This is a genomic window from Streptomyces sp. Edi4 (assembly GCF_040253615.1).
Lineage (GTDB): Bacteria > Actinomycetota > Actinomycetes > Streptomycetales > Streptomycetaceae > Streptomyces.
This window is the reverse complement of sequence record NZ_JBEJGY010000004.1, coordinates 173,015-631,391: the sequence shown is the minus strand read 5'-3', so window position 1 is coordinate 631,391 and position 458,377 is coordinate 173,015. Positions and strand designations below refer to the sequence as shown.

The 458,377-nt window shown below is 71.9% G+C and carries 384 protein-coding genes, 1 tRNA gene, 11 pseudogenes and 1 riboswitch (2 of these 397 cut by a window edge); of the genes and pseudogenes, 179 read left to right on the top strand and 217 right to left on the bottom strand.

From position 1 onward, the window contains the following. The 5 genes from ABR738_RS04800 to ABR738_RS04780 all read left to right on the top strand — a co-directional run. On the top strand, positions 1 to 772 hold the 3' portion of the coding sequence (locus tag ABR738_RS04800) for a GH92 family glycosyl hydrolase (RefSeq protein WP_350228713.1). 2,396 nt of this gene lie to the left of the window's left edge; only the last 772 of its 3,168 coding nucleotides appear in the window; its start codon lies beyond the left edge, outside the window; the stop codon is at positions 770 to 772. Positions 773 to 925: 153 nt separating this feature from the next. Then, positions 926 to 1,918 (top strand): zinc-binding dehydrogenase, encoded by a 993-nt coding sequence (locus ABR738_RS04795; protein WP_350228712.1) that lies wholly within the window; start codon positions 926 to 928, stop codon positions 1,916 to 1,918. Between the two features lie 91 nt (positions 1,919 to 2,009). Next, complete coding sequence (locus ABR738_RS04790) at positions 2,010 to 2,453, top strand: hypothetical protein (RefSeq protein WP_350228711.1); 444 nt, start codon at positions 2,010 to 2,012, stop codon at positions 2,451 to 2,453. Positions 2,454 to 2,662: 209 nt separating this feature from the next. Beyond that, a complete protein-coding gene (locus ABR738_RS04785; protein ID WP_350228710.1) occupies positions 2,663 to 3,742 on the top strand; it encodes a tetratricopeptide repeat protein in 1,080 nt (359 codons plus the stop codon). 58 nt (positions 3,743 to 3,800) lie between these two features. Beyond that, positions 3,801 to 4,907 (top strand): polyprenyl synthetase family protein, encoded by a 1,107-nt coding sequence (locus ABR738_RS04780; protein ID WP_350228709.1) that lies wholly within the window; start codon positions 3,801 to 3,803, stop codon positions 4,905 to 4,907. Between the two features lie 33 nt (positions 4,908 to 4,940). Here the strand turns inward: ABR738_RS04780 and ABR738_RS04775 are convergent, their stop codons facing one another. Then, entirely contained in the window at positions 4,941 to 6,002 is a 1,062-nt protein-coding gene (locus ABR738_RS04775) for an isopenicillin N synthase family dioxygenase (protein ID WP_350228708.1), read from the bottom strand. A 409-nt stretch (positions 6,003 to 6,411) separates the two neighbouring features. Between ABR738_RS04775 and ABR738_RS04770 the strand changes: the two genes are divergently transcribed. Then, the gene (locus ABR738_RS04770) at positions 6,412 to 6,915 is read left to right on the top strand and encodes a GNAT family N-acetyltransferase (RefSeq protein WP_350228707.1); all 504 of its coding nucleotides are present in this window, start codon (positions 6,412 to 6,414) and stop codon (positions 6,913 to 6,915) included. Between the two features lie 167 nt (positions 6,916 to 7,082). Here the strand turns inward: ABR738_RS04770 and ABR738_RS04765 are convergent, their stop codons facing one another. Then, positions 7,083 to 7,442 carry an SPW repeat protein gene (locus ABR738_RS04765; protein ID WP_350228706.1) on the bottom strand — a complete coding sequence of 120 codons (360 nt, stop codon included), beginning with the start codon at positions 7,440 to 7,442 and terminating at the stop codon, positions 7,083 to 7,085. A gap of 329 nt (positions 7,443 to 7,771) precedes the next feature. Here ABR738_RS04765 and ABR738_RS04760 point away from each other — a divergent pair, with 329 nt between their 5' ends. Continuing rightward, on the top strand, positions 7,772 to 8,680 hold the full coding sequence (locus ABR738_RS04760) for a class I SAM-dependent methyltransferase (RefSeq protein ID WP_350228705.1): 909 nt from the start codon (positions 7,772 to 7,774) through the stop codon (positions 8,678 to 8,680). 195 nt (positions 8,681 to 8,875) lie between these two features. Here the strand turns inward: ABR738_RS04760 and ABR738_RS04755 are convergent. Together ABR738_RS04755 and ABR738_RS04750 are read right to left on the bottom strand one after the other, a co-directional pair. Next, positions 8,876 to 9,139 (bottom strand): annotated as a pseudogene (locus ABR738_RS04755) (esterase); the annotation flags it as partial. Between the two features lie 136 nt (positions 9,140 to 9,275). Continuing rightward, on the bottom strand, positions 9,276 to 9,755 hold the full coding sequence (locus ABR738_RS04750) for a GNAT family N-acetyltransferase (protein WP_350228704.1): 480 nt from the start codon (positions 9,753 to 9,755) through the stop codon (positions 9,276 to 9,278). A gap of 91 nt (positions 9,756 to 9,846) precedes the next feature. Between ABR738_RS04750 and ABR738_RS04745 the strand changes: the two genes are divergently transcribed. Next, positions 9,847 to 11,103, top strand: a complete 1,257-nt coding sequence (locus ABR738_RS04745; RefSeq protein WP_350228703.1) for an RNA polymerase sigma factor — start codon at positions 9,847 to 9,849, stop codon at positions 11,101 to 11,103. 75 nt (positions 11,104 to 11,178) lie between these two features. On the opposite strand, the gene ABR738_RS04740 is transcribed toward ABR738_RS04745, so the two are convergent. Beyond that, a complete protein-coding gene (locus ABR738_RS04740; protein WP_350228702.1) occupies positions 11,179 to 12,375 on the bottom strand; it encodes an FAD-dependent monooxygenase in 1,197 nt (398 codons plus the stop codon). A gap of 184 nt (positions 12,376 to 12,559) precedes the next feature. Further along, positions 12,560 to 13,381 carry a class I SAM-dependent methyltransferase gene (locus ABR738_RS04735; protein WP_350228701.1) on the bottom strand — a complete coding sequence of 274 codons (822 nt, stop codon included), beginning with the start codon at positions 13,379 to 13,381 and terminating at the stop codon, positions 12,560 to 12,562. 63 nt (positions 13,382 to 13,444) lie between these two features. Between ABR738_RS04735 and ABR738_RS04730 the strand changes: the two genes are divergently transcribed. The 10 genes from ABR738_RS04730 to ABR738_RS04685 all read left to right on the top strand — a co-directional run bounded on the left by ABR738_RS04730 (position 13,445) and on the right by ABR738_RS04685 (position 21,652). Then, positions 13,445 to 14,044, top strand: coding sequence for a TetR/AcrR family transcriptional regulator (locus ABR738_RS04730; protein ID WP_350228700.1), 600 nt, complete (start codon positions 13,445 to 13,447; stop codon positions 14,042 to 14,044). A 44-nt stretch (positions 14,045 to 14,088) separates the two neighbouring features. After that, entirely contained in the window at positions 14,089 to 14,550 is a 462-nt protein-coding gene (locus ABR738_RS04725) for a VOC family protein (RefSeq protein ID WP_350228699.1), read from the top strand. Positions 14,551 to 14,838: 288 nt separating this feature from the next. After that, complete coding sequence (locus tag ABR738_RS04720; protein WP_350228698.1) at positions 14,839 to 16,761, top strand: bifunctional metallophosphatase/5'-nucleotidase; 1,923 nt, start codon at positions 14,839 to 14,841, stop codon at positions 16,759 to 16,761. Between the two features lie 122 nt (positions 16,762 to 16,883). Further along, a complete protein-coding gene (locus ABR738_RS04715) occupies positions 16,884 to 18,119 on the top strand; it encodes an SLC13 family permease (RefSeq protein WP_350234424.1) in 1,236 nt (411 codons plus the stop codon). Positions 18,120 to 18,128: 9 nt separating this feature from the next. Then, on the top strand, positions 18,129 to 18,632 hold the full coding sequence (locus ABR738_RS04710) for a universal stress protein (protein ID WP_350228697.1): 504 nt from the start codon (positions 18,129 to 18,131) through the stop codon (positions 18,630 to 18,632). A 222-nt stretch (positions 18,633 to 18,854) separates the two neighbouring features. Continuing rightward, the gene (gene crcB / locus ABR738_RS04705) at positions 18,855 to 19,346 is read left to right on the top strand and encodes a fluoride efflux transporter CrcB (protein ID WP_350228696.1); all 492 of its coding nucleotides are present in this window, start codon (positions 18,855 to 18,857) and stop codon (positions 19,344 to 19,346) included. After that, positions 19,343 to 19,690, top strand: a complete 348-nt coding sequence (locus ABR738_RS04700; protein ID WP_350228695.1) for a DUF190 domain-containing protein — start codon at positions 19,343 to 19,345, stop codon at positions 19,688 to 19,690. Before crcB (ABR738_RS04705) ends, ABR738_RS04700 begins: the two co-directional genes overlap by 4 nt. Beyond that, positions 19,687 to 20,061: a fluoride efflux transporter CrcB gene (gene crcB, locus ABR738_RS04695; RefSeq protein ID WP_350228694.1), complete on the top strand. Its 375-nt coding sequence runs from the start codon at positions 19,687 to 19,689 to the stop codon at positions 20,059 to 20,061. The genes ABR738_RS04700 and crcB (ABR738_RS04695) overlap by 4 nt, the downstream gene beginning before the upstream one ends. 178 nt (positions 20,062 to 20,239) lie before the next feature. Next, entirely contained in the window at positions 20,240 to 20,857 is a 618-nt protein-coding gene (locus ABR738_RS04690) for a phosphatase PAP2 family protein (RefSeq protein ID WP_350228693.1), read from the top strand. 108 nt (positions 20,858 to 20,965) lie between these two features. Then, positions 20,966 to 21,652, top strand: a complete 687-nt coding sequence (locus tag ABR738_RS04685; protein WP_350228692.1) for a hypothetical protein — start codon at positions 20,966 to 20,968, stop codon at positions 21,650 to 21,652. Between the two features lie 198 nt (positions 21,653 to 21,850). On the opposite strand, the gene ABR738_RS04680 is transcribed toward ABR738_RS04685, so the two are convergent. Further along, the gene (locus ABR738_RS04680; RefSeq protein ID WP_350228691.1) at positions 21,851 to 22,474 is read right to left on the bottom strand and encodes an RraA family protein; all 624 of its coding nucleotides are present in this window, start codon (positions 22,472 to 22,474) and stop codon (positions 21,851 to 21,853) included. A gap of 686 nt (positions 22,475 to 23,160) precedes the next feature. Beyond that, positions 23,161 to 23,345: riboswitch (cyclic di-AMP (ydaO/yuaA leader) on the top strand. Positions 23,346 to 23,347: 2 nt separating this feature from the next. Between ABR738_RS04680 and ABR738_RS04675 the strand changes: the two genes are divergently transcribed. The 3 genes from ABR738_RS04675 to ABR738_RS37705 all read left to right on the top strand — a co-directional run bounded on the left by ABR738_RS04675 (position 23,348) and on the right by ABR738_RS37705 (position 27,237). After that, positions 23,348 to 24,130 carry a transglycosylase SLT domain-containing protein gene (locus ABR738_RS04675; protein WP_350234423.1) on the top strand — a complete coding sequence of 261 codons (783 nt, stop codon included), beginning with the start codon at positions 23,348 to 23,350 and terminating at the stop codon, positions 24,128 to 24,130. A 272-nt stretch (positions 24,131 to 24,402) separates the two neighbouring features. After that, complete coding sequence (locus ABR738_RS04670) at positions 24,403 to 24,855, top strand: STAS domain-containing protein (RefSeq protein WP_350228690.1); 453 nt, start codon at positions 24,403 to 24,405, stop codon at positions 24,853 to 24,855. Positions 24,856 to 25,053: 198 nt separating this feature from the next. Beyond that, the gene (locus ABR738_RS37705) at positions 25,054 to 27,237 is read left to right on the top strand and encodes an eCIS core domain-containing protein (protein WP_502964033.1); all 2,184 of its coding nucleotides are present in this window, start codon (positions 25,054 to 25,056) and stop codon (positions 27,235 to 27,237) included. Between the two features lie 15 nt (positions 27,238 to 27,252). Here the strand turns inward: ABR738_RS37705 and ABR738_RS04660 are convergent, their stop codons facing one another. Further along, on the bottom strand, positions 27,253 to 27,963 hold the full coding sequence (locus tag ABR738_RS04660; protein WP_350228689.1) for an HAD family hydrolase: 711 nt from the start codon (positions 27,961 to 27,963) through the stop codon (positions 27,253 to 27,255). A 305-nt stretch (positions 27,964 to 28,268) separates the two neighbouring features. On the opposite strand from ABR738_RS04660, the gene ABR738_RS04655 reads away from it, so the two are divergent. After that, positions 28,269 to 29,849 (top strand): adenosine deaminase family protein, encoded by a 1,581-nt coding sequence (locus tag ABR738_RS04655; protein WP_350228688.1) that lies wholly within the window; start codon positions 28,269 to 28,271, stop codon positions 29,847 to 29,849. A gap of 533 nt (positions 29,850 to 30,382) precedes the next feature. On the opposite strand, the gene ABR738_RS04650 is transcribed toward ABR738_RS04655, so the two are convergent. The 3 genes from ABR738_RS04650 to ABR738_RS04640 form a co-directional block, all read right to left on the bottom strand. After that, positions 30,383 to 32,533 (bottom strand): type 1 glutamine amidotransferase family protein, encoded by a 2,151-nt coding sequence (locus ABR738_RS04650; RefSeq protein WP_350228687.1) that lies wholly within the window; start codon positions 32,531 to 32,533, stop codon positions 30,383 to 30,385. Positions 32,534 to 32,665: 132 nt separating this feature from the next. Next, a complete protein-coding gene (locus ABR738_RS04645; RefSeq protein WP_350228686.1) occupies positions 32,666 to 34,759 on the bottom strand; it encodes a glycoside hydrolase in 2,094 nt (697 codons plus the stop codon). A gap of 259 nt (positions 34,760 to 35,018) precedes the next feature. Then, positions 35,019 to 35,663, bottom strand: coding sequence for a PAS domain-containing protein (locus ABR738_RS04640; RefSeq protein WP_350228685.1), 645 nt, complete (start codon positions 35,661 to 35,663; stop codon positions 35,019 to 35,021). Positions 35,664 to 35,781: 118 nt separating this feature from the next. On the opposite strand from ABR738_RS04640, the gene ABR738_RS04635 reads away from it, so the two are divergent. The 12 genes from ABR738_RS04635 (at position 35,782) to ABR738_RS04580 (ending at position 53,817) form a co-directional block, all read left to right on the top strand. Next, positions 35,782 to 38,943, top strand: a complete 3,162-nt coding sequence (locus ABR738_RS04635) for a cytochrome P450 (RefSeq protein WP_350228684.1) — start codon at positions 35,782 to 35,784, stop codon at positions 38,941 to 38,943. 181 nt (positions 38,944 to 39,124) lie between these two features. Next, on the top strand, positions 39,125 to 40,057 hold the full coding sequence (locus ABR738_RS04630; protein ID WP_350234422.1) for an NADP-dependent oxidoreductase: 933 nt from the start codon (positions 39,125 to 39,127) through the stop codon (positions 40,055 to 40,057). Positions 40,058 to 40,205: 148 nt separating this feature from the next. Next, on the top strand, positions 40,206 to 41,480 hold the full coding sequence (locus ABR738_RS04625) for an imelysin family protein (RefSeq protein ID WP_350228683.1): 1,275 nt from the start codon (positions 40,206 to 40,208) through the stop codon (positions 41,478 to 41,480). Then, on the top strand, positions 41,477 to 42,706 hold the full coding sequence (gene efeB / locus ABR738_RS04620) for an iron uptake transporter deferrochelatase/peroxidase subunit (protein ID WP_350228682.1): 1,230 nt from the start codon (positions 41,477 to 41,479) through the stop codon (positions 42,704 to 42,706). The genes ABR738_RS04625 and efeB overlap by 4 nt, the downstream gene beginning before the upstream one ends. A 185-nt stretch (positions 42,707 to 42,891) precedes the next feature. Next, positions 42,892 to 44,853 (top strand): phospholipase C, encoded by a 1,962-nt coding sequence (locus tag ABR738_RS04615; RefSeq protein ID WP_350228681.1) that lies wholly within the window; start codon positions 42,892 to 42,894, stop codon positions 44,851 to 44,853. A gap of 172 nt (positions 44,854 to 45,025) precedes the next feature. Then, on the top strand, positions 45,026 to 45,961 hold the full coding sequence (locus ABR738_RS04610) for a glycoside hydrolase family 25 protein (protein ID WP_350228680.1): 936 nt from the start codon (positions 45,026 to 45,028) through the stop codon (positions 45,959 to 45,961). A gap of 137 nt (positions 45,962 to 46,098) precedes the next feature. Continuing rightward, entirely contained in the window at positions 46,099 to 47,715 is a 1,617-nt protein-coding gene (locus tag ABR738_RS04605) for an APC family permease (protein ID WP_350228679.1), read from the top strand. Positions 47,716 to 47,935: 220 nt separating this feature from the next. Next, a complete protein-coding gene (locus tag ABR738_RS04600; RefSeq protein WP_350228678.1) occupies positions 47,936 to 50,074 on the top strand; it encodes a hypothetical protein in 2,139 nt (712 codons plus the stop codon). Positions 50,075 to 50,129: 55 nt separating this feature from the next. Then, positions 50,130 to 51,776 carry an ABC transporter substrate-binding protein gene (locus tag ABR738_RS04595; protein WP_350228677.1) on the top strand — a complete coding sequence of 549 codons (1,647 nt, stop codon included), beginning with the start codon at positions 50,130 to 50,132 and terminating at the stop codon, positions 51,774 to 51,776. 136 nt (positions 51,777 to 51,912) lie between these two features. Next, positions 51,913 to 52,398, top strand: a complete 486-nt coding sequence (locus tag ABR738_RS04590) for an Asp23/Gls24 family envelope stress response protein (RefSeq protein WP_502964032.1) — start codon at positions 51,913 to 51,915, stop codon at positions 52,396 to 52,398. 33 nt (positions 52,399 to 52,431) lie between these two features. After that, a complete protein-coding gene (locus ABR738_RS04585) occupies positions 52,432 to 52,761 on the top strand; it encodes a YkvA family protein (protein WP_350228675.1) in 330 nt (109 codons plus the stop codon). Positions 52,762 to 52,878: 117 nt separating this feature from the next. Further along, complete coding sequence (locus tag ABR738_RS04580; protein ID WP_350228674.1) at positions 52,879 to 53,817, top strand: class I SAM-dependent methyltransferase; 939 nt, start codon at positions 52,879 to 52,881, stop codon at positions 53,815 to 53,817. A gap of 69 nt (positions 53,818 to 53,886) precedes the next feature. Here ABR738_RS04580 and ABR738_RS04575 read toward each other — a convergent pair whose 3' ends face one another. After that, complete coding sequence (locus ABR738_RS04575) at positions 53,887 to 55,281, bottom strand: hypothetical protein (protein ID WP_350228673.1); 1,395 nt, start codon at positions 55,279 to 55,281, stop codon at positions 53,887 to 53,889. Between the two features lie 134 nt (positions 55,282 to 55,415). Then, on the bottom strand, positions 55,416 to 56,864 hold the full coding sequence (locus tag ABR738_RS04570) for an amidase (protein WP_350228672.1): 1,449 nt from the start codon (positions 56,862 to 56,864) through the stop codon (positions 55,416 to 55,418). A gap of 251 nt (positions 56,865 to 57,115) precedes the next feature. Here ABR738_RS04570 and ABR738_RS04565 point away from each other — a divergent pair, with 251 nt between their 5' ends. After that, complete coding sequence (locus ABR738_RS04565; protein WP_350228671.1) at positions 57,116 to 58,357, top strand: MFS transporter; 1,242 nt, start codon at positions 57,116 to 57,118, stop codon at positions 58,355 to 58,357. A 49-nt stretch (positions 58,358 to 58,406) separates the two neighbouring features. On the opposite strand, the gene ABR738_RS04560 is transcribed toward ABR738_RS04565, so the two are convergent. The 3 genes from ABR738_RS04560 to ABR738_RS04550 form a co-directional block, all read right to left on the bottom strand. Further along, positions 58,407 to 59,240 (bottom strand): alpha/beta fold hydrolase, encoded by an 834-nt coding sequence (locus ABR738_RS04560; protein ID WP_350228670.1) that lies wholly within the window; start codon positions 59,238 to 59,240, stop codon positions 58,407 to 58,409. A gap of 266 nt (positions 59,241 to 59,506) precedes the next feature. Beyond that, positions 59,507 to 59,890: a tautomerase family protein gene (locus ABR738_RS04555; protein WP_350228669.1), complete on the bottom strand. Its 384-nt coding sequence runs from the start codon at positions 59,888 to 59,890 to the stop codon at positions 59,507 to 59,509. Between the two features lie 168 nt (positions 59,891 to 60,058). Then, positions 60,059 to 60,982, bottom strand: coding sequence for a glutaminase (locus tag ABR738_RS04550; RefSeq protein ID WP_350234421.1), 924 nt, complete (start codon positions 60,980 to 60,982; stop codon positions 60,059 to 60,061). Positions 60,983 to 61,205: 223 nt separating this feature from the next. Between ABR738_RS04550 and ABR738_RS04545 the strand changes: the two genes are divergently transcribed. Continuing rightward, positions 61,206 to 62,561, top strand: coding sequence for a cytochrome P450 (locus tag ABR738_RS04545; protein ID WP_350228668.1), 1,356 nt, complete (start codon positions 61,206 to 61,208; stop codon positions 62,559 to 62,561). 286 nt (positions 62,562 to 62,847) lie between these two features. Continuing rightward, the gene (locus ABR738_RS04540; protein WP_350234420.1) at positions 62,848 to 63,708 is read left to right on the top strand and encodes an RNA polymerase sigma factor SigF; all 861 of its coding nucleotides are present in this window, start codon (positions 62,848 to 62,850) and stop codon (positions 63,706 to 63,708) included. A gap of 145 nt (positions 63,709 to 63,853) precedes the next feature. Here ABR738_RS04540 and ABR738_RS04535 read toward each other — a convergent pair whose 3' ends face one another. Beyond that, entirely contained in the window at positions 63,854 to 65,329 is a 1,476-nt protein-coding gene (locus tag ABR738_RS04535; protein WP_502964031.1) for an MFS transporter, read from the bottom strand. A gap of 286 nt (positions 65,330 to 65,615) precedes the next feature. Continuing rightward, complete coding sequence (locus tag ABR738_RS04530) at positions 65,616 to 65,789, bottom strand: CsbD family protein (protein WP_350228666.1); 174 nt, start codon at positions 65,787 to 65,789, stop codon at positions 65,616 to 65,618. 196 nt (positions 65,790 to 65,985) lie between these two features. Between ABR738_RS04530 and ABR738_RS04525 the strand changes: the two genes are divergently transcribed. Beyond that, entirely contained in the window at positions 65,986 to 66,885 is a 900-nt protein-coding gene (locus ABR738_RS04525; RefSeq protein ID WP_350228665.1) for an aminoglycoside phosphotransferase family protein, read from the top strand. Positions 66,886 to 66,999: 114 nt separating this feature from the next. On the opposite strand, the gene ABR738_RS04520 is transcribed toward ABR738_RS04525, so the two are convergent. Beyond that, complete coding sequence (locus ABR738_RS04520) at positions 67,000 to 68,322, bottom strand: aldehyde dehydrogenase family protein (RefSeq protein WP_350228664.1); 1,323 nt, start codon at positions 68,320 to 68,322, stop codon at positions 67,000 to 67,002. Positions 68,323 to 68,575: 253 nt separating this feature from the next. Between ABR738_RS04520 and ABR738_RS04515 the strand changes: the two genes are divergently transcribed. Beyond that, positions 68,576 to 68,836 carry a DUF5133 domain-containing protein gene (locus tag ABR738_RS04515; protein WP_350228663.1) on the top strand — a complete coding sequence of 87 codons (261 nt, stop codon included), beginning with the start codon at positions 68,576 to 68,578 and terminating at the stop codon, positions 68,834 to 68,836. A gap of 25 nt (positions 68,837 to 68,861) precedes the next feature. Here the strand turns inward: ABR738_RS04515 and ABR738_RS04510 are convergent, their stop codons facing one another. Continuing rightward, positions 68,862 to 69,893, bottom strand: a complete 1,032-nt coding sequence (locus tag ABR738_RS04510) for an Lrp/AsnC family transcriptional regulator (RefSeq protein ID WP_350228662.1) — start codon at positions 69,891 to 69,893, stop codon at positions 68,862 to 68,864. 151 nt (positions 69,894 to 70,044) lie between these two features. Here ABR738_RS04510 and ABR738_RS04505 point away from each other — a divergent pair, with 151 nt between their 5' ends. After that, the gene (locus tag ABR738_RS04505; protein ID WP_350228661.1) at positions 70,045 to 71,610 is read left to right on the top strand and encodes an MFS transporter; all 1,566 of its coding nucleotides are present in this window, start codon (positions 70,045 to 70,047) and stop codon (positions 71,608 to 71,610) included. A gap of 67 nt (positions 71,611 to 71,677) precedes the next feature. Here the strand turns inward: ABR738_RS04505 and ABR738_RS04500 are convergent, their stop codons facing one another. Further along, complete coding sequence (locus ABR738_RS04500) at positions 71,678 to 72,061, bottom strand: hypothetical protein (protein ID WP_350228660.1); 384 nt, start codon at positions 72,059 to 72,061, stop codon at positions 71,678 to 71,680. 82 nt (positions 72,062 to 72,143) lie between these two features. Between ABR738_RS04500 and ABR738_RS04495 the strand changes: the two genes are divergently transcribed. The 3 genes from ABR738_RS04495 (at position 72,144) to ABR738_RS04485 (ending at position 75,493) form a co-directional block, all read left to right on the top strand. After that, the gene (locus ABR738_RS04495; protein ID WP_350228659.1) at positions 72,144 to 72,338 is read left to right on the top strand and encodes a CsbD family protein; all 195 of its coding nucleotides are present in this window, start codon (positions 72,144 to 72,146) and stop codon (positions 72,336 to 72,338) included. 188 nt (positions 72,339 to 72,526) lie between these two features. Beyond that, on the top strand, positions 72,527 to 72,880 hold the full coding sequence (locus ABR738_RS04490; protein WP_350228658.1) for a VOC family protein: 354 nt from the start codon (positions 72,527 to 72,529) through the stop codon (positions 72,878 to 72,880). Positions 72,881 to 73,108: 228 nt separating this feature from the next. Next, positions 73,109 to 75,493, top strand: a complete 2,385-nt coding sequence (locus ABR738_RS04485) for an ATP-binding cassette domain-containing protein (RefSeq protein WP_350228657.1) — start codon at positions 73,109 to 73,111, stop codon at positions 75,491 to 75,493. A gap of 150 nt (positions 75,494 to 75,643) precedes the next feature. On the opposite strand, the gene ABR738_RS37700 is transcribed toward ABR738_RS04485, so the two are convergent. The 3 genes from ABR738_RS37700 to ABR738_RS04475 all read right to left on the bottom strand — a co-directional run bounded on the left by ABR738_RS37700 (position 75,644) and on the right by ABR738_RS04475 (position 77,308). Further along, on the bottom strand, positions 75,644 to 75,805 hold the full coding sequence (locus tag ABR738_RS37700) for a DUF8839 family protein (RefSeq protein WP_502964030.1): 162 nt from the start codon (positions 75,803 to 75,805) through the stop codon (positions 75,644 to 75,646). A gap of 182 nt (positions 75,806 to 75,987) precedes the next feature. After that, positions 75,988 to 76,257, bottom strand: coding sequence for a GlsB/YeaQ/YmgE family stress response membrane protein (locus ABR738_RS04480; protein WP_350228656.1), 270 nt, complete (start codon positions 76,255 to 76,257; stop codon positions 75,988 to 75,990). A 235-nt stretch (positions 76,258 to 76,492) separates the two neighbouring features. Continuing rightward, complete coding sequence (locus ABR738_RS04475) at positions 76,493 to 77,308, bottom strand: polysaccharide lyase family 7 protein (protein ID WP_350228655.1); 816 nt, start codon at positions 77,306 to 77,308, stop codon at positions 76,493 to 76,495. A 239-nt stretch (positions 77,309 to 77,547) separates the two neighbouring features. Here ABR738_RS04475 and ABR738_RS04470 point away from each other — a divergent pair, with 239 nt between their 5' ends. Next, entirely contained in the window at positions 77,548 to 78,174 is a 627-nt protein-coding gene (locus tag ABR738_RS04470) for a VanZ family protein (protein WP_350228654.1), read from the top strand. 106 nt (positions 78,175 to 78,280) lie between these two features. Here ABR738_RS04470 and ABR738_RS04465 read toward each other — a convergent pair whose 3' ends face one another. From ABR738_RS04465 to ABR738_RS04455, 3 genes are all read right to left on the bottom strand, one after another. Further along, positions 78,281 to 78,598: a hypothetical protein gene (locus ABR738_RS04465; protein ID WP_350228653.1), complete on the bottom strand. Its 318-nt coding sequence runs from the start codon at positions 78,596 to 78,598 to the stop codon at positions 78,281 to 78,283. A gap of 62 nt (positions 78,599 to 78,660) precedes the next feature. Next, positions 78,661 to 80,748: a SpoIIE family protein phosphatase gene (locus ABR738_RS04460; protein ID WP_350228652.1), complete on the bottom strand. Its 2,088-nt coding sequence runs from the start codon at positions 80,746 to 80,748 to the stop codon at positions 78,661 to 78,663. A gap of 166 nt (positions 80,749 to 80,914) precedes the next feature. After that, positions 80,915 to 81,292, bottom strand: a complete 378-nt coding sequence (locus tag ABR738_RS04455; RefSeq protein ID WP_350228651.1) for a helix-turn-helix transcriptional regulator — start codon at positions 81,290 to 81,292, stop codon at positions 80,915 to 80,917. A gap of 235 nt (positions 81,293 to 81,527) precedes the next feature. Here ABR738_RS04455 and ABR738_RS04450 point away from each other — a divergent pair, with 235 nt between their 5' ends. Both ABR738_RS04450 and ABR738_RS04445 read left to right on the top strand, forming a co-directional pair. Beyond that, positions 81,528 to 82,427, top strand: coding sequence for an RNA polymerase sigma-70 factor (locus ABR738_RS04450; protein ID WP_350228650.1), 900 nt, complete (start codon positions 81,528 to 81,530; stop codon positions 82,425 to 82,427). Further along, the gene (locus ABR738_RS04445; RefSeq protein ID WP_350228649.1) at positions 82,415 to 82,903 is read left to right on the top strand and encodes an SRPBCC family protein; all 489 of its coding nucleotides are present in this window, start codon (positions 82,415 to 82,417) and stop codon (positions 82,901 to 82,903) included. The genes ABR738_RS04450 and ABR738_RS04445 overlap by 13 nt, the downstream gene beginning before the upstream one ends. A 48-nt stretch (positions 82,904 to 82,951) precedes the next feature. Here the strand turns inward: ABR738_RS04445 and ABR738_RS04440 are convergent, their stop codons facing one another. Beyond that, positions 82,952 to 84,811 carry a M1 family aminopeptidase gene (locus ABR738_RS04440; RefSeq protein WP_350228648.1) on the bottom strand — a complete coding sequence of 620 codons (1,860 nt, stop codon included), beginning with the start codon at positions 84,809 to 84,811 and terminating at the stop codon, positions 82,952 to 82,954. 299 nt (positions 84,812 to 85,110) lie between these two features. Here ABR738_RS04440 and ABR738_RS04435 point away from each other — a divergent pair, with 299 nt between their 5' ends. The 3 genes from ABR738_RS04435 (at position 85,111) to ABR738_RS04425 (ending at position 87,578) form a co-directional block, all read left to right on the top strand. After that, positions 85,111 to 86,073 (top strand): ABC transporter ATP-binding protein, encoded by a 963-nt coding sequence (locus ABR738_RS04435; protein WP_350228647.1) that lies wholly within the window; start codon positions 85,111 to 85,113, stop codon positions 86,071 to 86,073. Beyond that, positions 86,070 to 87,056 (top strand): ABC-2 membrane transporter-related protein, encoded by a 987-nt coding sequence (locus tag ABR738_RS04430; RefSeq protein WP_350228646.1) that lies wholly within the window; start codon positions 86,070 to 86,072, stop codon positions 87,054 to 87,056. Before ABR738_RS04435 ends, ABR738_RS04430 begins: the two co-directional genes overlap by 4 nt. Before the next feature lie 102 nt (positions 87,057 to 87,158). Continuing rightward, the gene (locus ABR738_RS04425; protein ID WP_350228645.1) at positions 87,159 to 87,578 is read left to right on the top strand and encodes a GntR family transcriptional regulator; all 420 of its coding nucleotides are present in this window, start codon (positions 87,159 to 87,161) and stop codon (positions 87,576 to 87,578) included. Positions 87,579 to 87,585: 7 nt separating this feature from the next. Here the strand turns inward: ABR738_RS04425 and ABR738_RS04420 are convergent, their stop codons facing one another. Beyond that, the gene (locus ABR738_RS04420) at positions 87,586 to 88,233 is read right to left on the bottom strand and encodes an ANTAR domain-containing protein (RefSeq protein WP_350228644.1); all 648 of its coding nucleotides are present in this window, start codon (positions 88,231 to 88,233) and stop codon (positions 87,586 to 87,588) included. 132 nt (positions 88,234 to 88,365) lie between these two features. Here ABR738_RS04420 and ABR738_RS04415 point away from each other — a divergent pair, with 132 nt between their 5' ends. Together ABR738_RS04415 and ABR738_RS04410 are read left to right on the top strand one after the other, a co-directional pair. Beyond that, complete coding sequence (locus ABR738_RS04415; RefSeq protein WP_350228643.1) at positions 88,366 to 88,728, top strand: MarR family transcriptional regulator; 363 nt, start codon at positions 88,366 to 88,368, stop codon at positions 88,726 to 88,728. Between the two features lie 244 nt (positions 88,729 to 88,972). Then, entirely contained in the window at positions 88,973 to 90,469 is a 1,497-nt protein-coding gene (locus ABR738_RS04410) for a neocarzinostatin apoprotein domain-containing protein (RefSeq protein WP_350228642.1), read from the top strand. 53 nt (positions 90,470 to 90,522) lie between these two features. Here ABR738_RS04410 and ABR738_RS04405 read toward each other — a convergent pair whose 3' ends face one another. After that, entirely contained in the window at positions 90,523 to 91,698 is a 1,176-nt protein-coding gene (locus ABR738_RS04405; protein ID WP_350228641.1) for an epoxide hydrolase family protein, read from the bottom strand. Positions 91,699 to 91,806: 108 nt separating this feature from the next. On the opposite strand from ABR738_RS04405, the gene ABR738_RS04400 reads away from it, so the two are divergent. After that, the gene (locus ABR738_RS04400; RefSeq protein WP_350228640.1) at positions 91,807 to 92,475 is read left to right on the top strand and encodes a HEAT repeat domain-containing protein; all 669 of its coding nucleotides are present in this window, start codon (positions 91,807 to 91,809) and stop codon (positions 92,473 to 92,475) included. Positions 92,476 to 92,482: 7 nt separating this feature from the next. Then, positions 92,483 to 93,487, top strand: coding sequence for a MerR family transcriptional regulator (locus ABR738_RS04395; protein ID WP_350228639.1), 1,005 nt, complete (start codon positions 92,483 to 92,485; stop codon positions 93,485 to 93,487). Between the two features lie 20 nt (positions 93,488 to 93,507). On the opposite strand, the gene lgoX is transcribed toward ABR738_RS04395, so the two are convergent. The 7 genes from lgoX to ABR738_RS04360 all read right to left on the bottom strand — a co-directional run bounded on the left by lgoX (position 93,508) and on the right by ABR738_RS04360 (position 100,055). After that, positions 93,508 to 95,520 carry an L-glutamate oxidase LgoX gene (lgoX, locus tag ABR738_RS04390; RefSeq protein WP_350228638.1) on the bottom strand — a complete coding sequence of 671 codons (2,013 nt, stop codon included), beginning with the start codon at positions 95,518 to 95,520 and terminating at the stop codon, positions 93,508 to 93,510. A 253-nt stretch (positions 95,521 to 95,773) separates the two neighbouring features. Then, positions 95,774 to 96,097 carry a plasmid stabilization protein gene (locus tag ABR738_RS04385; protein WP_350228637.1) on the bottom strand — a complete coding sequence of 108 codons (324 nt, stop codon included), beginning with the start codon at positions 96,095 to 96,097 and terminating at the stop codon, positions 95,774 to 95,776. A gap of 217 nt (positions 96,098 to 96,314) precedes the next feature. Beyond that, positions 96,315 to 97,298, bottom strand: coding sequence for an SMP-30/gluconolactonase/LRE family protein (locus tag ABR738_RS04380; protein WP_350228636.1), 984 nt, complete (start codon positions 97,296 to 97,298; stop codon positions 96,315 to 96,317). Continuing rightward, complete coding sequence (locus ABR738_RS04375) at positions 97,295 to 97,954, bottom strand: diguanylate cyclase (RefSeq protein WP_350228635.1); 660 nt, start codon at positions 97,952 to 97,954, stop codon at positions 97,295 to 97,297. Before ABR738_RS04375 ends, ABR738_RS04380 begins: the two co-directional genes overlap by 4 nt. Before the next feature lie 191 nt (positions 97,955 to 98,145). Continuing rightward, a complete protein-coding gene (locus ABR738_RS04370; protein ID WP_350228634.1) occupies positions 98,146 to 98,349 on the bottom strand; it encodes a CDGSH iron-sulfur domain-containing protein in 204 nt (67 codons plus the stop codon). Beyond that, positions 98,330 to 98,983 carry a HemK2/MTQ2 family protein methyltransferase gene (locus ABR738_RS04365; protein ID WP_350228633.1) on the bottom strand — a complete coding sequence of 218 codons (654 nt, stop codon included), beginning with the start codon at positions 98,981 to 98,983 and terminating at the stop codon, positions 98,330 to 98,332. Before ABR738_RS04365 ends, ABR738_RS04370 begins: the two co-directional genes overlap by 20 nt. 70 nt (positions 98,984 to 99,053) lie before the next feature. Next, the gene (locus ABR738_RS04360; protein ID WP_350228632.1) at positions 99,054 to 100,055 is read right to left on the bottom strand and encodes an iron-containing redox enzyme family protein; all 1,002 of its coding nucleotides are present in this window, start codon (positions 100,053 to 100,055) and stop codon (positions 99,054 to 99,056) included. A gap of 294 nt (positions 100,056 to 100,349) precedes the next feature. On the opposite strand from ABR738_RS04360, the pseudogene ABR738_RS04355 reads away from it, so the two are divergent. Continuing rightward, positions 100,350 to 101,230 (top strand): annotated as a pseudogene (locus tag ABR738_RS04355) (SigB/SigF/SigG family RNA polymerase sigma factor). Between the two features lie 87 nt (positions 101,231 to 101,317). Here the strand turns inward: ABR738_RS04355 and ABR738_RS04350 are convergent. Further along, on the bottom strand, positions 101,318 to 101,755 hold the full coding sequence (locus ABR738_RS04350) for an ATP-binding protein (protein WP_350228631.1): 438 nt from the start codon (positions 101,753 to 101,755) through the stop codon (positions 101,318 to 101,320). 366 nt (positions 101,756 to 102,121) lie between these two features. Between ABR738_RS04350 and ABR738_RS04345 the strand changes: the two genes are divergently transcribed. The 4 genes from ABR738_RS04345 (at position 102,122) to ABR738_RS04330 (ending at position 106,323) form a co-directional block, all read left to right on the top strand. After that, the gene (locus ABR738_RS04345; protein WP_350228630.1) at positions 102,122 to 102,469 is read left to right on the top strand and encodes a DUF6479 family protein; all 348 of its coding nucleotides are present in this window, start codon (positions 102,122 to 102,124) and stop codon (positions 102,467 to 102,469) included. A 139-nt stretch (positions 102,470 to 102,608) separates the two neighbouring features. Next, positions 102,609 to 105,089 carry a molybdopterin oxidoreductase family protein gene (locus ABR738_RS04340; RefSeq protein WP_350228629.1) on the top strand — a complete coding sequence of 827 codons (2,481 nt, stop codon included), beginning with the start codon at positions 102,609 to 102,611 and terminating at the stop codon, positions 105,087 to 105,089. After that, on the top strand, positions 105,086 to 105,577 hold the full coding sequence (locus ABR738_RS04335; protein WP_350228628.1) for a hypothetical protein: 492 nt from the start codon (positions 105,086 to 105,088) through the stop codon (positions 105,575 to 105,577). Before ABR738_RS04340 ends, ABR738_RS04335 begins: the two co-directional genes overlap by 4 nt. Positions 105,578 to 105,714: 137 nt before the next feature. Further along, positions 105,715 to 106,323, top strand: coding sequence for a ScbR family autoregulator-binding transcription factor (locus tag ABR738_RS04330; RefSeq protein ID WP_350228627.1), 609 nt, complete (start codon positions 105,715 to 105,717; stop codon positions 106,321 to 106,323). 63 nt (positions 106,324 to 106,386) lie between these two features. Here the strand turns inward: ABR738_RS04330 and ABR738_RS04325 are convergent, their stop codons facing one another. The 9 genes from ABR738_RS04325 to ABR738_RS04285 form a co-directional block, all read right to left on the bottom strand. Next, positions 106,387 to 107,013: a ScbR family autoregulator-binding transcription factor gene (locus ABR738_RS04325; protein WP_350228626.1), complete on the bottom strand. Its 627-nt coding sequence runs from the start codon at positions 107,011 to 107,013 to the stop codon at positions 106,387 to 106,389. Positions 107,014 to 107,247: 234 nt separating this feature from the next. Next, positions 107,248 to 107,997, bottom strand: coding sequence for a TetR/AcrR family transcriptional regulator (locus ABR738_RS04320; RefSeq protein ID WP_350228625.1), 750 nt, complete (start codon positions 107,995 to 107,997; stop codon positions 107,248 to 107,250). 182 nt (positions 107,998 to 108,179) lie between these two features. Further along, the gene (locus tag ABR738_RS04315) at positions 108,180 to 109,184 is read right to left on the bottom strand and encodes a ScbA/BarX family gamma-butyrolactone biosynthesis protein (RefSeq protein ID WP_350228624.1); all 1,005 of its coding nucleotides are present in this window, start codon (positions 109,182 to 109,184) and stop codon (positions 108,180 to 108,182) included. A gap of 163 nt (positions 109,185 to 109,347) precedes the next feature. After that, positions 109,348 to 109,935, bottom strand: a complete 588-nt coding sequence (locus tag ABR738_RS04310; protein WP_350228623.1) for a GNAT family N-acetyltransferase — start codon at positions 109,933 to 109,935, stop codon at positions 109,348 to 109,350. Between the two features lie 88 nt (positions 109,936 to 110,023). Beyond that, entirely contained in the window at positions 110,024 to 110,827 is an 804-nt protein-coding gene (locus ABR738_RS04305) for a SigB/SigF/SigG family RNA polymerase sigma factor (RefSeq protein ID WP_350228622.1), read from the bottom strand. A gap of 273 nt (positions 110,828 to 111,100) precedes the next feature. Next, on the bottom strand, positions 111,101 to 111,982 hold the full coding sequence (locus ABR738_RS04300; protein ID WP_350228621.1) for a geranyl diphosphate 2-C-methyltransferase: 882 nt from the start codon (positions 111,980 to 111,982) through the stop codon (positions 111,101 to 111,103). Between the two features lie 16 nt (positions 111,983 to 111,998). Next, positions 111,999 to 113,336, bottom strand: coding sequence for a family 2 encapsulin nanocompartment cargo protein terpene cyclase (locus tag ABR738_RS04295; RefSeq protein WP_350228620.1), 1,338 nt, complete (start codon positions 113,334 to 113,336; stop codon positions 111,999 to 112,001). Positions 113,337 to 113,953: 617 nt separating this feature from the next. Beyond that, complete coding sequence (locus ABR738_RS04290; protein ID WP_350228619.1) at positions 113,954 to 115,366, bottom strand: family 2B encapsulin nanocompartment shell protein; 1,413 nt, start codon at positions 115,364 to 115,366, stop codon at positions 113,954 to 113,956. A gap of 341 nt (positions 115,367 to 115,707) precedes the next feature. Continuing rightward, the gene (locus ABR738_RS04285) at positions 115,708 to 117,327 is read right to left on the bottom strand and encodes an alpha/beta hydrolase (protein ID WP_350228618.1); all 1,620 of its coding nucleotides are present in this window, start codon (positions 117,325 to 117,327) and stop codon (positions 115,708 to 115,710) included. A 243-nt stretch (positions 117,328 to 117,570) separates the two neighbouring features. On the opposite strand from ABR738_RS04285, the gene ABR738_RS04280 reads away from it, so the two are divergent. Beyond that, positions 117,571 to 118,056: a hypothetical protein gene (locus tag ABR738_RS04280; protein WP_350228617.1), complete on the top strand. Its 486-nt coding sequence runs from the start codon at positions 117,571 to 117,573 to the stop codon at positions 118,054 to 118,056. A gap of 33 nt (positions 118,057 to 118,089) precedes the next feature. On the opposite strand, the gene ABR738_RS04275 is transcribed toward ABR738_RS04280, so the two are convergent. The 4 genes from ABR738_RS04275 to ABR738_RS04260 form a co-directional block, all read right to left on the bottom strand. Further along, positions 118,090 to 119,250, bottom strand: coding sequence for an oxygenase MpaB family protein (locus ABR738_RS04275; protein ID WP_350228616.1), 1,161 nt, complete (start codon positions 119,248 to 119,250; stop codon positions 118,090 to 118,092). A 67-nt stretch (positions 119,251 to 119,317) separates the two neighbouring features. Then, positions 119,318 to 120,373, bottom strand: coding sequence for a polyprenyl synthetase family protein (locus ABR738_RS04270; protein ID WP_350228615.1), 1,056 nt, complete (start codon positions 120,371 to 120,373; stop codon positions 119,318 to 119,320). Further along, the gene (locus ABR738_RS04265) at positions 120,363 to 120,641 is read right to left on the bottom strand and encodes a polyprenyl synthetase (RefSeq protein WP_350228614.1); all 279 of its coding nucleotides are present in this window, start codon (positions 120,639 to 120,641) and stop codon (positions 120,363 to 120,365) included. Before ABR738_RS04265 ends, ABR738_RS04270 begins: the two co-directional genes overlap by 11 nt. 187 nt (positions 120,642 to 120,828) lie before the next feature. Further along, positions 120,829 to 121,734, bottom strand: coding sequence for a LysR family transcriptional regulator (locus ABR738_RS04260; protein ID WP_350228613.1), 906 nt, complete (start codon positions 121,732 to 121,734; stop codon positions 120,829 to 120,831). Between the two features lie 154 nt (positions 121,735 to 121,888). On the opposite strand from ABR738_RS04260, the gene ABR738_RS04255 reads away from it, so the two are divergent. Together ABR738_RS04255 and ABR738_RS04250 are read left to right on the top strand one after the other, a co-directional pair. Then, positions 121,889 to 122,944 (top strand): YncE family protein, encoded by a 1,056-nt coding sequence (locus ABR738_RS04255; protein WP_350228612.1) that lies wholly within the window; start codon positions 121,889 to 121,891, stop codon positions 122,942 to 122,944. A 50-nt stretch (positions 122,945 to 122,994) separates the two neighbouring features. Continuing rightward, a complete protein-coding gene (locus ABR738_RS04250) occupies positions 122,995 to 123,879 on the top strand; it encodes an NAD(P)H-binding protein (RefSeq protein ID WP_350228611.1) in 885 nt (294 codons plus the stop codon). A 16-nt stretch (positions 123,880 to 123,895) separates the two neighbouring features. On the opposite strand, the gene ABR738_RS04245 is transcribed toward ABR738_RS04250, so the two are convergent. The 3 genes from ABR738_RS04245 to ABR738_RS04235 all read right to left on the bottom strand — a co-directional run bounded on the left by ABR738_RS04245 (position 123,896) and on the right by ABR738_RS04235 (position 125,803). Beyond that, positions 123,896 to 124,645, bottom strand: coding sequence for a dienelactone hydrolase family protein (locus tag ABR738_RS04245; RefSeq protein ID WP_350228610.1), 750 nt, complete (start codon positions 124,643 to 124,645; stop codon positions 123,896 to 123,898). Positions 124,646 to 124,925: 280 nt separating this feature from the next. Then, entirely contained in the window at positions 124,926 to 125,285 is a 360-nt protein-coding gene (locus ABR738_RS04240; RefSeq protein ID WP_350228609.1) for a DoxX family protein, read from the bottom strand. Next, on the bottom strand, positions 125,282 to 125,803 hold the full coding sequence (locus ABR738_RS04235; protein ID WP_350228608.1) for a cupin domain-containing protein: 522 nt from the start codon (positions 125,801 to 125,803) through the stop codon (positions 125,282 to 125,284). The genes ABR738_RS04240 and ABR738_RS04235 overlap by 4 nt, the downstream gene beginning before the upstream one ends. An 80-nt stretch (positions 125,804 to 125,883) precedes the next feature. Between ABR738_RS04235 and ABR738_RS04230 the strand changes: the two genes are divergently transcribed. The 3 genes from ABR738_RS04230 to ABR738_RS04220 all read left to right on the top strand — a co-directional run bounded on the left by ABR738_RS04230 (position 125,884) and on the right by ABR738_RS04220 (position 129,924). Further along, a complete protein-coding gene (locus ABR738_RS04230) occupies positions 125,884 to 126,735 on the top strand; it encodes a LysR family transcriptional regulator (protein ID WP_350228607.1) in 852 nt (283 codons plus the stop codon). Positions 126,736 to 127,031: 296 nt separating this feature from the next. After that, on the top strand, positions 127,032 to 128,591 hold the full coding sequence (gene proP, locus ABR738_RS04225) for a glycine betaine/L-proline transporter ProP (RefSeq protein WP_350234419.1): 1,560 nt from the start codon (positions 127,032 to 127,034) through the stop codon (positions 128,589 to 128,591). Between the two features lie 142 nt (positions 128,592 to 128,733). Beyond that, positions 128,734 to 129,924 (top strand): MFS transporter, encoded by a 1,191-nt coding sequence (locus ABR738_RS04220; protein ID WP_350228606.1) that lies wholly within the window; start codon positions 128,734 to 128,736, stop codon positions 129,922 to 129,924. A gap of 102 nt (positions 129,925 to 130,026) precedes the next feature. Here the strand turns inward: ABR738_RS04220 and ABR738_RS04215 are convergent, their stop codons facing one another. Both ABR738_RS04215 and ABR738_RS04210 read right to left on the bottom strand, forming a co-directional pair. Beyond that, positions 130,027 to 130,365, bottom strand: a complete 339-nt coding sequence (locus ABR738_RS04215; protein WP_350228605.1) for a cyclic-phosphate processing receiver domain-containing protein — start codon at positions 130,363 to 130,365, stop codon at positions 130,027 to 130,029. A gap of 119 nt (positions 130,366 to 130,484) precedes the next feature. Beyond that, positions 130,485 to 131,084 carry a TetR/AcrR family transcriptional regulator gene (locus ABR738_RS04210; RefSeq protein WP_350228604.1) on the bottom strand — a complete coding sequence of 200 codons (600 nt, stop codon included), beginning with the start codon at positions 131,082 to 131,084 and terminating at the stop codon, positions 130,485 to 130,487. A gap of 96 nt (positions 131,085 to 131,180) precedes the next feature. Here ABR738_RS04210 and ABR738_RS04205 point away from each other — a divergent pair, with 96 nt between their 5' ends. After that, positions 131,181 to 131,876, top strand: coding sequence for an SDR family NAD(P)-dependent oxidoreductase (locus ABR738_RS04205; RefSeq protein ID WP_350228603.1), 696 nt, complete (start codon positions 131,181 to 131,183; stop codon positions 131,874 to 131,876). Between the two features lie 120 nt (positions 131,877 to 131,996). On the opposite strand, the gene ABR738_RS04200 is transcribed toward ABR738_RS04205, so the two are convergent. The 3 genes from ABR738_RS04200 to ABR738_RS04190 form a co-directional block, all read right to left on the bottom strand. Further along, positions 131,997 to 132,533: a cysteine hydrolase family protein gene (locus ABR738_RS04200; protein WP_350228602.1), complete on the bottom strand. Its 537-nt coding sequence runs from the start codon at positions 132,531 to 132,533 to the stop codon at positions 131,997 to 131,999. A gap of 118 nt (positions 132,534 to 132,651) precedes the next feature. Then, the gene (locus ABR738_RS04195) at positions 132,652 to 133,497 is read right to left on the bottom strand and encodes a hypothetical protein (RefSeq protein ID WP_350228601.1); all 846 of its coding nucleotides are present in this window, start codon (positions 133,495 to 133,497) and stop codon (positions 132,652 to 132,654) included. Between the two features lie 3 nt (positions 133,498 to 133,500). Continuing rightward, positions 133,501 to 133,761 carry a hypothetical protein gene (locus tag ABR738_RS04190; RefSeq protein ID WP_350228600.1) on the bottom strand — a complete coding sequence of 87 codons (261 nt, stop codon included), beginning with the start codon at positions 133,759 to 133,761 and terminating at the stop codon, positions 133,501 to 133,503. Positions 133,762 to 133,989: 228 nt separating this feature from the next. Here ABR738_RS04190 and ABR738_RS04185 point away from each other — a divergent pair, with 228 nt between their 5' ends. Beyond that, on the top strand, positions 133,990 to 135,006 hold the full coding sequence (locus ABR738_RS04185; protein WP_350228599.1) for a helix-turn-helix transcriptional regulator: 1,017 nt from the start codon (positions 133,990 to 133,992) through the stop codon (positions 135,004 to 135,006). Here the strand turns inward: ABR738_RS04185 and ABR738_RS04180 are convergent. From ABR738_RS04180 to ABR738_RS04160, 5 genes are all read right to left on the bottom strand, one after another. Next, a complete protein-coding gene (locus ABR738_RS04180; RefSeq protein WP_350228598.1) occupies positions 134,941 to 135,960 on the bottom strand; it encodes a DMT family transporter in 1,020 nt (339 codons plus the stop codon). The genes ABR738_RS04185 and ABR738_RS04180 overlap by 66 nt on opposite strands. Before the next feature lie 84 nt (positions 135,961 to 136,044). Continuing rightward, on the bottom strand, positions 136,045 to 136,773 hold the full coding sequence (locus ABR738_RS04175) for a 2OG-Fe dioxygenase family protein (protein WP_350228597.1): 729 nt from the start codon (positions 136,771 to 136,773) through the stop codon (positions 136,045 to 136,047). A 69-nt stretch (positions 136,774 to 136,842) separates the two neighbouring features. Then, positions 136,843 to 138,051, bottom strand: coding sequence for an argininosuccinate synthase-related protein (locus ABR738_RS04170; protein ID WP_350228596.1), 1,209 nt, complete (start codon positions 138,049 to 138,051; stop codon positions 136,843 to 136,845). A gap of 206 nt (positions 138,052 to 138,257) precedes the next feature. Next, positions 138,258 to 139,517 (bottom strand): phosphatase PAP2 family protein, encoded by a 1,260-nt coding sequence (locus ABR738_RS04165; RefSeq protein WP_350228595.1) that lies wholly within the window; start codon positions 139,515 to 139,517, stop codon positions 138,258 to 138,260. Between the two features lie 413 nt (positions 139,518 to 139,930). After that, positions 139,931 to 140,323 (bottom strand): nuclear transport factor 2 family protein, encoded by a 393-nt coding sequence (locus ABR738_RS04160; RefSeq protein WP_350228594.1) that lies wholly within the window; start codon positions 140,321 to 140,323, stop codon positions 139,931 to 139,933. A 134-nt stretch (positions 140,324 to 140,457) separates the two neighbouring features. Between ABR738_RS04160 and ABR738_RS04155 the strand changes: the two genes are divergently transcribed. Further along, on the top strand, positions 140,458 to 140,919 hold the full coding sequence (locus tag ABR738_RS04155; protein ID WP_350228593.1) for a MarR family winged helix-turn-helix transcriptional regulator: 462 nt from the start codon (positions 140,458 to 140,460) through the stop codon (positions 140,917 to 140,919). A 530-nt stretch (positions 140,920 to 141,449) separates the two neighbouring features. Next, positions 141,450 to 142,076 carry a hypothetical protein gene (locus ABR738_RS04150; RefSeq protein ID WP_350228592.1) on the top strand — a complete coding sequence of 209 codons (627 nt, stop codon included), beginning with the start codon at positions 141,450 to 141,452 and terminating at the stop codon, positions 142,074 to 142,076. A gap of 374 nt (positions 142,077 to 142,450) precedes the next feature. Here the strand turns inward: ABR738_RS04150 and ABR738_RS04145 are convergent, their stop codons facing one another. The 3 genes from ABR738_RS04145 to ABR738_RS04135 form a co-directional block, all read right to left on the bottom strand. Continuing rightward, entirely contained in the window at positions 142,451 to 142,651 is a 201-nt protein-coding gene (locus tag ABR738_RS04145; protein ID WP_350228591.1) for a transposase, read from the bottom strand. Between the two features lie 15 nt (positions 142,652 to 142,666). After that, the gene (locus ABR738_RS04140) at positions 142,667 to 143,323 is read right to left on the bottom strand and encodes a TetR/AcrR family transcriptional regulator (protein WP_350234418.1); all 657 of its coding nucleotides are present in this window, start codon (positions 143,321 to 143,323) and stop codon (positions 142,667 to 142,669) included. A 387-nt stretch (positions 143,324 to 143,710) separates the two neighbouring features. Beyond that, positions 143,711 to 144,103, bottom strand: a complete 393-nt coding sequence (locus tag ABR738_RS04135) for a VOC family protein (RefSeq protein ID WP_350228590.1) — start codon at positions 144,101 to 144,103, stop codon at positions 143,711 to 143,713. Between the two features lie 120 nt (positions 144,104 to 144,223). Here ABR738_RS04135 and ABR738_RS04130 point away from each other — a divergent pair, with 120 nt between their 5' ends. Next, positions 144,224 to 144,868: a class I SAM-dependent DNA methyltransferase gene (locus ABR738_RS04130; RefSeq protein ID WP_350228589.1), complete on the top strand. Its 645-nt coding sequence runs from the start codon at positions 144,224 to 144,226 to the stop codon at positions 144,866 to 144,868. A gap of 80 nt (positions 144,869 to 144,948) precedes the next feature. Here the strand turns inward: ABR738_RS04130 and ABR738_RS04125 are convergent. Then, a pseudogene (locus ABR738_RS04125) lies at positions 144,949 to 145,080 on the bottom strand (VOC family protein); the annotation flags it as partial. 122 nt (positions 145,081 to 145,202) lie between these two features. Here ABR738_RS04125 and ABR738_RS04120 point away from each other — a divergent pair. From ABR738_RS04120 to ABR738_RS04105, 4 genes are all read left to right on the top strand, one after another. Next, entirely contained in the window at positions 145,203 to 145,790 is a 588-nt protein-coding gene (locus ABR738_RS04120) for a chloramphenicol phosphotransferase CPT family protein (protein ID WP_350228588.1), read from the top strand. A gap of 340 nt (positions 145,791 to 146,130) precedes the next feature. Continuing rightward, positions 146,131 to 147,543 carry a hypothetical protein gene (locus ABR738_RS04115; protein ID WP_350228587.1) on the top strand — a complete coding sequence of 471 codons (1,413 nt, stop codon included), beginning with the start codon at positions 146,131 to 146,133 and terminating at the stop codon, positions 147,541 to 147,543. A 15-nt stretch (positions 147,544 to 147,558) separates the two neighbouring features. After that, complete coding sequence (locus ABR738_RS04110) at positions 147,559 to 148,320, top strand: bestrophin-like domain (RefSeq protein ID WP_350228586.1); 762 nt, start codon at positions 147,559 to 147,561, stop codon at positions 148,318 to 148,320. Between the two features lie 259 nt (positions 148,321 to 148,579). Further along, positions 148,580 to 150,367: a glycoside hydrolase family 15 protein gene (locus ABR738_RS04105; protein WP_350228585.1), complete on the top strand. Its 1,788-nt coding sequence runs from the start codon at positions 148,580 to 148,582 to the stop codon at positions 150,365 to 150,367. Between the two features lie 130 nt (positions 150,368 to 150,497). Here ABR738_RS04105 and ABR738_RS04100 read toward each other — a convergent pair whose 3' ends face one another. After that, the gene (locus ABR738_RS04100; protein ID WP_350228584.1) at positions 150,498 to 150,773 is read right to left on the bottom strand and encodes an isoamylase early set domain-containing protein; all 276 of its coding nucleotides are present in this window, start codon (positions 150,771 to 150,773) and stop codon (positions 150,498 to 150,500) included. A 159-nt stretch (positions 150,774 to 150,932) separates the two neighbouring features. Beyond that, entirely contained in the window at positions 150,933 to 151,493 is a 561-nt protein-coding gene (locus ABR738_RS04095; RefSeq protein ID WP_350228583.1) for a hemerythrin domain-containing protein, read from the bottom strand. 231 nt (positions 151,494 to 151,724) lie between these two features. On the opposite strand from ABR738_RS04095, the gene ABR738_RS04090 reads away from it, so the two are divergent. From ABR738_RS04090 to ABR738_RS04080, 3 genes are all read left to right on the top strand, one after another. Continuing rightward, complete coding sequence (locus tag ABR738_RS04090) at positions 151,725 to 152,540, top strand: SigB/SigF/SigG family RNA polymerase sigma factor (RefSeq protein ID WP_350228582.1); 816 nt, start codon at positions 151,725 to 151,727, stop codon at positions 152,538 to 152,540. 31 nt (positions 152,541 to 152,571) lie between these two features. Further along, positions 152,572 to 152,772: a hypothetical protein gene (locus ABR738_RS04085; protein WP_350228581.1), complete on the top strand. Its 201-nt coding sequence runs from the start codon at positions 152,572 to 152,574 to the stop codon at positions 152,770 to 152,772. Positions 152,773 to 153,007: 235 nt separating this feature from the next. Then, positions 153,008 to 153,649: a GNAT family N-acetyltransferase gene (locus ABR738_RS04080; protein WP_350228580.1), complete on the top strand. Its 642-nt coding sequence runs from the start codon at positions 153,008 to 153,010 to the stop codon at positions 153,647 to 153,649. Positions 153,650 to 153,708: 59 nt separating this feature from the next. On the opposite strand, the gene ABR738_RS04075 is transcribed toward ABR738_RS04080, so the two are convergent. The 3 genes from ABR738_RS04075 to ABR738_RS04065 all read right to left on the bottom strand — a co-directional run bounded on the left by ABR738_RS04075 (position 153,709) and on the right by ABR738_RS04065 (position 156,075). Then, positions 153,709 to 153,900: a hypothetical protein gene (locus tag ABR738_RS04075; RefSeq protein ID WP_350228579.1), complete on the bottom strand. Its 192-nt coding sequence runs from the start codon at positions 153,898 to 153,900 to the stop codon at positions 153,709 to 153,711. Positions 153,901 to 154,040: 140 nt separating this feature from the next. After that, on the bottom strand, positions 154,041 to 155,630 hold the full coding sequence (locus tag ABR738_RS04070) for a phytoene desaturase family protein (protein WP_350228578.1): 1,590 nt from the start codon (positions 155,628 to 155,630) through the stop codon (positions 154,041 to 154,043). Beyond that, entirely contained in the window at positions 155,623 to 156,075 is a 453-nt protein-coding gene (locus ABR738_RS04065; RefSeq protein WP_350228577.1) for an SRPBCC family protein, read from the bottom strand. The genes ABR738_RS04070 and ABR738_RS04065 overlap by 8 nt, the downstream gene beginning before the upstream one ends. Positions 156,076 to 156,430: 355 nt before the next feature. On the opposite strand from ABR738_RS04065, the gene ABR738_RS04060 reads away from it, so the two are divergent. The 6 genes from ABR738_RS04060 (at position 156,431) to ABR738_RS04035 (ending at position 164,223) form a co-directional block, all read left to right on the top strand. After that, complete coding sequence (locus ABR738_RS04060) at positions 156,431 to 157,516, top strand: glycosyltransferase family protein (RefSeq protein ID WP_350228576.1); 1,086 nt, start codon at positions 156,431 to 156,433, stop codon at positions 157,514 to 157,516. Then, positions 157,513 to 158,571 carry a glycosyltransferase gene (locus ABR738_RS04055; RefSeq protein ID WP_350228575.1) on the top strand — a complete coding sequence of 353 codons (1,059 nt, stop codon included), beginning with the start codon at positions 157,513 to 157,515 and terminating at the stop codon, positions 158,569 to 158,571. Before ABR738_RS04060 ends, ABR738_RS04055 begins: the two co-directional genes overlap by 4 nt. 4 nt (positions 158,572 to 158,575) lie before the next feature. Beyond that, positions 158,576 to 159,595 carry a glycosyltransferase gene (locus ABR738_RS04050; RefSeq protein WP_350228574.1) on the top strand — a complete coding sequence of 340 codons (1,020 nt, stop codon included), beginning with the start codon at positions 158,576 to 158,578 and terminating at the stop codon, positions 159,593 to 159,595. Then, positions 159,580 to 160,395: a glycosyltransferase family 2 protein gene (locus ABR738_RS04045; RefSeq protein WP_350228573.1), complete on the top strand. Its 816-nt coding sequence runs from the start codon at positions 159,580 to 159,582 to the stop codon at positions 160,393 to 160,395. The genes ABR738_RS04050 and ABR738_RS04045 overlap by 16 nt, the downstream gene beginning before the upstream one ends. A gap of 153 nt (positions 160,396 to 160,548) precedes the next feature. Beyond that, on the top strand, positions 160,549 to 161,733 hold the full coding sequence (locus ABR738_RS04040; protein WP_350228572.1) for a zinc-dependent alcohol dehydrogenase: 1,185 nt from the start codon (positions 160,549 to 160,551) through the stop codon (positions 161,731 to 161,733). A gap of 252 nt (positions 161,734 to 161,985) precedes the next feature. Continuing rightward, positions 161,986 to 164,223 (top strand): catalase, encoded by a 2,238-nt coding sequence (locus ABR738_RS04035; RefSeq protein WP_350228571.1) that lies wholly within the window; start codon positions 161,986 to 161,988, stop codon positions 164,221 to 164,223. A gap of 104 nt (positions 164,224 to 164,327) precedes the next feature. Here the strand turns inward: ABR738_RS04035 and ABR738_RS04030 are convergent, their stop codons facing one another. The 5 genes from ABR738_RS04030 to qcrB all read right to left on the bottom strand — a co-directional run bounded on the left by ABR738_RS04030 (position 164,328) and on the right by qcrB (position 169,761). Further along, positions 164,328 to 165,431: a glutamate--cysteine ligase 2 gene (locus ABR738_RS04030; protein ID WP_350228570.1), complete on the bottom strand. Its 1,104-nt coding sequence runs from the start codon at positions 165,429 to 165,431 to the stop codon at positions 164,328 to 164,330. 197 nt (positions 165,432 to 165,628) lie between these two features. Then, positions 165,629 to 165,817, bottom strand: a complete 189-nt coding sequence (locus ABR738_RS04025; protein WP_350228569.1) for a DUF6381 family protein — start codon at positions 165,815 to 165,817, stop codon at positions 165,629 to 165,631. 210 nt (positions 165,818 to 166,027) lie between these two features. Continuing rightward, complete coding sequence (gene ctaF / locus ABR738_RS04020) at positions 166,028 to 166,420, bottom strand: aa3-type cytochrome oxidase subunit IV (RefSeq protein WP_350228568.1); 393 nt, start codon at positions 166,418 to 166,420, stop codon at positions 166,028 to 166,030. A gap of 12 nt (positions 166,421 to 166,432) precedes the next feature. Beyond that, a complete protein-coding gene (ctaD, locus tag ABR738_RS04015) occupies positions 166,433 to 168,136 on the bottom strand; it encodes an aa3-type cytochrome oxidase subunit I (protein ID WP_350228567.1) in 1,704 nt (567 codons plus the stop codon). Then, positions 168,133 to 169,761 (bottom strand): cytochrome bc1 complex cytochrome b subunit, encoded by a 1,629-nt coding sequence (gene qcrB / locus ABR738_RS04010; RefSeq protein WP_350234417.1) that lies wholly within the window; start codon positions 169,759 to 169,761, stop codon positions 168,133 to 168,135. The genes ctaD and qcrB overlap by 4 nt, the downstream gene beginning before the upstream one ends. Positions 169,762 to 170,084: 323 nt before the next feature. On the opposite strand from qcrB, the gene ABR738_RS04005 reads away from it, so the two are divergent. The 5 genes and pseudogenes from ABR738_RS04005 to ABR738_RS03985 all read left to right on the top strand — a co-directional run bounded on the left by ABR738_RS04005 (position 170,085) and on the right by ABR738_RS03985 (position 173,953). Continuing rightward, positions 170,085 to 170,315 (top strand): DUF6479 family protein, encoded by a 231-nt coding sequence (locus tag ABR738_RS04005; protein ID WP_350228566.1) that lies wholly within the window; start codon positions 170,085 to 170,087, stop codon positions 170,313 to 170,315. Between the two features lie 439 nt (positions 170,316 to 170,754). Then, positions 170,755 to 171,642, top strand: a complete 888-nt coding sequence (locus ABR738_RS04000) for an SDR family oxidoreductase (RefSeq protein ID WP_350228565.1) — start codon at positions 170,755 to 170,757, stop codon at positions 171,640 to 171,642. An 84-nt stretch (positions 171,643 to 171,726) separates the two neighbouring features. Then, entirely contained in the window at positions 171,727 to 172,983 is a 1,257-nt protein-coding gene (locus tag ABR738_RS03995) for an FUSC family protein (RefSeq protein ID WP_350228564.1), read from the top strand. A gap of 245 nt (positions 172,984 to 173,228) precedes the next feature. Continuing rightward, positions 173,229 to 173,432: pseudogene (locus ABR738_RS03990) on the top strand (hypothetical protein); the annotation flags it as partial. Positions 173,433 to 173,542: 110 nt separating this feature from the next. Beyond that, positions 173,543 to 173,953 carry a hypothetical protein gene (locus ABR738_RS03985; RefSeq protein WP_350228563.1) on the top strand — a complete coding sequence of 137 codons (411 nt, stop codon included), beginning with the start codon at positions 173,543 to 173,545 and terminating at the stop codon, positions 173,951 to 173,953. Between the two features lie 340 nt (positions 173,954 to 174,293). On the opposite strand, the gene ABR738_RS03980 is transcribed toward ABR738_RS03985, so the two are convergent. Then, a complete protein-coding gene (locus ABR738_RS03980; RefSeq protein WP_350228562.1) occupies positions 174,294 to 174,557 on the bottom strand; it encodes a GlsB/YeaQ/YmgE family stress response membrane protein in 264 nt (87 codons plus the stop codon). Positions 174,558 to 174,798: 241 nt separating this feature from the next. On the opposite strand from ABR738_RS03980, the gene ABR738_RS03975 reads away from it, so the two are divergent. The 4 genes from ABR738_RS03975 (at position 174,799) to ABR738_RS03960 (ending at position 178,512) form a co-directional block, all read left to right on the top strand. Beyond that, positions 174,799 to 175,926 carry an ABC-2 transporter permease gene (locus ABR738_RS03975; protein ID WP_502964207.1) on the top strand — a complete coding sequence of 376 codons (1,128 nt, stop codon included), beginning with the start codon at positions 174,799 to 174,801 and terminating at the stop codon, positions 175,924 to 175,926. A gap of 158 nt (positions 175,927 to 176,084) precedes the next feature. After that, the gene (locus tag ABR738_RS03970; RefSeq protein WP_350228560.1) at positions 176,085 to 176,888 is read left to right on the top strand and encodes an alpha/beta fold hydrolase; all 804 of its coding nucleotides are present in this window, start codon (positions 176,085 to 176,087) and stop codon (positions 176,886 to 176,888) included. After that, a complete protein-coding gene (locus tag ABR738_RS03965; RefSeq protein WP_350228559.1) occupies positions 176,885 to 178,177 on the top strand; it encodes a PP2C family protein-serine/threonine phosphatase in 1,293 nt (430 codons plus the stop codon). The genes ABR738_RS03970 and ABR738_RS03965 overlap by 4 nt, the downstream gene beginning before the upstream one ends. After that, positions 178,174 to 178,512: an STAS domain-containing protein gene (locus tag ABR738_RS03960; protein WP_350228558.1), complete on the top strand. Its 339-nt coding sequence runs from the start codon at positions 178,174 to 178,176 to the stop codon at positions 178,510 to 178,512. The genes ABR738_RS03965 and ABR738_RS03960 overlap by 4 nt, the downstream gene beginning before the upstream one ends. 97 nt (positions 178,513 to 178,609) lie before the next feature. Here ABR738_RS03960 and ABR738_RS03955 read toward each other — a convergent pair whose 3' ends face one another. Beyond that, on the bottom strand, positions 178,610 to 179,815 hold the full coding sequence (locus ABR738_RS03955) for an erythromycin esterase family protein (RefSeq protein ID WP_350228557.1): 1,206 nt from the start codon (positions 179,813 to 179,815) through the stop codon (positions 178,610 to 178,612). A gap of 58 nt (positions 179,816 to 179,873) precedes the next feature. Here ABR738_RS03955 and ABR738_RS03950 point away from each other — a divergent pair, with 58 nt between their 5' ends. Both ABR738_RS03950 and ABR738_RS03945 read left to right on the top strand, forming a co-directional pair. Beyond that, complete coding sequence (locus ABR738_RS03950) at positions 179,874 to 180,698, top strand: TioE family transcriptional regulator (RefSeq protein WP_350228556.1); 825 nt, start codon at positions 179,874 to 179,876, stop codon at positions 180,696 to 180,698. 398 nt (positions 180,699 to 181,096) lie between these two features. Further along, positions 181,097 to 182,641 carry an ArnT family glycosyltransferase gene (locus ABR738_RS03945; RefSeq protein WP_350228555.1) on the top strand — a complete coding sequence of 515 codons (1,545 nt, stop codon included), beginning with the start codon at positions 181,097 to 181,099 and terminating at the stop codon, positions 182,639 to 182,641. Positions 182,642 to 182,704: 63 nt separating this feature from the next. Here the strand turns inward: ABR738_RS03945 and ABR738_RS03940 are convergent, their stop codons facing one another. After that, complete coding sequence (locus ABR738_RS03940; protein ID WP_350228554.1) at positions 182,705 to 183,337, bottom strand: TetR/AcrR family transcriptional regulator; 633 nt, start codon at positions 183,335 to 183,337, stop codon at positions 182,705 to 182,707. Positions 183,338 to 183,484: 147 nt separating this feature from the next. Here ABR738_RS03940 and ABR738_RS03935 point away from each other — a divergent pair, with 147 nt between their 5' ends. Further along, a complete protein-coding gene (locus tag ABR738_RS03935) occupies positions 183,485 to 184,006 on the top strand; it encodes a PH domain-containing protein (protein ID WP_350228553.1) in 522 nt (173 codons plus the stop codon). Continuing rightward, positions 184,003 to 185,586, top strand: a complete 1,584-nt coding sequence (locus tag ABR738_RS03930) for a PH domain-containing protein (RefSeq protein WP_350228552.1) — start codon at positions 184,003 to 184,005, stop codon at positions 185,584 to 185,586. The genes ABR738_RS03935 and ABR738_RS03930 overlap by 4 nt, the downstream gene beginning before the upstream one ends. Positions 185,587 to 185,635: 49 nt before the next feature. On the opposite strand, the gene ABR738_RS03925 is transcribed toward ABR738_RS03930, so the two are convergent. Continuing rightward, positions 185,636 to 186,889, bottom strand: coding sequence for an MFS transporter (locus ABR738_RS03925; protein WP_350228551.1), 1,254 nt, complete (start codon positions 186,887 to 186,889; stop codon positions 185,636 to 185,638). Positions 186,890 to 187,198: 309 nt separating this feature from the next. Here ABR738_RS03925 and ABR738_RS03920 point away from each other — a divergent pair, with 309 nt between their 5' ends. Beyond that, on the top strand, positions 187,199 to 188,005 hold the full coding sequence (locus tag ABR738_RS03920; RefSeq protein WP_350228550.1) for a haloacid dehalogenase type II: 807 nt from the start codon (positions 187,199 to 187,201) through the stop codon (positions 188,003 to 188,005). A gap of 63 nt (positions 188,006 to 188,068) precedes the next feature. Here ABR738_RS03920 and ABR738_RS03915 read toward each other — a convergent pair whose 3' ends face one another. Then, entirely contained in the window at positions 188,069 to 189,109 is a 1,041-nt protein-coding gene (locus ABR738_RS03915; RefSeq protein WP_350228549.1) for a vWA domain-containing protein, read from the bottom strand. A 238-nt stretch (positions 189,110 to 189,347) separates the two neighbouring features. On the opposite strand from ABR738_RS03915, the gene ABR738_RS03910 reads away from it, so the two are divergent. Next, positions 189,348 to 190,274 carry an aminoglycoside phosphotransferase family protein gene (locus tag ABR738_RS03910; protein ID WP_350228548.1) on the top strand — a complete coding sequence of 309 codons (927 nt, stop codon included), beginning with the start codon at positions 189,348 to 189,350 and terminating at the stop codon, positions 190,272 to 190,274. Between the two features lie 65 nt (positions 190,275 to 190,339). Here ABR738_RS03910 and ABR738_RS03905 read toward each other — a convergent pair whose 3' ends face one another. Then, the gene (locus ABR738_RS03905) at positions 190,340 to 192,403 is read right to left on the bottom strand and encodes a PIG-L family deacetylase (protein ID WP_350228547.1); all 2,064 of its coding nucleotides are present in this window, start codon (positions 192,401 to 192,403) and stop codon (positions 190,340 to 190,342) included. A gap of 351 nt (positions 192,404 to 192,754) precedes the next feature. Between ABR738_RS03905 and ABR738_RS03900 the strand changes: the two genes are divergently transcribed. Beyond that, a tRNA-Met gene (locus tag ABR738_RS03900) sits at positions 192,755 to 192,828 on the top strand. Positions 192,829 to 193,180: 352 nt separating this feature from the next. Beyond that, positions 193,181 to 193,822, top strand: coding sequence for a LamG domain-containing protein (locus tag ABR738_RS03895; RefSeq protein WP_350234416.1), 642 nt, complete (start codon positions 193,181 to 193,183; stop codon positions 193,820 to 193,822). A 1-nt stretch (position 193,823) separates the two neighbouring features. Here the strand turns inward: ABR738_RS03895 and ABR738_RS03890 are convergent, their stop codons facing one another. Continuing rightward, positions 193,824 to 194,270 carry a hypothetical protein gene (locus ABR738_RS03890; RefSeq protein WP_350228546.1) on the bottom strand — a complete coding sequence of 149 codons (447 nt, stop codon included), beginning with the start codon at positions 194,268 to 194,270 and terminating at the stop codon, positions 193,824 to 193,826. Between the two features lie 124 nt (positions 194,271 to 194,394). Further along, positions 194,395 to 195,630, bottom strand: coding sequence for an FUSC family protein (locus tag ABR738_RS03885; RefSeq protein ID WP_350228545.1), 1,236 nt, complete (start codon positions 195,628 to 195,630; stop codon positions 194,395 to 194,397). Positions 195,631 to 195,938: 308 nt separating this feature from the next. Here ABR738_RS03885 and ABR738_RS03880 point away from each other — a divergent pair, with 308 nt between their 5' ends. Continuing rightward, complete coding sequence (locus ABR738_RS03880; protein WP_350228544.1) at positions 195,939 to 196,352, top strand: ATP-binding protein; 414 nt, start codon at positions 195,939 to 195,941, stop codon at positions 196,350 to 196,352. A gap of 29 nt (positions 196,353 to 196,381) precedes the next feature. Beyond that, positions 196,382 to 197,143 carry an endonuclease/exonuclease/phosphatase family protein gene (locus ABR738_RS03875; protein ID WP_350228543.1) on the top strand — a complete coding sequence of 254 codons (762 nt, stop codon included), beginning with the start codon at positions 196,382 to 196,384 and terminating at the stop codon, positions 197,141 to 197,143. A gap of 4 nt (positions 197,144 to 197,147) precedes the next feature. Here the strand turns inward: ABR738_RS03875 and ABR738_RS03870 are convergent, their stop codons facing one another. Further along, positions 197,148 to 198,698, bottom strand: coding sequence for an arabinofuranosidase catalytic domain-containing protein (locus ABR738_RS03870; protein ID WP_350228542.1), 1,551 nt, complete (start codon positions 198,696 to 198,698; stop codon positions 197,148 to 197,150). 174 nt (positions 198,699 to 198,872) lie between these two features. After that, positions 198,873 to 199,478 carry a phosphoribosylanthranilate isomerase gene (locus tag ABR738_RS03865; RefSeq protein WP_350228541.1) on the bottom strand — a complete coding sequence of 202 codons (606 nt, stop codon included), beginning with the start codon at positions 199,476 to 199,478 and terminating at the stop codon, positions 198,873 to 198,875. Between the two features lie 266 nt (positions 199,479 to 199,744). On the opposite strand from ABR738_RS03865, the gene ABR738_RS03860 reads away from it, so the two are divergent. Next, entirely contained in the window at positions 199,745 to 200,605 is an 861-nt protein-coding gene (locus ABR738_RS03860; protein ID WP_350228540.1) for a Rieske (2Fe-2S) protein, read from the top strand. A gap of 85 nt (positions 200,606 to 200,690) precedes the next feature. Here ABR738_RS03860 and ABR738_RS03855 read toward each other — a convergent pair whose 3' ends face one another. Then, positions 200,691 to 202,067, bottom strand: coding sequence for a lipase family protein (locus ABR738_RS03855; protein ID WP_350228539.1), 1,377 nt, complete (start codon positions 202,065 to 202,067; stop codon positions 200,691 to 200,693). 479 nt (positions 202,068 to 202,546) lie between these two features. Between ABR738_RS03855 and ABR738_RS03850 the strand changes: the two genes are divergently transcribed. From ABR738_RS03850 to ABR738_RS03825, 6 genes are all read left to right on the top strand, one after another. Next, positions 202,547 to 203,311 (top strand): polysaccharide deacetylase family protein, encoded by a 765-nt coding sequence (locus ABR738_RS03850; protein ID WP_350228538.1) that lies wholly within the window; start codon positions 202,547 to 202,549, stop codon positions 203,309 to 203,311. Positions 203,312 to 203,696: 385 nt separating this feature from the next. Next, positions 203,697 to 205,301 (top strand): PP2C family protein-serine/threonine phosphatase, encoded by a 1,605-nt coding sequence (locus ABR738_RS03845; protein ID WP_502964206.1) that lies wholly within the window; start codon positions 203,697 to 203,699, stop codon positions 205,299 to 205,301. Further along, positions 205,298 to 206,407, top strand: a complete 1,110-nt coding sequence (locus ABR738_RS03840) for a cobalamin B12-binding domain-containing protein (RefSeq protein WP_350228537.1) — start codon at positions 205,298 to 205,300, stop codon at positions 206,405 to 206,407. Before ABR738_RS03845 ends, ABR738_RS03840 begins: the two co-directional genes overlap by 4 nt. Beyond that, complete coding sequence (locus ABR738_RS03835; RefSeq protein ID WP_350228536.1) at positions 206,404 to 206,835, top strand: STAS domain-containing protein; 432 nt, start codon at positions 206,404 to 206,406, stop codon at positions 206,833 to 206,835. The genes ABR738_RS03840 and ABR738_RS03835 overlap by 4 nt, the downstream gene beginning before the upstream one ends. A gap of 190 nt (positions 206,836 to 207,025) precedes the next feature. Further along, positions 207,026 to 208,615, top strand: coding sequence for a diacylglycerol/lipid kinase family protein (locus ABR738_RS03830; protein ID WP_350228535.1), 1,590 nt, complete (start codon positions 207,026 to 207,028; stop codon positions 208,613 to 208,615). 283 nt (positions 208,616 to 208,898) lie between these two features. Beyond that, on the top strand, positions 208,899 to 209,525 hold the full coding sequence (locus ABR738_RS03825) for a DUF6629 family protein (protein WP_350228534.1): 627 nt from the start codon (positions 208,899 to 208,901) through the stop codon (positions 209,523 to 209,525). A gap of 53 nt (positions 209,526 to 209,578) precedes the next feature. Here ABR738_RS03825 and ABR738_RS03820 read toward each other — a convergent pair whose 3' ends face one another. After that, positions 209,579 to 209,851, bottom strand: a complete 273-nt coding sequence (locus ABR738_RS03820) for a DUF3253 domain-containing protein (RefSeq protein ID WP_350228533.1) — start codon at positions 209,849 to 209,851, stop codon at positions 209,579 to 209,581. Between the two features lie 118 nt (positions 209,852 to 209,969). After that, positions 209,970 to 210,746: a response regulator gene (locus ABR738_RS03815; RefSeq protein ID WP_350228532.1), complete on the bottom strand. Its 777-nt coding sequence runs from the start codon at positions 210,744 to 210,746 to the stop codon at positions 209,970 to 209,972. Positions 210,747 to 210,860: 114 nt separating this feature from the next. Here ABR738_RS03815 and ABR738_RS03810 point away from each other — a divergent pair, with 114 nt between their 5' ends. After that, positions 210,861 to 212,465 (top strand): sensor histidine kinase, encoded by a 1,605-nt coding sequence (locus tag ABR738_RS03810; protein ID WP_350228531.1) that lies wholly within the window; start codon positions 210,861 to 210,863, stop codon positions 212,463 to 212,465. Then, the gene (locus tag ABR738_RS03805; protein WP_350228530.1) at positions 212,462 to 213,652 is read left to right on the top strand and encodes a PP2C family protein-serine/threonine phosphatase; all 1,191 of its coding nucleotides are present in this window, start codon (positions 212,462 to 212,464) and stop codon (positions 213,650 to 213,652) included. The genes ABR738_RS03810 and ABR738_RS03805 overlap by 4 nt, the downstream gene beginning before the upstream one ends. A gap of 71 nt (positions 213,653 to 213,723) precedes the next feature. Here the strand turns inward: ABR738_RS03805 and ABR738_RS03800 are convergent, their stop codons facing one another. Then, entirely contained in the window at positions 213,724 to 214,062 is a 339-nt protein-coding gene (locus ABR738_RS03800; protein ID WP_350228529.1) for a hypothetical protein, read from the bottom strand. A gap of 265 nt (positions 214,063 to 214,327) precedes the next feature. Between ABR738_RS03800 and ABR738_RS03795 the strand changes: the two genes are divergently transcribed. After that, positions 214,328 to 215,125 carry a SigB/SigF/SigG family RNA polymerase sigma factor gene (locus ABR738_RS03795; protein WP_502964029.1) on the top strand — a complete coding sequence of 266 codons (798 nt, stop codon included), beginning with the start codon at positions 214,328 to 214,330 and terminating at the stop codon, positions 215,123 to 215,125. Between the two features lie 353 nt (positions 215,126 to 215,478). Here the strand turns inward: ABR738_RS03795 and ABR738_RS03790 are convergent, their stop codons facing one another. Beyond that, positions 215,479 to 215,640 carry a hydrophobic protein gene (locus ABR738_RS03790; protein ID WP_350228528.1) on the bottom strand — a complete coding sequence of 54 codons (162 nt, stop codon included), beginning with the start codon at positions 215,638 to 215,640 and terminating at the stop codon, positions 215,479 to 215,481. A 250-nt stretch (positions 215,641 to 215,890) separates the two neighbouring features. Between ABR738_RS03790 and ABR738_RS03785 the strand changes: the two genes are divergently transcribed. Together ABR738_RS03785 and ABR738_RS03780 are read left to right on the top strand one after the other, a co-directional pair. Continuing rightward, positions 215,891 to 216,070: a CsbD family protein gene (locus ABR738_RS03785; RefSeq protein WP_350234413.1), complete on the top strand. Its 180-nt coding sequence runs from the start codon at positions 215,891 to 215,893 to the stop codon at positions 216,068 to 216,070. A gap of 266 nt (positions 216,071 to 216,336) precedes the next feature. Then, positions 216,337 to 217,011, top strand: coding sequence for a DUF4097 family beta strand repeat-containing protein (locus ABR738_RS03780; protein ID WP_350228527.1), 675 nt, complete (start codon positions 216,337 to 216,339; stop codon positions 217,009 to 217,011). 84 nt (positions 217,012 to 217,095) lie between these two features. Here the strand turns inward: ABR738_RS03780 and ABR738_RS03775 are convergent, their stop codons facing one another. From ABR738_RS03775 to ABR738_RS03765, 3 genes are all read right to left on the bottom strand, one after another. Next, entirely contained in the window at positions 217,096 to 218,238 is a 1,143-nt protein-coding gene (locus tag ABR738_RS03775; RefSeq protein ID WP_350234412.1) for an acyltransferase family protein, read from the bottom strand. Positions 218,239 to 218,673: 435 nt separating this feature from the next. After that, positions 218,674 to 219,174, bottom strand: coding sequence for a DinB family protein (locus tag ABR738_RS03770; protein ID WP_350228526.1), 501 nt, complete (start codon positions 219,172 to 219,174; stop codon positions 218,674 to 218,676). Positions 219,175 to 219,203: 29 nt separating this feature from the next. Then, on the bottom strand, positions 219,204 to 219,830 hold the full coding sequence (locus ABR738_RS03765; RefSeq protein ID WP_350234411.1) for an SAM-dependent methyltransferase: 627 nt from the start codon (positions 219,828 to 219,830) through the stop codon (positions 219,204 to 219,206). A 147-nt stretch (positions 219,831 to 219,977) separates the two neighbouring features. Here ABR738_RS03765 and ABR738_RS03760 point away from each other — a divergent pair, with 147 nt between their 5' ends. The 4 genes from ABR738_RS03760 (at position 219,978) to ABR738_RS03745 (ending at position 222,034) form a co-directional block, all read left to right on the top strand. Beyond that, positions 219,978 to 220,580 (top strand): helix-turn-helix domain-containing protein, encoded by a 603-nt coding sequence (locus ABR738_RS03760; RefSeq protein ID WP_350228525.1) that lies wholly within the window; start codon positions 219,978 to 219,980, stop codon positions 220,578 to 220,580. 114 nt (positions 220,581 to 220,694) lie between these two features. Beyond that, a complete protein-coding gene (locus tag ABR738_RS03755) occupies positions 220,695 to 221,069 on the top strand; it encodes a PadR family transcriptional regulator (protein ID WP_350228524.1) in 375 nt (124 codons plus the stop codon). Then, positions 221,066 to 221,704 (top strand): HAAS signaling domain-containing protein, encoded by a 639-nt coding sequence (locus tag ABR738_RS03750; protein WP_350228523.1) that lies wholly within the window; start codon positions 221,066 to 221,068, stop codon positions 221,702 to 221,704. Before ABR738_RS03755 ends, ABR738_RS03750 begins: the two co-directional genes overlap by 4 nt. A 60-nt stretch (positions 221,705 to 221,764) precedes the next feature. After that, on the top strand, positions 221,765 to 222,034 hold the full coding sequence (locus ABR738_RS03745; RefSeq protein WP_350228522.1) for a hypothetical protein: 270 nt from the start codon (positions 221,765 to 221,767) through the stop codon (positions 222,032 to 222,034). Between the two features lie 57 nt (positions 222,035 to 222,091). Here ABR738_RS03745 and ABR738_RS03740 read toward each other — a convergent pair whose 3' ends face one another. Beyond that, positions 222,092 to 222,919 carry a COG4705 family protein gene (locus ABR738_RS03740; RefSeq protein ID WP_350228521.1) on the bottom strand — a complete coding sequence of 276 codons (828 nt, stop codon included), beginning with the start codon at positions 222,917 to 222,919 and terminating at the stop codon, positions 222,092 to 222,094. Positions 222,920 to 223,287: 368 nt separating this feature from the next. On the opposite strand from ABR738_RS03740, the gene ABR738_RS03735 reads away from it, so the two are divergent. Continuing rightward, positions 223,288 to 225,264 carry a CASTOR/POLLUX-related putative ion channel gene (locus tag ABR738_RS03735; RefSeq protein WP_350228520.1) on the top strand — a complete coding sequence of 659 codons (1,977 nt, stop codon included), beginning with the start codon at positions 223,288 to 223,290 and terminating at the stop codon, positions 225,262 to 225,264. Between the two features lie 61 nt (positions 225,265 to 225,325). On the opposite strand, the gene ABR738_RS03730 is transcribed toward ABR738_RS03735, so the two are convergent. The 8 genes from ABR738_RS03730 to ABR738_RS03695 are packed head-to-tail and all read right to left on the bottom strand — an operon-like array spanning position 225,326 to position 237,335. After that, positions 225,326 to 227,302, bottom strand: coding sequence for a TOMM precursor leader peptide-binding protein (locus ABR738_RS03730; protein WP_350228519.1), 1,977 nt, complete (start codon positions 227,300 to 227,302; stop codon positions 225,326 to 225,328). Further along, complete coding sequence (locus ABR738_RS03725; protein ID WP_350228518.1) at positions 227,295 to 228,719, bottom strand: hypothetical protein; 1,425 nt, start codon at positions 228,717 to 228,719, stop codon at positions 227,295 to 227,297. Before ABR738_RS03725 ends, ABR738_RS03730 begins: the two co-directional genes overlap by 8 nt. 38 nt (positions 228,720 to 228,757) lie before the next feature. Further along, positions 228,758 to 230,083, bottom strand: a complete 1,326-nt coding sequence (locus ABR738_RS03720; RefSeq protein WP_350228517.1) for a nitroreductase family protein — start codon at positions 230,081 to 230,083, stop codon at positions 228,758 to 228,760. Then, positions 230,080 to 231,336, bottom strand: a complete 1,257-nt coding sequence (locus ABR738_RS03715; protein ID WP_350228516.1) for a thiopeptide maturation pyridine synthase — start codon at positions 231,334 to 231,336, stop codon at positions 230,080 to 230,082. Before ABR738_RS03715 ends, ABR738_RS03720 begins: the two co-directional genes overlap by 4 nt. 56 nt (positions 231,337 to 231,392) lie before the next feature. Continuing rightward, the gene (locus ABR738_RS03710; RefSeq protein ID WP_350228515.1) at positions 231,393 to 232,313 is read right to left on the bottom strand and encodes a lantibiotic dehydratase C-terminal domain-containing protein; all 921 of its coding nucleotides are present in this window, start codon (positions 232,311 to 232,313) and stop codon (positions 231,393 to 231,395) included. After that, a complete protein-coding gene (locus ABR738_RS03705; protein WP_350228514.1) occupies positions 232,307 to 234,988 on the bottom strand; it encodes a lantibiotic dehydratase in 2,682 nt (893 codons plus the stop codon). The genes ABR738_RS03710 and ABR738_RS03705 overlap by 7 nt, the downstream gene beginning before the upstream one ends. Then, positions 234,988 to 236,298 (bottom strand): nitroreductase family protein, encoded by a 1,311-nt coding sequence (locus ABR738_RS03700; protein ID WP_350228513.1) that lies wholly within the window; start codon positions 236,296 to 236,298, stop codon positions 234,988 to 234,990. Before ABR738_RS03700 ends, ABR738_RS03705 begins: the two co-directional genes overlap by 1 nt. Continuing rightward, positions 236,295 to 237,335 carry a hypothetical protein gene (locus ABR738_RS03695; protein WP_350228512.1) on the bottom strand — a complete coding sequence of 347 codons (1,041 nt, stop codon included), beginning with the start codon at positions 237,333 to 237,335 and terminating at the stop codon, positions 236,295 to 236,297. Before ABR738_RS03695 ends, ABR738_RS03700 begins: the two co-directional genes overlap by 4 nt. A gap of 213 nt (positions 237,336 to 237,548) precedes the next feature. Between ABR738_RS03695 and ABR738_RS03690 the strand changes: the two genes are divergently transcribed. Further along, positions 237,549 to 237,740 carry a thiomuracin/GE37468 family thiazolyl RiPP peptide gene (locus ABR738_RS03690; RefSeq protein ID WP_350228511.1) on the top strand — a complete coding sequence of 64 codons (192 nt, stop codon included), beginning with the start codon at positions 237,549 to 237,551 and terminating at the stop codon, positions 237,738 to 237,740. 76 nt (positions 237,741 to 237,816) lie between these two features. On the opposite strand, the gene ABR738_RS03685 is transcribed toward ABR738_RS03690, so the two are convergent. The 3 genes from ABR738_RS03685 to ABR738_RS03675 all read right to left on the bottom strand — a co-directional run bounded on the left by ABR738_RS03685 (position 237,817) and on the right by ABR738_RS03675 (position 241,103). Continuing rightward, positions 237,817 to 239,073 (bottom strand): MFS transporter, encoded by a 1,257-nt coding sequence (locus ABR738_RS03685; protein ID WP_350228510.1) that lies wholly within the window; start codon positions 239,071 to 239,073, stop codon positions 237,817 to 237,819. After that, on the bottom strand, positions 239,070 to 240,011 hold the full coding sequence (locus tag ABR738_RS03680; RefSeq protein ID WP_350228509.1) for a RimK family alpha-L-glutamate ligase: 942 nt from the start codon (positions 240,009 to 240,011) through the stop codon (positions 239,070 to 239,072). The genes ABR738_RS03685 and ABR738_RS03680 overlap by 4 nt, the downstream gene beginning before the upstream one ends. 249 nt (positions 240,012 to 240,260) lie before the next feature. Then, positions 240,261 to 241,103 carry a helix-turn-helix transcriptional regulator gene (locus ABR738_RS03675; RefSeq protein ID WP_350228508.1) on the bottom strand — a complete coding sequence of 281 codons (843 nt, stop codon included), beginning with the start codon at positions 241,101 to 241,103 and terminating at the stop codon, positions 240,261 to 240,263. A gap of 211 nt (positions 241,104 to 241,314) precedes the next feature. Here ABR738_RS03675 and ABR738_RS03670 point away from each other — a divergent pair, with 211 nt between their 5' ends. Beyond that, complete coding sequence (locus ABR738_RS03670; RefSeq protein WP_350228507.1) at positions 241,315 to 242,424, top strand: carboxylate-amine ligase; 1,110 nt, start codon at positions 241,315 to 241,317, stop codon at positions 242,422 to 242,424. A gap of 74 nt (positions 242,425 to 242,498) precedes the next feature. On the opposite strand, the gene ABR738_RS03665 is transcribed toward ABR738_RS03670, so the two are convergent. Then, positions 242,499 to 243,488 (bottom strand): PI-PLC domain-containing protein, encoded by a 990-nt coding sequence (locus tag ABR738_RS03665; RefSeq protein WP_350228506.1) that lies wholly within the window; start codon positions 243,486 to 243,488, stop codon positions 242,499 to 242,501. Between the two features lie 256 nt (positions 243,489 to 243,744). Beyond that, the gene (locus tag ABR738_RS03660; RefSeq protein ID WP_350228505.1) at positions 243,745 to 243,939 is read right to left on the bottom strand and encodes a hypothetical protein; all 195 of its coding nucleotides are present in this window, start codon (positions 243,937 to 243,939) and stop codon (positions 243,745 to 243,747) included. 197 nt (positions 243,940 to 244,136) lie between these two features. Between ABR738_RS03660 and ABR738_RS03655 the strand changes: the two genes are divergently transcribed. Then, a complete protein-coding gene (locus ABR738_RS03655; RefSeq protein WP_350228504.1) occupies positions 244,137 to 244,448 on the top strand; it encodes a hypothetical protein in 312 nt (103 codons plus the stop codon). A 140-nt stretch (positions 244,449 to 244,588) separates the two neighbouring features. Beyond that, positions 244,589 to 244,825: a chaplin gene (locus ABR738_RS03650; RefSeq protein WP_350228503.1), complete on the top strand. Its 237-nt coding sequence runs from the start codon at positions 244,589 to 244,591 to the stop codon at positions 244,823 to 244,825. A gap of 61 nt (positions 244,826 to 244,886) precedes the next feature. Here the strand turns inward: ABR738_RS03650 and ABR738_RS03645 are convergent, their stop codons facing one another. From ABR738_RS03645 to ABR738_RS03620, 6 genes are all read right to left on the bottom strand, one after another. Further along, positions 244,887 to 247,640 carry an alkaline phosphatase family protein gene (locus tag ABR738_RS03645; protein WP_350228502.1) on the bottom strand — a complete coding sequence of 918 codons (2,754 nt, stop codon included), beginning with the start codon at positions 247,638 to 247,640 and terminating at the stop codon, positions 244,887 to 244,889. Positions 247,641 to 247,667: 27 nt separating this feature from the next. Beyond that, positions 247,668 to 249,071: an ABC transporter permease gene (locus ABR738_RS03640; RefSeq protein WP_350228501.1), complete on the bottom strand. Its 1,404-nt coding sequence runs from the start codon at positions 249,069 to 249,071 to the stop codon at positions 247,668 to 247,670. After that, positions 249,068 to 250,027: an ABC transporter ATP-binding protein gene (locus ABR738_RS03635; protein ID WP_350228500.1), complete on the bottom strand. Its 960-nt coding sequence runs from the start codon at positions 250,025 to 250,027 to the stop codon at positions 249,068 to 249,070. The genes ABR738_RS03640 and ABR738_RS03635 overlap by 4 nt, the downstream gene beginning before the upstream one ends. Before the next feature lie 343 nt (positions 250,028 to 250,370). Then, entirely contained in the window at positions 250,371 to 251,189 is an 819-nt protein-coding gene (locus ABR738_RS03630; RefSeq protein WP_350228499.1) for a DUF998 domain-containing protein, read from the bottom strand. Positions 251,190 to 251,318: 129 nt separating this feature from the next. Next, positions 251,319 to 251,756 (bottom strand): hypothetical protein, encoded by a 438-nt coding sequence (locus ABR738_RS03625; RefSeq protein ID WP_350228498.1) that lies wholly within the window; start codon positions 251,754 to 251,756, stop codon positions 251,319 to 251,321. 164 nt (positions 251,757 to 251,920) lie between these two features. Continuing rightward, complete coding sequence (locus ABR738_RS03620) at positions 251,921 to 252,301, bottom strand: STAS domain-containing protein (RefSeq protein ID WP_350228497.1); 381 nt, start codon at positions 252,299 to 252,301, stop codon at positions 251,921 to 251,923. Positions 252,302 to 252,493: 192 nt separating this feature from the next. On the opposite strand from ABR738_RS03620, the gene ABR738_RS03615 reads away from it, so the two are divergent. From ABR738_RS03615 to ABR738_RS03605, 3 genes are all read left to right on the top strand, one after another. Then, positions 252,494 to 252,946: an ATP-binding protein gene (locus tag ABR738_RS03615; RefSeq protein ID WP_350234410.1), complete on the top strand. Its 453-nt coding sequence runs from the start codon at positions 252,494 to 252,496 to the stop codon at positions 252,944 to 252,946. A 154-nt stretch (positions 252,947 to 253,100) separates the two neighbouring features. Next, on the top strand, positions 253,101 to 253,523 hold the full coding sequence (locus tag ABR738_RS03610; RefSeq protein ID WP_350228496.1) for a DUF3592 domain-containing protein: 423 nt from the start codon (positions 253,101 to 253,103) through the stop codon (positions 253,521 to 253,523). A 245-nt stretch (positions 253,524 to 253,768) separates the two neighbouring features. Continuing rightward, a complete protein-coding gene (locus ABR738_RS03605) occupies positions 253,769 to 254,227 on the top strand; it encodes a DoxX family protein (protein WP_350228495.1) in 459 nt (152 codons plus the stop codon). 45 nt (positions 254,228 to 254,272) lie between these two features. On the opposite strand, the gene ABR738_RS03600 is transcribed toward ABR738_RS03605, so the two are convergent. From ABR738_RS03600 to ABR738_RS03585, 4 genes are all read right to left on the bottom strand, one after another. Continuing rightward, a complete protein-coding gene (locus ABR738_RS03600; protein WP_350228494.1) occupies positions 254,273 to 254,935 on the bottom strand; it encodes a response regulator in 663 nt (220 codons plus the stop codon). After that, positions 254,932 to 256,161, bottom strand: coding sequence for a sensor histidine kinase (locus ABR738_RS03595; RefSeq protein ID WP_350228493.1), 1,230 nt, complete (start codon positions 256,159 to 256,161; stop codon positions 254,932 to 254,934). The genes ABR738_RS03600 and ABR738_RS03595 overlap by 4 nt, the downstream gene beginning before the upstream one ends. A 94-nt stretch (positions 256,162 to 256,255) precedes the next feature. Further along, positions 256,256 to 257,071, bottom strand: coding sequence for an ABC transporter permease (locus ABR738_RS03590; RefSeq protein WP_350228492.1), 816 nt, complete (start codon positions 257,069 to 257,071; stop codon positions 256,256 to 256,258). Continuing rightward, positions 257,068 to 258,012 carry an ATP-binding cassette domain-containing protein gene (locus tag ABR738_RS03585; protein ID WP_350228491.1) on the bottom strand — a complete coding sequence of 315 codons (945 nt, stop codon included), beginning with the start codon at positions 258,010 to 258,012 and terminating at the stop codon, positions 257,068 to 257,070. The genes ABR738_RS03590 and ABR738_RS03585 overlap by 4 nt, the downstream gene beginning before the upstream one ends. 209 nt (positions 258,013 to 258,221) lie before the next feature. On the opposite strand from ABR738_RS03585, the pseudogene ABR738_RS03580 reads away from it, so the two are divergent. After that, positions 258,222 to 258,626 (top strand): annotated as a pseudogene (locus ABR738_RS03580) (hypothetical protein); the annotation flags it as partial. A gap of 24 nt (positions 258,627 to 258,650) precedes the next feature. Here the strand turns inward: ABR738_RS03580 and lanL are convergent. Then, positions 258,651 to 261,281 carry a class IV lanthionine synthetase LanL gene (lanL, locus tag ABR738_RS03575; RefSeq protein ID WP_350228490.1) on the bottom strand — a complete coding sequence of 877 codons (2,631 nt, stop codon included), beginning with the start codon at positions 261,279 to 261,281 and terminating at the stop codon, positions 258,651 to 258,653. Between the two features lie 97 nt (positions 261,282 to 261,378). Beyond that, positions 261,379 to 261,546: an SflA family class IV lanthipeptide gene (locus ABR738_RS03570; RefSeq protein ID WP_350228489.1), complete on the bottom strand. Its 168-nt coding sequence runs from the start codon at positions 261,544 to 261,546 to the stop codon at positions 261,379 to 261,381. Positions 261,547 to 261,921: 375 nt separating this feature from the next. On the opposite strand from ABR738_RS03570, the gene ABR738_RS03565 reads away from it, so the two are divergent. After that, positions 261,922 to 262,590, top strand: coding sequence for a DUF4097 family beta strand repeat-containing protein (locus ABR738_RS03565; protein ID WP_350228488.1), 669 nt, complete (start codon positions 261,922 to 261,924; stop codon positions 262,588 to 262,590). Positions 262,591 to 262,600: 10 nt separating this feature from the next. Here ABR738_RS03565 and ABR738_RS03560 read toward each other — a convergent pair whose 3' ends face one another. Beyond that, a complete protein-coding gene (locus ABR738_RS03560) occupies positions 262,601 to 263,263 on the bottom strand; it encodes a deoxynucleoside kinase (protein ID WP_350228487.1) in 663 nt (220 codons plus the stop codon). Between the two features lie 507 nt (positions 263,264 to 263,770). Here ABR738_RS03560 and ABR738_RS03555 point away from each other — a divergent pair. The 3 genes from ABR738_RS03555 to ABR738_RS03545 all read left to right on the top strand — a co-directional run bounded on the left by ABR738_RS03555 (position 263,771) and on the right by ABR738_RS03545 (position 266,373). After that, a complete protein-coding gene (locus ABR738_RS03555) occupies positions 263,771 to 264,772 on the top strand; it encodes an SDR family NAD(P)-dependent oxidoreductase (protein ID WP_350228486.1) in 1,002 nt (333 codons plus the stop codon). Positions 264,773 to 264,884: 112 nt separating this feature from the next. Beyond that, the gene (locus ABR738_RS03550) at positions 264,885 to 265,919 is read left to right on the top strand and encodes a terpene synthase family protein (RefSeq protein WP_350228485.1); all 1,035 of its coding nucleotides are present in this window, start codon (positions 264,885 to 264,887) and stop codon (positions 265,917 to 265,919) included. A 55-nt stretch (positions 265,920 to 265,974) separates the two neighbouring features. Next, positions 265,975 to 266,373, top strand: a complete 399-nt coding sequence (locus tag ABR738_RS03545) for a hypothetical protein (RefSeq protein ID WP_350228484.1) — start codon at positions 265,975 to 265,977, stop codon at positions 266,371 to 266,373. Positions 266,374 to 266,505: 132 nt separating this feature from the next. Here ABR738_RS03545 and ABR738_RS03540 read toward each other — a convergent pair whose 3' ends face one another. The 4 genes from ABR738_RS03540 to ABR738_RS03525 are packed head-to-tail and all read right to left on the bottom strand — an operon-like array spanning position 266,506 to position 271,412. Next, entirely contained in the window at positions 266,506 to 267,534 is a 1,029-nt protein-coding gene (locus ABR738_RS03540) for a Rieske (2Fe-2S) protein (RefSeq protein ID WP_350228483.1), read from the bottom strand. 52 nt (positions 267,535 to 267,586) lie between these two features. Then, entirely contained in the window at positions 267,587 to 268,588 is a 1,002-nt protein-coding gene (locus ABR738_RS03535) for a phytoene/squalene synthase family protein (RefSeq protein WP_350228482.1), read from the bottom strand. Continuing rightward, the gene (gene crtI, locus ABR738_RS03530; protein WP_350228481.1) at positions 268,588 to 270,159 is read right to left on the bottom strand and encodes a phytoene desaturase family protein; all 1,572 of its coding nucleotides are present in this window, start codon (positions 270,157 to 270,159) and stop codon (positions 268,588 to 268,590) included. The genes ABR738_RS03535 and crtI overlap by 1 nt, the downstream gene beginning before the upstream one ends. Further along, complete coding sequence (locus tag ABR738_RS03525; RefSeq protein ID WP_350228480.1) at positions 270,156 to 271,412, bottom strand: polyprenyl synthetase family protein; 1,257 nt, start codon at positions 271,410 to 271,412, stop codon at positions 270,156 to 270,158. The genes crtI and ABR738_RS03525 overlap by 4 nt, the downstream gene beginning before the upstream one ends. Positions 271,413 to 271,634: 222 nt before the next feature. Between ABR738_RS03525 and ABR738_RS03520 the strand changes: the two are divergent. Then, a pseudogene (locus ABR738_RS03520) lies at positions 271,635 to 272,841 on the top strand (lycopene cyclase family protein). A gap of 84 nt (positions 272,842 to 272,925) precedes the next feature. Further along, a complete protein-coding gene (locus ABR738_RS03515) occupies positions 272,926 to 274,473 on the top strand; it encodes an FAD-dependent oxidoreductase (RefSeq protein ID WP_502964028.1) in 1,548 nt (515 codons plus the stop codon). A 27-nt stretch (positions 274,474 to 274,500) separates the two neighbouring features. Here the strand turns inward: ABR738_RS03515 and ABR738_RS03510 are convergent, their stop codons facing one another. From ABR738_RS03510 to ABR738_RS03480, 7 genes are all read right to left on the bottom strand, one after another. Then, a complete protein-coding gene (locus tag ABR738_RS03510; protein WP_350228479.1) occupies positions 274,501 to 274,998 on the bottom strand; it encodes a hypothetical protein in 498 nt (165 codons plus the stop codon). Positions 274,999 to 275,068: 70 nt separating this feature from the next. After that, positions 275,069 to 275,626, bottom strand: a complete 558-nt coding sequence (locus ABR738_RS03505; protein ID WP_350228478.1) for a hypothetical protein — start codon at positions 275,624 to 275,626, stop codon at positions 275,069 to 275,071. A 442-nt stretch (positions 275,627 to 276,068) separates the two neighbouring features. Continuing rightward, positions 276,069 to 276,764, bottom strand: a complete 696-nt coding sequence (locus ABR738_RS03500) for a formyltransferase family protein (RefSeq protein WP_350228477.1) — start codon at positions 276,762 to 276,764, stop codon at positions 276,069 to 276,071. Positions 276,765 to 276,852: 88 nt separating this feature from the next. After that, on the bottom strand, positions 276,853 to 278,091 hold the full coding sequence (locus ABR738_RS03495) for a cytochrome P450 (protein ID WP_350228476.1): 1,239 nt from the start codon (positions 278,089 to 278,091) through the stop codon (positions 276,853 to 276,855). Beyond that, entirely contained in the window at positions 278,088 to 279,872 is a 1,785-nt protein-coding gene (locus ABR738_RS03490; RefSeq protein WP_350228475.1) for a beta-ketoacyl synthase N-terminal-like domain-containing protein, read from the bottom strand. The genes ABR738_RS03495 and ABR738_RS03490 overlap by 4 nt, the downstream gene beginning before the upstream one ends. Before the next feature lie 59 nt (positions 279,873 to 279,931). Then, the gene (locus tag ABR738_RS03485; RefSeq protein WP_350228474.1) at positions 279,932 to 281,752 is read right to left on the bottom strand and encodes a non-ribosomal peptide synthetase; all 1,821 of its coding nucleotides are present in this window, start codon (positions 281,750 to 281,752) and stop codon (positions 279,932 to 279,934) included. Continuing rightward, positions 281,749 to 287,751: an acyltransferase domain-containing protein gene (locus ABR738_RS03480; protein ID WP_350228473.1), complete on the bottom strand. Its 6,003-nt coding sequence runs from the start codon at positions 287,749 to 287,751 to the stop codon at positions 281,749 to 281,751. The genes ABR738_RS03485 and ABR738_RS03480 overlap by 4 nt, the downstream gene beginning before the upstream one ends. 1,086 nt (positions 287,752 to 288,837) lie before the next feature. Between ABR738_RS03480 and ABR738_RS03475 the strand changes: the two genes are divergently transcribed. Beyond that, complete coding sequence (locus ABR738_RS03475; protein ID WP_350228472.1) at positions 288,838 to 290,196, top strand: MFS transporter; 1,359 nt, start codon at positions 288,838 to 288,840, stop codon at positions 290,194 to 290,196. A 531-nt stretch (positions 290,197 to 290,727) separates the two neighbouring features. Here the strand turns inward: ABR738_RS03475 and infA are convergent. The 3 genes and pseudogenes from infA to ABR738_RS03460 all read right to left on the bottom strand — a co-directional run bounded on the left by infA (position 290,728) and on the right by ABR738_RS03460 (position 292,674). After that, a pseudogene (infA, locus tag ABR738_RS03470) lies at positions 290,728 to 290,951 on the bottom strand (translation initiation factor IF-1). After that, positions 290,948 to 291,742, bottom strand: a complete 795-nt coding sequence (locus ABR738_RS03465) for a GNAT family N-acetyltransferase (protein WP_350228471.1) — start codon at positions 291,740 to 291,742, stop codon at positions 290,948 to 290,950. The pseudogene infA and the gene ABR738_RS03465 overlap by 4 nt, the downstream one beginning before the upstream one ends. A 299-nt stretch (positions 291,743 to 292,041) precedes the next feature. Beyond that, the gene (locus ABR738_RS03460; RefSeq protein WP_350228470.1) at positions 292,042 to 292,674 is read right to left on the bottom strand and encodes a hypothetical protein; all 633 of its coding nucleotides are present in this window, start codon (positions 292,672 to 292,674) and stop codon (positions 292,042 to 292,044) included. Between the two features lie 314 nt (positions 292,675 to 292,988). Here ABR738_RS03460 and ABR738_RS03455 point away from each other — a divergent pair, with 314 nt between their 5' ends. Continuing rightward, complete coding sequence (locus ABR738_RS03455) at positions 292,989 to 293,411, top strand: hypothetical protein (protein WP_350228469.1); 423 nt, start codon at positions 292,989 to 292,991, stop codon at positions 293,409 to 293,411. A 169-nt stretch (positions 293,412 to 293,580) separates the two neighbouring features. Here the strand turns inward: ABR738_RS03455 and ABR738_RS03450 are convergent, their stop codons facing one another. Then, the gene (locus ABR738_RS03450; RefSeq protein WP_350228468.1) at positions 293,581 to 294,219 is read right to left on the bottom strand and encodes an SMI1/KNR4 family protein; all 639 of its coding nucleotides are present in this window, start codon (positions 294,217 to 294,219) and stop codon (positions 293,581 to 293,583) included. Between the two features lie 115 nt (positions 294,220 to 294,334). On the opposite strand from ABR738_RS03450, the gene ABR738_RS03445 reads away from it, so the two are divergent. Further along, a complete protein-coding gene (locus tag ABR738_RS03445; protein ID WP_350228467.1) occupies positions 294,335 to 294,889 on the top strand; it encodes a GNAT family N-acetyltransferase in 555 nt (184 codons plus the stop codon). A 272-nt stretch (positions 294,890 to 295,161) separates the two neighbouring features. Here ABR738_RS03445 and ABR738_RS03440 read toward each other — a convergent pair whose 3' ends face one another. Together ABR738_RS03440 and ABR738_RS03435 are read right to left on the bottom strand one after the other, a co-directional pair. After that, complete coding sequence (locus tag ABR738_RS03440; protein ID WP_350228466.1) at positions 295,162 to 295,335, bottom strand: hypothetical protein; 174 nt, start codon at positions 295,333 to 295,335, stop codon at positions 295,162 to 295,164. Between the two features lie 682 nt (positions 295,336 to 296,017). After that, positions 296,018 to 296,737 (bottom strand): methyltransferase domain-containing protein, encoded by a 720-nt coding sequence (locus ABR738_RS03435; RefSeq protein ID WP_350228465.1) that lies wholly within the window; start codon positions 296,735 to 296,737, stop codon positions 296,018 to 296,020. Positions 296,738 to 297,362: 625 nt separating this feature from the next. Between ABR738_RS03435 and ABR738_RS03430 the strand changes: the two genes are divergently transcribed. Then, positions 297,363 to 298,373, top strand: a complete 1,011-nt coding sequence (locus ABR738_RS03430) for a hypothetical protein (RefSeq protein WP_350228464.1) — start codon at positions 297,363 to 297,365, stop codon at positions 298,371 to 298,373. Between the two features lie 118 nt (positions 298,374 to 298,491). On the opposite strand, the gene ABR738_RS03425 is transcribed toward ABR738_RS03430, so the two are convergent. Then, entirely contained in the window at positions 298,492 to 299,091 is a 600-nt protein-coding gene (locus tag ABR738_RS03425) for a YdcF family protein (RefSeq protein ID WP_350228463.1), read from the bottom strand. 153 nt (positions 299,092 to 299,244) lie between these two features. Beyond that, complete coding sequence (locus ABR738_RS03420; RefSeq protein WP_350228462.1) at positions 299,245 to 299,661, bottom strand: CBS domain-containing protein; 417 nt, start codon at positions 299,659 to 299,661, stop codon at positions 299,245 to 299,247. A 234-nt stretch (positions 299,662 to 299,895) separates the two neighbouring features. Between ABR738_RS03420 and ABR738_RS03415 the strand changes: the two genes are divergently transcribed. The 3 genes from ABR738_RS03415 to ABR738_RS03405 all read left to right on the top strand — a co-directional run bounded on the left by ABR738_RS03415 (position 299,896) and on the right by ABR738_RS03405 (position 301,664). Further along, positions 299,896 to 300,375, top strand: a complete 480-nt coding sequence (locus ABR738_RS03415) for a hypothetical protein (protein ID WP_350228461.1) — start codon at positions 299,896 to 299,898, stop codon at positions 300,373 to 300,375. Positions 300,376 to 300,531: 156 nt separating this feature from the next. Next, positions 300,532 to 301,167, top strand: coding sequence for a dienelactone hydrolase family protein (locus ABR738_RS03410; RefSeq protein ID WP_350228460.1), 636 nt, complete (start codon positions 300,532 to 300,534; stop codon positions 301,165 to 301,167). Next, positions 301,164 to 301,664 (top strand): hypothetical protein, encoded by a 501-nt coding sequence (locus tag ABR738_RS03405; RefSeq protein WP_350228459.1) that lies wholly within the window; start codon positions 301,164 to 301,166, stop codon positions 301,662 to 301,664. The genes ABR738_RS03410 and ABR738_RS03405 overlap by 4 nt, the downstream gene beginning before the upstream one ends. Positions 301,665 to 301,818: 154 nt before the next feature. Here ABR738_RS03405 and ABR738_RS03400 read toward each other — a convergent pair whose 3' ends face one another. The 20 genes from ABR738_RS03400 to ABR738_RS03305 form a co-directional block, all read right to left on the bottom strand. Continuing rightward, complete coding sequence (locus ABR738_RS03400) at positions 301,819 to 302,733, bottom strand: hypothetical protein (RefSeq protein ID WP_350228458.1); 915 nt, start codon at positions 302,731 to 302,733, stop codon at positions 301,819 to 301,821. Positions 302,734 to 302,893: 160 nt separating this feature from the next. Next, a complete protein-coding gene (locus ABR738_RS03395) occupies positions 302,894 to 303,850 on the bottom strand; it encodes a GNAT family N-acetyltransferase (RefSeq protein WP_350228457.1) in 957 nt (318 codons plus the stop codon). Between the two features lie 88 nt (positions 303,851 to 303,938). Then, positions 303,939 to 305,297, bottom strand: coding sequence for an MFS transporter (locus ABR738_RS03390; protein ID WP_350228456.1), 1,359 nt, complete (start codon positions 305,295 to 305,297; stop codon positions 303,939 to 303,941). A 435-nt stretch (positions 305,298 to 305,732) separates the two neighbouring features. Next, positions 305,733 to 316,265 (bottom strand): non-ribosomal peptide synthetase, encoded by a 10,533-nt coding sequence (locus tag ABR738_RS03385; RefSeq protein ID WP_350228455.1) that lies wholly within the window; start codon positions 316,263 to 316,265, stop codon positions 305,733 to 305,735. Between the two features lie 91 nt (positions 316,266 to 316,356). Then, on the bottom strand, positions 316,357 to 317,388 hold the full coding sequence (gene gntD, locus ABR738_RS03380; RefSeq protein ID WP_350228454.1) for a guanitoxin biosynthesis L-enduracididine beta-hydroxylase GntD: 1,032 nt from the start codon (positions 317,386 to 317,388) through the stop codon (positions 316,357 to 316,359). A 58-nt stretch (positions 317,389 to 317,446) separates the two neighbouring features. After that, positions 317,447 to 318,556, bottom strand: a complete 1,110-nt coding sequence (gene vioD, locus ABR738_RS03375) for a capreomycidine synthase (protein WP_350228453.1) — start codon at positions 318,554 to 318,556, stop codon at positions 317,447 to 317,449. A gap of 74 nt (positions 318,557 to 318,630) precedes the next feature. Beyond that, complete coding sequence (locus ABR738_RS03370; RefSeq protein WP_350228452.1) at positions 318,631 to 325,038, bottom strand: non-ribosomal peptide synthetase; 6,408 nt, start codon at positions 325,036 to 325,038, stop codon at positions 318,631 to 318,633. A 71-nt stretch (positions 325,039 to 325,109) separates the two neighbouring features. After that, the gene (locus ABR738_RS03365; protein ID WP_350228451.1) at positions 325,110 to 329,672 is read right to left on the bottom strand and encodes a non-ribosomal peptide synthetase; all 4,563 of its coding nucleotides are present in this window, start codon (positions 329,670 to 329,672) and stop codon (positions 325,110 to 325,112) included. 38 nt (positions 329,673 to 329,710) lie between these two features. Further along, on the bottom strand, positions 329,711 to 331,066 hold the full coding sequence (gene glyA, locus ABR738_RS03360; protein ID WP_350228450.1) for a serine hydroxymethyltransferase: 1,356 nt from the start codon (positions 331,064 to 331,066) through the stop codon (positions 329,711 to 329,713). Then, positions 331,063 to 334,305 carry a non-ribosomal peptide synthetase gene (locus tag ABR738_RS03355; protein ID WP_350228449.1) on the bottom strand — a complete coding sequence of 1,081 codons (3,243 nt, stop codon included), beginning with the start codon at positions 334,303 to 334,305 and terminating at the stop codon, positions 331,063 to 331,065. Before ABR738_RS03355 ends, glyA begins: the two co-directional genes overlap by 4 nt. A gap of 164 nt (positions 334,306 to 334,469) precedes the next feature. Beyond that, complete coding sequence (locus tag ABR738_RS03350) at positions 334,470 to 341,555, bottom strand: non-ribosomal peptide synthetase (RefSeq protein WP_350228448.1); 7,086 nt, start codon at positions 341,553 to 341,555, stop codon at positions 334,470 to 334,472. 110 nt (positions 341,556 to 341,665) lie between these two features. Then, complete coding sequence (locus ABR738_RS03345) at positions 341,666 to 341,902, bottom strand: MbtH family protein (RefSeq protein WP_350228447.1); 237 nt, start codon at positions 341,900 to 341,902, stop codon at positions 341,666 to 341,668. A gap of 242 nt (positions 341,903 to 342,144) precedes the next feature. Beyond that, positions 342,145 to 343,350 (bottom strand): tryptophan 2,3-dioxygenase, encoded by a 1,206-nt coding sequence (locus tag ABR738_RS03340; RefSeq protein ID WP_350228446.1) that lies wholly within the window; start codon positions 343,348 to 343,350, stop codon positions 342,145 to 342,147. A gap of 126 nt (positions 343,351 to 343,476) precedes the next feature. Further along, positions 343,477 to 344,490 (bottom strand): TauD/TfdA family dioxygenase, encoded by a 1,014-nt coding sequence (locus tag ABR738_RS03335; RefSeq protein ID WP_350228445.1) that lies wholly within the window; start codon positions 344,488 to 344,490, stop codon positions 343,477 to 343,479. 57 nt (positions 344,491 to 344,547) lie between these two features. Continuing rightward, positions 344,548 to 344,817, bottom strand: a complete 270-nt coding sequence (locus tag ABR738_RS03330) for a phosphopantetheine-binding protein (RefSeq protein WP_350228444.1) — start codon at positions 344,815 to 344,817, stop codon at positions 344,548 to 344,550. A gap of 5 nt (positions 344,818 to 344,822) precedes the next feature. Then, complete coding sequence (locus ABR738_RS03325; protein WP_350228443.1) at positions 344,823 to 346,295, bottom strand: type III PLP-dependent enzyme domain-containing protein; 1,473 nt, start codon at positions 346,293 to 346,295, stop codon at positions 344,823 to 344,825. Next, positions 346,285 to 347,832, bottom strand: coding sequence for a class I adenylate-forming enzyme family protein (locus ABR738_RS03320; protein WP_350228442.1), 1,548 nt, complete (start codon positions 347,830 to 347,832; stop codon positions 346,285 to 346,287). Before ABR738_RS03320 ends, ABR738_RS03325 begins: the two co-directional genes overlap by 11 nt. Next, positions 347,829 to 348,887 carry a ketoacyl-ACP synthase III family protein gene (locus ABR738_RS03315; RefSeq protein ID WP_350228441.1) on the bottom strand — a complete coding sequence of 353 codons (1,059 nt, stop codon included), beginning with the start codon at positions 348,885 to 348,887 and terminating at the stop codon, positions 347,829 to 347,831. Before ABR738_RS03315 ends, ABR738_RS03320 begins: the two co-directional genes overlap by 4 nt. 342 nt (positions 348,888 to 349,229) lie before the next feature. Further along, entirely contained in the window at positions 349,230 to 352,028 is a 2,799-nt protein-coding gene (locus ABR738_RS03310; protein ID WP_350228440.1) for a penicillin acylase family protein, read from the bottom strand. Between the two features lie 199 nt (positions 352,029 to 352,227). Beyond that, positions 352,228 to 353,418, bottom strand: coding sequence for an AfsR/SARP family transcriptional regulator (locus ABR738_RS03305; RefSeq protein WP_350228439.1), 1,191 nt, complete (start codon positions 353,416 to 353,418; stop codon positions 352,228 to 352,230). 525 nt (positions 353,419 to 353,943) lie between these two features. Between ABR738_RS03305 and ABR738_RS03300 the strand changes: the two genes are divergently transcribed. Beyond that, a complete protein-coding gene (locus ABR738_RS03300) occupies positions 353,944 to 354,123 on the top strand; it encodes a hypothetical protein (protein ID WP_350228438.1) in 180 nt (59 codons plus the stop codon). A gap of 64 nt (positions 354,124 to 354,187) precedes the next feature. On the opposite strand, the gene ABR738_RS03295 is transcribed toward ABR738_RS03300, so the two are convergent. Continuing rightward, positions 354,188 to 357,229 (bottom strand): AfsR/SARP family transcriptional regulator, encoded by a 3,042-nt coding sequence (locus ABR738_RS03295; RefSeq protein ID WP_350228437.1) that lies wholly within the window; start codon positions 357,227 to 357,229, stop codon positions 354,188 to 354,190. 689 nt (positions 357,230 to 357,918) lie between these two features. Between ABR738_RS03295 and ABR738_RS03290 the strand changes: the two genes are divergently transcribed. After that, complete coding sequence (locus ABR738_RS03290; RefSeq protein ID WP_350228436.1) at positions 357,919 to 358,638, top strand: hypothetical protein; 720 nt, start codon at positions 357,919 to 357,921, stop codon at positions 358,636 to 358,638. Positions 358,639 to 358,758: 120 nt separating this feature from the next. Then, positions 358,759 to 359,712: an IS481 family transposase gene (locus ABR738_RS03285; RefSeq protein ID WP_350228435.1), complete on the top strand. Its 954-nt coding sequence runs from the start codon at positions 358,759 to 358,761 to the stop codon at positions 359,710 to 359,712. Here ABR738_RS03285 and ABR738_RS03280 read toward each other — a convergent pair. Then, positions 359,709 to 361,322, bottom strand: coding sequence for a purple acid phosphatase family protein (locus ABR738_RS03280; protein ID WP_350228434.1), 1,614 nt, complete (start codon positions 361,320 to 361,322; stop codon positions 359,709 to 359,711). The two genes, ABR738_RS03285 and ABR738_RS03280, sit on opposite strands and share 4 nt — an antisense overlap. A 422-nt stretch (positions 361,323 to 361,744) precedes the next feature. Next, positions 361,745 to 362,668, bottom strand: a complete 924-nt coding sequence (locus tag ABR738_RS03275; protein ID WP_350228433.1) for a quinone oxidoreductase family protein — start codon at positions 362,666 to 362,668, stop codon at positions 361,745 to 361,747. An 89-nt stretch (positions 362,669 to 362,757) separates the two neighbouring features. Between ABR738_RS03275 and ABR738_RS03270 the strand changes: the two genes are divergently transcribed. After that, positions 362,758 to 363,216: a MarR family winged helix-turn-helix transcriptional regulator gene (locus ABR738_RS03270; RefSeq protein ID WP_350228432.1), complete on the top strand. Its 459-nt coding sequence runs from the start codon at positions 362,758 to 362,760 to the stop codon at positions 363,214 to 363,216. A 65-nt stretch (positions 363,217 to 363,281) separates the two neighbouring features. On the opposite strand, the gene ABR738_RS03265 is transcribed toward ABR738_RS03270, so the two are convergent. Both ABR738_RS03265 and ABR738_RS03260 read right to left on the bottom strand, forming a co-directional pair. After that, positions 363,282 to 363,890: a hypothetical protein gene (locus ABR738_RS03265; protein WP_350228431.1), complete on the bottom strand. Its 609-nt coding sequence runs from the start codon at positions 363,888 to 363,890 to the stop codon at positions 363,282 to 363,284. A 368-nt stretch (positions 363,891 to 364,258) separates the two neighbouring features. Beyond that, positions 364,259 to 366,934, bottom strand: a complete 2,676-nt coding sequence (locus ABR738_RS03260) for a beta propeller repeat protein (RefSeq protein ID WP_350228430.1) — start codon at positions 366,932 to 366,934, stop codon at positions 364,259 to 364,261. A gap of 300 nt (positions 366,935 to 367,234) precedes the next feature. Here ABR738_RS03260 and ABR738_RS03255 point away from each other — a divergent pair, with 300 nt between their 5' ends. After that, positions 367,235 to 368,314 carry a helix-turn-helix transcriptional regulator gene (locus ABR738_RS03255; RefSeq protein ID WP_350228429.1) on the top strand — a complete coding sequence of 360 codons (1,080 nt, stop codon included), beginning with the start codon at positions 367,235 to 367,237 and terminating at the stop codon, positions 368,312 to 368,314. Here ABR738_RS03255 and ABR738_RS03250 read toward each other — a convergent pair. After that, positions 368,305 to 369,300, bottom strand: a complete 996-nt coding sequence (locus ABR738_RS03250; RefSeq protein ID WP_350228428.1) for an SDR family oxidoreductase — start codon at positions 369,298 to 369,300, stop codon at positions 368,305 to 368,307. The two genes, ABR738_RS03255 and ABR738_RS03250, sit on opposite strands and share 10 nt — an antisense overlap. A 130-nt stretch (positions 369,301 to 369,430) precedes the next feature. After that, positions 369,431 to 369,949 carry a GNAT family N-acetyltransferase gene (locus ABR738_RS03245; RefSeq protein ID WP_350228427.1) on the bottom strand — a complete coding sequence of 173 codons (519 nt, stop codon included), beginning with the start codon at positions 369,947 to 369,949 and terminating at the stop codon, positions 369,431 to 369,433. On the opposite strand from ABR738_RS03245, the gene ABR738_RS03240 reads away from it, so the two are divergent. After that, entirely contained in the window at positions 369,948 to 370,562 is a 615-nt protein-coding gene (locus tag ABR738_RS03240) for a helix-turn-helix domain-containing protein (RefSeq protein WP_350228426.1), read from the top strand. The genes ABR738_RS03245 and ABR738_RS03240 overlap by 2 nt on opposite strands. Before the next feature lie 51 nt (positions 370,563 to 370,613). On the opposite strand, the gene ABR738_RS03235 is transcribed toward ABR738_RS03240, so the two are convergent. Beyond that, positions 370,614 to 371,075, bottom strand: a complete 462-nt coding sequence (locus ABR738_RS03235) for a MarR family winged helix-turn-helix transcriptional regulator (protein ID WP_350228425.1) — start codon at positions 371,073 to 371,075, stop codon at positions 370,614 to 370,616. A gap of 78 nt (positions 371,076 to 371,153) precedes the next feature. On the opposite strand from ABR738_RS03235, the gene ABR738_RS03230 reads away from it, so the two are divergent. Beyond that, complete coding sequence (locus ABR738_RS03230; protein WP_350228424.1) at positions 371,154 to 371,522, top strand: VOC family protein; 369 nt, start codon at positions 371,154 to 371,156, stop codon at positions 371,520 to 371,522. A 26-nt stretch (positions 371,523 to 371,548) separates the two neighbouring features. Here the strand turns inward: ABR738_RS03230 and ABR738_RS03225 are convergent, their stop codons facing one another. Further along, on the bottom strand, positions 371,549 to 372,205 hold the full coding sequence (locus ABR738_RS03225) for a hypothetical protein (RefSeq protein WP_350228423.1): 657 nt from the start codon (positions 372,203 to 372,205) through the stop codon (positions 371,549 to 371,551). Between the two features lie 151 nt (positions 372,206 to 372,356). Then, positions 372,357 to 373,232, bottom strand: a complete 876-nt coding sequence (locus tag ABR738_RS03220; RefSeq protein ID WP_350228422.1) for a LysR family transcriptional regulator — start codon at positions 373,230 to 373,232, stop codon at positions 372,357 to 372,359. Between the two features lie 70 nt (positions 373,233 to 373,302). On the opposite strand from ABR738_RS03220, the gene ABR738_RS03215 reads away from it, so the two are divergent. Together ABR738_RS03215 and ABR738_RS03210 are read left to right on the top strand one after the other, a co-directional pair. Further along, on the top strand, positions 373,303 to 373,671 hold the full coding sequence (locus tag ABR738_RS03215) for a nuclear transport factor 2 family protein (RefSeq protein ID WP_350228421.1): 369 nt from the start codon (positions 373,303 to 373,305) through the stop codon (positions 373,669 to 373,671). Positions 373,672 to 373,905: 234 nt separating this feature from the next. Then, the gene (locus ABR738_RS03210; protein ID WP_350228420.1) at positions 373,906 to 374,352 is read left to right on the top strand and encodes a hypothetical protein; all 447 of its coding nucleotides are present in this window, start codon (positions 373,906 to 373,908) and stop codon (positions 374,350 to 374,352) included. Between the two features lie 64 nt (positions 374,353 to 374,416). On the opposite strand, the gene ABR738_RS03205 is transcribed toward ABR738_RS03210, so the two are convergent. After that, positions 374,417 to 375,427 carry a questin oxidase family protein gene (locus tag ABR738_RS03205; RefSeq protein ID WP_350228419.1) on the bottom strand — a complete coding sequence of 337 codons (1,011 nt, stop codon included), beginning with the start codon at positions 375,425 to 375,427 and terminating at the stop codon, positions 374,417 to 374,419. 155 nt (positions 375,428 to 375,582) lie between these two features. Between ABR738_RS03205 and ABR738_RS03200 the strand changes: the two genes are divergently transcribed. Then, the gene (locus ABR738_RS03200; RefSeq protein WP_350228418.1) at positions 375,583 to 375,786 is read left to right on the top strand and encodes a hypothetical protein; all 204 of its coding nucleotides are present in this window, start codon (positions 375,583 to 375,585) and stop codon (positions 375,784 to 375,786) included. Between the two features lie 49 nt (positions 375,787 to 375,835). Here ABR738_RS03200 and ABR738_RS03195 read toward each other — a convergent pair whose 3' ends face one another. Together ABR738_RS03195 and ABR738_RS03190 are read right to left on the bottom strand one after the other, a co-directional pair. Further along, a complete protein-coding gene (locus ABR738_RS03195; protein ID WP_350228417.1) occupies positions 375,836 to 377,317 on the bottom strand; it encodes an aldehyde dehydrogenase in 1,482 nt (493 codons plus the stop codon). Between the two features lie 70 nt (positions 377,318 to 377,387). Further along, the gene (locus tag ABR738_RS03190; protein WP_350228416.1) at positions 377,388 to 377,972 is read right to left on the bottom strand and encodes a flavodoxin family protein; all 585 of its coding nucleotides are present in this window, start codon (positions 377,970 to 377,972) and stop codon (positions 377,388 to 377,390) included. Positions 377,973 to 378,235: 263 nt separating this feature from the next. Between ABR738_RS03190 and ABR738_RS03185 the strand changes: the two genes are divergently transcribed. Then, positions 378,236 to 378,940: a TetR/AcrR family transcriptional regulator gene (locus ABR738_RS03185; RefSeq protein WP_350228415.1), complete on the top strand. Its 705-nt coding sequence runs from the start codon at positions 378,236 to 378,238 to the stop codon at positions 378,938 to 378,940. A gap of 171 nt (positions 378,941 to 379,111) precedes the next feature. Here the strand turns inward: ABR738_RS03185 and ABR738_RS03180 are convergent, their stop codons facing one another. Next, positions 379,112 to 379,579, bottom strand: a complete 468-nt coding sequence (locus ABR738_RS03180; protein WP_350228414.1) for a MarR family winged helix-turn-helix transcriptional regulator — start codon at positions 379,577 to 379,579, stop codon at positions 379,112 to 379,114. A 100-nt stretch (positions 379,580 to 379,679) separates the two neighbouring features. On the opposite strand from ABR738_RS03180, the gene ABR738_RS03175 reads away from it, so the two are divergent. After that, positions 379,680 to 380,894 carry an amidohydrolase family protein gene (locus ABR738_RS03175; RefSeq protein WP_350228413.1) on the top strand — a complete coding sequence of 405 codons (1,215 nt, stop codon included), beginning with the start codon at positions 379,680 to 379,682 and terminating at the stop codon, positions 380,892 to 380,894. A gap of 89 nt (positions 380,895 to 380,983) precedes the next feature. Here ABR738_RS03175 and ABR738_RS03170 read toward each other — a convergent pair whose 3' ends face one another. From ABR738_RS03170 to ABR738_RS03135, 8 genes are all read right to left on the bottom strand, one after another. Next, entirely contained in the window at positions 380,984 to 382,309 is a 1,326-nt protein-coding gene (locus ABR738_RS03170; protein WP_350228412.1) for an aldehyde dehydrogenase family protein, read from the bottom strand. Positions 382,310 to 382,346: 37 nt separating this feature from the next. Next, entirely contained in the window at positions 382,347 to 383,246 is a 900-nt protein-coding gene (locus ABR738_RS03165) for a hypothetical protein (protein ID WP_350228411.1), read from the bottom strand. Then, a complete protein-coding gene (locus ABR738_RS03160) occupies positions 383,239 to 384,879 on the bottom strand; it encodes a PfaD family polyunsaturated fatty acid/polyketide biosynthesis protein (protein WP_350228410.1) in 1,641 nt (546 codons plus the stop codon). The genes ABR738_RS03165 and ABR738_RS03160 overlap by 8 nt, the downstream gene beginning before the upstream one ends. Further along, positions 384,876 to 387,104 (bottom strand): 3-hydroxyacyl-ACP dehydratase, encoded by a 2,229-nt coding sequence (locus ABR738_RS03155; RefSeq protein ID WP_350228409.1) that lies wholly within the window; start codon positions 387,102 to 387,104, stop codon positions 384,876 to 384,878. Before ABR738_RS03155 ends, ABR738_RS03160 begins: the two co-directional genes overlap by 4 nt. Before the next feature lie 48 nt (positions 387,105 to 387,152). Continuing rightward, positions 387,153 to 393,461: an SDR family NAD(P)-dependent oxidoreductase gene (locus ABR738_RS03150; RefSeq protein ID WP_350228408.1), complete on the bottom strand. Its 6,309-nt coding sequence runs from the start codon at positions 393,459 to 393,461 to the stop codon at positions 387,153 to 387,155. 439 nt (positions 393,462 to 393,900) lie between these two features. Then, positions 393,901 to 396,213: a SpoIIE family protein phosphatase gene (locus ABR738_RS03145; protein ID WP_350228407.1), complete on the bottom strand. Its 2,313-nt coding sequence runs from the start codon at positions 396,211 to 396,213 to the stop codon at positions 393,901 to 393,903. After that, complete coding sequence (locus ABR738_RS03140; RefSeq protein ID WP_350228406.1) at positions 396,210 to 396,599, bottom strand: STAS domain-containing protein; 390 nt, start codon at positions 396,597 to 396,599, stop codon at positions 396,210 to 396,212. The genes ABR738_RS03145 and ABR738_RS03140 overlap by 4 nt, the downstream gene beginning before the upstream one ends. 154 nt (positions 396,600 to 396,753) lie before the next feature. Next, complete coding sequence (locus ABR738_RS03135; protein ID WP_350228405.1) at positions 396,754 to 397,560, bottom strand: GDSL-type esterase/lipase family protein; 807 nt, start codon at positions 397,558 to 397,560, stop codon at positions 396,754 to 396,756. Between the two features lie 213 nt (positions 397,561 to 397,773). On the opposite strand from ABR738_RS03135, the gene ABR738_RS03130 reads away from it, so the two are divergent. Continuing rightward, positions 397,774 to 398,997, top strand: a complete 1,224-nt coding sequence (locus tag ABR738_RS03130; protein WP_350228404.1) for an IS4 family transposase — start codon at positions 397,774 to 397,776, stop codon at positions 398,995 to 398,997. Between the two features lie 173 nt (positions 398,998 to 399,170). Here the strand turns inward: ABR738_RS03130 and ABR738_RS03125 are convergent, their stop codons facing one another. After that, positions 399,171 to 399,614, bottom strand: coding sequence for a winged helix-turn-helix transcriptional regulator (locus ABR738_RS03125; protein WP_350228403.1), 444 nt, complete (start codon positions 399,612 to 399,614; stop codon positions 399,171 to 399,173). A gap of 104 nt (positions 399,615 to 399,718) precedes the next feature. Between ABR738_RS03125 and ABR738_RS03120 the strand changes: the two genes are divergently transcribed. Further along, complete coding sequence (locus ABR738_RS03120) at positions 399,719 to 400,576, top strand: alpha/beta hydrolase (RefSeq protein WP_350228402.1); 858 nt, start codon at positions 399,719 to 399,721, stop codon at positions 400,574 to 400,576. Between the two features lie 272 nt (positions 400,577 to 400,848). Here the strand turns inward: ABR738_RS03120 and ABR738_RS03115 are convergent. The 3 genes and pseudogenes from ABR738_RS03115 to ABR738_RS03105 all read right to left on the bottom strand — a co-directional run bounded on the left by ABR738_RS03115 (position 400,849) and on the right by ABR738_RS03105 (position 403,535). Continuing rightward, a pseudogene (locus tag ABR738_RS03115) lies at positions 400,849 to 401,543 on the bottom strand (MBL fold metallo-hydrolase). Positions 401,544 to 401,966: 423 nt separating this feature from the next. Next, positions 401,967 to 402,731 carry an SDR family NAD(P)-dependent oxidoreductase gene (locus ABR738_RS03110; RefSeq protein WP_350228401.1) on the bottom strand — a complete coding sequence of 255 codons (765 nt, stop codon included), beginning with the start codon at positions 402,729 to 402,731 and terminating at the stop codon, positions 401,967 to 401,969. Positions 402,732 to 402,950: 219 nt separating this feature from the next. Continuing rightward, positions 402,951 to 403,535, bottom strand: a complete 585-nt coding sequence (locus ABR738_RS03105) for a TetR/AcrR family transcriptional regulator (RefSeq protein WP_350228400.1) — start codon at positions 403,533 to 403,535, stop codon at positions 402,951 to 402,953. Positions 403,536 to 403,897: 362 nt separating this feature from the next. Between ABR738_RS03105 and ABR738_RS03100 the strand changes: the two genes are divergently transcribed. Continuing rightward, a complete protein-coding gene (locus ABR738_RS03100; protein ID WP_350228399.1) occupies positions 403,898 to 404,113 on the top strand; it encodes a cupin domain-containing protein in 216 nt (71 codons plus the stop codon). Positions 404,114 to 404,199: 86 nt separating this feature from the next. Here ABR738_RS03100 and ABR738_RS03095 read toward each other — a convergent pair whose 3' ends face one another. Further along, positions 404,200 to 404,700 carry a VOC family protein gene (locus ABR738_RS03095; protein WP_350228398.1) on the bottom strand — a complete coding sequence of 167 codons (501 nt, stop codon included), beginning with the start codon at positions 404,698 to 404,700 and terminating at the stop codon, positions 404,200 to 404,202. 308 nt (positions 404,701 to 405,008) lie between these two features. Between ABR738_RS03095 and ABR738_RS03090 the strand changes: the two genes are divergently transcribed. Further along, positions 405,009 to 405,380, top strand: a complete 372-nt coding sequence (locus tag ABR738_RS03090; protein WP_350228397.1) for an immunity protein CdiI family protein — start codon at positions 405,009 to 405,011, stop codon at positions 405,378 to 405,380. Beyond that, positions 405,377 to 405,763, top strand: a pseudogene (locus ABR738_RS03085) (transposase); the annotation flags it as partial. The gene ABR738_RS03090 and the pseudogene ABR738_RS03085, both read left to right, overlap by 4 nt. A 194-nt stretch (positions 405,764 to 405,957) precedes the next feature. Here ABR738_RS03085 and ABR738_RS03080 read toward each other — a convergent pair. The 3 genes from ABR738_RS03080 to ABR738_RS03070 all read right to left on the bottom strand — a co-directional run bounded on the left by ABR738_RS03080 (position 405,958) and on the right by ABR738_RS03070 (position 409,997). Further along, positions 405,958 to 407,601 carry a hypothetical protein gene (locus tag ABR738_RS03080; protein WP_350228396.1) on the bottom strand — a complete coding sequence of 548 codons (1,644 nt, stop codon included), beginning with the start codon at positions 407,599 to 407,601 and terminating at the stop codon, positions 405,958 to 405,960. Positions 407,602 to 408,026: 425 nt separating this feature from the next. Next, positions 408,027 to 408,917, bottom strand: coding sequence for an SDR family oxidoreductase (locus tag ABR738_RS03075; protein ID WP_350228395.1), 891 nt, complete (start codon positions 408,915 to 408,917; stop codon positions 408,027 to 408,029). Positions 408,918 to 409,160: 243 nt separating this feature from the next. Then, a complete protein-coding gene (locus ABR738_RS03070) occupies positions 409,161 to 409,997 on the bottom strand; it encodes a class I SAM-dependent methyltransferase (RefSeq protein ID WP_350228394.1) in 837 nt (278 codons plus the stop codon). 117 nt (positions 409,998 to 410,114) lie between these two features. Here ABR738_RS03070 and ABR738_RS03065 point away from each other — a divergent pair. Both ABR738_RS03065 and ABR738_RS03060 read left to right on the top strand, forming a co-directional pair. Next, a pseudogene (locus ABR738_RS03065) lies at positions 410,115 to 410,252 on the top strand (TetR family transcriptional regulator); the annotation flags it as partial. Beyond that, positions 410,252 to 410,566 (top strand): annotated as a pseudogene (locus ABR738_RS03060) (cytochrome P450); the annotation flags it as partial. The pseudogenes ABR738_RS03065 and ABR738_RS03060, both read left to right, overlap by 1 nt. A gap of 21 nt (positions 410,567 to 410,587) precedes the next feature. Here the strand turns inward: ABR738_RS03060 and ABR738_RS03055 are convergent. Continuing rightward, positions 410,588 to 410,998, bottom strand: a complete 411-nt coding sequence (locus tag ABR738_RS03055) for a hypothetical protein (protein WP_350228393.1) — start codon at positions 410,996 to 410,998, stop codon at positions 410,588 to 410,590. A 183-nt stretch (positions 410,999 to 411,181) separates the two neighbouring features. On the opposite strand from ABR738_RS03055, the gene ABR738_RS03050 reads away from it, so the two are divergent. Continuing rightward, positions 411,182 to 412,033, top strand: a complete 852-nt coding sequence (locus ABR738_RS03050; RefSeq protein WP_350228392.1) for a class I SAM-dependent methyltransferase — start codon at positions 411,182 to 411,184, stop codon at positions 412,031 to 412,033. Positions 412,034 to 412,108: 75 nt separating this feature from the next. Here the strand turns inward: ABR738_RS03050 and ABR738_RS03045 are convergent, their stop codons facing one another. Next, complete coding sequence (locus ABR738_RS03045; protein ID WP_350228391.1) at positions 412,109 to 412,549, bottom strand: VOC family protein; 441 nt, start codon at positions 412,547 to 412,549, stop codon at positions 412,109 to 412,111. Between the two features lie 298 nt (positions 412,550 to 412,847). Beyond that, positions 412,848 to 413,804 carry an alpha/beta fold hydrolase gene (locus tag ABR738_RS03040; protein WP_350228390.1) on the bottom strand — a complete coding sequence of 319 codons (957 nt, stop codon included), beginning with the start codon at positions 413,802 to 413,804 and terminating at the stop codon, positions 412,848 to 412,850. A 255-nt stretch (positions 413,805 to 414,059) separates the two neighbouring features. Here ABR738_RS03040 and ABR738_RS03035 point away from each other — a divergent pair, with 255 nt between their 5' ends. From ABR738_RS03035 to ABR738_RS03015, 5 genes are all read left to right on the top strand, one after another. Beyond that, a complete protein-coding gene (locus ABR738_RS03035) occupies positions 414,060 to 414,644 on the top strand; it encodes a TetR/AcrR family transcriptional regulator (RefSeq protein ID WP_350228389.1) in 585 nt (194 codons plus the stop codon). A gap of 210 nt (positions 414,645 to 414,854) precedes the next feature. Continuing rightward, complete coding sequence (locus ABR738_RS03030) at positions 414,855 to 415,349, top strand: TetR family transcriptional regulator C-terminal domain-containing protein (RefSeq protein ID WP_350228388.1); 495 nt, start codon at positions 414,855 to 414,857, stop codon at positions 415,347 to 415,349. Between the two features lie 153 nt (positions 415,350 to 415,502). Continuing rightward, positions 415,503 to 416,339 (top strand): MEDS domain-containing protein, encoded by an 837-nt coding sequence (locus ABR738_RS03025; protein WP_350228387.1) that lies wholly within the window; start codon positions 415,503 to 415,505, stop codon positions 416,337 to 416,339. Next, entirely contained in the window at positions 416,336 to 417,298 is a 963-nt protein-coding gene (locus tag ABR738_RS03020; protein WP_350228386.1) for an anti-sigma factor RsbA family regulatory protein, read from the top strand. Before ABR738_RS03025 ends, ABR738_RS03020 begins: the two co-directional genes overlap by 4 nt. 288 nt (positions 417,299 to 417,586) lie before the next feature. Next, complete coding sequence (locus ABR738_RS03015; RefSeq protein WP_350228385.1) at positions 417,587 to 417,775, top strand: hypothetical protein; 189 nt, start codon at positions 417,587 to 417,589, stop codon at positions 417,773 to 417,775. A gap of 220 nt (positions 417,776 to 417,995) precedes the next feature. Here ABR738_RS03015 and ABR738_RS03010 read toward each other — a convergent pair whose 3' ends face one another. Next, entirely contained in the window at positions 417,996 to 419,132 is a 1,137-nt protein-coding gene (locus ABR738_RS03010) for an NADH:flavin oxidoreductase (protein WP_350228384.1), read from the bottom strand. A 218-nt stretch (positions 419,133 to 419,350) separates the two neighbouring features. Between ABR738_RS03010 and ABR738_RS03005 the strand changes: the two genes are divergently transcribed. Further along, complete coding sequence (locus ABR738_RS03005; protein WP_350234407.1) at positions 419,351 to 419,878, top strand: MarR family winged helix-turn-helix transcriptional regulator; 528 nt, start codon at positions 419,351 to 419,353, stop codon at positions 419,876 to 419,878. Between the two features lie 92 nt (positions 419,879 to 419,970). On the opposite strand, the gene ABR738_RS03000 is transcribed toward ABR738_RS03005, so the two are convergent. The 3 genes from ABR738_RS03000 to ABR738_RS02990 form a co-directional block, all read right to left on the bottom strand. After that, complete coding sequence (locus ABR738_RS03000; protein ID WP_350228383.1) at positions 419,971 to 420,324, bottom strand: PIN domain-containing protein; 354 nt, start codon at positions 420,322 to 420,324, stop codon at positions 419,971 to 419,973. A gap of 166 nt (positions 420,325 to 420,490) precedes the next feature. After that, a complete protein-coding gene (locus ABR738_RS02995; protein ID WP_350228382.1) occupies positions 420,491 to 421,129 on the bottom strand; it encodes a hypothetical protein in 639 nt (212 codons plus the stop codon). Positions 421,130 to 421,248: 119 nt separating this feature from the next. After that, on the bottom strand, positions 421,249 to 422,070 hold the full coding sequence (locus ABR738_RS02990) for a MerR family transcriptional regulator (protein WP_350228381.1): 822 nt from the start codon (positions 422,068 to 422,070) through the stop codon (positions 421,249 to 421,251). A gap of 201 nt (positions 422,071 to 422,271) precedes the next feature. Between ABR738_RS02990 and ABR738_RS02985 the strand changes: the two genes are divergently transcribed. Continuing rightward, positions 422,272 to 423,246 (top strand): helix-turn-helix domain-containing protein, encoded by a 975-nt coding sequence (locus tag ABR738_RS02985; protein WP_350228380.1) that lies wholly within the window; start codon positions 422,272 to 422,274, stop codon positions 423,244 to 423,246. Continuing rightward, complete coding sequence (locus ABR738_RS02980) at positions 423,233 to 424,129, top strand: oxidoreductase (protein ID WP_350228379.1); 897 nt, start codon at positions 423,233 to 423,235, stop codon at positions 424,127 to 424,129. The genes ABR738_RS02985 and ABR738_RS02980 overlap by 14 nt, the downstream gene beginning before the upstream one ends. Before the next feature lie 111 nt (positions 424,130 to 424,240). Here ABR738_RS02980 and ABR738_RS02975 read toward each other — a convergent pair whose 3' ends face one another. Continuing rightward, positions 424,241 to 425,398, bottom strand: coding sequence for an FAD-dependent monooxygenase (locus ABR738_RS02975; protein ID WP_350228378.1), 1,158 nt, complete (start codon positions 425,396 to 425,398; stop codon positions 424,241 to 424,243). A 72-nt stretch (positions 425,399 to 425,470) separates the two neighbouring features. Between ABR738_RS02975 and ABR738_RS02970 the strand changes: the two genes are divergently transcribed. Next, the gene (locus ABR738_RS02970; protein WP_350228377.1) at positions 425,471 to 426,028 is read left to right on the top strand and encodes a TetR/AcrR family transcriptional regulator; all 558 of its coding nucleotides are present in this window, start codon (positions 425,471 to 425,473) and stop codon (positions 426,026 to 426,028) included. A 177-nt stretch (positions 426,029 to 426,205) separates the two neighbouring features. Here the strand turns inward: ABR738_RS02970 and ABR738_RS02965 are convergent, their stop codons facing one another. Next, positions 426,206 to 426,769: a CGNR zinc finger domain-containing protein gene (locus tag ABR738_RS02965; RefSeq protein WP_350228376.1), complete on the bottom strand. Its 564-nt coding sequence runs from the start codon at positions 426,767 to 426,769 to the stop codon at positions 426,206 to 426,208. A 104-nt stretch (positions 426,770 to 426,873) separates the two neighbouring features. Between ABR738_RS02965 and ABR738_RS02960 the strand changes: the two genes are divergently transcribed. Continuing rightward, complete coding sequence (locus tag ABR738_RS02960) at positions 426,874 to 428,046, top strand: epoxide hydrolase family protein (RefSeq protein WP_350228375.1); 1,173 nt, start codon at positions 426,874 to 426,876, stop codon at positions 428,044 to 428,046. A 139-nt stretch (positions 428,047 to 428,185) separates the two neighbouring features. On the opposite strand, the gene ABR738_RS02955 is transcribed toward ABR738_RS02960, so the two are convergent. Beyond that, complete coding sequence (locus ABR738_RS02955) at positions 428,186 to 429,409, bottom strand: phosphodiester glycosidase family protein (protein WP_350228374.1); 1,224 nt, start codon at positions 429,407 to 429,409, stop codon at positions 428,186 to 428,188. 574 nt (positions 429,410 to 429,983) lie between these two features. Between ABR738_RS02955 and ABR738_RS02950 the strand changes: the two genes are divergently transcribed. Further along, positions 429,984 to 432,182, top strand: a complete 2,199-nt coding sequence (locus ABR738_RS02950; RefSeq protein WP_502964205.1) for an eCIS core domain-containing protein — start codon at positions 429,984 to 429,986, stop codon at positions 432,180 to 432,182. 40 nt (positions 432,183 to 432,222) lie between these two features. Here the strand turns inward: ABR738_RS02950 and ABR738_RS02945 are convergent, their stop codons facing one another. Continuing rightward, complete coding sequence (locus tag ABR738_RS02945; protein WP_350228372.1) at positions 432,223 to 432,813, bottom strand: helix-turn-helix domain-containing protein; 591 nt, start codon at positions 432,811 to 432,813, stop codon at positions 432,223 to 432,225. Between the two features lie 140 nt (positions 432,814 to 432,953). On the opposite strand from ABR738_RS02945, the gene ABR738_RS02940 reads away from it, so the two are divergent. Then, the gene (locus ABR738_RS02940; protein ID WP_350228371.1) at positions 432,954 to 433,940 is read left to right on the top strand and encodes an alpha/beta hydrolase; all 987 of its coding nucleotides are present in this window, start codon (positions 432,954 to 432,956) and stop codon (positions 433,938 to 433,940) included. A 32-nt stretch (positions 433,941 to 433,972) separates the two neighbouring features. On the opposite strand, the gene ABR738_RS02935 is transcribed toward ABR738_RS02940, so the two are convergent. Then, complete coding sequence (locus ABR738_RS02935) at positions 433,973 to 434,887, bottom strand: phenylalanine 4-monooxygenase (RefSeq protein WP_350228370.1); 915 nt, start codon at positions 434,885 to 434,887, stop codon at positions 433,973 to 433,975. Positions 434,888 to 435,400: 513 nt separating this feature from the next. Here ABR738_RS02935 and ABR738_RS02930 point away from each other — a divergent pair. The 3 genes from ABR738_RS02930 (at position 435,401) to ABR738_RS02920 (ending at position 437,855) form a co-directional block, all read left to right on the top strand. Further along, complete coding sequence (locus tag ABR738_RS02930) at positions 435,401 to 436,057, top strand: hypothetical protein (protein WP_350228369.1); 657 nt, start codon at positions 435,401 to 435,403, stop codon at positions 436,055 to 436,057. 152 nt (positions 436,058 to 436,209) lie between these two features. Beyond that, positions 436,210 to 436,905, top strand: a complete 696-nt coding sequence (locus tag ABR738_RS02925; protein ID WP_502964027.1) for a sigma-70 family RNA polymerase sigma factor — start codon at positions 436,210 to 436,212, stop codon at positions 436,903 to 436,905. A 356-nt stretch (positions 436,906 to 437,261) separates the two neighbouring features. Further along, the gene (locus ABR738_RS02920) at positions 437,262 to 437,855 is read left to right on the top strand and encodes a DJ-1/PfpI family protein (RefSeq protein ID WP_350228368.1); all 594 of its coding nucleotides are present in this window, start codon (positions 437,262 to 437,264) and stop codon (positions 437,853 to 437,855) included. On the opposite strand, the gene ABR738_RS02915 is transcribed toward ABR738_RS02920, so the two are convergent. The 11 genes from ABR738_RS02915 to ABR738_RS02865 all read right to left on the bottom strand — a co-directional run bounded on the left by ABR738_RS02915 (position 437,848) and on the right by ABR738_RS02865 (position 451,348). Beyond that, the gene (locus ABR738_RS02915) at positions 437,848 to 438,651 is read right to left on the bottom strand and encodes an ABC transporter ATP-binding protein (RefSeq protein WP_350228367.1); all 804 of its coding nucleotides are present in this window, start codon (positions 438,649 to 438,651) and stop codon (positions 437,848 to 437,850) included. The genes ABR738_RS02920 and ABR738_RS02915 overlap by 8 nt on opposite strands. Continuing rightward, positions 438,648 to 439,643: a FecCD family ABC transporter permease gene (locus ABR738_RS02910; protein WP_502964204.1), complete on the bottom strand. Its 996-nt coding sequence runs from the start codon at positions 439,641 to 439,643 to the stop codon at positions 438,648 to 438,650. The genes ABR738_RS02915 and ABR738_RS02910 overlap by 4 nt, the downstream gene beginning before the upstream one ends. 44 nt (positions 439,644 to 439,687) lie before the next feature. After that, on the bottom strand, positions 439,688 to 440,716 hold the full coding sequence (locus tag ABR738_RS02905) for an ABC transporter substrate-binding protein (RefSeq protein ID WP_350228366.1): 1,029 nt from the start codon (positions 440,714 to 440,716) through the stop codon (positions 439,688 to 439,690). Between the two features lie 70 nt (positions 440,717 to 440,786). Continuing rightward, entirely contained in the window at positions 440,787 to 445,058 is a 4,272-nt protein-coding gene (locus tag ABR738_RS02900; RefSeq protein ID WP_350228365.1) for a non-ribosomal peptide synthetase, read from the bottom strand. Then, on the bottom strand, positions 445,045 to 445,302 hold the full coding sequence (locus ABR738_RS02895) for a phosphopantetheine-binding protein (protein WP_350228364.1): 258 nt from the start codon (positions 445,300 to 445,302) through the stop codon (positions 445,045 to 445,047). The genes ABR738_RS02900 and ABR738_RS02895 overlap by 14 nt, the downstream gene beginning before the upstream one ends. A gap of 41 nt (positions 445,303 to 445,343) precedes the next feature. Continuing rightward, positions 445,344 to 446,939 carry a fatty acid-ACP ligase ScoC gene (gene scoC / locus ABR738_RS02890; protein ID WP_350228363.1) on the bottom strand — a complete coding sequence of 532 codons (1,596 nt, stop codon included), beginning with the start codon at positions 446,937 to 446,939 and terminating at the stop codon, positions 445,344 to 445,346. Between the two features lie 119 nt (positions 446,940 to 447,058). Next, complete coding sequence (gene scoD, locus ABR738_RS02885) at positions 447,059 to 447,595, bottom strand: (2E)-enoyl-ACP glycyltransferase (protein WP_350228362.1); 537 nt, start codon at positions 447,593 to 447,595, stop codon at positions 447,059 to 447,061. A 1-nt stretch (position 447,596) separates the two neighbouring features. Then, positions 447,597 to 448,481 (bottom strand): (3R)-3-[(carboxymethyl)amino]fatty acid oxygenase/decarboxylase, encoded by an 885-nt coding sequence (gene scoE, locus ABR738_RS02880; RefSeq protein WP_350228361.1) that lies wholly within the window; start codon positions 448,479 to 448,481, stop codon positions 447,597 to 447,599. A 44-nt stretch (positions 448,482 to 448,525) separates the two neighbouring features. After that, the gene (locus ABR738_RS02875) at positions 448,526 to 448,762 is read right to left on the bottom strand and encodes an acyl carrier protein (RefSeq protein WP_350228360.1); all 237 of its coding nucleotides are present in this window, start codon (positions 448,760 to 448,762) and stop codon (positions 448,526 to 448,528) included. After that, complete coding sequence (locus tag ABR738_RS02870) at positions 448,759 to 449,823, bottom strand: beta-ketoacyl-ACP synthase III (RefSeq protein ID WP_350234404.1); 1,065 nt, start codon at positions 449,821 to 449,823, stop codon at positions 448,759 to 448,761. The genes ABR738_RS02875 and ABR738_RS02870 overlap by 4 nt, the downstream gene beginning before the upstream one ends. Before the next feature lie 121 nt (positions 449,824 to 449,944). Further along, complete coding sequence (locus ABR738_RS02865) at positions 449,945 to 451,348, bottom strand: MFS transporter (protein WP_350228359.1); 1,404 nt, start codon at positions 451,346 to 451,348, stop codon at positions 449,945 to 449,947. Between the two features lie 776 nt (positions 451,349 to 452,124). On the opposite strand from ABR738_RS02865, the gene ABR738_RS02860 reads away from it, so the two are divergent. Next, complete coding sequence (locus ABR738_RS02860; protein ID WP_350228358.1) at positions 452,125 to 454,491, top strand: heavy metal translocating P-type ATPase; 2,367 nt, start codon at positions 452,125 to 452,127, stop codon at positions 454,489 to 454,491. Further along, entirely contained in the window at positions 454,488 to 455,015 is a 528-nt protein-coding gene (locus tag ABR738_RS02855; RefSeq protein WP_350228357.1) for a copper chaperone PCu(A)C, read from the top strand. The genes ABR738_RS02860 and ABR738_RS02855 overlap by 4 nt, the downstream gene beginning before the upstream one ends. Positions 455,016 to 455,048: 33 nt before the next feature. Here the strand turns inward: ABR738_RS02855 and ABR738_RS02850 are convergent, their stop codons facing one another. Both ABR738_RS02850 and ABR738_RS02845 read right to left on the bottom strand, forming a co-directional pair. Continuing rightward, positions 455,049 to 455,801 carry an aspartyl/asparaginyl beta-hydroxylase domain-containing protein gene (locus ABR738_RS02850; protein ID WP_350228356.1) on the bottom strand — a complete coding sequence of 251 codons (753 nt, stop codon included), beginning with the start codon at positions 455,799 to 455,801 and terminating at the stop codon, positions 455,049 to 455,051. A 438-nt stretch (positions 455,802 to 456,239) separates the two neighbouring features. Continuing rightward, on the bottom strand, positions 456,240 to 456,638 hold the full coding sequence (locus ABR738_RS02845) for a winged helix-turn-helix transcriptional regulator (protein WP_350228355.1): 399 nt from the start codon (positions 456,636 to 456,638) through the stop codon (positions 456,240 to 456,242). Positions 456,639 to 456,726: 88 nt separating this feature from the next. Between ABR738_RS02845 and ABR738_RS02840 the strand changes: the two genes are divergently transcribed. From ABR738_RS02840 to ABR738_RS02830, 3 genes are all read left to right on the top strand, one after another. After that, complete coding sequence (locus tag ABR738_RS02840; RefSeq protein ID WP_350228354.1) at positions 456,727 to 456,984, top strand: hypothetical protein; 258 nt, start codon at positions 456,727 to 456,729, stop codon at positions 456,982 to 456,984. After that, positions 456,954 to 457,715: an NmrA family NAD(P)-binding protein gene (locus ABR738_RS02835; RefSeq protein ID WP_350228353.1), complete on the top strand. Its 762-nt coding sequence runs from the start codon at positions 456,954 to 456,956 to the stop codon at positions 457,713 to 457,715. The genes ABR738_RS02840 and ABR738_RS02835 overlap by 31 nt, the downstream gene beginning before the upstream one ends. A 168-nt stretch (positions 457,716 to 457,883) precedes the next feature. Then, positions 457,884 to 458,377 carry the 5' portion of an alpha/beta fold hydrolase gene (locus ABR738_RS02830; RefSeq protein ID WP_350228352.1) on the top strand. It continues 328 nt past the right edge of the window, so the window shows 494 of its 822 coding nt (coding positions 1-494); the start codon lies at positions 457,884 to 457,886; its stop codon lies beyond the right edge, outside the window.

The window sequence follows — 458,377 nt, the reverse complement described above, 5'->3', positions numbered from 1 at the left end:
CGCCAACAACAGCAAGTGGTGCTCGGCCTCGGCGAACCCCTCGCTCCAGGTCGACCTCGGATCCGTCCGCGATGTGTCCTCGTTCGTGGTCGAGCACGCCGGACTCGGCGGCGAGAACACCGGCTGGAACACCAGTGCCTTCCAGATCCAGACCAGCACCGACGGCGCCGCCTGGACCACCGCGGCCACCGTCACCGGCTCGCGCGCGAGCCGCACCTACCATCCCGTGGCGGCCCGGACGGCCCGCTACGTACGCCTGGTGATCAGCGGGCCCGCCAATACCGGCGGCGGTGGGAGCGACGCGGCGCGCGTCTATGAGCTGGGGGTCTACGGGCCGAGCGGTGGCGGCCGGGACCTCGCGATCGGGCAGCCGGCGACGGGCTCCGCGTCCTGCAACGCCACGGAGACGCCCGACAAGGCGGTCAACGGCAGCGTCACCGGCGGGACCGGCGACAAGTGGTGTTCCAAGGCATCGGGCGACAAGACCCTCCAGGTCGATCTCGGCGCGTCCCATCCCCTGACCTCGATCACGGTGCGCCACGCGGGGGCCGGGGGCGAGAGCGCGGCCTGGGACACCAAGGACTTCGATCTGAGTGTGTCCCCGGACGGCAGCGCCTGGACCACGGCGGCCCAGGTCCGGGGCAACACCGCCGACTCCACGACCACCACCGTGACCGGTTCGGCCCGCTACGCGCGTCTGACCGTGCTCACCCCGACCCAGAACGGCGACACCGCGGCCCGCATATACGAGCTGGAGGTGAACGGCACCTGAGCGATGGCGAGCCGCCCGGCGGCGCCTCCCTCGCGCCAACGGTGCGGGAGGGGCGCCGCCTCCTTTGACGTGCATGAAGCGCTCGCAGCTTGGGCATTCAACCGGCAGAACAGGAACACATGTGCGACACAGGGGCGAAGGTGGGGATGCACGATGAAGGCCATACGGTTCGCGGGCGCGGGACGGCCACTCAGCCTTGAGACGGTTCCCGACCCGGAGCCCGGTCCCGGCTGGGTGGTGGTCGACATCGAGGCCGCCGGCCTGTGCCACTCGGACCTGCACATCATGAGCGGCATGGACCTGGGCGACCTCACCGTGAAGTCGCCGGTCACCCTCGGCCATGAGGGAGCGGGAGTGATCTCCTCGGTCGGAGAGGGCGTGGGGGACTTCGCGGTGGGCGACCGGGTCGGGATCGCCCTGGTCACCCATCCCGTAGAGGAGGCCCGCTTCGCACCCGGGGTGGGACACGACGGAGCGTTCGCCGAGCGGGAACTGGCCCATGTGTCCACGCTGGTGCGCATCCCCGACGGTGTGACCTTCGCCGAGGCCGCCGTCGCCACCGACTCGGTGGCCACCGCCTACCACGCCGTGCGCGCCGCCGGTTCGGTGCGTCAGGGCGCCACGGTGGGTGTCGTGGGCCTGGGCGGCCTCGGCCTGAACGGCGTACGGATCGCCAAGCTGCTCGGGGCGACGGTGTACGGGGTCGACATCAACCCCGCCGCCCACGGCCCGGCGTTCGAGGCCGGCGCCACCGCGTGCTTCCAGGACACCCGGGAGCTCGTGGCCGAACGCCCCGATGTGATCGTGGACTTCGTCGGCGCCGCGACCACGACGGGCCCCGCCGTGGAGAGCGTGCGCCCCGGAGGACGTGTGGTGCTGGTCGGTCTCGGCGCCGCCGTCGCCTCCATACCCGTCGCGTCCCTGGTGATGCGCAACGTCCAGCTGATCGGCTCGCTCGGCGCGAGCAAGGAGGAACTGCGGGAGGTGTACGAACTCATCGCGCGCGGGGCGCTGAAGCCGGCGGTGCAGGAGGTTCCGTTCGCCGAACTCCCGGCGGCGATGGACCGGTTGGCCCGGGGCGAAGTCCGGGGCCGCCTCTACACCCGGCCGCGCGCCGACCTGCGGGTGGGGGCGGGGACCGTCTGAGCGAAGTCCCGCGCGGCGAGGGCCCCATGACGAACCGTCGATGCAGGGGCCCTCAGAAAGGGGTGCGCCGGGGTGTGCCAGAGTGATCCATATGGTTCTTCTTGGTCAGACACCCCAATACATCTCCCACCAAGGTCCCTCCCGCCGGAACCTCCTGATAGCCCTCGCGGTCGGCCTGGCCGTCTGTCTCGGGATCGGAGCCGTCGCCGTGTCGGCCTTCAACGACAAGCCCCTGTTCCACGACGACGTCGCCTACGAGGGCGGATACGTGGTCGCCCTGGCCGGGATGAAGGCGGATCCCACCGGGAAGACGCAGGGTTTCCTCAAGAGCGGCGGGTGCGAGCAGTGGCGCCATGAGCAGGGCGGGCCCAAGGCCGCCGCCTCCCCGGAGCGCTGGCTCCAGGGCTGCCGTGACGCGGCCGACGACGGTGACTGCCGGGATGGACAGGTCGCGGCAAAGCCCAAGGGATCCGCGGGGATCAGAGGCCTCGTCTGCGACAGCAACAAGGGAGTCAGAAGGCCCGTCGCGGGCTGACCGGCCCCGTGTGTCCGTGCCTGTGTGTCCGTGCCACCGCCCGTCCGCACCGTGAAGTAGCGCTTGGGGCTGACGGGCCGGGCCGGCGTCAGACTTCAGATGTACGGCACACGGGCTTCGAGGCGGACTCGTCACCACCTGTTCGTCTCATAGCTTCTTGATCAAGGGCGGAGCGCCGCGCTCCGCGCCATGATCGAAGCGAGGCAACCATGTACGGCAAGGCGTTCGCCCCGGAGTACCGGGGGACCTTGGGGGAGCTGTCGGTCAACACCTCACTGGCGGAGGTGCTGGCCAAGGCGGTCGAGGAGCGGCGGCGCGCCGAAGCCGACGGCAGCGGCGTGGAGTTGGCGCACGCCGGGCTCGCCGTCGCCGAGGCGAGCCGGCGGCTCGGCCTGGTCGAGGAGGCCGAGCGGGCGTGGAAGGACAGCTACCGCGCGGCCCGTGACGCCGGCGACGAGGGCGCGATGGCCTGGGCGATGTGGAGCGGTGGCACCCTGTCGCGCCAGCGCGGACACCTCGCCCTGGCCAGGCGCCTGCTCACGCGGGCCGCCGAACTCGCCGAGCGGGGCGACGACATCGTGGCGCGCGGCTACTGTCTCGCGGGTCTCGCCGAGACCGGACGCATCCAGGGCGACTACGAGGCCGTCGGCCGCCTCCATGAGCAGCTGCTCGCCGAGGCGCGGCGGCGCGGCGAGGCCAGGCACACGGTGTGGGCACTCGAAGGCATCGCGCAGATGCACCGCAACACCGGATCCTTCGACCGTGCGCTCGCCCTGTTCGAGGAGGCGGCGCACATAGCCGGGGAGGCCGGGGACGACCGGGGCCGGGCCTGGGCGCTGCGCGGGATCGCCGATGTGCGCTCCGCGCAGGGCGATGCGGAGCGGGCGCTGGAGCTGCTGACCGAGGCGGAGACCCTGTGCCGGGCGATCCAGCTGGTCAGCGCGCTGGCGTACAACCACAAGATGCGGGGCAACGTGCTGTTCCGGGCGGGGCGCCACGCCGAGGCGGAGGAGTGCTACAGCGAGGCGCTGGAGGAGTTCCGCGCGATGGGTGAACCGCGCGGGGAGGCGCTGGCCCGGCTCGGCCTGGTGAAGGCGCGGGCCCGCCAGGGGTGGGAGAGGCAACGCACGGCGGCCGAACTGGAGGAGCTGGAGCGGGCGTTCGCCGCCATCGGGCTGCTGCGCGGCGGCGACATGATCGACCAGGCACGCGCCGAGCTGGGAATCGCCGACGTGGACGCCGGTCCCGCAGGCTCCCGTGCCGCCGCCGATGTCGCCGTCATCCGCTGAGGTGGCCCGCGCGATGTCCTCGGCCCCCTTCGCACCGCCCACGACAGGAGCAGGACCCATGGCACGGCAGACCGCTGCGCACACCGGCACGCCCCGCGCCGCGCCATCGGGACCGGCCGCCCCGCACCGCCCCGCCGCGCCAGGAGCCGCGGCGAGCCTCGCGCGCTGCCGTGACCTGGTCGAGCCGGCGCTGCGCAGGGCGGTGCGCGGGCTGCACCCCGCCCCGTGCCGCATCGCCTCGCACGCGTTCGGATGGTGCGAGCCGGACGGCACGCCGAGCGCCGGGGGCGGGGGCAAGGGAGTCAGGCCGGCGCTCGTGGTCCTCGCGGCGGAGGCGGTGGGCGCACGCGCGGAGGTGGCGGTCCCGGGGGCGGTGGCGATCGAACTGATCCACACCTTCTCCCTGATGCACGACGACATCATGGACGGAGACGGCCGCAGACGAAACCGCGACAGCGCCTGGAAAGCCTTTGGTACGGGGCCCGCACTGCTGGCAGGGGACGCGCTGTTCGCCCTCGGGGTCCGTACGCTGGCCGAGGTCGGCGGCGCGCGCGGCGGTGAAGCCGTCCGTCAACTCACCGCCACGCTCGGGGAGTCGGTGCATGGGCAGGCCGATGACGAGGCGTTCGAGACGCGGCCGTGGACCGGGCCGAACGCCGTGGGTCTGGGGGAGTACCGGGCCATGGCGGACCGCAAGACGGGCGCGCTGCTCGGCTGCGCCACGGCGCTCGGGCCTGTCCTCGCGGGCGCGCCGTCCCCGCTCACGGCGGCGCTCACCGGGGCCGGACGGCAGTGGGGCCTCGCCTTCCAGGCCATCGACGACGTCCTCGGGATCTGGGGCGAGCCGTCCGTCACCGGCAAGCCCGTCCACAGCGACCTGCGGCGCGCGAAGAAGACACTGCCCCTCCTCGGGGCGATGACCATGGACCCAGCCTTCGGCACCCGCCTCGAACGGCTCATCAAGGAGGGCGACTTGGCCGATGACGCGTGTCTGCGCCAGGTCGCCGACCTCGTCGAGAAGTCGGGCGGCCGGGCGTACGCCCTGCGCGAGGCCCGCGCCAGGGTGGCCGCGGCGCGCGAGCATCTGCGGGGGGTGCCGCTCGCGGCGGCCGCCGTGGACGAACTCCTCGCCCTGTCGCAACTCTTCCTCGACCGCCGGGTGTGACCCCGCTGTCGCGCCGACGCGGCCCCGGCGCCGTTATGACAGCGGCGCGGCGCCGGCCAGTGGACGCTCGGCGAGCGGAGGCTCGGTGAGCAGCAGGTCCGCGTGGTGGCGGGCGGCGACCAGGGGATGGGCGCGCAGCTTGCCCTTGAGCTCATTGCGTCCGTACTCGGCGAACAGCGGGTTGGCCGGGTCGGCGGTCGCGCCGGGCGCGTGGGCCGCGTACGGGAAGACAAGCGGCTCGATCCGGGCGTCGAGGCGCGGGTTGTAGAAGAACGGCACCGAGAACCGCTCGGTGGCCCGGGGCGGGCTCACCACCCGGTGGTTGGTGGCGACGAGGTAGCCATTGGTCGCCACTTCCAGCAGCTCGCCCAGGTTGACGACGAAAGCGCCGGGCAGCGGCGGCACGTCGTGGAAGCGGCCGTCCTCGCGCTGCACCTGGAGGCCGCCCACCGTGTCCTGGTGGAGCAGGGTCAGGAAGCCGTAGTCCTTGTGGGCGCCCACACCCTGCGCGGTGCCGTCCTCGGCGCTGCCGGGGTAGCGCACCAGCTTCAGATGCGGATGGGCCTGGTCGCCGAAGACGTCGTCGTAGAAGTCCTCGGGTGCCCCGATCGCCGCAAGCAGCTCGTGGAGCAGCTTATCGGCGACCGCGCTGAGCCGGTCGATCCAGGTGAGCGCCGCGCTCCGCAGCTCGGGAAGGGCGCCGGGCCACTGGTTGGGACCTTGCAGCCACCAGTACGCGGGCTCCCCGGGACCGGGTATGCGCGCGGGGCGCTCGGCGCCGATGTCGAGCTGGTCGCGCCAGTCGCGCGAACCGCCGGTCCGTTCGTCCCCGGTGCGGGTATAGCCGCGGAAATGGGGCGAGTTGACGTTGTCGATGGCGAGTCGGTCCGCCTCTGACAGCCGGAAGAATGCCCGCATCGTGTCATTGAGCGCGGCGGTCTCGGCGTCGGTGACGCCGTGCCCGACCAACTGGAAGAAGCCGACGCCGTGGGCGGCGCTGTGCAGCTGGGCGCGCAGCAGCCGGCGGGCCTCGGGGCCTCGGTCGGCCGCCGACAGGTCGATGATGGGGAGCTGGGAGGTCGTCACGTACGACATGGGAGCCATCCGCTGGATATGCCCCGGCCGGCGCGGGTGGGCGCGGTCACGGGTCCGCCGGGGTGGGGCGGGCGCCGTGACAGGCACGGGGAGGGTGAAGGAGGGGCCTGGGTCAGCGGTGAGCGCGACAGGCCATGCTCGTAACGCGGACGTAGTCCACGTGGCGGCGTCGAACGAGCGGAGGCATGTCGCCAGATTACTCCTGGGCGAGCCGCGCGACGCTGTGATCACGCTCACAAACGGAGGCAGCGTCCGAAACGCTGGGCCGCCGGTACCGTCCAGGCGTGAGTAGGGCAGCGGAGGGCGGGTCAGCGGAGGGGCCGGCTGAGCCGTTCCGGTGCCAGGACCGTACGCAGGCGTCGTCCCCATGGTGGGGCGGCCGACAGGAAGGGGTCGCGCGGTGCCCGTCATGGCCGAGACCATCACCACCGTCCGCGTCGACCTCGTGCCGCTGCGCGTCGACCACGCCGAGGAGATGGCGGTCGTGCTGTCGGACCCGGCGCTGCACGCCTTCACCGGCGGCGCCCCGGACACCCCTGGGGCGCTGCGCGAGCGCTACCAACGCCTGGGCGCGGGATCCCCCGACCCGGCGGTGAGCTGGCTGAACTGGGTGATCCGGATCCGTGACGAGAAGCACCTGGCCGGGACCGTGCAAGCCACGATCGGGCACTTCGACGGCGGCGCTCGCGCCGAGATCGCGTGGGTGGTGGGGACGCCCTGGCAGGGCCGGGGTGTCGCCACCGAAGCGGCCCGGGCGCTGGTGGCATGGCTCGGCCGGCAGGACGTACGGACGGTGATGGCGCACATCCACCCCGAGCACCACGCGTCCGCCGCCGTGGCCGCCGCGTGCGGGCTCGCGCCGGGCGACGAGTGGCAGGACGGCGAGCGCCGATGGCTGCGCCGCACGGGCTGACCGACCGCCGACCGCCGACCGGCGCCGACGCCCGTGCTCCGCAGAGGAGTTGGGGCGTCGGGGCCGGGCGGACCGGGTGGACCGGGTGGGAGAGGCGCCTGGCCCCGGCGGTCGCCGAGCCCCTCGAACGCGAGGAGTCCAACTGGGCCGGGGCCCGGCGCGGGGCGTCAGGTCTTGCGGGACCTGCTCATCAGCATGCCGCCCGCGACCAGGGAGAACAGGCACACACACGCGCCTGTGATGACGTTGCTGAGGATGGCTCCGGTGCCGGCGCTACGTGCGACGACCCAGGGGGAGATGATCAGCCATGCGCCGAGGAGCAGGACCACGAAGTTCAGGTCCTGGGACCGTTCCGGGACCATCGACATGCACAGGCCCAGGACGGCCAGGGCTATGCCGACGACCAGGTTGCTGAGGGCCAGGGTCGGCTTGGCAGCCGAGAAGTGGACCGTCCAGCCGGAGATCGCGGCGTAAATGCCGGCGAGGATGACAAGTTCCTCGACGGCCGCGACCCCACGGGTTTCCATCACCCGTGCGTAGCGGTCCCGCATTTCCGACACATCGGGGTGCCCCGAGATATCACCAGGGCGGTGTGAGACGTCGGCCATCCGACTCGCCTCCTTCTGAGAACTCTGCACGTCTGGCCGCGCTGCGACACGATGTCGCCATCCCATTGTGCGCTTATCTGCCCTTTATGAGTAGTTGAGGGCGCTATAGGAATTTTGCGGGCTTCGCAATGTAACCATGCGCTTTCTCGTGGTCACCCGGTGTCGCACCGGCAAGGCTTCGGCCCAGGGACGCCCCGGCTACGCCCCATGGCCATGTCCCGGCCACCGGGCAGGAATAAGACCGGGTCATGTCACCCACGACGACCCAACCGTCAGCCCAAACCCCGGCCCGTTTCTCCGACGTCAAGGGCTGGTTCTGGCCCGCCGATCAGCTGTTGTTCGACTGGTTCCTCACCCGGCAGGCCCAAACCCCGGGGCTGCGGGGTGACTTGCTCGAACTCGGCGCGTACCTGGGGAAGAGCGCCATCTTCCTCGGCGGATATCTGCGGCCCGGCGAGGAGTTCACGGTCTGCGACCTCTTCGACTCACCTGCGCCCGACGCCTCCAACAGCGCCGAGATGGACCGGTCCTACGCCACGCTCACCCGTCGCGCGTTCGAGGCGAACTACCTCGCCTTCCACCCCGAACTGCCCACCGTCGTGCAGGCGCCGACGTCGGTCATCGGCTCGCGTCTGACGGCGGGCAGCTGTCGCTTCATCCACGTCGACGCCTCGCACCTGTACGAGCACGTGCACGCGGACGTGGCGGCGGCGCGAAAGCTCGCCGCCCGCGACGCGATCGTGGCCTTCGACGACTTCCGGGCCGAGCACTGCCCCGGCGTCGCGGCGGCGGTCTGGGGGGCGGTGGCGACCATGGAGTTGAAGCTCGTCTGCATCACCGCCACGAAGGCGTACGGCACCTGGGGCGACCCCGGGCCGGTGCGGGAGGAGCTTGTGGAGTGGCTGGCGACGCGAGCGGACCTGTGGCACGGGGTGGAAGAGGTGGCCGGCGCGCCGCTGATCCGAATCGGCGGCAAGAACGCCAAGGCCCCCACTCCGCCGCAGCCACTGCGCCCGGCGCCGGCCGGGGCGCCGGACGCGTCCGAGGCGACGGGAGTGCCCGGGACGCCGGAGGCGGCCCGGCCCGCCCGGCCGGCGCCGGGGCGCGCGGGGCGGGGTCTGCTAGGCCGCGTGCTCGGTGGCCGCGACCGGGGCTGAGAAAGCGGCGGCCCCGGCGCCCGGACGGTTCGATCCCGCGAACCGTCCCGGGGTGCCGGGGCCGGGGTGCCCCTCAACTGCCGTGCTGTGCCAGTGCGTTGGCGCCGTGCGGCGCGGCGGCTCGGTGCCGCCGTGTCCCGCTCGGCGTGCTCACCTCACCGGCGGCAGGAGCTGCTGGATGCCGGAGCCGAGGTGGGCCGAGTGGTTCACCACCACGCCCACCCCCTGCTCCTGCCCGAACAAGTCCGTCCACGACCCGAAGAACAGGAACGAGTTGTTGGTCGCGAGTCCGACCGCCGCGAACACCAGCACCTGCGTCGCGACCAGCAGGCCGAGCCGGCCAAGGAACGTCTTCCAGTTCTGACGGGCCAGGCGCGGCCACAGCCAGATGGTGACGACGAACATCACCACGGCGCAGAGCACGGTCAGTACCAGCACCTTGTTACTCGTGAGACCCATCGGTCGACAAAACTCTCTGCCAGAAGATCATCCGGGGCTCCCCGGAGAGCACCACTCGGGGGTGCTCAGGAGAGTAGACAGTGATGTCGGCCGATCCGTTCCCGTGTCGGCGCGGCAGCCTGCGGAAGCTTCGAGGTCACAGGTCCCGGACGAAGCGGAGTCCCGGGCGCCCGTTCAGTTCGATCTCGTCGACCGGGGTGAATCCGGTGCGGGCCAGGACGGCCAGCGAGGCGGCGTTGCCCAGGGTGGCCCGGGCGCGCAGCCCGGTGAGTCCATACCGCGTGGCGGCGAGCGCGCAGATCCGCCGCACGGACGCCGTGGCCAGCCCCGCTCCGGTGGCCCGCTCGGCGATCCGGTAACCGAGATCGGCCGTACCGCCCTCCACGTCGACCAGGTTGACCCGCCCCAGGATGTCACCCTCGGGGTCCACCACCACGTGGAAGTAGCACGTGCCGGCCGCCTGCTCGGCCAGCAGGGCGCGGTGGCGGTCGTCGAAGTGGGCGAAGTAGGCATCCCCCCGGTCGGGGATCGAGGCGGCGAAGTACGCCCGGTTCTCCCGCTCGAAGGCCAGCAGCGCCGGGGCGTGGCCGGCGCGCAGCAACTGGATCTCTGTCATGCGCCCACGCTAGGCACCGCCCCGGGTGCGGATGCGGGCAGGGGCGGGTCACGCTTGCCGCACCCCTCGGCGGCTGCTCTGATGGGTGGCCGTGACGGCAGCGAGTGCGACCGAGACGGTCGAAGCGGTATTCAGGATCGAGTCCGCGCGGATCATCGCGGGCGTCGCCCGCATCGTGCGGGACGTCGGCATCGCCGAGGAACTGGCGCAGGACGCGCTCGTCGCCGCCCTCGAACAGTGGCCCGAGGCGGGCGTGCCCGACCGGCCGGGCGCCTGGCTGATGACGACCGCCAAGCGCCGCGCGATCGACCTGGTGCGGCGCAAGGAGACGTACGCCCGCAAGCTGGCGGAGGTCGGGCGCGCGCTGGAGGACGTGCCGCCGCCGGACCCGGCGGACTTCGACGACCCGGACGGCATCGACGACGACCTGCTGCGGCTCATCTTCACGGCCTGCCACCCCGTCCTGTCGACGGAGGCGAGAATCGCTCTCACGCTGCGCCTGCTCGGCGGCCTGACCACCCAGGAGATCGCCCGCGCGTTCCTGGCCCCCGAGTCCACGGTCGCCCAGCGCGTCGTCCGGGCCAAACGAGCCCTCGCCAAGGCCGAGGTCCCCTTCGAGGTGCCCTACGGCGCCGACCGGGACGCCCGGCTGGCGTCCGTGCTCGAAGTCATCTACCTCATCTTCAACGAGGGGTACTCCGCCACGGCCGGCGACGATCTGGTGCGCCCCGCGCTCTGCGAGGACGCGCTGCGTCTGGCGCGCGTGCTCGCCGGTCTCATGCCCAAGGAGCCCGAAGTGCACGGCCTGGTCGCGCTGTTGGAGTTCCAGGCCTCCCGCATCCCGGCCCGCACGGGACCCGACGGCGCGCCGGTGCTGCTTGCCGATCAGAACCGGGCCCGCTGGAACCGCCTGTTCGTCCGGCGCGGCATCGAGGCGCTGCGGTACGCGGGCGACGGCCCCTACTCCGTGCAGGCGGCCATCGCCGCGTGCCACGCGCGGACGATGCGGTACGAGGACACCGACTGGGCCTCGATCGCCGTCTTGTACGCCCGCCTCAAGGCGCTGGTGCCGTCCCCCGTGGTCGAACTCAACCGTGCGGTCGCCGTGGCGATGTCCGAGGGCCCCGAGGCCGGCCTCGCGCTCGTCGACGCCCTGGGAAACGAACCGGCCCTGAAGGGCTACCACTTGCTGCCGAGCGTACGGGGAGACCTGCTGGAGCGCCTGGGACGCCCCGCCGAAGCGCGCGCGGAGTTCGCGCGCGCGGCCTCACTGACCCGCAACGCCCGCGAACGCGAACACCTGGAGAGGCGCGCCGCGAGCCTCGCGGGCGACGATGAGAGTCAGTGAGAGCCGCTGAGGGCAGACGAAGTCAGGGGGCCGGGGTGCGGGCGGACGCCCTTCGTCCGCGGCCGCGGCCGCGTCTCAGGCGTCAGTGAGGCGCGTGTTCAGTGAGGCGCGTGTGTTGAGCGCGTCCACGTCGCTTCCCGTGACGTGCCGGTAGGTGTCGGTCATGCGGGCGATGGAGCGGGCAGAACCCTGCTCGTTCCGGTTCATCGCCCGGGCCGCAAGCACCACGGCCGCCGTCGCCTCGCGGCGCCGTGCCTCATAGCGGCGAAGGGCGGTCGCGGGGCCGGCGGTGGTGGCCAGTTCGTGCGCGAGTACGCGGGCGTCGACCACCGACTGGGACGCGCCGTTGGCGCCCACCGGATACATCGGGTGCGCCGCGTCGCCCAGCAGGGTCACCCGGCCCTCGCCCCATGTGGCCAGCGGCTCCCGGTCCACCATCGGGTACTCCAGGATCCCGGCGCACCCGGTGAGCAGCCCGGGCACGTCGAGCCAGCCGAGCGACCAGTGTCCGACATGGGGCAGGACGTCCGTGAGTCGGCCCGCGCTGTTCCAGTTCGCGCTCTCGCCCAGGGGACCTGGTGCGGCCAGCCGCACCAGGGTGACCCAGTTGAGCCGTCCCCGGCCGATCGGATACGCGACGAACTGCGCGTCCCCCTCGCGCACGAGGGCTGTCGCGCCGCCGCTCAGGAAGGGGGCCGCCGGCGTCACGCCCCGCCACATCCGGATGCCCGACCACAGCAGGGGCCCCTCCTGCGGGTGCAGGTGCCGGCGGACCGTGGTGTGCAGGCCGTCCGCGCCGACCAGTGCGGTGGCCCGGACCTCCTCCGTCGCCCCGCTCGCGCGGTTCAGGAACCGGGCGCGGACGCCGTGCCGGTCCTGCTCGAAGTCCTGGAGGCGCAGGCCGACGCGTACGGCGTCCGGGCCGAGCCGTTCGCGTACCGCCGCGAGAAGCAGGAGTTGCAGTTCACCCCGGTGGACGGCGTACTGCGGCCACCGGTATCCCAGGGCCAACCCCCTTGGCTCGGTGAAGAGCTGGCGCCCGGTGGTGTCGCTGTAGACGTTCTCGTTCATGGGCACGCCGATGGCGGCGAGCTCGTCGCCAAGGCCCAGCTCGGTCAGTTCCCGCACGGCGTGCGGCAGCAGATTGATGCCGACTCCCAGGGGATGTATCTCCTGGGCGCTCTCCCGCACCACCGCGTCGATGCCCGCGGCGTGCAGGCTCAGCGCGGCCGTGAGGCCTCCGATGCCCGCTCCGGCTATCAGTACCGTCATGATCGGCTCCCTTTCCTCGGGCTCCACCCTGCGATGCCCGAAGACGGAAGTCCACGACACGTATCCCGACCTGTCCTGTCTTGCCGCCCGTGAGCGGCGGTTGTGGCCCCCGCGCGCCATCGGCCACCGAGCCGACGCGGCGGCGCCCGGGCGTTCCGTCCCTTGTCCGGAACTCAACTACCGTTCAGCCGCGCGCCGTTCGTCTCGCGACCACCGCCACCGTCGCGTACAGCATCGTGAAGCTGCCGCCCAGCGCGTCGACGGCGGTGCCCACGTCCCGCAGGATCGTGGCCAGTTGGGGCTCGGGGAGCCGGGTGAGCAGGCCGGTGGTGGGGAGTTGGTCGAGCAGCGCGTCGCGCGAGTGGACCGCCTCCCAGTCGAACCGCCACCGTTCGGGTTTCTCGAAAGCGCCCGCCCTGTCGATCCCTTCGGCGGTGGCGGCGAGGATCGCCCCGTACGGGTCATGGGTCCCCCGCGTCAGCGCCGTGGGATCGAACGGGGCGTCGGGCACCACGGTCCGGTACGCGGTGGCGAACGCCTGCGCCACCTGCGGCGGAAGCTGGAAGGCGTTCCAGAACGCGATCAGCGGGCCGCCGGGCCGCAGCACGCGCGCGGCCTTCGCGGCCCCCGCCACCGGGTCGATCCAGTGCCAGGACTGACCGGCGGTGACCGCGTCGAACCTGCGCCCACCCGGCTCCCAGTCCTCCAGCCTCGCCACGTCCACCGTGATCCCGAACCGCCGGGCCACCTCCGCCATCCGCGCGTCGGGCTCGACCCCGAGCACCCGGCACCCGGCGTCCCGCAGCTGCCGGGCGGCGATTCCGGTGCCGCAGCCCGCGTCGAGGACGTCGGGGCCGGGAGCCAGGGCATGGACGCGGCGCAGCAGGGCGTCCGGATAGCGGGGGCGGGCGCGGTCGTAGCGTTCGGCGTCCGAACCGAACGACTCGGCCATGCCACGGGCTCGATGAAGCTCCGAATCGGAGGGCTCGGATGGCATAGTGGGCATGTGCCCACTGTTGTGGGCGTGTGCCCACTCGTCAAGGGGCCGACAGAAACGGAGCACCGAGCGATGCCGACCGGTGTGGCCCTGCGCGACCCGCGCCAGCACCTTTTCGCCGCCGCCGAGCGGATCCTGCTGCGCGCCGGCGCCGGCGCCCTGACCAGCCGGGCCGTCACGGCGGAGGCGGGCTGCGCCAAAGGTGTCCTGCACCGCCACTTCGCCGATTTCGACGACTTCCTCGCCGAGCTGGTCCTGGACCGGGTGGGCCGGCTCGAAGGCCTGGCCACCGCCCTGCGCGAGTCGGCCGGTGAGGGCGCCGTCACCGATCACCTCACCCACGCCCTGACGGAACTGTTCGGTCCGGTCGCCGTCGCGATCGTCGGGCTCGTCATATCCAGGGACGCCCTGCGGACCCGGCTGCGCCGGACCACGCCGCACGGCATCCCGCTCCTGACAGAGGCCACGGCCATGATCGTCGCCTATCTCGCCGAGGAGCGGAGGCTGGGTCGCATCGCGCCCGACGCCGATGTCGAAGCCCTCGCGCCCACCCTGATCGGCGCCGGACACCTGCTGTTCGCCGACCGGGAGGGCCCGGCGCCGGAAACCGAGGCCGTCCGCAGGACAGTGGCCGCCATCGTCGGACGTGAAGTCCGGGGAAACGCAGGGTAGTCACACGGGCTCGGCCCGACACGCACCACGAACGGAGCACACCGATGAGCCGTCACCTTCAAGTCACCTTTGACGCACACGACCCAGGGGCGCTCTCGCACTTCTGGCGCGAGGTCCTGGGCTATGTCCACCCCGGGCCGCCCGGCGTCGATCTGCCCGAGGGAGCCGACGCCCTGGCCGCGTGGGACGACTTCCTGGCGCAACTCGGCGTGCCGAAGGAGGAACGCGGCGCGAGGTCGGCCGTCGAGGACCCCGACGGGCACGGCCCACGCCTGTTCTTCCAGCGGGTGCCGGAGGGCAAGACGGCCAAGAACCGCGTCCACCTCGACGTCCGCGTGGCACCCGGGCTGTGGGGCGACGAGCGGATGGTGGTCCTGGAGGCCGAATGCGAGCGCCTGATCGCGCTGGGGGCGACGCGGGTACGCCGTCACGAGCCGGCCCCGCCGATGGAAAACGGCTTCATCGTGATGGCCGACCCCGAGGGCAACGAATTCTGCCTGGACTGAGATGACCGGCACCGCCCACAGAATGGCTCAACTCGTTCCCCGTGCAACGGATTTGATGGCGGTGGTGCCGGGGACAATGGCAACGGGCAATGCCGCCATGGGTCATGGGGCGGTGCACGGCATTCGACGCTCCACAAAAGAGCGCCGCGCCCCCGACGCGGGCGCGCGGCGCTGATCTGTTCCGGAAATTCGGCCCTCCCCACCGGAGGCCGACGCCAGTCAATCAGCGGCCGGGGACGCGACACCGCCCTCCCCGAGACCGCACCACTCTCAAGTGAGGATGTCCCCATGGGGAGCTTGGGCAGACGCGGCTTCATGACCGCGGCGGGATCATTCGCGACGATGACGGCGACGGGCACCCCCGGCCTCGCCACGGCGGACGCGGCCGACGCCGCGACCGCGACCGAGTACGTGGACGTACAACTGCTCAGCATCACCGACCTGCACGGCTATCTCCAGGCTCCGCCCACGAGCGACCAGGTCATCACGGGCGCGGGTGGAAAGAAGTTCACCGTCGGGGGAGTCCCGTATCTGGCCGCGCACCTGGAAGCTCTGCGCGCCGGACACACCAACTCCTTCTTCTTCGCCCAGGGCGACCTCTTCTCCGGCTGGTCCTTCGCGGCCGCTTCGCTCGCGGACGAGCCGACCATCGAGGCGCTGAACGCCATGGGCCTGGATTTCTCCACGGCCGGGAACCACGAGTTCGACCGCACCCCCGGATTCCTGATCGACCACATGGAGAACGGGCACCCTTATGCGGGTGAAGGATGGACGAATTCCTTCCCCGACTCCACCGGAGGGCACTTCCCCGGCGCCGACTTCCGCTATTACAGCGCCAACATGCTCTGGGGCAGTTCCGGCAAAACCGTTCTCGCCCCGGTCAATGTGGAGTGGGTGCACGGCCCCCGTGGACAGCGGCTGCCCATCGGGTTCATCCATCTCACCGTGACCGGCACCGAATCCGCCACCACGAGTTTTCAGACGGCGCTGCGCATGCTGAACGAAGTGGAGACCGCCAACCGCTGCGCGGCGCTCCTCAAGTCGCAGGGAGTCAACGCCATCGTCTTGAGCATGCACGACGGAGCGGTGGCCGGGAGCGACTTCAACAGCGGGAGCGCGCCCTCGGGTCCGGCCTACGACCTCGCGCTCGCCGTGTCGTCCGACATCGACGCGATCGTCACCGGGCACTGGCACTGCGCCTTCAACATGATGCTGCCCGACCCCTCCGGACAGCCCAGACCGTTCGTCGAAGCGGGCTGCCACGCGCAGATCCTCAACGAGATCAACCTGCGTCTCGACCCGACGACGGGAAAGGTGGTCCGGGCGCTGACCACCTCGACCAACCACCCCAACACCCACGATGTGACACCCGATCCCGACCTCAAGGAGATCGCCGACTACTGGTCCGGATACGCCACCCGGCGCGGCGCCACCCGCATCGGGCGCCAGACCGCCTCGTTCACGCGGCGCCTGAACAGCACGGGCGAGAGCACGATGGGCAACCTCGTGGCCGACTGGGCGCTGTGGGCCGGAGGCCAGGCACTCGACCCCTTCGACACGGGGAACATCTGGCCCAACGTCCCCGCCGACCTCGCGGTGATCGCCATCGCCCCCCGCATCGGGCCCTGCGTCATCAACGACGACCTGCTCTTCGACGCCGCAGCCCAAGGAGCCGTCGCCTACACCAAGGCGTTCAACGCGGTGGGCTACGGGGACCCCATCGTCACGGCCACCGTCACCGGCCAGTGCGTCCACGACGCTCTGGAACAGCAGTGGAAGATGAACGGAAGCGTCCTCACCTACGCCCCCTTCGCCGTGTCGCACAACGTGCGCTACACCTTCGACGCCTTGGGTCCTGCTGGCAACCGTGTCGCTCCGGCCGATGTCCTCATCGGCGGCCGTCCGCTCGACCCGCACGCCACCTACCGGCTCGCGACGACCGCGTACACCCTCCTCGGGGCGGACGACTACCCGGCGCTGCTCAACCACACCCAACCGGTGCGCCACACCCGGGACTTCGAGAGTTTCGTCGCCTATGTGCAGAGCCTGTCCGTCCTCACACCTGCCCCCCTCGGCCGGGTCACCGCCCGCGCGGCGGCCACCTCGCGCGGGGACCTCGCGCGCCTGCTTCCGCTGCCCACCCCGCGCGACGCGGACCGCACCCCTCGGGTAGCCTCCGCCGGCACGGACGGCGGCGGGGGACGCTGCTGAGCGGGCCCTCGCGCGTGCGGCGGTGACCAGCGCGTAAGGTCGCGTGCGGCGGTGTGGCACAGGGCTCGCCGCCGTGACCGCCCGTCGCCCGGAGGCCGACCCTGAGTACCGTCACCGCCGAGATCGTGTCGGCCGTCCTCCTGTTCGGCGTGCTCGCCTTCGCCGTCGTACGCCCCCGCGACTGGCCCGAAGCGGTCGCGGCCGTGCCCGCCGCGGGGCTCCTCGTGGCGCTCGGGGCGGTCTCGTCCACCGAGGCGTGGCAGCAGACCCGCGATCTGCTGCCCGTCGTCGGTTTCCTCGCCGCGGTCCTCGTGCTGGCCCAACTCTGCGACGACGAGGGCCTGTTCGCGGCCGCCGGGGACGCCGTCGCCCGGCTGTGCGGGGCCAGTGCCCAGCGTCTGCTCGGCGGCGTGTTCGTCACCGCCGCGCTCATCACGGCCGTCCTCAGCCTGGACGCGACCGTCGTGCTGCTCACCCCCGTGGTGTTCGCGACGGCGGCCCGCGCGGGTGTCCGGGCCCGCCCGCACGTGTACGCCACCGCCCATCTGGCGAACTCGGCCTCGCTGCTGCTGCCCGTCTCCAACCTCACCAATCTGCTGGCGCTGGCCGCCGCCGGGCTCTCCTTCACGCGGTTCGCGGCACTGATGGCGCTGCCTTGGCTCGCCGCCGTCGCCGTGGAGTACGCGGTCTTCCGGGTCTTCTTCCGCGCGGATCTGGCGGCCGTGCCGGGCGGGGGCCGGGCGCGGGAGAACACTCCGGTGCCGGTGTTCACGGTCGTCGTCCTCGCCCTGACGCTGGCCGGGTTCGTCGTGACCTCCTTCGCCGGTCTCAGCCCCGCCTGGGCGGCGCTCGCCGGCGCGCTCGTCCTGGCCGTCCGCGCTCTGGCGCGGCGGCGCACCACGCCCCGCAAGCTGGTGGCTTCGGCCGGTATTGCGTTCTGCCTGTTCGTGCTCGCGCTCGGCGTCGTCGTCAAGGCCGTCGTGGACAACGGCCTCGGCTCCGCGATCGGACATCTGCTGCCCGGCGGCGACGGGCTGCCCGCGCTGCTCGCGGTCGTCGCCGTCGCCGCGGTCCTCTCCAACCTGATCAACAACCTGCCCGCCGTGCTCGCGCTGCTCCCCGTGGCATCGGCGGGCGGCCCGGGTCCGGTGCTCGCGGTCCTCATCGGCGTCAACCTCGGCCCCAACCTCACCTACGTCGGCTCGCTCGCCACCCTGCTGTGGCGGCGCATCCTGCGCGAACACGACGACGCGCCGGCGCTCGGTCACTTCACGCGGCTCGGTCTGCTGACCGTTCCCGTCACACTGGTCGCGTCCACCGCCGCGCTGTGGGCGGCGCTGCACACGATCGGAGGCTGACCGCATCCCATGAGCGTCATCATCTGGATCGCCGAGGGCACCTGGCCCGCGTGCGTGGCCGCCGCGCGCGAGCACGCGGCCGAGGGCGCCGACCTCGTCCTGCTGCACGTCACCGACGACGCCGTGGCCGAGGCCGCGCACGGCGCGTTCGCCGGGCTCCTCGGCCGTGGCCACCGCGAACGTGATCCCGGCACCCGGCTCGAAGGACTCGCGCGGGCCGCCACCGACGACCTCTTCGAGGAGGCCGAACGGCGCCTGGGCCGCCCGGCCCGCCGCCTGGACCTGCGCGGCCGCCCCGAACAGCAGGTCGTACGCGCCGCCGAGGGCGCCGAGCTCCTGATCTGCGCCCGCGACGGCGAGCGCGCCCACCTCGGCCCGCGCAGTCTGGGCCCCGCCACCCGTTTCGTCGTGGACCACGCGCCCTGCCCGGTCCTGCTGGTGTGGCCCGACGCGGCCCCCGCCATCGGCTCGCTGCCGCCGCCACCCCCGCCGCCCGGCCGCCCGGCCCGCTGACGCGCCCGCCGCTCCGGCACCCGCTGGCGAGCGGCGGAGCGCGGACGCTAGCCTGAAGACAGCGGCGGCCCCGGTGGGCGCGCCGCGCGGCGGTGGGGCCCGCCGTACCCCAACCGCGGCACCGCGTCGCCAACGGTCCCTACTTGCGGGCCCGCGCGCCCGGATTTCCCGGCTCTCGAACGGAACGAGGACGGGGAGAGGCGCCCAGCAGGTAGGAGAGGTATGTCCAAGGGAGTCCAGCAGCCCGTGGCCGCCGACGGCCGCGCCGAGCCCGGCATCGATCCGGACCTGCCCCCACGGCGCGCCGGCACCACCGCTCACCTGCGCCCGGTCGTGGCAGTTGTGGCGCTCGGCGGAGCCATCGGCGGCTGCGCCCGCTACGGAGCCTCGCTCCTGTGGCCCACCGTGCCGGGCTCCTTCCCCTGGACGACGCTCCTGGTCAACGGCGTGGGATGCGCGGTGATCGGTGTCTTCATGGTCGTGATCACCGACGTCTGGGCCGCGCACCGGCTCGTGCGCCCCTTCTTCGGAACGGGCGTGCTCGGTGGCTTCACCACCTTCTCGACCTACGCCGTCGACATCCAGAAGCTGATGGCGGCCGGCCGGCCCCGCACCGCCGTCGCCTACCTGGCCCTGACGCTCCTGACGGCCCTCGCGGCGGTGTGGGCCGCGGTGTGGATCACCCGACGAGTACTCGCCCGGAGGCAGCGATGACCGGTTCCGGCGGACGGGCCCTGCGCCTGACCATCCTCATCGGCGAGAGCGACCTCTGGCACCACAGACCCGTGTACACCGAGATCGTGCACCGGGCCCACGCGGCGGGGCTCGCCGGCGCCAGCGTGTTCCGTGGCATCGAGGGCTTCGGCGCCTCCTCCCGCATCCACACCCAACGCCTGCTGTCCCTGAGCGAGGACCTGCCCGTGGCGGTGGTCGTCGTGGACGAGGAGCAGCGCGTACGGGCCTTCCTGCCCAAGATCGACGAACTGGTCGCCGGCGGCCTGGTGATGCTCGACGCCTGCGAGATCGTCCGCCACGGGGGACAGGAGAGCCCCAAGTGACCTGGCTGCTCGTGGCGTTGGGCGCGGCGGTCGGCGCCCCGCTGCGGTTCCTCACCGACCTCGCGGTGCAAAAGAGGCACGACAGCCTCTTCCCCTGGGGCACCTTCACCGTCAACGTCATCGGCTGTCTGATCCTCGGGACGCTGACCGGCGCGGTCACGGCGGGCGCCGCCTCCTCGCAGACGCAGCTGTTCCTCGGCACCGGACTGTGCGGGGCGCTCACCACGTACTCGACGTTCTCCTACGAAACGCTGCGGCTCGCCGAGGACGGCGCGAAGTTCTACGCCGCCGCGAATGTCGTCGCCGGCGTGGTGGCCGGGCTCGGCGCGGCCTTCCTCGGCGTCACGCTCGCCGCGGCGATCTGGACCTGACACCGGCCGGTCCCCCCGCACCGCGCCCCGACGCAACCTGTCGGCACGGTGTAGCGTCTACGTGCCTGTAGACATTCATATTCCGACCGCCGGGCCGTCACTCGCAGGACGCCTGATCGGCCTGCCCTGTTTCCGGCCGGGCGCGCCCGCCCACCGAACCTTCGGAGAACAGCGACCCATGACCAGTCCCACCACCACGACACAGGCCCTGGACGGCGCGTCCATCGACGGGGGCCTGTACGGCGACATCACCGACTTCGCCCGGCATACGCACTGGCTCAACGGCCCCGTGACCGTCTACACCAGCTACGGCGTCGGCCTGTTCGCGGTGTTCATGCTCATCGGCTGGTGGATCGCCCGGCGCAAGGACGCGTCCGTGATGGCGGCCGCGCTCGCCGCGCCGGTCGCGATGGTGCTCGCGTACGTGGTGAACGACGCGGTCAAGTCGGTGTTCACCGAGCCGCGCCCCTGCCGCGCCCTGCCGCACGACTTCCTGATCGAGAAGTGCCCGCCGCTGGACGACTACGCGTTCCCCAGCAACCACACCACGGTCGCGGCGGCCGCCGCCGTCGCGCTGTTCTTCGTCGATCGCCGACTCGGCGCCGTCGCGGCCGTCGCCGCCCTCTTCATGGGCGCGTCCCGGGTGTACGTCGGGGCGCACTACCCGCACGACGTGCTGGCCGCGCTGGTGGTCGGAGCGGTGATGGCCTTCGCCGTGACCTGGTCCGCGCGCCGGTACGCCGGGCCGCTGGTCACCCGGCTGCGCGGCGGCGCCCTCAAGCCGCTCCTCGCCTGAGAAGGCGCGGGCCGTTTGAGAGGGCGCGGGCCGCCTGAGAAGGCGCGGGCCGTTTGAGGAGGAGCGCACCGCTGTCCCCGGCGGCCCCGACCCCCTAGGCTCGGCGATGTGCTGCGCATCGTCGACGAACTCGCCGGACCCGGTCCCCTGCGCGTCTGCGCCCATGTCCCCGCCGACGGTGCGGCGGGGACGGGACTGCGGGTGCTCCTGATCGCGGACGTGCTCGCGCGCGTCGTCGAACTGCGCGGCCGGGCCGTCCTCGTGGGCCGGACCGGCCCGCCCCCCCACGGGGCCCCGGCTGCCGGAGTCCGCCCCGCCGATGCCGAGGGCGGCCTGGAAGACATCACCAATGGGCTGGGCGGTCCGCCCGCCGTCCACGTCACCAGCGGCACCACCGAGGAGGCGTCCGCCGCCTGTCTGCGGGTCGGCGAGGCCGAACTGCCCGCCCTGGACGGCCTCGATCCGTCGGCGGTACGGATGCTCCTGCTCGGCCACCCCTACGAGGAACCGGTCACGGCCACGGCCGACGAGATCGACGACAGCGCCCGCACGCTGGCCCGCTGGCGGCGCGCCGTGGCGCACTGGGCCGGGTATCCGTCGAAGCCGATCCCGCCCGACCTCAAGAGCACGGCGCGCGCCGCCCTGGACGCCCGGCTCGACACCAGAACCGTCCTGCGCCTCCTGGCGGACCTGGAGACGGCGTCCGACGTGCTGGAGGGAGCCAAGTTCGAGACCTTCGCCCACCTCGACCGCGTCCTGAGCCTGGAACTCGTCCGCGAGGTGGGCACGGTCTGAGGGCGCGGGCCAGGCGCCGTCGCGTACGGTTCCGGCCCACAGCCACGCGGCAGTTGGCGCGGGCCGGTCATCAACCTCGCAGTGTTGCGCGGTAGTTGAGCCCGGGTCTGCTCAGCCGCGATAGTCACTCAGCCGCGAAGCCCGCTCTGCCGCGAAATCCGCTCAGCCCTTGGAAGTCCGCTCAGCCGCGATGCCGGCTCAGCCCTCGAAGCCGCCGTCGTTGAGGATCGCGTCGATCCGGGCGCGGTGCGCCCGCTCCCACGCGTCAAGGGACTCCTCGGCCTCCTTGGCCAGCTTGCGCCGGGCCTCGGTGAGTACCCGCTCCCAGTCCTCGCGCGGGGTGACCACGACACCCTCCTCGTCGGCCACCACCACGTCACCGGCCGCCACCCGCACACCGCCGCAGCGCACCGGGGCATTCAGCGGCCTGACGGCCTTTTTGGTGCCGGGGACGGGAATGACGCCCCGGGCGAAGACGGGAAAGCCCAACTCGCGTACCTCGGCGAGGTCACGGATGACGCCGTCGGCCACGAAGGCGGCGACGCCCCGGCGTTGGGCGACCGCGCAGACGTTTCCGCCCGCCAGCGCGTAGTCCAGATCTCCCGATTCGACGACGACGACCGATCCCGGCTCGGCGCGGTGGATGGCCGCGTGCAGCATGAGATTGTCACCCGCAGGACACCGGACGGTGAATGCGGGACCGGCGACGCGCGGAATCGGGGACCACAGGGGACGCATTCCGATATCCATGACCTGGGCGCGCCCCAGAAGGTCGGCGAGAGTGGTCGTGGGAATCTTCTTGAATTCTTCGGCGGCGTTCATTGTTCTTCCTTGGCGGAGGCGCGAGTTGGAGGGGGAGTCACCTGGCGGACGGCCGGGGCCGGGGCCCGGACGGCGAATGCCGAAATGATCTCAGGCGATCTGATCCACCGCCACCATCCTTTTCCCGCCGGGGGATGCGGGCGGCACCTCCGGGCCGGCCGGCCGCCTCCGCAAGCCGCCGGGGGCTTCCTCTGCGAGGTCCGAGCAGGGGTCCGGGAGCCCAGAGCCGGGAAAGGACGACCGGGTCCACCGGATTCGCCACGCGTCAGCCGGCCGACGTAGAGGGCGACGGGTCCGAGTCGGCGACTCCTCGGTCGACTGCCCGCCCGAGGCAGACCACCCACTTCGGCCGCCCACAAGAGGCGCGGAAAGACCGTTCTGTCCCAAATGGAATGCTATGGCATTCCCTCCCTGCCCGAATATTGTCCCAATTGGGGCTATTGAGGGATCCTGGTCATTTTGCGGTACTCCCCGACCGGTTGCGCGTCGGGCGCGTGAATTGGGTCACTCACCCGACGGGCAGTCAGTGAAGTCCGCGAGGGCATTTCCGTTCGGGCGCAAGAGAGTTGAGTGCCGGGCGGCCATGATCCACATTCCCGCATTTTGGTGGATCAATATCGCGGGTCGGCATCCACGAATTCCGGCCTTGTTTCCGCTCGCCCTATTCGTTTAAGTTCACCGTCAATCCGGGTGGAACGCCGAATCCTGCCACCGTCCGGAAACCTCCCACACACGTATGGCAGGAGCGGGGGACCCAGGTAAGCCGCCGGTCCGGATTCCGGAACGGCTGGGGTGAAGCCGCGTGTGGCGCGGCCGGACATCTCCCGTCCGAACCCGACAGCTCACCTCGCAGGCGACGGAGAGGACATGACCATGCCTGCAAAGGGCAAGCACCGCCGGCCCAAGTCCAGCTCGTTCAGCCGGGGCCTCGCCGCCGCCGGTACGGGCGGCGCCGTACTCGCCATGCCGGTGATCGGCGCGACCGCGGCCGGCGCCGCGCCGGCCTCGGCGCACTCCGCCACCGTGGCCCAGGTCGCGGCGGCCGCCAAGCCCGCCACGGCGGTGAAGGCGTCGCCCACGAGCTACGCCGTCGTCGCGGGCGACTCGCTGGCGAGGATCGCGGACGCCCTCGGCGTGAGCGGCGGCTGGAAGCAGCTGTACCAGGACAATCAGGGCGTCATCGGCAGCAATCCGGCCATGATCCACCCCGGTCTCCGGCTCACCGTCAACGGTCCGGCGAAGGCGGCGGCCCCCGCCGCGCGGGACGCCTCGGCCGACCGGGCCGACCGCTCCGCGCGCCCGGCCACGCTCGCCACCGCGACCGCCTCCTCGTACACGAACAACCTCGACGGCTGGATCAAGCAGTCGCTCGACATCATGGGGCGCGCGGGCATCCCCGGCACCTACGACGGCATCTACCGCAACATCATGCGCGAGTCCTCGGGCAACCCCATGGCGATCAACAACTGGGACTCCAACGCCGTGGCCGGCACCCCGTCCAAGGGACTGCTTCAGGTCATCCAGCCCACGTTCACCGCGTTCCACGTGCCGGGCACGTCCACGGACCTCTACGACCCGGTCGCCAACATCACCGCGGCCTGCAACTACGCCGCCAAGACCTATGGGTCGATCGACAACGTCTTCGGCGCCTACTGAGCGAGGCGTTCCCAGGGCCGGGCACCCCTCGCGGGGGGAGGGCGCCCGGCCCGTCCCGTGGCCGCCCGGCCGGGGCCCGCACCGCGCCGGTGACGCGCGGGTGAGGGCGGCGCAAATTTTGTTCACTCCCAGGGCTGAACAAATCGAAGGCTGCACGTTTCTGCATACGTGCCTGTTCCTAGGGTGGTAGTGCGTCACCCCGGGACCACGGTGACTGCCCGACGATCACGTACCCCGCAGGGGCGGGGATCCCTACTGGACCGGGAGCTGCCATGGGAACCACCGCTCGGCCGTCAGCCCCGGACCCCGTACCCCTTCCCCCGGGTCTGCTGCCGGGCCGCTGCCGCACCGCCCGCACCCATCTGGTGCGGGGCGTCACGGTGGTCGAGGTGTACGGCACCGTCGACCTGGCGTCCGCGCCCGACGTGGGGCGGCATCTCGACGCGGCCACCCATCCGGCGGGCGCCCGGGTGGTCGTGGACCTGCGCCCCGTGGACTTCTTCGACTGCGCCCTCCTCACCCTGCTGTGCCGCGCACACCGCAGGACCCGCGAGCGCGACGGGGGCCTCGGCCTGGTGTGCGTACGGCCGTGGCATCTGCGCGTCCTCACGGCGGGCGGTCTCGACAGGCTGATCCGGCCGGCCGCCACGGTCGAGGAGGCGGCACTCAGCGCCCTCGCCGGCCCGCCCGGCACCGCCAACAAGCGCCACGCGGGCGGCAGTTGACGTACCGTACGGAACCGGCCACACCCTGGGGTGCGCGACGGGCCGGGCGTGCGCGGCGGTCCGAGGGTGAACGCTCATCCGTGAGGGGGCGGCGTGGAGACTGCCCCATCGACTGCCCTTCCGTACCTTCACCGGCGCATCCCGCGCTGATATGTACGTAACGCCGGACATCACGTCCCACCCACCAAAGGGGTTCACGTGCACGCGCAGGACAGCCAGCAGGGCCGATCCGTCACGCCCGGCGGTCGCGCGCCGAGGGCCGCCGAGCGCGCCGAGGCGGCGCCCGCCGGACGCGGCGGCGGCATCGGCGGGGCGTTCTCCGCGCAGCAGGTGCTCGCCCTTCAGCGGTCCGCGGGGAACGCGGCGGTGGCCGGACTGCTCGGCAGCGCGCCGGTGCAGCGCTCCTCCGTGCACGAGGTGCTGCGCGGCCCCGGCCGGCCGCTCGACTCGGACGTACGCGCCGACATGGAGAGCAGGCTCGGCGCCGACTTCGGGGACGTCCGGGTGCACAACGACGTCACGGCGCAGCGCTCGGCCGCCGAGATCGGCGCCCGCGCCTACACCTCGGGAAGCCATGTCGTGGTCGGCAGGGGCGGGGCGGACCGCCACACCCTCGCGCATGAGCTCACCCACGTCATCCAGCAGCGTCAAGGGCCCGTCGCCGGCACGGACACGGGGGAGGGCCTGAGCGTGTCGGACCCCTCGGACGCCTTCGAGCGGGCGGCCGAGGCGAACGCCACCCGGGCGCTCGCCGGGCCCGCCCCCGACACCGACGGGCAGCCGGAACCGGTTCAGCGGGCGTGCCACGGCGGGGGGCACGCCCACCCCGAGGGCCGGCCCGTCGTGCAGCGAGCCGTCGGTTTCGAGTTCGAGGCGCAGTGGAACGTACGCCGGGTCGCCGACCCCGTCGCCGACACCGCCCTGCACGAGCGACGGGCCGAGGAGCGGGAGCGGTTGCTCGACGCCAAGCTCATGGGCCGGGCGCTCAAACCGGAGGCGAAGCAGCTGACGGAGGAGGAGAGGGCGGAGCCGAGGGAAGCCCTTCGGGCCCGCTGGTTCGACGGGGACCTCCTCAACGCGGAGGGCGAACGCCGGTTGGCGCGGACCGAGTTCAGGCGCGGCGGCGCGCAGCGGGCGGCGACGGAGATGAGCCTGATGATCTCCAACGAGATTCCCGAGCCACCGCTGGTCGGCGAGAACCTGGGCAAGGGCCGGGGGCCCGAGGGGCTGGTGGTCAAGGGGGACAGGTTCGACCTGACCGCCGACGCCAGTCCGTCGGGCGGCTCCAACCTGGAGTGGGTGACCGACCCGCTGGACACCGTGGGTGAGGTCCGCTCCGTACTGGACCGCGTCACCAGCATGGCCCGCTACCTGAATGGGCGTCAGAAGGAGCCCTTCATCCTGTCGGAGGACATCACCCAGGGCGGCGGCGTGCCCGTGCCGCACCTGCGCGTCTACCCCTTCCGAGGGGCGCTCGAATTCTCCCCGCAGACCACCGCGGGGATGCGTCTCGACCGGCTGCCGGACCTGATCGGCTACCTGTCGGACCAGGGCGCCAAGCCCAGGACGAATGCCCTGAGCGGCGCGCTGAACACCCTGCACGAGAAGGTCACCCACAGTGCCGAGCGGCGCCGGCAGGCCCGGAACGACCTCTTCGGCGGCGGCCTCGGCACCCTGCCCGTGGCCAAGGGGGGAGCGGAGCGCGCGGTGGCGGCGTTCGGCTCCACGGCCGCCCAGGGCCTCTCCCTGTCCGCGAGCGACCTCGGCAGCCTGACGGGACTCGTCACGCATCTCGCCGCGTATGTCCTCGCGGGTGAGGCGTTGCAGCAGGGCGACAACGCCAAAACGATCGCGGGCGGCCTCATGGCCCGCACCGACTTCGCCCGGAGCTTCGGTCTGCTGCCGGGTCCCGTGCAGGAACACTTCCGCGAGCACCCGGGCCAATTCGTCGACCTGGTCCTGGATGCGGCGGGCCGCAGGGGAACCGGCAACGAGAAGCTGTTCGGGGCGCCGGTGGCGCGGGGGCTCGCGAACGACCGAACCGAGACCACGATCCTGCTGACGCGGGGCAAGTGGCTCGAGAACCTGCCCACCAGGCACGACCTGCTGAAGAACACCCAGTCCCTGACGGAACAGGAGCAGGAGACGGTCGCCGACGCGCCGGGCGCCCTGGCCGTGCACAAGTCGCTCGGCGCACTGGGCGACGAGGACAACCGGGTCACCGTCAAGAAGGAGGAGATCCAGCTGATGGTGGCCGAGCTGCGCAGGATGAAGGACGGTGTGCCGGCGGAGAAACTGAAGCCCCTGGCGGTCGCCGCGTTCAAACTCATCGACCAGCTCAACCAGGGCAAGAAGCTCAGCTACGGAAAGAGGGAGGACTGACAGCCGGCGCGCGCCTCAACCCACCGGGCGCCGAACGTGGTTGAGGTGGCCTGCCAGTTCGCCGATGTGCGGGAGCGTGGCGATGCCCGGCGGCAGCGTGTCCGGTCGCGGCCCCTCGGTGATGAGGACGGCGGACATGCCGTGGGCGTAGGGGGCGATGACGTCGTTGTCCGGGTTGTCCCCAACGAAGAGGATGTTCTCCGGCGGGCAGCCCGCCGCGTGGGTCACCGCCGCGTAGAAACGCGGATCCGGTTTGCGGATGCCGAGGGAGCTGGAGAGCACCAGCGCGTCGAAGCAGTCGGCGATCGCGGCCGCCCGCAGCGTCTGGAGGCGTACGGCGTGGGGGCGGTCGGTGTTGGAGGCGAGGACGCACGGCAGTCCGCTCGCGCGCAGCGCCCGCACGGCCCGCGCCGCCCGTGGATCGACCCGCGCGTCGGGCACCGCCGTGAACACCGCCTCGACGGCCAGGCGCAGATCCGGGATGGTGGCGCCGCAGTCCTGGGCGGCGCGGCGCATCCGGGCGGCGAAGGGGGTGCGTACACCCCGCGCGTGGTCGCTCAGCCGGAACCTGTGCGTCACGCCGTCGAAGCGGGCGGGGAAGGTGTCCGGGACCGCCGTGCCCGGGAGCGTCCGCAGCGCTTCGGCCACCAACTGCCCGTCGGGGGCGGGTCCGCGTCCGGCCAGGGTGCCGACGAAATCCAGCGCGAGAACACGCACCTGTGCCATGGGAACGCCCTCCTTCCAGGCGCGTTCACCCTACTGAGCCGGTGTGCGGACACCCGGTTCATCCGCGTGCGTCGCGGCCGTGTGGGTGGCGGACTTCCCACGTGTGTGTGCGGCCTTTCTACGTGTGTGTGCGGCCCCTGTCCCACGCGTTTCTCACGCGAGCGCAAATGTCTCGGCTGACGTGGTGTCTGGCGAGGACTGAGGGGTGCCTCGGGGAGCCCGTGGTGTGATGCTGCCCGGATGTGACGCCGCGCGAACGAGGAGAGGGGCCGGCCATGGGGAAGTGGCGCAGGAGGCGGGGGGCGGTGGTGGCCGCCTTGACGGCTCTGGGGTTGGCGGCGGGTGCGCTTCCGGCGGCAGCCGCCGCTCCGGCGGTGGCCGGTGGGACCGACGACGAACTGGCCGCGGTGCAGGCGTACATGGGGCATCTCACGGACTCGCCCACCGAGCTCCGGCGTTTTCTGGCCGACCTTCCCAAGGGCGGCGATCTGCACCACCATCTGCAAGGCGCGGTACGCGCCGAATCGCTGATCGGCTACGCGGCGCGGGACGGGAAGTGCATTGATGTGACGACCCGGGTCGTCGCGCCGAACGCCGGGCCCTGCGCCAGTGGCAGCCGTCCGGCACGCGACGCCGAGGCGCCCGGGCCGTTCCGGCGCGACGTGATCAGGGCGTGGTCCATGCGGGACTTCGTCCTGCCGCCCGACGGTGACCCGGGGCCCGGGCACGACCACTTCTTCGACACCTTCGGCAAGTTCGGGGCGGCCGCGACGGGCCACGACGCGGACATGCTCGCCGAGGCGGCCCGCGCGTCGGCCAAGGAACACAGCGGCTACCTGGAGACGCTTGTCACCCCGGCGGCCGGGCCGCTGAGCCTGCTCGTCGACCGCCTCCACCTCGAGGACCCCGACGCCGCCCATCTCGACGCCTTCCGTGCCACCCTGACCGCCGGCCCCGGCTTCGAGGCGCTGGTCCGCCAGGCGGCCGCCGACACCGAGCGGAGCGTCCGCGACCACCGCGCGCTGCTGGGCTGCGACCGCCCCGGCGCTCCCCGGGCCTGCGATGTCGCCATCCGCTTCGACTACCAGGTGCTGCGCGCCCAGGACCCGCGTGATGTCTTCGCCCAGCTGGTCCTCGGGTTCGAGCTCGTACGCCGACGGCTGGGCGGGTTCGTGGGAGTGAACATGGTCCAGCCCGAAGACGCGCCCATCGCGCTGCGGGACTACACGTCGCACATGAAGATGGTCGGCTTCCTCAAGGCCCGCGCACCCGGGGTGCGGGTCAGCCTGCACGCGGGTGAACTCGTCAAGGGACTCAAGGGAGTTGGCGACCGCGACCTGAGCTTCCACATCAACGAGGCCGTGGAGGTGGCCGGCGCCGACCGCATCGGGCACGGGGTCGATCTCGTCCACGAGCGCGACCCCGAGGCGCTGACCGTCCGGATGCGCCGCCGGCACGTCCTGATCGAGGCCCCCCTCATCAGCAACGCGCAGATCCTGCGCGTCAGCGGCGCGGCCCACCCCCTGCGCGCCTACCTCGACCACGGCGTCCCGGTCGCCCTGGCCACCGACGACCCGGGCGTCAGCCGCACCGACCTGAGCGACGTCTACCAACGGGGCGTCATCGAGCAGGGGTTGACCGTCACGGAGCTCAGGACACTGGCACGCGCCTCACTCGACCACGCCTTCGTCGAGGGCCGCGATTTGTGGGCGGAGCAGGACCGGTACGACACGTTCGCCCGGCCGTGCCGCGACGACACCCCCGACTCCCACCGCCGGCCGGGCCCCTCCTGCCGCGCCTTCCTGGCCGCCAGTCCCAAGGCGGCGCTCCAGTGGAGGCTGGAGGCGGACTGGCACGACGTCGCGAACCGGTACGCACACCGCTGACCGGGTTCCGAGCGCCGTCCCACGCGGACCAGCACCGGCCCCGCCAGGGGCGCGGGGAACTGCGCGCTCAGCCCAGCACGGCCCGCAGCCGGGACTCCTGGGGCTCCGCCCCAGACCCCGTCCGGCCTGAAGGGCCTCGTCCTCAAACGCCGGACGGGCTGGGTATGCCCATGCGGGCCAGCACCGACCCCGCCAGGGGCGCGGGGAACTGCGCGCTCAGCCAGCACGGCCCGCAGGCGGGGACCCTGGGGCTCCGCCCCAGACCCCGTTCGCGCCTGAAGGGCGCTCGTCCTCAATCGCCGGACAGGCTGACTATGCCCGTGCGGGCCAGCACGGCCCCCTGCCGGGAGCGGGGCTGAGGATGCGCATGCCTGGCCAGCGCCGAGTAGTTAGGGGCGCGGGGAACTGCGCGACCAGCACCCACGGCCCGCAGCCGAGGCTCCTGGGGCTCCGCCCCGGACCCCGCTCGGCCTGAACGGCCTCGCCCGCGTCGCCGTACTCGACCGGGGTGCGCGCGGCAGCCGCCCCCGCTCCTACGCCATCGTGACGACCAGCACCGAGTACTGGCTGACCGTCACGTCGATCGTCGCCCTGCCGTCCACCACCTTCCAAGGCACCGGGACCCGCGCGGCGGAGGGGGCGTCGGGGGAGCTGAGGGTGGCGGCGGTCACCTGTTTGCCGGCCGGGATGAGCAGCGAGACCACGCAGGGCGCCGGGGTGGTTTTGAAAGGCGCCGGGCTCTCGCCGCAGCACGTGAAGTTGACCAGCTGGACCACGGTGTCGTCGCCGAGATGGCTCAGCTCCAGATGGATGCGCGGGTCCCCGGTGAGCGAGACGGACGCCGGCGCCGCCGCCCGGACGGGCGCAAGGAGCCGGTCCGCGCTCGCGGCGTCGGTGTGCGCCAGGTAGGACAGGCCGAGCAGATCCTTGACGTACCGGCACGTGCCCGCGCCGAACGCGTGGCTGTGCTCGGCCGGCAGGGGATCGGCCCTGCGCAGGCCCAGCACATCCGCGAGGGCGTACTCGGACCGGGCCCCGCCGAATTCGTCCAGGGCGGTCGGCGCGGGACCGGTGATGACGACCGTGCCGCCCCCGCTCACGAAGGACCGCAGCACCTGCGCCTCGGCGTCCGAGACCGCCTGGAGATTGGGCAGGCACAGGACACGGAAGCGGGCGAGATCGGCGCCGTCGAGCCCGGGGCTCGTCACGGTGTCGAACGGGATGTGCGCGTACACCAGCGCCTTGACCGTGCCCCGGAACTCGCCCAGCCACTTCTGCTGCGTACAGCTCTCCTCGGGGCTCTCGAAGCTCCACCAGTCGCTGACCCCGGCCGGCGGCGTGGTGTTCACATACATCCCGCTGGCCTGGAGCGGGCTCACGAAGTCGCGGCTGGCCGAGGAGTGGTACACCCCGACCGCCGCACCGGGGGCGGCGTCGAACAGCTCCCGCTCGTGCGCCGCGACGAACCCGTACATCCGGGTGCGCATCACGGTGTCGGTGCTGTCGTTCTTGAACGGGCTCTTCACCTCATACGGGTTGCAGCCCGCGGCCAGCAGTTCGGCCATCACCAAGGAGGCGTCGTCGGCCTTCCAGCCGTAGGAGAACGCCCAGGCGGGCTTGGTCCCGCCGGCCGCACGCGCGTATTTGTACATCGACACCAGACAGATCCAGTCGCCGGCCGTGGCGTGCCGCATGCCGTCGTAGTTGCCGAGGATGTCCACCTCCCACACCTGGCTGACGCCCTCCGCCCGGCGCAGCTGGGCGCCGTCGAGGCCGGTCAGCACGGCGTACTGGTAGTCCATGGTGACGGTCTCGACGAAGGTGACGAGCTCGGGGTTGACGGAGCGGCCGGCCGCGGCGATGTCCAGCTGGAACTGGGAGAGGTTGCGGTGGCGCCACTCGACGTAGCGGCGAAAGCCCGGGTTGGTGAAGTCGGCCGTGCGGGGCAGTTCGAGGCCGGTGTCCGCGCGGAAGGCGCTCGCCGCCCAGGGCGAGGCGTCGCACCAGCTGAGCGCCCCGTCGAAGTAGATGGGAACATCCGGCCAGATGGCATCGACGCCGGTCGCCGCCAGCGCGCGCACGCGGGCCAAGTAGTAGTCACGATAGGGCGAGTTGGGGCTCAGCCAGCAGCTCTCGTCGCCCGGATCCACCCAGACGACCAGGCTGCCGTAGAAGACATTGGGGCTGCCGTCGAGTCCGCGCTGCACCCAGTCCTTGCCGTGGCTGTTCTTGTAGAAGGACGGGCCCTTCTCCCCGCCGGCGCTGATGACTTCGAGCGAGGGGTAGTACATGACCACCCGCATCGCGTTGGCGTGTGCCAGGTCCGCGAAGCTCTTGACCTTTCCCATGTGCTCGGAGAACTGCTGGTCGGTCAGCCAGTTCGACAGGACGGTGTCGAGCTCGATCACGCTCACGTTCTGGGCCTTGAGCGCCTTGACGACCGGCAGCATGTCGCGCTCGGGGTCGGCGTCGTCGTCGAAGGTGCCGTCCGCGATCCGGGCCTTTCTGGCCCAGTCGGGGAAGGTGATCGCGGCGGTGCCGGCGACCGCCGCCGTCTCGGTCCACGTGGGCGGGGGCCCGCCGCCGGGCCGGGAGGGCAGCAGACGCGCCGCCACCGCCATCCCGCCGACGCCGAGCCCCGTGCGTAACACCGTGCGGCGGCTTGGTCCTGGTCTCGCGTTCATACCCGTGTCTCCCATCGGTCCGGCCGGTACGACTCCGGCCCGGGCGAGGCATCCTGGCGGTATGCCTCGGCCGGGACCAGAGCGCCGTTTCGGCCAGCGCGGGCGGAGGGGCGGCGGTGCGACGGGTCCGCGCTACGACACGATCTTCGCCGGGCACAGCCGGCGCGGCGCGCCGCCCCTCAGCGTCGCGTCCACGCAGCCGCCCGGGAGCCCGGCGTGGGCGGTGGCGCCGAAGTTCGCCGTGACGGTCAGGATGCCGCCGCCGAAGACGGTCCGCTGCACGGCGCGGTCGGCCGTCAGCCACGTGAACGACGTCAGCTCCTGGGTGCCCGCCGCCTGGTGGAGCGGGGCGAAGTAGCTTTGCAGCGCGGCCAGTTCACGGATGTTCTGGTCGTTGTTCCGGTCCTGGTCACTGAGTACGAAGTTCAGCGGGGTGTTGTAGAGCATCGCGAGCAGCGCCCTGTTCGTCTTCTCCTCGGGCAGCTTGCCGAAGGGCAGTTCCCAGCGCTCCACATTGACCAGCGAGCCGTGCAGGGCGCTCTCGTACAGCGGAATTCGGTAGGCCGGGTCGTACATCGCCTTGAGCGCGTCGGCCACCGAGGCCCGGTGCTCGGGCTTGAAGTCGCTGATGCGGACGGGCTTGAAGAAGGTGTCCGGGGCCGCCGCCGGCAGATAGCCGCCCCACGCCGCGTCGTCCTTGGGCTGCTCGGGCGTGGTGTCGAAATGGCCGGTCTCCATCGGCCAGAGGCGTCCGTCGACCACCGTGCCCGAACCGTGGTCGAAGGCCAGGACCTGATTGGCCCAGGATCCCGCGGCCTCCGAGCCGAGCACCAGCGGAGCGCGCCCGGCCCGGGGGTCGTAGGTGCCCTCGGTCAGGCGCCGCATCCGGGCCAGCCGGTTGGCCCGGTCCTGCGCCATGGTCATCGGATGGGCGGCGTCGTGGTCGCGGAAGAGCTCGCCCGCCGCGTCCACGTCGAGGAAGTAGCTGTCGGCGCCGCCCGCCACCAGGGAACGCGTCCGGTCCGCCAGGTAGTGCCGCCGGGGTTCGGCCTGCTCGAAGGCCTCCGAGCTGAGGTAGCAGCCCTGATGGTGGAAGCCCGGCTGGGGTGTGCCGTCGGCCCGGCGGACGCAGAAGGAGGGGTAGACGCCGTCCGGCCACAGCGCGTTCGGGGGAGTGTCGGGACCCTTGTCGCGTCCGTTGGCGAACGAGTCGTAGGGGCCCACGAGATATCCGGCTCGCCGCGCCGCCGCGATGTCCTCGCTCTTCATGGGGGCGTCGTCGGCGTCGTAGCCGAGCCAGAGCCGGGAGACGCCGAGCGCCTTGAGGCGTTCGATGGCCGGCGCCCGGCGGGCTCCGCCCCAGACGTAGGCGTGGAAGGCGCCCAGCAGTGCGCCCGCCCGAGGGTTCTCGCGGATCTTCTCGCCGAGGTTTCCGAGCGTGCCGTGCTCGCTGAGCCAGTGCCGGTAGTCGAGGGCGGACGCCACGGGGGAGCCGTCGGTGAGGCTGAAGGCGACGGTGTACGTGCCGGTCGCGTCGGCGCGCGAGAAGCTGTGCTGGGCCGTGGCGCGCAGGCGTCCGTCCGGTGAGGTGTACGCCAGCGACGTGCCGATGTCGGTGGGTGCCAGGTAGCTCACACCGAGGCCGCCGCGCAGCGTGTAGCCCCACGCCGGGAGGGTGAGCTGGGATGCCATGTCCTCGGTGGAGCCGACGAGTTGGGCGCGCGCGGAGTTCCAGAAGGTGTCACGCACGGGCAACGAGAGCCCTTCGCCGCGCGGGAGTTGGAGGGAGTCGGCGGCCGGGTCGGCGCCGGTGACCGGCCAGCTCAGGCTCGCGTCCCGGTCCGAGGTGAGCGTGACGAGCAGCCTGCCGTGCTCGGTGTGTGCCTCGGCGCGCAGGCCCCGGGCGGGGTAGGACCACTGGGCGCCCCGGCCGGTCAGGGTCACGCCGCTCGGGCGGCCGGGAGCATCGGCGGCGGGGTCCGACATCCCGAGGGTGCGGCCGTCGGCGGTCCGGGCCGCCACGCGCAGGGTCGCGGGGTCGATGTCGGCCGTGCCGCCGCGCAGAGGGAGTTCGATCCGGCCGTCAACGACGCGCGCTTGTACGGGACTTGGTGTTCCGGCGTCGGCGGCGGGGGCCATGCCGGTGGCCAGGGCCGTGGTGACGGCGAGGGTGAGGAGCGTGCGGCGGGGGCGGGGGCGGGGCGGCTTCGCCGGGGTGGTGTCCATGGCGCAGTGATAGCGAGGAGTTGTAAGACCGTTCTAAGAACGCGGTGTCAACCGTGCGGTTGGCAGGCGAGGTCGCGGGCCTGCGTCCGGGACCCCGTTTCGCGCCTTGAGGGCGCTGTCCTCAATATCCCCAAGGCAGTGAGCGCCAGGGGCCCCATGACGGGCTGAGGGCGCCGTCACGGGTCCGCGTCGCATGCTCAGGGGCGCGGGGAACCGCGCGACCGGCCCCGCGCGGCCCGGGCATGGAGAACGCGACCCGCTACGACGTCGGGGCTGGGGGCCACTGGCCCGGGGCCAGGATGCCCAGTGCGTACGCCTTGGCCACCAGCGCCGTACGCCCCCGCACCCGCCAGCGCTGGGAGAGGCGCGTCAGGTGGTAGTTGACCCCGTCCACGGTCAGGCCGAGCGCCTTGCCGATGGCGGCCGTGGTCGCGCCCGACGCCGCGAGCGCCAGGATGCGGGCCTGCGCCTCGCTCACCGCACCACGCGGCGAAGGCGGCGGCTCGGGCCGTTCGTGCCGCACGTACAGCATGGCGAGGAGCACCGGGGGCGGGCCGGGCGCGCCCATGATCGGGTCGATGGTGAACTCGCCCCGGCGCTCCGCCCCGTCCGCGCCCGAGCGCCAGGTCACCTCGATGGGATAGCGGGATGTCCGCCCCGTGCGCAGCGCCCTGACCAGCCGCTCGATCTGGTCCTCCGAGCGGGGCGTGAAGAGTTCGCGCAGAGAGCGCCCGCGCAACCGCCCCGGCACGGTGCCCCACTCGGCGGCCATGGCGGGATTGGCGACATGCACCTCCCCGTCGATCCGGCAGACAGCGATCGGCATCGGGATGCGGTCGAGCAGCGTGAGGAAGTGGTTGCGCCACGTGCTGATGTCCTCCACCGGCGCCTGTTCGTCGGCCATACCGCGTGTCCACCGCCTCCTGTCCGGCCCGTCCGCAAGTGCCGGACGCGAAAAACCACTGCACAATCATGCAGTCGCCCGCAGCGCGGCGGCACATCGGGCGGGTGACGCTTGAACCATGACGGACACGATCCTGATCCCCACCGCCGCCAAGACCGCCGAAGCCGACGCGGTCCCGCTCGTGGACATCACGGCCACCGGCCTCAGCGAGACGCCCATCCAGCAGACCATGGAGCTGGCCCGCGTGCACGGCCCGTTGTTCCGGCGCCGCCTCGGCGAACACCAGCACGTGTTCGTCAGTTCGCTCGCCCTGGCCGCCGAACTCGCCGACGAGACGCGCTTTTCCAAGGGCATCTCGAAGATCCTCGACTACGTGCGGGACTTCGCGGGCGACGGCCTGTTCACCGCGTACAACGACGAACCGAACTGGGCCAAGGCGCACGACATCCTCATGCCCGCTTTCGCACTCGGCTCGATGCGCACCTACCATCCGGCGATGCTGCGCGTGGCACGCCGGGTACGGGACAGCTGGGACCGGCAGGCGGCCCGGGGCGCGGCGGTGGACGTCTCCGAGGACATGACCCGGATGACCCTGGACACCATCGGACTCGCCGGCTTCGGCTTCGACTTCGACTCGTTCGGCCGGAGCACCCCGCACCCCTTCGTCGAGGCGATGGTGCGCTGCCTGGAGTGGAGCATGCGCCGCATCGGCCGGGGCCCGGATGCCGACCACAGCGAGCAGGACCGGCAGTTCGAGCGGGACTCCGCCTACCTTTCCTCCGTGGTCGACGACGTCATCGCGGCCCGTAGGCGCGACGGGGGCACCTCGGGTGAGGACCTGCTCGGCCTGATGCTGGACGCCGCCCACCCGGCGGACGGCACCACCCTGGACGCGGCCAACATCCGCAACCAGGTGATCACCTTCCTCATCGCCGGCCACGAGACCACGTCGGGCACCCTCTCCTTCGCGCTTTACCACCTGATGAAGGACCCGACCGCGCTGCGCCTCGTCCAGCGTGAGGCCGATGAGCTGTGGGGTGACACCGAGGACCCCGAGCCCACGTTCGAGGACATCGGCAGGCTGCGGTTCACCCGGCAGGTGCTGAGCGAGGCGCTGCGGCTGTGGCCCACGGCGGCCGCCTTCACCCGGCAGGCCCGCGAGGACACCGTGCTGGGCGGGCGCCTTCGGCTGCGCGCGGGCGACCTGGTCACCGTGCTCACGCCGATGCTGCACCGCGACCCCGCCTGGGGCGACAACCCGGAGCTCTTCGACCCCGCGCGCTTCACGCCCGAGGCGGAGGCGGCCCGCTCGCCGCACGCCTACAAGCCGTTCGGAACCGGCGAACGGGCCTGCATCGGACGGCAGTTCGCGCTCCACGAGGCGACGATGCTGCTCGCGCTGCTCGCCCACCGCTACCGCTTGGTGGACTCGGCCGGCTACCAGCTGCGGATCAAGGAGACGCTGACCCTCAAGCCCGAGGGCTTCACCCTCTCGCCGGTCCTGCGCACCCCCGCCGACCGCGCCCTGAACCGGGCGGCGCTGCCCGCAGCCGGCGCCCGCGCCGAAACCGCGGCATCCGATCCCGCGCCCGGGCTGCCCGCCCGGGTCCGTCAGGGCACCGGTCTGCTGCTCCTGCACGGCACCAACTACGGCACATGCCGTGCGTTCGCCGAGCGTCTGGCCGCCGAGGCCACCGCCCTCGGCCTCACCACCGAGGTCGCCCCGCTGGACTCCCACGCGGGCCGGCTGCCCAAGGACCGTCCCGTCGTCATCGTCGCCGCCTCCTACAACGGGCAGCCCACCGACGACGCGGCCCGCTTCGTGCGGTGGGCCGAGGAGGAGGCGGAGCCGGGTTCGGCCGCGGCGGTGCCGTACGCGGTGCTCGGCGTCGGCGACCGCAACTGGGCCGCCACCTACCAGCGGGTTCCCACCCTCATCGACGACCGGCTCGCCGCCCTCGGGGGCGAGCGGCTGCTGCCCCGCGCCGAGGCCGACGCCTCCGGTGAACTCGGCGCGACGGTACGGCAGTTCGCGCTCGGCCTGCGAGATGTTCTGCTCGAACGGTACGGGGACCCCGACAGCGTGGGCGCCGCAGCCGCGCCCGTGGAGGTGGCGTACACCGTCACCGAGCTCACCGGCGGACCCCGGCAGGCCCTCGCCGCGCGGTACGGCCTGCGGGAGATGACCGTCACCGAGGCCCGCGATCTGACGGCGCCCGGCCACCCCCGCCCCAAGCGCTTCGTCCGCCTGGCCCTGCCCGAAGGCGTCGGCTACCGCACCGGCGACCACCTCGCCGTGCTGCCCGCCAACACCCCCGAGGCCGCGGCCCGCGCGGCGGCGGCCCTCGGCGTGGACCTCGACACCGTACTCAGCGTTCACGCGCGGGGCGCCGCCCCCGACGCCCTGCCGCTCGACCGCCCCCTGTCGGTACGCGAACTCCTCACCCACTACGTGGAGTTGGGTGCACGGCCCACGCGTGAACAGATCGCCCTGCTCGCCGCCCACAACCCCTGCCCGCCCGAGCGGGCCGCCCTCGAACACCTGGCGGCGGACGACCGGCGTCCCCTCATCGGCCTCATCGAGGACCATCCGGCGCTGCGGGGCGCACTCGAGTGGCCGACCCTCCTTGAGCTGCTGCCCCCGCTGCGCCCCCGCCAGTACTCGGTGTCCTCCTCGCCCGCCCGCGACCCGCGGCACGCCGATCTGATGGTCGCGCTCAACCCCGGCGGCACCGGCTCCGGGCACCTGCACGCCCTGCGGCCCGGTGACACCGTGCTCGCCCGCGTCCAGCCCTGCCGCGAAGCCTTCCGCATCGTGCCCGACGCGGCGGAGCCGGTCATCATGATCGCAGCGGGCACGGGCCTCGCGCCCTTCAGGGGAGCCGTGGCCGACCGCCTGACGCATCGTCAGAATGCTTCCGCCATCCTCTACTTCGGCTGTGACGCGCCCGATGCGGACTTCCTGCACGCCGACGAACTGCGCGCCGCCGAGCAGGCCGGCGTCCTCTCGCTGCGTCCCGCCTTCAGCGCCCCGGCCGACGGGACGGGCCGCTTCGTGCAGCACCGCGTCGCCGCCGACGCGGACGAGCTCTGGCCGCTCCTGGAGGCGGGCGCGCGGGTCTACGTCTGCGGCGACGGCAGCCGTATGGCCCCGGGCGTGCGCGCCGCCTTCCGCGAGCTGTACGCGCGGCGCACGGGTGCCTCGGAGCAGGAGGCCGAGAGCTGGCTGAACGGGCTGACCGCCGAGGGCCGGTACGTGGAGGACGTCTACGCCGGCTGAGCCGCACGGGGGCTCCTCCCCGGGCGGCCGGACCGCCCGGGGAGCGGGCCCACGCGGCGCACACCACAATCGTAGGAACCGGACAGGCGGCCGCCGCACGGCGGGCCGCTCCCGCCGCCCACCTCGACACCGGGAGAAGCACGCGATGCCCACCAGCTCCGCAAGCAGTGACAAGAGCACCATGCAGGCCATGACGTACAGCGCCTACGGGGACAACGGCGTGCTGAGCCTCACCGAGCAGCCGCTGCCCAAGGTGGGCCCGGGCGAAGTGCTGGTGCGGGTGCGCTGCGCCGCCGTCAACCCGGTCGACTGGAAGATCATGTCCGGTGGCCTCGACGGCATGATGGACACCGTCTTCCCCGTCGTCCCGGGCTGGGACGTCGCCGGTGTGGTGGAGCGCACCGGCATCGACACACCCGAGTGGAAGGAGGGCGACGAGGTCTTCGCCTATGCCCGCAAGGACTACGTCCACGGCGGCACCTTCGCCGAGTTCGTGACGGTCCCCGTACGGGCGCTCGCGCGCCGGCCGAAGTCCCTGAGCTGGGAGGAGGCGGCCGGTGTCCCGCTGGCGGGGCTCACCGCACAGCAGACCCTCACCCGGCTCGGCACCGGCCGGGGCGACACGGTCCTGGTGCACGGCGCGGCGGGCGGTGTGGGCACGTTCGGCGTACAGATCGCGCGGGCCCTGGGCGCCCGCGTCATCGGCACGGCCTCCGAGCGCAACCACGACCGGCTGCGCGAACTGGGCGCCGAGCCCGTGACCTACGGCGACGGCGCCGCCGACCGCATCCGGAAGCTGGCGCCCGACGGCGTGGACGTCGTCGTCGACTACGTCGGCGGTGTTCTCGACACCACCCGCGCCGTACTGCGCGACGGCGGACGCCACGCCTCGATCGCCGACCCGTCCGTCATGGAGGCGGGCGGTCAGTGGATGTGGGTACGCCCCGACGGCGCCGGGCTCGACACACTCGCGGGACTCGCGGACGCGGGACAGCTCAAGGTCCCGGTCGCCGAGACGTTCCCCCTGGACCGTCTGGCGGAGGCGTTCGAACTGAGCCGGACGGGTCACGCGCACGGCAAGATCGTGATCCGGGTCGGCGGGGACGCGGCGTAATCCGCGCGGCTCCCGGCCGGCCCCGGTGACGTGTTGGTGAACTCGGGGGTAAATCTGGACGCGCGGCCACCCGGATGCGCGTTCGGGTCCGGCCGGATGCCTAGCATGAGCGGCGTCGTCCTCCCACCGACACGAACGGAGCGCCGTGATGAGCGAGCCCGACCAGGGGCCCGGTCAGGTGCCGGCCGATGCCGATGCCGAGGGCGGGTCCGGGGCGCCGGCCCGCAGGTCCTGGCCGGCCGGTCTGCGGCGGCCGGCCGCCGTCCTGGCGGTGGCCGCCGTGGTGGGCGGGGGAGCCTGGGCGGCCGCCTCCTTCGGGCAGGACCGCCCGGACGCCAGGAGCCAGGACGCCAAGGGGCCCACGGTCGTCGAGGTGTCGCCCGGCTCCTGCGGCGAGGGGTGGATCGGCGCGCGGCCGGGCCCCCAGGTCTTCGCGCTGCGCAACACCTCCACGACGGCCGCCGAGGTCGACCTCACCGACACGACGACCGGCGCCGTCCACGGCGAGATCGAAGGCCTCGCCCCCGGCACCACGCGCGAGATGCGGGTCGTCCTCGGCGGCGGCTCCTACGCCTTCAAGTGTCTGCCGGACGACGCCGACGCCGTCACCGGGCCCACCGTGACCATCACGGGGCCCCGGGCCGGCGGCGGCCCGGCGGCGGTCCCGGTGACCCAGCACGACCTCATCCCGGTGGCCCTGTCCTACCAGCGGTGGATCACCGCGAGGACGCTCGAACTCACCGACCGCACCGATGAGTTGAAGCGCGCCGTGGACGACGGTGATCTGGACGCGGCGCGCGCCGCCTGGCTGCCCGCGCATCTGGTCTACGAGCGGATGGGCGCCGCCTACGACGCGTTCGGCGCGGCCGACGCCGCCATCAACGGCTCGGCCCCCGCCCCGGCCGACGCCGCGTCGGCCACGGACTTCGAAGGGTTCCACCGCGTCGAGTACGGACTGTGGCACGGCGAGTCGGCCGCGTCCCTGCGTGGGCCCGCCGACCGGCTCTCGGGGGCCGTGCGCTCCCTGCGGGACAGCTGGCCCCAGGAACGGCTCGACCCCGCCCAGCTGGGCCTTCGCGCCCACGAGATCCTGGAGGCCACCGCCAGGTCCGAGCTGACGGGCCGTACCGACTACGGCAGCGGCACCAATGTGGCCACTGCCCGCGCCAACCTCGACGGCACCCGCGAACTGCTCACCCTGCTGCGCCCGTTGCTCACGAGCCGCTATGCGGACCTGCCCCGTCTCGACGCCTGGCTCGACCGCACCCAGCACACCCTGGACGGCTTCCACCGCGACGGCACCTGGACGCCATTGGCCCGGCTCGGCCACCAGGACAGACAGCGGATCAACAGCGACATCGGGCAGGCGGTGGAACTCCTCGCCCCCGTGGCGACGATCTGCGACGCGCGGAGGACGGCATGAACGAGGTACGACGACGGGGCTTCCTGCGGGGCGCGGCCGCAGGGGTGGGCACCGCGGTCACCGGGGCCGCCCTGTCGGGCGCGATTCCCCGCCCGGCCAGGGCCGACGCGGCCCATCGCGCCGTGGCCCACGTGGACTTCCACGGCGCGCACCAGGCCGCGATCCTCCAACCCCCGCAGCGGGCAACGGCGTTGGTCTCCTTCGACGTGACCGCGAGCGACCGCCGGGAGCTCACCGAGCTGCTGCGTACGCTCACCGAGCGGGCCCGCTTCCTCGCCACCGGGGGCACGCCCGCCCCCGTGGGCATCACCGCGCCGCCCAGCGACTCCGGTGTGCTCGGACCGCAGGGGCCCACCGGCCAGGTGATGGTCACCGCGGGCTTCGGCGCCTCCCTCTTCGACGACCGGTTCGGCCTGAGCGGCCGAAGGCCGGCCCGGCTCACCGCGATGCCGGACTTCCCCGACGACGACCTCGACGCGGCCTGGTGCCACGGCGACGTGAGCGTGCACCTGTGCGCCGACAGCCCGGACGTGGTCCTGCACGCGCTGCGCGACATCACCCGGCACACCCGTGGCGGGATGCAGGTGCGCTGGCGCATGGACGGCTACACCAGCCCGCCCCGGCCGAGCGGAACGCCGCGCAACCACTTCGGGTTCAAGGACGGCACCGCCAACCCGGACACCGCCGACGCCGCCGCGATGGACCGGCTGGTGTGGGTGGCCGCGGGAGGCGCGGAGCCCGCGTGGACGGCCGGCGGCAGCTATCAGGTCGTACGTCTGATCCGCATGCTCGTGGAGTTCTGGGACCGGGTCTCGCTCAGTGAGCAGGAGCGGATGTTCGGGCGCGGCCGGGACACCGGCGCACCGCTGGACGGCTCGGCCGAGTTCGACGTACCGAAGTTCGCGGAGGACCCCAAGGGCGACGTGATCCCGCTGGACAGCCACATCCGGCTCGCCAACCCCCGCTCCGGGCCGAGCGAGGACGCGCGGATCCTGCGGCGCGGCTACAACTACGACCGGGGCATGGACACCAACGGCGACCTCGACATGGGGCTGATCTTCTGCTGCTACCAGCAGGACCTGGCCCGGCAGTTCGAGGCCGTACAGAAACGGCTCAAGGGCGAGCCGCTGACGGACTACATCAAGCCATTCGGCGGCGGTTACTTCTTCGCCCTGCCGGGCGTGCGCGACCGGGCCGACTGGTTCGGCCGGGCCCTGCTCGGCTGACCTCGCACCACCGGGCCGCCCCTTCACCAACAGAGGGTCAAGTTTTGGCCTGAAATTCCTGACGCTCTGTTCACCGGGAGGACACGGTGGCGCCGTGGCGCTGTAGTGGTCCGCGCGAAGCATCACCTATGTCAACGACATCACGACGGCGGCCGGTTGCCGGACGCCATGGAGGCACGCGGAGCATGGGCAGCAAAGGCAGCGCGGCGGGTCCGGGACGCTGGGCCAGACGGTGGGGAGCGTTCGCGGGAGCCGCGGCGCTGGGCCTGCTGAGCGGTACGGTCCCGGCCGCGGCCGACTCCGCGGACCACGCCGGGGACCGGACGGCCACCCCGGTCAAGCACCTCGTGGTGCTCTTCCAGGAGAACGTGTCCTTCGACCACTACTTCGGTGCCTACCCGGTGGCGGCCAACACCGACGGCACGAAGTTCACGGCGGACCCGCACACGCCGAAGGACATCAACACCCTGCGCGCCGCCGGGCTCCTGACGAAGAACCCCAACCAGTACCTGCCCAAGCGGCTCACCCCCGAGCAGGCCATGACCTGCGACCAGAACCACAGCTACGGGCCCGAGCAGTACGCCGCCAACGGCGGCAAGGCCGACAGTTACGTGCAGAACACCGACTCCGGCAAGTGCTCCGGCAACCTGTTCGGCGAGCCCGGCCTGGTCATGGACTACTACGACGGCAACACCGTCACCGCGATGTGGAACTACGCCCAGCACTACTCGCTCTCCGACAACTCCTTCAGCACCACCTACGGCCCTTCCACACCGGGCGCGATCAACCTCGTCTCCGCGCAGACCCACGGCGTCATCTCCACCGACCCCGCCTCCGGCAGCGAGCACCCCAAGCAGACCGCCAAGCCCGACCCGTACACGGTCCTCTCGCCGGACGCCAAGGGCGTCGGCACCCTGGTCAACGACCCGGACCCCGCCTTCGACGACTGCTCGGACAAGGACCACACCAGCAAGAACGCGCTGGCGGCGATGCAGGGCCGCAACATCGGTGACCTGCTCAACCAGCGCAAGGTGAGCTGGGGCTGGTTCCAGGGCGGCTTCCGGCCCAGCACCGCCTGGTCCGGCAAGCAGGGCGACTACGCGAAGTGCTCGGGCGTCACCCACACCAACGTGGGCGGCGCGGCGGCCGTCGACTACAGCCCGCACCACTCGCCGTTCCAGTACTACAAGTCGACGTCCAACCCGCACCACCTGCCGCCCAGGAACACCGCCGAGATCGGCCACGACGGGCAGGCCAACCACAACTACGACCTCACCGACTTCGACGCCGCGCTCACGACGGGCAACCTGCCGGCGGTGAGCTTCCTGAAGGCGCCGGAGTTCCAGGACGGCCACGCCGCCTACTCCGACCCCATCGACGAGCAGCACTTCCTCGTCGAGCAGATCAACAAGATCCAGCAGTCGTCCCAGTGGAAGGACACCGCGGTCGTCATCGCCTACGACGACTCCGACGGCTGGTACGACCACGCGTACGCCACGCCGCAGAACGGCTCCAAGGACACCAAGCCCGGCTCCGACGGCAAGGCGCCCGACAGCCCCGCCTGCCAGGCCGGTCCCGCCGCCGCCGGGGGCTACGCCGACCGCTGCGGCCCCGGCACGCGCCAGCCGCTGCTCGTCATCTCCCCGTACAGCAAGGTCAACTCGGTCGACCACACCCGCACCGAGCAGGCGTCCATCACCCGCTTCATCGAGGACAACTGGGGCACCGGGCGGGTCGGTGACGCCTCCTTCGACGCCCGCGCCAACTCGCTGGAATCGGCCTTCGACTTCCGCCACCCCAACGGCAAGCAGGTGCTCCTGAACGCCGACGGCTCGGTGAAGTCGGTCAAGGACATCCCCCAGCACCCCGCGCCGCCCGCCGGGGGATCCGGCTCGGCGTCCACCACGGGCGGTTCCGGCACGGCCTCCGCCACCGGCGGCTCCGGCACCGGGGGCCCCGGCACGGCCTCGGCGACCGGCGGCTCGGGCAACGGCGCGGCCACCCAGACCGCCGGTGAGAAGCTGGCCGAGACCGGCTCCTCGTCGGCGCTCCTGCCGGCCGGCCTCATCGCCGCGGCCCTCGCCGCCGCCGGCGCCGGTATCGCCCTCACCCTCAGGCGCCGCGCGAACCGCACAAGCGCCATGTGAAACCACCCGTAACACCGCAGGACACAGGGCCGCCGACGCGTTGTCGGTGGCCCTTGGCGTGCCAGGGAAAAGCGAGGGACATGACACGCCGACCCGGGGAGTCGGGCCGCTCCAACGCGGGCAAGCAACAGGCAGGAAGGTGTGGTTCCGGCCCGCTCGCGGAAGGCGTCAGATGGGGATCTACGGGCAGGACTGGGCTTCGTACCAGTCGTCGACACCGAGTACGAGCGGCCTGTCCTTCGCCTTCGTCAAGGTCAGCGAAGGACTCTCGTACATCAACCCGCGCTGGGTCTCCCAGCGCGATCACGCCAAGGCCAACGGGCTTGTGTGGGGCGGCTACCACTACCCGAACATGAACAACAGCGCCCGGGCCGAGGCCGACTACTTCATCGACCAGGTCGACTGGCGGCCCGGCGACGTCGTCATCCTCGACTGGGAGGGCTACGACACGGCCAACACCGGCGTGCCCAAGGCCACCCAACGCGCCTACAAGGACGCCTGGTTGCGCCGCGCCAAGAGCCGCCTGCCGCACAACCCCGTCGGCATGTACGCCAACCTCGACTACTGGTGGAACGTCGACCAGGACGGCTACTGCGCCGACTTCCTGTGGATCGCCACCGCCGGGCGCGCGGCCGGCGACCCCGGCATCCAGGCCCCCTGGCTCTTCCACCAGTACGGCGACTCCGGCGGACTCGACCGTGACTACTGCCACCTCGCCAGCACGGCTGAACTGCGCGCCTGGGCGCTCTCGTTCCAGCCCGCACCGCCTCACCAGCCCCCACCGCCCCATCAGGAGACCGACATGCCCCAATGGATCACCGGCCGCGTCGAACCGGGCGGCCAGCCCACCGTGGTCCTGCTCCCGCACGGCACCGCGTGGGACAGCTACAACCGCAGGCTGCACCTCGGCATGGACCAGATCACCGACGTCCCGGCGACCGGCTCGGTCCGGGTCGCCATCCACGACGGGAACATGTGGCGCGACATCGAAACCGTCCACCTGGCCTGCGCCAACGGCACCGTCGATGTGAACATCACCGGCAACGACCAGAAGCTGAGCCTGCAAACCGACATGGCGGGCGTCAGCTTCGCCGTCGAAGCCTGGTAGAACTCGGCCGCCCCTCCTCGCGGACACCTGGCGCGGAACATGACACGCTGAGCACGCTGGTGCTTGTGAGGTCATGTCCCACGCGGTCATGTCCCATGAGGTCATGTCCTGTAGGTCATACAAGGAGGCGGGTGCGCGTGCGGCCGACGCAGCCGGGGGAGAGCCCCGGGGTCCTGACGGTCCTCGGGGAGGAGCGAAGGCTCCGCAAGGAGCTCGGGTTCTGGAGCCTGACCGCGATCGGGTTCTCCAACATCCTCGGCTCCGGCTGGCTGTTCGCCGCCATGTTCGCCGCGCAGACCGCCGGGCCCGCCGTGCTGCTCTCCTGGGTCGCGGCCGGCGTCCTGTGCGCCCTGGTGGCGCTGGTCATGGTGGAGCTCGGCGCCACCCGCCCCGAAGGCGGCGGCACCGTGCGCTGGCCGCTGTACGCCAGCGGACGCCTGGTGGGCACCGTCATCGGCTGGTCGGTGCTGCTCTCGGTCGGCGGCACCGCGGCCGAGATCAGCGCGATCATGCAGTACGCCGCGCACTATCTGCCCGGGCTCTACGACCACGGCCGCCTCACCGGCGCGGGACTGGCCGTCGCCACCGCTCTGAGCGTGCTCCTGACAGCGCTCAACTGGTTCGCCGTGCGCGCCTTCGCGCGGCTCAACAACCTGGTCTCCCTGTTCAAGGTCCTCATCCCGGTCCTCACCGTGGTCGCCCTGTTCCTCTCGGGCACCCACGCCGGCCGCCTCACCGACCACGGCGGCTTCGCGCCGTACGGCTACGCTGCCTGCCTGACGGCGCTCGCCGGCGGCGGGATCGTCTACTCCGTCAACGGCTTCCAGGCACCCCTGGACTTCTCGGGCGAGGCCCGCGACCCGCGCCGTACCGTGCCGCTCGCCGTCCTGACCGGCATCGCTCTCGCGGTGCTGGTCTACCTCGGCCTCCAACTGGCCTTCCTCTTCACCGTCCCCGAATCCCTGCTCGGCCACGGCTGGCACGGCGTCAACTTCGACTCGCCCTTCGGGCAGCTGGCCCTCGTGCTCAACCTGCACTGGCTCGCCACCCTGCTCTACGCGGACGCCGTGGTCTCACCCGGCGGGTCGGCCTACGTCGGCGTCGCCATCGACGCCCGGCACACCTACGCCCTGGCCAAGAACGGTCTGCTGCCCCGCTTCTTCATGCGGATCGACCCCCGCTCCGGCATGGCCCGCAGGGCGCTGCTCCTCAACCTCGTGGTGATCATCCTGTTCATGCTGCCGTTCGGCGGCTGGCAGGACATCGTCAGCGTCATGGGTGACATGTATCTGCTCGTGTACGCGGCCTCCGCCGTGGCCGTCGCCGCGTTCCGCGCCCACGGCAAGGAGCGGGGCCTTCCGCCGGCGCAGGGACAGGTGGCAGGGGTGCACTGGATCGCGCCCGTCAGCTTCGTCGTGGCCAGCGAGTTCATCTACTGGTCCGGCTGGCACCACCTGCGGCTCGCCCTGCCCCTGGTCCTCGCGGGCGTACCCCTGTTCCTGATGCTGCGCCGCGACACCGAGGGCCGGTCGCCGCGTGAGGAACTCCGCAACGGCGCCTGGCTCGTCTTCCACCTCGCCGCTCTCACCCTGCTGTCCTGGCTCGGCACGTTCGGCACGGGTTCGGGCCGTCTGCCGGCGCCGTACGACTCCCTCGTGGTGGGCGTCCTCGCGCTCGCCGTCTTCGCCTGGGCGGTCCGCTCGGGGCGGGCCCATCTGCGCACCGCGCCCCTCACATCCCTGCCCGCTGAGTGACCCATGAGCGCCGCGTCAACTGCCCCATCGGAACCCGGAGTTGGGGCCGCCGCTTGACCGCCCCCGCCGCAAATCCCCGCAACTGCCCCACCAGCGCCGATCCGATCCGCCGATGTGCGCGAACACCCGTCGCAACGTGTCCCTGAGGTGTTACCTTCCGTGTCAATCGATGCGGAAGGTGCGCCTTGTGCGCGTCGGTTCCGGGGGGCGGTGAACACGGGTGGGGGATCTTGACGTGGCGGGGGGCGCCGACGCGTTCCTGCGGCACATGCTGTGGCGGTACCCGGGGCAACGGCAGCCGATCGTGGCGCTGCTCGGGCCCCGGCAGTCGGGCAAGACCGATCTGCTGCGCGCCGTGTCACGGGCCTGCGGCGCGACGGTGGTCCACGCGACGCTGGACTTCGACGAGAACCCGGTCGATCCGGTCTCGGCGGCCGCCCTCGCGGCCTTCCAGATGATGCGCGGCTGGGACAACCTGCGGCACGGACCGGTCTTCCACCGCTTCGGCCTCGGGCTCCTGGCCCTCAACGAGAACCTGGACGCCGACCGGGGGCGGGCGGCGGACCAGATACGCGAGCTCATCCAGCAGTACACCCGCAACACCCGGGGCGGCAGGGTCGCCCGGCAGCTGGAGCAGGCCGCGGCCACCACCATGGACGTCGTCGCCCAGGGAGCGCTGAGCCCGCTCGTGTCCGGGCCCGCCCGCGAGGTCGTCTCCGCCGTCCGCGAGCGGGCCAAGCCGGTCATCGGGTCCCTGTTGCAGAGCGCCGCGCGCTGGGGCGTACGGGACGCGCTGCGCTGGCACAACACCGTTCCCGAAGCCGAGTCCGCCCGCTCCATCGACGCGCTGATCAGGCTGAGTTCCACTTCACGGTCCCAGGGTGTCGGCCCCCTGATGGCCGCCTTCCTCGCCGACGTCAAGGACCAGGCCGAGCGCCACCCGCCGCTGCGTTCCGCGTGCTCCTGCGTGCTGCCGGTCCGGGGCGCGCGCGGGGACCGGCACGACCACGCCTGGGTGCTCCTGGTGGACGGCGCGCAGACCCCCGCCGGGCGGCGCTTCGTGAGCGAACTCGCCGCCGCGCGACCGCGCAACCAGCTGGCGGACCCGGACGGTTCGGGCGCCGCCGACCCGCTCCTCGTGCTCGCCGCGTGCGGACAGTGGCAGTCCGAATGGACGTCGTGGTGGTGCGAACCCTGGCGCTCCACCCCACTTGCCGCCACGCCGCAACGCCGCGTACCGCTGCTGTCCCGGGCGACCCGCGCCCTGTGGGCCCGGGGCAACGACGCGGCCGTCGGCGTCGAGCGCGCCCCCACAGCCGCCTGGTGGTATCCCGTGTGGCTCGACCCGATGACCGAGGACCAGGTCGCCTACACGATGGACCGCTCCGATCCCTCCTCCGGCCGGCCCCTTCCCGCCTCCGTCGTGCACCGCCTCACCGGCGGCCACCGGGGCGCCGTCTCCACCGTCCTCGGCGAACCCGTCGGCGCCCAGCACCCGCCGCGCGGAACGGGACCCGCGCTCTCGCTGACAGCGCCGGCCGACGAGGAGGGCACACCGCTGTGGGCGCACGCCCTGGAGACCAGCCTGCCCGAAGGACTGACCGTCCCCGGCGCCGCGTGGAGCACCGCGCCCGCGGTGGTGCTCGCCGCCGCGTACCTCGCCGACGTACGCACCGCGCACGACCCGAGGCTGCCCGAGACCTCCACGGAACTGCCCCGCAGCCTTGAACTCCTGCGCCGCGACCTCTGGGTGAGCACCTTCACCCACCGCCCCTCGCGCATCCGGGGGATCGGCTGGGGCGACGACGCCGACGGCCCCGCCACGCTGCACCCGTGGCTCGCCCGTTCCGTCCTGACCGCTCTGAACGCCGCGCGCCCGGCGCGCGCGGACGAGGTGAACCCCTGGCACGACGTGTTCGCGGGGCAGGCACACGCGCTGGCCGCGCTCCCGGTGACGGGCGGTGACGCGGCGGCCGTGGAGCGACGGCTCTTCCACGACCTGGCCCTCGGCCGCTTCACGCCGGTCGCCGAGGCCCTGGCCGACCGCTTCGACGAGGACCACCGGGCGTGGATCCGCCTGCTCGACTACCTCTCCTCCGCCCCCTGCCGGCTGCTGTACAAGCGCTCGCCCCAGGAGGCGTACGCCCTGCTCCTGGACGGTGTCGGGGACGGCGGCCAGAGCGTCCGCGCGGTGGCGACCGCCAAACTGCTCGCCCTGCTGTGGCTCTACAACGACCCGCTCACCGAGCACACCCGGCGCTGGGACGGCGAGATACAGGAATCGTTCACCCGCCTCGCGCACAACTCCCGTCTGCTGGACGTCAGTCCGCTCCAGCAGGCGGCGGCCGCCTTCGCCTAGCCCCGCGGCGGCCGCGGCGTGCCCGCGTCCGCCGATCGCACCGCAAGGAGTGTCCATGCCACCCGCTGTAGGCAATCCCCGCTTCGGCCGGCTGCGCCGTCACCCGGTCCTCACGGTCCTCGCGGCGCTCGTGATCCTCACCGGCCTCGTCTTCGGCGGCCGCTGGGGCTGGGGCCGGCTGTTCCCGCCGTCGCTGACCTGCGGCGCGGGCATGACCGCTACCGGAACACCGCTCGCCTGTGCCGGAGTGAACCTCGACAGCGCGCCCTTCACCGACCACGAGCCCACCCGCATGCGGGAGTTGGAGAAAATGGTCCAGGCGGCCAACGACGGCGTGAAGGGCCCGTACACCAGCATCGTGCTGATGCTGGATCTCTCGCCCGTGTCCGACGTGGACACCCTCACCTACGGTTCCCTCTATCCCAACATCGAAGGGGCCCTCACCGCCGTGTGGCGGGCCAACAACACGGCCGCCTACGGCAGTACACCCGCCATCAAGCTGTACCTCGCCAACATGGGCAGCCAGTACGCCGACTGGCAGGTGACGGTGGACCGGCTGAAGGAGAAGGCCAACGCCGAGCACGTCTCGGCGGTCGTCGGTCTCGGCCAGAGCACCGAGCAGTCACGGCACGCCGCGGCCGCGATCTCCTCCCAACTGCACATCCCGGTCATCGGATCCACGGTCACGGGTGACTCGATGAGCATCGACCCCTCCGACCCCGCCGGCAAGAAGCGGATCACCGACCTGTTCCGGGTCTCCCCGACCAACGCGGACTCGGTGATCGCCGCGACCCAGTACGTCTCCACCCTCAAGCCGGCCGTGACCTCGCTCGCCGTCGTCGCGGACAGCGTCAGCGGCGACGACTACACCCAGACGCTCGCCGAGGCGGCCAAGACGGGCTTTCGGGCCCAGAACCGCACCGTGACCGTGCTTCCGTACACCTCGCCCGGCGATCTGTCCGCGGGCTCGGGCCGTCAGGACTATCTGGTGCAGCAGTTCAACCTCATGCACGCGAACCTGTGCCAGGCCAATCCGTCCGTGGTGTACTTCGCGGGCCGGGGCCGCGACCTCGGCGCGTTCGTGGAGAACTGGGTGCAGGGCGCGCCGTGCGGGATCTCCCAGCTGCACATCCTCGCCGGTGACGACGCTTCGGAGAGCATCCACGACAAGGGGGTGCTGGGCGGCATCGCATCGGGCCGGGTCACCGTGGCCTACACCGCGCTCGCCAGCCCGGACGAGTGGGGCACCGAGTGTCCCGGCTCCGACGCCAAGCACAACTACGACCAGTTCTGGGCCGCCTTCACCGGACGGCCCGACCCCTGCACCGGCCAGCAACTGACGGCGGACAAGGACGTGCCGACGCTGTCCTTCGACCCGGTGGACCTGGGGAGCGGCCAGGCCATGCTCACCCACGACGCGGCCGTGGCGGCGATCAGCGCTGGCCGGCACGATGCCGCGGGGCTGCGCAATCCCGGCCTCCAGACCGGCATCCTGCACCAGTTCTACTGCGCGCAGATGCTGCCGGGGGCCAGCGGATGGCTCTCGTTCGGCAGTGACGGCGCCCCTGCGGGCAAGCCCACCCCCGTCGTCCAGCTCGGCTCGGACGGCACGACCAGAACGGTCGCCCTGACCTGGCCCCCCGACGGCACACCCAACCTCAGCCTGCCCCAGCGCGGCGGCAAGGGGGCACCGGGCTGCTGACCCGCGCGCCGCACCGGGCGGCGCCTCGCTCCACGCGGGCGCCCCCGGACCCGCATGATCCGCCGAAGGCACGGTACCCGGAGAGGGAAGGGGCGGCCGGCCGGGCCGCCCAGCACTCCCCAAGGAGGTGGCTTCCATGGCGGAGCCGATGGGCCAGACCCTGCGCAAGCCCGAGACGGACGAATTCCGCACGCCCCCGCAGAGCACCACCCTGGAGCCGGCGAAGAGCGGCCCGGGACAGACCCCCGCGACCCGGGGCCGCACCACCATCGCCGGCGGGGTCGTGGAGAAGATCGCGGCGCTCGCGGCCCGCGAGGTGCCGGGCGTCAACGCCATGGGCAGCGGCCTCGCCCGTACCCTCGGCGCGATACGGCCGGGCCGGGCGCCGGTCACGCGCGGCGTCAAGGTCGAGGTCGGTGAACGGCAGACCGCCATCGACCTGGAGATCGTCGTCGAGTACGGCGTGAGCATCACCGAGGTGGCCGCCGAGATCCGGCTGAACGTCATCGCGGCGGTGGAGCGCATGACGGAACTGGAGGTCGTCGAGGTGAACATCGCCGTGAGCGATGTCCATCTGCCCGACGAGAGCGAGCCGGAGTCCGCCGAGAGCCGGCTTCAGTAGCATCCCCGCCAAGAAGCGACGGAAGGCGGCTCGATGAGCACCGAAGTGACCGCGGGCCTGGTTCTGGCGGGCCTGGTACTCCTGGCGGCCGCCGTGGCGGCGGTCGTCCTGACGGTACGCCTGGTCCGTGCCCGCAAGATCCTCCGGGACGCCGGGATCCCGCTGACGCACAAAGCCGCCTTCTGGGGCGCCCTCGCCTATGTGATCAGCCCCGTCGACCTCCTGCCCGACCCGGTCTACCTGGACGACGTCGGTGTCCTGCTGCTCGCGCTGCGCGTCCTGCACACGGCGGCGGCCGCACCGCGCGGATCGCGTGAGCTCGACCGCGAGTGGGCGGGTCCGCGCGCGGGCCGGCCGAAGTGACCCGGCTCAGGACGCGCGCGCCCGCCTGCGGCACGGCAGTAGACGCTTCGTAACAGATCGTCCCGGGACCGGCAACGATAGTTGCCGGTGCTGTGCGGCGGGGGCACGCTCCCGGACATGAGCACACACCACAACTCGGCCGTTGACTCGGCACCCCGCGACGGTCACGAGCACGGGCACCACCACGGTGATCTCGACTGGGAGGCGATGGCCGCACATCTGGAGAACAGCGGTGAACTCCAGCTTCCGGTGCTGCGCCAAACGGCTGCCCGTCTGGGGGAACTGCTGGATCCCGGACATGCGGTGCGCCGAGTCCTCGACATCGGCAGCGGCCCGGGCGTGATGACCTGCGTGCTGGCCGAGGCATTCGCCGGCGCCGAGGTCGTCGCCGTGGACGGCGCGCCCGCGCTCCTTGACCACACGCTGGCCCGCGCCGAAAGACTGGGAGTCGGCGCGCGGGTGTCGGCCCGGCACGCGGAGCTGCCCGGCGCTCTGGAGGGCGACGGGGCCGGGGAAGGCGGCGTGGGCCGGGCGGATCTGGTCTGGAGCAGCAAGGCCGTGCACCATCTCGGCGACCAGCAGGGCGCGTTGGACGCGCTGGCCGGTGTGCTGAACCCCGGCGGCCTGCTCGCCGTGGCCGAGGGCGGGCTGCCCGTGCGCTGCCTCCCGCGCGACATCGGCCTCGGCAGGCCGGGGTTCCAGGCGCGGCTCGACGCCGTCCAGGAGCACTGGTTCGAGATCATGCGGACCGAACTGCCGGGCAGCGCCTCGGTGGTCGAGGACTGGCCCGCGATGCTGAGCCGGGCCGGGCTCGTGCGGACCGGCAGCTTCACGCTTCTGCTGGACCTGCCGGCCCCGCTGGGTGAGCAGGGCCGCCAGTTCCTGCACGACCAGCTGACGCGGCTGCGCGAGAAGATGAGTGAGTCCCTGGACGCGGAGGACCGCAAGACCCTCGACGTCCTGCTCGACTCCGAATCCCCCGAGGGGATCCTGCACCGGCCCGACGCGTTCCTGCTCTCGGCCACCACCGTGCACACGGGCGTGCGTCCGGCCTGATGCCCGGCGCCCGGCCGGGCGAGCCCGGTCCGGCCCACCCGCGAGCCCGGCCGGACCGGGTGAGAGGCCCTACCCCGCGGCGTGTCCCCGCGCGAGCGGCCACTCGCGGTGCAGGGTGCCGAGGGGGATGCGGTGCTCGATCACCGGCGTACCGAAGAGGGCCAGCTGGAATTCGAGCCGGCCGCTCAGGTCGAAGCCGCCGTACACCGCCCAGGACGCGGCGGCCGACGCCTTGCCGTCACTGGACGCGGTCGCCCTGGCGTCGGCTTCGCCCCGCAGGTACGGGGCGAAGCCGGCGGTGACCCCGACGGCCCCGTACAGGCCGACGGACGCCTCGGCGCCGAGCGCTCCGTTGACCTTGCCTGTGGCGGACACACTCGCGTTCACCGGCGTGCTGTGCACGTCCGATGTGCTGACCGGCGCCCAGCCCTTGCCCGCGGTGTAACCGCCGCCGACACGGAAGTCGCCCTTGACGTCCTGCTGAACGTCGAGGGTCACCCGGCCGTCGGCCTCCACCTGCACGTAGCAGGTCAGGTCGAGGTTGACGACGACGGGCACCGGGCCCACCTGGATGACCGGAGCGCTGTGCAGCTTGGCGAACGGGATCCTCTTGGGCGTGCCCGTGCTCGCGGCGGCCCGGCCCTTGAGCGCCCACCGCGAGGACCAGTCACCGCTCATGCCGAGGAATGCCGAACGGACGCCGGCGCCGCCCGGCTTGCCGCCGTCGTAGGCGAACTCCACCTGGGGAGCGAGCTGGACGAAGCCGGAGACCGACGCGGCCGCCGACGCGGGGGCGTCCTTGGCGGTGTCCACCGCCGCGTTCACGTCCAGGCGCAGATTGCCCATCGCCAGCTTGGCGCCCTGCGGGCCGAACCGTACGCCCTGGCCCTTGGCCCAGGAGAAGGTGACGCCCTTCAGGAGGGGTACGACCGTGACGGACGCCGGGTCGACCGCCACCTGGCCGTCGGCCCTGTCGTCCTTGAGGACCGTGTCCAGGGTGGTGGCGGCGGTCTTCACCTCGGTGCCGCGGTCGGTCCTGCCCACGACCTCGGTGACCTTGGCGAGCAGTCCGTCGGGGGCGCCGGGCGCGGGTGCGCTCGCGATGACGTCGCCCACGGCGACCGGCTTGGCGGGCCCGGTGGAGTGGCTCGGCTTCGCGGTGGGCGCCTGCGGTGAGCCGGATATGACGGCGCGTCCGCTCGCCTTGTCGTAGGAGGCGACCTTCAGCGAGGACTTCTCCGGCCGGCTCGTGCCGGTACGGGTGCGGGCCAGCGGCGTCGGCGCGGACGAGCCCTGGGGGGCCGCGTTCACTTCGAGCTGCTGGGCGTCCTGCGCCGTCGAGGCGGGGACGTCGGCGCCCGCCTGCCCGGCCGCCGGGGTGTGACCCGGCGCCGAGCAGCCCGTGCCGGCCAGGGCGAGCGCGGTCAGGCCGGGGAGCAGGAGGCGTCTGGTGAGCGTGCGCACGTAGGTGAGACCTTCGGGTCGGGGAGTGGCCGTTACCGACAGGTAACGTGAAGATGATCATGTCACGCGCGCGTGGCGCCGGTCATCTCCGGACCCCTCAACTCCTCTGCGGGGAAGGTCTATTGAAGATTCATCTAGGAACCCTGAGCGGGTGCGGTCGCGCCACCGGTCAGGGGCGCCGTGCGCTCCCAGGGACGCATCTGCTCCAACTGGGCTGCCAGATCGAGGAGTTGGTGCTCCGAGCCGGGCCGACCCACCAGCTGGACGGAGCCGGGAAGACCGGTGGGCAACACACCGAAGGGCACCGCGAGGGCGGGCCGTCCCGACAGGTTCCACGGCGGGGTCATCGGCGAGCACGCGGTGTTGACCAGCACATTGGCCAGCCAGCCGCGCTCGTGCCAGGCATCGGCCGCGGGGCCCCGACGCGCGAGGGCGGGGGTGATCAGCACGTCGTACCGCGTGAAGAACGGCTCCAGGCGGCGGTTGAGCGCCGCCTTGTGGTCCGACCGCAGCATGCCGAGCCGCGCGGCGAACCGTCCCAGCGCCGCGTGGCGCCGGGTGCGGGGTGTCAGCAGCCGGGGATCGAGGCCTTCGGCGTCCTGGGCCGTGCCACCCGTCCAGCGGGCGAGGACGACCGTGCCCAGGGAGAGCGGATACGGCGGGTGGGCGAGCGTCACCTCGTGCCCCGCCCTGGCCAGCGCCCCGGCCGCCTCGCGTGCGAGGGCGGCGTACCGCGCCGCGACCCGTACGCCGGGAATGGGGCTGCGCATCGAGAACGCGACGGCGAGCCTGGCGGAGGCCGGAGCTGCCTGACCGCCGTCCCCCTCGCCACCACCCCCCGGCCCAGCGCCCGCGGGCGACCGCACGGTCCGCGTCCCGAAGTCCTCGGCCGCTTCGCCGGCGAGCACGGAGAACATCAGCCGCGCGTCCGCCACCGTCGTCGCCAGCGGGCCGTTCTCCGACATGCCGTACCAGCCGCCGCCGAGCTCGCGCGGGACCCGGCCGCTTCCCGGCTTGAGGCCGACGAGGCCGCAGTGCGCGGCGGGTATGCGCAGGGATCCCATGCCGTCGTTGCCCAGCGCGAGCGGCACGAACCCGGCGGCGACCGCGGCCGCGCTGCCGCCCGAGGAGCCGCCCGGCGTGCGCGTCAGGTCCCAGGGATTGCGGGCGATGCCGTACACGCCGTCCGTGGTGCCGAAGACACACAGCTCCGGTACGTGGGTGAGGCCCACCACCACCGCGCCCGCCGCGCGCAGCCGGGCCACCAGGACATGGTCGGCGGCGGCCGGCTCCGTCGACGTGGCCGCCGAACCGTTGCGCGTGCTCTCACCACGCACCGGCACGTTGTCCTTGACCGCCACGGGCACGCCCGCCAGCGGCAGGCCGGCAAGATCGGCCCGCGCGCCGACCGCGTCGGCCTCCGCGAGGGCGGCCTCGGCGCGCACCACCCGGAACGCGCCGATTCGGCCGTCCCCCTCGGCGATCCTGGCCAGGTGATCGGCGACCACCTCACGCGGCGAGACCTCCTCGCGGCGCACCGCGTCGGCTATCTCGACAGCCGTGCGGCCTGCCCATGTGGTCACGGGAACTCCTCTGTGTTGGCCGTCGTCGATCGTCACGAAGGCTGAGGAGGCCACTGTGGAGGGCGGCCGTGGAGTCTGTCGACACCATGGTCTTCATCCGGGGCGGACCGTCCGGTTTTTGCCCGTCGGGCAAGGCGCGCCTGCCCGGTTGTGGCGCCAAGCCGGGCGGTTGTTTGACTCGCCGGCGCGCCGGACGCTTTGATCCCGCTGGTCACCGTGGGTGTGCCACGGGAGCGGCGGAGGGTGTGCGGGTGGACGGGCGACGGTCGTTGGGGCGGCGGTTCGGGTGGCTGTGGGCCGCCTACGGAGTCAGCACGGTCGGCACGATGCTGGCCTTCGACGCGTTCTCGATGATCGCCATCATCGTTCTGCACGCCGGGCCGGCCGCCGTGTCCGCGCTCGCCGCGAGCGGCCTCGCGGTGGGCGCGCTGCTCGCGGTGCCGCTCGGCCCGTGGGTGGAGTTCCGGCCCAAGCGGCCGGTGATGATCGCGGCGGACCTCGTACGGTTCGCGGCGGTGCTCAGCGTGCCCGCCGCGTTCGCGCTCGGCCGGCTCGGCTTCGCTCAGCTCGTGATCGTCTCGGTCGTGGTCAGCGCGGCCGACATCGCCTTCCGGGCCGCGAGCGGCGCGTGCCTGAAGGCGCTCCTGCCGCCCGACGACCTGCTCGTCGCCAACGGCAGATTCGAATCCACCATGTGGACCGCCACCATGGCCGGGCCCCCGCTCGGAGGCCTCGCGGTCGCGCTGTTCGGGCCGATGACCACCGTGACGGCCGACGCGGTCAGCTATCTGCTCTCCGCGTCCGGGATCCGGGCGATGGGCCGCGACGAGGCACGGCCCGCCCGCGCCGGCGCCCGGATCAGGCCCGGCGACCTGATCGAGGGCTGGCGGCACATCCTGCGCCATCCGACGCTGCGTCCGCTGTTCTTCAACACCCTCGTGGTCAACGCTCTGATCATGGCGATCATGCCGCCGCTCGCCTCGCTCATGCTCGGCCCGCTCGGCTTCCCGCTCTGGCAGTACGGTCTGGCATTCGGCGCGCCCTGCGTGGGCGGCCTCATCGGCGCCCGGCTCGCGCGCCGGCTCGTGGCGCGCTTCGGGCAGCACCGGGTCATGATGACCAGCGGGGTGCTGCGCGCCTGTTGGGTCCTCGGCCTGGTGCTGGTGCGGCCCGGGGTCGTCGGGCTGGTGCTCGTGGCCACCGTCGAACTCGGTCTCATCACCTCCTGCGGCGTCTTCAACCCGGTGTTCTCCACCTACCGGCTCGAACAGACCGGCACGGACGTGGTGGCCCGCACCCTGTCCGCGTGGACGGTCACCGGCAAGGCGACCACCGCGGGCCTGACCGCGCTGTGGGGCGTGCTGGCGGGACTGGCCGGGCCGCGCACCGCGATCGCGGTCGCCGGCGTCCTCATGCTGGCCACGCCGTTCCTGCTGCCCCGGCGCGCGCCCGTACCGACGCGGGAGCCGGCCGCCGCACCGAGCGGCGCCTGAGGGCCGGGGCGGGCCCTCGCTCGACCCGTCTGAGGCCCGGCGCGGGACGTCAGGCGGCCGCGATGAACTCCCGCAGATCGGCGTTGAGTTGATCGGCGTGCGTGACGTACAGGCCATGGCCTGCGTTCTCGTACACCCTGAAGGTGCTGTCGGGGATCAGGCCGGCGACGCGACGTCCGGTGAGGGCGATGGGAGCGGAGGCGTCCTGGTCGCCGTGGACCACGAGGGCGGGCACGTCGATCTTCCGCGCCTCGCCCGCCATGTCCAGGGTGACGAAGTTGGCCAGGACGGCGGTCGCGGCGCGCGCGGTGGCGCCGTGACAGTCCCGGATGACGTTTTCCACGTACGCGTCCGAGACGTCGTTGCCGGGCAGCCCGAGGGCGAAGCAGCCGGCGGCGCCCGACGCGAAGAACGCGGCGCGGTCCTTGCGGAACGTCTCGTTCAGCGCCTCGATCGTCCCGGCGGGCAGCCCGTCGGGATTCTCGGCGCACCGCACGATGCCGGGCGCCATCCCGCCGACCAGGGCGAGCCGCGCCACCCGCCCGCTGCCGTGCCGGGTGAGGAGGCGAACGGCCTCGGCCGCGCCGAGCGAGTGGCCGATCAGGGTGACGTCGCGCAGGCCGAGATGGTCCAGGAGCGCGCCGAGGTCGTCGGTGAGCGTGTCGAGGTCGTAGCCGCCCCACACGTCCTGCGACTTGCCGTGACCGCGGCGGTCGAGCCCCACGCAGCGGTACCCCTCGGCGGCGAGCGGCAGCATCTGGAACTCCCACATCTCGGTGCCGAAGTAGGCGCTGTTGACGAAGACCAGCGTGGGCCCCTCGCCCGGCCCGTAGTCGATGAAGTGGAGCTGGGTCTCGTCGGTGGGCGTGGTGAAGTACGGCATGGAAGCCTCCCCGTTCGGTGCCGCGATCCGCCGGCGCGGCGGGGCGTGCGCCCACTGTGGCCCGGGGTGGGGTCGGAGCGCGATTACGTCGGAGGTAAGGGCTAGGGGGTGTCTGGTGGATCAGGGTCGGTCAGGGCGCGGCGTCTGGTGCGGTGCATCGCAAGGCGCCGGAGCGTCTTGATAGCGGAGCTATCGGGGCGATTCGGTAACGCCACGAGGTGCCGTGCCAGACGCCGCGCCCCCGGCCATGGTCCACCAGACACCCCCTAGGGGCAGTACTGGGCCAGCCCGTTGCCGAGCGACCAGTCGATGGACTCGTTCTCGGTGAGCGTGACGAAGACGTTGCGCGGCTCCGTCCCCGCGTACGCGTGCGCGAGCTCGGCGATGCGGCGGTAGAGCGCCCGCTTCTGTTCGGCCCTCCGGCCTCGGCGCAGGGTGATCGCCACGTACACGATGCCGGCGTCGCGCCGGACGCCGAGATAGTCGTCGTAGCGCAGTGTGCCGCGGGTTCCGTCGTGGGCGGTCAGTACCTGGAACCGGTCGTCGGGCGGAATGCCGATCGTCTCGGTCAGGGCGTCGTGCACGGCGCGGCCCAGCGCGTCGAGACGGGCGTGGTCGGCGCCGAGCGCGTCGATGCGGACGAATGGCATGAGGGCTCCCTTGGGGGCATGGACCGGATGGGATCGGTCGGGGCGGGTCGTGGGCGTGTACATACTAGTAGGTACAACTGGGGCGCGTCGGAGAGGAGGGGCGCGCGTCACCGGTGCGGGCGCGTTCGGGCGGGAACGAGGTGGGGCGGCGGGGCCTCGCGGGAGGCGTCAGAACACGGACAGGCCCGTGAGCGTGGTGAAGCGGTCCAGGGCTGCCACGCCGGCCACCGAGTTGCCGCGTTCGTCCAGGCCGGGGCTCCACACGCACACCGTGCAGCGGCCGGGGACCACCGCGATGATGCCGCCGCCCACGCCGCTCTTGCCCGGCAGGCCCACGCGGTGCGCGAAGTCGCCCGCCGCGTCATAGGTGCCGCAGGTCAGCATGACCGCGTTGACCTGCTTGGCGCGGCTGCGGGTGAGCAGGTGCGAGCCGTCGGCCCGTATCCCGTGGCGGGCCAGGAATCCGGCGGCCCGCGCCAGGTCGGCGCAGGACGCCTCGAGGGCGCACTGACGGATGTACTGGTCGAGCAGGGCGGGGACGGGGGTGGTGATGTTGCCGTACGACGCCATGAAATGGGCGAGCGCCGCGTTGCGGTCGCTGTGGGCGGCCTCGGACGCGGCGACCTCTTCGTCGAAGGTGAGCGCGGCGTTGCCGGACTCGGCCCGCAGGAAGGCGCGCAGCGTCTCGGCGGCGTCCCCGGTCAGCCGCTGGAGACGGTCGGTCACGACGAGAGCGCCCGCGTTGATGAACGGGTTGCGCGGGATGCCGTCCTCGTACTCCAGCTGCACCAGGGAGTTGAAGGGGTTGCCCGAAGGCTCGCGACCGACGTGTTCCCACAGCTCGTCGCCCTCGAGGGACAGGCACAGCGCGAGAGTGAACACTTTGGTGATGGACTGCGTGGAGAAGGGGTGCTGCCAGTCGCCCACTCCGTACACCGTGCCGTCCAGCTCGGCGACGGCCATGCCGAAGCGGCGGGGGTCGGCCGAGGCGAGGACGGGGATGTAGTCGGCCGGACGGCCCCGGCCCGGCGTGGCCGCGATCTCGGCGGCGATGCGGTCCAGGACCGGCTGAAAGGACGAGGACACGCTCAACTTGTTCTGCTCCGGCTGCTTACTCTGCTGCGACCACACCACCCTACGGCAGCTGCCAGGGGCCGACGCACAGGCGGGCGAACGGGGCGCGCGGGGGCGCGGGGCACGCCGTGACCGTGCGCGTCGCAGCCGGGTGTTCGCCCGCGATCCGATGCCTGTCGTGCCCGGACGGTGGGGAGGGAGCCGTTAGCTTGGCCCCACCAGCCTCATCCCGGGAGTTCCGTTGCCCGCAACCACGCTGCCGCTCAACCCCGTCCCCGGCCCCCGCGGCCTGCCGCCGCTGGGCAACCTCCTCGCCTTCGGCAAGGACCCCCTGGGGTTCCTGACGCGTCTGCGGGACGACTTCGGTGACGCCGTCACCTGGTCGCTCGGTCCCCGGCGCAGCCTGTTCATCTCCCACCCCCAGCACATCAAGGAACTGCTGGCGGCGCGCGAGGACACCTACGAGATCCTGGAAATCGGCTGGGCGTTCAGACAGATCACCGGCCGGAGCGTCATCCTGAGCAAGGGCGGCGACTGGCGGCGCAAACGCTCCCTGGTCCAGCCCACCGTCCGGCCGCGCCAGGTCCGCGCGTACGCCGATGCCATGGTCGACTGCGCGGGCGCGGCCGTCGACGGCTGGCGCGACGGCGAGCGCGTCGACGTCCGCGCGGAGATGGCGCTGATCACGCAGCGGATCGTGCTGCGCACCCTGTTCGGCAACGACCTGGGGGAGCAGGCCGGGGCGCTCGGCGAGGCCATGGACGTGGCGGAGCGGGAGGTGGGGGCGGAGGTACGTGGCATCGGGCTCTTCCTGCCCGGATGGATGCGCACGCCCGCCCGGCGGCGCCTGTTGGCCGCGGTCGAGGTCATCGACAGCGAGGTGGACCGCCTCATCGGGCAGCGGCGCGGCCGCGACCCGGGCGCCGGTGAGCGCGACGACCTGGTGACCAGGCTCCTCGCGGCCCGCGACGAGGAAGGCCGCCCGCTCTCGCTCAGGGAGGTGCGCGACGGGGCGGTCACCCTCTGGGCCGCCGGCCACGAGACCACCTCGACCGCCCTGACCTGGACCCTGTATCTGCTCTCCCGTGACCGGGCGGCCCGGGGCCGGCTCGAAGCCGAGCTCCATGAGGTGCTGGCGGGCCGGCCGCCCACCATCGACGACTACGAACGCCTCACCTGGACCCGGCAGATCATCAAGGAGGCCATGCGGCTCTACCCGCCGGTGTGGCTCATCCCCGCCGTCGCCCGAGAGGGCGCGACCCTGGGCGGCGCCCGCGTCCCCGTCGGCACCACCGTGTGGTGCAGCACCTGGACCACCCACCGCGACCCCCGCTGGTTCCCCGGCCCCGGGGAGTTCCGCCCGCAACGCTGGGGCGCCGACACCCCGGACGCCGTGCCCGACCACGCCTGGTTTCCCTTCGGCGGTGGTCCGCGTACGTGTCTGGGCGCACGCTTCGCGCAGGTCGAGGCCGCTCTCGTACTCGCCACCCTCGCTCAGCGTTTCCGTCTGGAGCTGCCGCAAGCCGAGGTGGCACCCCGCGTCGGACTGCCGCTGCAACCCGTTACGCCCCTGCTCGCGACCGTGCGGGCCAGGTAGGCCGCGCGGCGGCGAGGCGCGGATGAGGTGGCGTCAGGTGACCCCGCCGACGCGCCGAAAGCGAGCGACAGTTCGGGCCACGCGGGGCAAGGAACCGTGCGTTTCGGCCAAGTTCGGACCGGTGGGAGCTCCAGAACAATTGCTTGCACCACGCGTGCGCATGAATCGGAGCGGTCGGGGCAGACGCCTGCTTCGACAGTTCGGTGATGGTGACAAGGGAGGAACCCCCATGGCGGCGGCGCAGGTGACGAGACCGGAGCTGACGGACCGGACGGACCGGACGGGCATGCCGACGGGTTCACCCACGCACCACGGCGTGGAGGAGCTGCCGCACATCGAAGACGCGGCGAAGGTCGCTCCCCAGGACGCGCGCAAGTTGTCGAAGCTGTTCTTCGACCGGCTCCAGGTGCTCGAAGAGGGCACCCCGGAGTACCAGTACGCGCGCAACACGCTGATCGAGATGAACCTGTCCCTGGTCCGCTTCGCGGCCGGCCGGTTCCGCAATCGCGGCACCGGTGACATGGAGGACGTGGTCCAGGTCGGCACGATCGGTCTGATCAAGGCGATCGACCGGTTCGAGCTGTCGCGCGAGGTGGAGTTCTCCTCCTTCGCGGTGCCCTACATCATCGGCGAGATCAAGCGGTTCTTCCGTGACACCACTTGGGCTGTGCACGTCCCGCGCCGCCTTCAGGAGCTGCGGGTCGAGATCGCCAAGGGCAAGGAACACCTGGCGCTCCAGCTGGACCGGGACCCGACGGTGAAGGAACTCGCCGCGCACCTGAAGCTGAGCGAGGAAGACGTCATAGAGGGGCTTGTGGCCGCCAACGGTTACACCGCCGGCTCCCTCGACATGTCACCCGACGGGGAGGACGGCGGCCAGACCCCCACCGCCAAGGGCCGCACCCTCGCCGACTGCATCGGCGCCGACGACCCCGGCATGGAGAAGGTCGAGGACCTGCACTCGCTCGCCCCCTTGATGAAGGCACTGAGCGAGCGGGAACGACGAATCGTGGACATGCGCTTCGGCCAGGAGATGACCCAGGCCGAGATCGGCCAGGAGCTCGGGGTCTCGCAGATGCAGGTCTCCCGTCTGCTGTCGCGCATCCTGACCAAGCTGCGCGCCGGGATGGTCGAGGCGGGGGCGTGAACGCGCGACGCGTTCCGCGTCGAGACGCGTGAGGCGGCATTGAGACGGCACAGTTGAGGGGGCCACCCGGAAACGGGTGGCCCCCTCAACTGCGCCGTCTGTGCCGTCTGTGCCGTCTGTGCCGTCCGTGCTGTCTGTGTCGGCGTCAGCCGCGCTGCGCCGCCACGAGTTCGGCGGCCTCCTCGTCGGTGGCCACCGACGGCGGGGAACCTTCGAGGGGCTTGCGCGCCGTCTCCGTCATGACGATCGCGGCCACGAGGCCGATCGCGGCGGCAAGCATCGTGTAGAAGGCGGGCATCAGGTCGTTGCCGGTGGCGCCGATCAGTCCTTGGATCACCAGGGGCGTCGTCCCGCCGAACAGGGACACCGAGATGTTGAAGCCGATGGAGAGCGATCCGTAGCGGGCCTCGGTGGGAAAGAGCGCGGGCAGCGCCGAGGACATGGTGCCCATGTAGCAGACCAGGGCGAGGCCGAGCACCAGCAGACCGGTGAAGACCGCGACCATGCTGCCCTGCTTGATCAGCAGGAAGCTGGGGACCGCGAGCACGATGAAGGCGAGCGAGCCGCCGATGAGGACCGGCCGCCGGCCGACCCGGTCGGAGAGCCGCCCCACCGAGTTGATGAGCGCCATCAGCACGATCATCACGGCCACAATGGCCATCAGGCCGCCGGTCTCGTTGAACCCCATCGTCGAGAGGTACGTCGGCATGTACGAGAGCAGCATGTAATCGGTGATGTTGAAGGCGGCGACCAGCGCCAGGCACAGCAGCATCGCCTTGCCGTTGCCGAACAGGATCTGCTTGAGCGGAGTCTTCTCACGCTCGGCGGCGGGGACGCCCGCCTCCTCCAGCTTCTTGAAGGCCGGCGACTCATCGAGCTTCAGCCGCAGGTAGAGGCCGACGAGCCCGAGCGGCCCGGCCACCAGGAACGGGACGCGCCAGCCCCACTGAAGCATCGCGTCGTCGCTGAGCACCACGGTGAGAACGGTCACCAGGGAAGCGGCCACCGTGTAACCGATCAGCGTGCCGAACTCCAGGAAGGACCCCCAGAACCCGCGGCGCTTGTCGGGGGCGTACTCCGCGATGAACGTGGCGGCGCCGCCGTACTCGCCGCCGGTCGAGAAACCCTGGACCATGCGGCAGAGGATGAGCAGCGCGGGTGCCCAGAGACCGATCGTGGCGTAACTGGGGATCAGGCCGATGGACAGAGTCGCCGCCGCCATCATGATCATGGTCAGCGCGAGGATCTTCTTGCGGCCGACGCGGTCGCCGAGCGGCCCGAAGAACATGCCGCCCAGCGGCCGGACCAGGAACGCGGCGGCGAAGGTCGCCAGCGACGCGATGACCTGCATGGTGTCGCCGGCACCGGAGAAGAAGACTTTGCCGATGATCACGGCGAGGTAGGAGTAGACGCCGAAGTCGAACCATTCCATGGCATTGCCGAGCGCCGTGGCCTTGACCGCGCGCTTGACGGCGGCCTCGTCCGTGACGGTGATGTCGGAGCGGCGCAGGGCGGGGTTGCGCCTGCGGTGGATCGCCCGGAACAGCGGACGGTGCCGGGCGACTGCCTCCGGCTCAGGCTGATGATCCTCGGTGCTCAGCACGCGGCGTCTCTCATTCATTGGCAGGACAGAAATTGTCGAAATGGCAAAGGGGAAATAGGAAAGGGGTCAGTGGCGCGAAACAACGGCCGAGGCGCGAGGACCCGCAGCGGGGTCGCGGCACATGGCGTGGACGTGGCGCGCTCAACTCGGCGGCGATTCCGGCGGAGTTGAACGCGGTGGGCCATATTCGCCCGGTCCACTCGCGCGGTCCCGGAAGGCGGCGAGCGTGGCGCGAATTCTCCCGCGCCACGCTCGCCGCCGTATTCCGGCGCGTGCCCGGACGCCGTGCGTCCGAGGCCGCCGATCAGTCCTTGAGGGCGTCCTTCGCCTTCTCCTTGGCCTGGCGGGCGTCGCCCTTGACCTGGTCGGCGCGGCCTTCCGCGGTACGGCTGTCATCGCCCGCCACGCGGCCCATCGCCTCCTTGGCCTTGCCCTTGACCTGCTCGGTCTTCGCCTTGGCCTTCTCGTCACTCGACATGGAATGACCTCCACATGCGTTCGTCAGCGTTGTCCGACACCGGTACGCCTGGCCCATCGGGCGGATCTTAAACAAGGAGATCGTGAAAAGAGGGCCGTCTCCCATCGGCCTGTTCTCGCCCCTGACAGGCGCGGCCGGCGTGAACCCGGTGGAAAGTCGTTTGACGCGCGCCGTTGTTCGACATGGGATGGCGCCCATGAGCGCGGAGCGAACGCGACCGGGTCAACACCCCCTCGACACCGGTCACGTGAGGGAGCTGGTGGCCGGACAGTTCCCGCGGTGGGCGGGGCTGGGCGTGGAGCGCTTCGCCTCCGGTGGCACCGTCAACGCCATGTACCGGCTGGGCGACGACATGGTCGTACGGCTGCCGCTGGCACCGGGCAGTGTGGGCGATGTGCTGATGGAACAGGAGTGGCTGCCCCGGCTCGCGCCGCTGCTGCCCGTTCCCGTCCCGGACGTCCTCGGACGCGGGGAGCCCACCTCGGCGTATCCGTGGCCGTGGTCGGTGTACCAGTGGCGGGAGGGGCGGAACCCCGAGGCCGGGGCGCTGGACGACCCCGTCGCACTGGCCGGGGACCTGGCGCGGTTCGTGGCGGCGATGCGACGCGTCACGCTGCCGGGCGCGCCCGCCGCCCACCGGGGCGGACCGCTCGCCTCGCTCGACGAAGCGACCCGTAGGGCCATCGGCGAACTGAGGGGCATCCCGCAGGAGGGCATCGACTGCGACGCGGTGGAAGCCGTGTGGCGGTCCGCGCTGCGGGCCGCGCCCTGGGACGGTCCACCGGTGTGGCTGCACGCCGACCTCATGCCGGGCAACCTCCTGGTGGACGGCGGCCGGCTCGTCTCGGTGATCGACTTCGGGTGCGCGGGCGCGGGCGATCCCGCCTGTGATCTGTTCCCCGCCTGGAACCTGCTCCCCGCCGAGGGGCGCGAGGTCTTCCGGGACGCGCTCGCGGTGGACGACGCGATGTGGGACCGGGGCCGGGCGCGGACCCTCTCCCAGGCCGTCATCGCGCTGCCGTACTACCGGGAGACGAATCCGGCGATGGCCCGCAATGCCCGGCAGGTGATCCGCGAAGTGCTCGCGGATCGGTGAACGTGCCCTGACTCCACGTCACCTCGCATGCGTGCGCCGGGAGTTGAGGCGTCCCGGACAGGTCGCCGACTGCCCGGGACGCTCCCGGCGTGCCGCGCCGGTGCACTGTCGCGATCAGCCGAGCGGCTTCTCCAGGACGGACTTGCGGTGGCTGAACGTCTCGATCGAGTAGCGGCCGTGGTAGCTGCCCATGCCGCTCTCGCCGACCCCGCCGAACGGCAGGTCGGAGACGGTGAGGTGGGCGAGCGGCAGCCCGAACCCGAGGCCTCCGGAGGACGTTTCGGCGGCCAGGCGCTCCCGGGTGGTGTCGGACTCGGTGAAGGCGTACAGGGCGAGCGGCTTGTCGCGGTCGTTGATGAAGGCGATGGCCTCGTCCAGGTCCGCCACCGTGACGATCGGCAGGATGGGACCGAAGATCTCCTCCCGCATGACCGGCGACGCGGGGTCGACATCGGCCAGAACGGTCGGCGCGATGTACTTGGCGGCCCGGTCGGTGGCGCCACCCGTCACGCTGCGGCCGGAGTCGAGCAGCGCGCTCAGGCGGTCGAAGTGGCGCTCGTTGATGATCCGTCCGAACGCGTCGGATTCCTTGGGCTCGGCGCCGAAGAGCGCTTCGACGGCCCGGACGAACTCGGACTCCAGGGCGCGGGCGGTCTCCGGGTCCGTCAGGACGTAGTCGGGCGCCACGCACGTCTGGCCCGCGTTGAGGAACTTGCCGCGCACGAGCCGGTCGGCGACGACGTTGAGGTCGGCGCCTCGGTCGACGAACGCCGGTGACTTGCCGCCCAGTTCGAGGGTGACCGGCGTCAGGTGTTCGGCGGCGGCACGCATCACGATGCGGCCGACCGCTCCGTTGCCCGTGTAGAAGATGTGGTCGAAGCGCTCCGCGAGCAGGGCGGTGGTCTCGGGTATGGCGCCCTCGACGACGGCCACGGCCGAAGTGTCGAGGTAGCGCGGCAGCAGCCGGGCGATCGCGGCGGACGTGGCGGGCGCCAGTTCACTGGGCTTGACGACGACCGCGTTGCCCGAGGCCAGCGCGCCGAGCATCGGGGTGAGCAGGAGCTGCACCGGGTAGTTCCAGGGGGCGATGACGAGGACGACGCCCAGCGCGTCGAATCGCGTCCAGGCCCTCGCGTCATCGCCGAGGTGACCGGGGACGGGGGCCGGCTCCGGGCGCAGCCAGGCGTCCAGGTGCTCCAGGGTGTGGTCGATCTCGCGGATGGTGAAGTCGACCTCGGTGCGGAACGCCTCGGTGGTGCTCTTGCCCAGATCCGTGTGCAGCGCCTCGGCGAGGTCGCCGCCGTGCTCGGTGAGCAGCCGGCGCAGCCGGCGCAACTGCGTGACCCGCCACTCGACGGGCTGGGTGCGGCCGGAGCGGAAGGTGGCGCGCAGCTGGGCCACGATTTCGGCGGGCTGCTCGGGTGTGCGGTCGTTCACGGTGCCTCGCTGAATCAGTGCCGACCTGGACCGGCGGGGGCCGGCAGGTCGAGCCGAATTAGGTCGATGCATATACCAACCATTGAGGGGTGCCATTAATTTCCGCAGGGACAGAGGGTGCTCCGCGTCGCGCTCTCATCACACACGGTCATGTTCCGGGGTGCGTGATGGGGGCCGTCCGGGGCACGATGAAAGGCACCCTCGGGGGCGGCCCTTCCTTCGCGTGCTTCTTTCGTCCTTCATCCGTCGTCCGATGCCGGAGCCGATGATGCTGTCGCCCCACAGGTACGTCGTCCATGAACTCCTGGCCCTCCTGCGCAGCCGCGAACGCCGCGCCGCCCGCGCGCCGCAGGACGTGGGCGCGCGGCAGGCGCGGGACGACGCGGCGTACACGCTGTGCGTCCTGATGGGAGAGCGGTCGCTCGCGGCCGCGGTGCGGGCGGCCGAACGCCATCTCGCGCACGGCCGGTACGTGAAGGTGACGACTGTGCCGGCGACGCAGGACCCGGCCTGACGCGGTCCGCCTATGCGCGGTCCGCCTATGCGCGGGCCGCTTGCGCGCGGGCCGGCAGATAGGGGCCGGGGCCCTTGAGGGTGCGGTGGATGGGCACCGTCGCCGTGTGGCGAAGGCCCGGCAGGGTGGCCACCGACTCGGTGAGGTAGCGGTAGAAGAGCTGGGCGCTGGTGACGTCGATGCTGGCGTACAGATTGCACGTGCCGGTCACGGCGGCGGCGAAGGACACTTCGGGATGCGCGGCGATCGCGGCCCCGGCCTCGGCCAGCCGGGACGGGTCGATCTCCAGCCAGAGCGCGGCCCGGAAGTTCCGTTGCAGGACGTCCGGGTGGTACTCCACGTCGAAGTAGAGCGCCCCGGCCGTCCGCAGCTCGCTGATCCGGCGGCGCACGGTCGACTGGGACAGGCCGGTCGCGGCGGCCAGTTCCGCCGGCGCCGCGCGCCCGTCGCGGGCCAGCAGATCGAGCAGCCGGCGGTCGCCGTCGTCGAGCGTCACCACGGCGTCGGCGGCGTCCCGTCGCGGCGCGGGCGGCGGGGTGAGGGCCTCGACCTGGGCGGGCGTGAGGGGGCCGCGCTTGTTGATGGTGCTGAGATCCTGCCCGAAGTAGACATGCAGCAGACAGTGCGCCGACACGTCCAGCACCTGGGGGGTGCGCGGCAGCTTCTGGAGGAGCAGGGATTCCTCGATGCCCGGGCCGCGCGTGCGGACCGAGCAGGAGATCTCGGTGCCGCCCGAACTGAGACTGACCCAGCTGGTGTCCACGCGCCGGGCCATCGCCTCCCCGATGGACGCGGCCGCGTCCGGCGTGCACCGTACGCGTACGACCCAGGGCGAATCGCCCAGCCGCTGCGGGTCGGTCAGGCCGAGCACCCGCAGCTTTCCCGCCGAGCGAAGGCGCGACCAGCGGCGCGCGGCGGTCTGGTCGGAGATGCCGAGGGCGTCGGCGATCTCACGGAACGAGGCCCTGCCGTTGATCTGCAAGGCATGTGCCAGCGCCAGATCCTCCTGTGACAGCTCACGGTCCGCACGGCTGAGGGTGTCGAGATACGTCTTCACGCGCTCCATCATGTCGGATTCACGCAACCAGTAGCAGTCGGCGCAGGAAATCGCGTGCGCGCCCCCGAGACTCGTCCACGGGGAACACGGCGCGGCCGCACGCGCCCAGTCGGTCCCCCCTCACACGCTCGATCCGATCGGAGAACCTGACATGCGCAAGTGGTGGCCCCTTACGGCGGTCTGCCTTGGCGCCTTCATCCTGCTGGTGGACGTGACCATCGTGAACGTGGCACTGCCCAGCATGGCTGACGACCTCGACGCCTCCTTCACCTCGCTGCAATGGGTGATCGACGGATACGCCCTGGCCCTCGCCGCCCTGCTCCTCGCCTCCGGTTCCCTCGCGGACCGGTTCGGCCACCGGCGGTTCTACGTCTACGGCCTGGCCCTGTTCGCCGTGGCCTCCCTCCTGTGCGGCCTCGCCCCCAACGCCGGCGTGCTGATCGCGGCCCGCGTGGTGCAGGGCGTCGGAGGCGCCGCGATGTTCGCCACCGCGCCCGCGCTGCTGCTCACCTCGTACCAGGGCAGGGACCGGGGCACCGCGTTCGGCGTGTGGGGCGCGGCCAACGGAGCCGCCGCCGCGGCGGGACCGCTGCTCGGCGGGCTGCTCACCGAACATCTCAGCTGGCCCACCATCTTCTATGTCAACCTGCCCATCGCCGCCGTCGCCATCGTCATGACGCTCCGCGTGGTGCGCCCCGACCGGGCCCGTACGGCAGCAGAGCCGCAGGCCCGCGTCGACCTGGCCGGCGCGACCGCCTTCACCGTGGCCGCGGGCACCCTCACCTACGGGCTCATACGCGGCGGCGAGGAGGGCTGGACCGGGGCCGTGACCCTGGCGACGTTCGCCGTCACCGCCGTGGCACTTGTCGCGTTCGTGGTGATCGAGCACCGCACCGCACGCGGGGGCGGCTCCCCGATGCTGGATCTGGCGCTGCTGCGCCGCCCCTCGTTCGCCGGCCTGATGGGTGGCGCGCTGCTGTTGCAGGGCGGGGCCTTCGGATGTCTGGTGCTGGTCTCCCTGTGGCTCCAGTCCGTGGTGGGCCTCAGCCCCGTCGCGGCGGGCCTCGCCCTGACTCCGCTGGCGGCGGCGTCCTTCGTCGTCGCCGTTTTCGCGGGGCGTCACATGCAGCGGCTCGCGCCGAGGTTCCCCATCGGCGGAGGCCTGCTCCTTGTCGCGGCCGGCATGCTGCTGCTGCGGGCCGGGATGACGGCGGACGCGGGCCGGTCCGCGCTCGTGGCGGGGCTCGTGGTCGCCGGTGTCGGGGTGGGTCTCGCCACCCCGGTCCTGGTCTCGGCGGCCGCCTCCACCGTGCCGCCGCAGCGGGCGGGGATGGCGGGCGGCGCGGTCAACACCTTCCGGCAACTGGGCATGACGCTGGCCATCGCGGTCCTCGGCGCGGTCTTCACCAGCCGTGCGGCCGACACGCTGGCCACGTCCGGCACCGTTGCGGACGCCGACCGAGGCGCTGCCGCGCTGGCCGGCGGGCAGGCACAGCGTCTGGTCGAAGCGGCGCCCGGCGCCCACCGAGACGCCGCCCAGCACCTGGTGCACCAGGCCTTCGCCACCGGCCTCGACCGGGTGTTCCTGCTCTCGGCCCTCGCGGCGGCCCTCGGCGGAGTGCTCGTCCTCGCCCTGGTGCGGCCCGCTCGCGGGTCGGGCCCCGGGACGCCGTCGGCGTCGAGCCCTCACCGTGAGCCGGTGTCCTCCGGCGTGTGATCACGCGTGACGGCCTCCCGCACCGGTCACCGGTGCGGGAGGCCGTCGGCGTCAACTGCCCCGTGGCTCAGCGGGTGTGGGGCGCGACGAACACGATGACGGAGGCGACCTGCTCACGCCCGGGGTGGGTGTCCGCGCCGCCGAGTCCGTAATGGGTCTCGACGCGCTGGACGACGAGGGGATGGCCGGTGATCCACAGAGTGACGTTCTGCCCGACGGCGGGAATGGGCAACGGCCCCTCGAACATGCCCAGTTCGACCGCCTCGGCGTCGTCCGTCGCGTGGACGAACGTCATGATCTGCCGGGTGCGTGCGAAGTCCTGCTCGGAATCGACCTTCTCGCGGGCGGCGAGGGTCGCGGTGATGGCGTCGGGGAGGCTCATGGAGCCATCCTGCCCCGTCGCCGCGCACACGATCGCGCCGCCGGGGCGGATGCCGAAGGCGGCCGTCACCCGGTGGGCTCCTCATCGGGCGGATTCGCGGCATTTGTCCTAGGTTGGTGGCGTCAGTGATCCCGACCAACAGGAGTTCGCCGTGGGCGAGAGTGGCATGGACAAGGTCAAGGGCAAGGCGAAGCAAATGGCCGGCAAGGCCACCGGTAACGACCGGATGGCTGCCGAGGGCAAGACGGACCAGGCCAAGGGCAAGGCCAAGGGTGCGATGCAGGACGCCAAGGAGCGCGCCCAAGGCGCGAGGGACTCGCTGAGCGACCGGCGCGACGACGCCTGACCCGCGCCCCGTCGAGCCCCCGGCCCGCAGCGGCCGGGGGCTTCGTCGTGCCCGCCCGGCCTCGGCGGGCCGCCCCGCGCCCTCCCGTGAACCGATCAGGAATCAAGAAGCGGGCCTCCTGAGCCGTGACTAACGTGGCGGACACGACACACCGGGGGCCGCCGGGACCCACGACATCAGGAGTGACCATGACCAGCTCAGCCACGCGGGGAATCAAGACCGTGCTGCACCCCGTGACCGACCTCGCCGCCGCCAAGGCGGTCTACACCGCGCTGCTCGGCGTCGAGCCGACGAGCGACGCGCCGTACTACGTGGGGTACGAGGCCGGGGGCCAGCAGATCGGTCTCGTACCGAACGGCGCGGACCAGGGCATGACCGGCCCGCTGGCGCACTGGCACGTGCCGGACATCGAGGCCAAGCTCGCCGAGGTGACCGCCGCCGGAGCCAAGGTCAAGGACCCCGTCCGCGACGTGGGCGGCGGCCGTCTGGTGGCCACCTTCACCGACCCCGACGGCAACGTCCTCGGCCTGATCCAGGACTGAGGCCTGATCCAGGACTGACCGGCGGTGGACCGGAAGATGGGCCGCGCCACTCCCGGCCGCGAGAGTGGCGCGCGGCCCGTCCGTCCGTGGACGCGGCCCGTTGCCGGGTCCGCGCCGAGGACGTAGAACCGTATCCACCGCACGCAGGCCGGCCGGTCGCGCCGGGCGGCGACACCGGGCGGAGCCCACGCACGAGGCTTCGCCGAACAGATGGAGAAGACGAGAAGCATGGCCCCCAGGACGAAGCCGCGGTCGTCCGCGCCGCACGCCGCCGACAGCCACGACCTGATCCGCGTGCACGGCGCGCGCGTGAACAACCTCAAGGACATCAGCGTCGAGATCCCCAAGCGCCGCCTCACGGTGTTCACCGGGGTCTCCGGCTCGGGCAAGAGCTCGCTGGTGTTCAACACGATCGCCGCCGAGTCGCAGCGGCTGATCAACGAGACGTACAGCGCGTTCGTGCAGGGTTTCATGCCGGCCCTGGCCCGGCCCGAGGCCGACGTGCTGGACGGCCTGACGACCGTGATCACCGTGGACCAGCAGCGCATGGGCGGCGACCCGCGCTCCACGGTCGGCACCGCCACCGACGTCAACGCCATGCTGCGCATCCTCTTCAGCCGCCTCGGCAAGCCCCACATCGGCTCGCCCAAGGCCTTCTCCTTCAACGTCGCCTCGATCAGCGGGGCCGGCGCGGTCACCGTGCGGCGTGGCGGCCAGGAGGTGAAGGAGCGACGCGCCTTCAGCGTCACCGGCGGGATGTGTCCGCGCTGCGAGGGCCGGGGTTCGGTCACCGACATCGATCTGACGCAGCTCTACGACGACACCAAGTCGCTGAGCGGCGGCGCCTTCACGATCCCCGGCTACACCGGCGGCGGCTGGAACTCCCGGCTGTACATCGAGTCGGGCTTCTTCGACCCGGACAAACCGATCCGTGACTTCACCAAGAGGGAGCTGAAGGACCTCCTTCACCGTGAGCCCACCCGCATGAAGATCGCGGGCATCAACATGACGTACGAGGGCCTGATCCCGCGCGTCCAGAAGTCGATGCTGTCCAAGGACACGGACTCGATGCAGCCCCACATCCGGGCGTTCGTCGAGCGGGCGGTCACCTTCACCGTCTGCCCCGAGTGCGACGGCACCCGCCTCAACGAGGGCGCCCGCTCCTCGAAGATCAAGCGGAAGAACATCGCCGACCTGTGCGCCATGGAGATCAGGGACCTGGCGGAGTGGGTCGGAGGGCTCAAGGAGCCTTCGGTGGCCCCGCTGCTCACCGCGCTCCTCGCCACCCTCGACTCCTTCGTGGAGATCGGCCTCGGCTATCTTTCACTCGACCGCCCGGCGGGCACCCTGTCCGGCGGTGAGGCGCAGCGCGTCAAGATGATCCGCCACCTCGGGTCCTCGCTGACCGATGTCACCTACGTCTTCGACGAACCCACCATCGGCCTCCATCCGCACGACATCCAGCGGATGAACGAACTCCTGCTGCGCCTGCGGGACAAGGGCAACACCGTGCTCGTCGTCGAGCACAAGCCGGAGACGATCGCGATCGCCGACCACGTCGTCGACCTCGGCCCCGGCGCCGGGACCGGCGGCGGCACCGTGTGTTTCGAGGGCACCGTCGAAGAGCTGCGCACCGGCGGCACCATCACCGGCCGCCACTTCGACGACCGGGCAGCGCTCAGGAAAACGGTCCGCCAACCCACCGGCACCCTGGAGATCCGAGGGGCCCGGGCGCACAACCTGCGCGACGTCGACGTGGACATCCCGCTCGGCGTGCTCACCGTCGTCACCGGCGTCGCGGGATCCGGCAAGAGCTCACTGGTGCACGGATCCATCCCGGCGGGCGAGGGGGTCGTATCGGTGGACCAGAGCCCCATCCGCGGTTCGCGGCGCAGCAACCCGGCGACCTACACCGGGCTGCTCGACCCCATCCGCAAGGCGTTCGCCAAGGCCAACGGCGTGAAGCCGGCGCTGTTCAGCGCCAACTCCGAGGGTGCCTGCCCCACCTGCAACGGCGCGGGCGTCATCTACACCGACCTCGCGATGATGGCGGGGGTCGCCACCACCTGCGAGGAGTGCGAAGGGAAGCGGTTCCAGGCGGCGGTGCTCGACTACCACCTCGGGGGCCGCGACATCAGTGAGGTGCTGGCGATGTCGGTGACCGAGGCGGAGGAGTTCTTCGCCTCCGGCGCCGCCGCCACCCCGGCCGCGCACCGCGTCCTCACCCGGCTCGCCGACGTCGGGCTCGGCTATCTCAGCCTCGGCCAGCCGCTCACCACCCTGTCCGGCGGCGAGCGTCAGCGGCTCAAGCTCGCCACCCACATGGGCGACAAGGGGGGTGTGTACGTTCTCGACGAGCCGACGGCGGGGCTCCACCTGGCGGATGTCGCGCAGCTGCTCGGCCTGCTCGACCGGCTCGTGAACTCCGGCAAGTCGGTCATCGTCGTCGAGCACCACCAGGCGGTCATGGCCCACGCCGACTGGATCATCGACCTCGGTCCGGGCGCGGGCCACGACGGTGGCACCGTCGTCTTCGAGGGCACACCACGCGATCTCGTCGCCGCGCGCTCCACTCTGACGGGCGAACATCTGGCGGCCTACGTGGGCCATTGACCACCACCCCTCGGGGGAGTCCTCGGGGCCACCTCATGTCACGCACCGCGACCCGCCCCCGGCCACCCACAAGGTGTCTCGGTCGGGGACGGGTCGCGATGGCGCGAACCGAACGGGAGAGGCGCCCAACTCCCGTGAAAGAGAAGGCGGTTACGCCGCCTCGTCGCGCCGCTCGACCACGAGGAACGCGTCGCTGTCCAGGTCCATCACGACCGTGGCAGCCCGGCCACGCCTCCTGAGCTGAGCCGCCAACTCCTCGGCCGGCCATGACCCACGCGGTCCACCAGCGGGAAAACGCCCAAGTACCGACATTGAAGCAGCCTCCCTCGAAACCTCGCCCGCCCTGCGTGCGGAACTCCCAGCGGTATCCGTCCGCCTGCCCCGGAACGGCCCGGTCATGCACGGGGGTTCGCCGAGACCGAGGAAGAAGTACGCGGCTGCTCCGTTCGGGGGCCAGGCGGCGGGGCCGGCGGCCGATGGGCTCGCGGGATCCGTCAGTTGCGGCTGCGGTTGCCGATGATGAGGCGGTAGAGCGCGAGGACGATGACCGAGCCGATGATGGCGGCGATCCATGTCGAGAGGTGGAAGAAGCCCTTGATGGAGTGGACGTGGAAGATGACCTTGCCGAGCCATCCGCCGAGCAGACCGCCGATGATGCCGATGATCATGGTGACGACGCAGCCGCCCGGGTCCCTGCCCGGCATGAGGGCTTTGGCGATGGCGCCGGCGAGAAGGCCGATCAGGATCCAGGCGATGATGCTCATGGCGCGTTCCATCCCAACGTCGGTGGGCCCGCACCGCCACGGCGGCGGTACGGGCGATGAAGTGTTCCGGGTGGCCGGGGCCCTTGGCGGGCCGGGGGCCTTGTCGGGAAGAGTGCCCGGGTCGGCGACCGTTATGCCACTCGGGTCGGCCATTGGGGGGTCGGCGCCAGGGCCCGGCGTCATGGCCCGGGAACGGGATCCGTGGCGGGGTCCATGGCGGGATCCATGGCCCGGTTCAGCCGTGGGATACGGACAGCCTGGAGAACGCCACGCGCGCGCCCTTGGCCGTGCTGTCCGATGACGACTGGTTGTAGGAGCCGGCCTTGAAGTACTGGCGGTAGCCGTCGAAGGAGGACGGGATCGGATAGTGCGTGGTGCTCCCGTCGACCGTCAGATCGATGGTGTGGCCTCCCGAGACGCCGATCGTGTAGCTCCATGGCGTGCCCACCGCCACCTTGCCCACCGTGTGGAGTGTCTGGCCGCCCGAGGGTGACCGCTCCATCCCGAGGGCGATGTCGCCGTTGGAGTGGTAGTACAGCTCGATCAGCGGTTTGGCGGAGGAGCCGCCCGTGCCCAGGTGGATCTGGCCGACGCACACGTTCGAGGTCACCGACATCACGCGCAGGGTCGCGCTCAGCCGGTGGTTGCCGCTCAGCGTCCAGTTCGCGGGGCTGCCGTCGCGGTTCATCTCGCGCAGCTCGGAGCGGGCGTAGTGCGAGTTCGGCGTGGTGACACCCTTCTCCGGCGCCCAGAACGTCATCGCTCCGTCGTGCGGGTCGCTGTAGAAGTACGCGTCCTGGTAGCCGCCCGCGCCCTGGAGCCGGGACGAGGGGATTGTCCTGGGCGATCCGGGGGAGCCCACCGGCTCCTGGAGCTCCCACCCGGAGAGGTCGAAGTCACCGCCGGGAGCTGCGGCCACGGACTGCGCGACGGGGACGGCGGGGGTCTCAACTGGCGCCCAGTGCACGTCAGTTGAGGCGGGAAGGGTAAGGGCCAGGCCGGCGAAGACTACGGCTGCGGTGAGGGAGAGGAGCGGCGGGTGTATGCGCATGGAGGCCTTCCCGTCGGGAGGGGTGAACCGTGTTGGGCGGACGGTGCCGGCCGGAGTGGGCTCGACCGTTCGCTGTTCACGATGATGAACGTGGTGCCTGGACGTGAACGGGGAAACCGTAGGGCTCCGCCCTGGGCCCGTCAAGAGATCCGTACGGCAACGGATCCGTACGCCGTGCGCGGCGAACTGCCCCTCAGGTCGGCCGCGTTGGCGCGGGGGCGCGGGGTACCCGGCACGGCATGGGACCAGAACCTCGACTCCAACGGCGTACCTGGCGCGCGGCGACCGCGCGCGCCGCCATCCTTGTCGTCGGCTTCGTCTGCATGGTGGGCTTCGCGGTGATGCTGGCAAGGGCCACTCTCGTCCCGTCGCCGGGATCCGTGCGCTTCACCCACACCAATCTGCGGCCGGGTGATTCGATCCGTGCCTACTTCGCCCAGCCCGACTGGCGGGACACGGTGAAGCAGGTCGGCGGCAACATCGTGCTCGGCATGCCGTTCGGGGTGCTGTTGCCGGTGCTGTTTCCCCGGACCCGGGGTCTGGTGCGGGTGGTCCTGATGACCGCGTTCGTGATGCTCACCGTCGAGACGGCCCAGGGTCTGCTGATCACGGGCCGCGCCTTCGACATCGACGACGTCATCCTCAACTCGCTGGGCGCCTTCGCCGGTTACCTCATCCTGGGCCGACGCCTCGGGCGTGCCCTGTATCCCCGGCGCCACCACTGGTGGCAGCGACGGCCGGCGGAAGAGGTCGCCGCGCCGGATGGGGAGGCCGCGAAGGAGACGGGCGGCGCGCCGGTCCTGGCCGGCGGGTCGAGGCCGCGCCTGCCGGCGATCCTGCGCGGCGTGCGCAAGCCGGCCCCGTGATCATGCCCGGAATACCGTCACCCCTGGCGATCCCGGCCCCCTGAGGGCCCGGCCCCGGGTTGTCGCGTGCGCGCCGCGTCGCCGGCGGCGCGCACGCGAGATGACGTCACTCGGTGGTGATGCCCGTGATGACCGCGTCGCCGAGCGGGGCCTCGTCCTCGGCGTATCCCGCCGCCCGCAGCGCGGCGGTGACCGTCTGCCGGGCGTCCCGCTCGGCGGTCACGGTGTCGTCGGCCTCGACTTCGAGGCGCACGCTGAAGGCCGAGGAACCGCTGTAGAAGGTGAGCATGTCCAGGTCCTCGGCCTCACCCAGGCGGGTGCCGCGCGGATCGCCGGGGCGCAGCGCGCGTTCGAGGGTCTGCGTGGCCTCCTCGGTGCGCTCGCCGAGGAGGGTTCCGGGGATGGTTACGACGTAGGTGGTCATAAAGGTAGGGGGTGCCCAGCAAGCCCCCTTCGTACACCCTGCGCAGGGGTGTGAAGACCCGTTCAGGACGGTCGGCGTGAGGGCGTGACCTGGGCCATGAGCAGCGCGATGTCGTCGTGGCGCTGGGGCGGCGGCAGCGCGGCGAGCAGCCGGTCGCAGGTCGCCTCGAGCGGCAGACGGTGGTGGGTGAGCGCGTCTAGCAGAGCCCGCAGCCGGTCGTCGATGGGCTGGTCGCGAGTCTCCACAAGGCCGTCGGTGTACAGGACGAGCCGGTCGCCGGGGGAGCAGTCGATGGTGGTGGCGCGGAAGGGGACGCCGCCGACGCCGAGCGGGGCCCCGGTCGGCAGGCGCAGCAGGCGCGGAGCGCGGCCCGGGCGGTCCCAGATGGGCGGCAGATGACCCGCGAGGGCGATGCGGCACTCCGCGCGGTGCGGGTCGTAGACGGCGTACACGCAGGTGGCCGTGGTCTCGTCGAGTTCACCGGTGATGCGGTCGAGGTGGTGCAGGACGTCGGCGGGGTCGAGGTCGAGGCCGGCCAGGGTGCGGGTGGCGGTGCGCAACTGGCCCATGGTGGCGGCCGCGTTGATGCCGTGGCCCATCACGTCGCCGACCACAAGGGCGGTCTTGTCGCCGGCCACCGGGATGGCGTCGAACCAGTCGCCGCCCGCCTCCCCGATGGCGGCGGCCGGCTGGTAGCGGTAGGCCACGTCGAGCCCGATGGGCTGAGGCGGCTGACGGGGCAGCAGGTGGCGTTGCAGGGAGAGCGCGGCGTGGCGCTGCTGCTGGAACCAGCGGGCGTTGTCGATGCAGACGGCGGCCCGGGTGGCCAGTTCCAGGGCGAGGACGGCGTCGTCGTGGGTGAAGGGCTGCGGGTTGCGCGCCCGCTTCAGGTCCAGGGCGCCGAGCACTTCGCCCCGGGCGATCAGCGGGACCGCCAGATAGGAGTGCAGTCCGGCCCCTGCGAGCAGCCCTGCGGCCTCCTCGTCCCGGGCGATGTTGACCAGATCGCTCGGTCCCACATGGCTGACCAGGACGGGTCTCGCGGTCGTGACGCACCGCGTGACCAGGCGCTCGGCGTTGTAGTTCGCGATATTGCCCGGGGTGTCGGCGGCGCGCAGCGCGTCGGTGGGGTAGGCGGCGGCGACCGCCAGGGCCCGGATGGCCACGGGCCCGGGGCCGGGCTCCTCGCCGCCCGCGCGGCCGTCGAGGACGGAGTCGAGCAGGTCCACCGCTGCGATGTCCGCGAAGTCGGTCACCACGAGGTCCGCCAGTTCGTGGGCGGTGCGGTTCAGGTCGAGAGTGGTGCCGATGCGGACCGTGGCCCGGGCGATCAGGTCGAGGCGTCTGCGCGCCTCTGCGGCCTCGTTGGCCGCGTGGTACTGGTCGCTGACGTCCACGATGGAGATCGCGACGCCCAGCACGCGCCCCGCGGAGTCCTCCAGTCGGTAGTACGACACGTTCCAGGCGTGCTCGGTCGGGTCGTCCGGGGTCCGCCCGATCGCCGTCTGGTCCAGGAGCGGCACCCCGGTCTCCAGGACGCGGCGCATCGCGGACTCGATGGAGCCGGCGTCGAGGAACGGCAGCGCGTCCTGGACCGTGCGGCCCATGTGCTCCCCGGCCGGAACGCCGTTGATCCGCGCGAGGGCCGGGTTGACCAGCACGTACCGCAGCTCGGTGTCGAGCACCGCGAGTCCGATCGGGGACTGCGACACCAGCCGCACGGACAGGGCCAGGTCGCGCTCCACGGCCCGGACGGTCGGCTCGTCGGTGGCGATCCCCAGCGCGTACAGGCCACCGTGGTCGTCCTGGAGCCGCATGTTGCGGAACTCCACCATCCGCGTACGGCCGTCCTTGTGCCGGATGGGGAAGACACCGGCCCAGGTGCCCCCGCCGCTCATCACCCGGGCGAACAGATCCAGGACGAGCGGGCGGTGCTCCTCGGCCACCAGGAGCTTCGCGGCGGACCGGCCGAGCGCCTCCTGGGCGTCCCAGCCGAACAGATCATGGGCCTGCGGGCTCCACAGCGCGATCCGGCCGGTCTCGTCCAGCACTATGGCGGCGACGCCGAGCACGTCGAGCAGGCCGCCGGGCTCGGAAGCGGCGACGCGCAGGGGCCCCAGCCGCTCCCCGGACACCTCGGATGCGTTCATCGTCGGCCCTTCGTCAGCCTGCCTGCCCGATACCTCACTCCTGTCCCAGCGCCTCCACCATCTTCTCCCGGCGCGGCCCGGTTGGCAGTCCATGGGAGGCGGGAGAATCGGGGCGCGCTCGGCGGGCGGCCCCGGTGCGGCCGCCCGGCGAGGGCGCGGGCACGGCCTAGCCGGACCGGCCGGATTCCGCCTGCGCCCCCTGCCCGGACGCAGGTGACCAGGGCCGGGGCTGCTTCTCGCGCTGTTCGTCGTGCCGGGCCAGGACGCCGAGCAGCGTGGCGACGGTCAGCCCGGCCTCGGCGGGGTGTCTCAGGGGGTTGCGCGGTTCGATGCGGTAGGTGTTGGAGCGGCCCTGGCGGGTGTGCGAGAGGTATCCCGCCTCTTCCAGATCGGCGATGATCCGCTGAACGGCGCGCTCGGTGAGTCTGCAATGCGCGGCGATGTCGCGTATGCGGGTCGATGGGTTGTCGGCGATCGCGGCCAGCACGCGGGCGTGATTGGTCAGAAACGTCCAGCCCGCATACGGCTCAGGTACGGCACCCATTCCCCGAGGGTATGACGGGGCATTCACGCAAACAAACGGGGGAAAGCCACGTCGTGGTTCTTCGGACGCCGGATCGCCGCGAGGGCGGGGCCCCCGGCGCGTGACCGTGTGAAGCGGATCACATCGCGAAGGTGTCACGTTCCGGCGGGCCAGGGGTGTCTCGATGGGCATGAACGGACGGGGAAGGGCGGTCGGGATGCCGGAGTACGCGTGCGGCGCGGCGGGGGAGCGGGCCATGGCTGAGGATGCCTTCACCGAGCACCGCGCGCTGCTGTTCACGATCGTCTACGAGATCCTGGGCAGCGCCGCCGACGCCGAGGACGTACTCCAGGAGAGCTACCTGCGGTGGAGCGGGGTGGAACCGGGGAGCGTGGAGCACCCGCGCGCCTATCTGGTGCGTGTGGTGACCCGGCAGGCCCTCAACCACCTGCGCAAGGTCAAGGCCCGGCGCGAGGAGTACGTCGGCACCTGGCTGCCCGAGCCGATCCGCACCGACCCCGCCGTGAGCGAGGACGCGGTCCTGGCCGAGTCGGTGTCGATGGCCCTGATGCTGGTCCTGGAGACGCTGAGCCCGACGGAACGCGCGGTGTTCGTGCTGCACGACGTGTTCGGCTACACCCACGGCGAGGTCGCCGCTTCGGTCGGCAAGACGGAAGTGACGGTCCGTCAGATCGCTTATCGGGCCCGGCGGCACGTCCACGCGCGGCGCCGGCGCTTCGAGCCCGAATCCGAGGCCTCCCGCGAGATCGTGCGGCGGTTCCTGCTCGCGACGTCCGAGGGCGAGATCCAGGGCCTGATGGACCTGATGGCGCCCGACGTCGTCCAGATCGCCGACGGCGGCGGCAAGGTGTTCGCCGCCCGCCGTCCGGTCACCGGGCACGCCGACGTGGCCCGGTTCGTGCTCGGGGTGGCCCGCACCAGCATCACCGCGACGACCCGGATCGAGCACGCCACCTACAACGGCATGCCGGCGGCCCGGTTCCTCAACGACGGCGAACTCGACTGGCTGGTCGCCTTCGAGATCCACGACGGCAAAATCACCGGCCTCTACGCCATGCGCAACCCGGACAAGCTGCACCGTGCCGACGCGGTGCGCACACTCGACAGAGGAGAACAGCGACCATGGAGACCATGACCGCGGAGCGCGTCATCGCCGCCCCCATCGAGGACGTCTTCGCCTGGCTCACCACGACCACCAACTACACGCGCTCGCCCCTGGTGGTGCGCTGCCGGCTCACCCGGCGCGGCGCTTCGGCGCCCTACGGCGTCGGCGCGGTGCGCAGCCACCTGTGGATGATCGGCTGGCTCAGGGAGCGCATCACGCGCTACGAGGCGCCGTACACCACGGAGTACGTCGTCGAGCGCAGTGTGCCGCCTTCGCGCCACGAGTTCGGCGGCATGACGTTCAGCGAGGTCGAGGGCGGCACCCGGGTGGTCTGGACGACCCGCGCCGAAATGGTGATGCCCGTGGTGGGGCCCTTCCTGACCCGGGCCGTGGTGGCGCCGATGATCACGCGCTCCTTCGACAGCATCCTCGCCGCGGCCGACGCCGCGCTGACCCGGAAGCCCCGCGCCGGGCGGAACATGACGGACCAGCGGCGCCGGGCGTGAGAGAGGGGCGAGCCCGCCGGGCTCGCCCCTCTGCGGTATGACGGCCCGTCAGCCGTCGATGCGGTGCTGGGTCCAGAACGAGGTCAGGTCCGTGGCTGTGGCCGCCTGCGCGGCCGCCTTGAACTCGGCCGTGGTCGAGACGCCGTACCAGTGCGACGTGGCGTAGTCCTTGAGGAGCTTGGCCATGGCCGTGTCACCGAGGACGCGCCGCAGGTCGTGCAGGGCGCACTTGCCGTAGCCGTAGACGACGGTCGAGTACCGGTCGGAGTGCGCGTCCCAGTAGGCCATCGAGTTGGTGATCTTCTCGGCGGACGACGCCCAGGAGACGCTGTTCCAGCAGCCCGTGCCGGTCTTGTTCTGCGCCAGGTCGGTGGAGTAGTCGGCGAAGGCCTCGTCGAGCCAGGGGTTGTTGTACTCGTCGTCGCCGACGATCCCGTACCACCACTGGTGGCCTATCTCGTGGGTCAGCGCCGTGGTGGAGACCAGGTCGAGGACGAAGCCGGGGTACTCCATGCCGCCGAACCAGTAGTTGTTGTCGATCACCGCGTCCAGCTCGCCGTAGGGGTAGGCGCCGAACCGGGCCGCGTGGGTGTCCACGGCCGACTTGGCGGTGGCGAGCATCGACTGGGCGTCGGATGAGCTGATGCCGGACACGGAGTAGATGTTGATCGCCGTGCCGGCGGGCGAGGTGCCGGAGATCTTGCTGAAGGGGCCGGCCGCCCAGGCGAAGTCGCGGACCTTGGACGCGGTCGCCGTGGTGATGGTGCGGCCGCTGGATCCGGGAGTGTCGACCGAGGTGCCCGTGGCCGGGACCAGCAGGCCGCTCGGGTGGTCCAGGGTCACCTTGAAGTCGGCGGCCAGGGAGTAGAACGACTCGCCGTTGTTGGTGTACGGGTCGAGGTGCCAGCCCGCCGCGTCGCGGATCGCGAGCACGGGCAGGGCGTTGCCGATGTTGCTGAAGGCGCCGTCGGCGCCGAAGCGGTCGGCGCCGTCGGGCACGCTGATGCCCAGGTCGAAGCCGATGGTGGCGGACTGTCCCTGGGACAGCGGCGCGGGCAGGGTGACCTTGAGAGCCGTGCAGTCGACGGAGAGGTCACCCGCCGTGCCGCCGGTCACGCCGCTGACCGTGATCGGCATCGCCGAGCAGGAGCCGTGGGCGTTGTCCCACAGCCGCAGGTAGACCTCACTGAGCGCGGTGGCGGAGGCGTTGGTGAAGGTCGCGCTCTCGCGCCCGCTCCACTGGGTGCCGCTCGTGTCGCTGCTCAGGTTGACGGTGTACGCGGGTGAGGCGGGCGTACGGGTCGAGTCGCCGGGCGGGGTCGTGCCGCCCGAGGTGTCGAGGGCGATGTCGTCGAGGACGAAGCTCGTCTGGAGGCTCGAATCCTCCTTTCCGGTGAAGGACAGGCTCACGGTCTGCCCCGCGAACCCCGACACGTCGAAGGACTTCTGTACGTATCCGGTGTTCTTGTCGAGGTTGGAGTACGTCGCGAGCGTCGTGCTGCCGATCTTCGCCGTGAGCTTGTCGTACGCGGTCGACGAGGTGGTCTCCGCGGTGTCGATGTGCAGCCAGAAGGTGAGCTTGGCCGAACTGCATCCCGAGGGGATCGTGACGCTCTGGGAGAGGGTGTCGGTGTGCGTGCTGCCGACGCCGTCGAGCCAGGCGAAGCTGCTGCCGCCGTGCGCGCTCTCGCCCGCGCGACTGGTGATCACGCTGCTGGACGACTGGGTCCACGGTGAAGTGCCGCTCTCGAAACCGCCGTTGGCGACCACCTGCGCCGGGGTGCACGCGGCGGCGCGGGGCGCGGTGGCCGGCGCGGCCGACGCCGGCGTGGCGGGCAGGGAGACGGCTGCCAGCGCGGCGACCGCGCAGGCGGTCACCGCGAGGGACTTGTGGGGGGTGGGTCTCACACGGAACTCCTTGGAGAGGGCCGGGATGCCGGCCGGCTCGGTGGCCCCCGCGCGGCTTGGGTGCGCCGCGCGGGGGCCTCGGACGGTGTGCGGCGGGCGCACGATCGCTGAGGTGAGAGTTCATCGGCTGTCTTCCTGCGGTCAGGGCGGCAGCCGTGGGGCAGCTTGGCAGGTATGACCGGTCCATGCCAAGGGATCCCCGGCCACAACCCCGCGCGGACGGGGGTGGTTTGACAGGCTCACGCCCTGAAGACCATGATTCCACTAGTTGACTAGTGGAATCTTTCGCGAGGGGGAGCATGAGCGGCACGGCCACTGCGGGTGCGGGTGCGGGAGGGGACCGGTGGGCCCTTGAGGCGCGCGGGCTCGGGAAGAAGTACCGCCGGGTATGGGCGCTGCGGGAGGAGTCCTTCCGGATCCCGGCGGGCCGCGTCTGCGGTCTCGTCGGGCCCAACGGGGCCGGAAAGAGCACCCTGTTGGGGATCGCCGCCCGGCTCGTCGAGCCGACGTGCGGCGAGCTGCGGATCTTCGGACGGCCCGTGGGCGACCCGTCCGTGATGCCCCGGTACGCCTACCTCGGCCAGGACAAACCGCTGTTCAAGCGGTTCACCGTGGCGGAGTGCCTGAGGATGGGCCAGGAACTCAACCCCGGCTGGGACCAGGCGGCGGCCGAACGGATCGTGCGCGAGGGGAACGTGGCGCTCGACGCCAGAGTGGGGGGCCTCTCGGGCGGACAGCGCACCCGGGTGGCCTTCGCGCTGGCCTTCGGCAAGCGCCCCGACCTCCTGCTCCTCGACGAGCCGATGTCCGACCTCGACCCGCTCGCCCGCGACGAGATCGCCTCCCTGCTCATGTCGGAGGTCGCCGAACGGGGCATCACCGTGGTGATGTCCTCCCATCTCCTCTCCGAGCTGGAGCACATGTGCGACTACCTCCTGGTGGTGGCCGACGGCCGGGTCCGGATGGCGGGCGACGCCGACGAACTGGTGCCGCTGCACACCCTGGTCACCGGCGTGATGGCGGACGGCGCCCTGCCGGACGCGCTCAACGCGCACACGGTGATCGATGTCCGCGCTGCGGGTCGGCAGTTCACGGCCCTGGTGCGCCATGAAGTCCCGCTGGACGAGAGCTGGCAACTCGCCGAACCGACCCTGGAGGAGGTGCTGCTCGGGTACCTCCGCCACCCGGAGGCGCCCGCGCTGCTCTCCCCGACCGCCGTCCCCGACCACCGGCCCGGCAACCGACAGGAGTACGCGGCATGAGCACCCTCACCCGCGCCGCCGCGCCCCAGGAGCAGACCCGTGCCGGCCGCCTGCGGCTGCGCGGGCTCGCCTGGCTGATGGTGCGCCAGCACCGGCCCGCGCTCCTCACCTGCGCCGCGGCGGTCCTCATCGGCACGCTCTGGATGATCCACGAACGCGGCACCGCGCTGGACACCCTGCACGCCGCCGGGTGGCCGGCGAAGTCCCGCGACGCGCTCGACGGCCCCACCGTGCAGCGTCTGGACAACTCCTTCGGCGACGCCGCCCGCTACCTCGGGTATCTGCCGTTCTTGTTCGGCGTGTTCATCGGCGCCCCGCTCATCGCCTCCGACCAGGAGCACGGCATCACCCGTCTGGTGTCCACCCAGTCGGTGCCCCGGACGCGCTGGCTGCTGTGGAAGCTCGGGTTCGCGCTCACGCTGGCCGTGGTGACCACCGGCGTGCTCGGCGGCGTCTTCGGCTGGTGGTGGCGGGCGGTGCGTCCCGTGGTGTCCAGCAACTGGTTCGACGGCTCGGTCTTCGACAACTCGCTGCCGGTGCTCACCGCGCTCACGCTGTTCACGACGTCCCTCGGCATCGTGATCGGCGTCCTGGCGCGGCGCGCGGTGACCGCGATGGTCCTCACCCTGATCGCCACAGCGGCGGCCCTCCTCGTGGGCGACTACCTCAAGCCCCGGCTCGCCGCGCCGCGCAGGGTCGCCTTCCCGCTCGACGGCGCGCACCCCGCGGTGCTCTCCGACGCCGTCCAGGTCGACCAGTGGGTCGGCACCAGCTCCGGGAAGGTCTACGGCTGGGGTACGTGTGTGAACGACGCCGCACCCGAGGCCTGCCGGGCCAAGCTGGGGATCGTCAACTCGGTCTGGGACTACCTCGGCCCCGACCAGATGGTCCCCCTCCAGTGGACGGCCGCGGGACTGCTGTTCGGCGCGAGCGTGCTCCTGGTGGCCCTCGTCGTGTGGCGCGTCCGGCGCCGGGCGCTGTAGCCGTGGGGAGATCCGTATGATCTCGACGCGCCCCACGGCTCCGGGCGCCACGCGTCCGGCGCCTCCCGGCGCGGCGAACGGCACGGGAAGGAGGCGGGCGGCATGGTCGTGTTCCGCATAGAGCGACGCAGCGGTGTGCCCGCGTACCTCCAGATCGTGCGCCAGGTCGAACAGGCGCTGCGGATGGGCGCGCTCGCGGCGGGCGACCGGCTGCCCACCGCGGCGCGGGTCGCCGCCGACACCAAGGTCAACCCGAACACCACGCTCAAGGCCTACCGGGAACTGGAGCGTTCCGGACTGGTCGAGGTGCGCCAGGGCGCGGGCACGTTCATCACCCGCACCCTGGCCACCCCCGAGAGCGAGCCCGAGTCACCTTTGCGGGCGCGCCTCGCCGACTGGCTGCGCGAGGCCGCCGCGACGGGCCTGACGGAGCGTGAGGTCACCGCGCTCTTCGAGGCGGTGCGCGCCCAGATGTACGCGCCTGCGCCGATGCGTTCACCGGACGCGACCGCGGCCCCCTAGCGCGAACTCACCCGACGCGACCGCTCTCGCCGGACGCCTTGGCCACCGCCGCGCACAGCCGTTCCCGTACGGCGTCGGGCAACGGCGTGCCGGACGCCGACTCCACCACCTGCTCCGCCAGGCTGCGCAACTTGGTGTTGGTGTGCTGCGAGGTGGAGACCAGCACCTTCCACGCGGCGTCCGCGTTGATGGTGAAGGCGGCCATGAGGATGCCGCGCGCCAGGTCGATGGTTCCCCTGCTCTGCATCGCCCGCCGCAACTGGTCGAGCTCTTGGCGCAGTTCGGCCTCGGGGCCGTCCGCCTGCGCGGAGGTGCGGGCCGCCACGGCCTCTTCGAGCGGCGGGGCCGCGACGGACGGGGGCAGCGCCCGCTCCCTGACGTTGAGCAGGAGATGGACGGCCGAGCAGTCGCAGAACTCGACGTTGGCGAGGTCCAACTGGACGCCGCCGTCCGGCGCGGCGGGCGCGGGGTGGAGGGCGTGCCGCAGCCGGTGGTCCGCGCTGAGGTCGAGTTCGCCGCACACGCTGACGACCGTCCGGTCGCCGTCGGGGCGGCTGAGGACGGTGAGCCCGGACAGGGGACGCGTGCCGTCGGAGCCTGCGAGCCGCGTACACGCGTCGGCCTGCCCCGATCTGGTTGGTTCACCGTGCGACATGGTCATCTCCCCTGCGCACTACGGCAATTCCTCCTGGAACAGAGTCGCGCTCCAGGACGATACACGTCAAGGGATACATGAAGCCAAATTCAGGTATTCCGCAGCGTGAGCGGGCGGCCCTACGATGCGCCCATGGGAGAAGTGCCAAAAGCGCATAGCGGATGGACATTCATCACCAATCACGCGCGCGTGCTGGCGACGATCGCGGACGACCAGAACGTACGGATCCGGGCCATCGCCGCTCATTGCAGACTCACCGAGCGCGCGGTGCAGAAGATCATCGTCGATCTGGAGCAGAGCGGCTTCTTGTCCCATGCGCGAGAAGGCCGGGGCAACACCTACCGGATCGAGCCCGGCAAGGTCCTGCGCCACCCCGCCGAAGCGGAAGCCGGGCTCACCGTGGCCTCCCTGCTCGGCCTCCTCGCCCAGGACGAGGCGCACCGCGCCGATCCGCCCCGCGACGACGCGTATCGGGGCAAGGGCGGCTGCCGCTGATCCGTCCGTACGCCCTTCTCGTGCGCCCGGCGCCCTCGGCGACGGCTTGTTCTCGCGGGTGACGCTGGCCGGTTGCGAACTGGCCGTGGCCCGCCCGCGCCGGGAGGATGCTCCCCTGCCGGGTGGGGCTACCGAGAGGGTGGAGCGGATGCGGTTACGACGAAGAGGGTCCCGGGAGCGGCGCGTCGGGGCGCTGATACGTGGCGCGATCGCGGTGGCCATGGCGTGTGCCGGAGCGGGCGCGATGACCGGAGTGTCCGCCACCGCACAGGCGGCAGCCCTGCCGACAGCGGCGCCCGCCGCACCCGCCGCACCGGTATCCACGGGGTGCTCCACGGACTCCGGCGCCCGGGGCCTGGCCAGCTCGCCGGTCTCGGACAGCCTGGTGTCCGTGGACCGCGCCGACGGGCGGATCGCGCAGTTCCAGCTCTTCTACGACGCCACGGCGACGGGGGGCCTGCCCTTCGTCTGGCACCGCGAGCAGGAGCGGCCCGGTGGTGCCTACGGGGCATGGCAGCGGGTGAGTCCGGCGACCGTGGGCCCCAAGAGCTACTACGTCACCGCGATGGAGAATTCGGCCGGCGGCCTTGAGTTGCTGTTCTCCACCTACGGCACGTTCTGCCACTCGGTCGAGAAGGCCGGCGCCACCTCCTGGAGCGTCCCCGAGACGTTCGGGCTCGCCCCGACGCCGTACCACGGCGGTGTGGTGCTCTTCAAGGAGCGCGACGGCAGCATCGACGCCTTCGCCTCCGGCGCCGCCAACGGCAACACGATGGAAGTGCGCCACCAGCAGGACGCCCCGTCCGGCTGGGGCCCGGTCCTGACCCTGGGGCCCGTGCCCGGCCAGGACGTCGGCCTCAGTCAGCCCAGTACGGTCGAACAACTCCCGGACGGCAGGCTGCACTTGACGGCCCGGGAGTGGAACCGGGACCGCATGTGGGAGATCTACCAGACGCGTCCCGGCGGTGGCTGGGGCCCCTGGACGCTGATGACCCCGGGGCCCGCGCCGGCCACCCGGGCGCTCGCGGGCTCTTCCACGGGGCCGCGGCTGACCGTGGACCGGACCACGGGCCTGCGTGACGGCGACATCTCCACGTTCACCATCGCGGGCGGCCCGCCCAAGGCCTATGTGTGGGTAAAGGAGTGCGGCCCCTCGGCGTCCGAGACCACCTGTGACGACGACACCGGGCGCCAGTTCCGGGTCTACCCCGACGGCACCTACCAGCTGTCACCGAAGAAGCTGTACGCCCAACTGACCACTGCGGCAGGGCCGTTCGACTGCCGCACGGCATCGGCCGCCAACCCGTGCTCGCTGGCGCTCACCGACAACAACGGGGCGCTGCTCACCACCGTCCCGCTGCGGTTCGCCCCGGGCGCCCCGCTGGAGGCGCCGCCCACGCTGGGCGTGACGCCCGACACGGGTCTGGTGGACGGCCAGACGGTGCGTGTGACGGGCCACGGCTACGAGGTGCAGTACCACCCGGCGGTCATGGAGTGCGCCACCGGCTCCACCGACACGCTCGGCTGCCGCCCGCGCTCAAGGCCGCCGGCCACCAGCGACACCGGCCGCCTCGACCAGACGGTCACCCTGTCGGCGACGTTCACCGCCATCGACAACCGCACCATCGACTGCCGTGCCGTAGGCGCCTGCGAGCTGGTGGTCTTCGGCACCCGGGTCCGAGGGCCGGAAACGGTCCGCCACCCGCTCGCCTTCGTCCCGGCGCCGGCGCAGGCGAACTGAGAGGCCGTCAACAACCGTGCGGGGCCGCCGTGTTGGTCGGGCCCCCGCACGGTTCAGCGAGCCGTGGCCGTCCGGTAGGGCCGGAAGAACGCGCGCAGTTCCTCGGCATACAGCTCGGGCTCCTCGAACGGCGCGAAGTGGCCGCCCCGGGCGGGCTGGGTGACCCGCACCGCGTTCGTGGTGCGCTCCAGCCACGCACGCGGCGGCCGCACGACGTCCCCGCGAAAGAGCGAGAACCCGGACGGCACCTCGACCCGGCGGGCGAGCTGCGCGGGCGGGATCGCGGCGTTCGCGTGATACATGCGCATCGACGACCCGATGGTCCCGGTGAGCCAGTACAGCGTGACGTTCGTAAGGATCTCGTCCTTGGTGAAGCTCCGTCTCACATCCCCGCCGCAGTCGCTCCAGCCGCGCAGCTTCTCGACGATCCACGCGGCGAGCCCCACGGGCGAGTCGGTGAGACCGAAGGCGGCGGTCCCCGGCTTCGTCCGCTGCATGGCCGCGTAGGCTCCTTCGCTCGCGCCCCAGGCGGCCACGGCATCGAACCAGTCGCGTTCCTCGGCGGACAGCGTCGACCGCTCGCCGGAGAAGACGGGCAGGCCGGCGTCGGTGCGGTGCACGGCGACGACCCGCTCGGGATGGTCGAGCGCGAGATAGCGGCTGATGTGGCTGCCCAGGTCACCGCCCGCCGCGCCGAAGCGCTCGTACCCGAGGACGCCCATGAGCTCGGCCCACAGCGCGGCGACGTCGATGGAGTTCAGGGGCGGCCCGGCCGGGCGGTCGGAGTGGCCGAAGCCAGGGATGTCGGGCACGACGACGTCGAACGCGTCGGCCGGGTCGGCGCCGTGGGCACCGGGATCCGTCAGGAGCGGGACGACCTTGGAGTAGCGCCAGAACGAATCCGGCCAGCCGTGGCTGAGGACGAGCGGCAGCACGGGCCCTGCGGGCGCCACGGCCCGTGCGTGCACGAAGTGGATCCCGAGGCCGCCCACCGGGACCCGGAAGCGGGGGAGCGCGGCCAGCGCCGCCTCCTGGGCGGGCCAGTCGAACTCGTCGGCCCAGTACGCGACTAGCTCGCGCAGGTAGCCGACATCGGTACCGAGCGACCAGTCGGCGTCCTCGGGAACATCGGGCCAGCGGGTCGCGCGCAGCCGCGCGCGCAGGTCGTCGAGCGCGCCGGGGGCGGTCTGCGCGCGGAACGGCTCGGGGGAGGGCTGAACGTCCGGCATGGCCCCCACCCTACGATCGCGCCGCGCGGCACCGCCCGGCTCGCGCCCGACGCCGTTTGACCTTCACACGGTGGCAAGGTCTTCACTGCTCCCCGAGGAGGTGGTCCCATGACCACGACGAGACAGGACACGGACGTGCCACACATGATCGAGGGACTGCGGGACAGCCGTTCTTCCGTGCGGCTGCGTGCCGCGATGGCCACCGGCACGGCGCCCGACCCGCGCTTCGTCGTCCAGCTCGTCGAGCGGTGCGCTGTCGAGCCCGAGTTCTTCGTACGCGACATGCTGACCTGGGCGCTCACCCGCCACCCGGTGTCCCTGACGCTCCCCGAGCTGCTGCGGGAAGTCCGCTCGGAGCGGGCGCAGGCACGGGCCCAGGCGTTGCACACGCTGTCCAAGATCGGTGACCGGCGGGCGTGGCAGGCGATCACACGGGCGGTGCTGGCCGACCCCGACGACGAGGTGGCGCGCAGCGCCTGGCGGGCAGCGGTCATTCTCGTGCCGGAGGGTGAGGAGACCTTCCTGGCCACGGCTTTGGCGACGCAGCTGGGGCGCGGTGAGCGGGAGACACAGCTGAGCCTGAGTCAGGCGCTGGTAGCGCTCGGCGAGGTGATCGCGCCGGCTCTGGGGGCGGCGGCAGAGGCCGGCGAGCCGGGGACGCGCGCGCACGCGCTCGCCACCCAACAGCTGCTGCGCGACCCGGATGCCGGCTTCGCGCAGGCGATCGAGGAGGCCAAACGCATCGTGGCCATGGCCGGCGCCCCTCAGGTGGGATGATCACACTGTGCTGATCGGTGAGGTGGCGAGACGGTCCGGGGTCAGTGCCCGCATGCTGCGGCACTACGAATCGCTCGGCCTGGTGCGGCCTTCGGGCCGTACGGGCTCGGGATACCGGGAGTACTCCGCGTGGGATCTCCGGCGGATCTTCCATATCGAGAGCCTGCGGTCGCTGGGTCTGTCGCTGCGTGAGATCGGGCGCGCGCTCGACGATCCCGCCTTCGCTCCTTCGGCCCTCGTTGGCGACCTTATCCGTCAGGCACACGAGCGCATCGCGGCCGAGACGCGGCTCCTGACGCGGCTGCGCAGGATCGAGGAGGCGGACCCGAGCGACTGGGAGGACGTCCTCCATGTCGTCTCGCTCCTGCGGGCGCTGGGGTCCTCCAGCGCCGACGCCCGCCAGCGCGCGGCCCTCGCCTCGGCCGACGTGGTGCCGGCGCCGGTGGCGGCCCTGGCCGAGGCGGCACTGCGCGAGACGGACCCGAACGTCGCCGGCGCCCTGCGCTGGGCCCTGGCGCAGTCGGGCGAGGACGGGGTGGCACCGCTGGCCAAGGGGCTCGGCTCGCCAGTGGCCGAGGTGCGCGGGCGTGCCGTCCGGTCCCTGGCCGAACTGCCCGGTGAGAGGGCGACCGCGCACCTGCGGACCGCCCTCGCGGACCCCGACCTCAACGTCCGCGGATATGCGGCTCTCGCGCTCGGGACACGTGCGGTGACCGAAGCGGTTCCGACGCTCATCGACATGATCGTGGCCGGGAGGAACGACACCGACGCCGCCGACGCGTTGAGTGAACTGGCGGGTGACACCGCGTCGGCCGAGCGGATCGCGACCGGGCTGGTCGACCGCCTCGCCGGCGCCGCCACCCGGGCCCCCGCGCGCGGACGGCTGACCCAGGCGCTGGCGGGCATCGCGGGGGCGACGGCGGCACGCGCCCTCGCGGAGCTGTCGCACGACGAGGACAGGGCCGTCGCGCTGACCGCCACGTACGTTCTCCAGCTCCGCGCGGCACGCTGACGGCCCCTCATTCGCACGGGTCAGCGCGCCGCGTGGACCTCCAGGGCCACCCGGACCGCCGACTCCACGGCCCCCTCGATCCAGGCCGGCTTGAGCGAGGTGTGGTCACCGGCGAAGTGCAACGGGCCCTCGGGGGCGGGGATGTCGGGGAACAGCTCGGTGTGCTGGCCCGGCAGGAGGACCGAGGCCTCGCCGTAGGCGTAGGGGTCGCGGGCCCAGCTCTGGGTGCGCCCGGCGCCGGTGTAGAAGATCTCGATGCGCTGCCCGTAGATCTCCTGCAACCCGGACAGGGCATGGGGGTAGCGCGCGTCGTCGTCGAAGGCGTCCCAGCGCATCGCGTCGTCCGCCCAGGTGTAGGAGGCCAGAACCACGCCGCCCTTGCTGCCCGGCACCGAGTGGGAGGGGTTGAAGGTGAACCGGTTCGGGTTGTCGCTGACCGAACCGCCGCCGAAGCTGCCCACGGCGCCCGGCTGGTCACGGGTGACGCAACGGTAGGCCGCGTAATAGGCGCGCTGGGCGGCGGACAGGCGCTCGCCGGTGACGGACTCGTGGCGGCCGAGCAGACTGCCGTCGTCGGGAGCGAGTCCCCGGCGGTAGGAGTCGTACAGGTTGGGCGCGATGGTGGCGAGCTCGCGCTTCCAGTCCTCCTCGGTGAACTCCCACCAGCGGCGGCTGAATTCGAGCAGGACCTTGGTGGCGCTGTCGTAGTGGAGCTCGGTGACCGCCCTGCGCTTGGCGTACGACATCAAGGGGGCGACCTGGATGTGGCGCAGTCCCGAGAACGGCACGGTGACGACGGCGAGGTCGGCGGCGAACTGCTCGCGTACCGGCGCCTCTTGTTGCCCCTCCGAGACGGTGTCGACCCACACATGGGGTCCCTCGGCGCTCACATGCGGGGTGTCGGTGTGGGGGCGGGACGGATCCCAGTACTCGATCCGGGTGACGCGCCGGTCGAAGCGTACGCAGTCGCGCACTTCCTTGAGCAGGGCGTCGGGCAGCGCGGCGGTGCCGCCCCGCAGCTCCCAGAACGTCGTGTCGGGGCTGATCAGGGCGGCGTCGAGGAAGCTGTGGATGAACGACAGGGGCAGGCGTGAGGTCAGGTCCTCAAGGCAGCCGATCAAATTGATGGTGGCGTCGTCGAGCTTGGCGTACTCGGAGAGGAAGCGGCGCATGGACCAGTCACCGAAGCGCTCGATGACCCGGGCCCACCCGGCCACCATCTCCTCGGCCGGCTTGTCCACCCGGCGCCCGTCGCCGCCGACCGTGCTGAACTCGTCGCGGACCGGTGCCAGGGCGTTGCCGAGGATGGTGCTGGAGGGAACGTCCCACAGCGCGCGGGGAACCCCGAAGGAACGGTTGACGCGCCGAGGCGCACGCGCGTAGTCCGCCCGGCGGACCCGGAGGCCGTTGACGTGGATCCACGTCCGCATCGCCCGGCTGCCGTCGGCGTTCTCGTCGACCAGACGGAACTTCTGCCGCGCCACGCCGAGATGGTCGACGAGGGCCATGACCAGCGGGTGGCTCCCCGGGATGCGCATCGCGCCGGCCTCCGCGTACTGCCGGGGATCGGCGAACGGCTGCTCGGCGTGCTCGTGGCCGCCGGTCCTGAAGGTCTTGATCCGCCCGCCCGCACGGTTGCCGTTGGCCTCGATGAGCGTGACGGTGTGGCCGGCCCGCCGCAGGAGCAGCGTGGCCACGAGCCCCGCCGGTCCCGCCCCGATCACCAGAACCTTCTTGGCCCGGCCCGCCGACCGGGGCAGACCACTGCCCACCAGGGCCTGGCGGTAGGACGGGACGAGGTCACGGCCGTCGGGCCCGCGCATCAAAAGTGCCCGCGCGACGGTCAGGCAGCGCTGCTCAAGTGACGCGGGGGAGGCGGGGGCCAGGGCGGGGGCGACGGTCGCCGCGGCGGCCGGGGACGCGGCCGACGTCGTGGTGAGCGCACCGGCCGCGACAGCGGTTCCGAGCGTGAACCCGCGCCGGGACAGCGAATTGGGCCGCGAGATGGACGTGGAGGTGTGAGGCGATCGCATGGCCACACCATGCCGCCCCGTGCACCCCTCGCCGGACCGGGCGCGCTCCTGGCCAAGGCTTCTTTAACTCAAACGGGTGACGGCGAACGGGACTTCGGTGCCGACGCCTCACGCGGCCGCGGGGCCCATCGGCCGTCTCCGGCGATGGGCCCCGTATGACGCGGCGCGTGCGGTTCGCATGTGAGGGGCGGGCGGAGCGCGGCGGCGTGTGATGCTGAGCGGCGCCGGCGCGGGGGCCGGACGCCCAGGTCACCTACTTGTTGAGGGCGCGCTTCAACTGTGCCTTGTCCATGCTGGAACGGCCGTGGACATTGCGGCGCTGCGCCTCGGCGTACAGCTGGTCGTACGTCGGTCCCTGCGAGCCACTGTGCGAACGCTGGCCGCCCCGCTTGGAGGAGGACATGTCCTGAGTGGAGCTCTTGCTCGCGGTCTTGGACTCACCCGACCGTGCCCGCTCCTTGTTGACCGTCCTCGCGGCGATCTCCTTGGCACGCTTGGTGCTCTCACCCCGGTCCTCGGCGCTCTCCTTGATGTGCTCGTACTGCCGTTCACGCTTCGGGCTCGATCCGCTGGGCATGTCGTCTCCTTGCCTGTGGTGGTGATCGGGGAGCGATCACCTTCACCCTGTGCCGCCCCCGGCCACTTCGCAATCGGAGCCGGGCCGACGGATGTGCCGTCCCTGGGGACCGGCAAGGCCTGGCAGCGCCGGCCCTGTCCAAGACGGCCGCACTGCGCGCCTACCCCGGCCCGGGGCGCCGAATCTCCTGCCTCAAGGGCCGGGGGACCGGGCGCTCTCACCGGGCGGCGGGAAGCTCGCACCAGGCGATCGCGTTCTCCACGAGACTCCCCATGACCAGGCGCTCCTCGCGTTCGGCGACGGATGTCGTCATCCCGAATCGCCGCCTCCCGCCGCGCAGTTCACGCAGCACCCGGCCCTCCGCGTCCACCTCGATCACCCGGGCGCCCGAGGGGGGCGGGTCCGGCAGGCGCCGGGCCGCGGCGGCCACCGCGCGGCGTGCGCGGGCCGGCGCGCGGTGCAGCCACCGCGCAGGCGGGGTGCGCGGCGCGGCGAGCGCCACCCAGAAGCCACCGCCGGGGCTGCTGGACACGTTGTCGGGGAAGCCGGGAAGCGCGTCGGCCAGCGTGTCCTTCAGGCCCGCGCCGGGTCCGCTCAGCCACAGCCTGGTCAGCCGGCACGCCCCGGTCTCGGCCACCATCACGTACGACTCGTCGGGGGCGAGCGCGACCCCGTTCGCGAACTGGAGCCCGTCCAGGACTACTTGGGGCTCGCCGCCCGGCGACAGCCGCACCAGCAGGCCCGTCGGCTCGTGCTCCAGGATGTCGGACAGCCAGTCGTCGAGGCCGTGACGGCGGCTGGAGACGGTGAAGTAGATCGTGCCGTCGGCGGCGGCCGCCGCGTTGCTGCAAAAGCGCAATGGCGATCCGGCGACGGAATCCGCCAGCACCTCGGCGCTCCGGTTCCCTTGCGGGTCGAGTCGGAGCAGTCCCCTGTGGGCGTCACACACCAACAGGCGTCCGTCCGGGAGGAGTTCGAGCCCGAGGGGGCGTCCATGGGTGTGGCCGACCTGTTCGATCGTGGCGGGGCGGCGGGCGCCGGGAAGGACGATCCGCAGCACCCGCCCGTCGTCGACGCCGGTCAGGACGCGCCCCTCGCGGTCGAAGACGACGTCCTCAGGACCGGTGGCGCCCAGCGCGACGCGGCGCGGCGCAGGTAACGGCGCCGGGTCGGGACGCGTCGCCGTCCCACCGCGCCTCACGCGGCGCGCCGGACGCGGCGGGCCCGCAGGCAGCGCTTCATCTCCTCGGCGTAGGGAAGGCCCACGCCGAGGGCGATGGTCACGCCGAGCGCCGCGAGATACCGCGCGGGCAGCGGCCGGTCCTTGGGCAGCAGCTTCCAGTCGTCGGGGCCGGGGCCGCCCTTCACCGCCGCGCGGACGGCCTCGGGGTGCAGACACGCGACGAAGGCCATCGCGGTCAGGGGCAGCACCTCCAGGAAGCTGTGGATGTGCTGCTCCACCGGTCGCACCTCACGGCGCCCGGTGGCGAAGCTGACGTCGTACAGGGCGGTGGCGCCGTGGGCGAGCGCGGCGCCACCCATGAGGGAGAGGACCAGCGGGTTGACCTTGGCGAGCAGCCCCACGGCGACCGGGATGCCCGCTTCGGTCATCATCAAGGCGTGCACCGCCGACTCCCGCGCCCCGGAGGTTTCCTCGATCTTCGTACGCCGGTGCATCCACCAGTCCGCGACGCCCGGCACCACCCACAACGGCAGCACGCCGTACAGCAGGAAACGGCGGTTGGCGGCCTCGACCCCCTCGACGGGCGCGGAGATCGGGAGATCGCGCCCACGTCGCCAGCGGGCCCAGGCGCGGGCGGGCAGGGCCAGGGGTACGGATATCGCGGACGTCGGCATGGCAACCCTTCTCGTCACGTGCTTCGCTGCGGTGCTGTTGGTGCTGTTGAAACATCGGATGCGGCTGGTGCGACTGGTGCGGCCAAGCCTCGCCCCGGAGTCGCGGGTCCGCCTTCTGTACGGTTGTGTCATGCGCCGTCCGGGTCATTGCGCCACCGGCCGGGCACTCCGCCTCCGGGGCGCTCCGCGCGTCAGTCGCGGCTGCGCCGGCGGTGGCTGGTGTCGCACCAGGGGTAGCGCCGACTGCGCCGGCACATGCACAGGGCGACCAGGCAGCGGTCCGACACGGCGGTGGTGCCGTCGTCGAGGACGACCTCGACGGGGCCCTCGACGAGCAGAGGCCCCTCGCGCCGCATCTGGATGCGTCGGGCGTTGTCAGACGGGTCGTTCGGCACGGATGACCACCAGCTCCTCCATCGTCTCGTCGTCGTCGATCAGTCCCTGCTCGGCGAGCCAGGCGCGCCGCGAGTGCAGGACAGGACCGAACGGAATGAACCGGCGGTCGGCCACCGCGGCCTTCAGACCCTGCGCGCGTAGCTCGACCACGGTCGCCTGGGCATCGCTGAGCGCCGAGTGGACGATCAGGAGTACGCCTCCCGGCCGCAGCAGTGGGGGCGCCTCGCGGCAGATGCGGCTCAGCAGGAGCCGCCCGTCGTGCCCGGCGTCCCAGGCGCGGGCGGCGCCGCGCTCGGGAACGGTGGGGGAGAGCGCCGGTACGTAGGGCGGGTTGCTCAGGATGAGATCGAAGGACCGCCCCGCGAGCGGCGCGAGGAGGTTCCCCCGCACGACCCGGACCGGCAGACCCGCGAGGCGCGCGTTGAGGCGCGTGCTGATCACGGCACGCCAGGAGATGTCCACGGCCGTGACCCGGGCGCCGAGGCGGGCCGCCGCGAGGGCGAGCGCGCCGGTTCCGGTGCAGATGTCGAGAACCTCGGCGCCCGGGGGCACCGCTTCGTCATGCAACGCGTCCGCCAGCAGGTCGGTGTCGTCCTGGGGGGCGTAGACGCCGGGGAGAGCGATGAGATTCACGCCCCCCGCGTACCCGACAATCCGTAATAGATCCGTGCGAATTCGTGTTTAGCGGCGGAAATCCTTGCGGCTACTGGGGAAGAGGGGTCCGCAAGGATGACTTCCGTGCCTGCCAGTGCCCAAGGAGATGGTCGCCGAACCGGTCTTCGAGGAACACGGTGGCATCGACGCCGAAGACGACGTCGGGTGCCAGCTCAGGCTCCTGCTCCAGGAGGCCGCCGATGACCTCGTGCCGAACGACCTGCTCGTGCACCGCGTCCGCCTCGACGTGTTCGGTGTAGAAGAACTCCGCCGCCGCGCCGGCGCCTGCCCGCTTCATCGCGAGGGCCATGCGCCGCGAGGAGGGCGACGAGGTGACCTCAAGGGTGGCGAAGTGGCCGAGCAGCGCCCCGCGCAGTGAGCGGCGCAGCCCGAGGAGCGACATGAGGTTCACCGTCGCGAGCATCTGGGCGGAGGCGGCGTCCACGTAGCGGCCGTACGCCGTGTCGAGCCCGAGGTCTTCCATCAGGTCGGCGAAGAGTTTGGCGTGCACCCGCTCGGCCCGGCCGCCGCCGTACTCGTCGAACTCCACCGCCGCCATCCCGGCCTTCGCCCGGCCCCACAGCCGTGGCAGCACCCACGCGTGCGGGTCGGCTTCCTTGAGGTGGTAGAGCGAGCGCTGAACGGCGTACTCGCGCAGCTGCCAGAGCGCGCCCTCGTCCTGGAGGAAGTAGGAGACGCCCGTGCCATGGACCGGCTCGACTAGGAGTTCGTCGAAGGCGTCGTCCACGTCGTGGTCGCGCTTGGCGTCCTCGCGCAGCGCGGTCAGGAAGCGGTCCTCGAGCAGGCCGCGTACCGCGATGAGCGCGGGGTCCCACTCCCGGGCGTCGTCGACTCCCTCGAAGCCCCGGTAGTGCAGCTCGTATCCGAGGTACAGGGCGAGCTGGAGATCGTCGCCATAGGGTGTCGCGCGGGCGACGGCGCTCTCGTCGGGGAGCGGGCCTGCGTCGCCGCGCAGGTGGCCGATGAGGGCGGCGGACAGCTCCCCGCGGGCTTGCGGCAGGCCGGGGCTTCGCTGCTTGCTGATGGTCATGGTCTACGCGTACCCGGCCGCCCGCCGGGTGCAACGGGGGTGGCGGGTGGGATACGAATCGGTGGAACGAGGGGGACGGGAGCCGTGTCGCCAGGGGGCGGCCGCGCCGCCGCCCACGAGGCTTACGGGGTGCCGTGCTTTCACACCGGTGGCTTGCCCGGCCGGACGCGTCGTAAGCGTCCCCCACGCGCATGAATCACCACTAATCAGGGCATAAAAGTGGGCAGAGTGCTCGGACGACGGGCCCCTGCCGCCCCGGCAAAGCGGACCCGCCCCGTCGAAGGAGCCCCGCCCATGCCCCCAGTGAGCCAGGTCCCCCCGGCGCATCCGCCCCGGACGCCCTCGCCGGCCGTACGGCGCAGGGCGCTGCACGGCATACCCGAGGTGGCGTGCCCCCAGGACCTCAGCATCGAGGCCGCCCGCTTCCTCTCCGAGGCCTTGTTCGGGCGGCTCGTCGAGCTCGATGAAGGCACACCGGAGTACGCGTATGTGCGCAACACCCTGGTCGAGCTCAACCTCAGCCTGGTGAAATTCGCCGCGCGCCGGTTCCGCCATCGCAGCGAGCCCGCCGAGGACATCCTCCAGGTGGGCACCATCGGCCTCATCAAGGCGATCAACCGGTTCGACCCGGCACGCGGGGTGGACTTCTCCTCCTTCGCGCTGCCGACGATCACCGGAGAGATGAAGCGCTTCTTCCGTGACACCACCTGGGCGGTTCAGGTGCCCCGCCGTCTCCAGGAGCTGCGGCTGCGCCTCGCCGGGACGCGGGACCGGCTCGGCCAGGAGTTGGGCAGGGCGCTCACGACGGCGGAACTGGCCAGGTGTCTGCGCATGACCGAGGCCGAGGTGGCCGAGGGGGAGCGGGCCGCCAACGCCTACTCGGCCCGCTCGCTGGACCTCGGCGAGGAGGACAGCGGTGCCACCGGCGTCGCGCGCACCCTGGGCGCGGAGGTCCGTCGTTCGACGTGATCGAATCCCTTGACGCGCTCAAACCCCTCATCGCGGCCCTGACGGACCGCGAGCGCGTCATCCTGTCGCTGCGGTTCGGCCAGGAACTCACCCAGGCGGAGATCGGCGCCCGGGTCGGGCTCTCCCAGATGCATGTCTCGCGCGTCCTGGCCCAGATCATGGAGCGGTTGCGCGCCGGGCTCCTGGACGACGGGCCGACTGCCTGAGCGGGCTACGCCCTGAGGAGTGGTCCGGGGCAGGAGTAGCCCAGGCCAGGGATGACCAGGGGTGGCCGTGGCCCTCAAGAACACACCTTAGGAGCGGCCGCGACCAGCCAGCGCGACCTCGAACCACACCGCCTTGCCCGCGCCCACCGGCGCCGAACCCCAGCGTGCCGCGAGCCGGTCGAGCAGCATCAGGCCGTGGCCGCCGGGCAGCGCGGGCGCCCGGGGGCGGCGCCGGGGCGGGACGGGGCTTGCGTCGGTGACCTCGACCCGGACACGGTCGTCCATGTGCCGCACCACCAGTTCGCGCGGGCCGCCCGCGTGCAGACAGGCGTTGGTGACGACCTCGGACACGAGGAGCAGTACGTCGTCCACCAGCGCGGCCTCCGCCGCGTCGGCCGTCGGACTCCATCCCCAGTCGTCGAGGGCCGCGGCCGTGAAGTCGCGGCAGCGGGAGACGACGCCCGTCACGTTGAACAAGGTCAGACGGCGGATCTGGGTCCGCCTGGCGAGTCCTGTGCCGTTCATCGCGCTCTCCGTTGCTTCTCCTTCCGCATCCCGCGCCGCCGGCCTCCTCAGGGCTTCGGCTCGGATACGGAACACATGATGTATGCCTGCGGTGGGCGCGGACGGAGGTCCGCGCCGGGTGGGGAGGGGAGGCCTATAGGGAATGTGCCCCGTAGTCGCCGCTCTAGTGGGACCGGGCGGGGGAAACTCTGTGAGCCCTGTGACGGCACGGGCGTGTGGGCCCGGGGTCCCAGGTTCCATGGCGCCGCACGACGCCGCACGACGCCGCACGACGCCGCACGACGCCGAAGGGTCGGCCGCCACGGCCCGTGTCCGGCTGTTTCGCGGGGACTCCCGGGGTACCCGCAGCACATGATGTGTCTCAGCATGCAACTGGCCCTCAATCACGGACTGGTGATCGGCGCGGTCCCGCTCGCTGTCGGTGTGGTGCTGGTGGCCGCGTTGATCGGCGCCGTGTGGTGGGGACGGCGGCGCCAGGCCCGCCGGACCACTCCTCCGCGCCCCGAGGAGCAGCCACGGCTGCCGGCCTCCGGCCCGGTGGGTGAGGTGAGCGAACGCCGTGAACCCGCCGAGGTCCCGCGTGACGGCGACCGCCTCACCCCGCACGACATGCCCGGGTTCGGCAACCAGGGCACCCGCACGGCGAAGGATCAGTCGCCGCCGGCCAACGAGGGGCAGAGCGGAGCGTTCGGCAGCGGCGGCCCCTCGGCCTGACCCCGGCGCCCGGGCCCGCACACCGGCGGGTGATGCCACGGGTGCCGGCGTTACCGCCCGGCGCGGCCGGGTACCCATGGACGATCGCCGCACCGGGTGCCGCCGCACCGGTGCCGGCCAGGTGACCTGGAGGCATGTCGTGGATACATCGGTGGACCGGATCGCGGAGCCCTGGGGCAGCCGCACGCCCTATGGACGGCACGGAAAGTGGCCGGAGCGTGTCGACACCTATCTGGCCGACGGGATCGCACCGGACGAGGTGCAGCGGTGGGTACGGGCCGCGTCGATCCTGCACTCCGACGGCGACGCCATGGACATCGCGGTCAAGGACGACCGCATGGTCGGCGTACGCGGCCTCGCGTCGGACCGGGTCAACCACGGCCGCCTCGGACCCAAGGACCTGTTCGGATGGCAGGCCAACAGCTCAGAGGACCGGCTCACCCGCCCCTTGATCCGCGAAGGCGGCCGCCTGGTCCCCTGTGACTGGGAGACCGCGATGAGCAGGGTGGCCGCGCGGTCCCAGGACCTGCTGGACGAGCGCGGGCCGGGCTCGATCGGCTTCTACACCAGCGGTCAGCTCTTCCTCGAGGAGTACTACACACTCGCCGTGCTCGCCCGTGGCGGCATCGGCACCAACCACCTCGACGGCAACACCCGTATGTGCACCTCGACCGCGGCCGAAGCGCTGAAGGAGTCCTTCGGCTGCGACGGGCAGCCGGGCAGTTTCGACGACATCGACCACGCGGACGTCATCGCCCTGTTCGGGCACAATCTCCCCGAGACCCAGCCCGTGCAGTGGATGCGGGTCCTGGACCGGCTGAGCGGCGACGATCCGCCCAGGCTGGTGTGTGTGGACCCGAGGCCCACCCCGGCGGCCCGCCTTGCCACCGTGCACCTCGCGCCGCGCGGCGGGACCAATGTGGCGCTGCTCAACGCCCTGCTGCACGAGATCATCCGGACCGGCCGCATCGACCAGGAGTACATCGCCGCCCACACCGTGGGCTTCGACGAGCTCAAGAAGCGTGTGGCGGACTGCACGCCGGAGTGGGCGGCCGGGATCTGTGACGTGCCGGCCGGCGCCATCCGGGAGGCCGCGGACATCCTCGGCTCCGCCGAGCGGCTGCTGTCCACGGTGCTCCAGGGCGTCTACCAGTCCCACCAGGCCACGGCCGCCGCCGTACAGATCAACAACCTGCATCTGATCCGGGGGATGCTCGGCCGCCCGGGCGCCGGAGTGCTCCAGATGAACGGGCAGCCCACCGCCCAGAACACCCGCGAATGCGGCGCCAACGGAGACCTGCCCGGCTTTCGCAACTGGGAGAACGACCAGCATGTCGCCGACCTGGCGAAGGTCTGGAACGTGACGCCGGAAACGATCCCGCACTACGGCCCGCCGACCCACGCCATGCAGATGTTCCGCTACGCCGAGCAGGGCTCGATCCGCATGCTGTGGATCAGCGGCACCAACCCCGCCGTCTCCCTGCCCGAACTCGCCCGCATCCGCTCGATCCTGGCCCAGGACCGCCTGTTCGTGGTGGTCCAGGACCTCTTCCTGACCGAGACCGCCCAGCTCGCCGACGTGGTGCTGCCCGCCGCCACCTGGGGCGAGAAGACCGGCACGTTCACCAACGCCGACCGGACCGTCCACATCTGCGACAAGGCCGTCGAACCACCCGGCGAGGCGAGGCCCGACCTGGACATCTTCCTCGACTACGCCTCCCGCATGGGTTTCAAGGACAAGGACGGCGCCCCCCTCGTCACCTGGCACGACCCCGAGTCCGCCTTCGAGGCGTGGAAGCGGTGCAGCGCGGGCCGGCCGTGCGACTACACCGGTATCACCTATGCGGGGCTGCGCCGCGGCAGCGGCATCCAGTGGCCCTGCAACGAGGAGTTCCCCGAGGGCACCGGCCGGCTGTACACCGACGGGATCAGCTGGGCCCACCCCGACACGTGCGAGTCCTACGGCAAGGACCTGGTGACCGGCGCGTCCACCACCGTCGTCGAATACCGCTCGCTCAACCCGGACGGCAAGGCCCTGTTGAAGGCGGCCGGCTATCTGCCACCGCACGAGGAACCGAGCGAGGCCTACCCCTTCCAGCTCACCACCGGGCGGACCATCTACCACTTCCACACCCGTACGAAGACCGGCCGCGCCCCCCAGCTCAACGCCGCCGCTCCGGACGTCTGGGTGGAGGCATCGGCCGAGGACACGGACAAACTCGGCTGGCGCGAGGGAGACTTGATGGAGGTGGTCACCCCGCGCGGCTCGCTGCGGGCCCGCCTGAGGGTCACCGACATCCGGCCCGGCCTGCTGTTCGTGCCCTTCCACTACGGCTACTGGGACACCCCGGCGGGTCACGGCCCACGGGAGGGAACGCCGGGGCGCGCCGCCAACGAGACGACGGTCACCGACTGGGACCCGGTCTCCAAGCAGCCCCTGTTCAAGACCGCGGCGGCCGCGCTGCGGCTCGTGGCGCGCGGGGAGGAGGCGGACAACTCCGCGCCCACGACGGCCGCGTCCGCGCCCGCGCGGGCCGGGAGCGGCACCGCCACCGTGGGCGGGCCGACCGCGTACGCCTCCCAGGCGTACGGCGACAAGCGTGAAGGGAGCGGCGCGTGAAGGGCGTCCAGCTGGTTCTGCGCAGCACACACCACGGGGAAAGCGACCTGGCCGACGAGCTGGTGACGGTGGCCGAACGCCATCGCACCGAGCACGAGGTCCACCATGTCGCCCTCGACCTCGCCGCCTGGTCCCGCGAACACGTCGCCCGGCTCGCGGACGTGGCCCGCGACCACGACCTCGACCTGGACGAGCCGCACGACGCCGGCACCTCCGGCGTCCTCGCGACGCTCAGGAAGAAGGCGGCGGACGCCCTGGGCCGCCGCCCGGAGCCGGGGCTGCTCCTCCTGCGGGACCTGCGCGAACTGCATCTGGCCGCCTCCGAGAACTCGCTGCACTGGGAGATGCTCGGCCAGGCGGCCCAGGCCACAAGGGACGCCGCTCTCCTCGATCTCGTCTCGTCGTGCCATCCCGAGACCCTGCGTCAGATGCGCTGGACCAACACCATGATCAAGGTCCTCTCCCCGCAGGTACTCACCAGTCTGTGACACCGGTCCGCGTAAATCCGGCCATCACCGTCAAGATCCGGCCGAGGTGGCGCGAGAAGCCCCGCGAGACTCCTGGTTGAAAAACCGCGAAGCTGGTTTGATAATTTCATCGCAGTCCAGCCCCGAGGAGCCCCGGTATGAGACAGGAACGTGCCGTGCGCACCCGCCAGGCGCTGATGTGCTCCGCCGCCGAGTCCTTCGAACGGCACGGATACGTACGCGCCAGGCTCGCCACCATCAGCAAGGACGCGGGAGCAAGCCTTGGGGCGCTCCATTTCCACTTCGAGAACAAGGCGGCGCTGGCCGACGCCGTGGAACGAGCGGCCGCCACGAGCCTGCACCGCGCAGCCCGGGTCGCCCAGCGCCCGGCAATGAACGCTCTCCAAAGGCTCACCGGCATCTCGTACGCCCTGGCCGGCCAGCTGCACCGCGATGTCGTCGCGCGGGCCGGGCTCCGGCTGGGCGGTGAGCCGGGGCGCCCCCGGCACCGGGATCTGCGGCAGGAGTGGCAGGAATGCGTACGGCAGTTGCTCACCGAGGCGCGTGCGGAGGGCCTGCTCGCCGACGAGGTGGATCTGGCGGCCGCGGTCTCCACCATCGCGGCGACCACGACCGGTCTGGGCCTGCTCGCCCGCAAGGACGCGTGGTCCGCGTCCCCGGACTCGCTTGCCAGATTCTGGCGTCTGGTCATGCCCAGTCTGGCCGCGCCCGCCTTCGAGCCGGGCCTCTTCGCGATCGCGGGCTGAGCCGAGAGCCCCGAACCCGCCCCAATGGGGCGGGGGTTGAGGGGTGGACGGCTACGGCGTCGGTCAGCGCGCCTCGGACGCGGTGCCCGACGCCACCAGTCGGCTGAGCGCGGGCTCCCGCGCGAGCCGGGGCAGCAGCAGCGCCCAGAAGCCGGTCACCTTGGCTCGCGCAAGCCACTGCGTGTCCTGGCCGCCCAGCGCCTCGAACCCGGTGACCGCCGCCATCACCGTGAGCGCCGCGTCCTGCGGGGAGACATCCGGGGCCAGCGCCCCTTCGCCGCGCGCGAGCGTGAACGCCTCCTCCACCCAGTCCTGCCAGGTGCGGTGCAAGTTCTGCTCCCGGCCCGGGAGTTCCGGGCCGTCGTCGAGGTCGAAGCCGGCCCGCAGCACGACGTCCTGGTGCAGCCCTCCAACCAGCGCGTGGCTGGCGTCTATCAGGAGCTGGAGCGCCCCGTCGCGCGCGGGGGCGCCTTCGGTGATCGTCCGCAGCCGCCCGGCGGCCGTCTCGCGGACCGCGCCGGCCAGGGCCGCCTTGCTCGCGAAGTGGAAGTGCAGGGCCCCGTTGCTCACCCCCGCGCGGGCGCTGACCGTGGCCAGCGACGTCGTCTCGAACCCGTCCCGGTCGAACTGCTCGGCGGCTGCCTCTATCAGCGCCTCGCGCGTGCGCACCGCCCGTTGCTGCATGGCCATCAAGACGCTCTCTCGCTGGGCGGGACGGACCTCTCCACTGAAAGGTGGGCCGTCGCCGCTTCCGTCCGGGCGCGCTCCGCGCCCCGGTGCCGAGGCCGTGGACGCGAGCTGGGCTCCGCTCCCCGACGGCACCAGGACACTACCAAACCGATCGTGCGGTTTTCTATGGGGCTGCGGCGATCGGTTCAGGACAGCGGCAGCGCGCTCCCGCGTGCGACGCGCGGTGTACGCCGGTCACACGGAGTCCGGGCCCACGCGGCCGAGCCTGACTTCGAGGCCATCCAGAAAGCGGTCGAGTCCGTACGCGAAGTTCTGGTCCCGGATGGCCTTCGGATCCTTGCCCCGCTGCTCGGCATAGCCTTCCCGCAGCCGGGGATATGCCTGTGCGGCCTCTTCGGCCGCCGGCCACAGCCGCTCCGTCCACTCCTGCTCGGTCTGCCCGCTGCGCGCGAGCATGGTCAGCCAGGCCGCCTCGCTGATCGCCGTCCCCGTGACGTAAGCGAAGAGCGCGCGCACCGCGTGGTCGGACTCGGCCAGCGGGAACCCGGCGGTCTGGAAGGTCGCGATCATGCGGTCCGTCAGGCGCATCAAGTTGGGCCCGAGGTAGGCGACTCCGACCTCGCCCAGCACCGAGGCGATCCAGGGATGCTGGAGGATCATCGCCCGCACGCCGTGGGCGCGCCGTGTGGTGGCGTCCCGCCAGTGCGGGCCGAACTCGCCGTCCGGCTCGTCGAGTTCGCCGTACACCTCGTCCACGACCAGCTCGATGAGCTCGTCCTTGCTGGCCACGTGCCGGTAGAGCGAGGTGGCTCCCGCGTCGAGCCGGGTGCCGAGCTTGCGCATGCTCAGCGCCTCGATCCCCTCGGCGTCCAGCAGGCGCACGGCCTCCGCGACGATGTGCTTCCGACTCAGCGCCGGCTGCTCGCGCCGCCCGCGCGGACGGGTCCACACCGACGGAATCACCTGCTGCTCATCGCTGGGCATCCGGCCCACTCCTCGTCTCCTCGGAAGAGAACTTCCCTTGGGGGAGCCCCCTTGGCGCACACTGTATCCCGTTTGCGTACGCTGTTCGCGCCGGGGTCTGCACCGAGGTGCCGACGCGCTACGGAGACGATGCGGGGGGAGACGACGGCGAACTTGCGGGCCCGCCCCTTGGCCTGACCACGTCACGGACGGATGGCCGGCACCGTGATCACGCAGCGGAAGACCTGCGCGCCGTCCTGCGAGCCCGTCACCACCACCACGTCCTCGCCCGGGCCGCCGGAGACCGGGCAGGCCTCGATGAGGCAGGGGCTGTCCAGTTCGGTGTAGCGCAGGAACTCACTCGCGATACGCGACGGCAGCAGGGCCGTGCGCTGCGGCTCCGCGGCGTGCAGCAGTGTGGTCGCGGCCTGGCGGGCGGCCTCGAGCAGGACCATGCCCGGCACATGGTCGACCGGGTGGTCGAAGAGGGCCGGATGGCGGGTGTCCACGCGCAACAGCCACTGTCCGGCCCGCGCGGTGGGGGAGAGGACCACGTCGACGGGTGACATGCGGCCCACACTCTGCGGCGAGACGGGGGCGGTCAGGTGGAGCGCGGTCCCCGCGCCGGCCAGCAGTCGCTCGCCCCGCAGCCGCCGGTACACCTTCGGGGCCACGCACGTGTACTGGGCACCCCCGGCGGCGACGGGCCCCGCGCCGTCGCGGATCTCGACGTCGTAGCGCGTCCCGGTGAACACGCCCCCGCGCCACTGCACTTCGCGGCAGGTCACGTCGATGTCGAGCCGCGCCGGAGTGTCACCGAGCCGCAGGTGCCCGGGCAGCACGGACACCGTCAGGTCGTTCATCACGAACTGCTGGCCCAGCGGCACCTCGAATCCCGCGTGGGCCACGAGGGCGCCGACCTGACGGACGGCCTCGGCGAGCAGTAAGGGGTCGTAGTGGGTTCCGTCGACGGGCGCGTAGAAGCGGTGTTCTCGCGGGAGTTGGGCGCTGACGGCGATTCGGGTGTCGTCGAGGCGCCGCCAGCCGGTGAGCAGGACGTCGGCCATCTGGGCGCGGTGCACGAATTCCTTGGGGACCGTCGCGGTGAGCGGTGGGCGACGGGACAGGGAGTGGCCGGGCGGGCCCGCGTCGTCGGTTCTCGACGTGGGGCCCACCGGCGCCTGCGGCCGGAACGCACTTGTTGACATGACGCCCCCCAGAGTCCGCTTTCGGCGAGGCGCGACGGATGTGCGCCCTGCGCCTCCAGCAGTCTCGAAGGTACATACCGCCCGGTTTAACTTCCAGTCCCGGGCCGGAATCCGACCGCCTGAAGAGCGGCGCAGGGCGCCGCAACTCCCGCCTGCGGCAACCCTATTCGGATGCCCACTCGACGTCACCCGGGCGCCGCCGCTGCCAATCGGCCCTGGTGAGCCGGTACTCGACTTCACCGTGCTCAGACCCCGGGATCGCCTCGGGCCAGTCGCCCGTGAAACTCCGCAGGAACAGCAGACCCGACTTCTCCATCACGCGCCGGGACCCGGCGTTCACCGACATGGTGTTCGCGGTGACCGACTCCACCCCGAGCTCGGCGAACCCTTTGTCGATCAGGGCCCGGGAGCCCTCGGTGGCGTAACCCCTGCCCCAGGAAGCCCTGTTGAGCCGGTAGCCCAGCTCGACGGTGGCCGGGTCGTCGTCGTCGAGAGGGCGGAACTCGAACCAGCCGAGGAAAGCCCCGGTGGCCCGCTCCTCGGCAGCCCAGAAGCCCCGGTTCTCCCAGCAGGGGTGGTCGTGCAGCAGCCGGGGCAGCGTCCGCGTCCGGATCGCTTCCAGGGTGGTGGGCCGGCCCCCGTTGATGAACCGCATCACCTCGGGATCGTTGTCCAGGGCGAAGAGGTGGTCGGCGTCGGCGGCGGTGAACGGGCGCAGTGCGAGCCGTTCGGTCCGAAGGAAGACGGTCATGGCGCGATCCTCCTCGACGGGCGGCGCGCCCCACCACCTCTTTTCGACGCGGCGCTCCTCAGCCGCACGCGGCCCGCGCGGCACGCGCTCAGGCGGCGTCCCGGTGTCCGGCCAGGGCCTGGCTGCGGACGCGCGAGCAGGTGCGGCTGAGGAGGCGGGACACATGCATCTGGGAGATGCCGAGTTCGGTGGCTATCTGATGCTGTGTCATGTCGGCGAAGAACCGCATGTACAAGATCCGCGACTCGCGCTCGGGCAGCGCCCGCAGCGCGGGCTTGACCGCCTCACGGTCGAGGACGGTCTCGAAACCGGGCTCGGCCGCGCCGAGGGTGTCGGCGAGGGCCGGCCCGTCCCCTTCACCGCCGTCGCCGCGGGACTCCGCGTCGAGCGAGAGCGTTCTGAAGGAGTCAAGGGCCTCCAGGCCGTCGCGGACTTCGGCCTCCTCGAGACCGCAGTGGGCGGCGAGTTCGGCGATGCTGGGCTCGCCGGGCCGTGCGGTCGTGAGGTCGCGGCGGGCGGTGCGCACCTTGTTGCGGAGCTCCTGCACCCGGCGGGGAACGTGCACCGCCCACAAGGAGTCGCGGAAGTGCCGTTTGAGTTCACCGTTGATGGTCGGTATCGCGTACGCCTCGAACGCGCCCCGCGCGGCCTCGTACCGGTCCACCGCCTTGACCAGGCCCATCGCGGCCACCTGGCGCAGATCCTCGATCTCCGCGCCACGATTGCGGTACTTGCCCGCGAGCCGCTGGGCCATCGGCATCCACTGGACCACGAGTTCGTCCCGCAGAGCGTCGTGCTCGGGCCCGGGCTCCAGGGTCTCGAGGCGGGCGAAAGCCGCCGTGGTGTCGGGGGCGTCATGGTGGTTGTGCTGGTGGCGGGCGGTCGTGGGCATGAGAACTCCTTGGGCATCGGGAACGGCTGTCATGACTGCCGCCGGCCCGGTCCCGAGCCGCACCAGGACCTGGCGCGCCCAGGACATACGGGTCCTGTCGGCGTGCCTGCGGTCCGAAGCACGAACCGCGCCTGCCCCCGGCTCCACCGCTCAAACGCCCCCACGCCCGCCTCCACCGCCCGAACGCCCGGACGCCGGGAAAGACCGGAGCTCCAGGCGTCCGGCGTGCCGCGTGGGCACACCGTCCACCAGGAGCTCCGCGAGCCCCGCCGCTCAGACGCGGTCGGCCGCGATCAGGACGTACTGGAAGGAGCCGTCCTTGTAGGAGTTGATGAAGGCCTCCTCGATGCCCGTGACGAGGGAGGAGGTGGCCCGCAGCTCCCAGTACGGCAGCGTCGCCGGCGTCAGGTCGACGACCGCCTGCGGGACCAGACGGTTGTCGGCCATGGCCCGCAGGTACTCGCGGCGCGAGTGGATGTTGCACTCGAAGTGCGCGTTGATCTGCGACACCCACTTCGAGGGCTGCCCATAGATGGGGTTCCAGCAGCCGGTGATGGTCACATACCGGCCGCCCGGCGTGAGGATGCGGGCGTGCTCGGCGAAGAGGTCGTGCAGATCGACGTACATGCTCGACTCGTTGTTCCACGAGCCTGCGGCCTGCCCGGTGGCGAACGGCATGGCCAGCATGTTGCGGACCTGGGCGCGGACGGAGCTGTCGATGCCGAGGTCGCGGGCGCGCTGGTTGGCGAAGTCGGCCTGCTTGGCCGAGAGGGTCACGCCCTCGACCGTGCACCCGAAGCGCTGGTGCGCCATGACCATGGAGCCGCCGCGCCCGCAGCCGGCGTCCACCAGGGTGTCACCCCGCTTGATCGGGCCGAGGTGGTCGAGGAGCACATCGGACTGCGCGGATTCGAGCCGGTGCAGCTCGGCGACCAGCCGCGTCTCCCGGTCGGGCGCGCCCGGCTCCCCGAGGGCGGACTCGTCCACGTCCCCGATGCCGTAGTGGTGGTGGTAGAGCCCGTCGACATCGCCGAGGCGCAGGTTGACCGGCCGTGCCTCGTGGTCCCAGTAACGAGCGATGTCGTCCTGGTAGGGCGTGGCCGGAGCGGGGATGGTGCCCGCGGCGTTGGTGGTGGGTTCGACATTGGTGGACACGGTGGGTCCCCTTCATTTACCAGAAGTCGGGCAGGGTGTATCGGTAGGTGTTCGTCTGGTGCCAGTGGTGGTTGCCGTCCACCCAGGCCGCCACTCCTCGCAGGAACCGGATCACCTGGGGGGCCGGACAGGCCGCGGCGAGGCCGGCGGCCTCGGCCTCGAAGTCGCGCATGAGCTCGTTGTGGATCTCGATCGCTTTGAGGTACGCCTCGCGGGCGTCGCACTTCTCGCGGTCCGCGATCACCACGGGCAGGTTCAGATGCACGCCGGGGGAGTCGAGTTCCTTGGTGTAGGAGTAGAGGTCGTTGACGATGGTCGTGGCGTTCGAGGCGAGTGCGATGACCCGCTGCATGGCGGGCCGTGCGTGGAGATCCGCGGGCAGTTCGTAGCCGCCGACCGTGTCCGTGATGGTGGGGCACGGCCGGAAGTTGTTGAACTGCCGCATCGCCAGGTACTCCCAGACCTCGGGCATGTACTCCGTCTGCGCCCAGGCGGCCTCGGCGAGATAGCCCAGGTGCAGTCGGGCCATGTCGTGGCGGTAACGATCCGCCTGCGACGCGCTCGCGGCCCGTACGAAGTAGTCCATCGCGGAGCGGTAGGCCCGGCGGGGGGCGTCGCTGAGGAGTGACTGGGCCCAGGGCGCCGTGTGTTCGCGTGTGGTGTGGAGCGGGTCGAGGGCGGTGTGCGCCAGCAGCAGGCGTCCGCCGAGACCGACGGGTGAGCCGCCATGGTCCTCGCAGTAGCAGTCGTCGAGCGCGTTCTCCGCGGCCATCAGCCGCGTCGCGAGCATCAGATGGTCCACCGTGGGGGCGTCGGGATGGCAGGCGACCATGTAACGGCCGAGCGCGAATCCGTCGAACTGGTCCTCCCACTCCGGTGGGTACAGCTCGACCTCGTGCACCGCCCAGTCCTTGATCCGGCGGCTCACCTCGGCCACGCGCACCGGGTCGGGCTCCGCCACCGGGTGGTGGTAGAGCCCCGGCACGGCGGTGGGGGAGTGCGGCGCCTCGGCGGACGGGACCAGGCGAAGGCCGCTCGTGCCCAGGCCGCTGGGGCCCCGCAGCACACGGTCGAGGACGTCGGGGCCCAGGCCCACCGCTGCGGACGGCGGCCCTTCGGGAGCGGCTTCCGCGACGGCGCTCTCCGGCACGGACGGGGGCGGTACGCGGCCGTCCGCCGGGGGGTCGGGCACCGAGACCGGGGGCGCCGCCGCGGGTCCGGCCGGGAGCGGGACGGGCGGGCCGGAGGGGAGGGTCAGCCGTGGAGTGCCGGCGCCATCGGACGCGGCAGGTGCTGCTGCCACGCCCTGCCGGACCGTGGGTGACGGCGCCTGACTGAGGTCGGGGACGGGCATCCAATGCTCCTTGTGGTGAGGCGAAGTGTTCCGAGCGCGCGTTCGGTCGCCGAGCAGGCTTGGGGGTGCGGGCGCGGCCGCGGGCGGGGCGGGGTCGCGTCACGGAGCGACGCGGGCGCACCGCGGAATGACGCACCGCCCCGCATTGCCCAACCCGGCCTCGCAGCAGGTTGGTTGCTTGCCGCAAGCCGGGTGGTTCCCGCAAGCCGGTTGGTCATCGCCCGGCTGTGGATGTCTCGGTGGATGTCTCCGTGGACGTCTCCGCGCGCGATCGCCCGCGAAGCCGCTGGGCCCGGGCGCTGAAGACGCGGGCACGGCGGGCCGGGGCAACGGGTCTCGCTCGTCCGGGCGGGTTGTCGGCAGCGCCGGCCCACACGGACCACGCGCACCTCGCTGGACGCGCGCCGTGGCGGCGGCGTGGTGCCCGCAGGGACGGAGCACCACGTCGCCGTGTCCACGCCGGGCTCGCAAGGCCCCGGGGCGACAAGGCAGTTCCAAGGCGACAAGGCAGCCCTGGTGCGGCCGGCGCCGGCCGCACCGCGACCCAGCCGGGGCCCGGCGGGGGCCGGCCCGGGCCGGGCCGTCGGCAGCGAGTGTCCGCCGGTGTCGCGGAAGGATCAGCGCCAGCGGCTGACCTCGACGTTCTCCAGGATGCCGAGCGCGTCGGGCACCAGGATGGCGGCGGAGTAGTAGGCCGTGACCAGGTAGGAGATGATCGCCTGCTCGTCGATGCCCATGAACCGCACGGACAGACCGGGCTCGATCTCGTCCGGGATGCCGGTCTGGCGCAGGCCGATGACGCCCTGCTGGTCCTCGCCGGTACGCATGCAGAGGATCGAGGTCGTGCGGGCCTCGCTCAGGGGGATCTTTCCGCACGGGTAGATCGGCACGCCGCGCCAGGCCGGAAGGCGGTGTCCGTCGATCTCCACGTGCTCGGGCACCAGGCCGCGCTTGTTGCACTCGCGCCCGAAGGCTGCGATGGCCTTGGGGTGGGCGAGGAACAGCTTGGAGCCACGGCGGCGCGAGAGCAGTTCGTCCATGTCGTCGGGGCTCGGCACGCCGTCGTGCGGCTGGATCCGCTGCGCGTAGTCGCAGTTGCTGAGCAGACCGAACTCGCGGTTGTTGACGAGCTCGTACTCCTGGCGCTCGCGCAGCGCCTCGACCGTCAGACGGAGCTGGTGCTCGGTCTGGTTCATCGGCTGGTTGTAGAGGTCGGCCACGCGGCTGTGGACCTTCAGCACGGTCTGGGCGACCGAGAGTTCGTACTCGCGCGGTGCGCTCTCGTAGTCGACGAAGGTGTGCGGGATGACGGCTTCGCCGACGTGGCCGGCCGAGAGGTCGATCGCCGCTTCGCCGTACTTGTTGGTCGCGCGTTCCGGCTCGTCCGACCCGTTGGTGAGGTGGCGGTTGAGGCTTTCGGAGCGCTCGGCGAGGTTGAGGAGGTCGGCGCGGGTGAGTTCGAGCACCGTGCAGGCGGTCGTGGCGCGGACGGTGTACTCCCACGAGGCCTCGGGGTCCAGCAGGGCCCGGTCGCCGAAGTAGGAGCCGTCCGCGAGGAAGCCCAGGTCCGTCTCGTCACCGTAGGGGCCGGTGCCGACCTTGCCCACCCGGCCGTGGGCCAGCAGGAACACGCGGTCCGTCGGGGTGCCCGAGGTCGCGATGGTTTCCCCGGCGGCGAACTCCCGCTGCGTACAGCGGTTCGCGAGCTCGGACAGGGTCTCCTCGTCTTCGTAGTCGCGCAGTGCGGGGAGCTCGCCCAGCTCGGCGGGGATGACCCGCACGTTGCCGCCGGTCTGGATGAATTCGACCCGGCCGTCCCCGACCGTGTAGCTCAGTCGCCGGTTGACCCGGTAGGTGCCACCCTGCACCTGGACCCACGGCAGTGTCCGCAGCAGCCAGCGGGAGCTGATCTCCTGCATCTGCGGTACGGATTTGGTGGTCGTCGCCAAGTTCCGCGCGGCGGCGGTGCCGAGACTCTGCTGGCCGCCTGTCGCCGCCTCTGCCGTCTCCGCACCCGTATCGACCGACATGTCTCCCCAATCGCCCATTCGTCATGGCATTTCACCCTGGCATGCTGCGACTTCAGCGTGACAGAGGAAGAGCCCGCCGCCCATTCCCCGGAAGGTGCATAGCGGAGCGCGTTGTTCGAAAGTGACGAGAAGCGCCTCAAGTGATCTCAAACCTGCATGGCGCCGGCTTGACCGAAAATTGTGAGAAGGGGTGAAGGGCCTGCCGGGACGGGCCGGGTGGAGTGCTGGCCCGGCGGGTGCGTGCGGCCGCCGGACCCCCGGCCCGAGGTGCCGGGCAGGCCCCCGTCGGCGTTCGTCGGCAATCACCAACGACCGCCGCTGGCACGGCAATTGATGGGTGGTCAGCGCAGGGCGCCGTGGATGGCCTCCGGGTCGGTGGGTGATAGGGGCTTGATGGCAGTCTTCGCCTTCAGGGACGGGGTCGACGGCACATAGGAGGGGGCCGGGTCGGGCTCGGGCGCGCAGGTCTTCGCGATGCGGCCGTTGCCCTTGGGGAGGGTGCCGTCGCGGAGGTAGTCCGCGAACGTGTCGTCCAGACAGGCGTTGCCGTGGAACAGGATCTCGTGGAAGCTGCCGCCGTTCTGGACGACCAGCTTGGATCCGGGCAGCGCGTCACGCATCGCGAGGCCGCCCTGGTACGGGGTGGCGGCGTCCTCCGTGGCCTGGAAGAGCAGGACGGGCGGCAGGCCCTTGCCGGTGATCTTCATGCGGCCCGCCGGGTCGCCCTCGTGCGGCCAGAACATGCACGCGGCGTTGTACCACATGTTGTTGTAGGTGTAGAAGGGCGCCGAGGCGTTGACCTTGGCCTGGTCCTTCTGCCAGAAGTCCCAGTCGCGCGGCCAGGCGTTCTCGGTGCACTGCGCCGCGTTGTACGCGGGGAACGTGCCGTCGTCGCCGCCGGGCGCCGCGTAGCGGTTGTAGGCCTCGGTCAGGGGCTGGATGTCGTGATGGGTGAGGTAGGCCGAGAGCACGGTGGCCATGCGGGGCCAGCGCAGGAAGTTGTAGCCGCCCCCGTAGAAGGTGTCCTCGAACTCGGCGGGACCGATCTTGCCCGGCGCCGGCGCGGCGTCGACCGGCGAGGTCCGCAGGCCCGCCTCGACCTGCTGGTACGCCTTCTCGACGGCGGCGGCGTCCGTACCGAGGTGGTAGACGGAGTCGGCCTTGGCGGTCCAGGCCGCGAACGCGTCGAAGCGGCGCTGGTGCTCCTTGTCCTGGAGGACGTTGTGGTCGTACCAGCTGATGGTGGGGCCCACGATGCTGTCCAGGACCATGCGCCGCACGTGCGAGGGGAAGAGCTGGCCATAGGTCGAGCCCAGCGAGGTGCCCCAGGAGCCGCCGTAGAAGTTGATTTTCGGTGCGCCCAGGGCCCGGCGGATGCTGTCCATGTCGCGGGCGTTGTCGACGGTGGTCATGTGCGGCAGGAACCAGGCCCAGTCGGCTGCGCAGTCGGCCGCGTATCCGGCGGCCTTCGCCAGCCACGCCTTCGAAGTGCCCTGGCTCACCCGGTAGTCGGGGCGGGGGCCGTCGAAGTAGTGGGCGTCGCAGGTGACATGGGGTTCGCTGGCGTTGGTGCCGCGTGGGTCGAAGCCGATCCAGTCGTAGGCCGAGGCGACGTCCTTGGGGATCTGCCCGGCGATGTAGGCGGGCATCCAGAGGCCGGAGTCCCCGGGGCCCCCGGGGTTGAGCAGGATCGGCCCCTGCTGCTTGCTCTTGGGCGCGGTGGCGGGGAGCCGGTTCACCTTGATCTTGATCTTGCGGCCGTGCGGGTCGGCGTAGTCCACCGGCACGTCGAGCAGGGCGCATTGGAGCGTGGGGGCGGTGGGGTCGGCGCAGGAGCTCCAGACGAGCTTCCCCTGCCCGGTGTCCTCGCGCCCGCCGGTGCCGGGCGTGGCGCCGGCGGACGTACTCGTGAGCGCCATGACGGCAGCGGCCGCCGAAAGCAGAGCCAAGACTTTTCTCATGGCGAGCATCATGTGATATGTGAAATGTTACAGCTAGAGAAGTGACAGGACGTTATGAAGCCGTGATCGAGGGGGAGTTGGGGTCGTGCGCCGACGGCGCCATAGCCCTCGCTCCGCGCGAGAGCGGGGACCAGCGGGTGGTGCGGTGCGTATATCGTCGTGATCGTGATCGTGGAGGTGCACGTTCGCACAGGGCGGGGCCGGGACGGCGAGCCCAGCCGTACTTCATGGGGGAAAGGGCACATGCGGGACTCGAACAGTGGGGCCACCCTTGTCATTGCCGGTCTGGTCGTCGCTCTGGTGATACGTCGGCAACTGCGCACCCGCCCGGTTCGCCGCACGGGCTCGCTGCTCGCGCCGGCGATCCTCGGTGTGGTGGGCGCCGCCGGGCTCGGCTTCGGTGTCGCCTCGGTCGTCAAGGAGCGCCCCCTCGGAACGCTGCCCATCGTCCTTTTGGCGATGAGTCTCGTGGTGGCCGCCGGTTTCGGGGTCCTGAGGGCACGGACCGTACGGATCTGGCGTGACCCCCAGGGAGCGGTGGTGCGCAAGGGGACGCCCGCGACCACCGCCCTGTGGGTGGCCTCCGGGGTGGCTCACCTCGGCCTCGGTCTATGGATCGACCAGGTTGAGGGCGTGGGGATCCTGGGTGCCGCGTCGTTGTACGCGTATCTGGCCATCGGCCTCGGCGCGCAGAACCTGTCGGTGCGGGGGCGGGCCACAGCCCTGTGAACGGGCCGGGGACGCCGGTGGCTGGGGACGTCGTCAGCGGACCGTGGCGGGCGGCGGGGTCCAGCGGCGGGTGCGGGGGACCGTGTTGGAGAGGCCGAAGTCCTTCTTCAGCTGTTCCGGGATGGCGTAGTGCATCACACGTCCCCGGGTCAGCGAGGACAGCTCGAACACGGCGGTGAGGTGGCCGAGCCGGTCCAGCGCCCACGCGCCGAGCGGTGAACGGTCCTCGATGGTCTCCAGCACGCCGAGGAGGTGCGGGACGGCCTTGACGACGGTGTCCCACGGTGTGCGGGGCACCTGGAGCCAGTCGGCACAGGTGTCTCCGACCAGGTAGCGGATGAGGGCGGAGACGATCGGGTCGAAGAAGGTGCCCGGCACGATCTCCTCGTAGAGGTCGATGAGTTGCCGGGTCAGTTCCGCGCCCTCGTCGGAGGGGCCCATGTGCCGGACCATGTACAGGTCGAGGAATTGGCGTGCCTCGTCGAGCGTCTTGGGCACGGCCTCCTGGTCGATGCCGAGCATGGCGCCCACCACGCGCCACGCGTAGTAGTAGGCCTCCGCGCCCTCCGTGGACATGTGGATGCCGAGCCGGTGCAGGCTGTCGAGGACGAGGAGCGAGAAGAACATCTGCCCGCCGACCAGGTCCTCCTGGCAGATCGGCGTGCCCAGCGCCTCCGTGTCCCACCGGTCCTCACGCTTGAGGTGGTGGCGGATCGAAGCGTGCAGCAGACGCACCTTCTGGGCCGCCGGGATGAAACGGCTGCCCGCCTCGAACGCGTCGGGCTGCATCAGATAGACGGTGAACTGCCCCGTCTCCGCCATCCTCTTGGACGGGTACTTCAGGCTGTGGGTGGTCGACAACAGCTTCGCCACGTTCGGCACGACGTAACAGGCGGGCATGGAGGCGAAGGACAGCGCGGTGGAGATGTGCACGTTGTTGTCGATGAAGAACAGCCGGGCCTTCTCCATCTCACCCCAGTCCACCCACGCGGGCGGCAGACTCGTGGCCTGAAGGTACTCGCGGGCGACGGCGGGCAGACCGTCGGGCAGCGGGGCGCCGGCCGTGGAGACGTACCGCATCAGGGTGTTGAACGTGCCGACCTCCCCCCGCTCGAAGAGTTCGGCGACGGTGGCGTCGGCGAGTTCGTCACCGGTCAGCCTCAGGGCGTCCAGCGACGCCTCGGTGTGGTTCATGGCGAACTCCTTTGTCTTCCATGTCCTTGGTCGTTGGACGTCGTCCTTCGCGCGGGTCGTCCCGGGTTCAGGACGCGCGGACCGCCGCCGAATGCGCGAGCGCCGTCAGCGCGGCGGCGGCGCGCGGCGGAACGTCCAAGTCGTGCAGGACGCCCAGGGCCTCCTCGACCCGGGCGGCGATCATCTTCTCGACGCGGTCGGGGGCTCCGACACGGCGCATCGTCGCGCGGACCGTGTCCATGGCCTCGCCGTCCAGGTCGCCACGGCCCAGCAGCGCGCGGAGCGTCTTTCGGTCCTCGCCGTCCGCGAGCCGCCAGGTCTCCGCGAGCAGCGCGGTGGGGCGGTGTCCTCGTACGTCGTCGGCGTTGGCCTTCCCTGTGTGCTCCGGATCGCCGAACAGGCCGAGCAGATCGTCCCGCAACTGGAAGGCCTCGCCGAGCGGCAGCCCGTACGCGCGATAGCCCTCGCGCAGCCGGGCCCCCGCCCCGGCCAGGAGGCCACCGATCAACAAGGGTTGTTCCACGGTGTACTTGGCGGTCTTGTAGCGGATCACCTTCAGCGATGCGGCGGTGTCGGGGTCGGCTCCCGTGCGCAGGATCTCCAGGCACTCACCCGCGATCAGTTCACGCGCCATCACCCACCACAGGGGGCGCGCCCGGGCCAGATACGCGGACGGCAGACCGCTGGCGGCGAACAGCTGCCCGGCCAGCGCCATCAGCAGATCACCCACCAGCATCGCGAGCGACCTGGCCGCGCCGGTGCCGCCGGGCCCGGGCCGTACGGCGTCGAGCAGGGCGACGTGCGCGGTGGCACGGCCGTGGCGCAAGGAGCTGTCGTCGATGAGGTCGTCGTGGACGACGGCGGCGGCGTGCACCAGCTCCATGGAGGCCGCGGCCCGTACCAGCGCCCCGTCGTCGGGCTGGCCCACCGCGCGCCAGCCCCAGTAACAGAACGCCGCCCGCAGCCTCTTGCCGTCCGCCAGCGAGGACTCCAGCTGTTCGGCCACCGGTGCGAGCAGGGGATCGATCGCCGCGAACCGGTCGGCCTCCTCGGCGACGAACCCCCTCAGCACCTCATCCACACGGGACTTGAACGCGGTCGGCTCCCACCGGTCAGACGGCATCGAGGCTCTTTCGGGCCAGGACGTGCTGAGCCAGGATCTCCAGGTGCGGCGGCGGTACGTCGCTGTAGCGGGCCAGCGCCAGGCGGCCGCGCGCCATCAGGTCGTGTTCGGCCTCCGTCGCCAGTTCCCCCGCGTCCGAGCGGCGCAGCAGCCCCCGTACGGTGCCGAGCGCCGTGGCCACGGTGGTCACCGCCAGATCGGCGAGTCCCGCCGCCAGCAGCACCGCCCGGCCGTCGAGGCCGCCGCGCCCTTTAGGTTCCTGCCTCATGCTCATGCCCTCCACCGACCACTGACCGCACGCCGAAGCGGCATCCGTCGCGCGGACGCCGTGCCGCCGAGCATGGCGTCCTGACGGGCGGGAAGGGGCGGCAACTCACGATCGAGTGATCGGATCGCTCTGCCGTACGGATCATGACGTCAGGGCCTGTTGGACACTGCCCAGGACCCGTCGGCGTTCACACGCGTCCGGCGCGTGCGGATTCCAGTACCGAGGCCGCCACGTGCTCGCGGAACCACACATGACCGGGGTCGCCCGCGTTGCGGGGGTGCCAGGCCATGCCGAGGTCGAGGGGGCTCAGGTCGAGAGGGATGGGGAAGGTGCGCAGGCCCAGGGCGGCCGTGGTGTCCGGGAGCCAGTCGGGCAGGGTGAGTGCGACGAGGTCCGTCTCGCGGGCCAGCATCATCGCGCCGGTGTGGCTCGGCACCACGACGGCGACCCGGCGGCGCAGCCCGAGCTCACCGAGCGCGCTGTCGATGGGGCCCAGGCGCTTGCCGAGGCGCGAGATGCCGATGTGGTCGGCGGCGGCGAAACTCCGGGCGTCGATCGGCCGGTCGAAGAGCGGATGCCCGGCCCGCGCGATACCGACCAGGGGCATCCGGGCGAGCGCCCGGGTCTGGATCTCGGGGTCCAGGTGCCCGAGCGAGCCCAGTTCGACATCCACCCAGCCCTGGCGCAGCGCGGGGCCGCCCTCGACGGACTCCGGCAGGAAGACCACGTCCACATGCGGCGCCTCGGCGTGCACGCGCTCGGTCAGGGGGCCGGCGAGACCCACCAGAAGCAGATCCGTGGCCTGGAGTGTGAACGTGCGCTGAAGGTGCACCGCGTCGAAACCGGCGCCCGGTCTCAGGACGTTGTCGAATCCGCGCAGCAACGCCCTTACCTCGTCGCGCAGTTCAAGGGCGCGCGGGGTGGGGACCATGCCCTGGCCCGCGCGCACCAGGAGGGGATCACCGACCGCGCGGCGGAGCCTGGCCAGCGTGCGGCTGACGGCGGCGGGCGAGGTGCCGAGGCGTTCGGCCGCGCGCGTCACGCTGTTCTCCTGGAGCAGCGCGTCCAGGACGCGGAGCAGATTGAGGTCCATGCAAGGCTCCTGAACTGCAATTTTGCATCTGAGTCAACAATTGGCTGTCCATCTTTGCATTGTTGCGACAGGGCTCATTGACGAGAGTTGAGGGGTCGGCGGAAGCGCCTGACACCCCCTCGTCCGATCCGATCCATCCGATCAAGGAGTCCCCATGTCGCAGTCCCCGCGCGCCGGGCGTGAAGGCGACGTTCTGGCCGTGGCGAGCCAGAGCGGGGCGACGGTCTCGTTCTTCGACGTCGCCTCCGACCGGCACCTCGACACCGTCGAAGTCACCTGCTCACCCCACGAGTTGTGCTTCGACCCCACCCAGCGCCTGCTGTGGTGCACGACCGCGTACGAGTCGGGCTACTACCACGCCAACAGCGGCCGCCGCACCGAACTGACCGTCATCGACGCCGACACCCGCCGGGTCGTCGAGGTCATCGACCTCGCCCCCGAACACGGGCCCCACGGGCTGGCCCTTGACACCGCCCGCCGCCGCCTCTACGTCAGCGTGGAAGGCTCGGCCGACCGGCCCGGCGGCGTCGTGGTGATCGACACCGGGACCCGGCGCCCGCTCGGCCGTATCGACACGGACGCGCCGGGACCGCACTGGTTCGTCACCGATCCCTCCGGAAGGACCGGGTACGCCGCCAACAAGGAGGCGCCCTTCGTCTCGGTCGTCGACCTCGAACGAGGCGTCCTGACCGCGAAGGTCGAGGTGCCCGGGAGTGAGGGCATCGCCGTCTCCCCCGACGGGGCACACGTCTACGTCGCGGCTCCCTACGGCGGTTCCTTCGAGCCCGGCGCCGCCGAGCGCCCGCCCACCGGAATCCGCGTCATCGACGCCCGCACCCACGCGGTCGTGGCCACGCTGCCCACCGAGGACATCGTCCTGCCGGTGCACATGACGTCCACCGGCAGACTGCTCGTCGGTGAGATGCGCGGCGCGTTCGATCCGGCGTCCGCGCTCGGCCGCCACGCGCCGGGCAGTCTCACCGTGTTCTCGGCCGAGACCCACCAGAGGCTGGGCCAACTGGAGGTCGGGCTCTGCCCGTTGACCATCTCCTCCTCCCCGGACGGCCGCATCGGATATGTGGCCTGCGTCGCCTCCTCCACCGTCGACATCGTCGACCTGGACACGCTGCGCGGCATCGGCCGGCTCGACATCGCCAAGCGCGACGAGGCCGGCGCCCACGGGCTCGCGTACATCCCGCGCCCGGCGTGAAGCACTCCCTCTCTCCCACATCGCCCCACCCAACCGTCAGAAGGACGCACATGTTTGTCATCACCGCCCCCACCAGCACCATCGGCCGTGAGGTCGTCGACACCCTGCTCGACCTCGACGTACCCCTGCGGCTCGTCGTGCGCGACGCGGCACGACTCGCGCCGCACGTCCGTGAACGCGTCGAGGCCGTCGAGGGCTCGCACGGCGACCCCGATGTCATCGACCGGGCCTGCGCGGACGCCGACGCCGTGTTCTGGCTCGCGCCGGGCGACCCGGCCGCGCCGAGCGCGCACGCCGCGTACGTCGACTTCACCAAGCCCGCCTGCGCGGCCTTCGTACGCCACGGAGTGCGGCGCGTCGTGGGCGTCTCCGCGCTCGGCCGTGGCACGCCGATGGCCGCGCACGCGGGACCGGTGACCGCGTCCCTGGCGATGGACGACCTGATCGGCGCGTCGGGCGTCCCCTACCGGGCCGTCACGTGCCCCTCGTTCATGCACAACCTGCTCCGCCAGGTCGGGGCGCTCAAGGAGCAGGGCCTGTTCTTCCTCATGGCCGACCCGGACCTGAAGGCCCCGCTCGTCGCCGCGCGCGACATCGCGGCGACCGCCACCCGCCTGCTGCTCGACGACTCCTGGCGGGGCGCCGGCGAGGTGGCGTGCCTTGGCCCCGAGGACCTGTCGCCCACCGAGATGGCCCGCACCCTCTCCGACGTCCTCGGCAAGGACATCGGCTACCGGCAGATCCCCGGCGCGGCCCTCAAGGAACGCCTGACCGGCTTCGGCGCGAGCGCGGCCATGGCGCAGGCGATGGCCGACATGTTCGACGCCAAGAACCAGGGCCTGGACGGGGCCGAGCCGCGTACGGCGCGGTCCGCGACCCCGACCACGTTCCGCCAGTGGTGCGAGGAGGTGCTTGCGCCGGCCGTGCGGTCCTGACCCCGCGCCCCCGGTCTCACCCCTTGCCGAGGGTCCGGCCGAGCAGGGCGAGCAGACGGTCCCAGTGGCGCTGGTACGCCGCGGGATCGAACGCGTCGGTGTCGGCCATGGTGAAGCCGTGGATCGTACCGGGACAGGTCTCGGTCGTGTAGTCGACCCCTGCGGCGTCCAGGGCCTTGTTGAGCTCGATGACGGCGTCGGGTGTCATGTCCTGCTCGGACAGGCCGAAGTGGGCCTGCGCGGTCATGCCGGGGATGAGCCGGTGCGGGCTGTCGGGCGCGTCGGTGACCAGGGCACCGGGATGGAAGCCGGCCACGGCGGCCACCCGGCCCGGGTGGGCCGCCGCCGTGCGCGCCGCAAGCGGGGCGCCCATGCAGTAGCCGATCGCGGCGACCGGTCCCTGTTCGACCTCGGGCCGCGCGGTGAGGAAGGTGAGGTAGGCCTCCGCGTCCCTGAGGGCACGCTCGCCGGTGTGCGCCCTGACCATGGGCATCACCTGCGCGATGATCCCCGAGCGGACGTCTTCCCCGATGTACTCCGGGAGGTCCACCACCGGGGTCGGGCCGTGCCGGTAGAAGACGTTGGGGACGAGTACGTAGTACCCGTGCCCGGCCAGTTCGCGTGCCATCTCGTGCAGCACGGGGCGCAGTCCGAACGCGTCCATGTAGAGCAGCACGCCGGGGTGGCGCTCGCCGTCGTCGGGGAAGGCGGCGAAGGCGTCGGCCTCGCCGTCCGGGGTGGGGATCAGCAGGGTGGTGGTGGGCATGGGGGACTTCCTTCCTAGGGCTGATGCCGGTGGGAGGGGCCCCGCCGGAGACGGGACCGGAGGACCAGGGGTTCAAGGGTGCGCCCCGGCGCAGGTGCGGGGCCGAACTCCCCACCAGGCATGCCGCATCAGCCTGCACGCCGGCGGGGTGGGGACCAAATGTCCGGGCAGATCATGGCTGGAAGAGGGCCAAAGCGGGCCGGATCGCACGGCGCTCTGGGCGCGTGACGGCGGGCGGGCCGGGCCACCCCCCATCACCCCATCGTGGCGAGCGGGACCGTCACCACGTCGAGGCGAGCCAGAGTGTCACCGCGCCGGTGGCGAGCAGTGTGAGGTTGAGGGCCACGTCGCGCTCGTGACGCCGCAGGTGCAGGACGGTCGCGCCCATCTGAAGGACCTCGAACCCGATGGCCGCCAAGAGGGCGAGCCAAGGGGCGATCCCCGTCAGGGGCGGCAGGATCAGGCCGGCCGCGCCGAGCACTTCGGCCAGCCCGATGAGTCGTACGGTCGGCATCGCCAGGGTGTCCACCCAGGCCATCACCGGGCGAAGCCCTTCCCGGCTCCGGACGATTTTGATCCCGCCCGAGTAGAGGAAGAACAGCGCGAACAGGCCCGCCACGATCCAGTAGGCGACGCTCACGACACCCCGCCGCCCGGGCTCGCGGAGAAGTCCGTGGCCGGTTCGGTGGCGTATCGGCTCATCGTCCGGAGGGTCGCCTCGTGGTCCATGGCCTCGCCGCCGGCCATCATGTCCTGGAGATCGCGGAAGTACCGCACATACAGGTCCGGCGTGAACGTGCTGAGCATGACGGCAGGTTGGCCGGTCGTATTGGCGAACGTGTGCGGGGCACCGGGCGGCACCAGCACGAAGGTGCCCGCCGTGGCGTCGTAGTCCTCACGCCCGACGGTGAAGCGCACGGTGCCGGAGAGGACGTAGAACCCCTCGTCGTGCTGGGCGTGCCGGTGCTGCGGCGGCCCGGGGGTGAACGGTGCGAGGACGGATTCCGCGAGCCCGAGGCGGTGTCCGGTCCTGCTGCCGTCCTCGATGATCCGCAGACGAGTGGTACCGAGCCGGATCACCTCGCCGTCGTCCGGGCCGACCACCGATACGGCGGGGCCGGTGTGCGCGCTGCTGGTCTTCGGTTCGTGGGAAGTCATGGACCGATTGCACCGCCGGGGCAGGGCGAGCGTCCAAGACCTGTTCACCGGCGCCGATACCGCGTGGGTATCGTCGCAGGATGGAGCTACGTACGCTGCGTTATTTCGTCGCCGTCGCGGAGGAACTCCACTTCGGGCGGGCCGCCACCCGGCTGCACATGAGCCAGCCACCGCTGAGCCGGGCCGTCCGGCAGCTGGAAACCTCCATCGGCGCCCGGCTGTTCGACCGGACACCCGCCGGGGTCTCGCTGACGCGGGCCGGTACGGTCCTGCTCGAGGAGGCGCGCGACCTGCTCGAGCGCGCCGGGCGGGCGGCGGTGCGGGTGGCCGTGGCGGCCGGGGCGGCGACTCTCACGGTGGGCATCCTCGGGGACAGCACCGACGAGGCCGCGACCCGGCTGGCCGGCGCCTATCGCCGGCGCCATCCCGGCGTGGAGGTCCGCATCCGCGAGACCGATCTGACCGATCCCACCTGCGGACTGCACGCCGGCCTCGTGGATGTCGCCCTGACGCGCGGGCCGTTCGACGAGACGGGTCTGGCCGTGCGCGAACTGCGCGCCGATCCGGTGGGCGTCCTGCTGCGTACCGACGATCCGTTGGCGGGCCGTGACCTGCTGCGTCTCGCGGACCTCGGGGACCGCCGCTGGTTCCTGTTCCCGGCGGGGACCGACCCCCGGTGGCAGGCGTACTGGAACGGCGGGGAACCACGTGAAGGGCCTGTGGTGCGCGGCGTCGAGGAGTGCCGGCAGGCCGTGCTCTGGAACGGCACGGTGGGCATCACACCCCTGAGCCACCGTCCGGTGCGGGGGCTCACCGAGGTGCCACTGGCCGACATGGCGCCGAGTCGCGTCGTGGCGGCGTGGAACGCGCAAGACACCAATCCGTTGCTCCGCTCGTTCGTCGAGCTCGCGGCCGCCGCCTACCGCCCCTGAGCACCTGGCCGCCGGGTGACCACCCCGCCGTGTCACCACCGCGCCATGGTCCGCACCGGACGACACGCCGCACCGCCGCATGCGCCGCGCGCGGCGGGGCAGCAGCGAAAGTTGAGGCTCATAGCCGCGCACCGGACACCGATGCCGGTGCTCCGCAAGCACTCCGCACCTCGGGCATCGCCCGGTGCGGAACCATCGACGACGCACAGGTACCCATGAACTCAAACAGGCGGGGGCCCGTACAGCCGGGCCGTCGAGGTCGCGGATTCGGTTCGGGAAGCGTGGAGACGGAACGCATGGTGCGGCTGCTGCTGCGCCGTCGCAAGAAGTCGCTGCACCCCGACGACGTGAAGGTGGCCGACAAACCCGCCGTGCGGCGCGCCGTGTCGGCCGCAGCGCTCGGCAACACGATGGAATGGTTCGACTTCGGTGTCTACGCCTATGTCGCGGCCACCCTCGGCAAGGTCTTCTTCCCGTCGAGTTCGCCGGGCGCGCAGGTCATCTCGACGTTCGCGACGTTCGCCGCGGCCTTCCTCGTCCGGCCGATCGGCGGGCTCGTGTTCGGGCCGCTCGGCGACCGGGTGGGCCGGCAGAAGGTCCTCGCCGTCACCATGATCATGATGGCGATCAGCACCTTCGCGGTCGGATTCCTGCCGGGTTACAAGTCGATCGGCCTGGCCGCGCCGGTGCTGCTGCTCGTGTGCCGGCTCGTCCAGGGCTTCTCCACCGGCGGTGAGTACGCCGGTGCCACCACCTACATCGCCGAGTACTCCCCGGACAAGATCCGGGGCTTCCTCGGCAGCTGGCTCGACTTCGGCACCTTCATCGGCTACTCCCTCGGCTCCGGCCTCGTCACCGTCCTGACCGGCGTCCTGACGGAGGATCAGATGCTGAGCTGGGGGTGGCGGATCCCGTTCTACGTCGCGGGGCCGCTCGGGCTCATCGGCCTCTACATGCGGCTCAGGCTCGATGAGACACCCGCGTTCCAGGAGGCCGAGGAGCGGGGTCGGCAGGCCGCCGCGAGGAGCGGCACCACGCCCGAGGAGCACGAGCGCCTTGAGCAGGCGCGCATGTCGGGCAGGGGCCGCCTCAAGGAGGTCTTCACCCAGCACTGGCAGGCGATGCTCGTCTGCATCGGTCTCGTGCTGCTCTACAACGTCACCAACTACATGGTGACGTCCTATCTGCCGACGTATATGAGCACCACCCTGGGCGAGGACGAACTCACCTCCCAGCTCCTGGTGCTCGGCACCATGGTGCTCGTCGTCCTGACCATCACCGCCGTCGGCCGCTCGTCCGACCGGTACGGCCGGCGCCCCCTGTTCCTGTGGGGCGGCATCGCGATGGTGATCTTCTCGGTGCCCGTCTTCCAGCTCATCCGGCAGGGCGGCATCGTGCTTCCCGCCATCGGCTGCGCGATCCTCGGCCTGTTCCTCGTGTGTTTCGCCGGGACGAGCGCGGCGACGCTGCCCGCCCTCTTCCCGACCCACCTGCGGTACGGCGGCCTGTCGCTCGCGTTCAACTTCTCCGTGTCCCTCTTCGGCGGCACCACCCCACTGGTGGCGTCCGCTCTGGTGGACGCCACCGACAACGAACTGGTGCCGGCCTACTACCTCATGGTCGCGGGCGTGATCGGGGTGATCTCGGCCCTGTGCCTGCGCGAGACCGCCGGGCTCCCGCTGCGCGGATCGTCGGCCATGGTCGAGACCGAGGAGGAGGCGCGCGAGATGGTGGCCCGCAGCCGCACGCACGCGGGGCGCCGCGCGCGCGACGTCTGGCTCCAGCTGCGCCAGGGGCATCTGCCGCACCTGCACCACCACGCCGAGGAAGACGACCGCAAGAACCGGCGGGGCTGACGAGCGGCAGTGACGCGGCGGCGCGGTGCCGGCTCGGGGACGCGCCGCCGCGTCCGGCGGCCCTCGTGCGCCGGACGCGTCACCGGCGCGCCAGGCACGCGGGGCACGACGGCCGCGCCCCGGCGGAGTTACCGTCGCTGACATGGACCGTGATCTTCGAGGCTGGTGGCCGTGCCTGCTCAGCGGGACGGTGTTCGCCGTGTGCATGGCCAGCACGACGCTTCCGACCCCTCTCTACACCCTCTACCAGGGAAAGTTCGGTTTCTCCGAGCTGACCGTCACCGTGGTGTACGCCGTCTACGCCTTCGCCGTCATCGGCGTACTCCTGCTGGCGGGCAACGTGTCGGACGCCGTGGGCAGACGTCCGGTACTGCTGTGCGGCCTGGGGTTCGCCGCAGCGAGCGCGGTCTGTTTCCTGTGTGCTTCCGGACTCGGCTGGCTGTACGCGGGCCGGTTGCTCTCGGGGCTCTCCGCCGGGCTGTTCACCGGGGCCGCGACGGCCTACGTGATGGACCTGGCGCCCGGCGGCGGCGCGTCCCGGGCCACGCTCGTAGCGACGGCCGCCAACATGGGCGGGCTCGGCTGCGGGCCCCTGCTGGCCGGAGTGCTCGCGCAGTACGCGGCGTGGCCGCTCACGCTGCCCTTCCTCGTGGACCTGGCGCTGGTGGCCGGCTCGGTCGCCGTCCTGCTGCGGCTCCCGGAGACCGTGGAGAATGCGCGTCCGCTGCGCAGCGCGCGAACGCAGCGGCCCACTCTGCCTCCTGACGTGCGCGCGGTGTTCGTGCCCTCGGCGATCGCGGCGTTCGTGGGATTCGCGCTGTTCGGGGTGTTCACCGCGGTCAGCCCCGCGTTCTTGGCGCAGTCCCTGAACGTACACAATCACGCCGCGAGCGGTCTGGTCGTCGCGCTCGCCTTCTTCGCCTCCACGGCCGGACAACTGGCCGTGGGCCGCGTCGGAATGACCCGGTCACTGCCCCTGGGCTGCGCCGCGCTCCTGGCCGGCCTGGCTCTGCTCGCGGCCGCGCTCCGCTGGGAGCTGCTGCCCCTGATGGTCCTGAGCGCGCTGGTGGGCGGCTGCGGACAGGGTCTCGCCTTCCGCGGCGCGCTGTCGGCGGTGGCCGCGGCGTCCCCCGCGGACCATCGCGCCGCGGTGATCTCGACGCTGTTCGTGGTGGCCTACGCCGGGATTTCGGTGCCGGTGATCGGGGTGGGCGTACTGGTGCGGCCGCTCGGCCTCGAAGGCGCCGGCCTGGCTTTCATCGCGTGCATGGCGGTGCTGGCCTGCGGCGCGGGCATCTATTTGCTGCGCCGGCCGGTGGAGGCCGGGGCGTGACAGGGCGCCCCGCCCTTGGGCGCGCTCCCGAGGGTGAGGCCGGGGAGCGGCGTGGGCGGGCAGCCATTGAACCGCCGCCCAGGGACACGCCACTGAGCCGGGTTAGGCGCTCGCCCGGCGGACTCGGTAGTTCCAGTACGCGAGCGACCGGACGACCGTTTCCGCGCCGATGGGGTTGGCGCTGTGCACGACAACCGTCCCGATCCGGAAAGGCCGCCCGTGGAAGGCGGCTTCTTCCAGGAGCGTCACGACGGGCATGATGCTGTCGTCGCCGCCGAGGTCGTGGTCGAGCCAGAGTTCGTCGATGAAGCGATCGCGGTGCTCTTTCAGGAGTTCCACGCCCTCGCCGCTGGTGCGGGCGATCCGGGTGGTCCCCGGGAGCGGCCGCAGATCGTCTATGCCGAGGATGACGGGGGCGGGCGGGGCCTGGTTGTCGTTCATCCGGTCATCATGGGGTCGCGCGGAATGGGGGACCAAGTCCCTTTTCGGCGCGCGGTGCGGTGCCAGGGTCCGGTGAGGACCGCCGTCCTCGTCGACCGGGTGGCGCCGTCACCGCGTCCTCAACTCGGACGCGGCCGCAGCAGGTTCTCGGTCAGCGTGTCCACCAGGCCGTCGGGGACGGCCGATCCGGTCAGGGCGCAGTAGACGATCGGGCCGACGAGGGCGTCCAGCGCGGCGTCGGGGCCCAGTTCGGGCGCGAACGCGCCGGCCTCGACGCCGCGTGCCAACAGGGCGCGCTCCTGGTCGCGGCGAGGGCCGAGATAACGCTCACGGAAGCTCTCGGCGGTGCCGGGATCGTGCTGCGACTGGGCGATGAGCGCGAGCAGGACCTTGCCGGCGGGGTCGTCCGTGAGGAACCGCGCGAAGTCGCGGAGGTAGGCGCGGACGCTCTCGACCGTGGGCTGCTCGGCCGGGACGGGAAAGCGCTTCTCGCTGTCCTCGATGAGCGTATCGAGGAGGATTTCGACCTTTGACGGCCACCAGCGGTAGATCGTCTGTTTGGCGACACCGGCGTGGCGCGCGATCGCTTCGATGGTCAGGCCGCCGAAGCCGTGCTCGACGAGGAGATCGTCCGCGGCGTGGAGCACGGCCAGGCGGGCGGACTCGTCGCGCCGGTTGCCGGAGCGCGGCCTGCGGGGCTGAGGACTGGCGGCGGGCATGCGAGAACCATACCTGTGGGTGACACCCGGCCCGTTGTCTAGACGCAACGTCTCGTCTAATCTGAAGTTCCTGACCGATCACGTCAAGGAGTGAACGTGCCAACTGCACCCCAGCGTCACGCCCTCGTCGTCGGAGCCTCACGGGGGCTCGGCCTGGTCCTCGTCCGTGAACTGGTCCGTCGTGACTGGCGCGTGGTCGCCACTACGCGCCGGCAAGATGGCGAGCTCCAGGAGAGCGCCGCCGTCTCGCAGGGGCGGCTGACGGTCGAGTCTCTGGAGATGACGAGCCGGGACGGGCCGGCCGCTCTGCGCGAGCGCCTGTCGGACCGGCCACTGGACCTGCTCTTCGTCAACGCGGCCATAGACAGGGGAGACTTGCCCATCGGCGAGGTACCGACCGAGATGTTCACCGAGGTGATGATCACCAACGCGCTGAGCCCCCTGCGCACACTGGAGGCGCTGCGCGGACTCGTCGTGCCGGGTGGGACGGTCGCGGTGATGTCCTCCGAGCAGGGCAGCATCTCCCGCAACACCGAAGGTGGTTACGAGCTCTACAAGGCCGGCAAGGCCGCCCTCAATCAGCTGATGCGCAGCTACGCCACCCGCCATGGCGACGACGGGCACACCAAATTGCTCATCGACCCCGGCCACAACAGGACCCGGCTGGGCGGCCCCGATGCGCCGCTGTTGCCCGAGGAGAGCATCCCGCTCGTCGTCGACGTCCTGGAGGCGCAGGCCGGCGCCCCGGGCCTGCGGTTCCTTGACCGCCACGGGGAGACCGTCCCGTGGTGACGCGGAGGCCGTCCCGTGGTGAGGCGTCCGGCCGGGACGGGCGCCTTCAGAGCTTCCGTCCCCCCAGAGCCTGAGTCCCCTGAGTCCCCTGAGTCCCCTGAGTCCTCAGGGCTTCAGTCCTCAGAGTTTCAGTTCGGTGCTGAGCGGCACATGGGCGTCCATGTTGCGCTCCATCATCCGCAGAGCGGCGTCGGCCAGGTCTTCGTGGATGTGGGCGACGGCATCGCGCGGGACCGTGACCTCAAGGTGGCGGATGTGGGCGTCGAGCGCCGAATAGAGGACGCACTGTTCGGTGACCTGTCCGCACAGCACCACGCGGGTGATGTCCTGATCCCGCAGCAGATAGCTCAGGGGCGTCTCGTAGAAGATGGAGTGCCGTGCCTTCACCACGAAGAGGGACTCCTTGTCGGGCCGCAGCGGCTCCACGAGGTCGGCGTGGGGCCCCGCGAGCGCCGTCTCCAGAAGCTCTCCATGGTGGGAGCGCCACTGCCCGAAGTTGTCATTGGCGTAGATCACGGGGATGTCCTGGCGCCGTGCCCGGTCGAGCAGATCCACGATGGCGGGCACCGCTGTCCGGGCGGCCGGAAGCAGCAGGTCGGCGTCCGGATGGTCATACGTGTTGATCATGTCGATGACGATGACGGCGGTCTTTCCCATACCTCCACCTTGCATCCGGTCGCCTGGGCGCCGCCTGTCGGGAGCGGGCGCGCCGGGTCGTGTACCCCGTGATGCGGGTGGGGTGACAGAGAGGCTTCGCGGGCCGCCTCCCGAGTGCTCAGACCTCGCCCCGCGCCGGGCACACACTCCCGAGACGTGATACGCGCCAGCCGTCGCCGAGGACCCCGCCCGCCGTGGTGAGCAGTGCTCCGGAACGGGCCCGTACCGCCTCCGTCAGGGCGGCTCCGCGCAGAGTCGGGGCGGCCGTGAGTGTCTGGGCCAGCGCCGTCACGGCTGTCCGCGCGCGGCGTGCCGCGCACATCTGCGGGTGCACGGCCCACACCTGGCGTTCCGAGCCCGCCTCGGAGGCCAGCGCGGTGAACGAGGACAGACCGCAGTCCAGCGGAACGAGGACCGGGCCTTCGCCCGCCGGGAGTTGGGCCACCCTCCGCTGGGAGGTGAGGACGGCCGGAGCCCCGGTCGAGTGGCCGGTGAGTCCCGCGCGCGCTGCCGCCGTCTCGACGCGCCGGACGAGCGCGGCCCACTCGGGCCCTTCGTCGTGCGCCGCCGAGAGTCCCGCCGCGCCCAGCGCCGATGCCGCCTCCACCAGGGTGCGCACCAGCGCGTCCTCGTGGGGCGCCCAGCTCAGCGCCGGGGGAGCGGCCGGAACGAACGGCAGCAGACAGGGCAGCCCCACCGACTCATAGACGGACAGGGCCCGGCGGGTTCCCAGGGTGTCGCAGTGCCCGAGGACGGCCGTGTAACCGGCCCGGGCGACGGACTCCGCGACCCCGGGCGACTCGTCGTGCACGCACCACTCTGCGACGTCCGGGCACGAGGCCCGCGCCCGGTCGACCTCACCCAGAAGGACCGAGCCCCAAGCCGTGCGCGGCCCGGTCAGCGGGGCGACGACGGCGACGCTCGGACGCTCCGCCGCGTCAGGTCCTGATCTTGGACACTGCACGGTTCAGCCCCAGATGAAGGAGTCGCCGCTGTCGACCATGGCGGAGGTGCCGGGAGCCGAAGTGGCCGTCGTGGCGGTGACCGGCGCAGAGGCGCGCGCGGCCGTGGCGGCCGGCCCGGACAGGCCGCCGACGGCCGCCGCGGCGCACACGGTGAAGGCGACCGCGGCCGCCGCCCGCGAGGGCCACGTCCGGCGCGTGGGCGGTGTGACAGTCTCCACACCGGCGGCGGTTGCGGAGCGGGACGAGGCGATGGGCACGGACATACGAGTTCCCCCTGGAAGCGATCGTTCGGTGCCTGACCAGCATGTCCGTCGTCCCCACCGGCCGTCACGCGCGGTTGAGTTCCGGGACCGGACATGGCCAGGGGCGGACGGCGGGTCCGCGCCGGGAGGTCCGTATTCCGGACGGTGCTGTTCCCCCGCGTGTGATCATTTCTAAGATCATTGTCGGAGGATCACCCGGGAGCAGCCGACGGAGTGGGGGCGGACAGGGTGGACGCACGCGCAAGGGCCCAGGATCTCTACCGCATCGCCCTCGACGATGCCGCCTGGCACCCACAGGCCCTGACCGAGAGCCGTGGCTGGAGCGGTACCGAATTCGCCGAGGCGCTGCAACTGCTCGGCAGACTCGGCCTGTTCGTGCCGACGCCGGACACCCGCAACGGCTGGACCGCGCTGGCCCCCGACACCGCCCTGCGCAACCTTCTCGTCGAAGAGGAGAAGCACACCGGCGCCCTGCTCACCGCCGTACAGCAGACGCGGTCCGCGCTCGCGCAGGTCGTGGCGGACTTCCAGCCCGTGCACGCCCGCGAACTGTGCTCCGTGCGCATGGAGGTGGTGACGGGCGCGGCCAATGTGTCGGCCGCCCTGGAGGACGCCTCGCAGCGCGTCGAGGAGGAGGTTCTGTCCCTGCACCCCGGTCGCGCGCTGCCCCCCGAGATGGTCGAGGCCGGGTTCGAGCGGGACCGGCTCGCGCTCGAGCGGGGCGTACGCCTTCGCACGATCCACCTCGGCTCGGCCGCCGCCGTCCCGCACATGGCCGCCTACCTGCGCCGTCTGGGCGGCGCGGGCGGTCAGGTGCGCACCGCGCACACCCTGCCGCTGCGGCTGATCGTGGTGGACCGCGCGCTGGCGATCGTCCCGGCCCCGCAGCTTGCGGACGGCGAGATCGCCGCCGTCGTACTGCGCGGCGAGACACTGGTCGGGGTGTTCCGAGGGATCTTCGAACACTGCTGGGCGGGTGCGAGCGTGCCGGCCGAAGCCGCCGGCGGCGGTGATGCCAGTGGTGGCACGGAGGAGAACGGAGCCGACTGGCGGCCCACCGGACGCCACCGTGAGCTGGTGCGGATGCTCGCCGGAGGACTGACCGACGAGGCGATGGCCCGCAAACTCGGGGTCTCCGAGCGCACGGTCCGCCGCCTCGTCTCCGAACTCACCGAACGGCTAGGCGCGGCCAGCCGCTTCCAGGCCGGTGTCAGCGCCGTCCGCCTCGGCTGGCTCGACGACTGAGACGCCGGCGGCCGCCGTCCCGGACGCCTCGCCCGCCACGTCCGGCTCCGGCGCGCCTTCCCTCGGCGCCGCCCCGCGCCCCCACGCGGTCCCCGCGAGGACCAGGAGGGCGCCCGCGAACCCGAGCCACCCCGGCCGGTCGCCCGCGAGGGCGATACCCACCACCGCCGCCCACACCGGCTCCGTACCGAGCAGCAGGCTGACCCGCGAGGGCGAGGTACGGCGCACGGCCCACATCTGCGTGAAGAAGGCGAAGAGTGTGCAGAACGCCGACAGGTACAGCAGCCCGAGCCACTGTGCGGCCCCGAAGCCGGCGGCCGCCGCCCATGGCGTGCCCCCGGTCCCCGGCGCCGCCGAGAGCAGCGCGAACACCACGACGGCGCCGCCCAGTTGGACCGTCGTGAGCGACAGGGCGTCCGCTCCCCGCACCGACCGCATCCGTGACATCGCCAGGACGTGGACGGTACGGGCGACGGCGGCGCCCAGCATCAGGAAGTCACCGAGCGAAGGGCTGGTGAAGCCGGCGCCCTGGGTCAGGAGCAGCACGCCGAGCACCGAGAGCCCGGCGGCCGCGACGAAGGACCGCGACAGCCTCGTGCGCCGCAACCGGGCCTCGGCGACGGGGGTGAAGATCATCGTCAGACTGATGATGAGGCCCGCGTTGGTCGCCGAGGTCGCCACGACTCCGTACGTCTCCAAAAGGAAGATCCCGGAGAGGATGAGCCCGAGGAGCCCGGCCCCGCGCAACTGGGCGCCGCTCAGCGACCGCAGCCGGCGCCACCCCGCCACGACCAGCACCGGCAGCACCACCGCGAACCGCAGCACGAGGACCGCGAGGACCGTCCGCGTCGTGGTGACGTCCTTGGCGGCGAGATAACTGGAGCCCCACACCACGGCCACCAGGAGGACGGGCAGGTCGGTCAGCCAGGCGCGCCGGGCAACGGTGATGCTCATCAAGGACTCCTCAACAGGGGCGCGCCGAGGCCGGGGTCGGCCCCGGCGCCCCACGGGTTCGGGCTCGGTCGGAACGGTCGCCGCTCAGCGCGCGGTGTAGGCGATCACCAGGACGTCGCGGTGCGCGGGGAGAGCGGCGTCCACGGGCGTCACCGGGGTCACCGAGTGCAAGGTGCGGCGGTCGTCACCGAGGAGCAGATCACCCGGCTCGGACAGCGTGGTGGTGAGCAGGTGCTCGCCCTCGTCGGTGTAGACACCGCTCTCACCACCGGCGACATTGGTGCGGCCGATCATGAGCGAGGTGATGAAGGTGACGCCGTCACGGTGGCGGCCCTCGGGAGCCGGCTGTCCGGTCTGGTCGGCGGACGCGCTGACGCGGTACGGGTGGAGCTTCACGTTCCAGGCGGCCGTGCCGTCAACAGCACTGAAGATCCTGCCGAGTTCGACGAGAACGGAACGCAGCAGCGGATCGCCGGTGAAGGAGTCGGTCAGCGGGTCGAAGACGCGCTCCACGCCGCCGTTGAGCGGATTGATGTCCGACTCCTGGCGGTAGGGGGCGTGCGGCAGCACAGTGAGCTCGCCGGCCGCCGGGTCGAGGTCGAACTGGCCGTAACGACGGAAGCGGTAGGTGCCGCCGTCGGCCATGTACGTGTCAAGGGTGAGCTCGTCCCAGTGCGCCGCGAACCGCGCCCAGTCGGCGACGTCGGCTCCGATCAGGGCGGACAGCTGGGCCGCGGGCAGCAGATGGCCACCGGGCCCGGCGAGGGCGGTGACGGCGGCGACGGCCACGGGGTGGGCAACAGCAGTGGTCATGGAAGTGCTCCGTGCGTAGGGGGTGTGGGGCGAGGGCGGGACGAGGCGGCCTCGGTGGGCCAGGAGCGGTCAGGCCGCGGCGAGCAGCGCTGAAGCCGTGCGGGCGAACGGCGCCGACTCGGCAGCGATCGCGTGCTCCTCCCAGGCCTCCCGGTCGCGCAGGTACAGGGGCCGGCCCGCCGTGATGGCGCGGGTGTCGGCGCCTCCGGCGCGCAGCCGCCACGTCACCGAGCCGCTGGTGCGCGCCGCGCACGCGTCGATGAACGCCTGGACGGTGAGCCGCAGTTCACCGAACCAGCGGCCCTCAAGGGCCTCCCGGGTCCAGACCTGCTCCAGGCTGCGCTTCTCGCGGATGAGCTCGGCCTCAAGGCAGGCGCTCTCCACGTGCCGGTAGCCGCTGAGCAGCAGCCAGGCGGCGGGCATCTCGCGGATCTCCAGGACCTTCTCGCCGTGGTCGAGGTGTTCGAGCCCCGAGTAACGGCCCAGGCCGTACGCGCCGACCCGGTGGTTGAGCCGGGCGACGAGCTCGGTCAGGGCCAGGCGCTCGCCGTCGAGGGCGACCGGGCGGCCGTGCTCGAAGGTGACCGTCAGATCGTCGATCGCGCCGGGCGCGGCGGTCGGCCGGCTCCAGGCGTACATCTCCTCGGGAACCTCGTGGTGCTCGGGGTCGTCGAGGATGCCCGACTCGAACTCGCGGCACCACAGGTTGGAGTCGCCGCTGACGATGCGTCCCGCGAGCAGGTCGATGCCGGCGGCCCGCAGTTCGACGAGCTTGTCGTCGCGGCTGACGGGGTCCAGGTCGTACGGGCTGCCGAACGCGCCCTGGTAGCCGAGCAGACCGAGCGCTCCGTTGAGGCGGCGCAGGGTGTTCTGCGAGCGGTTGGCGGTGTGCAGGACGGCCTGGGCGCCGAGCTCGTGGGCCAGGGCGACCGCGCTGTGCGCGATGAGGGGGCGGCTCAGCGTGGAGCTGACCGGGTGGATGCCGAGGTAGACGGCCTGGGCGGCGATGGCAGGGGCGACGTACTGGTCGGCGAACTCCTCGCGCCGGTCCAGGATGTGGATCGTGGCACCCAGCGCCTCGGCGACCTGGCGCTTGTAGGTGCTCGACTCGTCCTCGCCGATGTCGACGCTCACGGCGTGCACGTCGCGCACGCCCATGCGGCGCAACCGCAGCAGCAGATACGAGCTGTCGAGCCCACCGCTGAACAGGGTCACGACGGGGCGGTGGGGATCGAGCTCTTCGAGCTGCGAGAAGGAACGTATGAGCGCGGGACGCATGGCCTCTCCAACCTCTGCACTGGTCACAGGTCGAAGATTTCCTCCTCCGCGCCCCCGTCACAATGCTTTGCCGTCGTCCACGCCCGGCCATGGCCGGACCCGGAAGCGGCGCGCGGCCGAGCCGGCCGCTGGGCGGGGAGGGGTGGAAAGACGGCCCGGTGAGGCGGCACAAGGCGCTGCCTCACCGGGCCGTGGAGCGTGCTGGCTCAGGCGAGTTCGGGCTGCGGCTGGGGCTGCGGCTGCCGGGGCGCCGGGATGACGACGGGCTCCAGCTCCTTGACGGTCCGTACGTAACGGTGCACGACCGAGGCCACCGCGAGCAGCATCAGGGGCCCGGCCACCCACGGGAGGTGGGCCATCTGCAACGGCAGGTAGCGGTAGGAGAGCAGCAGCGCGGTGAAGACGATCGCGCCATGGGCGACGAGCCGGATCGAGGCGCGGTCCCAGCCGAAGGAGAGGGCACGCAGCCCGGCCTCCACGGTGAGGGTGAAGACGACGCCCGCGATGATGTCGGTGCCGTAGTGGTAGCCGAAGCCGAGCGTGGCGCCGAGGGTGGCGAGCAGCCAGAGCGCGCCGCCGATCCGCAGCGCGAGCGGGCCCTTGCGGGAGTGGAGGAAGATCGCGGTGGCCCAGGCGGTGTGCAGGCTGGGCATGCAGTTGCGCGGGGTGTGCTCGTCGAAGGGCATGTGGTGCGGCGCGGCGATGGTGGGCGAGACATGGGGCCAGAGGTCGGCCAGCGCCCAGTGGCCGCCGTCGGTTCCGTACGCGAAGATCGGCCCGACGACCGGGAAGATCATGTAGATGGCCGGACCGAGGAGGCCGATCACCAGGAAGGTGCGGACCAGATGGTGGGCCGGGAAGCGGCGCTCGGCCGACACGTGGCGCAGCTGATAGAGCGCGACGATGACGGCCGCGACCGCGAGCTGGATGTAGACGTAGTCGAGGATGTGGGATCCGACGGTGCCCGTGGCCTCGACGATCCGGCCGGCCAGCCACGACGGGTTGCCCAGGGCGTGGTCGGCCGTCGCCACGTACTGGTCGAGGACGGACGGCCGGGTCTTTGACGTGATCAGCAGCCAGGTGTCACCGGTCTTGCGGCCCGCCACGAGCAGCAGTCCGAGCCCCACGCCCTTGAGCAGCAGCACCCGCTCGTTGCCGGTCCGGCGCACCACGGCGATCACCGCGCAGGCCAGGATCACCCACAGAGCGCCGTTGCCGAACATCATCTTGGCGTGCAGGGGCCACCGCACCAGGAAGAAGACCAGGTCGATCGCGACTGCGGCCCCGATCGCGATGAAGCGCTCGCGCCAGGAGAGCACCACCATCATCAACGCCATGCCGGCGTACAGGAGCGGCCCCGACTTGGGCGCGAAGATCACTTCGCGCGCCTGGTTGGTCATCGGGCCCGGCATCCCGTAGTGACGCGCGGCGATCTCCAGCAGCACGAGAAAAGCGAGGGCCACCACGCTCGCCACGGTCCACAGGACTGCCCGTGGCCGACGCCAGGCAGCGAGCAACTGCGCGCGGTGTGTTCGGGAGGATATCCGCGAGGCTATAGGTATCAATTGAGTGGCCCATGTGTTTTTGTCGGACGCCGGTGGACTGACCGCTCTCCATGCCTGGTGGCACGGGTTTTCGGTGTAGCGCGGGCGGTGCGGACGAGCGGTAAGGGTTCGATCATGCTAACGGAGGTATACGAGCGGGTTACGCCGGATGGCGACGGGCGAGGGCCCTGCCGCCCCCTCCCGAGGGGCCAAGTCCCAGCTCAGTGGGGGCATGCGGGGGCCGACAAACCCTCCCGTCTCATCCCGCCCGCCCCTGTCGCCCCGCTCGGCTCCCTCGGTGGGTTCCGCCCGGGCCGGGCCCGTCCGCCACTCGGTCAGCGGGCGCTGCCCAAGTTCTTGTCGGCCTCACTGCCCTCCAGCATCAAGGTCACCTCTTGGATCCGGCGGAACCGGCCGTCGGCCGCCAGGTCGGCGAAGACGTACACCTCGGTCACCACGGTGGAGCCGTCGCGTTTGGTCACCCGGACGGTGTGCCGGTCGGCGTAGCGGTCGCCGTCGAACAGTTCGTCGTGCACCTCGACGGAGCCCGTGGCGACGACCGTGCGGACGTGGGCGATGTGCTGGAGGAAGGCGTCGCGGTCGTCCCAGCTTCCGTTGGTGCGCTGGCGGTAGTCGGGGGCGAAGTGCCGGTCCGCGGCCTCGTTCAGGTCGAGCCCGGGAGTGAAGAGCAGGTCGTCGAGGGCGGTGGCGATGGTGGTACGAGCCATGACGGAACTCCTTGTTCGGTACGCGATTAGGGACGCGGTCAGGGACGCGGTTCGTTACGCAAATGCGTGCGCTGCGCACGCTTCGCCGCAACTGTAACCCACTTGCGTGCGCCGCGCACGCTATTCTTCCGTTCATGGAAAACGACGTGGGGCGAGAGATCGCCGAGTCTCTGGGTGTCCTGCTCAAGCGCAGCACCCGCATCGGGCTGCACCGGACCCTGACCGCGGGCATGGGGGAGGCCGTGGACGAGCTGACGTATCCGATCCTGAGCGGCTTGGAGCGCACCGGTCCGCGCAGCGCGGCGGACCTGGCTCCGGATGTCGGGCTCGACCGGTCGGGGGTGACCCGCCGGGCCTCCCGCCTCGAAGCCGCGGGGCTCGTGCGGCGCGATCCGGATCCCGGGGACCGGCGCGCCACCCTGCTCGCGCTCACGGAGGAGGGGGAGCGCGTGGTGAAGGCGCTGCGGGAGCGCCTGGCCGGACACATCGCGGCCGGCCTCGCCTCGTGGCCGCCGGGTGAGGCGGCGGCGTTCGCGAGGAACCTCCAGCGCTTCGTCGCCGAGGGGCCGTTCGGTCAGGAACCGGGGTCAATGTGACGACGTCACCGGCTCCTCGGAGTCGTCGGCCTCGAGGCATTCCTCGCGGCCTCCGGCTTGGCGGTCGACTCCCGGCGCGTCGGTGAACTGACGCCGTAAAGCGCGGTCATGTGCGGAGCCAAATCGAGAGGGCTGCTGCGGTGGCCTTCCCGAGTCGGGGAAGGTGGAGCTTCTCCAGCACCGGCGTGAATTGGATGCGGTCCGCTCGTGGCCCTTGGCGTGACGACCGGGGACCGTGGACGACGCGGTCGTTCGCGCTCAGGCGCGGCTCGGGCGTGAATCCGCCGCGCGGTTGATATGTGCACGCTCCCGTTCGCGCAAAGGGCGGTGGGAGATTCCCGTGCGATACGACCTGCGATCGCGTACAAAAGCCGTGCATTTGCACAAGAAGAACTTCGAGCCAGAATATGAGCAAACTGGCCATTTAAGTCATTGGATCATTCAATAGGACTAATTGGGCACCTTCTCGGCTACGTTGATGAGTGCCAGCCGGAGAATTTCTCTGACTGGACAAAGGGAAGGCGTACATCATGCGCTCCACGCGCACCACCCTCATTCCCCGTACGGTCTTGATCGCCGCGATCGCTACGGCCGGCCTGGCCTTCACCCCTGCCCTCGCCTCCGCGACGGCCCCGGCCGAGACGAGCAGCACCAGCACAGCCATCGGTTTCGGCGTCCTCGGGTTCCCGGGTGCCAACGGTGCCAACGGCGTCGGCAGCCATGGCGGTGTCGGCGGTCTCGGCGGCACCGGGGGCGCGGCAGGTGCCAACGGCAACGGCGGTACCGGAGGTGCCGGCGGCAACGGCGACGGCAGCGGGAGCACCGGAGGCGCAGGTGGCACCGGCGGGGCCGGTGGCGCCAACGGCAACGGCGGGGCCGGCGGCTTCGGCGGGGCCGCCAAGCTCGGCGGTACAGGCGGCAAGGGCGGAGTGGGCGGCGTAGGCGATGCCGGTGCCGGGATCGCGGGCGGCAAGGGCGGCAACGGCGGCGCGTCCATCGTCGGCGGCGGCCACACAGGAGGCAGGGGCGGCGCCGGCGGCGCGGCCAGCCCGGTGTGCCCCGGCCAGCCCGGCGGCAACGGCACCGCGGCCACTCTCACGGCCGACGGCACCACCGGTGCCACAGGAGCAGCCGGCAAGACCACCCTCCCCTGCTGAACGGACTCTCAGCCAAGTAACAGGTTCGTGACCCAGTTGCTGTCAGGATCGGAGTACAGGCCTGACCGGGACAGAAGATGCAGGATGCACTCCGGTGTCATGTGCGCGGTACGAGACACTGGGATGTGGTGAACGATTCAGGAAGCGCCCGGCTGGAAGCCTCCAGCCGGGCGCTCTCCCGTCCGGCATCTTCCACGCTCACGCCCAGCTCCGGTCCGCCCGGCCCCTCGCCGAGGACTTCCGTTGGCCCTGGGAGAAACCCACGACTCCAGCCGACTCACCCCGACCCGGGTCCGCCGACGTGCCTCACCCACTGCGACCGGGCCGGACAAAATGACACACTCGCCGGCGTGTATCCGGCACAGGGCCCGAGGTCACTGACCATGGATCGTCTTGCCCGGGCCGAACCATTCGGGCACGTCACGCCACTGCACGCCGGTCCGGACCCGGTGAAGAATCCCGCCGATCACCTTCCGTGCTCCCCGCCACTTTCCACAACGCCTGTTGCTGACCGGCAGGAACGGCCGCAGCCGTTCCCGCGCGGCATCACGCAGGTCACCACGCTCGATGTCCATGTCGTGCGGCAGGGGTCAGGCGCCGGTCAGGGCACGGACCTCGGAGCGGTAGACCTCGGCGGGGTCGAAGCCCATGCCGGTGAAGTGCCCGGCCAGTTCGAGAGAGAGGACGCCGTGCAGGCGCGTCCAGAACGCGAGGGCGCGGGTGAGCGCCGCATCGGGAGTCTCGGGGTCGCGCGCCCAGGAGCGGTGTTTCGCCAAGTGGTCGTCGAGCGGCGCCGGGGGCGTCGCGCCGGCGGGGCGCTCCTCGGCCGCGCACGCCGCGAGGAGGACGTCCATCACCTCGGCGGTGATCCGCGTCGTGTCCTCGGGCGCCTTGTATCCCGGTACCGGCGTGCCGTAGAGGAGGAAGTAGCGGTGCGGGTCGGCCAGCGCCCAGTGACGCAGGGCGTCCGCGAGGCCGGCGAGATCGGTGCCGGCCTCGGCGTGGGCGCGGAAGGTGTCGGCCAGGCTGCGGTAGGCGTCCCGGATGAGCTCGGTGATCAGGTCGTCGCGACCGGCGTAGTACCGGTAGAGGGCGGGCCCGCTCACGCCGATCTGTTTGGCGATCGCGTTGAGGGAGAGCGCGGAGGCCCCGGCGCTCGCGATCTGCTCCCAGGCGTGCTGTTTGATCTCCTCGCGCACCTGGGCGCGGTAGCGCTCCCGTGGAGTCCTTGCTTCCGGGTCGGCCACGACCGCCTCCAGGCTGACGAGTGGGTGATTCTTGTCCAACGTCGTTAGAAGGTATCACCGCCTCTTGTGGCTCTTACGGTGACGGGAGGGGCGTATCCACGGGCCGAGGTTCCCGGTGCGGGCCGATGCCGGATGCTCAGGGGCGCGGGGAGCGTCCGCAGCTCGCACCGGACCATGGGGCTCGTGAGGGTGAGGGGGCAGGGAACCGCGCGACCAGCCACGCGACCCGCGCCCCGAAAGCGAACGGGGCCGCTCCCTGCGGCACGCGGTCGGCCCGTGGCGACGGACGCGACGGGCGCGCCCCGCCGTGACGGGTGCGCGCCGCCGCGACGGGGTGTTCGACGGCCTCGATGGTGACTCCCGCATCCCGGCCCACCCGACGGCCGGCTACGCGGACGGAGCGAGGGTGCGCAGGACGCAGAACTCGTTGCCCTCGGGGTCGCTCATGACCACCCAACTCCGGTCCGGCTCCTGAGTGTCCACCCGGGCGGCGCCGATCCCCAGCAGTCTCGTCACCTCCTCCTCGGTGCTGCCGTGGACCGGGCTGACGTCGAGGTGCAGCCGGTTCTTGACGGTCCTGGACTCGGGGACCCGGACGAACACCAAGGTGGGCGGCATCTGTTGGGCCCGTACCTCCTCGACCGTCGGTGTCCAGGAGCCGATCTCGACCATGTTCTCGTTGCGGTCGATCACTTCGAAGTCCAGGACCTGGCACCAGAACGTGGCGAGTCCTTCCGGGTCGTGGCAGTCAACGACCAACTCGGTGAACCTGCTTGTCATGCTTCTCCCCGATAGTCCCTGATGATCCCCGTCAGTCCCCGGTGGCGCGGACCCCGCTCAGCCTATGAGGTCACCCCCTCGCTCCGACAGCGGTGACGGCCTGTCGACTACCGTCGCCGGGTGACCCATCAAGGCTGGCTGGCAGAGACGCGTACCTCCTACGACACCGTGGCCGTCGACTACGCGGACGAGGTGCGCGACCTCCTGGATCGGACGCCCTATGAGCGCGCCGTCCTGGCGCTCTTCGTCGAGCTGGTGAGGTCCGCAGGGGGCGGGCCCGTATCGGATGTGGGATGTGGGTCAGGGCGGATCACGGCGCACCTTGGGGGCCTGGGCGTGGACGCATTCGGCATCGACCTGTCACCGGCGATGATCGAGGTGGCCCGCCGTGAGCACCCGGGGGCCCGGTTCGAGGTCGGTTCCATGACCGAACTGGCCCTGGCCGACGCCTCGTTGGCCGCTCTGGTCGCCTGGTACTCGCTGATCCACATCCCCGACGACGAACTCGATCCGGTCCTCAAGGGCTTCCGCCGTGTGGTGCGGCCCGGCGGGCCCGTGCTGCTTGGCTTCCACGTGGGGGACGAGACGAGGCTCAAGACGCGGGGCTACGGCGGCCACCCGATGAAGGTGTACGTGCACCGTCGTCGGCCCGACGAGTTGGCCGCGCGGCTACGAGCGGCCGGCTTCACCGTCGAGGCGCAGATGACCCTCACCTCGGCCGAGAGCTCCCGAGGAGGCCTGCTCCTCGCGCGCCGTACGGCGTGATCTGTCAGGCACAGGCGTTGCGGGGCAAGCCAGTTGGCCCGGCGCCCGGACGGTCGCGCGTGTTCGGGGCGCGCGAGCCGTCAGCGGGGCGGGGTGCCCACGCGGAGCCGGTTGCCGTCGGGGTCACGAAGCTCGATCTCGCGCCCCCGGGGGACGTCCCGCACCGCGACCCCGAATTCCGCCGCGCCGGCGTCCTCGACGCGGAGGATCGGGGTGATGTCTTCGTCCATGAACCCCATGCTCTCAACTCCGTCCCGCTGTCCGGGGACGCGCGGCATGATCGGGTGGTACGAGCGCGGAAAGAGGCGGTACGAGCGCGGGTGGAGGGGGAGTTGTGGCGGCGGAAACGGGCCCGGGCGGGTTGATCATTTTTCTGAACGGTACGTCGAGTTCCGGGAAGTCGAGCATCGCCGGGGAACTGCTCCCGATCCTGGGTGACACGTACTTCTATCTGCCGGTGGACGCCTTCCACGCCATGCGGACCACTCCGGCCGACCTCGGGCCGGACCAGCTCAAGGTCGTGCTCGAGCGCACCTGGAGGGGCTTTCACCGGGCGGTCGCGGGTCTGGCGGCGGGCGGAAACAACGTGGTGGTGGACCATGTGCTCAGTGAGCCCTGGCGCCTGCTCGACTGCCTGACGCTGTTCACGCCCGAGGATGTCGTCCTGGTCGGTGTGCGCTGCCCCCTGCCGGAACTGGAGCGGCGCGAACAGCGGCGCGGAGACCGCCCGGCGGGCCTGGCCGCGCGTCAGCTCGACCGGGTCCACGCCCACGGTCACTACGACATCGAATGTGACACCGGCGCCGCGAGCCCGGCCGACTGCGCGCGCCGGATCAGGGACTTCCTGCCGCGCCGTCCACGGCCCACGGCATTCGAGCGGCTGAAGTCGGCCCGGAGCGACGAGATGGCGCGCCGGACCTGACGAGGTGCCGCGCCACGGACCTGACGAAGTGCCGCTGGTCCATAAGGGTTGGATTTGTCATATTAACCAATGATTTCGGCACGCCTGAAAGCCCCGCGCCGTACGGTCGGTGACCATGGGTCGGCAAAGCGCTTTCCGGCGAGGTTCCGGCGCGATTCGGGAGAAAACCCGGCGCAATTCCGGCGAAAGGGGTATTGGGATGGGGCTCCCGCGCGGTTGTCCAGCCGCTCGGCGCACGGTGCTCCTCGTCGCGTTCACGGCCGTCGCCACCTTGCCCGGATCGCTGGGGGGCCCGGCGCCGACGGCCCGTGCCGGGGGAGTGGGCGAGCACAATTTGCAGTTGACGGTCACCGTCAACACCCGTCCCGGCACCGGCGCCCTGCGCCCGGGAATCCGGGTGGGCTCCCCGGTGGTCAAGGTGTACCGGCTGACCAACCACGGCGAGGCGGACCTGTCGGGCGTCCGGGTGTCCGATCCGGACGTGCCGGGCGCGCTGATCCGGTGCGCGGGGGAGCTGGGCCGATTCGGGCAGCTGGCGGCGCTGTCCAGTGCCACGTGCACCGCCGAGCTGCCCGCGACCCCGGGCACGCACACCGCCTGGGTCGTGGCGTCCGGTGTGGTCCCGTCGCTCGACCTGCGCCTGCGGGCGTCCGAGCGGAGCGGATACGGCGGGGTCGCAGGGGTGCTCGACCTGTCCGAGAACGTGCGGCTCATCAGCTTCACCGAGGCCGAACTCCACTATGTGCTGGCCAATCTGGGCAACAGGACGGTGTACGGCATTCAACTGGTCGACCCTGTGCTGGCGCCTGGCCCGTTCGACTGCGGTGGCCGGGCGGACGTTCCCGACCTCGCCCCCGGCGCGTCCGTCACCTGCGTGGTGCGGGTGCGGCGGGCCCCGGGCTCCTACACCAGCGCCGCGACGGCCACCGGAAGCGACCGGACGGACACCTTGAGCCCCGCCGGTCTCAGCGTGCCGCCGCCGCTGCTCACCGCACGGTCGAGCGCGTCCTTCGTCCTGCCCGCGCTGCCACCCCCGCCGCCCCCCGCCACCGCGCAGCTCCCGCCCCCACTTCCGCGCGCCGCCCCGCCCCGGCGGCCGGCCTTCGGAAGCGGCCCGCCGGGCGCGGCGGGCCCACCGAACGGGCTCGCTCCCGGTGAGCCCGGCGGACCAGGCGGCCCGGGAGGCTCCGGCGGACCTGGAGGCCCGGGAGGCTCCGGCGCGGCCGCCGGCCCGGGGGCCCCCGGTGCCTTCGCGGCTCCTGCCGCCCCCGGTGCTCCCGCAGGCGCGGGCGTAGGTGCCGGTGGCGCCGCAGGATCCGGTGCCCCCGCCGGGCCCGAAGCGCCCGCCGAGCCGGGCGCACCCGCCGCACCCGCCGCACCCGCCGCCACAGGTGGCGCGGGCGCCGCGCCCGCAGCGCCTCCCGGACCTGGCGCGCCCCCGCCTGCGGCCGAACCACCCGCACCGGCGGCCCCCGTCGCGCCGGGCGCCGGCGCCGGTGGCGCCGCCGCGCTGCCACCCGGCGTCGCGCCGGCCGTGCCCCCCGCCGCGGTGCCCCCCAACGCCGTACCGCCCCGTGCCGTACCCCCCACCCCGCCGAAGGCAGCGCGGCCCCCCGCCCAAACGGCCTCGTTCCTCGGCCGGCTGCAACACCACGCGAAGGCGCACCCCGCCCTGTCGATGGCGGCCCTGCTCCTGCTGTTCCTCCTGCCGGCCGCCCTGGCGGCACTACTGCTGGGCTCACGCCGCCCGTAAACCCGAGGAGCCCTCGTGTCCCAAGCCGCGCAGGCCCTTGCCATCACCCTCGCGGTGGCGTTGTTCGCCGCGGCGGTCGTGCTGGCAAAGCACCGTTTCTTCCCGCCGGATCCCGCCGATGAGCCGCGCGAGGACGTGGCCGAGTACATCTCGATGATGGTGGGTGTCCTGTACGCGCTCGTACTCGGGCTCGCCCTCGTCTCGGTGTGGGAGACCAGCGACAATGCCTCCGGCCACACGCAGGCCGAGGCGGGCGCCCTGCACCAGACCTACCTCGTGGCGGACGCGCTGCCGCCCGAAGGGCAGACCAAGGTGCGCGCCATCGCCGAGCAGTACGCCCGGCACGTCGTCAACGCGGAGTGGCCGAGAATGGCCGGCCGCCAGGACCTCGGCTCCGAGGGCTGGACGATGCTGGGCCAACTGCGCGCGGCTACCCGGCTCCCCGCCAACGCCACCCCCGCCCAGCAGATCGCGGCCCAGGAACTCCTGTCCCAGCTCGGCACACTCGACGAGGCGCGGCGCGGACGCGAGCAGGACGCGCAGAGCAGTCTCTCGCCCGTCCTGTGGGTCGGCCTGATCCTCGGCGGGGTGCTGACCGTGGCCTTCATGTTCCTCTTCGGGATCCAGCGCAACGTCACCCACATCGTGATGGTCATGGGCCTGGCCGCACTCATCACCTTCCTGGTCCTGCTCATCCACGAACTGGACTCGCCGTTCGGCGGCTACCTCGGCACCGACACCTCTGCGTTCACGCGCTATTTCCCGGTGGCGGCGTGAGCGGGCCCGGGGCACGTCCCGGCTGGTTTCCGCCGTCGGGGGCCCGGGCAGGCGCCCGGCATGGACCAGTCGCACGCTCCGGTGCGCGAAGCCCTGTCCGCCCAGCACGCGAGCCGGTCATGGCGGAGCGCCGGCGCCGACGTGCCCGGGCCGGGTGGTGGACTCACAACGCAGGACAGCGACCGCTGGGTGAACCCGAGCCCCGCTCCGCCCGCCGCCGCACTCCGCCCCCACCGACCGGATCCGACCGCGAGGGACCATGGTGAGCACATCCGTACTGTCGCCCTCCCCGGACAACCCCCCGCCGATGACCCTGCGCGAGTACGCGCTGATCGCCGACGGCGAGCGGGGCGCGCTCGTGGGACCGCACGGGGACATCGCGTGGATGTGCATGCCCCGGTGGGACTCCGACGCCGTCTTCAGCACCCTCATCGGCGGCCCGGGCCATTACGCGATCACGCCCGTCGGACGGTACGTCTGGGGCGGTTACTACGAGAACGGCACCCTGATCTGGCGCAGCCGCTGGGTGACGGAGGGCGGCATCATCGAGTGCCACGAAGCGCTCGCGATGCCCGCCGACACACACCGCGCCGTCCTGCTGCGCCGCCTGCGCGCCGTGGACGGCGAGGCGCGGGTGGCCGTCGACCTGGCTCCGGCCGCGGGCTTCGGCACCGACCGCTCCCAGCTGCCGCACCGCGACGACGACGGCACATGGAGCGCGCGCACGGGCCGGCTGCGCTGGCGCTGGAGCGGCGTGTCCGAGGCGCGTCCCGCCCGGTACGGCCACCGGGGCGGTCTGACGGCCACGCTCACGCTCAAGCCCGGTGAACAGCGCGATCTCGTCCTTGAGCTGTCGGAGCACGCGCTGCCCGACGTCCCCGACGCCGACGGGCTGTGGAGCGCCACCCAGCAGACCTGGTCCCGCGAAGTCCCCTCCCTGGAGCACACGCTGGCGCCGGAGGACGCCCGCCGCGCCTACACCGTGCTGCGCGGCCTCACCAGTGCGTCCGGCGGCATGGTCGCGGCGGCCACCACCAGCCTGCCCGAACGGGCGGAGGCGGGGCGCAACTACGACTACCGCTACGTGTGGGTGCGCGACCAGTGCTATGCCGGGCAGGCCGCGGCCGCCGCCGGGGGACACCCGCTGCTCGACGACGCCGTACGTTTCATCTCGGCCCGGCTGCACGAGGACGGGCCAAGGCTCGCGCCCGCGTACACGGTCGCCGGCGGCCCGGTGCCCCGTCCGACGAAGCTCGCGCTGCCGGGCTACCCCGGCGGTGGCAGCCGCGTCGGCAACCGGGTGAGTGACCAGTTCCAGCTCGACGCCTTCGGCGAGGCGCTGCTCCTGTTCGCCGCCGCCCACCGCCACGGGCGCCTGGACACCGACGGCTGGCGGGCGGTGGAGATCGCGGCCGACGCCATCGAGCGGCGCCGCGACGACGCCGACGCGGGCATCTGGGAACTCGACGCCCAGCACTGGACCCACAGTCGGCTGATCTGCGCCGCGGGGCTGCGCGCCGTCGCGCAGGCCGTGCCCACCCCGGGCAAGGCCGCCGCGTGGGCCTCCCTCGCCGACGTCATCCTCGCCGAGACGACCGAGGGCGGCCTGCACCCCTTGGGCCGTTGGCAGCGGTCCACGACCGACCCGTCCCTGGACGCCGCCCTGCTGCTGCCGCCCCTGCGCGGAGCCCTGACGGCCGACGATCCCCGTACCACCGGCACCCTGCGCGCCTACCGCGCGGAACTCACCCGTGACCACTACGCCTACCGCTTCCGCCACGACCAGCGTCCGCTGGAGGAAGCCGAGGGCGCCTTTCTGTTCTGCGGCTATGTGGTGGCGATGGCCGAACACCAGCAGGGCAACCAGGCCGAGGCGCTGCGCTGGTTCGAACGCAACCGTTCCGCGTGCGGCCCGCCGGGCCTGTTCGCCGAGGAGTACGACATCAGCCAGCGCCAGCTGCGCGGCAATCTGCCCCAGGCCTTCGTGCACGCCATCATGCTGGAGAGCGCCGTCCGGCTCGCCGCCCCGCCCGACGACAGCCCCTGAGCGCCGGGCGGACGCCCTTTGGTGTCCGCCCCGAAACGTCGCGGTCCCCGGCCGCCCATGAGGGTGACCGGGGGGCCGTGGGCCGCGGAGGTACGTCTGTGCTGCCGCGCGACGCGGGCGTGCGCGCCGGTCAGGTGTGCAGGCGGCTGTTCGCGCCGTCGTGGCCGTCGGCGCTCTCGTCGTCGAACCAGTAGTCACCGGCGGCCAGATAGCGGAAGGCGTGCGTGCTGCGGTCGGGCAGCTCCACCGTGACCGCCCGCTTGCCGTCCTGTCGGGCGGTCAGTTCGTGGGTGCCGGGCTGCCAGTCGTTGAAGTCTCCGACGACGCTGACCGGGCCGGGCGGGGCATCTACCGGGAGCACGAACGTGATCTCGATGCTGTCCTTGCGCCGCTTGCGTTCCAGCACGGAAACCTCCTTGGGTGGATGGGATTGGGCCCATCCTGGGGCCGCCACCGCGGACCCGCACCCCGACGGCACCGCCGACGCGGCCGGTATGCGCCCCGGACGGCCGAACGCGGCCGACGGCGCGCGGCCGTTCGGCGGCGCCCCTGGCCAGGAGGGTGGTCAGGACTTGCCGCGCCCCGTGATCAGGTCACGGGCGCGGTCCACGAGCCCGGCTCCCGGCGCGAGGAGCTTGTTGGCCGGCGGGGTGTCGGGGGCGCCGGGGTGGGGGCGGGTGGGCGCCACCTTCTTCGCCGTACGGATCTTGTCGCCGAGGTCGTCGAGGGCCTTGGCGTCGACGACCTTGGCCAGGGCGGGGAACAGGTGCTGCTCCTCGTCGGCGATGTGCGCGCGGACCTCCTCGATCAACTTCCCCACCAGGGCGTCGAATTGAGGGTCGCCCACGTCCGCCTTCTCCAAATCCTTGAGCAGTCGCTCGACGGTGGCGTGATCCTTGATCTCCTGGTCGGCGAGGGCGTCGCCGCCGGGCACGTGCTCGCGTACGGCGGGGTAGAGGTACATCTCCTCCGCCACGGAGTGGCGCACCAGCTCGATCGTGAACTGGTCCGCGACCTCGCGGCGCTTGTCGTCACCCGCGGGCAGCGCCTGGATGCGGGCGAAGAATTCCTCCACCTCGCGGTGGTCGGTCTGCAATTCCTGGATGACGTTTCCGCCGTGTCCCATCAATCGGCTCCTTTCGTGTCGCGGGGAGCGTGCCCGGTGCGGGATCCGGCCCCGGGGTGCCCGCCGCCCGCCGGTGCACAGGTTCCCCGGTTCCGCATCCGTTAACGGAGCCGTCCGGGTCCGCCGCCGGGGTGCCTCCCGCGCGGTCACGGTGGGTGAGGCTTCGGGATGCGGGGAGGCGGTCGCGCTGGTTCGCTGGAATGGCTCGCGTCCATGCCCAAGGAGCCCGCCATGCCGGCCACCAGCCACAGCCGCGAACAGCGCGGCCACGACGACGCCCCCGACACCACGGCGGCCTTCGCCCGGCTGAGGACGCTCGCCGAGGGGCCCGAGTACGACGCGCTGCGGCACGATCTCGTGGCCCAGTGGCTCCCGATGGCGCAGCGCCTGGCGCTCAAGTACCGCAACCGTGGCGCCGAGACCGATGACCTCTACCAGGTCGCCGCCATGGGTCTTGTCAAGGCGGTGGACCGCTACGAAGTCACGCGGGGCCCGTTCGAGGCGTACGCGATCCCGACCATCAACGGCGAGCTCAAGCGGCATTTCCGTGACGCCCTGTGGGCGGTCCATGTCCCGCGCCGGGTGCAGGACATCCGGAACAAGGTCCGGGTCGCCCGCCAGGAGCTCAAGGCCACCCAGCCCGGCGAGCCCACCGTCGCCGAGCTCGCCGCCCGGTGCGGACTGGACGAGCAGGACGTACGCGACGGCCTGGAAGCGCTCGACTCCTTCAAGAGCCTGTCGCTCGAGGCGGAGACCCGCGCGGAGGGCGGCGACGGAGTCAACCGGCTCTCCTTGACGGACACGCTCGGCGCCACCGACCCCGGGTTCGACGCCGTCATCGACCGCGAAGCGATCAAGCCCGCACTCAAAGCCCTCCCGGAACGGGAGTCGAGGATCCTCTACATGCGGTTCTTCAACGACATGACGCAGCATCAGATCGCGACGGCGCTCGGCATCTCGCAGATGCACGTCTCGCGGCTCCTGAACAGCACCTGCGCGCGCCTGCGCGACGAGGCGCTGGCGGAACGCCGGGTCGGCGCTGCCTGAGATCTGACACGTCGTCACACAAGGAGTCACCATGGCGGACAGCAGCAAGAAGGGCCGGGGCAAGGGGAAGGGCGAGGGCAAGGGTGTTCCGGTCGGCGTCCCGGGCGGTGAGTCCATGAGGTCCGCGGGCGACGCCGACGAGGTCAAGGAGCGGGTGAAACAGGCCCGGGCGGACATCGAGGGCCGGCCCCGCCCGGCCCGCCCCGCGGGACCGGGCGGAAAAAAGGCGTAGCCGGCCATTCGCGGATCGCGCTGGGGCGCGTCACCCGCGCGCGCGATGGCGGCCGCCCTCCCGAAGTGTCCGGGGTGGACGACTGGATGGCGCGATCACGCCCATGGCGAGCGGCATGCCTGGTGGCCGGAAAGGTGCTGTCGTAATATGCACTCGGCCTTTTCAGCTATTACCCGCACTCTTTGCCGGCCGCTTCGGCGGCCACTCGTCATGGGGGGTCTCAATGGTGGAGGACATGGTCAGGACCTGGGCCGACGGCTGGGCCGTCTCACGGCGGACGCCCGCACCCGTCGAGTGGCCCTGGGGCGTCCACATCCAGGTCGCGGACGACCCGCACGAGATGGGACGCCATGTACTGCCCCGGGCCGAAGAGGAGTTGGTCCGCGCGGCCACGGCCCGCGTCACGCAGCCGCGCACCTGGTTGAAGACGCCCATCGAGCCGGAGGACCTGGAGCCGTGGCTCCCCGACGGCTGGGTGGTGGCCTGGCAGGACACGGGCCACCTCATGGCCGTGGACCTGCTGGCCGCACGACTGGACGTTCCCGAGGGGTACGCCGTGCGGGTCGAGCAGGCCGGGGCGGTGGTCCATGTGAACGTCCTGCACGCCGCCTCGGGCGAACGGGCGGCCAAGGGGCAGATGGCCGTCCTCGGGAAGAGCGTCGTCGTCGACCGCGTACGCACCGAAGACGCCCACCGGCGCAAGGGGCTCGGCAAGGTGGTGATGCGCGCCCTGGCCAACCGTGCCCTGGACGGCGGCGCGGTGCTGGGTGTGCTCGGCGCGACCGACAGCGGGCGCGCGCTGTACGAGACGCTGGGCTGGAAGAAGCACGCCACGTTGGCGGAGGGCGTCTACCGGCCCGGGAGCACCGGCGCCTGAGGAAGTGTCATGTCCTGGACGCCCGCCCCGCGCAAAGCCGCGCGTGACCGCGCGACGCCCTACGGGTCCTGCTTGCCCGCGCGCTGGGCCCGGGCCATCAAGGCGTCTCTGAGGGCGAAGACGGCGGCACGGTCGGCCTCACGGGCGAACCGTTCGAGCAGTTCGGCCGCGCCGGGATCCGGCCCGCCCTCCATCGCTTCGACGAGGGTGGCGATGCTCGGCCACTGGTCGCTGGAATGGCTATCGTCCACGGGATGTCCGGTTCTATTAGCAGATTCGAGGTCGGCATCCGCCCCAACGGTCTACTCATATCAGGACCGGACCGGTCATGGTGCCCGGCAACGGCCCGAACCGCCATATAGAGCACCGCGTTCCGCCCCGTGCCACGGCGTCACACGCGCTGGGCGCGGTGGAGCAGGGAGTGGAGTCCGTGCCTGCGCAGCGCGGCGCGGGCGGCGTTCGCGCCCGGGGCGCCGTGGACGCCGCCGCCCGGATGGGCGGCGGCCGAGGCGAGATAGAGGTTCCTGACCGGGGTCTCCGGCCGCCCGGTCCCGGGCACGGGCCGGAAGATCGCCTGCTGGTGCAGGGCGGTGGTTCCGTTGTTGATGGCGCCCAGGTGCAGGTTCTCGTTCATGGCCTGGAGTGTCGTGGGGGCCAGGACGCGACGGGCTCGGATGAGCGCCCGAAAGCCCGGCGCGTACCGCTCCACCTGTTCCTCGACGCGGTCGGCCATGGCCTGCTGCTCCCGCTCGTCCCACCGGCCGGTGATGGCGTCGGGCCCCGCGTCGGCGGTGATGTCCTGCGGCACATGCGTATAGGCCCACGCCGACTCCGTACCCTCGGGGGAGCGGCTGGGGTCGGCGGTGGTCATCTGGCCGAACAGGACGAACGGTTCACTCGGCACCTGTGCCGTCGCGATCTGGGCGGCGAACCGGGTCAGGCCGTCCACGCCGTCGGCGAGATGGACCGTGCCCGCCCCATGCGCGCCCGGTGCCGTCCACGGCACGGGACCCGCGAGCGCCCAGTCGACCTTGAACGTCGCGAAGTCCCACTGGAAACGCGCCAGATCGCGCACGAGACGGGACGGCAGGTGCTCCTCGCCCACGAGGTCCCGGTACAGGGCGGGCGCCGACACGTTGGCGAGGACGGCCCGCCGGGCCCGGACCGTCTCACCCCCTTCGGTGGTGACACCGACCGCGGCGCCGCCCCGTACGACGACGGACGCGACGCGCTGCCCGCACCGCACCGCGACCCCGCGTTTCTCCAGGCGGCTCACCAGCGCCGACGTCAGGGCCTTGGCGCCGCCGACCGGCACGGGGAAACCATGGCTCTGCCCCAGCATCGACATCAGCCAGCCGAAGCCGCCGCTGACCGCCGACTCGGGGGCCAGGTCGGCGTGCAGGGCGCAGCCAGCCAGAAGCAGTCGGCCCCCGTCCCCCGCGAACTCCTCCTCGCCCAGGCGCCGTACGGGAAGGGCCAGGCTACGGGCCAGCCGCAGACCGCCCGGCGCGCGGAGCTTGGCCGCCAGGCGCAACCCGGCGCGGACCGGCGGGAAGGGCGCGAACAGGGCTCCCACCACATCGGGTCCCACCCGGCACCACATGTCGTACATGGCCTGCCAGGACTCGCCGTCCCGGGGACCGAATCCGGCCAACCCGGCTGCCGTGTCCTGTACGTGACGCTCCAGCACCGCGCTCCTGCCGTCGGGCAGGGGATGGGCGAGGACGCGCGGGGCATGACTCCAGCGCAGGCCTTCCGCCGCGAGGTCGAGCCGGGCGAGGACGGGGGAGGCGACCGCCAGCGGATAGAAGGCGCTGAACAGGTCCGAGACGTAGTCGGGGTGGACGCCCCGGTCGCTGCGCACCGCGCCGCCCGGCTCGTCCTGGGCCTCCAGCACCTCCACGCTCCAGCCCGCGTCGGCCAGCAGGTTCGCGGCGACCAGCCCGTTGGGGCCAGCGCCGATCACCACCGCGTCAGGCATGCTGGAGCTCCGCGCGGTCCCGCTCGACGACCTTGGCCAGGCGGGCCAGCATCCCGCGGTGCCGCAGCTGGAGCAGCACCTCGGTCACCGGGTTGTGCAGCGTGCCGCCCATGCCTCGCAGCGGATGCTCGTCGCAGATCACCAGCGTGTCCGTGCCCCAGGGCCTGAGCTGGAGGTAGATCCGCGCGCTGCCCAGCGCCTTGAAGCTCGCCTCCAGTTCCAGCTCCTCGCACGCCTCACTGCGCCGGACGATTGTCGTGCCCTCGCCCGACCAGGGGCCGAGCCGCAGGGTGAACCGCAGCCGGGAACCGGTCGCGGGCCAGGTGTGGTCGAGGGGGGAGGACTTGTCGGGCCCCACCACCCAGTCACCGTAACGATCGGGGTCGGCGAGCACCGCCCACACCGCTTCGGGGGAGCGCCGGATCAACTGATGGCGGATGGCCATGGCAGGGGTCCTCCTTGGGACGTGACCGTGCCGTCGACGGGGGGCCGGACGGGAGCGGCGCCGGGTGGGCCGCTGCCGTGACCGGGCCCGCAGGGCTACGACGTACCCCCTCGTCGCCCCACAAACCCCATCGTGCGCGTACCGGGGGCGCCCCGCATCCCGCCCGTGCCGCGGCGGTGCCCCGTGCGGGCCGTCCGGCCTCACCCACCCGGCCGACCCCGGCATATTCACGCTCACCCCCCGTACGCAGCGCGAACCCACTCCCTCGGCGCCGTCGCCCGGCGTGCGCGGCCTCGCGGGCTTCCCCAGACTGTGATCGGCGGGGGTCGGCCGTCGCGCAGTGAAGGAGTTCATCGTGGAAGCGCCATCGCTGGATCGTCAGGACGAGATCAGGGTCGCCTCGGTGCCCGCGGGTCATGTGTACGTGCGGCACTGCTCCGCGCCGGAGACCGACGGGGTCAGGCGGCTGACCGATCCCCGGCCCAATGGCGCGCCCAGCACGTCACAGCGGTGGTGGCCACCGGTCATGCTCGACCCCGACTGGGTGAGCGCCCACCACGAGGACTTCGACGTCTTCCATCTGCACTTCGGGTTCGACGCGCAGAGCCCCGCCCAGCTGTCCGCCCTCGTGGACACCCTCGAAAGGCACCGAAAACCGCTGGTGTACACGGTGCACGACCTGCGCAACCCCCACCAGCTCGACCCCGCGACCCACGACGCGGCCCTCGACGTCATCATCCCGGCCGCCGACCACCTCATCACGCTCACCCCCGGCGCCGCCGAGACCATCGCCGGCCGCTGGAACCGGACGGCGACCGTCCTGCCGCACCCCCATGTGGTGGAGCTGCCGCTCCTGGCCCGCCCCCGGCCGGTCCACGACCAGTTCCGGGTGGGGGTGCACGCCAAGAGCCTGCGGCCCAACATGGCCGTGCTGCCCGTCGTACGCGTACTCGCCGACACGGTGGCCGAGCTGCCCGACGCGGAGTTCCAGGTGAACATCCACCGCGATGTGACGGACCCCGAAGCGCCCGCCTACGCACCTCAACTCGTGGAAGAGCTCAGGGAGTTGGCGCATCACGGGCGGCTCACCCTCACCATCCACGACTACTTCGACGACGAACAGCTCTGGGACTATCTGGAATCCCTCGACCTGTCCGTGCTGCCCTACCGGTTCGGCACCCACTCCGGATGGCTCGAGGCCTGCCACGACCTGGGCACCGCGGTCGCGGCCCCGGACTGCGGGTTCTACGCCCAGCAACGTCCCTGTCTGACGTACGGGCACACCCAGGAGGGCGGCCTGGACGAGGAGTCGCTGCGCAAGGCCGTCCTGCGCGCCTATGAGGAGCGGCCCGCGCCCCGGGCCACCGAGCAGCACCGGACCCGGGAGCGCGCCGAACTCGCCGCCGCGCACCGGGCCCTCTACACCCGCGTGCTGCGATGAGCGCGCTGCGGGTGGCACTGATCGCGTCCGCGCGCCATCCGATCAGTGAGCCGTTCGCCGGCGGACTCGAAGCCCACACCTGGGGGCTCGCACACGCCCTGACCAGGCGCGGACACCGGGTGGAACTCTTCGCCGCGCCCGGCTCCGACCCCGCGCTCGAAGCACGTGAGCTGCCGGTGCGCCAGGTGGTGCTGAGTTCGGCGGCCCGCGCTGACGCCAGCATGCCGAGCACCGCGTGGATGGAGGAGCACCACGCCTATCTGGGGCTGATGCTGGATCTGGCCCGTGACGGCGAGCACCGCTTCGACGTGGTGCACAACAACAGCCTGCACTACCTGCCCGTGGCGATGGCGTCGGCCCTGCGGGTCCCGGTGATCACCACCCTGCACACGCCACCGACCCCGTGGCTCGAGTCGGCCATCCAGAGCCGCGACACCTGCCCGGTCGTCTTCACCGCCGTCAGCCAGTGCACCGCGTCGGCCTGGCATCCCATGGTGCCCGACGCCCTGGTCGTGCGGAACGGCATCGACACCGACTTCTGGCGGCCGGGCCCCGGCGGCCCCGATCTGGTGTGGTCCGGGCGGATGGTGCCCGAGAAGGGGCCGCATCTGGCCATCAGGGCGGCGCGCGCGGCGGGAGTGCCGCTGCGGCTGGCGGGCCCCGTCTCGGACGAGCGGTACTTCGAGGAAGAGGTCGAGCCCCTGCTGGAGGACGGCGTCAGCTACGTCGGCCACCTCGACCGCAAGGAACTGGCCGAACTCCTCGGCACGTCGGCGGCCGCCCTGGTGACGCCGGGCTGGGACGAGCCGTACGGTCTCGTGGTCGCCGAGGCGCTGGCCTGTGGCACACCCGTCTGCGGCTTCGACCGCGGCGCCCTGGCGGAAATCCTCACCCCGCGGTGCGGTCTGCTGGCTCCCCCGGCGACATCGCGGCGCTCGCCGCGCTCATCCCCCGGGCCATGCGGCTGGACCGCGCGGCCGCCCGCCGCAGGGCGGAGCTGTTCTGCTCCCTGGAGCACACCGCCGACGCCTACACCCGTCTGTACGAGAGGGTGACGCGGTGATCGGCTACTACGTCCATCATCAGGGCCGGGGCCATCTGCATCGCGCGCGGTGCGTGGTGGCCCACGTGGAACAGCCCGTCACCGTCCTGTCCTCGCTGCCACGGCCGAGCACGTGGCGCGGCCCCTGGATCGCTCTGCCGCCCGACACCACCGACGACCCCGTCGACCCCACCGCCCGTGGCCGGCTGCACTGGGTGCCGCTGCGCCACCCGGGACACCGCGAACGCATGGGGATCATCGCCGAGTGGATCAGAGCGGAGAACCCCGCCCTGTTCGTCAGCGACGTATCGGTGGAGGCCGCGACCCTGGCGCGGCTCATGGGGGTCCCCGTCGTCGTCGCGGCCATGCGGGGCGACCGCCTGGACGCGGCACACCGCCTCGGCTACGACCTCGCCGACGCCCTCCTCGCGCCCTGGCCTCCCGACCTGCCCGAGCCGGACTGGCCCGCGCACTGGCACGCCAAGACCGAGCACACCGGAAGCATTTCGCGCTACGACGGGCGGCCGCGCCCCGAGAGCGACGGCGAGCGGCCCGGGGCCCGCCCCGAGGTGGTCGTGATGCTCGGGGCCGGAGGCGCCGACGTCACGCCGGCGCGACTGCGCGAGGCGGCGCTCGCCACCCCCGGCTGGTCCTGGACCGTACTCGGCGCTCCCGGCACGCCCTGGGTCGAGGACCCCTGGCCCCTGCTGTGCCGGGCGGACGTCGTGGTCACCCACGCCGGCCAGAACGCCATCGCGGAATGCGCCGCCGCCCGTGTGCCCACCGTCGTCATCCCCCAGCACCGGCCGCACGCCGAACAGCACGCCACCGCCCGGGCGTTGCGGGCGGCGGGCCTGGCCACCGTGCGGGACGCGTGGCCCGCCGCCGAGGAGTGGCCCGCCCTGCTCGCCGAGACGGTCGCCCGGCCCGGGCACTGGGAGCGCTGGTCGCCGGGCGACGGGGCGGCGCGAGCGGCGCGCCTCCTGACGGATCTGGCCGGACGGACCCCGAGGCGGCCCGCATGCGTACCGCGGTGATCACCCTCGCCGCCGGCCGGCACTCCCATCTGCGGCTCCAGCAGGACGGGCTCGCCCGGGGCACACGCGTCCCCGACCAGTACGTGATCGTCTCCATGGACGACCCCGCCATCGGCCCCCTCACCGCGGGCAGTGAACCCGAAGCGGACGTGCTCACCGTGCCGCTCGCCGAAGGCCGCCTGCCGCTCGCCGCCGCCCGCAACGCGGGGGCGGAGCGCGCCCTCGAAGGCGGCGCCGACCTCCTGGTCTTCCTCGACGTGGACTGCGTACCGGGTCCCGCACTCGTGGCCGGATACGCCCGCGCGGCACAGGACGGGGCGCTGCTGTGCGGCACGGTCGCCTATCTGCCGCCCCCGCCGCCCGGGGGTTACGACCTCGAAGAGCTCGCCGCTCTCGCGCCGCCGCACCCGGCCCGCCCCGCGCCCGCCGAGGGCGAGATCCTGCGCGGGGGAGACCCGCGTCTGTTCTGGTCCCTCTCCTTCGCCCTCACCGCCCGCACCTGGCGGCGCGTCGGCGGGTTCTGCGAGGCGTACACCGGTTACGGCGGCGAGGACACCGACTTCGCGGCCCTGGCGGCCCGGCGCGGCGTGGACCTGTGGTGGGTCGGCGGCGCCCCCGCCTACCACCAGCACCACCCGACACACGAGCCGCCCGTGCAGCACCTGGACGACATCCTGCGCAACGGGGCGCTCCACCAACGCCGTTGGGGCACCTGGCCCATGGCCGGATGGCTCCGCGCGTTCCAGGAGCTGGGCCTGGTCGTGTACGACCCCGGCGCCGACACCTGGCGCAAGCGATGAGCGGGCGGCTCCTCGCCCCTGTCGGAACGCCGGGCGCGTGCCCGGCCGGCCCGGTTCGCGGACCCGGGCGAGGGCACGCGGTCAAGTGAAAGATCCCGAACGCACCGCACCCATCAGCTCATCAGCTGAGGCCATTCATCCCCAGGAGGCGTCATGAGGGCACTCACCTGGCACGGCAAGCGCGACGTACGCGTGGACACCGTGCCCGATCCCACCATCCAGGACGACGACGACATCGTCATCAAGGTGACCACCACCGGCCTGTGCGGCTCGGACCTGCACCTCTATGAGGTCCTCGGGCCCTTCCTCGATCCCGGAGACATCCTCGGGCACGAACCCATGGGCATCGTCGAAGAGGTGGGCCCCGAGGTCACCGCCCTCAAGCCGGGCGACCGGGTGGTCATCCCCTTCAACGTCTCGTGCGGGACGTGCTACATGTGCGGCCACGGCCTGCACTCGCAGTGCGAGACCACCCAGGTGCGCGAGCACGGCACGGGCGCCTCGCTGTTCGGCTACACCAAGCTCTACGGCCAGGTGCCGGGCGGCCAGGCCCAGTACCTGCGCGTCCCCTTCGGCAACAAGCTGCCCATCAAGGTGCCCGAAGGCCCCTTGGACGAGCGCTTCGTCTACCTGTCCGACGTCCTGCCCACGGCATGGCAGGCGGTCGAGTACGCCGCCGTCCCGCCGGGCGGCAGCGTCGCCGTCCTCGGTCTCGGCCCGATCGGAGACATGAGCGCCCGCATCGCCGCGCACCGGGGCGCCGGGACCGTCATCGGGATCGACCTCGTCCCCGAGCGCCTCGAGCGGGCCCGGCGCCGCGGCGTCCACACCCTCGACCTGCGGGAGTGCGGCGACGGTCTCACCGACGCCGTACGCGAACTCACCGGCGGCCGGGGCCCGGACGCCGTCATCGACGCGGTGGGCATGGAGGCACACGGCAACCGCGTCGCGGCCGCCGCCCAGGGCCTCACGACGTTCCTGCCCGACGCTCTCGCCTCCGCCATGATGAAGAAGGCCGGGATCGACCGGCTCTCCGCGCTGTACACGGCGATCGACCTCGTCCGCAGGGGAGGCACCATCTCCGTCTCCGGCGTCTACGGCGGCGCCGCCGACCCGATGCCGCTCCTGACCATGTTCGACAAGCAGCTCCAACTGCGCATGGGCCAGGCCAACGTGCGGCGCTGGGTCGACGACATCCTCCCGCTCCTCACCGACGGCGACCCCCTCGGGGTGGACGAGTTCGCCACCCACCGCCTGACCCTGGAGCAGGCGCCCGACGCGTACGAGATGTTCCAGAAGAAGCGGGACGGCGCCGTCAAGGTGCTCTTCACCCCCTGACCCGCAGCTGTCCCACCCCTCGCGTTTCAGCCGCCGAACGCGCTCGCAAGGACGTGTTCGTGGCTTCCCGCGACGAGAGAGCGTTCATCCACCGACTGGGGGTACGTGGCGTGGACGAACCCGGCGAAAGGACGCGCCGGGCAGATGCCATGGACCCCCGCGGATGCGGGTGACAGCCACCCGCAGTCCGTTTGAGGTCCGAGACCGAGCGGTCATGGCTGAGGTGTCCGAAGGACCGCACTGGGAGAGAACATGACGACAGAGCACCCCACCGCAGACTCCACCGCGAGCGGCGACGGCCTGCCGGGCAGGCCCGGGCCGGTCTCGCCGCCCGTGGCCGAGCCCACCCGGCCGGCCGACCCGCTGCCCCCCAAGCCGGACCAGCAGGGCCCCGAAACGGTGAGCCCCACCGGCCAGGCCACCGGAGCCGACCCGGCCCGCATGGCGCAGAGCGGCGCGTACCTGACCACGGCCCAGGGGACGCGGGTGTACGACACCGACCACTCCCTGAAGGCCGGGGCGCGCGGGCCCGTCCTGCTCCAGGACCACCATCTGCGCGAGAAGATCACCCACTTCGACCACGAGCGGATCCCGGAGCGTGTGGTGCACGCGCGCGGCGCCGCGGCCCACGGCGTGTTCCAGGGGTATGGCACCGCCACCGAAGTGACCAAGGCGGCCTTCCTCGCCAAGGGCGTGGAGACCCCGGTGTTCGTCCGGTTCTCCACCGTCCTCGGCTCGCGCGGCTCCTCCGACACGGTGCGCGACACCCGTGGCTTCGCGACGAAGTTCTACACCGACGAGGGAACCTTCGACCTCGTCGGCAACAACATTCCGGTCTTCTTCATCCAGGACGCCGTCAAGTTCCCGGACATCGTCCACGCCGCCAAGCCCCACCCGGACCGCGAGATCCCGCAGGCCCAGAGCGCGCACGACACCTTCTGGGACTTCGTGTCCCTGCACACCGAGGCCACCCACCATACCCTGTGGAACATGTCCGACCGGGGCATCCCGCGCTCGTACCGGATGATGGAGGGCTTCGGCGTCCACACCTTCCGGCTGGTCAACACGGCCGGTGACACGGTGCTGGTGAAGTTCCACTGGAAGCCCAAGCTGGGCGTGCACTCCCTGGTCTGGGAAGAAGCGCAGCTCATCAACGGCATGGACCCCGACTTCCACCGCCGTGACCTCTTCGACGCGATCGAGGCGGGCGCCTTCCCGCAGTGGGAGCTCGGGATCCAGGTCTTCCCCGACACCCCCGAGCAGACCTTCGAGGGCATCGACCTCCTCGATCCCACCAAGATCGTGCCCGAGGAACTGGCGCCGGTGCAGCCCATCGGCCTGATGACCCTGAACGCCAACACCAAGAACTACTTCGCCGAGACGGAGCAGGTCGCCTTCCACCCCGGACATCTGGTCCCGGGCATCGACGTCACCGACGACCCGCTGCTCGCGGGGCGTCTCTTCTCCTATCTCGACACCCAGATCAGCCGGCTCGGCGGCCCCAACTTCGCGCAGATCCCCATCAACCGGCCGCACGCGCCCGTCAACGACATGCTCCGCGACGGCATGCACCAGACCGCCGTGCACACCGGCGTGGCGCCGTATCGGCCCAACAGCCTGGACGGCGGCTGCCCCTTCCTCGCAGGCGCCGACATGAGCGCCTTCATCGAGACCCCGGTGCGCATCCCGGAGGCGAGCAAGGTCCGTGAGGCGCCCGCGTCGTTCGCGGACCACTTCAGCCAGCCCCGGCTGTTCTGGCTCAGCATGAGCGCGCCGGAGCGCGAGCACATCATCGCCGCGTACACCTTCGAACTGAACAAGTGCTTCGAACAGGCCGTCAAGGAACGCAACTTGCAGGTCCTTGCGAACATCGACACGGAGCTGTGCGAGCAGGTCGCGGCGGGTCTCGGCCTGCCGGCGCCGAGTGCCACCGTGCCCCTCGACGCGGTGGACCCGAGCCCGGCCCTGTCCCAGCTCGGCCACACCTGGCCGACGGACGGCCGTGTGATCGGCATCGTCGCGGACGCCGCCGCGGACCTGGACGGCGTACGCACCGTTCGCCAGGCCGTCCTCGACGCCGGCATGGTGCCTCTGGTCATCGCGCCGGCCGGCGGCACGCTCGGCTCCGGCGGCGATCCGATCGCGGTGCAGCGGACCTTCGCCACCGCGCGGTCCGTGGAGTACGACGCGCTCCTGTTCGCCGGAGCACCCGAGCCCGGCGCCGACGCCTACGGGGCGCGCGACGCCAAGGCGGGCGCTCCCGCGTCACCGGCGAGTGACCCGCGCGTCCTGCTGCTGCTCACCGAGGCGTACCGGCACGGCAAGGCGGTCGGCGGCTGGAACGACGCACGCGGGCTGTTCGAGGCGTCCGGCATCGGCGCGGACGAGCCCGGCGTCGTGCTGAGCGACAGCGGTACGGCCGCCGTGGAGAAGGTCAAGGGCGCGCTGGCCGAACACCGGGCGTGGGACAGGTTCCCGCCCGCCGTGTGAGGCCGTCAGAGCCGTGGGCCCGCACCCTTGGGGTGCGGGCCCACGGTCGTGCGGCGGCGCCGAATGGCGCGGGCACAGGGTTGCGCGGCGAGTCGCGCGGCGGCTCAGTCGGCCAGGGCGGTGACGCGGGCGCACTCCCGGACGACCGCCTCCAGGCTCCCGTGCTGCCGGTAGAACTCGCGCTGGCGCTCGGCGCCCGTGCCGCCCCGCGTCAACCGCTCCAGCGTGCGCCGTACGCGCTCCAGGTCACCGCTGTCCTTCAACGCGCCCTCGACGTGGGTCACAAGAGCCCCGAGCACGTCGGACGCGGGCTTCTCGCGCATCGAGCGCGGGTCGACCAGCGCGCCGGTCAGGCCCGACCGGGCGGCCCGCCAGGACGCGAGGCGCAGCAGCCCCGCGCTGACCGGCGCCGGGGGCCGGCCCGCGCGCCAGTCCCCACTGGCCGTCTCCACCAGGGCGCGCACCAGGGCGGCGATCGCCACTGTGGTGCTCGGCTGGAGGCAGACGTCGGACACGCGGACCTCCACCGTCGGATAGCGGGCGGAGAGGCGGGCGTCGAAGTAGATCATGCCGTCGTCGCGCAGGGCGCCGGTGGCGATCATCGACTCGACGTGATGGTGGTAGCGGTCGGCGGAGCCGAAGATCTCGGTCGGTCCTGCGGAGGGCCACCGGTTCCACACGCGGCTTCGATAGCTGCCGTAGCCGCTGTCCTCGCCCTGCCAGAAGGGCGAGTTCCCGCTGATGGCCGTGAGCACCGAGAGCCATGGCCGGATCCGGTCGAGGACGGCGACGCCCTCGTCGTCCGACTCGACCGCCACATGCACATGGCAGCCGCAGGTCAGCTGCTCGCGGGCCGTGAGCCCGAAGTTCTCGGCCATCCACAGGTGGCGCTCGCCGAGGTCGAGTGAGGGACGCACCGGCACGGGTGAGGTGGCGAGGGCGGCGACGGTGCCTCCCGCTTCCTCGGCGCGGGTGGCCGCCGCCCGGCGCCGTTGAACGATCTCGTCCTCGATCTCACCCATGCCCGTGAGGGGGTCGGTGGCGAACTCCACCTGTTCCTGTTGCAGCTCCTTCTCGAACTCCTGCCCGTCGTCCGCGCCCGGCTTCCGGGGCCCCGGGGGCGAGACGACGACCGGGGAGAGCGCGAGGACCTCGCCGGTCCGCGCACTCACCATGAGCAGTTCTTCTTCCACGCCGACGGTACGCATGCGCGATCTCCGATTCCTGCCGGTACTCACGCAGGGACGTGTGCCCCGCCGACGCGCGGTCATACGATCCCGGGGACTCGCGGGAGGTCGGGGCGGGAGAGACCGGGCGGCGGCCCCCGCACGGCACAGGAGCGGCGCGCGGGCCCCGGGCGGCGCGGGCCGGGGCGGGTGGGCGCGGGCCGCCCGGGGCGCGGTGGTTACACCGGGCCCAGGCCCTGCCCGGCCATGCGGCCCGCCTGCTCGCTCTGGTCCTCGGCCCGGCGGGCCTTGTCCGACAGACGCTTGCGCTGCTCGGGGTCGGTGGCCCGTTCGGCGGCCTCCTTCCACTCCTTGGCCCGGGCCGCCAACTCGCGGGCGCGGCTGCGGTATTCGTCTCCCACGCTCATGGTCACTCCTGGATGGGGCGGGGGAAGGGGATCAGCCGCCCAGGGGGCCCATGACCGCGCTTCCGTGCCGCAGGACGACACGGCGGACGCCGCGCCTTCGCTGTCAGCTTGGGTGACGGGGCTGGCGGCGGCATCCGGGGTTCGGCCATGTGCGAAGGGCCCGGCCGGCGCCGGTGCGTCCGGGGCCCGTCCCGCCCGCCGGAGCCCCGGTCATTCGTCCCGGTGGACGTACTGGAAGGCCAGACCGCCCACGCCGGCGCCCAGCACCCCGAAGCCGAGGACGAACAGCCACAGTCCGAAGACGAGGCCGGTCGCCGTGACCGCCGCGCCGAAGCCGGTGAGGGCGGGGTAGGGGCTGCGCGCGGGGAAGAAGTCGACGGGTCCTGCGCGCTCGGCGATCTCCGAGCGGCCCCGGTCCTCGGGCCTCGCCCCGTGGCGCTGGTGATGGCGGGCGAAGAAGAAGCAGATCAGCGACGACATGATGAACGCCACGGTGAGGGCCGCGGTGCCCGCGGGTTCGCGCCCCGACCACCATCCGTAGCCCACGCCGGTGCCAAGGAAGAACACCGCGACCCCCGCGAAGAGATATGCCTCGGCTTTCATGGAACGCCTCTCCTAGAGGGGGTCGGGGGTCGCCTGTCCGCGCGGGGTGGCCGGGACCGGCAGGGCCGCGGCTTCCGGGTGGTGCAGGTCGAAGGCGGGGGAGTCGGACCGGACGCGGGGCATCGTGTGGAAGTTGTGCCTCGGCGGCGGGCAGGACGTGGCCCACTCCAGAGACCGTCCGTACCCCCACGGGTCGTCGACGCCGACCAGGGGTGCCCGCGCCGCGGTCCGCCACACGTTGTACAGGAACGGCAGAGTGGAGAGTCCGAGGAGGAACGCGCCGATGGACGAGACGGTGTTGAGGAGCGTGAAGCCGTCCGCCGAGAGGTAGTCGGCGTAACGGCGTGGCATGCCTTCGGCGCCCAGCCAGTGCTGGACGAGGAACGTGGTCTGGAAGCCGACGAACAGCGTCCAGAAGTGGATCTTGCCAAGGCGCTCGTCGAGCATGCGGCCGGTCCATTTCGGCCACCAGAAGTAGAAGCCGCCGAACATGGCGAAGACCACGGTCCCGAACAGGACGTAGTGCAGGTGCGCGACCACGAAGTAGGAGTCGGTGACATGGAAGTCGAGCGGCGGCGAGGCCAGCAGGACCCCGCTGAGGCCGCCGAAGAGGAACGTGACCAGGAATCCGATGGACCACAGCATCGGCGTCTCGAAGGACAGCGCGCCGTGCCACATCGTGCCGATCCAGTTGAAGAACTTCACCCCGGTCGGCACCGCGATCAGGAACGACATCAGGGAGAAGAACGGCAGCAGCACCGCGCCCGTGGCGAACATGTGGTGGGCCCACACCACCGCCGAGAGCGCCGTGATCGTGATGGTGGCGCCCACCATGCCGACATAGCCGAAGGTGGGTTTGCGGCTGAAGACCGGGATGATCTCCGAGATGATGCCGAAGAAGGGGAGCGCGACGATGTAGACCTCGGGATGGCCGAAGAACCAGAACAGGTGCTGCCACAGGATGGCCCCGCCGTAGGCCGGGTCGAAGACGACGGCGCCGAACTTGCGGTCGGCCTCCAGGGCGAACAGCAGCGCGGTGAGCACCGGGAACGCGAGCAGCGCCAGGATCGAGGTGAGCAGGACGTTCCAGGTGAAGATGGGCATGCGGAACATGGTCATGCCGGGCGCCCGCAGACACACGATGGTGGCGATGAAGTTGACCGAGCCGAGGGTGGTGCTCAACCCGGTCAGGATCAGTCCCATGGCCCACAGATCGCCCCCGGCGCCGGGAGTGCGGACGGCGCTGTTGAGGGGCGCGTAGGCGAACCAGCCGAAGGACGCCGCGCCGCCCGGCACGAGGAAGCCGGAGACGACGATGAGCCCGCCGAACAGATAGAGCCAGTAGGTCAGCGCGTTGAGCCGGGGGAACGCCACATCGGGCGCCCCGATCTGCAAGGGCATCACGGCGTTGGTGAACCCCGCGAACATCGGCGTCGCGAACAGCAGCATCATGATCGTGCCGTGGATGGTGACCAGCTGGTTGTACTCGGCGTTGCTCCACAACTGGAGCCCGGGGCGGGCGAGTTCGGCCCGCATGCCCAGGGCGAGCAGCCCGGCGAAGAGGAAGAAACCGAAGGCGGTCACGAAGTACATGGCGCCGATGACCTTGTGGTCCGTGGTGGTGAGGAAGTTCAGGAGCCGTCCGCCCAGCGCGCTGCCGCGTGCCGCTCCCACCGTGGACCCGGGCCGCTGCGCCTCGGTGCCGGTCTGCGTCATGGTGTCTTCCGTTCCGGTTGGGCCAGCGCTTCCTCGACGTGGCGCCGCTGGTCGGGGGTGGCGGGCAGGGAGACCCGGCGCCGGAAGTACCAGTGGTTCAGGGCGGCGCGCAGGCGGGTGCGGCGCGGCGCGTCCGCTTCGGGCGCGGGAGCGAGCGGCGGCAGGTCGCGTACGAGGAAGCGGTAGAGCCGGTCGGCGGCGAGCGGCCGGTGGCCGGGCTCCAGGGCCCCGTGCACCCGCTGGGTCACCCGGCCGGTCTCCTCGCCCTCCGTCAGGAGCCGCAGCTCGTGGGACTGCAACGCCAGGCACAGCCGCTTGGTGAGCAGGAAGGCGAGGACCGGAAAGACGAAGAAGCCGACGCGGAGCACCCACGTCAGGGTGTTCACCGAGAGCCGGAAGGAGAACGCCGCCACATCGTTGCCGCCCGCCGCGAGCAGCACGGCGTAGGCGACGACGGCCGCCACGCCGAGCGCCGTGCGGGTGGGCTGGTCGCGCGGCCGGTCGCACAGGTGGTACTCGCCCCGGTCCCCGGTGACCCAGCGCTCGAATCCCGGATAACCGATGAGCAGCAGCGCCAGCACACCCGGCAGTACGACGGCCGGAAGCAGGACGTTCCACATGATGGTGTGCCCGGCCACCGGCATCTCCCAGCGAGGCATGAGGCGCAGGGCGCCCTCCAGGAACCCCACATACCAGTCCGGCTGCGCCCCCGTGCTCACCACGTCGGCGCGGTAAGGACCGTAGTTCCACACCGGGTTGATCTGAGCCACCGCGCCGAGCGTGGCCACCGCCGCGAAGACCATGAGGAAGAGACCGGTCGACTTGGCGATGAAGTGCGGGAACATCGGCTGGCCCACGACGTTGTGGTTGGTCCGGCCCGGTGAGCTCCACTGGGTGTGTTTGAGATACACCACGAGCAGCAGGTGCATGGTGACCAGGGCGATCAGGGCCCCCGGCACGAAGAGCACATGCAGGATGTACAGCCGGTTGTTCAGGAGGTGGCCGGGGAAGGTCCCGTCCCACAGCAGGTACGCCAGATAGGTGCCCACGACCGGGATCGACATGACGATGGTGTTGGCGGTGCGCAGCCCCGTGCCGGACAGCAGGTCGTCAGGGAGGGAGTAACCACAGAACCCCTCGAGCATCGAGAGGAAGAACAGCGAGACACCGATCGCCCAGTTGAACTCACGCGGCCTGCGGAAGGAACCGGTGAAGAAGATCCGCAGCATGTGCACGCTGATCGCGGCCATGAAGATCAGCGCCGCCCAGTGGTGCATCTGGCGGATCAGGAGGCCGCCGCGGATGTCGAAGGTGATGTGCAGCGTGGAGCTGTACGCCGCCGACATGCGAAGCCCCTGGAGCGGTACGTAACCCCCGTCGTACAGCACGTCCTTCGTGCCCGGCTCGAAGAACAGCGTCAGCCACGTCCCGGTGAGCAGCAGGACCACCAGGCTGTACAGCGCCAGCTCCCCGAGCAGGAAGCTCCAGTGGTCGGGAAACGCCTTCCGCAGCAGCGCCTTGGCCGCCTCGGCCAGCGGGGAGCGCCGGTCCACCGCCGTGAACCCGGTCCCTACCGCCTCCCGCGCGACAGCACGGGCGTGCTCTCGCCGCCTGCGAAACAGCAGCATGCGTCACCGCTCTCTGGTGTCAGGGGTACGGAGGACCGGCCGGCTCACAGTCAACCGGACGTACAGGCGTAAACCGTCGCTTTTCGGAGGCCGAAACAGACTTCACCCATTCGCGCCCGCCGTCCGTGGCGGTCTCCGGCCCGTGCTGTGGCTGCGCGCGCCCGCCCGCCGGTAAGGGCCGGTGATGGGGCCGGTGATGGTCCCCATGGAGCAGGCGTCCGAGATGTGTGGGCATATTCGGGTAGCAGAGGTATGTCATCCGGTACCGGCCGTGCGGGGGCGCGCCGGCCCTCGGTAGCAACGCAGAGGAGTTCGAGCACATGGTCATCGCTCACCCGACTTCGCAGGTCCTCGCCGCAGGGCCCGCCACGACGCTGCTCCTGGTCATCGTGGGATTGGTGGTGGTGGGCGGACTCCTCGCGATGTTCTGGACCGGCCGCCGCCGGGCCGCGCGCAAGCCGCCGCCCCCGCCTGCGCCCCAGCCCGGGGCGGACTCCTGGGACACTCCTCCTTCGTCACCCGGCCCAGGGGAGCGCGACGACCGAGAGTGACCCGGCGGCGGCACAGCCTCCGGCGAACCACTCGCCCCCGCGGACCACTAACCTGAGCGAACCACTCGCTTCTGCGGACCACTCGCTCCGGCGAACCACTCGTTTCCTCCGACGACTCGCCTTCCGCGGACCCGCAGTCGCGACAACTGACCCCGAGCGGCGCATACCTGCGTCCATCGGGGTTACCTGCACTCTGCACCCACCGAGACGGACGCAGGACGGCGCCGAGCCGGGCCCGGGACGGTACCCCGCGACCCGTAGCCGTCCGCCGTCGAAGGGGCGCGCCGAGACAGGACGGTGCGAGGCGAACCCGGCCGTGCGGCTGGCCCGTGACTCAAGGGGACGCACCCCACGACCCCGCGACCGTTGAACGGCAGCACGCGACAGCGTCGACGCCCTCCTGTCGCCTCCATCCCTCCCGCACGGAAAGGCGTAACCCATGGCCGACCCGAACCGTCCGCAGGACCCGACCGACAAGTACCCCCAGCCGGATCTGCCGCAGCAGGACCAGGAGCACCCCGGCTGGACCGGCCCGATGGACCCGCCGCCGGACCATGGTGAACAGACGTACCGGGGCAGCGGCCTGCTGACCGAGCGCAAGGCGGTCATCACCGGCGGCGACTCGGGCATCGGGCGGGCCGTCGCACTCGCCTACGCCCGCGAGGGCGCCGACGTGCTCTTCACCCACCTGCCCGAGGAAGCGGAGGACGCCCGCGAGACCGCGCGTCTGGTGGAGGAGTCGGGACGCCGGGCCGTCCCGGTGGCCTGCGACATCCGCGACGAGCAGCAGTGCCGGGACCTGATCGACCGGGCGGTCGCCGAATTCGGACGTGTCGATGTGCTGGTGAACAACGCCGCGTACCAGATGTCCCAGCCGGACGGCATCGAGGCCATCACCACTGAGCAGTTCGACCGCGTTCTACGCACCAACCTGTACGGCATGTTCTGGCTGACGAAGATGGCCGTGCCGCACATCCCGGCAGGCGGCTCCGTCATCAACACCACCTCGGTCCAGGCCTACCAGCCGAGCCCCCACCTGCTCGATTACGCCATGACCAAGGGCGCGATCGTCACGTTCACCAAGGGGCTGGCCCAGATGCTGGCCGAGCGGGGCATCCGGGTCAACGCCGTGGCGCCCGGGCCGGTGTGGACGCCACTGATCCCGGCGACGCTGCCCGACACCGCCGAATTCGGCAAGCAGGCCCCGCTGGGCCGGCCCGCGCAGCCCGCGGAGATGGCGCCCGCCTATGTCTTCCTCGCCTCCGAACACGCCGGCTTCATCACCGCCGAGGTGCTGAACGCCACCGGCGGCTCACCCCTTCCCTAGGCGCGAGGGGCACGACGAGAGCGAACGGACCTTCAGGTCACCGTCGGCCGCGACGAGCGGCGGGTGCGAGCACGGGGTGGAACGTTGAGAGAGCTGGGCCAGGCCTTCGGCCAGTGGAGGCAGTGGGCGGGCTGGGAGTGCACGGCCGTGGCACGGTCGGCGCGGCGGGCGCTGAGCGGTCCCGGACCCGAACGGGACACCGCAGTCCAGGCGTTGAAGGCGGCCGCCGCGGCGCTGATCGCCTGGGCACTCGCGGGCTGGTGGTGGAAGGCGCCGATGGCGATGCTCGCGCCCTGGACAGCGCTGTTCTTGGTGCAGAGCACGGTCTACCGGTCGCTGAAGACGGCGTTGCAGCAGTTCGTGGTCGTCGTCGTAGGCACCCTGCTCGCGGCGGGCGCCGGCGTACTGACCGGCGACACCATGCTCGCCATGCTCATCGCGCTGCCGCTGACCATGCTGTTCGGCTCCTACGCCCGGTTCGGCACCCAGGGCCTGAACGCGCCGACCGCCGCGCTGTTCGTCCTGGTCTACGGCACGTACTCGGGCTTCGACATTCTGCACCGGTTCCTGGAGACCCTGTTGGGCGCCGCCATCGGGCTCGCGGTCAACGCCCTCGTGCTGCCGCCGGTGCACTCGCGCAGCGTGCGTCACCTTCGCGGACGGCTGCCCGAGGAGAGTGCCGGTCTTCTGCGCGCCGTCGCGGACGGCCTCGGCGAGGGGAAAGTGGCCCGGGAGGACGCGCAGGCCTGGCACGACCGGGCGCGGCGCCTGACCGACCGCGTCACCGATCTGCGCACCGCCCGCCGCTGGTCGCAGGAGAGCTACCGCTTCAACCCGGGGCACCGGCTGCGCCGTTCCGCCCCGCTGCCGCCGACCGCCGAATGGGACTTCACCTGGGACCGGATCACCAGCCACCTCGAAGCGATCACCAGGACGCTCGCGACGGCGGCCGCGAACGACGCGGACCAGCCGGTCCTGCCCGGCCCTGCGCCCGCCGTCGTGGCCGAGCTCTTGCGGGCCGCCTCGGACGTGTGCGCGCTCGACGACACGGTGGAGCGCTCACAGGCCACGGAGCGCGGCAGCGACGAGCAGACCGGGGAGCGCGTTCAGGAGCGCCGTGATGCGCTGCGCCGCGCGTACGCCGCCGAGAACGAGCTGACCTCCGTGTTCCGCGAGCGGGGCGACGCCTGGCAGGACACGCTGGCCGCCGTCACCGCGGACACGATCCGGCTGATCGGTGACCTGTCGGAACTCGCCGGACCCGACCCGGACGACGCGACGGACGACGCGACGGACCAGGGGGGCACGAGCACCCCGAAGGAGCACGGGAGCGGGGAGTAGCGCGACAACCCGGGGCGGCCGAGCCGCGCGCGAAGGCGGCGGCACTCCCCACCCACGACAGCCCCCTCACGCCGCTCGTTACGCGCGGCCTCCCGCCGCCGATCGCTCGCCAACCCGCCAACCCGCCAACTCGGCCCGGCGCGGCGGCACTTGACGTGGTGAGCGCGGTGGTTCGCTGCTCGCACCCATGGCCGCGAGGACTGGCGGCGCGCTCATTGTCAGAGGCGGCTGGCAACATCGCCGTTATGAACGTCGCCGTCCGTACCACCCCTCGGCGACCGCTCGATGTCGCCGCGGTCTTCCCTCAACTGGCCCCGCTGGCGAGCCCGGCGCTCCGTCTGCACCCCCGCCCCGGTTCGCCCTCGCCGTACGACTCGGTCGGCGGCCCGCTCCTGCGGCCCGCCCATCAGCCGTGGCCGTACTGCGACAGCCCTGATCCGCCGGAACAACCGTGGGCCTGTCCGGACGATCACCTGGAAGGTGCCTCGAGGTACCCTGACCGAAAATCGCGGGCGGGGTGGGTAAGCAGGTGGACAGAGACCGGAGGCATGCGGCGGTCATGGCGCTCCGCGAACTCGGGCGAGGACGCGACTGCCGCGACCGGGCGGATGCCGGTCACGGCTTGGCAGGCTTCGCCGACATGCCGGAGGCCCGCGGGCCATTGCTGGAGCTCGTGCTCGACCCGGATGACACTTTCGTAACCAGGGAGACCGCGGAAGCCCTGCTTCGGCGAAAGGACAGGACCGGGTTGGCGGCAGTGGCCTCCGCGATGGCCGTCGCGGACTGCCATCACAGCGACTGGATCGGCGCGGCGATCCTCGATGTGTTCAGCATCTTCTCCGAGGACCGGGACAACGCGACGCAATTGTGCGAGGAGATGATGCGGGACACTGACGACCGCGTTTCCCTGGGGGCTCGACAGCTGCACGAAATCCTGGCAGAGATCGACCCCGTTCTTCGAACCGCTTGACACGGGGACGACGCCGTCGCGAAAGCGCAGGCGTCGAACAGGCCCGCAGCTCAGCGAAGAGCACGTCCGCCGGCCCGACCACGGCCCCGCCCGTGTCGAGCAGAACGCAGGGCCGTGCCGGATCCGACGTCTCCGCCGGCCCATCCGTTTCCGGTGCGGGTTCTCACGCCGGGGCACCCGTGTCGCGCCCACGGCGGGCGTCCTGGCTCGGGCCCGGCGGTGGCGGTCGTGGTTCCGGCGTGTGGCTTCGGTCCGCGTCGCCCGGACGGCCCAACGGGGCGAAAACCCTCGGGGCGTACGTGGTCGACGACCAGGCACGCCCCGAGGGTCCCGGGCCTGTTCAGCCTCGGCGCCCCGCGATCAGGCGGTAGATCAGCAGCACGATCACCGAGCCCACGACGGCGGTGATCCACGTGGACAGGTGGAAGAAGCCCTTCAGACCGTCCACGTCGAAGATGAGCTGACCGAGCCAGCCACCGAGCAGACCGCCCACGATGCCGATCACGATGGTGACCAGGCAGCCACCGGGGTCCTTGCCCGGAGTCAGCGCCTTGGCGACCGCTCCCGCGATGAGTCCGATGACGATCCAGGCGATGATGCCCATGAGGAGACCTGCTTCCTTTCGTTGCGTGGCCCGGCGTGACACCGGCCGGGCGGCGACACCGGGGAGCGGGCCCCCCGTTCGCGAGATACGCCCTACCCCCGGCGAAGGCCCGCCCACGGGACCTCGGGTCCCGAGACCGGGGCCGAAAGTCCTGGTCACGCCGCCCGGCACGGGGTACACGGCGTGGAAGACATGCCTGGTCCCGCAGTGGTTCGCACAGGACGAGTGGTCGCACATGACGATGGAAGAAGACGAAGGCAACCGCCCGGCCGGTGAGCGCGCCGCGCCCGGCGGACATGGCGGACACGGCACGCACGCCAGGAAGCGGGGCGCACGCGAGGCGTGGAGCGACTTCCGGAACTCCCCGTTCCTGCCGGCGGTCGTGCTCGTCTTCATCCTGTCCGCCGCCGCCGGTCTGTTCGCCGGCTCCTACACGTACTCCATGGCCAACCCGACGCCGCACCACATCCCCACCGCGCTGGTCGCGCCCTCCGGCTCCGTCGAGGGCTCCGTGGAGGCGAAGAAGTTCGTGGCCGGCCTGGACAAGGCACTGAACACGTCACTCGCGCTGCGTCCCTATGGGGACGAGCGCGCGGCCCGCCAGGCCATGGAGGAGCAGACCGTCTTCGCCATCGTCGACGTGCGGCCGGACGGGGTCCACCTGGACGTGGCGGGCGCCGCCGGGGCCTCCGTGGCGCAGGTGCTCGCCCAGGCCGCGCCACCGGTGGCGAAGGCCATCGGCGTACCGGTGACGATCACCGACGTGAAGCCTCTTCAGCGGGGCGACCCGCGCGGCCTCGCGCTCTTCTACATCTCACTGGCCGCCGTGGTGCTCGGATTCGTCGGCTCCATCCAGCTGAGCGTGCACGCCCGCACCCTGAACCCGTTGGAGCGGATCGCGTTCACCGTGGCGTACTCGCTGCTCGGCGGGTTCACCATCGCAGCCGTGGTCGACTGGGGGCTCGGCGCGGTGCGGCTGCCGTTCTTCGAGTCCTGGATGATCCTGGCGCTGACGATGTTCACGTCGGGGATGGTCTTCACCATGTTCAACACCCTGATCGGGCGCTGGGCGATGATGCCCACCTGGGGACTCATGGTGCTCCTCGGCAACCCCTCCTCCGGCGGCGCGGTGTCCTGGCCCCTGCTGCCGTCCGTCCTCGGGCACGTCGGGCGCTGGCTGCCGCCCGGCGCCTCGGTGAACGCCCAGCACACGGCCGTCTACTTCGCCGACGCCCAGCACGCCTTCCCCTTCCTCGTGCTGGCCGGGTGGTCCCTGGTGTCGTGCGCGGTGTTCTGGTTCTGGCGCCACCGCCACCCCGGCGGCCGCGACCGGAGCGCCCCGGCACACGGAGCCTCCGTCGCGGCCTGACCCGCCGGACGCCCAGGGCCGCCCGAAGTGCCACGCCATTCGCTTCTGGGCCCCTCGGCGTGGTCCACTCGATGAGCTGATCAGCACGCCCGTGCAGACATGGAACGGGGTGATGGGGGGAGGCGGGGGAGCAGGGGGGAATTGAGGAAGTGGTGTTCATGGATATCGCACGGCGCAACAACGTCACCGTCACCGGCAATCCGCAGGGGCGCACGGTGGTGCTGGCGCACGGCTTCGGCTGCGACCAGAACATGTGGCGGCTCACGGTGCCCGCGCTGGCCGACGACTACCGGGTGGTGCTGTTCGACTACGTGGGTGCGGGCCGTTCCGACGCCACCGCGTTCTCCGAGGACCGCTACGGCTCGCTGGACGGCTACGCGCAGGACGTCGTGGAGGTGTGCGAAGCGCTCGACCTGCGCGACGCCGTTTTCGTGGGCCACTCCGTGAGCGCGATGATCGGTGTCCTGGCCGCCGGGCTCGCCCCCGGACGGATCGGGGCGCTGGTGATGGTGGCTCCCTCTCCGTGCTACATCGACGAGGACGGATACCGCGGCGGGTTCAGCGCCGAGGACATCGACGAGCTGCTGACGTCCCTGGAGTCGAACTATCTAGGCTGGTCGGCGGTGATGGCACCGGTAATCATGGGGAACGAGGACCGGCCCGAGCTCGGCGCCGAGCTGAAGAACAGCTTCTGCGCCACCGACCCGGACATGGCACGCGTCTTCGCCCGTACCACGTTCCTCTCGGACTCCCGGGACGACCTGAAGAGTGTGACGGTGCCGACGCTCGTCCTGGAATGCCTCCAGGACGCGATCGCCCCGCGCGAGGTCGGCGCCTACGTCCACCGGGCGGTCCCCGGCTCGACGCTGGTCACCCTCGACGCGACCGGACACTGCCCGCATCTCTCCGCGCCCGAAGCCACCAACAAAGCGATCCGGACCTTCCTGGCCGGCCTGCGATGACAGGCCGCAAGGGAGATCATCCCGACCCGCCCGAGACCGATGAGGACAAGATCTCGGGCGCCGCGTTCGCCGCGCTCCTCGAAGACAGCGCGGACGAACTCTACGAGTGCGCGCCGTGCGGGTACCTCTCCACCCTGATGGACGGCACCATCGCCAAGATCAACACCACGCTGCTCCACTGGCTCGGCCTCGAACGCGAGGCGGTCGTCGGCCGGATGCGGTTCACCGACCTGCTCACCGTGGGCGGCCGGCTCTACCACGAGACGCACCTCGCGCCCCTGCTGCGCATGCAGGGCGAACTCGGCGGCATCGCCCTGGAGTTCAAGCAGTCCGACGGCGGCCGCATACCCGTGCTCGTCTCGTCCTCGCTCAAGCGCGGCGGCGGTGGCGAACCACTCCTGATCCGTACCACCGTCTTCGACGCCCGCGACCGCCGCGCCTATGAAGAAGAACTCCTGCGCGGCCGCAAGGCGGCGGAGGAGGCGCGCAGACAGGCGGAGGCCGACCGCGCCCGCCTCCAGGACGCCCTCGCCGTGCTCCAGCAGTCGCTGCTGCCCGACATGCTCCCCGAGGTGGCAGGGATGGAGACGGCCGCCTACTACCACACCGCCCATCCCGAGCGGCTGGGCGGCGACTTCTACGACGTCTTCCCCGTCGGCCAGAACCGCTTCGCCTTCTTCCTCGGCGACGTGTGCGGCAAGGGCCCCCAGGCCGCCGCGGTCACCTCGCTGACCCGCTACACCCTGCGCGCCGCCGCCCTGCACAATCCGGACCCGCTGTCGGCGCTCACCACCCTCAACACGGTGCTGCACGAGCGTTACGCGGGCAGCGGCGACCCGCGCTACTGCACCGCCATCTTCGGCACGCTCGAACCCGACCCGGCGACGGGCCATGTCGCCGTGCGCCTCGCCTCGGGCGGCCATCCCCCGGCCGTCGTCGTGCGAGCGGACGGCGGCGCCGCTTTCCTGCCCACCCCCGGCGGCCTCCTCGTGGGCATCCTGCCCTCCGCCCGCTTCACGGCCGCCACGACCGTGCTCACCCCGGGCGACACCCTGCTGCTCTACACCGACGGCATAACCGAGGCCCGTACCGGCAAGGACCGCACCACCCTGTTCGGCGACGAGGCGCTGCTCGCCTTCGCCGCCGGGCACGCCGGTAAGCCGCCCGACGCCGTCATCCACGCCCTGACCGGCCTGCTGACCAGTTTCGGCGACGGTCTCGACGACGACACCGCCCTGCTCGCCCTCGGCGTTCCCGCCACCGGACCCCAGACGAGAAGCCCCGCATGAACCCCCTGACGATCACCACCCGAGACACCCTCACCGGTCCCGTGCTGGAGATTTCCGGCGACCTCGACTACGCCAGCGCGGCACGCCTTCGAGACCTGATCCCCGCGATCGCCCTGCGGCCCGGTCAGCGTCTCGTCCTCGACCTCGGCGGCATGGACTTCTGCGACTCCAGCGGAGTCAGCGCCCTGATCGTGGCCCGCAACCACGCGCACGCCGCCGAAGCCGAGGCGGCACTCGCGGCCGTGCCCGCCAACACGATGCGCACCCTGCGCATCGTCGGACTCGACCAGATCTTCTCGCTCTACCCAGACAGCGAGACAGCCACTCGTCCCTGAGGCCCAATAAGCCTTGTGGCCAGGCGAGTTGCAGGGCTCGGGGATCCACCGACACGGGTCTGCCGCACCTGGACGCAGAGCCCGTGCCTGCCGGACATCAGCCGCGCAGGACATCCCTCACGAACACGATCCCGTCCGCCGCGCCCAGCTCGGCGGGATCAAGCGGGGCGTAGCCGAACCAGGGCGATACCCGGGGCTGGACCTTCAAGAGGCCCAGCACGGCAGCGAGTTGGGGCGCGCTGAAGAGCTGACGGCTCTCGGGCAGGGCGTACAGCAGCCCCTCGACGGTGTCCGGCGGCGGGGCGTCCACCCCTTGGTGGGGGAGCGTCCCGAGCGCCGTGGCCAGGAAGGCGTAGCCCCCACCCGTCTCGGCGTTCACGAGGGCGCCCGCGCCCCACCATTCCACCGCACGGTCAGCCATCCGCATCGTGCTCTTCGGCCGCTGGAGGTGGGCGTTGTGGGCATGGACCAGCACCGGGCCGCGCGCGGCGAGGGCGAGCAGGTTGTCCGCCATCATCCGGTCCCGCAGCCCCGTCAGCCGTGCCAGGCGGCACGGTGAGCTGTCGGCCATCGCGGAGTGGTAGCGCAGCAGTCCGACGGCGGTGCGCCCATACAGCCGCGCCCGCTCCCATGCCTCCCGTGACGTCGCGTCGATCAGATGAGGGGTCTGTTCGTCGAGCAGCGCGACCAAGTCGTCGGCGAGCAGCCGTAGTTGACCGGCCTCCGCCGACCGGCCGACGGACCGGCCCGGTTCCATCATGGCCGCGGGATCGGTCCATCGCTCGTCGGGGCCGAGCAGACGGTCGAGTGTCCGAGCGGTGTGGGGAAGGAGCTCCGGGTCGGTGTGGGCGGCCAGGTAGTCGTGGAGCGTGACAAGGGCCTGGCGGGGGCTCTCCGCGCTCTCCATTTCCAGCGGGCCGTCGAAGCCGGCGAAGCGGACGTGTTCGGACGGGGGCCGGCCGTCGTTGAACGCCCGCATCCAGCGTACGAGTTCGCGGTTGGCGGGCGAGGCGTTGAACCATGTGTGGCTGAAGCCGCGCGCCATGACGTCGTCGAGGGAGCCCGTCCCCGAGGTGACGTAATCGTCCACGAGCTGGCCCCGCACGCAGTCGCTCTCCACGGCGATCGTGCGGTAGCCCTCCTGCTCGACCAGCTGCCGGAAGAGTTCGTTGCGCAGGCCGAGGAGGGTGGGTTCGCCATGGGTCGGCTCGCCGAGCGCCAGCACCCGGGGGCGGCCCGGGAGCAGTTTCATGACGCAGGACGCTGCTACGGCGTGGGCAGTGCCCTTGATGTCGATTGCCATGACCTCAACGGTATCGTTGAACCTCCGCTAGAAACTTCTTCCCGTTAGGGTCCGGGCCATGGCTCAAAAGTCTCAAAGGCATGACCAGGAGCATGACCAGGGGCATGACTGGCGGCGAGAACGGCGGCATGGACGGCTCAGGCCGGTCGATCTGGCCCGCGCGCACGGTCTGTCGACGCAGGCGGTCAGGAACTACGAGGAGGCCGGCATCCTTGCGGCATCGGACCGCACCCCGCACGGCTACCGCGTGTACACGGCGCTGCACGAGAACGCCCTGACAGCCTTCCTCGCCCTGGTGCCGGGGCACGGCCACGGGACGGCGGCGGCCATCATGCGGCGGGTGAACGAGGGGTCCCCGGACGAGGCGTTCCGGCTCATCGACGAGAGCCACGCGCGGTTGCTCGACGACCGCAGGACCCTCCAAGGGGCCGAGCGGGCTCTGCGCGACCTGGCACCGGACACGGCGTCCGGGCAGACCGATGGGAGGCCTGGGGGCGATGCGCCCGAGGTTGGCACGTCCGGGCAACTGACGCCGCCCGCACCCCTGTTCATCGGGCCGCTGGCGGCAAGCCTCGACATTCAGCCGGCGACGCTGCGCAAGTGGGAGCGCGCCGGACTGGTGACCCCCGGCCGTGACCCGCTGACCGGTTACCGCGTGTACGACGAGACCGCCGTAAGGGATGCGCGCCTGACCCATCAACTCCGGCGCGGTGGCTACCTGTTGGAGCAGATCGCGCCGTTGATCGCGCAGGTCCGCGCCGCCGGAGGCGTGGCTCCTCTCGCGACCGCCCTCACCGCCTGGCACGCCCGCCTCGCCACCCGAGGGCGAGCCCTGCTGAGCGGAGCCGCGGCGCTGAACGTGTACCTCCACGCGCGCGGGTGAGCCGGTGGCGCGCGGCAGGGCAGGGAGTTCTTCGTAAGGGGCGGGGTTCGCCGCGCGCCGCACCGAAGCTCACCGCTCCTTCTCCGAGATGGGGATGAGGACGAGGCCCGCGATGGACAGCCATCCACCCAGCTGCCACAAGTCCGGAAAGGCGCACAGATGCGGACGACCGGGGTCTTGTGCCGACCGATGAACGGGCGGCGGGGCGGGCGAGTTGCCGGGTTCGCTCCGGGATGTCGTGTGCGGAGGGGGCGGGGACGGCCGTACCGCGCCGGACCGCCGAGCCTTCGGCGGGCACAGGCCGGGCGGGTACGATGCGCGCGGCCCGGATCGCGAGCGCCGGACCGTCCCGGGTGCGCGAACGGCGCCACCGGGGCCGAGGCCGGGGGGGGGCTGGCGTGGAAGACGACAGGGTGGGCACGGGTCGCGCGGCCGAGGCCGAAGAGCGCGAGCAGGTACCGGCCCCGCTGGACCGGCGGGTGTTCGCCGTCGCCGCCGCGGTCTTCGCCCTGCTCATGGCGCTGTCGTCGCGCTACGGCTTTCACCGCGACGAGCTGTACTTCCTGGACTGCGCCCGGCACCTCGGTACCGGCTATGTGGACCAGCCCGCGCTGGCGCCGCTCCTCGCGCGGGTCTCGCTCGCGCTGTTCGGCGTCTGGGCGCCGGGTCTGCGCCTGTGGTCCGCGCTCGCGGCCGCTGCCACCGTGGTCGTGGGCGCGCTGACCGCGCGGGAGTTCGGCGGCGCACGGCGCGCCCAGCTGCTCGCGGCGCTCGCGACCGCCACGATGCCCGTACTCCTCGGCGGCGCGCATGTCGCCAACACCACGTCCTACGAGGTGCTGGCCTGGGCGGCGATCGCGCTCGTGCTGGTACGCGTCGGGCGTACGGGCGACACGCGGTGGTGGCCGGCGGCAGGAGCGCTGGTCGGGCTCGGCGCCGCGTTCAACCATCTCGCGGGCGTCTTCGGCGCCGTCCTGCTGGCCGTCGTCCTGCTCGGTCCGGCCCGCAAGGCCCTGGCCGACCGCCGGCTGCTCGCGGGCGCCGCGATCGCCGTGCTGTTCGTGCTGCCGGACATGTGGTGGCAGGCGCGGCACGGCTGGGCCATGTTCGAGATGACACGGGCGCTGAACGCCGAGAACGGCGGCCCGCGGAACATTCCCACGTGGATCGTGGGACAACTCGCCGTCTGCTGCCCCGCGATGGCGGTGCTGTGGGTGGGAGGCCTGCGGTTCCTGTGGCGGTCGGGACGACCGCTGTGGCGTTCCCTTGTGATCACGTACGCCGTCCTGTTCGTGCTGTTCGCCGTGACGACCGGGGCGCAGGTGTACTACTTGGGCGGCCTGTACGTGTGTCTCCTCGCGGCCGGCGCGGTGGGACTCGACACATGGCTGCGCGCCCGCGCGGGGCGGTTGCGGGGCCTGATGATCGGCACCACCGTCTCGACCGCGCTGCTCGCCGTGATCGTACTGCCGGTGCTGCCGCCCTCCGACGTGACCTGGACCTATGCCGTCAGCTCCAACTCGGGGGAGTCCCTTGGCTGGCCCCAACTGGCTGGCACCGTACGGCAGGTGTGGAACGGGCTCCCGGCCGGACAGCGGGCGCACGCGGTGATCTACGCGGAGGACTACGGCGAGGCCGGCGCCGTCAACGAACTCGGCCGGGGCAGCGGCCTGCCCACCGCCGTGAGCGCCCACAACACCGACTGGTGGTGGGGTCCCGGCGACCCGAACGCCACGACCGTCGTCGCCATCGCCCCGGGGTCGGAGCACGCGCCGGACTACGAGGCCCACTTGCGCCAGTACTTCACCGACGTGCGCCCGGTGGCCACCCTCTCCGACCCCGAGGGTGTGCACTCCGTCGAAGGGGGCGGCCACATCTACGTCTGTACGGGCCCTCGCCGTCCCTGGGGCGACGTGTGGCCCGCGCTGCGCCACTACCAGTGACATCGCCGATGAGTAAGTGACCGGGCCGCCACACCTCGCGGCGTGACGCCGGTGCGCGGCGCCCTAGTGGGATGTGCCCTCGGTCGGAGCGGGGGCGTCGTCGCCGAACAGCTTCGAGAGGTGGAGGTCGAGCAGGCGCAGTGCCGTTTCCGGATCGTGCACGTCGAGCAGGACATGGGTGGCGAGGCCGTCCGTCACGCTGATGAGGAGCATCGCCTCGTCCTCAGTGGCGCGTTCGGGCGCCAACTCGCCCCGCTCGGCGGCCAGTTGGAGCTGGCCGGCGAAGAACGCCCGGAGGTGGGGGATGCCGGACTTCGCCTCGGCGCGCACACCTTCGTCGTGTACGGCGCGCGCGTAGTAGGCCGCGCCGACCAGAAGTCCGGTGCGGCTCCTGTCGTCCAGCGGCAGCATGCCCGAGAGGCAGGCGCGCAGGACTTCGCGCGGGGTGGGCTCGCCGCCGAGGGCTTCGATCCGCTCGTGGACGCGCTGGGTGGCGAGCCGGTTGATGTGCCGGAGGGCGAAGACCAGCATCTCGTCCCGGGTGCGGAAGTAGTGCTGGAGCCGGCCGAGCGAGATGCCCGCTTCGGCCGCGACATCGCGCAGGCTCGCGCCGTCCAGTCCGCGCGTGCTCGCGATCCGCCACAGCGCGGCGGAGATCTCCTGCCGTCTGGCTTCATGGTCCACCCTCTTGGGCACGGACGAGACCTCCTTCTCCTGGGTGCTGCGGGCTCGGGCGGCCGTCGCCCTGGTGGGGCAGATGCACGGCCCGGCACTTTTACAAGTCGCTTGTACCGTTATAGCGTACGGCTACTCAATACGCTTGACCTGGAAACCGGTGACCTCATGCACCTCACACCCGCCGCCCTGCTCCTGCGGCCACCCCGCCGCCGTGTCGATCCCCGGGCCCGCCGTTGGTGGACGCTTCAGGCGTTCCTGGCGCTCAGCGGTCCGATGCTGCTGACCGCGCTCGTCCTCGCGGCGCTCGCGTCGCTGTTCTTCCCCGGCGCCCTGCCGTGGCTCGGGCCGCTGCTGCTGGTCGTGCTCGTACTGCCCGCGCTCGGCTATCTCGTGCTGATGCCGCGCGGGCGCTATCGGGTGCACGCCTGGGAGCTCGGCGAACTGGCGGTCTACGCCGCCGGGGGCTGGTTCTGGCACAAGCGGCGGATCGCGCCGCTGTCCCGGGTGCAGACGGTGGACACGGTGCGCGGCCCACTGCAACGGCGTTACGGGCTTGCCACGGTCGTCGTCACCACCGCGTCGACGGCCGGCGACATCAGAATCGTGGGGCTGTCCGACGCGGACGCCGAGGAACTGTCCCGGCGCATCGGCGAAGCCGCCCAAGACGTGCCGGGTGACGCGGTATGAGCGGGTCACGGGAGGAGTTCGGTGGCACGGGGGTGGAGGAGGCCGCAGGTGCGCCGGAGGCCCCAGGTGTGCAGGGGACCGCGCCGCCGGGGTGGCGCCGGCTGCACCCGCGTTCCCTGCTGGTGCACTGCGGCTGGATGGGGGCGCCGCTCCTTACGCTGCTCCTCACGGCACTGGCCGGGGGCGGCCGGGTCACCGCCGGCGCGTGGCGCACGCTCGCCGCCGTGGCGACCTCATTCGCCGCCGTCACCGCCGTCGGCCTGATCCGTTGGACCCGTACGCGCTACCGGGTCACCTGCGACGCCCTCGAGGTGCGGACCGGTCTCCTGAACCTGCGGCTGCGCAGCGTCCCGTTGCGGCGCATACGCACCGTCGACCTGACCGCGTCGCCGCTGCACCGGCTGCTGGGCGTCACCGTGCTGCGGGCCGGTACGGCGGGGTCGGGCCAGGGCCGAGGCGACCTGTCCCTCGACGCGCTCACCTTCACCGAGGCGCGCCGGCTGCGTGCCGCGTTGCTGTCCCGCGCGGGCATGGCGGGCGCCGACCGCGACGACTCGCTGCTCGCCCGCATCGACTGGCGCTGGTCGCGCTACGCCCCGCTCACGTTCTGGGTCGTCGGGGGGGTGTTCATGGTGGCCGGGTCGGTCTACCGGGTGCTGGACGGCATCGGCATCCAGCCGTGGCGACTCGGCTTCGTCCAGCGGGCGTTCGCGCAGTTCGGCGCGAGTGCGCTCTGGCTGACGATCCCGGTGGCGCTGCTGGCCGTGCTCGCCCTCGGCTCGGTCGGCTCCGTCGCCCTCTACGTCGAGAACTGGTGGAACTACCGTCTGGAATGGACCGACGCGCACACGCTGCGGGTGCGCCGAGGCCTGTTCACCACCCGTTCGGTGACCATCGAACAGGCGCGACTTCGGGGCGTGTTGGTGTGTGAGCCCCTGCTGCTGCGAGCCGGCGGCGGCGCGCTGGTCCGGGCGGTCGCCGGCGGCCTTGGAGACCGTGAGGAGAACCGTAAGCGCAGCGGACTGCTGCCGCCGGCGCCCCGCGCCCAGGCGTTGCGCGTGGCCGACGGGGTGCTGCGTTCGCCCTTCCCCGCACAAACCGCACGGGTGGCGCTCACGACCCATCCTCCGGCGGCGCTGCGGCGGCGCCGGACGCGCGGGCTGCTGTTCGTGGTGCTGCCCGGCGCCGCCGTCCTGGCCTTTCTCGGCGTGGTGTGCACGCCCGTGCTGCTGTACTGCGCGGTCACGTACGTGGTGATCTCCACACCGGCCGTGCTGTGGCTGGCGCGGGACGCGTACCGCAGTCTGGCGCATGGGATGCGGGACGGCCTTCTGGTCACCCGCTCCGGGACGTTCAGCCGGGACACCCTCGCGCTGCGGCGCGACGCCATCGCCGCCTGGACGTTCTCGACCTCGCCGTTCGCCCGTCGGCACGGGCTGGTCACGCTGACGGCGGCGGTCGCGGCCGGCGAGGACGGCTATGCCATCCGCGACCTGGCGGCTGCCGACGCCCCAGGCTTCGCCGCCGCGGCGACCCCGGGCCTCCTCGACGAGTTCCTGATCGGTCCCCACGGAAGCTGACGTTCTCGGGGGGGGGGGGGGGGGGGGGGGGGGGGGGGGGCGCCGCCTCTCACCCTGATGTCGGCGCGCTCGCGCCCTCAACGGACGGTGTTTCCGAGCTAGTTATGGCACTGTCCGCGTGACGGCGCTGGGCCCACCGGACGGTGAGAGGAGCCGCGAGGCCCGCCAGGACGAAGAGCGCTCCCACCACGTACCAGCCGGGGCGGCCCCATGTGACGCACAGCGAGATGAGCGACGTGGGGCCGACGGCTTCCGCCAGGCCCGCGCCGAGCCCGAAGACGCCGAGGTACTGACCGGTGGCGTGCGGGGGAGCGAGAGCGAAGGAGATCTCGAACCCGGCGGCGGAATGCCACAGTTCACCGATCGTGTGCACGACCACCGCCGACAGGAGAAGCACCGCGGCCGCCCAGGCCGGCACTCCCGCCGAGAGCGAGATGATCACGCAGGCGAGGAGGAACGCCACACCCGAGCGCCGGTAGGCGACAGCACCCGCCGTGGGGGTGTCGATGTTCCGGCTCGCGTGTACCTGGCAGGCGACGACGATGACGGTGTTGACCAGCATGGTCCCCGAGATCAGCCAATGGGGCGCCGTGGTGGCGACGACCAGCCAGAGCGGGACGGCCACGGTGAGCACCCTGAACTGGATGGCCATGACACCGTCCAGGAGGGTGAGCGCGAGGTAGGGGCGGTCCCGCAGGGCGATCCAGCGTGGGCCGTCGGAGGCGGGCCGCGGCGCGACCGGGGGCAGCGGGAGCAGAAGCGCGGCGGACGCCATGAAGGCGAGGGCGTTACCGAGGACGAGTACCTGGTACGCGTCATGGGTCCCCACTTGCACGGCCCAGCCCGCCAGGACGGCTCCCAGGGATATCCCGAGGTTGGTCACGGCGCGCAAGTAGCCGCGGAACGCCTGGGGACGGTCGCCCCCGTAGTGCCGGATGAGCGGACCGCGCGCGGCGTTGCCCGCCCCCTTTGCGGCCATGGCCGCTGCGACCGCCATGGCGAATGGCCAGAAGCCGTCCGCCCGTACGAAACCGGCCGTGGCCAGCGCCTGGACGACGAGGGCGCCCATGTACACGCCACGCGCCCCGTACCGGTCCGCGAGGTGGCCCACGGCGACGCCCGCGGCGAGGGAGAGCAGGCCGGCGATGCCCAGCCCCAGGCCCACTTGGGATGCCGGGAGGTGACGGTCCTCGGTGAAGTAGAGCACCCCGGCGGTGAGGTACAGACCGCTGCCGACGGTGTAGACGAAGTTCGACAACGCGAGGGTGCGCTGGGCTCCCGGGGCCGGCAGTAAGGAGGCCATCGAGGGTTCCGATCCTGAGGCATAGGTAAGGGATGACAAGGCTAGGTGCTTATTACTTGGCGTGGCAAGGGGATTGCTTTGGAAGTCCGGCCGGGTGTGACCACGCCGTGAATGGCGTTGTGGGTCAGGCCAGTTGGCGGCGTGATCGGGGGCGGGGGGTGAGGGCAGTGATGTCGGGCGTCGGACATGGCACGTCAGATGTGTGTCATGGGATGGACCACTGGGAACGGCCTACGCTGTCGCCAACACGGGTGTGACACCCGGACGTTCTGGCTGCCGACCAGGCAGCGCCTGTGACGAGGAGGGTGAATGACTCTGGCCGGCGCCATCGATGTCGTGGTCTTCGACGTACTGGGCACGATGGTCGACGAGCCGGGTGGACTCCGGGCGGCGGTGCGCGAGGCGCTGGCGGAGTCCCGCGAGGCGCCTTCCCCGGCGCCCGGCGCGACGGCCGACGCCGAGATGCCCGGTCCTCAGTCGGCAGGGTCCCCGGGGAGAGAGACCCCGGGGACACGGTCCCAGGAACAACTCCTGGACCAGCTCGTCACCATGTGGCAGAGGCATGTCGAGGACGAGCAGCGCCGCATCGCCGAGGGCGCGCGTGCCTACGTCAACTCCGCTGTCCTCGACCGCGAAGCCGCCGAACGCGTGGCCGGCCGGGCCGGACTCACCGACCCGGCGGCCATCGCGCGCCTCGCCTCCGCCAGTCAGCGGCTGCGCCCCTGGGAGGACTCCCGGGCAGGTCTGGCCCGGTTCGCCGAACGGTTTCCCGTGCTCGGCCTGAGCAACGCCGCCCGCGCGACCCTCCTGCGGCTCACCGCGCACGCCGGCCTGCGCTGGCACCAGACCCTGTCCGCCGAGGGCGCCCGGGCCTACAAGCCGGCACCCCAGGTGTACCGCCTCGCCCTGCGAGCGGCGGGGTGCCCTCCCGAGCGCGTCCTGATGGTCGCCGCCCACGCGTGGGACCTTCGCGGGGCCCAGGCAGTAGGAATGAGGACCGCCTACGTACGCCGGCCCGTGGGCGATCCCCCAAGGCCGTCGGACACCTTCGACTGGCGGGCGGACGGCCTGGCCGAACTGGCCGCACTGGTGCCGTCGCCCCCGGGAAGCGCCTGAGCGTCAGGCCACGAGGAGAGGCCTCAGATCATGAGGAGGGGCCTCAGATCATGAGGAGAGACCTCAGATCATCAGGAGGAGCCGCGTGTGCGGGACGAGCTTCCGGTTCACGCTCGTGCTCTGCACGAATATCGTGAAGTCGTCGTTGTGGTCCGCCTTGACGCGCACCTCGGCGTCGGGCAGGCCGAGCAGGGCCCGCGCCTCCGGCCCCGTGTAAACCCGGTCGGTCTTCTTCTCCAGGACCGCTATCTGCTTGCGCGCCTGGATCTTCTCCGGCTTGCTCAGCTGGTAGAACGCGCAGCCCGTACGGTAGGTGTGGCCGCACTCGACGACCCACTCCCGTATCGCCGCGTCCCGGGCCACCGGGATCAGCTGGTACGCGGACGGATCCACCGGCGTGAGCCCCGCCGCCGCGATGGTCGCCTTGTTGACCGCGTCGGCTCCCGTGGAGAACACCGCGCGCGATCCCCGGATGCCCTTGGTGCGACCGACCATGAAATTCTCGGTCGCCTGCTGGATGACCTGCCCGGCCTCCTCCAGACCCCGGGTGCTGGTCGCGTCCCAGATGGCGATGTTGTCCTTCGGGAAACCGCACTGCATGGCTTCGCGCTTGCCCATCTGGTCCGGCACCAGGACGGCCAGCGTCCAGTTGTCCTGCTGTGTGGCTACCAACTCGGCCACTGCCCGCACCAGTTCACGCGGGTCGTCGGCCGGGGCGTCCGGGCATCGGTGGCTCGCGTTCTCCTGGCCGTCGGTCAGGACGAACGTCAAGAAGCTGTGGTCGCCGTAGAGTTGGGCGGTCTGCGCCAGCTCCCGCTGCGATTTCAAGGTGGCCGCCAAGAGCGCCGTCATTCCGCCCACCCGGTACAACTCCCGCAAGGACGGCATGCGCAGCACGTCCTTGTCGTAGATGACACACTCCACCTTGTCGGCGAAGACATACACGGTGACCCGCGTCTCCTGGTCCAGGTCCTTCGAGCGGCGGGCCAGATACGCGATCTGCTGGTCGGCCACCTCGACGACCTTGCGGCTCAGGTGGGACATGGACGAACTCGCGTCCAGTACAAGAGCAACGTGATTGATGTAGTTCTGGTCTCCGGACATGGCCGCTCCCCCTCGTGCGATTCGATGCTCCGATCGTCGCACCCACCACTGACAATCGACCTCGGGCGCGGGAGTGGAGGGGGCTGCGGCGGGGGAGCGCGCATCGCGCGCCGGAGGACGAACCCTGCCGCACGCCACGACCTGCCTGCTCCCCGGAGGCCCGGGTGCCATCGCGCGCGTCAACTCTGTTCCGGAGGAGCCGTCGTGACGCTTTCCGGCCCCGGTAGGGTCGCCGCACATGTGTGAGACGGACATGATCGACGCGGACGAAGAACTGGTGCGGTCCCTGCTGCGGGAGCAGCACCCGGATCTGGCGGACCTCCCCCTGCGCGAGGTGGCCGCCGGCTGGGGCAACCAGATGTGGCGCCTGGGCGAGGAGTTGGCGGTGCGTCTGCCGCGTACGCCCAGCGCGGCCGGCGATCTGCGCAAGGAGCAGCGGTGGCTCCCTGCCCTGGCCCCGGGCCTTCCGCTCCCGGTGCCGGTCCCCGTTCGGATCGGCCTGCCGTCCGCCCGTTTCCCGCGGCCCTGGACCGTCGCGACCTGGGTCCCCGGCGAACCGGGGGACCGCGCCTCGATCACCCGTGGCCGGCACGCGGCCGGTCGACTCGCCGTCTTTCTGCGGGAGTTGCACCGTGTCGCACCCGCCGGGGCGCCGATCCATCACCGACGCGGGGTTCCCCTGCGGTCCGTCGCGGCGGAGTTCGAGACGCACGTGCGGAACGTCGCGGGCAGCGATGTCGCCGACGGCGCCCGGGCGGTGTGGGAGCAGGCGGTCGCGGCCGGGGGGTGGCAGGGGCGGCCGGTAGGGCTGCACGGGGATCTGCATCCGGCCAACGTCGTCATCTCGGGCGGCACGCTCGCCGGTGTGATCGACTTCGGTGAACTCTGCGCCGGGGATCCCGCGACGGATCTCGCCGCCGCCTGGCTGCTGCTCCCCACCGGCGTGGCGCCGAGCTTCTTCGCGGCGTACGGACATGTGGACGAGGCGATGATCCGGCGCGCCCGCGGGTGGGCGGTCGTTCGTGGGCTGTCCCTCGTCGGCATCGGCCGGGCGTGGGACCGGGGGCTGCCCGGTGGGCAGCCGACCTGGGGGCGCGCGGGGTGGGCCGCTCTCCGTCGTGTCCTGGCGTGCGAGAGGGTGGGAGATTCGACCGGTAGGTCCTAGGATGGCCGGCCGCGCCGGGGCCGGCGTCCGCTCGCGCGGACCGCCGGCCCCGGCCGTCGCGTCCCTCAGGCCGGAGCGGGGCCCGCGCTCTGGTCCTTGATCAGCCACGCGCTCACGTCGTCGTCCGTGGGGTGGACGGTGAGCAGATGGAGCTGGGCGTCGAGGCCGACGGTGGAGATGACGAGGCGGGCTTCGGCGTCGAGGGCGGCGGAGTGGGTGTGCGCGAAGGGGGCATTGCCGCAGGGCGCCCACTCGGTGCTGAACGGCGTGCCGTCCAGGGGTTGGCGACTGATGGCCAAGGTGCCGTCGTCACGCCGCTGGACGAGGGCGACCGCGGTGTCTCCGGGCAGGACGGTGGCGCTGACGGAGCCGTACCCGGGGGTGGTGTCTACGAGTTCGGGCTGGGTGTTCCACGTGCCGCCGGGTTCGAGCTGGCGGTGGGCGATGAGCCAGCCGGTGCCGGGCTGCCGGGAGAACATGATCAGGCGGCCGTCGGTCCCCTCCACCAGGGTGGTGGTACCGGCCGGGCGGGCCAGCTGCGTCGCGTAGTCGCGCACCAGGGGGCCCTGCGGGCGGGGCTGGTGCCAGCGGAGCATGCTGGTCTTGGTGGTCGCGTAGATCTCGGTGTGCCCGTTGCGCTGCGTGATGGCGCTTGCGCCTTCAAGCGTTCCGCCGTGCAGATCGGTCCAGGGGCCCCAGCCGTCGTCGGTGGCGGTGCGCGAGCTGAGACCGGTGCCGAAGTTGCGCAGCACGATCTGCGGGTGCCCGGAGGCGGTGACCAGCGCGGTGGGCATGCCGAGGGCGCGGCGGCGGATGGCGTTGTGCTGGTCGTGCGGGCTGCCCAGCGACTGCCAGGTGCCGAAGCCGTCGTCGGGGGCGCTCTGCTGGAGGTGCATGACCTCGCGGCGGTGGTCCTCGGGGTCGGGGGCGATGACCGAGCGGACCGCGAAGACGTGGATGCGGCCCTGAGCGTCGCGTACGGCGTCGAGCCGGGGAAGGCAACGGGCGTCGTCCTTGGCGGGCCACTGTCCCAGGGCCTCGGGTCCGCTCCAGGACTCGCTGCCTGGGGCGTCCTGGGTCCACATGACGGGGCGGCCGCCGAGCACGGCGAAGGCGGTGAGCCGGCCGTCGCCGCGCGCCTGGAGCCAGGTGGTGCTGCCGCGCCAGCGGTGGGTGGTGCTCTGGCCGTAGTAGCGGTTGAACGCGCGGTTGCCGAGGGGTCGGTCGCCACATTCACCCGGGCCCTTGCGGCAGTCGTGGCCGTCTTCGCCGCCGTAAATGGCCAGGTAGTGGAACTTTTCGGCGGCGGCGGCCGGGCTCAGGTTGTCGGGCTGGAGCTTGTTGCAGTACCCGGAGTAGCTTTCCACGACCGGCCAATGCTCCCGGTCGCGCTCCTCGTGGACGCGCAGGGCGGCCATGGCGAAGAGGGCGGCGGCGGTGTGGTCGCTGTTGTCGCAGTACGTGACGGTGTCGTTGGACGAGTCGTACCGGGTGCGGTCCGGGTCGGGGTTCATCACCCGGACCACGGCCGGCCGGTAGGCGGTCAGAAGGTCGGCCAGGGTGGTGATGACGCCGTCGCGGGTCAGGGTCCGGCCGTCGCTGCGGGCTGGTATCGGGCTGCCGCTGGGGCGCAGGGTGCCCAGCTCGCTGATCTTGTTGCTCCAGAGGTTGAGGACCTTCTGGTCGGGCATGGCCACACACGTACGCAGGTTGAGGAAGATCAGGGTGACGCGGCCCTCATCAAGGGTGTTGATCTCGGCAACGGCCCCCTCGCTCACCGTCAGGGACTCCCGTACCCACTCGGCCCGGCGGCTCCCGGTGACCATGGCCGCGTAGGCGGCCCTGATGCCGTGCTGGCGGGCCGCCGTGTAGCCGGCGTAGTCGGGGGTGGCCGTCTTGCGGGCGGGGTCGTCGGAGGCCAGGTTCAGACCGTCGGCCTCACCGGTGGTGAGGTACACACTGACGACCGGGATGCCGGCCCGGACGCTCTGTAGCAGGTCCGGCGTCATGAAGTACAGGTCGTCATCGGTATGGGCACAGATCTGCAGGTGCGGTGCGGCCTGTCCGGCTGGCGGCCGGAGCGAAGCGCTCAGCTGCGAGGGCGCGGTGGCACGACGGAAGAAACGCATCACAAACGAGGCCTTTACGAGATGAGGACGGATCTGAGCAGAGGTCTGGCGGCGGAACGGATGGAGGGACAGAACAGGCAGAACGGGCAGTGGTCATGGAGGGCGTCGGGACGCGGCCCGCTGGGGGGCAACACGGTGACGGCCCGGCGCGCGGAAAGGTGGCGTGCGGCGCCGCTTGTGAAAAGGACGGAAAAACGGCTCCGGACGTTCATCTGCCGTCGGCTGTTTCCATCCACCCCCCACAGGTAGTTCGTATGATCAGCACAAGAATACGGGAGCCAGGGGTTCTCGGTTCAAGGCGGAAGCGTGGTCTCGCGCGCCCGTGCGATGGAGTACGGTGGTGTTTACCGACGCGGGGTGGAGCAGCTCGGTAGCTCGCTGGGCTCATAACCCAGAGGTCGCAGGTTCAAATCCTGTCCCCGCTACTGTGCGCGAGGGCCTGGATCCTGATGGATCCGGGCCTTTCGTCCGTCCCGTCCGGGCGACGCCCGACTTCGGACGGAGGGCCCTCCGTCCGGTGTCCGCTGCCCCAACTGCCCTGCGAGGTTGCTCAGTTGGGCCGTGGTTCTGTTTTGCGCACGGTTGCGTCAGTCGTGAACAGCTGCGCCAAGCAGGCCTGTTGGGGCAGGCGCCGATGGCCGCCATGTCGCCCATCGAGGGATATTCGGGCACGTATCTGGGCATCATCCGATCGTGCTCTCCAATGCTCTCGCATGGTGCCGAGACCATCTGCGCCTGCCCCGGCCGAGTGCCGGAGCCCTCTCGGACGACGGACCGATCGTGTTCACCGCCGATTTCGCCTCGACCACGCAGTGGGTCGCCGGGCGCTCGTCGGCCTATCCGGACGGCGGACCGGTCAATCCCGGTGACAACAAACTCGACTATCTCGTGGCGGACCCGTCGTACAGCCGAGGCGGGGTGTTCCGGGCGACCCGGAACCCCGACGGGACGTGGAACAGCGGCCTGCTGACCACGGAAGGCAGTGCCGAAGGGTTCATGGTCCGTGCCGGGGACGTCCTTGAGGCCAGTGTGCGGCTGCCCACCGGCGTGGGGGCGTGGCCCGCCATCTGGACGTGGCGGGACGGTGATCAGGAAGTCGACATCTTCGAGTACCACCCGGACAATCCGGATCTCCTTGAGCTGTCCAACCACGTCCACGGGGGCCAGTCCTACTTCCGGGACACCCGCGTCGCCCCCGGCGCCTCGGTGGACCTGCGGGTCAAATTCGGGGCCCGGTCGGTCACCTGGTGGGTGAACGGCGCGCGCGTCTTCAGGGACCGTGGGGGCGTGGGGCGGAACTGGCAGGCGTACCTGATCGTGAACCTGTCCGTGAGCGCCGGCCGCTATCACCCCCAACCCCCGGCCGACCTGACGGAGTTGAGCTACGAGGTGTCCGCCCTGCGCGTACGACGTCACTGAGTCAGCGGCCCCAGGCGGCGCTCCGCCCCGCTCGCCGCGCGTCCTGGCGACCGGATCTCCACGCGAGGCAGGCGGTCAGAGCGGCGGCCGTGAGAGGCAGGAGCGGGGAGAGGACCGCCGTCCCCCAGGACGTGAGACTCCGGTCCAGCACCTCGAAGGTCCCCCACGGCGTCCTCGCGGCCGGCACCACCTCGCCCTGCCGGCCGTCGTAGCGCACCATCACGCTGCCCGCGCGCACATCGCCCAGGAGCCGGCCGGAGCATTCGAGGTGGCTGTCTCCCCGGCCCCCGCCCGTGAGCCGGCAGTGCGTGAGGCGGAGGCGGACTTCGTCCCCGGCCAGTCCGAGCCGTACGAGACCGAGGGCGCCCACCCCGACCGTCGCCCCCACGAACAGCAGCGCGATCACGCCCCAGGCCATGGCGGCCGTGCCCCGCCCCTTCATCCTCATGGGGCCAGCATGGCGCACGGGGTGCGACGGGCTCGGGGATCTTCCGGTATACGACAGCGGGGCAGGTCCGCGCGCTGTAGGCTCCGCACACCATGGAGCCGGGGTTCGTCAGAGCGGGCGTTCCTCAGAGCGGGCGTTCCCCGGGTTCCGGCAGCCGCAGGATCTGACGGACCCGGCTGCGCGTCCGGCGCACATCGGGCAAGCGCCGCCGCTGCTTGCGCGACTGCTGGTCGAGGACTTCGACCAGGCGCTGCGAGCGCTTCTCCACATCGAGCTCGTTGAGGATCCGGTCGACCTCCGCGAGCAGCGCCCCGTGCAGCTGCCACTGCCGGGGGTGGCGCTGAACCTGCGCGAGGAACAGGTCGGCTACGCGGTCGCGGCTGGCCCGGCCGGCCGTCAGCTCGGCCGCCAGCCGCTCCTCCGCCTGTTCGGCGTTGGTGCTGACCTGTGTCGTGATCAGCACGGCGAAGCTCTCGATCGCGCGGGCCAGGTGCTCGAAGACGTCCCGCAGGGCGCGTCCGACCTCCGGCTCGAACAGGTGCTCCTGCGTGCGCTCCTTCGCCAGGTCGGTGAGCGAGCGGCACACGACCCGCAGCACCACCGCGGAGATCTCCAGGGTGTCGAGCCCGGTACGCAGCACCACCCGGGACAGCAGCCCCTCCTTGACGCGAGGATTGAGCCGGAGACTGTCCTCGGCCTGGCGCAGCGAGACATCCACCTGGGCGATGTCGTGATCGAGCCGCCGCGCCTCGTGCAGACGCGCCGCCGCCCGGGCCACCGGTGTATGGCCGCCGACCTCATCACCCAGGTCGAGCAGCAGCCGCCGCATCCGCGCGGCCAGCGCCTCGATGGCGCCGCCTGCGGACTCCACCCACACCGGCGGAGCCAGCAGCATGTTGAAGAGCATGCCGACGCCCGCGCCGATCAGCGTCTCCAGGACGCGGTCCCACGCCGTCGCCGAGACCCGGGTCACGCCCAGCACGAGCATCGCGCTGATGGCCACCTCGGGGACGAACTCGCCGACCTTGACGAACCGCCCGACCACGAGCGCCGCCAGGATGATCAGCCCGAGGCTCCACCAGGTCAGGCCCACCAGCGCGCTGAAACCGACGGCCAGCAGCACGCCCACGACCACCGAGTTCACCCTGCGCACCGCGGTGACCAGGGTGGTGTAGAGCGTGACCTGCACGACGAGCAGGGCCGTCAGGGGCGCGGTCAGGGGAGCGGGCTCGCTGCTCAGGCGCAGGGCCACCACGTAGGAGATGACGGCCGCCGCCGTGGAACGCAGGGTCTGCACCACCGCCGGTTCACGGCGGCGGCGCGCGAAATCAAGCAGAGGATGAGTGAACTCCCGCACCATGCACCCCTTCCCTCGCAGGGGGAATCACACACGGCAGGGCAGCCCGAGCGGGCGTACGGACCAGTGGGGACCCTGGCGGGGCGCGCCGCGGGCGGCCTGAGAAAGTGGTGCCCGCGCTCGACGCGCGGGAGCGTGCCGAGGCATGGGACATGTGAGGGAAAGGCTGTTGAAACAGGGAGGAGTGCGGGGGTTTTTCGGGGGTAAGCGCACCAGGTAAATGGTGGCGCTTCGGCAGTGAGGCGAACTGGATGAATCTGGCTGAGCAGAATGAGGGGCAGCGGGCGTCCGCAGGCTGTAGGGAGCGCGCGATGTCGGTTTCCGCAGTGCTTGAGGGCACCGAGGACATAGCTGCCGCGCGGGGGATGGCCCGGGACTTTTTGACGTCCTTGCAGTCCGAGCACGGGCTGCCGGTCTGGAAGCGGACCATGGGCACGGTCCAGCTGGTCGTGAGTGAGCTGGTGACCAACGCCCGTAAGTACGCGCCGGGACCGTGCCTGCTGACCCTTGAGGTCAACGACGGAGCGGTCGAGGTGACGGTGTGGGACAGCAGCACCACGTTGCCGCTGATCCTGGCGCCGGACCCCAGCCGGGTCGGCCAGCACGGTCTGGAGATCGTCATGGCCGTGTGCCGCAGCTTCGAGGTGCACCGCGAACCGGTCGGCAAGCGCATCAAGACCGCCATCGCCCTGGCGGACGACCGGGACGACCGCCGGGCGGCGTGATCAGCCGGCCGGAGCGTCCGTACGCGGGGATGAGCGCCACGCGGGTCCTCACGCTCAACGTCTGGGGGCGGGGTTCCGCCTGGCGCCGACGGCTGCCGCTCATCAGGGACGGGCTGGTGCGGATCGCCCCCGACCTCGTCGGCCTCCAGGAAGTGTGGCGGAAGCGGTCGGGGTGCCAGGCGGAGCGCATCGCGGACGGGCTCGGGTACCACGTGACGTATGGCGCCGCCTCCTCACGGCGCGGGTGCGCCACCCAGGGCAACGCCCTGCTCACCCGGGAGCCCGTCGCGCGGTACGACGTGCTCCCGCTGCCGGTGCCCGACGGTGTCGAGCCCCGGTCGGTGCTGCGCGCCGAGGTGGGCGCGACGACGGTTCTCGTCACCCATCTGACGTGGGAGTGGGAGCACGCCTCCGTCAGGCATCAGCAGGTGCGCTTCCTGGCGGACCTCACCCACCTCGCGGAGCGGCGCGGCGGACGGGACGTCGTCCTGTTGGCCGATCTCAACGCCGCTCCGGACACCGACGAGATCCGATGGCTGACGGGCCGCATGGCGGACGCGTGGGTGAGCGCGGGCTCGGGACCCGGCCACACGTACACGCCCGCCAACGGGTTCGCGCGCAAGGCCCGTGAACCCGCGCGGCGCATCGACTTCGTGCTCAGCGCCGGACCGCGCGCGGTGCACGCCGAGCTGGCGTTCACCACACCGGTCCGCGCCCGGCGCCGTACGGCGTGGCCCTCCGACCACTTCGGCGTCGTCTGCGACCTCACCTCGGATCCGGGCGCGCCGTAACCGGTCAGTGGAGCTGGAACTTCTGGGCCGGGCTGCCGTTGCAGTCCCAGATCTGGAGCCTGGTGCCGTTGGCGGTCGCGCCGCTCGGGGAGTCGAGGCACCGGCCCGACTGCGGGTTGAAGAGCGAGCCGTCCGCACGGGCCAGCCAGTTCTGGCCGCCGACACCGTCGCAGTCCCACAGTTCGACCTTGGTGCCGCGGGCCGTGCCGTTGCCGTTGATGTCGAGGCAGCGGCCGAGGGTGCGCAAGGTGCCGTCGGCGAGGTGGGCCCAGTGCTGGTCCTCGGCGTACTTCTGACAGGACCACAGCTGCACCGGGGCGCCGTCGCCCCCGGTGTCGTCGGCGGCGACGTCCACGCAGGTGGCGCCGGGGCCGGTGAAGCGACGCTGGTCGCCGTTGGGCTCGTCGGTCTGGCCCGTGTAACCGACGGAGGCGATGTCGGCCGCCACGGCGTCATCGGCGGCATTCGTCGGATAGCCCGCGACCATCACGCCCTCGAAGAAGGTGCCCCGGTTCCAGTTGCTGTTGTCACCGCCGGTGCCCAGGATGATGCCGCCCTCCTGCCGCATCGGCTGGTAGCCGCCACGGTCGGGCAGCGCCCCGTCCCACCAGGTCGAAAGGCCGCCGCCCTGGGCGTTGCCGCCCTTGAGCGCGTACCTGGTCCGCCCGTCGTTCTTGAGCATCGCGGTGACATACGGGGTGCTGTTGCCCAGATTGGCGGTGTTGGAGCCGTTGGCGCCCTGGAACATGCCGTTCTCAAGGTCGGCCTCCACCCAGGGGCCCGTCCCCGTGCAGGGGGCGAAGTAGCAGGTGGTGGCGATGGAGACGGCGTCCATGTGACCGTTGCCCGTGTCGGCGGGGGTGCGTTCGGCGTTTCCGTAGTCGAAGCAGCAGGCGGAGCCCACATGGGTGCCGCTGGCGACCATGTAGGCACCTTCGGCCTGGCCGTCCACCGCCGTGCCGGACGCCTGCCCTGCGGAGCGGTAGCCGACGCCGGGCGAGATCCAGATCCCGTAGACCTTGTGCCCGCCGGCCGTGACCGCGATCTCCGAGGCGTCGGCGCCCCGGTCGGGTCCCATGCCGGCGGTTCCGGCGGGACCGGGGAAGAGGTCGTTGTGGCGCGAAGTCTGGTCGTAGACCTTGTCGATGGAGCAGGTGGTGGCCCCGCAGAAGGCGTCCTGCGCGGCGGCGTCGGCGTATCCGCCGGGTGTCAGCGGGCCGATGTCCCTGACCGCTCCGTCACTGACGCGTTTCACCTGGTAGAGCGGGCCGCTGTAGGAGCCGATGAGGGCGCGGGTCGTGCTGTGGGCCGCGACGCACGGCGTGCCGGCACCGGCGTAGATGTCGCAGGGCAGCGCGGAAGCGGCCTGGGACGTGCCGGGCAGGATCAGCAGCGAACCGAGGACGACGGCGAGGACGGAAAAGACGGACAGGACGGCCCGGCGCGCGCGGGCGCCGGGGCTGTGGACGCGGCCGTGGACGTGGACGCGGACGCGGACGTGAAGGGGAAAAAGGCGGTTGCGGGGTTTCGCGGGGGATAAGGGCGTTCTGCGCATGCGGTGCTCCTGAGGATGTGATGGAGCCTCAAAAGGCGGGCGTGACACGCGAGTTGCCATGATGCGACAGGACGGGAACCTAGACCCGATGTTTGGTTTCGTCAATGTTTGTTGCTTCACCCTGCCGTGAAGGGCGGAGAACTTTTTGGATTTGTCCGGAGCGTGGTGGCTCACTCATGCCGAGCGGGCCGCCGCGACGAACGAACGGATCAACTCGCCCGATTTGACGCCGCGTTCGCTCTCCACGCCGCTGGAGACGTCCACGCCCCAGGCTCCGGTGACCTCGGCGGCGTGGCGGACGTTTCCCGGGTGCAGCCCCCCGGCGAGCAGCCAGCGGCCGGCCGGGGCGACGAAGGCAGGGGAGGCCCAGTTCCACGGTGTGCCCGAACCGGGGTCCGGAGCGTCGAGGAGCAGCAGGTCCTCGCCGAAGTCGCCGAGCGTGGCCGGGGTCCCGGTGGCGGCCGTGGCGCGGATCAGGCGGCGCCCCGGTGCCCGCAGCGCCTCGTAGTGCTCCGGCCCCTCGTCCCCGTGCAGCTGAACGGTGTTGATGCCGCTCTCCTCGGTGAGCCGGCGCACCTCGCGCGGCGACTGGCCGCGGAAGACCCCGACCGTGAGGACATGGCTCGGCACACGCGCGGCGAGCTGCCGTGCGGTGGCGGCGTCCACCGTCCGCGCTCCGGAGGCGAAGACGAAGCCGACCGCGTCGGCCCCGGCCTCGGCACAGGTGTCGACGTCCCGCGCGGTCCGCAGGCCGCAGATCTTGACGAAGAGATCGCTCATACCCCGAGTCAACCAGACCCCCCGGGCCCCCTTCGGCGCCGGGAACCCCACCGCCCCGCACCCGTCTACCAGCTCGCCGCCGAACCCACCAGCGGGCGGGGGCCGGTGCGCCGACGGGGCTCGTGTCCGGGTAGAAGTGACCGGCCGGCCGTTTGGCCCCGGCGCGCAGGGGTTAACCGGATCCCATGCGATTCCTGTCAGCGAAGCCGGTGCCGGCCGGGGCGGGCGCCCCGGAACGAGGCGATGGAAAAGGGTGTGATGTCACGTTGCGGTCCCTGGTGAAGGCGCTGGACTCGCTCGGGGAACTCAAGCAGCTGGACAGGTTCACGGCCCCGGTGCGCAAGGCCGTCAAGGCGCTGCCGCTCGGGCCGCACCGCGCCGTCCTCCAGGGCAGGCCGATCGGTCATCCGCTGCATCCCGTACTGGTGCAGGTACCCATCGGCGCGTGGACGTCCGCGGCGGTGCTCGACCTCCTGCCGAGCGGCGGACGCCACGCGCGGCTCCTGGTGGGCATGGGGGTGCTCTCGGCCGTGCCGGCCGCCTGGGCGGGCTGGGTGGACTGGGCCGAGCAGCCCGAGCGACAGTTGCGTACGGGCCTCGTGCACGCGGCGTCGAACGGTGTGGCCATCGGTCTGTACGCAGGCTCCTGGGTGGTGCGGGGCCGGGGGAAGCCGGTGCTCGGCCGGCTGCTCGGGTTCGCGGGACTCACCGCGGCCAGTGTGGGCGGCATGATCGGCGGCCACCTCGCCTTCCGGCAGGCGGTGGGGTCCAACAAGACGGAGCCGGTGGATCACTTGGTCGAGCCGGGCTGGCATCCGGTGGGCAGCGTCACGGAGTTCTCCGAAGGAGAAGGGGCCCGGCGGATGCTGGGAGAGGTTCCGCTGCTGGTGGTGAGGGAGCCGGACGGCGCCTTCCATGTGCTGGTCGACCGGTGCAGCCACATGGCGGGGCCCCTGTCGCAGGGAAAGGTCGCCGCCGGGTGCGTGGAGTGCCCCTGGCACGGCAGCGTCTTCCGCCTGGCCGACGGCCACAACGTCGGTGGCCCGGCGACCGCGCCCCAGCCCGTCTTCGAGACCCGGCTGACCCACGACGGCATTCTGGAGGTCAGGCTGCCGGAGGCGGTCTGAGCCCGCCCGGACGTCGACGGGCGCGTGCGCCACGCCCGCTCGCGCCACGGGTTGTGCCCGGGCGCGCGCGGGACGTGGCGTGCCGTCAGGAGGTCCGGGCCGGCTTCTCGGGCGCGAGCGAGTTGCCCGCGGGGATGCGGCCGCAGTCGGAGGGCGCGGCCCGGCCGGCGAAGCGGTCGTTCAGCCAGCCCAGGGCCTGGGGAGCCCACGGGACGATGGCGCCGACATGGCTGAACGCCCCGTACTGCTGGAACTTGACCGACTTGTTGCCGGTGTCGCAGTACTGCCGCGCCAGCGTGCGCACGTCTCCGGCGACCATGACCCCGTCGCCGGTGCCGATGCCCGGCAGGTTGCTGAAGGTGCCTTCGAGGACGCCGCCGTTGCCCTGGGCGATGAAGGCGGGAACGGTCGGCGTGGCGGCGGAGCCCAGGTTGAGCCTGTTGACGGCCTGAAGGAACTCGGGCACGGAGTTGGGATCGGCGTACTCGGGCTTCGCCATCTTCTTCCACGTCAGACCCGGGTACTGACCCAGGGCGTTGACGATCGACCCGTGTTCGAGCTTGCCGTACACACTGAGACCGTACGGGCTCAGATACGGCTTGAGGTCGATGCCGAACGAGCGTGATACGCCGATGATGGCCATGGGGATGACGCCGGCCCAAACGACGCTGCCGTCCACGTACTTGAGGTTGTGCGCCGGGTCGACGAGCAGACCGCCCTCGGTGTAACCCACCAGTCTGCGGTTGATGTCCGGCGCGTAGGCGGGCGCCATGGTGGCGGCCCACTGGGTCGCGATGGCGCCGCCCGAGTAGCCGATCAGGCCGAAGCGGGTCTCGGCGTTCATGCCGGTCTCAGAGGAATTGCCGACGGCCCGGAGCGAGTCGAGGGTGGTGGTGCCGTACTCAGGACCTGCCGCGAAGTCGGCGCTCTGGCCCTCGGTGTCCGGGACGATAACGTCGTAGCCCTGGAGCAGGAACGGCACCAGGACCAGGGATTCGGCGTTGGGAAGTACGCCGCCGAGGCTGACGTTGCCCGCGATCGCCCGGGACGGCGCGTCACCGGGACTGAGGGAGTCGTAGGCCGACTGGTAGGAGACGGCCTTGGTGCCGTCGCTTCCCACCCCGCGCACCACCGAGGTCACGCCGACGGAGGGCCGGCCCTGTGCGTCGGTGGTGCGGAAGAGGAGTTGAACTGCCTTGACCGGCGTGGGGATACCGAGCACGTGGTACTGGAGCGTTCGGGTCTTGAGTACGGTGCCGGGTGCGAACGACGACAGCGGTTCACTGCCGTCGTAGGCGTAGAACGCGTCACTTGACGCCCCCGCCGCCTTCGCGGCCACGGACGGGGCGGAGGGGCTGGTGGGGGCGGCGGGGGCGGCCGCGGCGGTCGCGGCCGGAAGGGCGGCGAGGGTGAGGGCCGTGATGGCCACGGTCGCCAGGTGTCGTACGGCGGGTGTGTGCATGAATACCTCGGCTCGCTGGTTGAACCACGGGGATGAGCGACGCACGTGTTACTGGGGGTAACGGCGTTGTAAGTTACCAAGAGGTAGCCCTGTTGCACAGGGATGTGGCAGGAGTTTGTGGTTTACCAGGCGCGGGAGAGGTGTGGCGCGGAGCGCGCCGATGGGGTTGAGGGGGTGTACGGGTGCGGACCGGTCGTGGGGCGTACGGGTGTGGCGGCCCGGACCGGGCATGGGGTCACCGCGCCGGAGGGGTGCCGGTCGCGGCCTCTCGGGGTGGCACGAATTCCCGGGCGAATGACGTGGTCTGAGATTCGGTCAATTCGCCGCATTTCTGGCATTGTTGATCGTTGTTGTCCGTGAGTGCTCACGAGATTGTCCGTGGTTGGTAACGGAGGCATCCCCCGGCCCGGGTGGCTCGTCCTGTGGGGTGGTCGGACGGCGACCGGGTTCGGTGAGGGACTGCGGGAAAGGGGCGGGTCATGGCACGGCACGTCGGTGGGCGGGGCTGGTACGGCAAGGTAACCGGGGCGGCGGTCGGGGTGACACTGCTCGCGACGGGCGCTTCGGTGTGGTCGGCGCAGGCCGGCACCGCGGACACCCCCTCTTCCAAGGGGACCGCGTCGGCCGCGGCCGCGAACCCCGTGGAGGAGACCATCGCCCACTCCTCGGACGCGGGGCCGCACGGCGTCAACATCACCATCGACGACGGCCCCGACCCCACCTGGACCCCCCAAGTCCTCGACGTACTGCGGGAGTACGGGGTGAAGGCCACGTTCTGCATGGTGGGGACACAGGCCAAGGCCCACCCCGACCTCGTGAAGAAGGTCGTCGCCGCAGGGCACCGGCTGTGCGACCACACGGTCTCGCACGACACCGCCATGGACAAGAAGCCCGAGGCGTACCAGTCGCAGCAGATCCTGGACGCCGAAGACATGATCACCAAGGCGTCGGGCGGGGTGCGGCCGATGTACTACCGGGCGCCCGGCGGGGCCTTCACCCCCTACAGTCGTCACCTCGCCGCCTCCCGGGGCATGCGTCCGCTGGGCTGGAACGTGGACAGCAAGGACTTCGAGCGGCCCGGTACGGACGCCATCGTGGCCACCGTCGAGCGCGAACTGCCCAGCGGGCCGACGGTCCTGTTCCACGACGCGGGCGGCGACCGCGCTCAGACCCTTCAGGCCCTGCGCCGCCTGCTTCCCCGACTCAAGTCGCAGGGGCACACGTTCGGGTTCCCGGTGCACTGAGCCCCGCGCGCCGGACCTGGTTCACGTGAGGGGTGTCTCGCCGGAGGGCCTGACACCCGGCCCGGGTGTCCGCGACGCGCGCGATTTCGTGGGGCTCCGCGCCCGGCAGCCGGGGGCGCCGGGTGGTCATCTCCCCTCTCGCCGTGGACTGTTGGCAGGGGGCCGTCGCGGCAGCGGAATCGCGGCCGCCGGCCGTCCGGTTTGCGGGGTAATGGGGTGCCTTGCTGATGGCGGGCGTGGTTGTCAAGGGTCGGAGAATGGGGGATGGTTGCCGGACGGCAACGTTTCCTATGAGGGTGTGAGGTGAGGGGTTCGCACAGCGGATCCTGGACAATTGAGGTCTTCCACCGGCGCGGCAACCGACGTCGACACGAGCAGTGGGTCCCTGTGGAGCAGGGCTCCCTATCCCGTCCTGATAGCTGACCTGCACGGCCTGATCGTCCTGGTCAACGAGGCGGCGGGCGAGGTCCTGCCCGAGGCGCGGCCCGGTGTGCGGCTGGCCGACGCGGTTCCGTCCTGGCTGGCGTCGGCACACGCGGCGCTGCGCGTGCCCCGGCAGGGCGACGGCGAGGGCCCCGCTGTGCGGTCCGGGTCCGTGGGCGACCGGGTCTTCGAGGCGCACCCCACGGTGGAGGACGCCGGCACCGTACTGTGGTGGCTCGTCGACGCCACCGACCACCGCCTGGCGCAGGAAGCGCTGCGCCGGGAGCGCGAGCGGACCGCGTTCCTCGGCAAGGCGTCCAACCTGCTGCTGTCCTCGCTGAATCTGAACCGCTGCACGCACGTCACCGCGCAGATGGCCGCCGAACACCTCGCCGACGCGGCGATCGTCGTCGCCCCCGTGCGCGGCGCCCGGCTGCCCCTCGTGTCGTGTCTGCGCGACGGCGCCCCCCTCGCGTCCGTCGCCGACGTGGATCCCGAGACGGTGCCCGGCCTCGCCGAGGCGCTGCAAGGGTTCCCGCCGGTGCCCACGCGCTGGGTCGAACCCTCCACCGTCCCCGACTGGGTGCTCCCCGAGGGGTTCGGGCCCCCAGGATCGATAGTGGTCACCCCGCTGCCCGGACACGGCGTACCGGCCGGAGCGCTGATCCTGCTGCGCCGCGCGGGAAGTGCCGGGTTCACCCCCGAGGAAGAGGTCTTCGCGCGGCTGTTCGCGGCCCGGGCCGGAGCGGCGATGTCGGCCGCCCGGCTGTACGCGGACCAGTCCGCCATCACCGACGTCCTGATGCGCGAGCTGCTTCCGCCTTCCCTGCATCAGGTGTCCGGCGTGGACTTCGCGGGCGGCTACCGCCCGTCGGAGGACCACGAGCGGATCGGCGGGGACTTCTACGACGTCCACCCCGCCATCAACGAGGGCGCCCCCTCGCTCGTGGTGCTGGGCGACGTGTGCGGCAAGGGTCTGGAAGCGGCGGTCCTGACCGGGAAGATCCGCAACACCCTGCACGCCCTGCTGCCGCTGGCCGACGACCACCAGCGCATGCTCGGCCTGCTGAACATGGCGCTCCTGAACTCCCATCACACCCGCTTCGCCACGCTCGTCCTGGCCTCGGCCGTACGCGAGGGAGGCTCGGTCCGGATGCGGGTCACCAGCGCGGGCCATCCCGCCCCCATGATCGTGCGCGCCACCGGGGAGGTCGAGGAGGCCGACACCCGGGGCACGTTGATCGGCGCGATGCCCGATGTGCGGGCGGAGTCGGCGGAGTTGTCCCTGGCGCCGGGGGAGACGTGCGTTCTGTACACGGACGGATTCACCGAAGCCCGGGGCGGCCCCATGGGGGACGCCATGTTCGGCGAGGAGCGGCTGCGGCGTGTCCTGGCCGAATGCGCGGGCATGCCCGCGGAGAGCATCGTGGAGCGGGTCCAGATGGTCGCCTCCCACTGGGTCGGCAACGGGCGCCACGACGACATGGCGGTCGTGGCCGTCTCGGCGCCCCGCAACCACCACCTGAGCGCGGTGAACGGCCACACACGGGGCAGGTTCACCGCATGACAACCGAACTCCGCACGGCGCCTCCGGACACGGCACCGCTGGACACGGCGCCCTTGGCCGAGGCGCTGTGGGAAGCCGTCTTCGCGGGCGACGAGTACACGGCGACCGGCCTCGTGCAGGGGGCACTGGACGAGGGGTACGACCCGGAGTGCGTCCTGCTCGACGTGATCGCCCCGGTCCAGGCCAAGGTCGGCGAGGAGTGGGCGGCCAACCGGATGAGCGTCGCCCAGGAGCACGCGGCGACCGCCATCAACGACCGTGCCGTGGCCGCGCTCTCGACGCATCCGGCGGCCCGCGCCATCACCGAACGCGGGCGGATCACCGTGGCCTGCGTGGACGGCGAGTGGCACGCGCTGCCCGCCCGGCTCCTCGCCGAGGTGCTGCGGCTGCGCGGCTGGCGAGTCGACTACCTGGGCGCCCAGGTCCCGGTGTCCCACCTCGTCGCGCATCTGCACCGCACCGGGCCGGAACTCGTCGCGCTCTCCAGTTCCATCGCGACCCGGCTGCCCACGGCCCACGCCACGATCACCGCCTGCCAGGCCACGGGCGTACCCGTCCTGGTCGGCGGCGCGGCCTTCGGGCCCGGCGGACGCTACGCAAGGCTGCTCGGCGCGGACGCCTGGGCCGGGGACGCCCGCTCGGCCGCCGACCACATCGAAAAGGGCCCGCTCGCCCGGCCGCACCCCGACCGCCGGCAACTGGACGACCTGCCGCACCTGGAGGACCAGGAGTACACATTGGTCACGCGGACGAGAACGACCCTCGTACGCGCCGTGCTGCGCGGCCTCGAAGAGGCGTTCCCGGCCGTCCGCCAGTACAGCGACCTCCAGCGCGAACGCACCGCGGAGGACCTGGCCCACATCGTGGACTTCCTCGCCACCGCGCTCTACCTCGACGACGCCGACCTCTTCACCGGCTTCCTCACCTGGACCGCCGCCATCCTCGCCGCACGCGGTGTGCCCGCCCAGAGCCTGCCGCCCGCCCTGGTTCTCCTGGCCGAAGAGCTCAAGGACTTCCCGCGCGCGAGACGTGTGCTCCGACAGGGCACCGACCGGCTCGCCGGTCCTTTCGCCGTTCCCTCCGCCCCCGCCAGGAACCATCCGTGAGTACCTACCCCTCGAGTCACCTCAGGCTGACGGCCGAGGACACCGAGACCACCGTGCGCATAGAGCTGCGCGGCGACCTCGACTACGACAACGCCGACATCCTCCTTGACGCCGTCACCGAGAAGCTGCGCGAACGGCCCCGCCTGCGTGACCTGCACCTGGGCTGCGCGGGCCTCGGCTCCGTCGACTCGACGGGACTCTCCATCCTGCTGATGATCCGCCGCCGCACCGACGCGGCACAGGTCTGCCTGCACCTGGAGGACCGCACTGCGGCGCTCGACCGACTCCTGGCGATCACGGGGAGCCTGGACTACCTCACCGGGGACGCCACCCGTGGCGTACACGAGACCTCCGGCCCGGGAGAATCCCGGGCGGACACGGAGGAAGCCCTGCCGGCCCGCCCCACCGGACCGGACAGCCGTGCCTGACCGGATCCGAGGCATCGGGCCACTGACCCTGGCGATCGAGGCCATGCCGCGGGAGGACCGCGGGGCGCCGGCCACCGGGCTCGCCGCACCGCGGAGCGCCATCACCGCCCCCGGTAGGGTGGGCCAATGACGCGGCCCGGCCCCGTCGTCCCACGCGACCAACCCCTAGCTGTAGAGGTGTGACCAGCGCATGAAGCGACTCGGACGGCTGCGCACGGTGCTTGGACGCACGGCGCCTTCCGGCTTGGGCGACCGCCTGGGCGCCGCCCTCACCAGGTCAACTCCCCGGCAGGGGAGCTCCGTTGCCCATCTCGTGCGCAAGGCGGCCGAGCACGATGCCGTCTGGCTGGGCGCCGCCGCCGTCCTCGGGGCCTCGGGCGGACGCGGCGCGCGCAGGGCGGCGCTCCGCGGCGTCGGCTCGGTGGCGATCGTCGCCGCGATCAACCACGCCCTTGCGAAGCCGGCCGCCCGCAGTTCCCGGCCCGTCCTGGACGCCCTGCCCGGCGTGTTTCCCCGCCCGAGCACCGCTTCCCTGCCTTCCAGCACGATGGCCTCGGCCGCCGCCTTCGCGTCGGGAGTCGTCCTGGAGTCGCCCCGGTACGGCCTGGCCGCGCTGCCGTTCGCGACCGGCCTCGCCTATGTCCGCGCCAGGGGCAGCCTCGATCACCGGCGCCGCGCGGCCGCCGGGGCGCTCGTCGGGATCGGCGCCGCGCTCCTTACGTGCCGGTGGTGGCCGGTGAAACCGCAGGCGGCGGCCGCCGCCGCTCCTCCGCGCAGGCCGGCGCCCGCGCTCAAGGAGGGCAAGGGCCTCCAACTGGTGGTCAACCCGTCCTCGGGTGTCGCCTGGTCCAAGGACACCGTCGAGACGCTGCGCGCCCTGCTGCCGGAGGCGGTCATCACCCTCTTCGAACCGGGTGACGACCTGCTGGCCCTGCTCGACGAGGCGGCCGCACGCGCGGCCGCTGAGGGCGGGGCGCTCGGCGTGTGCGGGGGCGACGGCACGGTCAACGCGGGCAGCGCCACGGCCGCCCGCCACCGTGTGCCGCTCGCCGTCTTCCCCGGCGGCACGTTCAACCACTTCGCCGTGGACCTCGGCAACCAGACCATGGAGGACGTGGCCCGCGCGATCCGGGCGGGTGACGCGGTGAGTGCCGACGTGGGCCGCGCCTGCTCGCCCGCGCGTCCCGGCACGGCCCCCGGCACGGAAGCGCCGACGGAGAAGTCCGCGAGTCCGGCCGAGGCGTCCCCGGGCGAAGGTGAGCAGCAGCTCTTCCTCAACACCTTCAGCATCGGGGTGTACTCGGAGCTCGTCCATGCCAGGGAGCGCCTGGAGAAGCGCATCGGCAAGTGGCCCGCGCTCGTCGTGGGCCTCGCGAAGGTCCTCGCCACCGGCAGCCCGCTCTCGGTCGTCATCAACGGCCGCCCCCGCCGCATCTGGCTGCTCTTCGCGGGCAACGGGATCTACCATCCCGCCGGATTCGCCCCCACCTACCGCACCCAGCTCGACGACGGGCTCCTCGACGTACGCGCGGTGGAGGCCGGCACCCCGCTGGCCCGAACCCGGCTGCTGCTCGCCGTCCTGACCGGCACCCTGCACAGCTCCCGGGTGCTGACGACGGCTCAGGTGCGCCGGCTCGACCTCGAAGTCCTGGAGGGCGAGCCGCACTTCGCATACGACGGCGAGGTGACCGACGCCACCTATCGGCATCTGATACTCGACAAGCTGCCCCAGGCGGTCACCCTCTACCGCCCCGCCGACCAGGACCAGTGGCTGCGCTGAGCGCGAGCGGACTCGCGGCGCCCGGGCCTGCGGTGTCGCGCAGCTCACACGCATGAGGGCAGCTCACACGCATGAGGTGAGAAAGCGGGGGCACAAGGACGTCACGGTCCGCGCGGCCGGGGCTCCCCCCTCCCCGACCCGGACTCGCGTGCCCCGCCATCCCCTTCCCCCCGGGGATGCGCGGGGCCGCCGTATGTCCGGCCCACGCCGACCGCGTGTGACCCCCGCCCCGTCCGGGCTGTCCGGCGGGCCCGCTGAGCGGACCGGTCGTAGTGTTCCTGTCATGTGCTGGAGTGCGACGGCCGACCTGGTGGCGGGCGCGGGTATCGCGATCATGGGAGTCGCCGCCGTGGGTTCGGCGGCCGGCCGCCCCGGCGATGTGCCGCTCGCCGCGCTGCCCCTGGTCCTCGGGGCGCACCAGATCGTCGAGGCCGCCGTCTGGCACCACGGGGGTGGCCCGGGGCCCGCCACACTTCTCTGGGCGGTCATCGCGCTGCCCCTGCTGGCACTGTGGGTGCCGACGGCGGTGCTGTGCGCGGCGCCGCCAACTGCCCGGCGCCGTCTGCTCGTTCCGCTGGCGAGCGGGATCGCGACCAGTGCGGTGCTCGCACACGCGCTGGCGACGCGCACCGTGACGGCCGAGATCCGCGGTCACACGGTCGGATACTCCCTCGGCCTTCCAGCGGCCGGATTCGTCGTCATCGGGTACCTGCTCGCCACCATCGGCTCCCTGCTGCTGTCCGGTGACCGGGGCCTGGTGGCGTTCGGCGTCCTGGTCGCCGTTGGGGCCGCGGTGTCCTTCGGCCTGTGGCGCCAGGAGTACGTCTCGACCTGGTGCGCCTGGGCCGCGCTGTGTTCGGTCGTCCTGCTGCTCCGGTTCAGGAGGCGCCGTCCGGCCCCCGCGCCTTGACGGGCCCGGCGCCTTGACGGACCGGGCGCCGGGGACGTCGAGGGGGGCGCGGGTCAGTGGGGGCGGCGGATACGGATCGGGCCACGGGCCGTCGCCGGTTCGACCGCCCGGCCCGACTGGGTGACCTCCACCTCGCCGGCGTCCACCAGCCGCCGGGCGGCTCGACGGACCGGTTCCATCAGCGCGCGCCAGCCGTCGTCGTCGCCGTCGTAGACCGCCCGCGCGACATCGGACGGGCAGATCGACGAGGCAGGGTCACGGGAGTCAAGGAGCTCCAGGATGGCCCGTTCCAGACGCTGGTCCCTCTGTCGTCCGGTGTCCGTCACGGTGCCAGTGTCACCCCGGCGGCCGTGCGGCACGTGTGGACCGCCGCCGAGCGGGCGAGCGCGTCCCGACGCCCGAAGGCGTCCGCGCCCGGCGGCCCCCCACGTCGTGGCGGGCCGCTCAGGTGGTGTGGGGCGGGCGGGTGGCGGTCTCCAGGTAGAAGGCGTCGATGCTCTGGACCGCCTGCTCGAACTCCTCCAGGTTGACCGGCTTGGTCACATAGGCGTTGGCGTGGCTGGTGTAGGCACCCGCGACGTCGTCGGGGGCGGCGGAGGTGGTGAGCACGACGACGGGGATGGTCTGGAGGTCCTCGTCGGTCTTGAGGACCCGGAGCAGTTCCCGGCCATTCATGCGCGGCATGTTGAGGTCGAGGACGATGAGATCGGGGCGGACGCTGTCCGGGGCCCGCAGGTGCTCCAGAGCGGCCACGCCGTCGGTGACCCGCACCAGGTTGCGGGCCCCGCGCTGGGAGAGGGCTTCCTCGATCAGCATGGCATCGGCGATGTCGTCCTCGACGAGCAGCACGGCGCTGGGGTGGGCGGGAACGGTATTCATCGGTTGCTCCGTAGGTGCTTCAGAGGAGTGGTGGAACAGTCCCGGCCAGCGCCGTCGGGCGCCCTGGCGGGTGAGGCCGCTTGCTTCGCCGATCTGGGGGTACCCGGCACCCGCGCGCGCCGCGTCCCGGGCCGCGGACCGCTGGAGCCGTTCGGCCGAGCGCTGAAGCTGGACGAGGACGTGCAGCAGCGTCAGCTCGGGCACCGAACCATCGGTGCCCGGATGCCGGGGGTCCTCCAGCAGCCGCCGGGCGATGCGCCGCGCGAGGTCGCCGACCGCCACGTCCGTGGCCTCGGCCGTCTCCTGCGGAGTGTTCCGCAGCGCGAAGTTCTTGCCAGGCATACCCGGCAGCCTAGGCCCCCACCCGACCCCGCGACAACATTCGTTGTCGAAGAGCCTCTACAGTATGCGCGGCGCTGATTCCAAGTGTCACAGGGCGGAGGCGGAGGTTCGGAGATGGCCGGCGAAGAGACGCTGTCGCGCGCGCGAGGATTGTCCGCGTGGACGACTTCGCGATGGCTGCGCGTGGGCGTGGCCGTGTCCTTGACGGTTCTCACCGTGCTGGGCGTGACCGGAGCCTGGGTTCTGGGGCGTACCGCGTCGCTCAGCGACGACCTCGTGGACGCGAAGTCCCAGGCGGTGACCACCGCGGTCCATCTGGAGTCGGCCCTGCTCAACCAGGAGACCGGCATCCGCGGGTACGGACTCACCGGAAACCCCGAATTCCTCACGCCCTACCGACAGGGTGTCGCCGAGCAGACGGCCGACACCACGCGCCTGTCGCAGACGCTCAAGGAAGACCCCGAAGGCCTCGCCGATCTGCGCAGGGTGCGGGACGCGGTGGAGAAGTGGCAGGCCAGGTTCGCCCGGCCGATCGCGGCGGCCCCGGCGGGGGCGCCGTCGCCGCTGGCCGCCGAGCGCGCGACGGAAGGCAAGGCCTCCTTCGACCAGCTGCGCAGCGCCCTGACCCACCAGCAGGAGCGGCTGCGGAGCGAGCAGAGCCAGGCACGCGACAGCCTGGCGGCCACGATGCGGCTGCGCAACTGGGTGTTCGCCGCGATCGCGGTGGTCATCCTGGCGCTCGCGGGTCTGGTCTTCGAGGGCCTGCGCCGCGGCATCACGCAACCGCTCAGCCGGCTCGGGGCCGACGCCCGCGCGATCTCCGAGGGCGACTTCAACCGCCCCATCACCCCGACGGGCCCCGCTGACCTGCGGCGCCTGAGCGGAGAGATCGACGTCATGCGCCGGCGGCTCGTCCAGGAACTCGACGTCAGCGAGGAATCACGCCGCCTCCTCGACGCGCAGACCGCGGACCTTCAGCGTTCCAACTCCGAGCTCGAACAGTTCGCGTACGTCGCCTCGCACGATCTCCAGGAGCCGCTGCGCAAGGTCTCCAGTTTCACCCAGCTGCTCCAGCGCAGGTACGCGGGTCAGCTGGACGACAAGGCGGACCAGTACATCGCCTTCGCGGTCGACGGCGCGAACCGCATGCAGGTCCTCATCAACGACCTCCTCGACTTCTCCCGCGTGGGCCGGGTCCACCACGCCCACCAGAGCGTCGACCTCGACTCCGTCATGGAACAGACCCTGTCCGCCCTGAGCGTGAGCATCGAGGAGACGGGCGCGCAGATCACGAGCGACGACCTGCCGAGCCTGGTCGCCGATCCCACGCAGATGGGCATGCTGTGGCAGAACCTGATCGGCAACGCCGTCAAGTTCCGCCGCCCGGGCCAGCAGCCGCACATCCATGTGACGGCGGACCGGGAGGGGCCGCTGTGGCGCTTCACCGTCACCGACGACGGCATCGGCATCGAGCCCGAGTACGCGGAGAAGGTGTTCGTCATCTTCCAGCGGCTGCACACCAAGGACGTCTACAGCGGCAGTGGCATCGGCCTCGCGATGTGCAAGAAGATCGTCGAGTTCCACGGGGGTACCATCGCGGTCGACCCGGAATACACCGGTGGCACCCGCATCACCTTCACCCTGGCCGACGCGCCCGAGGGGAGCGAGGACGCGGCGGCCACTGTGACAGACCTCGACCACGCGGAGCCCACGACATGATCACAGCGTCGGGGACCCCGCACACGAGACCGGCCGAAACGGTCTACCGCGTCCTGTTGATCGAGGACGACGAGGGCGACGCCCTGCTGGTGGAGGAGTTGCTCCACGACACCGGGCTGCGCTTCGAACTCACCACCTGTAGCAGTCTCGCCGAGGCCCGCACCCAGCTCGCCCCGGCGCTCATCGACTGCATCCTGCTCGACCTGCACCTGCCGGACGTCTCGGGCACCAACGCGGTCACCGCCGTCCGCGGCCTCGCCCCGCACACCGCGGTGATCGTCCTGACCGGCCTTTCCGAGTCCCAGGCGGGCCCGGAGGCCATGGCCGCCGGCGCCCAGGACTACCTCGTCAAGGGAAAGGTCGAAGCGGACCTGCTGCGCCGCACCCTGCGGTACGCCGTCTACCGGAGCCAGACCGAACGCGCCAGCGCCGAGGCGCAGGCCGCCCGGCTGCGCGCCGAGGAGAACGCCCGCCTGGAGCGCGGCCTGCTGCCCCAGCCGATCCTGGACACCTCCACCGTCACGGTCACCTCCCGCTATCTGCCGGGCGGCGAGCTGACCCTGCTCGGCGGCGACTTCCTGGACGTCGTGGAGTGCGACGACGGGCTCTTGCGTGCTGTCGTCGGCGACGTCAGCGGCCACGGCCCCGACGCAGCCGCCCTCGGCGTCTGCCTGCGCATCGCCTGGCGTTCGCTGGTGCTCGGCGGACACCGGGGCCCGGATCTGCTGCACCTGATGGAGCGCATCCTGATCGCCGAGCGCGGCAGCCACACCCTGTTCGCCACCTGCGCCCTGCTCACCCTCGACGAGAAGGCCCGCACCGCCACCCTGCACCTCGCCGGACACCACGAGCCGCTGCTCACCACGCCGGAAGGCACCCGCGAGGTGGCCGCCGAGCTCGGCATCGCCCTGGGCATCGCCCCCGAGGTACGCAGCTGGGCGGCCACGGTCATCCCGCTTCCCGAGTCCGGTGCCCTGACCCTCTACACCGACGGCCTCACCGAAGGGCACAACGGAACGGCGGACGGACGCCTGGGCGTCGAGGGGCTGCTCAGCCTGATAGACCAGCTCCCGCCGACCGACCCCGCCGCGCACGTGGACCGGCTCATCAAGGAGACCCACGCGCTCAACGCGGGACGCCACTCCGACGACCTCGCCGTACTCCGTCTCGACTGGGGGGCCGGCTGAGGAACCGGCGGCCGGCCGAGGAGCGGGGGAGCGCGGACCCGGCCGTCACGCCGGTGCGCACTCCGGCTTCCTCACCCGGCGGCCATGTCCGGCCCGGGAAGCAGGGTCTCGTCGAGGTGATAGCCGAGTTCCCGAAGGCCGCGCGCGATGGCCACCGCCTTGCGGTGCAGCTCCGCGCGTTGCGGGGAGGGCTCCGTCTTCTCGACCGGACCCGCCCCGGGGTCGGGCGGAGGTGGAGTGGCGTCCTGCACGGCGTCCCACGCTTCCCGTGCGACGCACTCGGCGACATGGTCGTCGGCCTCCGCTCCGGCCGAGCGCGCCGACGTACGGCTCAGATAGGCGTCGATCGCGGCGCGCGCCTCTTGGACATCGGCCGATTCGGGTCCGCCGTGTTCCGGCTCTGTGGTCATGGGACGCAACGTAACGCCGGGTCTGGGGACGGCGACGTGTACACGCCCGAGCCCATTGGCCATGACAGAAACACTGAGCCAGTGGGGTCCTGATTTCTATTTTCGCCATGATAGATTTCCTGCTGGCCGGGCGGAGACCACGCGCCGCGCCGGTCGAGGAGAAAGGGGAGTGGCTGTGAAGGGCGTAGCGACTGGTACCGGGACCACGCGAGAGGGCGGCGCGGTGGAGGCGCGCGCGCTTCCCTTGGTCGAGGAGCCCGCGCGGATGGCGCCCGCCGACGCCAGAGAGCTGTCACGGCAGTTCTTCGAGCGCCTGGCGCAGATGCAGGAGGGTACGCCGGAGTACCAGTACGCGCGGAACACGCTGATCGAGATGAACATGTCGCTCGTACAGTTCGCCGCCCGCCGCTTCCGGCAGTTCGCGGACGAGATGGAAGACGTGACCCAGGTCGGCATGATCGGGCTGATCAAGGCGATCGACCGATTCGAGCTGTCCCGCGAAACCGAGTTCACGACATTCGCCGTGCCGTACATCGTCGGTGAGATGAAGCGGTTCTTCCGCGACACCACCTGGGCCGTCCATGTGCCACGGCGACTTCAGGAGCGCCGCAGTGAGCTGATCCGCGCACGCGAAGAGCTGGAGAGCCGCCTCGACCGCTCGCCCACCGTCAAGGAGCTGGCAGCTCTGATGGGGATCGGCGAGGACGAGGTGGTCGAGGCGCAGATCGCGGCCAACGGCTACAACTCCTCCTCCCTCGACGCCGCACTCACCAGCGAGGCCCAGGACGGCGAGGCCGCCCTCGCCGACTTCATCGGGGCCGAGGACCCCGCGATGGAACTGGTCGATGATGTGTCGACGCTCGCTCCGCTGCTGGCCGAACTCACCGACCGCGAACGCCTTTTGATCCGGTTGCGCTTCGGCGCCGAACTCACTCAGAGCCAGATCGGCGAAGAATTGGGCATTTCCCAGATGCAGGTATCGCGCCTGCTGACGCGAACGGTCGCCAAACTCCGTGCGGGCATGCTCGGGGCGATGACCGACAACGCCGCGAAGGCGGCCTGAACTCCGCGCCGACTGCCCGTGGGGACAGTACTCATGGGCAGTGCGTCGCGGGTAAATGCGATCGGGACGCCAAAAGGAGAGGGCGGGCCAGGGCCCTGCCTGGCGATGGAGGTGCGCGGTTCCCTGCGCTCGCAGGAGCGACCCTGGCCACACCTGGCCCCTACCCGGCATTCCGGAAATCATGGGCGTCTTTTCGCGGCGGTGTCTCCAGGGGAATGGAACCGGACACCCGCGGGGAGTGGCACAGGCCGAGGTGCCGCGACAGAAGCCGCGACGGCCGAGACGGAAACAGGGGCGGGACCCGACCGATGGTCGGGTCCCGCCCCTGTTTCCACGGGGGTGTGGTGGCTGTGTTACCAGCGATACCAGCGGCCGCTCCCACCGCGCGGGCGGGCGACGAAGCCGATGAGCCACACGACCAGGACGGCGATGGCGACCCACCACAGCACCTTGAGCGCGAAGCCGGCGCCGAAAAGGATCAGGGCGAGCAGGAGAACGAGAAGCAGGGGAACCATAGTTATCAACCTCCAGTTCGTCGTGTGCCCGGGAAGGTCCACGGCACACCCTCGAAACACCAAGATTTATCTTCCCCCTTCTCGCTGAGGGATTCATATGGAGCGCACCCGGGTGACACCCAGGGCAAAGGAAACACGTGAGAGGGGGCGCCCGGATCGAGTTGGATCGAGTTGGGCCGAGACGGTTTAGAACCCGTGAATGTGGCCAGGTGTATCCATGTCAACGGTGTGCCACAGATTTTCGGGAGTGATGGTTGTGTCGGGTGACGAAAAGGCCCAGTCGAAGGTCGAGCAGGCCAAGGGCAAGGTCAAGGAGACGGCCGGACGGACGGTCGGCAACGAGCGCATGGAGGCCGAGGGCCGCGCCGAGCAGGCCAAGGGCGACGCCCGCCAGGCCAAGGAGAAGATCAAGGACGTCTTCAAGCACTGACCGCTCACGCGGTCCGCGTGGGGCCCAGCCGGGTGTTCCGGCTGGGCCCCACGCGCATGTCCGTCCCGCCACGTTCGTCCGGCCCGGACCGACCACGTGCCTCCGCCCCGCGCATACCTGCGTCGCGCGCCCGCGCGCCGTGGCCCGTCGCCTGAAGCCCGCTGAAACCGTCGTGATGCCCCGCTGAAACCCGCCTCGCGCACGCTCTTCCCACACCACGGCGAACAGCCGCGGAAGACGCAGACACCGAGTCGCAGGAGCGCATCATGCAGAAGTTCGACGCCACCGCCACCGCCCCCGTCACCGCCGTCCTGGCCGTGCCCGCGGGTCGCGTCCAGATCGTCGCCACCGACCAGGCGGGGATCACGGTCGAGGTCCGGCCGGCGGACGGCGGCCGGAGCCGCGACGTCAAGGCCGCTGAGCAGACCACTGTCGCTTACGACAACGGCGTCCTGCGGGTCGAGGCCCCGACGAAGAACCAGTACCTCGGTCCCGGCGGCTCACTCGACGTGACCATCGAGCTGCCGGCCGGCTCACGCGTCGAGGCCCGGGCGGGCGCGGCCGAGTTCCGTACCGTGGGGCGCCTCGGCGACGTGGTCTTCGAGGGCGCGCACGGCGCCACTCACATCGAGGAGACGGCGGCCCTCCGCCTGACCGTCCACGCCGGGGATGTCGCGGTCGGCCGGCTGGCCGGGGACAGCGAGATCACCGTCGCGGCGGGCGACATCCACATCGCCGAAGCCGTGCACGGCACCCTGACGCTGCGTACGGAGTCGGGGGAGATCACGGTCGGCGCCGCCCGAGGCACCAGCGCCACGCTGGACGCGGGCACCTCCTACGGCCGTATCCACAACGCTCTCACCGGCGGCGCGAGCGCGGCGGCCACCTTGAACATCCACGCGACCACCACGCGCGGCGACATCACGGCCCGCACCCTGTGAGGCGCGCGCCACGCGGGGCAAAGCGCCCGGTGGCCCGCCCAGGACCTGAGGTCCTCGGCGGGCCACCGGATGGCTGATGGAGTGTCAGGCCGAGGCGGACCGTACCTGGGACAGCGCCTGGGTCAGCCCCCGCTTGAGCTTCTTGGACAGCGGTCGTTCGATGAGCCGGTGCACCAGCCATGCGGCCAGCAACATGATGGCGATGGTGACGCCGAGGACGGCGTAGGGAGACATGTGCGGCTCGAGCCCGTGGATGATCTTTCGCCCGATCTCCTGGTGCAGCAGGTAGAGGGGGTAGGTGAGCGCCCCGGCGTAGGGCAGCCAGCGCCACTTGATCCAGGACAACCGGTCGGTCGCCACCAGCGCCATGATCACGAAGAACAGGGCGAGCAGCACCAGGGCGGGCCAGTACGGCAGCTGGTGCCCGATGTAGCGCGGGACCCGGCTCCATGACATGTGCAGGGAGGGCAGTACGCCGCCGAAGCAGACCAGGAACAGCAGTGTGAGCAGCAGGTTCGGGCCGAAGCGGTGCATGAGGTAGCACGCCATACCGCCGATGAAGAGCCAGCTGTACTCGGGCATGACGAGCATCCGCAGGATCCCGTCGTCCGAGTGGTAGACGATCGCGCTCGCGACCACCCACACCCAGCAGAACACCAGGACCCGCCGATAGGTGAGGCCCCACCACGCCAGCGCCGCGAAGAGCAGGTAGAAGCGCATCTCGGCGAAGAGCGTCCAGTAGATCCCGTCCACGTGGTCGACGCCCAGGGGCTCCTGGAGCATCGTGAGGTTGGTCAGGACCGTACTCAGGGACAGGCGCGGCCCGTTCCCACGGGTGAGCGTGAGGACCACGGTGGTGGTCAGCACCGCGAACCAGTACGCGGGAAAGAGACGGATGACTCGGGAGGTGAAGAAGTCGCCCAGGGTCCGGCCCCAGCAGCTCATGCAGATGACGAATCCGCTGATGAGGAAGAAGAGGTGCACGCCGAGCCAGCCGTAGGCGGCCGGGGTGAAGATGGCGGGGAACAGTCCCTTGGCATCGACCGACCATGCGCCCTCGCGGGGGACGAAGTGGTAGACGACGACCATGAGGGCCGCCAGCAGCCGCAGACCGTCAAGGACGTAGATACGACCCCGGCTCCGTGGCGCGGAGGGTTCGGAAACGGAGCCCGAAGACACCTCCTTGTCGACCAGGACCGCTGCCCCACCGGTGGTGGCTATTCCCATCACACGCCTAACTTTCGTTCATACAATCGGCAGCACCCTACGCCACGGGGACACCCGTGTTCGAGTCGGGAAGTCCGGCGGGAACTCGGGCCCTTTGAGGGGGCGTCGCCTGCGAGCTGCGTCCGCGCCGGCATTCAGTGCCATTGGGCCACTAGTGACCGTTTTGGGCCCGACGCGACTTTGTGTTTTCGGTCCTGTATTCCGCCAGAAGTCCCTGTCCCGCACCTGACCGCGAACTCGTCGGCGCCCACCCTCGCGATCGCTCGGCGAGAGACGTGTCGTCAGATGCCCGCGTTGGCGCGAGGCGTGGGCCAAGTGGAGCACCGGATGACCGATTTGCTCTGATGTGAACGCAAGTCTCCGTGTGACGGGGCTGGCGGTCGGCCTGCTCGCGCCATAACCGGCGCCCCCCGCGCACCCGGCCCGTCGCGCCGTTCAGCGGCCCGTCGCGCCGTCGATCAGTTCGCGGAGGATGTCCGCGTGCCCCGCGTGCCGGCCCGTTTCCTCGATCATGTGGGTGAGTGCCCAGCGGACACGGGGAGCGGGGCGGCCCGGGTGGGAACGGGGGAGCGGGGCGCCGGGATCGGCGCAGCGGTCGAGGACGTCGTTCGCGCGCGCGACGGCGTCCCGGTAGCGGGAGACGACATCGCTCACGCTGTCCCCGGGGTCCGCGTGGAACGTCGCCTGCCAGTCGGCGACCTCGGCGCCGAGGAACAGCGAACGCTCGACGAACGTCAGGTGGTTGAGCAGACCGAGCAGATTCGTACCCGACGGCACCGCGGCCGCCCGCGCCTCCGGCTCGGGCGCGCCCTCCACCTTCGCCGCGACCGAGGACCGCAGATAGTCGAGGAATCCGCGCAGGACATCGGTCTCGGTGTGGGCGGTCCGTGGCGGCGGGGTGTCGTGACGGCGGTTGCGAGGCGAGTCGCTGGGCACGGGGGGTCCTTTCTGTGGCGAGAGCCGGGTCAGGCGCTTCGGCGGACGAGGAGGACGTGGTCGGTGACCTCGGCGGTACGCCCGTCCGGTCCGGTCGCCAACCGGCGTGGCGCATCGGCCCGTTCGACCGTCCAGCCCCCGGGGTCCAGGCCGATGCCCTCGGCCACTTCTCTCGGGCTCGGGTGGACAAGACCCGGCTCCTGGTTCCACGACCACGGCGCGGTCGAACCATGGTCGACGACCAGTAGCCGCCCGCCAGGACGCAGCGCGTGCGCGGCCGAGCGCAGGACGGCCGCCCGGTCCAGGTCCGCCGGGGTGTGCAGATAGTGGGCGCAGATCAGATCGAACGCACCAGGCGGGAAGGACTCGTGCAAGTCCCTTCGCAGCGCGGTGACTTGGTGGCTCAGACCACGTGAGGCGGCGAGCCGGGTGAGCCGTGCGACCGCCACGGCGGAGATGTCGACCGCGGTGACCCGCCATCCCTGGCCGGCCAGCCACAGCGCGTCGCCGCCATTGCCGCAGCCGAGGTCCAGGGCCTCGGCCGGCGGCAGGCCCGTCACCACCTCCGTGAGGCGGACGTTCGGCTGCGGCCTCTCGTCCGCGGGCCGCCCCGCGTACAGGCCGTCCCAGAACGCGGTGGCCTCCCCGCTGCTCATCCCACTGGTGCCTGCCCCGCTGCCGCTTGTCCCGCTGTTTTTCATGCCGCTGCCGCTCATCGACGCTCCTTGGGTGGGATTGCGCCCAGTCTTCGCCGGGCATCCCGCCGATGGCACGAAATCTTGCGGTTACGGCAAGATGGGCCGATGGATCGTGAGACGGACGACGAAGTACTCGGCGCGGTCGGACCGCGCCTGCGCGCACTGCGCCGGGAACGAGGCATCACCCTCGCCGCCCTCGCGGCGACGACCGGCATCTCGGAGAGCACGCTGTCGCGGCTGGAGAGCGGGCAGCGCCGGCCCAGCCTCGAACTGCTGCTGCCGCTGGCCCGCACCTATGACGTCCCGCTGGACGACCTCGTCGGGGCCCCGCCCACCGGCGACCCCCGCATCCACCTCAGGCCGATCCGGCGGCACGGGATGACCTTCGTGCCCCTGTCCCGGCGGCCCGGCGGGGTGCACGCGTTCAAGATGATCATCCCCGCGCGCCCGGAACCTCTCGAACCGACCCCGCAGACCCACGACGGCTTCGAATGGCTCTACGTGCTGAGCGGACGCCTGCGGCTCGTGGCCGGCCGCCGCGACCTCACGCTCCCGCCCGGCCAGGCCGCTGAGTTCGACACCTCCTTGCCGCACTGGCTGGGCAGCGCGGACGGCGGTGCGGTCGAGTTGCTGATCCTGTTCGGATTGCAGGGACTGCGCGCGCACGTACGCCCCGGTACGAATGAGCCTTCGCAGGAAGCGAGTTGACGTCCCATCAGGAGCGCCGGTAACCAGGCGACGGCTGGACAACGGCACGCGGGCGGGGCTCAAGACCGGCCCCTCCCCTGCTGACCACTTGCGCCGCCAGGTATCTTGCATCGCATGGAACCAGGTGATTCGACCAAGCAGGCCCGGGCAGCGGCCCAGCTGCGCAAGGGCGTCCTGGAGTACTGCGTACTCGCCCTCATGCGGGACCGGCCCCGTTACGGCGTGGAACTCCTGCACGCCCTGGAGGACTCCGGCGCCCTTGCCACCAGTCAGGGCACGGTCTACCCGCTCCTCTCCCGGCTGCGCCGCGACGACCTGGTCACCACCACCTGGCGGGAATCCGCCTCGGGGCCGCCCCGCCGCTATTACGCGCTCACCGACAGCGGCCGGGCCGCGCTCGAGGAGTTCACCCGCGTCTGGCCCGGTTTCCGCGACGCCGTCGACGGCTTCCTCGCCACCTCGCCCCCCACCACTGGAGAGCCCGCATGAAGACTTCTGCCGACGCCGTACGCGACTATCTCCACGCCGTGGAACGAGAGAGCTCCGCGCTGCCCGCCGAGCGCCGCCAGGAACTCCTCGCCGATCTCGCCGAGCACATCGAGGTGACGCGGGCCGAACGCCCCGACGCCGCGATCGGCGACATACTCGCGGCCCTCGGCGACCCCCGCGCGATCGCGGCCACCGCCCTCGCCGAGGCGGGGAGCGGTCCCGCCGGAGGCCTCGGTGGCGGCACCGCCGGGGCGCCGGCCCGGAGTGACGCCGGGGCGGCCGCCCGGAGCGTCGCCGGCGCGTCCACCCGGCGCGGCAAGGTCCACCCCCTGGTGCCGCTCCTCATGCTCACGCTCTCGCTGCCCTTCATGATGCTCTTCCCCGGCGAGCCCGGGCCGGTCTTCGGTGTCCTGTTCCGCATCGTCGGCGCGGTGCTCCTGTGCACCTCCGTGCACTGGGACGCGCGCCGCAAGACCACCGGGGTCCTGCTCACAGCGGTCGTGCCGACCGCCGTCATCGTGACCTGGAACCTGTCGGGTGCCCCGGGCGGCACCCAGGCCTTCCTGGCCAATCTGGTCACCTCGGCGGTGCTGATCTGCGCGGCGGTCTGGCTGTGGCGGGTTCGCCGCGCTTGAGGGTCCGTGACCAGGGGTACGACGGGCGCGCGGCGGGCGACCGTCCTATGATCGTCGATTATGGCGCATACGTTCGAAGAACTCGTGGAGATGCGGCGTACGGTCGACGCGGCACACGCCCAGGCCGAGGGGCTGCGGGGCCAGTACGGGCCGCCGGGCTCCCGATCGTGGTCGGCCCGCCAGTCGCAGACGTACGAGACGGCGTGGCGGGCCTGGCGTGACCTCGACCGGGACATGCGGGAGGCCGTCACCGCCTACGCCACCGAGTACGGCGAGGTCCGCCAGGCCGTCGAGGCCCGGGTGCGGGAAGCGGCGGGCTCCCCGCAGTAGCGGCGGCGCCCGGCGCGCGGTTCCTGACCTGGCCGACTCCTGATCCGGCGGGGCCCGCTAGCGCAGGCCCGCGTCCCGTGGCGCGTCCTTGCGGCTGACCGCCAGGTAGCCGACGAGCGCGACGATCGGCACGATGAGCGCGAGCGTGACCGGCCCGGTCCCCCAGCCGAGTCCGGCCCGGTTCGTGGGCACCCCCATCCAGTCGGCGAACGACGCGCCAAGCGGCCGGGTCAGGACGTACGCCCACCAGAAGGCCGCCACCGCGTTCAGCCCCAGGTAGCGGCCGGACAGCGCGGGCACCGCGATCAGGGCGGTGAACAGGAGCCCGGACGTGAGGTAGCCCAGGCCCAGCGTGCCCGCCGTGAGATCGCCGACGGCGGTGCCCAGCGCGAAGGTGGCCAGGACGGTGGCCCAGTAGAAGGCCTCGCGGCGGCGGGTGCGGATGCTGTGGATCGACAGCGTCCCCTCGCTGATGTACCAGGCGACCAGGAGGGCGGCCAGCGCCACGGTGAACGCCGCCGCCGAGACCGCGTAGGGGATGCCCACCACGACGTGGATCACGTCGGCGGCCATCGTGCCGAACACGCTGACCATCACGATCGCCGACCAGTACGTCCACGGCCGGTACCGGTCCCCGCGGAACTGTGCCACCAACGCGACGACCAGGCCCACGAGACCCAGCCCGCCCGCCGGAACCGGGCCGAGGACGCGGGCCAGATAGTCCGACGCGGTCTCGCCCATGCCGGTGGTCAGCACCTTGACGACCCAGAACAGGGCGGTGATCTGGGGCACCTTGCTCCAGGCGGAGCCGTCCCGCTCCGATGCGCCCCGGTGGCGCCCCTCCGGCCTCGGTCTGGCCTCGGCCTCGCTCATCGGCTGACTCATGGTCGTTCCCGCCCTCCCGGCGCACCGGCCCTCAAGCCCTCAACCACCCTTGTTTCGGGCATGGTTGAGCTCATACGCCCCGCCGGGCGCGACCACCCGGCGGGAATGTCTACGCGACTGTAGACGACGACCCTGTGAGCCATGCGGGGAGGGGGCCAGGGCGTGGGGGCACGGGCGGGCCGCGCCGGAATACGGGATGCCGTCCCGTCAGCCGATTCGGCCTGTTCACGCGTCCGGGTGATGGCGGGTCATACCTCTGGGTGAGTGCGGCGGACTTCGGCGTTCCGGGTGGCCGATCGCACTACCGTGAAGCACAAGGTGATCGTAGGCCGACTGACCGCCTGTCTCTTGCTGCTGGAGGATCCGGGATGCGATACCTAGCGTCTCTCTGGCGGCGCCTGCAATACCGGTTCGACAACCTGGTCTCCCGCAGCACGTCCGCCCTCATCGGCTGGCTCACGCTCTTCTGCCTGGCCGCCGTCGTTCCGATGAGCGTCCTGCTGGTGTGCACCGACCGCCGGTCTCCCGCCACCCTCACGGGGCAGCTGGTGGCGGTGTGGGTGACCGTCGGACAGACCCTGAAGATCGGGGGCGCCGTCGGTTCACCCCTGTACGTCCTGGCGTCCGTCCTGCTCGCCCTGGTGGCGCTGCTGTTCGTCTCGACGCTGGTCAGCCTCATCACCACGGGAATCAACCGGCGCATCATGGAGCTGCGTCTGGGGCATTCCACGGTGCTGGAAGTGGGGCACACGGTCGTACTCGGCTGGTCCGACCAGATCTTCCCCGTCGTCTCGGAACTCGTGTCGGCCAACTCCAACCAGCCCCGTGCCGCCATCGCCGTCCTTGCCGCGAAGGACAAGGTGGAGATGGAGGACGAGATCAGCGCCCGGATCTCCTCCACCGGCAGCACGACCATCGTCTGCCGCAACGGCTCCACCACCGATCCGGCGGTGCTCGCCCGCGTCAGCCCGGGGACCGCGAAGGCCGTCCTCGTCCTGCCGCCGGGCACGGACGACGGGGACGCCCATGTGGTGAAGACGCTGCTCGCGCTCAACGCCTCGGTGCCGGGCATCGCCTCCGAGGCCCACCCCGGCACCGCGAGCGGCCCGGGCGATGGGGACACCGAGGCGGACGTTGCCGGCGCCGCCGTCGTGGTGGCCGCCGTACGCGACACCCGCAACCACCTCACCGCCACCCTGGCCGCCGGCCCACGTGGCCGCATCCTGGCCATCGACGACATCGTCGCCCGCCTCCTCGTGCAGACCGCCCGCCAGCCCGGACTCTCGCTCGTGTACCAGGACTTACTGGATTTCGCGGGGGACGAGTTCTACGCCGTACCGGCCGACACACTGGCCGGGCGCACCTTCGGGGAAGCCCTCCTCGCGTACGTCACATCCTCGGTGGTGGGCCTCCTGCACGCCGACGAGACGGTCGCGCTCAACCCCGACCCCGAAACGACGATCATGGAGGACGACCGGATCATCGTCATCACCCGCGACGACGACACGGCGGTGCTCGACGACGCCGTGCCGTTCGTCGACGAGGGTTCCTTCGCCACGGCCGGCCCCCTGGCGCCCGCCCCCGAGCGGCTGCTCCTGCTCGGCTGGAACCGGCGCGCCCCGCTCATCGTGGGGCAGCTCGCCTCCTACGCGAGCGCCGGAACCACCCTGGACATCGTCGCGCTCGGCGACGACTCGTCCATGCGCGGTGCCTACGACGCGGCCGCGGCGCAGGGGCCCATCGAGGTGACCCTGCACCGCGCGGACATCACGAATCCGTCCGTGCTCGGCGCGCTCGACGTGCCGTCCTTCGACAGCGTGATCGTCATCGCCGACCCGGGCCGCGTGCCGGGCGGCGACTTCGGCCTTGCCCAGGCGAACGCGGACGTCGATGACAGGACGCTGGTGACGCTGCTGCACCTGCGGGCGATCGAGGAGGCCACGGGCCAGGAGATCCCGCTCACCACGGAGATGTCCGACGACCGCAACCGGCTGCTCGCGCCGGCCCGCGAGGGCGCCGACTTCATCGTCAGCGGCCGGCTCATCAGCCTCCTCATGTGCCAGATCTCGGAGAGCCCCTACCTGGCCGTCCTCTTCGACGAACTGTTCACGGCCGACGGGAGCGAGCTGTATCTGCGTCCCGCCACCGACTACGTCAGGGCGGGTGAAGAAGTCACCTTCGCCACCGTCGTCGCCTCGGCGCGGCACCGCAGGGAGTGCGCCGTCGGATACCGGCTGCGCGCGCAGTCGTCGCGGAGTCCGGCCTTCGGGGTCCGGCTCAACCCCGACAAGCGCAGGACCGTACGTCTGACGGCCGAGGACTCGGTGATCGTGCTTGCCGACTGACCGTGGGGGTGGGGACGGTCAACGGCCAACTCCGCCACGAAGAGGGAGTGTTGGGCCAAGTTCACGGGAACGGGTGCGGATGTGGGTTGACCTCGTCGGGGCGCAGAGGACGTGAGGTGTGGCCCAGCCGGTGGGAGACGGTCAGGACCCGGTCGAGGCCGGTGACGCGGCGCAGATGGTGGCCGAAGGTCATTGGGAGCAGGCCGGGGACGAGCGCCTTGACGCAGGAGAGGCCGGACGCGGCATGGACGGCGGTCGTCTGGTCGACGACGATCGCTTCGAGGCCGCTCGCGGCGAAGCGGCCGACCAACTCGTCGAGATCCGCCCGCAGATCTTCGTGGCGCGGCCAGGCGCAGCGGTCGGCGACCTCACGCAGACTCCGGCGCCGCTGCGGCGGCCGGCCGCCCGGCCTGAGCAGGAAGTCCAGCCGGCGGGCCGCGACCGGGTCGCAGTGGAGCAGCGCGTGGTCGTCCATCAGGCGGACCTGTTCGGAGTCCTCGCGCATCCGTGCGGCGTCCCGCACGCGCTGCGGGTAGATGAGCCGGTACGCGTCGATGGCTGTGACCAGTTCGTGCAGCGCGCCGAAGACGCCCCGCTCGGGGTCGAGCCCGGAACCTCCGGCGCACAGCACGCCGGGGCGGGGCTCGGCGCCCTCGGCGGACGGCCGGACATCGACGGCGGCGGCCCAGAAACAGGGGATGTTCTCGGGCCCGGTCGCGTCGAAGACGTCGACGCGGTAACCGGCGCGCTCCTCGATCCGGTCCGCGAGCAGGCTGATCCGCCGGTCGCGCGCGGTGCGCAGGTCGAGTGCGGGCGCGGGCAGGCGGGCGTACCAGGTGAGCAGGAACGCGTCGCGTTCGGCGAGTTCGAGCAGGCCGTACAGCGTCGCCTCCTCGACGCAGCCTCCCAGCGCGCAGCCGTTGGAGATCTCGGAGACGAAGGGCCGGTGCGCCGAGGGCTGATGGCGGCCCAGACGGTAGTAGGCCAGGCTCTCGGGGACCAGGACCGGCCGCTCGCGGGTGAGGGAGTAGCCCCAGACCCACGGCATGGTCAGGTCGGGGTGGTAGGCCTGGAAGGGGAAGCCGGGCTCCTGGTAGCGGCGGGGTTCGTGGCCGCCGGTGGTCGCGGGGTCGAGCACGCCGCCGGGGTGGCGGGCGGCGAGTTCGCGGTGGCTGGCGTGCACCACGGTGCGCCGCCCGCCCGGCCGGCCCCCGCCGAGCCGCTCCAGCGCCTCGGCGATGGCGGTGACCTTCGCGGTACGGAAGTCGAGCGCGCGGCCGTAGCCGCCGTCGACCGATTCGGGCGGGCCGACCTTCGCCTCGGCGAAGGGCAGGGCGTGCAAACCACGGGTCCTGAGTCCCTTGAGCACGCCGGTCTCGTCGTCGGCGTACCGGGCCTCGAGGACCGCGCGTTCCGCGCGCAGGTTCCGCACCCGCAGGACCCCCGGATCCGGTTTGGGCCGGGGGACGCGCGGGATGGTGGAACGGGCCGGGGAGTCGTCGGGCAAGGTGCCGCAGTCGGCGCAGTGCGGGTCGGGCAGAAAGCGGTGCAGGGTGATGTCGAGTCCGTCGAGGCGGAGCATGGTGACGTCCTGCCCGGCGGCCGGCCGTTCGGCCGTCGCCTCGGCCGTGAGCCGGCGCACGGCCAGACGCGCGGCGAGGTCGGCGGCGACCGGCGTGAGCAGGGGGGAGACCGTGCCGGTGAAGCGGCTGCCGTAGGCGGCGCGCAGGGCCGCCTCCTCCGCCGCGTCGGCACGCGCTCCCGCGCGCCGGGCGGCGAGACAGCGGTGACAGCCCGCCGCCCCGGGCCTGACCAGCGGACCGACGACCACGCGATCGAGTTCCCCGACGACAAGCAGGAACGACTGCCCGTCAACAGCCGCCATTTCCAACTGGCGTGACGCAGCGTCAGGTGTGTCGGCCGCGACGAGGTGGGTCCCCGTCGCGGCCATGGAGTGCGACCGGCGTACCAGTGCCCGGCCGAGCAGGCCGTCGTCGTGGTGCACCCGGACGGCGGCCGACAGGGGGTCTTCAGTCATCGCAGCGCACCGCTCTCAGCAGGTAGGGCAGTATCTCGGTGGCGGCCGGATCGTGATCGAGCGGCACGATCAGCGCGCCGTGTGCGGGGCCGCGCAGATCGCTCAGCGCCGCCGCGACCGCCTCATCGAAGGTGGCGCCCGCGTCGAGCCCGCGCGGCACGCGCCCGGCGTCCGCGCGTACGCGGTCCACCGGAAGCAGGTGGACGCTGTCGTGCTCGGGCGACCACGCCCACAGCGCGGGACCCTCGGGTGCCGGGACGAAACGCCGGGGGTCGAGGGCGAGCAGGGCGTACAGCGTCAGGGCGCGCCGCGCGGTGCGCAGGCGCGCCGCGGTGAAGTCTGCTCCCGTGCGAAGGACTTGGTGATCCGCCCGGCCGGTGCGCGGGTCACGGACCAGGGCCCGTGAGGCGCGCCTCGGGAACTGCGGCAGAGCGCCCTCGTCCAGATCGGCGAGGAGTCCGCCGCGCTGGTCGACGCAGTGCGCGGCGCGCCGCGAGAACTCCTCGGCGTCGACGGCGGCGCCCTCGCGCAGGGAGGCGATCGTGGCGAGGAACGCCGCGCGGGACTGAGGTGCGGCAGGAAGTGTGTCCGGGTGCGGTCGGTAGGTGTGACGGGTGGTGGTCAGCGTCGCGGTGTCCAGCCGGACGAGCGAACGCGACCCGTCCGTGGCGCCGGACGACGAGGGCGCGAGACAGTCCCGCTGGAAACGGTGGGCCAGCAAGGCCGCGGCGAACACGGCTGTTTCAAGGCCAAGTTGGGGCTGCGGGGGGATGGGTTGTATGCCGTGGACGCGCAGCCACGCGCCGAGCCAGCCACCGGCGGCGCGGCCCGGGCCGGGGGGCAGCGCCGGGCCGAGCCACCACGCCCGCGCGTCCCGGACGGCGGCGGCGAACCACAGGCCGTGCGCGCGGCAGTCCTCGTCGAGCCGGGCGATCGAGTGAGGGTCCTCGCCGTCCGCGAGCAGCAGCAATGCGTCGTGGCCGCCGCCCGCCACCTCGGCGCGGGCGGCCGCGTGCCCGGTCACCGGGGTCACGCCCGACAGCCCGGTGAGTCCCAGTGCGTCCGTGAGGGCGCTCACCCCGGCCGTAGGGCCGAGGGCCAGCACCCTGAGCTCCGCGTACGCGCTCGCGCGCTTGTCCGGCTCGGACGTCGACCGGTCCTCCAACAGGCCGTGCGCGTCGATGAGGTGAAGGACGCGCAGCACTGTGGCGCGACGAGTGCCGTCCAGTCCTTCGAGCAACTGGCCCACCGTGCGCGTGCCGTCGAGGAACGGTATGAGGCGGTCGAGCCACTGCGCGATGCCCGGGGCGGCGATCAGGTCGATGCCCCGGCTCGACCGCACATGGACGGTCCCGCCGCCACTCGGGGTCACGAAGACGTCGGGCCGCAACAGGGGCATGGATTCGGAGGTGATCATGGAGTTCTCCACCGGGCGGGGAGCGGCAGGGCCGAGGATCACGGCAGATCCTTCTCGCTGAGCAGGTGACAGACGGGTGTGCCGCTGCCGCGTTCGTGGCCGAACAGGGCGGCGAGCAGCGTGGTGCGTTCGGGACCGGCGTCCAGTAGTTCGTCGGCGGCCGCGGTGTCGACATCGCAGCGGAGCCCGGCGCCGAGGCCGTGGCGCGCCGCGGCCAGGCCGAGCCGCTGGCCGACGACACCGGCTCGCAGATTGAGCATCCGATACCAGCGGTCGCCGAACCGGGGATAGCCGGACTCGTAGTCGCCCGTCACGAGTACGGCGAACGCGGCCTCGAAACCGGCCAGTTCACCCGGGCCGCCGGGTGGGAACAGGTCGCGGGGCGTGGCATCGGGCGTGACCGGTACGAGCCGGCCCGTACGGCGGTCGCGACGGTGGCACCCGGTGTCCAGGCCGGTGACGCGGTGGGCGACCACGTACAGCTCGCAGGGGGCGGGCGGGGCGTGGTCGAGAGGGACCGGCCCCGCGGCCTCCGCCAGGACGGCGAGCAGCGCGGGCAGGGGGACGGGGGCCGGCTCGAATCCGGCGCGTGCGGTACGGCGGCGCAGCAGTGCGGTGCCGGGCGCGAGCGCGTGCGGTGTCCGGGCGGTGATGACGGCGTGGACAAGCTCCGCCCGGGCGTCGAGACCCAGCAGGCGGCCCAGCTCCTCGCCCGAGAAGCACGCGTGCGCGGTCGGCCCGGCGCCGGCCGACTCCAGCAGGGCGAGCGCCTGTCCGGTCAGTACGCCCGTGTCGAGCGCCTGTAGGCGGTGGCCGAAGGGGCCGTAGCGGGCCACGTTCGCGTCGAGGCGGCTGGTGATCAGCACGGCCAACTCCGGTGCATCTGACGGGGGTTGTTTCAGTGCGTGGATGACGCTGGTGCGCTGGTCGGCGCGGGAGAGCACTTCGAGGGCGTGGACGGATGGCAGATAGTGGCAGAGCCCCGAGGGCGTGGCGAGGTACACCTCGCCCGGGTAGGCGCCCCCGCCGGACGGCACCGGTCGCCCGGCGCTCGCGCCCGTGCCGGTCCAGTCGATCCGGGTGACGCCGTTGATCAGGGCGAGGAGTGCGCCAAGTGGCTCCGGGAACGCGGCCGGATGCCGGCCGCCGGTGCGCGCCGGCGCGAAATCCGGGGGGAAGGGCAGGGGCAGGACGGGCGCGCCGGGATGGTGCTTGGGCGCGGTGGTGCCCGCCGCCGGATCGATGGCGGGCAGCACCCGTCCGTGCCGCAGGTGGAAGCGGCGCGCGGCGGCCCCACCTGTCTCGACGGCCGAAGGGTAGGCGCCGGGCGGGGGTGCGGGCGAGGCCGCCGGGGTCCTCGTCATCCGCGCGCCCGCGCGGGTGGGGCGGCGGTGTCCGGAGCGTCGGGCCGGGCCGGGGCGGTGGCGCCGTGCGGAGTGCTGGAGGTTCGCGCGGTGTCGTCCTCCTTCGGCGCGTCAACGCCGTCCGCCGCAGTGGCAAGGACGAGGTCCAGGGCGCTGACGCCATAGACCTCCTCCACCGCGTTCGCCGCCAGGTGGCACAGCAGATAGCGGGTCAGCCCCGCCAGGCCGAGGCGGGAGAGGTGCAGATAGGTGTAGTTGAGCATCAGGCGGTAGCGCAGGAAGCGCGGATCGCGGTACATCATCCGCTTGTACGTGGCGCTGCCGCCGATGGCCCGGTGCAGCGGGCTCAAGGAGAGCAGACCGCCGATGCCGTTCTCCTCGTCCGTCGGGATCTTTGCCTCGGGAATCTCACCGGCCTCGTACAGAGCGGTCCAGCGGCCGCCGAGCGGGTCGATCGCGGCCACCCAGCGACGCAGGGCCGCCGCCTGTGCCGCCTCGGCTCCCGTGCCGGACGCGGGGGAGTCGAAGGCGCCCACCACCTCGCGCACCTGCGCGGTGAGCACCGTACGGTTGGCCGCGTACCGTGCCTCGAAGGCGTCCCGCACCTCGGGCCCCACGGTGCTCAAGTACCCCTCCGCATGGGAGCGGAAGGAGACGAAACCGCGGCGGATCGACGGGTCCTGCGGGTGCCGGCAGAGGGTGTGCGCGGTCGCCAGCATCAGGCGCAGGGCCAGTGTCTCGCGCGGCAGCCCGGAGGTGACCGCCTCCAAGTGCTCGAAGAGCAGACCGTTTGTCTCCTGGTAGAACAGGGCCAGTTCGTCGGCGCCCACCGGGCAGCCCAGCACGTCGACGCGACGGTCGTGCTCCTCCCAGGTGATCGAGTTGTCCTGGTGGAACGGCGTCAGTGGCCCGGGTTCACGCTCGGCCTCGGCGAGGCGTCGGTGCAGCGGCAGCAGGGCGGCCTCGTCGAGGGGCGGCGCGGTGGACGGCCGCGCCCGCAGGTGCCCGCCGACCAGTTCGGCCACGGCGGGGACCACCACGGAGTCGAAGGCGTCGGGCGTGGCCCGCACGACCAGCCGCAGATGGGGCCCTCTGCGCCAGTGCCGCAGCACATAGGCCGAGGAGACGTGCCCGGCGCAGCGCTCGATCACCGGGCGCACGGCGCGCAGGATCAGTTGGTCGGTGTCGCCACCGAAGTACGCGATGTGGGCCGCGCGCCATTCTGGCTCTTCTGTCGGCGGGATGACTGTCACGCAAGTCGCTCCTTGGCGGTTCTTCGCTGTCCTGGTCCGTCGCTGCCGGGGGTTCGTCAGGGTGGTTCGGCGGGGGTGTGCCGGGTTTGGCGCCGGGCGGTGGACCCACCTGGCGCCTCGTCGCCCGTCAGCTCCGCCACCGCCAGCAGGGCGAGGGCGCGCAGGGTGGCCTCCTGGCCGAGTCGTATGCCGAGTCGGTTGCACGCCAGGTGGGTCAGATGGCCTGCCAGGCGCGCCGGCTCGGCTGCTCCACGCTGCGCGTCGCGGCACGCGGAGAGCCATGTGCGCACCGGGTCGGTGTCCGCCGGGCCGCGGCCGGCCGCCGCCGTGCGTGCCGCGCGGGCGACGGCGAGCAGGGCGGCGCGTCTGGTCCCGTACTGCACCAGCACATCCGGCGTCGCCCGGCTCGCCCGGACAGGCGCGTCCACGCTGCCGCTCAGCAGGGCGAAGCAGTGCGCCGACCGGCGCGCCGGGCTCCACCGCTCCCGTACGGCGCCGAGGGCCAGCTCGCTACAGAGTGCGAAGGCGTCCTCCACGGCCCGCAGCGCGGCGCCGTGGCCGTACTTTCCGTGCTCCCGGCGGTAGGGGACAAATGCGAGACTGTCGTTGGGGGCCAGGGCGCCGGGTTCGCTCTCCGGCTCGTACGTGCTCAACTCCTTTGCCAGCGCGGCATATTGACGGGCCGTCATGGACCGTGAGGGCGGCAGCTCGTGGAACAGGGCCGAGGCGTGGGCGGCCAGGACAGCGCGTGCCGCCAGTTCGGCCTCCGGCGCGGTGAGACGCACCCGCAGGCGCAGGTGGGGGCCGCCCTGCCAGTGCCGGAGGAAGAAGAAGTGGTCTGCCAGGGCGCGCTCTCGCAGTTCCGTCATGACCGCCGGGACCAGCGTGCCCACCACCAAATCCAGCGGATGGCCGGTGAACAGGTGGGCGCCGACCCACCGGTCTTCCCGCTCACCCACCGGCGGGCGCGTCAGCATGTCCGCTCCCGCCCGTGCGCGGCCGCGCCGGCCGAGTCCACCTCGATCACGAACTCGGTCACATGCCTGCGGCCGTCCTGGTGGGCCGGAGCGTCGTGGAGGTCCGGCAGGGCCTCCGTGAGCAGCAGGGGCCGGCCCGTGGCCGCCGCGCGTTCGAAGACGCGCAGCAGGTGCGCGTGGGCGAAGTCCAGGTACACCGGCTTGCGGTCCTTGTCGCGCAACGCGGGTCCGGTGAAGCCGTCGGCGGGGCGCGCGGTGAGGGAGCGGAGGAAACAGCGCCGTGGCAGACCGAGGGCCGCGCGCCAGGTGTGCACGCGCACCAGGTACGCGGCGTCCGACTCCCCAGGGGCGCGGGCGGGCGCCCCGCCCGCGTCGATGAACCAGGTGGCGCGGCGGAGCACCACGGCGCCGAGGGCGAGCCGTGGCATCGCCGACCGGCCCGGGCCGGCTCCGGTGCGCTCCGAGGGCAGCAGCCGCCACAGCTGCGGCCAGTCCGCCCAGAAGGCATAGGAGGTCTGGCCGAACGCTTCCACCAGCAGACGGGCCTGCGCGGGCAGGAGCGGGGTGGCGAGCAGTCCGAGGTGGAGCGGTCGTATGACGCGGCCGGTGGCGCGGTGGACCAGGCGCAGGCGCCGGGTCTGCCGGTCGTGGACGACGTCCAGGTCGCCCGGGCGGATCAGCCGCTCGGGCGGCCGGTGCGAGGTGGAGCCGTCCAGGTCGATCGCGTAACGGGTGGCGGGTGCGCGCTGGTTGAGGGCGCTGGCGAAGACGGCGTCGAACTCGACGGGCAGGGGACGGCTCGCCGGACCCTCACTCGCCCCGTCGATGTGCGTGACATCGGCCGGTTCGCCCAACAGACGGGTGATGCGGGTCAGACCGGTGCCGTGGCCGCAGGTCACCGTGTTGAGGACCAGGCCGAGACCGGGAGGTGAGCCGGGCAGCGTCTGCACGTAACAGGTGTGGGTGTCGCCCGAGGTGTCCGGCTCGGGCCATGCTCCGCAGAGGTCACGGACCTCGTCGGGGGCGAGACGGATCGTGCCGTCGGACGCGGGCGCCGTGGCGGCGATCAACTGGCGCAGCGCGTCCTGGCGGCGTGCGTCGCGCCCGGTGGGCGGGTGCGACCCGGCCGCCTCCCACCACCCGCCGAAGTCCTGGAGGAAACGGGTGAACGCCCTCGTGAAACCCGGGCCGTAGACGCTCACCGCGTGCTGTCGCAGGGCCGCGCGCTGCGGCGCGAGGGTGTCGAACGGTGCGAGCAGCGCGGGAACCAGAGCGAGATCGGCGAGCGCGGGCCGCCAGGCGTCCGGGTCGAGCGCGACAGCCGGGCCGTCGGCGACCGTGTGGGAGAAATACAGCGGGCTCTGCTCCAACTGCTCGGCGGGGCCCAGGAGTTCGAGCCGTTGCGCGGCCTTCGTGAGGTGCCGGCGCAGACCGGCGGTGATGGCGCGGTGGGAGCCGGCGTCGGCGGTCCGCGCGGCCTCGATCTGGTCGCGGACGGCGCGCAGGTCGTCGAGCAGCAGAGACAAGCGGTCTTGGGTCCGTGGTCGAGGAAGGTGCAGGTTGAGCCATGCGCACAGCGCGGCGGCGTCGAGCTCCTGGTCGGGCAGCCCGATGCGGACCTCGAGGAGGCCCAGCCGGACGAGCCGGGTGATGACGGCGTCGGCGGTGCTCCCCGGCCTGCCCGCACCCAGCAGTTCACGCAACCGCTGGGGGCTGCCCGCCTCGGCGACCGCCCCCAGGATCGCGCTCAGCGCCCCGGTGGCGGGCAGGGTACGCACCGCGCCGGACGGACCCGGCACGGTGAACAGCCACCGCTCTGCCTCGGCGGACGGCTCGGGCGTGGCCGTCGGGTTGAGGCGCAGCTGGACCGCGTGGCCGAGCTCGGGTACGTGGGCGAGGGCCGCGGCCATCCGGGACAGCGGCAGCAGGGCCACCTCCGCCGGATGGGTCCTGGCGGTGATCCTCAGGTCCACGGCGGGGCCGGCGCCCGCAGACCAGCGGCCCCGGCCGCTGGCCGCGAAGGTGGTCAGGGGGGTGGGCTTGGCCATCGCGCGGCCCGCGTACTTGGCCAGCCGCACGGCCGCCCCGTCCAGCGGACGCCGCCCGGCCGTGTCGTGTGCGGCCCAGCGCAGCAGGTCCTCGTACAGGTCCGGGCTCGCGTAGTCGAGGCCGGTGGCGAACTCCGGGTCCCGCACGAGGGTGCGCAGCGCCCGCGCCGCCGAGCGGGTCTCGGACGGCAGGACCCGTTCCAGTTCGGCGAAGCGTTCGGCGCGGGTCTGGCGCAGCGCGGCATGGGCGCGCAGGCGGGCGGTGAGTGCTTCGCCAAGGATGGCCGGCGGGGCCGCCGCGTCGATGAGGGAACCGATGCGGGCTCCCTGGTGCACGGCCCGGCGCAGCCCCACCAGCTTGGCCTTGAAGGGGCGGGCCCGCTCGGCGCCGATCACGCGGTACAGGGCGGCACTGAGCTCCTGCGCCTCCAGTAGGAGACGCTGGTCCAACAGGCCTATGACCAGGGCGAGTCCGGTGCTGAGCGCAATGCGGGAGGCGTCCAGTGCGGTGGTGGGCAGTCCGGCGATCCGGGCGCCCACGGGGCGGCGGGGCGGGGAGGGCGCGAGGGTGGCGGGCGTGTTGGAGGGCGGTGTGCTCCGCCGTGCGGACGGCGTGCTCGAGTGCATCAGAACACCACCGGGAGGCGAAAGGCGGCTCCGGGCCGGGCCGCGCCGATGGCCACCTGGAAGAGCACGGTCTCCTCGCCGGGGGCCAGCCCGAGCAAGTGCTCGGCGCGAGCGGCGTCGTAACCGTTGTGGATTCGAGCGGACAGGCCGTGGCGGGCCGCCACCACGCAGAGCAGGTGCGCGGCCGCCCCTGCCGACAGGTGCAGTCGCCGGAAGGCGTCCGCGCCGTACCGCGCGACGGCGGTGGCGCGCCGCACCGCGATGTAGGCGGTGCAGGCGGTCGCGCGGAAGTTCATCGAGACCCGGCCCTCGGTCTGCCCGATCTGTTCGAGCGAGACGAGTGGGTCGCCGTCGCCGACCTGCCGGAAGTGGCCGTCGCTGTGGACGTAGTGACCGGGCGCGTGGCCGGCGACGCGCTGGACGAGCAGGTGACAGGAGAAGTCGCCGAAGGGCGCCGAGGCCAGGGCGGCGGCGGCATCGGAGAGGAACGCGTGCGGGGCGGGTACCGGATCGGGGTCGAACAGTGCGGCGCCGGAGTGGCGGGCGCGGAGCGCGGAGGCCAGGCCGGGCGGGAGCCAGGCGGGAGGGGCCGGGGTTCGGGTGGCGGGCAGGAGCTCCACGTAACCCATCGGATGCTCGCCCCGCGGCAGTCGGCCCGCGCACAAGCCGTACAGCGTGTCCCGGTCCAGGCTGGAGCGGGTGCGCAGACCGAGCGCGGCGGCGACCAGGCGCACCGCGCCGAACAGCATCCCCGCTTCTTGCGCGCACAGACGCGGCGCGTAGGCACCGTACAGGCGTGCCGTGCGGGCGAACCGGCTGCTGATCACGGCGTACCGCGAGCGTCCGGGATCGCACTCCTGATCGTCCGTCAACAAGCTGCGCAGTGCGACGAGTTGATGATGCAGCGGGTCGAAGCGGAACGTCGTGGTGGGGGCGATCAGGGTGAGTTCGCTCGGGTAGCGGCATCGTGCGGAGGCCACCGCGCGATGCAGCGGCCAGCCGCCGGGGGTCGCATCGTGCTGGAGCAGACCGTAGGAATAGTGCAGGAGAGCGGCGAGGGTGGCCGGGTCGGCGAGGCCTGCCCGGGCGTCGCGGGACGGGGCCAGATGCAGTGGTGGCGGCGCCAACGGAAGGCGCGCTCCTTGGGGGAGTGGGTCGTGACCGGCGTCGGCGTGTCCCGGTGCCGGGTGACCTGTGGCGAGTGTGTCCGGGATGGCGCGGCGGGAGTACACCGCCTCCGCCCACAGGTCCTCGGGAAAGGGGGCGCCGTCCGCGAAGTCCAGGGAGACGCGTTCCGTCGCGCCGGTCATGGCGTCTCCGCGCCGAGGAAGCGCCCGGTGACCGGGTCCAGTACGGCGGCCCGAGGGGCGTGCGCGGGACCGGAGGGCTCGGCGACGGCGTCCAGGCCCGCGATCCGGTGCAGCAGGTGCAGGCAGAGCTGGTTGGCGGCCAGGGCCGCGACCGGGCCACGGAGGTGGGGACTGGGCTCATCCACGTCCGCCGGCTCTTCGGCACGCGCGGGGCGCGCCGTGGTGTGCTGGCCGTTCCCGCCGCCCGGCGTCTCTTCGACGGGTGTGACTGCGTCCGCGCCCGCGGGTCCTGGGGTGCCGACCGGGGTGTCGACCGCGCTGATCACGATGTGTGCGCCCTGCCCGACCACCTGCCCGTACGGTATCCCGGCCCGGCGCGCGAGGGCGCGGGCCGGACCCATCGTCGAGGGGTCGAACACGTCCGAGCCGAGCAACAACACACCCACATCGGGCGGTAGTCCACCAGGGTCGGCGCTCAACTGCTCGTAGTGGAAGGAGCCGCCCTCCTCCTTGAGCAACGCGACACACGCGCGCAGCCGGTCCTCGTCCGTCGAGGCATCGGCGCTCCCCGGGCGCTCGTCGAGGCGGAGTCGGACATGTGCCACACCTGAGGCCAGCAGGGCGAGCACGAGGGCGCCCGCCAGCTGCCCGGAGCCGACCACGAGGGGAGCGCAGTCGCGATACCGCTCGAAGCGGTGCTCGGGTGAATCGGTGCGCGCCGCGATGAAGTCGATCAGTGCGGCGTGGCGTGCGCGGGTCCCCGGGCTCAGGCTGTGGGGCAGATCCGCCGTCGCGTCCCGTACGAAGCCTTCCCGGGTGAGCAGTTCGACGAGCGCGCGGACGTGGTGTGCGGCCTGGGACGGCAGTCCTGCGGTGAGCTGGTCCAGGGTGGTGCGGCCGTCGAGGTAGGGCCGCAGCCGTTCGAGCCAGGGGTAGATGCCGGGCTGGGCGAAGGCGGCCGTGTGCCGGGGCCCGCTGATCAGCACGCCCCGGTCCGAGGGCAGCAGACGGGTGTCGGGAAGCAGCCTCGGCCTCATCTCCACCTCCTCGAAACGCCCCGTCGAGAACGCGCTTCCACCAGCGGGGCGCGCCGGACGAGGTCGCGCTCGCGGCCTCCGGGCGGCCGACACTAGCGGAGCCGAATGGTCTAGTCCACCCCCTTCCGTGCACCCCAACTGTCACGCTAGTGTCCCAATTGGACGTCCAAATAAGCCTGTTGATGCTCCATAAGGTTCGAAAGGAGGGCTTTGATGAACGAGAACAGCAACGGCTCACCCTCGCTCGCTGCCGCGGTCGCCGACCTCGCGCTTGACCTCGACCTGGAAGCGCTTGCCGGGGACGAGCACAGCCAGTCGCTCACGGCGGGCCACGGCATGACGGAGGTGAGTGCGTCCTTCTGCTGCGCACCGCCGCCGAACTGCTGCAACTGCAGCTGTTCCTGAGTGGGCAGCGCGTGCCGGGCCGTACCATCGGCCCGGCACGCGCGTCTTCGTGGGTGCGGCCGTCACGCCGTGCGGTTCATGGACCCGGACGGAGAAAGGGACCGGCCCAGGCGTGCCGTGTCCACTGTCGGCGCAGGGCCAGGGAGGCGGCGGCAAGCGCCGACGCGAGGCCGCCGACCGCGAGTCCGGCCCGGGGGTGCGCGGTGGTGGAGATCCAGCCGATCAACGGCGCGGTGAGCGGTGTGGTGCCGAGCGAGGCCAGGGTGTACAGACTCATGACCCGGCCGCGCATGGCGTCGTCCGTGCCCAGGTGCAGCGCGGACCTCGCCGCCGTCATGAAGAGGATCAGCACCGCGCCCGTGGGCACCAGCATGACCAGGAACGACGCGTGGCTCGGCATCGTGCTGGTGACCACCTCCAGCACACCGAAGCCGAACGCCGTGCCGGTGAGATAACCCGGCCCGCACGGCCCCCGGCGGGCCGCCACGACCGATCCGGTGACCGCGCCGACGGCGAACGCCGTGGAGCCGAGTCCGAAGGCGACGGGCGCGGTGTGGAACACGCGGCTCGCCATGAGGGCGGTGGTGATCTGGAAGTTCATGCCGAAGCCGGCCACCACGCCGACGAGCACGAGAGGGCCCGCGAGTTCGGAGCGGGCCCGTACATGGCGCAGCAACTCCCGCACCTGGCCCTTGGAGCGGCGCCGGCCGCCCGACGGCACCCCGGCGCAGGGCCGGTCCTTGGACTTCATGCGGAGCAGGGCCGCGATGACGACGAGGTAGGAGAAGGAGTTGAGGAAGAACGCGGGGGCGACACCGAAGAGCCCGATCACGGGCCCGGTCAGGGCGGGCCCCGCGATCCGGGCGATGTTGAACACCGCGGTGTCCAGCGCCACCGCGTTGGGAAGATCCGCGGTGGGGACGGTGTGGGCGATGAAGGACTGCAACGCGGGCTTCTCGGCGACCATGGTCAGACCCATGGCGAGAGCCAGGGCGTAGACGGTGCCCAGCGTCACCGCGTGCATGAGGGTCAGGACCCCCGGCAGCAGGGCGACCAGGCACAGCACCGACTGGGTCACGAGCAGGATCCCGCGCTGCGAACAGCGGTCCGCGAGGACTCCGCCCCAGGGGCCGAAGAGCAGGAGCGGCAGGAATTGCAGAGCCGTGATGACGCCGAGAGCCGTGCCGTCGCCGTGGGAGAGATCCAGGACCAGCCAGGACTGGGCGACCTTCTGCGTCCACGTGCCGGTGTGGGAGGCGAGCTGGCCCACCGAGAGCAGTCTGAACTCCCGGTGCCGCAACGACCTGAGCATCGGCTCGACGGCGCGGGTCACCTCCCGGCGCGCAGCCGCGCATCGCAGGCCGCGGCGATGGCGGGCACGATCCGGTCCAGATGCCGACGCCATCCGACATTGGCGTTGACCTCGCAGATCGTGAAACTGCCGTCCGGCTCGAACAGCAGGTCCACACCGGCCACCGTGAGTCCCAGCACCTTCGCCGCGGCGACCGCCAGCGCCTCCCCCGCGGGGTGCAGGCCGGCGCAGGGGGTGGAGGTGCCGCCCAGGGCCAGGTTCGATTTGAGGCCACCGTCGGCGGCCACCCGCACCTGTGCCGCGACGGCTTGCCCATCGACCACGACGACGCGCAGGTCCCGGCCGTGCGAGTAGCGCACGTACTTCTGGAACAGGTAGGGCACTTCGTCGCGCAGACTGCCCTGGATGTCGTCCAGCATGGCCCGGTCGGGGGCCAGGAAGACACGTCGTCCGCGATGGCCCCGTACCGACTTCACCACGCAGGGCTCGGGGATCCCGGCCCGCACCACGTCCGTCATCGACGCGTCCACGTACGTGTGGGTGTCGGGCACGGGAAGGCCGGCCGCCGCGAGTTGTTGCAGGTGCCAGAACTTGTTCACACACGCGAGTACGGCGTCGATCGGGTTGAGCAGCGCGGTGCCCATGCCCTCCAGGTGCCGCAGCAGGGTGATTTCCCGGTCCGTGGAGAGCTTGGGCGTGGACAGCCGGGCGTAGACGAGCTCGGGCGGCGTGAGCGGGACCCCCCGCAGGTCGTGCAGGGTCAGACGCCCGCCGCACACACCCAGTACGAGATCACTGGTCCGCACCACCGCACCGCGGTCGCCCAGAACACGCTCGAAACCGTCCGTGAGTTCGGCGGTGATCCGGTCCTGGTCGAGGTCACCTCCCAGGAGCAGCCAGAAGGGAGCGGAGGTCCGGCTCTCGGGGACGTCGTTCGTCAGGGCTTCGGTCACGGTCATCAAGGTGCTCCTCAAGACATCAGTGGCCATTGCCTGCCGGACGGCGCGTACGCGTGCGCGGTGTCGGGCACCCGGGCGGGCGCTCGGCGGCCCCATGAGGAAGGCCCGTACACCTGCCGTCGGCAGACTGATCACAGTGCCATCCGCTGGACGGACAATCCGTCAATTCGCCCGAACGTGGCCGTGTTTCCTGTCCGTGGTCCGTGGTCCGTGGTCCGTGTGTGCCGTCGGGCCCGAAGGGTGGGGATGTCACTGCTCCGCGCTGGTCTCCTGATCACGGGTGGCGTGGAGGCTGCCGAGCAGGGTGAGAGCGTGGGCGGTGGGGCTGCCGGGTTCGGCGTGGTAGACCACGAGGTGCTGGCCCGGCGCCTCCCGTACGTCGAAGGTCTGATAGGTGAGGTCGAGGGGACCGACGTCGGGGTGGACGAGGTGCTTGCCGTCACGGGACTTGCGGTGCACGGCGTGCGAGGACCACAGGGCGGCGAACTCCTCGCTCCGATCGGCCAGGGAACCCACGACGTCGCGCAGGCGAGGGTAGTTCGGGTCCACGCCCATGGCATGGCGCAGTCCGGCGACGACCGCCCGCGCCGCGCGCTCCCACTGGCCGAAGAAGCTCCGCGCCGCGGGGTCGAGGAAGGTCATGCGGGCCAGGTTGTCCACGTTCTCGAACGGTGAGAAGAGGGCGTCCGCCAGCGCGTTCGTGGTCAGGAAGTCGTTGGCCGGGTTGAGGACGAACGCCGCGGCGCAGGGAAACCCGCTCAAGAGCTGCCGCAGCGCGTGGCTCACCGTCTCGCGCGGCTGTGGCCGTTCACCCTCCGGCGCGGCGCCGGCCAGCCGGAACAGATGCTCCCGCGCTTCGTCGTCCAACCGCAGCGCGCCGCTGATGGCCTCCAGGATCTGTGGCGAGGGGCCGCGTTCACGGCCCTGTTCCAGGCGGGCGTAATAGTCGCTGTTCATGCCGGCGAGCACGGCGACTTCCTCACGGCGCAGCCCCGCCACCCGGCGCGCCCCGTCGGAGGCGAGCCCGACGTCGTCAGGACGCAGACGGGCGCGGTGGGCACGCAGGAAATCTCCGAGATCGTTACGGGCCATCGAGTCAGGCTATGCGGGCCGCGCTGTTCGTACCTGGGTGTGTCCCACCCGGCCAGGACCCGCCCTGGTCCGCGCCCCGGGACCGCCGAGGCTCGTGACCGGCGGCAGCGAACGGGACCGGCCACCGCACCGGGCCGGCGCACGGGCCCCCGTCGGCCGGACTTCGGAATTGACCCGGTAGGCGAGAGCCGAAGGCGGGTAAACACATTTCATGATCACTATTGGGGTCGAAGAGGAGTACCTGCTGCTCGATCCGGCCACCGGGCATCCCGTTCCGCTGTCCGAGGAGGTGCGCCGGTCCGCCGGGCTCGGGGAGCTGGCCGAGGAGGGGGAGGTCCAGCCGGAGCTTTTGCAGGCGCAGGTGGAGGTCGCCACTCCCGTGTGCGAGGAGCTGACGGAGGTGGCCGGTCACCTGCTGCGACTGCGGCACGCGCTCAGCACCGCCGCCGAGCGCGCCGGTGGCCGGCTCGCCGCGACGGCGGCCGCCCCCCTGGCCGGAACGCGGGTTCCCATCACGGGGGAGCGCCGCTATCTGCGGCTGCACGACCAGGGCGGCCGGCTGGCCGAGGACCTGCTGATCAACGGCATGCACGTGCACGTCGGGATGCCGGACCGCGAGACGGGCGTGGCCGTCTTGAACCGCATCCGGCTGTGGCTGCCCACGCTGCTCGCGATGTCGGCGAACTCACCGTTCTGGGAGGGCCACGACACCGCGTTCGCGAGCTGGCGCACCCCCGTATTCGGCCGGTGGCCGGTCAGCGGCCCGCCGCCGCGCTTCGCCGACCACGCCGACTACGATCAGCGCATCGACGCGCTGATCGCGTCGGAGACCATCTCCGACACCGGTCAGCTGTACTGGCAGGCCCGGCTCTCCGAGCGCTATCCGACCCTCGAAGTGCGCTGCATGGATGTGCAGCTGCGCGTGGACGACGCCGTCATGCTCGCCGGAATCGTCCGCGCCCTCGCCACGACCGCGCTGCGCGAACACAAGGACGCCGCCCCCGAGCCCCAGTGCCAGCCCGAACTCCTCCAGGCCGCCATGTGGCACGCCGCGCGTTACGGGCTCAGCTCCACACTCCTGGACACCGAGGGCCGCCCCCACGCCGCGGGTGACGTCCTGTACCGGCTGGCCGAACACATCACCCGGGCCCTGGAGGAACACGGCGACACCCGGCACGTCGAACCGCTCATCCACCGCCTCCTGCGGGAAGGCACCGGCGCCGATCGTCAGCGTGACGTCCTGGTGCATGGCGGTATGCCGGCCCTCATCGACTTCATCACGCGGGAAACCGCGCTGGGCACGGGGGAGGACGGCGACTGACAAGGCCGCCGCCCGCGTGTCCGGGCGGCGGCCGCGCGGCCGGCCCGGGACGATCCGGGCCCGGGCCGGGCCGGCTACCTGAAGAGGCGGTCGGCGCTGGTGGCCATGCGGTGGGTGGAGCTGTGCTTGCCCACCCAGTCGCGGATGAGCTTGATGGCGTTGGCGCACTGCCAGCTGTCGTCGTACTCACGCACACCCGTGAAGGCGCCGTAACCCGCGATGATCCCGTCCACCCGGGCGTCGCCGAGCAGCTTGTCCACGTACCAGGGGTCGTTGTACGTGGCCGTCCACGACAACGTTGCCGCGAGCCGCTTGGCCGAGCGTTCTCCGGCGCCCTTCTTCAGTTCCGCGCAGGTCTTCCGGTCGGGCTCCGTGCAGTTGCCGAACCCGTTGGTGATGTCGGTGTCGCCGTAGTCCATCACCCGGCGGCCGTCGGGGAACCCGGAACCGGACCGGTTGAACGCGCCCATGACCTGATCACGCGTGCCGGTCGTCGTGATGCCCTCCAGCGGGCCGAGCTTGCCCTCCAGGCTCTGCCAGCCCCGGCCGCCGACGTCCGGAGTGCCGCCGCCGTGGTACTCGTAGAACCCGTACAGCACCTGGATTCCGGCGGCCGTCAGGCGCTGGGCCTTGTCACGCAGCCCGGCCACGCTACAGGTGCGGTTGGGTGCCTCGCCGCAGTAGTTGGGATCCTTGATGTCCAGCCAGACCAGCGACAGCCGCCGGCCCGCCTTGGCGTTGGAGACGATGCGGTCGATCATGCTGTCGAAGCTGGGGCCGCGCCGGTTGTCACCGGCCGAGGAACAGTCGTGCCAGGCACGCCATTCGTTCGGGTTCCACCACGCGCAGACGTCGATCTCGATGCCGTTGGCGCCGTGCTTGAGCGCGGCGTCCACACCGTCGACCGTGTCGACGCGGTGTGCGATGGCGTAGATGGCCTGCCGCTGGTCGGCCGCGGCTGCCGTTGTCGTGCCGAGCGCGGTGGCGCCGATGAGCGCGCACAGCGCCGTCAGCAGCGCAAGCAGCCCCCGCAGGCCGGCGCTCCTTCGCAGTTGGGGGGTCAAGAACGTACTCCTTCGTACGACGGTGTAAGTGTCCTGGGCCAACCGGCACCGAGGGTGCCTGGCCAGGCGGCTAGATGAGTCACGTGCTCTGCTAGTTGCTCGGCGAAGCTGCCTGATTGCCCCACCAACGCGCTTTGGCCGAAAGGCAGTTGTGGGTGGCGTCGTGAACCGGTCGGAGCCGCGTACGACGGAGCAGGTCAACTCCCGTGCGGGGAGCGGTGTTGCGCTCGGTGGCGGGCGCCGCCGGGCCGTCCGCTCAGCCCTCGCCGCTGGGATTCCGGTTCAGGCTCCGACGGCGCTTCTTGCCCGCGCCCCGCGTCATGTCACCCACCGCGAGCGTCACGGCGGCCACGGCGCGTACCCAGCGCGGCCCCCCACGCGTCGACCACACCACGCACACGCACCCGCCGACCACGAGCACCAGGGCGCCCACCAGAATCAGAGCCACCATGTTCCCCACCTCCACGCACCCGCCGCCGCGATCCTCGGACAGCCCAGGCAATCAGGGCCTTGTCCCGTGCGCAAGCGGCATACCGGACGAGGGTGGCCCTACCGCCATGAGTCGGGTCAGGCCAAGTGTCCTGGCCGGGCGGCTACTTGAGTACGGATACTCATGCCGGTCCCGGCCCGCCCCGTAAGGATCGGCGGATGAGTACAACGCGTTCCCGCCGGGAGGCGGACATTCCCTGCGCCGTGATGGGCGCACTCCTCGGTGTGGTGGTCCTGGGCATGCTGGGCTACGGCATGGCCATGAGCGGGCTGTCCTTCGGCGCGCCCAGCCCGCAGGACCTGGTCCAGCAGTCCGAGGAGCGGGCTGAGGTGGCCCATGTGGCGCTCTGGATCCTCCTGATCGGGTGCGCACTCGCCGGAGGATTGCGGCTGTGGCGGACCCTGACGACGCACCTGGTGATCTTCGGCGTCGGGACGCTCGTCCTGTGCGCGATGGCCGCCCCGCGGTGACGGAGGCGACGGCGGGTCATGGGCGCTCGGAGGGGTGGCGGCTCCGGCTGAGCCTCGCCCCCGGATGGGTCAATGGCAGGCATGGCCCACTGCCTGCTGTGGGATGAGTGGTCACATCGTCTACTGATGGGAGATCACATATGAAGATCCGCACGCTTGCCGTGACGGCCTGCCTGGTGGCCGGCGCGACACTCGGCGGCGCCGGTACGGCCATGGCCGACTCGCACGCCGAGGGTGTCGCCGTGGGCTCGCCGGGTGTCCTGTCGGGCAACGTGGTCCAGATCCCGGTCCACATCCAGGCCAACATCTGCGGCAACTCGGTGGGCGCTGCCGCAGCGGGCAACCCGGCTTTCGGCAATACCTGCATCAACGGCTGAGCGCGCTGTCGCGGTGCTGAAGGACGGGCCGCCTCCCGTGTGGAGGCGGCCCGTCGGTGTCTCAGCCGTCGTTCTCGGGCGAGGGCAGGAAGCCACCCGGGACGTCATGGGGCGCGTAGAGCTCGGGGTCGCCCGGGTAGGGGGTGGTCCAGTCGTGGGTCTGGTACCAGGTGTAGCGGTTCATCTGCGCGGGGTTGGCGAAGTCGGGCACGGCCTTCGAGCCGGTCAGCCGCTGGTGCGACGCCCAGTCCTGCCACCGCGCCGCGAGCTGCCGCTCGGCCGCCGGTACCTTCACCGCCGTCGGCGCGGGCGCCGCGGCGGTGTCCTGGGGCGCGGGGGTGTCCGTGCCGCAGGAGGGCTGGGGGCTCACACCGAGGGTCAGCGAGGTCCGGTTGGGCACGGCCGTGAACGGCGTGTTGTCCGGCTTACGCGTGAACGCCCCCGCCATCGGGGTGGCCGCGCTGTCCTTCTGGTTCATCGGGTGGATCCCGAGGATCTGCTCGATGGTGCGGATCATCGTGATCTGCGAGTAGTAGTGGTGGTCGACCGCGCCGTGCGCGGCCCACGGGCTGATGACCTGGACCGGAGCGCGGTGGCCGTCGACGTGGTCGAGGCCCGCCTGGGAGTCGTCCTCGACGACGAAGATCGCCGAGTCCTTCCAGTACTTGCTGTGCGAGATCTCGTCGACCATCCGGCCGACCGCGAGATCGTTGTCCGCCACCTCGGCGGCCGGGCTGGCCGGGCCGCCCGTGTGGTCGTTGGAGAACCAGAACATGTTCAGGTTCGCCGGACCGTTCTTCTCGAAGTCCTGCTTCCAGATCTCGTTCTTGTAGATGTCGGGGACGCCGAGGTCGAACAGCGGGAAGCCCGGCACCGACACCTTGTTGAGCGAGGGGATCGCCGAGCCGGTCTTGATGGGGTAGGCGGTCGGCCGGCCCGTGGCGGCCATGGTCTTGGAGTCGCAGTACAGGTTCTGCCACGTCGCGCCGGACGGCTTGCTCTCCAGGGACTGGAACTCACCGAAGTCCTTGACGGACTTGCCCGCCGCCTGCGCGCCCGTCCAGATGAACCCGGACTTCTGGTGGCCCAGCGCGTCGTCCTCGGTGTCGTAGCTGCGGGTGTACTCGCCGGCCGAGGACTCCGTGTACTCGGGGTTGTCCGACTGCATCAGCCAGTTGTGGCCCTCGGCCGAGTTCGTACCGATGTCGTAGAAGTTGTCGTACAGCCCGAACTGCTGGGCCAGAGCGTGCTGGTTCGGCGTCACGTTCGTGCCGAACTGGGTGAGCGCGGGGTCGCCGTTGCCCTGCGGCAGATCGCCCAGCACCTGGTCGTAGGTCCGGTTCTCCTTGACGATCAGGAAGACGTGCTTGATCGTCGAGGGGTCGCCGAGCCGCGCAGGCACCGGCACCGGCCGCGCGTGACTCCTGCCCCCGGCCGAGGCGACCGAGCCCGGGGTCCACCCGTTCTGCTGGAAGACCTTCTTCGTCTGGGCCCTGATGACGTTGTCGGCGGGCAGCGTGAACTGCGTGAGGCTCGACGTGGTGTCGTGGGTGGCGTGGCCCGCGCTGTCGGGGCGACGGGCGTCGATGCCACGGGTGTGGGAGACGAACACCTTCTTGCCGACGGCGGCGATCTCCGCGGGGAAGTAGTCGGTCGGCAGCAGACCGATGTAACTCGCTGGCTGCTGGGGCGAGTTGTAGCGGTAGACGGCGACCGCGTCGGCGCGGCCGAGCGTCACCAGGAGGCGGCCGTCGTCGGTGAGCGTCACGGCGTTGGGCTCGTAGCCGACCGACGCCTCGGGCCACGGCCGGGTGGCGATGGTCTGGACGACCTTGTCCTTGCGGGAGTCGATGACGGACACGCTGTTGTCGGCGGTGTTGGTGACGAACACCGCGCCGTTCTTGGCGTACACCGACGTCGGATGCAGCCCCACGCCGATGCTGCCGACGGCCGCGGACGGGTTCTGCACGCTGATGACGCTGACCGTGCCGGTGGTGGTGGCGCCGGTGGCCGGATCGGCCGGCACCTGGGTGCCGTAGGAGTTGATCGTGGTGTCACCGGCCCTGGCCGGGCGCCCGCCCTCGTTGCTGACGTACAGCTTGTCACCGACCAGGGCGATGCCACGGGGAGCGTTGCCCACGGTCCAGGTGTGCGAGATGGTGCCGGTCGCCGCGTCGATGGCGACGACCCGGTTCTGGCCGTTGACCGCGCCGTACACCGTGGCGCCGTCGGCCGAGAAGACCGCCGCGCCCACCAGCGCGTGCTGGGAACCGACGGCCGGGATCGAGACGGCCACCGGGTCGGACAAGGTGCCGTCCTGGCCCACGGTGAACTTGGTGTAACCCTCGCTCTGGCCCAGCCACAGCTGCTTGCCGTCGGGGGAGTACGTCGGGCCCTCCTGGCCGACCGCGTTGCTCTTGATGCGCAGACCGTCCGCCGCGCTGGTGCCGACGCGCTGCTTCACCTGGCCGGTCCTGAGGTCCATGATCACCAGGGCGGCGTCGCCGTCGGTGAGCGAGGCCGCGAGGTGGGCGCCTTCGGGGCTGAGGGAGGACGACATGATCTTGCCGTCGTCCAGGACGGTGCGGGTGCCGTAGGGGGCGATGTACTGGTCGCTGGAGATGACCTGGCCCCTGGGGGTGACCTGGCCGACTCGTTGGGTGCCGAACTGGTACGTCGAGGCGACGGCGGTGCCCGTGACCCCGAGGGCGACCGCGATGGACGCCGTCACGAGCGTGGTGCGCCGGCCGATGCGTCTGCCGAGGAAGGTGATCCGGTCCTGCTCAGTGGTCCGACGCCGGCGAGTTACCTGCACGGAACTGTCCCTTCGGTGGGTGTCGTGTCAGTGGGTGCGGAGCAGGTCGACGATGCCGTCGAACTGCCACAGCGGATTGGGCGCGTCCCCGTACGAAGTCCGCACCAGGAAATAGCCGTTGACCTCCTTGGGACCGTCGCCGTCGGCGACGAACCGGCCGTCCGACGTGACGTCGAGCTGATAGACGGCCGTCCCCGCGACCGCGGCGCCGGGCAGGTGCCAGGTCACCACGCACCGCCAGTCGTTGCCCGCGCCCTCCTGGGCGCCCCGGCCGTCGCTCTTGACGCACGCCGCCGTGGTACGCAGCTGCGCCACGGTGACGGCCGGACGGTTCAACTGCCCGGTCTGGAGGCGGTACAGCTGCCCGAAGGCGGTGGCCAGCGACTTCTCGATCTTGGCCTGGCTGATTCCGGAGCCCGTGGCCGGGGTCGCCGCGCCGATCAGGGCGACGGTGAGGGCGGTCAGGGCGGCGAGTGGAAGCAGTCCGATGGTGACGGCGCGCCGCCCGGCGCCGTCGTAGGCCGGGTTGGTGAAGTCCCGCCGCGTGAACAGCAGATGGGCCAGCGCGGTCGCGAGCACGGCCCACACCAGAGCGACAAGGCTCGCGATGAGGAGCGGGCCGAGCTGCCCGGGGTCGGTGAACAGGCCGTTCCAGGCGATGAACGCGTAACCGGGCAGCGCGAGGCGTACGGCGACGGGCAGCGGCAGCATCTGCGCGACTTGCATCGCGAGCGCCACGAGCGCGGGCAGCAGAAGCCCGGTGGGGGACCGGCCGAGCGCGACCGACCCGAGCAGTCCGATCGCGGCGAGCGCCAGGGTGGGGGCCAGGGCGCACACCCAGGCGAGCAGGACCCTGACGGCGGCGTCACGCGGGCTCAGCACATGGCCGTCGAGGCCGACCAGCGCCCGGTTGCCGACCGACACCAGGCCACCGGCCACGCTTGAGCACGCGAGACCGGCCACCAGCAGCACGACGACGCTCAGCCCGGCCAGGGACTTCGCCGCGAAGAGCCGCCGGGGCGAGCGCACCGCGACGAGCAGATGGCGCCACGTCCCGAGCCGGTCCTCGGCGGCGAACACGTCGCCGGCGACCAGGGACGTGAGCAGCGGGAGCGCCCAGGTGCCCGCGAAGCCGAGGATCACCAACGGTCCGGCCCAGCCCGTGGCGTGCGTCCAGCGGCCGAAGAGCGTGTCGGAGGGGAGTGTGCTCTGTGCGCTCACCCCGGCCACGAAGAGGCCCGGCGCGAGCCAGCAGGCCAGGACAAGCAGCCGGACCCGCCACTGCGCCATCAGCTTGACCAGCTCGAAGCGGTAGATCCGCCAGACGGAAACGCGATGGACGGCGGGGGGACGGGAGCGGTCGCCGACGCCGGTCCGGGCGTCGGCGTCCGGGCCGGTCCCGGCGTCGGTATCGGCCACGGGCGCTGTCATCGGGGGGTCGCCTCCTGCTGCTGGTCGGTGAGGGCGATGAAGGCGGCCTCCAGCGGCGACATCACGGGCGTGAGTTCGCGCACCGCGATGCCCGACCGCACGAGGCCGACGACGAGTTCGTCGAGTGCGGCCACGTCCGCGTCCACGACGACGACCTCGGCATCCTGCCGTGCGCCGGCGTCGTCCAGAAGCCGGATCCCGGTCGTTTCGGCGGCCGTCCGGCGGGCCGCTCGAGGGTCCCCGGTCCGCAGCCGGTAGCGCAATGCGCGGTTCTCGGCGGCCAGTTCGCGCAGCGGGCCCGAGAAGACGACGCGTCCGGTGGCGAGGATGGTGACCTCGGAGCACAGGGCCTCGAGGTCGTCCATGCGGTGGCTGGAGAGCACGATGCTCGTCCCGGCCTGGGCGAGCCGGGTCAGGACCGCGTGCACGTGCTGCTTGCCGGCCGGATCGAGTCCGTTGGAGGGTTCGTCCAGGACGAGGAGGCGGGGCCCGGTGAGCAGGGCGGCCGCGAGCCCGAGGCGCTGGCGCATCCCGAGCGAGAAGCCCCGGGCGCGCTCGTCGGCGACGGCGGTGAGACCGACCTGGTCGAGTACGTCGTCGATCCTCGCCCCGCTCCCCGCGGCGCGGCCGCCACGTGTGCGCAGGGCGGCAAGCGCGGCGAGGTTCTGCCGTGCGGTGAGTGCGGGGTAGAGGCCGGGGCCGTCCACGAAGCCGGCCACGCCGTCGGGGGCACTGAGCGTCCGCGTGAGCGGCGTACCGAGGATGTGAAGGCTCCCGCTGTCGGCGACGGCCAGGCCGAGCAGGAGACCGAGCAGCGTCGTCTTGCCCGCGCCGTTCGGCCCGGCCAAGCCGTGGATCTGTCCCTGCGTCACCTCCAGATCGACGCCGTCGAGTGCGACGACGTCGCCGAAGTATTTGGTGATCCCACAGGCGCGGACCGCGCGGAGTGTGTCCATGTTCCCTTCATTCCCCAAGCCCCCGGGGAAACCTAGGGACAGCACGCTGCGAGGACGTGGGCGGCCGGTTTAACGCCCAGGGAACGGATCGTCAAGGGCTTGGCAAGTCCTCGCGCACGCAACGGTCCGAAGGGGACCGGATCAGGACAATGCCCAACGGCGGTCACCGAGAACGCAGTTGGTGCGGGCTCCCCGCTGTGAGCACGATCTGGACACCACCGTCGTGGCGCCGCAGCCGCCGAGGGCATGCGAGTTTCGTCCGACAGGCAGCGTGTGCACGGCCGTTCGGGCCGGGCTACGGGCTCCCCTCCCCGGGATTGCCGACTTCTCTGCCTTCTCCGGGTCAGCCAGGTGAGCGCCGGCCGGGCGCAGAGCCACCGTGGCCGCGTCCGCCGTCAGCCGTGTCGGAGGACCTGGCCGGACAAGCATGTCCGCCCTCGGTCGGTTGTGCGCCGTCGGCCTGCGTGCGCTGCCTGAGCAGCGTGGCCGCCAGCAACCCGAACCACAGGCCCACCGTGATCAGGTGCACGCGCTGGGCGAGTCCTTGGCCGCCCGGACGGCCGACGTAGGGACCTGCGGAGAGGACCGCGGCGACCACCGACACCGGGAGCAGCCGCAGGGCCCACCGCCCGGTCCCGCGCACGCCGGGGGAGCCCGACCGGGCCGCGAGAACGAAGGCCGCCATGGAGACGAACACGGCCAGATGTACCAGACCGCTGGTCACCGTGTGCGCCACGCTGTCCACCGGGCAGTCCGTCTCCAGCGAGGGCGCGCACCGCATCGGCAGGGCCACGTCCGCCGCCGAGCACGCTCCGAACACTCCGAGCGCCCCCCATCCGGCGGCCGCCCACCCCCACGAGAGCTCCGCCATCACCAGTCCCACCGCCGCCACCAACAAGGCTGCCGTGGCCAGTTCCACCACGCTGAACAGCACACGGTGCGGCTGGTCCGCAGCGAAGGCCTCACTGACGTACGAGTCGCGCTGATCGAGCCCCGTGCGCACCCAGAATTGCAGCAGCCAGTCGTTGTACAGCACCGCGGCCAAAGCCAGGAGCACGGCGGCCAGTCGGCGCCGGACCCGGTGTCCGCGCCCCTCACGTCTCCACGCGGACATACCGGCACCGGCCACTCCCGAGGCACCCAGCGTGCCGCTCTCACTCATCTGCCGTGTACCTCCTGTGGGGGAGCCCGAGCCTGTGGGCTCTTGAGGCATACCCGGGCAGGCACCTTCGCCGTTCGGAATCCGGCTGACGTACACGTATTGGGGGAGGCGGACGAATGGGGCGGGTCGTCAGGCGGTGGTGTGCGCCGGGTGGGACAACGGCGCGTGGATATGAGAGCACGGCGTGTCGGCGGCGGTCGCGGGGACGCGCATGCGGTGCAGGAGATCCCGTGTGCCGCCCGTGCTCCATGTGCGGGAGGCGCTGCTCCAGACGGCGCCGGGGTGGCGCGAGGACAGATGGGACAGCGCCCGGGTGCCGAGGCCGGTGTCGTGGAAGCGCTCGTCGATGACGACGTCGGTGATCATGCCGTGGGCGCAGGACTCGCAGAACCGGTAGCGGATCTGGCCGACGACCTGACGGAAGTGGACGAAAAGCAGGCATTCCTCGCCGGGGCCCGACGGTCTCCGGGAGATGCGTGGACTGGAAGTCGATGGCCTGGTAGGCGAGGATCCGGCGTCGCAGCCGCCCGGTGCGGCGGTGCGGGCGGGAATGCTTGGGGCCGCCATGTCCGGCCGGCGTGGTGCCGGCCGCCGGCGCCGGGCCGAACAGGGGGCTCGCGGGGCGCGCGTGTTGTCCGTGCATGGGACTCGTGTGCCCAGAGCGCGCGGTCGTACCCGCCCCTCCCGCGCGACTTGGGGAAACGCCAGGCAGCGGCCAGGCCACTACCAGGTCAGTAGCTGAGGGCTTTTTCCAGAGTGGGGCAGCAGTCGATGAAGGTGTCGACGCCGACGAGGCTGATGGTGCGCAGGACCGCTTCGGCGGGCGCGGCCAGGCGCAGCCAGCCGCCCGCTTCGGTGAGGGCGTGGTGAGCGGTGATGAGGATGTTGATCCCGCTGGAGTCCATGAACGTGACCTGGTGCAGGTCCAGGACGACGCGGGCGTCTCCCGCTCCGGTGGTGCCCAGGGCCCGGTGGAGCGTGTCACCGGTGTGGTAATCGATCTCGCCGGCCACGGTGAGCACCCGGATGCCGCCCGCGTCGGTAGCCACGACCGCCAGCTGCTCGGGCTGCTGCTCAGCGTGTGCCGGGCTCGTCGTCTCTGTCTCAGCCATGCCGAGGATCCTGGCACATGTCAGCCTCTGGGCGTAGTGCGGCCCGGCGGGCCGGGACGTTACGAGCGTGTGGCGAATGCGACACCGGGGCAGGTGCGTCGATTCTGGACGCGCGGGTATGCGAAGGGAGTTGCGGAGGGGGAACGAATCATGGCCGTACGGGAAGCAGACCGGGTGGATGAGCCCCGCGAGATGCCGGACGAGTGTTTCCCACGGCTCAGCGTGGCGTTGCGGGGGGACGGACCGTGCATCGCCGAGGCCCGCCACGCGGCCGCACGATTCCTCGCGTCGGCCCACGGGGAGCATGGCGAGCCGATCCCGCCGCGCGCCGTGGACCTCACGTGTCTGATCGTGAGCGAGTTGGTCACCAACGCCCTCAAGTACGCTCCCGGGCCGGTCCTGATGGACGTGCGGATCGGGGGCGGGGTGGTGGAAGTCGTGGTGCGCGACTCCGACCCGGTGTTCCCGGTCGCCCGCGCCACGGACGCCGGACGTGTGGGACAGCACGGCCTGGAGATCGTGGTGTCCGTGGCGCAGAGTTTCGAGGTGCGCGAGGATCCGCTCGGCAAGCGCGTCATCGCACGCGTCGCCCTGAGCGAGGGCGTCGACGGCGCGGGCCGCGCCCGGGGCGCCGGGGTCTCGTAGCCGTCTGACGCGGGCGGGAGCCGTTGGACGCCTGTGGCCGACGCCCGGGCGAAGGCCGCCTCGTAACGGGGCTGGTCATGGGGTGGCGTGGGGTGGCTGACGAGTGGGCCGTGAGGGCAACCAATGCCGCCATCCGCGCGTCGGACAGGGCGTGATGTACGGATGGCTGTTCGCGTTCATACCCCTCGTGGTGGGTGGGGGATTTCTCAGTGCCGGTGTGTACGGACTGCGGCGCACCGCCGCGCTGCGCCGCTCCGGTGTCACCGCGCGGGGGCGGATCGTCGGGCACGACATGAGGCGGGACGAAGAGGGCGGCAAGTCGCACCATCTGGTCGTGGCCTGGACGGACCGTGACGGCCGCGAGTGCAGGCACTCCTCGGTGCTCGGACGCTCGACGGTCCTGCCCGGCTTCTCCGTCGGCTCCGCTGTCGCGGTGGTGTACGACGCGGACAAGCCCCGCCGGTTCGAGGTCAAGGGATGGGACTCGTCGACGATCTGGGTGGTGTTCACGGTGGTGGGCTCGGTGCTCACCACAGGGACGCTGCTGCTTGGCCCGGTCCTGTTCCTCACCCTCTGAGCGGGGTCGGTCCGAGTCGGCGGGATCCGGGTCGGCGGGGTCCGTGCGGGCGGGGTCCGGGCGGGCGAGGTGGAGCGGATGCGGAACGCGGCGCGGGCGTACGGCAGTTGGGGGTTTTCTGAGGAAACTCAGAGCTCCCGTCGGCTGGTACGGCCCAAGGGTCCTGCGTTACACCTGGCGTGTCGTGAACACGTCGGAAATCTGGCTCCGCCGTCAGGTTTCCCCGGACCTGAGGAGAACCCCCCATGAACTTCTCGCCCGCACACGCGTTAGGCGCCGCGCGCCCCTTGGCGCAGACCGTGTTCCGCGTGGTGACCGGTTTTCTCTTCGCCTGTCATGGCGCTTCGTCGTTGTTCGGCGTCCTGGGCGGCGCCCACGGCGGCGGCACGGTACCCCTTCTCCAATGGCCGGGATGGTGGGCCGCCGCCATCGAGCTGGTGGGCGGGTCCCTGGTGGCCCTCGGCCTGTTCACCCGGACCGCCGCCGTCGTCTCCTCCGGGTCCATGGCCTACGCCTACTTCAGCGTCCACCAGGCCAACGCGCTGCTCCCCATCGACAACGGGGGTGAGCCGGCCGTCCTGTTCTGCTTCACGTTTCTGCTGATCGCGTGCCTTGGCCCGGGTGCCTACGCGGTGGAGACGGTCCTCAGAAGAGGCGTGTCGAGCCCGGCGGACGAAGGTGTGGTCTCGGTGCCCACGTCGTAGCGCTCGCCCCCCGCTGTCCCGGTCCCGGACTGTGGACGGGGCCCGTCACCCCGGTCGCACGAGCCGCGTCTCATAGGCGAAGACCACCGCCTGGACCCGGTCGCGCAGTTCCAGCTTGACCAGGATGCGGTTCAGATGGGTCTTCACCGTTGCCTCGGCCAGACAGAGCGCGGCGGCGATCTCCGTGTTGGACAGGCCGCGGCCCACCTCCGTCAGGACCTCGCGTTCGCGGGCCGTGAGCCTGCCCAACCGGTCGTCCTCGCCGCGGCCGGAGCCGCCCGGCAGCTGGTGGGCGAAGTTCTCCAGGAGCAGCCGTGTGACGCGCGGCGCGACGACCGCGTCGCCGGCCGCCACGGAGCGGATGGCGGCGAGCAGTTCCACCGGGAGCGCGTTCTTGAGCAGAAAACCCGAGGCGCCGGCCCGGAGCCCGGCGAAGGCGTACTCGTCGAGGTCGAACGTCGTCAGGATGAGGACCTTCGACTCCGGCGACTCGCGAACGATGCGCTCGGTCGCCTCGATGCCGTCGGTGCCGGGCATCCGGACGTCCATCAGCACGACATCGGGCCGCAGCTCACGGGCGAGCCGGGCGGCCTCCGCGCCGTCGCCCGCCTCGCCGACCGGCTCCATGTCGGCCTGGGCGTCAAGCACCATGGTGAAAGCCATGCGGAGCAGGGGCTCGTCGTCGACGAGAAGGACACGAATGGTCATGCCGGCTGCGTTTCACTTCCGTTGAGGGCGAGCACCGCGCGGACCCGCCAGCCGCCGCCGGACAGCGGACCCGCCGTGAACGTGCCGCCGTAGGCGGCCGCCCGCTCCCGCATCCCGTGCAGACCGTGCCCGGTCGTGCCGATGCGGGGAAACTCGGTGGGGGGACCGTCGTCGGTGACGTCGACGGTGATCCGTTCGGGGCGGCAGCCGACGCGTACGACGGCGCTGGTGCCGGCGGGTGTGTGCTTGAGCGTGTTGGTGAGGGCTTCCTGCACCAGACGGTAGACGGTCAGCTGTGCGGCGGCGGTCGCGGCCGAGGGGTCCCCGTCCACTTCGAGGCGGGTGGGAAGGCCTGCGGCGCGCACCTGCTCGGCCAGGGATTCCAGCTGCGCGACGGCCGGCATGGGATGCCGCAGGGCGTCCGGCTCGTCGTCCCGCAGCACGCCGAGGAACCGCCGCATGTCGGTGATGGCCTGGCGCCCCGTCGTGGAGACCTGGCGCATGGCCGCGGTGGCCCGTTCGGGGGCGCGGTCCTGGGCGAAGACCGCGCCGTCGGCCAACGCCACCATCACCGACAGATTGTGCGTGACGATGTCGTGCATCTCACGCGCGATCCGCGAGCGCTCCCCGGCGACGGCGAGCTGGGCCTGCTGGTCGCGCTCGTGCTCCAGGCGCTGGGCCCGTTCCGCGAGGAGGGCCATCTCGGCGCGCCGACCGCGCATGTTGCTGCCGATGACGGCGGCGGCCACGGCCATCGCGGAGAGTCCGATGAAGGCCTGCGCCACCCTGTCCTCGGGCGCCCAGCGGACGACGGCGAGCAGCACCCCGCCCTCCAGCACGCCGATCGCCAGCCGGGTGCGCCGCTTGCTCGCGTGCGCCGCGACCGTGTAGAGGCCGATGAGCAGCGCGATGTCGGCGGGCAGCCGCAGACCGGCGAGCCACTGGACGAACGCGACGCCCGCCATCGTGGAGAACACCGCGAACGGCGCCCGTCGGCGCCACACGAGCGGCAGCACCATCGAAGCCGTGAAGCCCACGATCGTCCAGGGGTGATCGTGCAGCGTATGCCGTGCCATGCCGGTGAGCGTCAGGAAGACCCCGGCGGCGAACAACGCGTCCACCGCGAGCGGTGAGAGCCTGTCGCGGACCCGGAGCGGGGCGCGCGTCGCGAGGGCGCGCCACGACCGCGTCCGCTGCCGCACCAGAACCACGCGGGCCGACGTCATGGCCCCACCCAGGCCGACGAAGGACCGGCGACGCCCGGGCGCCTTGGCGTCGAACCCCTCACGCCGTGCGCGCGACCGGTCGCCGCCGGCCTCATCAGGCGTCCCGTCGCTTGAGCGCCACTCCCGCCCCGGCCAGCGCGATCAGCGCGTACAGGCAGAAGAATGCGAACCCGGTCCATGGGGCCAGGGTATGCGGCTCCTGGTGGAGGTGGATGAGACCCTGCCCCGCGGTGCTCGGCAGATACGGGTCGATGCTCTGGAACCACGAGGACGGCAGGGCCTCGGCGAGTACGGGCAGGACGAGCAGGACGCCGAAGACCGTGGCGATGCCGCCGGCCGTGTTGCGGATCAGCGCGCCGAAGGCCACGCCGAGCAGCCCCACGACCGTCAGATAGAGCCCGGCCCCCAGGACCGCCCGCAGCACGCCGGGCGAGCCGAGCGACGTACCCAGGTGGTGCCCGGACAGCACGGCCTGGCCGGCGAGGAAGGCGACGAGCGAGGCGATCGTCATCAGAGCCCACGCCACCACCCCGTACACCAGCGCCTTGGCCCACAGGACGGGCAGCCGGCGGGGCACCGCGGACAGGGAGGCGCGGATCATGCCGGTCGCGTACTCGCCGCTGACCACGAGGACACCGAGGACGCCGACGGCCAGCTGCGCCAGGAAGAAGCCGCGAAGGCTGACCATCGTCGGATCGAAGTGGGCCTTCTCGTCGGCGGGCAGATGCGACCACCGGTCGGCCGTGAAGTAGCTGAACAGCAGGCCGAGGCCGATCATCGCGAGCACGGCGGCGAGCAACGTGAAAAGAGTGGAGCGCAGCGAGCGCAGTTTGATCCACTCGGAGTGGATCACCCGGATCTGACTGACCTCGCCGCGCTCCGCGGCGGGAATGATGGACGCCGTCGTCATGCCGCACTTCCTTCGCTGCCCGCGGCGACCAGCTCGGCCACCGGAGCCTGGTACTCCACGGAGTCCTTGGTCAGCTCCATGAACGCCTCTTCGAGCGAGGCCTGCTGCGGCGTGAGCTCGGCCAGCGCGATGGCCTGGCCGGCCGCGACGTGCCCGATCCGCTCACTGCTGAGACCGCTCACTTCGAGGACCCCCGGCTCCCGCGCCGTGATCGTGACGTCGGGACCCGCGAGCAGCTTGCGCAGCTTCTCCCACTCCTGGGTCCGCACCCGCACCACGTCTCCCGCGGCGCGCGCCGTGAACTCGGCCACCGATGTGTCCGCGATCAGCCGGCCACGGCCGATCACGATCAAGTGCTCGGCGGTGAGCGCCATTTCGGACATCAGGTGCGAGGACACCAGGACCGTACGGCCCTCGGCGGCGAGCCCCTTGAGCAGATTGCGTATCCACAGGATGCCCTCGGGGTCGAGGCCGTTGACCGGCTCGTCGAGGATCACCGTGGCCGGGTCGCCGAGCAGGGCGCTGGCGATGCCGAGCCGCTGTCCCATGCCGAGGGAGAACCCGCCCACCCGCTTCTTCGCGACGGCGCGCAGACCCACCAGATCGATCACCTCGTTCACCCGCCGGGCCGGGATGCCGGTGGTCGCGGCCAGCGCCAGGAGGTGGTTGTAGGCACTGCGACCGGTGTGGATCGCCCGTGCCTCCAGCATCGCCCCCACCTCGTGCAGCGGCGCCCGGTGCTCGGCATAGCGCTTGCCGTTCACGACCGCGTGGCCCGAGGTGGGCGCGTCGAGGCCGAGGAGCATCCGCATCGTGGTGGATTTGCCCGCGCCGTTGGGCCCGAGGAATCCGGTGACGACGCCGGGGCGCACGGTGAAGCTGAGGTCCGCCACGGCGGTGCGCTCGCCATAGCGTTTGGTGAGGGAATGGGCTTCGATCATGAAGAGCGTCCTTGCGAAAAGGGCCATCGGGGGTCCGGAACGGACGCTGTTCACGCTAGGTCCGTGAGGCCCGGCCCCACGACGCTCCAGGGACCGACATCGTGGCGCCCGGTCTGCACCCGGGGGTTGAACGCCCCTACACCCGGTGATGTACGCCCCCGGCCCCCGGCTCGACCGCGGCACGCGAAGGTCCGGGGGAAGATGGACCGATGGAGAAGACCGACGGCGACGGCGAGGCCGTCCCCCACGTACGCTTCCAATCCCCTCACCGCAACGGCCGAGGCCACTTCACCGGGGTGTTCGGCCTCGTCAACAACTTGGCGCGGGCGGGCGGCCTCTCGGACGAGGAGGAGGCCTTCCGCCGCCGCGCCAACAGCTGGTACGACGCCGCGTACACCGATCCCTCGACCGTCGACCCCGCCGTCTACGACGACGCGATCAACCCGGGAGCCGCTGCCTGGTTCAAGCCGTCGGCGACCCGTCTCCTGGCTCTGGTCCCGGGCTATCTGGAGATCCTGGCGGCGCACGGCGTCGAATGCGTGGCACTGCGCTCCACCGACCCCGGCCGGGTCGTCTACGAGGACGACGTACAAGTCGTCGTGGTGCCCCGTGCGGTACCGCCTCGCGGGCGCGGCGGGTCAGGGGCCGGCGGGGTCCCACAGCCGGGCGCCGCCCCGGTCGCGCAGCCTGCGCAGGAACGTGAGCACGCCCGCGCCGCCGGTCGCCCAGGCCACGTCGGTTCCGGTGAGGGTGCGGTCGGGGAACAGCGGCCGGCGTACGGTTCCGCCGCTGCGCGCCAGGATCAGTGAGGCGATGTCCTTCGCTCCGGCCCAGTACGCGTCGTCGCCCGTGGCGAGCGCGGCGTCGACCAGGACGTCGCCGACGCCGGACAGGCCACAGCACTGCGACACCAGGCTCATCCGGGGAGCGATCCGGTGACAGACCCGGGCGGCGCGCAGCCCGAGGCCGAGCAGCCTCGCGTCCTGTTCGCCGGCGCCCGCCTCGATCAACAGCGCCGCGATGCCGGCCAGCCCCCGGCACCAGGAGCCGTACCGGCGGCTGGCCTCGGGGCGTTCGGCCGCGCTCACCAGGCCGGGCACGCGGGCGGCCAGGGCGTCGAGGGACCCCAGGGCGGCGGCGCGCACGGTTTGGCCGGCGGTGGCCCGTTGACAGCCGTAGAGGAAGTGCGCGATGCCCGCGGCGCCGTGGGCGAAGCCGAGTTCGTACGCCGCGTCCGACGACGCGGCGGGCCGTACGAGGTGGGGGACCGCGTCCGCTCCTCCGGCAAGGAGTGCGGCGGCGCAGTCGGACGCGATCGCCAGGTGGCGGCCTGCGTCGGGGTCGCGCCCGTCGGCGGCGGCCTGCGCCGCCAGCACCAAATGACCCGTGCCGGTTCCGGCCCGGCCGCCGATCTGGTCACCGGTGTCGTCCGGCGGGTCCGGTGGCCCGAGCGGTTCGCGCGGCAGGGACCCGACGGCTCGGGCGGCCGCGCCGAGGAACACATCGACGCCGGTCCGGCCCGTGTACAACGCCGCGTTCAGGCGCGGCAGTTCGGCATGGCGTGCGGTGGCGCGGGCCAGTTCGGCGACGGCCTCCACAACGCCGGGCCGGTCCAGGTGCTGGAGCAGTTCGAGGCCGACGCCGGCCGCGCCCGCGTACAGGGTGAGCGAGGAGCCCGGGTAATCCGCGCCGGGCCTGCCCCACAGACCGGGCACGGCGGCGACACTCGCGGCGACGGTGTGGCCGATCACCTCGTCCAGGAGGGCCGGGGAGGGACGGACAGGGGACGGTGTCCCGCGCCTGCCGGGGAGGGCGGGCAGCCCTGCCGCGAACCGCCGTGCGGCTGCGGCGCGTTCGGCCGGATCGAAGCTCATCAGGCCGGCGACCAACAGGCGCAGCGGGCGCAGGGCGGCGCCGGGCGCGGCCGCGGTCAGGCACGCCAGGGTCCGCTCGCGGTTGACGGCGCGGTCGGGGTCGAGGGCGACCGGATCCATCCCGGTGAGCGCGAAGTGCAGGGTGGCGCCCAGCGCGTAGAAGTCGTCGGCCGGGTCGGGTTCGGCGTCGGGGCGGTACACGGGCAGGGAGTAGCCGCGTGTCGCACCGGCCGGGCGGGAGCCGCCGAGGGCGCTGATGCCGAAGTCGACGAGATGCGCCGTGCCGTCGAAACCCAGCACCACATTGTCCGGTTTGAGATCGCGGACCACCACGGAACGGTTGTGGATCGCGGCCAGGATCGCCAGCAACTGGCGTGTCAGGGCGGCCACTTGGCGGCCACCGCCGTCGCCGCGGGCCGCGTAGGGGCCGTGGCTGAGGATGTCCCGGCGCAAGTCCGCGGGGCCGCAGTCGGTCATGACCAGGTACTCGTCCTCGCCGTGCCGCAGATGGCCGACGACGCGCGGTACGCCGGCGGTGCCGGCCAGTGCCGCCAGCACCCGGTGCTCGTGGCGCAGTCGGCCCCGAGCGTCCAGCCCCCGCTCGTCCTGCGCCATGTGGGCCCTGGCCTGCTTGATGACCACGGGTTCACCGGTCGTCGTGTCCAATCCCCGCAGGACGTCTCCGCGTGGTGACCGGGCGATGCCCCTGGTGACCCGGAAACGGCCGCCGACCAGAGGGCTCGTGGCCGGGACCACGGCAGGGGCCGGGCGGCCGAACGGGTCGTCGGCCCACGGCGGTTGTCGGTAGCGGGCACCCGCGCGGCCCGTGAAGGCGCGCCCGTTGGGGCCGATCATGACGAGGGTGCTCCCAGCCGCTCTGAAGGGCCCGTACCGGTAGTGGACCGGCGCCCCCTCCCGCACGCGGCGGTCGCTGAGCACGCGGGGGCCGGTGCGTCCGTCGAGGATGCCGGCCAGTTCATGCGCGATGGTCACGAAGTCCTCCGCGCGCGGATAGACGGTGACCGCCTTGCCAACCAGGTGGGGATGGCGTTCGCCGCTGTTGAGGTCCCGAAGAACCGAGGGGCTGAGCGCGAACTTGGCGTCGCAGGTGTGGCGCAGCAGGACCGGCACGATCAGGCCCATGGTCTCCATGAGCTCTTCGGGCCGGGTGGAGACGCGGAGCTTCCAGCCGTGCTCGTACGCGGGCATGGCCGGATCCATCAGGTAGAGCCACAACTCGTCTGCGGCGAGCCGCCGTCGGGCTCCGCCGAGCAGCGCTTCGAGGCGGCGCCGCAGCGCGGCCGCGTCGTCCGTGTCCTGCGTGGAGTCCTGTTTATCGTCGATGTCCTCCACGTCGTCGGTGTCCCGTGCGTCGTCGTGCCGGGCCGCCCTCATGCGCTCCCCGTTCCACGTCCCGCGATCCTGGCCCCCCCGCCTGTGCCGAGCCCGTGCGCGCGGCCCCGGCCGGATGACCGGGGCCGCCGGGGTGGGCTCAGTCGCAGGCCACCCGGGTGGTGGCCGTGGGCCACGGGTCGACCATGCAGGCCTCGACGCGACGCCCGGGATCCACATCGTCCTCGAACTCGATGAACTGCTCCTCCAAGTCGAGCGGACCCGCTTCGCGGATCTGGAGCTCCACGGGGCTGGGGCTGGGACTCATGGCGTTCCTTCCTGCCTCTTCGGTGGATGAACAGGTGGTGACGAACAAGCCGTGACGAACAGGTGGTCACGAACAACTGGTCACGTGCCGCGTCCGCGCGGCGGCCGGCGCACCGGCCGCCGACGTGCGCGCGAGCCGTCGGCCCGTAGGGGCCACTACAGCGGAGCCGCCGCGAGAACTGAAGGCCGTCGACAAAAATGCCCGCGGAAAATGCGACAGGGGCCGAGCGGGGCCCACCGAACCCGACTGGATCCGTGGTGAAGCGGGCTGAATCCGTGGTGAAGCCGGGCTGAAACCCGTACCGCGCATGATCTGCCACAGAACGCGGCGGACAAGCCACCCGCCGCGCAGGACCACGAGACGCAGGAGCACACCATGCAGACGTTCGCCGCCACCGCCCCCGTCACCGCCGTCCTCGACATCCCGGCAGGACGGGTACGGGTGAGCGCCACCGACCAGGCCGACGTCAGCGTCGACATCAAGCCCGCGGACGCGTCCAGGAGCCGTGACGTGAAGGCAGCGCAGCAGACCTCGGTCGCCTTCGAGGACGGGGTGCTGCGGATCGTCGCCCCGGCGAAGAACCAGTACTTCGGTGCCTCGGGCGCACTGGACGTGTCCGTCCGGCTCCCGGGCGGCTCGGAGGTCGCGGCCAAGGCGGGCGCCGCCGAGTTTCACACGTCCGGTCCCCTTGGCGATGTCACCTTCGACGGGGCCCACGGCGCCGCCCGGATCGAGGAGGCCGCGAGTCTGCGGCTGAGCGTCCACGCGGGCGACGTCCGGGTCGGCCGCCTCGCCGGCGACGCGCGCATCACGGTGTCGGCGGGCGACATCCACATCGACGAGGCCACCCGCGGCACCCTCACCCTGCACACCGCCTACGGGGCGATCACCGTGGGCACGGCCCCCGGCGCCTCGGCCACCCTGGACGCGGGGACGTCGTACGGCCGCGTCCACAACGCGCTCCGCAACACCGAGGGCGCCGAGGCCGGCCTGCGTATCCACGCGACGACCTCGTACGGGGACATCACCGCGCGCGGCCTGTGAGCGGGGGCGCTCAGCGCCCCGCCGGGCCGGCCGCCAGGGCGGCCCTGACCTCGCGTACCACCCGGGCCGCGTCCTCGGGGCTGCCCACCACATCGGTGCGGTTCATGTCGATGACGAGGACGTCGCTGGCCGAGTAGTGCCGGTGCACCCAGTCGTCGTAACCCGACCACAGGACCCGGTAGTACTCGACAAGGGCTTCGTCCTGCTCGAAGTCGCGGCCGCGCAGGCCGATCCGGTGCAGCACCGTGTCGAAGTCCGCAGTGAGGTAGACCATGAGGTCGGGCGCCTTGCGGTAGGGCAGCTCCTCGATCTCGCGCATCATCTCCTCGAGCAGGCCCTCGTACACCCGCATCTCCAGGGAGCTGATGCGGCCCAGGTCGTGATTGACCTTGGCGAAGTACCAGTCCTCGTAGATGGACCGGTCAAGGACGTTGTCGGCCTGCTTGTACGCCTGCTTGATCGACGCGAAGCGCGTCTGGAGGAAGTAGAGCTGGAGCAGGAAGGGGTAACGCTTGGCCTGGATCTCCTCGGGAGTCGCCGTGTAGAACAGCGGCAGAATCGGGTTGTCGTCGACGCTCTCGTAGAAGACGTCGCTGCCCAGCTCCTCGGCGAGCAGTTCGGCCACGCTCGTCTTGCCGATCCCGATCATGCCTCCGACGCAGATCACCGGCATTACCTCGCTTCTCCCATGGGTCTTCTGTGCGCGGGCGGTCGTAGCACCCCGCAGCGCCGGGGCAGCTGCCGGTGGTTCCTTGATTCCCCAAGGTCTTCGTGACGGCGTCACGCGGTCCCGCCCGGACCGTGGCCGTCGTACGGTCCGGTGTCCTCGACGCCGCGGCGACGGACCCCGCGGGCCATGCCCAGGGGCCATGCCGCGCATGCCGCGTGCGATGACGAGCCACCGTCCCGCGGCCGCCATGAAGCATAGATGACGAGGGGGGCGGGCCAAGCCCGAGCGGTGGCCCACCGGCGCACCGACGGCCCTCGGCGCACCGATGTCCTGGCCACACCGATGTCCTCGGCACGCAACGCCCGTGGGCACAACGGCGCGTGGGGGAGCGTTCGCGGGCATCGGGCGTGGGTCGGTGCGTCAGGCGGTCCGACGCGCTCCCTGGCCCGATCCGTTCCGTCGGGGCAGGTTGTGCGGGGACATCGCACGTCGGGAGGGCGGTGAGCCAAGGTGGACGCAAGGGACGAGCTCCGTTTCGACGGCCGGGTGGCCGTGGTCACGGGCGGCGGGCGCGGGCTCGGCCGCGAGTACGCCCTGCTGCTCGCGGCGCGTGGCGCACGCGTGGTCGTCAACGACGTGGGCACGGGGATCGACGGGCGCGGGGCATCGCCGTCGCCCGCGCACGAGGTCGCCGAGGAGATCCGGGGGCACGGCGGGGAAGCGGTGGCGGACGTACACGACGTGTCGGACGCCGCCGGCGCCCGGGCGTCGGCCGGGGCCGCCGTGGAGCGCTGGGGGCGCTTGGACGTCCTGGTCAACAACGCGGGGATCTCGATCCTGCGTCCCCTGGGCGACCTCACGGACGAGGAGTGCGCACGGGTGCTCGCCACCCATGCGGGCGGGACCCTGAACATGCTGCGAGCCGTATGGCCGCACATGGTCGACTCCCGGTACGGGCGCATCGTCAACACATGCTCCGACGCCCTCTTCGGCGACACCGGACTCAGCGCGTACGCGGCGGGCAAGGGCGCGGTGCTGGGTCTCACCACGTCGTCGGCGGCCGAGGGTGCCGGCCACGGCATCAAGGTCAACGCCGTCGTACCGATCGCCGCCACCCGGATGTCCCTCGAAGCGCTCGACGGCGACGAGCTGACCGCCGCCCTGCTCGCCGACCTCTTCCCCGCTCGGCACGTGGCAGCCGTGGTGGCGTTCCTGGCCCACGCGTCCGTGCCCTGCACCGGGGAACTCCTGCACGCGGCGGGCCGTCGCGTGGCCCGGATCTTCCTGGGCGCCACCGAAGGGGTGGTGTGGGAAAAGAACCCCACGCCTGAGGCGATCCGGGACCACCTCTCAGAGATCCGCGACACGGAGGCGTTCCGCGCGCCGACAAGCGTGAGCGCGTCCATGGCGTACTCCTTCGCACGGCTCGGTGTGGGTGGCGCGGAGCCCCTGACGCTCGACCTCAAGTCGCCGGTCGCCGGGCCGGAGCGCACCGGGCCGGCGGAAGGCTGAGATACGACACACGGTCTCCGGCCGGAGAACGGGTCTCCGAAAAGTCCCCGGACCGGCGGTGGCCAGGGCCGGCGGCGACCGCTCCGGCCCCTCGCGCGACCGAAGGGGAGCCATGCCCCAGGACATCGAATTCGATCTTCCCGCCTCCCCCGGGATCAGCCGGGGCCTCGCCCGGGCCCGCCGACACCACGCGGAGTGGGTCCGGCGCTTCGGTCTGGTCACGGGCGACCGCTCGGCGGCGTGGTACGACTCCTGGGACATGCCCCGCCTGGCCGCCCTCGGTTTCGCCCACGCCGACAGCCCGGCCCTGGACCTGTGCGCGGACGCCATGGGTTTCTTCTTCGTCTTCGACGACCAGTTCGACGGCCCGCTCGGCCGTGACCCCGCCCGGACCGCCCGCGTCTGCCGGCAGTTGATCGACATCGCCCACGGCGCCAGCGCGCCCGTGGACGCCGACCCGTGCACGGCGGCGTTCGCCGACATCCGCGCCCGAGGGACCAGGGAAGCCCACCCCGCCTGGATCGCGCGGACCGCGCACGAGTGGGAGTACTACTTCGCCGCCCAGGCCCACGAGGCGATAGGCCGCCTGCGCGGGATCCCCGCCGACCTGGAGAGCTACCTCCAGGTCCGCCGGGGCATCGCCGGCACCGACCTGCCGCTCTCCCTCGGTGAACGCGCGGCGGGCATCAGCGTGCCCGTGGCGGCCTTCCACGCGCCGCAGTTGCGCATCATGCGACAGACCGCCATCGACGTCACACTGATGTGCAACGACGTGTACTCCGTGGAGAAGGAGGAGGCCCGGGGCGACATGGACAATCTCGTACTCGTCCTTGAAGCGGCCCGGAGCCTCACCCGCGAGGCGGCCGTCGCGGCGGTGCGGACCCGGGTGAACCGGCGCGTCCGGCGCTTCGAGGACCTGGCCCGCCAGGTGCCCGAGCTGTGCGCCCACCTCGCCCTCACCCCGGAGGAACGGTCCGCCGTCGACACCTATGTCGACATCATGTCCACCTGGATGAGCGGCTACCACGCCTGGCAGACAGCAACTCTGCGCTACCGCACGGCCCCTGAGGTGGTCCCGCCCACCGGTCCCGGCTATCTCGACGAGATCCTGCGACTGCCTTCTCTCCCGTCTTTCCCCACACTCTGACCACAGGCGCGGACTTCGGCCGTTTCGATTCGGGAACTGCGGCTAGACGGACCTCATGTCCGAAACAGCGAAGAAGAACGAGACGACGAACAGCACCGCGGCCAAGCGCACGGCCCGCTCTGCGAGTAACGGAGCTCGGTCTGCCACGGCCAAGGCCACCTCGACCGCGACCGACGCCAAGTCCGCCGCGTCCGAGGCCAAGGACAGCGCGGGCGGCCGGGTGGTGGCGCTGCGCTCCAAGGCCAAGGCCGGTGGCGAGCTGCTGTCCACGATGCCCGGCAAGTCGATCCAGGCGGCATCGACGGCGTGGACCGTGGTGCGCAAGCGCAAGCAGATAGCGGCGGGTGTGGGAGGCGGTGTTCTGGCGGCCCTGGCAGGGGCCTACAGCCTGGGCCGGACGACCGTCCGCCGCGGACAGGGACCCTTCACCCGGGCCACGGGTGGCCGCTTCTGACGGAGCGGTGGCTCAAACCCGCGACGGCGGGGTGCGCACGGCGATCGAGCCGCACGCACCCCGCCGTCGCGCTGTCCGGGCCGGATGGGGTCAACACCCGTACTGGCAGGGCGAGTTGACCGCTTCAGGTGTTCAGCCAGGGAAGCGCCCCGTCGAGCGCAGCAGCCAGCGCCGCTCCGCGTACGCGAGGTCGTCCCGCCACAGTCGTCCGGCCGTGTGCCGGATCAGGGGTCTGGCGATCGGACCGAGCAGATGGGCCACGCGGAAGCCGGGCCGGTCGGAGGTGGCGACGACCGCTTCGACCACGGCGGTGCGCGGCCGTCCCCGAGCGTCGGTGCCCAGCGGCGTCGCATGCGTTTCGACGACCGAGCCCTCGCCCTCGCCCCGGGTGATGCGCATGACCACGGTGCGGGGCCCGGGCGCCGTGAAGGCGGCGCGCACCGGGACGACGACGCGGCCGGCGACCTTGAACGACACGTCGACGACGAACGCGTCGTCCTCCTCGGAGCAGTCGCGCCCCGGCGCGCTCACCACCGTCAGGTCGACGAAGGCGTACGGATGGAACCAGGCGCCGTGCCAGGGGTCGAGGCGGTTGGCGACGATGTCCTCGGGCTCGCAGGTGCCCGCCGTCGTGTACACGGAGACGAGCGACCGCTCCAGGCTCGGACGCCGGGGCAACGCCGGTTCAGCCAACGGCACTTGATGGGCATCGTTCGCGTCGGCCGTGTCGAGCCGTACCCAGATCAGCACTCCGTCGTCGTACGCGGGCAGAGGTTCCCAGCCCGACGTCGGAGCCCCCGTCAGGGCGAGACCGTGCCAATGGCAGATCAGGGTCCCGCAGCGCACCGGGCTGTCCTTCAAGGGCGCCCCGAGGTGCGGGCACTGCCCGGGTCCCGCCACCACCGTTCCCCGCGCGTCGCGCCACACCACGATCTCCTGGCCCGCGATGACCCGTCCCCAGGGCGCGGCCGGGGTCAGGTCGCGGGAGGCTCCCGCCACATACCAGTAGCCCCAGGGCCTGGCCTGGGCGCGGCGCAGCGCCGCCGCGATCAGGGCCGGGCCGGCCTCCCGCCATGTGCTGCGCTGGCGCTCCCAGGGCACGGCATGTGCGCGCAGGCCGAGGGGGAGGCGGGGACGCCGTGCCGGATCGCGCGTAACCATGCGCCTCTGCTTTCGTGAGGAACCTCTGCCGACTCGCCTGCCCGCGATCCTTTCACCCGGCCCCGGAGCGCTCCGGCCGGTGAGCCACCACGGTGTCGCCGCTCGGGGTCGTAACGCGCCTTCCCCGGCGGTGACGTACGCGTGCCCGGCCGACGAGACCGTCCAGGGCGATCAGCGCTCGCCGGCGGCGCGGCACCACGGCGCGGCGGTGCACGACCTGGTAGCCGTCGGCGGCGATCGCGTCCAGGATGCCGCGGTAGAGCACGAAGGCGGTACGGATGCAGGGCCTCGACCCCGGGCTGAGCATCGCGAGACCGGGGGCGGCCTCCCGGTAGGTCCGCCGGGTCAGCTGTTCCGCCGCCTTCAGCGCCCGCGTGACACGGGCGTCCCCCTTGCCCGTCCGTCTGCTCCACTCCAGCAGCTCGCGGTCGACGCCGTGAGCGGCCAGCAGATCGAGGGGCAGGTAGACGCGGCCCCGGTCCAGATCCTCGCCGACGTCCCGCAGGAAGTTGGTGAGCTGGAAGGCCACGCCCAGCGCCGCCGCGTGTGGTTCGGCCTCGGACGCCGGCACCACGGTGCCGAGCACCGGCAGCATTTGCAGACCGATGACGGCCGCCGAACCGTGCATGTAGGAACGCAGGTCCGCGTAGGTCGCGTAGGAGGTGACGGTGAGGTCGCTGCGCATGGACGCCATGAAGTCGTGGAAGAGCTGGGCGTCGATGACGTAGCGGCGCGCGGTGTCGGCGACCGCCCGGATGACCGGCCGCCCGCTCGCGCCCAGGCGCAGACCTGCTTCGAGGTCCCGGCTCAACTCCTCAAGGGCGAAACCGCGTTGGTCCGTGGTGTCCTTGCTGTCCAGGGCGTCGACGATGTCGTCCGCCCAGCGCGCGAACCCGTACAACGCGTGGACTGCCGCGCGGTGTTCGAGGGGGAGGAGGCGGGTGGCCAGGAAGTAGGTCCTGCCGTGCTGGGCGTTGAGTTCTCTGCACTGTCGGTAGGCGTGGCGCAGGCCGGGATCGGTGATACCGGCGGCGTTGAGCTCGCGGGCGGTCATCAGGGGCGCTCCTGGGCGGCGTTGCGGACCGGGGCGGGGGTCGAGGCCGAGGCCGAGGTCGAGGCCGGGCGGTGGCGGTGGCGGGGAGCGGCGGCCCCGGTGACGCGCGCGGCCGCGAGCTTTCCCGAGACGAGCACCGTGGGCACCCCCACACCGGGGGTGGTGCCGCACCCGGCGAGGACGACGTTCTCGGTCCCGTTGACGAGGTTGCGCGGCCGGAAGGGGCCGGTCTGCGCGAAGGTGTGGGCGGCGGAGAAGGGCGTTCCGTACAGGTGCCCCCTCGCCTGCCAGTCGGCCGGGGTGACCAGGTGCTCGTCCGTCACGGACGCGGCGAGTCCGTCCAGGCCCCGGCGTTCCAGTTCGGCCAGGAGCTGCGTGCGGTAACGCGGCGCGAGTTCGGCCCAGGCGCGGGCGTCGGGGCCGATGGCGGTGTTGGGGCAGGGGGCCAGGACGTAGTGCAGGTGCTTGCCGGGAGGCGCGAGCCCCGGGTCGCTCGCGGTGGGCCGGGTGATGAGCAGAGAGGGATCACTCATGAGCCTTCCCTGCCGGGTGACTTCGTGGAATGTCCCTTTCCACGCCGCGCCGAACGAAAGGGTGTGGTGGGCGAGTTGGGGCCAGGTCCGGTCGCATCCGGCGTGCAGGACCACGGCCGACGGGGCGGCCCGCAGGCCCATCGGGCGCCGGGGCGCCCGGCCGAGCAGCCGGTAGGACAGGGGCAGGTCGGGGGTGAGGACGACGGCGTCGCAGGCGATGCGTTCGTGCGCGGTCACCACCGCCGTGATCCGCTGCCCCGAGCGCTCCAGACGCATCACGCTCTGGCCATAGCGCAGTTCGGCGCCGGCCGCTGCGGCGGCGTCGGCCATGGCGGCAGGAAGCGCGTGCATGCCGCCGCGCGGGAAGTACACGCCGGCGACGGTGTCCATGTACGCGATGACGGCGTACGCGGCGAGGGCGCGGGCCGGGGGCACACCCGCGTACAGGGCCTGGAAGGAGAAGACCCTGCGCAGCCTTTCGTCCTTGAGGAAGTGCCCGATGCGCGCGTCGAGCCGGCCGAAGCCGCCCAGAGCGGCGAGCCGGGCGAGATCGGGGGTGAGCAGCTGGAGCGGCGAGTCGAAGTTGGTGTCGATGAAGCTGCCGATCTGCGCCCGGTACAGCCGCTGGAGCCAGCGCCGCAGCTCCCGGTAGCCGTGGGCCTCGCGGGCGCCGGCGAAGCGGGCGACCTCGCTCTCCATGGCGTCGCCGTCGGTGTGCACGTCCAGGGTGGCGCCGTCGGCGAACCGCGCCCGGTAGGCCGGGTGCAGCGCGATCAGCTCGACGTGGTCGTACAGGCTCGCGCCGACGGCGGCGAAGGCCTCGTCGGCGAATTCCGGCATGGTCAGCACGGTCGGCCCCGTGTCATGCAGGAAGCCGCCGCTGTCCAGGCGTCCCGCGCGGCCGCCCGGGCCCGGTGACCGCTCGACGAGAGTGACCCGGCGGCCCGCCCCCAGGAGGTGCAGCGCCGCGGCGAGCCCGGCGAGCCCGGCCCCGACGACGACAACGTGGTCGGTGCGGCCCGGGATCGTCCGGCTCATGAGACCTCCTCGATCACGGCGGCACGCGTGCCCGGCGGGGAAGGGGCGGCAGAGTCCCCGGGGAGTGTCGTAGGGGACCGGCCGGCCGCGGTGTCCATGAGGGCGGCCAGGCGGCGGTGGCCGTCCGGGTCCAGTGCGGCGCGGTCGAGATGGCGGTGGGCCATGTCCAGCAGGCGCGCGATCCTGCGCGTCACGATCCGGTGGGCTCCCGTGGACGTCACGGCCTCGCGGACCGCCCGCAGGCCGTCCGCGTCGAGCTCGGCGTGGCCCACCTCCCGGCCGAACACCTCCCGGGCCGCGGTGTCGCCGGTGGCCTCGGCCCGGGCGAGGGCCACCGCCATCAGGTAGGTGGGTTTGCCGCCCCGGACGTCCTGGCCGGGTGGCCTGCCGTCGAGACCGCTGAACAAGTCCCTTACGTCGTCGTGCAGTTGGAAGGCGAGTCCGGCGCACCGGCCCGCCGAGCGCAGGGCCGTCGTGGTCCGCGCGTCGGCGTCCGCGAGCAGGGCGCCGAGCTGGAGCGGGCGCTCCACCGTGTACAGGGCGCTTTTCAGACACGCGGCGCGTACGGCGCGGGCCAGGGACCGGGTGCCGGTGATCTCCCCGTGCATGTCGAGGTACTGCCCCGCGACCATCTCGGTGCGCATCACCGCCCACACCGAACGCACGTCGCTCGCGAGGGGTGCGGGCAGCTCCAGTTCGCCGACCATGTCGTCGGCCCAGGCCAGCGCCAGATCCCCGGCGAGGATCGCGGCGGACTCGCCGAGCCTGCGGTGACCGCCGCCCGCCGCGAGGGGCGCGTACTGGCCGGACACCGCCGCGTGCAGCGCCGGCTCGCCGCGCCGGACCAGGTCCCCGTCCATGACGTCGTCGTGGATCAGCGCGCAGCACTGAAGGAGTTCGAGCGCGGCGCACAGCCCGAGCGCGCCCCGCGTCCGCGCGTCGCCGGGTCGTGCGCGGCCCCGCAGACTCCACCACAGCAACTGCGGGCGCAGGCGCTTTCCCCCGCCGAGCGCGAACCGCTCAAGGCGCGCCACCACGTCGTGCGCGAACGTCTCGTCCAGCGCCTCGGCCCACTCGGCGCGGTGCGCGAGGAACGACGCGAGCCGCTCCCGTACCGCTTCGGGAACATCGGCGTCGACCGCCGCGTACGTCGGCCCCCTGGCCCCGGGGGCCGGACCGGGTGCCGCTTGCGGCGCCGGCGGGCCGCCTCCGGGGTGATGACCGTCGCGCCGCAGGCCGTCTTCCCAGTCCATCGCGGCAGCTCCTTCGGCTTGTCCGTCCGGACGATCGGATGCTCCTGCGCCTGCCCCGACCGCCGAAGCGGATGCCCGGAAGGCGGATCAACCGTCGCCCGTCCGGCGTGAACACGGACGCACCGTGGTACTGGTGACCACGGCACGCCTTCACGTACCGGCCCGCAGCGGAAGCAAACCTGATGGAGTCACCCGATTAGGGCGAGGGGAGCATCGACGCCGATGGACGAAGCCGACGTGATCGTCATCGGGGCGGGCGCGGCCGGCCTGTCCCTGGCCGACCGCCTGGCCGCGCCCGGGTACACCGGGGGAGCGCCATCGGTCGTCCTGCTCGACGCGCCGCCGGGACCGCTGCGCCCGCCCCGTCGGAACCTGGTGCTTCTGGGAGCGCGGGCCCGGACGCCACGACGAGGCGGTCGCCGCTTCCTGGCGCTCGCTGCGCGTCCACGGCCAGGACGGCCGCACCACCTGCCAGGACATCGCGCCGCTGCGCTACAAGATGATCCGCTCGGACACCTTCCAGACGCTGGTGGACGAGCGCCTGGCCCGGGCCCCGCACATCACGCGTCGTTGGGCCACGGTGGAGCGCGTCACCCCGGCCGGGCGCGGAAGCCACGTCCACCTGCGCGACAGCGAGGGACGTGGCGGCGTGCTGCACGGGCGCTACGTCTTCGACTCCCGGCCCCCACGCGTCCTGCCGCCCGCCCGCACCTGCCTGTTGCAGCATTTCCGCGGCTGGTTCGTGCGCACCCGGCGGCCCGCCTTCCAGCGTGACGCCGCGGACCTCATGGACTTCCGCACCCCCCAACCGCCCGACGGCCTGGCCTTCTTCTACGTCCTGCCCACCAGCGCCACGACCGCGCTCGTCGAGTACACCCAGTTCTCCGCCGCCGTGCTGCCAAGGGACGCCTACGACCGGATGCTGCGCGGCTATCTGACCGACGTCCTCGCGGCCGGCGACCACGACGTCACCGACACCGAGACGGGGGTCATCCCCATGACCGACGGCCGCTTCGCCCGGCACGGCGCCCCCGGCGTCTTCCCCATCGGGGTGGCCGGGGGAGCCGTACGCCCCTCCACCGGGTACGCCTTCTCCGCCATCCAGCGCCAGAGCGAGGCCATTTCGCGGGCGCTCAGGTCCGGACGTGACCCCCTCCCACCGCCCCCGCACTCCCGCAGGTCCCGCGCCATGGACGCGGTCCTCCTGCGGGGTCTGGCCAGCGGCCGGGTGGACGGCGCCGCCTTCTTCGGACAGCTCTTCACCCACGTTCCGATGGAGCGTCTGCTGCACTTCCTCGACGGACGGACCACCCTTGGCCAGGACCTCGCGATCGGTCTGCATACCCCGGTCCTGCCCATGGTGCGCAGCGCGCTCTCCGTCGCCACCCGCAGGCGGCGCCCCGTCCTGCCGCCCGCCAGGCCCTCCTGAGCCTCCCCTCCCACCGAGGAACACCATGCCTCTCCCGCCAGAGCCCGCCGTCCCCTTCGGCCTCACCCTCCGGACGGTGGCGCCTTGAGCGCCATCGCCCCGAGGCCGGGGCGTGACACCCGGGCCCGCCTGCTGCCCGCGCGACCCGGCACCGCGCGTGCCCGCGAGGCCAAGTCCCTCTCCGTCGGCGTCGTCGGAGGAGGCATCGCGGGTCTCGCGGCCGCGACGGCGCTGGCCGAACGCGGCGTGGGCGTCACTCTGTACGAACGCGCCGGCACACTGGGCGGCCGTCTGGCGGGCTGGCCCACCACCCTGAGCGACGGCAGCCGGGTCACGATGAGCCGGGGCTTCCACGCCTTCTTCCGCCAGTACTACAACCTCCGCGCCCTGCTGCGCCGCACCGATCCCGGGCTGCGACGCCTCACGCCGCTCCCCGACTATCCGCTCCGGCACGCGGACGGCCTCCACGACAGCTTCGCCGCCGTGCCGAGGACGCCACCGTGGAGCGCCTTGGCCTTCGCCGCCCGCAGCCCCTCCTTCCCGCCGCGTGAGCTGGCCCGGGTGAACGCGGGGGCCGCTCTCGGCCTGCTCGACGTACGCGTCCCCGATGTGTACGCGCGCCTCGACTCGATCAGCGCGTACGACTACCTCGACACGATCCGCTTCCCCCGGTCCGCCCGGCACCTGGCGTTCGAGGTCTTCTCCCGCAGCTTCTTCGCCGACCCGCGCACCCTCTCGGCGGCCGAAATGGCCCTGATGTTCCACATCTACTTCCTCGGCTCGGCCGAAGGCCTGCTCTTCGACGTGCCGGACGAGCCGTTCCCCCAGGCGCTGTGGGACCCCCTGGCGGACCGGCTGCGGCGGCTCGGCGCACGGGTCCGCACCTCCACGAGGATCGACAGCCTCACGCCGGACGCCCGGGGCGGCGTGCGCGTGGCCACGGCGACGGACGACGTCCACCACGACGCCTGCGTCCTCGCGCTGAACGTTCCCGGACTGGTGCAACTGGTGCGAGAAAGCCCGGAGTTGGGGGATCCGGCCTGGCGGGCGCGGGTCGGGAGGCTGCCTACGGCGCCTCCGTTCCTGGTCAGCCGGCTGTGGCTGGACCGTCCCGTGGCGAGCGACCGGCCCGGCTTTCTCGGCACCAGCGGATACGGCGACCTCGACAACGTCAGCGTGCTCGAACGCTGGGAGGGCGAGGCGGCCCGCTGGAGTGCCCGCACGGGTGGCTCCGTGGTCGAACTGCACGCGTACGCACAGCCGCAACGCGGCGACCGGCGGGCCACGCGGGACCGGCTCATCGCCCAGCTGCGTCGCGTCTATCCCGAGACGCGTGATTGCGCGGTGATCGACGCCCGGCACGAATGGCGCGAGGACTGCCCGCTGTTCGCCGTGGGGAGCTACCGGGACCGGCCGACCGTGCGCACCAGCCACCCCGGCGTCATGCTCGCCGGCGACATGATCCGCTGCGACCTGCCCGTGGCGCTCATGGAACGGGCCGCCACCACGGGCATGCTCGCCGCCAACGCCCTGCTCGCGCGGTGGGGCATCGCCGGGCACGAGCTGTGGACGGTCCCGCCCCGTGGACGCACCCTGGTGACCAGGCGCCTGGCGGCGTTGTCGGCCCGCTGACAGCGCCGCCGAGGACGTCGGCGTACGTCAGGTGCTGAGCAGCCGGTTGAAGAACGAGCGGTACTGCTGGAGCGCGACGCGCAGGTCCTCCGTCGGCACCTCCTCACCTCGGTGCCATTGGCCTTCCAGGTCCCGCTTGTGCGTCGAGAACGTCGTGGCGAGCGCCTGCATGGTCTCGGCCACCAACTGGTCGGCCGCGTTGACGGAGTCCTTGGGGTCGTCGACGAACTGACTCTGGATCCGCTGCCACCTGGCGCGGAACTCCTCCTGTTCCGCCCCCAGCAGGGGCTCGTTCTCACCGGCCGCTTCCGCGTCGCCGTTTTCTTCGTCGGCCGCCCGCACGGAGCCACCCTGTTCGTCGTCCGGGGCTGCGGTGGCTTCACCGGGGAATTGCGGCGGGGTGCCGGTGAGGCCTTCGGTCTCGCTCTCGGTGTCCTGCCGCCCGGTACCGGCCAGGTCCTCCGTGGACAGGGCGTCGGCGTCGTCATCGGGGCGGGGCATCTGCGCGTTGCTCATCTCTGTCATCTCGGCTCATCCATCCGTACTCGGGCCGGTCACCGCGACGGCGGCGTCCAGCGGCCGCCGGGGCGCCGGATCACGCCGCGTCCTTGTCCGGCCGGTCTCCGTCGTGGAGCAGTTCCTCGAACAGCGCGCGGTAGTGCACCATCGCGCCGCGCAGTTCCTCGGTGGTCGCCTGGTGGCGGGCACTGCGGTCATGCACGTCGTGGGCGGCGCGGTAATGCTCCAGGGTCCTGCCGTGCTCCACCGACAGGTCCTTGACCTGCTGCTCATACCCTTCGGTGGGGTAGCCGCGCTCGCTCATCAGCGTCGTCACGAGCCGGTCCGCGTCGTGGACGGCGTCGTCCGGCCGGTCCACGAACTGCTCCTGCACATGCGCCCAGTCCTGGGCGTAGCGGTCGCGGGCGGCGGCCGGCAGCGGCCTGATGTCCAGGGCGTCGTGCCGCTCCTGGCGCTCGCGCAGCTCGTGCTCGCCGGCCCGGCGGCTGTCCTGCGCCTCCACGGTGCGCTCGTACTCGGGGCCGAACCGCTCCCGCAGTTCGCGGCGGCGCTTCATGACCACGCCCGCCGCCACCGCGCAGGCGATGACAACCACCACGACGGCGACAATGATGATGATGACGGTGAGGGACATCGAGTCCTCCGTTCCGTTGGCCGGCCCGGCACGCCACAGCCCCCGCAGTACGGCCGTTGCCCTTGCCGGGGCCCGCGGCCGCGCGCTCACGCGAGGGGTGGACGCGCACCGACGCCGGCGGTTGTCCTGTGGCGGACCTTCTTCTCCCTCATCAGCGCCGTCGTCCGCCGACAGCGTGCCCGGCAGGAACACGGCCGCTCCCGCCATCCGCTCTCCGGGCACCGGGATCAGCCCGGCGCCGGCGATGGCGGTCCCGGCCAGGGCAGTCGTCGTCGCGGACGACTGCGACAGAGGATCGGGCAGGCACCTCCGAGCCATGCGGACGTTCTACCTCCGGTTCCTATCGTGCTCCTTGGCGCGCCGGGCGACAAGGAGCACGGGACAGCCGATCACCACGGCGAAGTGCCGCAAGGGCGCCCGCTCTCCCGGCACCCGGCGTGCTTCACGACTGATGCAGCGCCCACTTGCCGCCCTCGACGCGGGCCGAACCCGGCAGCGCGATCAGCTCGGGCTTGAACAGCGGCTTCGCGTCCATCGCGGGCTCCCAGGTCGCCAGGCGCTCGTCCTGCGGAACCTCGATCCGCCGGTCCTGGGCGAGATCGGCGACCACCTTGAGGAGCAGCCGCACACCCAGCGGTGCCAGATGCTCACGCCACAGACTCTGGGCGGTCGAGCCCGGCGGCACCAGCAGGTGTTCCTGCGCGGCGAGCGGGCCGGCGTCGGTCCGTTCCGTCAGGTGGTAGACGCTCCCGCCCGTCACCTTGTCGCCGTCCCGGATCGTCCACCGGATCGCGTCACGGCCCCGGTGCAACGGCAGCAGACTGGGGTGGTAGCCGATGGTGGCGACGGCGGCACGCGCGCGGGTGCGGCGGCCGAGGAAGGCGTGGGAGTGGGCGGCGACGATGACGTCCACGCCGTCGGGGATGTGCATCGCGCGCAGCTCGGCCGAGTCCGTCCACGGGATGCTCCGCGGGTACGCCCACGAACGAAGCCGGTCCCAGGACATCGCGTCGCTCTCGTCGGACCGCCCCCTGCGCAGGCGGGGCGCGGCGGCGCCGACGACCTTGTGCCCTTCGTCGAGCAGGGCGTCGCCGACCTGCACCGCGAACGCCCCGCGCCCGGAGAGATAGATGTTCACGCCTGCCCCCCGAGCGGTCCCGTCACGGTCGTGACGTGCTGTCCGGCCGGTTCGACGTGGCCAAGGGCGCCGAAGGGGTTGCCGCTCATCAGTCGACCTCTTTCAGTCCGCGGTGATCGGGCCGGAACCGCACGGGCAGCGTGGCGAACCCGGTCAGGAAGTTGGACCGGATGCGTCGCGGCTCGTCGGTGCGCTCGAATCCGGTGGTGAAGTCCCGTAGCGCCATGAGCAGTTCGGAGATCTCCACCTTGGCCAGGTAGGAGCCCACGCAGAAGTGCGGCCCGTAGCCGAAGGCCAGGTGTTTGTTGGGGGTGCGGCCCAGATCGAAGGTCCCGGGCCGGTCGAAAACACGCTCGTCCCGGTTGCCGGACGCGTGCCAGAGCGTGACGATCTCGCCCGGCCGCAGCCGTTCGCCGTGCAGGTCCACCGGGTGGACGACGGTGCGCCCGAAGTGCATGGTGGGTGACGCCCAGCGCAGCACCTCCTCGACCGCCGTGTCGATGCCGGCCTCGCCGTCCTTGAGGCGCTGCCACTGCCCGTCGTGGTCCGCCAGGGTGTGGACGCAGTCGATCATCGTGAGCCTGCTGGTCTCGTCGCCGCCGATGATGAGGCTGTAGCAGTTGAGCACGACGTCCTCGTCGGACAGCGGCACACCGTCGATGGAGCTGGCGATGAGCATGCTGATGACGTCGTCGCCCGGCGACGCGCGCCGCTCCTCCACGAGGTCCATGAAGTACATCAACAACTCGTTGCGGGCCATCTCGGACTCGACCTCGTCGACATCCGTGCCGTTCGTCGACAGCGCGCTCTTGGTCAGCGAGAGCAGGAATTCGCGGTCCTGCCCGGGCACGCCGAGCAGGTTGGAGATCGTGGTCATCGGGATCCGGCCGGCGATCTCCTCGGCGAAGTCGCAGCCGCCCGCCTCGACCGCCTCGCGGACCAACTGCCGGGTGTTGGCCCGAACCGTCCGGGCGACCTGGCTCAGTACCCTCGGTGAGAGCACCCGTTGAAGGATCTTGCGCAGTGCGTGGTGGCGGTGCCCGTCGGTGACGGCCAGCATCCGGCCGGCCCCCGCGTCACCGCCCTCAAGGAGGGTGACCAGTACGTTGCCGCGCTCGGATGTGAAGGTCACGTTGTCACGGTAGGTGGCCATGATGTCGTCGTAGCGGGAGAGCACCCAAAAACCCCGGCGGCCCTCGGTGGGCGGGTTCCAGTACAGGGGGGCGCTGTCGCGCAGGGTGCGCCAGAACGCGGTGAGGTCGCGCTCGGCGAAGGTGGCGGGGTCGCCCAGGTCCACGGTGTCCAGTACCGGAGTGCGCACGCTCACCAGTCCGTACGCCAGAACCGGCGCGGCCGGAACGGATAGGTGGGCAGCGGCACGCGGTGGCTGGCCTCCCCGGTGTGCAGGGCGGCGAAGTCCACCCGCTCACCGGTCACCCAGGCGGCGGCCAGAGCGGAAAGAGACCCCGCGTCCGGTCCCGCGCACACCAGGCCGTGGTCGCCGCGTGGGAAGGAGTCCACGTCCACGTGCGGCGCGGCGGCCGTCGAGGTGGCCTGGCCGCGGGGGGAATCGTCGGACAGCGCCGCGATCAGCTCCTCGCGGCTGCGGACGACGGCCGCCCACCGGCGGGCCATCACCTTGCGCCCCAGGTTCAGGCTGTAACAGATGTCGTCAAGGCGCTGGTCGGGATGGGCCGTGAGCCACTCCCGCAGCCTCACGCGCCGCTGGTCGAGCGCCTCGTCGTCCAGGGCGGACAGCGTGGCCAGGCGCGGCCTGCCGACGGCCTCGGGGGCGCGCGGGGCGAGCGTCGGCGCCTCCTCCAGGACCAGGTGCGCGTTGTAGCCACCACCACCGATCGAGGTGATGCCCGCGCGGCGGATGCCGGACTCCGGCTCCCAGGGCGCCCCTTCACGCTGAGGAACGAAGGGGGTGCTCGGGAAGTCGAGGTCCTGGTTGACCTCCGTCAGGTTGATCGTCTCCGGGAGTGTGCGGTGGTGCAGGGCCAGCGCGGCCTTCATCGCGCCGAAGCCGCCCGACACCACACCGCCATGGCCGACATTGCCCTTGACTCCGCCGATCGAGGTGGTGGCGGTCTGCTTGCCGAACGCCATGCTCGCCGCGTGCACCTCCAGCTCGTCCGTCATCGGCAGACCGAGACCGTTGGCCTCGTACAGGGACACCGTGTCGGGGGTGACGCCGCCGACCTCCATGGCGCCCGCGATGCACGCGCTCAGCCGCTCGGGCTGGGCCAGACCGTAGGCCATCGCGCTGACGCCGTTGTTGTTGACGGCCGAGCCCTTGACCACGGCGTAGATGTGATCGCGGTCGGCGACGGCCCCGGCCACCGGCTTGAGCAGCACGGTCACGACACCGCTGGACAGCGAGGTGCCGGTGCCGTTGGCGTCGAAGGGCCGGCAGTGGCCGTCCTTGGACAGGACGCGGTTCTCCTCCCACAGGTGACCGCGCGGGTGCGGCAGGCGGACCATCGCACCGCCCGCGATCGCCATGTCGCTCTGGCCGAGCAGCAGCGACTGGCAGGCCAGGTGCACCGCGTAGTGGAACCCGGCGCAGACGGCGGCGACGGTGACGGCTTCGCCGGTCAGGCCCATGTAGTAGAGCGCGTTGGAGGTCATGGTGTCGGGCGACCACGCGAGACTGGCCTCGATCGCCTCGGGGCCGACCGATACGCGGTCCGGCGGGGAGCTGTAGAGCGCGGCGGTCTGCGGGTTGTTCGCGCCGTACATGCCCATCTCGGCCGTGAGCCGGTCCGGATCGTAACCGCCGTCCTCAAGGGCCTCCCACGCGCTCTCCAGGAAAAGCCGGTTCTCCGGGGTCATCGCCGCCGCCATGCGGTCGCTGATGCCGAAGACCGACGGATCGAACTGGTCATACCCTTCGAGCACACCGCAGGCACGCACGTAGAACGGGCTGTGGATCAGGGTCTCGTCGACCAGGATGTCCTCCTTGGCCAGGAACGACACCGACTCCCTGCCGTGGACGAGGTTGTCCCAGAACTCCTCCTTGTTCCTGGCGCCGGGCGCGCGGAGCGACATGCCGATGACGGCCACATCACCCGGGTCGTAGTCCTGCTCGGGGCTTTCGGTCATGAAAAGGCTCCTGCTTCGGGTCGGGCTTCGGGGCGGGCTTCGGGACGAGGGGGTGTGGCTCAGCGGCCGGTGGGGGCGGCGCGCCCGCGCAGCGCCGCGCGACGGGCGCCGGCGCGCAGGCGGGCCGACGTGACGGCCTCGGGCGCGGCGCCGCTGTCGTCGTCGAGCCAGCCGGCCAGGGAGGAGATGTCGCGGAAGCTGAACAGGTCGGGCACCCGCACGCGGCGGTCGAAGCGCCGGGTCATCAGGCGGGCGAGCCGGACCAGGAGCAGCGAGTCCCCGCCGAGGTCGTAGAAGGCGGCGTGGACGTCGATGCCCGTCGGTTCCAGGTCCAGGAGCTGCCCCCAGATCTCCGCAAGCGCGATCTCGGTCGGGGTGCCGGGCGCCGTCATGGGCCCGTCCGAGACGGGCGCCGGGGGCTCCGGCAGCGCGGCGCGGTCGAGCTTGCCGCCCGGTGCCAGTGGAAGTGCCGCCAAGAACACGATGGTCGCGGGGACCATGTGCTCGGGCAGCTCCGTGGCGAGCCTGCCGGTGATCGCCGACTGGAGCACGGCGTTTGACCAGACGCCGTCACGGGCGTCGCCCTCGGGCACGACATACCCGATCAGCTTGTTGTCCCGTACGACGGCGGCGGACTCGCGCGCCTCGGGGCAGCCGGTCAGCCGGGCCTCGACCTCCTCCAGTTCGATGCGGAAGCCCCGCAGCTTGACCTGGTGGTCCGCGCGGCCGCCGAACTGGAGCTCGCCGTCCTCGGTGAACGCGACGACGTCACCGGTGCGATACATGCGTTCGCCGTCGCGAAACGGATCGGGCACGAACCGTTCGGCCGTGGTGCGCGGCCGGTTGACGTAACCATGGGCCAGGCCCGGGCCGCCGATGTACAGCTCGCCCAGGACGCCGGCCGGCTGCGGGAGCAAATTCTCGTCCAGCACATAGGCGCGGACGCCGGGCGAGGGCGCGCCGAGCGTGGGCTCGCCGCTCCCGTCCCTGGGCACCAGTTTGACCGAGCAGAACACGGTGCCCTCGGTGGGGCCGTAGGCGTTGTAGACGCGGTCGGCGCCCGTCTCCCGGTACGCCCGGTCCGCCAGCTTGCGCCGCAGCGGCTCACCGCCGAACACGACCGTACGCACCCTGGGCGGCAGCGCGCCCGCGTCGAGCAGACTGTTCATCACCGACGGTACGACGTTGAGATGGGTGACCTTGTCGGCGTACTGGCTGTCCGGCAGATGGACCGCGCTCTCCACGAGCACGACGGCGCCGCCCCGGCACAGCGCGGCGAAGATCTCCATCACCGACATGTCGAAGCAGACCGAGCTCGCCGCCGAGACACCGCTGAGATCACACCCCGCGAAGACCCGGTCCATTTCGGCCAGCATGGCGACGCAGCCGCCGTGGTGGATGGCCACGCCCTTGGGCCGGCCGGTGGATCCCGAGGTGTAGATGATGTACGCGGTGTCACCGGGCACGACCGGCACGGGCCGCTCGCCGGCTCCGGTCCTCACGGCCTCGCCCAGGACGACGGCGGTCGGCCCGGCCGGGCAGGCGGCCAGGGAGGCGGGGGTGGTCAGCACGAGGCGGGTCCCGCTGTCGCGGACCATGAACGCCAGCCGCTCGGCGGGGTAGTCGGGGTCGAGGGGCAGATAGCAGGAGCCGGTCCGCAGGACGGCCAGGATGGCCACGAGCAGGTCGGGGGTGCGCTCGACGCAGATGCCGACCGGGACCCCGGGGCCCGCGCCCTCGGTGACGAGCCGTTCGGCCAGCGCGCGGGAGCGTTCGTTGAGTTCGTCATAGGTCAGGACGCCGGCGTCGGAGTAGACGGCGGGCGCGTCGGGACTCTTGACCGCCTGCTCGACGAAGGAGGAGTGCAGGGTGTCGCTCACTGGCCCGTCCCTTCGGCGCGGCCGCGCGGCGCGACGTCCTGGAGGGGCAGATCGGGATGGGCGATCGAGTCGAAGAGCACGGTGCGGAACAGCGCGAGCAGGGCCGTCACGGTCTGCCTTTCCAGATAGCTCGGTTTGTACTGGATGTGGCCGACCACCTCGCCGTCGATGTCGGCCATCGAGATCTCCAGGTCGAATTTGGCGAGGTGCCTGCGCACCTGGAGTGGTTCGAGCGGGAGGGCGCCGGTGGGTTCGATGGGGGCGCCGATGCCGTGGAAGAGCTTCACGGAGCGGGGGAACGCGTCGCAGGACAGCCAGTTCACCACCACGTCGCACCACGGCGAACGGCCCTCGGCCCTCGGCGGCTTCAGGCTGGACGCCAACAGATCCAGCGGATAGTTCATGTGCTCGAGGAGGCCGAGCGAGAAGGCGTGGACCTCGCGCAGCAGATCGTGGAAGCTGCGGTCACCGGCCGGACGCGCCCGCACCAGGACGGTGTTGAGGTAGTAGCCGATGGCGGACTCCCATCCCGGCTCGCCGCGCTGGGCGATCGCGGTGGCCAGGACGGAGTCCTCCACGCCGGCCGCGCGGTTGAGGGTGGCGAAGAACCCGGCCAGGACCACGCTGCTGATCGAGACACCCTCGCGGACCGCGAACTCCCGTAGCAGACGCGTCTCTTCGCGGCTCCAGCGCAGCGTGAGATCGCGCCCCTCGTAGGTGACGCCCGGCGGGCGCTTCGCGGGGGAGAGGTCGAGACGGGCGGGCGGGTCGGCCAGCTTCCGCGACCACCACTCAAGGGCCGCGTCGGCCGCGGTCCCCGCGAGCCACTGACGCTCCCACGCGACGAACTCCGTATAGGGAGCGGCCGGTTCGCGGGCAGCGGGGTCGGCGCCCGCGTAGTTCTCCTGGAGTTCGCGGATCATCACGTCGGCGGAGGCCGCGTCCGATGCGATGTGGTGCACGAGTACCAGCAGGTAGTGGTCGGCGGGACCACGGGCCATCAACACCACCCGCACGAGCGGCCCGTTGTCCAGGTCGAGCGGCAGGTGCCCGTACTCGGCCAGTTCCTCACGGGCCTGTTCGTCGTCCAGATCGGTGCTGTCCACCACGACGAACTCGTACACCGGCTCGTCGAGGATGACCTGGTAGGGCCTTCCGCCCGCCTCGACGAAGAGCGTGCGCAGCGCCGGATGCCGCGCCAGCACGGCCCGTACGGCATCCTCCAGCGCCCCTTCGTCCACCTCGGTACGGATCCGGGCGGCCACCATGAAGTTGTAGGGCACGGCGTCGGGCGCGACCATCTGCATGAACCACAGCGAGGCCTGGCCGTGCGAGGCGGGCGCCACTTGGAGACCGGCAGGACCGGCGCGCAACTGCTCAAGGGCCGGCGCGTCGGTGGGCTCGAAGAAGCCGCGCGCGGCCAGTTCCTCCACCAGCTCCTCGGCGTCCAGCTCGGACAGGTCGTCGAGGAAAGTCCCTGGTGCGGGTGCGGGTGCGGGTGCGGGTGCGGGTGCGGGTGCGGACTCGGGCACAGGGCCGGTGGCCGGCGCCGGCAAGGGGGCGAGCGCGGGCGTCGCGGCGGCCGGTCCCTCGATGATCCCGACGATGTGGCCGACCACTTCCGACACGGTCCGGCCGTCGAGGAACACCACGGGTGACACCCGGTGTCCGAACAGGGCTTGCAGCCTGTTGACGAGACGGATCGCGAGCATCGAGTCGAGGCCGAAGTCGCGCAGGTGAGTGCCCTGGTCGAACCGGTCGGCCGGCACACCCACCGCGTCGGCGATCTCACCGAGGACGACGTCCTTCAGTGGCCGGTCCGGCGCGGTATCGGCAGCCCCTTGCCTCACGGCCCGCACCTGGATCTCCGCCGCCACGGGCTTTGCGGCGGGCGCCGGGGCGGCCACCTGGGCGCGGGGTGCCGTGTCCAGCCAGTAGCGGTCCTTCTGCCACCGTACGAGCGGGGTCTCCACGACCTCGACGTCGTCGGCGAACAACGAGTCGTACGTCAGCGGGATGCCTCTCACGTACAGCGACGCGACGGCCCCGAGCAGACAGCGGACATCGCTCTCCTCGCGTCGCAGCGAGTTGACCGCGTGCACCTGCCTGCCCCGGCCGAGCGCGATCTCCTCGACCGCCCCGCGCAGCGTCTCGTGCGGGCCGATCTCGATGAACGTGCCGACGCCGTCGTCCACCAGCGAGGCGATGGTCTCGGCGAACCGGACCTGGTCGCGCAGATTGTGCGCCCAGTACTCCCCGTCCGCGACCGGGTTCACCGCGCCGGCGAGCGCAGTGGAACGGAACTCGATGGCGGGGGTCAACGGGGTGATGCCCGCGACGCGTTCGCGCAGCGGCTCTACGAGCGGATCCATACCGGGGCTGTGCACCGGCCGCTCGACGCGGATGCGCCGGGTGGAGATCCCGTCCCGCTTCAAGTCGGCCTCCAGGGCGGCGACGGCCTCGGGCGACCCGGAAACCGCCGCGCTGGTGGGGCTGTTCACCACGGCGATCGCCGCGTGCCGCGCGTACGGGGCGAGCCTCGGCAGCAGCTCCCGCTCCGGCAGATCGACCGAGATCATGGCGCCGACGGCCGCTTCGCGCTCCAGCAGGTGCGAGCGGGCGACCACGACGCGGGCCGCGTCGTCGAGGGACAGCGCGCCCGAGACGCAGGCCGCCGCGACCTCGCCCAGACTGTGCCCCACGACGGCGGCCGGCTCGACGCCCAGGTCGAGCCAGACCCGCGCCAGCGAGACCTGGAGCGCGAACAGCACGGGCTGCTGGAAGTCCATCTCCTCATACCTGGTCCGCTCGGCCGGGGCCGCGAGCTCGTCGAGTACCGAGCAGCCGCCGGCCGCGCGCACCGCCGCGTCGCACGCGCGCATCGACGCGGCGAACCCGGCGTGCCTGCCCAGCAGTTCACGGCCCATGCCCACCCACTGCGTGCCGCCGCCCGAGAACACCAGCGCCACCCGGCGGTCGCCGTTGCCGGTGACCGTCCCCGTGACGACGTCGGGGTGGGCCTGTCCCGCGGCGATCCTCGCGAGTCCGTCCAGGACGTCCTGCCGGTCGCGGGCGAACAGCGCTATGCGGTGGTTGTGGTGGGTGCGGCGGGTCGCGAGGGTGTAGGCGAGGTCGGCGACCCGCAGATCCGGGTGCCGCTCCACGTGGTTGGACAGCTCACGGCAGGTGTCGGTGAGCGCGGTCGCCGTACGCGCGGTGACGGGCACGAGGTACGTCTGCTCGTCGCCCGCGCCGCCGCCCCCTCGGCCCGGGGCGACATGGCGTCCCCGGTCGCCCGCGAGGAAGGGGCCGGGAGTGACGGTGAGCCCGGCGGCGTACAGCGCGCCGAGCGATCCGAGCAGGGTGGAGGCCTCGTCGGCGCCGCGCCTGAGTGAGGGCAGCGTGGCCGCCGTCAGGATCTCCGACGCGGACTTCAACAGCAGCGGGTGCGGGCTGAGTTCGACGACCGCGTCGATGTCGTGGTCGCGCAGCGCCGTCAGGGCGCCGACCACCTGGATCTCGCGGCGCAGGTTGTCGGCCCAGTAGTCGGGGCCCAGTTCCGAGCCGTCCACGAGCGCGCCGGTGACCGTGGAGATCATCGGGATGCGCGTGGTACGCGGCCTGAGGCCGGCGAGGTCGGCCTTGAGCGGGGCGAGCACATGGTCGATGAGCGGCGAGTGCGGCGCGTGACCCATCCGTACCCGGTGGTTGGTGACGCCCGCGTCGGTCAGTCTCACGGCCAGGTCGTCGATCGCCTGCGAAATGCCGGTCACCAGCGTGGAGTTGAGGCCGTTGTGACCGGACAGCGTGAGATCGTCGGTGAGGTACGGCCGGGTCGCCTCCGCGCTCGTCATGACCGCGAGGCCGTCGCCGCGTCCCACGGCCAGCCGCTGGAGGAGGTGGCCGTGCCGGGCGGCCAGCAGGGAGGCGTCCTCGAAGTCGAGGGCGCCCGCGATGTGCGCGGCGGCGAACTCTCCGACGCTCTGCCCCACGACGACATCCGGCTCCACCCCGAAGGAGCGCCAGGCGTCGGCGAGCGCGACCTGGAGGGAGAACAGGAGCGGCTGGAAGACGTCCATGTCGTCGATGCGGCCGTCGGGCGCGAGCAGTTGCTCGACTAGCGAGAAGCCCAGCAGCGTCCGCATCCGCCGGTCGCAGCGCATCAGGGACCGGCGGAACACCGGAAGGCCGGCGAGGAGCTGCCTGCCCATGCCCACCCACTGCGAGCCGTTGCCCGAGAACAGGAACGCCACCCTGGGCGCCCGCCCGGCGGATTGGCCGACGCTCAGCCCCTCGGCCTCTCTCCCGGCGGTGAAGGCGTCCAGCTTCGTTCTGAGCTCGCTCATCGAGCGGGCGGTGACACCCAACCTGAACACGCCTTCATCCGACGGGAGTTGGCACACCGTACGAAGGTCGTTCTCCTCGCGCAGCGCCGCGGCCCGCTCCACCAGCGCCTCGCGTGAATCCCCGGCCAGCAGGACGAGGACTCCTTCGGGGCGCGGCAGTTCCTCCACGACGACATGGCTGATCGCGCCGCCGAACCCGAACGAGCTGACACCCCCTCGGCGCGCGTCGGACCGGCGGGGCCACGCCGTGAGCCGGTCCTGGACGGTGAGGTTGTACTCCTCGAACATGATCTGCGGGTTGGGGGCGGCGTAATGCAGGCTCGGCGGCAGTACGCCGTTGCGGATCGACAGGGCTAGCTTGACCAGACCCACGATGCCGGCGGCCGCCTCGAGGTGGCCGACGTTGGACTTTACGGAGCCGAGCCGCAACGGCTCGTCGCGGCCGGCGCCGAGTACCGCTCCGATGGCGTTGGCCTCGATGGGGTCACCGAGCGGCGTCGCGGAGCCGTGGCACTCGATGTAGTCCACCTGTGCGGGCGCGATGCCGGCCCGGCGGTAGGCGTTGCGGAGCATGAGTTCCTGCGCCTGCGGGTTGGGCGCGGTCATGCCGTTGCTGAGGCCGTCGTTCTGTGAGGAGCTGCCCTTGATCACGCAGTACACCGGAAGCTCGCGCTCAAGGGCCACGCTCAGCGGGGCCAGCACGACGACCCCGGCGCCCTCGCCCCGCACATAGCCGTTGGCCCGGGCGTCGAACGGCTTGCAGCGGCCGTCCGGGGCGAGCGCGCCCATCGCGTCCATGGCGCTGTAGTAGTCGGAGACGAAGCTCAGGTTCACTCCGCCGGCCAGCACCAGTTCGCTCTCACCCATCCAGATGGACTGGCATCCCGCGTGCACGGAGACGAGCGATCCGGCGCAGGCGGCGTCGATGGCCATGCTGGGGCCCTGAAGACCGAGCACGTAGGAGACGCGGTTGGCGATGATGCCGTCGTGCATGCCGGTCGCCGTGTGCGGGGTGATCTGGATGCCGGGGCCCCGGTAGTGCGCGAGCGCCGCGTAGTCGCCCCAGCAGGAGGCCATGAACACGCCCGTCTCCGTGCCGACGAGGCTGCCCGGCGCGACCCCCGCGTCCTCAAGCGCCTCCCAGGCGAGCTCCAGGATCAGGCGCTGCTGGGGGTCCATCTGGACGGCTTCGCGCGGCGAGATGCCGAAGAACAGCGGGTCGAACTGGTCGATGCCGTCGATGAATCCGCCCCAGCGCACCGCGTCGCCCAGCAGCTCGCGCCGCGCGGCCGGCACCGGTCCGACGGCGTCCCGGCCCTCGGAGAGCAGCTGCCAGAACGCCGAGGGGTCGGGCCCGCCAGGAAAGCGGCAGCCGATGCCCACGATGGCGACGGGTTCGTGCGACGCGGTGCTGCGACGTCCCTGGTCCGGCGGCGCCTGCGCGGTACGCGGACCCTCGGCGAGGGCGCGGGAGAGTACGTCGATGGTCGGGTACTGCCACATCCAGGTGACGGGAACTCTCCAGCCGAGCAGATCCGACAAGGCGGCGGCGAGCGTCGAGAACTTCAAGGAGTCCAGGCCGTACTGGTGCATCGGCGTCCAGCGGTCCACCACCTCGCCGGACAGGTCCATCAGCTCGGCGACACGAGACAACAGAAACTCTGCGAGGGCATGCGAATCTCGCGCTGCGCGCTCTTGGGGCATTGCGGCTCCTCAGCGGGGCGGACGGAATGGGGCCGATGAAGGGGGAGGCCGACGGGTCATGGGATCGGTCGCGCCGTCGGTCGGGGCAGGGCACCGGACATCGGGTGGCCAGGGCGCACACAGCCGTGTCGCGGTGAAGAAGGCCGGCGCCGGACGGTCGCGGAGCGGATGGGCCGGCGCCGGGGTGGTCGGCCACCGGGTGGCTCATGACGGGAATACGGCGCTTCGACGTGGTGAGGGCCGCAGGACGGTGAGGAAGTCAGAAGTCGGGGGAGGAGCAGACTCGTTCAGAAGCGAGGGGAGGCGTCTGCGGAGTACGTCGATGGACTCGGCATCCATGTGAGCCACGACCGCATCGCCTTCGAGTATGTGCACACGGAACTCTCCATTCGCACAACCACGTCCGACAAGCGCCAGGATCAATTGCGTCCCGGTGACGCGTGATGTGGTCCGGCGAGGAACCACATCGCATCGAGGGGCACTCGCCGGGCCGACGCACTTCAGAGTGTCATCCGGTGGTGAGTGAAACAAGTGTTCCTCATGGGTCAGAAGTGCAGTGGCGCGATTTGATCCACGAACTGCCCGTTTCCGGGCTCGACAACTGTTGCGCCAGAGACGCCAGTTGCTGCCTGCTCCGCAGTTTGACCAGGGGCAATGGTCCATGGGCGTTACGTACTTGGGCGGGTGGCATCGAACACGGAAGCGCACACATCCCGCCGTCACACATGTGTGGCCGCGCTGCCAACCACCCCGCTCCCAGCGGGAGATGGGGCTCCTGCGAGGTGTGTGGTGAGGGCGTCGCGCCGGGGCCAGGTAGACACCGTGCGAGAGGCACTGCAAGCTGCTTGGCATGAAAATCATGAACCACGAGCCGACGCCGACTGACGTCCGCGTCCTGGTGGTAAGTACCGAACGAATAGAACTCCCCACCCCGGGGCAGCCACTAAGGGCCGGTGCCGTCGCCACCGGCGCCCGGCGATTATGGCTCGGTCACCGCCGTGTTCTGACGGCCGTCGGTGAGGTCGGGGGGGCCGTATGACCACGACCGAAGTGACGCGACGGCACCGGCCCGGGCTCGCGCTCGGAGTGCTGGCCGGGGCGCTCGCCCTGGATGTGAGCGGCCTTGGCGTCCTCAACGCCGCGCTGCCCTCGGTCGGGGAGCGTTTCCACCTCGACGAGGTCACGCTTCAGTGGGTCATGATCGCCTACGCCGTCACCTTCGCCGGTTTCCTGCTGGTGGGTGGGCGGCTGGCCGACGTGTTCGGCCGACGGCGGGTGTTCGAGTGCGGCATCGCCCTGTTCACCGCAGCCGCGTTGGTCGGCGCCGTGGCACCCGACACCGCAATCCTGCTCGGTGCGCGAGCGGTCCAGGGCATCGGCGCCGCGCTGTCCGGTCCGGCCGCGCTGGCCCTGCTCACCGAGGTGTTTCCGGCAGGCCCGGCACGCAACCGGGCGTTCAGTGTGTACGCCGCCGTGGGCGCGGCGAGCTTCAGCGGCGGGGTGATGCTGGGCGGCGTACTGACCCAGTTCTTCGGCTGGCGTTCGGTGCTGTGGTTCTCGGTGGCGGTGGGGGTGGCGGTGCTGTCGGCGACGCGCGCCGGACTGCCCGGAGGCGCCGGGCGGGGCGGCCGGCTCGACCTGCCCGGTGCGATCGCGGGCACGGCGGGCCTCACCCTGCTGGTCGTCGGCGCGAGCAGCCACGGCGCGCTCGCGTGGGGCTCGCTGTTCGGCGCGGTGGTGCTCCTGCTGCTCTTCGTCGTACGCGAGCACCGCACGCCCGACCCCGTGCTTCCGCTCGGTCTCTTCCGGCTCTCCTCGGTGCGGTCCGCGAGCCTCGCGGCGTTCCTCCAGTACATGGGCTCGGTCGGGATGCTGTTCTTCGCGCCGCTGTATCTCCAGGGGATGCTGAAGTATTCGCCGGTCGAGTCGGGCATCGCTCTTGTGCCGATGTCGGCGGCCGTCTTCCTGACCGCCAACTTCGCCACGGGGCGCCTGCTGGCCAAGTACACACCGCGCACGCTGATGGTGGTCGGGCTCGTCATGATCGGCGTGGGGACGGCGCTGTGGATGAGCACGCCGCACCAGGGCGACTATGTGGTGCATGTGCTGCCCGGCCTGGTGATCAGCGGGATCGGACAGGGGCTGAACTTCCCCTCGATGACGTCCGCCGGGCTCACCGGCGTCGCGCCGGAGCGGCACGCGGTCGCCGGAGCGGTGAACGTCGTGGCCCAGCAGATCGGCGCGAGTGTCGGCGTGGCGGTCATGGTCCTGGTGGCGGCGACCAGCGACGACCAGCTCACCGGCTACCACCTCGCCTACCTCGTGGCCGGGGCCGCGTGCGTGCTGGGGGCGGCGGTCATCTCGATGACAGGACGGGGTGACCGAGCGGTCTGACGTGCCGTCAGTTCGCCAGTGTGGCGGGGTTTCGGAGACCGAGGTGCGGGGGGCCGGAGTCGCCGGAGGCGGACGTGGGCGGTGAGCCGGGCGCCCGCGCGGGGTGGGCGCGAGCCGGGCGGCCCGCGCCGGGGCGAGCGCGGCCCGGTCCGGCCGCCCGGCCATGGCTCCCCGCCCCCCAGCACACGGGGGTGGACCTCGACCACTACGCCACCGCCGTCATCCCGTCCTGCTCGCCGCCCACCGCAGGGGAGCGGCTTGGTCGTACGACACGGTGAGCGGCATCGCGAGTCGGTCCCACATGTACGCGCTGGGCGGGGTCCTCGACGCCGAGCAGCCGGCGGGCCTTCGCGGCGGTGACCACCGGCTCCGGAGGGCACGCGGTGCACTTTCGCCCACGACGACTTGGCGGCGCCGCGGTGGGGCGCCGGGCCGGGACCCCGGGGGCAGCGCCGCCGGGGTCCCGGCCGGGGACCCACCACCGGGGCCCCGCGCGTCAGAGCGTGCGGAACGGACCGACCGTACCGACCGTCAGTTGCGGTACCGGAAGGTGATCCGGCCGCGCGTCAGATCGTACGGGGGAGCTCCACCAGCACCCGGTCCGCCAGCACGATCTTGATGTAGTTCTTGCGGATCTTGCCGCTGATGTGCGCGAGCACCTGGTGGCCGTTCTCCAGCTCCACGGTGAACATGGCGCTGCGCAGACACTCCACGACTCTGCCCTCGACTTCGATGACGTTCTTGTTCTTCGTCATCGCAGCACCAGTTCCAGGTTGCTGCTCACCGGTTGGGCGCCCATACCCTCGAACAGGGCCGTCGCCGCCCGGTTGGACTCATGGACCTCGGTCCACGCCGCGCCGCACCCGGAGCGGTGCAGCGTCCCCAACGCGTGGGCGAGGAGCGCCCGCCCGATGCCACGGCGCTGCTCACCGGCTCTGACCGCGACCAGGCCGACGCGTGGCCGTTTCACCCTTACGACGCGGATGAGACCGAGACAGCGCTCCGGCGTGGCGGCCACGGCGTACTTCGACGGGTCGACGATGGTGTCGCCCTTGGGGCGGGCCATCACTTCCGCCGGCATCGACTGCCAGCCGACGGTCGCCTCGACTTCGGCCCGGATGGCGCGGTCCACCTCCCGCAGCGCCCGCTCGTCCACCTCGCCGCCGGGCACGATCGTCACGCCGTTTGGCAAGGGCGGCGCTTCGAGCCCGGTGATCCCGGGGTCGGTCGGCACGACGTACTCCCACTCACGGCGCCGGATCGTGAAACCGGCCCGTCGCCAGCTGTCCGTCACGGCGGTGTCGGCTTCGTCGACCACCGTGTACAGCGGCCTCGGCAGGGCCGCCGACATCGCCTCGGCGAGCCGGTCGAAGGCGGCGTCGTGCCAGGCGTCGACGCTCACGAACAGGCGCCCGTCGGAGCGATGGTGCGTATGCCCGCGCCCGACCACCAAGTCGTCATCGAGTGCGTGCCATTGCCCGTCAGCGACGCGCGTGATCAGCACCGCGTTCCCGCTCGGGCCAGGGGTGAAAAGCTTTGTGTTCATCGGAGTTCCTTCCAGGAATGCCTAGATCTCAGGCGCTCCTGGCGACACCGAGTGTCAGCCGCCGGACCGTGACGGGGTGAGGGAGCGCCCTTGGGTCACTGTGTTCACGGGGCTCACCTCCATACGACGATTGCACGGTCCACCGCGAAAGTAGCAGCGGGCGCATCCCGGCTCAAACCCTTTTTGGTCCAGGTGCTTTGACGCAGGTGCTTTGACGCAGGTGTGACGCGCGTGGGGACCGGGCCGCGTGAAGCTGCCCGGTCCTGGTCAGCTCACGCGGCGGTTGGTCCGCCGCCGCGTCAGCTGATGCTCACGTTGCCGCGCAAACCCACACTGTCCAGACCCCGGCTGAAGCAGGAGCGGACGTCGGTGGTGGGCAGGGCGCGCGCGGTGACCCCGTGGCCGGCGAAGGTGCCCGAGTGGATCCTGCCGCTGAGGAAGGAGTCGAGCGAGGAGTAGCCCTGGGCACCCGTCGTCGCGGGGACCAGGGTGGAGCGGCCCATGACGCGGCCGTGTCCGTCGGGCTCCGAGTACCAGGTGATCGTCGCGGAGCCGCGCACGTCCGAGACCCGGGTACAGGCGGCGTGCCCGCTGACCTGGAGGGCGAGCCGGCCGGAGCGGATACCCGAATGTTCACCGCCGCAGTCGTCCAGCCGGATGGTGCCGCGCGCGGTGATGTGACGAGGTGTGGCGGAGACGGCGGGCGAGAAGGAGACGGGCACTGAGGGGGAGGTGCGCAGGACGCACCGCAGCGTGGGCGCGGCGGATGTGGTGGCTGCGGAGATGGTGGCGGCGACACGGCGGCGGGTGGCGGCCGCTTCGGTGACCAGTGCGGTGCTCAGCAGAAGCAGAGTGCTGGTGAGGACCGCTGTGACCCGCGTCATTCGGCGGCGCGAGACCCCTGTTGGGGCCATGAGGTGGCTGGGAGGCATGGGTGTTCTCCTTCGTGGGCGAGTGCGTACGGATGCACACGCACATGTACACGGACGCGCACGCACATGTACGGAGGGTGTGCGCGACGCACGCTAACGACTCTTCCGGCTATAACCAACTAAATCGTCACTTGTCCGGCCTGGAGGTGTTTGTCCCATGAGTGGAGGCTGTTTTGTCGTGAATCCGTAACGGCGCGGCCGGGACGCAACGCGCCGCGCGGCAGCCTCATCTGGCAGGACAGCAAGGCGCGTTGGGTGGTTTCGCGAGGACGCGGAGCCGCACCGCGCGGGGGATCCCAACGAAGGGGAAGTCCATGACCAGGACGAAGAAGACCGGGTTGAAGGCGCGCGGCGGACGGTTGGCCGCCGTCGGCGCGCTGGGTCTCGCGTCGGTGGCTCTGGCCACCGCGCCGGCGTTCGCCAAGGGCGCTGTGGAGATCACGGCGCCGCACACGGCTCAGGTCGGTAAGACCATCACCGTCACGGCGCACGGCGGCGACGACAGCGCCGGGCTCCTGCATCAGCTGTGTGTGGAGGAGAACGGGTTCGGCGAGGGGTGGCACCAGGAGACGTGCAGCACGCCGGCCACGGGTGACGCGCGGGTCACCGCGGCGGGCGCGTCCGCGCGCCGGGGCGACCTGCGGTTCCATGCGGTGCTTTACGGCCTGACCAGCCGGCACGACCAGAAGCCCGTCCGCCTGCACGCGTCCGACGTAGTGAGGGTGCACGTCCGCTGAGCGCGCGGGATACGAGGGCAGCGCAGGTCTGAACCGGATCTGAACCGGATCTGAACCGGATCTGAACCGGACCGGCATCCTGTGGGGCCGCCACCTGGCGGCGGCCTCACGGCGCTGCACGGCGGCCGCGCCGCGCCCGGGTTACCGGCGGCGCGAGGTCAGTACGGGCTCAGGTCCGTATGGCCCATTCGAGGCAGCGGTGGTTCGTCGCGTCCTCGTAAGGGGCGGGCCAGTAGTACAGGAAGGAACCGCCCGTCTCCAAAGCGTCGGCCAACGAGCGGAAGAGCTCGGTCAGGCTGGTCGCCCACAGGGTGCCGTCCAGATCCCCGGATCCGATGCCCATCTCGTACACGTAACCGTAAGTGGGACCGGGCCGGTGGTCGACGAAGGCGACACCGCCGTCGTTCGGCAGCGCGAACGGCACGCAGCGGTGCAGGTTGACGGCCAACGCGTCCTCAGGCCAGAGGTCGGCTTCGATGTTGTCCTTGCCGACGTCCACGAGGTCGTCGTAAGCCGTCGCCATGTCGTCCACCCCGCAGAGCCGGTGGCCCAAGGGAAGAAACGCGCCGGCGGGCAAAAATTCGCGCGAGCCGGGGACGACGGCGGGTTCGCCGGCCCCGTCGTGCTGTTCCAGCAGCGCCTTGAGCTCGGGATGCAGCGGAAACCCGAGCCGAGCCTCTATCTCGACCATCCGCGCAGGCCGCGCGGAGCCACGCAGGAGGGCCTGATCGGCGGGCGAGTTCACCCGGAGCCACGATTCGAGCCGCGACCACTCACGACGGAACGCGTCAAGGTCTGTATGTGCCATGAGCCGAAGGTAACCGCCCCCACTGACAATGAGCTCCGGCGTGGGGCTCGGAACGAGGTGGGCCTGCGGAGCTCTCGTCGGCTGCGCCGGGCGGCCGTGCGATAGCTTGCCGGGCATGACTGAACCGGGATCCACCACTTGGTTGTCGTCCCCGATCCGGACCGCCCGCCTCGTGCTCCGCACACCGGAGGCTCGGGACCGCGCGGCGTCCATCGAGCTGTTCGCCTCACCCGAGGTGGGCGTCTACGTGGGTGGCCCTCGCCCGCGCGAGGAGTTGGAGCGCGCGATGCCGGACATACCCCTGAGGCGCCCGGGTCTTTTCGTGGCCGCGCTCGACGGCGAGATGATCGGCATGGTCACACTCGATCGGCGCGCGTCCGAGCAGCCCGGGTGCGTGGGTCCGGACGTGGGGGAGACCGAGCTCGGCTACATGTTCCTGCCGGAGGCGTGGGGGCGCGGGTACGCCACCGAGGCGTGCGCGGCGGTACTCGACTGGTTCGCCTACGAGCGCCCGGGCGAACCGGTGGCCCTCCGCACCCAGACCGCCAACAACCGCGCGATGCGCCTCGCGGACCGGCTGGGGTTCGTCGAGGTGCGACGGTTCGAGGAGTGGGGGGCCGCGCAGTGGATGGGCCTGTGGTCCCGGTCCGGGCGGCCGAGGCCGGCCTGAGGTCGGGTGCGACCAGGTGGGCCGAGGGGACGGGCGGTCCCCCTTTTTTGGCGCCCAACTGCCTTTAAGGCAAGGGTGTTTGGCGTCCACTCGCGAGTTCCAGTACCGGCTGGCTGCCCGCACCCGCGCGACGGCCACTCCGAGAAGGCGGGCCTTCGTCAGTCCCCGGTGGGCCGGGCTTCCGAGGGGAGAGCGTGGTGGCTGCGGTCATTCAAGAACGAGTGGTGCAGGGTGTATTACCGCGACCCACCGGCATGGTTGGGGGCCGCCTCTCACGCTGCGGCATCGGTCCATTCCGTGAGGACGAACGCGCGCCGGCCGTCCGGAGTCAGGTGGATGTGTGCGCCGAGCAGGCCCGGCGCCGCCATGGCCACCTCGTCGGCGCGGTCCGTCGCCACCACGGACAGCCCGAAGACGCCGGGCTCGCGCTCCGCGTCGTGGACCACGCTGCGATGGAGGGCGGGCCCGGTTGAGCCCCGGCCGGACGATGCCGGGCACGAGGGTGTCGACGCGTTGGACCAACCCGGCCCGCCGGGCACGGGCCCACGTGAGGTGGTTCTCATCGCTTGTCCACTGGGCGTGGAAGAGGAGGCCGGTGCCGTCGGTGGAGAGAAATATGTGCTGGGCCAGGAGCGCGGAGGGCATCTCCGCTGCGGCCCACTCGTCGATCATCGCGTCGGCGGCCGCGCGCGAGCGCTCGGGAGCGCGGGTGTGCCACTCACTGACCAGAGCGGTTCCGGCGGGGTGGACGAGGCCCGGGAAGCGCGTCATGGTCGCCACTCTCATACGTCAACCGCACTTGAGGTCGAGCGGCCGGCTCCGTTGCGCGACCGGCCTCGTTGCGCGGCCGCCGGCCCGGTCGGCGATCCGCAGAGTGGTGTCGCACCCATCAGCCGCCATGCGCTCCGCGAAGAGGTGGGCGCCCTCGCCCCACGGGCCCCACGGGCCCCCGGATCCGGGCCGGCATCTGGTCTCGACCCGGTCGCAGGAACGCGGAGACTCGCGGTCAGCCTGATCGACCGATCCACGTTCCTCACGGCGACCGGCGAATTCGGGTTCGCCCTGGACGGCTTCCGTCACGCCATGGGCTGCCCGGGGGAGGCCGACCAGCACCTACTGGGCGTGGTGTCAGGGGCGGCCCGCGACGAACCAGCGGCCGGGGAGTTCCACCGGGGTGCCGTCGGGATGGGTCTCGCTCATGGTGAGGGCGGCCGCACCTTCGTCGAGAACGGTGAGACCGGCCGCGCGCAGCAGGGCGGCGACTTCACCCTCGGCCACCTCACCTGGGCGCAGGTCGTGTTCTTTGACGCGGCGCAGTTTGGGTGAGGGGCCGCCGGGCCGCGCCGCGACGGTGGCGATGACCTCCTTGGCCTCCCCGGTCGGTTCCAGGACGAGGGCGCGTCCGTGCGTGCCGACCAGTTGAGCGACGGAGGCCGCCACGGCGGGACGGTCCTCCGGGTCGCTCTGGTGCAGCACGGCCCGCATGTAGACGTTGGCATCGCCGAGTCGCTCATGCAGGTCGTCGGCCTCTGCGGGGTTGGCGAGGTTGAGCTGTTCGTACGTGGCGATGCCCCCTGGGTCGGCGCGGCGGGCGTGGGCGACGGCGGCCGCGGAGAGGTCGACGCCGACGGCGCGGGCGAAACGGGTGGCCAGGAAGCGGGTCTGGGTGCCGTTGCCACACCCCAGGTCTGCGACCGGGAGTGAGCGGTCGGCGTAGGGGTCGAGGTGGTCGAGGTCACGCCGCGCACTGAGGGCCGGGTCCGCGTCCCAGAAGGGTTCACCCGGTTCGCCCGAGCATTCCGCCCAGAACCCGTCCCAAGCGGTGCGGTAACGGTCGGACATGGTCATGCGGGTCTCCTCGTGGTGTGCGGTGTGCGGTGTGCGGTGTCGGCGGCGCCGGCCGGCGTATGGGGGCCGTTCCTGGGGGTTACCCGGGCCCCGGCCCGCAACGCCACACGGAAGAGGTGAGGCGGGGTGGCGCGCATTGACGTTTGCGGCCTACGCGCTCCCAGGGCACTCGTCCGATCCGCATGCCCTGAAGTCGGCCGCGCAGGACGCCATGCGCCAACTGGATGATCAGGCGACGGCGTTGCGGAGCATCATCGCCACCCTGCATCCGGTGACGCTGCGCGGGCTCGGCCTGTCGCCCACCATCCGGGCGCTGGCCCGACGGGTGGCGGACGAGAACGGCCTGCGCGTGACCGGCGGCGTCAAGGGTGAGAACGAAGCCGCGTCTCCGGGGCCGAAGCGGGTGGGTACGGCATGCGGGGCATGCGCTGGAGGTGTGAGGCGTACGGCGGCACGTTCCTGGCGACCTCCCCCGCGTACGGGGGCACGGTCGTACGAGCCACCCTGCCGCCGCGGGGACGCGCCTGACACGACGGCGACCGGCTGACCGAGCGGCACCAAAGGCTCCCGGCGCTCATGACGATCGGGGTCGGTCGTAGAGTGTCGGAGGTTTCCTGACCACCGGGTGGGTGACGCGATGACGGAGCAGAGGGAACTCGACTCCCTGAGAGCGGTTCTTGCCGCTCTGCCGCCGAGCAGCCCGGGCTGGACCGACGAGCTCTGGGACCTGTACGAGGCGTACGAGACGAGCCGGTCAAAGGGGCGGCGCCTGCCGGAAGTCCCTGCCGGACAGGTTGCCCGGTTCGAGGCGATGTGGGAGCGCGGCCAACTGTCCGACTCCGCGCATAAGTTGCTGAGAAGCCTTCGCGAGCGGGTGGAAGGGGGAGGCCTCGCGGACCCCGTCGCGGCGGCCGGCGTCGCGGTCCGTCTCGTGCGTTCGCATGTGGCCTCGCATGACGCGGTCTACCTTCTCTACACGCTCGAAGTGCCCCATGGTGAGCGAGGGTTGCTCGACCTCGTCACGGACCGAAGCATCAACGAAGGGGCCAGGCTCTGGGCCTGCGAGCGGTTGTTCGCTCTGCGCCGGGCCGGATATGAAGCACGCGGCCGACTCGCGCCGGACGGCGAAGAGCCGCTGTTTCCAGACATCGTGCGACAACTGCCCGCGTATACGGCGGGCGTTGTGGACCCGCTGCTCGGCCCCGTCCCGGCGCGCGCCGCACTCGAAGCGTTGCTGCCGCCCACCGCGCTCCTCGTGCCCGAGCCGCCGCCCCCGTGGACCGTGGGCTGGGACGAGGTTGACGAAAACGAGGAATTCCGTCCCGACTGGCTCCAAGTCCGCTGGTTGGTGCGCGAATTGATGCCGACGCCGAAGAGTGTTACGCGGGAGCGAATGGCGGAGGCCGAGAAGGAGTGCGGGGCGCTCGGGCTCGATGGACTCGACGGGGGTGAGGGGGACTTCGCGACCCTGTGGACCACCCGGATCGGGGCATGGCTGGTGGAGGAGATCTTCGAGGGTTTGACCCGCCTCCGCGATGTCATGGATCTCGATCCCCGGTTCATGGACCTCGCAGAGGAGTACGTACGACGCGGCATGGCTGTCGAAGCGGCGCGCGCGCTCATGCTGGCCCAGTGAGCTGTGAGCTGTGAGCTGTGAGCTGTGAGCTGTGAGCTGTGAGCCGTGAGCCGGGGGACGGGGGCTCGGGGTCGGCGCCGCGGCCTTGGGGAGGCGGCCTCCCCGTTCCGGCGGTTCCTTACGGCGCGGCCTTCCGTTCCTCGGGTCCGAGGCCGCGCAGGGACCACAGACCATGGAGAGCGAGCAGGGGTTTGCCGATCATCCATTCGCCGGGGCGGTAATCATCGGCCCGCACCACTCTCTCGGCCAGATCGGGTCGTTGGCGCCGCAAGTACGCACGGGCCTTGAGGGCGTGCGCCGGCTGCGAGGCGAATTTGATGCGGTCGACGTCCTCCAGGAGCGGAATGACGTTGGTGATGTTCTCCCATGTCGTGGTGCTGCGGTCCTCGAGCAGTACGGCGCCGTCGTAGCTGAGCGCCGACTTCGCGTAGTCGGCCATCAACTGGGCCTCCGGGGCCCCTGTGCCGGTGACGCCACCGCTGAAGATCACGCGCGTGGGGCCAGGACCGTCAGTGGCCACGGAGCGGATTCCCGCGCGTACGCGCCAGCGGTTGATGAAGTTCGCCGTCGGCTGCGGATTTCGAAATCCCAGCACGACCACCGCTTCGGACGCGCCCGTGCCGCTTCCCACAAGAGCCCGGGACCAGCACCAATTGACCCACTCGCCCCAGGCCAGCGCCGCAGCGCCGGCGATCGCCAGCCCAAACCTTCGTCGCATGGAGCGACTTTAGGGCACGGTGTCCGGGACTGACGAGACGCGCTTTGCCCTGCCGAGGGCGCGTTCTGTCCCGGATGGCGCGGGCCCGGCCGCCCGCCGCGCCGCGCCGCGCAGACGGGGCATCCGGGCCTTGGCTCCTGGTGCGGGCGGCGGTCAGTCGGTCGACAGCGCTTCGAGGAGGTCGCCGACCTTCGGGTCGCGCAGGGCGCGTGCGACGTCCGCCTGGGCGACGATGCCCACCAGGGTGTGGCCGTCGATGACGGGCAGCCGGCGGACCTTGTGCTCACTCATGGTGCGCAGGATCTCGTCGGCGTCGTCGTCGGCGCCGATGGTGACGGCCTCTCCCTGAGCGAGGTCGCCGGCCTTGACCGAGGCCGGGTCCTTGCCGGCGCCCAGGACCTTCACCACGATGTCCCGGTCGGTGAGCATGCCCTTGAGCCGTTCATCCGTACCGCAGATCGGCAGCGCGCCGACCCCCAGCTCGGTCATCTTCTTCGCGGCGTCGAGCACGGTTTCCTGGGCGCCGACGCACTGGGCACCCGCTGTCATGATCTCGCGTGCCTTCGTCATCCGAGAGCACTCCTTCGTCTTTCATCCACGGATACGGCCCGTCCGCAGCCGCGGCCGGACCAGGGCACTGCATGGGTGCCCCGCGCTCCCCTCGGATAACGGCATCCGGCGCACATCAACCCGCTCGCCTCCTTATGGCCGATTCCCTGCCACTCATGTGCGGGTGGCCGTCCTTCCTTGGATCATGGCGAAACCCCCTGGTGCCGGCGCCGCGGTTTGGCCAAGCTGTGGCGCATGGACTGGATGCCCCTGCTCTCCACGCTCACCGGTGCCGTGATCGGCATCGCGGCCACGTTGTCCGCCGACCGCAACCGTTGGCGTCGGGAGGAAGCCAGGCACGTGCTGGAGGTGCGGCGCGAGGTCTACACGGAGTACGTTTCCGCCCTCAAGGCCGCCGGTGAGGAGATTCGCGCCGTCGCCCTTGGAGACCACAGGTCCGAGGCCGCACGGGACGCGGCGGTACGCGAGGCCGTGCGTGGCACGGGGATATACACGGCGAGCGAACGGCTCTGGCTCGTGGGCCCCTCGCAGGTCGTGCAGGCGGGGAACGAGGCGTTCCACTGCCTGCGGGCGCTTCGTGACGCGTACGCCCGTGGGGTGGCCGTGGGCTCGGCCGACGACCAGCCGCTCATACAGCGACGGCGCGAGGCCATGGCGAAGATGCGTCGTCTCATGCGGGAGGACCTGGGCATAGGGCCCCTCGCGATCGAGTGACCCGCCGCCGTCGCGTACCGACGGCCGTCCAGGACGTCCGGCGACGGAGGCCGTAGGTGGCCCCAGCGGTCGTGGAGGCGGCCGGGGGCGATGTCAGTGGTGGGGGTCATACTCGTGCTGCGAAGTCATCGGGCACGGCGCCACGAGGGGAGTGACATGGCTGAGGTGCTGGTTTTCCACCATGGGCACGGGTTGACCACCGGTGTCCGCGCGTTCGCTGAGCAGTTGCGAGCGGCCGGGCACACCGTCCACGTCCCGGACCTGTTCGAGGGGCGGGTCTTCGACAGCCTGGAGGAGGGCGTCGGCTACGCCGAGAGCATCGGGTTCGGGACGATCGTCGCGCGAGGGACCGCCGCGGCCGAGTCGTTGCCCCGCGACATCGTCCACCTCGGGTTCTCACTCGGTGTCCTGCCGGCGCAGAAGCTGGCCCAGACTCGCGCCGGCGCGAAGGGTGCGGTGCTGTTCGAGGCATGCGTGCCGGTCTCGGAGTTCGGTGGTGGCGGCTGGCCCCGGGACGTTCCAGTCCAGATCCACGGCATGGAGGCGGACCCGTTCTTCGCGGGGGAGGGCGACATCGACGCGGCCCGCGCGCTGGTCGGGGCGGCAGCGGATGGCGAGCTCTTCCTCTACCCAGGTGACCGGCACCTGTTCTCCGACAGCGGTCTGCCGTCCCACGACGAGCGGGCCACGACGCAGGCCATCCGTCGGATACTCGCATTCCTCGACCGCGTCACGGAGTCGGGCACAACGAACGCACCGACCGGCACTGGTGAGAGGCATGGAGAGACATGACGCACCAACTGACGGAATACGAAGCCCTCGTCTTCCCCGACTACGGCGCGTTCGAGCTATTCGACGCGGACTGCGACGCCCATGACGACGACACCCTGATTGCGCGGGCACGCGCCGACGTGGCGGCGGGCAACGGGTACGAGGTGCGGATCTGCTGTGTCCAGGCGACCCACCGAGTGAAGCTGCGCATCGAGACGTGGACGGGGGAACCACCCGCGCCGGAAGGCTGGGAGGGCCGGCGCGACCTGCGGATGGAGCTGCCCACCGGCCAACTCGTCATATCCGAGGGGACGATGGGGGCGCGTTGCGTCACGGTCCCGACAGGCGATCACCACGCCCGGGTCTTCTATCGCCGGCGTGAGGAGACCCGTGGAACCACCGCATCGCTCGCCCAGGAGAACGAGCTGTCGCGGCAGGAAGGCATGGAAGGTATGGAAGGCACGGAAGAGTACCTGGTACGTCTGTGGCCCGAGACGCCGTCCCACCGTTCCCCCTGACTTCCCCCGGACCGGGCCGGCCTCCGCGCACCCGGCGAGGGAGTATGCCGCCACCGCCACCGCCACCGCCACCGCCACCGCCACCGCCACCCGACGCCGAGACCGACTCCGACGTATCTGCACCCACGCGGGACGGCCTGACGCGGCACCGGCATTACGCCGGTGCGCGGTCGAGCACGATCCGGACCACATAGGGCAGCACCTCGGTGAGGCGCGTGTCGTGGTCGAGGAGGATCGCGGCGGGAGCGTGGCCCTGGGAACGCAGGGCGTCCAGAGGGTGGGTCCACTGCGGGCGGGGAGGTGGGCAGAGGGCGGGTTGTTCCTGAGGGCGGGTGATGGCGGGGACCGCCTGGTGGCGCCAACTTCCGTACGAGAGGCCAGCATTGAGGGACCGGGCGCGTTCGGTGGCGGTATGGGCCGCGGCGGCCAAGGTAGGGCCCGTCGCGATGACGGTGTCCGACGACGGGGGTGAGCCCGGGCGCCCGTGCGGCGCGTGAGCCGGTGCGAACCGTACGGCGCAGGCGGGCAGCGACAGCAGGGCCGACAGGTCGTGCGCGACGAACTCGCCCTCGGCGCGTGTGGTGTGGTGCGGTGCCGTAACGGAGCGGGGTCCCGGAAGCGCTACGAGGGGCGCGGTCGACCGTTGTGCGCCGCCGTTCTCCGCGACGCCGGCCAGGCGCAACGCGGGGACGCGGGTGAGGGGGGACGCCAAGCGGTCGGCGAGCAGCGCCTCGCAGTGCGCCGCAAGGCCCGATTCGAGGGCGTCCACCCAGGTGAGGCCCGCCGCGAACCCCACCGGCTCGCCCGCTCGCGTCCCGGGCGCCCGGTGCAGCGCGCCCGTGGCCAGATCCAGCGCCCAGGCCGCGGGGACGGGGCGCCGGGCCGCGTACGCGGCGAGCTCGGCCAGCACCGTGCCGGCGTCCATCGCATCGTGCAGCACTCCCGGCAGGGACCGCGCCGCCCGGTCGAGCAGGGTGCGCACGTCGAGCTCGGGGCCGCCGGCCCGGGACACGAACGCGGCCCGGGCCTCGGTCTCGGTAGAGGCGAGGGCCAACTCATCGATGCTCATGTGCGGTTGTTCCTTTTCCGAATCGTCCGACGCGTACCGGTGCCCGTACCCCTGTGCCATTCCTGTGGTCCATGGAAGCGAGTGGGGATATTCACCGGATACACGCCGGATCTCGGCCACCTGTCGACGGCCCTCGCGCCCGTCGCCCGCGCCGGGAGGTTCAGGAGGCAAAGAGCACCAGGCGGCAGGAGTCGCTGCGGTACCCCACGCGTTCGAAGGCCGCCGCCATCGGCGTGTTCGTCGTGTCGGTGTCGGCGCGGACGAGTTCGGGGGCGGTCTCGGCGACCAGGATCCGGGTGATCTCGCCCAGGATCTCGTCCGCGTACCCACGGCCCCGGTGCTCGGGCAGCACGCCCAGATAACCGACCACCGGGCAGGTGTGATTGCGCGAGGGGAGCCCGAAGCCCACGACCTCGCCGCCCGGGGTCCGCGCGACCCGCCACCAGGACCGGTCCCCGGGCATCGTGTCGCGGTAGAACGCCACGTCGTCGCGTGCCTGCTGCCCGGTGCCGACGCGGTCGGCCTCCTTGCGGGACAGCGTGTCCAGGGTGTCCCTGAGGACCCGGTGGAACAGGTCGACGAAGACCTCGTCGTCGGGCTCGGCATCGAAGGCCAGGGCGCCGGACGGCTCGGGGAGCCCCGCCCCGGGGGTCCATTCGTAGCGCAGTCGCTCAAGACTGGCGCCGAGACCGGCGCGTCGGGCCGCCTCCTGGCGCCAGGCCACGGCCGCTACGGAGTCGGGCCGGGCGCGCCAGTCACCCGGCAGGAACAGGTGGTACTCCGGCGCGACATCCGCTCCTGCCCCGGCGTAGGCCGCGTGCGCGGCGGCGAGCAGTCGCGCGGCCAACGGGGCGCGCTCGGCGTCCGGCACCGACGCGTGGACGAACAGGCCGTCCAGCGCGCCCGGTTGGGCCTCGTCCGGGCCGCCCCACCACACGGCGAGGGCGAGCGGCGCCCGGCCCGAACCGTCGTCAGCGATCCAGGTCCACTCGGGACGGTACTCACCACGGGAGACGCGGGCGGTATACGTGTCGGCGGTCATGGCGCTTGCCGGGTCGGTGACGATGAGCGGCAGGAATTGGTCGAGGTCCGATGCGGCGGTGGGGCGGAAGAGCACAGTGCCTCCGGGGCGATGGCGGTGAAGTGACGGGCGCGTCCAGCCCGTTCAGGTGGACGCACCGGCTTGGAACGTATGCCGGATGAGCCTAGGGGGCGGCGGTGGGCGGGCTCGTCGGGGTGGAGCGCGTGGCGGCCGCCGGTACGGGCGTGGTGCCCTCGTCCGCCGGAGGAGACAGGACGGCGATGGTGTGGCGCCGGCCGAGGAGGGCGATCAGGGCCAGCGTCAGACCCGTACAGCACAGCAGCAGGGCGCTGCCTCGGTCGCGGGCGGTGCCGAGGAGGCGGCCGACGGTGGAGGCGAGCGGGCCGCCCGCGCCCACCAGAGGTTCGCAGACCCGCGAGGCGAGCGGACCGGCCAGCAGGAAGCCGAGCATGGTGCCGCCCTGGGTGAACATGCGGCGCAGGGCGAAGACACGGCCCTGCGCCTCGGCGGCCACCGCGGACTGCCACAGGACCTGAGCGCAGCTGGTGACCACCGGCAGGCCGAGGAAGAACATGAAGGCGGCTCCGGCGAGCAGGACCGGGCGCGGATGGAGGCCCGCGAGCAGGACCGCGCCGCCGCTGAGGACGGTGGCCGAGGTGATCCAGGGCATGGGCCGGCGTGGCGGACGGCAGAGCGACATGGCGACACTGCTGACCGCGAGACCGAGGCCCCCGCAGGTGCTGACGAGGGCGACCGCCGCGTTCTGTTCGGACGGCGGGGTGCTGGAGAGGACCAGGGGCAGCAGGAGCGCGGTCGCGGTTGCCTCGGCCGCGTTGAAGACGGTGACCACGCGCAGGAGGTGGCGCAGGCCGGGTTGCCCCGTGAGTAGCCGCCTGCCCTCGGCCAACTCTGCCCGCCAGCCCGGGCGTTGAGCGGGCGGACCGCTGTTCGCCTCGCGGTCGCCCGGCTCGGGGAAGCGGGCGAGCACCACGGTGAGCAGCCCCAGCGCGAACGAGATGACGTCGATGATCAGGACGGCGCGCAGCCCGCCCACGCCGAGCAGGGTGGCGGCGAGCATCGGGCCGAGCAGCTGCGCCACGGCCAGCGCGGTCTGTGTCATCGCCCCCGCCCTGCCCCGCTGTTCGGGCCGGACCATGACGGTGACGGCGGCGGCGAGCGCGGGCCACTGGAAGGCCGCGCAGCAGGATTCGAGGACGGTGACGGCGTACACCTGCCACACCGCCAGGTGCCCGGTCGACTGGGAAAGGGCCATGGCGACGGCCGCGAGCAGCGCGGCCGTGTCCGCGCAGAGCAGCACGGTGCGGCGCCGGTGGCGGTCGACCAGGACACCGGCGGCCGGCGCGGCCAGCATGCCCGGCGCGAAGCCGAGCAGCAGGCCCGTGGCGAACTGCGTGACCGAGCCGGTCTGTTGATAGATCCACAGGCCGAGCGCGAAGCCGGAGATGCTGGATCCGAGCGCGGTGATCAGCCGTCCGGCGCACACGAGGAGGAAGGTGGTCATGACGCCTCGGTGCGGCGTCGGACGCCTCGCGGGGGACGGCGCCGGATGACGGCGCGTCGCCGGTCGGCGGGGTCGGTGGGGTCGGCTGCTGGGCGGGGCGGGCCCATGGGGCGGCTCCGTTCGGTCGCGGGGTGGCAGGGGTGGGTGAGAGGTGAGAGGTGAGAGGTGAGAGGTGACAAGGGGGCTGGCGGCCGGGGCATGCGGCGGCGGGGTGGGCGGGGGGCGCCGGTCCGGGTGGTGACCAGTGCCCGGGTGGGGTGGGGCGGTGCGTTCGGCGGGGGACCGGCCCGCACCGCGCCGGCCCGCACCGCCCGGCCCGCCCGCACCGCCCGGGCCCGCCCGCACCGCCCGGCCCGCCCGCACCACCCCGGGCGGCCCGCACCACCCCGGGCGGCCCGCACCATCCGGCCGGCTCGCACAACCCCGAACTCCGGATCAGCGCAGACGCGCGGCGAGGACCGGGCCGATCTGGGCCAGCGCCTCGGGCGTGGTGAAGCGGCTGTGGGGGATGTCCAGGGGATGGTTCTCCACCGGGCCCTCCACGTGCTCCCTCCACAGCTCGGCCAGCGGGACGCCGTCGGCGCCACGCCCTGGCAGGGCCTCGAAGAAGAGCACAGGGCCCCGGTAACGGCCCGGCCGCTCGCCCTGGGCCAGCACCAGGTTGTTGGCCGTCACCCGCACGAGCCGGCCCAGCGCGTCCGGGTCGAGTCCGCCCAGTACGCTGCCGCGCTCCCGCAGCAGCTCAAGGACGGCGTCCGCGGTGGGAAGACCGTGCCCCAGGGTGTGCGCCGCGTCCACGGGCCCGGCTGTCGCGAGCGCGTCGAGTCCGTCGAGGTCGAGACCGTCGAGCGCCAGCGAAAGGATCTCCGCGTCGCTGGGCCGGCCCGCGTGCCGGAACCGGCCGGTGGGGTGTGAGTCGAGCAGGGCGAGCAGCGCCACCTCGTCGCCCTCCTTTTGGAGCAGGCGCGCCATCTCGTGTGCCACCGTGCCGCCGAAGGACCAGCCGAGCAGATGGTAGGGGCCGCTCGGCTGCACCTCGCGGATCAGCCGCACATAGTCGGCGGCCATCTCGGCCATGCTGAGCGGCAGTTCACCCGCGCCGTCCAGTCCCCGGGCCTGGAGCGCGAAGAGCGGACGGTCGCGGTCGAGATGGCGTACGAGCCCGGAGTAGCACCAGCCGAGCCCGCCGCCAGGGTGCACGGCGAACAGCGGCGGACGTGAGCCGCCGGCGCGCAGCGGCAGCAGCTGCCCGAGTCCGGCGTCGTCCCCGGCGCCGCCGTCCGCGCAGAGCCGTTCGGCGAGCAGGGCCACCGTGGGTGTCTCGAACAGCGCCCGTAGACCGACCTGGACGTTCAGCTCGGTACGGATCCTGGCGGTGAGCCGGGCCGCGAGGAGCGAATGCCCGCCCAGGTCGAAGAAGTTGTCGTCGACGCCGACGCTGTCCAGGGAGAGGGCCGACGCGAACAGGTCGCGGAGGATGTGCTCGTGGGGGGTGCGGGGGGCTCGCGCGGCCGACGTCTGCGCGGTGGGCGGCGCGGGCAGGGCGCGGCGGTCGAGCTTGCCGTTGGGGGTGAGCGGGAGGGTGTCGAGCAGCACCGTGCTGGAGGGGACGAGGTGGGCGGGCAGGTGCGCGCGGGCGTGGGCGCGCAGTTCACCGGGGGCGGGCGCGGCGCCGGGGGAGGGGACGAGGTAGGCGACGAGCCGCTGGTCGCCGGGGGTGTCCTCGCGCAGCAGCACGGCGGCCTGGGCGATGTCGGGACGGTTGGTGAAGTACGTCTCGATCTCGGCGGGTTCGACGCGGAAGCCGCGCAGCTTGATCTGGTCGTCGGTGCGGCCGAGGAATTCGAGCTGTCCTTCGCCCTGGTGGTCGCGGGTCCAGCGGCCGAGGTCGCCGGTGCGGTACATCCGGGCGCCGGGCTCGCCGAACGGGTCGGGAAGGAAGCGCTCGGCGGTCAGGCCGGGGCGGCCGAGGTAGCCGCGGGTCACCAGATCACCGGCGATGAACAGCTCGCCGCCGACCCCGACCGGCAGCGCCCGCAGCGCCTCGTCGAGTACGTACATCCGGGTGTTCCAGATCGGCTTTCCGATGGTGATCACGCCGGAGGGCGCGGTGTCGCCGGGTTCGATACGGAACTCGGTGCAGCCCACCGTGGTCTCCGTCGGGCCGTACTCATTGATCACTGCGGCGCCCGGGTGCCGCCGGCGCCACTCGTCCAGGACCTCGCCCATCAGCGACTCGCCGCCGAGCACCAGCTGCTCACTGGGCGAGAAGCGCTCGGGCAGCGCGGTCAGGAGGGCCAGATGGCTCGGGGTGGCCTTGACGAAGGTCGGCCGTTCGAAGTTTCGCGCCGTGGGCGCCTGGTCGTCGAGTTCGATCAGCTGGACGGTGCCGCCACTGGTGAGCGGGGCGAACAGACCTGTCACGGTGAGGTCGAAGGAGACCGGCGAGTGGACGAGGGCCCGGCCGGCCACGCTGCCGTAGGCCTCGCGCGCCCACGCCAGGTAGGCGTCGAGCGAGTGGTGCTCCACCACGACACCCTTGGGGCGGCCGGTGGAGCCGGAGGTGTAGATGACGTAGGCCGGGTTGCGCGGGGAGAGGGGGGCGGCGCGGTCGGCGTCGGTGAGATCGTGGGCCGGCTGGACGGCGAGAGCGGTCGTCGTTTCCGGGGCGTCCAGCAGTAGCCGGGGATGGCCCGTGGCGGGCAGCAGCGCGGCCGCATCCGTGGTGGTGAGCACACACAGCGGACGGGCATCGGTCAGGGTGTGGGCGATCCGCTCGCCCGGGTGGGAGAGGTCGACGGGCAGGTAGGCCGCGCCGGACTTGAGGACCGCGAGCACGGCCACCAGGGTCTCCACCGAGCGCGGCACGGCGAGCGCCACCAGGAGTTCGGGTCCTGCGCCCAGGGCCACCAGGTGGCGCGCCAACCGGTTGGCGGACGCGTCCAGTTGGGCGTAGGTGAGGACTTCGGGGCCGCAGGTGACGGCGGTGGCGTGGGGGGTGCGGGCGACCTGCGCGGCGAACAGCTGCGGCAGGGTGAGGCCGGGAAGCGTGTGTGTGGGGCCGCTCCATTCGGAGAACAACACCTCGCGCTCGTGCTCGTCGAGCAGGTCGGTGGCCAGGATGGGGGTGTCGGGCTGCTCGGCGGCGGCGTCCAGGATCCGCTGGAACTGGCCGGCAAGGCGCTCGACGGTGGCCGGCTCGAACAGGTCGGCCGTGTACTCGACGGTGACGGTGAGACCGTCCGGGGCGCCGTCCTCGGTGTGGTGCTCGGTGACCGTGAACGACAGGTCGAACTTCGCCGCCCCTTCGAACTCGACGTCACTGTCTGCTGGTTCGGGTGCGGTGGCGCCGGTGTCGTTGAAGGTGAGCACCGTCTGGAAGAGGGGGTGGCGGTGCGGGGAGCGGCTGGGGTTGACGGCCTCGACGAGCCGTTCGAAGGGGAGGTCCTGGTGGGCGAGCGCGGTCAGGCTGACGTCCCGGGTGCGGCGCAGGAGCTCGGTGTGGGTCGGGTTGCCGCTGGTGTCGGTGCGCAGGACGAGGGTGTTGACGAAGAAGCCGACAAGTCCGTCCAGTTCCGGCAGGTCGCGGCCCGCGGTCGGAGTGCCGATGGGTACGTCGGTGCCCGCGCCGTTGCGGGTGAGGAGGGTGGCAAGGGCGGCGTGCAGGGAGTGGAAGAGGGTGGCCTGGTGGGTGTGGGCGTGCGCGAGGAGGCGGCGGTGGACGGCGGGGCCGGTGCGCACGGTGTGGGTCCGCGCGCGGTGGGTGGGGTGGTCCGGGCGGGGATGGTCGGTGGGGAGGGCGATCTCCTCCGGGAGGCCGGCGAGGACAGCGCTCCAGTGCGTGAGCTGGGCGTGCAGCACCGTGCCCGGGGTGTCGGCGTCGCCGAGGTGACGGCGCTGCCACAGGGCGTAGTCGGCGTACTGGACGGGCAGCGCCGCCCAGCCGGGGGCGCGGCCCTGGGACCTGGCGTGATAGGCGGTGGTGAGATCCGCGCTGAGCGGTCGCATCGACTGGCCGTCGCCGGCGATGTGGTGCAGCACAAGGACCAGCAGGTGGTCCTGCGGCGCGAGGGTGAACAGGCTCGCCCGCAGCGGGAGTTCGGCGGTCAGGTCGAAGGGTCGGGCGCACAGGGCGGCGATCCGCGCGCGGGCGTCCGTCTCGTCGCTCACCACGACATCCAGCGGCACCAGACCTGGAGCGGCCGGCTTGATCTCCTGGTACGGCTCGCCGTCATGGGCGGGGAAGACGGTCCGCAGCGTCTCGTGCCGCGCGACCACGTCGTCCAGCGCCTGCCGCAGCGCGCCGGTGTCGATCGCCTCGGACAGGCGCAGCACCACCGGGATGTTGTAGGAGGCGCGCTCGGTCTCGTCCATACGGTTGAGGAACCACAGGCGGGTCCCCGCCGAGGAGAGCGGAATCCGCTCGGGCCGGGGCTCGGTACGGACCAGCGGCGGCAGCGTGACGGCCGCCCGGGCACCGGCCAGACGCTCGGCCAGGGCCGCGACGGTCGGCGCCTCGAAGAGGTCACGTACCTCGACGTCCGCCCGCAGCTCGGCCCGTACGGACGCGATCAGGCGCATCGCGAGCAACGAGTGCCCGCCGCGTTCGAAGAAGTTGTCGTCGATGCCGACCTGGTCGGTGGCCAGCGCCGTGGCGAAGAGGGCGCACAAGGCTGCCTCGTGCGGGGTGCGGGGAGCCCGGGAGGGCGCGCTCGTGGTGGCGTACGCGGCGGGGGCGGGCAGGGCGCGGCGGTCGAGCTTTCCGTGCGCGGTGAGCGGCAGGGCGTCCAGGAGGACCACGGCGGACGGGACCAGATGGGCGGGCAGCTGGGCCGCGGCGTCGGCGCGCAGCCCGACCGGGTCGGGGGTGCTGGGCGAGGCGGCGGCGGGGACGAGATAGGCCACGAGCCGCTGGTCGCCCGGATTGTCCTCGCGCAGCAGCACGGCGGCCTGGGCGATGTCGGGGCGGTTGGTGAAGTGCGCCTCGATCTCGGCGGGTTCGACGCGGAAGCCGCGCAGTTTGATCTGGTCGTCGGTGCGGCCCATGAACGTGAGCCGCCCCTCGCCCCGCTCGTCGTACTGCCAGCGGACGAGGTCGCCCGTGCGGTACATCCGGGCACCCGGCTCGCCGAACGGATCGGGCAGGAACCGCTCGGCGGTGAGTCCGGGGCGGCCCAGATATCCGCGTGCGACCCCGGCGCCCCCGACGAACAGCTCACCGGGCACGCCCGGCGGCACCTGGCGCAGTCCGGCGTCCAGGACCTGGACCCGCGTGTTGTCCAGGGGGCGGCCGATCGGCACGGTGTCGCCGAGCCGGTCCGAGGAGGCCATGGGGTGCCGGGTGGCGAAGACAGTGGTCTCGGTCGGACCGTACCCGTCGACCACGCGCAGCCGGGGGTGGGCGGCCAGCACGCGGCGTACCGCGTCCGCCGGGACCACGTCGCCACCGGTCATCACCTCCCGCACACCGGCCAGGCTCTCTGGCGCGGCGTCGGCGATCAGCCGGAACAGGCCGGCGGTCAGCCAGAGCGCGGTGACTTGGTGCTGGGCGATCAGCTGCCCCAGACGTGCCGCGTCCAGCGCGCCGACCGGCGCGACCACGACCTCGCCGCCGTTGAGCAGCGGCACCCACAGCTCGTAGGTCGCCGCGTCGAAGGCGTGCGGGGAGTGGAAGAGGACCCGCTCGTGGTGACCCTCGCGCCGCCACCAGCGGTCCCCGGCCAGCGCGGCGACGTCCGCGTGGGTGACGGCCACGCCCTTGGGGCGGCCGGTGGAGCCGGAGGTGTACATCACGTAGGCGAGCCGGTCGGTCCGGACGGCGGGAAGGTGCTGGACGGCGCTGTCGGGCATCGGGGCCGAGACGTCCACCACCCGTACCCCCGCCGCGGCCCGCTCCCGCACGAACGGCAGGTCACGGGTTGCGGCGTCCACCAGAAGGAGGTCGGCGCCGGTGTCGTCGAGGACCAGCGCCATCCGCTCGGCCGGCCAGCTCTCGCTCAGCGGCACATACGCGCCACCGGCCCGCACCACGGCCAGGGTGGACACCACCAGGGCCGCCGAGCGCTCCTGGAGGATGGCGATCCGGCGTTCCCCGCCCGCGCCGAGCTCCACCAGGTGCCCGGCCAAGTGGGCGGTGACAGCGTCGAGTTGAGCGTAGCTGAGGGTGTCGGCGCCGTGGGTGAGGGCGGTGGCGTGCGGGGTGCGGGCGACCTGGGCGGCGAACAGTTCCGGCAGGGCGGCGTCCGGCAGCGGGTGCGCGGCGCCGGTGGCGAGAGCGGCCAGTTCGGCCCGGCCGCTCTCGCCGAGCAGGTCCAGGGCGGGCAGGGGGACGTCGGGGTGGTCGGCGGCGTTGCGCAGGGCGCGCTGGAACTGGTCCGCGAGCCGTTCGACGGTGACCGGCTCGAACAGGTCGGCGGCGTACTCGATGGTGACGGTGAGACCGTCCAGGTCGCCGCCCGGGGTGTGGTGTTCGGTGACGGTGAAGGACAGGTCGAACTTCGCCGCGCTCTCGAAGTCAAGGCCGGTCGCGCCCAGTTGATCCTGCGCGACGGTGGCGGTGTTGAGGGTGAGGGCGGTCTGGAAGAGGGGGTGGCGGTGGGGTGCGCGCGTGGGGTTGAGGGCTTCCACGAGCCGTTCGAAGGGCAGGTCCTGGTGGCTGAGGGCGGTCAGGCCGAGGTCGCGGGTGCGGTGCAGCAGCTGGGTGTGGGTCGGTTCGCCGCTGGTGTCGGTGCGCAGGACGAGGGTGTTGACGAAGAAGCCGATGAGGTCGTCGAGTTCGGGGTGGGCACGGCCCGCGGTGGGGGTGCCGATGGGGACGTCGGTGCCCGCGCCGTTGTGGGTGAGGACGGTGGCGAGGGCGGCGTGCAGGGTGTGGAAGAGGGTGGCCTGGTGGCTGCGGGCGTGGGTGGCGAGCCGGTCGTGGACGGCGGCGTCGGTGCGGGTGGTGTGCCGGGCGGCGCGGTGGCTGGGCTCGGCGGGTCGCGGGTGGTCGGTGGGCAGGGGGATCTCGTCGGGCAGGCCCGCGAGGTGGGTGGTCCAGTGGGTGAGCTGGTCGTGCAGCGGGGTGCCGGGGGTGTCGGGGTCGCCGAGGTGCCGGCGCTGCCAGAGGGTGTGGTCGGCGTACTGGACGGGCAGCGGGCTCCACTCGGGTGCACGGCCGTCCGCCCTGGCGTCGTAGGCGGTGGTGAGGTCCCGGGTGAGGGGGCGCATGGACAGGCCGTCACCGATGATGTGGTGCAGCACGAGGACCAGGAGGTGTTCGTCGGGTGCGAGCGTGAAAAGCGCGGCGCGCAACGGGAGTTGGTCCGTGAGGTCGAAGGGCCTCGCGCACAGCCCGGTGATCCGGGACCGGGCCGAGGCCTCATCCGCGCCGGCCACCGTCAGCTCCACCAGGCCGGGGGCGGCGGGCAGGATGTGCTGGCGGGGTTCGCCGTCCGTCTCGGGGAAGAGCGTGCGCAGCGTTTCGTGCCGCTCGACCACGTCGTCGAGGGCGGCCCGCAGGGCGGCGGTGTCGACGGACTCGGTGAGCCGCAGCACGATGGGCATCGCGTAGGCACTGGTCTGGCCCTCCATGCGGTTGAGGAACCAGAGGCGGGCCTGCGCGTGGGAGAGCGGGATGCGGGCGGGCCGGTGTTCGGCGGGGGCCGGCGGCGGCAGCGCGGCGGCGGGCCCGGCCTGCTCCAGGCGGGCGGCCAGGGCCGCGACGGTGGGCGTCTCGAAGATGTCACGGACACCGATTTCCGCGCCCAGTTCGGTACGGATCACCGCGGCCAGGCGCATCGCGAGCAGCGAGTGACCCCCGAGATCGAAGAAGCTCTCGTCGATGCCCGGCACGCGGTCGGTGCCGAGGACTCCGGCGAAGATCCGGCACAGGGCGGCTTCCCGCTCGTCGCGGGCGGCGCGTTTGCTCGTGGACTCCTGACGCGGCGGCGCAGGCAGAGCGCGACGGTCGAGTTTGCCATTGGGGGTGAGGGGGAGGGTGTCGAGCACCACAAGGGCGGAGGGCACCATGTAGCCGGGCAGGGACGACTTCAACTCGGCGCGCAGGAGCTCCACTTCGAGTTCGGCGCCCGGCGCGGGCACGACATAGCCGACCAGCCGGCGCTCTCCCGCGTGCTCCTCGCGCACCACGGCCGCTGCCGAAGCCACCGACTCCAGGGCGGCCAACGCCGCCTCCACCTCGCCCAGTTCGACCCGGAAGCCCCGGATCTTCACCTGGTCGTCGAGGCGCCCAAGGAACTCGATCGCACCGTCCGCCAGGCGGCGTGCCAGGTCGCCGGTGCGGTAGAGACGGGCGCCGGGCGCGCCGAACGGGTCGGGCACGAAGCGTTCGGCGGTCAGGCCCGGGCGGCCCAGATAGCCCCGGGTTACCTGGGCGCCGCCGATGAACAGCTCACCGGGCACGCCGAGCGGCACCGGTTCGCCCGCCCCGTCCAGGACGTACGCCCGGACGTTGCCCAGGGGCCGGCCGATGGGCACGGTCGCGGTGGCGGCGAGCTCGTGCGCCAAGGGATGGTGCGTGGTCACGCCGACCGTGGTCTCGGTCGGCCCGTAATGGTTGAGGACCCGGCACTCGGCGCGGCCCAGGAGCTCGCGCACCCAGGTGCTTGTCGAGCCCTCGCCCCCCAGGATCAGGCCCCGTCGGGGCAGCACCCGGTGTGCGGCGCCGGGTCCTTCCAGCGCCGCCAGGTGCGAGGGGCTGATCTTGAGGTAGTCCACCGTGTGCTCGGCGAAGTAGGCCGCGAGCAGCCGCCCGTCCGATGCGGTGCCGGCGTCCACCATGTGCAGTGTGCCGCCGCCGAGGAGCGCCGCCGAGAGCACCGTGAGGCACGAGTCGAAGGTGAACGGCTGCACCATCGCGTACCCGGCGCCGTCCGCCAGGTCGAGCGCGTGGACCACGGCTGCACGGTAGTTGAGCAGCTGACGGTGCTCGACCACCACGCCCTTGGGGCGCCCGGTGGACCCGGAGGTGAACAGGACGTACGCCGCCCGCGCCGGATCGACGCTCACATCGGGCGGGGTGCCGGGCAGCGCGCCGAGCTCCGCCTCGCCCACGACGACCGCCCGCACGCCCTCGGGCAGCGGACCCGCCGACGCGGCGCGGGTGATCACCACAGGAGCGGCGGTGTCGGCGAGCATCATCGCCATCCGCTCCCGGGGCTGGGCGGGGTCGATCGGAACATAGCAGCCGCCCGCCTTCAGGACCGCGAGCAGGGCCACCACGGTCCACGCCCCGCGCTCCAGGCAGATCCCCACGGGGGTCTCGGCGCCCACGCCGAGGGCGCGCAGGTGGTGGGCGAACCGGTTGGCGAGCCGGTCGAGGTCGCCGTAGCGGTACGTGCCGTCGGCGCCGACCACCGCGACGGCGTCCGGGGTCCGCGCGGCCTGCTCGGCGAAGCGGCCGTGGAAGGTGCCGGAGGGCACCGCAAGGGCGGTGTCGTTCCACGTGTCCAGGACGAGCTCGCGCTCGGCGGCGCTCAGCAGCGGCAGCCGGCCGACCGGCCGGTGCGGCTTCGCGCACGCCTCCCGCAGCAGGGTCGCGTAGTGGCCGAGCAGCCGCTCGGCGGAACGCTCCTCGTAGCGGTCGGTGCGGTGGACCAGCGTCAGCACCAGGGTGGCGCCGGTGTCCGAGACGGTGAACGTCAGATCGCGCTTGGCGTCGGCCGGGCCTGCCCCCTCCAGCGGTCGCAGCGCCAACTCCCCTGCCCCCGCGGGGCTTTGACCGGAGCCCTGGGCCGGGGTGGCATGGTCGAGGACGAGCATGGTGCGGGCGAGGCCGTCGGGGGAGCCGGCCCGCAGCTGCGCGGCCAGCTGCTCGAACGGCACCTCCTGGTGCTGGAAGTCGCGCCGGGTCGCCTCGGTGACCCGCTCCAGGAGCTGAGCGAACGTCGGCTCCCCGCTCAGGTCGCCGCGCAGGAGCAGCGTATTGACGAAGCAGCCGATCAGGCCTTCGAGCTCGGTGCGTTCGCGGCCGCCCACCGGCGTGGCGACCACCGGGTCCGGCTGTCCGCCGTAGCGGTGCAGCAGCACCTGGAGGGCCGCGAGCGCCACCGTGAAGAGCGTGGTGCGGTGCCCTGCGGCCAGCGCCCGCAGTCCGGCCGTGACATCGGCGGGCAGCTCGACGGTGTGGGTGCCGGCGCCCGGTGCGCCCTCGGGACGCACTGTCGCGGTGGCCGGGGGCGGTGCCTCGCTGAGGCCGGCGAGCCGCTGCTGCCAGTAGCGCAGGCTCTCCTCGTGGGCCGCGCCTTCCAGGCGGCCGCGCTGCCAGGCGGCGAAGTCGCCGTACTGCACCGGCAGGGGCGCGGGCGCCGAGCCATCGGGCTCGCCCGCCGCCCGGTAGGCCGCCGAGACCTCGGCGAGCAGCACCTGGACCGACCAGGCATCGGCCACGATGTGATGCACCGTCAGCGCGAGCACATGCTCCCGCTCCGATGTGCGCAGCAGCGCGGCCCGCAGCAGCGGCCCGGAGGTCAGGTCGAACGGGGTGCGGGCCTCCTCGGCAAGCCGCTCGCGCACCCGCGCCTCCGCCTCGCCCGGTGCCAGGGCACTGAGGTCGGTCACCGCGAGCGTGAACCGCGCCTCGTCGTGCACCCGTTGGACGGGGAGCCCGTCGTTTCCGGCGCCGAACGTCGTGCGCAGCACTTCGTGCCGGGCGATCACCGCGCGGAACGCGCCGGCCAGCCGCTCACCGTCCAGCGGGCCCGAACAGGCCACCGCCATCGGCACGTTGTACGCCGCCGACCGGGGAGCGAGCTGCTGGGCCAGCCAGATCTGCTCCTGGGTGAAGGAGAGCGGCACCGAAGTCCCCGGCGCGCGGCGCGGCACCCCCTGGGCGGGCGCGGCCGGGCGCCGCTCCGCCCGCTCGCGCAGCCGGGCCTCGAGCCTGGCCCGCTGCTCGGGCGACAGGCCGGCGATGCGGCGTGCGGTTTCGTCGGCGGTGGCGTCGGCGGCGGTGCGGGTGGTGCTCACGGTGCTCTCCCCGGAGAAGGTCAGGCGGGCCCGAAGGCGGGTGATGGAAGGCGGTGCCGGGCGTACGGAGGCCGGGTCCGGCGGGCCCGGGTCAGAACAGGACGCGGGAGCCGGCGGCGGCCCGGGCGTCGCGGGACTTGCGCAGATCGCGGGCGACATTGATCCGCTTGAGCCAGCGGTCGGTGCCGTCGAAGCGCGCCGAGAAGGAGCTGCGGCCGTGTACCGCGCGGTAGTTGTCGACGAAGACGATCTCGCCGGGGGCGAGCGCGGCGCCGCCGAGACGGCGGTCGATCTCGTCCGAGAGCCGTCGCAGCGCGCCCCGGGCCTGCGAATCGAGCCGGTCGAGATCCATGAAGTACGGATCCAGGCACAGATACGGGTCGTGCGGTGAGCCGAAGAGCACCGGCACCGGCGCTGCGTCCTCCAGCATCCGCTTCAGGCGCTCGTACGCGGCGTCCAAGAGCCGCGAGCCGCCCGTCAGGGGCCGGCCGGGCCCGCTGTCCAGCATCTGGAGGTGGGAGTTGTCGGGCAGCATGAAAAAGCGCGGCTCCGCGAGGACGCGGCGGTCGGCGGCGGAGATCTCCAGGTCCTGGGCGCCGACGAAAGTGGTCGGCACCCGGTCGGGGTTGCGCAGGCAGAGCAGGCCCACGTAGTCGCCCCGGTAGGGGTGGAAGGCGTCCTCCACGTGCCAGAAGATGGTCTGGTTGCTGCCGGTGCCGATCTGCTCGTCCTGGTGGCCCTTGACCGGCAGGACGTCGTGCACCAGGTATCCGTCCTGCTGGGTGGCCCAGGCGACCGGTTCGCCGAGCAGCGCCCCGCACAGCAGGAGGAATATTTCCTCGCGGAGCGCGGGCGAGAGCCCGTGACGGTGGCGCCAGTGCGCCGGGGTGGCGCCGACGCGGTCCTGATCGACGCGGTAGCCCGAGACCACGCAGGCCCCGGCGGGCTCGTGCAGCCGAAAATCGGTCAGGAAACGGCGCAGCGCGAGCGGCAGCCGGTGGGACTGAACGGTCAGTTCGTCCTGGAAGGCCTGATCCTCGACGTCGGCGTACTGGTCGGCCAGCTCGTCGAGCAGGGAGGCGATCGCGTCGGCGTCGGCGGCGTCGAGTGTGAGGGTGTGCATCGGGCGGGTCACCTCGGGTCGGTGGGTGCGAAAGGTTCGGTGGGGCGCGGCGCGCGGGTCAGCCGGCCACGGGCAGCAGGGAGGCGAGTTTGTCGAGGCCCGCGACGAGTTCGTCGCGCGCGCCGCCGAAGCCGAGCCGGATGTGCCGGGGGGCGCCGAAACAGACGCCGGGCACCACCAGCACGCCGTGCTCGCGGTCGAGCCGGTCGGCGAACACGGTCACGTCGTCCACCGTCGTCAGCTCGGGGAAGACGGTGACCCCGCCGGCCGGCAGGTCGGCGACCACCCGGTCGCGGTGGCGGGCCAGCCAGTCGCCGAGCACCGCCCGGTTGGCGGTGGCCTGCGCGAGCCGGGGGTGCAGCAGCTCGTCGGCGTGGCGCACGGCATGCGTGGCGACGGCCTCCACCAGTGGGGAGAGCGCCAGACTCGTGTAGTCGCGGCGGCGCACACACCCCGCGAGGACGTCGGGCGCGGCCAGCGCCCACCCCACCCGCAGCCCCGGCAGCCCGTACGCCTTGGACAGGGTGCCGAAGGAGACCGCCCGCGCGTAGCGAGGCGTGGGGTCGGGCAGCGGCGCGCGGTCGTACACCAGGTCCCTGAAGGCGTTGTCCCAGGCGAGCCAAGTCCCGTACCGCGCACAGGCGTTGATGATGGCGCCCTGCTGGACTTCGGTCACCGTGGCGCCGGTGGGGTTGTGCGGGAAGTTGACCACCACCATGGCGGTGCCCGGGCCGATCAGCGCGAGCAGTTCGTCCTCGTTGGTGACCACACCGTGCTCGGTGCGCATCGCCCACTCGACGATCCGGCAGCCGATCGACGCCGCCACCTCGACCAGCGCGTGGTAGGCCGGGGCCTGCACCACGATCTCGTCGCCCGGCTCGAGCAGGGCGTGCATCACCAGATAGATGGCCTCGCTCGAACCCTGCGTGGCGATCACCGAGCCGGGGTCGGTGCCGTGCCGCTCGGCGAGGGCGGCGCGCAGCGGCTCGGCGCCAAGGGAGTGGCTGTCGCGGAACATGATGCCGCCGAGCGAGGCGGCGCTCGTGCCGGCCAGGGCGAGCACCTGGTCCACGGTGTAGTTCTCGACGCCGCTGCTGCTGATGTCGTAGGTGGTGGTGAAGTACCGCTCGCGGAGCCAGTCCTCCAGCAGGGCCGGGGCGATGGACATGGGGTTCCTCCAGGGGCCGGGTTGCGGCCGGTCGGGGTGGAAGGCGGCGGGTGCGCCGGGAGTTCTGGCCGGGGTCAGGAGGTGGCGGTGTCGGCGGCGCCGTCCTCCGCCTCCAGCTCCGCGAGCAGGAGCTCCAGATCGTCCGGATCGCTCGCCTCGGCCTGGAACTGAACGATCCTCAGGGCGAGTTCGGCCACCGTGGGGGCTTCGTAGAAGACCCGGAGCGGCACCTCGACCCGGCAGGCGTCGAGGACCCGGGCGGCGAAGCGCGTGGCGAGCAGCGAGTGCAGGCCCAGATCGAAGAGGTTGTCGTGGACGCCGACCCCCGGCAGACCGAGCAGTTCGCCGGCCAGCTCCGCGATCTCCTTCTCCAGGGGGGTGCGCGGGGCGGCCGCCGCGCCGTGGGCCAGTTCGGCGCGGCCGGGCCGTGGCAGCGCCCCGCGATCGAGCTTGCCGTTCCCGTTCAGCGGCAGCGCGGGCAGCGGAATGATCGCGGACGGCACCAGATGGGCCGGGAGGCGTTCGCGCAGCGCGGCCCGCAGTGCGAAGACGTCCAGATCACGGCCGGCGGCGGCCACCACATAGGCGATCAGACGCTTCTCGCCCGGCTCGTCCTCGCGGACCACCACGGCGGCGGCGCCGACCTCGGGCCGCTCGGCGAGCTGGGCCTCCACCTCGCCGGGCTCGATCCGGTGGCCCCGGATCTTCACCTGCTGATCGGCGCGGCCGATGAACTCCACGGTGCCGTCGGCCCGGTGGCGCGCCAGGTCACCGGTGCGGTAGAGCCGGGCGCCGGGCTCACCGAACGGGTCGGGCACGAAGCGCTCGGCGGTCAGGCCCGGGCGGCCGAGATAGCCACGGGCCAGGCCCGCACCGCCCAGGTGCAGCTCGCCCGGGGCGCCGATGGGCACGGGCCGGCCGGACGGGTCCAGGAGATAGACCCGGGTGTTGGCCAGCGGTCGGCCGATCGGCAGGCCGTCGCCGCCCACCGCCTGGTCCTCCACGCGCAGGGTGGTCGAGGTGCAGGTCACCTCGGTCAGACCGTACACATGCACCAGCGCGACCCCGTACCGCTGCCAGGCGGCGAGCCGGTCGCGGCGCACCCGCTCGCCGCCCATCGCGACGAACCGCAGCGTCTTGGGCAACTGGCCTCCGGTACGCTCCAGTTGACCGACCCAGTCGTGCCAGTACGCGGTGGTCAGCTCCAGGCCACTGACGCGGTGCTCCGCCAGATACCCGGTCAGGTCGACGCCTCGGGTCAGGAGGCGGGAGCCGGGCAGCACCACGGTGGCGCCGGCCGCAAGCGCCGGGAACAGCTCTTCGAGCAGGACGTCGAAGCCGGTGGAGGCCAGCTGGAGGAAGCGGTCGCCGGGGGCCAGCCTGAACTCCCGCGCCATCGCGAGGGTGAAGTTCACCAGGCCCCCGTGCGTGAACATCGACCCCTTGGGGGTTCCGGTGGTGCCGGAGGTGAAGAAGACGCAGGCCAGCGCGTCCGGCTCGGTCGGGGCCTGCGGCACCTGGACGGCCCCGGCGGGCTCGCCGGGTGCCTCGATCGGGACCACCGTGATCTTGTCGAAGAGGGGGCGTGGCGCGCCGTCGTCGGTGAGGACCAGGTGCGCGCCGGACAGGTCGAGGAGCAGGCGCAGCCGCGGTTCGGGCAGTTCGGGATCGAGTGTGGTGAAGGCGGCGCCCGCCTTCATCACGCCGAGCAGGGCGGTGACGAGCAGCGGGGTGGGGGCCGCGTGCACCGCGACCACGCTCTGCCCGTCGACGCCGAGGGCGCGCAGGCGGGCGGCGCACCGTTCGGCGGCGGTCTCCAGATCGGCGTAGCTGGTGGCGCGGCCCTCGTACTCCAGGGCCGGGGCGTCGGGGGTGCGGGCGGCGGCCGCCGCGACCAGGTCGTGCAGGCCGCCGGACGGGAACGGGCGCGCGGTGGCGTTCCAGTCGGTCAGGACGGTGCGGCGCTCCTCGGCGTCCAGCAGCGCGAGCCGTGACAGCGCCGTGTCCGGCGCGTCGGCGGCGGCCGTGAGCAGCACGCCGAAGCGGTGCGCGAGACGGGCCACGCTCTCCTCGTCGAAGAGGTCGGTGGCGTACTCCACCGAGAACGCCAGGCATCCGTCCTGCTCGACGGCGGTGAACATCAGGTCCATCAGGCAGGACCCGGTGCGCGCCTCGATGGGCTCCACGCGCAGGCCGTCGAAGCCGGCCCGGGGCGGCCGGGCGCTCTGGAGGGTCAGCATGGTCTGGAAGACCGGGTGCCTCGCGGGGTCGCGCTCGGCGCCGACGGCGTCCAGGACCTGCTCGAACGGCACGTCCTGGCACTCGAAGTCGGCGAGCGCACCGGCGCGGACGCGCGCCAGCAGGTCGGTGAAGGCCGGGTCGCCGGACAAGTCGCCCCGCAGGGCGAGGGTGTTGACGAAGCAGCCCACCACGCCGTCCAGTTCGCGCTGTCCGCGTCCGGCGACCGGCGTGCCGATGACCACGTCGGTGGCCCCGGACAGCCGGCCGAGCAGCGCCTGGTAGCCGGCGAGCAGCACCATGAAGAGCGTGGCGCCGTGCTGGGATCCCAACGCGCGCAGCCGCTCGGTCAGTTCGGCGGGCAGCGTGAACTCGTGGACCGCGCCGGCCAGACTCGGGGTCGCGGGACGCGGCCGGTCGGCCGGCAGGTCGAGCACGGGCAGCGGTCCGGCGAGCCGTGCGCGCCAGTGGTCGAGCTGCGGGGCCCAGCGGCCCTCGCCGGCCCGGTCGGCCTGCCACCGCGCGTAGTCGGCGTAACGCACCGGCAGCGCCGGCAGCTCCCGGCCGTCGTACAGCGCACCCAGGTCCTCGACGAGCACGCCCATCGACCAGCCGTCCAGCGCGATGTGGTGGATGACCAGGACCAGGACGTGTTCGGCCGGAGCCGTGCGCAGCAGCAGGGCGCGCAGCGGTGCCTCGGCCGCGAGGTCGAAGGGGCGGGTCACAAAGGCCTCGACCGCCGTCTCCACGCTTTCGCCGGCGGGGAGTTCGCGTACGGTCAGCGGGGCCGCACCGGACGGTAGTACGCGCTGGGTGGGCGCGCCCTCACCGGCCACGACGACGGCGCGCAGCACCTCGTGCCGGTCCATCAGGGCCCGCAGCGCCGTGGCCAGCTCCACCGGGTCGAGAGGGCCGCCGATCCGTACGGCCGTCGGTACGTGATAGGCCGGGTTGCCCGGGGCGAAGCGGTCGAACAGCCACATCCGCTGCTGGGCGAAGGACAGCGGCAGCGGCTGCGCGGGGTGCGCCGGGGTGATCGGCGGCAGCGGCGCGGTGTCCGTCGCGCCGTCGCCGCTCAGCAGCCGCTCGACGAGTTCGGCCTGGGCGGCCACCGTGGTCGCGGCGAACACCTCGCGCAGCCGCACCTCCACCCCGAACTCGGCGCGCACGGCGCTGACGAGCCGGTTGGCGAGCAGAGAGTGACCGCCGACGGCGAAGAAGTCGTCCAGGACGCCGACTTCGGGCAGTTCGAGGAGGCGTTGCCAGATGGCGGCGATCTGCGTCTCGCGGTCGGTGCGCGGTGCGACGCGCATGGCCGTGGTGCCCGTCGCGGCGGGGGCGGGCAGCGCGGCCCGGTCCACCTTGCCGTTGGGTGAGAGCGGCAGGGCCGCGAGCTCCGTCCACAGCGCGGGCACCAGGTGGGCGGGCAGTCGCTCGCGGAGCCAGGCGGCCAGCTCGGCGCCGGATGCCGCAGTGTGCGGTGCGGCCGCCCAGTACGCGGCGAGGCGGCGTTCTCCCGGACCTGCCTCGTGGGCCACCACGATGGCGTCCGCCACCGCCGGATGGGTGAGCAGGACGCCGGTGACCTCGCCCGGCTCGACCCTGAAGCCCCGGATCTTGACCTGGTGGTCGGCCCGGCCGAGCAGTTCGAGCTCGCCGTTGGGGCGGCGCTGGGCGAGGTCGCCGGTGCGGTAAAGGCGCTCGCCCGGCACCCGGCCGTAGGGGTGCGGCACGAAACGTTCGGCCGTCAGGCCCGGACGGCCCAGGTAGCCACGGGCAAGACCCTCGCCCGCCACGCACAGCTCGCCCGGCACGCCCACCGGAACCGGGCGCAGCAGCCGGTCGAGGACGAGGAGGCGCTGGTTGAGCAGGGGGCGGCCATAGGGCAGCGGGCCAGGCCCGGCGTCCTCGGGGACCGGGTACTCGTTGTTGCAGAAGGCGGCCTCGGCCACGCCGGCGGAGTTGACCACCCGGCAGCCGGGCGCCGCCGCCCGCAGCCGGGGCGGCAGCCCGGGCGGCAGTACGTCACCGCCGACCAGCGCGGCGCGCAGGCTGTCCAGGGGCAGGCCGTGTTCTTCGGCGGCGGCCAGCATCGCCTCGGTACCGGCCGGCCCCATGGACCACACGGTCACCCGGTGGCGCCCGACCAGCTCGGCCCAGTGCCAGGGATCACGGGCGGCGTCCTGCGCGGGGAAGACGACGGTGGCGCCCACCACGAGCGGGGCGAGACAGTCGTGCACGGCCGGGTCGAAGCTCGGCGAGTGCAGCGCGATCATCCGGTCGCCGGGTCCGAAACCATGTGAACGGGCGAGCCCCGCAAAGGTGTTGACGATGGCGCGGTGGCTCACCGCCACGCCCTTGGGCCGCCCGGTGGAGCCGGAGGTGTAGACGAGGTAGGCCAGATTGGCCTCGCCGGCGCCGCCGCACTCCGGCGTGCTGCCCGGCCCCGTGTCGGCGCGGCCGAACTCCGCTCCGTCCGCGGCGATGTCGTCGAGCAGCACCACCTCGGCGTCCGCCACAAGCGCGCTCGCGGTGGAGGCGTCGGCGAGGATCACCGCCGGGCGCGCGTCGGCGAGCATGTGGGCGAGGCGGTCGGCGGGATAGGCCGGGTCGAGGCCGAGGAAGGCGCCGCCGGCGCGCAGCGTGCCCAGCATGGCGGCGCTGAGCCCGGCCCCGCGCTCCAGACACAGGGCGACCGGCACATCGGGACCGACCCCGGCCTGCCGCAGCCGGTGGGCGATCCGGGCCGCCCAGGCGTCGAGCGCCGCGTAGGTGAGCGTGCCCGACGCGTCGATCACCGCTGCCGCGCCGGGCGTGCGGGCGGCCTGCCGGGTGAACAGCTGGTCCACCCGCAGTCCGGCGGGGAACTCGCCGTCGGTGTCGTTCCAGCCGTGCAGCTCCCGCTCGAGCTCGGCGGCGGTGAGCAGCGGCAGTTCGGACAGCCGGGTGCCGGGCGCGCGGACGGCCGCGCTCAGCAAGGTGGTCCAGTGACCGAGCATCCGGGTCACCGTCGAAGCGTCGAACAGATCGCGGGCGAACTCCGCGAAACCGGTGAAACACCCCTCGACGTCGGCGAGTTGGAGGTCCAGATCCATGTGCGCGCTGTCCCGCGCCACGGCCACCGGCTCCACGGCGAGGCCGGACAGGGCGGGCGTGGTGGCCGGCGCGTTCTGGAGGACGAAGCCGACCTGGGCCAGCGGATTGCGCGACAGGTCACGGCTCGGCGCCAGCTCCTCCACGAGCCGGTCGAAGGGCAGCTCCTGGTGGTCGAAGGCGTCAAGGGCGGTGCCCCGCACCCGCTGGACCAGCTCGGCGAAGCTCGGGTCGCCGGCCAGCGACGTACGCAGCAGCACGGTGTTGACCAGCGAGCCCACCAGCGCCTCGGTGCCCGGTGCCCGGGTGGCGGGCCCGGTCGCCACCACCACGTCCTCGACACCCGCGTGCCGGGCGAGGACCGCCTGGAAAGCGGCCAGGAGCACCATGAACGGGGTCGCGCCCGTCGAGGAGGCCAGGTCGCGCACCCCCTGCGAGAGGCCCGCGTCCAGGCGCACCGGCACGCTCGCGCCGCGGAAGGTGCGGACCGCCGCGCGGGGGCGGTCGCAGGGCAGCTCCAACGCCTGGGGCGCGCCGGCGAGTTGGTCGCGCCAGTAGGCCAGCAGCCGCTCGTCGAGGCCGCCGGCGAGCACGGCCTGGCGTCCCGCCACGTGATCGGCGTAGCGCACCGTCAGCTCGGGCAACCGGACCGGCCGTCGCTCGGCCGACGCGGCGTAGCACTCGGAGAGCTCGGACATGAGCAGGCCGAAGGACCACCGGTCCACCACGATGTGGTGCAGCACCACGAGCAGCACATGCTCCCCGGGCCCGAGCGCGATCAGCTCGGCGCGCATCAACGGCCCCTTGGCCAGGTCGAAGGGCTGCTCGGCGAGACGGCCCGCCAGCTCCTGGACCTCCGCCTCGCTCGATCCGGCCGCGTCGGTGACCTTCAGCTCGAAGGCCCGGCGCGGCAGCACCAGCTGGACCGGGACGCCGTCGCGGGCCGGAAAGACGGTGCGCAGGGCCTCGTGCCGGTCGACCAGGAGCTGGAAGGCGTCGCGCAGACCCTCAGTGGAGAGCGGTCCGCGCAGCCGGAGCGCGGCGGCGGTGTTGTAGACCCCGCTGGGGCCATCGAGGCGGTCGATCAGCCAGAACCGGCGCTGGGCGGCGGAGGTGGGCAGCACCTCGGCGGTGCGGGGGCCGGTGGCCACGGGACGCTCCTTCACAGGATCGGGGTCGGGGGAGGGGAGGGACGCGCCGGGCGGCGCGGACGCGGCGGGCATCACAGCTCGCCGCCCATGAGCGCGGCCAGCTCTTCGGCGGACAGGTCGTCGAACCCGGCGCCGTCGGCCGGCACGGCCTCGCGCACCGGCGCCGCCGTGTCCTGCTGCGCCTCGGCGGCCGGGGCGCAGCGCACCGCTTCGGCGTACGCGGCGAGCACCGGTGCCTCGAACAGCGCCCGTACCGGCAGATCCCGGCCAAGGGACTCGCGCACCGCCGCGGTGACCTGGACGGCGAGCAGCGAGTGGCCGCCGAGGTGGAAGAAGTCGTCGGCGAGCCCTATCCGGGCCACGCCGAGAACTGTGCTCCAGATCTCGGCCAGGGCCCGCTCGGTGTCGTCGCGCGGCGCGAGCAGCGCGGTGGAGCCGGTGGACCAGTCCGGCGCGGGCAGCGCGGCGCGGTCGAGTTTGCCGTTGGCGGTCAGCGGCAGGGTCTCCAGGGTGACGAACGCCTCCGGGACCATGTACTCCGGCAGCCGCTCGCGCAGATGGGCGCGGAGCCGGGGCACCAGGGTGCGGGCGATCCGGCCGCGATGGGGGTCGTTGGCCCAGTGCGGCCACGGCAGGCCGGCGCAGTTTCCGGCCGGAGGCAGCGCAGTGACGGCGTCGGTGCCGGCCGGGCGGAACGCGGCGTCGAAGCGTCCGAGGGGGTCCCCGGTGGCCCAGCTGAGCTCGACGGCGTACCCGAGCCGGGCCGCCGTGTCGCGTACGTCCTGCGGGTCGAGCCCGACCGTCTCATCGGCGGCGTCGATGCCCGTGTCCTCGCCGCAGAGCCGCGCCGCGGTCACCGCGTCGGCGTGCACCCGGGCGTTGGGGATGGAGGTGACGACCACGGGGGAGCCGTCGAGCAGCGCCGCCGGCTCGCCGCCGGTCCACGCCACCGTGCGCGCGGAGGCGGGGACGGTCTCGGTGTCCAGGTGCAGCACCACGTCGTAGCGGTAGCGGGTCATCTCGTTCCGGTCGCGCCCGGGTTTGGGCAGCACCTCCACCCGGCCGATGCGCGGGATCTCCTGGCGCAGGGACTCGAAGAAGCACGGGTCGAGCAGCAGCTCGTTCTCCTGCCGCACGGCCTGGCGGACCTGGCGGGCAAGTTCGGCGTCGTCCGCCCCGGCCGGCCGGCCTTCTTCGAGCACCGAGACGTGGAAGGCCTCCAGCAGGGCGCGGTGGCGCACGTCGCCGACCACGATCCGCCCACCGGGCGCGAGCAGCCCGGCGGCCTTGGTGAGCACGTCCACCAAGTAGCCCGCGCTCGGCAGGTACTGGGCCACCGAGTTCACGACGACGGTGTCGTACGCGTCGCCCTTGAGGTCGTCCAGCTCGTGGCCCGGCCGGCGCAGCAGCGTTACGTGCTGCCAGTCGGCCGGCAGATGACGGCGTACGTGAGCGATGGCGCTGGATGACAGGTCGAGCCCGGTGTACTGCTCGCATGCGCCGGCCAGCCGGAACAGGAGCAGCCCGGTACCGCTGCCGATCTCCAGGACCCGCCTCGGCTTCGTGGCGCGCACCAGGGCGACGGTGTCCTCCACCCAGCGCCGCATCTCCTCGGCGGGGATCGGCTCACCGGTGTAACTGCTGGTCCAGCCACGGATGTTGAACGTGGGGTCGGCGCCACCGGCCTGCTCGTACTGCTCGTAGGCGGTGTCGAAGACGGTGCGCCACTGGGTGACCTGCTCCGCGTCGGCCGCCCGTCCCCTGCCGGGCGAAGCCTCGCCGTCGGCGTCCGCGTCGGGCACCAGATACGCGACCAGGCCGGTGCCGCCGTCCGGGGTCTCGCGGGGCAGCACCGCCACGTGCCGCACGCCCGGGTGGGCGCCGAGTTCCGCCTCGATCTCGCCGGGCTCCACGCGGTGCCCGCGCACCTTGACCTGCTGGTCGACGCGGCCCAGGTACTCAAGCGTCCCGTCGGGCAGCCTGCGGGCCAGATCGCCGCTGCGGTAAAGCCGCTCCCCGTCGCCGAGCGGCGAGGGCACGAAGCGTTCGGCGGTCAGGCCGGGCCGGCCCAGATAGCCACGGGCGAGGCCGGGTCCGCCGACGCACAGCTCACCGGGGATCCCGGCCGGCACCGGTTCGCCGCGCCCGTCCAGGAGGTGCACCGCCAGGTCGGCGAGGGGGCGGCCGATCACGCTGCCCGGGGCGCCGAGGCCGGCCGCGCCGAGGGTGTGCGCGGTGACGTGCACCGTGGTCTCGGTGATGCCGTACATGTTGACCAGGCGGGGCGCTTCGGGGTGCCGGGCGGCCCAGTCGCGCAGCGCGCCCGGTTCAAGGGCCTCGCCGCCGAACACGACGTGCCGCAGCGCGAGCGGGCGCGCCGCCGACGTGGTGGCCGCCGCGTCGGCGTCGGCGAACTGGCGAAACGCGGTGGGGGTCTGGCTGAGCACCGTGACGCCCTCCGCGCGGACCAGCGCGTGGAATGCGGCCGGGGTGCGCCGGGCCTCCTGCGGCACCACGGCGACGCGGCCACCGTGCAGGAGCGCGCCCCAGATCTCCCAGACCGAGAAGTCGAACGCGGCCGAGTGGTAGAGCGACCAGACGTCGTCCGGGCCGAACGCGACATCGGGCGCGGCCGCTTCGAACAGCCGCAGCACGTTGGCGTGGGTGAGCAGCGCGCCCTTGGGACGGCCGGTGGTGCCGGAGGTGTAGATCACGTACGCCAGGTGGCCGGGGCCGAGCCGGGCCGGCTCCAACGGCTCCGAGGAGAGCGGCTGGTCCACCGCGAGGACGGGGAGGCCGTCGCGGAGCCCCGCGTGCTCCGGGTCGGCGACCAGAGCCACCGCGCCGCAGTCGGCAAGGGTGAAGGCAAGGCGCTCGGCGGGATGGCGCGGATCGAGCGGCACATACGCGCCGCCGCTCTTCAAGATGCCCAGGATCCCGGTGACCAGCCGCGCCGACGGCTCGACGCAGATCGCCACCCGGCTCTCGGGGCCCACGCCGAGCGCGCGAAGGCGCCGGGCCAGCGCGTCGGAGCGCCGGTCGAGTTCGGCGTACGTCAGCCGCTCGGGGCCGCAGCCGACCGCGATGGCGTCGGGCCGCAGCCGCACCTGCTCGGCGAAGGCATCCGGAAGACTGCGCGCCGCCGGGGCGGTGGATCCGCGCGCGGCGCCGGCCATGAGCTCCGCGCTCCGCTCGGTGGCGCCGAGCAGGGGGAGCGCGTCGAGCCGGGTGGCGGGGGCTTCGACGGCGGCCGCGAGCAGGCGCAGCCACTGGTCGATGAAGCGGCGCACGGTGCGCTCGTCGTACAGCTCGGTGCTGTAGTCGGCGAGCCCCGTCAGCCCCTCGGGGGTCTCGGTGACCTGGAGGTGCAGATCGAACTTGGCGGTCCCGGTGTCGACCGCGGCCACGTCCATCCGCAGGCCCGGCAGCTCGATCCGGGTCTCCGGGGTGTTCTGGAGGACCAGCAGCAGATTGGCGAACGGGGTGCGGCCTTGCGCGTCGCGGTCCGGGCGCGCTTCCTCCACGATCCGCTCGAACGGCACGTTCTGATGGGCGTACGCCGCGAGCGCCGACTCCCGTACGCGGCCCAGCAGTTCGGTGAAGGACGGATTGCCGGACAGGTCGGCGCGCAGCGGCAGCATGTTGACGAAGAAGCCGATCAGGCCCTCCGTCTGCGGGTGGTTGCGGTTGGCGACGGGCGAGCCGACCACCAAATCGTTCTGCCCGCTCCACCGCTGAGCGACGGCCATGAACCCGGCGAGCAGCGCCATGTACAAGGTGGCGTCGTGCTCGCGGGCCAGCGCGGTCAGGCGGGCGGCGAGATCGCCTTCGAGCCGCCAGGGGAAGCAGGCGCCGGCGAAGCTCTGCTGGACGGTGCGCGGCCGGTCGGTGGGCAGGTCCACGACGCTGGGCGCGCCGGCCAGCCGCTCACGCCAGTGGGCCAGCTGCGACTCCAGCGCCTCACCGGATACCCGCCCGTGCTGCCAGAGCGCGAAGTCGGCGTACTGGATGGACAGTTCGGGCAGCCCGGCGGCGTCCGCGCGGTAGTGGTGGGCCAGCTCGCGCACCAGGATGTCCAGGGACCAGCCGTCCGCCACGATGTGGTGGATGGTGAGCACCAGCAGGTGCTCCTCGTCCGCCAGCCTGACCAGGGTGGCGCGCAGCAGCGGGCCGGAGCCCAGGTCGAAGGGGCGGCGGCTCTCCTGTGCGATCAGCTCCGACAGCGCGGCCTCGCGATTGTCCTCGCCCGGAGCGGACAGATCGATGAGCGCGAGGGTGACCGTGACCCGGTCGTGCACGATCTGCTCGGCCCTGCCGTCCTCGGCGTGGAAGGTGGTGCGCAGCGCCTCGTGCCGGGCAACGACCCTGTTCAGGGCCCCTTCGAGCGCGCCGGCGTCGAGGCCGCCGGTCAGCCGGACGGTGCAGGCGATGCTGTAGAGCGGGCTCGGTCCCGCGAACTGCTCGACGAACCACAGGCGTTGCTGGGCAAAGGACAGCGGAAGGCGCACCCCCTGGGGGCGGCGGGCGATCAGGTCGGCGGCGTCGGGTCGGGACAGGCCCTGCTCCTTGAGCAGCTGGGCGAGCAGGCGGCGCTTGTCGGCGGAGAGCGCGGTGCGCTGGGGTGACTGGCTCATGTGGGTGATCCCGGGGCGGTGGGTGGCGTGGACGTGGGTCAGGCCGGCAGATGGTGCGGCAGCGGGAACTCCCGGCAGAGCCGGGCGACTTCGCCGCGCACCTCGTCGCGGACGGCCGGATCGAGCGTGAAATCGCGCTCCCCGGTGGGCGTCACGGCGGTGAGTACCCGGTCGACCAGTGCGGCGCAGCGGCGCATCTCGGCCGGTCCCATGGCGCGCAGCGCCAGCGTGTTGGTGCCGAAACGGATGCCGCTTGTGACCCGGGGTCCGTGTGGGTCGCCCGGTATTCGGTTGCGGTTGACGACGATCCGGCAGTCGGCGAGCGCGGCCTCGGCGATCGCGCCGGTCAGGCCGCGCCGGCCGACGTCGAGCAGCACCATGTGGTTGTCGGTGCCACCGGTGACCAGGGTGTGGCCGAGGCCGGCGAAGGCATGCGCCAGCTCGCGGGCGCCGTCCACCACCCGTCCCGCCAGGGCGCGGAACTCCGGCTGGGCGGCGATGTCGAAGGCGCGCGCCTTGGCGGCCACCGCGCCCAGATCGGGGGTGCCCTGGAGGAAGGGGAAGGTTCCGTGCGCGATGGCCCGGCTGAGCGTGCGCCGGGTGCCGGGCAGCACCGTCCGGGCATCTTGGCCCAGCAGGATGAGTCCGCCGCGCGGCCCGTACAACTGTTTGTAGGTGCTGGTGGTGGTGGCGTGCGCGTGGTCGACCGGACTCGGGTGCAGGCCGGCCGCGACCAATCCGGCGATATGGGAGATGTCGGCCAGCAGATAGGCGCCGACCTCGTCGGCGATGCGCCGGAACCGGGCGAAGTCCACGGTGCGCGGGTAGGCGCTCGCGCCGCACACGATCACCTTGGGCCGGTGCTCGTGGGCGAGCTCGGCCACCTGCCCGTAGTCGAGCAGCCCGTCGGCGTCGGTGCCGTAGCCCACCGCGTGGAAGAACCGGCCCGACACCGAGGCCGGCGAGCCGTGTGTGAGATGGCCGCCCGCGCTCAGCTCCATGCCGAGCAGGGTGTCGCCCGGCTTCATCAGGGTGCACAGCACGATCTGGTTGGCGGTGCTGCCCGAGTGGGGCTGCACATTGGCGTACTGGGCGCCGAACAGCGAGCGGGCCCGTGCGACCGCCAGCCGCTCGACCTCGTCGACGACCTCGCAGCCCGCGTGGTAGCGGGCGCCGGGGTAGCCCTCGGTGGTGACGTTGGAGATGGTCGCTCCGGCGCAGGCGAGGACCGAGGGGTCGGCGCTGCTGGAGGCGGCCACCATGGCCAGGGTCTCGCTCTGCCGGACGTGTTCGCGTTCGAGCAGTCCGGAAAGGAGCGGGTCGGCGGCGGCCAGGCGGTGCGCGCCGAGGCTCGCGTGACCGGCCAGGACGCCGGTGCTCGTGGAGGTGGTCATGCCAGGCCCTTCTCGTGGGCGACGAGCAGCCCGTGGGCCGCCTCGTCGGTCATCTCCAGCAGTCCGGCGGCGATCTCGGCCACCGCGGCGACATCGGCGCCCGCCTCCCGACCTCGTGCCGCGAGGCGTCGCGCCTGCTCGGCGAGGGTGGGCGCCTCGAACAGGTCGCGCAGAGGCAGTTCGACGCCGAAGGTCTCCAAGAGCGCCGAGGCGAGCCGGGTGGCGAGCAGTGAGTGGCCGCCGAGCGCGAAGAAGTCGTCCTCGGCGCCCACCTGGTCGACGTCGAGGAGTTCGGCCCACAGCGCGGCGAGGACCCGTTCGACGTCGTCGCGCGGGGCCACGAAGGCGGCGCCCTCGCGGTCGGCCCGTTCGTCGGGCTCGGGCAGCGCGGCCCGGTCCACCTTGCCGTTGGGGGACAGCGGCAGCGCGTCGAGGGTGACGAACACCGCCGGGACCATGTACTCGGGCAGGTCCGCCTTGAGCAGCCCCCGCAACTGCGCTGCGGACGGCGCCAGTTGGGCTCCCCCGGCGGGCACCACATACCCGACCAGGCGCCGCTCGTCCCCTTCGCCGCGCGCCGTGACCACGGCGCGCTCCACCCCCGGATGGCGGCGCAGCACCGCCTCGATCTCGTCCAGCTCGATCCGCAGACCACGCAGCTTGACCTGGTGGTCGAGGCGGCCGATCAGCTCGATCACCCCGTCGGCGCGGGTGCGGGCGAGGTCACCGGTGCGATAGAGGCGCGCGCCGGCGGGCACCGGGCCGCTGCCGGCCGCCGGATGCGGACGGTAGCGGTCGGCGGTGAGGCCGGGGCGGCGCAGATAGCCCCGCGTCAACCCGCCGCCCGCCAGGCAGAGTTCACCGGGCACGCCGACCGGGGCGGGCTCCAGGGCCGGCGTCAGGACGACGGCCTGCTGGTTCACCATCGGACGGCCGTACGGGATGCTCGTCCAGGCCGGGTCGCTCTCCACGACCGGGTAGGTGATCGAGTGGATGGACGCCTCGGTGGCGCCGCCGAGCGCGATGAACGCGAGCCCGGGCGCGATCCGGCGGAACCGCTCCGGCAGCGCGACCGGGATCCAGTCCCCGCCGAGAAAGGCCGTTTTGAGCTTCGGCAGCCGAACGCCCCGCTCCTGACCGGCCCGTACGAAGGCATCGGCGAGCGCCGGCGCCGAGTTCCACACCGTCACCCCGTGGCGGCGCGCCAGGTCCACCCAGTGGTTTGGATCGCGCGCCCGGTCGGGGTGGGGCACGACCACCGCGCCGCCGGCCGCCAGAATGCCGAGCGTTTCGTAGACGAACATGTCGAAGCTCGGGGAGGACAGGCCGAGCACGCGGTCGCCGGGCCCGATGCCGTAGGTGCCGTTCAGATCGAGCAGGTTGTTGACGACACCCCGGTGCGGGACGGCGATGCCCTTGGGCGTGCCGGTGGAGCCGGAGGTGTAGATGACGTATGCCAGGTGGTCCGGTTCCGCCGGGGCGGTACGGCGCCGGGTGGCGGGCCAGTCCTGCGCGTCGTCCATCTCGACGAGCTCGGCGCCGGTGTCGGGCAGCAGCTCCGCCAGGGCGCGCTCGGTGAGGACCACCGGCGGCGCCGCGTCCTTGAGCATGAAGGCGAGGCGCTGCGCCGGGTAGGCCGGATCCAGCGGCACATAGGCGCCGCCCGCCTTGAGCACGCCGAGCACGGCGGCCACGAGCGCCGGGCCCTTGGTCAGACACAGCCCGACGGTGGTGTCGGGTCCCACGCCGAGCCCGGTGAGCCGCGCGGCGACGCGCTCGGCGAACGCGTCGAGTTCCGCGTAGGTCAGCTCGCCGGTCGTGGCGACGACGGCCGGCTCCTCGGGGCGCAGGGCTCGCTGCTCCTCGAAGAGCTCATGCAGCAAGGGCCCCGCCGCCGGGTAGGTGTGCGCCGTGTCGTTCCACTCCACCAGGGCCCGCTGCCGCTCCTGGTCGGTCAGGACCGGCAGCGCCGAAAGACGGGTGTCGGGCGCGGCTACGGCGGCGGCCAGCAGGGTGCGCCAGTGGCCGAGCAGCCGCTCGACGGTCGGCGCGTCGAAGAGGTCGCTCGCGTACTCGACGGTCCCGGTGAACCGTCCTCCCACCTCGCGGAGTTGGAGGTTGAGGTCGACCTGGGCGCCGCCGCGCGGCACCTCCCGTACGGTCACCTCGAGCCCCGGCAGGTCGGGCGCGGCCAGCGGCGCGTTCTGCACCAGGAGCAGCGACTGGACCAGCGGGTTGTGGCTGAGTGCCGGGCCTGTCACCCGCTCCGGCAGCATCCGCTCGAACGGCAGGGACCGGTGGTCGAATGCGGCCAGCGCTGCGGCACGGACCCGGTGCAGGAGCTCGGTGAACGTCGGGTCGCCGGCGAGCGAGGTACGGACGGGCAGGATGTTGATGAAACAGCCGATCAGCCCCTCCGCCTCGGCCGGGCGCACCGCCGCGCCGGTGCCGACCACGATGTCCTCGCTGCCGCTGTGACGTGCGAGGACGCTCTGAAAGGCGGCTAGCAGCGCCATGAACGGCGTGACCCCGGCCCGGCGGCACAGCGTCCGCACCCCCGCCGACAGCTCGGCCGTGAGCTCCACGGGAAGCATCGCCCCGCGCAGGGACTGCGCCGCCGGACGCGGGCGGTCGCCGGGCAGCTCCAGGAGTTCGGGCGCGCCGCTCAGCGCCGTGCGCCAGTACGCCCGGTCCTTCTCCTCGTCCGCCGCTCGGGCCTCGCCCTCCCACACCGCGAAGTCGCCGTACTGGATGGGCAGTTCGGGCAGCTCGGCGCCCCTGCCCGCGTAGCACTTGGCCAGCTCGGCCAGCAGGATGCCGATCGACCACATGTCGGCGACCAGGTGGTGCAGGGTGATCGCGAGTACGTGGCGCTGCGGGGCCAGGCGGTGCAGCACCACCCGGAGCAGCGGGCCCCGGCCCAGGTCGAAGGGGCGCGCCGCGTCGGCGGCCAGCACGCGGGCCAGCTCTTCGGCCGGGGTCTCGCGGGTCTCCCACGCGAACGCCGCCTCCCCGCCGACCAGTTGCGTCAGCTCGCCGTCCACTTCCTCGAAGCGGGTGCGCAGCGACTCGTGCCGGCGGACCAGTTCGGTCAGCGCGGCCGTCAGGGCGGCGGTGTCGAGGGGCCCGTCCAGGTGCAGGGCGAATGGCAGATGGTAGGCGCTGGTTTTGGGGGTCAGCCGCTCCACCAGCCAGATCCGGCGCTGGGCCGAGGTGGCGGGAAAGGCGTACTGCTGCATGGTCTGCTCTGCTCTCTGCCGACCGGACGGTTCTGAGGGGGAGTGGGGGACAGGGGTGGCGGGTTCGGGGAGCGCGGGGGCGTGTATGTCTACGGGCGCCGGGGTCGAGGTGCGCCGCAACTCGCTTGTCTTGAGCGCCACTTGGGGAACGTTCTCGGGCGGCGTCATGCGCCGGTCACCAGGTCGGCGGCGGCCCGGGCGTCGAGACCGGCCGGGATGCTCAGGTCGGGACCGGTCGCGCCGGGCGCGCGGGTGGCCGCGCGGCGGCGGGCCCGGCCCCCGCCGGTGACGTGCAGCAGCACGGTCTCCTCTGGCCGGATCCGTCCGGCGGCGACCGCCTTGCGCAGCCCGGCGACGGCCACCGCCGCGGCGGGTTCGATGTCGATGCCCTCCGCGTCGGCGAAGAGCCGTGCGGCGGCCACCGCCTCGGCGCGGTCCGCCACGCGCAGCTCCCCGCCGCTCTCGGCAAGAATCTCGCGCACCCCGCCGGCCGCGGCGTAGGACGGCGTGCGGGTGGTGAGCTCCCGGGCGTACGCCCGGGCCACGGCCGCCCGTGTCGCGGATTCCGAGCCGACGTCCGGCTCGGCCGACCCGTTTCGCCACGCGTGGAACATCGGTGCGTGATCAGCGTTCTGACAAAGTGTCAGCTTGGGTGGGCCGCCGAGCCGCACATCAGTGGTCCCGGACTCCGTGGTCCCGACTTCCAGGGCCCCAAACCGAGTGCTCGCGCCGCTGGGCAGCGCGTGCTTCCCGTCCGACGCCGCCGCACGGGCCGGCTCGGGCGTACGGTCCGGCACCGACACCGGCACCCGCTTCGATCCCGGCATGCCGTTCGCCAGCAGCCGCCGGGCGGCCTCGTGCGCGGCGATCGCGCCGGCCCCGCTGCCCACGGCCTGTACGTAGTGGTCGGGCAGCCGTCCGATGGTCTCGGCGGCGGACAGGAACGCGGTGCCGAGGCCGTCGCGCCGGGCCACGTTGCGGGTGCCGCCCTCGGCCTGGAAGCCCGGCCGGGCGGCGATGGCGTCGGCCAGCTCGATGGCGTCGCTGTAGTCGCCCGCCACCGTCACCAGCCGGACGCAGTCGGCGCGTTCGCCGGCCGCGGCGAGCGCGGGCAGTGCCGCGTCCGGTACCACCAGGACGCACTCGACGCCCTGATCCGAGCAGACCCGCTGGAAGGCCGCGGCGGTGTTGCCGGCGGATGCGACCACCAGGACCGGCGGCCGCTCGGGCAGCCGGGCCAGCACGGCCTGCGCCTCCAGCTCCTTGAAGCTGCCGGTGGCCAGGGCCGCGCCGCGCTCTGGCCAGTAACCGCTGAACGCGACCCACAGCTCCTTCAGGCCAAGGGCGCGACCGAGCCGTTCGGCGCGGTAGGTGGCGCCGCCACTGCCCTCGGGCAGCACCTGGCCCCGGGTCGGCAGCCAGCAGCGGTAGCGGAACGGGCCGCTGCCCGGGGCGGGGGCGAACGAGGCGGCGTACTCGGTGCGCAGGAGACCGGGGCGGTGGACCACGGCGCAGTCGAGACGCAGCCCGTCGTCCTGGTAGCTCTCCTGGCAGACGGGACAGCGCAGCAGGTACGGGCGGCTCGACACGGGATCCGGGCCGGTCTTCGTCCGGTCGGTGAGGAGCGGCGGGACGGCGGTCATCGTGCCTCCCCCGCGCCCGAGCCGACGACGGAGCCCGAGCCGACGACGGAGCCCGAGCCGGTGGCGGAGCGGGCGGCCGGGGTGGCGTCCGCGCCGGCGACGGGGCTCGCGGGCGAGTGCGTGCCCAGGGCCATGTCGGCGACCCGGCTCGCGGACGAGTCCGCGACCACGTCGGCGATCGGGCTCGCGGGCGAACCCGGGCCCACGGCCGGCCCGCCCGTGGCGCCGCCCGGAGCCCGGCGCAGGGCGCCGTCGGGGGCGCGTTCGACGGTGTAGCGGGACCGGTCCACCCGGACCGGGGCCGGGGCGGCCGGCCGGTGTCCCGGCCGGACGGGCGGCGGTCGCTTCCACCAGCGTCGCCACGGCCGCGACCGTGAGCCGTTCGAACAGCTGGTGCAGTGCGGGGGCGGCGCCGAACTCGGCGCGGACCCGTTCGGCGAAGCGGGCCAGGAGCAGCGAGTGGGCGCCCCGCTCGAAGAGGTCTTCGTGCCGGCCGATCCGCTCGACTTCGAGCAGTTCGGCCAGGAGCGCGGCGATCCGCCGCTCGGTCGCGCCGACCGGCTCCTCCAGGGTCTCCGACGCGACGGCGGCCCGTGGCGCGGGCAGGGCCCGCCGGTCGACCTTGGCGTTGGCGGTCAGGGGCAGCTCGTCCAGTGTCATGAGGACGGAGGGCACGGCATAGCCGGGCAGGGTGCGGCGCAGTCGCTCGCGCAGCTCGGCCGGCGCCGCGGGCGTCTCCCGCTGCTCGACGTACCCGACAAGGCGGGCCCGCGCGCCCTCGCCGTCCACCACGACCGCGGCCCGGCGCACCGAGGGCAGTCGCTCCAACGCGGTCTCGATCTCGCCCAGTTCGACGCGGTGCCCGTGCAGCTTGACCTGGGTGTCTGCGCGGCCGACGAAGAGCAGCGCGCCGTCAGGGCCGCGCCGGACGAGGTCACCGGTGCGGTAGAGCCGCGCGCCGGGTACGGCGGTGAACGGGTCCGGCACGAAGCGCTCGGCGGTCAGGCCGGGACGGCCCAGATATCCGTGCGCCAGGCCGTCGCCGCCGATGAGGAGTTCACCGGTGACCCCGGACGGGACCGGCTCAAGAACCGAATCGACCACGTACAGCCGGGTGTTGGCGACCGGCGAGCCGAGCGGCAGTGCTCCGCCGGCCTCGGTGAGCTCGCCGCGCGCCGACCATACGGTGGTCTCGGTCGGCCCGTACACCTGCCACAGCCGTACGCCACGGGACAGGAGCTCGGCGGCGAGCTCCGCCGGCAGCCGCTCCCCGCCGCACAGCGCGGTCAGGCCCAAAGTGCCGGACCAGCCCGCGTCCAGGAGCAGCTGCCAGGTCACCGGCGTGGCCTGGAGGTGGCTGACCCGTCCGGTCTCCAGGCAGCCGCGCAGACGTGAACCGTCGCCGGCCGTCGCCGCGTCGGCCAGGTGCACGGTCGCGCCACGGACCAGGGGCAGGAAGTATTCGAGCGCGGCGATGTCGAAGGCGGGCGTGGTGACGGAGAGCCAGCCCGCGCCGGGGGCAAGCGGCAGGTCGCGCTCGAAGGAGGCGAGCAGGTTCGCCAGCGCCCGGTGCGGCACCACCACACCCTTGGGACGACCGGTCGAGCCGGACGTGTGCAGGACGTAGGCGGGGGACTCGGGGGCGATCAGGGTGTCGTCGGCGCGCTCGGCCTCTTCGACGGTGTCGAGCGCGAGGACCGTCCAGTCGCCGGCCGGGACGCGTTCGCCCGGCAGGTCGGTCAGGACGACGGCGGCGTCGGCGTCGGCGAGCACGAGCGCGAGGCGTTCGGCCGGGTGGCCCGGGTCCAGCGGCAGATAGGCGGCGCCGGACTTGAGCACGCCGAGCAGCGCGGCCAGCAGGGGCGGGGTGCGGGGGAGCAGGACGGCGACGTGGTCACCCGGAGCGACGCCTAGGGCGCGCAGCCGCGCCGCGACGCCGTCGGCCAGCCGGTCGAGTGTGCGGTAGTCCAGCTGCTCACCGCCCTGCCATCCGGCGGCGGTGACCGCGACGGCCCGAGGGGTCCGGGCGGCCTGGGCCTCGAAGCGGCGCACCACGCCGTCGGCGGGATCGTAGGCGAGCGCGGTGTCGTTGCCCTCGGCGAGGGCGGCCCGGCGCTCGGCCGGGGGCAGGAGCGGCAACGCACCGACCGGGCGTGCGGTGTCCGCCGCGATCGCGGACAGGAGGGTGACGAAGCGCGCGGCGAAGTGCTCGGCGGTCCGTGGCAGGTAACGGTCGGTGTCGTAGCGGACCGAACCGGCGAGCCCGCCCTCGGCGGCGCCCAGGGTGAGTTGCAGGTCGAACTGGCTGCCGCCGACCGGCAGCGCAAGCGTCGAGCAGTCCAGGGCGCCGAGCGTGAAGGGGACGCCGTCACGACCGGTGGCCATCGCCACCAGCGCGTCGGCGTGGCCGCCGGGTGCCTGTTGCAGGCTGAACAGGCTGCGCACCAGCGGCCGTCCGCCCTGATCGCGGTCCGGGCGGATCAGTTCGATCAGCGCGGGGAACGGCACGTCGGCGCCGTCCAAAGCCCTGCGCGCGCCGTCGCGCACGCGGGCGAGGAGTGCGGTGAACGGTTCGGCGGCCTCGATCCGGGTGCGCAGCGGCACGGTGTTGACCAGAGAGCCGACCGTCCCGGCGAACGCGGCGTCGGCGCGGCCGTGGGTGGGGGTGCCGACGACCACGTCCCACTCGCCGGTGCAGCGCGCGAACAGCAGCTGGAAGGCGGCGAGCAGCACCGTGTACAGAGTGCTGCCCTCGCGCCGGGCCAGGGCCGTCAGTGCCTCGGTGGTGGCGCTGTCCACGGCCAGCGGTACGGCCGCGCCGCGCAGCCGCTGGCGCTCGGGCAGCGGCAGGTCGGCGGGGAGCGAAGTCCCGGTCCGTACTCCCGTCAACTCCCGCTCCCACTGCTTCAGTTGACGGCGTCCGCTCGCGGTGCCCGGCAGCTCGGCCTGGCGGCGGGCGAAGGCGGCGAACGGGACGGCGGCGACCGGGGCCGGGGTGGGCTCGCCCTTGAGCGCCGCCGGATAGCCGGCGGCCAGTTCGTCGAGGAGGAGCGAGAGGGACCACAGGTCGGCCACGAGGTGGTGGGCGGTGAGGACGAGACGGTGGCCGTCGTCGGCGCCGGTGAACAGCCGGGCCCGCAACAGCGGTCCGGACTCCAGGTCGAAGGGCTGCTCGGCCGTCTCCGTCATCAGAGCGGCGAGTTCGGCGGCGTTCAGGACGGAGACGTCGATCTGCTCGAAGGCGGGCTCAAGGGCCGCGTGCACCCGCTGCACCGGACCCGATCCGGTGCGCGGGAAGGTGCTGCGCAGCACCGCGTGCCGCTCGGACAGCGTCGCGAGAGCCGTGCGCAGGGCGGCCGCATCGAGAGCGCCGTGCACCCGAAACGCGGCCGAGACCAGGTAGGCGGGGCTCTCCGGAGCGACCTGGTGCAGGAACCACAGGGCGGCCTGGTTGGGGGAGAGCGGGTGGTCGCCTGGCTCGGTTGCCTCGGCCACCGCCGTCGGTCCGATCTCTTGGGCCCCGGCCGCGAAGCGCTCGGCGAGCAGCCGCGAGAGGCCGGACAGGTCGAGGGCGAGCGCTTCGGTCAGGGCGAGGTCGACGCCGAGGGTGGTGCGCAGTTCGTGCCGCAGGCGGACCGCGCCGAGCGAGTCGAGGCCGAGTTCGGCGAGCCGGTGCTCAGGAGCGAGGTCGTCGGCGGCCATGCCGAGGCGCGCGGCGAGCAGGGCGCGCAGCGCGGCGAGCAGCAGCGCGGGACGCGTCGCGGGGTCCGCCGCGCGCAGCGCACCGGCGTCCAGGGCCACCGGCCGTTCGGCCGCCGCGCCCTGCGGACGGCCGCTGTGCGCCAGCGCCGTGAGGTCCCCCGCCAGGTAGGAGGCGGCGCACACATGGCGCTGCACCTTGCCGCTCGACGTGCGCGGCAGCGTCGCGGCGCGGATCAGGACCACCGCCGCCGGCCGCACCCCGTGGGCCTCGGCGACGCCTTCACGCACCGCGCGGGCCAGCGCCTCCAGGTCGTCGTCCTGATGGTCGCGCGCCACCTCCTGCACGATCACCAGCTCGGCGGTGCCGGCCAGTTCGACCTGCACGGCGGCGCCGCAGTTTGGGCGCAGCGCGGGGTGGACGCCGGCGACGGTGTGCTCGATGTCCTGCGGGTAGTGGTTGCGGCCACGGACGATGATCAGGTCCTTGAGCCGCCCGGTGACGTACAGCTCGCCCTCGTGCAGCAGACCCAGGTCGCCGGTGCGCAGGAAGGCGGGGCGGTCCTTGGCTGTCTGCTCGTCGGCGCTCTCGTCGTTCTCCGCCTCATCGGCGAGGCGGGCGCCGAAGGTCGCGGCGCTGTGCTCGGGACGGTTCCAGTAGCCCTGGGCCACGCTCGGCCCCGAGAGCCAGATCTCGCCTATCGCCCCGGCCGGCGCGGGCCGCCGGGTGAGCGGGTCGACGATTTCGAGGCGCTGGGAGCCGTCCGGGCGTCCGCTGCTGACGAGTTCGGTGGTCCCGCTCCCGGTCGCCGACCCGGGCACGCCCGGGGCCTCGTCGGGTACGCCGGCGAGCAGCGCGTTCGGGGCTTGGAAGCGGGCGGGGGCGGTGCCGTGCGGCTTGCACGAGACGATGAGGGTGGCCTCGGCGAGGCCGTAGCACGGGGTGAAGGCCTCGGCGCGGAAGCCCGCGGGGGCGTAGGCGTCGGCGAACCGGCGGAAGGTCTCGGCGCGCACCGGTTCCGCGCCGTTGAACGCCACCTCCCAGCTGCTCAGATCCAGTCCCGCCAGCACCTCGGGGGTGGCCAGATCGGCGCACAGGTCGTAGGCGAAGTTGGGGCCGCCGCTCACCGTGGCCCGGGTCCTGCTGATCTCGCGCAGCCAGCGCAGCGGATCCTGGGCGAAGGCGGTGGGCGCCATCAGCGAGCAGGAGCCGGCGTAGTACAACGGCTGGAGCATGCCGCCGATCAGGCCCATGTCGTGGAAGAGCGGCAGCCAGGACATGCCGCGCGTACGGACGGTGGTGTGGAACGCCCGCTGGATCAGCGCCGAGTTGTGCAGCAGATTGCCGTGGGTCAGCACCACGCCGCGCGGCGCCGATGTGGAGCCGGAGGTGTACTGGAGGAACGCCACCGTGTCCGCGTCGACGCGCGGGCGCACCCAGTCCCCGGCCTCCTCCTCGGGCACCCGGTCGCTGGCGAGCAGGCGCAGCACGTCCATCACCGCGCCGTCCGGGTCGCCGGGCAGCAGCCGTTCGCGGACGGCGGCGGTGGTCAGCGCCACCGTCGCCCCGCAGTCCGCGACGATGTCCACCAGCCGCTCAAGGGAGCGGGGGCGGCGGTTGGGCGGGTAGACCGGCACCGCGACGGCGCGCGCGTACAGGCAGCCGACGAAGGACACCACGTACTCGAGCCCGGGCGGCTGGAGCAGCAGCACCGGGGAGTCGGTCAGACCGCGCCGCCGCAACCGGGCCGCGACGGCCCGGGCCCGCCGGTCGAGCTGCCCGTAGCTCAGCCGTTCGGCCGGCGCGTCCTGCCTTCCGGAGAACTCGAAGGCCGTACGGTCCGGATCCGCCGCCGCGGTGGCGGCGATCGCCGAGATCCAGTCCTGATGCTCAAGTCGCGGGTCCACGCGTTGTTCCCTTTACCGTTCGGTGTCCGATGCCCTGTCCCTGCCGCCGCCGTCACCCGGGGCGCCGCCCGCCGCTCGCGGCGGTGCTGCTCGTGCCGCGGCGCTTGCCCTCAGCCGGCGGACGGCACCGCGTCGGCCCCGGCGGCCTGCTGCTCCATCGCGCGGCGCAGACTCAGCGGCCGCATGTCCGTCCACACCTCGTCGATGTGGGCCAGACACTGCGCCTTCTCGCCCCGTACGCCCTCGGCACGCCAGCCGGCGGGCAGCTCCCGGTCGGCGGGCCAGATCGAGTACTGCTCCTCGTGGTTGACCACGACCTGGTAGACGGTGGTGTCCTCGCTGCTCATCACTGCGCTCCGATCCGGTGGGTGGATGGCGGCGGCCGTGTCGGGTGCCGCCGAGCGGGCGGGCCGTGGGGGCCGGCCGCTCTGTCTTCGATGCTGTCGTCCGGCCCTGACGGCGCCCTTGACCTGCCCTTGGCGGTCCCTGGACGCGCCCTGGCCCGGTCCTGTGCGCGGCCGGACGGGCCTCCGTCGTGCCGCCTGCGCCGTACTGACGGCTCACTGAACGCCGACTGAATGGGGGTGGGTCAGCCGAGCGCGGGAAAGAGCCGGACCTCGGCGGCCTCCCGTAGATAGGAGGCGCCGTCGGTGCCGCCGGTGCCGCGCACGGTGCCGATGACCTTCATCGTGATGCCCCAGTGGGTACGCTTCATCGCGCCCCACGCCGCGTCCAACTCGGCCATGGCGGGCGCGAGTTCGTCCTCAGGGAGGCCACTGCGCGCCAGCGCGAGGTGCAGCGTCGGACAGGAGCGCTCCACGGCCCGGTAGGTCCGGGACTGCACCGCGCTGCGCCCGTCGGTGTTGGCCCGTATCACCGCGAAGGCGTCCTTGGGCATCGTGGTCAGCACCCGGAACACCCCGGATGTGCCGGTGACATGGCGGGTCGCCTCGTCGAGCAGCTTCTGTGCCAGGTCGATCCGGCCCGTGCCCACCGCCTCCGTCGCCGCCTCCACGGCCCGGGCGACCGCCGCGAAGACCGCCTCGAAGATCTGGATGAGCCGGATGAACATCTGCTCGTCATGGCTGCGGGTGGTGGGTGTCAGCGTCAGCTCCACGGCCCGCAGCACCTCGGCCGTGACCCTCTCCCGCGCCGCCCGGGCCGCCTCGGCGCCCGCGCGCACCAGGGCGGCGTCCTCGTCGGGCGCGCGGGGCGTGCTCGTCGTCCCGTACCGGGACGCGAGTCCCGCTGCCGCGATGAGGGCACGCAGCGCCGCCCTGGCCCTGGGCCGGCCGGCCGGGGCGCCGGCCAGCGTGGCGGTCTCGGTCTCCACGATGTCGGCGAGCAGGGCGGTGATGACGTGGTCGGTGCTCGCGCCGTTCTCGGCGAGCGACGTGTAGACCGGGATCCCCGCATAGCCGGCGTAGTCGCCGTGGCGGCCGTCCACGACCTGCGGCAGCCAGTCCGCGAGGAGCCGCGCCGGCCCCGCGCCGCCCTGGGGACGGATGGCGCGCAGCGCCGTCAGGAGTTCGTCACCGACCGCGTTCTTGCCGACGGTCCGGTAGTGGCCGAGCACCGCGCGATAGGGGAAGCTCGCGGCGTCCTGACCCGCGCCGCGCCAGCGCGCGAGTTCCCGCAGCGCGCGGCGCGGGTCGAGGTCGGCGGGCTCGGGCCGGGCCGCCATCAGGCTGGGGCCACCGACGCCGGGCGCTCGGGACGGGTCGTCGGCGGGTGTGTCCGTACGGATGGCGGGCGCATGCCCGGCCCCTGGGGCCGAGGAGAGTGCTGCGGTCACGGTCGCTCCGTTGTGGTGTGCGGCCGGGCCGGGAGACGGCCCGGAGGTTCACGGGCAGGACGGCGCAGCCTGGCCGGCGCGGGCCTTGTGGGACCGGGCCGACCAGGCTGCGGGGGGGGCGCGGGGTCAGGCGTCGTGCGGGGCCGGGTCGGCCAGCACATGGCCGTCGCCCGCGCGGTGGGTGCGCGAGCGGCGCAGGTCGGCGAGGACGAAGGTGCGCTGGAGCCAGCGGTCGGTGCCGTCGAAGCGCGGACGGAAGGCGGTACGTCCGTGCACGGTGATCCGGTTGTCGACGACGGCCAGGTCGCCCGGCTCCAGACGGGCCGTGCGCGCGGTGCGCTCGAAGAGCCGCCGCAACTCCTCAAGGGCCGCCGAGGCCCGCTCGGTGAGCGGCTTGGTGGCGGCCATGTCGACCCGCAGATCCGGATCGTCGGGGGCGCCGGTGAGCACGGGGTGCGGCTCGGCAAGGCCGCCGGTCCCGCCGAACGAGGGCGGCGGCGCGGTGCGGAACTCCGGCCGGTGCAGCGCCGCTCTGCTCACGTCGTCGAGCAGCGGCAGCACTTCGCGCACGCACGAGGTGCGCAGCCCGGCGAGGCCGCCCGGGTCGGCGCGCAGGCACAACAGCATGACGAAGTCCGGCCGGTGGGGGTGGAAGGCGTTCTCGTTGTGGAAGGTGAGCAGCACCGAGCCCGCGTTGCCCTGGAAGTCCTCCCGTCCGGGCACCGGCACGACGTCCTGCACCAGCGCGCCGGTCTTCTCCGGCCGGAAGGCGGCCGGGTCACCGAGCCCGCACGCGGCGAGCATCAGCACGGCGGCGGGCACGTTGGCCGTGCGCTGCACCGAACCGTCCGTCACGGGTGTGGCGCCAAGGCCGGGCGCGGCGACCGGCAGCCCGCGCACCAGGAGCGCGCCGCCCGGGCCCGGGTCGCGGCGGAAGGAGCGCAGGGTGCGGCGCAGCCGGGCGGGCAGTTCCTCCCAGTGGTCGCGGGCCGATGCCACCCAGGCGGGCTCGTCGATCCGCGCCTGGGGACCCGCGCACAGGAGCGCGGCGACCCGCTCGGTGGCGCTCGTCTCGGCCCCGGTCAGGACCAGGTCGGGTGTCGTTATGTCGGTGGTGTCGACGGTCAGTGAAACCGGCACGGCTGCCAGCCTTTCTCGAAGCGGTCGGGCCGCCCGGCCATCGGACGGCCGGGACGGTCAGCGCGGGCCTGCCGTATCGAGCTGCCGGGCGACCGCGGCCCACAGGCTGCCGACGGTCTCGAAGGCCTCGGGCCCCAACTCCTCGTCGGGAATGGCTACGTGGTAGGCCTCCTCCAGCTGGATGAGCAGTTCGACGACGGCCATCGAGTCGAGTCCCGCGGACCGCAGCCCGCGCTCGGCGGACAGCGGCCGCTCGTCGGCCAGCCGGGGCAGCAGAGCGGTCAGAACGCGCTCGTACCGCTCGTCCCAACGGGGTTGTGTGATCACGGTGTTCAGCTCCTCGCGGTGCGACCGGCGGGGTCGCGGTGGTGGTCGGTGCCCGGCCGGGCACCGGTGTCGCTCGCGGCCGTGGCGCCAGGGGTGTCGTCGGCGCCACAGGCCTGGGTGGCGGGCTCGTGGACGGGAAGCGGCTCGCGCGTGAGGGTCAGCCGGCCGGCGCCGACAACGCGGCCGTCCCGGACGGTGACTTCGACGGGCGCGGGCCGGCTGAGGAACCCGAGCAGGCTCGCGGTCGCTCCGTACGCCCCGACGTTGGGCACGGCCAGCAGTGCGCCGGGCCGAGGGGGCACGGTTTCGGCGGCCCGGCTGATCACGTCGGCGGGGGTGCACAGGGGGCCGACCAGGGTCACCCGGCGGGCCTGGCCGGCCTCCGGCCCGGGGGCCGCCGCATTTACCCGGTCGGTCTCGGCCCCGGGCTCGGTCTCGGCCTCCGGCCCAGCGACCCGGAGCGGTTCGGCGCGCAGGGACGGCAGCCGGCCCACCCCGGAGAGACCGCCCAGATGATTGATGCCGCTGTCGAGGACGCCGAACGTCGTGCCCCGGCTCTCCTTGACCTCGGTGACGGTGCAGATCAGGCGACCGCTGTCGCCGACCAGATACCGCCCGGACTCGAACGACGGCTCCAACCGCCCCCGCCAGCCCGGCAGATGCTCGTCGAGCGCGGCTGTCAGCGGTGCGCGCAAGGCGTCGTAGCGCGGCCGCTCGCCCGGCGCCGCGTAGGGGCAGGCGAAGCCGCCGCCGAGGTCGAGCATCCGCAGCGGCACGCCCCAGTGGGCCTCAAGGGCGGCGGCGGTACGGATCGAGGCGACCGCCTCGGCCAGCAGCCCCGCCGGATCGACGGCGTTGGTCAGCGGAAAGAAGTGCAGCCCCCACAACCGCGTTCCAGCGACGAGCAGTTGGGCCAGGCCGGGCAGCCCGTCCGTGATGTCGTGGCCGAACTGCGAGGCCCCGCCGGTCATCCGCAGACCGACACCCGCCCCCGCGCCGGCGCCGTTCACGCGCAGAAGACAGCGCGCGGTCACCCCCAGGGCGCGCGCCTGGGCGCCGACCCGGCGCAGATCGGCGGGCGACTCCACCGAGAAGGTGCGTACCCCGGCGGCCAGCGCCTCGCGCACCTCCCCAGCGGTCTTGCCGGGGCCGCCGTAGAGACAGTCGCCGCCGTCGAAGCCCGCCGCGAGAGCCGCCGCGAGCTCCCCGGTCGAGCAGATCTCCGGCAGCGCGCCCGCGAGCCGCAGGGTGCGCACCAGCTCGGGATGCGGGTTCGCCTTGAGCGAGTAGTACAGGCGAGAGCGCTCGGGCAGCGCGGCGCGCAGGTCTTCGGCGGCCCGTTCGACCCTGCGCAGGTCGTAGACGTACAGGGGGCTGCCGTAGCGGCGTACGAGGTCGGCGGCGAGCAGGTCCTGCGAGGGGGGCGGCTCCGCACGGGCCGCCGGGGCCGGGCCCGTGGGGCAGATGTCAGTGCTCATCGGTGTCCAGGGCCTTCCGGTCGATCTTGCCGTTGGGGGTGAGGGGCATCCGGGCGATGACCCGGCAGGTGGCGGGCACCTTCGCCGGTTCCAGGCGCCGCTCAAGGCCCTCGATGACGAGGGAGGCCGCGAGAGCGTCGTCGCCGGTGACGACCAGGCGCAGATCGAGCCCGTCCCGTGGCGGCAGAGCGGCGGCGGCCCGTACGCCCGGCACGTCCAGGGCCGCGGCCTCGATCTCCGGCGTCCCCATGCGGACGCCGCGCCGCTTGAACTGGTCATCCACGCGACCCGAGAAGTAGAGGTGGCCCTCGGCGTCGAGACGGCCGTGGTCGCCCGTGTGCAGCCGGACGCGTCCGGTGCGCGGGTTCGGCCGGAAACGGTGCGCGGTCAGGCCGGGCGCGTTCCAGTAGCCGGCCATGACATGCGGACCGCCGACGACGATCTCGCCGACCTCACCCGGCGGCAGTGCGTGGCCCCGCGCGTCCAGTACCTCGACCGTGGTGCCGTCCAGGGCCCGGCCCACCGAGCCGGGGCGGACCAGGTCGGCGTCCGGTTCCGCGATCGTGACCCGCTTGCACTCGGTGATTCCGTACATCGCCGCCACGGCCGCGCCGGGAAACCCGGCGCGCAGCGCCTCGATGGCCGAACCCGCAAGCGCCGCACCGGTGTTGGTGAAGAGCCGCACATGCTCAGGTGGTGCGCCGCGAGCCGCGAGCCGGCACAGCATCTCCGCGAGCGAGGGCACCACCGGCACCACGGTGGCCCGGCACTCGCGCAGTACGTTCATGGCGCGCACGGGCGCGGCCGCGTCCGCCAGGACGAGCTCGCTCCCGCCGATCGCCGCCAGCAGAAGCTGGTAGAGGCCGTAGTCGAAGGAGAGCGGCAGCGCGGCGAGCACCACGTCGTCGGGGCGGTAGCCGAGACGGCGGGCGATCGCGCGGGCGGCGAACACCACGTGACGGTGGGTGCCCATCACGCCCTTGGGCGCGGAGGTGCTGCCGGAGGTGTAGAGCAACTGGGCGAGCGCGTCGGGGCAGGGGCGGCGCGCGGTGTCGAAGGCGACGGCGTCGTGGGCCAGGAGATCCGCGGGGGTGAGGGAGCGGGCTCCGCAGGCGGCGACGGCCTCGTGGACCTGTTCCGGCTCACCGGGGTCCAGCACGACCGCGGCGGGCGAGGCATCCGCGAGCACGCCGCGCAGCACGAACGCCTTCATCTCCGGGTTGAGCGGCACCGCGACGGCGCCGGCGCGCAGCACGCCGTAATAGAGCGCGACGAACTCCCGCCGGTTGCCGAGCCGCACCACGACCCGGTCACCTGGCACCACACCGCCGAGCCGGGCCAGGCCGGCGGCCACCGCCCGGCTGGCGTCGGCCAGTTCGGCGTAACTCCAGGCTCCGTGCCCGTCGCGGACGGCGACGGCCCCGGGGCGCGCGGCGGCCGCCGCGTCGAGAAGGTCGACGACGAGGGTGTCGTCGAGCGGAGGGGAGAGGCGGGGGTGGGGGTGCGCGGCGGGGTCCGCCGATACCGGGGCGCTCACGCGTACCACCCCGACGCGTCGGTGATCTCCACGACCGCGCTCGTGCAGCTGTAGCCGGTTCCCCCGCCGACCAGCAGGACCCGGTCCCCCTCGCCGACCTCGCCGGTTTCGAGGAGTTCGTTCAGGCCGGCGACATGGTCCCCGGCACCCAGGTGCCCCACGTCGCGGCAGAACTCCCAGTTGGAGAACTTCTCGTCCACGCCCAGCTGGTGTTCCAGCTGCCAGCGCATCCGCTGCTGACCTGTGGCGTTGAGCACAACGCGGTCGATCCGCTCCATCGTGGTCCGCGCGTCCGCAAGCGCGGCGCGGATCGACTCGGCGGCCACCTCGGCCGTACGGGTGGTCGCGGCCCGCAGATTGCGTTCGGCGCGGAAGTACTGTTCGGCCCGCGCCGCCAAGTCCACGGGCCGGGGCTCTTGTTCGGGTCCCGCGCGGAATCCGGTGCCACGGGCCAGCCCCTCGAGGGAGTTGTCCACCCGGGTCGCGGTCGCCAGGAGCCGGGCCGCCGCGCCACCGGGGGCGGAGCTCAGCACCAGCGCGGTGCCGCCGTCGCCGTAGACCAGGCCGCGCTCGGCCCGCCAGCGGTCGAAGGCGGGCGGCGCGAAACGGTCGGCCGTGGTGAGCAGCACCGCCTCGTCCTCGCCGGGCCGGCGGGCGCTGAGCTGCCGAGCGGCCAGCTCAAGTCCTGCCAGGCCCGCGTTGCACTGCTGCAACAGGTCGAAGGCGGGCACCGAAGGGCCCACCGTGTGCTGTGCCACGTAGGCGGCGCCCGGCCACAACTCGGCGCCCTGGAACCACAGATAGCTGTGGAAGACGGTGCCCACCCGCTCCGCCGTCCGGCCGGCCCGGCGCAGCGCGGTCCGGGCCGCGCGGACCGCCATCTCGGGCGCCGCCAGATCGTCCGCTCCGCCGGCCGTGGCCGAGCTGACCGAGTGGATCTGGTTGACGGCGTGTTCTTCGGCGTCGTACGCACCGTCCGCGACCGCCTTCGCGGCGTCCGCGCGGTCACCGAGCCAGACGCCCGTGCCGGCCAGATACACCTGCTCCCAGCGCATGTCTCTCCGATCTCCGGCCCCGTGGCGGTACGCCCGGGGTGACTGTCGCTCCCGAGCCTGCCGTCCGCGTCCTGCCGCGCGGTTGTCCCGTACTGGGCGTCCGTCGGTGGCGGTCTGGACTGCGCCTGACGCGCGACCGCCCGAGGCCTTGCGCCCCGCTGACGTCTCCCTGACCGGGCGGCCGAGCCGGTCTGACGTCCCACTGAACTCCCTCTGGTGGCGCCCCGGGGGAGCGCGCGGCGCGGGTCGGGCAGGGCCACGCGACGGTGCCCGGCCCCGCATGGAGCGGGAACCGGGCACCGTCGCGTGAGCGGAACCTCGGGAGGCAGTGGCGCGTTCGCGTCAGGGCGCGAGGCGCAGGCGGTCGCGGGCCGCCTTGTCCACCGCCGCCGCGCCGTACGGCCACGGCAGGCTGGTGCCGTCGGCCCAGAGCTTGGTCTGGTCGGTGTACGTGTCCGCGGTGGCGTGGCCGGAGGCGCCGGTCAGATTGATCCAGCGGGAACGCTCGAAGTCGGCCATGTCCACGACCATCCGCATCGAGGGCACCCAGATCACCTCGAAGCCCTTCTGGGGATCCCATCCGTTGGCCATCACCGTGTCGGTGCCACCGCCGACGCCGATCGGATCGGCGTTCAGGAGCCACTGCAAGGGTGCCGGCCCGCCGGTGCCGAGGGTGGCGTTGCGCAGGGTCAGGGTGTGCAGGGCTCCCCAGCGCCACTTCTGCGGCTGGTCACCGAGCCGCTTGTGCAGGTCGGATGCGGCCCGCTCCATCGCCTGGCGCAACATCGCGTCCCGGCCATGGACAGCGGGGTCGGTGGCGCTGGTCCACCATGGGCTGTCGGGTTGGTCGAGCAGACCGCGCACCACGTCGAACCAGCGGCCGCCGCCGTCGGGATAGGCATAACTCTTCACCCCCGCCTTGCTCAGCCGGTCGGTGAACGCCTCCTTCAGCAACTCCGCCCAGACCGCGTTGAAGTAGGCGGCGGGCGCCGAGTCCGCGCCCTGGGTGAAGTCCCAGTCACGCAGCAGGTCCTGGGCCCCTTTCGCGTCCGCGCCGACCTGGACCCGCAGCAACTGCGGCACCAGGGCGGCGGCGTTGCCGTTCCAGGTGTCCTGGGTGATCCGTTCCATCGCCGCGACGTCCAGCTTGCCGGCCTGCTTGATGAGGTCGATGATCCGCTGGCTGCGGTATCCGGTGCCCCAGTCGCTGCCGATCAGGTGAGGGTAGTCGGGCCCGACGACCGCGTTGTTGGCGGTCACGATGTAACCCTCGGGCGGATTGAAGCTCGTGGGCAACTGGTCGAAGGGCAGATAGCCGGTCCAGTCGTACGCCCCGGTCCACCCCGGCACCGGCCGGCGGCCGTCGCCCGCCTTGCGCACGGGGATGCGGCCCGGTGTCTGGTAGCCGATGTTCCCGGCCCGGTCCGCGTAGATCATGTTCTGTACGGGTGAGGCGAAGGCAGCGGCGGCGGCACGGAAGCCGTCCCAGTCCTTGGCCCGGTCGAGGGCGAAGAGGGCGTTCATGGTGGGCGCGGGGTCGAGCGCCGTCCACCGCATGGCGACCGCGTAGCCGTCCCGCGCGGTGTGCGGCGGCACGTCCGGTTCCCTGCCGTCGTCGGCGACCTCGTCGGCCGACTTGAGTACGTCCGATATCAGCGGGCCGTGCCGGGTGGAGCGCACCGTGAGGTCGACCGGGTGGCCGCCCGCCACCTTGATGGTTTCCTTGCGGACGGTGAGCGGAAGCTGCTCGCCCTCGTACTCGTACCCGGAGCCGCTGACCTTCTCCACGAAGAGGTCGGAGTCGGCGGCGCCCAGGTCGGTGAAGCCCCAGGAGATGTCCGCGTTGTGGCCGATCACCACGCCCGGCATGCCGGCGAAGGTGAAGCCGGTGACGTCATAGGGACAGTCCGGGCCCGAGCGCGTGCAGTGCAGGCCGACCTGGTACCAGATGCCCGGCAGCGAGGGCGTCAGATGCGGGTCGTTCTCCAGGAGCGGCTTGCCGGTGGTGGTCCGACTGCCGGACACCACCCAGGAGTTGGACCCGATGCCCGTGCCCTGGGGGCCGAGGACGGCGGCCAGGACGGTACGCACCTTCGCACTGTCGGCCAGCGCGGCCGACGCGGCGTCGGGGACGACGGGGATGGTGGCTGTGGCGGGGGAGACGGCGCCGGTCGCGGGGCCAGGCGTAGTCAGGGCCGGGGCCGGGGCCGGGGCCGAGGACGAGAGCGGAGCGGCGACCGGGGTCGCGGTCATGGTCTGCGCCTGGGGTGCGTTGGCGGACGCCCGGTCCGGGACGATCGGGGACCAGCGCTGGTAGTCGTAGGCGGGGGAGAGGGCGTCTGCCGTCCCGGCCGGCAACCGGGCCGCCAGCATCGCGTGCTGGAACTGGTCGATCATGCCCGTGTTGAGGTTCCAGGCCATGGTCTTGAGCCAGGAGACCGAGTCGGCCGGTGTCCACGGCTCGGGCCGGTAGTCGCCGGAGACGAAGCCGAGCACCGGGTACTCCACCGAGAGTTCGGCGCCCTGGTGGTGGGCCAGATAGGCGTTCACGCCGTCGGAGAAGGCCCGCAGATACGCGCGGGTCTCCGGTGACAGCATCGTCACCTCCTGCTCGGCCACCCGGTACCAGCCGAAGGTGCGCGCCACCTTGTCCGTCTGCACCTGGCTCGGCCCGAACATCTCGGCGAGCCGGCCGGAGGTGACGTGCCGCTGGGTGTCCATCTGCCAGAAGCGGTCCTGGGCCTGGGCGTAGCCCTCGGCCATGAACAGATCGTGCGCGTTGGCCGCGTAGACCTGCGGGATGCCGGAGGCGTCCCTGACGATCCGGGCCTCACCGTCCAGGCCGGGCACGGCGACGGCGCCGGACAGTTGCGGCAGCGAGCGGTGGACCGTCCAGTACGCGTACCCCGCGAGTGAGCCGACGGCGAGCAGGATCAGCGCGGTGAGGGCGACCGCGGCCCGCTTGACGATCCGCCGCACGCGCCGACGCCGGGAGCGGGGCGCGGGGGTGGCGGCGTCGGAAGTGGACGTGGGGGCGTCCTGGGCCCCGGGACCGGAGCCGGCTGGGGCCGGTGTGTCCGCGTCGGGGTCAGTGGCGGGACGGGGATCGTCCGGCGGGGACGTGTCGGTCTGGACTGTCATGGGGCGGTGCTTCCTTGATCGGCGGGATGGCGGCCATGGCGACGGCCGCCGTGCGCGGACGCGAGAACGCGGCGCACGGCGGCGGTGGGGGCCGGGTCATGGAGACCGGCGAAGAGGTGCAGGCGCGGGAGGTGCAACTTGGCTGCTCCGAGCGTCAGTTGCCCGGCAGAGGCGTTTCCGTCAACGTACGCCCATCGGCTCAGCGGGCCAGTCGGGCCGCTCCCTCGGGCCAGGAGCCGTGACCGGAGGCAGAGGGGGCGGCCGGCGAAGTCGGCGCCGCGCCGACCAGGGTCAGTCGGGGGCGGCCGGGCACGGGGTCCGCCGCGTGCGCCCCGACGGAAAGTCCGCCGATCCCGCCGAGCCCGCCATCACGCGGCCCGCCGCGAGCCGAGCCGAAGCCCGCCGCTCCGTGCTGCGTCGACGTGTCCTGAGACGGCTCGTCGTGACTGAGCTCGTCGTGACTCGGCTCGTCGTGACCGGGCGCGGCATCGGCCGCGCCGGATGGCGTGCGGTGGGCGAGCGGGTCGGGGCGTCCGGCGAGGATCGCCTCCTCGATCCGGCGCAGTTCCGGCCCGGGCAGCAGTCCCAGGTTCTCCATCAGCGTGTGCCGGGCGCGCTGGTAGGCGGCCAGCGCGTCGGCCTGCCGGCTGCCTCGGTAGAGCGCGACCATCAGAAGGGCCCAGAGCCTTTCGCGGTAGGGGTGTTCGGCGGTGAGGACCGTCAGATGCGGCACCAGGCGTGCGTGGCCGCCGAGTTCGAGGGCGAGCTCGGCGTGCTCCTCGACGACCGCGAGGCGCAGTTCCGCGAGCCGGGCACGCTCGACGTCGAGCAGCGGACCGCTCACGCCGGTGAGGGCGGGGCCGGGCCAGGAGTCAAGCGCGGTGGCCAACGTCCGCTCTGCGGCGCCGGGTTGACCGGACGCGCGCAGTGTTCGCGCGCGGGCAGCGGACTCCTGGAACCGGCCCAGATCACACTGCTGCGGGCTGACGGAAAGCCGATAGGAGGCGCCGATGCGGGTGAGCACTTCGCTCGCGGCGCGTGGGGCCCGGCCGGGCTCGAAGAGCCGGCGCAGCTTGGAGACGTAGGCCTGCACCAGGTTGGCGCCGTCCAGTACGGCGGCGTCGCCCCAGATTCCGTCGAGCAGGTGGTCGCGGCCGACAGGAGAGCCGGCGCGCAGCAGCAGGACGGCGAGCAGGGCGCGCTGCCGGGGCGCGCCGAGGGGGAGTTCGACGCCGTCCCGCCAGCCCCGGACTTCCCCGAGCACTTCGAAGCTGAGGCCGGCCGGCAGGCCGGTGGCGGGAGCGGGAAGGGCGGAGGAGGGGAGACTGGCCGAGGAGGGGAGCGTCGGCGAGGAGGAGAGGGCGGTCGAGGAGGGGAGAGCGGTAGTCATGCGGACCTCCGCCGAGCCGGGCTCCGTCGCGGGACGGCTCGGGCGCAGTTGTGGGAGTACGGTGCGGGGGCGTGCCCGACCGGCGCCGGGACGGAGCGGAGCGCGGTCCGGACGGTCCGGGTGGGGTCGGCGGCGCCGGTCACGCGCCGCCAACGTCCGTGCGGTCGGGTCGAGTTGGGGTCAGGCGCCACAGGAGGGGCCGGGCACGGCAGGGCCGTCGCGTCCGTGCCGGAGCCCGAGCGGTCGACCGAAGCCGGACACCGGTTCGCCACCGTCCATGCCACTCCCTGGTTCGCTCGCGTCACGACGTGGGCCAAGGGCGGCCACCGTCTGACGAGAAATGCTGCACGGGAGGCATATACGTGGGATCCTCAAGCCCGCCGGGGCCGCGCGAACGGCCTCCTATCCGGCATATATCCGCCGTAGATCGGTAGGGACCAAAGTGGTCACCGAGCAGCCGCCTCCACGACGGATACCGGCTCTCCCCGTACTCGGCACAACGATCCACGGAGCGGACGGCACCTCATGAAGCGATCCATCAAGTCCCTGATCCTGCGCAAGGCCGCGGTCCTGGTCACCGCGGTGTGCGCCGCCTCGCTGGTCTCGGTGGCCGTCTCCCACGACGGGACGCAGGCGTCGGCGAGCACCGTGAGCGTCCGGGCCGGCGGCCCGTCGAACATCGACGAGTGGAACAGTCAGGGCTGAACCGCCGCGCGCCACGGGCGCCCTCGGACCGAGCAGCCCGGCGCCTCCCCCGTCGCCGGGCTGCTCACCCTTCCACGGCCCCCACGAGGCCGCCGAGCGAGCGCACCAGAAGCTCGGCCTGGTCGGCGTCGGGCAGGCCGAGTCCCATGAACACGTCGTGGGCCTGACGCGCACGGGCCAGGGCCGTGCCGCTCGCGCCGGTCTGCGCCAGCGCGCGGGCCAGCGCCAGCAGGCAGTGCCCGCGCTCGCGCTGGGACCCCAACTCCTCGCTGAGGCCCAGCGCCTGCTCCGCCTGCGCCAGCGCCTCGTCGTATCGGCCCAGGTCCCGCAGACTGTCCGAGAGCCGGAACCTGGCCTGAGTCTCGCGCCCCCGCAGCCGGGCCGAGGCGCAGATGTCCAGGCACGCGGTGTAACTCGCCACGGCGTCGGCCCGCCGGCCCAGTTCGTGCAGCGCCATCCCGTGGACGTACCAGGCGTAGGAGGTCCCGTGCGGATCCCGTACGGTACGCAGTCGCTCGAGGACGCCCTCGCAGGCCTGAGCCGCCTCGGCGGGACGGCCGCTGCGCAGCCGGGCCTGGGCGGCGTTCAGGACGGTGATGAGTTCGCCCGAGCGGTGGCCGAGCTCGCGGGCCAGCTCGGTGGCGCGGTCGTAGAAGTCCACCGCGTCCGAGAAGCGCCGCTGCCACTGGGCGATCAGGCCCCGGTCGTTGAGGATCTGCTGAAGGATGACCTCGTCCCCCGCCCGCTGGCAGGCCTCGGTCGCGAGCCGGGTGTGCAGCTCGGCCTCGGCCAGCTGGGTGTACTGGACGGCGGCGTTGCCGCACACGAAACGGGCCCGGGCCTCCGCCTGGTCGTCGCCGCGGGCCGCGGCGGTGTCGGCCACCTTGCGCGCGGCGGCGGCCAGTTGACGGTAGGGGATGTCCCGGCCGAACGGGCTGAGGGCGACCAGCAGGTCGCCCGCCGTGCGCAGGATGCGCGGGCCGGCGTTGGCCGGGCTCTGGGCGGCCAGGGCCGCCGCGTTGACAGCGCAGTCGAATTCGGCCGCCACCCAGGCGCGTGCCTCGGCCAGCGTGGCGAAATGGGGGCCCGACTCGGGCCTGCCGCCGAGGATCGCGCCGACCGGGTCGCCGGGCACCATCGCCTGGAAGGCCGAACACGCCCCGTCCAGAAGGTGATCGAGGAGCCGTCCCAGAGCGGCGGCCGCCTCCTCGCTCTCCGCAGGCTCGGACCCCGGCCGCTCGACCACCACGAGCTGGAGCGCGAAGGAGCGCACGAGGTCGTGGTAGCGGTAGCGGCCCGGCAGCGGCGCCTCCAGCATGGCCGCGTCGACCAGGGACTCCAGGAGTTCTTCGGCGTCGTACTCGTCCAGGCCGAGGGCGGCCGCGGCGGCCGCCGTTCCGATGCCCTGCCGCGCGACGGGGGCAAGCAGTCGGAACACCCGGGCCTGGGGGCGGGGCAGCTGGTGGTAGCCGAGTTCGAAGGCGGCCGCCACGCCCAGGTCCCCGGCGCGCAGCTCGCCGATGCGCAGCCGTTCGTCGGCGAGGCGCCCGGTCATGGTCGCCACCCGCCACCGCGGTCTGGCCGCGAGCCGCGCGGCCACGATGCGCACGGCGAGGGGCAAGTGGCCGCACAGGGCGACCAGTTCGGCCGCCGCCTCGGGTTCCGCGCCGATGCGTTCCGGTCCCACGATCGCCCGCAGCAGGGCGATGGCCTCCCGCGTGTCGAAGACGTCCAGGTCGCTCTGGAGGGTGGTGGAGAGCCCTGCGAGCATGGCCCGGCTGGTGATGATCACGCCGCAGTCGGCCGAGCCGGGCAGCAGCGGCCTGATCTGCGCGGGGTCACGCGCGTTGTCGAGCACGACCAGGACGCGGCGGCCGTCGAGTGCCGTACGGAAGAGCAGGGCGCGGTCCTCCGTGGAGGCGGGCAGGCCCTGGCCGGGGATCCCCAGAGCGGTCAGGAAACTGCCAAGGACGGCGCCGGGGTCGGCCGGTTCCAGGCCGTTGCCGCGCAGGTCCGCGTAGAGCTGGCCGCCGGGGAAGTCCGGTTTGGCCTGGTGGGCGACTTGGAGGGCCAGGGTGCTCTTGCCGATGCCGCCCATGCCGGTGACGGATACGACGGTGAGCGAAGGCCGGGCGGGGGCCGTGAGCGCGCGGTACAGGGCCTGGACCTGGCCGGCGCGGCCGGTGAAGTCGGAGATGTCGGCGGGGAGCTGGGCGGGCCGCGTCGGCACCGGCGGCTCGGGGGCGTGCGGGGCGGCGAGCCCGGCGTCGTGCGCGGCCGAGGCCTCGGGCGCGGGAGGCGCGGTGCGGCCGGTGCCCGGTTCCGGGGCGCCGTCCGCGCGACCCATCAACAGCGGATCGTTGGCCAGGATTTGTTGGTGCAGCGCGCTCAGCTCGGGGCCCGGGTCGATGCCCAGTTCATCGGCGAGGGTCCGACGGGCCCGGCCGAACACGGCGAGCGCGTCGGCCTGGCGGCCCGTCACGTACAGGGCGCGCATCAAGAAGCCGTACGGCCTTTCCTGGAGCGGGTGTTCCTGCGTGAAGCCGATGAGGTCAGGGATGACGAGCGCGAAGCGGCCCTCACGCACATCGTGCGCGAAGCGTTCCTCCTGGAGCGCGAGGCGCAGCGCGGTGAGCCGTGAACGCTGTTGTTCGGCGAAGGGCCCCGGCACCCCCGCCAATGGCTCGCCTTGCCACAGTGCGAGGGATTCGGTGAGCAGCCTGCCGCACTCCTCCTCCTGGCCCGCCGCCCTGGCCCGCGCGGCATCGGCCGCCAGTTCCTCGGCGTACAGCGCGTCCACCGCGCCGGGCTCAACCAGCAGCTGGTAGCCGTCGCGCAGCGACACGAGGACCTTGGGGCAGGAGCGGTCCTCCTCGACGATCCCGCGCAGCCGCCACGCGTAGGTGCGCAGACTTGACAAGGCGGAGCCCGGCGCCTCGTCGCCCCAGACGGCGGCGATCAGCTCATGGGCGGGCACGGCCCGACCGGCCCGCAGCAACAGCGCGGCCAGGAGAGCCTGTTGCTGCGGCGAGCCAGTGGTGAGGGTGTCACCGCCCCGGACCGCCCGCACGGCCCCGAGCACGGTGAACCGGATGGCCTCCCCCATGGATCCGTCATCCTTCCCATCGGCCTCGCTGGTCGTGCCGCCGCTACGGGACGCCCCCACACCCCCGACGATCAGCTCTCGATTATCACACCGGGCGGCGCGACGTCCTCACTCGTCCGAACCGGGTCTGCCCGAACGTCCCCACGACGATGGACGTTCGGGCAGGTATCTCCCTCAACAGTCGACATGTCCATCTTCCGGGGTGCGGGACGTGGAGGGCGAGCGCTATCCGCGAGGTCCAGCCGAAAGTGAGCGGATCCGTCAGGAAGGCGCCCGTGTCCTCCCGGCATCGACGTACGGGCCACCGCTTCATGGCCGCGTCGGCGAGGACCGCCGGTCGCGTCGGGTCCGGTGAACGCACCCCGCGCCACCGAATGCTCCACGCCAACTGGCTCACGGCGTGCGCGGTTTGCCACCTTCCGCTTCCACGTCCCCGGGGACGTACGGGTTGGACATGTCCCTGACAGGAAGGTGACAGGGGGCCCGGCGCACGACGTGGGAGGTGTTCCGCCGGACGCTCCAGCCGTTGGTGATTCCGGCCAACGTGCACCGTTTCTGTTCCCCACGCGCCGCCTGTACCGCACCATCACAGTCGTCGCCCGGCTCGACCCGCCGGGCGCGCAAACGGGGAGAACGCGCGGTGGGTCCCGCCGTGGGCTCCGACGGACGTCGACGACGTTGGAAGAGCTTTGACCAGAGGCGGCGGCAGAGCGCTGGCTCGGGGTTCGCCATCGGCGTTCAGGATCCGTCAGGTCGGCGACAACTCATGCCTGACCGTCCAGATACCTCCCAACAGCGACAACTGGGTCTACACCTACCGCTGCGACAGCACGCCGTACCAGCAGTGGACGCTGCCCGCCGAGGTCTACCAGACGGCGTGGAACACCGCCGTGGACTACGCGGCCGCCCGGTGCGCCAAGGACACCTCGACCTGCTCGTGGTCCACGACCACCCGGACACCGCCGTTCACCCTGCCGGAGACGTGCGTCTCTCCGATCTGGTTCAACGACACCTCGACCACGATCCCGTGGGAGATCTCGCTGAACACTTCCACGGGGTGGACCAACACCATCGGCTTCGAACTGGGCGGAAGCCTGACCCTCGGCAGCGACCTCATCGGCCTCAAACTCGATGTCACCGCCGAGGTCAACGGCGCGACCACGGTGGACCTCAAACAGGAGATGGGCAACAAGCTGACCGTGAGCGTGCCTCCACGCCAGTACGGATGGGTCACGCTCTCGGAGCTGGCGACGAAGGCCACCGGAACCTGGACCTTCGACACCCAGGGCTTCCGATGGAGCGCCGACGACACCATCACCGTCCCTCTGAAGTACGACGCCAAGGGCGGCGCGAGCATCTACAGCGCACGCACCAGACCGGCCTTCACCAACTGCGCCGGCGCGGCCTAGCTGTTCTGTCCCGGGAGGTTGTGGACGGGTGAGCTGGATCTCGGCTGAGGGATCTTGAAATGGGTGAGGGCCTTCCGGTTCGGTGTGGATTGCGACGTCTACACCAACAGAAAGGCCCTCGTGTCCCACCGTAATGCACCCCTGACCGAGACCGGGCGCCTGCGTCTGGCCCGCTGCGTGGTCGAGGACGGCTGGCCCCTGCGCCGGGCCGCCGAACGCTTCCAGGTCTCGCCCACCACCGCCCGACGCTGGGCCGACCGCTACCGGCAACACGGTGAGGCGGGCATGGCCGACCACTCCAGCCGCCCGCGCACCAGCCCGCGCAGGACACCGACCCGCACCGAGCGCCGGATCATCAAAGTCCGTGTCCTGCGCCGCTGGGGACCGGCCCGCATCGCACACCTGCTGCGGCTGGTGCCCTCAACCGTGCACCGTGTGCTGACCCGCTACGGCCTGGCCCGCCTCACGTACCTGGACCGGGCCACAGGCCGCGTCATACGCCGCTACGAACGCGAACGTCCCGGCGAGCTGGTGCACGTCGACATCAAGAAGCTCGGCAACATCCCCGACGGCGGCGGACACAAGGTCCTGGGCCGGGCCGCAGGCCGCAAAACCCGCTCGAACGCCGGCTACAGCTATCTGCACACCGCCGTCGACGACCACTCCCGCTTGGCCTACAGCGAGATCCACGCAGACGAGAAGAAGGAAACCGCCACCGGCTTCTGGCAGCGGGCCCACGCCTTCTTCATCCAGGCTGGCGTCACCGTCGAACGTGTCCTGACCGACAACGGCTCCTGCTACCGCTCACACGCCTGGCGCGACCTGCTCACCGCGGCCGGGATCGCCCACAAGCGAACCCGGCCCTACCGGCCGCAGACCAACGGCAAGGTCGAACGCTTCAACCGCACCCTGCTGGACGAATGGGCCTACGCCCGCCCCTACCGCTCGGAGACCGAACGCCGCAAGGCGTTCCCCGGCTGGCTGCACACCTACAATCACCACCGCGGACACACCGCGCTGAAAGGCCAACCACCCGCCAGCCGCGTCCCCAACCTCTCAGGGCAATACACCTAGCCAAGCCCGGCCTCGTTCCCGGCCGCCGGGGAGGCGGGAGCACCGGCGTGCTGGGGGCGGCCGGGGGTGGTCCACCCGTCGCGGCGGGCGCGGTGGACGGTGAAGCGGTCGAAGAGTACGGGCGTCGGGAACGGGTTGGCCGTCGTCGCCCCCTCGGAGTGGTAGTAGCTCACGGTGATGCTGGTACGTCCGCCGGGCAGGTGGCCGGGGTCGACATCGAAGACCGCCACGCCGTACGGGTGAGCGGTGTCGGGGTCGCGCACCGCCGACCACGTGGCCTTCTCCTTGGCGTCCGGGTCGGCCTTGAACGGCAGGCGCTTGGTGCGCACGAACGCGTCCGGGACACCGCTGCCGTCCGTGTCGCCGAGATAGGTGTCGTCGTGCGAAGCCGTCCCGCCGCCGCCGAGAATCAAGTGGACCGTGCCCTTGGACGTGTCGATCTCGCGGAGCCCGTCATCGACGACACTGGGCCGCAGCAGACTGCCGGGGTCGGTGCCGCGTACCGGATGGGTGCGCTCGTAATCGTGGTCGTGGCCGCACAGGACCAGATCGACCGCGTACCGGTCGAACAGGGGCAGGAGCTGTTCACGGATCCCGATGTCGCCGCCGTGGCTCGCCGCCGAGGACGACATCGCGAACTGGTGCATGGACACCACGATCCAGTCCACCTCCCGCCCCGCCCGGGCTCGCGCCAACGTGCGCTCGAGCCAACGCAGTTGGGCCCCCTCGCTGTACCCGCTGATGTAGACCGAGCGACCGGTGGCCGGATCGACACTGGCGTCGTCCTCGATGGCGATGTCGTTGCCGTCGACCGACAGGAACAGCACCGAGCCGACCTGGAAGCTGTACCAGTTGCCGCAGAAGTCACGGGTGTGGTTGTCCGGCAGGGCGAACCGGGTGTGGTACGAGGCATAGCCCAACTCGCCGCCTCCCGCCTCGACTTCGTGGTTGCCCGGCGCCGGCATCCAGGGGCGGTTGCGCGCCGAGACCGACATGTTGTTCATGAACGCGTCCCAGCACTGGGGCTGGCGGTCCTGGTTGTTGTTGGCGTACGCCAGGTCGCCATTGAGGAGGTGGAAGAGCGGGTCGAACCGCTCGACCTGGCGCACCGCGGCCGCGCCGTGGAGCGCGGACTTGCTCCAGGAGGACGACCCCGTGCCCAGATCACCGAAGCTGGTGAAGCGGAACGCGGCCCGCTCGCGGCCGGGCGCGGTGCGGAAGGTCCCGCGCACCGGCGCGGCTCCGTCGTGGACGATCTCGTAGACGTACGCGGTGTCGGGGCGCAGCCCGTGCAGCCGGGTGTGATGGGTGTACGTCTCGACTTTGTTCAGTCCGTCGACGTAGGTCCGGGTCTCGGCCTGGTGGGTGTGGCCGAAGCCGCCGTGGGCCGTGCCGAGCCTGAGGCGGGGCCGGCGCACGGAACCGGCGCTCGCCCAGGAGACCGTCATCTCGCGCGAGGGTTCGTTGCCGTACTGGAGGTGCACCTGCTCGGGGCCCGGGGTGCCCGCTACGGCGGGCCGGCTCCACAACAGCGCGGAGGCGGGCGCGCCGGCCAGGGCGCCGGCGGCCGCCGTGCTCCTGAGAACGGTTCTGCGCGAGGGGTTGGTCATGTCGGCCTCCTGAGTCCCGGAAATCGTCCGGAGACTGACAGCGGAGGCAGACATCGCGGCCAGCGGGGGAGGGACGGACGGCGAACAGCACGTGAACGGGACCGGCGGGCGGCCCGTCACCGCCCCACGGACGCGCGTGCGCCCGCGCCCCTCCCCGCCCGGGTCAGCCGCCGCTGACGCCCACGCGGGTGCTGAACCCCCTCTGGGTCAAGGGCAATTGCGGGCCGTTCTGCCATTGACGGCCGTGATGCTCTGGCACTTCAAGCCACCGGGCGCGACGTGCCGGGACACCAGGACGACCGTCATGACGACGATGGAGACGGCTATCGCGAGGATGCGGAGTCCGGCCCTCACGTCGCATGGACGGCCGCCGCGCCCCTGCGGTTCCCCGAGACGGCGCGGGGGATGGCGCAGGAGAGGGATCAGGGGATCAGGACGACCTTGCCGAGATTGCGGCGCTGCTCAATGACGGTGTGAGCGCGTGCGGCTTCGGCGAGCGGGATCTCCTCGTGCACGGCGGTGCGCAGGGTGCCGGCTTCGCGCAGCTGCCACAGCTCACGCAGCCAGCGGTCGTAGAGTTCGGGCTTGCCGAGGGCGATGGCCCGCATCTGGAAGCCGATCATCGAGGCGCCTCGGACGAGGAGTTCGTACGCCTCCACCGTGCCGCCGCCGGAGCTGAAGGCCACCAGCCGCCCGCCCGTCGCCAGGGCCCGTACCGCCGGGCCGAGCAGATCGCCGCCGACGCCGTCGAGGATCACGTCGTACGGGGCGCCCCAGTCGTCGTCCTCGTACAGGATGACCTCGTCGGCGCCGAGACCCCGTACGAAGTCGGCCTTGTCCGCCCTGCTGACGGCGGCGACGACGCGCGCCGCCCCACCGGCCTTGGCGAACTGGAGGGCCAGCGTGCCCACAGCGCTGGCTGCCGCCGTGACCAGGACCGATTCGCCGGGCTCCACGCGCGCGGCCTCATAGGCGCCCCGCGCCACCAGCCCGCTGCGCACCAGTGCGACCGCGTCCACGGCGCTCGCGTCCTGCGGGATGCGGGAGGTATGGGCGGCGTTGAGGACCGCGAACTCGGCGTAGGCGTGGGCGAAGCACAGTCCGGTGACGCGGTCCCCGACGGCGAAGCCGGTGACCCCCGCACCCATGGCGGCGACCTCCCCGGCGACCTCGCCGCCGAACGGCACCGGCCCGTTGCCCTCGCGCACCTTGCGCACGGTCGGCAGGGTCACCCCGACCGCCTCGACCCGGATCAGCACCTCCCCCGCTCCTGCCTCGGGCCGGTCGACCTCCTCGGCGAACAGAACCTCGGGTCCACCGTTGGCCTCGTGGCGGATGCGCAGCACAGGACCTCCCCGTTCCGATTTCATTGGGTGCCCCAACGATAATTCGAATCTCGTGGGGAAGTCCAACGATATTCGGATAGGCTGAGCCCATGCGCACGCCGCTCCAGCACATCCAGTCCCTGCCGTCCTGGCTCGTCGGCCGCGTCGCGACCCGTGGGCGGGCCCTGGTCGCCGACGCGATCTCGGCGGAGGGGCTGAAGCTCATGCAGCACGCGGTGCTGGCGGCGACCGCCGAGTACGGGCCCATCGCGCAGGCCGACTTGGGCCGCCGGCTGGCCGTCGACCCCAAGGACATGGTGGGCATGCTCAACCACCTGCAAAAGGAGGGCCTGGTCCTGCGTGCCCCCGACCCCTGCGACGGCCGCAAGAACGCCGTCACCGTCACCCCCAAGGGCGCGGCCGTCCTCGCTCGCTGCGCGGCTCTGGCCGAGAGCGCCAACGCCGAGCTGCTTGCGCCCCTCGCTCCGGCTGAGCAACGGCAGTTGATGGCCTTGCTGGCGCGCCTCCACGAGGCGGGGGCGGCCCCGGCTCGAAGCGATGGTGAGTGAGTGACACTGCGCCGCCGCGCTGAATGGTGAAGCGGCGTGTCGGTGGTGCAGGACAGTGGGGCGGGTCAGTAGTACAGGCTCCAGCGCCCGAAGCGGGCCAGCAACTTCCTCGTCTCGCTCTCACTCAGCCCCAGGGCGGCCGCGGCCTGCGCGAGGGTCGCGTCCTGTCGGGCGTCATGGGCCGCCCAGTATCCGATGTCCTCGGCGGTCACCTCCAGCTGGCGAGCCGCGCGCAGAGCCGCCAACGGTGACGTCTTCGACAACTTCTCGATCTCCGCGTGCAGTTGGGCCAGGAGGTCGGTCACGGAGTCGGGCAGGGGAGTGGCCGACCGTTCCACGTCGACCGCGTGCGAATCCCAGTCCCGCGTGCAGAGGTCGGCCGTTCTCGTACCCGCCTCGAAGAGCGGCTGGTCCCCGATCTCGTCCCAGTCCAACGGGTGCTCCGCGCCGTTCCAGCCGCAGGAACACACCGCGCGCAGCACCGCCGCGCGGGGCCCGTGCCCCCAGTCGCCGCCGTCGTAGACGCTCCACTCCGTCACCGACTGGCCGCCCGAGCCCGAGTTCGTCGGGATGTGCACCGGGGGCGGGACGGTGCCGTCGGCCAGGAGCACGCCGACCGAGCCGGTGTGGGACGGACCGAACTCCTCCGTGGTCCAGGTCTCCTGCTCGCTCATGGCGTCCCTCCAGCCGTCGTGTCCAGCGCCGTGATCGCCCGAGGCGGGCACAAGGACGACCCTTCCCCAACTCGGCGCCGGATATGGCGAATTACCGAAAGCGACCCGGACTTTCGCGTCATGACCGGTTCGGACCCGCCAGCCGAGCGCCTGGCGGCTCCGGACGCTGGACGAGGGCCGGCCCACTGCAACCGGTTTCCGCCACCGCGGTCAGAGCCGTGACGCGGGGCCCGGGGCGGCGCCCCTGTAACGGCACGTTCCGGCCCGGTTGGCCGGCAGATGGGTCGAGGGGGTGGCAGGGGACGGCGGGGACGGCGGGCGGGTTCCTATGAGGGGGCGCGCCGGCCGTCCCGGTTGTCAGGGGTGGGTCAGTCGTCGCGTCCCTTCAGCCGTCGTGGGTCGAAGGACCAGATGCCGCGTCCGTGGGTGGCGGCGTACAGGGCGCCGTCCGGGCCGAGGCGTAGTTGGAGCGTCGCGGTGGTGGGCAGGTTCTTGCCGAGGATCTGCCACTGGCGTGCGCCGGCCGGCCGGTAGAAGACGGCGAGATCGGTGGAGAGGGTCAGGCCGCCGTTCGGCAGAAGCTTGACCGAGTCGGCCGGGACGTCAGGCAGGTTGGCGGAGATGTCGGCCCACGTGGCGCCGCCGTCCTTCGATTCGAAGATGTGGCCGACGCCCGCGCCGGGGCCCTCGGTCCACTTCCGGGAGAAGCCGTTGACCGCGACGTAGACGTGCTGCGCGTTGGCCGGGTCGACGTCGAAGCCGGCTATGTAGCGGTTGGGGATCGTTCCGTCGACGGGGAGGCCCAGCTGGTGCCAGCCGGTGCCGTCGGCGTTGCCGACCGCGATGCCACGGCTGAAGCCCTGGTTGTTGCAGGGCCCGCACCAGCCGACGTACACCGTGCCGCCCGAGGACGCCACGGCGGTGGCCACATGGCCGTCACCGAGGTCGTAGGCGTTCTTCCACTCGGCGCCGGAGCGGATCGCGAAACCCTTGGTCTGCACCCACACATGACGCCCGCCGGCCACCCACGTGTCGCTGTCCTTGGCGTCGGAGGTGATGGGGGCGGTGAAGCGGGCGCCGGCGCCGCCGAGGTCCTTGTCGGGCGGAGCCACCTCGTATTCGGTGGCCTTCGCCGGATCGTCGACCCAACTGCCGCTGTTCGCGCCGCAGTTCTGCGTGACCCACATGTCGAGATAGACGTATTCGTTGGCGATGTCGCAGCCATTGGCCGGGTTGGTGATGGTGTCACCGCCGTCGCCACCGAAGTTCGAGCCCATGACCTTGTCGTGGCCGCGCAGGATCGACTGACCGTTGTCCTGGAGACCCCCGGTGACCGAGACGCCGCCGTGGTCGAGGTCCTTGCCGACGCCGACCGAGTAGTACTGCAATGTGTCCAGGGTGCCGTCGTTCAGCGACTGCCAGTCCTTGGCGTGACCGCCCGAGTCGACCGCGCCGTTCAGGGGCCGCCGGTAGATGCCGCCGTCATTGCCCACGTAGGCGTACGTCTTGCCCTTGTACGTGCCCACCGCGACGGCGTGCTGGTCGGAGTGGGTGGTCGGCGAGCAGTCGCCGGTCTGCTTGGACGGGTCGATGCTCCAGCAGGGGAACGGGAAGTTCCAGTACGGGCCGGGAGTGATCCAGCTCGTGCCGCCGTTCTTGGTCTCGAAGACCTCTTCGAGACCAAGATAGACATGGTCGGCGTTGACCGGGTCGACCTGGAGGAACTGGTTGTACCAGGACTGGATGCCCGGCATGTAGCCCGCGCCCTGGAGTGCCGAACCGGACGCCTTCAGCTTGGTGTAGTCGGCGATCTGCGTCCAGGGACCGAACGGCGAACCGGACTTGGACACATACACGCCCTTGAGCCCGCTGTCCGGGTTGGTGTTGGTCTGCGCCGGTGACTGGTCGACGGCGTACAGACGAGAACCGTCGGCCGCCGCGCCGAACGTCATGTTGCCCACGTCGTCGCTGTCGGTGGGCAGGTCGCCGAGGCCGGTGGTGGCCTTCCAACTGCCGTCACCCTGCTGGGAGTACAGGCCGTTGTAGGTGTCACCACCGCGCCAGCCGACGGCCAGGAGCACCTTCGAGGGGTCCTTGGGGTCGACCGCGATGTCGTTGGCGATGTTCTTGTACGGGGCCGACTCTTCGCCGGCCTTCGAACCGCCGGGCAAGTACTCCGGGTTGGGGGCGAACTCCAGCTTCCACGGGCCCGAGAGCGTCGTGGTGGAGTGCGACCACACGCCCCGGCTGGTGGCCGCCCACACCTTGGCGCCGGCGAACCGCAGGGCGTGGATGACCGTCGACTCCAGCTCGGCCCCGCCCACCCGGCCACCCGGCTGGAACTGACCGTGCCGGGGGTCGGCCAGGACATAAACTCCCGTGCCCACGAAGGAGGTTGCTCCCGTGTTGGACTCTCCGGTCGCGTACCAGAGCCGCTGGGAGCCGTCCAGGGTGAGCGCGCCGGTCGACAAGGAGGGCAGCTTGTCGGCGATCGGCTCCCAGCGTCCGCCGCCGGTCCGCGAGCGGAAGACGCCACCGTTGGCGCCGCCCGCGTACACGTAGCCCTGGTCGTCGGCGGCGATCCCGGTGATCCGGCCGGTCACGTTTCCGAACCCGCCGCTGGAGTTGGAGTTGATGTCACGGTAGCGCGGGTCGTCGGAGTCGTAGACCTTCTGTGTGACGTGGTCCCAATTGCCCCCGGTGTGCGGCATCGACTGGAGCTGAGCCCAGGCCGCCCCGTACGCGCCGGGTGCCACGACGCCGGGTGCGGTGCGGGCCTCGGTGTACTGGGCGGTGCCTTCGGCGGAGTTCTCCGCCTCGTCGGACCCGTCGCCGCCGCTCTCGGAGGCGGTGAGGGCGGACATCCCCTTGCCGGCATGCACGGCCGCGGTGTGCTGCCGGCCGATGTCGGCCTGGTGGCGGGCGTTCCAGGGCCGGGGCCCGGTGCCGCCGGACGCCGCGAACGACTGGGTGCCTATCAGTCCGAACGCGGCGGCCACGACGGTGCAGGTGATGAACCGTCGCCGTTGCCGTTGGCGCATCATGCGCTCTCCTCCCTGCGCCGAGCACCGGATACGGCCCGACGCGGGCCAGATCCTGGCGTGTCCGCGACATCCCGGATAGGGAACGGAGGAAAGATGACCGGGAGTTTGCCAAGTCTGTTCTTCGGATCGGCAACTTGCGTCAGCGGTGGGGAGGTTGGTCCCCCACGTCCGCGTCGGTGCGTCGGTGCGTCGGTGCGTCGGTGCGTCGGTGCGTCCTCGCCTCGGCGCGGCCGTCCGAGCCGTAGTGCGTGGGCGCGTCCGGCGGTTCGGAACGTCTCGATCGTCGGTGATCCTTGGGGGATGCGTGCTGCCCGTCTGATTCGTATGGCTCTCCTCATCCAGTCCAGCCCCGGCCTGACGGCCGCCGCCCTCGCTCGCGAACTCGACGTCTCCGAGCGGACGGTGATCCGGGACGCCCAGGCGTTGCAGGAGGCAGGCGTCCCGGTGCGGTCCGAGCGAGGACGTGTCGGCGGGTACTTCCTGGCCCAGGGTTACCGGACCCGACTCACCCATCTCCACCCGAGTGAGGCGGAGACCCTGTTCCTGTCCGGTCTCCCAGCGGCGTTGCGGGACCTGGGCCTGGCGGACGCGGCGGACACCGCGCGGCTGAAGCTGAGCGCGACCCTGCTGCCCTCGGTGCGCGCGGCCGCCGAGTCCTCCGTGCGCCGCTTCCATCTCGACGCCCCCGCCTGGTTCCGTGAGCCCGTCACCCCCGAGGTGCTTCCGGAACTGGCCCGCGCGGTGTGGGCGGACCGGGCCGTCGAGCTCACGTACACCCGGCCGGGCGAGGACGGCGCCGTCTCCACTTCCGTCGCGCGCGTGGTGGAACCGTACGGGCTCGTCCTGAAAGCCGGCACCTGGTACGCAGTGGCGCGCGTCCCCCGCGGACGGGACGGCGACGACGACGGCGACTGGCGTACCTACCGCGTCGACCGGATCGCCGCCATCGGCCCCGCTCCCGGCGCGGACCAGGCTTTCGAGCGGGACGCGTCCTTCGACCTGGCCGCGCACTGGGAGGAACGGTCGGCCGCGTTCGCCCGGACGCTGTTGCGCACCGCGGTCACGGTCCGGCTGACGGGTCACGGGCTGCGGCGGCTGCCCGCAGCCGTGGACAGGGCCGCGATCGAGGACGCGCTGGCGTCCGCCGGCGCACCGGACTCCGCCGGCCTGGTCACCCTCACCGTGCGGGCGGAATCCGAGGACGTCGCGTTCGGCCGGCTGGCACTACTCGGCGCGGACGTCGAGGTGTTGGCCCCAGCCTCATTGCGCGCCCGATTCCATGAGCGCGCGGTGGCCCTGGCCGCCCTCTACGAGACCTGCCCGACACGCCCGACCAGCCCGCAAGGTGAGTCGCGCGCGGAAGGCGAGGATCAGCGGTAGTCCTCGGGCGAGCCGTCCTTGCCGCCGTGCACCACTTCCTCCAGGTACGCCCAGGCATCCGGACGGCTGCCGTCCACGTCCGTCACGCCGTACCGCTGGGCCAGCTCCGCGCTGGAAGTGGACTTGCCGTTCCAGCGCTCGGCGCGGTCCGGATCGGCGGCCAGCGCCGCCACCGCGCGCGCCAGGAACCCCGGCGACTCGGCGATGCCGAAGGACGGTTCCTCGGCGATCGCGTCGCGCCAGTTCTGCTCGCTCACCCCGAAGTGGGCCAGCATCTGCTCCGAGCGCAGGAAGCCCGGCGTCACCGCGAGCGCCGTGCCGCCGTACTCCGCCAACTCCTGGCCGAGACCGAACGCCAGCCGGATCGGGGCGTTCTTCGCCAAGTCGTAGTACATGTTCTCGCGGTAGCGGCGGTTGTAGTGCGCGGTGCCGTCGGTGACCTCCACCAGCAGGGGAGCGTCCGAGCGGATCAGCAACGGCAGCAGGAGCGCGGCGGTGATCACGTGGGAACGGACGCCGAGTTCCAGGACGCGCAGGCCGTCGGCGAGCGGCGTCTCCCAGGACTTCTTCCCGAAGATGGAGTGGCCGGTCAGGTGCTCGCCGCCCCACAGGTCGTTGATGAGGATGTCGAGCCGCCCGTGCTCCCCGTCGACGCGCCGGGCCAGCGCGCGCACCTGCTCCTCGTCGAGATGGTCGGTGGGGACCGCGATCCCGGCTCCGCCCGCCGAGGTGACCAGTTCGGCAGTCTCCTCGATCGTCTCGGTGCTCCGGCCGACCTCGCTGATCCGGGTGCGGGTGGTGCGGCCGGTGACGTACACGGTCGCGCCGGCCCGGCCGAGTTCGACGGCCTGGGCACGGCCTGCCCCGCGCGTGGCCCCCGCTACGAGCGCGATCCTGCCGGCGAGCGGCGGCCCCGCCGGGCTGTCACGGGCGGTGTTCTGGTGCGTGCTGGTGTCTTTGCTGGTCGTGTCCTTCGTGTCCTTCATGTCCTCATGGTTCATGCCAAGCCTGACAGAAACCGTCACCTTTTCCAGAGAGTTCCCGCTCGGGTCCCCCGACCCCCTCCGGCGGAGGCTGTCGCGGTCGTCGCCGTGTTCCGCGCCCAGCGTTCCGCGCTCAGCCGAGTCGCAGATGCATGAGGGTGAGGTCGAGCCATCGGCCGAACTTCGTACCCGCTTCCGGCACGGTCCCCGCGACGCGGAAACCAAACCGTTCGTGCAGGCGGATCGACGCGGTGTTCTCGGCCTCGATGCCGGCGACCATGACGTGGTGACCCTCTCGCCGTGCCGAGTCGATGACCTCGGACAGGAGCGCGGAACCGTTACCGAGTCCGTGCATGTCGTCACGGACGTAGACCGAATCCTCGACCGTGTGCCGGTATCCGTCCTTCTCACGCCAGGGGCCGTAGACCGCGAACCCGGCCGTCTCGCCCTCCACTTCGGCCACGAACGCCGAACCCCGCTCCAGGTGGGCCGCGACCCAGGCCGCTCCCTCGGCGGGGGACTGCTGGGTCTCCGTCCACAGCGCCGTCGAATGTTCGATGGCGTGGTTGCGGATCGCGCGGATGGCTTCGGTGTCTTCCGGGCGTGCTGGGCGTACCGACACGGGCCGCTTCCTCTCATATATTGGATTCATGTCCAACATGGTAGATCCCCTGGTGGCCCGGATCGCTGCCCGCGTCCGCCGGGAGCGGGAACGGCGTCGGTGGACCCTGGCGCGGCTCGCGGCCGCCTCCGGGGTCTCGCAGGCCATGATCAGTCGGATCGAACGGGGTGAGAGCAGCCCCACCGCCGTGGTCCTCGGCAAGCTGTCCGCCGCCTTCGGGCTCAGCGTCGCCTCCCTGCTCACCCTCGCCGACGAGTCACCCGATGGATCACCGGATGGGACAGCGGACGAAACGGCGGTCACCGGGGGCGTACGGCGCCGGGACGAGACAGCGGAGTGGCGCGACCCGTCCACCGGCTACCGGCGCCGTCAGATCACCGGACCCCGGTTTCCTGTGGAGCTCGCCGAGATCCGCCTGCCGCCCGGAGCCCGCGTCCCGTATCCGGCCGCGGCCTTCGCCTTCGTGCGGCAGGTCATCTGGGTCATCGAGGGGCACCTGACCTTCCACGACGGGGAGACGGTCCAGGCACTCGGCGAGGGCGACACCTTCGAACTGGGCGAACCGGCAGAGCGCGTTTTCGCCAACACCACGGACGGTGAATGCCGTTACGCCGTCCTCCTTGTCCGGGGTGTGAGGCCGTGACCGCCTCCGACCGGTAGCCCTCTTCGCGCGTCCGCGCTCCGGCTGGGCGGATCAACCGCCCAGCGCCGACGCGATCCGGTCGAGGTCGGTCAGGAGTGCGGTGACGCGCTCGGGCGGGATGGCGTCCACCATGCGCCCCTCGATGGCGTACACGGCGGCCTGTACCGCCGCGAGGCGTGCGCGGCCCTCTTCGGTGAGGCGGGCGGGAAGAGCCCGGCCTTGGCCGGCGCTGGCGGGGCGAGTGATCAGCCCCGCTTCCTGGAGGCCCCGCAGGACGACGTTTCCGGACTGCCGGGTGACGAACGTCGCGCGGGCGAGGTCGGCGTTCGACATGCCGGGGTGTCGCGCCAGGAGCTCAAGGGTCGAGTACTGGGGCACGGTCAGTCCGTGCTCGCGCAGCACCTTGTCCATCGCGCCGCGCAAGGCCGCCTGGGCGCGTTTGAGCAGGTAGCCCACGTGGTGGGTGATGTCGTCCGCTGGGCTGAACAGCTCGGTCGGCACACTCTCGTTCATGTCAGCATTTTGACATGCCTCGCGTCGGCGCCCTAATCTCGATGTCAAAGTCCTGACATTGAACAGCGAGGAAATCCCATGTCTGTTGCCATCGAGAGTCCCGACTTCATCGCCTTGCAGGTCCACGACGTGGAGGCCGCGGCGGCCTTCTGCGAGCAGCACCTCGGCCTGTGCCGCGCCGAGGTCTCACCCCCGCACGCGGTCGTGTTCGCCACCGAGCCGGCGTTCGCGGTCCGCGCGCTCCTGCCCGGCGTCAGCCTCGCCGACGGCGCGCGGCCGGGGCTCGGCGTCGTGCTCTGGTTCCGGACCTCGGACGCGGTGCAACTGCACGACCAGCTGGTCGCCGCCGGCGTGCGGATCGTCGAGCCGTTGACGGACAGTCCGTTCGGACCGAAGTTCTCCTTCGAGGGTCCGGAGGGGTACGTACTCACCGCGCACGGGGGCTGAGCGAACGCGGTGGGCGCGTGCCGCTCCTAGGTTCGCGGTGTGCTGTCCGAGCGCCACGTGGTGAGACGAGGGCGCCCCGGCAGTTCGGCGCGGCCGGTGGCCCACAGCAGGGTGAGCCAGGGGTCCGCGCCGTCCGGTGCCTCCGGAAACAGCCGGGCGAGCACGCGCGAGCAGAGGACGGAGGGCGGCGCCCAGGCGAGCCCGAGGCCTTCCGCCAGATCGTGCATGTGCACCAGCGTCTCCTGCATCCCCAGGGCCGCGAAGCCTTCGGGGTCCGCCACTCCGGCGGCGTGGTGGGCGCGGACCCGGGGCGAGGTGGTACGCACCATGGCGACCAACAGCGCGCCGCACGCCTCCAGCACCTGCGTCAGACCGTCCGGACCCGCGGCGCGTTCGGCGTGGACGAAGACCGGGGGTGCGGCCGGCCTCTCCCGGTCCAGAGCGAACGGCACATGGGTGTCCAACGGCGGGCTCTGCGGCCCGAGTTGGACGGCGTAGTACAACAGGTCGTTGGCGAGGTGTTCGGCGGTCTCCCAGCAGTCCCACTCCAGCGAACCGGCCTTGCCGCCCCACCCCTCGGCGGGTGCGTTCCGGAGCGTGGCGACCGCGAGCCGCACGGCAAGGTCCACGTCGTCCGCCGTGACGGGAGACGGTATTGATCGGGTTTCCACTGATCGAGACATGGCGGCACGGTATCGCGGCGGAATGAAATGGGCGCTCCCGGGCGCGAGTTGCGGGGGCGCCGGGGCCGGTCGAGCGCCTCGCCCATCGACAGTGAGGGCGGCATGTTCTGTGCGCCAGGCAACGGCCGGCCGGGGGCTTCCGATCGCGGCGCTAGCTGCTTCGCAACGCGGTCAGGAGGCTGGTTCGCAGGAGCAGGGCGGCGGGGGAGTGCTGGCCGCGGCGGGTGATGAGGCCGAGTCGGCCGTGTGTGGCGGCGTCGGTGAGCGGGATGCTCCGCAGGCCGGAGCCCCGGGTCGAGGACGCGCTGAGGATGGCGATGCCCGCGCCGCGCTCGGCGAGACGCAGCAGGATGTCCGGGGAACTGGCGTCGAGGTCCACGCGCGGGTCGAGGCCGGCCCTGCGGCAGGAGTCCTCGTACGCGGCGCGGATGCCGGTACCGGGGGAGAGGCAGAGGATCTTTTCCCCGCCGAGGTCGGCGAGGCGCAGCTCCGGCCGGTCGAGTGTGTGCCCGGCCGGGACGACGGCGGTGATCGGCTCGTCCACGACGACGTCCACCGCGAGGCCCGGGGTGACGTCACCCGCGTACCCGATCAAAGCCAGGTCGAGGGCGCCGGAGAGGACCCGCGCCTGGAGATCGTCGGAGTGGCCCTCGTGCAGGCTGAGTTCGACGCCGGGGTGGGTGCGGCCGAGGTCGGCGACGGTGTCGAGGAAGGCCGGGATGGAGCAGCCCATGATCATGCCGAGCCGTACCCGGCCTCGGACGGCGTCGGCGAACTCGGCGGCGGTGTGCTGGATGGCGTCGAGGGTGGCGAGCGCGTTCTTCGCGAGCGGGAGGACGGCCTCGCCGGCCGGGGTGAGGCGGATCCGGCGCCCGGACCGGTCGAGCAACTGCTGCCCCAACTCCTGTTCCAGCTTTGCCACTTGGGTGCTGATCCCCGACTGGCTGACGTGCAGTCGATGAGCGGCGGCGGTGAACGTGCCCTCGTCCATGACCGCGGCGAAGTAGCGCAGCTGATGTATCTCCATACGCAGAGATGATAGCTCGCATCTGAATTATCTGTTGGACGAATGGATGCGGTGGCTGGAGGATGGAGGCATGACGAGGACGAAGACTGCGCGAGAGCTTGCTGAGATCTACTACACGGCCTGGGAGGCGGGCGACTTCGAGACATTGCGGGGGGTGCTGGCCGAGGACGTCGACTTCGTCGGAACGCTGGGCGCGGCGTCCGGAGCCGAGGAGGCGCTTGCCGGGCTCAAGGGGCTCGGCCAAGTGCTGGAGAAGATCGACGTGCGGGTGCGGGTGGCGGAGGGCGACGAGGTGATCACCTGGTTCGACCTGCACACAAGCGTCGCGCCGCCCACCCCGACGATGAACTGGATGCACGTGGAGAACGGGAGCATCACCCGTATCCGAGTGACCTTCGACCCCCGCGAGTTGCTGGCGGGATTCGAGAAGCGGGGGTGAGAGGGGAGGGGCGGCCGGGCGTCGCGTACGGGCTCGGCGTGAACTCCCGTCTCGCGGTGCACCGGGCGGTGCCACAAGCAGGGCGCTGCCCGGTCGTCGCGCGGGACCGGGCGGCGGCCGGAGCGTCGGCGGCGCACCTTCGAGTGAGGTGATGCCGCGAACTGGCAAGCGGCAGGCGCCCCTTGGATACTCTCCCCTTGAGACCGTCGTGTTTCACCGGGAGGGGAGCCTGCCATGTCTGACCGCGAGCCCGTCGAGATTCTGGAGTTCTCCGACGACCTGCATTCCTCCGACGCTTCGCCGCTGCGGGACTTTCTGAGCGCCCGCCTGACCGACCTCGCGGAACGGCAGGAGGCCGGCAGCGAGGCGGCCTGGGCCGCCCACCGGCTGCGACAGAGCACGGACCACACGGCCCTGTGTCTCTGCGACCTCCTGACCAGCTGGGGCATGGAAGTGGCCGCGGGCCGCACCAGTGAACCAGGTCTCACCCAGCGGCTGCGCCAGGACATCCAGATGTGGTGGAACGAACTGTGCCTGACGGCCGCCCGGTTCTCCGACCACCCCGACTATCTGCCCCGGTGGCGCCAACTGGAGCACCTGTGCCTGGAGTTCGCCGAGTGGGAGGAGCACTGGAAGGACGGGTTCTCCTCCGGTACGTACCAGGACGGCGCTCACCCTTAACGGAGCGCGGAGCGGACGCGGGCCCCGGCCGCGCGGCCGCACGCCCACCTCGGCGGCAGGCGCCTCACCCGAGCGGGACGCTCAGCTCCATGGAGCGCAGAGCAGCTGCGAGGGCCGGTTCGTCGCCGACGTCGAGAGCCGTATCGGTGAGTTTGATGACGTGTTCGTCGCCATGAGCCAGGGCCCGTTCGACGACCTCTTCAGGGGTGAAGGTGCCGGGCGGGGTGTAGGTGACCGGAGCGGCCGGTGCGTACATCGCCGTGACCGCCGCGGCGGCCGTCCATGCCGCCCGCAGGCTGGACGGCCACAGGGACTGCGGGAGCGCGGGCAGGGTGCGCAGGACGGCGTTGGGGGCCGTGGCCGCGTGGACGAGCATCGTCTCCTCGCCGTGGCCGTGGGTGGCGTACCGGTGTGTCGCCGCCCGCACCAGCTCGGTGAGGTGGCGGTAGGCGTCACGTGGTTCCGTCACCCCGGCCGCCCACACCGGCAGGGCCCTGACGCGGCCGAGCCGCGCGGGGAAGCCGCCGTCCTGCTGGGCGATGTGCGGCACTGTGTCGAGAGCGGCGGCCGCCTTCGCGGCACCGGGCAGCGGGGCCGGCGTCGCGATGGGCCGGTGGCGCGCGGCCCAGTAGCCGAGGCCGTGCGCGAATTCTCTCAGACGGGGTTCGGTGACCTCGTCCGACAGCAGAGTGCGCACGGCGTGGCCCACCCGGATCACCGGGTGTGTCGAGCCGCCGTACATCCCGGGCAGGAGAAGGGGCCACCATGCGGCAAGGACCTCGCGCCAGGGATGTTCGGCGATCTCCCGCTCGAAGAAGCGGATCCAGTCGGCCGCGCGGCTCGGGTCGCCCAGCGCGGAACGCCAATTGGCCGCCGTGACGGGCGCGACGCCGGACGGGAATTCCTCCAGCTTGCGCGCGTACAGGTCGAGCCAGCGGTGTACTGAGCGCGCCTGTCCGCGCGCGACAAGAGCTTCGACGGCCATCGGCGCGTGGTTGGTGAGCCGTCCAAGCCGCTCGGGCCCGCAGACGTGCAGCCGCGCGAGCGCTTCGTCCAGAATCCCTGTCGTATCCATGGCGGGGACGTTAGACGCGTCGTCGCGGCGGCGTAACGGGCTGAGGACCTAAGCCCCGCCTAGGACTCGCCGGCTGCCGCACCGCTCCTGCTGTGAACGGCGACCGGTCCCGCCCGGCTCCCGACAGCGCCCACCTGCGTGGAGACGTACCCACCGTGCGGCAACAGGCCCTGACGGAGCGGGAGTTCTTGCCCGCCCTGATCTCCGGGCCCTTCCACTCCGGCTTGGTCGTCGTGTTCGCCTTCGGCGCCGCGCTGGCCCTTCTGGCCGCGATCGCCTCCCTGCTCCGTGGCGTCGGCCCTGCCGCGAAGACCCGAAACCGGGGGCCGGCGCCGTCGGCGAAACGCACGCGCCTGTGACCTTTGACGGCACGCCATGAACGAGGCCGGCCCCGCCTGTTCTGCCCCGCTATTCGGTGATGGGGTAGCGCGGGCTCTCGGGGCCTTCGATGGTGATCCACTGGAGTTCGGTGAACTCCTCAAGTCCGGCCCGGCCGCCCGACTTGCCGTAGCCGCTGTTCTTCACCCCGCCGAAGGGGATCTGCGGTTCATCGTCAAGGGTGGCTCCGTTGATGTGGCACATGCCGGTGTTCATGCGCCGCGCAAGGGTCAGGGCCAGGGGAATGTCGCGGGTGAAGATGGCGGAGGTGAGACCGTAGTCGTTGTCGTTGGCCACGCGCAGGGCTTCCTCGGGGCCGTCGACGGTGACGACGGTGACCACCGGCCCGAACGACTCCTCACGGTAGACCCGCATGCCGGGTGCGACATCGGCCAGAACGGTCGCGGCGAAGCACGGGCCGGTGGCCGTTCCTCCTGCCAGCAGCCGTGCGCCCGCCCCCACGGCGTCCCTGACCAGACCGGTCAGGCGCGAGACGGTGTCCCGGCCGACGACCGGGCCGAGGACGGTCCCGGGGTCACGGGGATCTCCGCAGGTGATGGTGGCGGCCAGGGCGGCCAGACGCCGGGTGAACTCGTCCGCGACGGCGCGGTCCACGACGACGCGCTCCGTGGACAGGCAGCCCTGGCCCGCGTTGGCGAACGCGCCGAAACCCACCGCGCCGACGGCGTGGCCGAGGTCGGCGTCGGCGAGGACGATGGCCGGAGCCTTGCCGCCGAGCTCCAGGACCGCCGGCTTCAGGTGCGAGGCCGCCTTCTCGCCGATGACGCGGCCGACGCGGGTGGAGCCGGTGAAGTGGACGCGTCGTACGGCCGGGTGAGCGATGAGCGCGTCAACCGTGGCGGGTGCGTCCTCGGGTGCGTTGGTGATCAGGTTGAGCACGCCGTCCGGCAGTCCCGCCTCGATGAAGCACTCGACGACCAGGCCATGGGTGCGGGGTGTCTGCTCCGACGCCTTCATCACGACGGTGTTGCCGAGGACCAGCGCCGCCGGAACCGAAGCGCCCACCAGCAGCGCCGGGGCGTTCCAGGGAACAATGCTCGCGACCACGCCGACCGGTTTGCGGACGGCGAGCGAGGTGCGCCCCGTGGCCTCCGAGGGGATGACGTCACCGGTCAGGCCCTCGTGGGCGGCGCTCGCCGCGTAACGGATCTTCTCGGCCAGGACCTTGACGTTGTGTGCGCCCCAGGCCGCAGGGCCGCCCATCTCGGCGGTCATCGCCTCGGTCAGTTCCCGGGCGCGGGCTTCCAGTTTCTCGGCTGCCGCCCACAGGAGGCGGCGGCGTTCGCTCGGTGCCAGCCGCGCCCAGGGACCGCGTGCCCGCTCGGCCGCTTCGACTGCGCGTACGACATCCGAGGTGTCGGCGGCCGCGGCGCGGGAGGCGACTGCGCCGGTGTAGGGGTCGTACGCCTCGTAGGTGCGGTGGCCGGCCGCCTGTTGCCAGCTGCCGCCGATCATGAGTCGCTGCAAAGGGGATGGGGTGGTGGGGGTCATGTGTGCTCCCGTCCCGGTCGCCCCGCCCGGGGAGGGCGGGGCGAGCGGTGGTGATGTGCGGACGTGCGGACTACCGCTGGGCGGCCAGGCCGTCGCAGTGGACGCGGGTCTGCTCGGCGACGCGGCGGCCGAGGTGGCGCGCGGTGTTCAGATCGGCGTCATGCACGTCGGCGGTGTCGTTGAAGCTCTGCGCACCGGCGCCGAGGTAGAAGCCGAGCCGGTTGTCGTCCTCGGGGCTGGAGGTCGTGGTGTTCCAGCCCGGGAGCAGGCCGAGGCTCACCCAGAGCATGCCGTGCTGGGCGGCCAGGACCGCGAAGTATTGCAGGGTGTGCATCTTGTCCCCGCTCATGGAACCGGAGTTGGTGAATCCGGAGGCCAGCTTGTCGCTCCACGCGCGGGTCATCCATCGCTTGCTGGTGGCTTCGGCAAAGGCGTGGAAGGCGCCGGAGGCGGTGCCCATGTAGGTGGGGGAGCCGAAGATGATGGCGTCGGCGTCGTCCAGCGTCTCCCAGTCCGCGTCGCTCAGCGATGCGACGTCCACGCGGTGGACCTGTGTGCCGGGAAGGGAGAGCGCGCCGTCGGCGACGGCGGCGGCGATCTGGGCCGTGTGGCCGTAACCGGAGTAGGAAGCGATGGCGATCGATATGTCGGACATGGTTGTCCTCTCGTGATGTCGGCGGGTGCCGACGGGGGGTGTTGTTCTGGGCTCGGTTCTGCGACGGCCGGGCGCTCGGCACGCACGCCGGAACGCCCGAAGGCGCGCCGGAACGTATGAGGCAGGGACGCGGCCGATGTGGTCATGCGTGTGGACTCGGCATGGGCGTCCGCATGGTCATCGGCAAGGCCTTGATCGGTGTTTCGGTATTGACCGTAGCACTGTTAGAGCAGTGATACGCAAGAGGGCGTATCATCGTTCCCATGGATGATCCCAAGCGCGCCGTCAGATACCGGGTCCTGCGAGTCGCGGCCGAGCTGTTGGAGGAGCGGGGCAGCGAGGCGGTTTCCACGCGGGCCGTGGCCACCGCGGCGGGAATCACGGCCCCGGCGCTGTACCGGATGTTCGGCGACAAGGACGGCCTGCTGGACGAGCTGGCCGCGCACGGCTTCGAGATGTACCTGGCCGAGAAGCACGAGGTGCTGGCCGGTTCCGAGGATCCGGTGGCCGATCTCTACCGGGGCTGGGACCTGCACGTCGACTTCGGCCTGCGACACCCCGCCTTCTACTTGCTCATGTACGGGACGGCCCGCCCCGGCCGCAGGCCCCCGGCGGCCGACGAGGCGCACGCCCTTCTGGTGAGCCGGCTGGACCGGGCCGCCGCCGACGGGCGCCTTCGGGTGCCGGTGGAAGAGGCGACCCATGTGGTCCACGCCGCGACGACCGGTGCCGCCATGGCGCTGATCGGTGAAGACCCGGCGCGGCGGAATCTGTCGGCCTCGACACGGCTGCGCGACATCGTCATCGGGTCCATCACCACCGATGCGCCGGTCGCCACCGGCACGGACCTGGCGACCCGCGCGCTCGCCCTCGACGCGGCGCTGGCGGGAGAGGGCGGCGCCGCGACCGCGCTGCGCGCCACGGAGAAGGCCCTCCTGCGTGACTGGTTGCACCGCCTCGCGGAGTAGCGCCACCCGCCCGCGCCCCTGAGGTCCGCGTACCGGAGTGGGAGGCGAGCCGTGGGGCTCATCTGTCGTACGGGCGCCGGGTGTTGGGGCCCGCGCCCTCTCCGGTCAGACCCGCGTCGCGCGTGGGTCCGGGCTGTCGCGCGGATCTCGACGCGGCGCCGGGGCGCCCGTTCAGTCGCGGGCCGCGGCCCGGCTCCTGGACCAGGCGGTGGCGTCGACGCCGTAGCGGACCAGGAGGCGTGCGAACAGGAGCCGTTCCTCCGGCGACCAGGCGGCGGTGATCTCCAGGAACGCCGCACGCTGTTCGGCGGCGAAGCGGCCGCGCTCGGCCTCGCCGTGCTCGGTGAGCTCCAGCACGGTGCGGCGTCCGTCGAGCTGGGAAGCCGCCCGGCGCAGCAGGCCCTCCTGGATGAGGGCGGCGACGGTCCTGCTGGCCACGGGCTGAGCGACACCCATCTCGGCGGCGAGTCCGCCGACCGTCGTCTCGTCCGGAGCGTCGGCGATCACATTGAGTACGAGGTTGCGCGACAGGTCCTTGCCCGAAGCGGGTGCGCGGCGTCGCAGACGGGAGAGCGCCGGGCCGATCTGGTCAAGCGCCAGGTCGTCGGGGCTCTGATCGGAGAAGGACGCGCTGCTCATGGCCCGAGTCTAGCCCGCGCCCACCCATTTGCATGCTCATCGGTAAATGCATAGCATTCGGTATGTACATGCGACGGGCAATGAAACGAGGCGGGCTTCCATGGCACTCACCGCGATCACCAACGCGCAGGTCTTCGACGGGGAGAAGTCCCTCGGCGCAAGGACCGTGGTCCTCGACGGCGGAAGGATCGCCCGTGTCGGGGGCGAGGCTCCCCGGGGCAGCGAGATCGTCGACGGTGGCGGCGCCACCCTGCTGCCGGGGCTCATCGACGCGCATGTCCACTCCGCCCCGGGCTCCCTGGCGTTGGCCCTGCGCTTCGGTGTGACGACCGAACTGGAGATGCAGGGCATGAACACCCGGGAGAACCGGGGGCTCATCACCGACGACGACTCCGTGGCCGACGTGCGCTCCGCGGGCTTCGCCATCACGCCGCCCGGCGGCCACCCCAGCGAACTGATGCCCGAGGGGTTCCGGCCGAAGTGGGAGCTTCCCCCCGTGATGCCCCTGATGCCGTTCTCCACCACTCCCGAGGAGGCCGCCGCCTTCGTGCCTCAACTCCTCGCCCGAGGCTCCGACTTCATCAAGTTCATGATCGACGACGGCAGCGTGGAGGGGCACCCGGGACTGCCCTCGCTGGACCAGGCCACCGTGAACGCGGGTGTGGCGGAAGCCAAGAAGTACGGCGCCCTCACCGTGGCCCACGCGCTGACGCTGGAAGCCACCGAAATGGCCGCCGAAGCCGGTATCGACGGTCTCACCCATGTGTTCATGGACCAGCCACACACCCCCGAGATCATCAGCCTCATCAAGGACGCGGGCATGTTCGTCATTCCCTGCGTCACCCTCAACGCCTCGATGATGGGCATCACCGCCGGCGAACTGGCCGACGACCCGCGGGTCGCCGCACGCCTCGACAGCAAGTGGGACCAGACCCTGCGCTCCAGCTACAACCGCTACCCGCAGGGCAGACTCCAGGACGTGTACGACACCGTGCGCGCCCTGGACGCCGCCGGCGTGGACGTGCTGGCCGGCACCGACGTCTCCATGCCCGAGACGTTCTTCGGGGGTATGGCACACGGGGCGAGCCTGCACCACGAACTGCGCCACCTCGTCGCGGCCGGCCTCACCCCCGCGCGGGCCCTGCGCGCGGCCACGGCCACCACGGCCCGCCGCTTCCGCCTCGGCGACCGGGGCCGTATCGCGGAAGGACTCCGCGCCGACCTCGTGCTGGTCGACGGCGACCCGACCACCGACATCGGTGACACCCTCAACACCCGCGCCGTGTGGCGGCGCGGCGCCCGTCTGACGGCCTGACAGCACACCTCGCGCGCGTCAGCCGACCGCCGCCGCGAGGAACCAGGGAGCCGGCCAGACTCGCCGGACGGAGTTCGCGTTCCCCCGCGTCAGGGCATCAGGCCCGCTCTCGGCGCCCGATTGAGGTGGATGCGGCGAGCGGGGAGGTCGCCGAACTGCGGGGACAGGTACCGCAAAGGGGTGCGGGTGAAGACGCACAAGTGGCGTCCGCCGTGCCGGGCGTGGTCCAGGACCTCCGCCCAGTGGGTGAACGCGGTGACGAGGGCGACCGGCCCCCGGGGGATCTCCGGCCGGGAGTCGCTCAGGCCGGCGCGGTCCCGGAGGAGGACCGGAGCCGGGACGGGCGAAGGGGCGTCCGACCGGTGCTCCGGCGTGCGCGGGCGGGGCAGGAGAGAACGGGCTCCGGCCGCGAGGCATGTGTCGAACCACTCCGACAGAAGAGCCAGCTGATGTTCGTCCGGCAGCGTCGTCGTACAGGTCGAGGCGGCGGCCTCGCGGCTGAACCGGTGCAGGAACTCCTCGGCCCGCGAGGCGTGGACGGCGACGTGCGGAGTGGTGGCGCAGCCACGGCCCGCGCGGGCGAAGCATGCCCGCACCGCGGCGCGTGCGGCCGCGCGCGCACTGCCGTCGTGACGCAGAACGAACAGGCCCGGTGGCCGCGACCGTACCCGCAAGGACTCGGCCGGGTCCGGCGGGCAGCACAACGGCGCTACGGCGTCGGCGTGTTCGGCCAGGACGGCGCGCAGGCCGGAACCGGACATCGCGCCGGGCGCCTCGCCGCGCACCGCCACCTGCCACACGCCGTCGGGCAGGCCCGCGCGCCGGGCCATCGCGGTCACCGCCAGCGCCACCGGCGCCGTGCGCGCACTCACCTCGGTCACCACCGTCCCACCCCTGAGGAGCGCGGGCAGCGCGCCTTCGCACAGGGAGGCCAGTGGCCGTGCGTCGTCCCCGTACGAGACGGTGACCGCGCGGGCACCGGTCTGCTCGCTCGCGTACGGTGAGCGCGGCCACCGGTGCGCGGCGAGGCCTCCTCCCCTCGCGGCACGGCGCGACAGCCGCTCACCGTCCTGGCATTCCTCGACCGCGTCGGCGGGGCCGAAGCCCGCGCCGTGACGCAACAGCCTGTTCAAGTCGGCCCGATGGGCGCGGATTTCCTCGCGCAGCCCGGCGATGACCCCCAGCCGTGCCGGTGCGCCGACCCCCAGCCAGGATCCGCTCACCTCGCGGCCCCGGGCGACGGCGGCGCGGGCGTCGGCCGCAGAGCACACGGCGAGCGGCGGCAGCGGACGGCCCGAAAGGGCGCTGCGCACCGTGACCAGATCGTGGCTCGCGGGCGTGAGGGCGCTCACCGCGAGCGCTTGGGCCATGGTGGCGCCGAGCAGTTCTTCGTAAGTGTGCGCGGGCGCGCGCATGGTGACGCTCCGTCATATGCGATGGTGGTCCGGCCGGTCAGTGGCGGGCGGCCGGGTCGGCGGTGCCCGGCGCATGGGCCGGCCCGGGAAGCGGCGGGGGAGGGGGTGTTCGGGTGCGGCCGTGGAGTGTGGGGAGGACCATTTTGCGGCAGTGGGTGGCCAGCGCCCCGCGCGGCCGCAGGAGGGCGGCCGCGGCCGCCGCCCAGAGCGTTCCTCCCGGCAGGGCGCCCAGCTCGCTGACGGCCAGCCGGGCGGAGAGAGCCAAGGCCAGGCACGGCCCCAGGGCGATGAGCGTCGCGTGAGTCACGAGGCGGACACCGGGGGTCCACCGGGCGGGCGCTGCGACGGGGCGGCGCGAGCTGTCGTCCCGGATGTGGGCCCGCGCGTTCAGGCAGAACATCGCGGGCATGAGGACGAGCCCCATGGCGAGGAGGGTGGCGGCGATGGGGGAGTGCAGCCAGGTGGCGAGCTCGGTCCGGGACGGGAGCTGCGCTCGGGAGAACTGCTCGCGTGGCGCCGGGGCGAGGAAGCGGTGGATGCCGGTTCCGTCCCAGCCGTGGAGGAGCACGAAGAACACGGCGGTGTACCCGCCGACGTACTGCATGCTCGCCGCCCAGACCCGGCCGGCCACGACCAGCCGGTGCGCGCACAGGTAGCCCAGTGTGGCGCTCGCGGTGATACCCGCGCTGAACAACGCCAGCCCCCACGGAGGGACGTGGCGGACGGCGTACATCGTCTCCCAGCCCGGGAAGCGGACCGCGAGCCACATGCCCATGGGGGTGAAGAGGAGCCCGATGAACAGCAGGGTCGCGGTCAGGTCGCGCTCGCGCACCGTGCGCCGCCGGTCGGCGTCTTCGGCCGCGCGCAGTTGCTCGGCCGTGGACAAGGCACAGCCCGCCCCGATGGCGTAGGCCCAGAAGGCGTCCACTTCAACCATGGACGCTTCCCTCGGGGGACGACGGGTGCGGGAGCACGGGGCTGATGCGCTCCTGCGGATGGGGTGTGCCGGCGTGTGCGTCACCGGCGTACGCGGCTACGTCGGGCGGAGGGCAGGCGGTGCACCAGGTGGGCAACCGCACTCCGGCGTACCGCAGTTGGGCGAGCCGGGCGTGGTAGGCGGCCCCGTCGAGCAGTGCGCGCGCGACCTCGGCGACGCGGCGGTTGCGCGGGTCCTGCCAGGAAGTCCCGTGCGTCCAGGCGTTGAACGCGCCCATCGCGGGGCCGCACCAGATCTGGTAGTCACCGGCGCGGGAGGGCTCGCCTTCGACCGCCCAGCGGGAGGACAGGCCCAGATACCAGCGGAACAGCAGGGCCATGCGCTCCTTGGGTTCACGGGCCGCGCGCTCTGCCTGGGAGGGCCGCCGGCGGCTCAGATACTCGGCCACCTCGGCCCACGCCTCGGCGACGGGGCGCCCCAGGACCTGCTCCTCGAGCCGCAGTCGGTCCCTGGGCGAGAGGTCGTCGAGCGTGTCGTGCGTTCGGTAGAGGCGGTACAGCCAGGACGCCCGCCCCGCGAAGAGCGTCCCCCGGCGCAGCACCTGCACGTCCACGCCCATCTCGAACATGTCTGCGGACGGAGCCATCGCGCAGTCGGCGACATCGGCCGCCGCGAGCAGTTCTTTGGCCCGCGCCGACGTGCCGGCCTCCACGCAGGACTGGTTGACGGAGCCGGTGACGAAGTAGTCCGCGCCCAGTGAGAACGCGGCGAAGGCGGCCCGGGGGGTGCCGATGCCGCCCGCCGCTCCGATGGCGACGCCCGCGCCCGGCCCGTTCTCGCGGATCTCTTGGTCGCGCAGGGCGAGAAGGAGAGGGAGTTGCGTGACGAGCGGGCGCCGGTCGGTGTGTCCGGCGGAGTCGGCTTCGACGGTGATGTCGTCGGCCAGGGGCGCGCGCCGGGCGAGTTCGGCCTGGTCGGCGGTGAGGCGCCCGTCCCGGACCAGTTCCGTCACCAGCTCCTCGGGCGCCGGACGCAGGAAGAAGGCCGCCGTGGCGGCTTGGGACACCTTGGCGATGACGCGGTGCGTGGCGCGTACGGTGCCGTCGGGCCCCTGCCGCAGCCCTGCCGCCCGGTAGCGGACCAGATCGAGAGTGGGCCGCAGGAACGCGGACGCCTCGACGCACGGGACGCGGTGACGCAGGTACAGGTCGACGCACCGGCGTTCGGCGGCGGGCTCGGCCGGGCTGTGGATCAGATTGCAGGCCCACGGAAGCCCGGGCAGCCGGCGCCCCAACCGCCGTACGGCGTCCTCGACTTGGGGCGCGGGCAGCCCGGCCGCCCCGAAGGAGGCGAGGCAGCCGGCGCGGGCCATGGCCACCACCAGATCCACGGAGGAGATCCCCGCCGCCATGGAGCCCGCCATGTACGGGAAGCGCAGCCGGTGGCGGTCGAGGAAGGCGGGTGAACCCAGGTGGCGCGCGCTGACGGGCGCCGCCACCGCGACCACTCGGACGCCGGGCCCGGGCCGTTCGGTCGTCGTCCCGGTGCGTCCGTCGATCTGCACCACGTAACACGGCCGCTCGAGGTCGGCCAGGTCGTAGCGGACGCCCGCGAGGTCGAAGTGCACGGTCATGACGCCCTCCGTCCCGTCGTGCCGCCCGCGACCTGGAGAGCGATGTCGTCCACGGCATAGATGCGCAGGCCGTCCCGCCACACGCTGCCCTCGGCCAGCACCGTCGTGCCGGCATCCGTGCGGATGACCTCGCGCAGATGCACCTCGGCCTGGAGCGCTCGGTGGTGTGGCTGGATCTGGCCGCGATACGTCCAGCGCAGCTCGGCGCCGAGCGCCGGTCGCGGCTCGGGCGTCGCGTCGGTGCTGATCCCGGCGGAACGCACGCACACCCGCGCCATCTGGAAAAGCAGCTCGACGCCGCAGGAACCGGGCATGACCGGGTCGTGCAGGAAGTGCTGGCCGAAGTACCAGTCGTCGGGGTCGATGGGCTTGTCGCACAGCAAATAACCGAGGGAGTAGCGTCCACCGTCTGCCACGAAGGAGATGTCGGCGCCCTCCAGAAAGGCGAGCCGCCCCGAGGGTGCGGGGTGTTCGCCGGTGGGTCGCGGCGGCCGGGCGAGGGGCGGCGGTGACTGGCGCCGCAGCCAAGGGGCCACGAGGCGTCCCCCGTCCAGACCCTGCTGCTGGGCGAGGACCGGCTCGGTGAAGAAGCCGTGGACGGCCTCTCCCGTATAGAACGTCTCACCGCCCACGGCCAGTTCGTATCGGTAGCGTTGCAGCAGCGCGCCCGGCAACGGCGTATGGGAGAGCACGGTGGTGGCCTGGCGCACGGTACGGCCCCGCAGGTCCACGGCGCGCACCAGCCGCGAGGAGCCTTCGAGGTTGCGTACGGTCAGGTTCTGATCCGGATACTCACCATAGGCGCCGAGACATGCCCCGACGAACGCGGCCGCCTGGAGTGACGTCTCCAGGAGCGCCAAGTGCGGGACGCCGCCCGCGTTTTGGTCGACGTACCAGGGCGCGTGCGGCACGTCGTACTCCGTGACGTACGACGTGTCCGAGAGGTGGGCGCCCGGCGCGGCCGGGGCGTCGATCATGCGGTCGAGCATCAGGAGGTCACCGCGCGGGAGCCGGGGGCGGATCAGGCAGGCCGAACGGTGGCGGGCCGCGCCGTGTGCGATGCTCAGGTCCCCCTCGGAGGAGTGGGCCATGTGCAGTTCGTGGGCGAACACCTGTCGGCCGTCCGGCGTGCGGCGTGTGCCGCCGCCGCTGTTACCCGGGCCGAGGTCGCGCCCGGGGGGTTCGCGCAGCACGCAGCCCACCCCACGCAGGCGGGCAGCGGTGGTGCGGCCGTCGCCGAAGGACACGTCGGCCACCACATGCGGGCGCGGGACCAGGCCGATCGAGACGATGTCGGCCGCCATCTGGAGCGGGCCGGACAGGCGGGCGCCGTCCCATACCTCGATGTGGACGCACTCCTCGGTCCAGGGCGTCACGGACGGGCCGGGCAGACACAGGTGCAGGCCCTGATGGAGCGCGTGGACGTGCAGGGCCTGCCATGCGGCGGTCAGCAGTGCCGCCCAGTCGGGTGTCTTGGCCCGGCCGCCGGGCGTCGTGGCGGTGACCCGCCCCTGGCCGTGGCGGCCGGTGCCGGAACCGGTCACGACGACTTCGTCCAAAAGCGCGAACCCGGTCGCGCTCAGGGTCCTGGATGGTTCGGCGGGCGCGCAGGACGCGCCGAGGACGCCGGCCAGGTCCCCCGCGGCGAGCCGGTCCAGCTCGGGCCGGCCCAGACGGTCGCGTACCGACTGAGCGAGGGGCCTGAACTGCCGTGGGTACAACGTGAGTTGGCGTACGGGCCACGGCGTCTCGGTGGGCGCGGGTGCCTCGCGGCGGCCGGTCACCCGCGCGACGGCCAGCCCTTCGTGCCGGACCTCCCAGGCCTCTTCGTCGTCCGACGCGACCTCGGTCACGCGCAGGTCGTCGACGGGGACCATCGGGGATGCCGGGCACCACGTCAACGTGGCGCGCAGCACGGATGGTTGCTGCGGCGCGATGGCGACAGGCTCCGTCGGGGACACAGCCAGGGGTGCCCGGAGTCCCGGTGCCAGCAGCGCCTCCTGGAGAGCTTGGTGGGCCCGCAGCGCGGCGTGGTGCGCCGTACGCACGGTGGCCGCCAGTTCTTCCGCGAGCGCGGCGGCACGTGTCGAGCACGGGGCGGGGCCGGGAAGGCCCGGCGGCGCGGAGGCGGGCAGGCCGGGCGGTCTCCGCGCCGTCTGCCCGACGGCCGGACCGGGCCACCACGGGATGACGGGACAGGATGCGTCGAAGCTCAGGTCGTCCATGAATTCTCGTCTGCTCGGACCGGTGTGGAATGGGTGGGTGACCCGGGGTCACGCGGTGGCCGGGCGCGGCGCGGGCCACGCCGCCCGGCTGCCCAGCTCCGGCGCGGCCACGATGCCCTTGACGGCCTCCCAGCGTTGCAGCACCTCACCGCGCCGGTCGCACGCGGTGACGGTGCAGACGAGCTCCAGGGGCTCCTGCTCCAGCAGTTCGACGACGATCACGAACGGTTCGTCGTCCGGCAGCGGCGCGAAGAGCTGGACGCGCTCCACCGCCACCGGCAGGCACCGGTGGCCGCAGAGCCTGCGCCCGAGCAGCGCCGCCGCCTGCAACAGCAGATCGGCCAGCGCCGGGCTGTACAGCGCGCCCGCGTACGCGCCCCGGGCCACCTGGGGGTCGGGCATCCTGGCCACGACCATCAGATACTTGTCGTCCTCCGCCAAGACCGCGCCGAGTCCCTGGAGCAGGGGGCCGTGGAAGAGGAAGCCGTCCCGGTAGGCCGGGTGCGGGTCCCCTTCGGCAGCCGGGGCGGACGGCAGCGACAGACGGGGCGGAGCCGCGTCCCCCGACGCCGTGCGGAACATGCCTTCGTAGCGCGGCAGCGGTGTGTCCACGCCGTCGTCGTGGAAGGACAGCCGCAGGTCGCCCGCGCCGTCGGCCTCGGGCCGCACGACGATCCGCGCGCGCGGCGGCTGCGAGCCGTCCAGTACCAGGCCCTTGCGCACCCGGAAGTCCCGCACCTCGTTCACACGGCGGCCGGACCGCAGCCGCTCGGTCACGTTGACCCCCCACCCGACGGCCGCCGTCATCGGCAGCACGGGAAGGCCGTCGATACTGTGGTCCATCAGGACCGCCTCCTCGGCCAGGCCGTCCAGGCCGCGCAGCACCGTCAGACCCGCCGCGGGCAGCGCGCGTGCCGTGAACACCGAGCGCAGGGGGCCAAGGACGCTCACCGTGCCGACGCCGGGGCCCGCCGCGAGCTCGTCGGTGAAGTGGGCGCATCCCTGCTCGCGCGTGAGCAGCCCGACCCCCAGCTCGGTGAACAGCGCCTGGGCCTCGGCGGATGCCATGCCTCCCTGCCAGGGGCCCCAGGCCATGGCGCGCACCCGGCAGGCGGGATGTGCCATCTGCCAGGCGCAGGCGAACCGGTTCAAGGCCTCGTTCGCCATCGCGTAATCCGTCTGGCGGCCGTTGCCAAAGATGCCGGATACGGAAGTGAAGAGCACCAGGTGGCGCAGGTTCTCGCCCGGCAGCGCGGCCAGCACGTTCAACAGACCGGTCACCTTGGTGTCCACCACGTGTCCGATGTCCTGCGGCGTCTTCAGCGCGAGGGGCTTGTCGGCGAGTACGCCCGCGCCGTGGATCACCCCGGTCACCCGAGGCGCGTAGGGGGCCAGAGCCGCCGCGACCGCGACCGGGTCCGCCACATCGGCCGCCACATAGGAGGCTTCGGCTCCCTGGGCGCGCAGGGCGGCCAGCGTGGTGCGGATCTCGGACTGTTGTTGGACGAGGCGTACCTCGGCGTCCAGCTCGGCGCGTACGGCGGCGGAGTCGACGTCCTTGCCCTGGGCCACCGCGTGCTCCCGACAGGCTGTGACGAGTGCGGCCGGATCGTCGTGGCCGACGGCCCAGGCGGGCAGGTCCCGCAGCGGGGTGCGGCCAAGGAGCACGAAGCCGCAGGACCGCGCGGCCGCGAGGGCGGCGCAGCACCACGCGGTGATGCCGCGCGCGCCGCCGGTCACCACCAGGAGGTCGGCGGCTCCCGGGGCGGTGTCGGCGGCCGGCGCGGGTGCGTCGGGAGCCACGGGCGTGACGGCCAGGGCCGCGCGCCGCGTCCCGTCCCAGGCGACCTCCGCCACCCGGACGGCGTCGGTCGTCTCCGTCACGAAGCACGCGGCGGCCGCGGCCGGATCGCACGCCGGGGCGAAGTCCACGAAACGGCAGAACAGGTCGGGCTCCTCGACCCCGACGGCCTTGACGAGTCCACCCAGACCGCCGAGCAGAGCGGCGGACGGGTCACCGCCGCTCCCGGCGAGGCCGAGAGCGCCGTCCAGTTGGGCCACGGCCGTGAATCCGGCCCGATATCCGGACCCGGTGGTGTCCTTGAGAGCCGGCGTGACGTGTTTGGCGACCAGTACCGCGTGCCGCAACCGGGCCAACGCGGCCGCCGTGCCCGTGCTCTGCGCGTCATGCCCGGCGGCCAGCACGCACAGGTCCAGCCGTTCCGCCGAGGCCAACAGGTCGAGGAGGCGCACGCGCAGAGTCTCCTCATGCCAGTCGCCCAGAGCGACGTGGCCCTTCACCGTGATTCCGGGCAACGCCAACCGCCGAACGTCCCACCCCTGCCCCGCGAGGGCGTCGGACACCGCATCGGCCAGCGCGCTGCCGTCGTCAAGGATCAGGGCGGTGGGCCGGGGGCCGTACGCTTCGGCCAGCGTGTCGGCCGCCGGCAAGTGACACAGCGTCAGGTGTCCGCGTCCCAGCGGTACGGGCTCGGCCGCGGTCTCGTCCTGGTCCGCTGTGGCCGCGGCCCCGGCGGCGATCTCGGCCAGCATGACGGCGAGTTCGCGGACCGTACGCGCCTGGGCGAACCGGTAGATCTCCTCACGCGGCAGGAACGGATAACGTCGCCATGCCTCCGATGCGATTTCGACCTGCTTGAGGGAGTCGATGCCCAAGTCGGCCTGGATGTCCAGGTCGGGCGCGACCATCTCGACGGTGTACCCGGTCTTCTCGGCGACGAGCTCGCGCAGAATCCGCTCGGCCTGTGCCGCGTCCACGGCCCAGGAGGACGGGTCCGGCAGGGCGTCCGGACCGACGGCCTCGCCGCCGTGACCGCCGCCCGGGGCCGAGTCGCCGTTGTGGCCACCGGTCGAGGCCCTCTCGGCGCCGCTACCGCCGTCCCAGGCCGTCTCACCGCCGTGGCCACCGGCCGAGGGCGCCTCGCCGTGGCCCCCGGGCCAGGCCGCCTCGTCGTGGCCCCCGGCCGATGACACCGGGCCGTCCGGACCGACACCGAACTCCGCTGCGGACGCACCGAGTTGGCGGGCCCCCGATGACAGCCCCGCCGATCCTGGTGACGACTGGCGGGGGAGGGGCACCACTGGTCCCGGCCCGGCCGCGACAGCCTTCGAAGCCCCGACGCCGGCTTCGTCGTGGTGCGTCACGCGGGCATCTGGATGCGCCTCTCCGTGCCCCCGGGGAGCGGCCCCGTCCCGTCCCAGCCGTACGAGTTCGAGCATCACGTCCTGGGCGTGGATGTGGGCCCGGCTCAACGCGAGGCTGTGCTCCTTGACCGCCTCCACCTGGGCGAGCAGCGTCGTGTCCGGCTCCTCGCCTGCTGCCCCTGCCACGAGCTCGGTGAGCGTACGAGCCGTGTGCAACTGTCCGTCCAAGTACTGGGTGTGCAGGGCGAGTTGACTGGCTGCGGCGTCCACCAACGGGCCGGGCGCTACGTGGGGGGGTGGCGCGGCGACAGTCTCCGGGACCGGGGGCGCCGCATCCATGGGGGTGGCGGACGCGCACTGGTACGTCTGCGCGAGGGCGCTCTCGTACTGCGGCCGGCGCGCCTCCACCGCGAAGGACGGCCCTTCCAGAAGCCGCGCCACGGGTGAGGCCGCGGCGCGTGGCGCGGGAACGGGCGCCTGGTGGCGGTTGATGTCCTCGATCCCCAGGCCGAGCACCGCGAGGCGCAGGGCCGCGTAGGCCAGGGCCGCCGCACTGTCGGTGCCGACCCCGCCATCCGTGGCGACCACCTGGACCGAGGCGTCGTCCACGATGCGCGTGACGAGCCGGCTCAGCACCTGTCCCGGCCCGAACTCGACGAAGACGCGGAATCCGTCGGCGTACATCTCCCGCACCCGGCCCGCGAAGTCCACGGGCCGCAGCATCTGTTCGCTCAGCGTGCGCACGTTGGCCCCCGCGTCGTCGCCGTACGAAGCGTCCGGCGCCCCGGCGAACACCGGCGTGGCCGGAGCCGGCACACCCACCGCGGCGACGGCCCGCGCGAAGGTGTCGGCGGCGTGTTTGACCAGCGGGGTGTGGAACGCCCCCGCGACGGGCAGCCGATGCGTCACCAGGCCTCGGCCCCGGCAGTCGTCGGCCAGGCTCTCGATGGCAGAAGTGGGGCCGCCCACGACCAGCTCATCCGGCGCGTTGAGGTTGCACAGCGTCAACTCGCGGTGCGCGCAGGTGAGTTCGTCCCACTCGGCTCGCGAGGCCCGGAGGGCGAGCATGGCTCCGCTGTCGCGGTCATCCGCGTCGGCCGTCGGCTCCATGGCCTGCCCGCGTTGGCGTGTCAGGGTCAGGCAGCCGTCGTCGGTGAGACTTCCGGCGGCCCACAGCGCGATCAGTTCGCCGCAGCTGTGACCCAGCAACCCGTGCGGGGTGAGGCCCAGTTCGGACAGGTAGCGGTACTGCCCCATGGCCAGCGCTCCGATGGCGGCCTGCGCGCAGGAGGTGCGCCGCAGCCTGGCCGCGGCGACCCCGGGGTCCTCCTGTCCCAAGACGGGGAAAACCACGTCGGCCAATGTTTCGAGACCCAACTCACCCGGGGTCCAAAGGGCGTTGGCGCGGTCGAAGTACGCCCGCACCGGCGGGATGGCGAGCAGGGCGTGCCGGCCCATGCCGACGTACTGGCTCCCCTGCCCAGCGAAAAGGGCCGCTACCTTGGCCCCGGACGGCAGCGCGCTCCGCCGGTAGACCACCTGGCCGGGCAGCTCCCAGCTCTCGGCCGCTGGATCGCCCTCCAGCCGGTCGATCGCCCGTGCCACCAACGACGTCCGCTCGGAGCGCGACGCGGCCACGACTCCCAGACGGACGTGCCCGGCGGGGACCGGGCCGCCCCCGCCCGGCGCCGCGCCCGCGCGCAGCTTCGCCAGCAGACCGTCCACGTCCGGCGCGTGCCACAGGTGAGCCGTCGGCGTGGTGTGCCACACCGGCGCGCCGTCCCCCGCGGCGGGGTACTCCTCCAGAAGCGCATGGAAGTTGACGCCGCCGAAACCGAAGGCGGAGACCCCGCCGCGCCGCGTCGGGCGGTGGGGCTCACGGACCCAGGGCCGAGCCTGCTGATTGACGTAGAGCGCGTCGCGGTCGGCCGCGTCGCTCACCGTGTCGACGTTGATGGTCGGGGGGAGCACCTTGTGGTGCAGGGCGAGCGCGGTCTTGATGAGGCCGGCCGCTCCGGCCGCCGCCTTCGTATGACCGATCTGGGACTTCACGCTGCCCACCGCGGCCCGGTGGGCGGCCCCGGCAGGCGCCAGGAACGCGCTCAGGGCGCCGAGTTCCACGGCGTCACCCACCGCGGTGCCGGTCCCGTGCGCCTCGATGAGCTGGACGGAGCCGACCGGCAGTTCGGCGTCCTCGTAGGCCCGTCGCAGAGCGGCCAGCTGCCCCTCACCGCTCGGCCCGTAGATGCTCGGTGTCCGCCCGTCGCTCGAGCTGCCGAGGCCGCGCAGCACGGCGTAGATCCGGTCTCCGTCCCGCTCGGCGTCGGACAGCCGCTTGAGCGCGAGCATGCCGATGCCCTCGCCGATCAGCGTTCCGTCGGCCGAGCTGTCGAAGGGCCGGACGGTGCCCCGGGGCGAGAGGGCGGGCGTCTTGCTGAAGCACATGAAGGTGGTGACGGAATTGTCCGCGTCGCAGCCGCCCGTGATCATCAGGTCGGCCCGGTGCTCGACCAGTTCGCTGACCGCCATGCGCAGCGCTGCCAGCGAGCTGGCGCACGCCGCGTCGACCGTGCAGTTCGTCGCGCCGAACCCGAAGCGGTTGGCGATGCGGCCGGCGACCACGTTGGCGAGCGTGCCGGGGAAACTGTCCTCGGTCCATCCCGGGGACGCGGCCTTGAACCTGCGCTCGATCTCGTCGGCGTCCCGCGCCGAAAGCCCGCAGCTGAGCGCGGCCTCCCGCACCGCGGGACCGTGGAGCCGTGACCCGAGTGGCGACATGGTCGTGTTCTGGCCGCACACGCCGAGGATCACACCGGTACGTGAAGGGTCGTACCAATCCGCGTCGGCGCAGCCGGCGTCCGCCAGTACGTCCCGGGCGACCTGGAGGCTGAGCAGCTGGACCAGACCGATGGAATCGAGGGTCGACGGCGGCATCGAGAATTCCGCGGGGTCGAATACCGTCGGCGGCAGGAATCCGCCGCGCCGGGCATATGTTTTGTCCTCGGCGAACATGTCGGAGTCGTAATGATCGGCGAGCCGCCAGCTCTTCTCCGGTACCTCGGTGATGCAGTCACGTCCCGTCATCACATTCCGCCAGAATTCTCTGATGTCCGCCGCTTGCGGAAACATCCCGGCTACGCCCGTCACTGCGATGGGGCTGCGCGCCAACCGAAATGCTTCTGCGTGCGTCATCGTGCTCCGTCCTCGGTGGGAAAGTGGTGAGATCATCGCAACAACTCCCGGGCGGCCCGGCGTGCCCGGCCGACATGGGGACCGGCCCCGAGAGGCACCAAACAGTGCCATGTCAGGAGAGCCCGAAGGTTCATGGCAGGCTCGGCGCCCTGACGTTGACGGGTGCCCTGGGAGCCGACGTGCGGCTTCAGCAGTGACTTTTCCCGAACCGAGGAGCGCGGTGAAATACCCACTTCGAGTGAGGCGTGCGTGTTGCCGTTCCCGGAAGCATTGGTGTTGCCGACGGCAGTGCGGTAGGAAGATACGCCTTCACGCGTCGGCCGATATACCTACGAGGTGAACGACGGAAGTCGGACTCGAAGCGGTGCGAGTTGATGAAGACAAACAAATGCCACGGTGGCGGGCTCCTACGGCAGAGCCCGCCGCCGCCCTGGCGCTCTCACGGGCACGCTGCGGGTGCGATGCCCCTGTCCCCGGCAGGGTCGTCGGCGCAATCGCCGGCAGGCGCTTTCGCGGATCGAGGCGTTTCCGTGGCCGTCAGAACGAGGACGGCTTGGTCGTCGTCGATGTCGTGGCCTCCGGTGAAGGCCCGAACGGCTTCGATCACGGTGTCGATGACGTACCGGGCGCCGGACGGACGCCCCGCGCGGGACAGGGCATCGGCGAGACGCTGTTCGCCGAACTGCTCTCCGTCGCCGGCGCGCGCCTCGGTGATGCCGTCGGTGTAGAGAAGCAGGCTCTCGTGGGGGCGCAGCCGCAGCCGGTGGGGTGTCACGTCCGGGTCGGCCGAGACACCCAGCAGTGAACCGGGCGCCTCGACGGCCCGCGCGGTGCGGCCGTCGTCGAGAACCAGGGGCAGGGTGTGGCCGGCGCGGACGAGTTCGATGTCGAGGCCGTCAGGAGCGGGCGAGAGCTGACCGTAGACGAGGGTGACGAAGCCGCCGCCGTGACTGCCGGGGCGGTTGAGCAAGGCCCGGTTGACGGCCTTGACGACGTCCTCGGGTCCGTGCAGGAAGGGGGCGACGGCGCGCGCGGTGTGGCGGACAAGCGCGGTGGTGGTGGCGGCGATGGCGCCCCGGCCGCAGACGTCGCCGAGCATGAACGCCCAACGGCCGTCGTCCAGGGGGAAGACGTCGTAGAAGTCGCCGCCGACGTCGAGTCCTTCGCCGGCGGGGTGGTAGTAGGTGGCCACATCCGTTCCCGGCACGGTCGGCAGGTCCGGCAGGAGCAGGCCGGCCTGGAGGTCGCGGGCGAGGGCGGTCCGGTGGGCGTACTGACGGGCGTTGTGGGCGGCCGAACCCGAGCGACGGGCGAGCTCTTCGGCCAGGGCGACGGTGTGACCGTCAAAGGTGTGCTCGTCCGTCGTCAGCAGCGTCACGGTGCCGAACGCGCTGCCCCGGTCCATGAGGGGAACGCACAGGTAGCCGGTGACGCCCAGATCGTGCCACGGCCCGGGCCCGGTGGGGGCGCGGCGGGCGACCTCGCTCACGCCGGAGGCCAGCACACGGGACACGGCGTCGTCGTCGGCGTCGTAGACCGGGATGTGGGACGCGAGCAGGTCCTGCTGCGCCTGGGTGGGAGCGGCGGTGGCGACCCGGACCACGCGTCCGCCCTTGACGATGTCGACGGCGCACAGCGGAGCGAGCCTCGGCACGCACGAGGCGGCGAGGCGCTGGAGGGTCTGGCCGGCGTCGAGGTCGGAGGTCAGGGCGGCGCTGGCATCCAGGAGGAAGGCGAGGTCGTCGCGCGCGGCCTTCTCACGTGCCTCGGCCGCCAGACGTGCCTTTTCCGCCGTGTCGCGCTCGATGGCCAGGGCGGCGGTGCCCGCGAAGACACGCGCCAGCGCGAGATCCGCCTCCTGCGGAGCGCGGGGCACGCGGTGGTACATCGCGAAGGTGCCCAGAAGCGAACCGTCGCGGGCCAGGATCGGAGTGGACCAGCAGGCGGCGACGCCGGCTCGATCGGCCAGGTCGCGGAAGTCGTCCCAGAAGGGATCGGTGGCGATGTCGGTGACGATCACCGGTTGCCGCCGGTGCGCGGCGGTGCCGCACGAACCTATGCCTTCACCCGTGGCGATGCCGTCGATGGCCCGGTTGTAGAAGTCGGGCAGGCTCGGGGCCGCGCCGTGACGCAGGTGTCGGCCGTCGGGGTCGGCAAGCAGCACGGAGACCAGCACCTCCTCGGGCGCCAGCTCCTCGATGACGTGCGCCATACCGTCCAGCACCTCCGGCAGCGGGGCCTGCCGCGCGATCTGCTCAAGGAGGGCCCGGTGCTCCGCGGTGAGGCGCTGGGCGTGCTTGATCTGGGTCGTCTCCACGCCGATCATGCGTACGCCCATGACGTTTCCGCCAGCGTCCAGGCGGGGCTCGTAGGAGAAGTCGAAGAACGCCTCCCGCACCGAGTCCCCTCGGCCCAGCACGACCCGCGCGTCATGTCCGGTGTGGGGCTTCCCGGTGCGGTAGACGCGGTCCAGCAGGGTGATGACTCCTTGCGCCGCAAGCTCCGGCACCATCTGCCCCAGAGGCATCCCGGTCCGGCGGGGCTCGCCGCCACCCAGGGCGGCGAAGAACGCGGCGTTGGCCGTCTCCAGCATGTGCGCCGGGCCGGCCAGGGAGGCGAACACGGACGCCGACTGCCCGAACAGCGCCCGCAGATCGTCCTCCTCCCCGCCCCTGACGCCACCGGACGCGCCGCCGGACGCACCGGCGGCCTCGACGAGCCGGCCCGGCTGCGGCTTCGGTACACGCGTCATGCGCGCTGCCCCTCATTCAGTCGGACCGAGCCCGCGCCACCGGCGGGGGAACCCTTGTCCGCGGCCAGAGCCCCGGCCATGTCGGCGTGCACGGAGAGCACCTGGTTCAGACCCGTCAACTCCAACAAACGCGACACCTTGGCCGGTACGGACGCAAGCCGGAACGCGCGGTCGCGCAAGGACAACTGCTGGTGCAGCCGGACGAGTTCACCGATGCCCGAGGAGTCGCAGAACGACAAAGCGGCGCAGTCGACCACCACCGGTCCGGCCGCCCGCCCCTCCAGCAGCTCCTTGTTCCCGGCCTCGCGCAGCTGCTCCACGCTGTCGTGGTCGAGTTCTCCGCGCAGCGCGAACACCACGCTGTGCCCGTCCCGCCTGACGTTCACCGAGAACACCCTCAGCTTCCTCCGTGTGAAGCGCTGACCGCCAACCCCCTCTTGGAGGGAGACCGGCTTCGGGCGCCGCCTACCCCGGAAAGGTGCTTCGGAACCGTACGTTCTTGACCGAGGGGGCCGGCGTGGGCCGGTGTGTCCGCCGGGGTCAGAGTCCGGCGTCTTCGGCGGTGTCGACGTGGACGGCTGCTTTGCGTTCCATGGGGATGCTGTCGAGTACGGGGTAGGGGCGTGGATACATGGCGCCGATCTGGAAGCGCTGACTGAGCACGTCGGCGAAGGCGGCCGCGATGCGCAGCTCGCCGTCGGGGTTGGGGTGGGTGTCGTCCCAGGTGTGGTCGGACGCGGTGAACTCGGCTGCGGTGTCGGCCACTTCGATGGGGGAGAGCGGCCGGCGGAGTTCTGTGGCGACGGCGCGGAGGCGGTCGTTGCACTTGCTCACGCGCTTGGAGAGGTCGAAGTCCTGCGTAGCCCTGACGGTCTCCAGGATGGTGCCGAGGACGAGGCGGACGGCGTGGTGTCCGGCGCGGGCGTTGGCGATGAATTCACGCAGGTTGGCTTCGAACTGCTCCGGGGTGACGTCGTACCAGACCAGGTCGTTGATGCCGAGGAGTACGAGGACGAAGTCGGGCCGGTAGGTCGCCACATACTCCTGGATGGTGGTCTTGGCGACGATGTAGGGCTGTCCCCACTTGGCGGCATGGTCGCGGTCGAACCTGGTGTCGGCGTATGTGTTGTCGCCGTCGCCGGTCTCCTCGGTCCGGATGTTGTCGAGCGTTTTGAAGGGGCCGACGAAGTCCACCCGCACACGGTTTTCCTCGAGGTGCTTCCAGAGGCGGAAACGCCAGGTCCAGTCGCCGCTGCTGCCGTGGCTGATCGAATCCCCGACGATCATCAGGGAGACGTCCACGGCGTCGGGGTTGTCGTAGTCGGCGGAGGGCGCGGGAGTCGTCATGGGGGAGGCTCCATTCGGCGGGTTCCGGCGGCGCTTTTCCGGGTCGGGGAACGGGTTCGGGGACGGGGGCGTGGTGTGGGTGCGGGGGCTGCGCGACGACCGGTCGTCGCGACCAACGGTCCTCTCTGCGCTCCCGTGGCACCCGCCGTGTTACCCCACCCGGGCTAGTCACAATGCCGGTGACTTAGATGCCGAGGGCTCGTTGGTTGTGGTGTGGCGAGGGTGGGGCAGGTCAAGTCGTCTGCGGGCGGGCGTGTGTCGGACCGGATTGCGATCGGGGTGCTGACGCGGGCGTTTCCGCGGCAACTGGTCGACGAGGTGATCGCGGAGACCGGGCGGGGCGAGCAGCGCAGTCGGCTGCTGCCCGCACGTGTGGTTGTGTACTTCGTGCTGGCGATGTGTCTGTTCTTCGGGCAGCCGTATGAAGAGGTCGCGCGGCTGCTGGGCGAGGGGCTGGGGAACCGGGAGCGGTCCTGGCGGGTGCCGACGACTGCCGCGATCGGGCGGGCGCGTCGGCGCCTGGGTTGTGAGCCGTTGAGGATGCTGTTCGCGCGGGTGTGCCGTCCGGTGGCGGTGCCGGATACGGCGGGTGCCTGGTATCGGCGGTGGCGTCTGGTGGCGGTGGACGGCACGACCTTGGACCTTGCGGACACAGCGGAAAACGACAGCTTCTTCGGCCGCCCGGGCTCGGGCCGGGGGACGGGTGCTTTCCCGCAGGCCAGGCTTGTGGCACTGGCGGAGTGCGGGACTCACGGGGTGTTCGGGGCGGCGGTCGGTCCGTTGTCGGTGAGTGAGCCGGTGCTGTCCCGGCAGCTGTTGCCCCGCCTGCGGGCGGGGATGCTGCTGCTGGCCGACCGGGGCTTTTACGGGTTCGAGTTGTGGCAGGCCGCCCGGGCAACGGGCGCGGACCTTTTGTGGAGGATGCGTAAGAGCGCGGCTCTGCCCGTGGTGCAGGTCCTGGCCGATGGCTCTTACCTCAGCGCGGTCCATGCCGAGCCGGACCGCAGGAGTCGCCGCAGCCCGGTGGTGGTCCGGGTGATCGAGTACACCCTTGCCGGCACCGGCGAGGCCACCGTCTACCGACTGTTGACCACCCTGCTCGACCCTGAGCAGGCACCGGCGATGGAGCTGGCCGTGCTCTATGCCCAGCGGTGGGAGATCGAGACCACCCTGGACGAGATCAAGACCCATCAGCGCGGCCCGAAGCTCGTCCTGCGCTCGAGATACCCGTGGGGCGTGGAGCAGGAGATTTACGGCTTCCTCCTGGTGCATCACGCCGTCCGGCAGCTGATGCACCAGGCCGCCACCGGCCAGGGCCTTGATCCCGACCGGCTCTCCTTCACACGGTCCCTGCGGATCGTGCGCCGCCAGGTCCCGGCCCAGGCGGCGTTTTCCCCCCGGCAGACTCACCCGGGCACTGACCCGCACCCTGGCTGAGATCACCGAACGCCTGCTGCCTCCACGCCGCCACCGGACCTGCCCCCGAGTCATCAAACGCAAGATGTCCAACTGGCCGCTCAAACGGACCGAGCACCGCAACGGGACACCACCCGCACCAGACACCGTCACCATCACCCGGCACGACAGAACCTAAGTCACCGGCATTGGGGCTAGTCATGGGCGGACCCGGCAGCCTTCCCCTCATCGGCCTCATCCGTCTCCTGGTCGGCGGTGCGGTTGGCTCGGTCGATCTCGGCCATGTGGTCCTCCGCCCAGGTCCGCAGCGCCGCGAGCGCTACTTCCAGGGACAGCCCCAGTTCGGTGAGCCGGTAGAAGACGCGCGGCGGCACGCTCGGCTCGACCCGGCGTGACACCAGCCCGTCGCGGGTCAGACCGCGCAGCGTCACGGACAGCATCTTCTGCGAGACCCCGGGCATCCGGCGTCTCAGCTCCGCGAAGCGCACCTCGTCCGGTGCGGCGTCGGCCAGCGTCTTGACGGCCATCGACGTCCACTTCGTACCGATGCGGTCCAGCAACCGCCGTGTCGGGCACAGGGGATCGAACACATCACCCCGCGCCTCGGTACGCGCGGCCGGGGCTCCTCGGGTGGTCACCTGGGGCTCACCACCTTCCCTGAAAGTGCCGTCTGGGCAGCGCCCAGACGGTTACCTATCGTTTGCTGGTAACCAATCGTAACCGCCTAATTCGGGGAGTCACCTTGCCTTTCGCCACCGCACACCGACTGCGCCGCGTCACGACGAACGGGGTCGAACTCAACGTCGCCGTCGCGGGGGAGGGACCGGCGGTCCTGCTGCTGCACGGCTTCCCTCACACCTGGCAGGTCTGGCAGGAGATCATGGACCCGCTGGCCGACCGATACCGGGTCATCGCCCCGGACCTAAGAGGCTTCGGCGCCAGCACACGGGCCCTCGACGGGTACGACGCGGGCACCCTCGCCGCCGACGCCGAAGGGCTGCTCGACGCGCTCGGCGAGACCTCGGCGGCGGTGGTCGGCATCGACGCGGGGGCCGCGCCCGCCGTCCTGCTCGGGTTGCGCCGACCCGGCCTCGTCCGCCGTCTGGTGGTGATGGAGGCCCTGCTCGGTCGCCTGCCGGGGGCGGAACACGTCCTCGCGGACGGCGCCCCCTGGTGGTTCGGCTTCCACGCCGTCCCCGGCCTCGCCGAGACCGTACTGGCCGGCAACGAGGCCCTGTACATCGAGTGGTTCCTCAATGCGGGGACGCTCGGGCGGGGAGTGCCCGACGACATCCGCGCGGCCTTCGTCGAGGCGTACACCGGGAGCGAGGCGCTGCGCTGCGCGTTCTCCTACTACCGGGCGCTGCCCACCAGCGGGCGGCAGCTCGCGGACGCCGTCGCGACAGCTCGCCTGACCATGCCGACCATGGCCATCGGCTCGCACCCCGTCGGCCCCGACCTCGAACGCCAACTTCGCTCTGTCGCGGATGACTTGACCGGACACCGCCTCCAGAACTGCGGGCACATCATCCCCCTCCACCAGCCCGAGGCGTTGCTCGCGCTCCTTGCGCCCTTCCTTTCCGCGGACCTGCCGAAGTGACCCACGGAATGCAGAGGATTCAAGAGCCGAGGCTCCGGGAAGGGGCGGAACTCGCCCGACAGTAGGGCAAGTTGGCTCGGCTCCGGGGAGTACCGCCCACGATCCGAGTCTCCGCCCCTCACCGAGCGAGCACGGCCGGCAAATCGGCGCGGGGCGCGGGGCGCGGGGCGCGGGGCGAAGAACGAGCTCGGGCGGGGGGAGCGGAGCCGGAGGCCGGTGGTGGGATGGAACCGGCCGTAGGTGGCCCCTTCAGTGTCCAGTAGTCATGGCCCTCAGCCGATAGCGAAGGTGGCACCGGGCGTGGCGCGAACGATGGGGCCGTCGTACCGGGCCGAGGCGCGCGCCACGGCCTGTTCCGGGGTGAGGAACCGGCCGACGTGCGTGACGATCAGCCGGCCCGCCTGAGCCTCGCGGCCCGTTTCGCCGGTGTCCTCGGGGGCGTGGTGCACCTGCTCGTCCTCGGCGGGCGCCTCGGCGCTCTCGGCCTCGCACAGCAGCACGTCGCACCCTGCGGCGAGCCGTCCTAGGTTCACGCACGGCGCCGTGTCCCCGGAATGGACCAGCGAGCGCCCCTCGGTTTCGATGCGTACTCCGAAGGCCGGGATGCCGTGCGTCATCGCGCGGCTGGTCATGTGAGGGCGCCCACGTGCGCCTGGTGGCCGTCCGTCAGCTCCTGGATGGCGAAGGCGGACTCGCCCGGGCTGCGCGTGGAGGTGTTGGTGAGGAAGTGGGCCAACTGGTCGGCGATACCCGGCGGTCCGTACAACGGGATGGGGGTGGCGAGCCGGATGTCGGCATGGAGCGCCGCGTAATAGGCGGTGAGCAGGTCCGCGCTGTGATCGGCGTGCAGATGCGAAATCCATATCGCGTCCACCTCGTCGAACCAAACATACCGCTGCAACCGCGCCGGCGTCCCGCTGCCGGGAAAGAACAGGTGGTTGGCCTCCTCGTGGATCCGGATCGTCACCTCGGGGCGGCGCCCCAGAGCGCGTTGCCAGCCCGTCAGGTCGTCGGCGACGGTCACTTGGTAGTCCCGGCCGCCCTGAAGATCAGCATCGGGCAGGACGGGAGGAACTGATCGGTGGGCTGCGTGCGGCCATCGCGCCGAGACTCACCAACCGCCCGAGTCCCGAGCGAGCGCAATACCTGCTCAGTCCCGTCCTCTTTCCGATGGAAGCCCGGGGACTGGAGGGCGAGCGGCCGGCGGCAGAGGCTGAGCGGACCGACGCATGATCGGCCGGCCGGGCGCGTGGCCGAGCGCCGCCAGCCGACTGTCGTGAGCCGGGGCCGTCGTTACCGGATCCTCTCGTGACCCGCGCTGCCGCGACCGGCTGCCGCGACCCGCGCCGGTGCGAACGCAACCGCACGCGCGTCGGCGCAGGGGTTGCCGTCAGGCGGCGGCGCCGCCGTCGATGACGAGGTCGGCGCCGACGATCGATGCGGCGTCCGGCGACGCCAAGTACAGCACGGCTGAGGCGACTTCGGCGGTGGAGGAGACCCGTCCCAGCGGCGACGCGCTCTTCATGCGGGCCGCGCGGTCGGCATCGGTCTCGCCCGGTCGCAGCGACATGGCGGTGTCGGAGGGGCCGGGACTGACGGCGTTGATGCGGATGCCGTCGGCGATGTGGTCCAGGGCCGCCGCCCTGGTGAGGGCGGAGACGGCCGCCTTGCCGGCCAGGTAGCCGGCCAGGCCCGGAAGTCGGCTGTGCGCGCCCAGGTTGGAGGCGATGTTGACGATCGCGCCGCCGGTGGGCTGTTGCCGCATCTGAGCCACTTCGGCCTGGAGGCTGAGGAGTACGCCGGTGACGTTGATGTCCAGCATGGTGCGCCAGTCCGCCTCGGGGAGGTCCGCTATGGGGGCGCCGCCCCGGAAGACGCCGGCATTGTTCACGGCGACATCAAGGCTGCCGAAGCGTTCGACGGTATGACGGACCAGGGCCCTGACGTCCTCGGAACGCGTCACATCCGCGGTGACCGCGACGGCCGAACCACCTTCCTTCTCGATCAGCGCGACCGTCTCGTCGAGCGCCGCGGCGGTACGTCCGGCTCCGACGACCGAGGCACCTTCGGCCGCGAAGGCGAGAGCGACGGCCCGGCCGATGCCGGAGCCCGCGCCGGTGACGAGGACGGTCTTTCCGGTGAAGCGTGCGGTCATGGTGGTGGCTCCTTGGGTCAGCACTTGGTTGTTCGAGGTACGGGATTCGGGGTTCCGGGTCGGGCGTCGGGAGTTGAGGTTGGGGGCGTTGGGGGGCGCGGGGGCCGGGCCGTTTGCGGGGTGCGAGGAGGACGGGACTCCTCAATAATGGACTGTCCGTTCTGGAATTTGGCCGCAAAGGCACGCGCACGGGCACTCTCGCGCTCCCCGCAGGGTTGGTCAGTCGAGCAGCTTCAACGCCTGCTCGGCGGCGTCCCGCACGCGGCCCGGGTCCTGTGACGCCTTGCCGACCACTCGCAGGCCCTGCATCAGTACGAGCAGCATCCGCGCGAGTGCGCGCGGATCGCGGTCGGCGGGCAGCTCGTCCTGCGCCTGGGCCCGTGTCAGCGCTGAGCGCAGCAGAGTCTCGACGTGGTCCCAGCTCTTCTCGACCCGGCGGGCCGCCGCCGTATCGTGTGCGCCCAGTTCTGCGGCCGTGTTGGTGACGAAACACCCCAGGGAACGCCGGTCGTTGGCGTGCGCCTCGGCCGCGAAGCGTCGTACCAGCGTACGCACGGCGGGCAGCGCGGGGCCGGGCTGGGACAGTGCGCTCAGCAGGGCCGCGTCGTGGTGCTCGTTGTAGCGGTCCAGCGCTTTCAGGTACAGCTCGTGCTTGTTGCCGAAGGTGGCGTAGATGCTGGCACGTCCGATGCCGAGATGTTCGACGAGGTCAGCCATCGAGGTGGCCTCGTAGCCGCGCCGCCAGAACAGCTCCAGGGCTGACTGCAACGCGGCGTCCGGATCGAATTCCTTGGTTCTGGCCACGCTCGAACTCTAGCGACAGTGGAACGATCGGTCAAATATGGTCCGGTGTTGTCACGGGTTGCCGAGCATGCGCGGTCCGCCCACATGGGGATGGCCCGCCAACTTGGCGATGGCATCCACGAGTCGGCGGCCGCCCTCGCCATCCTTTGCGAAACGGTCGACCAACCGTAGGCGCAGGCCACGTAGCTTTTCGGGCATCCAGAGGACCTTGCTGAGGGCGTCCGGTGACATCACACCGGGGGCCAGAGGAGAAGTGGGCCGTGAGCCTGATCAGCCTGAGGAATGCCGCCGCCGATCTCCCCGGAGGATGGCGCTCACGCGTGCTGGGCGACGTGGGTACCGCCTGTGTGAAGGTGCTGAGGATGGATGACATGCCGGTCGAGGCCGAGAGTCATGAGGCCGCCGAGGTGCTTCTCGTCCTGGACGGGCACCTCGAACTCGAAGTCGACGGCAGGCCCGTGCCGGTGTGCGCGGGCGAGCTCCATCTGGTCCCGGCGGGGGCGGTCCACGCGGTCCGTCCCGGAAGCCGGGGCGCGCTCGTGATCGTGGAGCGGCGGGACGGCTCCGGCGACAACTGACGGCCGACCGCGGCGGCGGCCTCTCTCGCCGACCGGCGGACACCGGGGTGAGCGGGCGCCCGGCGCAAGCGACGGCCGCTCCTGACTCAGGTGGGCGACCCGGCGGCCGCACCCGTCTTGAGGTCGGGTCCCCAACGCTTGAGCGCGGCTTCGAGGTCGAGTCCGCTCGGTCGGGCGTCGTCGGCTTCGGACGGCCAGTCCTCGCGCGGCACGCGCCACATGATCTCGAACTCGTTGCCGTCGGGGTCCTTGGCGTACAGGGACTTCGACACCAGGTGATCCGTCGAGCCGACCATGGCGCCGCGCTTGGTGAGCTCGACGGCGATGGCGGAGAGTTCGCCGAGCGTGCCCACCTCCCAGGCCAGGTGGTAAAGCCCCACGCGGCCCTGTTCGGGACCGGGCGCCTGCGCCCCGACGGAGAACAGACCGAGGTCGTGATCGTTGAGGGTGTCCTGGGCGCTGAGGAACGCGGCGCGGCCGGGGATGTCGACGTCGAGCTTGAAGCCGAATACGTCCGTGTAGAACTCCACGGCGCGAGCGACGTCTCGCACGTAGAGCACCGCGTGATTGAGGCGGCGTACAGGCATGGGGATCTCCCGGGGCGGTGAAGGGTGAGGCGGTGGCCTCACTTGCACCTTAGAACAATGTGAGACTTCAAGTAAATGTCCACATAGGTGATTGTTTCGTCGCGCTGAGTCATGGGACGGGTTGTTGGGTGGCCCATACCGGCCAGTCACCGAAACCTATGGCTGTCGCACGAGGCGCCCACGAGGCGCCGGGGGCGCAGGCGAGGTGCCAACCGCATCCGGACGCCGTGGGGTGCCTTGGGGGTGCCGTGCCGGCCCCTCGAGTACTGTGACGGGCGCTACCGCGACACAACGAGGGGTTCGACGCCATGCCCGCCGCGAGATTCTTCTTCGACGCAGGATCAGGCGCAGTCCTCTGGGCGGCCACGCCTGAGGACGCGGAGGTGTGGGGGTACCCGGTCGAGCTGGACCGGCTGCCGATCAGCCACGACCTCCGCGATGTCCTGTACGGGCTGATAGCTCGTTACGATACGGCGTTGAACTGGGACTACCCCCCGGACCCCGGGCCGTGGCGTGAAGCGGAGTGTCACCATTTCAACGAGGCGGTACGCCAAGCGCTCAGCCGCCTTCGCGCCGAACTCGGCCCGGCGTGGCAGATTCACGACGAGTTCAACGCGCTCCACCAGGACCCGGACCTCGACCGCTACATGGCCGACCCAGCCGGCTTCGTGCGCAGCTGACCTCACGGAAATTCTGCGAGGGGGGCGGCGCGGGGGGTGGGGGAGGGACGCGCGCGTACCTGAGCTTGTCTTTATGGTCCGGACACCGGCGTGGGCACGGCGCGTCGTACGACGCGCTCACTTGGAGCCGCATCGACGCGGTCCGGCTGCGCGAGGCCCTGGCCACGGTCCGGCTGCGCCAGGCCCTGGCCACGCTCCCGAAGCCCAAGGCCGCCGACGGGCGTCTGGTCCTGGCGGACGATGTCTCGGCATGACTGCGGCCCGACGCGCCGACCAGCCCGGACCGCCTGTCCTGCCATGTCTGTGGACGCCAGGGACGCTCCTCGGACCAGTTCATCCCCGGCTGGCCGTACTCATTCGTAGCCGCCCTGGAGACCAGCCGGGCGCAGACAGAGCGCGAGCCGGGATTGCTGGAAGCAGCCACCCGGTTGCTGAACTGCTGTATAGAGAAAGGGGATTGGAGATACGGATCATTCAGCCGCCCGGTGCCTCACGGCCAGAGTTGAAAGACAGCTACCAACGTCCGCCTTCCGCCCTCCGCCCTCCGCCCATGACGCTCCCCGCGCCACGCCAAGTCCTAGAGCAGTCCGCTCAGGGGGAGTACCCGCTCGGACAATCGGGCCCGCAACCGGTCCTGGGACGTATCGGCTTCGCTGAACCAATCGGCTGCGACGAGCAGTTCGGCCTGCTCGCCGATCTTCTCGGCGGGCAAGGCGCAGAACGCCGAGAGACGGTCCAGGTGGAGGCCGCCGTCCTGCTCCGGGCCGAGTTGGCCGTCGGGGCGGGAATGGGCCGCGGCGTACAGGGCGAGGAGCCGAGTGGCCGGGCCCAGCTTCTTCTTGCGTAGCTTCCGGTCGCCGACCGCCTTCTGGGCCCAGCCCGAGATCTTGGAGCGGCTGGTCTTGCCGAAGGCGAACGGACGCGGCCGGTCCGGCAGCAGGGTGGGGACGGTGAACGGCGCCGCGTCCTCGGGCCGGGACGCCAGAGCCTGCGTCACGGTGCAGGACAGCCGCAGCCAGTCGCCCGCGACCAGACGTTCCAGCACGGGTTCCGCGTCGCCGGCCAGCCAGCCGGTGAGGTCCTGACCGGTGACGTTCCCGGTGCCGGCGCGCGCGGCCCGCAGGGTGAGCATGAGGACGGCCAGGCGCACGTCGGCCTCGGGGTGCGGAGAATGGTCCTGGACGTGGTCGAGTACGGCGCGCGCGTGGACGGCCTGGCCCCGTGTCAGCAGCCACTCCACCTGTGGCCCGGTGGCGTCCGTGTCACCGCAGGTCGGACGATGGGCGCGGTTGGCGTGCATGGCGCGCGTCGTCCGCGCGGCCTTCTCGGCCCGTTCGGCCTCCTCTCGCAGCGCTTCTGTGCGGGTGACGTCGGCCCACAGGGCGAACGCGCGCGCCTTGCGCTCGTGGAGGGTGGCGAGGAGGGCGAGGTCGGGCTCGGCACGCTGCTGGTAGGCGCGGAACGCGTCGCCGAGTTCGATGAGTTCGACGCGCAGGACGTCGGGCCGCAAATTCTGCGGCACAGTCCGCTGCCCGATCTTCCCCCAGGGCTTGGCGCCTCTGGGCGCCGCCGCGGCCGGTGACGCCGACGCGGCCGCCCGGGCGCGGGGGAGCGGGCCGGATCTGGGCGGTGGGGGCGCCGGGTCGCCCGATCTCAGCGTGGACGAGGCGCTGTTGGCGTTGTCGGAGAACAACACCGCGGTGTCCTCCAGGGCCGCGACGCCTGCGCGGGTGCGATCCGCAGCGGCGGGAACTCCGCCACCATCGGCGGTGTTGCCCTTGCGGGGCGCCGGCGGCGCGGTGGCGACGGTTTTGGCGCCGGGGGTCGCGGCCGCGCAACGTGAGCAGCATTCCATCGCCCGCCACCAACGCCCCTCGCGGTCGGTGACGATGGCCAGAACCACCGGACCACCGCATCGCCACGGCTCCCCGCGCTCGGGGCGTTCATCGCGCCGGGACAGGTTGTGGGCCTGACAGCCCTCGGCCTTGCACACGCAGAACGCGTCGGGGCGCGGCCCGGCAATGGCCTTCAGATGGGCCTTGAGGTGAGCGACCGCGTTCGCGCGCCCGGCGGCGGCCGTCGGCAGCCGCTCCGGAAGGCAGGCCGGCCGACTGCACGAGACGCGCACCGCCGCCGTGCCCCGGGCCGCCGCATCCAGCCGCACCGTCCATGTACGGCCGAGCACCCGGTCGTCCAGCTCACCCGACGAGACCTGCGCCATCCAACCCCTCCAGCACCGTTGTTCCCAACTGCCGCGCGGGCGCACCTCGAAGGCGGCGCGGCGGTGGACCCACCGTACGCGGACACATCGCCCAACACCGGCAAACCCGGATCTCCCACGCCGACGGCAGCCGGAACGGCCCCAGTGCCGGAGCCGAAGCAGCCCCTCCGTGCGGGAGCCGAAGCAGCCCTCGTGCGGGAGCCGAAGCAGCCCCTCCCGGTTCCATAGCCGAAGCAGCCCCCGTGCCGGAGCCGGAACAGCCCAGTGCCGCAGCCGCAGACCCAGCCGCAACAGCAGCCCTCAGCCCAGCCCTCCCCAGCCCACACCCCCTCAACGCCACAGCCGACGTAATAGGTACGCCTTGCCCGACGAGAAGCGGTCCACTTTTCCAAAGCGCCATCCCGTCCGTCACGTTTTCCGCCCGTTCAATCCCGTTCTGGTGCGCGCTGCATTGACCGGGCGGCCCGGCCTCCCGGGCCGAGCAGCCCCGTGGGGGAGACCGAACCCCGGTCGGCCATGCGCGGCAGAGCGTGGCGCGAGACGGCGGTCACGGCCGACGGGAACAGCGGACGCAGCGGCTGAACCCAGCGCAACCACGGCGGCGCGTAGACCGTGGCGAGACGGCGGTCGACGCCCCGCGCGATCCAGGAGGCGATGCTCTCCACCGGGTAGGTGCGGCGGGCACCGGGCGGCATGTGGGCGCGCAGCTCGCGCAGCACGGTGTGCTGGTCGGCGTCGCGGATCATGCCGGTGTCCGTCCAGTGCACGTAGGCGATGCCCACTCTGGTGCCCTCCGGCTCGAGCTCGGAACGCAGGGACTGGGCGAAGGACTCGACACCGGCCTTGGACGCGCAGTAGGCACTCATCATGGGCACCGAGCCGAACGCGGCGGTGGAGGCAATTTGCAGGTAGTAGCCACGGTTGCCGAGCAGGGCGGGAAGAAACACCCGGGCGGTAGTGGCGCTGCCACAGAGGTTGACGTCGATGACGCGGCGCCAGGTGGCCGGGTCGCAGGCGCCGAAGGGGCCGCCCTCGGCGACACCCGCGTTGGCCACCACCACCGACGGCGCCCCCAGCGCCTCGCCGACCGAGGCTGCCGCGCGCTCCATCGCCGTCTCGTCGGTGACGTCCACCTCGACGCAGTACGTCTCCGCCGGCAGGCCCCGGGCGACCTCGCGCAGGCCCTCGCCCTCCAGACCCAGCAGCGCCACCCTCATGCCCCGCACGGCCAGCTCCCATGCCAGCGCGGCGCCGATTCCACGGGCGGCGCCCGTCACGACGGCCGTACGACCCTGTAGCCCTCGCACCCGGCCCATGACGGTCCCTCCAGACGGCCGGCCAGTACGCCACCGTGACGCGTGACGACCTGTTCCCGCTTTCCGGCCGACGGCGGCGACAACCCTTTCCCCTGGCGGCGACAACCCTTTCCCTACCGACCATAGGCCGGTCCAGCGGGGCGGGCCTGTCGCGCGGGAAACCCGCTGGTCGAGCCGTCCGTACGGCAGGTGACCCCGTACGCCTGGCCGGCGCATCGGAGACGCGGAAACGTACCGACGCCGTCAGCAGCGGGCGCTGACCAGGCATGCCTCGGCGTTGAGTCGGACGCCGCCGGGGCCCTCGAAACGGGCGAGGGCCTGGCGCATCGCCTCGCGGGCCCGCTCGGCCTCCCCGGGAGCGAGACGTTCGAGCAAGGAGCGGGCGGGGCCGGAGCCGGCCAGGAAGACGGCCGCGTCGGCGGCGTCCTTGCCGAAGTTCATCTGCGCCGTCACCAGGTCCACGCGTACGTCGTCGAAGCCCGCGCCGGTCAAGAGCTGACGGATCGTCGCCGGATCGGCGAGCGAGAACATGCCGGGCGCGCCGACGGTGAAGTCAGGGACCGGGCCGAAGGCGCGCAAGTCGGCGAACAGGCCCGCCCAGTCCATCCGTTCGGGCGCGGAGAGACTGGCGAAGGCGAGTCGTCCGCCGGGGCGCAGGGCGCCGCGGACATGAGCGAAGGCGGCGGCCGGGTCCGCGAAGAACATGATGCCGAAGCGGCTCAGAGCGACGTCGAAGCTGCCCGGCGAAAAAGGGTGGACCTGGGCGTCACCTCGCTCGAAACGCAGGTTGTCCAGGCCTTCTTGGGCCGCGAGCGCGCGGGCCCGGTCCAGCTCGGGTGCCGAGAGGTCAAGGCCGAGCACCTGTCCCGGGTGGGCCCGCCGGGCGGCGAGCCGCGAGGTCTGGCCCGCGCCGCAGCCGAGGTCGAGCACCCGCTCGCCCGGCGCGATCGCGGCAGCCCGCAGCAACGGCTCGTTGAACCCCTCGTTGACCGCGTTCCAGCGATCGTGGTGGTCGGCCCAGTACTGGCCTTCGTCACCGTTCCAGGCGCTGTCCTGCTCGGTGTTGACGATGGCGCTCATGAGATCCCCCTGGCGGCTGAGTGCGCCCATCTCCAGTACGGGCGCTTGCCCATCAAGGTATGGGCGGGTGCCCATACGACAAGGAGAAGGAGCCGCACGTCACCCGGAGGTGTCCCGATCACAGGAGTGCGGGACCGGCTGTTCGAGGCCGCACAGCGCGTCCTGGCCCGTGAGGGGCCCACCGGGCTGACCAGCAGGGCCGTCACCGCCGAAGCCGACTGCGCCAAGGGCGTCCTGCACAGGCACTTCGCCGACCCGCCGGTGTCCCCGTGCTCATTTCCCCCGGAGCGGCCAACCGAGACCCTGCCCGCTATCCGGATCCCGGTCGTCTCGATCCGGGCCGCGACAGCGCGGGGCATCTGGCGTTCGGTCACGGAATCCACCGCTGTCCTGGCGCGCCCCTGGCTCTGGCCGAGACGGAAATCGCCCTCCGCGCACTCCTGACGCGCCACCCCGGGCTCCGTCTCGCGGTGGCCCCCGAAGAGCTGCGGTGGCGGCGGACGCGACTCATGCGGGGCCTGGAGGCGTTGCCCGTACGCACGCGGCAAACGCCCGTAGGTACGCGGTAAAAGGTCGCGCCACCAGCCGGGTCAGTCGGACGACACCGCCGGTGACGCGTCACCCTGGTCGCCCACGCGCTGACCGGAGTCCGTACGGCGGTGCAGGTGGACGGTGAGGGCGAGCAGGCACAGCGGGGTGGCCACGGTCAGGGCGCCCACGGCCCGGTGTTCGCGGGCGGCGACCGCCGCGTCGCATCCGGACGTACCGAGCTCGCCGAGCTCTCCGTCGGGGCCGTAGTGCTGCTTCGTGAAGGCCTGCCGGTCGAACAGCGCGGGCACACCGCACGACATGGGTGGCTGGAAACTTCCGTTGTTGTCGAAAGACGTCGGAAACAGCATCAGGCCGAACGCAAGCACGAAGCCACCGATGGCGGGGATCGCAAGGATCCAGGCCCATATGAGCAGGTCACGGTTGGTGCGGGGCGCGTCGGTTGCGGTCACGCGCAGAGACGATACGCGCCGGTCGAGCCCCGGACAGCACCGGGGCTCACGCCGGCCGCCCCGGCTGCCGGGCCCGGTGGCCGTCGGCCCGCCGGTCGTGGATTCGATGCACCTGGTGCGATTCCGGCGGCCCCGCAGGAACCCGCGTCCGGGCGGCGAAGGGGGTTCAACTAGGCTGGTTCGGTGACTGATGAGCAGGAGCGGGTGCGGCCGTCGGGAGTGTGGGCCACTGCGGTGGGGGTGGCCAAGGTGCGCGCGCTGGAGACCGAGCGCGAGAACGCGCTGTTCCGCGACCCCCTCGCACAGGCCTTCGCCACTGCGGGCGGTTTGGTGCCCTCCGCACCGCCGTTGCCCGGCGACGAGGCCGCGCGGCGGCGTCGAATGGGTCTGGCCTTCTCCATCGTCATCAGGACGAAGTTCCTCGACGACTTGTTGCGGGAGGCCTCCGCGTCCGGGGTCCGACAGATCGTGCTGCTCGGCGCCGGCATGGACAGCCGCGCCTTCCGGATGGACTGGCCCGAAGGCACCCGCCTGTTCGAGGTCGACACCTCCGCGCCCCTGGACTTCAAGGAGTCCGTACTGAGCCAGGAGCGGGCCGTCGCACGCTGCGAGCGGATCACCGTCGCGGTGGATCTGCGCGATGACTGGCCGTCCGCACTGGTCGCCGCTGGTCACGACCCCACCGCACCGACCGCGTGGATCGCCGAAGGGCTCCTGATCTATCTCCCCGAGGACGCGGTGGAGTTGCTGCTTTCCCGGATCGGCGCGCAGTCGGCGCCGGGCAGTTGGATGGGCCTCACCCTGGGCTCGCGCGGCGTGATCGAACGCTTCGGCGCGGATGCCGCACCGGGATCGGCCGCCACCATGTGGGTCTCGGAGATGCCGGACGACCCGGTGGGGTGGCTGGCAGGGCACGGCTGGGAGGCCCACCCCCATACCCTGCGCGAGCGCGCCGCCGCCTACGGCCGCCCGATCAGCACCCCGCCGCAGGGCGAGGAGCAGCCGGGCGGACTCATCTCGGCGGTCCGCCGCTAGGCCGCCTGCCGCGCCGGGTCGGGAGGCCGATTGATCCCATGAGCAGGCGGAGGCCGAGCTGGACCCCACCGTACTTCAGCGCAGCTGCTCGGCCAGTCCGACGATGATGCCTGCGGGCCCGCGGAGGTAGCAGAGCAGATAGCTGTCCTCGAACCGGGCGATCCGGCCCACGAGTTGAGCGCCGTGGGGGCGCAGGCGGGCAACAGTGTCCTCGATGTTGTCGACCGCGAACATGACGCGGTGCGTGCCGAGGGTGTTGTGCGGCTGGTCGCGAGGCCCGGAGGTGATCACCGTCGGGGTCCGGTACTTCGCCAGCTCGATCCGGCTGTGACCATCCGGCGTCCGGACCATCGCGATGTCACAGTGGACGCCGTCCAGGCCGGTGCACTGGTCGGCGAAGGGCCCCTGGACCTCGGCCCTGCCCTCCAGTTCCATGCCGAGCTCCACGAAGAACCCGATCGCGGCCTCCATGTCCTCGACGACGATGCCGACGTTGTCCATCCGCTGAATCGCCATGCCGATCTCCCCTGTCTCTCCTGTTCGCCCGCGACCGGTGGTGGCCGCTGTGGCCCCTGCGGCGGAGCCGGTGAAACCTCCCCGGCATCGGCGGACCGCCGAACACCGCAAGCCGTCCGTCACAGTACGCGCCCGACCATGTCACGCGGCTGAAGTCACCGGCCGGCGGCAATTCACGGCAACGTACGCCCCCCACGGCAATGGATGCTCCGGCAACGGACGCCTCCCCGCAGCGGCGGACGCGCCGCCGCTCAGCTCGCGGGGGCGAGCAGGGAGCTGTGGCGCAGCGGTACCGGGATCAGTCGCTGTCGATCGGCCTGCCCCGCGCCCCGAGGAAGTCCGTTATCGCGGCGGCGACGGCTTCGGGCTGTTCGTCGGGGATGAAGTGTCCGGCGTCGGGAATGACGACACCGGTGACGTTGTCGGCCCAGGGGCTGATGGAGCCACCCATGTCCGGTACGGAGCCGTGACTGCTGGAGATCGCGAGAATCGGCACGGTCAGGTGCCGCTCGTTCAGCACGTCGCGGTTCTTGCGCGCTGACTCCGCGGCGTCGCGGTAGTACGCGAGGGACGAGCGCAGGCCGTCGTCGACGGCGATGGACGCCGCGTAGTGGTCGAGCTCGGCGTCGTCGAACGCGCCGGGAGACAGGGCCTTCATCTTCAAGAACCAGCCGACGTACTCGCGTTCGCGGCCGACGAGCAGGGTTTCGGGCAGGTCGGGCACGATGTGGAACGCGAAATGCCAGGTTTTCCACGCCCGGTCCGGGTCGGTGGGAATCGACTCCGGAAGCGTGATGCCCGGAATGCCGGCGTCGAGCAGGGCGACCTTGTGCAGGTGACTCTCGAAGTTGAGGGCGAGGGAGAAGGCGACCCAGGCGCCGATGTCGTGGGCGACCAGAGAGTAGGCGGACACTCCAAGGGCCCGCACGGCGGTGTGGACCAGCGCCGCGACCGTGTGTGTGTCGTACCCGCGCTCCGGACGTTCGGAGTGGCCCTGACCCGGCAGGTCGACCGCGATGACGTGGAACCGATGGGCGAGGCCGGGCATCACCTTGCGCCAGGCCCACCAGGTCTGCGGGAATCCGGCGAGCAGCACGACGGTCGGGCCGTCCGCCCTTCCGCCTTCGACGGCATGAACGCGGACGCCGTCCGTTTCGACCCAGCGGTGCGTGAACCCGGCGAGATGCCGCAGGGGCAAGTCGCGTATGGGGTTGCTTTCGCTGATGTGCGTGGTGCTGCTCGCCTGGCCGGTCACGGGGGCTCCTCGGTGGCAGGTGTGTGGACGGGACGGTACGGCTGACGACGCCGACCGGGACCGCGCGCGGTTGCGTTTCTCGCATGGTCGGGAAATGCGGGGCAGGTCTGGCCATGACCACGCCTGAAGGCTAGCGCATCTTGAACTGACCAGTTCAAGATAGGATGGCGTGCGACGCGGCACACATCGCGACGTGCGACGTGACGCACATCGCGACGTGAATCGCCGACGCATCGACAGGGAGGCACCCATCGCGTGGCAGGCAAGAAGCAGTTCGACATGGACACGGTGCTCGGCGCCGCGATGACCCAGTTCTGGCGCGAGGGTTACGCGGACACCTCATTGGACGACCTGTCTCGGGCAACGGGCCTGAACCGCAGTTCCCTCTACTCTTCCTTCGGCGACAAGGACACGCTTTTCCTGCGTTGCCTGGATCTCTACGTCACGCGCTATGGCGAGAAGTACGACGCCGCGCTCTCGCGTGCGGCTCGGGATCCTGTTGCTGCCGTGCGCGCGTTCTTCGACGTCACCCTCGAGCGCATCGCCGATCCCGAACTGCCTGACGGGTGCCTGGTTGCCCAGTCGGCCATGGCGATTCCAGTGCTGAGTCCGAGTGTCGCGGCACAGACGAAGAAGGCGCTCGGCCTCCAAAGCCTGCGCCTGCGCGCCGCGTTGTTGGCCGGCCGGGTGCCCGACGAGGACGCCGAGGCCTTTGCCGTACACGTGGCGGCCGTGAATCAGTCCCTCGCCGTCATGAGCAGGGCCGGCGCGACCCCGGCACAGCTCCGGGCCGTCGTGGGCGTGACCCTGGAAGCACTGGCGCAGGCGTCGCGCGTGTAGCGATCCGGGACGACCCGTCGGAGCGGAGGGCGGCAGGACGTGGCCGGGCCGCACCACTGTGATTCCGGCAGAATGGTCTGCCGCGACCACATCCAGGGCGGAACACCGCGCCCGCAGACGAGTTTCCCGGAGGCCGTCGCGGACCGCACGGCCCGCGCGCCACCGGAATGGTAGGTGTTGGCGATGACTGTGACTGGTGACTGGTGACTGGTGACTGGTGACTGGCGGGCGGACCGGATCGGGGCCGCGCTGCGGGGCGAGAATCCGACCGTCGGGATGCTCTCCTTCGCCATGGACTTCGCCTCCGAACAGACCTCCCTGCGTGTCGAGCGCGGCATGCGGGAACTGGGCGAGCGGCCGCACCCCCGCGAAGTACTCCGGGTGATGCTCACCGAGATGCTGCCCCTGCGCGCCGATGCCCGCGCGGCCGGCCGCATGAGCGCCCTCTTCGTGCTGGAGGCCCTGCACAACGAGAACGTCCACGCCAGGGCGCGCGAGGGAATGGCCCAAGGGCGGCTGCTCGTCGAGGAGTTGATCCGCCAGGCGATCAGCGATGGGCACATCGCCCCGGACCGCGATCCGGTGATCGAGACCCATCTCCTTCTCGCCCTCACGGGCTTTTCCACCCTGCTCGAACTGGGCGTGACCGAGCCCGACGAGGCCCTTGCCGCGATCGACCATCACCTCGACCGGCTGTTCCTCTGAGTCCCGTTCTCGCGGGGCGAGGTGATCACGACCATGTGGTGCTGTCCTCGACCGGCCGGCCTGAGAGCATTCCCGCGTACGCCCACGCGGAGTCTCCTGATCCAAGTACGTTGTCACTCGGCTAGGCTCATCCGTCAGCGCATACTCCGCCCCATGGCGGGACGACTGCTGGAAGGGGGCCAGGTGCGGGCCGCACGGGTAAGGGCGACACTGGATGAGGTCGAGCTGGGCGACCACGTCTGCTGGCGCATGGACCCAGCCGCGTCGCTCCTGACCGACGTACGGGCTTTCGTGGCGGACGGAGCCCTCTACGGCGACAAGATCGTCGTCGTCGGCGGTCACGGCGACACCTTCCATGTCTCGCGTGAGGGCGTGCCGTCCTCCTCGGTCGTGCTCGACCGCTCGGAGACCGCGGGCGCCGACTCCGTCCTGGCGGCGGTACGCCGTGAGGCGCGTACGGCGGAGCGCGAGGGCTTCAGGTCCGTACGCGTTCTCACCGAACGAAGACCCATTACGGCGCACGACGGCATCGAGGAGCTGCTGGACCAGGAGCTGCGACTGGACCAGTTCGCGTCCGAAAGCGGCGCGATCGTGGTCTGCGCCCTGCGGCCCTCACAATGGGACGGGACTACGCTGGAACATGTGACAGGCGTGCACCCGCACGAGGTGGGCACACGTGCTGTGCACCCGGCATTCCGGATGTTCAGCACGGGCGCCGACACTTGGAGTGTGGACGGAGTGATCGACGCGGAGGGCGCGCCGGCGTTCAGCGCGGCATTGCGCGCGGCGGTGTTGCGCACGCCGATGTTGAGGCTGCGCTTCGACGCGCTCGAACTCATCGACGCGGCAGGGATGGGGGCCCTCGTGGACACGGTGCGCCGGGTCCCGGACCACCGTGTCCTGGTAGAAGGCGCCAACGACACGGTGCGCCTGTGCTGGGAACTCGCCGGCTACGCGGGGGCCGACCTCAGGGTGGTGATGAGCGCATGAGCGTCTCTTCGTCCTCGACGGCATCCGCCGGGCCCGAGCCGGGCTTCCGCCACGAGCTCTATCCCTACCGAGGTGACGAGCAGTTCCTGGCCGGCACTCTGGGCTTCATCCGGGAGGCTCTGGAGGCAGAAGAGGCGATCATCGTCGCCGTCCCGGAGGAGAAGGCTTCACTCCTGCGTGAAGGGCTCCCGGATGAGTCCGCTGTCACGTTCGTCGACGCCTCCTCGGTCGGATCCAACCCCGGACGGCTCATCGACGCCTGGACGGCCTGGATGAGCGAGCGCGGCGAAGGGGGCCGGCCGGTGCGCGGCATCGGCGAGATGGCATGGCGCCAGGCACGCAGCGCCGCACACCTCTCCGAGCTGCGCTATCACGAGTGGCTTCTCAACCGGGCCTTCGCGCGCAGCTCGGCGTGGTCGATGCTGTGTCCCTACGACGCGGCCGACGACGACCAGCACGCCCTGGAATCCGTCTCGCGGTGCCACCCTGGCATCCACCAGGACGGGCGGTCCGTGCGGAACGAGGGGTTCCTGGGGCTCGACGGTTACGCGTTCGACGAGCTGTCCGCGGCGTGCGACCCCTTCCAGGAGCTGGTCTACGCGCGCGGTGACCTGTCGGCCGTGCGGTCGAAGGTGTCGCAGTGCGCGGCGGACGCGGGGGTGCCCGAGGACCGGCTGCCCCGGCTGGCGGTGGCCGTCACCGAGATCGCCACGAACAGCGTCCGGCACGGTGGCGGGCAGGGAACCTTGCGGACATGGAAGCAGGACGCGACGTTCCTGTGCGAGTTCCACGACGCGGGCTACATCCCCGACGTACTGGCCGGCCGCACCCGCCCCCGCGCGGATCAGCCAGGAGGCCGCGGCCTCTTCCTCGCCCACCAACTGTGCGACCTGATGGAGATCCGCTCCACCCGCGAACAGGGCACCACGATCCGCCTCCACACGGACATCCCGCGGTGAACGGGCCTGGCCGACACGGGAGTTGACGTCGAGGGTCCCCGGGCGAGGCGTGGGCTGTCCGTGTCGTGCCGGTGGCTCACCGAACGGCACCGAGTGTCCTTCCGGCCCTGATCGATCCGACGTGCTGCTTGAAACGGCCGCAGTACGAGCTGCCGCGCGCGCCGGGCGACCAGGAGGCCGGCCCCGCTCGTACGCCGCTCCGCACCGATTCACCCGAACGCCCGCCCGGGCGGCGTCGGCGCCTCTGGGGTGGTGGTGTGGAGTGCTCTCTCCTGGAGGAGGACCGTCATGTACGAAATGCACGTCGGCACGGCCATAGCCGGCACCCGCCGGGTGTGGCACGTCGTTGCCCACGGCCAGCGGGCCACTCTGTGCGGCCAGCCGCTCGATCCGGTCGAGGACACCCAGACCGACCACCACTGCCTGCCGTGCATGGCGGCCTTCCAGCGCCTCATGCAGACGGCCGAGCCCGCCTGACGGGCGACCCCGCCTCATGCAGACGGCCGAGCCGGCCTGACGGGCGACCTCATCAAGGACCACCGGGGGAGTCGCCGGCGTGCTCCGCGGACGGGTCCGACACGAGACGGCCCCGTGGAATGGAGCAGGGGGCCGTCGAGTGCGGGGAGGTCGCTGCTTGCTCGTCACCGTGGGCCGGAGGGGGACACCCCGCGTCCCGCCCCCAATCCGAGCTGCCCTGCTACCGGCTGAGCGACTTGAGCGCGGCCGGGTCGTACGGCCGCAGTTCGTCGAAGCGGTTGCCGAGGACCTTCGCGGCCCACTGCGGGTCCTGGAGGAGCGCCCGGCCGACGGCGACCATGTCGAACTCGTCGCGCTCCAGGCGGTCCAGGAGGTTGTTGATGTCGCCGAGGTCCGAGCCCTCGCCGGCGAACGAGCGGAGGAAGTCGCCGCCGACCAGGCCGACCGAACCCACGGTGATGGTCGGCCGGCCGGTGAGCTTCTTGGTCCAGCCCGCCAGGTTCAGGTCCGAGCCGTCGAACTCCGGGACCCAGTAACGCCGGGTGGAGGCGTGGAACACGTCCACGCCCGCGTCCGCCAGCGGGGCCAGGATGGCTTCCAGTTCCTCCGGTGTCCCCGCGAGGCGGGCGTCGTAGGCCTCCTGCTTCCACTGCGAGTAACGGAAGATCACCGGGAAGCCGGGCGAGACGCGCTCGCGGACCGCCCTCACGATCTCCGCGGCGAACTTCGTACGGGCCACCGCGTCACCGCCGTAGGCGTCGGTGCGGCGGTTGGTGCGCTCCCACAGGAACTGGTCGAGCAAGTAGCCGTGCGCGCCGTGCAGTTCGACGCCGTCGAAGCCGATGCGCTCGGCCGCCGCCGCGGCGTCGGCGAACGCGCCGATGACGTCGTCGAGGTCGGCGCTGGTCATCGCCTTGCCGGTCCCCTCGGTACCGTCGACGCGAATGCCGGAGGGGCCGACGGCGGGCGCGTCGGCGAACGGCGCCTCGCCCTGCTTGCGGACCATGCCTATGTGCCACAGCTGGGGCACGATCGTGCCGCCGGCCTCGTGCACGGCTGCGGCGACCTCGGCCCACCCCGCCAGCTGGTCCTCACCGTGGAAGCGGGGCACCCGGTCGCTCTGCCCGGCGGAGTCGTGCCCCACGTAGGTGCCCTCAGTGACGATCAGACCCACACCCGCGGCGGCCCGGCTGGCGTAGTACGCCCGCACGTCCTCGCCCGGCACGCCGCCGGGGGAGAACATCCGCGTCATGGGGGCCATCGCGATGCGGTTGGGGACGGTCAGGCCGTTCAGCGTGATGGGCCGGGCCAGGAGCTCGGCCGCGCGGGAGGCGGTGGGCGGGGTGATGCCGGTCATGCGGGTCCTCCGGGGGTGCGGTGGCGCGTCGGGACGCGACGAGAAGTGCATAGTACACATGCTGTGTATCATGCATATTGCGACGCTCGTCACGCCGGGTCGGGCACTCCGCCGTTCCACTCGGAAGGGGGCTCACCGCGACGTTCGACGGGTCGGCGATAATGAGGCGACGGTAACGGGTGGGAGGCGTGGTGCTGGAGAAGCTGGAGCGAGAGCTGATGCTGCTCTCGCGCTGCCAGGTGCTCGCCCGGCGCGAGCGTGACCCCGACCGCCTCGAGCGGTCGGCGTACCTGCTGCTCAGCCGGATCGACACCGAAGGCCCCATGTCCATCGGGCAGTTGGCGGATGCCTTCGGGCTCGACACCTCGACCGTGAACCGCCAGACGGCCGCGCTGCTGCGCTGCGGACTTGCCGAACGAGTGGCGGACCCGGACGGCGGCGTGGCCCGCAAGTTGCGCATCACCGGCGAGGGCGGGCGTCGGCTCGCCGAGGACCGCGAGGTCAACCGGTCCTGCCTGGAGCGGATCGTCGCGGACTGGTCCCCCGAGGAGATACGCGAGCTGGCGGACGTCCTGGTCCGGCTCAACCGCAGCGCCGAAGCTCTCGAGGGGCGGTACTGGCCGCGTACGGAGGAAGCCGGCGCCCCCGACGCTGCCCCTGACGGTGTCCGCGGCCACACCCCCGAGGGCGTCCACGACCGCACCCGCGCCGACAGTCATACGGCGCCGCGCGAACCCGCGCCGTGAGCACGTGGAAGCCGCAACCGCCGCCGTGCGCGGAAGGCGCCGAGGGCCTGACGCCTGACCTCAGCGTGCCGCTCGCGCCACGCGCATCGGTGTCAGGCGGGTCGTACCGTACGAGGACCGACGCACTCGGCGCCGTGGGCCCGCACGCGTTCGCGCAGCGCCCGGTCGGCGGTCACGACGGTGCAGGGCCGGCCGGCGCGGGCGGCGGCGAGTTCCACGATGAGGTCGTCCCCACTGCCGGTCGCGGACTCGACCCGCACCCCGGGCACGGACTCGACACCCCGGGCGGCGCCCTCGACGACGAGGACCACCTCCTCGTCCGCGTCCCGCCCGGCCAGCCGGTCCCGCAGCCGCTCCGCGGCGCCCTTGCGATCGCGCCACCACCCGTCGGGCACCGACCCGACCACGTTCGCGGCATCGACGATCAGCAGCGGACGCTCACTCATGTCGCCTCCCGGAGCCTCGGTCCCCATCGCGTGTGACGCGGGTGCCCCATCGCGTGTGACGCGGGTCGTCGTTCTGAGCACGGGCCGTGATTCTGCCATGCCGCGTCGGCCGCGCGCCCCGCCGTAGCGCCACTGCCACCGCACCTGCCATCGCGACCCGACGGGCTCAGTCCTCGAAGACGGGACGCCGGCCCGCGCTGCGCCGTACGAAACCGCGCCGGCCGGCGAGCAGGGTGATGCCCGTCCATCCGACGACACCCATGATGAGTGACCCGAGCCTGTTGTCCGGGTCCACGTCGGATGCCACCTCGATCGGTATGACGCCCTTCGGGTCATGTATGACGTCGACCCGGTCGCCCACATGCCACTTCGGACGGCCCTCGCCGGAGTCCAGGGTCTCCTTGAGCCGGCCCGACTGTCCGACGAGGGTGAAGTGGTGGTCCGAGCCACCGTCGGTCGCGGCGCTGTCGGCCGTGACGCGGACCGTTTCCCGCACACCTCGGCTGACGAGTGTGGCCTCGGGGGCGTACTGGACCGAACCCACCAGGACGAACAACGCGGGAACGGCGGAGCAGAAGGCGAGCCACCACGCGCAGTGGAGGAAGCGCAGGAGGAGCAGGAATACGAGACACCCGATGAAACCGGTGACGATCGGGATGACGTCCATGCCCAACGCGAGGTAGGAAATCCCGGTGTTGACGGCCGCGACGACCCAGCCGACCCCCATCACGACCAGTGTGAACAGGACATAGGCACTCTTGTCCACGGTCCGGTCCTGCGACTTCTTCAGGTTCACTTCAGGCATTGGGGCAGCATAAACATCCAGTCCCCTGTCACTCGCGCGCGGGTTCGGTGACCTCGACACCAGGTGGGCCGCCGGCACAGGTCGACGGCCGACCCGGGAAGGGCCGGCCGCCTCTCCCGTCACATCGGGAACGCGATGTCGCAGACCTCGTCGTCGGGCCCGGCGCTCGTCCAGTCGGTGAAGTACACCTCACGCGGCGCCGACGACACGGGCAGGCCCCGCTCCTTGAGCCACTGGGCGACCGTCTCGAAGGCGGACAGGATCTGCGGGAACGCGACCTGTGCCTTCGTGATGCGGACGTAGGCCTCGCGGTGGGCGGGTTCCTGGCGGGTCGGGGCGGACAGCCGGTCGGCCGACGCCGCGTCGACGGGGACGCAGATCTCCACCGGTCCGTCGCTGTCGTGGTTGACCTCGCCGTGGTAGACCACGAACGCCGGCCCGGCCGGGCCACCGACCGCTTCCGCGACGGCGCCCAACCGGTCCATCGCCGCGCCGATCCAGCCCGGCAGCTCTTCCGGGGTGATGTGGCGCTGCTCGGACAGCACCAACTGGGCAGGAATGTCACGGGTGTTGACGGCACTTGTCATGGCGAAGCCTCCTTCGTTGCCGGACACCAGATCCCGTACGTGTGCCGCGAGGTGCCGCTGGGCGGCGAACCGCGCCTCGGCTGCCTCCCAGTAGGCGCTCACGTGCCCGGCGCGCTCGGCGGCAGGTGCCGCCAGCACACGGGCCACGTCGGCCAAGGGCATGTCCAGGCGACGCAGCCACACGATCAGGCGCGCGTCGGCCAGCCGCCCGGCCCGGTAGCGACGGTAACGGTTCGCCCCGTCGACCTCGTCCGGGACCAGCAGGCCCAACTGCTCGTACAGGCGCAGCGCCTTGGGCGACAGCCGGGAACGGCGCGCGAACTCGCCGCTGGACAGCAGCAGATCATCGGGCATACGGAAGGGTGTCCTGTTCCGGTTCAGTACGAGCCGCGCCTCTCGTGCGGCTCCGGATCAAACGTCGGGGCTGCCCTTGGGGCGAGGTCAAGCTACAGCCGATGACGTGCGCGGTCGCCGTCGGGGACAGCTCGTCACGCGCCGCCGGGTGGGTGGGGCAGGACCACCCACCCGGCGGCGTACGCCCTTACGTTGGTCGGCATGCACACGAAACGGCTGAGCGAGTTCCTGCGGGCACGGCGGGCACTGGTGCGTCCCGAGGACCACGGGATGCCCACAGGGGTCCGCCGTACTCCCGGTCTGCGACGCGAGGAGGTCGCGGTCCTCGCCGGGGTGAGCACCGACTACTACGTACGGTTGGAACAGGGACGTGAGCGCAACCCGTCGCCCCAGGTACTGCGCGCCTTGGCGAGCGCCCTGCTGCTGAAGGACGAGGAAGCGGCCTATCTGCGCGCGCTGGTCGATCCGCCGCGGTCCGGACGCTCCAGGCCCGCCCGCGAGTACGCCGGGCCGCAGCTCATCTCCCTGCTCGACACCTGGGCCGACACGCCGGCTCTGGTCTATGGCCGCCACCTCGACCTGCTGGCCGTCAACGTGCTGGGCGAGGCGCTGTTCTCCTGGCTCGGCGACGAGAGCAGCCTGATCACGGCGATGTTCCTCAACCCCGCCGCCCGGGACTTCTACCGCGACTGGGACGTCGTGGCGCAGGGATGCGTGGCCGCGCTGCGGGCCGGCAATCCCGGTCCCGATGATCAGCTGTTGTGGGAACTGGTGGGTGAACTGTCGGTGTGCAGCCCCGACTTCGCGCGCATGTGGGCACGCCATGAGGTACGGGCCAAGACGGCCTCGGCCAAGCGCTTTTGCCACCCGGTTGTCGGCGAACTGACCCTGGGGTTCGAAACCTTCTCCGTCAACAGCGCACCCGGCCAGCACCTGGTCGTCTACCGAGCCGAACCAGGCAGCGCCGCCGAGCAGTCGCTGGCCCTGCTGGGTGGCTTCTCCCTCACCGGTCTCCAGGACACGCACGACGCGACACACGCGCACGACGCGACACACGCGCACGACGCGGCACACGTACGGGACGCGGCACACACGCAAGACGCGACACAGGCACAAGACGCGACACGCCCACTAGACACGCAAGATGGAAGGCCCAGCCCACATGAACTCCCGTGAATCTCTCGCATCCCCTGCCTCTTCTGCGACCCCTGCACCCCCTGTGTGGTTCATCACCGGCTGCTCATCCGGCCTGGGGCGGGCGCTCTCCCTGGCCGTGCTGGAACGCGGTTGGCGGGCGGTGGTCACCGCCCGGGACCCGGGCACGGTCGCCGACGTGGTCGCCGGACACGAGGAACGCGCCATCGCTCTGGCACTGGACGTCACCGACCCCGAGCAGATCACGAAGGCGGTCCGCCAGGCCGAGGACACCTTCGGGCGGATCGACGTACTGGTGAACAATGCCGGTTACGGCTACCTCGCCGCCGTCGAAGAGGGTGAGGACGACGAGGTCCGTGCGCTGTTCGACACCAATGTCTTCGGCTTGATCGCCACCACCAAGGCGGTCCTGCCGGGAATGCGCGCCCGCCGCGCCGGCCACATCGTCAACATCTCCTCACTCGGGGGCCTGGTCGGCTTCGGCGCCACCGGTTACTACCACGCGACCAAGTTCGCCGTGGAAGGTCTCTCGGAGTCACTTGCCGCCGAGGTCGCCCCTCTGGGAGTCGACGTGATGATCGTCGAACCCGCGGCGTTCCGCACCAACTGGTCCGGGCCCTCCATGTGCCAGTCCGCCACCACCATCGACGATTACGCGTCCACCGCCGGCGCGCGCCGGAACTCCACCTTGGCCACCTACGGCCACCAGCCGGGAGACCCGGCACGCGCCGCCCAGGCCGTCATCGACGCCGTCTCGGCCGAAAAGCCCCCGCCGCGTCTGCTGTTGGGCAAGGCCGCGTACGACATCGCCACCGCCAAGCTGGACTCGTTGAGGACCACGTTCGAAGCCTGGCGGGAGGTGACGGCGAGCGCCGACTTCCCGCCGGAGCGGGTCGTGAAGTGAGCAGCGGTCGCGGTGTGACGTGGGCGTGCTCGGCCCGGTTCGGCTGAGCGCAGCACGCCGCCGGATCACTCATGCGACCGACCCCAAGCGGGGCGCGCGCCCCCGAGAGCGCTAGTGCAACTGTGGTGGGGCCCAGGCGTGGTGGCGAAGGATCATACGTGTTGCGGCGCGGGAGGGTGTCAGCCTCATCGCCGTGTTGCGCAGGGTGACGGCCAGTGGGCGGGAGAGCTGCTGGCCCATCCGCCCGGCCTGTCGCGCGGCTCGGGCGACCGCTTGGCTGCGTGGGCGGCGCTCGGCGTCGTAGCGGGCGAGCGCCGATTCGACGGTGGGCTCGGTGGCGAGGGCGGCGGCCAAGGTGACTGCGTCCTCCAGCGCCTGGCAGGCGCCCTGTCCGAGGTTGGGGGTCATCGCATGTGCCGCGTCGCCGAGCAGCGCGATCCGGCCGATGGCGTACGAGGGGAGCGGAGTGCGGATTTCGTTGACATCGTGGTGCAGCACGGCGGCGGTCCGGGTCGCGTCCAACAGTGCGGGGATCGGATCGTGCCAGTCACGGAACCTTCGACGCAGTTCGGCCAGCGGGTCGGTGAACCGCGTCCCGGCGGGCAGGTTGAGGACGGCGTGCCATTCGGCCCGCCCGTCACGGAAGGCGAGGTGTCCGAACTCGGCCCCCTGCCCCCAGGTCAGCTCGAAGTCGGTGCGCAGTTCTACCGTCTGCTCGGTGATGGCGCGCAGCACCGTGGAGCCGCTGTAGACCGGGCCGGGGTGGGCCGGGAAGAGAAGGCCGCGCACCTTGCTTCCGACTCCGTCGGCCGCCACCACAAGATCGGCTTCCAGGATCGTGTCGCCGCAGCCGACTCGAACGGCCCCGGGGCCGGTCTGCCGGACCGAGTCGGCCTCGGTGCCGATCAGCAGTGTCTCGACGGGCAACGCCTCACGAAGCAGCCGGTGCAAGGTGGAGCGAGGGATGCCCATGATCGGCGCGCCCACCGCCTTCTCCAGCACCGCGCCGTCCATCCGGGCCAGCCAGCTCCCCGCCGGCGTGCGGGTGCCGCCGCTGTACTGGCCTCGCGAGGCATCCCGTACCGCCTCGCCGACGCCGAGTTCGTCCAGTGCCCGCAGCCCGTTGGCGGCCAGTGAGATGCCGGCCCCCGCGTCCTGAAGCACGGCCGCGCGCTCGAGGATCCGCACCTCCCATCCGATGCGGCGCAGGCCGATCGCGGCGGCCAGCCCGCCGATGCCCCCTCCGACTACCACTGCCGTGTTGCCCATGCCGAAGCCCCCGTTCTTCTACATCCGTAGAAAGTGACCCTACCTGAGGCTCTACAGGTGTAGAAAGGAGGCATGGCTTCGGAACGGCGCACCTTCCTCGCGGACGCGGCTCTCGACGTACTCGCCGACGAAGGGATCCGCGGGCTGACCCACCGGGCGGTCGACCGCAAAGCGGCTCTGCCGCCCGGCACCACGTCGGCGTACTTTCGCACCCGGGCCGCGCTGCTCACCGGACTCGTCACCCGCCTTGTCCAACTCGACCAGGCAGAGCTGCGAACGACGGCCGAGGCTCTTCCGCCCATCCGCACCGCCGAGGAACTGGTGGAAGGAATGGCGCTGCTCACCCGACAGCGACTCACCGGGGAGGGTCGCCGCCGCTCGCTCGCCCGTTACGCCTGCGCCGTCGAGAGCGTGCGCGACCCCGAGCTGCGCGAGATCCTCGTTCCCCGCCAGAACGCCGGCCGCGAGGCCGTCCGGCAGTTCCTCGCCGGCCAGGGCGTGACGGATGTCGAAAACCGCACGCACACCCTGCTGATCTGCGTCGACGGACTGGTCTTCGACCGGCTGGTGAGCGGCGGCGAAGTACCGCGCGAGTCTCTTGAAGGCATCGTCGCCGCCGCCCTGCGTTGAGGACCCGGCCGCCCACGGTCCCGGCCCCAGCGGCGTGCCCTCGGCCCCAAACGCGCCTCCTGGCCGCTCGCGCCGCGACGAGCCCCGAACGCGGCGGGACGGACGCATGGTCCAGCGGACCGGGTTTTGGCGAACCGGAGGCCGGACGCGGTCACCTCAGAGGCTCACGCGGTGACCTCAAAGGCTTGTGCGCTGGGCGGCGTTGAAGCGTGCCTTCTTCTGGCGGTTCCCGCACGTGTTCATGTCGCACCACTTGCGGGTGCGGCTCTGGCTGGTGTCGAAGAAGGCGGCTCGGCACGACGGTGACGCGCACAGGGCCAGTTTCCCGTCCCGTTCGCCCGCGAGGATGTCGATCGCGTCGGCCGCGATCACGCTGAGGGCGTCCTCCACGCGGGACGTCGAGCTCAATTGCCATCGTCGCTGACCCTGTGGCGTGAGGATCGCCGCGGCCCGGCCCTGGACGCTGCGGTCGTTGATGACGTGGACGGCAGTCGGGGGAAGGGCTTCCTGGCGGGCGGCCGCCGTTGCCGCCGCGTGAATCGACTCCCTCAACTCCCGGGCCAGGGCGAGCTGGGCAGGGGCGCAGGAGTCCACGGCCAGGCCGCTCACTGTCAGCCAGTCGACCAGTCGCCCCGGCGTGGGAATGCGCTCCACGGCGTCGCCATGACGCTCCGACAGAGTCCCCGTGAAGCTGGTCGCCAGCACCTTGCCGAGGCGGAAATCGGGGAAGGCAGCACGCATGGAACCACCTTAGCCGGTTGCGGCGGTCTCCGGAGAGCTGTTAGAACCGTCTTAGCCGGTTCTGCTCTGGATCGCGGCCGGTTCCGCGAAGGCCAGGAGGTCTCATGCCCCGTCCGACATGCGACGTACAAGCATTTGAAGCCCACGCGACCGACGCCGACCTCAACGATCTGCGAGCGCGACTGCCCGCGGCGCGCCTGCCGGAGGCCGAGACGGTCCACCGCGCCGCGCCCGGTCCCGGCCGATGGGATCAGGGTGTTCCGCTCGCCGACCTCATCGAGGTCGTGAACTACTGGCGCACCGGCTATGACTGGCGGTCGTTCGAGGCGCGCCTCCATGGGATCGGCCAGTTCCGGACGAGCATCGATGATCTGGGCATCCACTTCCTGCACCGTCGATCGACGCGCGCGGATGCCACCCCTGTGGTGTTGACGCACGGCTGGCCGGGGAGCGTCGCCGAGTTCGTCGATGTGGTGGATGAGCTCGCGGATCCGCAAGACGCGGACGCGCCGGCGTTCCACGTCGTCGTTCCGTCGCTGCCCGGATTCGGATACAGCGACAAGCCGACCGCCGCCGGGTGGGGAACCGAGAGGATCGCGGCCGCGTGGGTGCGGCTGATGGGACGGCTCGGCTACGACAAGTTCCTTGCCCACGGCGGCGATTGGGGCGGCAACATCACGACCGTCCTCGGCGGCAGGTTCCCGGAACACGTGCTCGGCATCCACACCACGTTCGCGGAAGGGCCGCCCGGGTTGACGACGGACGGGTTGACTGCGGCCGAGCGCCAGTGGGCCGAGGAGACCCGCCATTTCTGGCGCCACCGGGCGGCATACGCGAAGCAGCAGGCGACGCGTCCGCAGACCATCGGCTACTCGCTCGTCGATTCCCCGGTGGGACTCCTCGCCTGGATCCTCGACAAGTTCGCCGAGTGGTCGGACACCGAGGACAGCCCGTTCGAGAGGATTTCGATGGACAGGGTTCTCGACGACGTCACCCTGTACTGGCTGACGCGGACGGGCGCGTCGGCGGCCCGCATCTACTACGAGAGCCACAACTCACTGGACCCCGAGCTGCGCGTCGACGTTCCGTCGGCGATCACCATGTACCCCCGCGACATCGAGAAGTGTCCACGGCCCTGGGCGGCGCAGCGGTATCGGCGGATCGTCAGGTGGGCGTCGCCCGACACCGGGGGACACTTCCCCTCGCTGGAGGTGCCCGAGTACTTCGTCAAGGACCTGCGGGAGGGCCTTGCGGCCGTGCTGGCGGCCCATCGGTGAGCGAGGTGGGCGCGGTGAGGGCGGTGGGCGTCGTCGGCGGGTGACCGTGACCGGGTCCGGGTCCAAGGCGTTGCCCCGCCGTCCACGATAGGCGGCGGGGCTCAACGCACCGGGCAGCGCGACGTTCGGATCCGCTCCGTCAGGGCCGACCCCGGCGGCTGTACAGCGCGATGCCGTTCGGCACGCGGCGTTCCAGGCCCTGGTCGAGGGTGTTGCGTACGGCCGCGTGCCCGGTCGTGGGGTCGCGGGTGACGAGAGTCGTGGAGGCGCCGCCATCCACGTAGGCACCTTCCGCGCAGTCCAAGTCCCGCAGAACGTCGGCGAGTTCGGCGAGTGTGAGTCCCGTGGCCGTCGACTCCCGGCCGTCGGTGGCGATCAGACGCAGCACATGGCCGTGGTGTGAGATGCCGACGGCCGTACGGGGATTGGCGGTGACGGCGTCGAGGCCGGGCAGGGGCTGGTGATCTCTGAGCAGGGGGTAGGCGCCCAGGGCGAAGGCGAACGGGACGGGGCTGGTGGACGCGAGACGGTAGTCGATGTCGACCGGCGTGCCGGGGGCGAGCGAGCGCAGCGCCTGCGCGCCGCCCTCGCGGCCGAGGGCGACCAGGGTCCCGGGCGGGATCGGTCCCTGGCCGGCGCCGGCGCTCGTGCCGCTGACGCGCCCGTGACGGATGGTCACCTCGAAGGCGTCGTGGGTGCAGGGCGCCCCGCGGTCGTGATCCGTTCCGCAGACGGCGCGGGCGCGCGAGGTGCTGCCCCACTGAGGGGTGAACACACCGATCGACCCCTCGGGGAGCGCGTATTGATTGAGGCCGCGCACCGTCAACGTGGTGTGCGGGGTGCGCAGTTGACCGAAAAGGCTCAGGCGCGCGGTGCGGGCCCGGCCGTCGGTGCCGACCCCGAAGACGTCCTCGCCGCTGTCGCCGGGGGGCAGGGATCCGCCGAAGCGCTGGGCGTCGGGGACTGCCGCTTTGAGTGGCCGTCCGGCGAGTACGGCGGCTCCGGACGCGGCGCCGGTGGCGGTGACGCCGGGGTGTTGTTCCTCGGTGATGTCGAAGAAGTCCCCGTTGACCGCGGCGACGGCTCCTTGACGGTCGGCCATGACGGACACGGGTGCCCGGTCGGCTACGGCGCCGGCGTACAGCAAGCCGGCCCGCACCCCCGGATGGCGGAGGTCGACGGTCAGCACATGGATCCGGATCGGACCGTGCGTGGTGGGAAGGGTGAACGCCCGGTACTCGATGCCCGGGGCGACGCGCTCGGTTGCCCCCGCACCACGCTGTGGGGCGGCCTGCGTGGTGGGGGCGGCGCAGAAGAGCAGGGAGACCAGAAGGGCGACGGCAGCGACGCGAACACGGCTCATGCGCCCAACATCTCGCCGCCCCCGCCCCGATGACCACCGCCGCGACGCACATCTGGCCGACACCACTCGCATGGCACGGGCCGCCCTGCCATGCGGGCCGCACCGGTTCGGCGTGCGATGGGCCAACTGCGCGCAGACCGGCGTGGATGGGGCGTTGGCGTCATCGGCGACCGTGCGACCTGCCCCGACACCTCATCTCGTGGCGCAAACGCCGCTCCGCAGCCATGGCGGTGGGCTCGGCGGGCGCCGGTGGATCGACCTCTGAAGTCGAGGCATCGCAGGGGGTTCGGCGGTGGGGGTGGTGGCGTAGGGGGAGCGTCGGGTTCTGCGTTGGCGGGATGGTTGATACTGGGTACCCGGCTGCTCTGGGTGGCGGGCTGCGGGGGACACCTCGCAGGGGCCGCCAAGGCGCCGCGCGACAAGGGGCGTTGGCTGCCCGGTTCATTCCGGTTCATCGAAAGGGAAGTGTGTGACCACCAGGCAGTCCCAGGACGGGCCCGCGCGGACGGCCGACGACCGGCTTCGGCAGCCCCAGCGCCAAGACGCCGCACCGGAGCGGGCGTCCACGGGGCTGATGGCGTTGCAGGCCGGTGCGGGCAACGCCGCGGTCGTCCAGATGCTTCGCCAGGCCGGCCACTCCTGGGCTCAGGAGCAGCACCAGCACGGGGCGGGCTGCGGGCACCAGCAGACCGAGCAGGCCGCGCCCGTCCAGCGCTCGGCGGTGCACGACGTGCTGCGCACCTCGGGCAGCCCCCTCGACTCCTCGGTACGTACGGACATGGAGGCCCGGCTCGGCGCGGACTTCTCCGACGTACGCATCCACAACGACAGCGCCGCGAAGGCTTCGGCGGCGGAGGTCGGCGCCCGCGCCTACACCTCCGGCAGCCACGTCGTCGTCGGTGAGGGCGGAGCCGACCGTCACACCCTGGCGCATGAGCTGACCCACGTCATCCAGCAGCGTCAAGGACCCGTCGCGGGCACCGACAACGGTTCCGGCCTCAAGGTCTCCGACCCTTCCGACCGCTTCGAGCGCGAAGCCGAGGCCAACGCGACGCGCGCGCTCAGCGGAGAGGCACCCGTCCAGCGGGCGGCCGGCCCCGACGACGCGGGGGCCGGGGACACGGGCCCGGGGGTGGTTCAGCGCGCGCTCGTCATCAACGGGAACGACGTTTCGCAGGAGTACAAGGCCGCGACGGCGACCGCCGACGACAGCCAGAAGGCGGCCATGCTGGACGCCAAGGTGAACCAGATCCTCACGGAGATGGACTCCGAGATCGGCGCGAAGTTCCAGCCGGACGAGCAGGCGAGCTTCCAAGCGGAGCGGCAGCGGATCACGGCACAGTTGCGCAAGGCCATCGTGGAACCGCGCACGATGAAGGGCATGCACCCGGTCCTCAAGGTGGAGGTCGGCAAGCATCCCGATTTCGGCGCCAAGAACCGTGACATCCAGGTCAACAATGTGGAGGAGCTGGCTCGGGGCCTGATGGGCTGGGTCTACGCCAAGGACAAGCGCAGGGAGGAGAAGCAGCGGGCGCACGGGGTGAAGACCAGCCCGGACGTCGAGATGTTCCTCAACTCCCTGCTGCTGCGCGTCAACTCCGCCACCGACAGCCTGAAGGCGAACCTCACAGCGGAACAGCGGGCCGTGATGGAGGAAGAGCTCACCACCGGCGTGGCCCACCTGAAGTCCCAGCCGCTGGTGATCGACCCGGCGACGGGCAACGAGGTCCACGACCCCAAGAAGGCCGGCAAGCCCTTCGGCGCGTACCTGACCTATTTCAGCCAGACGCACGGCATCGACCCCAAGTTCCAGCCCGGCCAGCCACTTGAGAGGCTGGCGACCCAGCTGCCCGGGGTGGGCGGTGGTATCCAGGCGGTCCTGCGCGACCCGGAGAAGCATTCGTTCCGGGACAAAATCATGGTGCTCCACGACGTGATGGAGTACTTCGGTCCGGCCCGGCACTTCCCGCCGACCATGGGAACCGACAAGCTGGCGGAGGTCGGGGGACAGGACATCCAGAGCACGGCTGGTATCAATCCCGTGACGGGCGCCCGGATCGAAACGACCGACCGCGGCCAGAACCTGGTGCCCAATCTGCGCAAGCCGGGGGAGATGAAGGAACACCCCTCCACGCGGAACGAACACTCCGACACCACCAAGTTCGCCCGGGCCCACCGGGTGCCGGTGTGGGCCGGCCAGTCCTTCACGGCGGCCCGCATGTTCAAGCTCGCCCAGGCGGCGGGCGGGACCAAGCGTGAGATCGCGGCGGTGGCCTGGGGGATCTTCGCCTTCTGGCGGCTGGACTTCGACCACACCACGGCGCTCGCGTACCACACGCTGCACGAAGTCATGGACATCGCCCAGAACTTCGGCGTCCCCTACGACATCAAGGACCAGTACGCGGGTCAGGCGGACGTCACGATGACCGCGCTGACGGACTCCCTCAAGGCCCTCGGGTCCACGGTGGACCACCATCGCCAACAGCTCGAACTCAGCACGCAGGGCCTCAGGAACCTCCAGAACGACGACACTCAGATGGTGACGGACGAACTGGAGCTCAAGTACGCCAACGCGTTGAACGCCGCCGCTGGCATCCAGAACGACATGGTGCGTCTCGCCCAGGGCATCACCGACCTGCTCGGCCGGGTGGCCCGCAACCCGCAGGGCCGGGAGAAGACCCTGCTCGTCCAGGACCTCCAGAGCGGTATCGCGGCTGTGCCCACCCAGATCGAGGAACTGAAGGCGCGCTTCAACGCCAACTGCGTCGTCTGAGGCCCGCGCGTCCTGGCCCCGACGACGGGGTCAACTGCCCTCAGCCGGTGCGCAGTCGGGGGCGTTCGCCCTGGGGTCCGAACATGATCAGGTACTCGACGGGGCCGCCCGGGCCGGCGTTCGCCACCGCGTGCGGGGTGCGGGTGTCGAACTCGGCGACGTCCCCGGCGGCCAGGACGAGATCCTGGCCGCCGAGCGCGAGCCACAGCCGCCCGTACAGGACACACAGCCATTCGTAGCCCTCGTGGGAGACCTGCCGGGGCCGCGCGGGCGGATCCTCGACGGCGGCCAGCACGTGCTTGTGGGCGTGCAGGCCGCCGACGTACCGAGTGAGCGGCAGCACCGCCTTGCCGTCGCCGAAGCTCGGCGGCCTCGCCGTGCGACGAGACCCGGCTCCCGGGGCGGGCTCGATGCCGGCGAGCTCGTCGAGGGAAACGCCGTACTCCTTCGCCAAGCGCAGCACCACCTCCAGGGTGGGCCCGCGCCGGCCGGTCTCGATCCGCGACAGCGTGCTCGGCGAGATGCCGGTCGCACAGCTGACGGCGGTGAGTGTGGCGCCGCACTGCTCACGGGCGGCCCGCAGCCTGGGCCCCATCGCCGTCAGCATGCCGGGCACGTCGTCGACAGCCACCGTCCCCACTCCCTTCGGTCACCCAGGTCCGCCCCTGTGTCCTGCAAGTTTGCCAGCTTGGCAAGACCGGTCGCACGGAACGGGTGCCACGCCTCATGATCGACGGGTAGCCGCGTCCGAGCCGAACCGAGGAGACGTCCATGCGCCCCGATCCGTCCACCGCCGCCCGCCACCGCACCATCGAGGCCCCGGCCGGGCGCCTGCATCTGGTCGAGCAGGGCAGCGGCCCGCTGGTCCTGCTCCTGCACGGTTTCCCCGAGTCCTGGTACTCCTGGCGCCACCAGCTCCCGGCCCTGGCCGCGGCCGGATACCGGGCGGTGGCCGTCGACGTGCGCGGCTACGGCCGCTCCTCCAGGCCTGACGACCGCGACGCCTTCCGGATGCTCGACCTGGTGGCGGACAACGTCGCCGTCGTGCGCGCCCTGGGGGAGGAGCACGCGGTGGTCGTCGGCCACGACTGGGGTGCCAACATCGCGGCGATCTCGGCATTGGTCCGCCCCGAGGTATTCCGTGCGGTCGCCCTCCTGAGCGTTCCCTACGCGCCGCCCGGCGGCCCCCGCCCCACGGATGTTTTCGGCCGGAGCGGAGGCCCCGCGCAGGAGTTCTACGTCTCCTACTTCCAGGAGCCCGGCCGCGCCGAGGCAGAGATCGAGCCGGATGTCCGGGGCTGGCTCGCCGGCTTCTACGCCTCTCTGTCCGCCGACACCATGCCCGCCGATGACGCGCCCGACCCGCACTTCGTCGCCCACGGTGCCCGTCTGCGTGACCGCTTTCCCGCAGCCGCCCTCCCCTTTTGGCTGACCGAGGACGATCTCGACGTCTACGCCGGGGAATTCGAGCGCACCGGCATGACCGGCGCACTCAACCGCTACCGCGCCATGGACCGCGACTGGGCGGACCTCGCCCCATACCGCGGCGCACCCATCAAGCAGCCGTCCCTGTTCATCGGCGGCGCCAGGGACGCCTCCACCACCTGGATGTCCGATGCCATCGACGCCTACCCCACCACCCTCCCCGCCCTGTCGGCCTCCCACATCCTGGAGGGCTGCGGTCACTGGATCCAGCAGGAACGCCCCGATGAGGTCAACGGTCTGCTGACCGACTGGCTCGCCACCCTTCAGGACTGACGACTTGCCCGGTCTCGGCCACGAAGACCGACTCAGCGCGGGCGACCCATGAAGCCGCGCTCCGGCAGGGCAGGGAGGCCATGGCGGTCCCGTGTGTCCTCGTCGAAGTCGTCAAGGAAGCCGTGCAGATGCTCTGCGAGGCGCGGCAGTGAGTCGACGGCGTAGAGGACGGGCTGGTAGCCGGCGACCTGGTAGGGCAGTCGGACGAGTTCGGGGATGTCGAACGGGCGGATGTCGGCCCGGGCGAAGTGCTCCAGCTCCCCGTAGGAGGAGAGCAGCGCCGCGCCGTACGCCTTGGGCTGCCCGTCCTCGTAGGCGATGCCGTACTCCAGGGTGAACCAGTAGACACGGCTGATCAGATCGAGCGCGTCGTCCGACTCCACCCGGGCCGCGGCCCGCCCCACCGTGCGGTACAGGTCGGCGAACCACGGGTCGCAGAGGTGGGTGCCGTGGCCGAAGACGTCGTGCAGGACGTCCGGTTCCGGGGTGTAGAGGGGCACGGCGGGGTGGCGTACGTACTGCACCGCGTGGAAGTAGCCGTCCGCCATGGCGCCCAGGAACCGCTTGTTGGGCACGATCCCGCCGGCCAGTGTGAACCGGAAGCCGCCGAGGGGCTGGAGGCGGTCGGAGACCTCCTCGTGCTGCGGAACACCGTCCGCCGGTACGGGCGCCGCCTCGCGCGCCCGCGTGACCGCCCGGCACACCCGCCCCTCCTGGGCCCGGGTGAGCGCGGCGTGCACCGTACGCCAAGTGGAGTGCTCGGACTCGCGATAGCGGACGGGCGGCGACGGGTCGCCCACCCGGTGCCCTTCGGCCGCGGCCACGATCGCGTCACGACGGCGGACGTACGCCGGGTCGGCGAACCCCGGATGATCATCCGCGTGGCCCAGACGTGAACCATTGGTATCCAGTGGGGTCTGCCGCAGCCAGTTGATCACACGGGCCATTCTCGGCGGCGTCACACGACAAGAGGCCGGGAACGCGCCGGGTGGCACATACGTTCCCCCGTCAGGACCACCCATGTGTCAGTTGCCATGCCCTGGCGCGCTTCGGTCTGGTAGATGACTGCGAAGCAGGCCGGGCCATCGAGTGGTCCGCAGGGCCATCAAGAGCTGAGCCTTGCTGCGCCTGCGCCCGCGCCTGCGCATGTGTACCGATACTCATGCACTCAACTTGCCTTCTCCCGCCAGGACTTGGCCGACGGTGCGGGACACGAGCCGTGGCCGACGTCCTGTTCCCGGCGAGCGCGATGTGACGTCCCATGAGACGTGCTCCCCTTCTAAAGGGTCGGATGGAACGTGCGGTGAGTTCCCTGACTTGGCCGAGTTCTGCATCACGCCGGCTCCATTGAGTGGGCCACCCCGTGAATTCGCGTACCGATCCGTGACGACGGCAGTTCGAGTGCAAGGATGAAGCCTGTCATGGATGCCGGGTGGTGTGCGCGTACGGTACGGGCCGCAGTGTTCGCGGCCATGTGCGTGCTGCTCGCCGCCCTGGGGCACATCATGATGTCGGGTTGCACTGTGCCCTGGTGGGCACTGCTGGCCGGGTTCGCGGCAACGGGCGGCGTCAGCTGGACGCTGGCCGGCCGGGAACGCGGGTTGACACTCATCGTGACGCTCGTGGTTGGCGCTCAGACGGTGCTCCACTGGGGTTTCGCGCTCGCGCAGACGGAGGCCGTACCGGGCTCGCCCGGCAAGGCGATGCGCACGATGCCGATGGGTTCGATGGACATGAGTGGTCTGCATGCCCACTCCATGACCATGCGGACGCACATGGGTATGGGCAGTGCGGTTCACACGAGCGCCGGTGAGGGCGGCCTGGGGCACTGGCTGATGAGCGGTATGCCGTCCTGGGGCATGTCCATGGCTCACCTGGTGGTCGCCGTGCTGTGCGGCCTGTGGCTGGGGTACGGCGAGCGTGTCGCATACCGGTTGCTGCGTGCCGTGGGCGGGTGGCTGGCCGCGCCGTTGCGGCTGGTGATCACCCTGCCCGCGCTGCCGCGTCGGCCCCGCCGTCTGGTGCGGCGCAGCCATTCGCGCTGGGTGCCGTGCCGTCTCCATCTTGTTCACGCGATCACCACTCGGGGACCTCCCACGAGGACCGCTGTCGTCTAGAACAGCGGTTTTCCCGAGGTCGCTTTTGGAAGTCGTCGACTTTCGCGCCTCGGTCCGCGGCCGTGCCCGCGTGCACGGCCGCCGTCCCCTTGTTGCTGGAACCGGCGTGTCCGCGCGCCGCTGTTCCACGCGTGATTCGTGAAGGACACAAGGTGCTTACTCCTGCCCTGCCCCCGTTACCTGGGCGTCGCAAGAAACGTAGGAAACACGAGAACACTCAGGAGGTCGACGAACTGATCACTGGATGGGCGCTGGAGGCCCGAGGCGGCGACGCCGACGCCGTCGAGCGGTTCATCCAGGCCCTGCACCACGACGTGAAGCGCTACGTCGCGCACCTGAGCGCGGACCCGCAGTCGGCGGACGACCTGACGCAGGAGACGTTCATCAGGGCGCTGGGCAGTCTGCACCGGTTCGAGGGGCGCTCCTCGGCCCGGGCCTGGCTGCTGTCGATCGCGCGTCGGGCGGTGATCGACGACTTCCGGCGTGCCGCCGCGCGGCCCCGCCTGGCCGATCGTCACGACTGGCGGCGTGCCGCCGAACAGACCCAGCCGGTCGACGTGCCGGGGTTCGAGGAGGGCATCGCGCTCCTCGACCTGCTGGCCACGCTGCCGGACGAGCGCCGCGAGGCGTTCATGCTCACCCAGCTGCTGGGTTTGTCGTACACGGAAGCGGCCGATGTCACCGACTGTCCCGTCGGCACGATCCGTTCCCGTGTCGCCCGGGCCCGCGGGACGCTGCTGGAGCTGCTTGCCGAGCCGGAGGAGCCCTGTCCGGACATCGGTGGTCCACTGCCGGCCATCGGGCCGTCCCGCTCCGCGGTAGCCGTCCTGGCAGCCGCGGCGGCCTGACGAACGGGAGGCTCGGTGTGTGCCCCGGCGGGCGGGCACCGAGCCTCACTGGCGATCCCCGTACGTCTGCCTCACGCAGCTGCCCCATGTACTTGGAAAGGGGCGGGACTTGGCCGGCTTCGGGGACGTGGGGGCCTGGAACGGGCGTTGTCGCTGCGTAGTGCCCTTTTCGCACGCGGAAGCGGAAGGGGCGCCGAGGCCGGGACGCGCACGTCATTCCTTCGGGTTCTTCGCTTGCCCCTTTCGAGTACCGGCGCCGGTGCTCGTGTCAGGCTGGGTCCCCAACTGGGCGGGGGCCACGACCGGTCGGGGTCCTGACGGGTCGGCCCGCAGGGAGAGTGGGTGAGCTCGTCGGCATGGGGACTTCTCTGACCGTCGGTGTCTTCGTGTTCGAGGACGCCGAGGAACTTGATGTAGTCGGACCGTGGGAGGTTTTCGGCTTCTGGGCCGCGCACGTCGCCACGGCCCCCGTCCGACTGGTCACGATCGGACGCGGGGAGGGGGCGGTGCGCTGCGCCAAGGGGCTTCGGCTGGGCGTGGATCACGACCTCGCCACGGCCCCCGCACTCGACGTACTGATCCACCCGGGCGGTGACGGCACACGTGTGCTCGGGAAGGACACCGCCCATCTGGACTGGCTGAGGCAGTTGCACGACCAGGGAGTGCTGCTGGCGAGCGTGTGCACCGGCTCGCTCACGCTGGCGGCGGCCGGGCTCCTGAAGGGGCGCCCCGCGACCACGCACCGGGACTTCGCCGCGACACTGGCGGGCATCGACGACACCGTCGACGTCCGTGCCCGCGACCGGTATGTCGACGACGGTGACATCGTCACCAGTGCGGGCGTGTCCGCCGGGATCGACATGGCCTTGCACTTGGTGGAGCGGCTGGGCGGCGCGCAGGCGGCGGCCCTGGTCCGCCAGGGAATGCAGTACGAACGGCCCGTCAGCTGATTTCGGCCTCCGTCAGCCGCTCAAGGGCGAGGGGCTGAGCCGCGTAGGTGATGCGGACGACGCCGTCGGCGTGGCGGTCCGCGGTGGCGGCCACGCCGAACACCTCACGCAGCAGAGGGGAGGTCAGTACGTCCAGGACCGGGCCTGCGGCCACCACCTGACCGGAGTCAAGTGCCACCAGGTGGTCGCACAGACGAGCGGCCAGATCGAGGTCGTGCAGGACGGCGAGGGTCGTGATGCCGGTCGCCCTGATGAGGTCGAGAACTTCGAAGCGGGCGCGGATGTCGAGGTGGTTGGTGAGCTCGTCCAGGACAAGGAGCCGTGGGCGTTGAGCGAGCGCGCGGGCCAGGAGCACGCGCTGACGCTCGCCGCCGGACAGGCAGGAGACATCGCGTTCGGCCATGTGGCGGATGCCGCACAGGTCGAGTGCGTCTTCCACGGCCTCGCGGTCCTCGACGCTGTCACGGCCGACCAGCCCGTGGTGCGGGGTGCGTCCGAGAGCGACGATCTCGGTGACGCACATGCCGGCCGGACTGCCGCCGGCGTCCTGGAGGACGGCGGCGGTGCGGCGGGCGGCGCCGCGCGCGGACAGGGTCCACACGTCGTCGCCGTCCACCCGCACCACGCCGTGGTGGGGCCGCAGGGAGCGGTAAATGGTGCGCAGCAGCGTGGACTTGCCGCTGCCGTTGGGCCCGATGAGACCGACGATGTCTCCGGGCTGCGCCTCCAGGTTCACGTCGTGGAGGATCGGGCGGTGGCCGAGTTCGACGTGGATTTGTTCGACGGTGAGCTTCATGCGGTGTCCAGGCTTTTGTTGCGGCGCAGCAGCCACAGGAAGAAGGGGGCCCCGAACAGGGCGGTGAGGATACCGAGAGGCAGTTCGTTGGGGCGGTTGACGGTGCGCGAGAGCAGGTCGACGACGACCAGGTAGATGGCGCCGACCAGAGCGGCCTGGGGGAGCAGTCTGCGGTGGTCGGCGCCGGTCGTGAGGCGCACCAGGTGGGGGATCATCAGACCGACGAAGCCAATCCCGCCGGCGACGGCGATGACCGTGCCGGTCACCAGCGAGGACAGCACCAGCAGGACGGCGCGCAGGCGGTGCACGTCGACGCCGAGGGCGGTGGCGGACTCGTCACCGACGAGCAGCGCGTTGAGCCGCCGGCCGAAGAGGGTCAGGACCACCGTGGTGGTGAGGACGACGGTGGCGACCGCGGGAAGCTGTCCCCACTGTGCGCCGGCGACGCTGCCCAGCATCCAGAACATGACCGTGCGCAGCTCGGTCGGGGTGGCCCGCAGCTGTAGGTAGCTGGTGGCGGCCAGGAACAGGTAGCCCACAGCGACCCCGGAGAGCACCAGGCGGGTGGGCGCCAGGCGACCTTGCTTGCGGCCGAGGAGGAAGACCAGGGCCGCGGCCGCCGCGGCGCCGAGGAAGGCGGCGGAGGACACGCCGAGCCCGCCCAGCGCGCCGCTGGTGAGCGTGATGACGAGCACCGCGCCCAGCGAGGCACCGGAGGAGACGCCCAGCACATACGGGTCGGCCAGCGGGTTGGCGACGACGGCCTGAAGGACCACACCGGTGACGGCCAGTCCGGCGCCGACGAGCGCGGCCAGCACGACGCGTGGCGTACGGAAGTTCCAGACGATCTGGTCCATGGCGGGATCCGCGACCGTCCCGCCGCCGGTGAGATGGTGCCAGATGATCCGCCACACCTCACCCGTGGGCACGGTCACCGCGCCGATGCCGATGGCCACGATCATGGCGCCCAGGAGCACGGCAAGCAGCACCAGCAGCACGAGGACGGGGTTGGGCCGCCCGCGGCGGCCCGGGCGGGTCAGGAGGCGTTCGGGTGCAGCAACTTGGCGATCTTCTCCACGGCGAGGTCGTTGCTGGGCCCGAGGTAGATCGAATCGGACAGCACGAGGGAGCGCTCGTTCTTCGCGGCCGGCCACTGGGGGAACTCCTTGAGCAGTTTGCGGGCGTACGCCTCGGGGTTCGGGTCGTTGTAGCTGATCACCACGAGGGCATCCACCTGCTCGGCGGCGACCTTCTCCTTGCTCAGGTCGGCGAAGGTGCTCTTTGAGGTGGAGGCGAAGGCATTGTTGGCGCCCGCCTTGTCCAGGATGTCGTTCCAGATGCCGTGGGCCGCGATGGAGCTGAAGTCGTTGCCGCCCATGCTCATGTTGGAGAACACCACCATGACGTTGGGCTTCTTCTCACTCTTCACCTTGGCCGAGATGCCGCTGATCCGCTCTCGTGACTCGGTGATGAGCTTTTCGGCACGCCCGCCGACGTTGAAGATCTTCCCCAGGTCGCGCAGGAGTTGATAGCTGTCGTCGATGGTCATGTGGGAGGTGTCCTGGTCACAACCCCCCGGAGAAATATAGGAGTTGGCGCCGACCGTCGTGAGGTCGGCACGGGTCGCGAAGCCGTTCTTGGCGTCGAAGCCGTACGACGTGGTGGACAGCACCAGGTCCGGAGCCAGGCCGAGCATCGCCTCGCGGGGGATGTCGTAGGCGTCGTTGAGTGTGATGTGGCCGGTGGGCAGCTCCTTGATGGCCGCGGCCCGGCCCGGGACCTCGGAGCGGCCGTAGGACTGCTGGTTCGCCACGATGCGGTCACCGAGCCCCAGCGCCAGCAGAGAGGAGACCTCGGCGACGGAGGCGCCGTTCATGACGACCACCCGACTGGGCGCCTTCGTGTAGGTGGTCGTTGCTCCGCAGTTCTTGAGAGTGACCGGATAGCCGGGGGCGCTCGTGCCCGCGGCGGCCTTGGCCGTCGGGGACGGCGAGGCCCCGCATGCCGTGGCGGCCAGACACAGGGCGCCGGCCAGGGCCACGGCAGCGGGCCGTTTCGTCTGCACACGATCTCCTTGGGACGGGAAGTGCTCCAATCAAGTAGTCGGTGCGAGGTGCGTCCGAGTTCCCGGCAGGTCAGTCCTTCCGTCGTTCGGGGGGCGCCAGGGTTCCGGTTTTCACACAGTGGTCCAGATACCGGAACACCAGTGCCCGATCGGCCTCAGGGCACGTGATGCCGGTGCCCTCGAGCCCGCGCAGCACGTTGTCCGCCAGAACGCGCCCCAGCGCGAGCTCCGGCTCGGCGTCTTCGCCGGCATCCAGGGAATCGAAGAACGCTCCGGTCGTCGCCGCCACGTCCGCCGAACGGGGCAGCTCCACGCGCCACCGCGACAGAGGGATCTGCTTGACGGCGTAGCCGTACTCCTGCACCCAGTCGTACACGTCGGCCAGGCGTACGGGGGCGACAGGGGCGTGGTTGTAGACCGTGCCGGGCGCGGCGGTCAGGGCCAGCCGAACGACGGCGCGGGCGACGTAGTCGGCGGGGGTCCACACCTCGGCGTCGAACAGCTCGGGCACGATGCCGGCGGGTATGCCGGAGGCCAGGACGCTCCACAGGAAGTCGCGCCGGTTCACCTGGCCGGTCTCCGGTGCTCCCGTCACGCGGCCCAGGCGGTGCAGGGTGACCGGCAGGCCGCGTTCGGCCGCCTGCTCCAAAAGGCGTTCGGATGCCCACTTGGACTGCTGGTAGCCGCTGACCAGCCCCGGGTGCGGCGGGAAGAACGCCTCTGGTACTTCGGGGCTCCGGCTGCGGGGCGGGGCGACGGACAGCGTCGACACCAGATGTACCGGGATCGAGCGCGCGGACGCCATCCGCAGCAGCTGACGGGTCGCTTCGGTGTTGGCGGCGCGCAGGCTGGCGTACTCGCGCATGATGCTGACCGTCGCCGCGTTGTGGATGATGGCGTCGCAGGTCTCGGCCAGTTCGGCGAACCGGTCGGCGCCGAGGCCCAGATGGGGGCGGGCGAGATCGGCCGGGACCGCGGTGATGCGTTCGCCCCCTGCGGGAAGCGGGATCTCCTGAGCGGCCAGGGCCCTACGGACGCGGTCGGCGGCCTCCTCGGGGGTGGCGGCCCGGACCGGACAGACGATCTCGGCGTCGGTGGTACTCAGCAGTTCGGCCAGCAGGTGGGGGCCGACGAACCCGGTGGCGCCGGTGAGCACGATGGTGCGGGGTGGGCCGGCCGTACGGCGCGAGCCGCCGGGCCGGATGTCGTCGTCCAGGACGGCGTCGGCCAGGACCCTCCCCGGCAACACCGCCCCCGGCGACGTGGACGCGGCGGCCGGTGCGTCCGCGCGGTGCTCCAGACGGTGTGCGAGGCCGGCGGCCGTCGGGTGCTCGAAGAGCCAGGCGACGCGGACCTCCCGTCCCAGCTCGACACCGAGCCGGTTGGCGACCTGGATGGCTTGGAGCGACTGGGCGCCGAGGTCGAAGAAGTCGTCCTCGGGTGTCATGCGCTCAAGACCCAGAACCTGGGCCCAGATACGGGTGATGGCCGTCACCAGGCCGTCCCCGTCCTCGGCCGGAACAGCCCGCTCCTCCACGACCGTACGCAGAGCGGTCCTGTCGATCTTTCCTGTGCTGGTGCGGGGCAGCCGCTCGGTGAACTCCACGGCGGAGGGCACCATCGCAGGGGGCAGGACCTTCCGCAGCCCTTCTCGCACCTGGGCGGCGGTGGGCCGGGGACCTTCCGCGACGACGTGGGCGGCGAGCCGGCGTGTCCCGTCCGGCAGCACCTGCCCGACGACGGCCGCCTCCCGGATGTGCGGCTGAGCCAGCAGGGCGGCCTCGACCTCCGAGGGGTGGACACGATGCCCACTGATCTTGAATTCGTCGTCCGACCGTCCCAGGAACCGCAGTTGTCCGTCGTCACCGAGGCGCACCAGGTCGCCCGTGCGGAACGCCCTTGGCGCGCCCGGCAGTTGGGGAAGCGGCGCGAACCGGGCGTCGTCCGAGGCGTCCGCGCCACGGTAGCCCGACGCAAGTGCGTCACCCAGGAGGTAGAGCTCGCCTTTGACGATGGCGGTGCGCATGCCGGGCAGCGGAACGCCGATCGGCACGTCGCCGGTGTCCGCGGGGCTGTCGTGGAGTGCGGCGACGGTGGCCACGACCGTCGCCTCGGTGGGGCCATAGGTGTTGAACAGCTGGACGGATGTGCCGACCGCGTTCCGCCAGCGGGCGACGCGTTCGGGCAGCGCGGCCTCTCCGCCGATGATGACGGTCCGCACCCCGTCGGGCAGCGTGGTGGTGCCGGTGGAGACGGCGTAGGCCAGTTCGTGCCAGTAGGCCGTGGGAAGGTCGAGGACGCTGATGCGCAGGCGGTGGACGGCGCGTGAGAACTGGGGCATCGATTCGGTCATCTCGCGGGTGCGGATGACGAGGGTGGCTCCGGTGCACAGGGTGAGGAAGACCTCCTCGACACTGGCGTCGAAGTGCAGGGGCGCGAACTGCAGGACGCGGTCCTCGCGGCGCAGACCGTAGCGGTGCGCGGCGCCCGCGACGAAGGTGGCGAGTGCGCCGTGGCTGATCTCCACGCCCTTCGGCCGGCCGGTGGAGCCCGAGGTGTGGATGAGATAGGCCGGAGCGTTCGCCGTTGCGGCCGGGGCGAGGGGCGCCTCGGCGGCGTCTTCGAGGGCGTCCAGCACAAGGGTCGGCCGGCCCGCGCAGCCATCGGCGTGCGCGCTGTCGGTGAGGACGAGCGCGGGCTGCGCGCTGTCCAGAAGTGCGTGCGTCCTCGACTCCGGCGCCTCGGGATCGAGCGGGCAGTACGCGGCGCCCGACATCAGCACGGCGAGGATCGCCGTGACGGCGTCGATGCCGCGCGGCAGGGCGACGGCCGCCACCGCGCCGGGACCCACACCCCGGGCCGAGAGGCGGCGCGCGAGCTGCCGCGCGGAACCGAACAACTTCGCGTAGGTGATGCTCAGCCCATCGTGCTCGACGGCGGTGGAGCCACCGCGCCTGCCGGCATGGTCGGCTATGCGGCTCAGCACCGATCGGGCCGGGCCGGGCAGCGGGCCGCCGTCCACGATGGTGTACGCGGGCCGGCCGAGCGCACGGTCCGGCGCGGACAGTGCCTCGCGCAGCAACGTCAGCAGGCCCTGCTGGTGCGTGGCCAGGTCCGCCATGTCGTAGAGGTCGGGGTTGGCATCGACGGCGATGCGCAGGCCGGCGCCCTCGGCGCGGTCGTACACGTTGACCGCGAGGTCGTCGACGGGCCCCGCGGAGATGTTGTGGACCGTGCTGCGGTGGCCCCCGAACCGGAGGTCGTACTCGAAGGGCATGATGTTCACGCCCGGTCCTGACAGCCGTCGCGCGCCGCCGACCAGCTTCACATCCCGCCGCAGCTGTTCGTAGCGGTACCGCTGGTGCGGGCGGCTGGCCCGGAGCTCCGCTGCCACCTTGGCGGACAGCGCCCGAAGGCCGTCCTGCTCGTCCACCGCGAGGCGCAGGGGCAGGATGTTGCGCACCATGCAGGGCACGCGCAGGGACACCGAACCGAGGCGGCCCATGGACGGCACGCTGAGCACGACCTCGGGGGCGCCGCTGACCCGGTGGATGTAGGCGGCGGTGACCGCGAGCAGGAGATCGGACCAGGTCACCGACAAGTCGTCCGCGACGGCACGCAGGCGTTGTGTCTCGGCGGGATCCAGGTCTTCGACCCGCCGCAGGAAATCGCGGGCGGGCAGCGCCTGTTGGTCGGTGAGGCTGGGGACCGCCGGGCGGTCGGCGAAGCGCCGCGTCCAGTAGGCGCGGTTCGTGGCGAAACGCTCCGAGGCGCGGTAGGCCGTCTCCTCCTGCCGGACCGACTCCAGAGTGCCGAAGCCGCTCTCGTCCAGCGGGGCGTCCCCCACCAGAGCGGTGTACACCTGCGCCACGCGGTGCGCGACCAGGGACAGACCGAATCCGTCGAGTGCGATGTGGTGGACGCGGTGATACCAGAGGAACGCGTCGGGGGCCGTGCGCAACAAGGCGTGTCCGAAGACCGGGTCGCGTTCCAGGTCGAGGGGGCGGGCGATGTCCTGGGCCATCCACGCCAGGGCCGCCTGGTGCGGGTCGGCGGCGGTGGTCAGGTCGGCGATGTGCGGTTCCCACTCGATGCCGGGGACGCTCACCTGCCAGGGCCGGCCCGTCTCGTCGGTGACGAAGCGGACGTTCAGGGCCTCGGCCTCCGCCACTGCGTGACGCAGCGCCTTCTCGAAGACGGCCGGATCCACCGGGCCGTGGATGTGCACATATTCGGCGGTGTTGTACGCGGGGCTGCCCGGATCGAGGTGATGGCCGGTCCAGATGCCCTCCTGGGCGGTGAGGAGGGGGTGGCACTCGGCGTGCGGGTCAGGCATCGGCATGCGCCGCTCCCGCCTGGCGTTCGGACAGCAGCTGCCACCACTGGCCGAAGGAGGTGCGTTCGGCGAGCTCGACGAAGCTCACCTCCGCGCCGGCGCCGCGCCAGCGCTCGGCGAGGGTGGTGATGCGCAGCGAGTCCAGGCCGACGTCCAGGGGGTTTTCTTCCAGGTCGACCTCGTCGGGTCGCTGGTGCAGGAACTCCGCCAGATCCGCTCGGAAGGCGTCCAGCGTCAGGGGCTCAGGCATGGTGTTCTCTCTTGGTAGCCGCACGGGGTGGCGGGTGCCGGTCAGTTGACCTTGCGGTCGGCGTCGCTCCAGAAGCGGTCACGCAGCTCCCGGCGCAGGATCTTGCCGCTGGGGTTGCGCGGGACGTGCTCGATGAACTCGTAGGCGGCGGGCAGCTTGAAGGCGGCCAGACGGTCCACGAGGAACCTGTGCAGATCCCGTGGGGAGGGTTCCTGCCCGGCCACGGGCACGACGAAGGCGTGGACCTTCTCGCCCCACCGTTCGTCCGGAGCGCCCACGATCACCGCCTCGGCCACTTCGGGGTGGCGCTCCAGGGCGTTCTCGATCTCGGCGGGGTAGACGTTCTCGCCCGCGACGAGGATCGCGTCCTTGATGCGGTCCTGAATGAAGACGTAACCGTCGTCGTCGACGTATCCGGCGTCGCCGGTGTGGATCCAGCCGTCGACCAGGGTCTCGGCGGTCTTGCCGGGCAGCCCCCAGTACTCGACCATGTGCGCCGGCGTGGCCAGGCAGATCTCACCGACGGCACCCGGCGGCAGTTCCTTGCCGTCCCCGTCGATGACCCGGCTGGCGACCCCCGGATACGGGTGGCCCGCGGCCTTCATGCGGCGGTGGCCGGGGACGTGGTCGGCGGGCGGCAGGCACACGGCGGTGTTGCCGGTCTCGGTCAGGCCGTAGATCTGGGCGAACTCGCTGCCGAACATGGCCAGGCTCTCCTCGAGGAGAGCCTCGGAGATCGGCGAGCCGCCATAGACGATCTTGCGGAGCGTGCTGAAGTCTTCCGGCCGCACGCCGGGCTCGGCCAGCATCATGCGCAGCATGGCCGGGACCACGCAGGCGGTGGTGACGCCCTTGTCACGGATGAGGTCGATCGCCTCACGGGGGACGAAGGCGCGCATCGCGACCACGGTGACGCCGGCGTTGAAGTTCTGGGTGGCCCACCACAGGCCGCCGACGTGGAATCCGGGGATGCCCACCAGGGCTACGTCGCCGACTCGCCAGTCGATCCAGTCGAGTTGGCCGTTCGCCAGGGCGTCGCGGATGGCGAAGAAGCTCCGGTGGGCCAGGACGACGCCCTTGGGCAGGCCGGTGGTCCCACTCGTGTAGAGCTGCGCGACAGGTGTGTCGGGGGTGGGCGAGGAGGCGGGTTCGGTGTCCGGGTGGTCCGCCTTCCAGGCGACGAAGCCGTCCTGCGTGCCCAGCCTGACCACCGTCTTCGGCAACGCGGTATCAGGCAGCCGCTCAAGGACGGGGGCGAACTCCTCTTCCAGGAAAAGGAGTTCAGTTCCCGAGTCCTGGAGGATATGGCTGACCTCGGGGGCGGTCAGCCGCCAGTTGATCGGCACGAGGACGGTCTCGCTCTTGGCGCATCCGAACAGGATCTCGTAGTAGTGCTCGGACTCCTTGCCCAGATAGGCGACGCGAGCCCCTGGCGCCGCGCCGGCGCCGCGGATGGCATGGGCCGTGCGGCTGCTCTCCCGGTGCAGTTCGGCGTACGTGAGGTCGCGGTTCTCGCACGTGACAGCGGTGACCAGTGGACTGTGCGCGGCGTGGAAACGTGCCGTATCGACGAGGGTCTTGAGCTGAGGGTGGTGCAGCCGTTCGCCGGGTGTCCCGGGCGCGGACGGGTCGGCCATGGTCGGGTCTGCCTCTCGTGCTGCTCTCGGTCTGCCGGGTCGGTCTGCCGGGTCGGTCTGCCGGGGGGCGTGCCGCCGCCGGACGCGGCGGCGGCACGCGGTGATGAACCGCCGCGCGTCTACGGGGCGTTGACGAAGGCGAGTTTCACGCTGCCGTCGCAGCGCCCGCCTCTGTCGTCCCAGTACCGGTAGGCGGTCTCGGCGACGAGCAGCGGTTCTCCGCCCGGCGAGCGCCGCTCCACGGACAAGAACTCGATCTCACCGAAGAAGGAACGGGCGTTGATGGGGCGCCGGAAGCTGCCGCTGAAGCGGGCGATCAGGATGTCCGGCAGCTGATGGCGCCAGTAGTCGTCAAGGGTCCAGCCGGCGAACTCCTCAAGAAGTCCCTCTTTCACCGCCTTCGCGACGGTGTAATACATCATCTGGTTGTAGCTGATGTTGACTTCGACGGCGTTGAGATGGCCGGTGTCGTCGATGTAGCAGGACTCCGGGATGGCCAGTTCGCAGCGTGCGGACACGAGGCTGGACCGGGTGCTCACCGCTGCCGACCGCAGGTACTTGCAGTGCGCCTTGTACGGCCGCAGAACCTGTGGCAGCAGCTCGTCGTCGTTGGCGTAGTCCTGAGCGGGCGGGCTGTGCTGGAGGGGCGCCCGCATCTCAAACAGCCCTGTCGTAGAGCTTGTGCGTGTCGTGCACGGTCACCCGGAAGGAGACGGTTGGCTCCGGGGTGGTGGTGTGCCGGGCGCGGTGGATCAAGCTGCGGTTGTCCCAGACCAGGAGGTCGCCCTTCTCGAAGGTCTGGAGGTGGATGTTGGGGTGCTCGAAGGTGTCGTCGAGCTGGCCGGTCGCTTCGAAGAGGCGCTGGAGCAGGTCGCCCTCCAGCGGTTCGCCGTCCCCGTCCTCCATGCCGACGGTGAAGCCCTCGCTGATGTACAGGACCGTCTCGCCGGTCATGGGGTGGATGAACGTGCTGGGCTTGACGACCGGCGGGGTCTTCGTGTCGACCTCTTCGATGATCTCGGAGATCGGCCGGTAGACGTCCGAGGGCCGGATCTTGAAGTACTTGCGCACCGAGTGCCGGGAGAAGGTGTCCGCGACCTCCTTCTTCAGGTCCTCGGGAAGCCGTCCGTACGCCTTGCCCATGTCGATGAAGTAGGTCCCCCGGTTCTTCTCGGGAACGACCTGCGGGTAGATGAACGTCAGACCGAAGGGGTCCGGCATGAACTGGTAGTCGGCGTGCCAGAACTTCCCGGTTTTCGGCACGCCGATCTGCTTGCCGTCCTCGGGCACGTTGGAGGAGACGAATATCTCCTCGACCTCGGGGTGTTTGTACATCGGCTCGTAGTACGTCTCGGGACGGCCGAAGCGCCGGCCGAGTTCCAGGAACTGCCGGGGCGCCAGGTGTTGGTTCTTCAGGACAACGATCTTCTTGGTGTAGACGGCCGCCTTGACGGCGTCGATGTCCTCGGCGCCGGCGGCCGCGTAGTCGAACCCGTCGACCGTGACGCCGATGTCCGTGCCCATGACTTCCTCGATCTGCATGATTCCTGCTCTCGGTAGGGAACTGATGGCGGTGGTGAGCGGGGCTACTGGGCGAGCTTGGCGTCGATGAGCTCGGTGGTCGCGCCGAGTGTGAGGTCTTCCTCGAGCTCGTTGTCGTCGATGTGGACGCCGAGTTCACGCTCGATGCGCATGCTGATCTCGACCATCGTCAGAGAATCGACGTCCAACTGGGCGAAGGTGGCATCGGGGTTGATCCGGTCGCGCGGCGCGTCGTGCAGTTTGGTGACGATGTCGACCAGTTGGTCGTAGGTGGTGGTCATGGCTCCTGCGTTCCTCCTGTGTCGTGCGGGTGGTCGGTCCGGGTGAGAGCGGGCCAGGTCAGGAGGCAGGACCCCCAGGTGAGCCCGCCGCCGAAGGCGGTGAGCAGCACGCGTTCGCCCGCGTGGATGGTGTGCTGGGCGGCCGCGTCGGCCAGGGCGAGCGGGATGGACGCGGCGCCGGTGTTGCCCACCGACTCGACGTTGGTCACCAGTCGTTGCGGGGGCACTCCGAGGTCCTCCGCCACCGAGCGCAGGATGCGCAGGTTGGCCTGGTGGGGGACGAGGTGGTCGATGTCGTCGGGCTTGCTGTCGGCGAGCGTCAGCGTCGTGCGGGCTGAGGCCGTCATGCGGGTGACCGCGTGCCGGAAGACCTCCTTGCCGCGCATGGCGAAGTAGTGGTCCTGTGCGGCGGTGGGGGCGGAGGCCGAGCGCTGCCGTGAACCGCCCGCCGCCACCATGATCAGTTCCTCGCCCGCGCCGTCGCTGCCGAGGTCGAAGTGGCCGACGGCGCCGGGTTCACCGGCGTGGCCGGCGCGCAGGACGACCGCACCTGCGCCGTCACCGAAGATGATCGCGTTGGTCCGGTCGTCCGGGTCGACGATCGTGGAGTAGGTGTCCGCGCCGATCAGCAGGACGCGTTCGGCCACCCGGGCCGCGATGAGGCCGGCGGCCGTGGCCAGCCCGTAGACGAACCCGGTGCATACGGCGCTGATGTCGAACGCCGCTGCTCCGGTCAGGCCGAGACGGTCGGCCACGAGGGGGGCGGTCGCCGGGCAGGAACGGTCCGGGGTCGTGGTGGCGACGACGACGGCGTCCACGGCGTCCACACCCGCGGACCGCAGGGCTCGCCGGCCTGCCTCCGCGGCCAAGTCGGAGGTGGCCTGGCCGGGTTCGGCGAAGTGGCGGCGGCTGATTCCGGTACGGGAGCGGATCCAGGTGTCGGTGGTGTCGAGCCGTTCGGAGAGCTCCTGGTTGGTCACGACACGTGGCGGGAGCCAGCCTGCGAGCCCGCACAGAATGGCAGCACGATCGCGCGGTGAGGCGGTGGCAGGTGCGGGCAGGCTGAGGGGTCGGTCGAGAGTGCTGGACACAAGAGCTCCTGGGTCTCCCGGCATGCGTGAAGGGATGTCTGGGGTGACGGGTAAGGAACGGTTGTAGGAGAGAGAGGGGAAGCGGGCGCGCTCAGACGTCCGCACGCCGTGGAAAGGGCAGCAGAGCCACAGCGCCGAGACCGATTCCGGCCGCGATCACATATGCGGCGCCACGAACTCCGTCCAGCAGACCGGCGGCCGTCAGGTCGTGGCTGCCCGTGCCGGCGACAGCCACCAGGACGGCAAGGCCCACGGCGCTGCCGATCTGGAGGGTGGTCGAGGCCAGGCCCGACGCGATGCCCTGGTCCTGGTCCGGCACGCCGGTGGCGGCCGCTATCCACATGCCCGTCCAGGTGGCGCCCTGTCCGAGGCCGAGCAGCACGATCCCGGGCAGCAGACGCGCGTAGGAACCGTCCGCGCTGAACGCGACGGCGAGCAGCAGGGCGCCGACCGCGCCGGTCGCCATGCCGGCCAGCAGCATGAGCCGCACACCCAGCGCGGCCACGGCTCTCTCGCCGGCTTTCGTCCCGGCGGCCACGACGAGCGCCGGAACGAGGAACGCGGCCCCGGTGGCCATCGCACTGTAGCCGTGCACCGTCTGGAAGTAGAGGGTCAAGAAGTACGGCAGCGAGCTGAACGTGGCGCTGAACAGCGCGGTCAGCGCCATGGCGCCGAGCAGACCGCGATGGCGGAACAAGTGCCCCGGCGTCAGCGGGGCGCGGCTGCGGGTCTCGACCAGGACGAACAGGGACAGCGAGATCACCGAGAGAGCCGCGCAGATGAGGACGCCCCGGCTGCTCCACCCGGCTTCCGGCGCATGGATCAGGACGAAGACGAGCAGCGTGATGCCCGCCGTGGCGGTCAGTGCGCCCGGCAGGTCGAAGTCCCGCTGCCGGGTCAGGGCAGCGTCCGCGGGGAAGAGGAACGTTCCGGCCAAGGCGATGGCCCCGGCCAGCGGGACGTTGACGAGGAACACCGCGGGCCAGCCGAAGGCGTCGACGAGCACGCCGCCCAGCAGCGATCCGAAGCAGAGCCCGCCGGCCCCGGCGGCGCCCCACGCGGCCAGCGCCCGGTTACGGCGGGGGCCTTCCTCGTACAGGGTGTTGATGAGGGAGAGAGCGGCGGGGAACAGGAGCGAACCGCCTATGCCTTGGACCGCGCGCACCGCGACCAAGACGCCTGGGGACTCCGAAAGCCCGCCCACCAGGGAGGAGAGCGCGTACACCAGCGCGGCCGCGATGAAGACCCTGCGCCGCCCCAGCAGGTCCGTGGCTCGGCCGCCGAGCAGCAGGAACCCGGCGGTCGTCACCACGTAGGCGCTGACCACCCATTGCAGATCCTGTCCCGAGAAGCCCAGCGTGCTGCCGATGCTGGGAAGAGCGACGTACACGATGTTGTAGTCGAGTGAGATGACCAGTTGCGCGGCGGCCAGGACCAGGAGCGGCAACCCGAGGCGCTGACGGGACGGAGCAGATGGCGAATTCACTGCAGGCATTGCGGAACGATTCCCCCTAAGAATCCGTCCCCCTGAAACAGGACGGCGGCTCACCCCGGGATCGTGGCTCACATCCGTCGCCAGCCACAAGCTCTCGCCCCTCGTTTTCGGACTGGCTTGCGAGCGGGTTGCAAGAATCGTTCACTTCTTCATTGAAGGTCGAACATTCGAGACGGGTGTCCGGGCAGCCGGTTGTGGAACATGCCAGGTGGGCATGCGGATCGCGACACCGATGGATGGTGCCGGTGCGTGTGCGCGGAGCAGAGGACGGGCTCCCTATTCGACAAGTCGGCTGACAGCGACTGCTGGTTCCAGCCCTCTCGGACGAATCTTGACGTGGCATGGATGGCTGATTTCAGCGCCCTGGCAATCGAGTTGACCCTCCACCGGCGATATCGTTCAGGGCGATCCGGAGCTCGATATTTCGAAACGGCTGGGGATGCCCAATTATAGAGAGTCGGGTGGCGGAGTCCTCCGGTTCCCGACAACAGCCAAGTTTTTTGTCACACACCCCGGCCGGGTCATTGGTCGGGTACCCCCCTACCGTATGGACGCATGGAGAAGTCGAAGCGTGTTTTTTTCGTCCCCCCGGTCTTATGGGCGTTCGTCGTGCTGCTCGTGTCATTGACGGCCGTGTCCTATGCCGTGGGACGCATGGCGGGTCCGGTGGCCCCTGGCATGCACCGCACCGTGCCTGCGTCCGGGGATTCCGAGGGGCCCGGTATGCCGGGCATGCGTGGCCTCGGACCGGTCGACCGTGAAGTCCGGGGGAGCCGATGAGCACTCCCGAACGGCATGAGACGGCCGCCGAGCCCGGTGCGACCACCGACCTGCTGGTCGGCGGCATGACATGCGCCGCGTGCGTGGGCCGAGTCGAGAAGAAGCTGGGCCGCGTCCAGGGGGTGACGGCAACCGTCAACCTGGCGACAGGACGGGCCCGTGTCTCCCACCCCGCCTCGGTGACCGCCGCGCAGTTGATCTCCGTGGTGGAGAGCGCCGGTTACACGGCCGAACTTCCGCCGCCACCCGCCAACGAGCAGCACGCGGGCGCGGCAGGCGAGCAGCCGAAGGCTCGCGCGGGCGTCACTGACGGGGGCCGTCTGCTGATCACGGCGTTGCTCGCGCTGCCCGTGCTCCTGCTCTCCATGGTGCCGTTCCTCCAGTTCACCTACTGGCAGTGGCTGTGCTTCAACCTGGCTGTTCCGGTGGTGTGCTGGAGCGCGAGGCCGTTCCACGAGCGGGCCATGAAGGGGCTGCGGCACGCCACGGCGACCATGGACACGTTGATCTCCCTCGGCGTGTTCGCCTCGTTCGCCTGGTCCGCGTACGCCCTGTACTTCGGCGGCGCGGGCCAGCCGGGCATGCGCATGGCGTTCAGTCCGGTGCCCGAGGCCGGCGGCGGGAGCGCGCATCTGTACCTGGAAGCGGCCGTGAGCGTGCCGCTGTTCGTGCTGGCCGGCCGCTACCTGGAGGAACGTGCCAAGCGGGGAACCGGATCGGCGCTGCGCGCGCTCGCCGAAATCGGCGCCAAGGACGTCGAGTTGCGCGAGGGTGACCAGGGCCGGCGGGTCCCGGTCTCGGCGCTCCGGGTCGGCCAGGAGTTCCTGGTACGACCGGGTGAGAAGGTCGCCACGGACGGTGTGGTCACCGACGGCAGCTCCGCTCTTGACCTGTCCCTGGTGACTGGTGAGAGCGTGCCGGTGGAGGTCGGGCCGGACTCGGCCGTGGTGGGCGGCGCGGTCAACGCCGGCGGGCTGCTTGTGGTCCGGGCCACCGCGGTCGGCGCCGACACACAACTCGCACGGATCACCCAGCTGGTGAGCGACGCGCAGGCCGGAAAAGCACGCATCCAGCGACTGGCCGACGCCGTCGCGGGGGTCTTCGTACCCGCGATCGTGACCGTGGCCTGCACGGTACTGGGGTTCTGGCTCGGCGCCGGGGCGGATCCTTCTGCCGCCGTGACCGCGGCGGTCGCCGTCCTGGTCGTCGCGTGTCCCTGCGCACTCGGCCTGGCCACCCCGACCGCCTTCATGGCCGCGACCGGGCGCGGCGCGCAGCTCGGCGTCCTGCTTCGCGGCCCCGAAGCGCTGGAACGGCTGCGGCACATCGACACCGTCGTCTTCGACAAGACCGGCACCCTCACCACCGGACGCATGTCCCTCGGCGGCACGACGGTGGTGGCCGGGGAAGACGTGGGCAAGATCCTCCGCCTGGCGGGGGCGGTCGAGCACGGCTCCGAGCATCCCATCGGTCGAGCCATCGCCGCCGCTGCCCGCCAGGCCGCGGACGCCGGCCGGCTGCCCCCGGTGGCCGGCTTCCGTGCCGTTCCCGGACTCGGTGTCCGAGGCCGGGTCGACGGCCACGAGGTCGCCGTGGGCCGCCCACGACCCGACGCCGCACTCCCGGAGGCGCTGCAACGGGCTGTGGATGACGCGCACGCCGCCGCTCGCACAGCCGTGGTGGTCGAGAGGGACGGTCGCCCAGTCGGTGTCCTGTCGGTCGGCGACACCTTGCGGCCCTCCAGCTACTCCGCCGTACGGCACCTGCGCAAACTGGGCATCGAGCCCATCCTGGTGACCGGCGACGGACCGGCCGCCGCCCGTGCCGTGGCCGAGCAGGTCCGTATCGACAAGGTGCACGCCGAGGTCACCCCGGAGGGCAAGTCCGCCATAGTGGCCCGACTCCGCGACGAGGGGCGCCGGGTGGCGGTCATCGGCGACGGCGTCAATGACGCGGCCGCGCTGGCCTCTGCCGACCTGGGCATCGCCATGGGAGGCGGCACCGACGCGGCGATCGGCGCCGCCGACATCACCCTCGTACGTGAGGACATGCAGGCCGTGGTCGCGGCCGTCCACCTCACGCGCAAGACCCTGAGCACCATCCGCGCCAACCTCATCTGGGCCTTCGGCTACAACCTCGTCACTGTGCCGCTGGCCGCCACCGGCTGGCTCAACCCGATGTTCGCGGCCGTGGCGATGTCCGCCAGTTCCGTCCTGGTGGTCGCCAACAGCTTGCGGCTGCGCGCCTATGCGCCACCCGGACACCGCTACCGCTCGGCGCCCGCCTCCGCCGGCAAGGGCGGTCCGACACCACCGTCCGCGGCGGACGGCGTCGCCACCTCGCCCCTGGAGGACATTCGATGAGTTCCCCCCCTTCCGCCGGCCCGGCCGAACACTCCTCGCCGCCCTGGCGCCGTATGACGGCCGGCGCGCTCGGCGCCGCTCTGGTACCTGTGGTCACGTGCGTGACGGCCCTGTTGCTTCTGACGGCCTATACGACGACGGGTGCGGCGGGTGACGCGCCGGCAAGGATCAGCGTCAGTAACGCCCGCATCTTCGTGCCGCCCAACTCCGAGAACACGGCCGCCTTCTTCGACATCAGCAACACCGGGGCCACCGGCGACGTGCTGACGTCCGTCTCCTCGCCGCAGCTCGGCGCGGTCATGCTGGGCCGACGGGTCACGAAGGACGGAGCGGGATACATGGAACCGTTGGGCAGCCTCACGATCCCGGCCCGAAGCAGCGTGCGGATGACCCCCTACGGCGTCGACGTCATGGTCGCGGATCCGCCGGAGCTGAAGGCGGGGGACACGGTCCGCTTCGACCTGTTCTTCCGTGACTCCGGCCGGGTGAGCGTGGAGACGGTGACCGTGCCGGTGCGGTCGTGACGAGGAAGAGCGGCCCTCGCGTTCCCCTCGGAGTCACCCTTCACCCATCAGCTTGCGGATCTCGGTGACGGCGGCGACGAGGGCCTTCCGCTCGGGGACGGTGGTCTCCGGGTGCCACAGGTCGACCAGCAGGCACGTACGTGGACGCGTGCCTTTGTTCCACGCCTCGTGCTCGAAGGAGTAGTCGAAGAGCAGGCACTTGCCTTCCTCCCACGACCGCGTCTCGCCCGCGACCGTGATGCCGCATCCCTCGGGGATGTCGACCGCCAGGTGCAGGTTGATGCTGAAGTTCCACAGGTCACAGTGGGGAGCGATGGCCGCGCCGGGCAGCAGGGTCGAGAAGTGGGACTCCAGCAGGGGACAGAGCTTCCCCGTGTCGACCGCCTGCTCCTTCAGCACCTGGAAGGCGGTCGGCACCGTGCCGGCCGCCTCCTCCACCAAGCCACCCTTGCGGAAGAGATAGAGAGCCTGCCAGTCCGTCTGGCGCGTGAGGTAGTGCTCGTAATCCGAGAACGCGTCCCGCCGGGCACCCCAGGCGGCCTCCAACTCCTCTCTTATCGTCGCGTGGTTCGCCTCCAAGGCGCGTACCACCGGTGCCAACTCGGGGTGGCTGTATGGATCGTGCCAGGCCTGCTGGGAAACTCCCGGTAAAATCCACTTGGCTCCCTTCTGCAGAGGATGGCGATCCCCCTTTCCCGCCGCCAGCATCTGCTCAACCCGGGCGATCGAATCCGTTCCGTACTCGCCCTTGATGGCGGCGAAGGCTACGTCTATCTCCGGGGTCATAAAATCTCCACGATGTCGAGCTTCACAGTCTCCGCATACGGTGTGGAGGCTACCGAGGACGCACCCATCCCGTCTCCGAGGAAGGGGCACGGTGTGGCTGGTTCGGGGGCACGGCAGACGGTGCGCGTGGTGCGATGCGCCGGTAGTGCTTCCGGTGCTTCGGAAATTCGACTGTCGCCGGGAACTGGGGGGCGGTGTGGGCCGACTCCCTCAAGGGAATGGCGTGCGTTGACAGTTGAGTTCGACCAGTTGAGTTCGAGTGGGATCGCTATGGCGGGGGAGACGCGATTTTCCTACTCGGCCCCGCAGATCTCAACCCTTTGAGAGCCGCGACCGCTTCTCGGCGCCGGACCGAGGGCCGACTGGCACAGGCCGCGGCGGATGCCCGAAACGCCTGCGGACGGCGCGTGGTGGTGTCCGGTGTCCCGGTTCACGCCTTCACTGTCCGACAGTCCGCCCAGGACCCTGCCGCAGGTCCGGCACGCCCTCATTCGCCGCGCTTTCCTGGAAGTCCGCCACCGCCGCCCCGTGCTCATGGGCCCACTCCGTGAGCACAGCGATCGGTTTCACCAGCGTGCGGCCCAGGTCGGTCAGGACGTACTCGGCCTTCCCGGCAACGGCGCGGCGCTCGACCAGGCCGTACCCCTGCAACCGCCGCAGTGTCTGAGTCAGCACCTTGCGCGACACCGCGCCGATCAGATCGATCAACTCGCCGTGTCTGCACGGCTTCCGGCTCAGCGCGAACAGCACGACCACCGCCCATTTGTCGGCGATGATCTCGATGGCCAGCCGCGCGGGACAGTCCGCGAGGAAGACGCTGCCGGAGTACTCACGCATGCCTCGACGGTAACCGGAGGCCAGGAACCCGGAGGTACCCACTTCCTCACTAGCGTCCATGACGGAAGCTGCCGAGGAGGGGAAGCGGATGAGGGAAGAGACCGCCTGGCCGGGCGGGCGGAAGGTCGCCGCCCTGGTCACCGTCGCGTTGGAGCTGTGGTCGCCGGGGCACCGGCCCGCCTACGCGCCGATGGCGGCGGCGTGGCCGCTGTCCGGCGTCGACGACACGCACAGCACCTCCTGGGTGGATTACGGCGTCACCACCAGGCCCGTGAGGCCCGGGAGGGCCGTGAGCCCTTGGAAGCCCGGGAGGCATTGGGGGACCTGGAGGACCTGGAGGAGCTGATGGGGGAGGCCGAGTGCGTATTCGCCAACACCGACTTCTTCGCGACGGGCAGCGCCGTGGAGGAGTACCGGCAGGGGCTGCGCCTGCTGGCTGCGGCGGAACGGGTCGGCGTGGACCGTTTCATCTGGTCGTCACTGGACAACGCGGTGTCCCTGACGGGCCACCCCGTCCCGCACTTCGACAGCAAGGCCGCCGTCGCCGCGCACATCGATCTGATGCGGTCGGAGGAAATGCTCCGCAAGGAGGCCGACGGCTGGTACACCAACCATGTCTCCGTCCTGACCACTGCGCCGTACTTCGAAAACCTGCGGGACCGTCTCACCCCCCGTCCCGACGGACGCGGCGGCCTGACCTTCAAACTCCCTCTCGGTGCCGCCCGTTATCCCCTCGTGGCGCTGGACGACATCGCCTGGTTCGCCTGCCACATGTTCGTCCACCGGCAGTCCTGGGGCGCCCGGGACCTCGCGGTGATCGGCGACAGCCTCACCGGCGACGAGATCGCCGCGACCTTCGCCCATGTCACGGGAGTCCCCAGCACCTACCTCCCGATGCCGCACGCCGAGCTGCATGCGGCGGTAGCCGAGTTCAGCCACGACTACGCCGCGATGTTCCAGTTTTTCGCCGACCGTGATGTCTACACCCAGGACCGCGACATCAACCTTCTGCGCCGACTGCACCCCGGGCTGATGACCTTCGAGGACTGGCTGCGTCACACCGGCTGGAAGGGATGAGACCCACCATCCTTCTCGGCATCCGGCATCCGGCATCCGGCCTCGGTTGCCGCAATCCGACCCGACCCGACCCGCTTCACCGGAGATGAATGCCGACGGATCGGGCAGGGGTTCCACGTCACACACATGTGAGGGTGATGAGCTCGGGGGTGTGAAAGGAGATCGAGGATGAACTGGACACTGGACGAGGAATTCGAGACACCCGAGGGGACGGTGCGGTGGAAGGCCCTCGGCGCCGGAGATCCTGTCGTGCTGGTCCACGGCACCCCGTACTCCTCCTTCCTCTGGCGGGACATCGCTCCAGCACTCGCCCGAACCCGCCGGGTCTACGTCTTCGACCATCTCGGCTTCGGGCAGTCCGACCAGCGCGAGGGCCAGGACCTGAGCCTGGCGGCGCACGCGGGAAACTTCGCCCGGCTTCTCGACCACTGGGAGCTGCCTTGCCCCAGTGTGGTCGCCCACGACATCGGCGGCGCCGTGGCCCTGCGGACGCTGCTGCTGGAAAAGCGGAGCTACCGGGACCTGACCTTGTTCGACGCCGTGAGCGGCGGTGAGTGGGAGCGCGGCCTCTTCCAGCTCATCCTGGAGCACGCGGACGTCTTCCATCAGCTCCCGGACTACGCTCATGAAGCCCTGGTCGCCAGTCACATCCGGCACGCCAC

Coding starts and splice junctions, on each gene's coding strand:
- ABR738_RS04795 (WP_350228712.1), top strand. CDS start 926: ATGAAGGCCATACGGTTCGCGGGCGCGGGACGGCCACTCAGCCTTGAG.
- ABR738_RS04790 (WP_350228711.1), top strand. CDS start 2,010: ATGGTTCTTCTTGGTCAGACACCCCAATACATCTCCCACCAAGGTCCC.
- ABR738_RS04785 (WP_350228710.1), top strand. CDS start 2,663: ATGTACGGCAAGGCGTTCGCCCCGGAGTACCGGGGGACCTTGGGGGAG.
- ABR738_RS04780 (WP_350228709.1), top strand. CDS start 3,801: ATGGCACGGCAGACCGCTGCGCACACCGGCACGCCCCGCGCCGCGCCA.
- ABR738_RS04775 (WP_350228708.1), bottom strand. CDS start 6,002: ATGTCGTACGTGACGACCTCCCAGCTCCCCATCATCGACCTGTCGGCG.
- ABR738_RS04770 (WP_350228707.1), top strand. CDS start 6,412: ATGGCCGAGACCATCACCACCGTCCGCGTCGACCTCGTGCCGCTGCGC.
- ABR738_RS04765 (WP_350228706.1), bottom strand. CDS start 7,442: ATGGAAACCCGTGGGGTCGCGGCCGTCGAGGAACTTGTCATCCTCGCC.
- ABR738_RS04760 (WP_350228705.1), top strand. CDS start 7,772: ATGTCACCCACGACGACCCAACCGTCAGCCCAAACCCCGGCCCGTTTC.
- ABR738_RS04750 (WP_350228704.1), bottom strand. CDS start 9,755: ATGACAGAGATCCAGTTGCTGCGCGCCGGCCACGCCCCGGCGCTGCTG.
- ABR738_RS04740 (WP_350228702.1), bottom strand. CDS start 12,375: ATGACGGTACTGATAGCCGGAGCGGGCATCGGAGGCCTCACGGCCGCG.
- ABR738_RS04735 (WP_350228701.1), bottom strand. CDS start 13,381: ATGCCCACTATGCCATCCGAGCCCTCCGATTCGGAGCTTCATCGAGCC.
- ABR738_RS04730 (WP_350228700.1), top strand. CDS start 13,445: ATGCCGACCGGTGTGGCCCTGCGCGACCCGCGCCAGCACCTTTTCGCC.
- ABR738_RS04725 (WP_350228699.1), top strand. CDS start 14,089: ATGAGCCGTCACCTTCAAGTCACCTTTGACGCACACGACCCAGGGGCG.
- ABR738_RS04720 (WP_350228698.1), top strand. CDS start 14,839: ATGGGGAGCTTGGGCAGACGCGGCTTCATGACCGCGGCGGGATCATTC.
- ABR738_RS04710 (WP_350228697.1), top strand. CDS start 18,129: ATGAGCGTCATCATCTGGATCGCCGAGGGCACCTGGCCCGCGTGCGTG.
- crcB (WP_350228696.1), top strand. CDS start 18,855: ATGTCCAAGGGAGTCCAGCAGCCCGTGGCCGCCGACGGCCGCGCCGAG.
- ABR738_RS04700 (WP_350228695.1), top strand. CDS start 19,343: ATGACCGGTTCCGGCGGACGGGCCCTGCGCCTGACCATCCTCATCGGC.
- ABR738_RS04690 (WP_350228693.1), top strand. CDS start 20,240: ATGACCAGTCCCACCACCACGACACAGGCCCTGGACGGCGCGTCCATC.
- ABR738_RS04680 (WP_350228691.1), bottom strand. CDS start 22,474: ATGAACGCCGCCGAAGAATTCAAGAAGATTCCCACGACCACTCTCGCC.
- ABR738_RS04675 (WP_350234423.1), top strand. CDS start 23,348: ATGCCTGCAAAGGGCAAGCACCGCCGGCCCAAGTCCAGCTCGTTCAGC.
- ABR738_RS04670 (WP_350228690.1), top strand. CDS start 24,403: ATGGGAACCACCGCTCGGCCGTCAGCCCCGGACCCCGTACCCCTTCCC.
- ABR738_RS04660 (WP_350228689.1), bottom strand. CDS start 27,963: ATGGCACAGGTGCGTGTTCTCGCGCTGGATTTCGTCGGCACCCTGGCC.
- ABR738_RS04650 (WP_350228687.1), bottom strand. CDS start 32,533: ATGAACGCGAGACCAGGACCAAGCCGCCGCACGGTGTTACGCACGGGG.
- ABR738_RS04645 (WP_350228686.1), bottom strand. CDS start 34,759: ATGGACACCACCCCGGCGAAGCCGCCCCGCCCCCGCCCCCGCCGCACG.
- ABR738_RS04640 (WP_350228685.1), bottom strand. CDS start 35,663: ATGGCCGACGAACAGGCGCCGGTGGAGGACATCAGCACGTGGCGCAAC.
- ABR738_RS04635 (WP_350228684.1), top strand. CDS start 35,782: ATGACGGACACGATCCTGATCCCCACCGCCGCCAAGACCGCCGAAGCC.
- ABR738_RS04630 (WP_350234422.1), top strand. CDS start 39,125: ATGCAGGCCATGACGTACAGCGCCTACGGGGACAACGGCGTGCTGAGC.
- ABR738_RS04625 (WP_350228683.1), top strand. CDS start 40,206: ATGAGCGAGCCCGACCAGGGGCCCGGTCAGGTGCCGGCCGATGCCGAT.
- efeB (WP_350228682.1), top strand. CDS start 41,477: ATGAACGAGGTACGACGACGGGGCTTCCTGCGGGGCGCGGCCGCAGGG.
- ABR738_RS04615 (WP_350228681.1), top strand. CDS start 42,892: ATGGGCAGCAAAGGCAGCGCGGCGGGTCCGGGACGCTGGGCCAGACGG.
- ABR738_RS04610 (WP_350228680.1), top strand. CDS start 45,026: ATGGGGATCTACGGGCAGGACTGGGCTTCGTACCAGTCGTCGACACCG.
- ABR738_RS04595 (WP_350228677.1), top strand. CDS start 50,130: ATGCCACCCGCTGTAGGCAATCCCCGCTTCGGCCGGCTGCGCCGTCAC.
- ABR738_RS04590 (WP_502964032.1), top strand. CDS start 51,913: ATGGCGGAGCCGATGGGCCAGACCCTGCGCAAGCCCGAGACGGACGAA.
- ABR738_RS04585 (WP_350228675.1), top strand. CDS start 52,432: ATGAGCACCGAAGTGACCGCGGGCCTGGTTCTGGCGGGCCTGGTACTC.
- ABR738_RS04580 (WP_350228674.1), top strand. CDS start 52,879: ATGAGCACACACCACAACTCGGCCGTTGACTCGGCACCCCGCGACGGT.
- ABR738_RS04560 (WP_350228670.1), bottom strand. CDS start 59,240: ATGCCGTACTTCACCACGCCCACCGACGAGACCCAGCTCCACTTCATC.
- ABR738_RS04555 (WP_350228669.1), bottom strand. CDS start 59,890: ATGCCATTCGTCCGCATCGACGCGCTCGGCGCCGACCACGCCCGTCTC.
- ABR738_RS04540 (WP_350234420.1), top strand. CDS start 62,848: ATGCCGACGGGTTCACCCACGCACCACGGCGTGGAGGAGCTGCCGCAC.
- ABR738_RS04535 (WP_502964031.1), bottom strand. CDS start 65,329: ATGAATGAGAGACGCCGCGTGCTGAGCACCGAGGATCATCAGCCTGAG.
- ABR738_RS04530 (WP_350228666.1), bottom strand. CDS start 65,789: ATGTCGAGTGACGAGAAGGCCAAGGCGAAGACCGAGCAGGTCAAGGGC.
- ABR738_RS04525 (WP_350228665.1), top strand. CDS start 65,986: ATGAGCGCGGAGCGAACGCGACCGGGTCAACACCCCCTCGACACCGGT.
- ABR738_RS04515 (WP_350228663.1), top strand. CDS start 68,576: ATGCCGGAGCCGATGATGCTGTCGCCCCACAGGTACGTCGTCCATGAA.
- ABR738_RS04505 (WP_350228661.1), top strand. CDS start 70,045: ATGCGCAAGTGGTGGCCCCTTACGGCGGTCTGCCTTGGCGCCTTCATC.
- ABR738_RS04490 (WP_350228658.1), top strand. CDS start 72,527: ATGACCAGCTCAGCCACGCGGGGAATCAAGACCGTGCTGCACCCCGTG.
- ABR738_RS04485 (WP_350228657.1), top strand. CDS start 73,109: ATGGCCCCCAGGACGAAGCCGCGGTCGTCCGCGCCGCACGCCGCCGAC.
- ABR738_RS37700 (WP_502964030.1), bottom strand. CDS start 75,805: ATGTCGGTACTTGGGCGTTTTCCCGCTGGTGGACCGCGTGGGTCATGG.
- ABR738_RS04480 (WP_350228656.1), bottom strand. CDS start 76,257: ATGAGCATCATCGCCTGGATCCTGATCGGCCTTCTCGCCGGCGCCATC.
- ABR738_RS04475 (WP_350228655.1), bottom strand. CDS start 77,308: ATGCGCATACACCCGCCGCTCCTCTCCCTCACCGCAGCCGTAGTCTTC.
- ABR738_RS04470 (WP_350228654.1), top strand. CDS start 77,548: ATGGGACCAGAACCTCGACTCCAACGGCGTACCTGGCGCGCGGCGACC.
- ABR738_RS04465 (WP_350228653.1), bottom strand. CDS start 78,598: ATGACCACCTACGTCGTAACCATCCCCGGAACCCTCCTCGGCGAGCGC.
- ABR738_RS04460 (WP_350228652.1), bottom strand. CDS start 80,748: ATGAACGCATCCGAGGTGTCCGGGGAGCGGCTGGGGCCCCTGCGCGTC.
- ABR738_RS04455 (WP_350228651.1), bottom strand. CDS start 81,292: ATGGGTGCCGTACCTGAGCCGTATGCGGGCTGGACGTTTCTGACCAAT.
- ABR738_RS04450 (WP_350228650.1), top strand. CDS start 81,528: ATGGCTGAGGATGCCTTCACCGAGCACCGCGCGCTGCTGTTCACGATC.
- ABR738_RS04445 (WP_350228649.1), top strand. CDS start 82,415: ATGGAGACCATGACCGCGGAGCGCGTCATCGCCGCCCCCATCGAGGAC.
- ABR738_RS04435 (WP_350228647.1), top strand. CDS start 85,111: ATGAGCGGCACGGCCACTGCGGGTGCGGGTGCGGGAGGGGACCGGTGG.
- ABR738_RS04430 (WP_350228646.1), top strand. CDS start 86,070: ATGAGCACCCTCACCCGCGCCGCCGCGCCCCAGGAGCAGACCCGTGCC.
- ABR738_RS04425 (WP_350228645.1), top strand. CDS start 87,159: ATGGTCGTGTTCCGCATAGAGCGACGCAGCGGTGTGCCCGCGTACCTC.
- ABR738_RS04420 (WP_350228644.1), bottom strand. CDS start 88,233: ATGTCGCACGGTGAACCAACCAGATCGGGGCAGGCCGACGCGTGTACG.
- ABR738_RS04415 (WP_350228643.1), top strand. CDS start 88,366: ATGGGAGAAGTGCCAAAAGCGCATAGCGGATGGACATTCATCACCAAT.
- ABR738_RS04410 (WP_350228642.1), top strand. CDS start 88,973: ATGACCGGAGTGTCCGCCACCGCACAGGCGGCAGCCCTGCCGACAGCG.
- ABR738_RS04405 (WP_350228641.1), bottom strand. CDS start 91,698: ATGCCGGACGTTCAGCCCTCCCCCGAGCCGTTCCGCGCGCAGACCGCC.
- ABR738_RS04400 (WP_350228640.1), top strand. CDS start 91,807: ATGACCACGACGAGACAGGACACGGACGTGCCACACATGATCGAGGGA.
- lgoX (WP_350228638.1), bottom strand. CDS start 95,520: ATGCGATCGCCTCACACCTCCACGTCCATCTCGCGGCCCAATTCGCTG.
- ABR738_RS04385 (WP_350228637.1), bottom strand. CDS start 96,097: ATGCCCAGCGGATCGAGCCCGAAGCGTGAACGGCAGTACGAGCACATC.
- ABR738_RS04375 (WP_350228635.1), bottom strand. CDS start 97,954: ATGCCGACGTCCGCGATATCCGTACCCCTGGCCCTGCCCGCCCGCGCC.
- ABR738_RS04360 (WP_350228632.1), bottom strand. CDS start 100,055: ATGACCATCAGCAAGCAGCGAAGCCCCGGCCTGCCGCAAGCCCGCGGG.
- ABR738_RS04350 (WP_350228631.1), bottom strand. CDS start 101,755: ATGAACGGCACAGGACTCGCCAGGCGGACCCAGATCCGCCGTCTGACC.
- ABR738_RS04345 (WP_350228630.1), top strand. CDS start 102,122: ATGCAACTGGCCCTCAATCACGGACTGGTGATCGGCGCGGTCCCGCTC.
- ABR738_RS04330 (WP_350228627.1), top strand. CDS start 105,715: ATGAGACAGGAACGTGCCGTGCGCACCCGCCAGGCGCTGATGTGCTCC.
- ABR738_RS04325 (WP_350228626.1), bottom strand. CDS start 107,013: ATGGCCATGCAGCAACGGGCGGTGCGCACGCGCGAGGCGCTGATAGAG.
- ABR738_RS04320 (WP_350228625.1), bottom strand. CDS start 107,997: ATGCCCAGCGATGAGCAGCAGGTGATTCCGTCGGTGTGGACCCGTCCG.
- ABR738_RS04315 (WP_350228624.1), bottom strand. CDS start 109,184: ATGTCAACAAGTGCGTTCCGGCCGCAGGCGCCGGTGGGCCCCACGTCG.
- ABR738_RS04310 (WP_350228623.1), bottom strand. CDS start 109,935: ATGACCGTCTTCCTTCGGACCGAACGGCTCGCACTGCGCCCGTTCACC.
- ABR738_RS04305 (WP_350228622.1), bottom strand. CDS start 110,827: ATGCCCACGACCGCCCGCCACCAGCACAACCACCATGACGCCCCCGAC.
- ABR738_RS04295 (WP_350228620.1), bottom strand. CDS start 113,336: ATGCCCGTCCCCGACCTCAGTCAGGCGCCGTCACCCACGGTCCGGCAG.
- ABR738_RS04290 (WP_350228619.1), bottom strand. CDS start 115,366: ATGTCGGTCGATACGGGTGCGGAGACGGCAGAGGCGGCGACAGGCGGC.
- ABR738_RS04285 (WP_350228618.1), bottom strand. CDS start 117,327: ATGAGAAAAGTCTTGGCTCTGCTTTCGGCGGCCGCTGCCGTCATGGCG.
- ABR738_RS04280 (WP_350228617.1), top strand. CDS start 117,571: ATGCGGGACTCGAACAGTGGGGCCACCCTTGTCATTGCCGGTCTGGTC.
- ABR738_RS04275 (WP_350228616.1), bottom strand. CDS start 119,250: ATGAACCACACCGAGGCGTCGCTGGACGCCCTGAGGCTGACCGGTGAC.
- ABR738_RS04270 (WP_350228615.1), bottom strand. CDS start 120,373: ATGCCGTCTGACCGGTGGGAGCCGACCGCGTTCAAGTCCCGTGTGGAT.
- ABR738_RS04265 (WP_350228614.1), bottom strand. CDS start 120,641: ATGAGGCAGGAACCTAAAGGGCGCGGCGGCCTCGACGGCCGGGCGGTG.
- ABR738_RS04260 (WP_350228613.1), bottom strand. CDS start 121,734: ATGGACCTCAATCTGCTCCGCGTCCTGGACGCGCTGCTCCAGGAGAAC.
- ABR738_RS04255 (WP_350228612.1), top strand. CDS start 121,889: ATGTCGCAGTCCCCGCGCGCCGGGCGTGAAGGCGACGTTCTGGCCGTG.
- ABR738_RS04250 (WP_350228611.1), top strand. CDS start 122,995: ATGTTTGTCATCACCGCCCCCACCAGCACCATCGGCCGTGAGGTCGTC.
- ABR738_RS04245 (WP_350228610.1), bottom strand. CDS start 124,645: ATGCCCACCACCACCCTGCTGATCCCCACCCCGGACGGCGAGGCCGAC.
- ABR738_RS04235 (WP_350228608.1), bottom strand. CDS start 125,803: ATGACTTCCCACGAACCGAAGACCAGCAGCGCGCACACCGGCCCCGCC.
- ABR738_RS04230 (WP_350228607.1), top strand. CDS start 125,884: ATGGAGCTACGTACGCTGCGTTATTTCGTCGCCGTCGCGGAGGAACTC.
- proP (WP_350234419.1), top strand. CDS start 127,032: ATGGTGCGGCTGCTGCTGCGCCGTCGCAAGAAGTCGCTGCACCCCGAC.
- ABR738_RS04220 (WP_350228606.1), top strand. CDS start 128,734: ATGGACCGTGATCTTCGAGGCTGGTGGCCGTGCCTGCTCAGCGGGACG.
- ABR738_RS04215 (WP_350228605.1), bottom strand. CDS start 130,365: ATGAACGACAACCAGGCCCCGCCCGCCCCCGTCATCCTCGGCATAGAC.
- ABR738_RS04210 (WP_350228604.1), bottom strand. CDS start 131,084: ATGCCCGCCGCCAGTCCTCAGCCCCGCAGGCCGCGCTCCGGCAACCGG.
- ABR738_RS04200 (WP_350228602.1), bottom strand. CDS start 132,533: ATGGGAAAGACCGCCGTCATCGTCATCGACATGATCAACACGTATGAC.
- ABR738_RS04190 (WP_350228600.1), bottom strand. CDS start 133,761: ATGTCCGTGCCCATCGCCTCGTCCCGCTCCGCAACCGCCGCCGGTGTG.
- ABR738_RS04180 (WP_350228598.1), bottom strand. CDS start 135,960: ATGAGCATCACCGTTGCCCGGCGCGCCTGGCTGACCGACCTGCCCGTC.
- ABR738_RS04175 (WP_350228597.1), bottom strand. CDS start 136,773: ATGACCACTGCTGTTGCCCACCCCGTGGCCGTCGCCGCCGTCACCGCC.
- ABR738_RS04170 (WP_350228596.1), bottom strand. CDS start 138,051: ATGCGTCCCGCGCTCATACGTTCCTTCTCGCAGCTCGAAGAGCTCGAT.
- ABR738_RS04160 (WP_350228594.1), bottom strand. CDS start 140,323: ATGGCTCGTACCACCATCGCCACCGCCCTCGACGACCTGCTCTTCACT.
- ABR738_RS04155 (WP_350228593.1), top strand. CDS start 140,458: ATGGAAAACGACGTGGGGCGAGAGATCGCCGAGTCTCTGGGTGTCCTG.
- ABR738_RS04150 (WP_350228592.1), top strand. CDS start 141,450: ATGCGCTCCACGCGCACCACCCTCATTCCCCGTACGGTCTTGATCGCC.
- ABR738_RS04145 (WP_350228591.1), bottom strand. CDS start 142,651: ATGGACATCGAGCGTGGTGACCTGCGTGATGCCGCGCGGGAACGGCTG.
- ABR738_RS04135 (WP_350228590.1), bottom strand. CDS start 144,103: ATGACAAGCAGGTTCACCGAGTTGGTCGTTGACTGCCACGACCCGGAA.
- ABR738_RS04105 (WP_350228585.1), top strand. CDS start 148,580: ATGGTGAGCACATCCGTACTGTCGCCCTCCCCGGACAACCCCCCGCCG.
- ABR738_RS04095 (WP_350228583.1), bottom strand. CDS start 151,493: ATGGGACACGGCGGAAACGTCATCCAGGAATTGCAGACCGACCACCGC.
- ABR738_RS04090 (WP_350228582.1), top strand. CDS start 151,725: ATGCCGGCCACCAGCCACAGCCGCGAACAGCGCGGCCACGACGACGCC.
- ABR738_RS04085 (WP_350228581.1), top strand. CDS start 152,572: ATGGCGGACAGCAGCAAGAAGGGCCGGGGCAAGGGGAAGGGCGAGGGC.
- ABR738_RS04080 (WP_350228580.1), top strand. CDS start 153,008: ATGGTCAGGACCTGGGCCGACGGCTGGGCCGTCTCACGGCGGACGCCC.
- ABR738_RS04070 (WP_350228578.1), bottom strand. CDS start 155,630: ATGCCTGACGCGGTGGTGATCGGCGCTGGCCCCAACGGGCTGGTCGCC.
- ABR738_RS04065 (WP_350228577.1), bottom strand. CDS start 156,075: ATGGCCATCCGCCATCAGTTGATCCGGCGCTCCCCCGAAGCGGTGTGG.
- ABR738_RS04055 (WP_350228575.1), top strand. CDS start 157,513: ATGAGCGCGCTGCGGGTGGCACTGATCGCGTCCGCGCGCCATCCGATC.
- ABR738_RS04045 (WP_350228573.1), top strand. CDS start 159,580: ATGCGTACCGCGGTGATCACCCTCGCCGCCGGCCGGCACTCCCATCTG.
- ABR738_RS04040 (WP_350228572.1), top strand. CDS start 160,549: ATGAGGGCACTCACCTGGCACGGCAAGCGCGACGTACGCGTGGACACC.
- ABR738_RS04035 (WP_350228571.1), top strand. CDS start 161,986: ATGACGACAGAGCACCCCACCGCAGACTCCACCGCGAGCGGCGACGGC.
- ABR738_RS04030 (WP_350228570.1), bottom strand. CDS start 165,431: ATGCGTACCGTCGGCGTGGAAGAAGAACTGCTCATGGTGAGTGCGCGG.
- ABR738_RS04025 (WP_350228569.1), bottom strand. CDS start 165,817: ATGAGCGTGGGAGACGAATACCGCAGCCGCGCCCGCGAGTTGGCGGCC.
- ctaF (WP_350228568.1), bottom strand. CDS start 166,420: ATGAAAGCCGAGGCATATCTCTTCGCGGGGGTCGCGGTGTTCTTCCTT.
- ctaD (WP_350228567.1), bottom strand. CDS start 168,136: ATGACGCAGACCGGCACCGAGGCGCAGCGGCCCGGGTCCACGGTGGGA.
- ABR738_RS04005 (WP_350228566.1), top strand. CDS start 170,085: ATGGTCATCGCTCACCCGACTTCGCAGGTCCTCGCCGCAGGGCCCGCC.
- ABR738_RS04000 (WP_350228565.1), top strand. CDS start 170,755: ATGGCCGACCCGAACCGTCCGCAGGACCCGACCGACAAGTACCCCCAG.
- ABR738_RS03985 (WP_350228563.1), top strand. CDS start 173,543: ATGGCGCTCCGCGAACTCGGGCGAGGACGCGACTGCCGCGACCGGGCG.
- ABR738_RS03980 (WP_350228562.1), bottom strand. CDS start 174,557: ATGGGCATCATCGCCTGGATCGTCATCGGACTCATCGCGGGAGCGGTC.
- ABR738_RS03975 (WP_502964207.1), top strand. CDS start 174,799: ATGGAAGAAGACGAAGGCAACCGCCCGGCCGGTGAGCGCGCCGCGCCC.
- ABR738_RS03970 (WP_350228560.1), top strand. CDS start 176,085: ATGGATATCGCACGGCGCAACAACGTCACCGTCACCGGCAATCCGCAG.
- ABR738_RS03965 (WP_350228559.1), top strand. CDS start 176,885: ATGACAGGCCGCAAGGGAGATCATCCCGACCCGCCCGAGACCGATGAG.
- ABR738_RS03960 (WP_350228558.1), top strand. CDS start 178,174: ATGAACCCCCTGACGATCACCACCCGAGACACCCTCACCGGTCCCGTG.
- ABR738_RS03955 (WP_350228557.1), bottom strand. CDS start 179,815: ATGGCAATCGACATCAAGGGCACTGCCCACGCCGTAGCAGCGTCCTGC.
- ABR738_RS03950 (WP_350228556.1), top strand. CDS start 179,874: ATGGCTCAAAAGTCTCAAAGGCATGACCAGGAGCATGACCAGGGGCAT.
- ABR738_RS03935 (WP_350228553.1), top strand. CDS start 183,485: ATGCACCTCACACCCGCCGCCCTGCTCCTGCGGCCACCCCGCCGCCGT.
- ABR738_RS03930 (WP_350228552.1), top strand. CDS start 184,003: ATGAGCGGGTCACGGGAGGAGTTCGGTGGCACGGGGGTGGAGGAGGCC.
- ABR738_RS03925 (WP_350228551.1), bottom strand. CDS start 186,889: ATGGCCTCCTTACTGCCGGCCCCGGGAGCCCAGCGCACCCTCGCGTTG.
- ABR738_RS03920 (WP_350228550.1), top strand. CDS start 187,199: ATGACTCTGGCCGGCGCCATCGATGTCGTGGTCTTCGACGTACTGGGC.
- ABR738_RS03915 (WP_350228549.1), bottom strand. CDS start 189,109: ATGTCCGGAGACCAGAACTACATCAATCACGTTGCTCTTGTACTGGAC.
- ABR738_RS03910 (WP_350228548.1), top strand. CDS start 189,348: ATGTGTGAGACGGACATGATCGACGCGGACGAAGAACTGGTGCGGTCC.
- ABR738_RS03905 (WP_350228547.1), bottom strand. CDS start 192,403: ATGCGTTTCTTCCGTCGTGCCACCGCGCCCTCGCAGCTGAGCGCTTCG.
- ABR738_RS03890 (WP_350228546.1), bottom strand. CDS start 194,270: ATGAGGATGAAGGGGCGGGGCACGGCCGCCATGGCCTGGGGCGTGATC.
- ABR738_RS03885 (WP_350228545.1), bottom strand. CDS start 195,630: ATGGTGCGGGAGTTCACTCATCCTCTGCTTGATTTCGCGCGCCGCCGC.
- ABR738_RS03880 (WP_350228544.1), top strand. CDS start 195,939: ATGTCGGTTTCCGCAGTGCTTGAGGGCACCGAGGACATAGCTGCCGCG.
- ABR738_RS03875 (WP_350228543.1), top strand. CDS start 196,382: ATGAGCGCCACGCGGGTCCTCACGCTCAACGTCTGGGGGCGGGGTTCC.
- ABR738_RS03870 (WP_350228542.1), bottom strand. CDS start 198,698: ATGCGCAGAACGCCCTTATCCCCCGCGAAACCCCGCAACCGCCTTTTT.
- ABR738_RS03865 (WP_350228541.1), bottom strand. CDS start 199,478: ATGAGCGATCTCTTCGTCAAGATCTGCGGCCTGCGGACCGCGCGGGAC.
- ABR738_RS03855 (WP_350228539.1), bottom strand. CDS start 202,067: ATGCACACACCCGCCGTACGACACCTGGCGACCGTGGCCATCACGGCC.
- ABR738_RS03850 (WP_350228538.1), top strand. CDS start 202,547: ATGGCACGGCACGTCGGTGGGCGGGGCTGGTACGGCAAGGTAACCGGG.
- ABR738_RS03840 (WP_350228537.1), top strand. CDS start 205,298: ATGACAACCGAACTCCGCACGGCGCCTCCGGACACGGCACCGCTGGAC.
- ABR738_RS03830 (WP_350228535.1), top strand. CDS start 207,026: ATGAAGCGACTCGGACGGCTGCGCACGGTGCTTGGACGCACGGCGCCT.
- ABR738_RS03825 (WP_350228534.1), top strand. CDS start 208,899: ATGTGCTGGAGTGCGACGGCCGACCTGGTGGCGGGCGCGGGTATCGCG.
- ABR738_RS03815 (WP_350228532.1), bottom strand. CDS start 210,746: ATGCCTGGCAAGAACTTCGCGCTGCGGAACACTCCGCAGGAGACGGCC.
- ABR738_RS03810 (WP_350228531.1), top strand. CDS start 210,861: ATGGCCGGCGAAGAGACGCTGTCGCGCGCGCGAGGATTGTCCGCGTGG.
- ABR738_RS03805 (WP_350228530.1), top strand. CDS start 212,462: ATGATCACAGCGTCGGGGACCCCGCACACGAGACCGGCCGAAACGGTC.
- ABR738_RS03800 (WP_350228529.1), bottom strand. CDS start 214,062: ATGACCACAGAGCCGGAACACGGCGGACCCGAATCGGCCGATGTCCAA.
- ABR738_RS03795 (WP_502964029.1), top strand. CDS start 214,328: ATGGCGCCCGCCGACGCCAGAGAGCTGTCACGGCAGTTCTTCGAGCGC.
- ABR738_RS03790 (WP_350228528.1), bottom strand. CDS start 215,640: ATGGTTCCCCTGCTTCTCGTTCTCCTGCTCGCCCTGATCCTTTTCGGC.
- ABR738_RS03785 (WP_350234413.1), top strand. CDS start 215,891: ATGGTTGTGTCGGGTGACGAAAAGGCCCAGTCGAAGGTCGAGCAGGCC.
- ABR738_RS03780 (WP_350228527.1), top strand. CDS start 216,337: ATGCAGAAGTTCGACGCCACCGCCACCGCCCCCGTCACCGCCGTCCTG.
- ABR738_RS03775 (WP_350234412.1), bottom strand. CDS start 218,238: ATGGGAATAGCCACCACCGGTGGGGCAGCGGTCCTGGTCGACAAGGAG.
- ABR738_RS03765 (WP_350234411.1), bottom strand. CDS start 219,830: ATGAGCAGCGGGGAGGCCACCGCGTTCTGGGACGGCCTGTACGCGGGG.
- ABR738_RS03760 (WP_350228525.1), top strand. CDS start 219,978: ATGGATCGTGAGACGGACGACGAAGTACTCGGCGCGGTCGGACCGCGC.
- ABR738_RS03755 (WP_350228524.1), top strand. CDS start 220,695: ATGGAACCAGGTGATTCGACCAAGCAGGCCCGGGCAGCGGCCCAGCTG.
- ABR738_RS03750 (WP_350228523.1), top strand. CDS start 221,066: ATGAAGACTTCTGCCGACGCCGTACGCGACTATCTCCACGCCGTGGAA.
- ABR738_RS03745 (WP_350228522.1), top strand. CDS start 221,765: ATGGCGCATACGTTCGAAGAACTCGTGGAGATGCGGCGTACGGTCGAC.
- ABR738_RS03740 (WP_350228521.1), bottom strand. CDS start 222,919: ATGAGTCAGCCGATGAGCGAGGCCGAGGCCAGACCGAGGCCGGAGGGG.
- ABR738_RS03735 (WP_350228520.1), top strand. CDS start 223,288: ATGCGATACCTAGCGTCTCTCTGGCGGCGCCTGCAATACCGGTTCGAC.
- ABR738_RS03730 (WP_350228519.1), bottom strand. CDS start 227,302: ATGACTGAAGACCCCCTGTCGGCCGCCGTCCGGGTGCACCACGACGAC.
- ABR738_RS03725 (WP_350228518.1), bottom strand. CDS start 228,719: ATGATCACCTCCGAATCCATGCCCCTGTTGCGGCCCGACGTCTTCGTG.
- ABR738_RS03720 (WP_350228517.1), bottom strand. CDS start 230,083: ATGACGAGGACCCCGGCGGCCTCGCCCGCACCCCCGCCCGGCGCCTAC.
- ABR738_RS03710 (WP_350228515.1), bottom strand. CDS start 232,313: ATGCTGACGCGCCCGCCGGTGGGTGAGCGGGAAGACCGGTGGGTCGGC.
- ABR738_RS03705 (WP_350228514.1), bottom strand. CDS start 234,988: ATGCACTCGAGCACGCCGTCCGCACGGCGGAGCACACCGCCCTCCAAC.
- ABR738_RS03700 (WP_350228513.1), bottom strand. CDS start 236,298: ATGACCGGCGCGACGGAACGCGTCTCCCTGGACTTCGCGGACGGCGCC.
- ABR738_RS03695 (WP_350228512.1), bottom strand. CDS start 237,335: ATGAGGCCGAGGCTGCTTCCCGACACCCGTCTGCTGCCCTCGGACCGG.
- ABR738_RS03690 (WP_350228511.1), top strand. CDS start 237,549: ATGAACGAGAACAGCAACGGCTCACCCTCGCTCGCTGCCGCGGTCGCC.
- ABR738_RS03680 (WP_350228509.1), bottom strand. CDS start 240,011: ATGACCGTGACCGAAGCCCTGACGAACGACGTCCCCGAGAGCCGGACC.
- ABR738_RS03675 (WP_350228508.1), bottom strand. CDS start 241,103: ATGGCCCGTAACGATCTCGGAGATTTCCTGCGTGCCCACCGCGCCCGT.
- ABR738_RS03670 (WP_350228507.1), top strand. CDS start 241,315: ATGATCACTATTGGGGTCGAAGAGGAGTACCTGCTGCTCGATCCGGCC.
- ABR738_RS03660 (WP_350228505.1), bottom strand. CDS start 243,939: ATGGTGGCTCTGATTCTGGTGGGCGCCCTGGTGCTCGTGGTCGGCGGG.
- ABR738_RS03655 (WP_350228504.1), top strand. CDS start 244,137: ATGAGTACAACGCGTTCCCGCCGGGAGGCGGACATTCCCTGCGCCGTG.
- ABR738_RS03650 (WP_350228503.1), top strand. CDS start 244,589: ATGAAGATCCGCACGCTTGCCGTGACGGCCTGCCTGGTGGCCGGCGCG.
- ABR738_RS03640 (WP_350228501.1), bottom strand. CDS start 249,071: ATGACAGCGCCCGTGGCCGATACCGACGCCGGGACCGGCCCGGACGCC.
- ABR738_RS03635 (WP_350228500.1), bottom strand. CDS start 250,027: ATGGACACACTCCGCGCGGTCCGCGCCTGTGGGATCACCAAATACTTC.
- ABR738_RS03630 (WP_350228499.1), bottom strand. CDS start 251,189: ATGAGTGAGAGCGGCACGCTGGGTGCCTCGGGAGTGGCCGGTGCCGGT.
- ABR738_RS03625 (WP_350228498.1), bottom strand. CDS start 251,756: ATGGCGGCCCCAAGCATTCCCGCCCGCACCGCCGCACCGGGCGGCTGC.
- ABR738_RS03620 (WP_350228497.1), bottom strand. CDS start 252,301: ATGGCTGAGACAGAGACGACGAGCCCGGCACACGCTGAGCAGCAGCCC.
- ABR738_RS03615 (WP_350234410.1), top strand. CDS start 252,494: ATGCCGGACGAGTGTTTCCCACGGCTCAGCGTGGCGTTGCGGGGGGAC.
- ABR738_RS03610 (WP_350228496.1), top strand. CDS start 253,101: ATGTACGGATGGCTGTTCGCGTTCATACCCCTCGTGGTGGGTGGGGGA.
- ABR738_RS03605 (WP_350228495.1), top strand. CDS start 253,769: ATGAACTTCTCGCCCGCACACGCGTTAGGCGCCGCGCGCCCCTTGGCG.
- ABR738_RS03600 (WP_350228494.1), bottom strand. CDS start 254,935: ATGACCATTCGTGTCCTTCTCGTCGACGACGAGCCCCTGCTCCGCATG.
- ABR738_RS03595 (WP_350228493.1), bottom strand. CDS start 256,161: ATGACGTCGGCCCGCGTGGTTCTGGTGCGGCAGCGGACGCGGTCGTGG.
- ABR738_RS03590 (WP_350228492.1), bottom strand. CDS start 257,071: ATGACGACGGCGTCCATCATTCCCGCCGCGGAGCGCGGCGAGGTCAGT.
- ABR738_RS03585 (WP_350228491.1), bottom strand. CDS start 258,012: ATGATCGAAGCCCATTCCCTCACCAAACGCTATGGCGAGCGCACCGCC.
- lanL (WP_350228490.1), bottom strand. CDS start 261,281: ATGAGGGCGGCCCGGCACGACGACGCACGGGACACCGACGACGTGGAG.
- ABR738_RS03570 (WP_350228489.1), bottom strand. CDS start 261,546: ATGAGTCCCAGCCCCAGCCCCGTGGAGCTCCAGATCCGCGAAGCGGGT.
- ABR738_RS03565 (WP_350228488.1), top strand. CDS start 261,922: ATGCAGACGTTCGCCGCCACCGCCCCCGTCACCGCCGTCCTCGACATC.
- ABR738_RS03560 (WP_350228487.1), bottom strand. CDS start 263,263: ATGCCGGTGATCTGCGTCGGAGGCATGATCGGGATCGGCAAGACGAGC.
- ABR738_RS03550 (WP_350228485.1), top strand. CDS start 264,885: ATGCCCCAGGACATCGAATTCGATCTTCCCGCCTCCCCCGGGATCAGC.
- ABR738_RS03545 (WP_350228484.1), top strand. CDS start 265,975: ATGTCCGAAACAGCGAAGAAGAACGAGACGACGAACAGCACCGCGGCC.
- ABR738_RS03540 (WP_350228483.1), bottom strand. CDS start 267,534: ATGGTTACGCGCGATCCGGCACGGCGTCCCCGCCTCCCCCTCGGCCTG.
- ABR738_RS03535 (WP_350228482.1), bottom strand. CDS start 268,588: ATGACCGCCCGCGAGCTCAACGCCGCCGGTATCACCGATCCCGGCCTG.
- crtI (WP_350228481.1), bottom strand. CDS start 270,159: ATGAGCCGGACGATCCCGGGCCGCACCGACCACGTTGTCGTCGTCGGG.
- ABR738_RS03525 (WP_350228480.1), bottom strand. CDS start 271,412: ATGGACTGGGAAGACGGCCTGCGGCGCGACGGTCATCACCCCGGAGGC.
- ABR738_RS03510 (WP_350228479.1), bottom strand. CDS start 274,998: ATGACAGAGATGAGCAACGCGCAGATGCCCCGCCCCGATGACGACGCC.
- ABR738_RS03505 (WP_350228478.1), bottom strand. CDS start 275,626: ATGTCCCTCACCGTCATCATCATCATTGTCGCCGTCGTGGTGGTTGTC.
- ABR738_RS03490 (WP_350228475.1), bottom strand. CDS start 279,872: ATGACCGAAAGCCCCGAGCAGGACTACGACCCGGGTGATGTGGCCGTC.
- ABR738_RS03475 (WP_350228472.1), top strand. CDS start 288,838: ATGACCACGACCGAAGTGACGCGACGGCACCGGCCCGGGCTCGCGCTC.
- ABR738_RS03465 (WP_350228471.1), bottom strand. CDS start 291,742: ATGAACACAAAGCTTTTCACCCCTGGCCCGAGCGGGAACGCGGTGCTG.
- ABR738_RS03460 (WP_350228470.1), bottom strand. CDS start 292,674: ATGCCTCCCAGCCACCTCATGGCCCCAACAGGGGTCTCGCGCCGCCGA.
- ABR738_RS03455 (WP_350228469.1), top strand. CDS start 292,989: ATGACCAGGACGAAGAAGACCGGGTTGAAGGCGCGCGGCGGACGGTTG.
- ABR738_RS03450 (WP_350228468.1), bottom strand. CDS start 294,219: ATGGCACATACAGACCTTGACGCGTTCCGTCGTGAGTGGTCGCGGCTC.
- ABR738_RS03445 (WP_350228467.1), top strand. CDS start 294,335: ATGACTGAACCGGGATCCACCACTTGGTTGTCGTCCCCGATCCGGACC.
- ABR738_RS03435 (WP_350228465.1), bottom strand. CDS start 296,737: ATGACCATGTCCGACCGTTACCGCACCGCTTGGGACGGGTTCTGGGCG.
- ABR738_RS03425 (WP_350228463.1), bottom strand. CDS start 299,091: ATGCGACGAAGGTTTGGGCTGGCGATCGCCGGCGCTGCGGCGCTGGCC.
- ABR738_RS03420 (WP_350228462.1), bottom strand. CDS start 299,661: ATGACGAAGGCACGCGAGATCATGACAGCGGGTGCCCAGTGCGTCGGC.
- ABR738_RS03415 (WP_350228461.1), top strand. CDS start 299,896: ATGGACTGGATGCCCCTGCTCTCCACGCTCACCGGTGCCGTGATCGGC.
- ABR738_RS03410 (WP_350228460.1), top strand. CDS start 300,532: ATGGCTGAGGTGCTGGTTTTCCACCATGGGCACGGGTTGACCACCGGT.
- ABR738_RS03405 (WP_350228459.1), top strand. CDS start 301,164: ATGACGCACCAACTGACGGAATACGAAGCCCTCGTCTTCCCCGACTAC.
- ABR738_RS03400 (WP_350228458.1), bottom strand. CDS start 302,733: ATGAGCATCGATGAGTTGGCCCTCGCCTCTACCGAGACCGAGGCCCGG.
- ABR738_RS03390 (WP_350228456.1), bottom strand. CDS start 305,297: ATGACCACCTTCCTCCTCGTGTGCGCCGGACGGCTGATCACCGCGCTC.
- gntD (WP_350228454.1), bottom strand. CDS start 317,388: ATGCACACCCTCACACTCGACGCCGCCGACGCCGACGCGATCGCCTCC.
- vioD (WP_350228453.1), bottom strand. CDS start 318,556: ATGTCCATCGCCCCGGCCCTGCTGGAGGACTGGCTCCGCGAGCGGTAC.
- ABR738_RS03365 (WP_350228451.1), bottom strand. CDS start 329,672: ATGAGCCAGTCACCCCAGCGCACCGCGCTCTCCGCCGACAAGCGCCGC.
- glyA (WP_350228450.1), bottom strand. CDS start 331,066: ATGACCACCTCCACGAGCACCGGCGTCCTGGCCGGTCACGCGAGCCTC.
- ABR738_RS03355 (WP_350228449.1), bottom strand. CDS start 334,305: ATGCAGCAGTACGCCTTTCCCGCCACCTCGGCCCAGCGCCGGATCTGG.
- ABR738_RS03345 (WP_350228447.1), bottom strand. CDS start 341,902: ATGAGCAGCGAGGACACCACCGTCTACCAGGTCGTGGTCAACCACGAG.
- ABR738_RS03325 (WP_350228443.1), bottom strand. CDS start 346,295: ATGAGCACTGACATCTGCCCCACGGGCCCGGCCCCGGCGGCCCGTGCG.
- ABR738_RS03315 (WP_350228441.1), bottom strand. CDS start 348,887: ATGCGCTGGGAGCAGGTGTATCTGGCCGGCACGGGCGTCTGGCTCGGT.
- ABR738_RS03310 (WP_350228440.1), bottom strand. CDS start 352,028: ATGACAGTCCAGACCGACACGTCCCCGCCGGACGATCCCCGTCCCGCC.
- ABR738_RS03305 (WP_350228439.1), bottom strand. CDS start 353,418: ATGACTACCGCTCTCCCCTCCTCGACCGCCCTCTCCTCCTCGCCGACG.
- ABR738_RS03300 (WP_350228438.1), top strand. CDS start 353,944: ATGAAGCGATCCATCAAGTCCCTGATCCTGCGCAAGGCCGCGGTCCTG.
- ABR738_RS03295 (WP_350228437.1), bottom strand. CDS start 357,229: ATGGGGGAGGCCATCCGGTTCACCGTGCTCGGGGCCGTGCGGGCGGTC.
- ABR738_RS03280 (WP_350228434.1), bottom strand. CDS start 361,322: ATGACCAACCCCTCGCGCAGAACCGTTCTCAGGAGCACGGCGGCCGCC.
- ABR738_RS03270 (WP_350228432.1), top strand. CDS start 362,758: ATGCGCACGCCGCTCCAGCACATCCAGTCCCTGCCGTCCTGGCTCGTC.
- ABR738_RS03265 (WP_350228431.1), bottom strand. CDS start 363,890: ATGAGCGAGCAGGAGACCTGGACCACGGAGGAGTTCGGTCCGTCCCAC.
- ABR738_RS03260 (WP_350228430.1), bottom strand. CDS start 366,934: ATGATGCGCCAACGGCAACGGCGACGGTTCATCACCTGCACCGTCGTG.
- ABR738_RS03255 (WP_350228429.1), top strand. CDS start 367,235: ATGCGTGCTGCCCGTCTGATTCGTATGGCTCTCCTCATCCAGTCCAGC.
- ABR738_RS03250 (WP_350228428.1), bottom strand. CDS start 369,300: ATGAAGGACACGAAGGACACGACCAGCAAAGACACCAGCACGCACCAG.
- ABR738_RS03240 (WP_350228426.1), top strand. CDS start 369,948: ATGTCCAACATGGTAGATCCCCTGGTGGCCCGGATCGCTGCCCGCGTC.
- ABR738_RS03245 (WP_350228427.1), bottom strand. CDS start 369,949: ATGAATCCAATATATGAGAGGAAGCGGCCCGTGTCGGTACGCCCAGCA.
- ABR738_RS03235 (WP_350228425.1), bottom strand. CDS start 371,075: ATGAACGAGAGTGTGCCGACCGAGCTGTTCAGCCCAGCGGACGACATC.
- ABR738_RS03230 (WP_350228424.1), top strand. CDS start 371,154: ATGTCTGTTGCCATCGAGAGTCCCGACTTCATCGCCTTGCAGGTCCAC.
- ABR738_RS03225 (WP_350228423.1), bottom strand. CDS start 372,205: ATGTCTCGATCAGTGGAAACCCGATCAATACCGTCTCCCGTCACGGCG.
- ABR738_RS03220 (WP_350228422.1), bottom strand. CDS start 373,232: ATGGAGATACATCAGCTGCGCTACTTCGCCGCGGTCATGGACGAGGGC.
- ABR738_RS03215 (WP_350228421.1), top strand. CDS start 373,303: ATGACGAGGACGAAGACTGCGCGAGAGCTTGCTGAGATCTACTACACG.
- ABR738_RS03210 (WP_350228420.1), top strand. CDS start 373,906: ATGTCTGACCGCGAGCCCGTCGAGATTCTGGAGTTCTCCGACGACCTG.
- ABR738_RS03205 (WP_350228419.1), bottom strand. CDS start 375,427: ATGGATACGACAGGGATTCTGGACGAAGCGCTCGCGCGGCTGCACGTC.
- ABR738_RS03195 (WP_350228417.1), bottom strand. CDS start 377,317: ATGACCCCCACCACCCCATCCCCTTTGCAGCGACTCATGATCGGCGGC.
- ABR738_RS03190 (WP_350228416.1), bottom strand. CDS start 377,972: ATGTCCGACATATCGATCGCCATCGCTTCCTACTCCGGTTACGGCCAC.
- ABR738_RS03185 (WP_350228415.1), top strand. CDS start 378,236: ATGGATGATCCCAAGCGCGCCGTCAGATACCGGGTCCTGCGAGTCGCG.
- ABR738_RS03180 (WP_350228414.1), bottom strand. CDS start 379,579: ATGAGCAGCGCGTCCTTCTCCGATCAGAGCCCCGACGACCTGGCGCTT.
- ABR738_RS03175 (WP_350228413.1), top strand. CDS start 379,680: ATGGCACTCACCGCGATCACCAACGCGCAGGTCTTCGACGGGGAGAAG.
- ABR738_RS03170 (WP_350228412.1), bottom strand. CDS start 382,309: ATGCGCGCGCCCGCGCACACTTACGAAGAACTGCTCGGCGCCACCATG.
- ABR738_RS03165 (WP_350228411.1), bottom strand. CDS start 383,246: ATGGTTGAAGTGGACGCCTTCTGGGCCTACGCCATCGGGGCGGGCTGT.
- ABR738_RS03160 (WP_350228410.1), bottom strand. CDS start 384,879: ATGACCGTGCACTTCGACCTCGCGGGCGTCCGCTACGACCTGGCCGAC.
- ABR738_RS03155 (WP_350228409.1), bottom strand. CDS start 387,104: ATGGACGACCTGAGCTTCGACGCATCCTGTCCCGTCATCCCGTGGTGG.
- ABR738_RS03150 (WP_350228408.1), bottom strand. CDS start 393,461: ATGACGCACGCAGAAGCATTTCGGTTGGCGCGCAGCCCCATCGCAGTG.
- ABR738_RS03145 (WP_350228407.1), bottom strand. CDS start 396,213: ATGACGCGTGTACCGAAGCCGCAGCCGGGCCGGCTCGTCGAGGCCGCC.
- ABR738_RS03135 (WP_350228405.1), bottom strand. CDS start 397,560: ATGACGACTCCCGCGCCCTCCGCCGACTACGACAACCCCGACGCCGTG.
- ABR738_RS03110 (WP_350228401.1), bottom strand. CDS start 402,731: ATGACCGCACGCTTCACCGGAAAGACCGTCCTCGTCACCGGCGCGGGC.
- ABR738_RS03100 (WP_350228399.1), top strand. CDS start 403,898: ATGGATGACATGCCGGTCGAGGCCGAGAGTCATGAGGCCGCCGAGGTG.
- ABR738_RS03095 (WP_350228398.1), bottom strand. CDS start 404,700: ATGCCTGTACGCCGCCTCAATCACGCGGTGCTCTACGTGCGAGACGTC.
- ABR738_RS03090 (WP_350228397.1), top strand. CDS start 405,009: ATGCCCGCCGCGAGATTCTTCTTCGACGCAGGATCAGGCGCAGTCCTC.
- ABR738_RS03080 (WP_350228396.1), bottom strand. CDS start 407,601: ATGGCGCAGGTCTCGTCGGGTGAGCTGGACGACCGGGTGCTCGGCCGT.
- ABR738_RS03075 (WP_350228395.1), bottom strand. CDS start 408,917: ATGGGCCGGGTGCGAGGGCTACAGGGTCGTACGGCCGTCGTGACGGGC.
- ABR738_RS03070 (WP_350228394.1), bottom strand. CDS start 409,997: ATGAGCGCCATCGTCAACACCGAGCAGGACAGCGCCTGGAACGGTGAC.
- ABR738_RS03045 (WP_350228391.1), bottom strand. CDS start 412,549: ATGGCGATTCAGCGGATGGACAACGTCGGCATCGTCGTCGAGGACATG.
- ABR738_RS03025 (WP_350228387.1), top strand. CDS start 415,503: ATGGCGGGACGACTGCTGGAAGGGGGCCAGGTGCGGGCCGCACGGGTA.
- ABR738_RS03020 (WP_350228386.1), top strand. CDS start 416,336: ATGAGCGTCTCTTCGTCCTCGACGGCATCCGCCGGGCCCGAGCCGGGC.
- ABR738_RS03015 (WP_350228385.1), top strand. CDS start 417,587: ATGTACGAAATGCACGTCGGCACGGCCATAGCCGGCACCCGCCGGGTG.
- ABR738_RS03010 (WP_350228384.1), bottom strand. CDS start 419,132: ATGACCGGCATCACCCCGCCCACCGCCTCCCGCGCGGCCGAGCTCCTG.
- ABR738_RS03005 (WP_350234407.1), top strand. CDS start 419,351: ATGCTGCTCTCGCGCTGCCAGGTGCTCGCCCGGCGCGAGCGTGACCCC.
- ABR738_RS03000 (WP_350228383.1), bottom strand. CDS start 420,324: ATGAGTGAGCGTCCGCTGCTGATCGTCGATGCCGCGAACGTGGTCGGG.
- ABR738_RS02995 (WP_350228382.1), bottom strand. CDS start 421,129: ATGCCTGAAGTGAACCTGAAGAAGTCGCAGGACCGGACCGTGGACAAG.
- ABR738_RS02990 (WP_350228381.1), bottom strand. CDS start 422,070: ATGCCCGATGATCTGCTGCTGTCCAGCGGCGAGTTCGCGCGCCGTTCC.
- ABR738_RS02985 (WP_350228380.1), top strand. CDS start 422,272: ATGCACACGAAACGGCTGAGCGAGTTCCTGCGGGCACGGCGGGCACTG.
- ABR738_RS02980 (WP_350228379.1), top strand. CDS start 423,233: ATGAACTCCCGTGAATCTCTCGCATCCCCTGCCTCTTCTGCGACCCCT.
- ABR738_RS02975 (WP_350228378.1), bottom strand. CDS start 425,398: ATGGGCAACACGGCAGTGGTAGTCGGAGGGGGCATCGGCGGGCTGGCC.
- ABR738_RS02970 (WP_350228377.1), top strand. CDS start 425,471: ATGGCTTCGGAACGGCGCACCTTCCTCGCGGACGCGGCTCTCGACGTA.
- ABR738_RS02965 (WP_350228376.1), bottom strand. CDS start 426,769: ATGCGTGCTGCCTTCCCCGATTTCCGCCTCGGCAAGGTGCTGGCGACC.
- ABR738_RS02960 (WP_350228375.1), top strand. CDS start 426,874: ATGCCCCGTCCGACATGCGACGTACAAGCATTTGAAGCCCACGCGACC.
- ABR738_RS02955 (WP_350228374.1), bottom strand. CDS start 429,409: ATGAGCCGTGTTCGCGTCGCTGCCGTCGCCCTTCTGGTCTCCCTGCTC.
- ABR738_RS02950 (WP_502964205.1), top strand. CDS start 429,984: ATGGCGTTGCAGGCCGGTGCGGGCAACGCCGCGGTCGTCCAGATGCTT.
- ABR738_RS02940 (WP_350228371.1), top strand. CDS start 432,954: ATGCGCCCCGATCCGTCCACCGCCGCCCGCCACCGCACCATCGAGGCC.
- ABR738_RS02935 (WP_350228370.1), bottom strand. CDS start 434,887: ATGGCCCGTGTGATCAACTGGCTGCGGCAGACCCCACTGGATACCAAT.
- ABR738_RS02920 (WP_350228368.1), top strand. CDS start 437,262: ATGGGGACTTCTCTGACCGTCGGTGTCTTCGTGTTCGAGGACGCCGAG.
- ABR738_RS02915 (WP_350228367.1), bottom strand. CDS start 438,651: ATGAAGCTCACCGTCGAACAAATCCACGTCGAACTCGGCCACCGCCCG.
- ABR738_RS02900 (WP_350228365.1), bottom strand. CDS start 445,058: ATGCCGATGCCTGACCCGCACGCCGAGTGCCACCCCCTCCTCACCGCC.
- ABR738_RS02895 (WP_350228364.1), bottom strand. CDS start 445,302: ATGCCTGAGCCCCTGACGCTGGACGCCTTCCGAGCGGATCTGGCGGAG.
- scoC (WP_350228363.1), bottom strand. CDS start 446,939: ATGGCCGACCCGTCCGCGCCCGGGACACCCGGCGAACGGCTGCACCAC.
- scoD (WP_350228362.1), bottom strand. CDS start 447,595: ATGCGGGCGCCCCTCCAGCACAGCCCGCCCGCTCAGGACTACGCCAAC.
- scoE (WP_350228361.1), bottom strand. CDS start 448,481: ATGCAGATCGAGGAAGTCATGGGCACGGACATCGGCGTCACGGTCGAC.
- ABR738_RS02875 (WP_350228360.1), bottom strand. CDS start 448,762: ATGACCACCACCTACGACCAACTGGTCGACATCGTCACCAAACTGCAC.
- ABR738_RS02865 (WP_350228359.1), bottom strand. CDS start 451,348: ATGCCTGCAGTGAATTCGCCATCTGCTCCGTCCCGTCAGCGCCTCGGG.
- ABR738_RS02860 (WP_350228358.1), top strand. CDS start 452,125: ATGAGCACTCCCGAACGGCATGAGACGGCCGCCGAGCCCGGTGCGACC.
- ABR738_RS02855 (WP_350228357.1), top strand. CDS start 454,488: ATGAGTTCCCCCCCTTCCGCCGGCCCGGCCGAACACTCCTCGCCGCCC.
- ABR738_RS02850 (WP_350228356.1), bottom strand. CDS start 455,801: ATGACCCCGGAGATAGACGTAGCCTTCGCCGCCATCAAGGGCGAGTAC.
- ABR738_RS02845 (WP_350228355.1), bottom strand. CDS start 456,638: ATGCGTGAGTACTCCGGCAGCGTCTTCCTCGCGGACTGTCCCGCGCGG.
- ABR738_RS02840 (WP_350228354.1), top strand. CDS start 456,727: ATGAGGGAAGAGACCGCCTGGCCGGGCGGGCGGAAGGTCGCCGCCCTG.